The 461,373-nt window shown below is 59.7% G+C and carries 402 protein-coding genes, 3 tRNA genes, 2 other RNA genes, 10 pseudogenes and 1 riboswitch (2 of these 418 cut by a window edge); of the genes and pseudogenes, 217 read left to right on the top strand and 200 right to left on the bottom strand.

What is annotated here, in order from left to right; translation table 11 throughout:
• On the top strand, positions 1-245 hold the 3' portion of the coding sequence (gene rimI, locus J2Y86_RS13230; RefSeq protein WP_214378714.1) for a ribosomal protein S18-alanine N-acetyltransferase. 208 nt of this gene lie to the left of the window's left edge; the window shows 245 of its 453 coding nt (coding positions 209-453); the start codon falls outside the window, past its left edge; the stop codon is at positions 243-245.
• Positions 246-303: 58 nt separating this feature from the next.
• Here the strand turns inward: rimI and J2Y86_RS13225 are convergent, their stop codons facing one another.
• A complete protein-coding gene (locus J2Y86_RS13225; RefSeq protein WP_253431950.1) occupies positions 304-708 on the bottom strand; it encodes a serine kinase/phosphatase in 405 nt (134 codons plus the stop codon).
• 168 nt (positions 709-876) lie between these two features.
• Here J2Y86_RS13225 and can point away from each other — a divergent pair, with 168 nt between their 5' ends.
• Positions 877-1,521, top strand: coding sequence for a carbonate dehydratase (can, locus tag J2Y86_RS13220; protein WP_084323482.1), 645 nt, complete (start codon positions 877-879; stop codon positions 1,519-1,521).
• Positions 1,522-1,526: 5 nt separating this feature from the next.
• Here can and J2Y86_RS13215 read toward each other — a convergent pair whose 3' ends face one another.
• The 3 genes from J2Y86_RS13215 to J2Y86_RS13205 form a co-directional block, all read right to left on the bottom strand.
• Positions 1,527-2,048: a lysine methyltransferase gene (locus J2Y86_RS13215; protein WP_253440269.1), complete on the bottom strand. Its 522-nt coding sequence runs from the start codon at positions 2,046-2,048 to the stop codon at positions 1,527-1,529.
• A gap of 181 nt (positions 2,049-2,229) precedes the next feature.
• A complete protein-coding gene (locus J2Y86_RS13210) occupies positions 2,230-3,402 on the bottom strand; it encodes a hypothetical protein (protein WP_253431947.1) in 1,173 nt (390 codons plus the stop codon).
• Positions 3,403-3,510: 108 nt separating this feature from the next.
• Positions 3,511-4,929, bottom strand: a complete 1,419-nt coding sequence (locus tag J2Y86_RS13205; protein WP_008037184.1) for a short-chain fatty acid transporter — start codon at positions 4,927-4,929, stop codon at positions 3,511-3,513.
• A gap of 199 nt (positions 4,930-5,128) precedes the next feature.
• Here J2Y86_RS13205 and J2Y86_RS13200 point away from each other — a divergent pair, with 199 nt between their 5' ends.
• The 4 genes and pseudogenes from J2Y86_RS13200 (at position 5,129) to J2Y86_RS13185 (ending at position 8,545) form a co-directional block, all read left to right on the top strand.
• Positions 5,129-6,442 carry an MFS transporter gene (locus J2Y86_RS13200; RefSeq protein ID WP_253431945.1) on the top strand — a complete coding sequence of 438 codons (1,314 nt, stop codon included), beginning with the start codon at positions 5,129-5,131 and terminating at the stop codon, positions 6,440-6,442.
• A gap of 93 nt (positions 6,443-6,535) precedes the next feature.
• Positions 6,536-7,300: pseudogene (locus J2Y86_RS30455) on the top strand (PAS domain-containing protein); the annotation flags it as partial.
• The gene (locus tag J2Y86_RS30450) at positions 7,280-7,888 is read left to right on the top strand and encodes a methyl-accepting chemotaxis protein (protein ID WP_253440266.1); all 609 of its coding nucleotides are present in this window, start codon (positions 7,280-7,282) and stop codon (positions 7,886-7,888) included. The pseudogene J2Y86_RS30455 and the gene J2Y86_RS30450, both read left to right, overlap by 21 nt.
• A gap of 57 nt (positions 7,889-7,945) precedes the next feature.
• Positions 7,946-8,545, top strand: coding sequence for a flavin reductase family protein (locus tag J2Y86_RS13185; RefSeq protein WP_253431942.1), 600 nt, complete (start codon positions 7,946-7,948; stop codon positions 8,543-8,545).
• A 4-nt stretch (positions 8,546-8,549) separates the two neighbouring features.
• On the opposite strand, the gene J2Y86_RS13180 is transcribed toward J2Y86_RS13185, so the two are convergent.
• Together J2Y86_RS13180 and J2Y86_RS13175 are read right to left on the bottom strand one after the other, a co-directional pair.
• Positions 8,550-8,918: a cupin domain-containing protein gene (locus J2Y86_RS13180; RefSeq protein WP_253431939.1), complete on the bottom strand. Its 369-nt coding sequence runs from the start codon at positions 8,916-8,918 to the stop codon at positions 8,550-8,552.
• 76 nt (positions 8,919-8,994) lie between these two features.
• The gene (locus J2Y86_RS13175) at positions 8,995-9,804 is read right to left on the bottom strand and encodes an AraC family transcriptional regulator (RefSeq protein ID WP_253431937.1); all 810 of its coding nucleotides are present in this window, start codon (positions 9,802-9,804) and stop codon (positions 8,995-8,997) included.
• A 154-nt stretch (positions 9,805-9,958) separates the two neighbouring features.
• Here J2Y86_RS13175 and J2Y86_RS13170 point away from each other — a divergent pair, with 154 nt between their 5' ends.
• The 3 genes from J2Y86_RS13170 to J2Y86_RS13160 are packed head-to-tail and all read left to right on the top strand — an operon-like array spanning position 9,959 to position 12,083.
• The gene (locus tag J2Y86_RS13170; protein ID WP_253431935.1) at positions 9,959-10,600 is read left to right on the top strand and encodes a LysE family translocator; all 642 of its coding nucleotides are present in this window, start codon (positions 9,959-9,961) and stop codon (positions 10,598-10,600) included.
• Between the two features lie 10 nt (positions 10,601-10,610).
• Positions 10,611-11,705, top strand: coding sequence for a D-alanine--D-alanine ligase (gene ddlA, locus J2Y86_RS13165; RefSeq protein WP_253431932.1), 1,095 nt, complete (start codon positions 10,611-10,613; stop codon positions 11,703-11,705).
• A gap of 33 nt (positions 11,706-11,738) precedes the next feature.
• A complete protein-coding gene (locus tag J2Y86_RS13160; protein WP_253431929.1) occupies positions 11,739-12,083 on the top strand; it encodes a gamma-glutamylcyclotransferase family protein in 345 nt (114 codons plus the stop codon).
• 63 nt (positions 12,084-12,146) lie between these two features.
• On the opposite strand, the pseudogene J2Y86_RS13155 reads toward J2Y86_RS13160, so the two are convergent.
• Both J2Y86_RS13155 and ggt read right to left on the bottom strand, forming a co-directional pair.
• Positions 12,147-13,301, bottom strand: a pseudogene (locus tag J2Y86_RS13155) (Fic family protein).
• A gap of 188 nt (positions 13,302-13,489) precedes the next feature.
• Positions 13,490-15,322, bottom strand: coding sequence for a gamma-glutamyltransferase (ggt, locus tag J2Y86_RS13150; protein WP_253431923.1), 1,833 nt, complete (start codon positions 15,320-15,322; stop codon positions 13,490-13,492).
• A gap of 151 nt (positions 15,323-15,473) precedes the next feature.
• Here ggt and J2Y86_RS13145 point away from each other — a divergent pair, with 151 nt between their 5' ends.
• On the top strand, positions 15,474-16,583 hold the full coding sequence (locus J2Y86_RS13145; protein ID WP_253431919.1) for a DUF2817 domain-containing protein: 1,110 nt from the start codon (positions 15,474-15,476) through the stop codon (positions 16,581-16,583).
• 830 nt (positions 16,584-17,413) lie between these two features.
• Complete coding sequence (locus tag J2Y86_RS13140; RefSeq protein ID WP_253431916.1) at positions 17,414-17,737, top strand: hypothetical protein; 324 nt, start codon at positions 17,414-17,416, stop codon at positions 17,735-17,737.
• A gap of 250 nt (positions 17,738-17,987) precedes the next feature.
• Here the strand turns inward: J2Y86_RS13140 and J2Y86_RS13135 are convergent.
• The 6 genes from J2Y86_RS13135 to J2Y86_RS13110 all read right to left on the bottom strand — a co-directional run bounded on the left by J2Y86_RS13135 (position 17,988) and on the right by J2Y86_RS13110 (position 23,589).
• A tRNA-Met gene (locus J2Y86_RS13135) sits at positions 17,988-18,064 on the bottom strand.
• An 80-nt stretch (positions 18,065-18,144) separates the two neighbouring features.
• The gene (locus tag J2Y86_RS13130) at positions 18,145-19,605 is read right to left on the bottom strand and encodes an amidase (RefSeq protein ID WP_253431913.1); all 1,461 of its coding nucleotides are present in this window, start codon (positions 19,603-19,605) and stop codon (positions 18,145-18,147) included.
• Positions 19,606-19,666: 61 nt separating this feature from the next.
• Complete coding sequence (locus J2Y86_RS13125; protein ID WP_253431910.1) at positions 19,667-20,701, bottom strand: ABC transporter substrate-binding protein; 1,035 nt, start codon at positions 20,699-20,701, stop codon at positions 19,667-19,669.
• Positions 20,702-20,728: 27 nt separating this feature from the next.
• Positions 20,729-21,538 carry an ABC transporter permease gene (locus J2Y86_RS13120; protein WP_253431908.1) on the bottom strand — a complete coding sequence of 270 codons (810 nt, stop codon included), beginning with the start codon at positions 21,536-21,538 and terminating at the stop codon, positions 20,729-20,731.
• Positions 21,535-22,455 carry an ABC transporter permease gene (locus J2Y86_RS13115; protein ID WP_145316489.1) on the bottom strand — a complete coding sequence of 307 codons (921 nt, stop codon included), beginning with the start codon at positions 22,453-22,455 and terminating at the stop codon, positions 21,535-21,537. The genes J2Y86_RS13120 and J2Y86_RS13115 overlap by 4 nt, the downstream gene beginning before the upstream one ends.
• Before the next feature lie 15 nt (positions 22,456-22,470).
• Complete coding sequence (locus J2Y86_RS13110; RefSeq protein ID WP_253431905.1) at positions 22,471-23,589, bottom strand: ABC transporter ATP-binding protein; 1,119 nt, start codon at positions 23,587-23,589, stop codon at positions 22,471-22,473.
• Positions 23,590-23,815: 226 nt separating this feature from the next.
• Between J2Y86_RS13110 and J2Y86_RS13105 the strand changes: the two genes are divergently transcribed.
• Positions 23,816-24,721, top strand: a complete 906-nt coding sequence (locus J2Y86_RS13105) for a LysR substrate-binding domain-containing protein (protein ID WP_253431901.1) — start codon at positions 23,816-23,818, stop codon at positions 24,719-24,721.
• A 108-nt stretch (positions 24,722-24,829) separates the two neighbouring features.
• Here J2Y86_RS13105 and J2Y86_RS13100 read toward each other — a convergent pair whose 3' ends face one another.
• Positions 24,830-26,890 carry a methyl-accepting chemotaxis protein gene (locus J2Y86_RS13100; protein ID WP_253431897.1) on the bottom strand — a complete coding sequence of 687 codons (2,061 nt, stop codon included), beginning with the start codon at positions 26,888-26,890 and terminating at the stop codon, positions 24,830-24,832.
• A 324-nt stretch (positions 26,891-27,214) separates the two neighbouring features.
• Between J2Y86_RS13100 and J2Y86_RS13095 the strand changes: the two genes are divergently transcribed.
• Positions 27,215-28,432 (top strand): MFS transporter, encoded by a 1,218-nt coding sequence (locus J2Y86_RS13095; protein ID WP_253431893.1) that lies wholly within the window; start codon positions 27,215-27,217, stop codon positions 28,430-28,432.
• 152 nt (positions 28,433-28,584) lie between these two features.
• On the opposite strand, the gene ychF is transcribed toward J2Y86_RS13095, so the two are convergent.
• The 8 genes from ychF to J2Y86_RS13055 all read right to left on the bottom strand — a co-directional run bounded on the left by ychF (position 28,585) and on the right by J2Y86_RS13055 (position 35,507).
• Complete coding sequence (ychF, locus tag J2Y86_RS13090; RefSeq protein WP_008011955.1) at positions 28,585-29,685, bottom strand: redox-regulated ATPase YchF; 1,101 nt, start codon at positions 29,683-29,685, stop codon at positions 28,585-28,587.
• A gap of 22 nt (positions 29,686-29,707) precedes the next feature.
• Positions 29,708-30,292, bottom strand: a complete 585-nt coding sequence (gene pth / locus J2Y86_RS13085; RefSeq protein WP_008037207.1) for an aminoacyl-tRNA hydrolase — start codon at positions 30,290-30,292, stop codon at positions 29,708-29,710.
• 170 nt (positions 30,293-30,462) lie between these two features.
• Positions 30,463-31,065, bottom strand: coding sequence for a 50S ribosomal protein L25/general stress protein Ctc (locus J2Y86_RS13080; protein ID WP_129445115.1), 603 nt, complete (start codon positions 31,063-31,065; stop codon positions 30,463-30,465).
• 141 nt (positions 31,066-31,206) lie between these two features.
• Positions 31,207-32,148, bottom strand: a complete 942-nt coding sequence (locus J2Y86_RS13075; protein ID WP_003208392.1) for a ribose-phosphate pyrophosphokinase — start codon at positions 32,146-32,148, stop codon at positions 31,207-31,209.
• Between the two features lie 46 nt (positions 32,149-32,194).
• Positions 32,195-32,269: transfer RNA gene (locus tag J2Y86_RS13070), tRNA-Gln, on the bottom strand.
• Positions 32,270-32,306: 37 nt separating this feature from the next.
• The gene (gene ispE, locus J2Y86_RS13065) at positions 32,307-33,158 is read right to left on the bottom strand and encodes a 4-(cytidine 5'-diphospho)-2-C-methyl-D-erythritol kinase (protein ID WP_253431889.1); all 852 of its coding nucleotides are present in this window, start codon (positions 33,156-33,158) and stop codon (positions 32,307-32,309) included.
• 2 nt (positions 33,159-33,160) lie between these two features.
• The gene (gene lolB / locus J2Y86_RS13060; RefSeq protein WP_253431885.1) at positions 33,161-33,778 is read right to left on the bottom strand and encodes a lipoprotein insertase outer membrane protein LolB; all 618 of its coding nucleotides are present in this window, start codon (positions 33,776-33,778) and stop codon (positions 33,161-33,163) included.
• Positions 33,779-33,782: 4 nt separating this feature from the next.
• Complete coding sequence (locus J2Y86_RS13055; RefSeq protein WP_253431882.1) at positions 33,783-35,507, bottom strand: tetratricopeptide repeat protein; 1,725 nt, start codon at positions 35,505-35,507, stop codon at positions 33,783-33,785.
• A 336-nt stretch (positions 35,508-35,843) separates the two neighbouring features.
• Here J2Y86_RS13055 and hemA point away from each other — a divergent pair, with 336 nt between their 5' ends.
• The 6 genes from hemA (at position 35,844) to J2Y86_RS13025 (ending at position 41,200) form a co-directional block, all read left to right on the top strand.
• Positions 35,844-37,133, top strand: coding sequence for a glutamyl-tRNA reductase (hemA, locus tag J2Y86_RS13050; protein WP_253431879.1), 1,290 nt, complete (start codon positions 35,844-35,846; stop codon positions 37,131-37,133).
• A complete protein-coding gene (gene prfA, locus J2Y86_RS13045; RefSeq protein WP_017340754.1) occupies positions 37,130-38,209 on the top strand; it encodes a peptide chain release factor 1 in 1,080 nt (359 codons plus the stop codon). The genes hemA and prfA overlap by 4 nt, the downstream gene beginning before the upstream one ends.
• Entirely contained in the window at positions 38,206-39,036 is an 831-nt protein-coding gene (gene prmC, locus J2Y86_RS13040) for a peptide chain release factor N(5)-glutamine methyltransferase (RefSeq protein ID WP_253431876.1), read from the top strand. Before prfA ends, prmC begins: the two co-directional genes overlap by 4 nt.
• A complete protein-coding gene (locus tag J2Y86_RS13035; RefSeq protein WP_253431873.1) occupies positions 39,030-39,785 on the top strand; it encodes a molybdopterin-synthase adenylyltransferase MoeB in 756 nt (251 codons plus the stop codon). The genes prmC and J2Y86_RS13035 overlap by 7 nt, the downstream gene beginning before the upstream one ends.
• Positions 39,778-40,569 (top strand): glutamate racemase, encoded by a 792-nt coding sequence (gene murI, locus J2Y86_RS13030; protein ID WP_253431869.1) that lies wholly within the window; start codon positions 39,778-39,780, stop codon positions 40,567-40,569. Before J2Y86_RS13035 ends, murI begins: the two co-directional genes overlap by 8 nt.
• 112 nt (positions 40,570-40,681) lie before the next feature.
• Entirely contained in the window at positions 40,682-41,200 is a 519-nt protein-coding gene (locus J2Y86_RS13025; RefSeq protein WP_253431866.1) for an acyloxyacyl hydrolase, read from the top strand.
• A 104-nt stretch (positions 41,201-41,304) separates the two neighbouring features.
• Here the strand turns inward: J2Y86_RS13025 and J2Y86_RS13020 are convergent, their stop codons facing one another.
• From J2Y86_RS13020 to J2Y86_RS12990, 7 genes are all read right to left on the bottom strand, one after another.
• Positions 41,305-41,610 (bottom strand): YkgJ family cysteine cluster protein, encoded by a 306-nt coding sequence (locus J2Y86_RS13020; protein WP_084320418.1) that lies wholly within the window; start codon positions 41,608-41,610, stop codon positions 41,305-41,307.
• 120 nt (positions 41,611-41,730) lie between these two features.
• Positions 41,731-42,510 carry an SDR family NAD(P)-dependent oxidoreductase gene (locus tag J2Y86_RS13015; RefSeq protein ID WP_253431863.1) on the bottom strand — a complete coding sequence of 260 codons (780 nt, stop codon included), beginning with the start codon at positions 42,508-42,510 and terminating at the stop codon, positions 41,731-41,733.
• Between the two features lie 78 nt (positions 42,511-42,588).
• Complete coding sequence (gene phrB / locus J2Y86_RS13010; protein ID WP_253431861.1) at positions 42,589-44,034, bottom strand: deoxyribodipyrimidine photo-lyase; 1,446 nt, start codon at positions 44,032-44,034, stop codon at positions 42,589-42,591.
• Between the two features lie 20 nt (positions 44,035-44,054).
• Positions 44,055-44,996: a MerR family transcriptional regulator gene (locus J2Y86_RS13005; protein WP_253431858.1), complete on the bottom strand. Its 942-nt coding sequence runs from the start codon at positions 44,994-44,996 to the stop codon at positions 44,055-44,057.
• Positions 44,996-45,955 carry a YbgA family protein gene (locus tag J2Y86_RS13000; RefSeq protein WP_253431854.1) on the bottom strand — a complete coding sequence of 320 codons (960 nt, stop codon included), beginning with the start codon at positions 45,953-45,955 and terminating at the stop codon, positions 44,996-44,998. The genes J2Y86_RS13005 and J2Y86_RS13000 overlap by 1 nt, the downstream gene beginning before the upstream one ends.
• A 199-nt stretch (positions 45,956-46,154) precedes the next feature.
• A complete protein-coding gene (locus tag J2Y86_RS12995; protein WP_253431851.1) occupies positions 46,155-46,370 on the bottom strand; it encodes a TIGR02450 family Trp-rich protein in 216 nt (71 codons plus the stop codon).
• A complete protein-coding gene (locus tag J2Y86_RS12990; RefSeq protein ID WP_253431848.1) occupies positions 46,367-47,353 on the bottom strand; it encodes an NAD(P)/FAD-dependent oxidoreductase in 987 nt (328 codons plus the stop codon). The genes J2Y86_RS12995 and J2Y86_RS12990 overlap by 4 nt, the downstream gene beginning before the upstream one ends.
• A 196-nt stretch (positions 47,354-47,549) precedes the next feature.
• On the opposite strand from J2Y86_RS12990, the gene J2Y86_RS12985 reads away from it, so the two are divergent.
• Together J2Y86_RS12985 and hemH are read left to right on the top strand one after the other, a co-directional pair.
• Positions 47,550-48,452 carry a TIGR01777 family oxidoreductase gene (locus J2Y86_RS12985; protein WP_253431845.1) on the top strand — a complete coding sequence of 301 codons (903 nt, stop codon included), beginning with the start codon at positions 47,550-47,552 and terminating at the stop codon, positions 48,450-48,452.
• A 13-nt stretch (positions 48,453-48,465) separates the two neighbouring features.
• Complete coding sequence (hemH, locus tag J2Y86_RS12980) at positions 48,466-49,491, top strand: ferrochelatase (protein WP_253431842.1); 1,026 nt, start codon at positions 48,466-48,468, stop codon at positions 49,489-49,491.
• Positions 49,492-49,577: 86 nt separating this feature from the next.
• On the opposite strand, the gene J2Y86_RS12975 is transcribed toward hemH, so the two are convergent.
• Both J2Y86_RS12975 and upp read right to left on the bottom strand, forming a co-directional pair.
• A complete protein-coding gene (locus J2Y86_RS12975; RefSeq protein WP_253431821.1) occupies positions 49,578-50,852 on the bottom strand; it encodes a uracil-xanthine permease family protein in 1,275 nt (424 codons plus the stop codon).
• 2 nt (positions 50,853-50,854) lie between these two features.
• Positions 50,855-51,493, bottom strand: a complete 639-nt coding sequence (gene upp, locus J2Y86_RS12970; RefSeq protein WP_017340734.1) for a uracil phosphoribosyltransferase — start codon at positions 51,491-51,493, stop codon at positions 50,855-50,857.
• A 164-nt stretch (positions 51,494-51,657) separates the two neighbouring features.
• On the opposite strand from upp, the gene J2Y86_RS12965 reads away from it, so the two are divergent.
• The 4 genes from J2Y86_RS12965 to J2Y86_RS12950 all read left to right on the top strand — a co-directional run bounded on the left by J2Y86_RS12965 (position 51,658) and on the right by J2Y86_RS12950 (position 53,684).
• Positions 51,658-52,215, top strand: coding sequence for a hypoxanthine-guanine phosphoribosyltransferase (locus tag J2Y86_RS12965; protein WP_109634772.1), 558 nt, complete (start codon positions 51,658-51,660; stop codon positions 52,213-52,215).
• Between the two features lie 3 nt (positions 52,216-52,218).
• Entirely contained in the window at positions 52,219-52,692 is a 474-nt protein-coding gene (locus J2Y86_RS12960; RefSeq protein WP_253431818.1) for a WbuC family cupin fold metalloprotein, read from the top strand.
• A 155-nt stretch (positions 52,693-52,847) separates the two neighbouring features.
• Entirely contained in the window at positions 52,848-53,333 is a 486-nt protein-coding gene (locus tag J2Y86_RS12955) for a hypothetical protein (RefSeq protein WP_253431815.1), read from the top strand.
• Positions 53,334-53,396: 63 nt separating this feature from the next.
• The gene (locus J2Y86_RS12950) at positions 53,397-53,684 is read left to right on the top strand and encodes a PA4642 family protein (protein ID WP_253431812.1); all 288 of its coding nucleotides are present in this window, start codon (positions 53,397-53,399) and stop codon (positions 53,682-53,684) included.
• A gap of 231 nt (positions 53,685-53,915) precedes the next feature.
• Here J2Y86_RS12950 and mqo read toward each other — a convergent pair whose 3' ends face one another.
• On the bottom strand, positions 53,916-55,424 hold the full coding sequence (mqo, locus tag J2Y86_RS12945) for a malate dehydrogenase (quinone) (protein WP_253431809.1): 1,509 nt from the start codon (positions 55,422-55,424) through the stop codon (positions 53,916-53,918).
• A 737-nt stretch (positions 55,425-56,161) separates the two neighbouring features.
• Positions 56,162-56,395 (bottom strand): hypothetical protein, encoded by a 234-nt coding sequence (locus J2Y86_RS12940; RefSeq protein WP_253431806.1) that lies wholly within the window; start codon positions 56,393-56,395, stop codon positions 56,162-56,164.
• A 206-nt stretch (positions 56,396-56,601) separates the two neighbouring features.
• Here J2Y86_RS12940 and J2Y86_RS12935 point away from each other — a divergent pair, with 206 nt between their 5' ends.
• Positions 56,602-57,186 (top strand): YajG family lipoprotein, encoded by a 585-nt coding sequence (locus tag J2Y86_RS12935; protein WP_017340726.1) that lies wholly within the window; start codon positions 56,602-56,604, stop codon positions 57,184-57,186.
• A 178-nt stretch (positions 57,187-57,364) separates the two neighbouring features.
• Here J2Y86_RS12935 and J2Y86_RS12930 read toward each other — a convergent pair whose 3' ends face one another.
• A complete protein-coding gene (locus J2Y86_RS12930) occupies positions 57,365-57,571 on the bottom strand; it encodes a hypothetical protein (protein WP_084320502.1) in 207 nt (68 codons plus the stop codon).
• A gap of 195 nt (positions 57,572-57,766) precedes the next feature.
• Here J2Y86_RS12930 and J2Y86_RS12925 point away from each other — a divergent pair, with 195 nt between their 5' ends.
• Complete coding sequence (locus J2Y86_RS12925) at positions 57,767-58,045, top strand: hypothetical protein (RefSeq protein WP_253431803.1); 279 nt, start codon at positions 57,767-57,769, stop codon at positions 58,043-58,045.
• Between the two features lie 61 nt (positions 58,046-58,106).
• On the opposite strand, the gene J2Y86_RS12920 is transcribed toward J2Y86_RS12925, so the two are convergent.
• Positions 58,107-59,273 (bottom strand): 1-acyl-sn-glycerol-3-phosphate acyltransferase, encoded by a 1,167-nt coding sequence (locus J2Y86_RS12920; RefSeq protein ID WP_253431800.1) that lies wholly within the window; start codon positions 59,271-59,273, stop codon positions 58,107-58,109.
• Positions 59,274-59,412: 139 nt separating this feature from the next.
• On the opposite strand from J2Y86_RS12920, the gene J2Y86_RS12915 reads away from it, so the two are divergent.
• The 3 genes from J2Y86_RS12915 to J2Y86_RS12905 are packed head-to-tail and all read left to right on the top strand — an operon-like array spanning position 59,413 to position 60,524.
• Entirely contained in the window at positions 59,413-59,595 is a 183-nt protein-coding gene (locus J2Y86_RS12915; RefSeq protein ID WP_214378625.1) for a CPXCG motif-containing cysteine-rich protein, read from the top strand.
• Between the two features lie 9 nt (positions 59,596-59,604).
• Positions 59,605-59,865 (top strand): putative signal transducing protein, encoded by a 261-nt coding sequence (locus J2Y86_RS12910; protein WP_031319115.1) that lies wholly within the window; start codon positions 59,605-59,607, stop codon positions 59,863-59,865.
• Positions 59,866-59,900: 35 nt separating this feature from the next.
• Positions 59,901-60,524: an SOS response-associated peptidase gene (locus tag J2Y86_RS12905; RefSeq protein WP_253431797.1), complete on the top strand. Its 624-nt coding sequence runs from the start codon at positions 59,901-59,903 to the stop codon at positions 60,522-60,524.
• A 93-nt stretch (positions 60,525-60,617) separates the two neighbouring features.
• Here the strand turns inward: J2Y86_RS12905 and J2Y86_RS30445 are convergent, their stop codons facing one another.
• Both J2Y86_RS30445 and J2Y86_RS30440 read right to left on the bottom strand, forming a co-directional pair.
• Positions 60,618-61,361: a methyl-accepting chemotaxis protein gene (locus J2Y86_RS30445; RefSeq protein ID WP_425311830.1), complete on the bottom strand. Its 744-nt coding sequence runs from the start codon at positions 61,359-61,361 to the stop codon at positions 60,618-60,620.
• Between the two features lie 111 nt (positions 61,362-61,472).
• Positions 61,473-61,670 (bottom strand): annotated as a pseudogene (locus J2Y86_RS30440) (HAMP domain-containing protein); the annotation flags it as partial.
• 1,362 nt (positions 61,671-63,032) lie between these two features.
• On the opposite strand from J2Y86_RS30440, the gene J2Y86_RS12895 reads away from it, so the two are divergent.
• Complete coding sequence (locus J2Y86_RS12895; RefSeq protein WP_253431792.1) at positions 63,033-63,851, top strand: M48 family metallopeptidase; 819 nt, start codon at positions 63,033-63,035, stop codon at positions 63,849-63,851.
• A gap of 142 nt (positions 63,852-63,993) precedes the next feature.
• Here the strand turns inward: J2Y86_RS12895 and J2Y86_RS12890 are convergent, their stop codons facing one another.
• The 3 genes from J2Y86_RS12890 to J2Y86_RS12880 all read right to left on the bottom strand — a co-directional run bounded on the left by J2Y86_RS12890 (position 63,994) and on the right by J2Y86_RS12880 (position 66,830).
• Positions 63,994-64,578, bottom strand: coding sequence for a TMEM165/GDT1 family protein (locus J2Y86_RS12890; protein ID WP_253431789.1), 585 nt, complete (start codon positions 64,576-64,578; stop codon positions 63,994-63,996).
• A gap of 88 nt (positions 64,579-64,666) precedes the next feature.
• Positions 64,667-64,792, bottom strand: a riboswitch (yybP-ykoY riboswitch).
• A gap of 40 nt (positions 64,793-64,832) precedes the next feature.
• A complete protein-coding gene (locus J2Y86_RS12885; protein ID WP_253431786.1) occupies positions 64,833-65,831 on the bottom strand; it encodes a class I SAM-dependent methyltransferase in 999 nt (332 codons plus the stop codon).
• Positions 65,832-65,864: 33 nt separating this feature from the next.
• Positions 65,865-66,830: a 2-hydroxyacid dehydrogenase gene (locus J2Y86_RS12880; protein ID WP_253431783.1), complete on the bottom strand. Its 966-nt coding sequence runs from the start codon at positions 66,828-66,830 to the stop codon at positions 65,865-65,867.
• Positions 66,831-67,072: 242 nt separating this feature from the next.
• Between J2Y86_RS12880 and J2Y86_RS12875 the strand changes: the two genes are divergently transcribed.
• From J2Y86_RS12875 to J2Y86_RS12855, 5 genes are all read left to right on the top strand, one after another.
• Positions 67,073-67,702: a LysE family translocator gene (locus tag J2Y86_RS12875; protein WP_253431779.1), complete on the top strand. Its 630-nt coding sequence runs from the start codon at positions 67,073-67,075 to the stop codon at positions 67,700-67,702.
• A gap of 233 nt (positions 67,703-67,935) precedes the next feature.
• Positions 67,936-69,618 carry a fatty acid--CoA ligase gene (locus J2Y86_RS12870; RefSeq protein WP_253431777.1) on the top strand — a complete coding sequence of 561 codons (1,683 nt, stop codon included), beginning with the start codon at positions 67,936-67,938 and terminating at the stop codon, positions 69,616-69,618.
• A gap of 337 nt (positions 69,619-69,955) precedes the next feature.
• Positions 69,956-71,923: a DUF1302 domain-containing protein gene (locus tag J2Y86_RS12865; protein WP_253431763.1), complete on the top strand. Its 1,968-nt coding sequence runs from the start codon at positions 69,956-69,958 to the stop codon at positions 71,921-71,923.
• A 28-nt stretch (positions 71,924-71,951) separates the two neighbouring features.
• Positions 71,952-73,316, top strand: coding sequence for a DUF1329 domain-containing protein (locus tag J2Y86_RS12860; RefSeq protein WP_253431761.1), 1,365 nt, complete (start codon positions 71,952-71,954; stop codon positions 73,314-73,316).
• A 174-nt stretch (positions 73,317-73,490) separates the two neighbouring features.
• Positions 73,491-76,229, top strand: coding sequence for a LuxR C-terminal-related transcriptional regulator (locus J2Y86_RS12855; protein WP_253431758.1), 2,739 nt, complete (start codon positions 73,491-73,493; stop codon positions 76,227-76,229).
• A 149-nt stretch (positions 76,230-76,378) separates the two neighbouring features.
• Here J2Y86_RS12855 and J2Y86_RS30190 read toward each other — a convergent pair whose 3' ends face one another.
• Positions 76,379-81,379 (bottom strand): M10 family metallopeptidase, encoded by a 5,001-nt coding sequence (locus tag J2Y86_RS30190; protein WP_301308732.1) that lies wholly within the window; start codon positions 81,377-81,379, stop codon positions 76,379-76,381.
• A 216-nt stretch (positions 81,380-81,595) separates the two neighbouring features.
• On the opposite strand from J2Y86_RS30190, the gene J2Y86_RS12825 reads away from it, so the two are divergent.
• Together J2Y86_RS12825 and J2Y86_RS12820 are read left to right on the top strand one after the other, a co-directional pair.
• Positions 81,596-82,240 (top strand): MBL fold metallo-hydrolase, encoded by a 645-nt coding sequence (locus tag J2Y86_RS12825; RefSeq protein ID WP_253431755.1) that lies wholly within the window; start codon positions 81,596-81,598, stop codon positions 82,238-82,240.
• Positions 82,241-82,341: 101 nt separating this feature from the next.
• Positions 82,342-83,070, top strand: coding sequence for an OmpA family protein (locus tag J2Y86_RS12820; protein ID WP_253431752.1), 729 nt, complete (start codon positions 82,342-82,344; stop codon positions 83,068-83,070).
• 249 nt (positions 83,071-83,319) lie between these two features.
• On the opposite strand, the gene J2Y86_RS12815 is transcribed toward J2Y86_RS12820, so the two are convergent.
• Positions 83,320-83,754 (bottom strand): YhcB family protein, encoded by a 435-nt coding sequence (locus J2Y86_RS12815; protein ID WP_253431749.1) that lies wholly within the window; start codon positions 83,752-83,754, stop codon positions 83,320-83,322.
• A gap of 145 nt (positions 83,755-83,899) precedes the next feature.
• Here J2Y86_RS12815 and J2Y86_RS12810 point away from each other — a divergent pair, with 145 nt between their 5' ends.
• The 3 genes from J2Y86_RS12810 to zapE all read left to right on the top strand — a co-directional run bounded on the left by J2Y86_RS12810 (position 83,900) and on the right by zapE (position 87,095).
• Positions 83,900-84,529: an alpha/beta hydrolase gene (locus J2Y86_RS12810; protein WP_253440260.1), complete on the top strand. Its 630-nt coding sequence runs from the start codon at positions 83,900-83,902 to the stop codon at positions 84,527-84,529.
• Between the two features lie 24 nt (positions 84,530-84,553).
• Complete coding sequence (locus tag J2Y86_RS12805; RefSeq protein ID WP_253431746.1) at positions 84,554-85,909, top strand: tryptophan--tRNA ligase; 1,356 nt, start codon at positions 84,554-84,556, stop codon at positions 85,907-85,909.
• Between the two features lie 91 nt (positions 85,910-86,000).
• Positions 86,001-87,095, top strand: a complete 1,095-nt coding sequence (gene zapE / locus J2Y86_RS12800) for a cell division protein ZapE (protein ID WP_253431743.1) — start codon at positions 86,001-86,003, stop codon at positions 87,093-87,095.
• Positions 87,096-87,249: 154 nt separating this feature from the next.
• On the opposite strand, the gene J2Y86_RS12795 is transcribed toward zapE, so the two are convergent.
• From J2Y86_RS12795 to J2Y86_RS12775, 5 genes are all read right to left on the bottom strand, one after another.
• Complete coding sequence (locus J2Y86_RS12795; protein WP_253431739.1) at positions 87,250-88,230, bottom strand: asparaginase; 981 nt, start codon at positions 88,228-88,230, stop codon at positions 87,250-87,252.
• Between the two features lie 80 nt (positions 88,231-88,310).
• Complete coding sequence (locus J2Y86_RS12790) at positions 88,311-89,507, bottom strand: threonine/serine exporter family protein (protein WP_253431735.1); 1,197 nt, start codon at positions 89,505-89,507, stop codon at positions 88,311-88,313.
• A 15-nt stretch (positions 89,508-89,522) separates the two neighbouring features.
• Complete coding sequence (locus J2Y86_RS12785) at positions 89,523-90,410, bottom strand: nitrilase family protein (RefSeq protein WP_253431732.1); 888 nt, start codon at positions 90,408-90,410, stop codon at positions 89,523-89,525.
• A 145-nt stretch (positions 90,411-90,555) separates the two neighbouring features.
• Positions 90,556-92,502 carry a flavin monoamine oxidase family protein gene (locus J2Y86_RS12780; RefSeq protein WP_253431729.1) on the bottom strand — a complete coding sequence of 649 codons (1,947 nt, stop codon included), beginning with the start codon at positions 92,500-92,502 and terminating at the stop codon, positions 90,556-90,558.
• A gap of 268 nt (positions 92,503-92,770) precedes the next feature.
• Positions 92,771-93,667 (bottom strand): GlxA family transcriptional regulator, encoded by an 897-nt coding sequence (locus J2Y86_RS12775; RefSeq protein WP_253440256.1) that lies wholly within the window; start codon positions 93,665-93,667, stop codon positions 92,771-92,773.
• A gap of 244 nt (positions 93,668-93,911) precedes the next feature.
• On the opposite strand from J2Y86_RS12775, the gene J2Y86_RS12770 reads away from it, so the two are divergent.
• Positions 93,912-95,048, top strand: a complete 1,137-nt coding sequence (locus J2Y86_RS12770; RefSeq protein WP_253431727.1) for an acyl-CoA dehydrogenase family protein — start codon at positions 93,912-93,914, stop codon at positions 95,046-95,048.
• Positions 95,049-95,170: 122 nt separating this feature from the next.
• Here J2Y86_RS12770 and J2Y86_RS12765 read toward each other — a convergent pair whose 3' ends face one another.
• Positions 95,171-96,211 carry an NADP(H)-dependent aldo-keto reductase gene (locus J2Y86_RS12765; RefSeq protein WP_017340698.1) on the bottom strand — a complete coding sequence of 347 codons (1,041 nt, stop codon included), beginning with the start codon at positions 96,209-96,211 and terminating at the stop codon, positions 95,171-95,173.
• Between the two features lie 245 nt (positions 96,212-96,456).
• On the opposite strand from J2Y86_RS12765, the gene rplM reads away from it, so the two are divergent.
• The 7 genes from rplM to J2Y86_RS12730 all read left to right on the top strand — a co-directional run bounded on the left by rplM (position 96,457) and on the right by J2Y86_RS12730 (position 101,344).
• On the top strand, positions 96,457-96,885 hold the full coding sequence (rplM, locus tag J2Y86_RS12760) for a 50S ribosomal protein L13 (RefSeq protein ID WP_007905295.1): 429 nt from the start codon (positions 96,457-96,459) through the stop codon (positions 96,883-96,885).
• A 14-nt stretch (positions 96,886-96,899) separates the two neighbouring features.
• Positions 96,900-97,292: a 30S ribosomal protein S9 gene (gene rpsI / locus J2Y86_RS12755; protein WP_003205364.1), complete on the top strand. Its 393-nt coding sequence runs from the start codon at positions 96,900-96,902 to the stop codon at positions 97,290-97,292.
• Between the two features lie 267 nt (positions 97,293-97,559).
• A complete protein-coding gene (gene petA, locus J2Y86_RS12750; protein WP_027922675.1) occupies positions 97,560-98,153 on the top strand; it encodes a ubiquinol-cytochrome c reductase iron-sulfur subunit in 594 nt (197 codons plus the stop codon).
• A complete protein-coding gene (locus J2Y86_RS12745) occupies positions 98,153-99,364 on the top strand; it encodes a cytochrome b (protein ID WP_046819000.1) in 1,212 nt (403 codons plus the stop codon). The genes petA and J2Y86_RS12745 overlap by 1 nt, the downstream gene beginning before the upstream one ends.
• Positions 99,364-100,146, top strand: a complete 783-nt coding sequence (locus J2Y86_RS12740; protein ID WP_253431724.1) for a cytochrome c1 — start codon at positions 99,364-99,366, stop codon at positions 100,144-100,146. Before J2Y86_RS12745 ends, J2Y86_RS12740 begins: the two co-directional genes overlap by 1 nt.
• A gap of 150 nt (positions 100,147-100,296) precedes the next feature.
• On the top strand, positions 100,297-100,914 hold the full coding sequence (locus tag J2Y86_RS12735; protein WP_007905304.1) for a glutathione S-transferase N-terminal domain-containing protein: 618 nt from the start codon (positions 100,297-100,299) through the stop codon (positions 100,912-100,914).
• 16 nt (positions 100,915-100,930) lie between these two features.
• Positions 100,931-101,344: a ClpXP protease specificity-enhancing factor gene (locus J2Y86_RS12730; RefSeq protein WP_201120581.1), complete on the top strand. Its 414-nt coding sequence runs from the start codon at positions 100,931-100,933 to the stop codon at positions 101,342-101,344.
• 117 nt (positions 101,345-101,461) lie between these two features.
• On the opposite strand, the gene J2Y86_RS12725 is transcribed toward J2Y86_RS12730, so the two are convergent.
• The 4 genes from J2Y86_RS12725 to J2Y86_RS12710 form a co-directional block, all read right to left on the bottom strand.
• The gene (locus J2Y86_RS12725) at positions 101,462-102,040 is read right to left on the bottom strand and encodes a BON domain-containing protein (RefSeq protein ID WP_214378574.1); all 579 of its coding nucleotides are present in this window, start codon (positions 102,038-102,040) and stop codon (positions 101,462-101,464) included.
• On the bottom strand, positions 102,037-102,630 hold the full coding sequence (locus J2Y86_RS12720) for a phosphoheptose isomerase (protein ID WP_008025961.1): 594 nt from the start codon (positions 102,628-102,630) through the stop codon (positions 102,037-102,039). Before J2Y86_RS12720 ends, J2Y86_RS12725 begins: the two co-directional genes overlap by 4 nt.
• A 104-nt stretch (positions 102,631-102,734) precedes the next feature.
• Positions 102,735-103,097 carry a YraN family protein gene (locus J2Y86_RS12715; RefSeq protein ID WP_214378572.1) on the bottom strand — a complete coding sequence of 121 codons (363 nt, stop codon included), beginning with the start codon at positions 103,095-103,097 and terminating at the stop codon, positions 102,735-102,737.
• On the bottom strand, positions 103,097-104,908 hold the full coding sequence (locus J2Y86_RS12710) for a penicillin-binding protein activator (RefSeq protein ID WP_253431721.1): 1,812 nt from the start codon (positions 104,906-104,908) through the stop codon (positions 103,097-103,099). The genes J2Y86_RS12715 and J2Y86_RS12710 overlap by 1 nt, the downstream gene beginning before the upstream one ends.
• Before the next feature lie 176 nt (positions 104,909-105,084).
• Between J2Y86_RS12710 and rsmI the strand changes: the two genes are divergently transcribed.
• The 18 genes from rsmI (at position 105,085) to lpxC (ending at position 124,575) form a co-directional block, all read left to right on the top strand.
• Entirely contained in the window at positions 105,085-105,990 is a 906-nt protein-coding gene (gene rsmI, locus J2Y86_RS12705; protein ID WP_253431718.1) for a 16S rRNA (cytidine(1402)-2'-O)-methyltransferase, read from the top strand.
• 75 nt (positions 105,991-106,065) lie between these two features.
• Positions 106,066-106,419: RNase P RNA component class A (rnpB, locus tag J2Y86_RS12700), an RNA gene on the top strand.
• Positions 106,420-106,773: 354 nt separating this feature from the next.
• Positions 106,774-107,229, top strand: coding sequence for a division/cell wall cluster transcriptional repressor MraZ (gene mraZ / locus J2Y86_RS12695; protein WP_008025967.1), 456 nt, complete (start codon positions 106,774-106,776; stop codon positions 107,227-107,229).
• A complete protein-coding gene (rsmH, locus tag J2Y86_RS12690) occupies positions 107,226-108,173 on the top strand; it encodes a 16S rRNA (cytosine(1402)-N(4))-methyltransferase RsmH (RefSeq protein WP_084320472.1) in 948 nt (315 codons plus the stop codon). The genes mraZ and rsmH overlap by 4 nt, the downstream gene beginning before the upstream one ends.
• Positions 108,170-108,463 (top strand): cell division protein FtsL, encoded by a 294-nt coding sequence (gene ftsL, locus J2Y86_RS12685; RefSeq protein WP_032828607.1) that lies wholly within the window; start codon positions 108,170-108,172, stop codon positions 108,461-108,463. Before rsmH ends, ftsL begins: the two co-directional genes overlap by 4 nt.
• Positions 108,463-110,202, top strand: a complete 1,740-nt coding sequence (locus tag J2Y86_RS12680; RefSeq protein WP_253440251.1) for a peptidoglycan D,D-transpeptidase FtsI family protein — start codon at positions 108,463-108,465, stop codon at positions 110,200-110,202. The genes ftsL and J2Y86_RS12680 overlap by 1 nt, the downstream gene beginning before the upstream one ends.
• Positions 110,202-111,665: a UDP-N-acetylmuramoyl-L-alanyl-D-glutamate--2,6-diaminopimelate ligase gene (locus J2Y86_RS12675; protein WP_253431714.1), complete on the top strand. Its 1,464-nt coding sequence runs from the start codon at positions 110,202-110,204 to the stop codon at positions 111,663-111,665. Before J2Y86_RS12680 ends, J2Y86_RS12675 begins: the two co-directional genes overlap by 1 nt.
• A complete protein-coding gene (locus J2Y86_RS12670) occupies positions 111,658-113,025 on the top strand; it encodes a UDP-N-acetylmuramoyl-tripeptide--D-alanyl-D-alanine ligase (protein ID WP_253431712.1) in 1,368 nt (455 codons plus the stop codon). The genes J2Y86_RS12675 and J2Y86_RS12670 overlap by 8 nt, the downstream gene beginning before the upstream one ends.
• Positions 113,025-114,107, top strand: coding sequence for a phospho-N-acetylmuramoyl-pentapeptide-transferase (gene mraY, locus J2Y86_RS12665; protein WP_008037292.1), 1,083 nt, complete (start codon positions 113,025-113,027; stop codon positions 114,105-114,107). Before J2Y86_RS12670 ends, mraY begins: the two co-directional genes overlap by 1 nt.
• A gap of 5 nt (positions 114,108-114,112) precedes the next feature.
• Positions 114,113-115,459: a UDP-N-acetylmuramoyl-L-alanine--D-glutamate ligase gene (gene murD / locus J2Y86_RS12660; RefSeq protein ID WP_253431708.1), complete on the top strand. Its 1,347-nt coding sequence runs from the start codon at positions 114,113-114,115 to the stop codon at positions 115,457-115,459.
• Positions 115,456-116,673 carry a putative lipid II flippase FtsW gene (gene ftsW, locus J2Y86_RS12655; RefSeq protein ID WP_437180660.1) on the top strand — a complete coding sequence of 406 codons (1,218 nt, stop codon included), beginning with the start codon at positions 115,456-115,458 and terminating at the stop codon, positions 116,671-116,673. The genes murD and ftsW overlap by 4 nt, the downstream gene beginning before the upstream one ends.
• A complete protein-coding gene (murG, locus tag J2Y86_RS12650) occupies positions 116,663-117,733 on the top strand; it encodes an undecaprenyldiphospho-muramoylpentapeptide beta-N-acetylglucosaminyltransferase (RefSeq protein ID WP_253431704.1) in 1,071 nt (356 codons plus the stop codon). Before ftsW ends, murG begins: the two co-directional genes overlap by 11 nt.
• Positions 117,726-119,186, top strand: coding sequence for a UDP-N-acetylmuramate--L-alanine ligase (murC, locus tag J2Y86_RS12645; protein ID WP_253431702.1), 1,461 nt, complete (start codon positions 117,726-117,728; stop codon positions 119,184-119,186). The genes murG and murC overlap by 8 nt, the downstream gene beginning before the upstream one ends.
• Complete coding sequence (locus tag J2Y86_RS12640; RefSeq protein WP_017340683.1) at positions 119,183-120,139, top strand: D-alanine--D-alanine ligase; 957 nt, start codon at positions 119,183-119,185, stop codon at positions 120,137-120,139. The genes murC and J2Y86_RS12640 overlap by 4 nt, the downstream gene beginning before the upstream one ends.
• Positions 120,140-120,143: 4 nt before the next feature.
• A complete protein-coding gene (locus J2Y86_RS12635; RefSeq protein ID WP_253431699.1) occupies positions 120,144-121,013 on the top strand; it encodes a cell division protein FtsQ/DivIB in 870 nt (289 codons plus the stop codon).
• Positions 121,014-121,028: 15 nt separating this feature from the next.
• Positions 121,029-122,288, top strand: coding sequence for a cell division protein FtsA (gene ftsA, locus J2Y86_RS12630; RefSeq protein ID WP_253431696.1), 1,260 nt, complete (start codon positions 121,029-121,031; stop codon positions 122,286-122,288).
• Between the two features lie 69 nt (positions 122,289-122,357).
• Positions 122,358-123,551 (top strand): cell division protein FtsZ, encoded by a 1,194-nt coding sequence (gene ftsZ, locus J2Y86_RS12625; protein WP_017340680.1) that lies wholly within the window; start codon positions 122,358-122,360, stop codon positions 123,549-123,551.
• Between the two features lie 112 nt (positions 123,552-123,663).
• Positions 123,664-124,575 (top strand): UDP-3-O-acyl-N-acetylglucosamine deacetylase, encoded by a 912-nt coding sequence (lpxC, locus tag J2Y86_RS12620; protein WP_017340679.1) that lies wholly within the window; start codon positions 123,664-123,666, stop codon positions 124,573-124,575.
• Between the two features lie 203 nt (positions 124,576-124,778).
• Here lpxC and J2Y86_RS12615 read toward each other — a convergent pair whose 3' ends face one another.
• The 6 genes from J2Y86_RS12615 to J2Y86_RS12595 form a co-directional block, all read right to left on the bottom strand.
• Positions 124,779-126,281 carry a sensor domain-containing diguanylate cyclase gene (locus tag J2Y86_RS12615; protein ID WP_253431693.1) on the bottom strand — a complete coding sequence of 501 codons (1,503 nt, stop codon included), beginning with the start codon at positions 126,279-126,281 and terminating at the stop codon, positions 124,779-124,781.
• 281 nt (positions 126,282-126,562) lie between these two features.
• A complete protein-coding gene (locus tag J2Y86_RS30275; protein WP_367399715.1) occupies positions 126,563-126,787 on the bottom strand; it encodes a hypothetical protein in 225 nt (74 codons plus the stop codon).
• 300 nt (positions 126,788-127,087) lie between these two features.
• Positions 127,088-128,452 (bottom strand): heavy metal sensor histidine kinase, encoded by a 1,365-nt coding sequence (locus J2Y86_RS12610; protein ID WP_253431690.1) that lies wholly within the window; start codon positions 128,450-128,452, stop codon positions 127,088-127,090.
• Entirely contained in the window at positions 128,442-129,119 is a 678-nt protein-coding gene (locus J2Y86_RS12605) for a heavy metal response regulator transcription factor (protein ID WP_007916978.1), read from the bottom strand. The genes J2Y86_RS12610 and J2Y86_RS12605 overlap by 11 nt, the downstream gene beginning before the upstream one ends.
• A 9-nt stretch (positions 129,120-129,128) precedes the next feature.
• Positions 129,129-132,230, bottom strand: a complete 3,102-nt coding sequence (locus J2Y86_RS12600) for a multidrug efflux RND transporter permease subunit (RefSeq protein WP_253431686.1) — start codon at positions 132,228-132,230, stop codon at positions 129,129-129,131.
• The gene (locus J2Y86_RS12595; RefSeq protein WP_253431683.1) at positions 132,227-133,387 is read right to left on the bottom strand and encodes an efflux RND transporter periplasmic adaptor subunit; all 1,161 of its coding nucleotides are present in this window, start codon (positions 133,385-133,387) and stop codon (positions 132,227-132,229) included. The genes J2Y86_RS12600 and J2Y86_RS12595 overlap by 4 nt, the downstream gene beginning before the upstream one ends.
• Positions 133,388-133,734: 347 nt before the next feature.
• Here J2Y86_RS12595 and J2Y86_RS12590 point away from each other — a divergent pair, with 347 nt between their 5' ends.
• From J2Y86_RS12590 to J2Y86_RS12585, 3 genes and pseudogenes are all read left to right on the top strand, one after another.
• Entirely contained in the window at positions 133,735-133,992 is a 258-nt protein-coding gene (locus J2Y86_RS12590; protein WP_007905458.1) for a hypothetical protein, read from the top strand.
• Between the two features lie 152 nt (positions 133,993-134,144).
• Positions 134,145-134,426, top strand: a pseudogene (locus J2Y86_RS30435) (PAS domain-containing protein); the annotation flags it as partial.
• Positions 134,427-134,681: 255 nt separating this feature from the next.
• The gene (locus J2Y86_RS12585; RefSeq protein ID WP_437180685.1) at positions 134,682-135,728 is read left to right on the top strand and encodes a methyl-accepting chemotaxis protein; all 1,047 of its coding nucleotides are present in this window, start codon (positions 134,682-134,684) and stop codon (positions 135,726-135,728) included.
• Here the strand turns inward: J2Y86_RS12585 and J2Y86_RS12580 are convergent.
• The 5 genes from J2Y86_RS12580 to norR all read right to left on the bottom strand — a co-directional run bounded on the left by J2Y86_RS12580 (position 135,725) and on the right by norR (position 140,207).
• Positions 135,725-136,474, bottom strand: a complete 750-nt coding sequence (locus J2Y86_RS12580) for a YkgJ family cysteine cluster protein (protein WP_253431677.1) — start codon at positions 136,472-136,474, stop codon at positions 135,725-135,727. The genes J2Y86_RS12585 and J2Y86_RS12580 overlap by 4 nt on opposite strands.
• An 83-nt stretch (positions 136,475-136,557) precedes the next feature.
• Positions 136,558-136,884 (bottom strand): hypothetical protein, encoded by a 327-nt coding sequence (locus J2Y86_RS12575; protein ID WP_253431674.1) that lies wholly within the window; start codon positions 136,882-136,884, stop codon positions 136,558-136,560.
• 167 nt (positions 136,885-137,051) lie between these two features.
• Entirely contained in the window at positions 137,052-137,510 is a 459-nt protein-coding gene (locus J2Y86_RS12570; protein ID WP_253431671.1) for a GNAT family N-acetyltransferase, read from the bottom strand.
• Positions 137,511-137,536: 26 nt separating this feature from the next.
• A complete protein-coding gene (locus tag J2Y86_RS12565) occupies positions 137,537-138,439 on the bottom strand; it encodes a chemotaxis protein CheV (RefSeq protein ID WP_145316602.1) in 903 nt (300 codons plus the stop codon).
• Between the two features lie 217 nt (positions 138,440-138,656).
• Complete coding sequence (norR, locus tag J2Y86_RS12560) at positions 138,657-140,207, bottom strand: nitric oxide reductase transcriptional regulator NorR (RefSeq protein ID WP_253431668.1); 1,551 nt, start codon at positions 140,205-140,207, stop codon at positions 138,657-138,659.
• A 156-nt stretch (positions 140,208-140,363) separates the two neighbouring features.
• On the opposite strand from norR, the gene hmpA reads away from it, so the two are divergent.
• A complete protein-coding gene (gene hmpA / locus J2Y86_RS12555) occupies positions 140,364-141,545 on the top strand; it encodes an NO-inducible flavohemoprotein (RefSeq protein ID WP_253431665.1) in 1,182 nt (393 codons plus the stop codon).
• Positions 141,546-141,690: 145 nt separating this feature from the next.
• On the opposite strand, the gene J2Y86_RS12550 is transcribed toward hmpA, so the two are convergent.
• The 5 genes from J2Y86_RS12550 to J2Y86_RS12530 all read right to left on the bottom strand — a co-directional run bounded on the left by J2Y86_RS12550 (position 141,691) and on the right by J2Y86_RS12530 (position 146,994).
• Positions 141,691-142,317 carry a helix-turn-helix transcriptional regulator gene (locus J2Y86_RS12550; RefSeq protein ID WP_084320493.1) on the bottom strand — a complete coding sequence of 209 codons (627 nt, stop codon included), beginning with the start codon at positions 142,315-142,317 and terminating at the stop codon, positions 141,691-141,693.
• A 90-nt stretch (positions 142,318-142,407) separates the two neighbouring features.
• Positions 142,408-143,535: an NAD(P)/FAD-dependent oxidoreductase gene (locus J2Y86_RS12545; RefSeq protein ID WP_253431662.1), complete on the bottom strand. Its 1,128-nt coding sequence runs from the start codon at positions 143,533-143,535 to the stop codon at positions 142,408-142,410.
• 148 nt (positions 143,536-143,683) lie between these two features.
• Positions 143,684-144,631, bottom strand: coding sequence for an ornithine cyclodeaminase family protein (locus J2Y86_RS12540; protein WP_253431657.1), 948 nt, complete (start codon positions 144,629-144,631; stop codon positions 143,684-143,686).
• A gap of 127 nt (positions 144,632-144,758) precedes the next feature.
• Positions 144,759-146,246, bottom strand: coding sequence for an ATP-dependent RNA helicase RhlB (gene rhlB / locus J2Y86_RS12535; RefSeq protein ID WP_253431654.1), 1,488 nt, complete (start codon positions 146,244-146,246; stop codon positions 144,759-144,761).
• 91 nt (positions 146,247-146,337) lie between these two features.
• Entirely contained in the window at positions 146,338-146,994 is a 657-nt protein-coding gene (locus J2Y86_RS12530; RefSeq protein WP_253431650.1) for an alpha/beta hydrolase, read from the bottom strand.
• Between the two features lie 468 nt (positions 146,995-147,462).
• Between J2Y86_RS12530 and J2Y86_RS12525 the strand changes: the two genes are divergently transcribed.
• The 4 genes from J2Y86_RS12525 to J2Y86_RS12510 all read left to right on the top strand — a co-directional run bounded on the left by J2Y86_RS12525 (position 147,463) and on the right by J2Y86_RS12510 (position 151,621).
• Positions 147,463-148,491 (top strand): amino acid ABC transporter substrate-binding protein, encoded by a 1,029-nt coding sequence (locus J2Y86_RS12525; RefSeq protein WP_253431647.1) that lies wholly within the window; start codon positions 147,463-147,465, stop codon positions 148,489-148,491.
• 65 nt (positions 148,492-148,556) lie between these two features.
• Positions 148,557-149,738, top strand: a complete 1,182-nt coding sequence (locus J2Y86_RS12520) for an amino acid ABC transporter permease (RefSeq protein ID WP_253431644.1) — start codon at positions 148,557-148,559, stop codon at positions 149,736-149,738.
• A 10-nt stretch (positions 149,739-149,748) separates the two neighbouring features.
• A complete protein-coding gene (locus J2Y86_RS12515; protein ID WP_253431640.1) occupies positions 149,749-150,846 on the top strand; it encodes an amino acid ABC transporter permease in 1,098 nt (365 codons plus the stop codon).
• A gap of 10 nt (positions 150,847-150,856) precedes the next feature.
• Entirely contained in the window at positions 150,857-151,621 is a 765-nt protein-coding gene (locus tag J2Y86_RS12510; protein ID WP_253431637.1) for an amino acid ABC transporter ATP-binding protein, read from the top strand.
• A gap of 60 nt (positions 151,622-151,681) precedes the next feature.
• Here the strand turns inward: J2Y86_RS12510 and J2Y86_RS12505 are convergent, their stop codons facing one another.
• Both J2Y86_RS12505 and J2Y86_RS12500 read right to left on the bottom strand, forming a co-directional pair.
• Positions 151,682-152,164: a type II toxin-antitoxin system MqsA family antitoxin gene (locus J2Y86_RS12505; protein ID WP_253431634.1), complete on the bottom strand. Its 483-nt coding sequence runs from the start codon at positions 152,162-152,164 to the stop codon at positions 151,682-151,684.
• On the bottom strand, positions 152,161-152,472 hold the full coding sequence (locus J2Y86_RS12500) for a type II toxin-antitoxin system MqsR family toxin (RefSeq protein ID WP_253431631.1): 312 nt from the start codon (positions 152,470-152,472) through the stop codon (positions 152,161-152,163). The genes J2Y86_RS12505 and J2Y86_RS12500 overlap by 4 nt, the downstream gene beginning before the upstream one ends.
• Positions 152,473-152,639: 167 nt before the next feature.
• On the opposite strand from J2Y86_RS12500, the gene J2Y86_RS12495 reads away from it, so the two are divergent.
• The 5 genes from J2Y86_RS12495 (at position 152,640) to J2Y86_RS12475 (ending at position 156,559) form a co-directional block, all read left to right on the top strand.
• Complete coding sequence (locus J2Y86_RS12495) at positions 152,640-153,299, top strand: FadR/GntR family transcriptional regulator (protein ID WP_253431628.1); 660 nt, start codon at positions 152,640-152,642, stop codon at positions 153,297-153,299.
• Entirely contained in the window at positions 153,289-154,596 is a 1,308-nt protein-coding gene (locus J2Y86_RS12490) for a CynX/NimT family MFS transporter (protein WP_253431625.1), read from the top strand. The genes J2Y86_RS12495 and J2Y86_RS12490 overlap by 11 nt, the downstream gene beginning before the upstream one ends.
• Positions 154,597-154,707: 111 nt before the next feature.
• Positions 154,708-155,178, top strand: coding sequence for a nuclear transport factor 2 family protein (locus J2Y86_RS12485; protein ID WP_253431623.1), 471 nt, complete (start codon positions 154,708-154,710; stop codon positions 155,176-155,178).
• A gap of 39 nt (positions 155,179-155,217) precedes the next feature.
• Entirely contained in the window at positions 155,218-155,535 is a 318-nt protein-coding gene (locus tag J2Y86_RS12480) for a GIY-YIG nuclease family protein (RefSeq protein WP_253431620.1), read from the top strand.
• 88 nt (positions 155,536-155,623) lie between these two features.
• Positions 155,624-156,559, top strand: coding sequence for a glutathione S-transferase family protein (locus J2Y86_RS12475; RefSeq protein ID WP_253431617.1), 936 nt, complete (start codon positions 155,624-155,626; stop codon positions 156,557-156,559).
• Between the two features lie 127 nt (positions 156,560-156,686).
• Here the strand turns inward: J2Y86_RS12475 and J2Y86_RS12470 are convergent, their stop codons facing one another.
• Both J2Y86_RS12470 and yejK read right to left on the bottom strand, forming a co-directional pair.
• The gene (locus tag J2Y86_RS12470) at positions 156,687-157,037 is read right to left on the bottom strand and encodes a glutaredoxin family protein (protein ID WP_253431614.1); all 351 of its coding nucleotides are present in this window, start codon (positions 157,035-157,037) and stop codon (positions 156,687-156,689) included.
• The gene (gene yejK, locus J2Y86_RS12465) at positions 157,037-158,041 is read right to left on the bottom strand and encodes a nucleoid-associated protein YejK (RefSeq protein WP_253431611.1); all 1,005 of its coding nucleotides are present in this window, start codon (positions 158,039-158,041) and stop codon (positions 157,037-157,039) included. Before yejK ends, J2Y86_RS12470 begins: the two co-directional genes overlap by 1 nt.
• A gap of 406 nt (positions 158,042-158,447) precedes the next feature.
• Here yejK and J2Y86_RS12460 point away from each other — a divergent pair, with 406 nt between their 5' ends.
• The gene (locus J2Y86_RS12460) at positions 158,448-158,729 is read left to right on the top strand and encodes an HU family DNA-binding protein (RefSeq protein ID WP_007905514.1); all 282 of its coding nucleotides are present in this window, start codon (positions 158,448-158,450) and stop codon (positions 158,727-158,729) included.
• A gap of 213 nt (positions 158,730-158,942) precedes the next feature.
• Here J2Y86_RS12460 and rlmF read toward each other — a convergent pair whose 3' ends face one another.
• Entirely contained in the window at positions 158,943-159,965 is a 1,023-nt protein-coding gene (gene rlmF / locus J2Y86_RS12455; RefSeq protein ID WP_253431609.1) for a 23S rRNA (adenine(1618)-N(6))-methyltransferase RlmF, read from the bottom strand.
• Between the two features lie 230 nt (positions 159,966-160,195).
• Positions 160,196-163,042, bottom strand: a complete 2,847-nt coding sequence (locus J2Y86_RS12450) for a valine--tRNA ligase (protein WP_253431606.1) — start codon at positions 163,040-163,042, stop codon at positions 160,196-160,198.
• On the opposite strand from J2Y86_RS12450, the gene J2Y86_RS12445 reads away from it, so the two are divergent.
• A complete protein-coding gene (locus tag J2Y86_RS12445) occupies positions 163,041-163,343 on the top strand; it encodes a hypothetical protein (protein WP_253431586.1) in 303 nt (100 codons plus the stop codon). The two genes, J2Y86_RS12450 and J2Y86_RS12445, sit on opposite strands and share 2 nt — an antisense overlap.
• Positions 163,344-163,379: 36 nt before the next feature.
• Here J2Y86_RS12445 and ssrA read toward each other — a convergent pair.
• From ssrA to J2Y86_RS12425, 4 genes are all read right to left on the bottom strand, one after another.
• Positions 163,380-163,785: a transfer-messenger RNA gene (gene ssrA, locus J2Y86_RS12440) on the bottom strand.
• 465 nt (positions 163,786-164,250) lie between these two features.
• Entirely contained in the window at positions 164,251-164,640 is a 390-nt protein-coding gene (locus tag J2Y86_RS12435; RefSeq protein ID WP_253431583.1) for a DNA polymerase III subunit chi, read from the bottom strand.
• Between the two features lie 8 nt (positions 164,641-164,648).
• Positions 164,649-165,077 (bottom strand): DNA polymerase III subunit chi, encoded by a 429-nt coding sequence (locus tag J2Y86_RS12430; RefSeq protein WP_253431579.1) that lies wholly within the window; start codon positions 165,075-165,077, stop codon positions 164,649-164,651.
• A 60-nt stretch (positions 165,078-165,137) separates the two neighbouring features.
• Positions 165,138-166,628, bottom strand: coding sequence for a leucyl aminopeptidase (locus J2Y86_RS12425; protein WP_253431576.1), 1,491 nt, complete (start codon positions 166,626-166,628; stop codon positions 165,138-165,140).
• A 303-nt stretch (positions 166,629-166,931) separates the two neighbouring features.
• On the opposite strand from J2Y86_RS12425, the gene lptF reads away from it, so the two are divergent.
• From lptF to pdxJ, 8 genes are all read left to right on the top strand, one after another.
• On the top strand, positions 166,932-168,050 hold the full coding sequence (gene lptF, locus J2Y86_RS12420) for an LPS export ABC transporter permease LptF (protein ID WP_253431573.1): 1,119 nt from the start codon (positions 166,932-166,934) through the stop codon (positions 168,048-168,050).
• Positions 168,043-169,104, top strand: coding sequence for an LPS export ABC transporter permease LptG (lptG, locus tag J2Y86_RS12415; RefSeq protein ID WP_253431569.1), 1,062 nt, complete (start codon positions 168,043-168,045; stop codon positions 169,102-169,104). Before lptF ends, lptG begins: the two co-directional genes overlap by 8 nt.
• Positions 169,105-169,276: 172 nt before the next feature.
• Complete coding sequence (lepA, locus tag J2Y86_RS12410) at positions 169,277-171,076, top strand: translation elongation factor 4 (protein WP_253431566.1); 1,800 nt, start codon at positions 169,277-169,279, stop codon at positions 171,074-171,076.
• A gap of 5 nt (positions 171,077-171,081) precedes the next feature.
• Positions 171,082-171,936, top strand: a complete 855-nt coding sequence (gene lepB / locus J2Y86_RS12405) for a signal peptidase I (RefSeq protein ID WP_253431546.1) — start codon at positions 171,082-171,084, stop codon at positions 171,934-171,936.
• 184 nt (positions 171,937-172,120) lie between these two features.
• A complete protein-coding gene (gene rnc, locus J2Y86_RS12400; protein ID WP_017340629.1) occupies positions 172,121-172,810 on the top strand; it encodes a ribonuclease III in 690 nt (229 codons plus the stop codon).
• Complete coding sequence (gene era, locus J2Y86_RS12395; protein WP_017340628.1) at positions 172,803-173,705, top strand: GTPase Era; 903 nt, start codon at positions 172,803-172,805, stop codon at positions 173,703-173,705. Before rnc ends, era begins: the two co-directional genes overlap by 8 nt.
• Before the next feature lie 169 nt (positions 173,706-173,874).
• Positions 173,875-174,561, top strand: coding sequence for a DNA repair protein RecO (gene recO, locus J2Y86_RS12390; protein ID WP_253431543.1), 687 nt, complete (start codon positions 173,875-173,877; stop codon positions 174,559-174,561).
• Positions 174,562-174,768: 207 nt separating this feature from the next.
• Positions 174,769-175,515: a pyridoxine 5'-phosphate synthase gene (gene pdxJ, locus J2Y86_RS12385; RefSeq protein WP_008004962.1), complete on the top strand. Its 747-nt coding sequence runs from the start codon at positions 174,769-174,771 to the stop codon at positions 175,513-175,515.
• Positions 175,516-175,644: 129 nt separating this feature from the next.
• On the opposite strand, the gene mltF is transcribed toward pdxJ, so the two are convergent.
• Positions 175,645-177,105 (bottom strand): membrane-bound lytic murein transglycosylase MltF, encoded by a 1,461-nt coding sequence (mltF, locus tag J2Y86_RS12380; protein ID WP_253431540.1) that lies wholly within the window; start codon positions 177,103-177,105, stop codon positions 175,645-175,647.
• Between the two features lie 274 nt (positions 177,106-177,379).
• Here mltF and purL point away from each other — a divergent pair, with 274 nt between their 5' ends.
• Both purL and cutA read left to right on the top strand, forming a co-directional pair.
• Positions 177,380-181,276, top strand: coding sequence for a phosphoribosylformylglycinamidine synthase (gene purL, locus J2Y86_RS12375; RefSeq protein WP_253431536.1), 3,897 nt, complete (start codon positions 177,380-177,382; stop codon positions 181,274-181,276).
• Between the two features lie 5 nt (positions 181,277-181,281).
• On the top strand, positions 181,282-181,593 hold the full coding sequence (gene cutA / locus J2Y86_RS12370; RefSeq protein ID WP_253431533.1) for a YqfO family protein: 312 nt from the start codon (positions 181,282-181,284) through the stop codon (positions 181,591-181,593).
• 128 nt (positions 181,594-181,721) lie between these two features.
• Here the strand turns inward: cutA and J2Y86_RS12365 are convergent, their stop codons facing one another.
• Together J2Y86_RS12365 and J2Y86_RS12360 are read right to left on the bottom strand one after the other, a co-directional pair.
• Positions 181,722-184,130 carry a glucose/quinate/shikimate family membrane-bound PQQ-dependent dehydrogenase gene (locus tag J2Y86_RS12365; protein WP_253431530.1) on the bottom strand — a complete coding sequence of 803 codons (2,409 nt, stop codon included), beginning with the start codon at positions 184,128-184,130 and terminating at the stop codon, positions 181,722-181,724.
• Positions 184,131-184,345: 215 nt separating this feature from the next.
• On the bottom strand, positions 184,346-185,728 hold the full coding sequence (locus tag J2Y86_RS12360; protein ID WP_253431527.1) for a carbohydrate porin: 1,383 nt from the start codon (positions 185,726-185,728) through the stop codon (positions 184,346-184,348).
• On the opposite strand from J2Y86_RS12360, the gene J2Y86_RS12355 reads away from it, so the two are divergent.
• From J2Y86_RS12355 to J2Y86_RS12345, 3 genes are all read left to right on the top strand, one after another.
• Positions 185,615-185,866, top strand: coding sequence for a hypothetical protein (locus J2Y86_RS12355; protein ID WP_253440513.1), 252 nt, complete (start codon positions 185,615-185,617; stop codon positions 185,864-185,866). The genes J2Y86_RS12360 and J2Y86_RS12355 overlap by 114 nt on opposite strands.
• Before the next feature lie 146 nt (positions 185,867-186,012).
• Complete coding sequence (locus J2Y86_RS12350) at positions 186,013-186,243, top strand: VF530 family DNA-binding protein (RefSeq protein WP_007903672.1); 231 nt, start codon at positions 186,013-186,015, stop codon at positions 186,241-186,243.
• A gap of 2 nt (positions 186,244-186,245) precedes the next feature.
• Positions 186,246-186,899, top strand: coding sequence for a Pr6Pr family membrane protein (locus J2Y86_RS12345; RefSeq protein ID WP_253431524.1), 654 nt, complete (start codon positions 186,246-186,248; stop codon positions 186,897-186,899).
• Between the two features lie 185 nt (positions 186,900-187,084).
• Here the strand turns inward: J2Y86_RS12345 and J2Y86_RS12340 are convergent, their stop codons facing one another.
• Together J2Y86_RS12340 and J2Y86_RS12335 are read right to left on the bottom strand one after the other, a co-directional pair.
• Complete coding sequence (locus tag J2Y86_RS12340; protein ID WP_253431521.1) at positions 187,085-187,870, bottom strand: siderophore-interacting protein; 786 nt, start codon at positions 187,868-187,870, stop codon at positions 187,085-187,087.
• Complete coding sequence (locus J2Y86_RS12335) at positions 187,867-188,442, bottom strand: PadR family transcriptional regulator (protein WP_253431518.1); 576 nt, start codon at positions 188,440-188,442, stop codon at positions 187,867-187,869. The genes J2Y86_RS12340 and J2Y86_RS12335 overlap by 4 nt, the downstream gene beginning before the upstream one ends.
• Positions 188,443-188,930: 488 nt before the next feature.
• On the opposite strand from J2Y86_RS12335, the gene J2Y86_RS12330 reads away from it, so the two are divergent.
• The 6 genes from J2Y86_RS12330 to J2Y86_RS12305 all read left to right on the top strand — a co-directional run bounded on the left by J2Y86_RS12330 (position 188,931) and on the right by J2Y86_RS12305 (position 195,883).
• On the top strand, positions 188,931-189,428 hold the full coding sequence (locus J2Y86_RS12330; protein ID WP_253431514.1) for a CS1 type fimbrial major subunit: 498 nt from the start codon (positions 188,931-188,933) through the stop codon (positions 189,426-189,428).
• Positions 189,429-189,538: 110 nt separating this feature from the next.
• A complete protein-coding gene (locus J2Y86_RS12325) occupies positions 189,539-192,061 on the top strand; it encodes a TcfC E-set like domain-containing protein (RefSeq protein WP_253431510.1) in 2,523 nt (840 codons plus the stop codon).
• A gap of 4 nt (positions 192,062-192,065) precedes the next feature.
• Positions 192,066-193,328, top strand: a complete 1,263-nt coding sequence (locus J2Y86_RS12320) for a hypothetical protein (protein WP_367399714.1) — start codon at positions 192,066-192,068, stop codon at positions 193,326-193,328.
• 42 nt (positions 193,329-193,370) lie between these two features.
• Positions 193,371-194,111 (top strand): molecular chaperone, encoded by a 741-nt coding sequence (locus tag J2Y86_RS12315; RefSeq protein ID WP_253431507.1) that lies wholly within the window; start codon positions 193,371-193,373, stop codon positions 194,109-194,111.
• A 4-nt stretch (positions 194,112-194,115) separates the two neighbouring features.
• Positions 194,116-194,616 carry a CS1 type fimbrial major subunit gene (locus J2Y86_RS12310; RefSeq protein ID WP_253431505.1) on the top strand — a complete coding sequence of 167 codons (501 nt, stop codon included), beginning with the start codon at positions 194,116-194,118 and terminating at the stop codon, positions 194,614-194,616.
• A gap of 10 nt (positions 194,617-194,626) precedes the next feature.
• The gene (locus J2Y86_RS12305; protein ID WP_437180659.1) at positions 194,627-195,883 is read left to right on the top strand and encodes a hypothetical protein; all 1,257 of its coding nucleotides are present in this window, start codon (positions 194,627-194,629) and stop codon (positions 195,881-195,883) included.
• Between the two features lie 54 nt (positions 195,884-195,937).
• Here J2Y86_RS12305 and J2Y86_RS12300 read toward each other — a convergent pair whose 3' ends face one another.
• The 3 genes and pseudogenes from J2Y86_RS12300 to J2Y86_RS12290 all read right to left on the bottom strand — a co-directional run bounded on the left by J2Y86_RS12300 (position 195,938) and on the right by J2Y86_RS12290 (position 205,077).
• Positions 195,938-200,980: an NEL-type E3 ubiquitin ligase domain-containing protein gene (locus tag J2Y86_RS12300; protein WP_253431501.1), complete on the bottom strand. Its 5,043-nt coding sequence runs from the start codon at positions 200,978-200,980 to the stop codon at positions 195,938-195,940.
• A 153-nt stretch (positions 200,981-201,133) separates the two neighbouring features.
• Positions 201,134-204,250 (bottom strand): transglycosylase domain-containing protein, encoded by a 3,117-nt coding sequence (locus J2Y86_RS12295; protein ID WP_253431498.1) that lies wholly within the window; start codon positions 204,248-204,250, stop codon positions 201,134-201,136.
• Between the two features lie 369 nt (positions 204,251-204,619).
• A pseudogene (locus tag J2Y86_RS12290) lies at positions 204,620-205,077 on the bottom strand (REP-associated tyrosine transposase).
• Positions 205,078-205,747: 670 nt separating this feature from the next.
• Between J2Y86_RS12290 and J2Y86_RS12285 the strand changes: the two are divergent.
• Positions 205,748-207,169 (top strand): amino acid permease, encoded by a 1,422-nt coding sequence (locus tag J2Y86_RS12285; protein ID WP_253431495.1) that lies wholly within the window; start codon positions 205,748-205,750, stop codon positions 207,167-207,169.
• Between the two features lie 235 nt (positions 207,170-207,404).
• On the opposite strand, the gene J2Y86_RS12280 is transcribed toward J2Y86_RS12285, so the two are convergent.
• The gene (locus J2Y86_RS12280) at positions 207,405-208,535 is read right to left on the bottom strand and encodes an OpgC family protein (RefSeq protein ID WP_253431492.1); all 1,131 of its coding nucleotides are present in this window, start codon (positions 208,533-208,535) and stop codon (positions 207,405-207,407) included.
• 216 nt (positions 208,536-208,751) lie between these two features.
• Between J2Y86_RS12280 and J2Y86_RS12275 the strand changes: the two are divergent.
• Positions 208,752-208,925 (top strand): annotated as a pseudogene (locus J2Y86_RS12275) (glucosyltransferase domain-containing protein); the annotation flags it as partial.
• Positions 208,926-208,940: 15 nt separating this feature from the next.
• On the opposite strand, the gene J2Y86_RS12270 reads toward J2Y86_RS12275, so the two are convergent.
• Positions 208,941-210,560, bottom strand: a complete 1,620-nt coding sequence (locus tag J2Y86_RS12270; protein ID WP_253431489.1) for an FMN-binding glutamate synthase family protein — start codon at positions 210,558-210,560, stop codon at positions 208,941-208,943.
• A gap of 153 nt (positions 210,561-210,713) precedes the next feature.
• Entirely contained in the window at positions 210,714-211,514 is an 801-nt protein-coding gene (locus J2Y86_RS12265; RefSeq protein ID WP_253431486.1) for a helix-turn-helix transcriptional regulator, read from the bottom strand.
• Positions 211,515-211,640: 126 nt separating this feature from the next.
• On the opposite strand from J2Y86_RS12265, the gene J2Y86_RS12260 reads away from it, so the two are divergent.
• A complete protein-coding gene (locus J2Y86_RS12260; protein WP_253431484.1) occupies positions 211,641-212,462 on the top strand; it encodes a carbon-nitrogen hydrolase family protein in 822 nt (273 codons plus the stop codon).
• A 212-nt stretch (positions 212,463-212,674) separates the two neighbouring features.
• Entirely contained in the window at positions 212,675-214,000 is a 1,326-nt protein-coding gene (locus J2Y86_RS12255) for an APC family permease (protein WP_253431481.1), read from the top strand.
• Positions 214,001-214,123: 123 nt separating this feature from the next.
• Here the strand turns inward: J2Y86_RS12255 and J2Y86_RS12250 are convergent, their stop codons facing one another.
• From J2Y86_RS12250 to J2Y86_RS12230, 5 genes are read right to left on the bottom strand one after another with little or no spacing between them, the layout of a single operon-like run.
• Positions 214,124-215,530 (bottom strand): ATP-binding protein, encoded by a 1,407-nt coding sequence (locus tag J2Y86_RS12250; protein WP_253431477.1) that lies wholly within the window; start codon positions 215,528-215,530, stop codon positions 214,124-214,126.
• Positions 215,527-217,338 (bottom strand): DAHL domain-containing protein, encoded by a 1,812-nt coding sequence (locus J2Y86_RS12245; protein ID WP_253431474.1) that lies wholly within the window; start codon positions 217,336-217,338, stop codon positions 215,527-215,529. Before J2Y86_RS12245 ends, J2Y86_RS12250 begins: the two co-directional genes overlap by 4 nt.
• Positions 217,335-218,294, bottom strand: a complete 960-nt coding sequence (locus J2Y86_RS12240; RefSeq protein ID WP_253431471.1) for a cytochrome-c peroxidase — start codon at positions 218,292-218,294, stop codon at positions 217,335-217,337. The genes J2Y86_RS12245 and J2Y86_RS12240 overlap by 4 nt, the downstream gene beginning before the upstream one ends.
• Before the next feature lie 44 nt (positions 218,295-218,338).
• Complete coding sequence (locus tag J2Y86_RS12235) at positions 218,339-220,213, bottom strand: putative bifunctional diguanylate cyclase/phosphodiesterase (RefSeq protein WP_253431468.1); 1,875 nt, start codon at positions 220,211-220,213, stop codon at positions 218,339-218,341.
• Positions 220,210-222,474 carry a putative bifunctional diguanylate cyclase/phosphodiesterase gene (locus J2Y86_RS12230; RefSeq protein ID WP_253431465.1) on the bottom strand — a complete coding sequence of 755 codons (2,265 nt, stop codon included), beginning with the start codon at positions 222,472-222,474 and terminating at the stop codon, positions 220,210-220,212. Before J2Y86_RS12230 ends, J2Y86_RS12235 begins: the two co-directional genes overlap by 4 nt.
• 259 nt (positions 222,475-222,733) lie before the next feature.
• Here J2Y86_RS12230 and J2Y86_RS12225 point away from each other — a divergent pair, with 259 nt between their 5' ends.
• The 4 genes from J2Y86_RS12225 to J2Y86_RS12210 all read left to right on the top strand — a co-directional run bounded on the left by J2Y86_RS12225 (position 222,734) and on the right by J2Y86_RS12210 (position 225,976).
• A complete protein-coding gene (locus tag J2Y86_RS12225) occupies positions 222,734-224,113 on the top strand; it encodes an HD domain-containing phosphohydrolase (RefSeq protein WP_253431462.1) in 1,380 nt (459 codons plus the stop codon).
• A gap of 247 nt (positions 224,114-224,360) precedes the next feature.
• Positions 224,361-224,795: an NUDIX hydrolase gene (locus J2Y86_RS12220; RefSeq protein WP_253431459.1), complete on the top strand. Its 435-nt coding sequence runs from the start codon at positions 224,361-224,363 to the stop codon at positions 224,793-224,795.
• Between the two features lie 24 nt (positions 224,796-224,819).
• The gene (locus J2Y86_RS12215; protein ID WP_253431456.1) at positions 224,820-225,458 is read left to right on the top strand and encodes a LysE family translocator; all 639 of its coding nucleotides are present in this window, start codon (positions 224,820-224,822) and stop codon (positions 225,456-225,458) included.
• A gap of 2 nt (positions 225,459-225,460) precedes the next feature.
• Complete coding sequence (locus J2Y86_RS12210) at positions 225,461-225,976, top strand: GNAT family N-acetyltransferase (RefSeq protein ID WP_253440233.1); 516 nt, start codon at positions 225,461-225,463, stop codon at positions 225,974-225,976.
• A 60-nt stretch (positions 225,977-226,036) separates the two neighbouring features.
• On the opposite strand, the gene metR is transcribed toward J2Y86_RS12210, so the two are convergent.
• Complete coding sequence (gene metR / locus J2Y86_RS12205; RefSeq protein ID WP_017340592.1) at positions 226,037-226,954, bottom strand: transcriptional regulator MetR; 918 nt, start codon at positions 226,952-226,954, stop codon at positions 226,037-226,039.
• Between the two features lie 119 nt (positions 226,955-227,073).
• Between metR and metE the strand changes: the two genes are divergently transcribed.
• The gene (gene metE, locus J2Y86_RS12200) at positions 227,074-229,386 is read left to right on the top strand and encodes a 5-methyltetrahydropteroyltriglutamate--homocysteine S-methyltransferase (protein WP_253431453.1); all 2,313 of its coding nucleotides are present in this window, start codon (positions 227,074-227,076) and stop codon (positions 229,384-229,386) included.
• 44 nt (positions 229,387-229,430) lie between these two features.
• Here the strand turns inward: metE and J2Y86_RS12195 are convergent, their stop codons facing one another.
• Positions 229,431-234,674 carry a dermonecrotic toxin domain-containing protein gene (locus J2Y86_RS12195; RefSeq protein ID WP_253431450.1) on the bottom strand — a complete coding sequence of 1,748 codons (5,244 nt, stop codon included), beginning with the start codon at positions 234,672-234,674 and terminating at the stop codon, positions 229,431-229,433.
• A 206-nt stretch (positions 234,675-234,880) separates the two neighbouring features.
• Here J2Y86_RS12195 and J2Y86_RS12190 point away from each other — a divergent pair, with 206 nt between their 5' ends.
• The 4 genes from J2Y86_RS12190 (at position 234,881) to J2Y86_RS12175 (ending at position 239,426) form a co-directional block, all read left to right on the top strand.
• Complete coding sequence (locus J2Y86_RS12190; RefSeq protein WP_253431447.1) at positions 234,881-235,915, top strand: alpha/beta fold hydrolase; 1,035 nt, start codon at positions 234,881-234,883, stop codon at positions 235,913-235,915.
• 1,147 nt (positions 235,916-237,062) lie between these two features.
• A complete protein-coding gene (locus J2Y86_RS12185) occupies positions 237,063-237,728 on the top strand; it encodes a DsbA family oxidoreductase (RefSeq protein WP_253431444.1) in 666 nt (221 codons plus the stop codon).
• A gap of 100 nt (positions 237,729-237,828) precedes the next feature.
• Positions 237,829-238,524 carry a hypothetical protein gene (locus J2Y86_RS12180; RefSeq protein ID WP_253431439.1) on the top strand — a complete coding sequence of 232 codons (696 nt, stop codon included), beginning with the start codon at positions 237,829-237,831 and terminating at the stop codon, positions 238,522-238,524.
• The gene (locus J2Y86_RS12175; protein WP_253431436.1) at positions 238,521-239,426 is read left to right on the top strand and encodes a hypothetical protein; all 906 of its coding nucleotides are present in this window, start codon (positions 238,521-238,523) and stop codon (positions 239,424-239,426) included. The genes J2Y86_RS12180 and J2Y86_RS12175 overlap by 4 nt, the downstream gene beginning before the upstream one ends.
• 19 nt (positions 239,427-239,445) lie before the next feature.
• Here J2Y86_RS12175 and J2Y86_RS12170 read toward each other — a convergent pair whose 3' ends face one another.
• From J2Y86_RS12170 to J2Y86_RS12120, 11 genes are all read right to left on the bottom strand, one after another.
• Entirely contained in the window at positions 239,446-239,775 is a 330-nt protein-coding gene (locus J2Y86_RS12170) for a GlpM family protein (protein WP_253440230.1), read from the bottom strand.
• Between the two features lie 8 nt (positions 239,776-239,783).
• Positions 239,784-241,112, bottom strand: a complete 1,329-nt coding sequence (locus J2Y86_RS12165) for a sigma-54-dependent transcriptional regulator (protein WP_301308728.1) — start codon at positions 241,110-241,112, stop codon at positions 239,784-239,786.
• Positions 241,109-243,010, bottom strand: coding sequence for a sensor histidine kinase (locus J2Y86_RS12160; RefSeq protein WP_253431433.1), 1,902 nt, complete (start codon positions 243,008-243,010; stop codon positions 241,109-241,111). The genes J2Y86_RS12165 and J2Y86_RS12160 overlap by 4 nt, the downstream gene beginning before the upstream one ends.
• Positions 243,011-243,236: 226 nt before the next feature.
• Positions 243,237-243,971 (bottom strand): amino acid ABC transporter ATP-binding protein, encoded by a 735-nt coding sequence (locus tag J2Y86_RS12155; protein ID WP_253431430.1) that lies wholly within the window; start codon positions 243,969-243,971, stop codon positions 243,237-243,239.
• Complete coding sequence (locus tag J2Y86_RS12150) at positions 243,968-244,639, bottom strand: amino acid ABC transporter permease (RefSeq protein WP_253440224.1); 672 nt, start codon at positions 244,637-244,639, stop codon at positions 243,968-243,970. The genes J2Y86_RS12155 and J2Y86_RS12150 overlap by 4 nt, the downstream gene beginning before the upstream one ends.
• Complete coding sequence (locus J2Y86_RS12145) at positions 244,639-245,385, bottom strand: amino acid ABC transporter permease (RefSeq protein WP_253431427.1); 747 nt, start codon at positions 245,383-245,385, stop codon at positions 244,639-244,641. The genes J2Y86_RS12150 and J2Y86_RS12145 overlap by 1 nt, the downstream gene beginning before the upstream one ends.
• A gap of 191 nt (positions 245,386-245,576) precedes the next feature.
• On the bottom strand, positions 245,577-246,491 hold the full coding sequence (locus J2Y86_RS12140) for a glutamate/aspartate ABC transporter substrate-binding protein (protein WP_253431422.1): 915 nt from the start codon (positions 246,489-246,491) through the stop codon (positions 245,577-245,579).
• A 443-nt stretch (positions 246,492-246,934) separates the two neighbouring features.
• Positions 246,935-248,473 (bottom strand): glycerol-3-phosphate dehydrogenase, encoded by a 1,539-nt coding sequence (glpD, locus tag J2Y86_RS12135; protein WP_253431419.1) that lies wholly within the window; start codon positions 248,471-248,473, stop codon positions 246,935-246,937.
• Positions 248,474-248,787: 314 nt separating this feature from the next.
• The gene (locus J2Y86_RS12130; protein ID WP_007916700.1) at positions 248,788-249,543 is read right to left on the bottom strand and encodes a DeoR/GlpR family transcriptional regulator; all 756 of its coding nucleotides are present in this window, start codon (positions 249,541-249,543) and stop codon (positions 248,788-248,790) included.
• A gap of 95 nt (positions 249,544-249,638) precedes the next feature.
• A complete protein-coding gene (gene glpK, locus J2Y86_RS12125) occupies positions 249,639-251,144 on the bottom strand; it encodes a glycerol kinase GlpK (protein WP_084322700.1) in 1,506 nt (501 codons plus the stop codon).
• Between the two features lie 74 nt (positions 251,145-251,218).
• Positions 251,219-252,070: an MIP/aquaporin family protein gene (locus J2Y86_RS12120; RefSeq protein ID WP_017340577.1), complete on the bottom strand. Its 852-nt coding sequence runs from the start codon at positions 252,068-252,070 to the stop codon at positions 251,219-251,221.
• Positions 252,071-252,439: 369 nt separating this feature from the next.
• Between J2Y86_RS12120 and ybaK the strand changes: the two genes are divergently transcribed.
• The gene (gene ybaK, locus J2Y86_RS12115) at positions 252,440-252,910 is read left to right on the top strand and encodes a Cys-tRNA(Pro) deacylase (RefSeq protein ID WP_007971306.1); all 471 of its coding nucleotides are present in this window, start codon (positions 252,440-252,442) and stop codon (positions 252,908-252,910) included.
• A 15-nt stretch (positions 252,911-252,925) separates the two neighbouring features.
• Positions 252,926-253,708 carry a PhzF family phenazine biosynthesis protein gene (locus J2Y86_RS12110; protein WP_253431416.1) on the top strand — a complete coding sequence of 261 codons (783 nt, stop codon included), beginning with the start codon at positions 252,926-252,928 and terminating at the stop codon, positions 253,706-253,708.
• A 116-nt stretch (positions 253,709-253,824) separates the two neighbouring features.
• Here J2Y86_RS12110 and J2Y86_RS12105 read toward each other — a convergent pair whose 3' ends face one another.
• Both J2Y86_RS12105 and argF read right to left on the bottom strand, forming a co-directional pair.
• A complete protein-coding gene (locus J2Y86_RS12105; RefSeq protein ID WP_253431413.1) occupies positions 253,825-254,934 on the bottom strand; it encodes an ABC transporter ATP-binding protein in 1,110 nt (369 codons plus the stop codon).
• Positions 254,931-255,851 (bottom strand): ornithine carbamoyltransferase, encoded by a 921-nt coding sequence (gene argF / locus J2Y86_RS12100; protein WP_031319095.1) that lies wholly within the window; start codon positions 255,849-255,851, stop codon positions 254,931-254,933. The genes J2Y86_RS12105 and argF overlap by 4 nt, the downstream gene beginning before the upstream one ends.
• 405 nt (positions 255,852-256,256) lie before the next feature.
• On the opposite strand from argF, the gene J2Y86_RS12095 reads away from it, so the two are divergent.
• From J2Y86_RS12095 to grxD, 3 genes are all read left to right on the top strand, one after another.
• A complete protein-coding gene (locus tag J2Y86_RS12095; RefSeq protein WP_253431410.1) occupies positions 256,257-256,547 on the top strand; it encodes a hypothetical protein in 291 nt (96 codons plus the stop codon).
• Between the two features lie 134 nt (positions 256,548-256,681).
• Positions 256,682-258,787 (top strand): molybdopterin oxidoreductase family protein, encoded by a 2,106-nt coding sequence (locus J2Y86_RS12090; RefSeq protein WP_253431407.1) that lies wholly within the window; start codon positions 256,682-256,684, stop codon positions 258,785-258,787.
• 97 nt (positions 258,788-258,884) lie between these two features.
• Positions 258,885-259,226 (top strand): Grx4 family monothiol glutaredoxin, encoded by a 342-nt coding sequence (gene grxD / locus J2Y86_RS12085; protein WP_016773402.1) that lies wholly within the window; start codon positions 258,885-258,887, stop codon positions 259,224-259,226.
• Between the two features lie 161 nt (positions 259,227-259,387).
• Here the strand turns inward: grxD and bfr are convergent, their stop codons facing one another.
• Both bfr and J2Y86_RS12075 read right to left on the bottom strand, forming a co-directional pair.
• Positions 259,388-259,861 (bottom strand): bacterioferritin, encoded by a 474-nt coding sequence (gene bfr / locus J2Y86_RS12080; RefSeq protein WP_010457685.1) that lies wholly within the window; start codon positions 259,859-259,861, stop codon positions 259,388-259,390.
• Between the two features lie 199 nt (positions 259,862-260,060).
• A complete protein-coding gene (locus tag J2Y86_RS12075; protein WP_008032160.1) occupies positions 260,061-260,279 on the bottom strand; it encodes a bacterioferritin-associated ferredoxin in 219 nt (72 codons plus the stop codon).
• A gap of 313 nt (positions 260,280-260,592) precedes the next feature.
• Here J2Y86_RS12075 and J2Y86_RS12070 point away from each other — a divergent pair, with 313 nt between their 5' ends.
• On the top strand, positions 260,593-261,195 hold the full coding sequence (locus J2Y86_RS12070) for a peroxiredoxin (RefSeq protein WP_064679479.1): 603 nt from the start codon (positions 260,593-260,595) through the stop codon (positions 261,193-261,195).
• 75 nt (positions 261,196-261,270) lie between these two features.
• Here the strand turns inward: J2Y86_RS12070 and rnt are convergent, their stop codons facing one another.
• Entirely contained in the window at positions 261,271-261,948 is a 678-nt protein-coding gene (rnt, locus tag J2Y86_RS12065) for a ribonuclease T (RefSeq protein ID WP_253431404.1), read from the bottom strand.
• Positions 261,945-262,991: a dihydroorotase gene (gene pyrC / locus J2Y86_RS12060; protein ID WP_253431400.1), complete on the bottom strand. Its 1,047-nt coding sequence runs from the start codon at positions 262,989-262,991 to the stop codon at positions 261,945-261,947. The genes rnt and pyrC overlap by 4 nt, the downstream gene beginning before the upstream one ends.
• Positions 262,992-263,150: 159 nt before the next feature.
• Here pyrC and J2Y86_RS12055 point away from each other — a divergent pair, with 159 nt between their 5' ends.
• Both J2Y86_RS12055 and J2Y86_RS12050 read left to right on the top strand, forming a co-directional pair.
• A complete protein-coding gene (locus J2Y86_RS12055) occupies positions 263,151-264,059 on the top strand; it encodes a flagellar protein MotY (protein ID WP_253431397.1) in 909 nt (302 codons plus the stop codon).
• A gap of 129 nt (positions 264,060-264,188) precedes the next feature.
• Positions 264,189-265,406, top strand: a complete 1,218-nt coding sequence (locus tag J2Y86_RS12050) for an argininosuccinate synthase (RefSeq protein ID WP_007898502.1) — start codon at positions 264,189-264,191, stop codon at positions 265,404-265,406.
• Between the two features lie 152 nt (positions 265,407-265,558).
• Here the strand turns inward: J2Y86_RS12050 and J2Y86_RS12045 are convergent, their stop codons facing one another.
• Positions 265,559-266,185 (bottom strand): hypothetical protein, encoded by a 627-nt coding sequence (locus tag J2Y86_RS12045; RefSeq protein ID WP_253431394.1) that lies wholly within the window; start codon positions 266,183-266,185, stop codon positions 265,559-265,561.
• Between the two features lie 484 nt (positions 266,186-266,669).
• On the opposite strand from J2Y86_RS12045, the pseudogene J2Y86_RS12040 reads away from it, so the two are divergent.
• A pseudogene (locus J2Y86_RS12040) lies at positions 266,670-267,295 on the top strand (response regulator).
• 89 nt (positions 267,296-267,384) lie between these two features.
• Here the strand turns inward: J2Y86_RS12040 and J2Y86_RS12035 are convergent.
• The 8 genes from J2Y86_RS12035 to metG form a co-directional block, all read right to left on the bottom strand.
• Positions 267,385-267,564 carry a PA3496 family putative envelope integrity protein gene (locus J2Y86_RS12035; protein ID WP_007898493.1) on the bottom strand — a complete coding sequence of 60 codons (180 nt, stop codon included), beginning with the start codon at positions 267,562-267,564 and terminating at the stop codon, positions 267,385-267,387.
• Between the two features lie 107 nt (positions 267,565-267,671).
• Entirely contained in the window at positions 267,672-268,310 is a 639-nt protein-coding gene (gene nth / locus J2Y86_RS12030) for an endonuclease III (protein WP_253431391.1), read from the bottom strand.
• A 25-nt stretch (positions 268,311-268,335) separates the two neighbouring features.
• Positions 268,336-268,845 carry an Rnf-Nqr domain containing protein gene (locus J2Y86_RS12025; RefSeq protein ID WP_253431388.1) on the bottom strand — a complete coding sequence of 170 codons (510 nt, stop codon included), beginning with the start codon at positions 268,843-268,845 and terminating at the stop codon, positions 268,336-268,338.
• The gene (locus J2Y86_RS12020) at positions 268,838-269,449 is read right to left on the bottom strand and encodes an RnfABCDGE type electron transport complex subunit G (RefSeq protein ID WP_253431385.1); all 612 of its coding nucleotides are present in this window, start codon (positions 269,447-269,449) and stop codon (positions 268,838-268,840) included. Before J2Y86_RS12020 ends, J2Y86_RS12025 begins: the two co-directional genes overlap by 8 nt.
• The gene (locus J2Y86_RS12015; RefSeq protein ID WP_253431382.1) at positions 269,446-270,435 is read right to left on the bottom strand and encodes an RnfABCDGE type electron transport complex subunit D; all 990 of its coding nucleotides are present in this window, start codon (positions 270,433-270,435) and stop codon (positions 269,446-269,448) included. Before J2Y86_RS12015 ends, J2Y86_RS12020 begins: the two co-directional genes overlap by 4 nt.
• Complete coding sequence (gene rsxB, locus J2Y86_RS12010) at positions 270,422-271,642, bottom strand: electron transport complex subunit RsxB (protein WP_253431379.1); 1,221 nt, start codon at positions 271,640-271,642, stop codon at positions 270,422-270,424. The genes J2Y86_RS12015 and rsxB overlap by 14 nt, the downstream gene beginning before the upstream one ends.
• Complete coding sequence (locus tag J2Y86_RS12005; protein ID WP_253431376.1) at positions 271,639-272,208, bottom strand: Rnf-Nqr domain containing protein; 570 nt, start codon at positions 272,206-272,208, stop codon at positions 271,639-271,641. The genes rsxB and J2Y86_RS12005 overlap by 4 nt, the downstream gene beginning before the upstream one ends.
• Positions 272,209-272,337: 129 nt before the next feature.
• Positions 272,338-274,389: a methionine--tRNA ligase gene (gene metG / locus J2Y86_RS12000; RefSeq protein ID WP_253431373.1), complete on the bottom strand. Its 2,052-nt coding sequence runs from the start codon at positions 274,387-274,389 to the stop codon at positions 272,338-272,340.
• A gap of 371 nt (positions 274,390-274,760) precedes the next feature.
• Between metG and apbC the strand changes: the two genes are divergently transcribed.
• Complete coding sequence (gene apbC, locus J2Y86_RS11995; RefSeq protein ID WP_253431358.1) at positions 274,761-275,855, top strand: iron-sulfur cluster carrier protein ApbC; 1,095 nt, start codon at positions 274,761-274,763, stop codon at positions 275,853-275,855.
• 127 nt (positions 275,856-275,982) lie between these two features.
• Here the strand turns inward: apbC and J2Y86_RS11990 are convergent, their stop codons facing one another.
• The gene (locus J2Y86_RS11990) at positions 275,983-276,741 is read right to left on the bottom strand and encodes an SDR family oxidoreductase (protein ID WP_145318973.1); all 759 of its coding nucleotides are present in this window, start codon (positions 276,739-276,741) and stop codon (positions 275,983-275,985) included.
• A 164-nt stretch (positions 276,742-276,905) separates the two neighbouring features.
• On the opposite strand from J2Y86_RS11990, the gene J2Y86_RS11985 reads away from it, so the two are divergent.
• The 4 genes from J2Y86_RS11985 (at position 276,906) to groL (ending at position 280,414) form a co-directional block, all read left to right on the top strand.
• Positions 276,906-277,637: a HugZ family protein gene (locus tag J2Y86_RS11985; protein ID WP_253431355.1), complete on the top strand. Its 732-nt coding sequence runs from the start codon at positions 276,906-276,908 to the stop codon at positions 277,635-277,637.
• Between the two features lie 66 nt (positions 277,638-277,703).
• Positions 277,704-278,180 (top strand): FxsA family protein, encoded by a 477-nt coding sequence (locus J2Y86_RS11980; RefSeq protein ID WP_253431352.1) that lies wholly within the window; start codon positions 277,704-277,706, stop codon positions 278,178-278,180.
• Between the two features lie 247 nt (positions 278,181-278,427).
• The gene (locus J2Y86_RS11975) at positions 278,428-278,721 is read left to right on the top strand and encodes a co-chaperone GroES (RefSeq protein ID WP_008155545.1); all 294 of its coding nucleotides are present in this window, start codon (positions 278,428-278,430) and stop codon (positions 278,719-278,721) included.
• A 49-nt stretch (positions 278,722-278,770) separates the two neighbouring features.
• A complete protein-coding gene (groL, locus tag J2Y86_RS11970) occupies positions 278,771-280,414 on the top strand; it encodes a chaperonin GroEL (RefSeq protein WP_027922861.1) in 1,644 nt (547 codons plus the stop codon).
• Positions 280,415-280,611: 197 nt separating this feature from the next.
• Here groL and J2Y86_RS11965 read toward each other — a convergent pair whose 3' ends face one another.
• Positions 280,612-281,355: a phosphatase PAP2 family protein gene (locus J2Y86_RS11965; RefSeq protein ID WP_253431349.1), complete on the bottom strand. Its 744-nt coding sequence runs from the start codon at positions 281,353-281,355 to the stop codon at positions 280,612-280,614.
• A 219-nt stretch (positions 281,356-281,574) separates the two neighbouring features.
• Here J2Y86_RS11965 and colR point away from each other — a divergent pair, with 219 nt between their 5' ends.
• The 5 genes from colR (at position 281,575) to J2Y86_RS11940 (ending at position 285,307) form a co-directional block, all read left to right on the top strand.
• Positions 281,575-282,258 carry a two-component system response regulator ColR gene (colR, locus tag J2Y86_RS11960; protein ID WP_008032118.1) on the top strand — a complete coding sequence of 228 codons (684 nt, stop codon included), beginning with the start codon at positions 281,575-281,577 and terminating at the stop codon, positions 282,256-282,258.
• The gene (locus tag J2Y86_RS11955) at positions 282,248-283,531 is read left to right on the top strand and encodes a sensor histidine kinase (protein ID WP_253431346.1); all 1,284 of its coding nucleotides are present in this window, start codon (positions 282,248-282,250) and stop codon (positions 283,529-283,531) included. The genes colR and J2Y86_RS11955 overlap by 11 nt, the downstream gene beginning before the upstream one ends.
• A 163-nt stretch (positions 283,532-283,694) precedes the next feature.
• Positions 283,695-284,363, top strand: coding sequence for a class I SAM-dependent methyltransferase (locus J2Y86_RS11950; protein WP_253440222.1), 669 nt, complete (start codon positions 283,695-283,697; stop codon positions 284,361-284,363).
• A 3-nt stretch (positions 284,364-284,366) separates the two neighbouring features.
• Complete coding sequence (locus J2Y86_RS11945) at positions 284,367-285,077, top strand: lipopolysaccharide kinase InaA family protein (protein ID WP_253431343.1); 711 nt, start codon at positions 284,367-284,369, stop codon at positions 285,075-285,077.
• A gap of 2 nt (positions 285,078-285,079) precedes the next feature.
• Complete coding sequence (locus J2Y86_RS11940; protein WP_253431340.1) at positions 285,080-285,307, top strand: hypothetical protein; 228 nt, start codon at positions 285,080-285,082, stop codon at positions 285,305-285,307.
• A gap of 128 nt (positions 285,308-285,435) precedes the next feature.
• On the opposite strand, the gene J2Y86_RS11935 is transcribed toward J2Y86_RS11940, so the two are convergent.
• The 10 genes from J2Y86_RS11935 to J2Y86_RS11890 form a co-directional block, all read right to left on the bottom strand.
• Positions 285,436-288,474 (bottom strand): multidrug efflux RND transporter permease subunit, encoded by a 3,039-nt coding sequence (locus J2Y86_RS11935; RefSeq protein WP_253431337.1) that lies wholly within the window; start codon positions 288,472-288,474, stop codon positions 285,436-285,438.
• Between the two features lie 13 nt (positions 288,475-288,487).
• Positions 288,488-289,636 (bottom strand): efflux RND transporter periplasmic adaptor subunit, encoded by a 1,149-nt coding sequence (locus J2Y86_RS11930; RefSeq protein ID WP_253431334.1) that lies wholly within the window; start codon positions 289,634-289,636, stop codon positions 288,488-288,490.
• Between the two features lie 202 nt (positions 289,637-289,838).
• Complete coding sequence (locus J2Y86_RS11925; protein ID WP_253431331.1) at positions 289,839-290,936, bottom strand: DUF1513 domain-containing protein; 1,098 nt, start codon at positions 290,934-290,936, stop codon at positions 289,839-289,841.
• Positions 290,937-290,950: 14 nt separating this feature from the next.
• Positions 290,951-292,015, bottom strand: coding sequence for an imelysin family protein (locus tag J2Y86_RS11920; RefSeq protein ID WP_253431328.1), 1,065 nt, complete (start codon positions 292,013-292,015; stop codon positions 290,951-290,953).
• A 27-nt stretch (positions 292,016-292,042) separates the two neighbouring features.
• On the bottom strand, positions 292,043-293,470 hold the full coding sequence (locus J2Y86_RS11915) for a di-heme oxidoreductase family protein (RefSeq protein ID WP_253431324.1): 1,428 nt from the start codon (positions 293,468-293,470) through the stop codon (positions 292,043-292,045).
• Positions 293,471-293,763: 293 nt separating this feature from the next.
• Positions 293,764-295,116: an imelysin family protein gene (locus J2Y86_RS11910; RefSeq protein ID WP_253431321.1), complete on the bottom strand. Its 1,353-nt coding sequence runs from the start codon at positions 295,114-295,116 to the stop codon at positions 293,764-293,766.
• 274 nt (positions 295,117-295,390) lie between these two features.
• The gene (locus tag J2Y86_RS11905; RefSeq protein WP_253431318.1) at positions 295,391-297,442 is read right to left on the bottom strand and encodes a putative bifunctional diguanylate cyclase/phosphodiesterase; all 2,052 of its coding nucleotides are present in this window, start codon (positions 297,440-297,442) and stop codon (positions 295,391-295,393) included.
• A gap of 851 nt (positions 297,443-298,293) precedes the next feature.
• The gene (locus J2Y86_RS11900) at positions 298,294-298,890 is read right to left on the bottom strand and encodes a superoxide dismutase (protein WP_253431315.1); all 597 of its coding nucleotides are present in this window, start codon (positions 298,888-298,890) and stop codon (positions 298,294-298,296) included.
• Between the two features lie 176 nt (positions 298,891-299,066).
• The gene (locus J2Y86_RS11895) at positions 299,067-299,669 is read right to left on the bottom strand and encodes a LysE/ArgO family amino acid transporter (protein WP_253431312.1); all 603 of its coding nucleotides are present in this window, start codon (positions 299,667-299,669) and stop codon (positions 299,067-299,069) included.
• A 6-nt stretch (positions 299,670-299,675) separates the two neighbouring features.
• A complete protein-coding gene (locus J2Y86_RS11890; protein ID WP_253431309.1) occupies positions 299,676-300,077 on the bottom strand; it encodes an ACT domain-containing protein in 402 nt (133 codons plus the stop codon).
• A 96-nt stretch (positions 300,078-300,173) separates the two neighbouring features.
• Here J2Y86_RS11890 and J2Y86_RS11885 point away from each other — a divergent pair, with 96 nt between their 5' ends.
• The 4 genes from J2Y86_RS11885 (at position 300,174) to J2Y86_RS11870 (ending at position 304,236) form a co-directional block, all read left to right on the top strand.
• Entirely contained in the window at positions 300,174-301,067 is an 894-nt protein-coding gene (locus J2Y86_RS11885; RefSeq protein ID WP_253431307.1) for a LysR family transcriptional regulator ArgP, read from the top strand.
• 54 nt (positions 301,068-301,121) lie between these two features.
• Complete coding sequence (locus J2Y86_RS11880; protein WP_253431305.1) at positions 301,122-302,114, top strand: NAD-dependent epimerase/dehydratase family protein; 993 nt, start codon at positions 301,122-301,124, stop codon at positions 302,112-302,114.
• A gap of 116 nt (positions 302,115-302,230) precedes the next feature.
• Positions 302,231-303,106, top strand: coding sequence for an ATPase (locus J2Y86_RS11875; protein WP_253431303.1), 876 nt, complete (start codon positions 302,231-302,233; stop codon positions 303,104-303,106).
• Positions 303,107-303,387: 281 nt separating this feature from the next.
• The gene (locus tag J2Y86_RS11870; RefSeq protein WP_253431301.1) at positions 303,388-304,236 is read left to right on the top strand and encodes a cache domain-containing protein; all 849 of its coding nucleotides are present in this window, start codon (positions 303,388-303,390) and stop codon (positions 304,234-304,236) included.
• A 124-nt stretch (positions 304,237-304,360) separates the two neighbouring features.
• Here the strand turns inward: J2Y86_RS11870 and J2Y86_RS11865 are convergent, their stop codons facing one another.
• A complete protein-coding gene (locus J2Y86_RS11865; RefSeq protein WP_253431299.1) occupies positions 304,361-305,878 on the bottom strand; it encodes an MDR family MFS transporter in 1,518 nt (505 codons plus the stop codon).
• A 79-nt stretch (positions 305,879-305,957) separates the two neighbouring features.
• Entirely contained in the window at positions 305,958-307,151 is a 1,194-nt protein-coding gene (gene pobA, locus J2Y86_RS11860; RefSeq protein ID WP_253431297.1) for a 4-hydroxybenzoate 3-monooxygenase, read from the bottom strand.
• 179 nt (positions 307,152-307,330) lie between these two features.
• Here pobA and J2Y86_RS11855 point away from each other — a divergent pair, with 179 nt between their 5' ends.
• Entirely contained in the window at positions 307,331-308,227 is an 897-nt protein-coding gene (locus tag J2Y86_RS11855) for a helix-turn-helix domain-containing protein (protein WP_253431295.1), read from the top strand.
• Positions 308,228-308,236: 9 nt separating this feature from the next.
• Here the strand turns inward: J2Y86_RS11855 and J2Y86_RS11850 are convergent, their stop codons facing one another.
• A complete protein-coding gene (locus tag J2Y86_RS11850; protein WP_017340530.1) occupies positions 308,237-308,413 on the bottom strand; it encodes a hypothetical protein in 177 nt (58 codons plus the stop codon).
• A gap of 220 nt (positions 308,414-308,633) precedes the next feature.
• Positions 308,634-309,539 carry a LysR family transcriptional regulator gene (locus J2Y86_RS11840; RefSeq protein ID WP_253431292.1) on the bottom strand — a complete coding sequence of 302 codons (906 nt, stop codon included), beginning with the start codon at positions 309,537-309,539 and terminating at the stop codon, positions 308,634-308,636.
• A gap of 114 nt (positions 309,540-309,653) precedes the next feature.
• On the opposite strand from J2Y86_RS11840, the gene J2Y86_RS11835 reads away from it, so the two are divergent.
• Positions 309,654-310,538: an MBL fold metallo-hydrolase gene (locus J2Y86_RS11835; RefSeq protein ID WP_253431289.1), complete on the top strand. Its 885-nt coding sequence runs from the start codon at positions 309,654-309,656 to the stop codon at positions 310,536-310,538.
• Between the two features lie 224 nt (positions 310,539-310,762).
• Positions 310,763-311,377, top strand: a complete 615-nt coding sequence (locus tag J2Y86_RS11830) for an NAD(P)-dependent oxidoreductase (protein WP_253431286.1) — start codon at positions 310,763-310,765, stop codon at positions 311,375-311,377.
• A gap of 142 nt (positions 311,378-311,519) precedes the next feature.
• Here the strand turns inward: J2Y86_RS11830 and J2Y86_RS11825 are convergent, their stop codons facing one another.
• Positions 311,520-312,401 carry a LysR substrate-binding domain-containing protein gene (locus J2Y86_RS11825; protein WP_253431283.1) on the bottom strand — a complete coding sequence of 294 codons (882 nt, stop codon included), beginning with the start codon at positions 312,399-312,401 and terminating at the stop codon, positions 311,520-311,522.
• Positions 312,402-312,561: 160 nt separating this feature from the next.
• On the opposite strand from J2Y86_RS11825, the gene J2Y86_RS11820 reads away from it, so the two are divergent.
• The 6 genes from J2Y86_RS11820 to J2Y86_RS11795 all read left to right on the top strand — a co-directional run bounded on the left by J2Y86_RS11820 (position 312,562) and on the right by J2Y86_RS11795 (position 319,971).
• Positions 312,562-314,199 carry a 5-guanidino-2-oxopentanoate decarboxylase gene (locus J2Y86_RS11820; RefSeq protein ID WP_253431281.1) on the top strand — a complete coding sequence of 546 codons (1,638 nt, stop codon included), beginning with the start codon at positions 312,562-312,564 and terminating at the stop codon, positions 314,197-314,199.
• Positions 314,196-315,644, top strand: a complete 1,449-nt coding sequence (locus J2Y86_RS11815; RefSeq protein ID WP_253431278.1) for an aldehyde dehydrogenase family protein — start codon at positions 314,196-314,198, stop codon at positions 315,642-315,644. The genes J2Y86_RS11820 and J2Y86_RS11815 overlap by 4 nt, the downstream gene beginning before the upstream one ends.
• A 217-nt stretch (positions 315,645-315,861) precedes the next feature.
• Positions 315,862-316,965 carry an extracellular solute-binding protein gene (locus tag J2Y86_RS11810; RefSeq protein WP_253431276.1) on the top strand — a complete coding sequence of 368 codons (1,104 nt, stop codon included), beginning with the start codon at positions 315,862-315,864 and terminating at the stop codon, positions 316,963-316,965.
• Between the two features lie 179 nt (positions 316,966-317,144).
• Positions 317,145-318,053 carry an ABC transporter permease gene (locus J2Y86_RS11805; protein ID WP_253431273.1) on the top strand — a complete coding sequence of 303 codons (909 nt, stop codon included), beginning with the start codon at positions 317,145-317,147 and terminating at the stop codon, positions 318,051-318,053.
• The gene (locus tag J2Y86_RS11800; RefSeq protein ID WP_253431270.1) at positions 318,050-318,898 is read left to right on the top strand and encodes an ABC transporter permease; all 849 of its coding nucleotides are present in this window, start codon (positions 318,050-318,052) and stop codon (positions 318,896-318,898) included. Before J2Y86_RS11805 ends, J2Y86_RS11800 begins: the two co-directional genes overlap by 4 nt.
• A gap of 17 nt (positions 318,899-318,915) precedes the next feature.
• The gene (locus tag J2Y86_RS11795; RefSeq protein ID WP_017340521.1) at positions 318,916-319,971 is read left to right on the top strand and encodes an ABC transporter ATP-binding protein; all 1,056 of its coding nucleotides are present in this window, start codon (positions 318,916-318,918) and stop codon (positions 319,969-319,971) included.
• Positions 319,972-320,122: 151 nt separating this feature from the next.
• On the opposite strand, the gene J2Y86_RS11790 is transcribed toward J2Y86_RS11795, so the two are convergent.
• Positions 320,123-321,052, bottom strand: coding sequence for an AraC family transcriptional regulator (locus J2Y86_RS11790; protein WP_214378310.1), 930 nt, complete (start codon positions 321,050-321,052; stop codon positions 320,123-320,125).
• A gap of 334 nt (positions 321,053-321,386) precedes the next feature.
• Between J2Y86_RS11790 and J2Y86_RS11785 the strand changes: the two genes are divergently transcribed.
• A complete protein-coding gene (locus J2Y86_RS11785; protein WP_214378308.1) occupies positions 321,387-321,740 on the top strand; it encodes a putative quinol monooxygenase in 354 nt (117 codons plus the stop codon).
• Positions 321,741-321,780: 40 nt separating this feature from the next.
• Entirely contained in the window at positions 321,781-322,011 is a 231-nt protein-coding gene (locus J2Y86_RS11780; RefSeq protein WP_253431268.1) for a hypothetical protein, read from the top strand.
• On the opposite strand, the gene J2Y86_RS11775 is transcribed toward J2Y86_RS11780, so the two are convergent.
• From J2Y86_RS11775 to J2Y86_RS11750, 6 genes are all read right to left on the bottom strand, one after another.
• Positions 322,012-322,641, bottom strand: a complete 630-nt coding sequence (locus J2Y86_RS11775) for a flavin reductase family protein (protein WP_253431265.1) — start codon at positions 322,639-322,641, stop codon at positions 322,012-322,014.
• Between the two features lie 245 nt (positions 322,642-322,886).
• Positions 322,887-324,209 carry an MFS transporter gene (locus tag J2Y86_RS11770; protein WP_214378303.1) on the bottom strand — a complete coding sequence of 441 codons (1,323 nt, stop codon included), beginning with the start codon at positions 324,207-324,209 and terminating at the stop codon, positions 322,887-322,889.
• Positions 324,210-324,520: 311 nt separating this feature from the next.
• Positions 324,521-325,846, bottom strand: coding sequence for a sigma-54-dependent transcriptional regulator (locus tag J2Y86_RS11765; RefSeq protein ID WP_253431261.1), 1,326 nt, complete (start codon positions 325,844-325,846; stop codon positions 324,521-324,523).
• Positions 325,840-327,606, bottom strand: coding sequence for a sensor histidine kinase (locus J2Y86_RS11760; RefSeq protein ID WP_253431258.1), 1,767 nt, complete (start codon positions 327,604-327,606; stop codon positions 325,840-325,842). Before J2Y86_RS11760 ends, J2Y86_RS11765 begins: the two co-directional genes overlap by 7 nt.
• Before the next feature lie 123 nt (positions 327,607-327,729).
• Positions 327,730-330,501 carry an RHS repeat-associated core domain-containing protein gene (locus J2Y86_RS11755; protein WP_253431255.1) on the bottom strand — a complete coding sequence of 924 codons (2,772 nt, stop codon included), beginning with the start codon at positions 330,499-330,501 and terminating at the stop codon, positions 327,730-327,732.
• 301 nt (positions 330,502-330,802) lie between these two features.
• Positions 330,803-332,326 (bottom strand): fumarate hydratase, encoded by a 1,524-nt coding sequence (locus J2Y86_RS11750; protein WP_253431252.1) that lies wholly within the window; start codon positions 332,324-332,326, stop codon positions 330,803-330,805.
• Between the two features lie 525 nt (positions 332,327-332,851).
• Here J2Y86_RS11750 and J2Y86_RS11745 point away from each other — a divergent pair.
• From J2Y86_RS11745 to J2Y86_RS11735, 3 genes are read left to right on the top strand one after another with little or no spacing between them, the layout of a single operon-like run.
• Positions 332,852-333,958, top strand: a complete 1,107-nt coding sequence (locus J2Y86_RS11745; RefSeq protein ID WP_253431249.1) for a GGDEF domain-containing protein — start codon at positions 332,852-332,854, stop codon at positions 333,956-333,958.
• Entirely contained in the window at positions 333,951-334,886 is a 936-nt protein-coding gene (locus J2Y86_RS11740; RefSeq protein WP_253431246.1) for an iron-sulfur-binding ferredoxin reductase, read from the top strand. The genes J2Y86_RS11745 and J2Y86_RS11740 overlap by 8 nt, the downstream gene beginning before the upstream one ends.
• Positions 334,887-334,915: 29 nt before the next feature.
• Complete coding sequence (locus J2Y86_RS11735; RefSeq protein WP_253431243.1) at positions 334,916-335,662, top strand: enoyl-CoA hydratase-related protein; 747 nt, start codon at positions 334,916-334,918, stop codon at positions 335,660-335,662.
• Positions 335,663-335,732: 70 nt separating this feature from the next.
• Here J2Y86_RS11735 and J2Y86_RS11730 read toward each other — a convergent pair whose 3' ends face one another.
• Both J2Y86_RS11730 and pyk read right to left on the bottom strand, forming a co-directional pair.
• Complete coding sequence (locus tag J2Y86_RS11730; protein ID WP_253431240.1) at positions 335,733-337,031, bottom strand: hypothetical protein; 1,299 nt, start codon at positions 337,029-337,031, stop codon at positions 335,733-335,735.
• Between the two features lie 308 nt (positions 337,032-337,339).
• Positions 337,340-338,791: a pyruvate kinase gene (pyk, locus tag J2Y86_RS11725; RefSeq protein ID WP_017340507.1), complete on the bottom strand. Its 1,452-nt coding sequence runs from the start codon at positions 338,789-338,791 to the stop codon at positions 337,340-337,342.
• Positions 338,792-338,963: 172 nt separating this feature from the next.
• Between pyk and J2Y86_RS11720 the strand changes: the two genes are divergently transcribed.
• Together J2Y86_RS11720 and J2Y86_RS11715 are read left to right on the top strand one after the other, a co-directional pair.
• Positions 338,964-339,341, top strand: a complete 378-nt coding sequence (locus tag J2Y86_RS11720; protein ID WP_253431237.1) for a tetratricopeptide repeat protein — start codon at positions 338,964-338,966, stop codon at positions 339,339-339,341.
• A 245-nt stretch (positions 339,342-339,586) separates the two neighbouring features.
• Positions 339,587-339,946, top strand: coding sequence for a PilZ domain-containing protein (locus J2Y86_RS11715; protein WP_253431234.1), 360 nt, complete (start codon positions 339,587-339,589; stop codon positions 339,944-339,946).
• A 148-nt stretch (positions 339,947-340,094) separates the two neighbouring features.
• Here the strand turns inward: J2Y86_RS11715 and J2Y86_RS11710 are convergent, their stop codons facing one another.
• The 6 genes from J2Y86_RS11710 to J2Y86_RS11685 are packed head-to-tail and all read right to left on the bottom strand — an operon-like array spanning position 340,095 to position 346,811.
• Positions 340,095-341,426: a DUF58 domain-containing protein gene (locus J2Y86_RS11710; protein ID WP_253431231.1), complete on the bottom strand. Its 1,332-nt coding sequence runs from the start codon at positions 341,424-341,426 to the stop codon at positions 340,095-340,097.
• Positions 341,423-342,424 (bottom strand): AAA family ATPase, encoded by a 1,002-nt coding sequence (locus J2Y86_RS11705; RefSeq protein WP_253431228.1) that lies wholly within the window; start codon positions 342,422-342,424, stop codon positions 341,423-341,425. The genes J2Y86_RS11710 and J2Y86_RS11705 overlap by 4 nt, the downstream gene beginning before the upstream one ends.
• Positions 342,421-343,584 (bottom strand): DUF4350 domain-containing protein, encoded by a 1,164-nt coding sequence (locus J2Y86_RS11700; protein ID WP_253431225.1) that lies wholly within the window; start codon positions 343,582-343,584, stop codon positions 342,421-342,423. The genes J2Y86_RS11705 and J2Y86_RS11700 overlap by 4 nt, the downstream gene beginning before the upstream one ends.
• Positions 343,581-345,125, bottom strand: coding sequence for a DUF4129 domain-containing protein (locus J2Y86_RS11695; protein ID WP_253431222.1), 1,545 nt, complete (start codon positions 345,123-345,125; stop codon positions 343,581-343,583). The genes J2Y86_RS11700 and J2Y86_RS11695 overlap by 4 nt, the downstream gene beginning before the upstream one ends.
• Positions 345,112-346,089: a stage II sporulation protein M gene (locus tag J2Y86_RS11690; protein ID WP_253431219.1), complete on the bottom strand. Its 978-nt coding sequence runs from the start codon at positions 346,087-346,089 to the stop codon at positions 345,112-345,114. The genes J2Y86_RS11695 and J2Y86_RS11690 overlap by 14 nt, the downstream gene beginning before the upstream one ends.
• The gene (locus J2Y86_RS11685; protein ID WP_253431216.1) at positions 346,086-346,811 is read right to left on the bottom strand and encodes an RDD family protein; all 726 of its coding nucleotides are present in this window, start codon (positions 346,809-346,811) and stop codon (positions 346,086-346,088) included. Before J2Y86_RS11685 ends, J2Y86_RS11690 begins: the two co-directional genes overlap by 4 nt.
• Before the next feature lie 184 nt (positions 346,812-346,995).
• On the opposite strand from J2Y86_RS11685, the gene sbcB reads away from it, so the two are divergent.
• A complete protein-coding gene (gene sbcB, locus J2Y86_RS11680; RefSeq protein WP_253431213.1) occupies positions 346,996-348,426 on the top strand; it encodes an exodeoxyribonuclease I in 1,431 nt (476 codons plus the stop codon).
• Between the two features lie 87 nt (positions 348,427-348,513).
• On the opposite strand, the gene mvaT is transcribed toward sbcB, so the two are convergent.
• Positions 348,514-348,891, bottom strand: coding sequence for a histone-like nucleoid-structuring protein MvaT (gene mvaT, locus J2Y86_RS11675; protein ID WP_007933316.1), 378 nt, complete (start codon positions 348,889-348,891; stop codon positions 348,514-348,516).
• Positions 348,892-349,231: 340 nt separating this feature from the next.
• Between mvaT and purU the strand changes: the two genes are divergently transcribed.
• Entirely contained in the window at positions 349,232-350,080 is an 849-nt protein-coding gene (gene purU, locus J2Y86_RS11670; protein WP_017340494.1) for a formyltetrahydrofolate deformylase, read from the top strand.
• A gap of 85 nt (positions 350,081-350,165) precedes the next feature.
• Positions 350,166-350,363: a hypothetical protein gene (locus J2Y86_RS11665; RefSeq protein WP_253431210.1), complete on the top strand. Its 198-nt coding sequence runs from the start codon at positions 350,166-350,168 to the stop codon at positions 350,361-350,363.
• 1,237 nt (positions 350,364-351,600) lie between these two features.
• Here J2Y86_RS11665 and J2Y86_RS11660 read toward each other — a convergent pair.
• From J2Y86_RS11660 to J2Y86_RS30425, 5 genes and pseudogenes are all read right to left on the bottom strand, one after another.
• Positions 351,601-352,596 (bottom strand): lysylphosphatidylglycerol synthase transmembrane domain-containing protein, encoded by a 996-nt coding sequence (locus J2Y86_RS11660; protein WP_253431207.1) that lies wholly within the window; start codon positions 352,594-352,596, stop codon positions 351,601-351,603.
• Positions 352,593-353,369, bottom strand: coding sequence for a DUF2334 domain-containing protein (locus J2Y86_RS11655; RefSeq protein ID WP_253431205.1), 777 nt, complete (start codon positions 353,367-353,369; stop codon positions 352,593-352,595). Before J2Y86_RS11655 ends, J2Y86_RS11660 begins: the two co-directional genes overlap by 4 nt.
• A complete protein-coding gene (locus tag J2Y86_RS11650) occupies positions 353,362-354,483 on the bottom strand; it encodes a glycosyltransferase family 4 protein (protein ID WP_253431202.1) in 1,122 nt (373 codons plus the stop codon). The genes J2Y86_RS11655 and J2Y86_RS11650 overlap by 8 nt, the downstream gene beginning before the upstream one ends.
• A 214-nt stretch (positions 354,484-354,697) precedes the next feature.
• Positions 354,698-355,462, bottom strand: a complete 765-nt coding sequence (locus J2Y86_RS30430) for a methyl-accepting chemotaxis protein (protein WP_437180684.1) — start codon at positions 355,460-355,462, stop codon at positions 354,698-354,700.
• A 93-nt stretch (positions 355,463-355,555) separates the two neighbouring features.
• A pseudogene (locus J2Y86_RS30425) lies at positions 355,556-356,587 on the bottom strand (HAMP domain-containing protein); the annotation flags it as partial.
• 174 nt (positions 356,588-356,761) lie between these two features.
• Here J2Y86_RS30425 and J2Y86_RS11640 point away from each other — a divergent pair.
• Positions 356,762-358,249, top strand: coding sequence for a helicase HerA-like domain-containing protein (locus tag J2Y86_RS11640; protein WP_253431196.1), 1,488 nt, complete (start codon positions 356,762-356,764; stop codon positions 358,247-358,249).
• A gap of 120 nt (positions 358,250-358,369) precedes the next feature.
• Here J2Y86_RS11640 and J2Y86_RS11635 read toward each other — a convergent pair whose 3' ends face one another.
• On the bottom strand, positions 358,370-358,825 hold the full coding sequence (locus tag J2Y86_RS11635; protein WP_027922922.1) for a DUF721 domain-containing protein: 456 nt from the start codon (positions 358,823-358,825) through the stop codon (positions 358,370-358,372).
• A gap of 307 nt (positions 358,826-359,132) precedes the next feature.
• Between J2Y86_RS11635 and secA the strand changes: the two genes are divergently transcribed.
• The 4 genes from secA (at position 359,133) to J2Y86_RS11615 (ending at position 364,951) form a co-directional block, all read left to right on the top strand.
• Positions 359,133-361,868 (top strand): preprotein translocase subunit SecA, encoded by a 2,736-nt coding sequence (gene secA, locus J2Y86_RS11630; RefSeq protein ID WP_253431193.1) that lies wholly within the window; start codon positions 359,133-359,135, stop codon positions 361,866-361,868.
• Between the two features lie 122 nt (positions 361,869-361,990).
• Positions 361,991-363,208 (top strand): bifunctional glutamate N-acetyltransferase/amino-acid acetyltransferase ArgJ, encoded by a 1,218-nt coding sequence (argJ, locus tag J2Y86_RS11625; RefSeq protein ID WP_017340485.1) that lies wholly within the window; start codon positions 361,991-361,993, stop codon positions 363,206-363,208.
• A gap of 163 nt (positions 363,209-363,371) precedes the next feature.
• Entirely contained in the window at positions 363,372-364,004 is a 633-nt protein-coding gene (locus J2Y86_RS11620) for a glutathione S-transferase family protein (protein WP_253431189.1), read from the top strand.
• Entirely contained in the window at positions 364,001-364,951 is a 951-nt protein-coding gene (locus tag J2Y86_RS11615; RefSeq protein ID WP_253431187.1) for a Nudix family hydrolase, read from the top strand. The genes J2Y86_RS11620 and J2Y86_RS11615 overlap by 4 nt, the downstream gene beginning before the upstream one ends.
• 114 nt (positions 364,952-365,065) lie before the next feature.
• On the opposite strand, the gene J2Y86_RS11610 is transcribed toward J2Y86_RS11615, so the two are convergent.
• The 3 genes from J2Y86_RS11610 to J2Y86_RS11600 are packed head-to-tail and all read right to left on the bottom strand — an operon-like array spanning position 365,066 to position 368,649.
• Entirely contained in the window at positions 365,066-365,647 is a 582-nt protein-coding gene (locus J2Y86_RS11610) for a cob(I)yrinic acid a,c-diamide adenosyltransferase (RefSeq protein ID WP_253431185.1), read from the bottom strand.
• 2 nt (positions 365,648-365,649) lie between these two features.
• Positions 365,650-367,686, bottom strand: coding sequence for a sensor histidine kinase (locus J2Y86_RS11605; protein ID WP_253431183.1), 2,037 nt, complete (start codon positions 367,684-367,686; stop codon positions 365,650-365,652).
• 45 nt (positions 367,687-367,731) lie between these two features.
• On the bottom strand, positions 367,732-368,649 hold the full coding sequence (locus J2Y86_RS11600) for a putative 2-dehydropantoate 2-reductase (RefSeq protein ID WP_253431181.1): 918 nt from the start codon (positions 368,647-368,649) through the stop codon (positions 367,732-367,734).
• 140 nt (positions 368,650-368,789) lie between these two features.
• Here J2Y86_RS11600 and J2Y86_RS11595 point away from each other — a divergent pair, with 140 nt between their 5' ends.
• Entirely contained in the window at positions 368,790-369,275 is a 486-nt protein-coding gene (locus tag J2Y86_RS11595; protein WP_007906601.1) for a YajQ family cyclic di-GMP-binding protein, read from the top strand.
• 186 nt (positions 369,276-369,461) lie between these two features.
• Complete coding sequence (locus tag J2Y86_RS11590) at positions 369,462-370,304, top strand: mechanosensitive ion channel family protein (RefSeq protein WP_253431178.1); 843 nt, start codon at positions 369,462-369,464, stop codon at positions 370,302-370,304.
• A 78-nt stretch (positions 370,305-370,382) separates the two neighbouring features.
• Here the strand turns inward: J2Y86_RS11590 and J2Y86_RS11585 are convergent, their stop codons facing one another.
• A complete protein-coding gene (locus J2Y86_RS11585) occupies positions 370,383-371,729 on the bottom strand; it encodes an OprD family porin (protein ID WP_253431175.1) in 1,347 nt (448 codons plus the stop codon).
• A gap of 905 nt (positions 371,730-372,634) precedes the next feature.
• On the opposite strand from J2Y86_RS11585, the gene J2Y86_RS11580 reads away from it, so the two are divergent.
• Together J2Y86_RS11580 and J2Y86_RS11575 are read left to right on the top strand one after the other, a co-directional pair.
• Complete coding sequence (locus tag J2Y86_RS11580; RefSeq protein ID WP_253431172.1) at positions 372,635-373,060, top strand: HIT domain-containing protein; 426 nt, start codon at positions 372,635-372,637, stop codon at positions 373,058-373,060.
• Positions 373,061-373,063: 3 nt separating this feature from the next.
• Entirely contained in the window at positions 373,064-373,270 is a 207-nt protein-coding gene (locus J2Y86_RS11575) for a SlyX family protein (protein ID WP_008029236.1), read from the top strand.
• Positions 373,271-373,356: 86 nt separating this feature from the next.
• Here the strand turns inward: J2Y86_RS11575 and J2Y86_RS30185 are convergent, their stop codons facing one another.
• The gene (locus J2Y86_RS30185; protein WP_017340476.1) at positions 373,357-373,959 is read right to left on the bottom strand and encodes a cold-shock protein; all 603 of its coding nucleotides are present in this window, start codon (positions 373,957-373,959) and stop codon (positions 373,357-373,359) included.
• A 309-nt stretch (positions 373,960-374,268) separates the two neighbouring features.
• On the opposite strand from J2Y86_RS30185, the gene J2Y86_RS11565 reads away from it, so the two are divergent.
• From J2Y86_RS11565 to nadA, 19 genes are all read left to right on the top strand, one after another.
• On the top strand, positions 374,269-374,739 hold the full coding sequence (locus J2Y86_RS11565; protein WP_253431170.1) for a Dps family protein: 471 nt from the start codon (positions 374,269-374,271) through the stop codon (positions 374,737-374,739).
• Between the two features lie 255 nt (positions 374,740-374,994).
• A complete protein-coding gene (locus J2Y86_RS11560; RefSeq protein ID WP_253431167.1) occupies positions 374,995-375,333 on the top strand; it encodes a ribbon-helix-helix domain-containing protein in 339 nt (112 codons plus the stop codon).
• Between the two features lie 136 nt (positions 375,334-375,469).
• Positions 375,470-375,691, top strand: coding sequence for an FmdB family zinc ribbon protein (locus J2Y86_RS11555; protein ID WP_010457489.1), 222 nt, complete (start codon positions 375,470-375,472; stop codon positions 375,689-375,691).
• 100 nt (positions 375,692-375,791) lie between these two features.
• The gene (gene aspS, locus J2Y86_RS11550) at positions 375,792-377,567 is read left to right on the top strand and encodes an aspartate--tRNA ligase (RefSeq protein WP_253431164.1); all 1,776 of its coding nucleotides are present in this window, start codon (positions 375,792-375,794) and stop codon (positions 377,565-377,567) included.
• Positions 377,568-377,690: 123 nt separating this feature from the next.
• The gene (locus J2Y86_RS11545) at positions 377,691-378,434 is read left to right on the top strand and encodes a YebC/PmpR family DNA-binding transcriptional regulator (protein ID WP_253431161.1); all 744 of its coding nucleotides are present in this window, start codon (positions 377,691-377,693) and stop codon (positions 378,432-378,434) included.
• Between the two features lie 160 nt (positions 378,435-378,594).
• The gene (ruvC, locus tag J2Y86_RS11540; protein WP_017340471.1) at positions 378,595-379,119 is read left to right on the top strand and encodes a crossover junction endodeoxyribonuclease RuvC; all 525 of its coding nucleotides are present in this window, start codon (positions 378,595-378,597) and stop codon (positions 379,117-379,119) included.
• 114 nt (positions 379,120-379,233) lie between these two features.
• Positions 379,234-379,851, top strand: coding sequence for a Holliday junction branch migration protein RuvA (gene ruvA / locus J2Y86_RS11535; protein WP_017340470.1), 618 nt, complete (start codon positions 379,234-379,236; stop codon positions 379,849-379,851).
• Positions 379,852-380,913, top strand: coding sequence for a Holliday junction branch migration DNA helicase RuvB (ruvB, locus tag J2Y86_RS11530; RefSeq protein WP_214378229.1), 1,062 nt, complete (start codon positions 379,852-379,854; stop codon positions 380,911-380,913).
• 127 nt (positions 380,914-381,040) lie between these two features.
• Positions 381,041-381,508 (top strand): tol-pal system-associated acyl-CoA thioesterase, encoded by a 468-nt coding sequence (gene ybgC / locus J2Y86_RS11525; RefSeq protein ID WP_150709732.1) that lies wholly within the window; start codon positions 381,041-381,043, stop codon positions 381,506-381,508.
• Positions 381,498-382,193 (top strand): protein TolQ, encoded by a 696-nt coding sequence (tolQ, locus tag J2Y86_RS11520; RefSeq protein WP_017340467.1) that lies wholly within the window; start codon positions 381,498-381,500, stop codon positions 382,191-382,193. The genes ybgC and tolQ overlap by 11 nt, the downstream gene beginning before the upstream one ends.
• Positions 382,194-382,216: 23 nt before the next feature.
• The gene (tolR, locus tag J2Y86_RS11515) at positions 382,217-382,669 is read left to right on the top strand and encodes a protein TolR (RefSeq protein WP_162491085.1); all 453 of its coding nucleotides are present in this window, start codon (positions 382,217-382,219) and stop codon (positions 382,667-382,669) included.
• Positions 382,669-383,748, top strand: coding sequence for a cell envelope integrity protein TolA (tolA, locus tag J2Y86_RS11510; RefSeq protein ID WP_150633199.1), 1,080 nt, complete (start codon positions 382,669-382,671; stop codon positions 383,746-383,748). The genes tolR and tolA overlap by 1 nt, the downstream gene beginning before the upstream one ends.
• Positions 383,745-385,046, top strand: a complete 1,302-nt coding sequence (tolB, locus tag J2Y86_RS11505; protein WP_437180658.1) for a Tol-Pal system beta propeller repeat protein TolB — start codon at positions 383,745-383,747, stop codon at positions 385,044-385,046. The genes tolA and tolB overlap by 4 nt, the downstream gene beginning before the upstream one ends.
• 52 nt (positions 385,047-385,098) lie before the next feature.
• Positions 385,099-385,596: a peptidoglycan-associated lipoprotein Pal gene (gene pal / locus J2Y86_RS11500; protein WP_003178634.1), complete on the top strand. Its 498-nt coding sequence runs from the start codon at positions 385,099-385,101 to the stop codon at positions 385,594-385,596.
• A gap of 6 nt (positions 385,597-385,602) precedes the next feature.
• On the top strand, positions 385,603-386,442 hold the full coding sequence (ybgF, locus tag J2Y86_RS11495) for a tol-pal system protein YbgF (RefSeq protein ID WP_253431158.1): 840 nt from the start codon (positions 385,603-385,605) through the stop codon (positions 386,440-386,442).
• Positions 386,443-386,608: 166 nt separating this feature from the next.
• The gene (gene queE, locus J2Y86_RS11490) at positions 386,609-387,256 is read left to right on the top strand and encodes a 7-carboxy-7-deazaguanine synthase QueE (protein ID WP_128872282.1); all 648 of its coding nucleotides are present in this window, start codon (positions 386,609-386,611) and stop codon (positions 387,254-387,256) included.
• Position 387,257: 1 nt separating this feature from the next.
• Positions 387,258-387,950: a 7-cyano-7-deazaguanine synthase QueC gene (gene queC / locus J2Y86_RS11485; protein ID WP_017340461.1), complete on the top strand. Its 693-nt coding sequence runs from the start codon at positions 387,258-387,260 to the stop codon at positions 387,948-387,950.
• A 63-nt stretch (positions 387,951-388,013) separates the two neighbouring features.
• Positions 388,014-388,089 (top strand) — tRNA-Lys (locus tag J2Y86_RS11480).
• Between the two features lie 267 nt (positions 388,090-388,356).
• Entirely contained in the window at positions 388,357-389,415 is a 1,059-nt protein-coding gene (nadA, locus tag J2Y86_RS11475) for a quinolinate synthase NadA (RefSeq protein ID WP_253431155.1), read from the top strand.
• Between the two features lie 133 nt (positions 389,416-389,548).
• Here nadA and J2Y86_RS11470 read toward each other — a convergent pair whose 3' ends face one another.
• The 12 genes from J2Y86_RS11470 to arcD (J2Y86_RS11415) all read right to left on the bottom strand — a co-directional run bounded on the left by J2Y86_RS11470 (position 389,549) and on the right by arcD (J2Y86_RS11415) (position 404,158).
• On the bottom strand, positions 389,549-390,037 hold the full coding sequence (locus tag J2Y86_RS11470; RefSeq protein ID WP_253431151.1) for an RDD family protein: 489 nt from the start codon (positions 390,035-390,037) through the stop codon (positions 389,549-389,551).
• A gap of 97 nt (positions 390,038-390,134) precedes the next feature.
• The gene (locus J2Y86_RS11465; RefSeq protein WP_007977299.1) at positions 390,135-390,347 is read right to left on the bottom strand and encodes a cold-shock protein; all 213 of its coding nucleotides are present in this window, start codon (positions 390,345-390,347) and stop codon (positions 390,135-390,137) included.
• Between the two features lie 404 nt (positions 390,348-390,751).
• Positions 390,752-391,876, bottom strand: coding sequence for a glycine cleavage system aminomethyltransferase GcvT (gcvT, locus tag J2Y86_RS11460; protein ID WP_253431148.1), 1,125 nt, complete (start codon positions 391,874-391,876; stop codon positions 390,752-390,754).
• 41 nt (positions 391,877-391,917) lie between these two features.
• Positions 391,918-393,294, bottom strand: coding sequence for an L-serine ammonia-lyase (locus tag J2Y86_RS11455; RefSeq protein ID WP_253431145.1), 1,377 nt, complete (start codon positions 393,292-393,294; stop codon positions 391,918-391,920).
• Between the two features lie 199 nt (positions 393,295-393,493).
• Positions 393,494-396,343, bottom strand: a complete 2,850-nt coding sequence (gene gcvP / locus J2Y86_RS11450) for an aminomethyl-transferring glycine dehydrogenase (protein WP_253431142.1) — start codon at positions 396,341-396,343, stop codon at positions 393,494-393,496.
• 9 nt (positions 396,344-396,352) lie between these two features.
• The gene (gcvH, locus tag J2Y86_RS11445) at positions 396,353-396,736 is read right to left on the bottom strand and encodes a glycine cleavage system protein GcvH (protein ID WP_008027813.1); all 384 of its coding nucleotides are present in this window, start codon (positions 396,734-396,736) and stop codon (positions 396,353-396,355) included.
• Between the two features lie 438 nt (positions 396,737-397,174).
• Positions 397,175-398,683: a sigma-54-dependent transcriptional regulator gene (locus J2Y86_RS11440; RefSeq protein ID WP_253431139.1), complete on the bottom strand. Its 1,509-nt coding sequence runs from the start codon at positions 398,681-398,683 to the stop codon at positions 397,175-397,177.
• Between the two features lie 200 nt (positions 398,684-398,883).
• Entirely contained in the window at positions 398,884-399,246 is a 363-nt protein-coding gene (locus J2Y86_RS11435; RefSeq protein WP_253431136.1) for a DUF5064 family protein, read from the bottom strand.
• Positions 399,247-399,258: 12 nt separating this feature from the next.
• Positions 399,259-400,188, bottom strand: a complete 930-nt coding sequence (arcC, locus tag J2Y86_RS11430) for a carbamate kinase (protein WP_253431133.1) — start codon at positions 400,186-400,188, stop codon at positions 399,259-399,261.
• A gap of 169 nt (positions 400,189-400,357) precedes the next feature.
• The gene (locus tag J2Y86_RS11425; protein ID WP_253431130.1) at positions 400,358-401,368 is read right to left on the bottom strand and encodes an ornithine carbamoyltransferase; all 1,011 of its coding nucleotides are present in this window, start codon (positions 401,366-401,368) and stop codon (positions 400,358-400,360) included.
• Between the two features lie 70 nt (positions 401,369-401,438).
• Positions 401,439-402,695, bottom strand: coding sequence for an arginine deiminase (gene arcA / locus J2Y86_RS11420; protein WP_253431127.1), 1,257 nt, complete (start codon positions 402,693-402,695; stop codon positions 401,439-401,441).
• Positions 402,696-402,730: 35 nt separating this feature from the next.
• Positions 402,731-404,158, bottom strand: coding sequence for an arginine-ornithine antiporter (gene arcD, locus J2Y86_RS11415; RefSeq protein ID WP_253431124.1), 1,428 nt, complete (start codon positions 404,156-404,158; stop codon positions 402,731-402,733).
• 466 nt (positions 404,159-404,624) lie between these two features.
• Between arcD (J2Y86_RS11415) and arcD (J2Y86_RS11410) the strand changes: the two genes are divergently transcribed.
• On the top strand, positions 404,625-406,052 hold the full coding sequence (gene arcD, locus J2Y86_RS11410) for an arginine-ornithine antiporter (RefSeq protein ID WP_253431120.1): 1,428 nt from the start codon (positions 404,625-404,627) through the stop codon (positions 406,050-406,052).
• Positions 406,049-406,912 carry a DNA-3-methyladenine glycosylase family protein gene (locus J2Y86_RS11405; protein WP_253431117.1) on the top strand — a complete coding sequence of 288 codons (864 nt, stop codon included), beginning with the start codon at positions 406,049-406,051 and terminating at the stop codon, positions 406,910-406,912. Before arcD (J2Y86_RS11410) ends, J2Y86_RS11405 begins: the two co-directional genes overlap by 4 nt.
• A gap of 130 nt (positions 406,913-407,042) precedes the next feature.
• Here the strand turns inward: J2Y86_RS11405 and J2Y86_RS11400 are convergent, their stop codons facing one another.
• From J2Y86_RS11400 to gap, 10 genes and pseudogenes are all read right to left on the bottom strand, one after another.
• Positions 407,043-408,374: a CoA transferase gene (locus tag J2Y86_RS11400; RefSeq protein WP_253431114.1), complete on the bottom strand. Its 1,332-nt coding sequence runs from the start codon at positions 408,372-408,374 to the stop codon at positions 407,043-407,045.
• Positions 408,375-408,509: 135 nt separating this feature from the next.
• Positions 408,510-409,265: a methyl-accepting chemotaxis protein gene (locus J2Y86_RS30420; protein WP_437180683.1), complete on the bottom strand. Its 756-nt coding sequence runs from the start codon at positions 409,263-409,265 to the stop codon at positions 408,510-408,512.
• A gap of 102 nt (positions 409,266-409,367) precedes the next feature.
• Positions 409,368-410,375: pseudogene (locus J2Y86_RS30415) on the bottom strand (PDC sensor domain-containing protein); the annotation flags it as partial.
• 472 nt (positions 410,376-410,847) lie between these two features.
• Positions 410,848-411,243, bottom strand: a complete 396-nt coding sequence (locus tag J2Y86_RS11390) for a YbaN family protein (RefSeq protein ID WP_253431108.1) — start codon at positions 411,241-411,243, stop codon at positions 410,848-410,850.
• 163 nt (positions 411,244-411,406) lie between these two features.
• Positions 411,407-412,015, bottom strand: coding sequence for a biliverdin-producing heme oxygenase (locus J2Y86_RS11385; RefSeq protein ID WP_253431105.1), 609 nt, complete (start codon positions 412,013-412,015; stop codon positions 411,407-411,409).
• A 115-nt stretch (positions 412,016-412,130) separates the two neighbouring features.
• Entirely contained in the window at positions 412,131-414,722 is a 2,592-nt protein-coding gene (locus J2Y86_RS11380) for a TonB-dependent receptor (RefSeq protein WP_253431102.1), read from the bottom strand.
• A gap of 122 nt (positions 414,723-414,844) precedes the next feature.
• Positions 414,845-415,810: a FecR family protein gene (locus J2Y86_RS11375; RefSeq protein WP_253431099.1), complete on the bottom strand. Its 966-nt coding sequence runs from the start codon at positions 415,808-415,810 to the stop codon at positions 414,845-414,847.
• A gap of 81 nt (positions 415,811-415,891) precedes the next feature.
• Positions 415,892-416,410, bottom strand: coding sequence for an RNA polymerase sigma factor (locus J2Y86_RS11370; RefSeq protein ID WP_253431096.1), 519 nt, complete (start codon positions 416,408-416,410; stop codon positions 415,892-415,894).
• Between the two features lie 77 nt (positions 416,411-416,487).
• Positions 416,488-416,952, bottom strand: coding sequence for a methylglyoxal synthase (locus tag J2Y86_RS11365; RefSeq protein WP_253431093.1), 465 nt, complete (start codon positions 416,950-416,952; stop codon positions 416,488-416,490).
• A 16-nt stretch (positions 416,953-416,968) separates the two neighbouring features.
• Positions 416,969-417,970, bottom strand: a complete 1,002-nt coding sequence (gap, locus tag J2Y86_RS11360) for a type I glyceraldehyde-3-phosphate dehydrogenase (protein WP_010457403.1) — start codon at positions 417,968-417,970, stop codon at positions 416,969-416,971.
• Between the two features lie 220 nt (positions 417,971-418,190).
• Here gap and edd point away from each other — a divergent pair, with 220 nt between their 5' ends.
• The 11 genes from edd to J2Y86_RS11305 all read left to right on the top strand — a co-directional run bounded on the left by edd (position 418,191) and on the right by J2Y86_RS11305 (position 432,036).
• Complete coding sequence (edd, locus tag J2Y86_RS11355) at positions 418,191-420,017, top strand: phosphogluconate dehydratase (protein WP_253431090.1); 1,827 nt, start codon at positions 418,191-418,193, stop codon at positions 420,015-420,017.
• Positions 420,014-420,964 carry a glucokinase gene (locus J2Y86_RS11350; protein WP_253431087.1) on the top strand — a complete coding sequence of 317 codons (951 nt, stop codon included), beginning with the start codon at positions 420,014-420,016 and terminating at the stop codon, positions 420,962-420,964. Before edd ends, J2Y86_RS11350 begins: the two co-directional genes overlap by 4 nt.
• 174 nt (positions 420,965-421,138) lie before the next feature.
• Complete coding sequence (locus J2Y86_RS11345) at positions 421,139-421,870, top strand: response regulator (protein ID WP_007903365.1); 732 nt, start codon at positions 421,139-421,141, stop codon at positions 421,868-421,870.
• Positions 421,860-423,329, top strand: a complete 1,470-nt coding sequence (locus J2Y86_RS11340) for an ATP-binding protein (RefSeq protein ID WP_253431084.1) — start codon at positions 421,860-421,862, stop codon at positions 423,327-423,329. Before J2Y86_RS11345 ends, J2Y86_RS11340 begins: the two co-directional genes overlap by 11 nt.
• 263 nt (positions 423,330-423,592) lie before the next feature.
• The gene (locus J2Y86_RS11335; protein ID WP_253431081.1) at positions 423,593-424,852 is read left to right on the top strand and encodes a D-mannose isomerase; all 1,260 of its coding nucleotides are present in this window, start codon (positions 423,593-423,595) and stop codon (positions 424,850-424,852) included.
• A 117-nt stretch (positions 424,853-424,969) separates the two neighbouring features.
• Positions 424,970-426,271: an ABC transporter substrate-binding protein gene (locus J2Y86_RS11330; protein WP_253431077.1), complete on the top strand. Its 1,302-nt coding sequence runs from the start codon at positions 424,970-424,972 to the stop codon at positions 426,269-426,271.
• 152 nt (positions 426,272-426,423) lie between these two features.
• Complete coding sequence (locus tag J2Y86_RS11325; RefSeq protein ID WP_017340433.1) at positions 426,424-427,332, top strand: carbohydrate ABC transporter permease; 909 nt, start codon at positions 426,424-426,426, stop codon at positions 427,330-427,332.
• On the top strand, positions 427,325-428,170 hold the full coding sequence (locus tag J2Y86_RS11320) for a carbohydrate ABC transporter permease (protein ID WP_253431074.1): 846 nt from the start codon (positions 427,325-427,327) through the stop codon (positions 428,168-428,170). The genes J2Y86_RS11325 and J2Y86_RS11320 overlap by 8 nt, the downstream gene beginning before the upstream one ends.
• A 2-nt stretch (positions 428,171-428,172) precedes the next feature.
• The gene (locus tag J2Y86_RS11315) at positions 428,173-429,333 is read left to right on the top strand and encodes an ABC transporter ATP-binding protein (RefSeq protein WP_253431071.1); all 1,161 of its coding nucleotides are present in this window, start codon (positions 428,173-428,175) and stop codon (positions 429,331-429,333) included.
• 226 nt (positions 429,334-429,559) lie between these two features.
• Positions 429,560-430,906, top strand: coding sequence for a carbohydrate porin (locus J2Y86_RS11310; protein ID WP_253431068.1), 1,347 nt, complete (start codon positions 429,560-429,562; stop codon positions 430,904-430,906).
• A 275-nt stretch (positions 430,907-431,181) separates the two neighbouring features.
• Positions 431,182-432,036, top strand: a complete 855-nt coding sequence (locus tag J2Y86_RS11305) for a D-hexose-6-phosphate mutarotase (RefSeq protein WP_253431065.1) — start codon at positions 431,182-431,184, stop codon at positions 432,034-432,036.
• A 149-nt stretch (positions 432,037-432,185) separates the two neighbouring features.
• On the opposite strand, the gene J2Y86_RS11300 is transcribed toward J2Y86_RS11305, so the two are convergent.
• On the bottom strand, positions 432,186-433,046 hold the full coding sequence (locus J2Y86_RS11300; protein WP_175649041.1) for a MurR/RpiR family transcriptional regulator: 861 nt from the start codon (positions 433,044-433,046) through the stop codon (positions 432,186-432,188).
• Between the two features lie 242 nt (positions 433,047-433,288).
• Here J2Y86_RS11300 and zwf point away from each other — a divergent pair, with 242 nt between their 5' ends.
• The 4 genes from zwf (at position 433,289) to J2Y86_RS11280 (ending at position 437,132) form a co-directional block, all read left to right on the top strand.
• Positions 433,289-434,758 (top strand): glucose-6-phosphate dehydrogenase, encoded by a 1,470-nt coding sequence (gene zwf, locus J2Y86_RS11295; RefSeq protein WP_253431062.1) that lies wholly within the window; start codon positions 433,289-433,291, stop codon positions 434,756-434,758.
• Positions 434,745-435,458 carry a 6-phosphogluconolactonase gene (gene pgl / locus J2Y86_RS11290; RefSeq protein WP_253431059.1) on the top strand — a complete coding sequence of 238 codons (714 nt, stop codon included), beginning with the start codon at positions 434,745-434,747 and terminating at the stop codon, positions 435,456-435,458. The genes zwf and pgl overlap by 14 nt, the downstream gene beginning before the upstream one ends.
• A gap of 17 nt (positions 435,459-435,475) precedes the next feature.
• Positions 435,476-436,141: a bifunctional 4-hydroxy-2-oxoglutarate aldolase/2-dehydro-3-deoxy-phosphogluconate aldolase gene (locus tag J2Y86_RS11285; protein ID WP_253431056.1), complete on the top strand. Its 666-nt coding sequence runs from the start codon at positions 435,476-435,478 to the stop codon at positions 436,139-436,141.
• Positions 436,142-436,406: 265 nt separating this feature from the next.
• On the top strand, positions 436,407-437,132 hold the full coding sequence (locus J2Y86_RS11280; protein ID WP_253431053.1) for an intradiol ring-cleavage dioxygenase: 726 nt from the start codon (positions 436,407-436,409) through the stop codon (positions 437,130-437,132).
• Between the two features lie 2 nt (positions 437,133-437,134).
• On the opposite strand, the gene J2Y86_RS11275 is transcribed toward J2Y86_RS11280, so the two are convergent.
• Together J2Y86_RS11275 and J2Y86_RS11270 are read right to left on the bottom strand one after the other, a co-directional pair.
• A complete protein-coding gene (locus J2Y86_RS11275) occupies positions 437,135-438,316 on the bottom strand; it encodes an aminotransferase class V-fold PLP-dependent enzyme (protein ID WP_253431051.1) in 1,182 nt (393 codons plus the stop codon).
• Between the two features lie 9 nt (positions 438,317-438,325).
• Positions 438,326-438,562 carry a DUF3820 family protein gene (locus J2Y86_RS11270; RefSeq protein WP_007949456.1) on the bottom strand — a complete coding sequence of 79 codons (237 nt, stop codon included), beginning with the start codon at positions 438,560-438,562 and terminating at the stop codon, positions 438,326-438,328.
• 203 nt (positions 438,563-438,765) lie between these two features.
• Between J2Y86_RS11270 and J2Y86_RS11265 the strand changes: the two genes are divergently transcribed.
• From J2Y86_RS11265 to J2Y86_RS11250, 4 genes are all read left to right on the top strand, one after another.
• Positions 438,766-439,233 carry a ferritin-like domain-containing protein gene (locus J2Y86_RS11265; protein WP_017340421.1) on the top strand — a complete coding sequence of 156 codons (468 nt, stop codon included), beginning with the start codon at positions 438,766-438,768 and terminating at the stop codon, positions 439,231-439,233.
• A gap of 156 nt (positions 439,234-439,389) precedes the next feature.
• The gene (locus tag J2Y86_RS11260; RefSeq protein ID WP_253431048.1) at positions 439,390-441,378 is read left to right on the top strand and encodes an FUSC family protein; all 1,989 of its coding nucleotides are present in this window, start codon (positions 439,390-439,392) and stop codon (positions 441,376-441,378) included.
• A complete protein-coding gene (locus tag J2Y86_RS11255; protein WP_064679344.1) occupies positions 441,365-441,571 on the top strand; it encodes a DUF1656 domain-containing protein in 207 nt (68 codons plus the stop codon). The genes J2Y86_RS11260 and J2Y86_RS11255 overlap by 14 nt, the downstream gene beginning before the upstream one ends.
• 10 nt (positions 441,572-441,581) lie before the next feature.
• On the top strand, positions 441,582-442,445 hold the full coding sequence (locus J2Y86_RS11250; protein ID WP_253431045.1) for an efflux RND transporter periplasmic adaptor subunit: 864 nt from the start codon (positions 441,582-441,584) through the stop codon (positions 442,443-442,445).
• Between the two features lie 151 nt (positions 442,446-442,596).
• Here the strand turns inward: J2Y86_RS11250 and J2Y86_RS11245 are convergent, their stop codons facing one another.
• Together J2Y86_RS11245 and J2Y86_RS11240 are read right to left on the bottom strand one after the other, a co-directional pair.
• The gene (locus J2Y86_RS11245; RefSeq protein WP_008151121.1) at positions 442,597-443,067 is read right to left on the bottom strand and encodes a MaoC family dehydratase; all 471 of its coding nucleotides are present in this window, start codon (positions 443,065-443,067) and stop codon (positions 442,597-442,599) included.
• Positions 443,068-443,107: 40 nt separating this feature from the next.
• Positions 443,108-444,052: an alpha/beta hydrolase gene (locus tag J2Y86_RS11240; protein WP_253431042.1), complete on the bottom strand. Its 945-nt coding sequence runs from the start codon at positions 444,050-444,052 to the stop codon at positions 443,108-443,110.
• 227 nt (positions 444,053-444,279) lie between these two features.
• Here J2Y86_RS11240 and fadD2 point away from each other — a divergent pair, with 227 nt between their 5' ends.
• On the top strand, positions 444,280-445,968 hold the full coding sequence (fadD2, locus tag J2Y86_RS11235; RefSeq protein WP_253431038.1) for a long-chain-fatty-acid--CoA ligase FadD2: 1,689 nt from the start codon (positions 444,280-444,282) through the stop codon (positions 445,966-445,968).
• A gap of 378 nt (positions 445,969-446,346) precedes the next feature.
• Complete coding sequence (gene fadD1 / locus J2Y86_RS11230; protein WP_253431035.1) at positions 446,347-448,047, top strand: long-chain-fatty-acid--CoA ligase FadD1; 1,701 nt, start codon at positions 446,347-446,349, stop codon at positions 448,045-448,047.
• Between the two features lie 236 nt (positions 448,048-448,283).
• On the opposite strand, the gene J2Y86_RS11225 is transcribed toward fadD1, so the two are convergent.
• Complete coding sequence (locus tag J2Y86_RS11225) at positions 448,284-448,661, bottom strand: hypothetical protein (protein ID WP_128870211.1); 378 nt, start codon at positions 448,659-448,661, stop codon at positions 448,284-448,286.
• Between the two features lie 200 nt (positions 448,662-448,861).
• Here J2Y86_RS11225 and J2Y86_RS11220 point away from each other — a divergent pair, with 200 nt between their 5' ends.
• The 3 genes from J2Y86_RS11220 to def all read left to right on the top strand — a co-directional run bounded on the left by J2Y86_RS11220 (position 448,862) and on the right by def (position 450,717).
• Positions 448,862-449,053: a CsbD family protein gene (locus J2Y86_RS11220; protein ID WP_010457349.1), complete on the top strand. Its 192-nt coding sequence runs from the start codon at positions 448,862-448,864 to the stop codon at positions 449,051-449,053.
• A gap of 171 nt (positions 449,054-449,224) precedes the next feature.
• Positions 449,225-450,181, top strand: coding sequence for a YihY/virulence factor BrkB family protein (locus J2Y86_RS11215; RefSeq protein WP_253431032.1), 957 nt, complete (start codon positions 449,225-449,227; stop codon positions 450,179-450,181).
• Positions 450,178-450,717 (top strand): peptide deformylase, encoded by a 540-nt coding sequence (gene def / locus J2Y86_RS11210; protein ID WP_150634001.1) that lies wholly within the window; start codon positions 450,178-450,180, stop codon positions 450,715-450,717. The genes J2Y86_RS11215 and def overlap by 4 nt, the downstream gene beginning before the upstream one ends.
• Positions 450,718-450,838: 121 nt before the next feature.
• On the opposite strand, the gene J2Y86_RS11205 is transcribed toward def, so the two are convergent.
• The gene (locus tag J2Y86_RS11205; RefSeq protein ID WP_253431028.1) at positions 450,839-451,255 is read right to left on the bottom strand and encodes a GNAT family N-acetyltransferase; all 417 of its coding nucleotides are present in this window, start codon (positions 451,253-451,255) and stop codon (positions 450,839-450,841) included.
• 399 nt (positions 451,256-451,654) lie between these two features.
• Here J2Y86_RS11205 and J2Y86_RS11200 point away from each other — a divergent pair, with 399 nt between their 5' ends.
• The 4 genes from J2Y86_RS11200 (at position 451,655) to J2Y86_RS11185 (ending at position 455,309) form a co-directional block, all read left to right on the top strand.
• Positions 451,655-452,596, top strand: coding sequence for a fatty acid desaturase (locus tag J2Y86_RS11200; protein ID WP_253431021.1), 942 nt, complete (start codon positions 451,655-451,657; stop codon positions 452,594-452,596).
• A 135-nt stretch (positions 452,597-452,731) separates the two neighbouring features.
• Positions 452,732-453,523 (top strand): phosphate/phosphite/phosphonate ABC transporter substrate-binding protein, encoded by a 792-nt coding sequence (locus J2Y86_RS11195; protein WP_253431017.1) that lies wholly within the window; start codon positions 452,732-452,734, stop codon positions 453,521-453,523.
• Between the two features lie 242 nt (positions 453,524-453,765).
• Positions 453,766-454,299: a sigma-70 family RNA polymerase sigma factor gene (locus J2Y86_RS11190; protein WP_253431014.1), complete on the top strand. Its 534-nt coding sequence runs from the start codon at positions 453,766-453,768 to the stop codon at positions 454,297-454,299.
• Positions 454,296-455,309: an ABC transporter substrate-binding protein gene (locus tag J2Y86_RS11185; RefSeq protein WP_253431011.1), complete on the top strand. Its 1,014-nt coding sequence runs from the start codon at positions 454,296-454,298 to the stop codon at positions 455,307-455,309. Before J2Y86_RS11190 ends, J2Y86_RS11185 begins: the two co-directional genes overlap by 4 nt.
• A 103-nt stretch (positions 455,310-455,412) precedes the next feature.
• On the opposite strand, the gene gstA is transcribed toward J2Y86_RS11185, so the two are convergent.
• Positions 455,413-456,015, bottom strand: coding sequence for a glutathione transferase GstA (gene gstA, locus J2Y86_RS11180; RefSeq protein WP_253431008.1), 603 nt, complete (start codon positions 456,013-456,015; stop codon positions 455,413-455,415).
• 99 nt (positions 456,016-456,114) lie between these two features.
• On the opposite strand from gstA, the gene J2Y86_RS11175 reads away from it, so the two are divergent.
• The 3 genes and pseudogenes from J2Y86_RS11175 to J2Y86_RS30405 all read left to right on the top strand — a co-directional run bounded on the left by J2Y86_RS11175 (position 456,115) and on the right by J2Y86_RS30405 (position 458,720).
• Positions 456,115-456,987, top strand: coding sequence for a LysR family transcriptional regulator (locus J2Y86_RS11175; protein ID WP_253431005.1), 873 nt, complete (start codon positions 456,115-456,117; stop codon positions 456,985-456,987).
• A 413-nt stretch (positions 456,988-457,400) separates the two neighbouring features.
• Positions 457,401-458,177: pseudogene (locus tag J2Y86_RS30410) on the top strand (PAS domain-containing protein); the annotation flags it as partial.
• 3 nt (positions 458,178-458,180) lie between these two features.
• Positions 458,181-458,720: a methyl-accepting chemotaxis protein gene (locus J2Y86_RS30405; RefSeq protein ID WP_437180682.1), complete on the top strand. Its 540-nt coding sequence runs from the start codon at positions 458,181-458,183 to the stop codon at positions 458,718-458,720.
• A 272-nt stretch (positions 458,721-458,992) separates the two neighbouring features.
• Here J2Y86_RS30405 and J2Y86_RS11165 read toward each other — a convergent pair whose 3' ends face one another.
• The 3 genes from J2Y86_RS11165 to J2Y86_RS11155 form a co-directional block, all read right to left on the bottom strand.
• The gene (locus J2Y86_RS11165) at positions 458,993-459,544 is read right to left on the bottom strand and encodes a hypothetical protein (RefSeq protein WP_253440216.1); all 552 of its coding nucleotides are present in this window, start codon (positions 459,542-459,544) and stop codon (positions 458,993-458,995) included.
• 178 nt (positions 459,545-459,722) lie between these two features.
• Positions 459,723-460,355: a glutathione S-transferase family protein gene (locus tag J2Y86_RS11160; RefSeq protein ID WP_253430998.1), complete on the bottom strand. Its 633-nt coding sequence runs from the start codon at positions 460,353-460,355 to the stop codon at positions 459,723-459,725.
• 59 nt (positions 460,356-460,414) lie between these two features.
• Positions 460,415-461,373, bottom strand: partial view of a LacI family DNA-binding transcriptional regulator gene (locus J2Y86_RS11155; protein WP_253430996.1) — the 3' portion only. 73 nt of this gene lie beyond the right edge of the window; only the last 959 of its 1,032 coding nucleotides appear in the window; its start codon lies beyond the right edge, outside the window; it ends in the stop codon at positions 460,415-460,417.

Genomic DNA, 461,373 nt, shown 5'->3' with positions numbered 1-461,373 from the left:
ACATCACGGTCAAACCGGAAAACCAGGGGCGCGGGTTGGGTTTGACGCTGCTGGAGCACCTGATGTCGATCGCCTATAAGGCTGAGGCGCGGGAATGTTTTCTGGAAGTGCGCGACAGCAATCGGTCGGCGTTTCGGTTGTATGAGCGGTATGGGTTTAACGAGATTGGCCGGCGTCGGGATTATTATCCGGCGGTTGGTGGGCGTGAAGATGCCGTGGTCATGGCCTGCACGCTGGTTGACTGAACCCCTTTAGGAGCTGCCGAAGGCAGCTCCTACACGGAAATCCGCTCAGCCAGATAGATCAACGATTCCCATCCATCGGATCCCGCCGCGCCAGTTCCTCTTCATCCAGACCATTGCCCCCGCCGATGTCATCTTCATCGACAATGCTCAAATCCCAGTCGGCCTGGCCACCTTCACCTGCCTCATGGGCATCCCGCGCACCGTCTTCACGGATCAACGTCTCCGGGCTCATGTCGTCATCGGTGGATTCATGGTCAGCGGTGGAGGCGCCGGTCATGCCGGCTTCACGTACACGCTCCCGTGGCATGAGTTGTTCGCGCTCTTTATCCGGCAATTCATCGCCGATTTTGGCACTGGGTTCTTCCTCGTCGAAATCCAGCTCATGCATCGAACCCATGCGGTCTTCGTTGTCGTCGATGGGCTCGGGCTGCGCCGCATCGTACGGACGTCGTGAATCAGTCATGGCAATTCCTCATACTGTGGGCCTTACTACGGTGGACCCACTGGGCTCCTCAGAATTCCACCGGCATGGAGTGCAGGTAATATGCATCAGCGGCAATCTGCATCTCGCGCGTGACCCCGACGGACGGTTGTCTGTCAAAGCAGCGCATCATTCTCGAGGCTTCATTGCATGAACGAATTACAAGATCTGATTGATAACAACGAGCGTTGGGCTGACGCGATCACCAAAGAAGATCCTGATTTCTTCGCCAAACTGGCCCGTCAGCAAACGCCGGAATTCCTCTGGATCGGCTGCTCGGACGCCCGCGTGCCGGCGAACGAGATTGTTGGCATGCTGCCCGGCGACCTGTTCGTCCACCGCAATGTGGCGAACGTGGTACTGCACACCGACCTCAACTGCCTGTCGGTGATTCAGTACGCGGTTGACGTGCTCAAGGTCAAACACATCCTGGTCACCGGCCACTATGGCTGCGGCGGCGTGCGTGCTTCGATGCAGGACCGTCAGCTGGGCCTGATCGACGGCTGGTTGCGCTCGATTCGCGACCTCTACTACGAAAAACGCGAGGAACTGGCCCTGTTGCCGACGGAAGAAGAGCGGGTCGACCGCCTCTGCGAACTCAATGTGATCCAGCAAGTGGCCAACGTCGGGCACACCACCATTGTGCAAAACGCCTGGCATCGTGGGCAGAAGTTGTCGATTCACGGCTGCATCTACGGCATCAAGGATGGCCGGTGGAAGAGCCTGAACGCCAGCATCAGCGGTTTCGAACAGTTACCGCCACAGTACCGTCTGCGCCCGGTCGAGGCGCAATAAAACCCTCAGGCCGGGCTGCGTCGGCGGCGCTTCTGTAAAAACAGCTGGCCATTGGCATTCGGCAACTCGTCGTAGCCGGTGATCCAGCCCCGGCAGCCAGGACAACCGCAGCGGCAGGCGAACTGCCGCTGCAATTTGTCTTCCGTCGCGGCGAGATCAATCATCAGTCGATCGCCCTTTTTGATGTCTTTCAGCGCCCATAACCACAGCTCGCTCATGTCGAGAAAGACATTGGGGTCGCAGGCGTGGTTCAGCAGGCCGCAGAAGCGCGGATCGTAGACATGAATGCCCGGCGCCAGTTGTCGGGTATATCGGCAGCGATAGGGCAGCAGATGACCGGAAACCCGGCACATCCGGCTCAGGCGTGGGAATTCGCGCAAGGCTGCTACAGCGATTGCCTCCCCTCGAGCGTTGGTGATGGTTTCGAAGTCATCCGTGGAGGGGAATCCAAGGCGAAGGGGTAACTCTGCAAAGGGGTAGATCCCACCGGATGGCGGTGGGGCTCCTTGATCGGTGCAGGCTCTCATAACAATCCTTGTCGGCAGGGCGCTGCGACTTCCGCCAGCTGACATCCTGTCAGCCCTGCAGCACATGGGTCTGCCTCAAGACTCTCGCAAAAGAAACCACCGGTCTACTGTCACAACTGACAGAAGAAAAACGCGCGCTCCCACGTCAGCCAAGGCTCACGCAGGAACGCTGTTCAGCTTTTTACAGATGCGGAGCAGGCACCGCGGTCGCAGGCGCCGGGACCTTGAGCTGTTTGAGTTGAGCCTTGATCGGAGTCGTGGCGCACTTGGCCGCGGCTTGCCCGGGCGTCAGGTTGCGGATCGAGGTGTAGAACAGCTCGCAGGTTTTTTCTGCCTGGGCCACTTGCCAGGTCTGGGTGCAACTTCTCAGTTCAATGTCGGGATTGCTGTCCAGGTCGCGGCCCATGGCGGCCTGCCAGCACGCGGCACTCAAGTCCTGGCCCATGACTTTCAGGCCCGCCGCGTCGGCCTGGGCCTGGGCATCTTTGCCGGTATAGCTGTCCGGGTCGGCGGCGTACCAGATGTAGCTCGGGTGGTTGGAACCCAGCACCGGCACTTTGACCCCCTCTTTCGGACTGATGCTGACCAGGCCCAGCACGTTCACGGTCGGCCCGTATTGCTGCTTGATCCAGTTACGCACCGGCGCGCCGAAAGCGACCATCGGCAGCGCGGTGCCGCTGGCGTTCTGGCTGACTTCCTTGACCATGGTGGTCTGGTAGTCCTTGAAGTAGTCGTAGACACCTTCCAGATCCTTGCCCGCGTTGGATGGCGCGGCGATCGGCGCGATGTCGATGATAGTCTGGAACGCCGGCGTCTTGTCGGCCGGGATCCCGTTGACCGTCAGCAGCGTGGCCCAGCGATCGGTGGTCTTGGACTCCAGATAGTCCTGGGCCTGAGTCAGGGAGTGATCCGGCGGGAAGTGCAGCAACTCGACGCTTCTGCGGTTCTCCAGCGCCATGCCCAGCGGCAGGAACAGATACCAGCTATACGCCCACTTGCCGTCGGCATTCAGCTTGCTGGCGCCGGTGTAGGCCAGATCGCCCGCATCGAGCAGCGCCGCCAACGGCTTTTCATAGCCCCGGGGCACCCCGGTGATGGCGGCATAGAGCTGATCGTTATCGGTTTTGACCTGCACCTTCGCATCGCTGTAACCATCGCGCTGCACGCTTTGCGTCAGGTAATGCTCGACGGTTTGCTCCAGCGTCCAGTTGCGGAAGCAGATCACGTTGCAGTTGTTGGGGTAGGCGAACAGCCGGGTGACGCGCTCGGTGCTGCCCAGCTTCAGATCGGCATCGGCATGGGCGACGGCACTCAGGGTGAGGGCGGCGAGAGTGAGTCCTGCGAGTTTGAACATGCTCAGATCCTTTTCAGCGTGTGGGACCCCGAAACGGGCGAAGACATACTGAAACAGAAGGGACTGAACGAGAAGTGGGGCCGATAGAAATATCGGCCCCTTTTTGCGTTACGGCATCACTGGCGCCGTATACGTCAGCGTCGTCCCCAACGCCCACAGCAGAAACAGCACCAGTGGCGTGTGCACCAGCAGCTGCACGAACGAAAACCCGATCAAGTCCCGCGCCTTCAACCCCAGCACGCCCAGCAACGGCAGCATGTAGAACGGGTTGATCAGGTTCGGCAGGGCTTCGGCGGCGTTGTAGATCTGCACGGCCCAGCCCAGGTGGTAGTTCAGGTCGGTGGCCACCTGCATTACGTACGGCGCTTCGATGATCCACTTGCCGCCGCCCGACGGAATGAAGAAACCGAGTATCGCCGAGTACACGCCCATCAGCAGCGCGTAGGTGTCGTGGGAGGCGATTTGCACGAAAAAGGTCGAGATGTGGTGCGCCAGGGTCTGAGCGTCAGTGCCTTTTACCGTGGTCATCAGCGCCGCGATCGAGCCGTACAACGGAAACTGGATCAGCACGCCGGTGGTGGTCGGCACCGCGCGGGACACCGCATCGAGGAAGCTGCGCGGGCGCCAGTGCAGCAGGGCGCCGAGCATGATGAACAGGAAGTTGTAGGTGTTCAGCCCGGAAATCGCACTGATCGCCGGTTTGGTCGAGAACTCGTGGAACAGCCACCCGGCCGCCAGCAGCACCAGCAGAATCGTCAGCAGCGGGCTGTGTTCCAGCCATTCGCCGGGACGAGTGCGCGGTTGCAACGGCGGCAGGTTGAAGCTCGGGTCGATGCCGCAGGCTTTGGCATCACGGGCCGAGTTCGGGCCGGGTGCGGTGGCGTAGGCAATGATCAGCGAAATCACGATCAGCGCCAGCAACATCACCCCGGACTGCCAGAGAAAGATCGTCTGGGTGAAAGGAATCACCCCGGTGATCGACAGAATCGACGGCGGCAGGCTGGCCGGGTTGGCCTGCAATTGCGCAGCGGACGATGACAGCCCCAGGGCCCACACCGCGCCAAGGCCCAAGTACGCAGCGGCGCCGGCCGCGCGGTAATCCATTTTCAGGTCGACGCGGCGGGCGAGGGCACGCACCAGCAAGCCGCCGAATACCAGCGACAAGCCCCAGTTCAGCAGCGACGCGACCATGGAAATCAGTGCCACCCACGCCACGGCGGAACGGCCATTTTTCGGGATTCGCGCCAGGCGGTCGATCAGCTTCACGGCAGGGGGCGAGCTGGCGACCACATAACCGCCAATCACCACGAACGCCATCTGCATGGTGAACGGGATCAGGCTCCAGAACCCGTCACCGAAGGCCATGGCCGCGTCGGTGGGCTTGGCGCCCATGAATAGCGTGGCCACAGCGACGATAATCACCGCCAGCGCGGCGAATACCCAGGAATCGGGAAACCAGCGCTCGGCAAAACTTGAACAGCGCAGGGCAAAGCGGGCGGAGCGGGTATCTTCGATATCAGCAGCCACGGGAGTACCTCGATTTTTATGTTTGTTGTGGTCTTCAAGGCCGTAGAGGCCCGTCTGGACAGGTGCCAACAGTAAATCAAACGGTCACGTTTTGTGACGAAGTTTTACCAAGCTGAGACTTTGGTCTAACGGTTGTCCGCTGGCGCGTTTGCGTAGACCATGGGCGCCTTGGTTTTTTGCCTACGCCAGAGTTCTCTTGATGACTGCCCATAACGATTCGCGCCCGGCACCGTTCAGCCGCTCGGACTACAAGACCCTAGGCCTTGCGGCCCTCGGTGGTGCGCTGGAAATCTACGATTTCATCATTTTCGTTTTTTTCGCCCTGACCCTCAGCCAGCTGTTCTTTCCGCCGGAAATGCCTGAATGGCTGCGACTGCTGCAAAGTTTCGGGATTTTCGTGACCGGTTATCTGGCGCGGCCGTTGGGCGGGATCCTGATGGCGCATTTCGCCGACCGGCTGGGGCGCAAGAAAGTCTTCAGCCTGAGCATTCTGATGATGGCGCTGCCGTGCCTGCTGATCGGCATCATGCCGACCTATGCCCAGATCGGCTATTTCGCGCCGCTGCTGCTGTTGGCCCTGCGGATTCTGCAAGGCGCGGCGGTGGGCGGTGAGGTGCCGAGCGCCTGGGTGTTTGTCGCCGAACACGCACCCGTCGCGCACCGTGGTTACGCGCTCGGTTTCCTGCAAGCGGGACTGACCTTTGGTTACTTGATCGGCGCCCTGACGGCGACCTTTCTGGCGCAGGCGTTCACACCGGCGGAGATCCTCGATTACGCGTGGCGCTACCCGTTCCTGCTGGGTGGCGTATTTGGCGTGATCGGCGTCTGGCTACGCCGCTGGCTCAGCGAAACCCCGGTGTTCATGGCAATGCAGGCCAAGCGCGATGCCGTCGTCGAACTGCCATTGCGCACGGTCTTGCGTGAACATCGCCTGGCCATTCTGCCGGCGATGATTCTCACCTGCGTGCTGACATCGGCGGTGGTGGTGTTCGTAGTCATTACCCCGACCATGATGCAGAAAACCTTCGGCATGACCGCCAGCTACACCTTCGCCCTGAGTGCGTTGGGCATCGTGTTCCTGAACATAGGCTGCGTGCTCGCCGGGTTGCTGGTCGACCGCATCGGTGCCTGGCGCACGGTGATGCTGTATAGCCTGCTGCTGCCGCTGGGCATTGGCGTGCTCTATACCAGCCTGATCAGCGGTGGCAGCTGGATCGGTCTGGCCTACGCGATTGCGGGCCTCGGTTGCGGCGTGGTCGGCGCGGTGCCGTCGGTCATGGTCAGCCTGTTCCCGGCGCGGATTCGCGTCTCGGGGATTTCCTTCACCTACAACATTGCCTACGCCGCATGGGCGAGTATCACGCCGCTGTTGCTGATCGGCCTGATGCCGTGGAGCCCGTGGATCTGCGTGATTTTCTGCGCCGTGATGGGGGCGGTGGGTGTGAGCAGCGCGCTGTACTTTGGCGCGCGCATGCCGAAAACCGGCAGTTGCCCGGCGGCGGGTGCCATCTGACTGAAGGTGGCGCGGCGCATATGGCAACTATTTTTGTAGGACAAGCCTGAAGCACTCTTCAGAAAATATCCCCAAGGCCGATGGCTAGGCTGCATGCCGCTTTCTTTCCCTGCCCATCGGTGCTTTCCCATGTTCAACAAACGCTTGAAGCAAGAGTTGTCGGCTCTTCGCGAAGAACTCTCCAGCCTTCAGCAAGTGAAGGAAAGTCTGGAAAGCGAGATGCTGGTCCTGACCCTTGATCCCGATGGGCGGATTCAATCGGCCAACCAGAATTTCATCAGCGAAATGCTCTACAAGAGCCACGACCTGATCGATCGTCCGATCGAAGACATCGTGCCGCCCCATGTGAAGTCCGATGAATTCCATCACCGTTTCAAGGCCGCGCTGACCCGTGGCGAACACTTCGCCGGTGCGGTGCGCCTGTTGCGTGGCGATGGTCAGGAAGCCTGGTTGCGCTCGATCGTGCAGCCCGTGCGTTCTTCGGACGGGCGAATCAAACATTTTTCGATTTTTTCCAGCGACCTGACCCGCACCATCGAGGCCTCCCGTGAACACGAGAACCTGATCGGTGCGCTGGTACGTTCGACGGCGGTGATCGAGTTCGACCTCGCTGGCAACGTGCTCGCAGCCAATGAGCGGTTTCTCAACGGAATGGGTTACAGCCTGGCGCAAATCAAGGGCAAACATCACCGCATCTTCTGCGAAGCGCAGGAGCACAACAGCGCCGAGTATCAGGACTTCTGGCGTCGTCTGAATGCTGGTGAATTCGTGGCCGGCCGCTTCAAGCGCATTGACAGCCACGGGCGTACGGTCTGGCTGGAAGCGTCCTACAACCCGGTGGTCGACGCCAACCACAAGCTCTACAAAGTGGTGAAGTTCGCCACGGTGATCACCGATCAGGTCAATCAGGAGCAGGCCGTCGCCGAAGCGGCCAACATTGCCTATGGCACCTCGCAGCAAACCGATCAAAGCGCCCAGCGCGGCACCGCCGTGGTCACTCAGGCTGTGAACGTGATGCGCGATCTGGCCAAGCACATGCAAACCGCCGGCGACGGCATCGAAGCGCTGAACGAACAATCGCTGGTGATCGGTACCATCGTCAAAACCATCAGTGGCATTGCCGAACAGACCAACCTGCTGGCGCTCAACGCGGCCATCGAAGCGGCCCGGGCCGGTGAACAGGGCCGCGGTTTTGCCGTGGTGGCGGACGAGGTCCGGCAACTGGCTTCGCGCACCAGTCAGGCCACGGATGAAATCGTGTTGGTGGTGCGTCAGAACCAGGACATGGCGCGTAACGCCGTGTCCCTGATGACCGACGGCAAACTCCAGGCTGAACAAGGGTTGGCGCTGGCGGCAGAGGCGGGCACGGTGATTGTCGAGATTCAGGACGGTGCGCAGAAAGTGGTGAATGCGGTCGGACAGTTCGCCAATCAGCTGTCGAGTTGATACCTGCCAACCGGGCGGAAATCGTTACAATCGGCTCTTTTCCCAGGAGCAGATGCCATGAGCGCTTCCCATCGCCGCCCGGTTCCCTTGTCCAAAGCCTATCGTCTGCTCAATCACGGGCCGACCGTGCTGGTCAGCGCGGTCCATGACGGGCAGCGCAATATCATGGCTGCGGCCTGGGCCATGCCGCTGGATTTCGAACCGCCGAAAATTGCCGTGGTGCTGGACAAGTCCACCTGGACCCGGCAACTGCTGGAAGCGTCGGGCACGTTCGTGCTGAACGTGCCCTGCGCCGCCCAGGCCGATATCGTGCAAACCGTGGGCTCGACGTCCGGACTGGAGCTGACCCAAGGCCAGGGCCGGGATAAATTCCAGACCTATGATTTGCAGACCTTCAGCGGCGAATTGATTGATGCGCCGATGCTCGAAGGCTGTGTGGCCTGGCTGGAATGCCGACTGCTGCCCGAACCCGGCAATCACCAACAGTACGATCTGTTCGTGGCCGAAGTGATTGCCGCCCAGGCGGACGAGCGTGTGTTCAGCGAGGGGCGGTGGCATTTCGAGGGGCACGATGCGTTGCGAACCTTGCACCACGTGGCCGGCGGGCATTTCCTGACAATCGGCGATCCGGTGGACGGGAAAACCTTACAGCCGTAAGACTTCACAGCCAAACGTCATTCTCAGCCGTGCGTTCGCCGCCATTGCTGCCGGTGTTCAACACGCCCCGGGGTTCGATAAGCAGGAGTTTCACCTCCTGCCCGGCGAACGGTTTGTGCTCGACCCCCTTGGGCACCACATACATTTCGCCGGCGTTCACCAGCACGTGGCCATCGCGAAAATCGATGCGCAACTGGCCTTCGAGAACGATGAAGGCTTCGTCGGTATCAAGGTGGTCATGCCAGATGAAATCCCCCAGCAGCTTCACCACCTTGAACTGATAGTCGTTCATTTCGGCGATGACCCGCGGTGTCCAGTGCGAGTCGATCCGGGAGATTTTTTCGGCGAAGTTCAGGCTTTCGTAGGCTTTCATGGAGCAGCTCTCGTGGTTGATCGTCAAACCACGATAGCCAGCGCAGCAGCGTGCTTCTTGTACGATTGTGCGTGGCTCAGCGGCGGTGCATCTTCATCCAGCGCGCTGGCGACAAACCGTAGGTTTTGCTGAACTGGCGGGTCATGTGGCTCTGATCGGTGAAGCCGGCGATCAGCGCGGCGCTGACCAGCGGCTGCCCTTGAATCAGCAGCGAACGAACCAGGTCGAGGCGGCGCATGGTCAAGTAACGGTATGGGCTGGTGCCGAACAACAGGCGAAAGTCTCGCGACAGGCTCCAGCGATCCCGGCCGCTGTGGTGCGCCAGTTCTTCCAGCGTCACGGTGCGATCCAGTGCGCTGTGCATGTATTCTCGCGCGCGTTCCGCAGCCCTGTAGTCGAAGCTTGCGTGCCTGGCAGTGACTCCACCAGCGCTGTTCAAGGCTTGCGCCAGATCGAACAGCGCATCCTGCGCTTCCAGCGGTTCGAGGGGGGCGTCGAGGCTGCGCAGCAGGACTTCGGTGGCGGCGAACAGGCGTGGATCGGTCGACAAGCCGTTCTTGATGAACGGCAGCGGCTGACCGCCGAGCATTTGCTGAATCAGTGCCGGTTCGATGTACATCATCCGGTACTGGAATCCGAGCTCGGTCCCGGCTTCGCCATCGTGGATTTCGTCCGGGTGCAGCACCATCGTCCCGCCGGGCAGGCTGTGGCGCCAGCCGCCGCGGTACTGAAAGCGCTGCACGCCGGCGAGAGTGTGACCGATGGCGTAAGTGTCATGGCGGTGCAGGTCGTAGCCATGTCCGGCAAAAAACGCTTCGAACCGCTGCAGCCCCGCCACATCGGGCGCGCGGTGGAACCAGTCATTGTGCGGTGGGTGCCTGGTCATGGTGATCGTTGTCTGGAACTCGATGCGGATCACGTTAACCCAGTGACCGGTTGTCTGTCTTCTGGCCGATGAAAGGCCGCGATCGAGTAGAAAATCGAAAGCAAATGTTGCACTGTGTGGCACATCCTCTGTAGCCAAGAAGGCGACCCACGTCATGGAAATTTCCCACCTGAGCTACGCCGCACCGTTGTTGTCGCTGGCGTTGTTGTGGACGGTCGCGGTGGTGACGCCGGGGCCGAATTTCTTCAACATCGCGCAACTGGCGGCCAGTCAATCCAAGCGCCACGGGGTGGTGGCCGCACTGGGCGTGGCCACTGGCACTGTGCTCTGGGGACTGGCGGGCGGGTTGGGCATCAAGTCGCTGTTCAGCGCGGCGCCGACGCTTTACCTGAGTTTCAAGATTGCCGGTGGCTGTTACCTGATCTACCTGGGCTTGAAGCAATTCCGGCGTAAACCGCCCGTTGTCGCGGGCAATCGCGGCTCGATTGACGGAGCAGGGCGCACGTTACTGTCGGTGTATGGCCAAGGTTTCCTGGGCAACATGACCAACCCCAAATCTGCCTTGTTCGTCGCGACCATCTTCGCGACAGCGATGCCCGCGACCGTGCCGCCGATGTTGCTGGCGCTGGCCGTGCTGACCATGGCGACCCTGTCTTTCAGTTGGTATAGCGGCGTTGCGCTGCTGTTTTCAAGTCGCCGCATGGCGGGCGCTTACGAGCGATCGCGCAAATGGCTGGATCGCTTCGCCGGCAGTTGCTACGTGCTGTTCGGTGCGCATCTGGTGGCCAATCGTTGAGGAATTCTGAATGAGCAAACTGCGGGTAGGCATTATTTTTGGCGGCCGTTCGGCTGAGCACGAAGTGTCGCTGCAATCGGCGAAAAACATCGTCGACGCGCTGGACCGGTCGCGCTTCGAACCGGTACTGATCGGCATCGACAAGCAGGGCCATTGGCACCTCAACGATCCGTCGAACTTCCTGCTCAACCAGGAAAACCCGGCGCTGATCGCCCTCAACCAGTCCAACCGCGAACTCGCCGTGGTGCCGGGCAAGGCCAGTCAGCAACTGGTGGAAACCTCGAGTCAGGAACTGCTGGGCCACGTCGATGTGATCTTCCCGATCGTCCACGGCACCCTCGGTGAAGACGGTTGCCTGCAAGGGTTGCTGCGCATGGCCGATCTGCCGTTTGTCGGCTCCGATGTGCTCGGGTCGGCGGTGTGCATGGACAAGGACATCAGCAAGCGTCTGCTGCGAGATGCCGGGTTGGCGGTCACGCCATTCGTGACCCTGACCCGCGCCACAGCCAGGCGCACCGGGTTCACCGAGGTCCAGGGCAAGCTCGGCCTGCCGCTGTTCGTCAAACCGGCGAACCAGGGTTCTTCGGTGGGCGTGAGCAAGGTCAACGACGAAGCCGAGTACACGGCCGCGGTCGAACTGGCTCTGGGTTTCGATGAGAAAGTGCTGGTCGAATCCGCCGTCAGCGGCCGCGAGATCGAATGCGCTGTGCTCGGCAACGAAGACGCGATCGCCAGCGGTTGCGGCGAAATCGTCGTGCGCAGCGGGTTCTATTCCTACGACAGCAAGTACATCGATGCACAAGCCGCTGAAGTGGTGGTCCCGGCTGACATCAGCAGCGAGGCCAGCGAGCGTATTCGTGCCCTGGCCGTCGAGGCGTTTCAGGTGTTGGGCTGCTCCGGTCTGGCGCGGGTCGATGTGTTCCTGACCGACAGCGGCGAAGTGCTGATCAACGAGATCAACTCGCTGCCCGGTTTCACCCGCATCAGCATGTACCCCAAGCTGTGGCAGGCCACCGGCATGACCTACAGCGAACTGGTCAGCCGCCTGATCGAACTGGCGCTGGAGAAACACCAGGCGCGGCAGGCACTGAAGATTTCTCGCTAGGCTGCACGCGACTAATCAATCAAGGATTCAGGAATGAGCGATTCAACGGTGTATCTGTTTTCCTACGGCACCTTGCAGGACAAAGCCGTGCAACTGGCCAACTTCGGGCGCGAGCTGACCGGTAGCGCCGACGCGATGTTGGGATACGAGCAGGCGTGGGTGGAAATTACCGATCCCGAGGTATTGGCCACCAGCGGCAAGACGCACCATCCGATCCTTCGCCCGGGCAATAAGGACAGCGCGCCGATTCCGGGGATGGTGTTTCAGATCACGGCCGAAGAGTTGGCGGCTGCGGATAGTTATGAAGTGTCGGATTACAAGCGCGTCAGCGTGGTGCTGGAGTCCGGGATTGAAGCGTGGGTGTATGTGAGTGTGTAGTTGCGCGGTGAGGCGACGGTAATCAGGGACTCGCTGATTACTCTGGTATACGTGCCATTCGCTTTAAGGGTTTTCCAGCGGTTCGGGGATAAATCCTTGCTCTCTGAGCCCCTTAATAACACCTCGCATCAGGTAGTTATTTGAGAACCCGATAGTGTATTGCCTTGCTCCTTCGTTGATCGGGAGGAGCATTCCCTGGCTAACCAGTTTTTTGATCAAATAGGTACGTTGGCTACTTGATAGATCCGGTAGCACACTCGCGAGATCGGCAGACTTGACGATGCGTTCAGTGATTGCTTTATCCAGCACAGCCTCTTCTGTTTTGGTAATCCATTCACGCTGACGAGCGAATGTAATAGCAGGCGTGAGAATCGAGTGCTTGAGATAGGCGTAGTCGGTGAGTCGATCGACCTTGGCAATTTCATCCTTTACCCCCGTCAGTATGTAGATGCACCACGCCTCAAGTCCGTCTTTGGTACCGGTGTCAGCAACACCTAGCATTGCGTAATAGCGCTCACGATCGTTACAGAAAACGGCCGTGGGATTTAGCACTCTACCGCCTGTATTTACGTTGAACCCGTATTTCATCAAGAGTGCATAAGTGAGTAGTCTCACTACACGGCCATTGCCGTTTCCAAAAGGGTGGATCCAACCGAATCTATGATGAGCCAAGGCGATCTTCATCAGATCGTATTTCGGTAGGTCGTTGTTATTCACGAATGCAACCAGTTCTTGCATGTATCCCGGAACCTGAACAGCTTCAGGCGGAAGGTGATCTGACTGCGCGATACGTACTGGAGTTTGACGGTAGGCACCTGGAGTTCGGTCGCCTTCGCGCTCCAATTCCTCGACAGTCATCGCATGAATTTCGCGAATGGTCCGTTCTGTCAGCGGTTCACCAGGCCGCATGATTTCTTCGATATAGCTCATGGCTTTTTCGATGTTGGCAATTTCACGCAGTTGATCACTGTCCGTTGCCTTACCTTCGATTTTGTTGTCGAGATAGTCGGCCAGCGTTGTATGGTTGCCCTCGATCCGTGCTGACCCCAGGCTTTCCAGCGTATGGAAGATTGCCTTGAGTTGGAAAAACACCGGGGCTGGAGTATCGCCTTAGAGTCGCAGTCGTCGTAGGTGCTCCAATTCACTCAAGACATCTACCAACGGTGAGTCGAACGTCGGATTCAGGAGCTGAAGCTCGTGATGGGAAAATTCAGGCATATGAAATTTATCTCTGAGGCCGCAGGAGGTTATCTCTAATGAGGGCCTCAATAGCCCCTATTTATAGGACTATTTCGCCGATGGTGTAAAAATTATCTCTAATCGCTCTCTGCGAGAAGTTAAAAACTGCAACGGAATAAGTAAAAAGGGCCTACCTCCCGGTAAGCCCTTTCCGCGCCGCGTATGACTCAATCCCCCAACGCTTCCCCCTCGCGCCGCGGATCCGCCCCACCCGCCAGCGATGCTTTCCCCTGCGCATCCTTGACCCGGACAATCGCCTGAGTGCCGCTGGTCATGTCGATTTCGCTCACGCTGTGGCCCTTGTCCTTCAACGCCTGAATCAGCCCGGCACTGAACTGTCCCTGTTCCAGTTCGGTCGGACCGTTGCGGCTGCCGAAGTTGGGGAGGTTGATGGCGGTTTGCGGGTCGAGGTTCCAGTCGAGCAGGCCGATGGTGGATTTGGCGACGTATTCAATGATTTGCGAACCGCCGGGGGAGCCGATGGTGGCGAGGAATTCGCCGCTCTGGCGGTCGAAGATCAGGGTGGGGGCCATGGACGAGCGTGGGCGTTTGCCGGGTTCGACGCGGTTGGCGACTTTCTGCCCGTTTTCTTCCGGGATGAATGAGAAGTCGGTCATCTGGTTGTTGAGCAGAAAGCCCTGAACCATCAGGTGCGAGCCGAATGCGGATTCGACCGTAGTGGTCATCGACACCGCTCCGCCCAGGTCATCGACCGCTACCACTTGCGAGGTGGAAATGCGCAGCGGCGAACGGTCCGGCGCGTAGGCGACCTGAATGCCCGGCGGTGTGCCAGGCTTGGCCGTGCCCATGCTGCGATCACCGATGAGGGCGGCGCGGCTGGCCAGATAGGTCGGGTCTACCAGGCCTTTGACCGGGACCGGTACGAAGTCGCTGTCGGCGACGTACTGTGCACGGTCGGCGTAAGCGAGGCGCTCGGCTTCGGAGATCAGGTGCACGGCTTCCGGGGCGGGTTCGATGCCGGCGGGGAGGGTACTTTTGACTGGCTTTAGTGGCGCCAGGGCATAACGCAGGTCGCGGGTTTCCAGCGCCTGCAAGGTGCCAAGGATCTGCGCCACGGCGATTCCGCCCGACGACGGCGGCGGCATGCCGCAGACCTGCCAGCGTTTGTAGTCGGTGCACAGCGGCGCGCGTTCCTTGGCGGAGTAGCCATTGAGATCGCTCAGCGACAGGCTGCCGGGGTTGGCGTGGCCCTGAACCTTGGCGACGATCTCCTGCGCGATAGGGCCTTTGTACAACGCATCAGGACCTTCCTTGGCGATGCGTTTGAATGCGGCGGCCAGCGCCGGGTTTTTCAGCGGGGTGCCCACGGCTTTCGGGCTGCCATCGGCGTTGCGGAAGTAGGCCATCATGTCTGGCGAACGCTGCATGGACGAATCCGAAGCAATCAGCTGATACAGGCGTGGTGAGATGGGAAAACCTTGCTCCGCGAGTCTGATCGCCGGTTCGAACAACTGCGCCCAGGGCAGGCGCCCGTGTTTCCGATGGGCCAGTTCCAGCGCCCGCAACACGCCGGGGGTGCCCACGGAACGACCGCCAATCTGCGCCTGAGTGAACGGCATCGGTTTGCCGTCGGCTTGCAGGAACAGCTTCTCCGTGGCACCGGCCGGCGCGGTTTCACGACCGTCGTAGGTGCGCACGTTTTTGCCGTCCCAGAGCACGATAAACGCACCACCGCCGATACCCGAGGATTGCGGTTCGACCAACGTCAGCACCGCTTGCATCGCAATAGCGGCATCAATCGCCGAACCGCCCTGACGCAGCATCGCTCGCCCGGCTTCGGCGGCAAGCGGATTCGCCGCCGCCGCCATATGCTTCGAGGCGTGCCGGGTCTGCAGGTCGGTGCGATAACCCGAGGCGGCTTCCGGCGCGGTCGGCAACTTCGATGCGGGCGGAACGTTACACGCCGCGAGGGTTAATGCGCCGGCGATCAGCGAAAGGGCTGACAGGCGATAGCGATTCAAGCGAAGGGCTGAGAACACGCGGGGCACTCCATCCGTGGGAAAGATCAGGGGACTTTATCGGCCGACAGCCAGTGACGCAAACCAGGGGTGTTTTTGTCCTTCATCCGTTGACGGATTTTCTGTAGGGTCAAGGGCAGTAGACGAGTCAGAAAATCAACAAGAGGCAGACATGCAGACCGACTTCCCCTCACAGCCAAGCTATGGCGCCCAGCGTGAACAATTTCTGGCGGCGGCAATCGCGGCCGGCGCGACGCTGACCGAGTATCCGCACCCGCTCAAAGGCCCGTTCGGGGAGCCGTTGAGCACCGATGTGGCGGTGCTCGGTGATCCGGGCGCCAAGCGTCTGCTGATCGCGCTGAGTGGTACTCACGGGGTCGAAGGCTTCTATGGCTCGGGCTGTCAGATCAAGTGGATGCAGGAGCTGGGCAAGCGTTCATTGCCGGCCGATGTCGCCGTGGTGTTTGTTCATCTGATCAACCCCTGGGGCACGGCTTGGCTGCGTCGGGTCAACGAAGACAACATCGACCTCAACCGAAATCACCTGAACTTCGAACATCCCCTGCCGGACAATCAGGCCTACGCGGCGTTGCATGAGATCTATGCCTGCACCGAGCTGACAGGCCCCGAGCGTGATCGCGCCGATGTGCTGCTTGATCAGCAGATCCAGGAACACGGCTGGCCGGCGGTGATGTCGATTGTCGAGGGTGGCCAGCACAGTCATCCCGACGGGCTGTTTTACGGCGGGCGGGCGCCGAGCTGGTCGAACCGCACGTTGCACCGGATCCTGCAAAAACATGTCGCCCATGCCGATGCCGCGATGTGCTTCGATTTGCACACCGGTGCCGGGGAATACGGCCATCCAATGTTGTTGACCATCACCGAGTCCGCTTATCCAGCGTTGGCGGATGCGCAGGCGATCTACGGACCGTGGCTCTATACGCTGCTGACCGGCGCCGACACGCTGAGCGAAACCGGCGTGGCCGCCACGGCCACCGGCTACACCTCGCAGGCGCTGGTCGATGCGCTGCCACAGGTGCGACTGATGCCCTTCGTGATCGAGTGCGGGACTTATCCGGGGGCCGAAGTTCATCGTCATTTGCGCGACGACCATTGGCTGCATCTGCACGGCAATCCGAGTGATGCGGTAGGGCGTGAAATCAAACTGAATCTGCTGGAGCAGTTCTATCCCGCCGACAGCGACTGGCAGTCGATGGTCTGGCTGCGTACGTGGCAGATATGGGAGCGGGGGTTGTCCGCGTTGGCGTCGATGCGTTTGTGACAGGGTAGGTGGCCGGTACAGGTTTTGTGTCGGCCAAAGATTTCGCGCACAACACATCCCCTTTAGGAGCCGGCTTGCCGGCGAAGCTTCTGGCGCCCTTGCGCGCACCATCTTTCGTAAATTAGTTAATTAGCGATTTGCCCTACATCCGCTTCTTACTTTCCTGACTTCTTTCTTTTCTTATCCCCCGCACAGTCTCGCGCACCATTTTCTGTGCGAGGGATTGCCCGTGGGCGAGATGAATTGTCCACGGTTGTTTTTCGAAGACATCTTTCGCTTGGCGACTACTCAGTGGGAGGACCTCCACAAGGCCGGTCTTGAGGATCAATCAACATGGTAAGGCTTGCGATCTCTGACTCAGATAGATTTATGACCGCTTCGCGCTCAATTCGCGGGCAAGCCTCGCTCCTACAGGATTGGGTGTGTTCCCGGTTTTGGCGGCCTGACTCGGTCCTGTGGGAGCGAGGCTTGCCCGCGAAGGCGGTCTTACAGGCTGCGAAATTTCCGGGCAAGGTCGTCGGAAGTTTCCTTCAAGTTGTAGCGGTTTCCATGAACTGGTGGGAAATGCGCTCCATCGATAGTCTCTGGTGGTCACTGAAATTTCAGTGATGGGGTGTAGGAACCCTTCAAGACTAGAGAGGACGCTTTGGCGTCGACACTTGAATTGCGGCCATCAACATGCGTCCGTAAGATCAGTTGCGGCGGCTGTGCGCGGGCACGCTTCGGTGTGGTCGAGTTCTCTGGTCTCGATATTCCTACCCCGCGTATAGCTGCCACCCAAGCCTGTAGGAAGGCCGATGGTAGCTTCCCTTCTTACCAGAGGTTTAAAAATGACAAATCTTCACCCCGATCCACCCTACGAAAAACCAGCCCCTCCACCCAAAAGCCGCTTCATGGCACTGACCAGCAACTGCGACGACATGCCCACTTTGTTCGTCGATACCCTCGCACCACTCGACGTTTTATACGACGCTGCCCACTATCGAATTTGCGCCGTCACCCAAGTGATGGAAAACCTGTCGATGCGGGGCTCGATCGAATGTCAGTCTTTCATCCTCAGCGACTTTGCATTGCTCTGCGCCATTCCCTTGCGGGATGGGTGTGATGTGCTGGATGTGTTGGGGCGGCGGTTGAAAGCGCGGCGTTCGGAGTAGCGCCGGACGCTGTTGTGGCAGGGGAGCAAGCTTCCTCGCTACCAGGATCAAGAGATCGCAGCCTTCGGCAGCTCCTTCAGGGGAATCGAGCAACTTGCCGGCGGAAGCGGCCGCAAAATTGATGCAGGACTTAAGGGCCTCTTCGCCGGCAAGCCGGGCTCCTACAGGATTTTTGTCGGGAGTGGGGGCCTGTGCATTTTCTTTGGGCATAAAAAAACGGCCTACCTTTCGGTAAGCCGTTTTTAGTACTTGGTGGCTACACAGGGACTTGAACCCCGGACCCCAGCATTATGAATGCTATGCTCTAACCAACTGAGCTATGTAGCCAAGTGGCGCGCATTATTCGCGGGAAACGAATATGCGTCAAGCGCTTTTTTAAAAAATTTATCTACGCTATCAACCGTTTATCAAAATCCCTCGTTCAACAGTGGCGAAGGGCAGCGCTGGAACCAGCGACTCGCCTGTTCGTAAGCGTGGGCCAGTTGCAGGACGGCGAAGTCGGCCTGGTGCCTGCCGATGATTTGCAGGCCCATCGGTAAACCGTTCGAATTGAACCCTGCCTGCACATTCGCCACCGGACAGCCGGACAAGGTGCCGGGAATTACCACCTCCATCCAGCGGTGGTAGGTGTCCATGCTCACGCCTTCAATAGACGTCGGCCACGGCTGGGTTTTATCGAACGGGAACACCTGGGCACTGGGTAGCAGCAAATAATCGAAATCTTCAAACAGCCGGGAGATCGCCCGGTACCAGTTACTACGGTCCACGGAGGCCGTAAATACCTCGCTGGCGGACAGTTTCAAACCGTGTTCGATTTCCCAGCACGCTTCCGGTTTCAGTTGTGCGCGTTTTTGCGGGTCGGCGTAAATCGCGCCCAGCGAGCCGGCAACCATCCAGTGGCGCAAGGTTCGCCAACTGCTCCATAGCTGTTGCGGGGCGAATCCGGGCTGCACCGCTTCGATGTGACATCCCAGGCTTTCGAAGTCGGCGAAGGTTTTTTCGCAGAGGTCGAGAATGCCTTTTTCCATGGGCAGATAGCCGTTGAAATCCCCCAGCCAGCCCAGGCGCGTGCCTTTGAAGTCCCGCTCCAGTGGCGCCGCAAAGGCGCTGCCGGATTCGGCGATAGACAGCGGTGCCCGGACATCGGCACCGGCCTGTACCGACAGCAACAAAGCAGCATCGCGCACGCTGCGCCCCATGGGGCCTTCGTAGCCGAGCTGATCGATGAACAGGTCGGCGCTGTCATCGAAGGGCACGCGTCCCTGGGACGGACGGAAACCAAAGATGTTGTTGAAGGCCGCCGGGTTGCGCAGCGAACCCATCATGTCACTGCCGTCGGCCACCGGCACCAGATGCATCGCCAGCGCCGCCGCCGCGCCACCGCTGCTGCCGCCGGCAGTCTTGCTCGGATCAAAGGCGCAGCCGGTCGCGCCGAACAACGGATTGTAACTTTGCGAGCCGAGGCCGAACTCCGGGGTGTTGCTCTTGCCGATGATGATCGCGCCGGCTGCCTTCAGCCGCTCGACCATGATCCCGTCGCGATCGGGAATAAAGTCTTTGTACAGCGGCGAACCCAGCGTCGTGCGTATGCCACGGGTCAGCGACAGGTCTTTGACCGCATGGGGCAAGCCATGCATCCAGCCACGGTAATCGCCCCGTGTCAGCTCGGTGTCGCGCATCTCGGCCTGGGCCAGCAAGTCTTCCGGCGCCTGCAGGCTGATCAGCGCATTGACCCGTGGATTGAAGCGATCGATATGGGCCAGGTAAGTCTGCATCACTTCCCGGCAGGAAACCTGGCGCAGGCGAATGCGTTCGGCGAGTTCATGGGCCTGCAGCAGGACCAGTTCGCTGATGTTATTAGAAGTCATTGCAACGCTGCCTTTCGGACGGCTGGAGGAACACCCCGTCACCACGACGGGGCGGTTGGAATCAACGCATCAGGCTGGTCCAGAGACGGTCGGCCAGGCGGATCGCGCCTTCGCCGCAGGTCTTGCTGAACACCACTTGGGTGCCTTCGGGAATGTGCAACTCCGGGGCGTCCTTGAGGCTGGCGTCGAGGAACGGTTCCACGCCCTTGATCGGGCTTTGGTGCTTGAGGAAGTTCTGGGTCATGGCGGCATTTTCAGGCTGGCTGAGGAACGCGATAAACGCCCTGGCGTTCGCCGGGTTCTTGCTGCCGGTCGGGATCACCATGTTGTCGACCCACGCCAGCACGCCTTCTTTCGGGTAGAGGTACTTCAGGCCCGGTTTCATTTCCCGGGCGCGCATCGACGAACCGCCCCAGAACATCGACATGTCGATTTCGCCCGCGGCCAGGTTCTCGCGAATCGAGCCGGCCTTGGAGCTGTAAGTCTTGACGAAAGGTTTCTGCGCCTTGAGCAGGCTCAGCACTTGCTGCATCTGCTTGGGGTCTTCGCTGCACAGCGGGATGTTCAGGTACAGGCTGGCCATGTCGATCACTTCGCTGACCGAATCGAACATGTTGATCCGTCCCTGCAACTCGGCCGGCGGCTCGTAAAGCACCTTGTAGCTGTCGGCCGGGCCTTTGTAGCGTTCGGTGTTGAGCACCACGCTGGTGGTGCCCCAGATGAACGGCACGGAATAGGCGCCTTCCGGGTCCCAGGTGGGTTTTTTCAGGTTATCCACAACGCTGGCGTAGTAGGGCTCTTTGACCGGGTCGAAGCGTTCCAGCAGATTTTCCTTGATCAGGATCGGTACGAATTGGTGCGATGGAATCGCCACGTCGTAACCCGCGCCGCCCTGTTTCAGTTTGGCCAGCAATGTTTCGTTGGAATCGTAGGAATCCACGGTGACTTCGATACCGGTCTGTTTCTGAAACTTGGCGAGGATCTCCGGCGAAAAGTAACCACTCCAGCTCACCACGTTGAGTTTTTCTGCGGCCTGAACGCTGCCGGCCAGTGTCAGTAACAACGAAGTCCCGATGCTTGCAATCAACTTGCTCATGCTATTTCCCCACGGTACGTAGAAGGTTCAGGTGTTCTTTTTGCCCAGCAGGTAGGAGAGGCTGACGAACAGCACCGAGACGCCCAGGATCAGGGTCGAAACAGCGTTGACGTCGGGCGTCACACCCATGCGCAGCAGGCCGAATATGAAGATCGGCAGGGTGGTGGTGCCGGCCTGGGAGACCATCATCGAAATCACGAAGTTATCCAGCGAGACGATGAAGGCCAGCATCAGTCCGGAGAAAATCCCCGGCATCAGCAGCGGCAGGGTGACCTTGCGAAAAGTCCGCCACGGGCCGGCGTAGAGGTCGGCCGAGGCTTGTTCCAGGGACAGGTCCATGTCGTTGAGCCGCGCCCGGATCGGCAGGTAGGCAAAAGGAATGCAAAACACCGTGTGGGCGATGATCAGGTTGCCGTAGCCCAGGGACAGGCCGAGGGTGGAAAACAGTGCCAGCGTGGCGACGCCGACTACGATTTCCGGCAACACCAGTGGCAGCATGATCGCGCCCATCGACAGTTGCAGGCCTTTGAATCTGGCACCTCGCGAGGTGCCGAGGGCGGCCAGGGTGGCAATCGCCGTGGCGATCATGCTGGCGCAGACGGCGATCAACAGACTGTTGCCGGCCGCCTGGCGCAGCGCCTGATTGGCGAAGGCCGCGCGGTACCAGTCCAGGCTGAAGCCGGCCCACACCGTCGCCGACTGGTTGGCGTTGAACGAGAACACCACCAGCACCACTATCGGCGCGTAGAGGTACAGGTAGAACAGGAAACTGAAGCCACCGAAGCCCGGAAAATCCTGAACCCCCAGGCCGTTCCGCTTGAATAGACGCAGCATCATGCACCTCCCTTGGCGATGCGCTGACGTTCTGCGCGCAACGCATACACCGTCAGCACCAGCATCACGGCGGCCATCAACACTAGCGACAGCGCCGCGCCGAAAGGCCAGTTTCGTGCATCGCTGAACTGCCGGAAGATCAGGTTGCCGAGCATCATGCGCGTGCCGCCGCCCAGCAGTTCCGGGGCGATCATCGCGCCGAGACAAGGCACGAACGTGAGGATGGCGCCGGCGAGAATCCCCGGTCTGGCGATCGGCAGCACCACTTTGCGCAAGGTGCGCCAGCGTCCGGCGTAAAGGTCCTGCGCGGCTTCCAGCAGGCGGATGTCCATCTTTTCCAGCGTCGCGTAAATCGGCAGCACCACGAAGGGCGCGTAGGTGTAAACCAGACCCAGCAACACCGCGCCGTCGGTGTAGAGCAATTGCAACGGCTGGTCGATGACGCCGAGGCCCATCAGGCTGTTGTTGATCACACCGGTGTTACGCAAAAGCAAAATCCAGGCGTAGGTGCGGATCAGCAGGTTGGCCCAGAACGGCACGGTGATCAGAAAGATCAGCAGGCCGCGCCGATGCGCCGGTTGCATGGCCAGCCACACCGCCACCGGAAAGCCGATCAGCAACGTGATAATCGTCGTCAGACCGGCGATGCCGATGGAGCGCAAGGCGATCAGCAGATAGGAATCGGCGAAGGCCAGGCTGTCGTCCAGTTGCCGTTCAAACAGTAGCGAGGTGTAGGCGTCAGTGCTGAAGACTTTGTTGACCCCGCCGTAGGGGTTGGCTTCCATCAGCGAGTAGCCGATGACAATCAGGATCGGCACGATCAGAAACAGGCCGATGGCGATCAGCGCCGGGCTGACCCCGAGGAAGCTCTGGAAGGCCCGCCGGCGCTCCAGTGTGTTGGCGATCGGTAAAGCGTGCATGGCAAATCCTCGGGCTCAATCGTGCAGGACGCTGGCGCTGCCGCTGTCAAACAACAGGCCGGCCTGAGTGCCCACGGCGAAGCGCAGACTGCGGTCGACGTTGTTGGGCGTGCGCACGGTGAGGCGCGAGCCGTCACTCAGGCTGACTTGATATTGCAGGTCGGTGCCGAGGTAGATCTGCGCATCGATCCGACACGGCAGCGCGCCGTCGGTGTCGCCAGGCACGAGGTGCAGACGCTCCGGGCGCACGGACAGCGCGACGTTGGCGCCGATCTGAGCGTCGCTGCAGGGTTGTGCCGGCAACGGATGACCGGCGGGGCCTGCGAACCAGGCCTGGCCGTTCTCGACGCGTGTGACCGTGCCTTCGATGAAGTTGGTTTCGCCGATAAAGTCCGCCACGAAGCGATTGCGCGGGCGTTCGTAGATGTCTTCCGGGCGGCCGACCTGCTGCACTTCGCCTTCGGACAGCACGGCGATGCGGTCGGACATGGTCAGCGCTTCTTCCTGGTCATGGGTGACGAAGATGAAGGTGATGCCGGTCTTGGCCTGGATGGTTTTCAGCTCTTCGCGCATGGCCTGGCGCAGCTTGAGGTCGAGGGCCGAGAGCGGCTCGTCGAGCAGCAACACTTTGGGGTGCGGTGCCAGTGCCCGCGCCAGGGCAACGCGCTGTTGCTGGCCGCCGGAAAGTTGCGCCGGTTTGCGTGCGGCGAAACGTTCCATCTGTACCAGCGCAAGCATTTCACGCACACGCTCGGCGACCTGGGACTTGTTCATGACCTTGCCCATCGGGTGCGATTCGAGGCCGAAGGCCAGGTTCTCGGCGATGGTCATGTGCGGGAACAGCGCGTAATGCTGGAACACCGTGTTGACCGGGCGTTCGAACGGCGGGCGGTCGGCGATGTTTTCGCCGTAGAGCAGAATCTCGCCCTCGGTCGGAAACTCGAACCCGGCGATCATCCGTAAGAGTGTGGTTTTACCGCAGCCGGAAGGGCCGAGGAGGGTGAAGAATTCGTTGTCGCGAATGTCCAGGTCGATGCTTTTCAGCGCCACCGGGCCGGACTGTGGATCACCGTAGACTTTGCGCACCGAGCGGATGGACACCGCCAGTGTTTGCAGCGAATGCAGGGCATTCATGCGTTACCTCCGATTCCCCCATCGCCTGCGAATACGCTGATATCAGCAGCACCGTCGGGCCATGGATATTATTTTTTTGGGCAGGATCGAGATGTGTTCGGGTGTTTTGAGCCAGCTGTTTTTTGTTTTGCTGTGCCTGGATTATCAGTGAGGGGTTGCGGGGGCGACACTTCAATTTTAACATACGACCTGTTAAATAATTTAATAGCAGAAGGCGGCCAACCCCATGCCTGATCACCGTTTACCGCCACTGAATGCGGTGCGTGCCTTTGATGCGGCGGCTCGTCTGGGCAGCTACGTCGAGGCCTCGAAGGCGCTGCATGTGACTCAGCCAGCCATCGGGCGGCACGTAAAATTGCTGGAGGAATGGCTGGGCGTTCAACTGTTCGAGCGCACGTCTCGTGGTGTGACCTTGACGTTGGCGGGGGAGAAATATCACCGCAAGATTGCTGCTGCCTTGCAGCTGATGATCGAGGCTGGCAAGGAAGCCCGGCCCAGGGATGCCGAGCGCTGGCTGCGCATCATGGTGGTGCCGGGGTTTGCCAAGCGCTGGCTGATGCCACGCATTGAAGGCATGCGCCATTTGCGACCGGGTCTGAAGTTCGCCATCGAGCCCAATTCGACGTTCACCGATGTCGATGGCAAGAGCGCCGACCTCGGGATTGTCTACGGCGTGGACGGGCAGTACGCGCATTCCCGCGTCAGCCTGATCCGCCCGCGCGTATTTCCGATCTGTACGCCGGATTATCTCGCCAGCATCGACCCCGTCGGCGGTCCTGCCGATCTGGTGAAACACAACCTGATTCACGTTGATGACGGCGAGTGGTGGAACCTGTGGTTCGCCGCCCACGATCTGGATGTGCACCTCAACTCGGACATGCTGTACGTCAACAACGACCACGCGCTGTCGGTCGCCGAGAGCGGGCAGGGCATCGCACTGGCCAACGAAGTGTTGGTGCGTGAAGAACTTGAAAGCGGCGCGCTGGTGCGGGTGCTGGACGCGGAAGTAAAACTGGAAAGCTATCGTGTGTTGACGCCATCCGCCGAACTCTCGGCGGATGTGTCGTGGTTCATTCAGTGGCTGAAAACCGAACTGGAGCAGGACTTTCCAGAAGCGATAATCCCGTCCTGAACCGATATCTGTAGGAGCCGGTTTGTCTGGCGATCCAGATACCGCGGCTCGCCAGACAAACCGCGTGATCGTTCTTCGCCAGCAAGCCGGCTCCTACAAAAAACAGAGCTAGACAGTCAGGCGAAACCGTCCCGTGTTGTCGCTCAAGGCCTTGCTGCCCTGGCTCAAGGTGTCCGCGGCCTGATTCACTGCCCGTGCGCCTTCGAGCAAGCGCACGGCAGCCTGATCGACTTGCTGGATGTTGCCGCTGACTTCGTCGGCAGTGGTGGCTTGCTCGTCGACCGCGGTGGCGATCTGCGCCAGGGTGTCGGTGACACTCTGCACGGCGCTGGCGATTTCTCCCAGTCGCTCGCCGAGGCCGGTGACCGCTTGCGCATCGGATTGCGCCTGGCCGCAGGCGGCTTCCATCAGGCTCACGGCTTCATTCACCGTGCTGCGTAGACTGTCGACGGTGCCGGCAATCTGCGCGGTGGACGATTGGGTGCGTTGCGACAGGCTGCGCACTTCATCAGCCACCACCGCAAAGCCTCGACCCTGTTCACCCGCACGAGCGGCTTCGATGGCGGCGTTGAGCGCCAACAGATTGGTCTGCTCGGCAACCCCGCGAATGGTGTCGACCACCAACTGAATCTGCTGGCCTTGTTCGCTGACCCGCCCGAGAGCCGCTGCCGTTTCGTTCAAACGCTGATTGAGTTGCTGAATGCTCGCGGTGGTGCGTTGGCTGTCACGGCTGCTGTCGGCGGCAATGCGCTGGGTGTGCTGGGCGCTGCCGGAAGCCTGTTCGCAACTCTGGGCAACGCCTTGAGAGGTAGCGGCCAATTGCGTGGCCGCCGCCGCGATCTGACTGATCTGCAATTGCTGCGCTTCGACCTCACCCAACGCACCGCTGGAATGATGGTTGAGCGTGCGCACTGCATTACTCAGCTGCAGGGTTTCGTGATCGACTCCCAGCAAGCTGTTGCGCAATTGCACCACGGCGACGTTGAGTGCGGTGCTGATCGCCGCCAGTTCGTCGCGGCCTTCAACCGGCACTTGCAGGCTCAGATTGCCGTCGCGCAAGGCTTCGGCCAACAGCGTGATGCCGCTGGCGCTGCGACGGATCGAGGCCTGCAAGCAGATGAACAGGTACAACGCGGCCAGCAGCAGGCAACCAAAGATCGCTGCCACGACAATGAACTGGCGGATCGCCGAGCCGTGGTAGTAATCCAGACGCTGGTCCAGCGAGACCAACGACTGCTGGCGCAACGAAGCGAGGTCGGTGAGCAGGCCGTCCAGGCTGCGTTCGAATTCTTCAGGCTTGAGTTTGATGCTGCCACCGAACACACCGTCATCGAGGACTTTCAGCTCGGCATCGAGGTGTTTGAGGCTGTCATGGTATTGCCCGGCCCAGGCCTGCAAGGCACTGGGCAGACGTGCTTCCAGCAGCGTTGCGGTTTTCACCAGTTGCTCACGGGCGTCGCCGATGCGGCTGCGCAGGTCGCGCAGTTGCAGACGGCTTTGCAGGGTGAACTGACCCGACACCACGGATGCCTGGCCGACGCTGGCCAGGCGGCCGACCCGCTCGATCAGGTCCGGCGCGTGTTGCGTCGAGATCTGCGTCAGCAGGTAGGTTTCCAGCCACGGTGCGAGCGTCAGGCGATTGTCCATGGCGATCTGTTCGCGCAGGGCTTGCAGAGCGCTCAAGGCATTGGTGAAGCGGTCGTAGCCGTCCGGCCACCAGCCGACGCTGCTCAGGCTTTTCGAGTCGAGGCCATTGAGGGCGGTTTGCAGGGCTTGATAGCGGGCAAGCGTTTCGCCCTCGGCGCCTTCGGTTTGCAGCGCGTTGCCGAGGTCCGTGGTGGCCTGGGCGACTGCTGGCTGAACCGCATCGAACGCGCCCATCGCCGCGAGCGTGGCCGGTGTCGGCTGGCGGTTGGTCTCGGTGGCGCGCCAGCGTGCAGCGCGGTCACGCTGGGCGGCGAGGAGGTTATCCAGTGCATCCAGCGCCAGCAGTTGCCGGACCCCGGCACGCTCGCCGGAGATCAGGTTCAGTTTGGCGCGATAGTCCTGGCCGATCATCAGCAGGCTGCCCGCGAGTGGCAGGATAAACAGCAGAAACAACAGCTGAAACTTGCGGGCGAAACCAAAACGCCCGAGCAACCCGATCCCCGGAGATAAAAAAGCCTGCATGCCCCATGACTCCTCTGGACACCACGCACCAATCGCGTGCGTCGAGGTCGTTGCGACCGCGACTCGTGCCCTTTTTAAAGGCCTCGAAAGTTCACCCTCGTCAGCTCTGTAGGCCGACTCTGTAGCGAAACTTCCCATTCTCGGTGCCCTTTGTAAGGGCGCCGCGTTGAAGAGGATAAAGAAGGCAAGATTCAGACCATGGCGTTGAGCTATCAACGTCTGAATTTAGTTCGTTAGCTGGCTAAGGGGATGGCGCTGCTGCACTGAAAAATGGCACATTGACGCACCTGCCCGTGTGCACCCATCTGCTGTACGGAAATTCCCATGGCTATCAGCAACGCCCAGACCGGCACGCCGCCGGCGTCCGCGACTTCACAAAGCAGCCCTCTGGTCATGCGCATCATCGGCGCCGTGGCGCTGGCGCATTTGATCAACGACCTGATTCAGTCGGTATTGCCGTCGATCTATCCGATGCTCAAGGCCAACTATGGCCTGACCTTCACCCAGGTCGGCCTGATCACCCTGACCTTCCAACTGACCGCCTCGCTGTTGCAGCCATGGGTCGGTTACCACACCGATCGCCACCCCAAACCCTGGCTGCTGCCGGCCGGGACGGTGTGCACCTTGATCGGCATTTTGATGATGTCGGTGGTCGGCACCTTTCCATTGATTCTGCTGGCGGCGGGGTTGATCGGCATCGGCTCGTCGACCTTTCACCCGGAAGCGTCTCGCGTGGCGCGGCTGGCGTCGGGCGGGCGATTTGGTCTGGCGCAATCGACATTCCAGGTCGGCGGTAACGCGGGCTCCGCGTTCGGTCCATTGCTGGCGGCGGCGATCATCATTCCGTTCGGTCAGGGTCATGTGGCGTGGTTCGGGTTGTTCGCGGTGTTTGCGCTATTCGTGCTTTACCGGATAAGCCGCTGGTACGCCAATCATCTGAGCCTGTTCAAACTCAAGCAAGGCCAGGCAGCGACGCATGGCTTGTCGAAAGGCCGGGTCATCAGCGCGCTGGTGGTGCTCGGCTTGCTGGTGTTCTCCAAGTATTTCTACATGGCCAGTTTCACCAGCTACTTCACCTTTTACCTGATCGAGAAGTTCGACCTGTCGGTGGCCAGTTCGCAGCTGCACTTGTTCCTGTTCCTGGGGGCAGTGGCGGCGGGGACGTTCTTCGGTGGGCCGATCGGCGACAAGATCGGGCGCAAGGCGGTGATCTGGTTTTCGATCCTCGGCGTGGCGCCGTTCACGCTGATCCTGCCGCATGTTGACCTGTTCTGGACCAGTATTCTGAGCGTGGTGATTGGCTTCATCCTCGCCTCTGCGTTCTCGGCCATCGTGGTGTATGCGCAGGAATTGGTGCCGGGGAATGTCGGGATGATTGCCGGGGTGTTCTTTGGACTGATGTTCGGCTTCGGCGGGATTGGCGCGGCGTTGCTGGGGTATCTGGCGGATGCGCAGGGCATTGAGTACGTGTACTTCCTGTGTTCGTTCCTGCCGTTGTTGGGTGTGTTGGCGATCTTCTTGCCAAGAACCAAAAAAGCCTGAGCACGGTTCCCCTGTAGGAGCGAGGCTTGCCCGCGAAGGCGTCATCACGGACGCTAAAAGCTTCGCGGGCAAGCCTCGCTCCTACAGGATACGGAGGTATCAGGCACAAAAAAGCCGCGTATCAAACGCGGCTTTTTCTTGGGTGATAGCTTTTACACGTTGAAACGGAAGTGCATCACGTCGCCGTCTTTCACGATGTAGTCCTTGCCTTCCAGACGCCATTTACCGGCTTCTTTGGTGCCGGCTTCGCCCTTGTACTGGATGAAGTCGTCGTAGGCGATGACTTCGGCGCGGATGAAGCCTTTTTCGAAGTCGGTGTGGATCACGCCAGCGGCTTGTGGTGCGGTGGCACCGACGCGGACGGTCCAGGCGCGGACTTCTTCGACACCGGCGGTGAAGTAGGTCTGCAGGTGCAGCATTTCGTAGCCGGCGCGGATCACTCGGTTCAAGCCAGGCTCTTCGAGGCCCAGGGCTTCGAGGAACATGTCTTTTTCTTCGCCGTCTTCCAGTTCGGCGATTTCGGCTTCGATCTTGTTGCAGACCGGAACCACCATGGCGCCTTCTTCTTCGGCGATGGCTTTGACGATGTCCAGCAGCGGGTTGTTCTCGAAACCGTCTTCAGCGACGTTGGCGATGTACATGACCGGCTTGGTGGTCAGCAGGTGGAAGCCACGGATCACCGCCTTGTCGTCGGCACCCATGTTCTTCATCAGGGTACGCGCTGGCTTGCCGAGAGTGAAGTGAGCGATCAACTGCTCCAACAGACCCTTCTGGACAACAGCGTCCTTGTCACCACCCTTGGCGTTGCGGGCGACTTTCTGCAGTTGCTTTTCGCAGCTGTCGAGGTCGGCGAAGATCAGTTCCAGGTCGATGATTTCGATGTCGCGTTTCGGGTCGACGCTGTTGGAGACGTGAATCACGTTCTCGTCTTCGAAGCAGCGGACCACGTGGGCGATCGCATCGGTTTCACGGATGTTGGCGAGGAACTTGTTGCCCAGGCCTTCACCTTTCGAGGCGCCGGCGACGAGGCCCGCGATGTCGACGAATTCCATGGTGGTCGGCAGGATGCGCTTTGGATTGACGATGGCCGCCAGGGCTTCCAGACGTGGATCCGGCATCGGCACGATACCGGTGTTCGGCTCGATAGTGCAGAAGGGGAAGTTCTCGGCCGCGATCCCGGATTTGGTCAGGGCGTTGAACAGGGTGGACTTGCCGACGTTAGGCAGGCCGACGATGCCGCAATTGAATCCCATGGTGTTTCCCCTCGGATAAGAGTCAGGCCTTCTGGCTGTGCAGGTTTTTCATCGCGCGGTTCCATTCCCCGGCGAGGATATCCGGCAGCACGCCGAGGGCAAAGTCGATGCTGGCATCGAGTTTTTCCTGTTCGGCGCGTGGCGCACGACCCAGGACGAAATTTGAAACCATACTGGCTACGCCCGGGTGGCCAATGCCAAGCCGCAAGCGGTAGAAGGTATTCTGATTGCCCAGTTGTGCGATGATGTCGCGCAACCCGTTGTGACCACCATGGCCGCCGCCCTGTTTGAGTTTGGCAACGCCCGGAGGCAGGTCGAGTTCGTCATGCGCCACGAGTATTTCTTCAGGCTTGATGCGGAAGAAACCGGCAAGTGCCGCCACGGCCTGGCCGCTGCGGTTCATGTACGTGGTGGGAATCAGCAGACGAACATCCTGACCCTGATGCGAATAGCGCCCGGTCAGGCCGAAATATTTGCGATCCGCCACAAGGTTTACGCCTTGTGCGTTCGCGATGCGCTCAACAAAAAGGGCCCCTGCGTTATGCCGGGTCTGTTCGTATTCAGCGCCTGGATTTCCCAGGCCAACGATCAGTTTAATGGCAGTCACGATAGGGGCCCTTCCTTGGAGTGGTGGATAACATCGCCGCAATCTGGGTGTGCGGCGAAAGTGGACGACAAGTGCTCATTTACCATTATGTAAACTCCGCGTTCTCGCCCGCTTTCTCGCTACGTTCCAGTCCGCGATGTTACCGGGTCACTCCGGCATCACAGAGTGAATTACTCTGCTGCGCCTTCTTCAGTAGCTTCTGGAGCAACACGTGGAGCGTGGACGTTGGCAACAGCCTTGTCATCGCCGTGTGCCAGAGCAACAAACTCAACGCCTTTAGGGGCTTTGAGGTCGGACAGGTGAATGATCGAGCCGATTTCGGCGTTAGCCAGGTCGACTTCGATGAATTCAGGCAGGTCTTTTGGCAGGCAGCTAACTTCGATCTCGGCTACAACGTGCGAAACTTCGCCGCCTTTCTTGATCGGAGCTTCTTCACCAACAAAGTGTACAGGCACGATAGCGGTCAGTTTCTGGCCAGCTACAACGCGTACGAAGTCAGCGTGCATCACGTGGCCTTTGGCCGGGTGACGCTGCAGAGCCTTGATGATTACGTTTTGCTTGGTGCCGCCAACGTTCAGCTCGATGATGTGGCTGTAAGCCGCTTCGTTTTCGAGCAGTTTGGCAACTTCTTTAGCCAGCATGCTGATGGATTCAGGGGCTTTTTCGCCACCGTAAACTACAGCTGGTACCAGGCTTGCGAGACGACGCAGGCGGCGGCTCGCACCTTTCCCCAGGTCGGAACGCACTTCAGCATTCAGAGTAAAATCGTTCATGTTGTATCTCCAAAATAACCACATTCGCCCCAGCGGTTGCGACCAGCGCTAAAGGCGATATGGGCAAAAAAGCCCCGCCCCGACAGGAATGCCGGGGCGGGGCGCTTTTCGTCAACGAGATGTTCGAGAAGGGCAGGGCCCTTAGCGGAACATCGCGCTGATCGATTCTTCATTGCTGATGCGGCGGACCGCTTCGGCAACAACCGGCGCGATATCCAGTTGACGGATACGCGAGCAGGCTTGAGCAGCAGCGGACAACGGGATGGTGTTAGTCACCACCAGTTCGTCCAGCATGGAATTTTCAATGTTTTCGATCGCCCGACCGGACAGCACAGGGTGTGTGCAGTAGGCGAAAACCTTGGCAGCGCCATGCTCTTTCAAGGCCTTGGCCGCGTGGCACAGAGTGCCGGCGGTATCGACCATGTCATCGACCAGAATACAGGTACGCCCTTCGACATCACCGATGATATGCATCACTTCAGAGTGATTGGCTTTCTCACGGCGTTTGTCGATGATCCCGAGATCCACGCCCAGGGATTTGGCAACAGCACGTGCACGCACGACGCCACCAATGTCCGGGGACACGATCATCAGGTTTTCGAAGCGCTGATCTTCAATGTCATCCACCAATACCGGGGAGCCGTAGATGTTATCTACCGGAATATCGAAGAAACCCTGAATCTGGTCAGCATGCAGATCAACCGTGAGAACACGGTCGATGCCGACTACGGTAAGCATGTCAGCAACGACTTTCGCGCTGATAGCCACACGTGCGGAACGCGGACGGCGATCCTGACGGGCATAACCAAAGTAAGGAATAACAGCAGTAATACGAGTAGCCGAGGAGCGGCGGAAGGCATCAGCCATCACTACCAGTTCCATCAGGTTATCGTTGGTCGGAGCGCAAGTCGGCTGAATAATGAAGACGTCTTTACCGCGGACGTTTTCATTGATCTCGGCTGTAATTTCGCCGTCGGAGAACTTACCGACAGAGATGTCACCGAGAGGGATATGCAGCTGACGTACGACACGTCGAGCCAGATCGGGGTTAGCGTTCCCCGTAAAGACCATCATCTTGGACACGCGCAGTACCTAGAGGCTGAGGGTAACCTGGATGAGTATAGGAAAATGGCAGGGGCGGCTGGATTCGAACCAACGCATGGCAGGATCAAAACCTGCTGCCTTACCGCTTGGCGACGCCCCTGTATCTGTTGCAACGAGTACCCAGTACTCGATTCCTTTTAGAGCAGACTTTGCAGCTTGCGATGCAACATCGAAACGTTGCTTCCTTTTGCTACAAACCCTGTAAGGGTCTCTGTAAGAAGGGCCGAGACTTTATCAGCTTCAGCTTTGCTTGGGAAGCCCCCAAACACACAACTTCCAGTTCCGGTGAGTTTTGCTTCGGTAAATTTACCTAACAAATTCAATGCGTTACGTACATCTGGATAACGCCTTGCTACCACCGCTAAGCAGTCATTTCGACTGTTTCCCTTGGGAACGGGGCGCACTTTAATGGGAGAAGAGTTACGTGTCAACAACGGATCTGAAAAAATTTCTGCTGTACTTACAGAGACTTGCGGCACAAGCACGAGATACCACGGTTCTTCGGGGTCTACAGGGGTGAGTTTCTCTCCCACGCCCTCGGCAAAAGCCGCGTGTCCACGCACGAAAACCGGGACGTCGGCGCCCAGCGTCAGGCCCAGTGCGGCCAGCCGATCCTCATTCCAGCCCAGCTGCCAGAGATGATTCAGACCGAGCAAAGTCGTCGCGGCATTTGAACTGCCGCCACCGATACCACCGCCCATGGGTAGAATTTTTTCGATCCAGATGTCGATCCCGAGCGAACAACCGGATTGCTCCTGAAGTTTTTTTGCCGCACGAACAATCAGATTGCTGTCGTGGGGAACGCCGTCGAATTCGGTGTGCAGCTGGATCACGCCGTCGTCGCGCACAGCGAAAGTGATTTCATCGCCGTAGTCGAGAAACTGAAAAATAGTCTGCAACTCGTGGTAACCGTCTTCACGGCGACCGAGGATGTGCAGCATCAGATTGAGTTTGGCAGGGGAGGGCAGCGTCAAGCGTGGGGCGGTCATGTTCATTGCCCCAGTTTGCGAGGTTGCCATTCCTTGATCACCAGCGTGACATCAAGGTCGGTGCCATGCAGTTTGATCCGCTCGGGCAGCCAGAAGCCGTTTTGCTCGGCATAACTCAGGTATTCGACTTGCCAGCCATCCTGATCCAGATTGGCCAGGCGGCTGTCGGCATCCAGTGTCAGGCGACTTTTGCTGTCCGGCGCCGGGAGTCCGCGGACCCACCAGGCCAGATGCGATACGGGCAGCTTCCACCCGAGCTGTTCTTCAAGCAGCACTTCCGGTGTCGGCGCTTCGTAACGCCCCTGATTGGCGACTTCCAGCGAAACCTTTCCGGGGTGTCCGGTCAGGCGTGCGGCGCCGCGACCCAGAGGGCCCGAAAGGCGGATGTCGTAATAGGACTGGCGCTGCAGCCAGAACAGCGTGCCGCTGCCCGAGTCTTTTGGCGCGCGGATGCCGATCTTGCCGTTGATCTGCCAGCCATCGAGGCTGGTCAGTTGCTCTTTGTGCGCACGCCATAGACCGGCGTCGCCTTGACCCTGAACCGATTCGCGGGCACCGAAGCCCGCGCAGCCGGCGAGCAGGGCGATAAAACTGAAAACGATGAAGTGGCGCAAAAACATGATTTTAAAGAGTCTCTGATCCGGTCAGGCGCTTGATGGTGCCGCGCAGGATTGGGCTGTCGGGTTGTGCCTTGAGGAACTTGCCCCAGATTTGTTTGGCTTCCCGTTGCTTGCCATTGGCCCACAGGACTTCGCCCAGGTGCGCCGCGACTTCCTGATCGGGGAAGCGATCGAGTGCCTGGCGCAAATACCGCTCGGCTTCATCAAGATTGCCCAGGCGGAAATTCACCCAGCCGAGGCTGTCGAGTACCGCCGGATCTTCCGGGGTGATCTGGTGCGCCTGTTCGATCAGGGCCTTGGCTTCCGCGTAACGCGTCGTGCGGTCGGACAGGGTGTAGCCGAGGGCGTTCAGCGCCATCGCGTTGTCCGGGTCGCGCTTGATGATCAGGCGCAGGTCTTTTTCCATCTGCGCCAGGTCATTGCGTTTTTCCGCCTGCATGGCGCGGGTGTACAGCAGATTCAGATCGTCCGGGTATTGCTGCAAGGCCTTGTGCAACACATTCCAGGCCTTTTCCGGTTGTTTGTTGGCGGACAGCGTTTCGGCTTCGATCAGATACAACTGAATCGCGTAATCGGGCTGCTCGTCGCGCTCGCTCGCCAGACGGCTTTGCGCTTCGGCGGTCTTGCCGTTGTTCATCAGGATATCGGCCTGACGCAATTGCGCGGGCAGGTAGTCGTTGCCCGGGCCGACCTGGGCGTATTCGATCAGTGCACCCTGGGGATCGTTGCGCTCTTCAGCGATACGGCCGAGGTTCAGATGGGCCGAGTCGACATGGCTTTCCCGGGCGATCAAGTCTTCGAGGTAACCCTTGGCCTCGTCCCAGGCCTTGGCTTCCAGGCACACCAGTGCCAGGGAATATCGCAGTTCGTCGTCTTCCGGGTACTGCTGAACCAGGCTCGAGAACTCGGCTTTGGCGTCGTCCATGCGGTCCTGTTCGACCAGCATGCGCGCGTAGGTCAGGCGCAGGCGTTTGTCGTCCGGGTATTTCTTGATGCTTTTTTGCAGCAACGGCAACGCTTCGTCGCCGCGATCAAGGGTTTGCAGCAAGCGTGCGCGCAGCAGGATCGGGGCGATCTCACCTTCGTCCGGCGGATTGTCTTCCAGCAAGGCCAGTGCGCCTTTGCTGTCGCCGTCCTGTTGCATCAACAACGCCTTGCCGAACGTCAGCTGGGTGTTGTGTGGGTGGCGCTGCAGCAAACGGTCAAAACTTTTCATCAACCCGTTACGGGTTTCCTGATCGGTATCGGCGGCGGAGAGGGCAAGGAAGTCGAAATGCGTGTCGCCCTTGCCTTGCAGGACTTTCTCCATATAGACCATGGAGTCGTCATAGCGCCCGGCGCGCGCCAGTTGCACGGCGGCGGCCCGTTGCGCCTCGAGGTCGTCCGGGGCGTTTTTTGCCCAGATCAGCGCGGTGTCCAGGGCAGCCTGGTCGGCGCCCAGGTACTCGGCGATGCGAAACGCCCGCTCGGAGATGCCCGGATCCTGGGTATTGATGGCCTGGGTCACGTAGTTGTCCAGCGCAATGTCGAAACGATTGCGTTGGCCAGCCAGTTCGGCGCTCAACAGACTGAAGACGGTTTCTTCACTGAATGAGCTGTAAACCTTGGGCTTTTCAGGGGCCGGAGTGCTGTCTTCGACCGGCGGCGTACCGTCCGGTGAAACGGGTGCCATGACCTGGCAGCCGCTGAGGAAGACAAAAGCGAGGAGCAACGCGGAAGATCTATTCATATAGGAAGAGGACGACTAACCTGCGGTCGGATCATCATGACACAAGCCTTCGGCCAAACATAACCGGCCGGGCATTTTCCCTCCGCGCCGTGTCCTGTGGGAGCTGGCTTGCCCGCGATGGTCGTTAACGATGACGGGTTTTTACAGGGCGTCAGCGGTGTTTGTCAGTCCATCGCTGGCAAGCCAGCTCCCACAGGGGCCGGTGTACGCCTCGTGTAAACGAGAACCGCTCGCAATGTCGAGTGTCGTCTACCGGGCCAATAGATATCGAGTAGTTGTTCTGGCTCTGTCGAAGTAGGACAATTGCCGGCTTCACGTCACCACCAGCGACTTTGAATGGCCTTCCTTGCACTCGGTATTAACCACAAGACTGCTTCAGTAGACGTCCGCGAGCGCGTGGCCTTTACCCCTGAGCAGCTGGTTGAGGCCCTGCAGCAGCTCTGCCGACTCACCGACAGCCGCGAAGCTGCGATCCTCTCCACCTGCAATCGCAGTGAACTCTATATAGAACAGGATCACCTTTCGGCTGACGTTGTGCTGCGCTGGCTGGCCGATTATCACCATTTGAGCCTCGAAGAGCTGCGCGCGAGCGCTTATGTGCACGAAGATGATGCGGCAGTTCGTCACATGATGCGGGTTGCCTCCGGGCTCGATTCGCTGGTGTTGGGCGAACCGCAGATTCTCGGCCAGATGAAATCCTGCTACGCCGTGGCCCGCGAGGCTGGCACCATCGGTCCGCTGCTCGGGCGTCTGTTCCAGGCGACGTTCAATGCGGCCAAGCAAGTGCGCACCGACACGGCCATCGGCGAAAACCCGGTGTCCGTGGCGTTTGCCGCGGTCAGCCTGGCGAAACAGATTTTCAGTGACTTGCAACGCAGCCAGGCCTTGCTGATCGGCGCTGGCGAGACCATCACCCTGGTCGCCCGTCATTTGCATGAGCTCGGGGTAAAACGCATCGTCGTCGCCAACCGCACCCTGGAGCGCGCAAGCATTCTGGCCGAGCAGTTTGGCGCTCATGCCGTTTTACTCTCGGACATCCCGGCCGAACTGGTGCGCAGCGACATCGTCATCAGTTCCACCGCCAGCCAGTTGCCGATCCTCGGCAAGGGCGCCGTTGAAAGCGCCTTGAAGCTGCGCAAACACAAACCGATCTTCATGGTGGACATCGCCGTACCGCGCGATATCGAACCTGAAGTCGGCGAGTTGGACGACGTTTACCTCTACAGCGTCGACGATCTCCACGAAGTGGTCGCCGAAAACCTCAAGAGCCGTCAGGGCGCTGCGCAAGCGGCGGAAGAAATGGTGTCGGTGGGCGCCGAAGATTTCATGGTCCGCCTGCGCGAACTGGCGGCGGTGGATGTGCTCAAGGCTTATCGCCAACAAAGCGAGCGCATGCGTGACGAAGAATTGCAGAAGGCCCAGCGGATGCTCGCCAACGGCAGCAGCGCCGAAGACGTGCTGGTGCAATTGGCGCGTGGCCTGACCAACAAACTCTTGCACGCACCGAGCGTGCAGTTGAAAAAGCTCTCTGCCGAAGGTCGCCTCGACGCACTGGCCATGGCCCAGGAACTCTTTGCTCTCGGTGAGGGCTCATCGGATAGCTTTTCGGATAAAAAACCGCAATGAAAGCGTCACTGCTCAATAAGCTGGACATCCTCCAGGACCGTTTCGAGGAACTGACCGCCTTGCTTGGCGATGGCGAGGTCATTTCCGATCAGACCAAATTCCGCGCCTATTCCAAGGAATACGCGGAAGTCGAGCCGATCGTCGACACCTATAAACAGTTGCTCAAGGTGCAAAGCGACCTCGAAGGCGCCCAGGCCCTGCTCAAGGACAGCGACCCGGACATGCGCGAAATGGCCGTGGAAGAAGTTCGCGAAGCCAAGGAGCAACTGATCGAGATCGAAGCCAGCCTGCAACGGCTTTTGCTGCCCAAGGATCCGAATGACGGGCGCAACGTGTTCCTCGAAATCCGCGCCGGCACTGGCGGTGACGAGGCGGCGATTTTCTCCGGCGACCTGTTCCGCATGTATTCGCGTTACGCCGAGCGTCGTGGCTGGCGGGTGGAAATCCTCTCGGAGAACATCGGCGAACACGGCGGCTATAAAGAAGTCATCGCTCGTGTCGAAGGCGACAACGTTTACGGCAAGCTGAAATTCGAATCCGGCGTGCACCGCGTGCAACGGGTTCCGGCCACTGAATCCCAGGGGCGCATCCACACCTCGGCATGCACCGTGGCGGTGTTGCCCGAGCCGGACGAACAGGAAGCGATCGAGATCAACCCGGCGGATTTGCGGGTCGATACTTACCGTTCTTCCGGTGCCGGTGGTCAGCACGTCAACAAGACCGACTCGGCGATCCGCATTACGCACTTGCCGTCCGGTATCGTCGTCGAGTGCCAGGAAGAACGTTCCCAGCACAAAAACCGCGCCCGGGCGATGTCCTGGCTGTCGGCCAAGCTCAACGATCAGCAGACCAGCGCCGCCGCCAACGCCATCGCCAGCGAGCGTAAATTGCTGGTGGGGTCCGGGGATCGTTCGGAGCGGATTCGCACTTACAACTTCGCCCAGGGCCGGGTCACCGATCACCGGGTCAACCTGACGCTGTATTCCCTCGATGAAATTCTCGCGGGCGGTGTCGATGCGGTGATCGAGCCGTTGCTGGCCGAATACCAGGCTGACCAACTGGCGGCCATCGAATGACGATCATTGCCAGCCTGTTGCGCGCTGCTGATTTACCCGACTCGCCGACGGCGCGTCTGGATGCCGAATTGCTGCTGGCGGCGGCGCTGGGCAAGTCCCGCAGTTTTCTGCACACCTGGCCGGAACGCATTGTTCCGAGCGACGCCGCGCTGAAATTTGCCGAGTACCTGCAACGCCGTCGCAGCGGCGAGCCGGTGGCGTATATTCTCGGCCAGCAAGGTTTCTGGAAACTCGATCTGGAAGTCGCGCCGCACACGCTGATCCCGCGTCCGGACACCGAATTGCTGGTGGAGGCCGCGCTGGAATTGTTGCCGGCCACACCCGCCAAGGTCCTCGACCTCGGCACCGGCAGTGGCGCCATCGCCCTCGCCCTGGCCAGTGAACGTCCAGCGTGGACCGTCACGGCCGTGGATCGTGTGCTCGAAGCCGTGGCCCTGGCCGAGCGCAATCGTCAGCGCCTGCACCTTAACAACGCCACCGTGCTGAGCAGCCACTGGTTCAGCGCGCTGGAAGGTCAGCGTTTCCAGCTGATCATCAGTAATCCACCTTACATTGCTTCAACCGATCCGCATCTGGTGGAAGGCGATGTACGTTTCGAGCCGGCCAGTGCGCTGGTGGCGGGTCTCGACGGGCTCGACGACTTGCGCCTGATCGTCGCCCAGGCACCGGATTACCTGGACGCGAGCGGCTGGTTGATGCTCGAACACGGTTATGATCAAGCCGAAGCCGTGCGCGATCTGCTACAGACCCGCGGCTTTGAAGAAGTCCACAGCCGCACCGATCTGGGCGGCCATCAACGGATCAGCCTGGGGCGCCTGCCGTGCTGAATGATCAGGAATTGTTGCGTTACAGTCGGCAGATTCTGTTGCAGCACGTCGACATCGACGGTCAGCTGCGACTGAAAGAAAGCCGCGTGTTGATCGTCGGTCTCGGCGGGCTCGGCTCGCCGGTTGCACTTTATCTCGCCGCTGCTGGCGTCGGTGAGCTGCACCTGGCGGACTTCGACACCGTCGACCTGACCAACCTGCAACGCCAGATCGTTCACGACACCGACAGTGTTGGCTTGACCAAGGTCGATTCGGCGATCCGTCGTCTGAACGCAATCAATCCAGAGATCACGTTAGTCGCCCATCGTACTGCGCTGGACGAAGATTCTTTGGCGGCCGCGGTTGCCGCCGTGGAACTGGTGCTGGACTGCTCCGACAATTTTTCCACCCGCGAAGCGGTCAACGCCGCCTGCGTGGCTGCGGGCAAGCCTTTGGTCAGCGGCGCGGCGATTCGCCTCGAAGGGCAATTGTCGGTGTTCGATCCGCGTCGCCCGGAAAGTCCGTGCTACCACTGTTTATACGGGCACGGCAGCGAAGCTGAACTGACGTGCAGTGAAGCCGGCGTCGTCGGGCCATTGGTTGGGCTGGTTGGCAGCCTCCAGGCGCTGGAGGCGATGAAGCTGTTGGTGGGTTTCGGCGAACCGCTGGTGGGGCGCTTGTTGTTGATTGATGCCTTGGGTTCGCGTTTTCGCGAGCTGCGGGTCAAGCGTGATCCGGGTTGCAGCGTCTGTGGGCCGAAACATGCGTGAAGCGCCGATTGGCGTGTTTGACTCCGGTGTCGGTGGACTCTCGGTGCTGGCCGAGATCCAGCGATTGCTGCCCAACGAAACACTGCTGTACTTCGCCGACTGCGGGAATATTCCCTACGGCGAGAAATCCCCGGAATTCATCCAGCAGCGTTGCAGCGTAATGGCTGAATTTTTTCAGCAGCAGGGCGCCAAGGCCTTGGTGCTGGCCTGCAACACAGCAACGGTTGCCGGCGTTGCGGATTTGCGACGCGATTATCCCGAGTGGCCCATCGTCGGCATGGAGCCTGCGGTCAAGCCGGCTGCAGCCGCGACCCGCAGCGGGGTGGTCGGTGTGCTCGCTACCACCGGCACCTTGCAGAGTGCCAAATTCGCCGCGCTACTCGATCGCTTCGCCACCGATGTTCGGGTGATCACTCAGCCATGCCCGGGGCTGGTGGAGTTGATTGAAAACGGCGATCTGCACAGCCCCGTCCTGCGTGAGTTGCTGGCCAGGTATGTCGGGCCGCTGCTCGCCGCCGGCTGCGACACGATAATTCTGGGCTGCACGCATTATCCCTTCCTAAAGCCAATGCTTAAGCAGATGATCCCTGAGGACATCACTTTGATTGATACCGGCGCCGCAGTAGCGCGGCAACTTCAGCGTTTGTTGGCCGAGCGCGAATTGCTCGCCGAGGGGCCTGCACGTGCTGCGCAGTTCTGGACGAGTGCCGATCCGGAGCATTTCAGAAATATCTTGCCGATCCTGTGGAATACCGCTGGCGTTGTGCAAAGCTTCAAGGGATAAACAAAATCCTGGGGAGAACGAATAATTGGGTGAACTTCTGATTAAGCGTCGACTTCTATAGCGGTGAGCAACAAAAAAACCTTACGAAATCGTTCGGAAAAGGATGTTTCTAATGAAGCGACTATTCTGCTTGGCCGCGATTGCGGCCGCACTGATGGGGCAAAGCTTTACCGCACAGGCGGCAGGCGTGGAGTTCGCGGTCGGCCAGACCAGCGAGTCGACCATGACCTATCGGCTGGGCATGCAATTCGATTGGGACAAGAGCTGGCTGCAGAGTGATGTCGGTCGATTGACCGGGTACTGGAGCGGCGCCTACACCTACTGGGAGGGCGATGAGGCCTCCAGCAATCACAGCCTGTCGTTCTCGCCGGTGTTGGTTTACGAATTTGCCGGCCAGAACGTCAAGCCGTACGTGGAGTTGGGCGTGGGTGTCGCGGTGTTTGCCAATACCGAAGTTGAAAACAATCAACTTGGCAGTGCCTTCCAGTTTGAAGACCGGTTCGGGTTTGGCCTGCGCTTTGCGGGCGGACATGAAGTCGGGATTCGCGCGACGCACTATTCCAATGCCGGTATCAGCAGCCCTAACAACGGTGTAGAGAGCTACGCGCTGCACTACACGATGCCGTTGTAACGCTAAAAGCTTCGCGGGCAAGCCTCGCTCCTACAGGTACAACGGTGACTTGTAGGAGCGAGGCTTGCCCGCGAAGGCGTCAGACCAGACAACACATCTATAAACTAACGATACGCCGTGGTAATCCCCTGGCGCTCATCGATGCATTCCGGTGCGCCCATCTCGAACTCCCGGCAGATCAGCGGGCGTTTCTCGTAGATCGTGCACATCATGCTGTTGCGGTCCAGCGCGGCGCACCAGCCGTCGTCCAGACGCAGCATGACTTCCCCACCCCAATCATCGGTATCGATAAATCGTTCGGGCACACCCGTGTCGGTGATCAGCATGACTTCGAGCTGGCAGCAGCAGGCTGCGCAGGTCGAGCAGGTGACTGCCGGCTCGGCGATTTGTGTGTGGGGAATGGTTTTCATGGCGCGCAGTGTAAGTCAGTCGGTCGGCGCTGTGTGAAAGGCCTGACGGACGCCCGGCCGGGCGACCTGGCCAGTAGCAACCGAAATGATGCGTTGGTCAGCCCTGGGATCAGGTCATGTTCAGGGCACATCCATGATCGGTGGATTCCTGCGGACAATGCGTTTGCCGATGGCCAGTTGCACCCGGCTGGGCATTTTCGGCAGTGGCCAGAGCTCTGCCATGAACAGGGCCGGGAGAGCGATCTCAAGTGGGCGGTGCCCGAGCTCAGTGAAGACGTGTCGCGCGGCTTTGCCCACCGGCCAGCTGAATGACCCCGGTACATCGTTGATCGCCGTCGGCGAATTGACCACGCCAGGGCTGACCACGGTGATTTCGATGCCTTGCGGCGCCAGCTCGATGCGCGACCTTTCGAACAGATAACGCAGCCCTGGCTTCGATGCTCCCCGCGCCTCGGCCCGGGGCAGCGGCAGGTAAGTCACCGAGCTGGCGATGCCCACCAGATGCGGCGCGATACCGGCTCGCAACAGAGGCAGGGCCGCTTCGATGCAGTAACTGCTCGCCAGCAGGTTGGTGCGCACGACGTGCTCGATGATCGATGAGTCGAGCTGTTGGGCGTCTACATATTCGCAGGTCCCCGCGTTGAGAATGACCGTATCCAGCGAGCCCCAGAGGTTGGCGATTTGCTCGCCGATTTCGCGTACGGTCTGGCTGTTGGTCAGGTCACCGGCCATCACCAGTACTTGCCCGGGATAGCGTTGGGCCAGGATTTTCAGGGGGGCGACCGACCGTGAGCTGACGGCCAGTTGCGCGTCGGATTTCAGAATTTCCTCGGCCAGCGCGGCGCCAATGCCGCTGCCGGCGCCGGTCAACCAATATCGTCGTGAGGCTGTAAAACTCATCCCGTTCTCCTTTTCAACCAGGCATTCGCCCGGCCCCATACGGGTAAACATTCATCCAACAGAGCCCGCACGTTGCAGTCACTCATTGCTTTCTGCCGCGGCCTGTCGTGATGGCAGGTTTTTGAACGCCGCCAACGCGCGTGCGCGACTCGTACTTAGATTGACGATTGGCGACGGATAACCTGCCACCCCGAACAAGCCGCCAAGGTTCGCCGGGTTGTGCACGTCCTTTTTATCCAGACTGGCCAACTCTGGCAGCCAATGCTTGATGAACAAGCCTTCGCTGTCGAATTTTTCGGATTGGCTGAGCGGGTTGAAAATGCGGAACCAGGGTGCCGAATCGGTGCCGGTGGACGAACTCCATTGCCAGCCGCCGTTGTTCGCCGCGAGGTCGCCATCAATCAGGTGCCGCATGAAAAACCGTTCGCCTTCGCGCCAGTCGATCAGCAGGTTTTTCGTCAGGAACATCGCCACCACCATGCGCAGCCGGTTGTGCATCCAGCCGGTTTCGAGCAGTTGGCGCATCGCGGCGTCGATGATCGGCAGTCCGGTACGCGCTTCTTGCCAGGCCGCCAGTTCATCGGGGGCGTCGCGCCAGGCCAGCGCTTCGGTCTCCGGGCGAAAGGCGCGGTGACGCGAGACGCGCGGATACCCCACCAGAATGTGTTTGTAGAACTCGCGCCACAGCAATTCATTGATCCAGGTGACAGCGCCGACCTTGCCGCTTTCGAACTCGCCCTGATTGCTTTGCAGTGCGGCGTGCAGGCACTGGCGCGGGGAGATGACCCCGGCAGCGAGGTAGGCCGAAAGCTGGCTGGTCCCGGGCTTGGCCGGGAAGTCCCGCTCGGTTTTGTAGTAGTCGATCTGCACATCGGCGAAGGTGTCGAGGCGGCGTCGGGCTTCGGCTTCACCGGCGGGCCAGAGGGCGCGCAAGGTTTCGCCGGGCGTTTCGAAGCCTTCGATAGTAGCGGGGATTTCATCGCTGTCGATGCTCAGTCGCGACTGCGCCATGGGGGCTTTCACCAGGCTCGGCAATGAGCGATGCAGACGGTCGTAGCAGACCTTGCGGAACTGGCTGAAAACCTGGAAATAGGTACCGGTTTTGGTCAGCACGGTGCCAGGCTTGAACAGCAATTGGTCGAGATAACGGTGCAAAGCGATGCCGTTACTGTTCAGCCGTTCGGCCACCGCTGCGTCACGACGGCTTTCATGAACGCCGTATTCCTCGTTGACGTGCACCGCGTCGATGTTCAATTGCAGGCAAAGATCGAGCAGCACTTTCGGTGCTTGATCCCAGCGAGAGGCCGTGCGGATCAACAGGGGAATGTTCAGTTCGCCCAGCGTGCGGCTCAATACGCTCAGGTTGCGCAGCCAGAAATCGACTTTGCACGGCGCGTCGTCATGCGCCTGCCATTGCTCCGGGCTCAGCAGATACACCGCCACACTCGGGCCGCGGGCCGCGGCGGCCGAAAGGGCCGTGTTGTCATGTAGGCGCAAGTCGCTGCGCAGCCAGATCAATTGCATGGTTTTGTCCGCATCCATCATTAAACAAGCCCGCGCTGAACCAGATCCTGGTGAGCCGATAGCGGGTCTTCGGCCAGGAACAGATCAGCGATTTCTGCAGTTTTTGCGGACAACTCGGCGTGGTGAATGCACACCGTTGGTCCGGCGATCATTTTTGGGCAACTGACGCCATTCAAAAGTTTCGGCAGCTGCGACAAATTCATGGCTTTGCTGGAATACAGCAGTACACCGCGAGCTTGCAGGTGATCGACCGCCAGCGCGAGTTCGCCCGCCGGCAGTGGCCAATCGAATACTTCCACCGGGCAATCGGCGCTGCTGATCAGCCAGGCGGTGAGCCACAGATGCGGTTCCAGTGGCAGGTCCGATTGATTGATCAACAGCAGCGGTGCGGTGCGCAACTGACGGTTGTTATGGTAGATGCGCGCACCGAATTTGCTGCGTAACCAGGAGTGAAAAAATACGCACTCCATCCGGGCGCCAAACTGGCCTTGCCAGCGCAGTTCCAGTTCGGCCAGCAACGGCATCAGCAAGTGTTCGCACAAGGTCCGTGGCGGATACAAGGCTATCGCCTGATTGACCGTGTCATCAAGGGTGCGCTCGTTCAGGTTCGTGACCGCTTGCAGCAAGGTTTTGCGCAAAATCTGCCAGTCGTTTTCGATCGACTCGGTAAAGGCCTGGGGCGTGTCGAGCAATTGCTTGACCTGGCTGACGGCCACGCCGCGATTGAGCCAGGTGAGGATCGTCAAAATGCGCTGCACGTGTTCAGCGCTGAACAGCCGATGCCCTTTCGGCGTGCGTTGCGGCACGATCAGGCCATAGCGCCGTTCCCAGGCACGCAAGGTGACGGCGTTGACGCCGGTCTGCCGGGCCACTTCACGAATGGGCAGCCAGCCTTCGTCGAGGGCTTTTTTGAAGTCGGCGCCGAGGTCTTCGGTGGCACTGGTGTCGAGCAGGGTTTTCATTAGATCGCGTTTCGCAGGCTGAGGTTTTCCGGGTGCGGTTGCAGGTAGACCTGTTGCGCAATGTACGGATCCGGGTGTTGGCGAAAGTAGTGTTTGAGCAGCGTCAATGGCACCACCAGCGGCACGATCCCATGCCGGTACTGGCCAATCACGTGCTGCACTTCCTGTTTGTCTTCAGCACTGATGACCTGTTTGAGGTAACCACTGATGTGTTGCAGAACATTGGTGTGGGTGCGGCGGGTGGCGCATTTCTTCAAGGCAGCCATCAGTTCGCTGAAATAGCGTGGGCCGAGTTCTTTCGGGTCGATCTGGCCCATGTTGCCCAGCAGATTACCCAACGTTTTGTATTGCACCGGGTTGTGGGCCATCAGCAGGTATTTATAGCGCGAATGAAATTCCGTCAGTCCGCGGCGAGTCAGGCCCGCTTGCAGCAATTGTTGCCAGGCGCTGTAGGCGAACACGCGGGTGAGGAAGTTTTCCCGCAGCACCGGGTCATTGAGCCGACCGTCTTCTTCCACCGGCAGATCCGGATGCCGTGCACAGAACGCCTGGGCGTAGATGCCTCGGCCACCGCCGTCTACCGGTGCGCCATTGGCGTGATACACCTTGACCCGATCCAGGCCGCACGACGGCGATTTCTGCATGAAGATATAACCGCAGATATCGCCCAGTTCGACGGCCATTTTTTCGCCGTACTCGGCCAGCGGCCGGGTAACGTTGAGTTCGGGGTCAACCGTGCCGACGGCTTCGGGGTGATCAGCGTCGCCGACCAATCGGATGGGTTGCCGAGGAATGCCGAGTCCGATCGCGACCTCCGGGCATACCGGGACGAAATCGAAATATTCAGTGAGGGTGCGGCTGCACAGCCGCGACTCCTTGTGACCGCCGTTGAAACGCACTTCGGCGCCCATCAGGCAGGCGCTGATAGCGATTTTCGGTTTCACGCTGGCAGGGAGCATCGGAGTACCTCGAATCTGAACCTGTACAGATTGTTTATTCTGTACAACATGTACTTCATCATAGATTCAAAGGTGTACAAGTCAAATTGTTTGTATAAGTTTTCTGTAGGAGCAAGGCTTGCCGGCGAAGAACGATAACCTGTTCTTCCTGAAAGACCGCGTCGCCTGGTTCGCGAGCAAGCTTCGCTCCTACAGGTCACTAGTTCCAGCCTGTGAGCCACGCGTCGCTGTTTTTCAGGGTTTGCCAACTCAGGCGTTGATTGCGCTTGGTCAGCACTGCCTGCAATTCGACGTCCAGCACCGTGCCTTCCTCGTCGCGGAACAACTCGGTCACCAGAAAGTGTTTTTCGCGGTTTTGCGGGAGGGCTGCTGTCCATTTCGACAGCAGCAATTTGCTCGGGTTGATGCGGTTCATTGCAGGTGTTCGTGCAAGCGGCGGGCGGCTTCCTGGCCGCTGAGCCATGCCCCTTCGACGCGGCCGGACAGGCACCAGTCGCCACACGCATAAAGGCCCAGGTCGGCATCGGCCAGAGTGCCCCATTCATGGCTGCTGGCGGGGCGGGCGTAGAGCCAGCGATGGGCGAGACTGAACGTGGGGGCGGGCATCGCGCTGTGGAGCAGTTCGGCGAACGCGCCATGCAATTGCTCGATCACGGCCTCTTTGGGCAGGTCGATATGTTGCCGGCTCCAGGCACTCGTTGCGTGCAGCACCCAGGTGTCCATCGTGTTGTCACGCCCCGGTTTGCTGCGATTGCGGGCCAGCCAGTCGAGCGGGCTGTCCTGCACGAAGCAGCCTTCCATGGGGGTGTCCAGCGGTGTATCGAAGGCCAGTGCGACCGCCCAGGTCGGGTCCATTTTTACCCCGGCGGCGGCACCGGCGAGCTTCGGCGCGGAGGCCAGCAATGCGGTCGCCTGTGGCGCGGGCGTAGCGACGATGACATGACTGAACGGGCCATGGGTGAACCCGTCTGCGTCCTGCAGGTGCCAGTGCTCTTCACCCCGATAGACCTCGGTGATGCGGCAGGCGAACTGCACTTGCGTATCTCCGATCAGGCCGCGGGTGATGGCGCTCATGCGTGGCGTGCCGACCCAGCGCGTTTGCTCGTCCGGCGACAGATTGAGCTGGCCACCGTGGAAGGTGTAGAGCTGCGGCGTCCACTCGGCGACCCAGCCGTTGGCTTGCCAGCGCTGGACTTCCGTGACGAAGCGGCGATCGCGGGCAGTGAAATATTGCGCGCCCATGTCCAGGGCACCCGCATCGCTGCGCTTGCTCGACATGCGTCCGCCGCTGCCGCGGCTTTTATCGAAAAGTTGAACGACATGCCCGGCCTCCGTAAGGGCCTGGGCGGCTGAGAGTCCGGCGATGCCGGTGCCGATGATTGCGATAGGTACAGTCATAGGGGCCTCGTTTACCTTTCTGTACAGACTACGCCGTGGATGAAACCTGTACAATATTGTTTTTTGGTATAACTTTTAGCGTTCTCGTTCTGACAGCTTGGCCTATTGTTAACAACAGAGCCTGCCCGATATCAAAGATCCCTGCTTATAAAAATAGACTAGTGATCAGGGTAAAACGCCACGCGAGGAAGAAGTCATGCACATATTGCTGACCGGCGGTACTGGTTTGATAGGACGTCAACTCTGCCGACACTGGTTGAGCCAGGGACATCGTCTGACGGTCTGGAGTCGGACGCCTGAAAAAGTCGCAAAAATTTGCGGTGCAGACGTTCGTGGTATCGCGCGTCTGGAGGACCTCGGGCAAGAAGCGGTGGACGCGATTATCAACCTGGCGGGCGCACCGATTGCCGACCGGCCTTGGACGACCAAGCGCAAAGCCTTGCTCTGGAGCAGTCGCATCAGCCTGACCGAAACGCTGCTGGCCTGGCTTGAAACCCGCGAACAGAAACCGCAGGTGTTGATCTCGGGTTCCGCCGTGGGCTGGTACGGCGATGGTGGCGAGCGGGAATTGACTGAAGAATCTCCACCCGTGATCGACGATTTCGCCAGCCAGTTGTGCATCGCCTGGGAAGAAACCGCGCAGCGTGCCGAGGCCTTGGGCATTCGCGTGATCCTGATTCGCACGGGGTTGGTGCTGTCCGCCGAGGGCGGCTTTTTGTCGCGGCTGTTGCTGCCGTTCAAACTGGGGCTGGGCGGGCCTCTCGGCGATGGTCGGCAGTGGATGCCGTGGATCCATATCAAGGATCAAATCGCCGTGATTGATTTTCTTCTGCATCAGAAAGACGCTGCCGGTCCTTATAATGCCTGCGCGCCCAAACCGGTGCGCAATCGTGAGTTTGCCAAGACGCTGGGCAGCGTGCTGCATCGCCCGGCGTTCATGCCCATGCCGGCCCTGGCATTGAAGGTGTGCCTGGGCGAGTTGTCATTGCTGTTGCTGGGCGGCCAGAAAGCCGTACCGGCGCGTTTGCTGGAAGCGGGTTTCACATTCCAGTTCACCGATTTGCGCGCGGCCCTGGACGACCTGTCCAGCCGCCTTTGAAATAGGACGTTGCATGACCGATCACGCGTTGCTTCTGGTCAACCTGGGTTCACCTGCCTCCACCTCGGTGGCGGATGTGCGCAGCTACCTCAATCAATTTCTGATGGACCCGTATGTGATCGACCTGCCATGGCCGGTGCGACGCTTGCTGGTCTCGCTGATTCTGATCAAGCGTCCGGAGCAGTCGGCCCACGCCTACGCCTCGATCTGGTGGGAAGAGGGCTCGCCGCTGGTGGTGCTCAGCCGTCGCTTGCAACAGGCCATGACCGCACAGTGGACCCACGGGCCGGTAGAACTGGCCATGCGTTACGGCGAGCCGTCGATTGAATCGAAACTGCTGCAGCTCGCTGCCCAGGGCTGCAAGAAAATTACCCTCGCGCCGCTTTATCCACAGTTCGCCGACAGCACCGTGACCACGGTGATCGAGGAAGCCCGGCGGGTCGTGCGGGAAAAGCAGCTCGACGTGCAATTCTCGATTCTCGAGCCGTTCTACGATCAGCCGGAATACCTCGATGCATTGGTAGCCAGCGCCAGGCCTTACTTGCAGCAGGATCATGATCATCTGCTGTTGAGCTTCCACGGTCTGCCGGAGCGACACCTGACGAAGCTGGACCCGACCGGTCAGCACTGCTTCAAGAATGAAGATTGCTGCAAGAATGCTTCGCCGCAGGTGTTGGCCACCTGCTACCGCGCGCAATGTCTGCGCACGGCGTCGGAGTTCGCCAAGCGCATGGGGCTGGCGGATGGCAAATGGTCTGTGTCGTTTCAGTCGCGATTGGGCCGGGCAAAATGGATCGAACCCTACACCGAAGCGCGCCTCGATGAACTGGCGGGCATGGGCGTGAAGAAAGTGCTGGTGATGTGCCCGGCGTTCGTTGCCGATTGCATCGAGACGCTTGAGGAAATCGGTGATCGCGGGAAGGAACTGTTCCGCGAAGCGGGGGGAGAGGAGTTGGTGCTGGTGCCGTGTCTCAACGATGATCCGCAGTGGGCCAAGGCGTTGAACACTTTGTGCGAAAGAGCGCCGTTGGCGCTCTAAAAGCATCGCGGGCAAGCCCGCTCCCACAGGTTTTGCGCAAATCCTGTGGGAGCGGGCTTGCCCGCGATGGCGTACTTGAGAACGGCCTAAATCAGCGGCTCGTCCGCCTTCTTGTGCTTCCAGCTGTCATTGCCCGGCAGCAACAGGTTCAGCACAATCGCCACCACCGCACACAGCGCGATGCCTTTGAGGCCAAAGTCGTCCGGGCCGGTGCCGGTGCCGACCAGCACACCGCCAATCCCGAACACCAGCGTCACCGAGACAATCACCAGGTTGCGCGCTTCACCCAGATCGATCTTGTGGCGAATCAGCGTGTTCATCCCCACCGCCGCAATCGAACCGAACAACAGGCACAGAATCCCGCCCATCACGGGCACCGGGATGCTTTGCAGCAGCGCACCGAATTTGCCGATGAACGCCAGGCTGATGGCGAAGATCGCCGCCCAGGTCATGATTTTCGGGTTGTAGTTCTTGGTCAGCATCACCGCGCCCGTCACTTCGGCGTACGTGGTATTGGGCGGACCGCCGAACAAACCGGCTGCGGTAGTGGCAATGCCATCGCCGAGCAGCGTGCGGTGCAGGCCTGGCTTTTTCAGGTAGTCGCGACCGGTCACGCTACCCACGGCAATCACACCGCCGATGTGCTCAATGGCCGGGGCCAATGCCACCGGAACAATGAACAGAATCGCCTGCCAGTTGAATTCCGGCGCGGTGAAGTTCGGGATCGCAAACCACGGTGCAGCGGCAATCTTTGCGGTATCAACCACGCCGAAGTAGAACGCCATCGCAAAACCCACCAGCACGCCGGAGATGATCGGCACCAGGCGGAAAATGCCTTTGCCGAACACCGCGACGATCAGGGTGGTCAGCAGCGCTGGCATCGAGATCAGCATGGCTGTCTGATAATGGATCAGCTCGCTACCGTCGCCAGCCTTGCCCATCGCCATGTTGGCGGCGATCGGCGCCATGGCCAGGCCGATCGAAATGATCACCGGACCAATCACCACCGGTGGCAGCAAGCGATCGATGAAACCGGTGCCTTTGATCTTCACGGCGAGGCCGAGGAAGGTGTAGACGAAACCGGCCGCCATCACGCCGCCCATGGTCGCCGCGAGGCCGAACTGGCCCTTGGCGAGAATGATCGGGGTGATGAAGGCGAAGCTCGACGCGAGGAATACCGGCACCTGACGCCCGGTGACGATCTGGAACAGAATCGTCCCCAGACCCGCCGTGAACAGCGCCACGTTCGGGTCGAGGCCGGTAATCAGCGGCATCAACACCAGCGCGCCGAACGCCACGAACAGCATCTGTGCACCCGACAGCACCGTGCGCCAGAGCGGATCGTTGAACTCTTGCTGCATGCTCAAGCGTCCTTCTGCTTGGTGCCGAAGATCTTGTCACCGGCATCGCCCAAGCCTGGGATGATGTAACCGTGCTCGTTCAGTTTCTCGTCAATGGACGCGGTGTAGATGGTCACATCCGGGTGAGCCTTTTCCACAGCGGCAATGCCTTCCGGCGCGGCGACCAGCACCATGGCGCGGATGTCGCGGCAACCGGCTTTTTTCAGCAGGTCGATGGTGGCGACCATGGAACTGCCGGTGGCGAGCATCGGGTCGATGATCATCGCCAGGCGTTCGTTGATTTCCGGAACCAGTTTTTCCAGGTAGGTGTGGGCCTGCAGCGTTTCTTCGTTGCGGGCCACGCCCACGGCGCTGACTTTGGCGCCCGGGATCAGGCTCAGCACGCCTTCAAGCATGCCGATGCCGGCGCGCAGGATCGGTACTACAGTGATCTTCTTGCCGGCGATTTTCTCGACCGACACGGTGCCGCACCAGCCTTCGATATCGTAGGATTCCAGCGGCAGGTCTTTGGTGGCTTCATAGGTCAAAAGGGCGCCGACTTCCTGAGCGAGCTCACGGAAATTCTTGGTGCTGATGTCTGCGCGGCGCATCAGGCCGAGTTTATGACGGATCAGCGGATGGCGGATCTCGAGGATGGGCATGGGAAAGGCTCCGGCGGCGGGCAAAAAAACCGGCCTAGATTAATCTATCCGAGGGTGTTGTCCTATAGACATACAGTACGTTAGTCCACAAACGCTTGATCTGGCCGTGCGGGATGCGTACCTTTGCCCGCTTTTCCTGATTCCCCAACCCCCCGGAGAGCGCCATGTCCGCTGATCTCGAGCATATCCGTCAAATCATGCGAGAGGCTGACTGCCTGTACACCGAAGCTGAAGTCGAGGCGGCCATCGCCCGCGTCGGTGCACACATCAACGAACAACTGGCTGACACAAATCCGGTGGTGTTCTGTGTGATGAACGGCGGCCTGATTTTCGCCGGCAAGCTGCTCACCCACCTGCAATTCCCGCTGGAAGCCTCCTACCTGCACGCCACCCGCTATCGCAACGAAACCAGTGGCGGCGACCTGTTCTGGAAAGCCAAGCCTGAAGTGTCGTTCATCGACCGTGACGTGCTGATCATCGACGACATTCTCGACGAAGGTCACACCCTGGGCGCGATCATCGACTTCTGCAAACACGCTGGCGCGCGCAAGGTGCATACCGCCGTGCTGATCGACAAGGACCACGACCGCAAGGCTCGCCCGGACCTGAAAGCCGATTTCGTCGGCCTGCCGTGCATCGACCGTTACATCTTCGGCTACGGCATGGACTACAAAGGCTACTGGCGTAATGCCAACGGAATTTTTGCCGTCAAAGGGATGTAATCAATGAGCGCGCCGAGCTTTCTTGATCAATCCCTGTTCAATGAATTGGCCGGGAAGGCTGCGGCCAATCCTCGTGGGCGCCAGCATCACAACTTCCATCAAATGGAAGAGGCGTGTCATCGCATGGCGGTGGGTTTGCAGCCGTCCACGTACATTCCGCCTCATCGGCACTTGGGCGAGAACAAGGCTGAAACCTTGCTGGTCCTCAAAGGGCGGCTTGGTCTGCTGATTTTCGATGAGTCCGGCGGGGTGGTGCGCAAGCAAGTCCTGCAGGCCGGTGGCGACTGTGTGGGCGTTGACCTGCCGACCGGTGTGTTCCATGGCCTGGTGGTGCTGGAAGCCGATAGCCTGATGTTCGAATGCAAGGCCGGCCCTTATCGTCCTGTCGGGGAAGGTGAGCTTGCTCACTGGGCGCCGCGTGAAGGTGAGCCGGGTGTCGCCGAGTATCAGGCGTGGATGCGCGCTCAGTTCGATTGATGTTTACCCCTTGTTGGAGCGAGGCTTGCCCGCGAAGGCGGTGTGTCAGTTAAAACAGTTATCGACTGACACACCGCCTTCGCGGGCAAGCCTCGCTCCTACAGGGACGGTGAACAGCCATGCTAAAGTGCTCGGCCTCGACTTCGGAGCCCGTCATGAGCCTTTTGATGCGCAGCTGCGCCGCCCTGTTGCTGACCCTCAGCCTGCCCCTGGCCGCCGCGCCAGCGCCGATGCATGCGCAGTTCCTGCCACCGGACGACCTGACCCTGCGTGACGCCGAACCGGAGCAGCAACAACTGCTGCAGGTCACCGAGTATTCGGTGGTGGTCGGCAGTCAGCGCCAGTCCACTCAACAGCCGATCCCGGTGACGTCTCCGCTGCTGATCCGCCTCAAGGGCAAATCCTTGAACAAGGGGGCGACCATCAATCAGGTGCTGGTCAACTTCGATGGCGAAAGCAAAAGCCTGAAAAAGCCGATCTACGACGACAAGAGCAAAACCCTGACGCTGTTTTATCCGATGGCGCAGTACCGCGTGGTGATCGACTTGTTGCGCAATGACACGGTGTATTGCCAGTTCCTCAGCTACGCCAATGGCCATGTCTGGGCTGACCTGCACACCGGAGCCGTTCGTCCGCGTTGAGCCCGGCGCCTTGTGAGGGGTAAACTGCCAGCCCCGTGAAATGTCTGCGAGCTGGAGTCGGCAATGCGTAAAGATAAGAAACAAGTGATTGGTGACGAGATCGGCGATGAGCAGATCAAGTTGTTTCTCGATTTCGAACCGGTCGACGCCACTTCGCCGTCCCTGCACAAACTGATCAAGGCTTACCGTGGTCTGCGCATCGACGACTTCGAGCGTTTTCTGACGTTCTTTGTTGAAGCCGGCCTGGATTTGGACGGCAAGGATGAACACGGCAATGACTTTGTGACCCTGATCAAGGATCAGCGCAACGCGGCCGAGTACATCGAGCTGATCAACAAGGCTCGCGGCTAATTATTGCCCTGACTGGGTTGGTGTTTGTGTTGGCCCCTTCGCGAGCAAGCCCGCTCCCACATTGAATCTGTGCCGATCACAAATTTGTGATTCAACTAGATCAACTGTGGGAGCGGGCTTGCTCGCGAAGGCGATGTAACTAACACCAAAATATCGCTGGGCTAACTGTTTTACCGGCCAAAAAAAACGCCCCGCTCTCAATGAGAACGGGGCGTTTTTTATGCGCGACGATCAAGCGTAGCTTGGGGTCTCGCTGCTTTCTTCAACCAGTTCCAGCGCGATGTTGTTCTGCGTGTTGATCTTGCGATACAGCGCAGCATCGGTTTCCAGGACCTTTTCACGGGCCGGGAAGATTTCCGCCAGTTTGGCAGCCCATTCGCCGGATGCTTTGGCCGGAAAGCATTTCTCGATCAGCTCCAGCATGATCGAAACGGTCACCGACGCGCCTGGCGAAGCGCCGAGCAGTGCTGCAAGAGAACCGTCCTTGGCCGCGACCAGTTCGGTGCCGAACTGCAGGACGCCGCCTTTTTTCGGGTCTTTCTTGATGATCTGCACCCGTTGGCCGGCCACTTCCAGGCGCCAGTCTTCGGCTTTGGCTTCAGGGTAGAAGCGACGCAGGGAATCCAGGCGCTGCTCCATCGACTGCATCACTTCGCTGACCAGGTACTTGGTCAGGTCCATGTTGTTTTTCGCCACGGCCAGCATCGGGCCGATGTTGCCGGCGCGAACCGACATCGGCAGGTCCATGAAGGAACCGTGCTTGAGGAACTTGGTGGTGAAGCCGGCGTAAGGTCCGAACAGCAGGGATTTCTTGCCATCGACCACGCGGGTGTCCAGGTGCGGCACGGACATCGGTGGCGAACCCACGGCGGCCTGGCTATACACCTTGGCCTGGTGGTGTTTGACCACTTCCGGGTTGTCGCAACGCAGCCACTGGCCGCTGATCGGGAAGCCGCCGAAGCCTTTGCTTTCTTCGATGCCCGAGGCTTGCAGCAACGGCAATGCCGCGCCGCCCGCGCCGAGGAAGACAAACTTGGCGTCGACTTCACGGGAGTTGCCGCTGTTGACGTCCTTGATGCTGACGGTCCAGCCGCCGTTGTTGCGCTTCAGGCCGGTCACGCGCTTGCAGTACTTGACCTGGGCATCGGGTGCGCTGGTCAGGTGCTTGAGCAATTGATTGGTCAGGGCGCCGAAGTTGACGTCGGTGCCGTTCATCACGCGGGTGGCGGCGACGACTTCGTCAGCCGGACGGCCCGGCATCATCAGCGGCATCCACTCGGCCATGACGGCCTTGTCTTCGGTGTATTCCATGTCCGAGAAGGCGTGGTGATTGCTCATCGTCTTGAAGCGTTCCTTGAGAAAGGAAACGCCACTGTCATTCTGCACGAAGCTCAGGTGTGGCACCGGGCTGATGAAGGACTTGCACGAGCCGAAGGTGCCTTTTTTGGTCAGGTACGACCAGAACTGCTTCGACACCTCGAACTGGGTGTTGATGTGCACGGCTTTCTTGATGTCGACGGTGCCATCGGCGGCCTGCGGCGTGTAATTGAGCTCACACAGCCCGGCGTGACCGGTACCGGCGTTGTTCCACGGGTTCGAACTCTCCGCGGCACCGGAATCCATCAGCTCGACGACTTCCAGCTTGATCGCGGGGTCGAGCTCTTTGAGCAGTACGGCAAGGGTGGCACTCATGATGCCGGCCCCAACCAGTACTACGTCGACTGCTTCGTTATGCGCCATTTAACGCGTCTCCAAAATCTGCAGCACCAAATTGTCGGCATGGCTGCCAGGCGTTCCGGGGCGAGTCAGTGATGCCCCTGGTACTCATGGCAGTGTCGCCATGTCCGAATCTTCGCAATTTATCGCAACTTCGACGGACGCTACCGGCCGGGTCAATGAGGTCTATGAACTCATTTCAACGCGCGACTGGCAATTCGACTTATGGTCGAGACATCCGTTTGTGCAACCAAATCCGTAGCGGACAGGCTTCAGGCTCCGGTGTTCGAGGAATACTCGGTCCTGTGTCGTTGGGCTGTTCCAGACGCTAATGGTGCATGTTCAGACGCAAAACTATTCATTTGCTCGCCACACTCTTGTGAAGTTGTGAAAACCCGTTTTTTTCACGCTCTTTTGAAGACGTGAACCTCAAAAAAGGGCTGCCCCAGCCTGGCACCGTGCCCGGATGGATTGCCGCCATGGGGTACATGACAGGCAAAACGGGCAAACAGCTCAGTGACCGAGCGTAATGACAGCTCTGCAGATTCGCGAAAAGTGGGGGTTTTGCTCAAGGAACAGCAAGCGCGCCAGCTTCACTCGATCTGTGTGGGCGGCTCTCTGTGGGCGGTGCGGGGTGCCAATACCGAAGCATTGACGATGCTGCGAGGCCCGATCAGGAGACGTCCTTATAATCGGGGGGAGATTGTATCTAAGAAACGCAGGGAAATGGACGTGTTTAATGACTTTTATTAGGCGTCTGGTCAGATGGCCAACAGCTGTTGCGCCCGCGCGCGCGGCTGGCGCTGGCTGACACGGGCACTGGCGGGCAGGGGATGGTGCAGCCAGTTGATGCGGATTTCTTCGATTTCGACCCAGCCATCGCCCATCGGCTGCAGGCTGCACTGCTTGAATGCCTGGCAATGACCATTGCGGTCGAGCAGGGCGAAGCAGCGATGCAACGGGCGTGGAGTGAACAGCGAGATCAGGTGGCGCATGGCAAAGTACCTTGAGGGGGTGACTGCCGTGAAGGTTGCCGGAGCGCCGTGACATGCAAGTGTATGGGCGGTGACATCTGTGTGACAGGAACCGGCTTCCCAAGGGTTTGTCAGACATTTCAGTATTCACTGCGAGGCGCTGGTTACCCGCAGTGGCCCACCGCTATACTGCCGGCCTGTTTGTGCCTGATTCTGGAGAGAAGAGCATGTTGCAACGCCTGTTGTTCGGTTTGATCACTGTGACCAGTTTGACCCTGGTCGGCTGCGCCCACAGCCCGCAACAACTGAACCCGGAACCCAAGCTGACGACTCAGCTGGCGCCGGTCGGCCATGGTCAGCCAGTTGTGGTGCGTGTGGTGGACGGTCGTCCGTCGCCTACCCTGGGCACCCGTGGTGGTCTGTATCCGGAGACCAGTGCGATCACGGTGCAGGGCGCGCAGATCCTGCCGAAGTTGCAGGCCCAGGCTGAAGCGGCTGTGCGCTTGCTGGGCTTTACCCCGACGTCGAATGCGATGAACGCTCCGCAGTTGACCGTGACCCTGGCCGAGCTGAAGTATCAGTCGCCGAAAGAAGGCATGTACGTGACCGAGGCGACCATTGGCGCGACCTTCCGCTCCGACGTACAGAACGCCAACCGCCGCTACAGCGGTCGTTACGGTGCGTCGCTGGATCAGCGTTTCGGCATGGCGCCGAATCAGGAAACCAACACCAAGCTGGTCAGCGATGTGTTGAGCGACGCGCTGACGCGTCTGTTCAAGGACCCGACGATTGGTCAGATTCTCAGCGAATAACTTTCGCTGAAATCAAAAAGCCCGGTGCCAGCAATGGCCCCGGGCTTTTTTGTGCCTGCGCCGCCGATCTTCTGTAGGCGCGAGGCTTGCCCGCGAAGGCGGTGTGTCAGGCGACATCAATGTTGAATGAGAGGCCGCCTTCGCGGGCAAGCCTCGCTCCTACAAGGGTTCTGTGGTGTCAGGCGGCCTGTGAATAAAAATCCAGCACACTCACGCCCGTCAGCAAATCCGTCTCCGGCAAATCCGCATGTTGATGCCCGCCCAGTGCGCAATACACCAGCCAATGGCGATCCTGAACGTTGAAGGCAAGGCTGCCGACTAAGGCTTGTTGTTCGTCGCTTTGCGCGATGAGGTAGAGGCGATCCTGGTTTTCGGCGTGCAGCATGACGGTTTCCGTGTCGGTTTTGATGGGCCGAGAGACTGGCGCATTCAGATGACGAAGCCGTGACGCAGGACAGGAATCTGCCAAATGGTGAGTTATTTGTCGTAAAGCGGCGGGCAGGAGGGATGGCTTTCGGTAGAATCCGCGCCGCGGTCGTCGGTCCGGCGTTCGCCACACCTGTTTTGACTGAGGTTTGTGATGTCGCTGCATTTGATGACGCTGTTTACCGCCCATCCCGCCAAATTGATCAACCTGCTCGCCTTGCTGTTCGCCTTCCCGGGCAGCTGGTTGCTGCACGCTACGCGTCGCCGCGAACAACGCGCGCAGGCCAGTCTGGCAGCGCAGCGTCAGAGCCGTCCCAGCGAAGAGCCCATGCTGGATTGGGCGACCTTGCGCATGAACCGGTTTTTCTATCGCTTCGGTTTTGCCTGTTTGGGCTTGGCGTTGCTGGTGTCGTGGATCAGCACGCGGGTCTGAGCTGACGCAAAACCTGTGGTGAGGGAGCTTGCTCCCTCTCCACAGATTGCCGTTGTCGGGTTTAAAGCGGCAATCCCGCCTTGACCCGGTACTGATTACGCACCGGCGTCGCGTATTGCAGCACCAGGAACGGACGATGTTCTTCCGGGCAGGCCTCAAGGCGTCGTTGCCATTCTTCCTGAGCCTTCGCCAGTTCGTCGGCGGCAAACACGTCAGCCGCTTTCGGCACCTGCAACTGCGGGTCGGCGTCTTTCCACTGCGCGTAAGCCAGGTAGTGCACCGGGAACAAGCGGTAACCACCGAGGATCTGCTTGTCCATTTCGATCGCCAATTGCTTGGTGTCGTCGAACAGCTCGGTGATCGGCGCGGCAAAGTTCACGTGGACGCGGCCCTTGTAGCCGGTGATGCCCTTGGCGATGCTCACATCGTCCTCGCCCGGTACTTTGGTGTAGCTGCCGGTGGTGGCACGAATGTAGAGTTCGCGCGCCTTGGCCTGGTCGCACGGATCATATTCGTAGCTGATCGACACCGGAGTGACGTTCAACGAGCGGATGACTTCGCCGAACGGTTCGTCCTTGCGGCTCATGTGGAACATCTTGAGGATCGCTGACTCGGTGCGGTCGTCGCCGTCCTTGGCCCGGCCTTCGGCCTGCGCGATCCAGATCGAGGCGCAATCGTTGCGGATCGAATGGTTGATGTAGGCCGACAGCAGTTGATAGGCCGCCATTTTTTCCCGGCGACCGGTGATCGAACGGTGCACGATGAAGCTCTTGTTCAGGCGCATCAGGTCGCTGACGAAGGGTTTCTGCAGCAGGTTGTCGCCGATCGCGATGCGCGGTGTCGGCAGGCCGGCGTGGTACACGGCATAGTTGACGAAGGCCGGGTCCATCACGATGTCGCGGTGGTTGGCGATGAACAGGTAGGCGCTGCCGGACTTGAACTGCTCGACGCCGGTGTACGTCACTCCGTCCGTGGCGCGCTCGATGGTGTGGTCGACGTACACCTCGACTTTGTCCTGCAACGTGGCCACCGAATGGACGCCGGCGAACTCACGGCGCAGCCGATGGGCTATAAGGGGTTTGAGCATCCAGCCGAAGGCACCGGCATAACGCGGGAAGCGGAAGTGGATGAGGATATCTAGAAACGCCTTGTCGCCGAGCAGCCGGTTCAGTACCGCTGGGACTTCGCTGTCGTCGTAAGGTCGGATGGCATCGAATTCGCCCATCATGCTCTCTTGTTAGAAACGGCTAGGGTAAGTAAAGGTTTTGATCGAAAACCAACGGGGCACGGTCTGAAAAGGTAGCCAGACAAAAATAGCCCTGCAAATAGACCGGCGATTATACGCACAAGTCACCCGGGAGACCGCGATGCTGGAAACTGCGCAGTATGAATGTCCTTATTGTGGTGAAGAGGTTGAGACAACGGTGGATCTGTCCGGCGGCGATCAGACCTATATCGAGGACTGTCAGGTGTGCTGTCGGCCGATAACGTTTGTGTTGCAGGTTGACGGAGAGGAATGGCATCTCGAAGTGTTCAGTGAAAACGAGTAAGGGGCATCTATGCAGCGAATCTATGAGCCGGAAAACCTGATGGAAGGCGAGCTGCTGCAAGGCATGCTCGCCAGCGAGGGCATCGAGGCGCATCTGGTCGGGCGAGATTTGCTCGGTGGCAGCGGGGAGTTGCCCATCTTCGGTCTGTTGGGGTTGTCGGTCGATAACGACCAGGCCGAATACGCCCGTGAGTTGATCGCCGCGTACAATGCCGCGCTGCCGCTGCCCGGCGATGAACCGGAAAGCTTTCCCGGCACGCTGGTCTGTTAGGCTGACGTTCGTTTTATCAAGAGTCGTGTTGCCCCATGTGTGGACGTTATGCCCTGTTTCGCTGGAACCCCGCTTTCGCGGCCCTGCCTGGCTTTCCCGCCGATCAGCAGGCCCAGTGGAATATTTCCCCAAACGATTCGGTGTTGATGCTGCGTGCCGCCGCTGACGGCCAGCGAGAGTTGGCCCGTGCGCGCTGGGGGCTGACGCCGCCGTGGCTGACCGATCTATCCCGCACGCCGGCCCATGCCCGGGCCGAAACCGTGGCCGAGCAACCGATGTTCCGCCAGGCCCTGCGCGAGCGCCGATGCCTGCTGCCGGCCAACGGTTTTTACGAATGGCGCGGCACGACGCGCAAGCGGCCTTACTGGTTGACGCCGGCAGAGGGCTCGGCGCTGTTTTTTGCGGCGATCTGGGAGGCGTATCCCGTGCAGGAACAGGTGTGGTTGAGCACGGCAGTGATCACGCAACCGGCGGCGAGTCAGCGTCGGCCGTTGATTCTGGATGCAGCGGGGCAGGAGGCGTGGCTTGATCCCGAGACGCCTTTGCATGTGTTGCAGGGGTTGTTGGCCAGTGAACCCGCTGCGTTGCGCGAGCGGGTGTTGGCGAATCTGGTGAATGATCCGAAGTTGAATGGGCCGGAGTGTTTGACCCCCGGTTGATGCGTTGTTTGTACCGGCCCCTTCGCGAGCAAGCCCGCTCCCACACTGGAATGCGATCAACTGTGTGGGCTTGCTCGCGATGGGGCCTCTGGATCAAACCTTGAACTGATTGATCAACCGCCGCTGCTGTTCAGCCAGCTTGGTCAGATCCGCACTCGCCGCGCTCGACTCATCCGCCCCGCCGGCCACTTCATTGGCCACTTGCCCGATGTTGATCACGTTACGGTTGATGTCATCCGCCACCGCGCTCTGCTCTTCGGCCGCACTGGCAATCTGCGTGTTCATGTCGTTGATCACCGACACCGCCTGAGTGATCGCATCCAGTGCTTCGGCGGCTTTCGCGGCGTGCTGGACACTTTCATCGGTACGGTTCTGGCTGTCCTCCATCACCCGCACCACATCGCGCGTGCCTTGTTGCAGTTGCTGGATCATGGTCTGGATTTCTTCGGTGGCCTTCTGGGTTTTCTGCGCCAGGTTGCGCACTTCATCGGCCACCACCGCAAAGCCACGGCCCTGTTCGCCGGCGCGTGCCGCTTCGATGGCGGCGTTCAAGGCCAGCAGGTTGGTCTGCTCGGCGATCCCGCGAATGGCGGTGAGGATCGCGTTGATGTTCTCGCTGTCCTTGGCCAGGGTTTGCACCACGCTGACCGCCTTGCCGATCTCCACCGCCAGCACACCGATCGAATTCGACGTGTCCCGCACGATCTGTTTGCCCTGAGCCGCCGCCTGATCCGCATGACTGGCCGCTTGTGCCGCCTGGGTCGCGTTGCGCGCCACGTCCTGGGCGGTGGCGGTCATTTCGTGCACCGCCGTGGCGACCTGATCGATCTCGACCATTTGTTTCTGTACGCCGATATTGGTGCGAATCGCGATGTCGGCGGTGTGTTCCGACGAATCGCTGACGCTCTGCACCGACGTCACGACCTGAGTGATCATCGCCTGCAACTTGGCGAGGAAGGTGTTGAAGCCTTTGGCGATCGAGCCCAGTTCGTCGGCGCGATCACTGGTCAGCCGACGGGTCAGGTCGCCTTCGCCTTTGGCAATGTCGTCGAGCATGGCGACCATCTGTTTCAGCGGCCGGGCGATGCCGTGGCCCACGAGCCAGATCACCAGCAAACCGATGCCGGCAATCAGCAGGCCAACCATGGCCATGCCAAAGGTGTCGGATTTACGCTGGGTGTTCAGGTCGGCCTGGAGTTTTTGCAGGTCGGCCATGACCGCGTTCAGCGGCAGTTGCAGCATCAGGGTCCAGCGGGCGTCGGTCTGGCCGATGCCGAAGGGCAGGTACAACTCGATCCGGCCCTGGGCCTTGTCGACGGTGTAGGTCACTTCGCCGCGCTTCAGATTGGCCATGTTGGCGATCTGTTGGCTGTCGAGAATGTCGCTGACCTTCTCGCCGAATTTGCTCGGGTCCTTGGTGTAGGCCACGATCCGGCCGTTACCGCCGATCAGCGCCATGACGCCCGAGCCGTTGTACAGCTTCTGGTTCGCGCCCAGGAGCATTTCCTGGATGAAATTCACCGACAGGTCGGCGCCGACGATGCCCTGGAACGCGCCGTCGAGCATGATCGGTTCAATAAAGGAAGCGAGCATGACGATCTTGTCGCCGACCTTATAAGGCGCCGGATCGATCACGCAGGATTTTTTGGTTTCTTTCGAGCACAGGTAGTACTCGCTGGCGCGCACGCCGGTGGACAGGGTTTTCTGGTCGTCGACGTCCACCAGTTTGTCCAGGCCCAGAGTGCCGTCTTCATTGCGGAACCACCATGGCAGGAAACGGCCGTTGCTGGCGTCGATGCCGACCACTTTGGTGCCGACGTAAGCCGCGTCGTTGTGATCGAGTGCGTCTTTTTCCCAGCCGATGTAGGTGCCGAGGATTTTCGGGTTCCTGGCGACGTTTTCCTTGATCAGGCTGATCATTTGCTCACGGCTGAGGCTCAGCTGCGGCTGGCCGTCTGCGCCCGGCGTGCCGATCAACGCGTTGACCCGCACCAGACCGCCGGCAATCAGCAGGGGCGCTTCAAGTTCGCGCTGGATCTGGCTGACCTGGGTTTGCGCCAGGGACGTCAGGCGCTGTTCGATGACTTGCTCGAATTGCGCCTGGGTTCGTTCCTGAACCATGTCTTGGGTCCGGGCACCGGAAAACAGGGCGTACAGCACCAGCGCGGCGACGACGCTCAAAACGATGGCGCCAGCCAGGGCCGCCACGGAAAACTGGATTGACTTGAATTTCATGGGTGCTCCGCACGCAAGAGGACATCTGCGGTGCTGTATCGGCAGGGGATTCGAGGGGCATGAGCGGGGCGGGGCGAAATGGCTGTTTTGGAGTGGTTGATGTCGCAAATGAATCACTGCGGGCCGTTACCAGCCGTGGCGGGGGAGGTTATGTGAATTTTTTCCTACGGCGATGAGAGCTTTATCCGAAATATGCGTCTGAATGTCTGTTGTATCTGGCGTCGATACATTTCCCCGCCTAGGATACCCGGCATGTTTTCAGGGAGTTTTTTGATGAACAAGCGATTGGTTTTGTGTGCTCTGAGTGCGGGTCTGTTGCTCGCCGGTTGTCAGTCGGTCAACACCACCAGCGGCGGTGCCGTGGGTGTGGAGCGCAAGCAGTACATGTTCAGCATGTTGTCCACGGACGAAGTCAACCAGATGTACGCCCAGTCTTACCAGAAGACGGTTGGCGAGGCGACCAGCAAAGGTGTGCTGGACAAGACCAGTAACGATGCCAAGCGCATCCAGGCGATCGCCAATCGGCTGATTGCCCAGGCGCCGATTTTTCGTCCGGATTCGGCCCAGTGGAAATGGGAAGTCAACCTGATCAAGAGTGACGAACTCAACGCCAACTGCGGGCCTGGCGGCAAGATCATTTTCTACACCGGGCTGATTGACAGCCTGAAACTGACCGACGATGAAATCGCCGCGATCATGGGCCATGAAATCGCCCACGCCCTGCGCGAGCACGGTCGTGAAGCGATGTCCAAGGCCTACGGTATCGAAATGGCCAAGCAGGGCGCGGGTGCATTGTTCGGTCTGGGCCAGGACAGCCTGGCGCTGGCAGACACCGTGGCCAACTACGGCATGACCTTGCCCAACAGCCGCTCCAATGAAAACGAGGCGGACCTGATCGGCCTGGAACTGGCGGCTCGCGCCGGTTACAACCCGAATGCCGCGATCACCTTGTGGAACAAGATGAGCAAGGCCTCGGAAGGTTCGCCGCCGGAGTTCATGAGCACGCACCCGGCGTCGTCCAGTCGGATTGCTTCGTTGCAGGCGGCAATTCCGAAGGTGATGCCGTTGTACGAGAAGGCGCCGAAATCCTGATGGTCATGCGGCGTCTTTGAAGACGCCTTCGCGAGCAAGCCCGCTCCCACATTTTGACCGTGTTCTCATGTTGAATACGGTCGAATGTGGGTGCGGGCTTGGTCCGGGCGGCGTTCCGACGACGGTCTACCGACCTAACGCATCAAACCCACCCGCTGCTCTGCATCGCCTTGTACACCGCGACAATCGCCAGGACGAAGAACGCCGAAGCCGCCAGGCGACGGATCAACGTCAGGGGCAGTTTGTCCGCCGCAAAGTTACCCGCCAACACCACTGGCACGTTGGCAATCAACATACCCGCGGTGGTGCCGATAATCACCAGCCACAGTTCCGGGTATTGCGCGGCGAGCATCACGGTTGCGATCTGGGTCTTGTCGCCGATTTCCGCGAGGAAGAACGCAATCAGCGTCGTCAGGAACGGCCCGAACTTGCGTGCGGTGCTGGCTTCGTCGTCATCCATCTTGTCCGGCACCAGGGTCCACAACGCCGTCGCGGTGAAACTCGCGGCGAGAATCCAGTGCAACATCGAATCCGAGAAGAAGCTCCCGACCCAGGCGCCTACCGCACCGGCTGCCGCGTGGTTGGCCAGGGTGGCAGCAACGATGCCGGCGATTATCGGCCACGGTTTGCGGAAACGGGCAGCGAGAATCAGCGCGAGCAGTTGCGTCTTGTCGCCGATTTCGGCCAAGGCAACGATTGCGGTGGGAACGAGAAGTGAATCCAGCATCAGGGTTTTCCTAAGGGGCGGGTCGACACGGCTATGACACGTACAGCCTTCCCGCCCCGGGTAAGGTGTTCGTGTCATAGGTCTTGTCAAACCCTGGCGATCCGTCTGATGCGGACGCTTGGGTCGCATACGCCATGGTCTGAGGACCAAGTATGTTGACGTATGCCGGACGAGCATGGCGCTCGTGGGAGACTACTCCCCTAGGACGGAGCGGATTCTGCCTAGGCGAAACCCGTTAGGCAAGCACTTATTTCTCAGCCGCGTTTGGCCCGGTAGATTCGAAAACCCTGTCCCTCAGCCTTGATCGCACAGACGCCAAGGTGCTCTTCGATCAGCGGTTGATACTTCAGGAAGCTGTTCGCAACCAGGCGCAGTTCGCCACCGTTTTTCAGATGTTTGGCTGCTTTTCGCAACAAGTTCTCGGTAGCGAAGTAGTCGGTGTGCACGCCGACGTGGAACGGCGGATTGCTCAGGATCGCACTCAAACCCATCGGCGCCGCATCGATGCCATCACCGGTAATGACGTCTGCTTCAAGACCGTTGGCAGCCAGGGTCAGGCGACTGCTGGCGGCCGCAAAAGCGTCCACGTCGAGCAGCGTGACCTGGTTGTGCGGATAACGACGTTTGACCGCTGCGCCCAAAACGCCCGCGCCGCAGCCGAAGTCCAGCAAATGACCGCTCGGCAATTTGTCCAGATGTTCAAGCAACAACGCACTGCCGCGATCCAGTCGACCGTGGCTGAACACACCCGGCAGGCTGATGACTTTCAACGGACCTTCGGCCAGCGGCAACTCATAGGTCTGAGCCAGGCTTTCCAGGGATTTGGCCGCTGGCGCATCGGCTACGGTGACCTGCCAGAGCTGACAATGACGCGCGCTGTCGAGTTTGCGCGGCTTGCCGAACGGATTCAGTTGCTTGGCCGCACCTTCGATGCCACTGCGTTTTTCACCCACCAGATACAGCTCGCGACCGGCCAGCCGCGAGGCCAGGGCGTTGAGGATGTAATCGGTAAGATCCTTGGACTTGGGCAGAAACACCACCGCGGTTTCGAACTCGCGCTCGGGCGCAGTCACACCGAAATGGCTGCGCTCGGCGAAACGAGCGTCCAGCGCGGCCTGATCGCCGGCGTGCCAGCACCAGCCATGCGCATCGGACAGGCGCCCCAGCAAATCATCGGCGGGCAAACCGGCCAGCAACACCGAACCCTGGAATAACTCGGCCTGACGAAGCAGTACTTCACTGCGCGGATCCATACTCTGCTCCCTGAAAAAAAGTGCCGCAGTTTATCAACTGACGACCCGCAGCGCCTTACCGCTGAAGTATCCCTGAGCGTTTTCAGTCAATTGGCCAACGATCCGCTGCCGCGCCTCGCGACTGCCCCAAGCGTTGTGCGGTGTGACGATCAGGCGTGGAATGTCGGTGGCGAGTAACGGGTTGCCGGCGGTCGGCGGTTCGACACTCAACACGTCGGTGGCGGCGCCGCCCAGATGACCGTTGCGCAAGGCATCGGCCAGTGCCTGTTCGTCGATCAAGCCACCACGGGCGGTGTTGACCACAAAGGCGCCCGGTTTCATCGAGGCCAGTTCGCGGGCGCCGATGAAGTGACGTGTGTGTTCGTTGAGCGGGCAGTGCAGCGTCAATGCATCGATTTGCGGCAGCAGCTCATCCAGCGGCAAACGGTCCGGCCGGGCAGGGCGCCCCGGAATCTGCCCGAGCAGCACGCGCATGCCGAAGGCTTCGGCCAGTCGTGCGACCGCGCTGCCCAGCTCGCCGTGACCGAGCAAGCCCAGGGTTTTGCCTTCCAGTTCGACGATCGGGTAATCCAGCAGGCAGAACTGTTTCGCTTGTTGCCAGCGACCTTCGCTGACCGCTTTCTGATAATCGGCGAGGCGCGTCGCCAGGTTGAGCAGCAACATGATGGTGTGCTGGGCCACCGATGGCGTGCCGTAACCCTGGCAATTACACACGGTAACGCCATGGGCGCGGGCGGCGGCGAGGTCGACGTTGTTGGTGCCGGTGGCGGTGATCAGGATCAGCTTCAGTTCGGGGCTGGCGGCAATGGCGGCGGCGTCGATCAGGATTTTGTTGCTGATGGCGACGGTCGCGCCTTTGAGACGTTCGATCACCTGATCCGGCGTGGTCTGCGCGAACAGCTGCAAATCGTCGAAGCACTCACGCAATGGGCTGAGGTCGAGGTCGCCGAGGTCCAGCGAGGGATGGTCGAGGAAAACGGCGCGGCGAGGGTTCGTCATCAACTGTACCTTTTGTGCATTGAATTGAAGGCGTAATCTGCCGAGCCTACCAGATAGAAACAAATGGTTACTTACAGCCAGGCCAGACGCCGAACCTGTGGGAGCGGGCTTGCCCGCGAAGGCGGAGTATCAGGCAACCATTATGGCGACTGACCCACCGCTTTCGCGGGCAAGCCCGCTCCCACAAGAAAAGTGCCAGCTTATAAATTCAATTCGACCGTTCAGCCCCAATAGGAGCCCCCATGTACTGGACAGAGTTCTTGACCGTTGCCCTCATCCATTTGCTGGCCGTGGCCAGCCCCGGGCCCGACTTTGCCGTGGTGGTGCGTGAGAGCGTGACCCACGGTCGTCGCGCCGGCACCTGGACCGCGCTGGGCGTCGGTACGGCGATTTTCCTGCACGTCGGCTATTCGCTGCTCGGCATCGGCCTGATCGTGTCCCAGTCGATCGTGCTGTTCAACGCCTTGAAATGGGCCGCCGCCGCTTACCTGCTGTACATCGGCTTCAAGGCCTTGCGTGCGCAACCGGCCAAACCGGTGGCCGACGACCTGCACCAGGAAGCGGGTGAGCGCACGGCTCGCGGCGCCTTCACCTCGGGTTTCGTGACCAACGGTCTGAACCCGAAAGCCACGCTGTTCTTCCTGTCGTTGTTCACCGTGGTGATCAATCCGCACACACCGCTGGCGGTGCAAGCGGGTTACGGGATTTACCTCGCGGCAGCGACGGCCCTGTGGTTCTGCCTGGTGGCGATGCTGTTCAGTCAGCAACGCGTACGCGCCGGTTTTGCCCGCATGGGCCACTGGTTCGACCGGACCATGGGCGCGGTGCTGATTGCCATCGGCGTCAAACTCGCGTTCACCGAGATGCACTGATCTTGTAGGAGCCGGCTTGCTGGCGATGGCATCGCCTCGGTCTGTCTGATAAACCCTGGAGTTCCTATCGCCAGCAAGCCGGTTCCTACAGGCCTGGATTGCAGTTAAATGCTGGCGCAACGCTAGCATTTGCTGAATTCTGCAAATCATTCCTTCGGCTGATTTGGTTGTCATGGAAGGGCACTAGAGTGCTTACTTTCAGTCACGACCGTGCAGTCAGAAAAGGGATTCTTATGTTGCAGACTCGCGTTATCCCCCCAGCCGAAGGCGCTTACCAGTATCCGTTGCTGATCAAACGGCTGCTGATGTCTGGCGCGCGCTATGAGAAAACCCGCGAGATCATTTACCGCGACCAGGTGCGCTACAGCTACCCGACCCTGATCGAACGGGTCGCACGCCTGGCCAACGTACTGACGGCGGCCGGCGTCAAGGCCGGCGATACCGTGGCGGTGATGGACTGGGACAGCCATCGTTATCTGGAATGCATGTTCGCCATCCCGATGATCGGCGCGGTGATCCACACCATCAACGTGCGCCTGTCGCCGGAACAGATCCTCTACACCATGAACCACGCCGAGGACCGCTTCGTGCTGGTCAACAGCGAGTTCGTCGGGCTTTACAACGCGATTGCCGGTCATCTGACCACGGTCGAGAAAACCCTGCTGCTGACCGATCTGCCGGAAAAAACCGCCGACTTGCCGAACCTCATCGGCGAGTACGAGCAATTGCTGGCGGCCGCGAGCACGCAGTACGACTTCCAGGACTTCGACGAGAACTCGGTCGCGACCACGTTCTACACCACTGGCACCACCGGCAATCCCAAGGGCGTGTATTTCACCCACCGGCAACTGGTGCTGCACACCATGGGCGTGTCGACCATCATGGGGGCCATCGACAGCGTGCGGCTGCTGGGCACCAACGACGTGTACATGCCGATCACCCCGATGTTCCATGTGCACGCCTGGGGGTTGCCGTATGTGGCGACGATGCTCGGGCTCAAGCAGGTATATCCGGGGCGCTACGATCCGGAATACCTGGTGGAGCTATGGCGCAAGGAAAAGGTTACCTTTTCGCACTGCGTGCCGACCATCCTGCAAATGGTCCTCAACGCCAAGGCTGCGCAAGGCACGGATTTCGGTGGCTGGAAAATCGTCATCGGCGGCAGTGCATTGAATCGTGCACTGTACGAAGCCGCCAAGGCCAAGGGTATTCAACTGACGGCCGCTTACGGCATGTCGGAAACCGGACCGCTGGTCTCGTGCGCGCACCTCAACGACGAGTTGATGGCGGGCACCGAAGACGAGCGCACCACGTATCGAATCAAGGCCGGTGTGCCGGGGCCTCTTGTGGAGGCGGCGATCGTCGACACCGACGGCAACTTCCTGCCTGCCGATGGCGAGACCCAGGGCGAACTGGTGCTGCGCGCGCCGTGGCTCACCGAAGGTTATTTCAATGAGCCGCAGAAGGGCGCCGAGCTCTGGGCCGGCGGCTGGCTGCACACCGGTGACGTAGCGACGCTGGACAGCATGGGCGTGATCGATATTCGCGACCGGATCAAGGACGTGATCAAGACCGGCGGCGAATGGATTTCCTCCCTGGACCTCGAAGACCTGATCAGTCGCCATGCGGCGGTACGCGAAGTAGCAGTGGTGGGCATTGCCGATCCACAGTGGGGCGAACGCCCGTTTGCCTTGCTGGTGATCCGCGAGGGCCATGTCATCGGGGCCAAAGAACTCAAGGAGCACCTCAAGCCGTTTGTGGAGCTGGGGCACCTGAGCAAGTGGGCCATCCCGAGCCAGATCGCCCTTGTTACTGAAATTCCCAAGACCAGTGTCGGCAAGCTCGACAAGAAGCGCATTCGCGTCGACATCACTGAGTGGCAAGCCAACAACAGCACCTTCCTCTCGACGCTTTAAGCGTCTTCGGCGTGCCCCAAAAGGGCACGCCAGCCCCACCAAGCAAGCGCTTGGCTTGTGAAATCCGAATTTTCAGCCATCCTTCCCGTGCCGACAGGTGTCGGTCTGGCGAAAGGACTGTTCCAGAGTGGCTGGCAGCTGCAAATCACACTTTAGAGGGATCAAGCAGTACTACCTGCTGGCTATAGTCCGCTCAAGGATTTTTAAGAACGGGGCAAACGCACAAAACGGGGCGATGCAACTTTGGAGTGACTTCGGGAAGCCTTGGCTCCCGGTCAACCACAGCGTTTTTAAAAGTACTCACTGCCATAACAATAATGCACATGGAGTAGCGTCGATGACATCAGTAAACCAGTTCTGGCGCCGGGCTAAACTGCCCCTGGCTGTCAGTCTTGCCTCTTCGCTCGCCGGGCCCGCATTCGGCGTCAGTTTCAACGTTGGTGAAATCGAAGGTCAGTTCGACTCATCCCTGTCTATCGGTGCCAGCTGGTCTACCGAGAGTGCCAACAAGAACCTCATCGGCGTCAACAACGGCGGTCGCGGCCTGTCCCAGACCTCCGATGACGGTCACTTGAACTTCAAGAGCGGGGAAACCTTCTCGAAGATCTTCAAAGGCATCCATGACCTTGAATTGAAATATGGCGACACCGGCGTCTTCGTCCGGGGCAAATACTGGTATGACTTCGAACTCAAGGACGAAGACCGTCCGTTCAAGGACATCAGCGACAGCAACCGCAAGGAAGGCGCCAAGTCCTCCGGCGCGCAGATCCTCGACGCCTTCGTCTACCACAACTACTCGATTGCCGATCAGCCGGGTTCCGTGCGTCTGGGCAAGCAGGTAGTGAGCTGGGGTGAAAGTACCTTCATCGGCGGCGGTATCAACTCGATCAACCCGATCGACGTTTCCGCGTTCCGTCGTCCAGGTGCCGAGATCAAGGAAGGCCTGATCCCGGTCAACATGTTCTACGTGTCCCAGAGCCTGACCGAGAACCTCTCGACCGAAGCGTTCTATCAGCTGGAATGGGACCAGACCGTTACCGACAACTGCGGCACGTTCTTCTCGCAACCTGACGTGATCTCGGATGGCTGCGATCAAAACCTGGCCGTGCTGCGGACCCGTAACGGGATCAACAGCTCACTGGGGGCCTTGCCGGCCGGCGCGCGTAGCGCTGTCATCAATACGCTGGCTGCCAGGGGCGTGAACTGGGGTAATCCAGACGAAGGCGCCATTGTCAAACGTGGTCCGGATCGTGACGCGCGTGACAGCGGCCAGTTCGGCGTGTCCTTCAAGTACATGTTCGAGCCGCTGGACACTGAATTCGGTGCCTACTTCATGAACTACCACAGTCGTGCGCCGATTTTCAGTGGCAAGGGTGCACCTGCGAGCGCTTATAACGCACAGGCACTTGGTGGCGCACTGGGCGGCGCATTGATTGGCGCGGGCATTCCGCCGGGTGCCGTTGGTGGCATCGTGGGTGGCCCGAACGGGCTGGCGGCGCAAACCCTGCCATTGGTGGTAGCGGCCAACTCCAGCTACTTCGTCGAGTACCCGGAAGATATTCGTCTGTATGGCCTGAGCTTCTCCACCACGTTGCCTACCGGTACCGCGTGGAGTGGTGAATTCAGCTACCGTCCGAACGCACCGGTACAGCTCAACACCACCGACATCCTCTTTTCCGGCCTGACGCCACTGAACCCTAACGTTTCCGTGCTGCAAGGTCGTCCAGGCGAAGATCAACATGGCTATCGTCGCAAGGAAGTGAGCCAGCTGCAGACAACCTTCACGCACTTCTTCGACCAAGTGATGGGCGCCGAGCGACTGACCCTGGTGGGCGAGGTGGGCTGGACCCACGTCGGCGGCCTGGAAAGCACCTCGAAAGCACGTTACGGCCGTGACCCGAGCTACGGCCCAGGTCCATTGCCAGGCGGTCAGTGCCAGGCATTGAACGCCAGCACTCTGGGAGCAGGCGGACCACAAAACAACGTCAATCGCTACTGCGAAAACGATGGCTTCACCACCACAGACTCCTGGGGTTATCGCGCTCGTGCCATCTGGGACTACAACAGCGTATTCGCCGGTGTAAACCTCAAGCCGAACATTGCCTGGTCCCATGACGTGGACGGTTACTCGCCAGGTCCTGGCGGCAACTTCGAGGAAGGTCGCAAAGCGGTCAGCCTGGGTCTCGATGCCGAGTACCAGAATACCTACACCGCGTCCCTGGCCTACACCAACTTCTTTGACGGCAAGTACACCACCGTGGATGACCGCGACTTCGTTGCGCTCAGCTTCGGCGTGAACTTCTAAGCACTGCATTTTCAGGACGAACACACCTATGAAAACAACAAAGAGTCTGTTCCACGCTGGATTTCTGGGGCTTACGCTGCTGGCGACCAGCGTCATGGCAGCGGTCCCTGCGGCCGAGGCGGACAAGCTGGGCAAGAGTCTGACGCCGATGGGCGCCGAGATGGCCGGCAATGCCGACGGTTCGATTCCGGCCTGGAAGCCGTTGCCGAAAAACGCCGGTACCGCCGACAGCAAAGGTTTCCTGTCCGACCCGTACGCCAGTGAAAAACCGCTGTTCACCATCACCGCGCAGAACGTCGACCAGTACAAGGACAAGCTTGCTCCGGGCCAGTACGCGATGTTCAAGCGCTACCCGGAAACCTTCAAGATGCCGGTTTACCCGTCCCATCGCGGCGCTACCGTGCCGGATGACGTGTTCGCGGCCATCAAGAAAAACGCCACTGCCACCGAGCTGGTGTCCGGCGGCAACGGGTTGAAGAATTTCGAGACAGCCGTACCGTTCCCGATTCCAAAGACCGGCATTGAGGTTATCTGGAACCACATCACCCGCTATCGCGGTGGCAGCGTGACCCGTCTGGTGACCCAGGCCACGCCGCAGCCGAACGGCTCGTACAGCCTGGTGTACTTCCAGGACCAGTTCGTATTCCGCGACAAGATGAAGGATTACGATCCGGCGAACCCGGGCAACATCCTGTTCTACTTCAAGCAGGAAGTGACCGCGCCGGCACGTCTGGCCGGTGGTGTACTGCTGGTGCACGAAACCCTCGATCAGGTGGCGGAGCCACGTTCGGCGTGGGTCTACAACGCCGGTCAGCGTCGTGTGCGTCGTGCACCGCAAGTGTCCTATGACGGGCCGGGTACTGCGGCGGATGGCCTGCGTACCTCCGACAACCTGGACATGTACAACGGTGCACCGGATCGTTACGACTGGAAGCTCGAAGGCAAGAAAGAGATGTACATCGCCTCCGACAGCTACAAGCTCGACGATCCGAAGCTGAAGTACAGCGACATCATCAAGGCCGGTCACATCAACCAGGACCTGGCTCGTTACGAGCTGCGTCGGGTCTGGCATGTCGTGGCCACCTTGAAGGAAGGTCAGCGTCACATCTACGCCAAGCGTGACTTCTACATCGACGAAGACACCTGGCAAGCAGCGGTGATCGATCACTACGACGGTCGTAACCAACTGTGGCGTGTGGCAGAAGCTCACTCCCAGAACTACTATAACGTTCAAGTGCCGTGGTACACCCTGGAAACCCTGTACGACCTGCAATCCGGCCGTTACCTGGCACTGGGTATGAAGAACGAAGAGAAATCGGCGTACAACTTCGGTTTCACTGCCACCACCAGCGACTTCACACCGGCGGCATTGCGTCAGTCCGGGGTTCGTTAACCTGAACTGAACAGAGGCCGCATCCTCGAAAAAAGCCCCGACTGGTTCGGGGCTTTTTTTTGCGCGTAGACTTTTTGTAGCCATTTGTAGCAATAACCTTCAATACCTCTTCGTTTACCGCTAGTCTGCGGACATCTGCAACGCCGCCAACAGCATTTCAAACAAGAGCCGGCCATGACTGATCTGTCCCCACTCCCGGGCCCTGCAAGCGTTGCCGTCGCGACACTGGACGGCCGTTTCTTTCGGCCACCGCTGCCTGACGGGCACGTGCTGCGGCCTCGTTTATGCGAGCGCCTGAGTGCCGGCCTCGGTGGCAGGCTGTTGCTGGTCAGCGCACCGGCGGGGTTTGGCAAGAGTTCGCTGGCAGTAGAGTTCTGTCAGGGGCTGCCAGCTCACTGGCAAAGTCTGTGGTTGGGGTTGAGTCCCCGAGACAGCGACCCCGGCCGTTTTCTCGAGCGGTTGCTCGAAGGCCTCCAGGACTTTTTTCCGCAGCTGGGCAGGCAGTCCCTGGGCCTGTTGAAAATGCGTCAGCGGCATCAGCCGTTTGCCTTCGAGGAATGGCTGGACGGTTTGCTCGACGAGTTGGCCGTGCATCTGTTGCCGACGGCACCACTGCTGCTGGTACTCGATGACTACCATCTGGCCCAGGGTCCGGTGCTCGATCGTTGCCTGCAATTTTTCCTCAATCATCTTCCCGACGGCTTGCTGGTGATGGTTACCAGTCGCCAGCGTCCGGACTGGCACCTGGCACGTCTGCGCCTGTCACGGCAATTGCTCGAGTTGCATGAACAGGATCTGCGCCTGACCCACGACGAAGCCCTGACCCTGCTCGATCGACACAGCACGTCCTTGCGCGGCGAAGCGCTGGAGAGCTTGATCCAGCGCAGCGAGGGCTGGGTCGCTGGCTTGCGTTTCTGGTTGCTGGCGGCTTCCGAAGCCGGCTCCGAAGGCGCATTGCCCCAGTCCTTGCATGGCGGGGAAGGGCTGATTCGCGATTACCTGCTCGAAGAAGTCATCGATTGCCTGCCCGTCGAGGTGCAGGCATTTCTGTACGACACCGCGCCTCAGGAGCGTTTTTGCAGCGAGCTGTGCGACGCCGTTCGCGAGGCGCATGACAGTGCCGAGATCCTGGGTTTTCTGCTCGCGCATCAAGTGTTCCTGGTGCCGCTGGACGAACACGGTCACTGGTATCGTTATCACCATCTGTTTTCCGACCTGCTGCGTACCCGGCCGACCCGTCAGGCAATGGTGCCGGCGGCTAGCCTGCACCTGCGCGCCTGTCGCTGGTTCAATGCCCAGGGTCTGCTCGATGAAGCGGTGGAACAGGCGTTGCGCGCCGGGCACCTGGACGTGGCGGCCAACCTGGTACAGAACCTTTCCGAAGAACAACTGCTGGCTGAACAGAACGTCGGCATGTTGCTGCGCTGGAAAATGGACTTGCCCGACAGCCTGCTGATCAGCACGCCACGCTTGATCGTGCTCTACAGCTGGGCGCTGGGGCTGGCCTGTCAGCTGGATGCCGCCGAGGAGCTGGCCAGTCACCTGAGCCGCTTCCTGCCGGCGCCGTCGGCCACTGCGCAGAAGTCCATGCTGGCGCAATGGCTGGCCTTGAGCGGGATCATCGCGCGCGGTCGCGGCAATCGCGAATTGACGCTGCTGTATTGCACCGAAGCGCTGGAGAGCCTTCCGTCCAAGCGTTACGGCCAGCGCCTGATGTGCCTTTCAACCCTGTCCAACCTGGCCATTGCCGACGGCGATTTATGGCGGGCACGGGGCTTGAACCGTGATTCTCTGGAGCTGGCGCAACGGGTGGGCAATCCATTGTTCGAAGCGTTGGCCCATTACGATCGCGCCCGGGTGTTGCAGGCGCGAGGGGAAATCCTGCGTTCGCTGGATGAAGTCCGCCAGGGGTTGCAACGCCTGCAAGGATTGTCGCCGCAACGGCTCTATGCCGTGCGCGCCCGGCTGACCTTGTACGAGGGGTTTCTGCTGGCCCTGCGTCTGCAACCGCAGACGGCGCGGGCGCGTTTGCAGGCGGGGTTGACTGAAGCCCGCGCCTGTCGCGACATCAGCGTACTGATCGGCCATTGCGTGATCGCCAGGCTCGAAGGCAGCAGCGGCGAATTCGCCAAGGCGTTTGCCGAACTCGCCGAAGCCGAACGGCTGATGCACATCTGGGACGTACCGCCGATCTACTACCTGGCGATGATCACCCTGGTCAAATGCGAACTCTGGCTGGCCCAGGGGCGTACCGATCTGGCGGAAGCCTGGCTGGCGCGACTGGGCCAGACCTACAACGGCGAACAGCCGGCTGCACCGCCGGAATTCCACCCGCAACTGCCGCTGCATATCGAGTTGCAACAGGCCTTGCTGGAGGTCATTCAGGCGCAGCCGATGCTGGCCGAGGGGCGATTGAATGCGTTGCTCGAGCATGGTCAGCAAACCGGTCGGCAGTTGCTCAGTGTGATGGCCCTGGCGCAGAAAACCGAACTGCTCCTTGCGCACAACCGTGAGCCTGAAGCCCGGCAAACCTTCGCTCAGTCCCTCGAAGCGGCCAGCGGCGGCGTGCTGCAACCTTTTGATGTCTTGTTGAGCAAATACCCCGACTGGCTTCGCGAGCAGCTGCAGAATTGCGCGAAAGCAGAGGTTTCGCAGAGTCTTTCAGAACGTCTCCCTCTTGTCGCTGCACGCATTGCCCCGGAGTCCTCACAAGCGTGCGAACAGCTCAGCTCCCGCGAGCTGTCGGTGCTGAAACTCATTGCCCAAGGTTGCTCGAACCAAGAAATCAGCGACCAGCTGTTCATTTCCCTGCACACCGTTAAAACCCACGCCAGCCACATCAATAGCAAGCTTGGAGTTGAGCGCCGCACGCAGGCTGTGGCACGGGCGAAAGCCTTGGGTGTGTTGGGGTAGTCGAGTTTCGCGCGCACTCAGCCAATGAAAAACGCCCCGAACCAGTCGGGGCGTTTTTCATTGGCTGAGTGCGCCAGGCATGGCGAGTTACGCGTAAGTGCAACCTGTTTGGCTGTGGTTCAACCCCGCCTCTTACTCGATCGCTATGGTCACGCTACCAAATCATGGGTGCTGAAGCTGTTGAGGCCAACCAACTGGATTTTGAAGTCCGCAGCCAAATCACCATTGACGTTGCCATAGAGCACATGGTCGACAAAACGTAATTGGCCGGCCCCCGTGAAGTCGTTCGAGTTGATGAACGTGAACTTGTTGACCCCGGCACTCAAGAGGTTGGCATCGAATTTCGAAAAATCGAGTTTATCGCCGTCCAGGCTGCTGAAGTCTGTGATGACGTCAGACAAGCTGCCTTTGCTCATTTCGTTCAGTGCGTTAAATACAAACCGATCGGCGCCCGCACCACCAGTCAACGTGTCGATACCCAGTCCGCCGATCAGTGTGTCATTGCCAACACCGCCGTCCAACACATCGTTCCCGAGCCCGCCATTGAGGAGGTTGTTGCCGTCATTGCCGATCAGCACGTTATTCAGGACGTTGCCGGTGCCGTTGAGGTTATCGCTGCCGGTGAGGGTCAGGTTTTCCAGGTTGGCACCAAGGGTGTAGCTGATCGAAGCCACCACGGTGTCGATTTCACCCGCCAGGGTGCCGGTTTCGCTGACGACGTCCCTGAGGTTGTCGACGATGTAAGTGTCGTTGCCGGTGCCGCCGATCATATTGTCCGCACCGAGGCCGCCGTCGAGTACGTTGTTACCGCTGTTGCCGAGCAGGGTGTTGTTCAGGGCGTTGCCGGTGCCGATGAGGTGGTCGCTGCCGGTCAGAGTGAGGTTTTCGACGTTGGCAACGAGGGTGTAGTTGATCGAGGCCTGGACAGTGTCGATTTCTTTCAGCGAGGTGCCGGTTTCGTTCACGGTATCGCCGATGTGATCCACCACATAGGTGTCGTTGCCGGCACCGCCGATCAGGATGTCCGCACCCGCACCGCCATTCAGGATGTTGGCGGCGGCATTGCCGGTCAGGGTGTTGGCCAGTTCGTTGCCGGTGAGGTTCACGGCGGCCGCACCGAGTAACAGGGCGTCTTCGACATTGGCCGACAGGCTGTAGCTGACCGACGCCTTGACCAGATCGTGGCCTTCGTTGGCCAGTTCGATGACCTTGTCACCGACGTTGTCGACGATGTAGACATCGTCGTCCATGCCACCGCTGAGGCTGTCCGCCCCGAGACCGCCGTCCAGCCAGTCATCGCCGGCGCCGCCTTGCAGGACATTGATCGACGCGTTGCCGACCAGGGTGTTGTTCCGGTCGTTGCCGATCACGCTGAAGGCCCCGATGCCGGTGACGGTAACGTTCTCGACGTTGAGCAGGTTGCTCTGGCCCAGGTCGATCACGCTGGCCAATGCCTTGACGGCATAGGCGACATAGAGTTGATCGGTGCCGTTATCGGCGTCTTCCTGTACCAGCGCCAGTTCCACGGCCTGATCGAGGTAATAGGTGTCGTTGCCTCCGCCGCCGATCAGCGTGTCGATGCCGAGCCTGCCATTGAGGAGGTTGTTGCCGTCATTGCCGATCAGCACGTTATTCAGGATGTTGCCGGTGCCGTTGAGGTTATCGCTGCCGGTGAGGGTCAGGTTTTCCAGGTTGGCACCAAGGGTGTAGCTGATCGAAGCCACCACGGTGTCGATTTCACCCGCCAGGGTGCCGGTTTCGCTGACGACGTCCCTGAGGTTGTCGACGATGTAAGTGTCGTTGCCGGTGCCGCCGATCATATTGTCCGCACCGAGGCCGCCGTCGAGTACGTTGTTACCGCTGTTGCCGAGCAGGGTGTTGTTCAGGGCGTTGCCGGTGCCGATGAGGTGGTCGCTGCCGGTCAGAGTGAGGTTTTCGACGTTGGCAACGAGGGTGTAGTTGATCGAGGCCTGGACAGTGTCGATTTCTTTCAGCGAGGTGCCGGTTTCGCTCACGGTATCGCCGATGTGATCCACCACATAGGTGTCGTTGCCGGCACCGCCGATCAGGGTGTCCGCACCCGAACCGCCATTCAGGATGTTGGCAGCGGCATTGCCGGTCAGGGTGTTGGCCAGTTCGTTGCCGGTGAGGTTCACGGCGGCCGCACCGAGTAACAGGGCGTCTTCGACATTGGCCGACAGGCTGTAGCTGACCGACGCCTTGACCAGATCGTGGCCTTCGTTGGCCAGTTCGATGACCTTGTCACCGACGTTGTCGACGATGTAGACATCGTCGTCCATGCCACCGCTGAGGCTGTCCGCCCCGAGACCGCCGTCCAGCCAGTCATCGCCGGCGCCGCCTTGCAGGACATTGATCGACGCGTTGCCGACCAGGGTGTTGTTCCGGTCGTTGCCGATCACGCTGAAGGCCCCGATGCCGGTGACGGTAACGTTCTCGACGTTGAGCAGGTTGCTCTGGCCCAGGTCGATCACGCTGGCCAATGCCTTGACGGCATAGGCGACATAGAGTTGATCGGTGCCGTTATCGGCGTCTTCCTGTACCAGCGCCAGTTCCGCGGCCTGATCGAGGTAATAGGTGTCGTTGCCTCCGCCGCCGATCAGCGTGTCGATGCCGAGCCTGCCATTGAGGAGGTTGTTGCCGTCATTGCCGATCAGCACGTTATTCAGGACGTTGCCGGTGCCGTTGAGGTTATCGCTGCCGGTGAGGGTCAGGTTTTCCAGGTTGGCACCAAGGGTGTAGCTGATCGAAGCCACCACGGTGTCGATTTCACCCGCCAGGGTGCCGGTTTCGCTGACGACGTCCCTGAGGTTGTCGACGATGTAAGTGTCGTTGCCGGTGCCGCCGATCATATTGTCCGCACCGAGGCCGCCGTCGAGTACGTTGTTACCGCTGTTGCCGAGCAGGGTGTTGTTCAGGGCGTTGCCGGTGCCGATGAGGTGGTCGCTGCCGGTCAGAGTGAGGTTTTCGACGTTGGCAACGAGGGTGTAGTTGATCGAGGCCTGGACAGTGTCGATTTCTTTCAGCGAGGTGCCGGTTTCGTTCACGGTATCGCCGATGTGATCCACCACATAGGTGTCGTTGCCGGCACCGCCGATCAGGATGTCCGCACCCGCACCGCCATTCAGGATGTTGGCGGCGGCATTGCCGGTCAGGGTGTTGGCCAGTTCGTTGCCGGTGAGGTTCACGGCGGCCGCACCGAGTAACAGGGCGTCTTCGACATTGGCCGACAGGCTGTAGCTGACCGACGCCTTGACCAGATCGTGGCCTTCGTTGGCCAGTTCGATGACCTTGTCACCGACGTTGTCGACGATGTAGACATCGTCGTCCATGCCACCGCTGAGGCTGTCCGCCCCGAGACCGCCGTCCAGCCAGTCATCGCCGGCGCCGCCTTGCAGGACATTGATCGACGCGTTGCCGACCAGGGTGTTGTTCCGGTCGTTGCCGATCACGCTGAAGGCCCCGATGCCGGTGACGGTAACGTTCTCGACGTTGAGCAGGTTGCTCTGGCCCAGGTCGATCACGCTGGCCAATGCCTTGACGGCATAGGCGACATAGAGTTGATCGGTGCCGTTATCGGCGTCTTCCTGTACCAGCGCCAGTTCCACGGCCTGATCGAGGTAATAGGTGTCGTTGCCTCCGCCGCCGATCAGCGTGTCGATGCCGAGCCTGCCATTGAGGAGGTTGTTGCCGTCATTGCCGATCAGCACGTTATTCAGGATGTTGCCGGTGCCGTTGAGGTTATCGCTGCCGGTGAGGGTCAGGTTTTCCAGGTTGGCACCAAGGGTGTAGCTGATCGAAGCCACCACGGTGTCGATTTCACCCGCCAGGGTGCCGGTTTCGCTGACGACGTCCCTGAGGTTGTCGACGATGTAAGTGTCGTTGCCGGTGCCGCCGATCATATTGTCCGCACCGAGGCCGCCGTCGAGTACGTTGTTACCGCTGTTGCCGAGCAGGGTGTTGTTCAGGGCGTTGCCGGTGCCGATGAGGTGGTCGCTGCCGGTCAGAGTGAGGTTTTCGACGTTGGCAACGAGGGTGTAGTCGCTCGAGGCCAGGACAGTGTCGATTTCGGTCAGCGAGGTGCCGGTTTCTATCACCTTGTCGCTGACGTTATCCACCACATAGATGTCGTTGCCGGCGCCGCCGATCAGGGTGTCCGCACCGCCCATGCCGTTGAGCATGTTGTTCAGGGCATTGCCGGTCAGCACGTCGTCAAAGGCCGAGCCTGTGGCGTTTTCGATTTTCGCGCCGTAGGCAATTGCCAGGCCGTCATTTATGAGCGTCTGATTCACCCCATCGATGAATGCCTTGCCTATCTGGCTGAATGCGCCCTCGTTGAGGTTCAGGTTAACGGCGGCCAATTGGTTGCTGGCGTCGATCGTGTCGTTGCCGCCCGCATCCCAGATAGTCTGAAACACCGATTGGTCCGGTGCCCAGCGATAGACGTTGTCACCGGTTTGCCAAAGCATGTTGGCGCCGTAAATTTTCTGGATGACAAGAATATCCAGCAGCATCGGCGTAGTCGGCTGATAGGCATACGTGTTGTTGTAGCTCATGATCGTGAAATGTGAATCGTCGAGCAGGGGATTGAGCACCGTGCTGTTGGATTGGCTCGCCTCGAAGGGATGCTTCAAACCCAGAGCGTGACCGATTTCATGCACAAATGTCATGAAGTCATAGGTGCCTTTGACGGGGTCCGGGTTGTTCGTCGTCGGTCCGATCCAGACATCCCCGCCCACAGGATATCTGTCGGGGTAGTAGCCCCAGGCAGCGGTTTTGTCTTCCATCCCGGCGTAGCCGCCGAACCGCAAGTCTCCAGCGCTGACGGCATTGTCAGTGACCTGAGTGAACTTGAGATTGGCTACGGCGCTCCACGCGCCCAGTGCGATTTTCACAGCGTCTTGCTGGGCAAATGTCAGAGCGTAACTGTTCCGGTACTCTTGTTCGGCGCTGTAGTTGGTGGCGAAGAATGACCCGCCAGGCGTGATGAAGCTATAGGTCAGATTAGTCGTGGAGACATTACCTTTCCATGTGGGGCTCAGCCAATGGGAGCCGTAGATCAGGCTGTCGATCTGTTGGTTACCAGTCAAAAAAGTCGGGAATGTAAAAACGTAACCAAGAGGCGTCGACATCTGAAAATCCTGAGTGGGCTGCGACCCTCCTACAATGTGGCCGCTACATGAAAGCAATTTTGTACCAAAAGCAACGCCAATTGATATCATATAGCCATTATTTTTGTATGTTTGGCGTCAAATAAATGGTGAGCATGGCTGTATCGGCACGTCATGTTGAAGCCTGAGGAAAAGCAGGCTGATATTCTGCTAAAAATCGAACCATCAGGACTTTCCATGAACCTCCCAAGCCCCGAGCTAATCCGCGAAACCTTCCCCGTCGGCCCTTTGCAGTGCAACTGCACGATCATCGGCGATCCGGTGACGAAAAAGGCCATCGTGGTCGATCCGGGTGGCAATCATGAGCTGATCCTGGCTCGCCTCGATGCGCTGGGCCTGAAGGTGGTCAGCATCATTCACACCCACGCGCACCTGGATCATTTCCTGGCCTCCGGTCAGTTGAAGGAAAAAACCGGCGCGACCTTGCACCTGCACAAGGAAGATCAGTTCCTCTGGGACAATCTGGAGATGCAATGCCAGATGTTCGGTGTGCCCTATACTCCGGTTCCATCCCCCGATCGCTGGTTGGCGGATGATGAAGAACTGGCCTGCGGCTGCGGCGTGGCCTTGCACACGCCCGGTCATACGCCGGGTTCCATGAGTTTCTGGTTTTCCGAAGCCAAGCTGCTGATTGCCGGGGACACGTTGTTTCGTCGCGGAGTAGGGCGCACTGATTTGTGGGGTGGCGATCAGGCGACCATTGTGCGTTCGATCAAGCAGCGCCTGTACACCCTGGATGAAGACGCGACAGTGGTGACCGGCCACGGCCCGGACACGCGTCTGGGCGATGAAATGCGCGACAACCCTTTTGTGCGGGCTTAGCGGATAGCGATGGAATTTTCTTCGCCTGCAATGATCCAACGCCCGCTAAGGCCGATGCCTTGTTCCGTTGCACCCTAGAATGCAGAAAGTAGGAGCTCTTCATGTTCACCAAGCAGCGTTTGATTATTGTCGCTACGGCTGTGGCTTTGCTGTCTGGCTGCGCCTCGCCTAACCCTTACGACAACCAGGGCCAGGCCGACGGTGGCTCCACGGGCATGAGCAAAACCGCGAAATACGGTGGCCTCGGTGCTTTGGCCGGCGCACTCGCCGGTGCCGCCATTGGCCACGACAACCGTGGCAAGGGTGCGCTGATCGGTGCCGCCGTGGTGGGGGCTTCCGCTGCCGGTTACGGTTACTACGCCGACCAGCAAGAGAAAAAGTTGCGCGCCAGCATGGCCAATACCGGCGTCGAAGTGCAGCGCCAGGGCGATCAGATCAAGCTGATCATGCCGGGCAACATCACGTTCGCCACCGATTCGGCGAACATCGCTTCAAGCTTCTATCAGCCGCTGAATAACCTGGCGGGCTCGCTCAAGGAGTTCAACCAGAACCAGATCGAGATCGTCGGCTACACCGACAGCACCGGCAGCCGTCAGCACAACATGGACCTGTCCCAGCGTCGCGCCCAGAGCGTGGCAACCTATCTGACGTCGCAAGGCGTAAGCGGTGCGAACCTGTCGGCGCGCGGTGCCGGTCCGGATAACCCGGTTGCCAGCAACGGTGACGTCAATGGCCGGGCGCAGAATCGTCGGGTCGAGGTCAACCTGAAGGCGATTCCGGGTCAGCAGTATGGTGGCCAGCAGCAGGGCACTGTTCAGCAGTATCCATAAACGTCTGACTGAACCCCAGGCGTAAAAAAGCCCGCCCTATCTTCAACAGATCGGGCGGGCTTTTTTGTGTCGCCAGTTCTGGCCTCTTCGCGGGCAAGCCCGCTCCCACAGGGATTTGTTGCGTTCACAATACCTGTGGGAGCGGGCTTGCCCGCGAAGAGGCCAGAACAAGCGATGAAAACTTCAGAACTGAAAAAGCCCCCGGACAATCACTCATCCGGGGGCTTTTTCATGTCGCGCGAAACCTGATTACTTCTTCAGGCCGTAATGCTCATCGAGCATGCCCGGCGCGTTCGGGGCTTTGGGGGCGTAGTCGCGAGGCGGCTCCTGATTGCGCGGCGGCGTCAGGCGCTCCCGTGGGGCGGCTGCCGCGTCGGCGTGCAGCGAGGCCAGCAGGCGTTGGCGGGTCTGCTCGTCCAGGGCCAGGCGGTTGGCACCCTCGGCGAGATGATCCTGCACTTCCTGATAGCTCTGAGTCAGTTTCTTGACCAGGGTTGCAGTGCTGTTGAAGTGGGTGACCACCTCGTTCTGATAACTGTCGAAACGTTCCTGAACGTCATCCAGCTGACGTTGTGTGCTGCTCGGCGCGGCGTTCGGCACCAGGCGAGCGATCAGGAATCCAACGGCGACACCCACTACCAGGGCAAGAGTCGGCAACAACCAAACTAAGAGCGAGTGTTCCACGAGTCCTTCCTCTATAAACGGCTTTGCTTTACGTTAACGGCTCGAACCTGCGCTGTATACCGCGATTCACTCGCAATACATCGGCACAGACAATTTGCTAGACGAGTCGACCCGATTCGAGGTCACGGAGTTCCTTCCTTTGCTTATGCGCGAAACCCCTGTAGTGATTGATGGCCCGGTCGGTCAACTGGAAGCTCTTTACCTGAACAATGAAGCGCCTCGTGGCATTGCGCTGATCTGCCACCCGAACCCGGTGCAGGGCGGCACCATGCTCAACAAAGTGGTCTCGACCCTGCAGCGCACCGCGCGCGATGCCGGTTTGATTACTTTGCGTTTCAATTACCGTGGTGTCGGTGCCAGCGAAGGTTCGCACGACATGGGAACCGGCGAAGTCGATGATGCTCAGGCGGTGGCCGAATGGTTGCGGACGCAACATCCTGATTTGCCGCTGACGCTGTTCGGTTTCTCCTTCGGCGGATTTGTTGCCGCCAGTCTCGGCGGACGCCTGGAAGCGAAGGGCGAGCTGCTCAAGCATTTGTTCATGGTCGCGCCAGCGGTGATGCGCCTTGGCGATCAAGACGCACTGCCGCAGCAAGGCGAGTTGACCCTGATCCAGCCGGAAACCGACGAAGTCATCGACCCGCAAGCCGTCTACGACTGGTCCTCGAAACTCGAACGTCCCCATGAGCTGCTGAAAGTGGCAGAATGCGGACACTTTTTTCATGGCAAGCTGACTGATCTGAAGGATCTGATCCTGCCGCGTCTTTCGAATTGATTGCAGTCTGACAAGCGATTACCCATGACGACTCGTACCCGTATCCTCACCGGCATCACCACCACCGGCACGCCGCACCTGGGCAACTACGCCGGCGCCATCCGCCCGGCGATTCTCGCCAGTCGCGACAGCAATGCCGATTCGTTCTACTTCCTGGCCGACTACCACGCCCTGATCAAATGCGATGACCCGCTGCGCATCCAGCGCTCGCGTCTGGAAATCGCCGCGACCTGGCTGGCCGGTGGCCTGGATGTGGACCGCGTGACGTTCTATCGCCAGTCCGACATCCCGGAAATTCCCGAGCTGACCTGGCTGCTGACGTGCGTCGCCGCCAAGGGCTTGCTCAACCGCGCCCACGCCTACAAGGCCTCGGTGGACAAGAACGTTGAAACCGGCGAAGACCCGGACGCCGGCATCACCATGGGCCTGTACAGCTACCCGGTGCTGATGGCCGCGGACATTCTGATGTTCAACGCCCACAAGGTCCCGGTCGGCCGTGACCAGATCCAGCACGTGGAAATGGCCCGCGACATCGGCCAGCGTTTCAACCACCTGTTTGGCCAGGGCAAAGAATTCTTCACCATGCCTGAAGCGCTGATCGAAGAAAGCGTCGCCACGCTGCCGGGCCTCGACGGTCGCAAGATGTCGAAAAGCTACGACAACACCATCCCGTTGTTCAGCAGCGCTAAAGAGATGAAGGACGCGATTTCGCGGATCGTCACCGACTCCCGCGCGCCGGGCGAGGCGAAAGATCCGGACAATTCGCACCTGTTCACCCTGTTCCAGGCCTTCGCCACTCCGGCGCAGTCCGACGAATTCCGCAGCGAACTGTTGCAGGGCCTGGGTTGGGGCGAGGCGAAGAACCGTCTGTTCCAACTGCTCGACAGTGAGTTGGGCGAGTCCCGCGAGCGCTATCACCAGTTGATCGAACGCCCGGCTGATCTGGAAGACATCCTGCAAATCGGTGCGAAAAAGGCTCGCTCGGTGGCGACACCGTTCCTCCACGAACTGCGTGAAGCGGTCGGCTTGCGTTCTTTCGTTGCTCAGACTCAAGTCGCGGCGACCACCAAGAAGAAAGCCGCGAAAGCCGCGCGTTTTGTCAGCTTCCGTGAAGATGACGGCAGCTTCCGCTTCCGTCTGTTGGCAGCTGATGGCGAGCAATTGCTGCTGTCGCGCAACTTCGCCGACGGTAAAACCGCCGGTCAGGTGACCAAGCAATTGCAAGCGGGCCAGCCATTGGACGTGCGCAGCGAAGACCTGAGCTTCAGTGTCTGGCTGGAAGGAGAGTGCGTTGGCGACAGCCCGGCCTTCGCCGATAGCGCTGCTCGCGACGTCGCCATCGACGCCCTGCGGATTGCCCTCACGCCGGTTCAGGAATAAATCAACGGCTCGGCCCGACCAAGGGCCGATTGCCATTCCCACGGGCCGTCGCTACAGTGACGGCCCGTTTTTGTTGCCTTGCTAACGAATTATGACGCCCCTAGAACGATATCAAGCTGATCTGAAACGCCCGGAATTCTTCCATGACGCCGCGCAGGAAACTGCCGTGCGCCATTTGCAGCGCCTGTACGACGATCTGGTCGCCGCCTCGCAGAGCAAACCGGGCCTGCTCGGCAAACTGTTTGGCAAAAAAGACCAGGCGCCGGTCAAGGGCCTGTACTTCTGGGGCGGCGTAGGGCGTGGCAAGACCTACCTGGTCGACACCTTCTTCGAAGCGCTGCCGTTCAAGGAAAAGACCCGCACTCACTTCCACCGCTTCATGAAGCGCGTGCACGAAGAAATGAAAACCCTCGGCGGCGAGAAAAACCCGCTGACCATCATCGCCAAGCGCTTCTCCGATGAGTCGCGAGTGATCTGTTTCGATGAGTTCTTCGTCTCCGACATTACCGACGCGATGATTCTCGGTACGTTGATGGAAGAGCTGTTCAAGAATGGCGTGACCCTGGTCGCGACCTCGAACATCGTGCCGGACGGCTTGTACAAGGACGGCCTGCAACGCGCGCGCTTCCTGCCGGCCATTGCGCTGATCAAGCAGAACACCGAGATCGTCAACGTCGACAGCGGCGTCGATTACCGTCTGCGTCACCTCGAGCAAGCGGAGCTGTTCCATTTTCCGCTCGACGAAGCGTCCCACGAAAGCCTGCGTAAAAGCTTCCGCGCCCTGACGCCGGAATGCACGGCTGCCATCGAAAACGATGTGCTGATGATCGAGAACCGTGAGATCCGTGCCTTGCGCACCTGCGACGACGTGGCCTGGTTCGACTTCCGCGAACTCTGCGACGGCCCGCGCAGCCAGAACGATTACATCGAACTGGGCAAGATCTTCCACGCCGTGTTGCTCAGTGGCGTGGAGCAGATGAGCGTCACCACCGACGACATCGCTCGACGCTTTATCAACATGGTCGACGAGTTCTACGACCGTAACGTGAAGCTGATCATTTCTGCCGAAGTCGAGCTCAAAGACCTCTACACCGGCGGTCGCCTGAACTTCGAGTTCCAGCGCACCCTCAGCCGTCTGCTGGAAATGCAGTCGCACGAATTCCTGTCTCGGGCGCACAAGCCGTAGGACATTTCGGAAAATAAAAAAGGGCCTGCATTTGCAGGCCCTTTTTCGTTCACCGCAGATCCCCTATAGGAGCGAGCTTGCTCGCGAAGGTGGGTCAGTCGATATCAATGCTGCTGATACTCCATCGCGAGCAAGCTCGCTCCTACAGGGAGTGTCAGTCTTTTGAGAGATAACTCGCCAGTCGATGTTGCCGCTGGCAACCCACGAGCAGCCACAGCAAAATCCTGGCTTTACGCGGGCACAGAAACCCGGCCATCGACGCACCTTTACGGATCAAATCCATCTCGCCACCCATAAAACCGTAGGTAGATTGCGCGGTAGGGCCGGATCCGGTCCGGGTTGCAATGATGACCGGGATTGTTCCGGCGATAGTTTCGATCACACCAGCCCAGTTCTCGGGAACGTGTCCAGCACCAAATCCCGCAATCACAAGCCCGTCGTAGGCGAGTTCGAGGATGTTTTCCAGCATAAGGCTGTCTGCGGAAAGCGACGCTTCCAGCAGGGCGATTCTCTGCGTTGTGTGCTGCGGCAGCGGTAAAACCTTCCGCTGGGCCGGCGGGTGCAAATAGTGGATGGCGTTTTCCACGAGCATGCCGGCAGGACCGACGATGGGAGAGGAAAACGCCTGCAACGCCAATGAATCGGTTTTGCGGACGACGCTCGCGGAGTGAATCTGTCCGTTCATGACCACTTGAACGCCTCGCTGTCGGCTTTGCGCAGCCAGTGCTACGCGGCAGGCATCCAGTAGATTCGCGGGCCCGTCGGCACCCGCACTTGCCGCTGAACGCATGGCACCGGTCAGGACCAGTGGCTGGTTGTGATCCCACAAGTAGTCGAAAAAAGTTGCGGTTTCTTCGAGGGTGTCCGTGCCTTGGGTGATGACAACACCGACTGCACCTTGCCTGATCTGGAAACTGGCCCAGGAAAGAACGCTCAGCAAGAACTCGAAATCCAGTGAGGCGCTTGGCAACAACCCGAGCGTTTCAACGTTGACCCGTGCCAGTGCCGCCAGCTCCGGAACCGAGTCCAACAGGACTTCTCCGCTGATGATCGGTGTAACACCTTCACCAGCGTTCCTGACTTGCATGCTCACGGTGCCGCCAAGCGCCGCAATGGCCAGTTTGGGCAGTTCCATGTGGATACCTCGCTTGTTGGATATGAAAAAGCGGCTGTATCCGGACCGGAGCCCGCGATACAACCGGATGGCAGAGCGAGTCAGCTGGCTATCAGCAGTCCGATAAACGGAATGATCAGCAGAGTGCTGATGGCCATGGACAGGACGTTGCCGATGTAGGCATGCATATCGGCGGGCAACCTTTTGGCAATCGCGCAGGCCAATGGCGGCGCAATCAGGGCGCCTAGCAGTGCACTCATGACAATGACCTGCCAGCTGCCGCCATAGGTCAGGATCGCTGCCGGCACGACTGAGACCAGTGGAACGTAGGTGGGGTACCAGCCGTGCGACATCCATTGTCGACGCCAGATCAACACGCCTAATGCCGAGGTCAATGTCTGTGCGCCAATCAGCTGTGGCAGCAGACCGGAACCGTATACCGGACTCATCGGGTTCAGGGTGTAAGCCAGTAGTGCACCCGCTATCAGGCCGAGGCTCGCCAACTCATTGCCAAAGAACGGCGCTTCCGAAAAGTCAGCCAGGACCCTCCGCAGGCTCCAGATAACACCGTAATCCGGTGCTTTGGTGGGCAAGGAAGGTGGAGCGGAAGGCTTTGCGGGTACTTCGGACTTCATGAGGCTGGGAACGTAACGACAGAGCAGAAAAGCGAAGACGCTGGCGACTGCCATGCCCGAGACGTTACCGATCACGGCCGGTAAACCCAGTGGATTGCAGACATAGTTGACGATCAGTAGGCACATTGGCGTGACGAACACCGCACCCATGATTGCGCCGTTGACCGCCACCTTCCAGCCTCCACCAAACATCAGCACCATCGCGGCCGGCAACGAAACAAAGGCTGCAAACGTGGGTTGCCAGGTGGTAGCCGTCACCGTCCAGCCCCAGAGCAGATTGCTCAGCAGAAGTCCGAGCAGTGAACTGGTGATCAACCACGGCCATAGTCCGCTACCGTAGGAAATGGCAAAGCCTTGCCAGCGTTTTCCCGTTCGGTTCGCCCAGTAGGCCAAGTAAGCGCCCGCCAGCAGCCCGATTGAGGCGAACTCGTGTTTGTAGAATGCAACCTCGCTGATGTCTCCCAATACCCAGCGCAACCAGGCACTCGGTTCGGGAAGGCCAGACAGCATGTCGCTGTAGCTGGGCCAGTGAGCTGACCAATAAGAACGGTTAGCGAATGAAAGCCAGACAATCAGCAGAATCGCGCCGAGTATCAGCAGGAGGATTGCCGCATCGAGCGGCGATTTGCGGGGCAGTTGTTTTTCTTCAGTCGTACATTCCATCCGTTTGCTCCCCCATCAACGCGGCAGACATGGATGCTGGGTGTAACCGAGCATCTGGTCGTAGAGGTCGGTTCGACGGTCGCGATGCAGATCGTTCAGGTCGTTCCAGATTGGCGCGCTGCGGGAGCTGGTCAGGTCGATGTCGGCAAACAGGATTTCTTGTTGGTCCGCCGAGGCGACAGCGCCAATCGGCCAGCCATTGGTACCGGCAATCAGCGAGCAGCCCAGATAGCGAGCCCCTCGCTCTTCGCCAATTCGACTGGCTGCGGCGATAAACACATTGTTTACATGGGCGGCGGTCATCGTCAGGTACGAGGCCATGCACTTGCCGGCGTCATCGAACAGGGGCGGCGGCGTCCAGACCCAGTTGTTCAGGCTGCAAATGATGTCCGCGCCTTGCTGGCTCAGAACTCGCGGCACTTCGGGGAACCAGATGTCCCAGCAGATCAGCAAACCGATTCGACCGATCGGGGTATCGAAAACCGGAAAGCCCAGATCGCCTAGCGTGAACCACAGCTTTTCAAGATTCCACAAATGAGCTTTTCGATACTTGCCGATAAAACCGTCGGGCCCGACCAGAACACCGGTATTGAACAGTCGCATGCCGTCGCGCTCGGACAGACCGGCCACCAGGTAAATCTTGTGCTGACGGGCGAATTCCATCCAGGTTTGCACGCTTGTGCCACCGGGAATCATTTCCGAGTGGTCAAACGCATCCTGTCGATTGCTGAAGAAATACCCGGTGTTCGAGAGTTCAGGCAGGACGATGAGGTTCGCCCCGCCGTTTACAGCTTCCAGCGCCAATTGCAGGCTACGATGCAGATTTCCTTCTCGATTGCCCACGCCGACCTGAGGGTCGAATTGCACGACTGCTACACGAACAGGGCTTGTTGGTTCACTCATTGTTGATGACCTCTTTTTATTGTTATTCACGCTGTTGAATTGCGTGCCTATAAGAGGTGAATCAGCAGGTCGGAGTAAGTCAGCCACTTCCGTTTAGGTTGTAGTCCGGATCCCAATCAGACCCGTCCGGGGCTCGTGCAAGTGATCAGGCCCTGACGTTGTAGTGTGGATAGTCGCTCAAGGAAAACCCGCCATTGAAGGTCGCAGACGTTTTGTTGCAGATGTGAATGACCGCATCAACGGCACCCCGGAAGCAAGGCTCTGTCCAGCCGGCATCGACTGAAAATGACTCCCCGGACAAGTACAGGCCTGAAACATGCGCGAAGTCTCTGTTGTACTTCATCAGGCTTACGGCGTCGTAATAGGTGCCGGGCCGGTACAACTTTGCGCAGCCCAGCGCATTTTTATCGGTCATCCAGCGTTGAACCACGGCTTGATCAAGCCCGATGTAAGGAGAGATTCTCTCTTGGATATTGGTGGCGCTCATAAGGATTCGGTCCAGCTCTTTGGCGCACTTGCTCACCAGTTCCTTGTCGGTAAATGAGGCCAGCTTGGTGGCATCGTCTTCCCATGTGTAACTCAAAAGGATGCAGTCATAGCTGTAGGTATCGTTGTATCGGTAGGTATAAACGTCATGGATAAAACTGTCGGTGACAATGGCTTGCGGAATTTTGCCGCTTTTCGAAAGGAAGGATTTCTTCAGTGGGGCGAAGACTTTGCAGCTGGTTTCCCAATGCGCCGTTTTATAGGCATTGATTGTCTCGAAAGGCAGCATTTGCGGCGTGAAGTTTTCAAGCTTGATGCGGGTTTCGATCAACCAGGAAGGAAGGGTTATGATGACCGAATCAAAGTCCTCGAACTGTTCCTGGGAATGCTCGGTTTGGCTGTGTTTCCAGTTGTAGTAGACGCGTGTTTTCTGATCGGGCAGTTTTTTGAGTTTTGTGACGGACGAGTCCGTCAGCAAACCTCTGCCCCGTTCACTGCAATGATCGTAGAAAGACTTTCCGGTTTCCGCGGTTTTCATGAACAGCAGGCATTCGTCCAGAGCTGCAAGTCCGATATAACGTGGGGCGTCGAAAGTCAGTCCTTTTGAATCAAATACGGCATTACTCCGCAGGTGAGGTGAAGTCAACGGATCGCCCTGAGCGTCTACACGGCCATGGATTAGTTGCAACTGGCTGCTGAACCCGAAAATCGCAGTACGCAGAGGATAAAGGGAGCAGACGTCATAAAACGCTCCCCAACTGCCATCGCCGATGCCGATGGCATAGAAAATGGCCGACTCTTGTGCGGACATTCCCATACCGCCAAAGTCTCCCGGCGAGCGTTCGTCCCACTCTTCCAGGGCCGGCATACTCACCAGGTCGCGAAAGGAAATGCGTTCGTATTTTTCGACGATCGCGGCCCATATGGTTTCCCAGTCCTGGCTGGCATAGACCTCTGCAACATGCCGGGTCATCCGGTCGGCAAAGGCCTTCCACTTGGCATAAACCTTTTGCAGTTCATCGCCGGGAGGTGGTGTCTGACCATCCTCATTTTTCCAGATGAGCATTTGCGGAGTCTGTCCGTCACCCATGCTGCCTTCTCGCAGATAGATACCGGTCGAGGTCACCCATTGACTTCCGGGATTGGCGAAATCTGAAAAGGCCAGATCAAACGTCTTCGCGTAGTAAGCCATCAGTGAACGGCCGTCTGTCGGTGATTCATCTGCCCTGTTGAAGAAGGGCATGCGCATTGCGCCCATTTCAAACGGTGTGTGGCTCGTCGAGGAGCGCTGGCTTCCAGCAACGGTCAGGTGGCGACCGCCAATTCTCCTGGACTGTTCAATGAGGGTGATATCGGTAAAGCCGCAACGATAGAGTTCTCTGGCGGCAGTAAGCCCGGTGACACCTGCGCCGATGATGCAGATTTTATGGTGTGGGTTGGTTGCCTTGGCGATGCCGTTTTCCTGTTCGACCAATGCTCGATAGTCGAAGCAGAGGTCGGGGGGATTTGGAAAACGGCCCGACCATTTGGTGTCAGTCGAGCGCTTTGTTCGAGCGACAGTCTTGGCCGCATGGGCCGGGTACTCGTAACTTGATCCGATGGTCACTGTTGATCTTCCCTGATGTTGATAGCAGGGAAGGATGCTGGGCCTTTTCAGGGGCTGTGTCTGTGGGCCGGATCGGGGGCTTTGTCGCTCTGTTTTCCGTGATTTGTGTAGGAAAGTGCATTGCCAACCCACTGTGCATGCAAATCCCAATGTGGGGGCGAGACCGGCCTGGCGGCGTTAGCGGTGTGTCAGTCACATTATTGCTGGATGTGCCGACGCCATCGCGGGCAAGCCCGCTCCCACAGGAATCCATGTTGGCTTCCAGTATCTAGGCAGCCTGCTGAAACTGCTGCCGATACTGGTTCGGCGACAATTCCGTGTGCTGGCGAAACAGTCGAGCGAAGAAGCTCGCGTCGTCATAGCCGACTTCATAACTGATGGTCTTGATGCTTTTTCGGCTGCCGGACAGCAAGCCCTTCGCTGTTTCGATGCGCAGGCGTTGCAGGTAATGCAGCGGCTTGTCGCCGGTGGCGGTCTGGAAGCGGCGCATGAAGTTGCGGATGCTCATGCCGTGCTCGCGCGCCACGTCTTCGAAGCGGAACTTGTCGGCGAAGTGTTCTTCGAGCCAGTGCTGAATCTGCAGGATAATCACGTCCTGGTGCAGCTTCTGCCCGCCGAAACCGATGCGTCCCGGCGAATAGCTGCGCTGCACTTCATAGAGGATATCGCGGGCCACGGCCTGGGCCACGTTGGCGCCGCAGAAGCGCTCGATCAGGTAGATGTAGAGGTCGCACGCCGAGGTCGTGCCGCCGGCGCAATACAGGTTGTCGGCGTCGGTCAGGTGCTTGTCCTGATTGAGGTGAACCTTCGGGAAACGCTCGGCAAACGCATTGAAGAATCGCCAGTAGGTTGTCGCTTCCTTGCCATTGAGCAGCCCGGCTTCGGCGAGCCAGAACACCCCTGTGGCCTCGCCGCAGAGTACGGCGCCGCGCGCGTGTTGCTGGCGCAGCCACGGCAGGACCTGTGGATAACGTTGGCAGAGGGTTTCGAAATCGTCCCAGAACGCCGGGAGGATGATGACGTCGGCGTTTTCCAGGCCGCCGTCCACCGGCATGATCACATCACTGAAGCTGTTCACCGGTTTGCCATCGGGGCTGACCAGCCGCGTTTCGAACGCCGGTGTCAGGCCTTGGCCCAGTTGTTTGCCGTAGCGCAGGCTGGCCAGGTGGAAGAAATCCTTGGCTTGCATGAGGGTGGAAGCGAAAACCCGGTCGATAGCCAGGATGCTGACGCGCCGCAAGGGCGTGGAGACTTGGTTAGACATAATTCAACTTTATTCTTATAGGGGAAAGTGGTCACCAGACGGCTGGATCGTCTTATTTTTTGTCGGATGTGTCCAGTGTCCTGTATCGGATGCGGGGCTTAGTCTCTGAAGGTCAATTCCTTCTAACAATAACGACAGGTGTCGCATGATCCCCAGAACCTTGTTCAGTCCCGAGCACGAACTTTTTCGCGACAGTGTGCGAACGTTCCTCGAAAAAGAAGCCGTGCCGTTTCATGCTCAATGGGAGAAGCAAGGCTATATCGACCGCCAGCTCTGGAACAAGGCGGGGGAGGCGGGGATGCTCTGTTCGCACCTGCCGGAAGAATACGGTGGGCTGGGTGCAGACTTTCTCTACAGTGCAGTGGTGATCGAAGAGGTGGGACGTCTGGGTCTGACCGGGATCGGGTTTTCTCTTCATTCCGACATCGTCGCGCCGTACATCCTGCATTACGGCAGTGAAACGCTGAAACACAAATACCTGCCGAAACTGGTGTCTGGCGAGATGGTCACTGCGATTGCCATGACCGAGCCGGGCGCCGGTTCCGATCTGCAAGGGGTGAAAACCACCGCGGTGCTCGATGGCGACGAATACGTGATCAACGGTTCGAAGACCTTTATCACCAATGGCTATCTCGCGGACCTGGTGATTGTCGTGGCCAAGACCGATCCGAAGGCGGGCGCGAAGGGCACCAGTCTGTTTCTGGTCGAGGCCGACACGCCGGGCTTTGCCAAGGGCAAGCGCCTGGAAAAAGTCGGTATGAAGGCGCAAGACACGTCGGAGCTGTTTTTCCAGGATGTTCGAGTGCCCAAGGAAAACCTGCTGGGGCAGGCCGGGATGGGCTTCGCGTATCTGATGCAGGAACTGCCGCAGGAGCGTCTGACGGTCGCTGTCGGCGGATTGGCGTCGGCTGAAGCCGCGCTGCAATGGACGCTGGAATACACCCGCGAGCGCAAGGCGTTCGGCAAGGCGATTGCCGACTTCCAGAACACCCGTTTCAAGCTGGCGGAAATGGCGACCGAAATTCAGATTGGCCGGGTCTTCGTCGATCGCTGTCTGGAGTTGCACCTGCAAGGCAAGCTCGATGTGCCGACGGCGGCGATGGCCAAGTATTGGGGCACGGACCTGCAGTGCAAGGTGCTCGACGAGTGCGTGCAGTTGCATGGCGGCTACGGGTTCATGTGGGAATACCCGATCGCACGTGCGTGGGCGGATGCGCGGGTGCAGCGGATCTATGCCGGCACCAACGAGATCATGAAGGAGATTATTGCGCGGTCGCTTTGATTTTGCGGTGACTGGACTGACGCCTTCGCGAGCAAGCCCGCCCCCACATTCGACCGAGTTCTCTTGGAGGAATACGGTCGACTGTGGGAGCGGGCTTGCTCGCGAAGGCTTTTACCTATCAATCAAGGCGCAGGATTCGGGTGATCCTTGTGAATCGCCTCGATCCCCGCCAGCACTTCATCGGAAAGTTTCAGCTCGAAGCTGGCAATGTTGCTGTCCAGCTGTTCCAGCGTCGTCGCGCCGATGATGTTGCTGGTCACGAACGGCTGTTGCGTCACGAACGCCAGCGCCATCTGCGCCGGGTCCAGGCCGTGCTCACGGGCCAATGCCACATAGCGGCTGCACGCTGCTTCCGACTGCGGATTGAAATAGCGGCTGAAGCGGCTGTAGAGGCTCAGGCGACCCTTCGGCGGGCGCGCGCCACCCTCGTACTTGCCCGACAGAAAACCGAACGCCAGCGGCGAGTAGGCCAGCAGGCCGCATTGTTCGCGGATGGCGATTTCCGCCAGGCCGACTTCGAAACTGCGGTTCAGCAGGTTGTACGGGTTCTGGATCGACACCGCACGTGGCCAGCCACGGGCCTCAGCAAGCGCCAGGAAGCGCATGGTGCCCCACGGCGTTTCATTGGACAGTCCGATGTGGCGGATCTTGCCGGCCTTGACCTGTTCGTCCAGCGCTTCGAGGGTGTCCTCGAGTGGCGTCAGGTTGGCTTCGATTTTGTGTTTGTAACCCAGTTGACCGAAGAAGTTGGTGCTGCGCTCCGGCCAGTGCAGCTGATAGAGGTCGATGTAATCGGTCTGCAGGCGCTTGAGGCTGGCATCCACCGCTTCGGTGATGTGCTGGCGGTTGTGGCGCAGGTTTTTGTCGCGGATGTAGTCGATGGTGTTGCCGGGGCCGGCGATCTTGCTGGCCAGGATCCAGTCGGCGCGATCGCCGCGGCTTTTGAAGTAATTGCCGATGTAGCGTTCGGTGGTGGCGTAGGTGTCGGCCTTCGGCGGCACCGGGTACATCTCGGCAGTGTCGATGAAATTGATCCCGGCGCTCTTGGCCCGTTCAATCTGTGCGAAGGCTTCAGCCTCGCTGTTTTGCTCGCCCCAGGTCATGGTTCCGAGGCAGATGGCGCTCACGTTCAGATTGGTTCGGCCTAGCTGTCGATAGTCCATCGGGTGCTCCTTGGGCAAAACAATCATAAAAGCAGGTTGAAATATTTTTCGCAATCTGCATAATTGCGCACCTCTTTCTGCAGTGGAAGTGATGCGCCGCCGCCGAAGAATCTTGCCGTTGAACGGACGCGCCGACCCGAGCCCCCGAAAGCGTCTGTATCCGGCTGCCTTTGACTTGTCAAAGTACGCACTATTCAGTAAGATCCGCCGTCTAATTTACAGGGCGGCCCCTGAGGCTATAAAGAATGAAAACTTTTACTGCTAAACCGGAAACAGTACAGCGCGACTGGTTTGTCGTCGACGCTGCAGGTCAGACCCTGGGTCGTCTGGCCACCGAAATCGCGAGCCGTCTGCGTGGCAAGCATAAAGCTGAGTACACTCCTCACGTTGACACCGGCGATTACATCGTCGTTATCAATGCCGAGCAGATTCGTGTAACCGGTGCTAAAACCACCGACAAAATCTACTACTCCCACTCCGGTTTCCCGGGCGGCATCAAGTCGATCAACTTTGAAAAGCTGATCGCTAAAGCCCCTGAGCGCGTGATCGAGACCGCGGTCAAAGGCATGCTGCCTAAGAACCCGCTGGGTCGCGACATGTATCGTAAGCTGAAAGTCTATGCGGGCGCTGTACACCCTCATACTGCTCAGCAGCCCCAAGAACTGAAGTTTTAACGGAATAGTTCATTATGTCGGCGACTCAAAATTACGGCACTGGCCGTCGCAAGACCGCAACCGCACGCGTTTTCCTGCGTCCGGGCACTGGTAACATCTCCATCAACAACCGTTCGCTGGATAATTTCTTCGGCCGCGAAACTGCCCGCATGGTAGTTCGTCAGCCGCTGGAATTGACTGAGACTGTCGAGAAGTTCGACATCTACGTCACCGTGATCGGTGGTGGTGTAAGTGGTCAAGCTGGCGCAATCCGCCACGGTATCACTCGCGCACTGATGGACTACGACGAAACTCTGCGCGGTGCTCTGCGCAAAGCCGGCTTCGTAACCCGTGATGCACGTGAAGTTGAACGTAAGAAAGTCGGTCTGCGTAAAGCGCGTAAGCGTCCGCAGTACTCGAAGCGTTAATTCGCTTTCACGTTCAAAAAGAACGCCCAGCTTCCTCGCGAAGCCGGGCGTTTTTTTATGGGCTCGATTTATCAAAGAATTGCTCTGTGACAACTTGCCACAGCCGTAGAGCCCCTATACTGCAAGGCTTGGCAGTGGAGCCCTTCGGTAATTACCTTGTCAGAATTGGGGCTTTTCATTACCATTCGGCAAAATTTTTATAAGTACATAGTTTTACTTAGTAGATGCCTGATTTAACAGGCCACAAAGCTGATGGGAGAGGACTGAATGAGCAATGACGGCGTGAATGCAGGCCGGCGTCGCTTCTTGGTAGCAGCCACATCCGTGGTGGGTGCTGCAGGAGCGGTGGGGGCTGCGGTCCCGTTCGTGGGGTCATGGTTTCCCAGTGCCAAGGCGAAAGCCGCAGGTGCACCGGTGAAAGTGAATGTCAGCAAAATCGAGCCAGGCCAGCAGATGATTGCTGAGTGGCGCGGTCAGCCGGTGTTCATTGTCCGCCGTACAACGGAAATCCTGGGGAATCTGAAGAAGATCGAGGGCCAGCTGTCTGACCCGACCTCCAAGAACTCGACTCAACCGACTTATGTCGACCCGGAAACGCGTTCGATCAAGCCAGAGGTTCTGCTGCTGATCGGTATCTGCACACACCTCGGTTGCTCGCCGACCTTCCGTCCAGAAGTGGCACCTGCGGATCTGGGCAAGGATTGGGTAGGTGGTTATTTCTGCCCTTGCCACGGTTCCCACTACGATTTGGCTGGCCGCGTCTACAAGTCGCAACCCGCGCCTTTGAACCTGCCAGTTCCCCCGCATTCCTATGAGACCGATGACATCATTGTCATTGGCGTCGATACGGAGAAAGCGTGATGAGCAAGTTCATGGATTGGGTTGATGCGCGCTTTCCCGCGACCAAAATGTGGGAAGACCATCTCAGCAAGTACTACGCCCCGAAGAACTTCAACTTCTTCTATTTCTTTGGTTCCCTCGCGCTGCTCGTTCTGGTCAACCAGATCGTCACCGGTGTCTGGCTGACCATGAGCTACACCCCGTCGGCGGAAGAAGCATTCGCCTCCGTCGAATACATCATGCGTGACGTCGAGTACGGCTCGATCCTGCGCCTGCTGCACTCCACCGGCGCTTCGGCGTTCTTCATCGTGGTCTATCTGCACATGTTCCGTGGCTTGCTCTACGGTTCGTACCAGAAGCCACGTGAGCTGGTGTGGGTCTTCGGCATGCTGATCTACCTGGCGCTGATGGCGGAAGCCTTCATGGGTTATCTGCTGCCGTGGGGCCAGATGTCCTACTGGGGTGCCCAGGTGATCATCTCGCTGTTCGGTGCGATCCCGGTCATCGGCAACGACCTGACCCAGTGGATTCGTGGCGACTACCTGATTTCCGGTATTACCCTGAACCGCTTCTTCGCCTTGCACGTGGTTGCCCTGCCAATCGTGATTCTTGGTCTGGTGGTGCTGCACGTTCTGGCGCTGCACGAAGTCGGCTCGAACAACCCGGACGGCGTGGACATCAAGAAACACAAAGACGAAAACGGCGTACCGCTGGACGGCATTGCCTTCCACCCGTACTACACCGTGAAAGATATCGTCGGCGTGGTGGTGTTCCTCTTCATCTTCTGCTCGATCGTGTTCTTCTTCCCGGAAATGGGCGGCTATTTCCTCGAGAAGCCGAACTTTGAAGTGGCTAACGCGTTCAAGACGCCAGAGCACATCGCTCCGGTTTGGTACTTCACCCCGTTCTACGCGATTCTGCGGGCGGTTCCGGACAAGCTCCTGGGCGTTATCGCCATGGGTGCGGCCATCGCTGTGCTGTTCGTCCTGCCATGGCTGGATCGTAGCCCGGTCAAGTCGATGCGCTACAAAGGCTGGTTGAGCAAGATCTGGCTCTGGGTGTTCTGTATTTCGTTCGTGATCCTGGGCGTGCTGGGTGTTCTGGCGCCGACTCCAGGCCGTACGTTGCTGTCGCAGGTGTGTACCTTCCTGTACTTCGCCTACTTCATTCTGATGCCGTTCTACACCAGGCTCGAGAAGACCAAACCGGTTCCGGAAAGGGTGACTGGCTGATGAAAAAGCTATTTGCTGTACTGATTCTTGCTGCTTTGCCTGTCCTGTCCTTCGCGGCTGAGCACGGTGGTCCCGAGCTGGAAAAGGTCGATATCGACGTTTCCGACAAGGCTGCCATGCAAGATGGCGCGCGTACGTTCGCCAACTACTGCATGGGTTGCCACAGCGCCAAGTTCCAGCGCTATGAGCGCGTTGCCGATGATCTGGGTATTCCTCACGATCTGATGCTGTCGAAACTGGTGTTCACGGGTGCCAAGATCGGCGACCACATGAACATCGGCATGCAGCCGGCCGACGCCAAGACCTGGTTCGGTGCTGCGCCACCTGACCTGACCCTGGTGGCTCGTGTTCGTGGTACTGACTGGCTTTACGGTTACCTGAAATCGTTCTACGAAGATCCGTCGCGTCCTTGGGGCGTGAACAACAAGGTCTTCCCGAACGTGGGCATGCCGAACGTCCTGGTGGGCCTGCAAGGTCGCCAGGTCGTTGGCTGCAAACAGGTGCAGATCGTCGAAGACGGCAAGAAGCAATATGATCCGCTGACCGGTACCGCGCTGACTCATGAAGCGTGCGATCAGCTGACCATCGTGCCAAAGAGCGGTGCCCTGACCGAAGAGCAGTTCGATGAGAAGGTCAAGAATCTGGTAACCTTCCTCGCTTACTCGGCTAACCCGGTTAAGCTGCAGCATCAGCGCATTGGTACCTACGTCTTGCTGTACCTGGCGTTCTTCTTCGTATTCGCCTATTTGCTCAAGCGCGAATACTGGAAAGATGTGCACTGATAAAGTTTCAAGCAATTGCTGTTAATCGCGCGCGCCCAAGGGCGTCTCTGAAAGTGTAACGAGCCTGGTCAGCCAGGCGTTACGGGAGGCGCCCTCTGGGCGCGCGCGTTTTTCCGCTTCCGATAATTTCAACAAGCGAGGAGGACCGCCATGGGCGTGACCAATCGGTTGGCCTGTTACTCCGACCCCGCCGACCACTATTCCCACCGAGTGCGTATCGTACTTGCAGAGAAGGGTGTCAGCGCCGAGATCATTTATGTGGAAGCTGGTCGCCAGCCGCCTAAACTGATTGAAGTGAACCCTTACGGAAGCCTGCCCACCCTGGTCGATCGTGACCTGGCGTTGTGGGAGTCGACCGTGGTGATGGAATATCTGGATGAGCGTTACCCGCATCCGCCTTTGCTGCCGGTTTATCCAGTGGCGCGTGCCAACAGCCGTCTGCTGATTCATCGTATTCAGCGTGACTGGTGTGGTCTGGTGGATCTGATCCTGGATTCGCGGACCAAGGAAGCAGCCCGCGTAGTGGCTCGTAAAGAGCTGCGCGAAAGCCTGACTGGCGTGTCGCCGCTTTTCGCCGACAAGCCGTTTTTCCTCAGCGAGGAACAAAGTCTGGTGGATTGCTGCCTATTGCCAATACTCTGGCGCTTGCCGATTCTGGGTATTGAACTGCCGCGGCCTGCCAAGCCGCTGCTTGATTATATGGAGCGCTCGTTTGCGCGTGAGGCTTTCCAGGCGAGTCTGTCTGGTGTCGAACGCGATATGCGCTAAGGCTTAAGGAGCCGCTATGAACTCCAGTCGACCTTATCTGGTCCGCGCGCTCTACGAGTGGATTGTGGACAACGATTGCACCCCGCACATGCTGGTCAATTCCGAATATCCGTCGGTGCAGGTGCCACAGGGTTTCGCCAGTGACGGACAGATTGTCCTGAACGTATCGCCGGCCGCCGTGCGTCATTTGCACATGGACAACGAAGCGGTCAGCTTCGAAGGGCGCTTCGGTGGCGTGCCGCATACCCTGTACGTGCCTATCGCATCGATCCTGGGTATTTACGCCCGGGAGAACGGTCAGGGCATGGTGTTCGATCTGGAATCGCCTATGGAAGACGAGGAAGAGATCGAGCCGGAGGATGATCTTCCGCCACCGGACAGTGAGCCGCCGCGTCCCAGCGGTCGACCCAGTTTGAAAGTGGTGAAATAAAAAAAGGGTGATCCGCAAGGATCACCCTTTTTTATTTCATGTAGGAGCCAGGCTTGCCGGCGAAGGCGTCCTGGAAATCGCCTTCGCCGGCAAGCCTGGCTCCTACAGGAGGATGTGTCAGTCGATGTACTCAAACAGCTTCACGATCTTCTGCACGCCGGAAACACCCTGCACCAGATTGGTCGCCTGAGCCGCTTCCTGTTTGGTCAGCAAGCCCAGCAAGTAAACGATGCCGTTCTCAGTGACCACCTTGATGCGCGAACCTGGGATGTTCTTGTCGGTGAGCATCTGGGTCTTGATCTTGGAGGTCAGCCAGGTGTCGTTCTGACGGGCAAGGAAGCCAGAGGGCGGCAGCACCTGCAGTTCGTTGTGCACCGTCTTCACGCGCTGGACGGCGGCGGCGGCCTGTTCGGCCTTGGCCTTGAGATCCGCGCGTGGGGTCTGGCCGGCGAGCAGCACGACGCCGTTGAAGCTGGTGACGACGATGTGCGAATCGTTGTCCAGTGCCGGATCGGCCTTCGCGATGTTCACGCCGACCTTGGTGTCGATCAGAGAGTCGTCGATCTTGCTGCCTAAGGTGCGTGTGCCGCGGTCATCATCGATCGGTGCTTCACGGCTGGCGTTAACCACCGAGGTGCAGCCGCTGATGCCAAGGCACAGGGTCAAGGCCAGAAGGCCTAGGCGATTAGGGGTCATTCTTCACTCCCGAACAGTTGGCTGTCGATCAAGTCGCAAAGGCAATGGATCGCCAGCAGGTGGACTTCCTGAATACGTGCGGTGACGTTGGCCGGTACGCGAATCTCGACGTCCTCGGGCAATAGCAGCGACGCCATGCCGCCGCCATCGCGACCGGTCAATGCTACGACAATCATTTCGCGATCATGTGCGGCCTGGATCGCTTGAATTATGTTTGCCGAGTTGCCGCTGGTGGAAATCGCCAGCAATACGTCGCCCGGCTGGCCGAGCGCGCGGATTTGCTTGGAGAAGATTTCGTTGTAGCTGTAGTCGTTGGCGATCGAGGTGATCGTCGAGCTGTCGGTGGTCAGCGCAATGGCCGGCAGGCTCGGGCGCTCGCGTTCGAAGCGGTTGAGCAGCTCGGACGAGAAATGCTGCGCATCGCCGGCAGAACCGCCGTTGCCGCAGGAGAGCATTTTGCCTTCGTTGAGCAGGGCGTTGACCATCACCTGGCTGGCTTGCTCGATGTGCGGTGCAAGTACGTCCATCGCCATTTGCTTGGTGTCGATACTGGCCTGAAAAAGCTGGCGAATTCGGGATTGCATGTCCATCTGTGTGACCTTAATTAGCGCGGCTACTCGGCACATGAATGTGCAGCCCGCAAAGCAAAGAGCAAAATTGTTGGGTGAAAGTGTCCGTTTCGGGACGCGCTCGATCAGCTGTCGAAGGCATTCTGCAGCCAGTTCAACTGATCGTGGTTGCTGTCGATGGCGACCACGTCGAAACGGCAAGGGGAATTGGCCCAACGCGACTCGCGCTGAAGAAAATACTGCGCGGCAAAAATCAGTTTCTGCCGTTTGCGCTCATCGATGCTATCGAGCGCGCCACCCCATTGAGTGTTTTTTCTGTAGCGAACTTCAACGAATACTACTGTATCGCCATCAAGCATGACCAGATCAAGCTCGCCACGTTTACACAACCAGTTCTGCGCCAGCAGGCGCAGACCCTGTTGTTGAAGATGCTCGAGCGCATGGCGCTCGGCATCTTTACCGCTTTGCTGGCGTGACCTGTCAGGCATCAGTGCGGAGTATCCGGCAGGCGTTGAACCTGGCCGTTGACGAACTGGGCCCATGGCAACTGGCGCACCACGCGTTGGTTCTGAGTCATGCCCAGGCTGCCCGATTGACCTTCGATGCGGCTGTCCGGCAACGCCTTGAGTTGCCCCAGGCGTGGAGCCAGGCGATAGGCATCGACGCCCATCGCATACAGGCGACCCAGGCTGCCGCCGGCTTGTGGCCATTGTGCTGTCACTTGCTTACGCAGTGGATCGTTGGCATCCAGCAACCATGGGGTTTCGCAAAAGCGAACGCCGTTCATGTCGTTGTACTGGTTGACGTCGCCGCTGGCACTGAACACGTGGGACGTGGCGTAGACCGGCACATCACCGGCGTACTGGAAGTTCAGGGTCGGTTTGATCTGCTGGGCTTGCTGAGGCGTGGCGGCCAGGAAGATGAACTCGATGTCCTGGCGGCGCGACGGCTGAGCGGCTACCTGCGAACCAACAGTGCTTTGCAGGCTCTTGGCGCGGCCTTCGCTCTGGCGCAGCTGGAACATGTCGGCGATCTGCTGGGCCAGTTGCACCGGTTGGTCAACGCGTTCGGTGGCAACGATGCTGCCGCCGTTGGCTTGCCAATCCTGGCTGAACGCTCTCAGTACGCGGTCGCCCCATTCGCCTTTCGGCACCATGATGGCGGCGCGATGCAGGCCGTCGGCGCGAGCGCGGCGGGACACTTCGCGAGCTTCGTCTTCAGCGGCAAGACCAAACTGGAACAGCTGGGCCGGACCTTGTTCGCCTTCACTGTAATTCAGTGCCAGGGTCGTGATCGGCAGCTGTGGACGAGCGCTCAACTGTTTGACCAGCGGCTTTTCCAGCGGGCCGACCACCAGTTGCACGCCATCGGCCTGGGCCTTGCGATAGAACTCGTCGAGGGAGGTCAGGCGCGAGCTGTCATAAAACTCGATGGCCGGCGGCTTCTGACCGGCTTGTTGAGCCTGGTAATGAGCAGCCATGAATCCTTCGCGAAGCGCCTTGCCTACCGATGCCAGCGGGCCGTCTTGCGGCAGCAGCAGGGCGATCTTGCCCAGGGGCTGGCTGGCCAGCTCCTTGAGTTTGGTCAGTGGCAGGGGCAGCTGGACGGCGGCCGGGTGCTTGGGGTTTTGGGCGCGCCAGTTGTCGATCGCGGCTTGCTGCTGCTCCAGGGTGCCGGCGGTTTTCACGGCCAGCGCCAGACCCATCCATCCACCGAGGTCGTCGTTGGTGGTCGGTTGCAGCTGATCGGTTGGCAGCGAGGCGATCAGGGTCCAGATCGCTTCGTGGTTTTTGCTTGCCGCTTCACCGCTCAGCATCGGCGCGATGAAAATGCGCTCCCGTGCCGCGGCGAGGGTCTGGCCATCGGCTTCAAGGGCGCGGGCGTGCACGGTGCCGGTGCGAACCTGTTGCTCGACAGGCAATTCGCCCAGGCGTTGCAGGCTCGGGTGGCTCAAGGCAGTCAACGCAGCTTTTGGCTGATTGCGCACCATAGCCAGTTCAGCTGCCAGGGTGCTGGCGAACACCTGTTGGCCAGGCTTGAGTTGTTCGACCGGCACTTGTTGCAGGATTTGCGCGGACTGGCCGGCATTGCCCTGGCGATAAGCGAGGTCTGCCGCACTCAGACGAAGCAGTGCTGCTTGCTCCGGCGTTTTGCTTTTGGCGGCCTGATCGAGCAGTTGCTCGATACTGGCATCCGGGGTCCGTGGAAGTTCGCCAAGGCTGGAAGAGGGCGAGCTGGCGCAAGCCGCCAGCAAGGCAGCGAGGCAGAGGGCAGTGAACAGCCGCAGGCAAGCGATCATGTAGTGTTCCTGATACTCGATCAAATTAGCGTGGAATTGTACCCAAGCACTGGCCGGGGCGCGATGTTACTGGCGTGAATCGATCAATTTAGCTCGTGCAAATGTTGCAGCACTGCACAAAAGGCTGAAAAAACCGGGCTTGCTTGCGCGTATCGAAAGCATCGCTACGCGCTACAATGGCGGCTTTTACCGATCATGAGGTGTGCGCTTTGACTGCTCCAGGTGCTTTGAATTCCGCTGCTGGCTCGCTTTATGTGGTGGCGACGCCCATCGGCAACCTGGACGACATCAGTGCGCGCGCGCTGAAGATCCTGCGCGACGTGGCATTGATCGCCGCCGAAGATACACGTCACTCCCAGCGGTTGATGCAGCACTTTGGCATTCCTACGCCGCTGGCAGCCTGCCATGAACATAACGAGCGGGATGAAGGTAGCCGCTTTATTACCCGCTTGCTCGCCGGCGACGATGTGGCGCTGATCTCCGATGCCGGGACACCGCTGATTTCCGATCCGGGTTATCACCTGGTGCGTCAGGCGCGCGCGGCGGGAATCAACGTGGTGCCGGTTCCGGGTGCCTGTGCACTGATCGCGGCGTTGTCGGCGGCGGGTCTGCCGTCGGATCGTTTTATCTTCGAAGGCTTCCTGCCGGCCAAGGCTGTCGGTCGTCGTGCTCGCCTTGAGCTGGTTAAAGAAGAGCCGCGCACGCTGATTTTCTACGAAGCCCCGCACCGCATCCTTGAATGCCTGCAAGACATGGAGCTGGTTTTTGGTCCGGAGCGTCCGGCGTTGCTGGCGCGGGAACTGACCAAAACCTTCGAAACCCTGAAGGGCCTGCCATTGGCCGAGCTGCGCGAGTTCGTCGAGTCGGACAGCAATCAGCAGCGCGGTGAGTGCGTGGTGTTGGTCGCAGGTTGGTCGGCCCCGGAAACCGAGGACGCTGTCAGCAGTGAAGCCATGCGCATTCTCAATCTGTTGCTCGAAGAGATGCCGCTCAAGCGTGCCGCAGCCTTGGCGGCGCAAATCACCGGCGAGCGCAAGAATGTCCTGTATCAAGTCGCGCTGGATAAACAGAAGGGCGAGTAAAACCCGACGTGCTGGAGTGTCTGCAGGCGTTTAGCGCTTGTTCTTCGGCCGCTCTGCCGTTAACCTTCGCGGCGGAGAGTCGATCGGACAGTCGCTGCCCTCTATGAAAATTAGGGGGGGGAGGAAAGTCCGGGCTCCATAGGGCGAAGTGCCAGGTAATGCCTGGGAGGCGTGAGCCTACGGAAAGTGCCACAGAAAATAACCGCCTAAGCGCTTCGGCGCCGGTAAGGGTGAAAAGGTGCGGTAAGAGCGCACCGCACGTCTGGCAACAGTTCGTGGCTAGGTAAACCCCACTTGGAGCAAGACCAAATAGGGTCCCAAGGCGTGGCCCGCGCTGGGACCGGGTAGGTTGCTAAAGATGTCCAGTGATGGCCATCGTAGACGAATGACTGTTCAAGACAGAACCCGGCTTACAGATCGACTCTCCACCTTTTTCCCTCCCTGTTCGAATGATTGAGCAGGGCGCTCGTAATGGCAGTTTCCCTCCTTGCACAATCCATCGCATATCCTCTTTTGTAATACCGAAAAAATCTTACTCTTAACAAACTACTTTAACTTCTGAGCGCAGCCTTCCGTGCTGATTCAAGTTATTGGGCAGATTCATCCGCCAGATTCTCGTTACCCCTCCTAATACGCTCCTAAATCTCAGTTCTGTAAGGGTTTTCCTTTAATCCGCGCCTTGACGGTGCGGTGGCCGCATTCCTATAGTGTGCGCAAGTGGCGGAAAGTGGCATGAAGTGGGTTTTTTGAACGCAAAACGCTAATATTTGGAGAAACGCTGTCGTGTTTCGCGGAGCTAACGCTATCAGTCTCGACGCAAAGGGCCGTCTCGCTATGCCGAGCCGGTACCGTGACGAGCTCGTTTCGCGTAGTTCCGGGCAGTTGATCGTCACAATTGATGCCGTTGATCCGTGTTTGTGTGTTTACCCCCTCGATGAGTGGGAAATTATTGAAACCAAACTGCGCGCACTCCCTTCGCTTCGCGAAGAGAACCGTCGCCTGCAACGTTTACTGATTGGTAATGCCGTCGACCTCGAGCTCGATGGCAGTGGTCGTTTTCTGGTTCCACCGCGTCTTCGTGAATATGCCCGACTGGACAAGCGCGCGATGCTGGTAGGCCAACTGAACAAGTTCCAATTGTGGGACGAGGATGCCTGGGATGCGGTTTCTGCCGCTGACCTGGCTGCTATTCAACAACCGGGCGCCATGCCTGATGAACTGCGTGATTTGATCCTGTGACTATTGATAGCGGCTTTAACCACATCACCGTACTGCTTGACGAAGCCGTCGAGGCTCTCGCCGTACGTCCTGATGGCTGCTATCTGGACGGCACGTTCGGGCGCGGCGGGCACAGCCGGCTGATCCTCAGCCAGCTCGGTCCCGAAGGTCGGTTGCTCGGATTCGACAAGGATCCTCAAGCGATTGCCACCGGGCAGACGCTAGCGGCCGAAGACGGCCGCTTTGTCGTTGTGCAGCGCAGCTTTGCCGAGCTCGGCTCGGAAGTGGCGGAGCGCGGTCTGGCCGGCAAGGTCAGCGGCGTTTTGCTCGACCTGGGCGTTTCCTCGCCACAGCTCGACGACCCTGAGCGCGGCTTCAGTTTCCTCAACGATGGTCCGCTGGACATGCGCATGGACCCGTCCCGCGGGATCAGCGCGGCCGAATTCGTCAACACCGCGCCGGTGGAAGAAATCGCCCGGGTGTTCAAGGAATACGGCGAAGAACGTTTCTCCGGGCGTATGGCCCGTGCCGTGGCCGAGCGTCGCGATATCAAACCGTTTGAGCGCACCGGCGATTTGGCTGAAGTCCTGAAAGTCGCCAACCCGGCGTGGGAAAAGGGCAAGAACCCGGCAACCCGCGCGTTCCAGGGCCTGCGTATTCACGTCAACAACGAACTGGGCGATCTGGAAGCCGGCCTTGAAGCCGCGCTGGAATGCCTGGAAATCGGCGGCCGCCTGGTCGTGATCAGCTTCCATTCGCTGGAAGACCGCATCGTCAAACTGTTCATGCGCAAACTGGTGAAAGGCGAAGCCGACAACCTGCCGCGCAACCTGCCGGTTCGTCACGTCGCTTTCGAACCGAAAATCAAAGTCCATGGCAAAGCGCAGTCCGCCTCCGAGGCCGAACTCAAAGCCAACCCACGTTCCCGTAGCGCCGTCATGCGCGTCGCGGAGAAGCTGCGGTGAGCAAGCTTTTCGCCAAGCCACTGCCCGGCGGAAGCTTTTTCATGCTGCTGCTGTTTGTGGGCGTGCTTGTGTCGGCCATCGGCGTGTCGTACAGCGCCCACTGGAACCGTCAGCTGTTGAACTCGCTGTACAACGAGTTGAGCGTGCGCGACAAGGCGCAGGCGGAATGGGGCCGGTTGATTCTCGAGCAGAGCACCTGGACCGCCCACAGCCGTATCGAAGTCCTGGCCACCGAGCAACTGAAGATGCACATCCCCGGCGCGGCTGACGTGCAGATGGTGGCGCCATGATGAAACTCGAAGGCGCAATGTTCCCATGGCGGTTTCGCCTGGTGGTGGGTCTGCTTGGCGTCATGGTCGCAGCGATTTGCTGGCGCATCATTGACCTGCAAGTGGTCGACCGTGCCTTCCTGAAAGGTCAGGGCGATGCGCGCAGCGTTCGTCACATCCCGATTCCGGCTCACCGCGGTCTGATTACCGACCGTAACGGCGAGCCTTTGGCGGTCAGTACGCCGGTTACCACCCTGTGGGCCAACGCCAAGGAAATGCAGCTGGCCAAAGAGAAGTGGCCCGCACTGGCGGCCGCGCTGGGTCAGGATCCGAAAGCTCTGGCCGAACGTCTCGAGGCCCAGGCCAACAAAGAATTCATTTATCTGGTGCGCGGGCTGACGCCTGAGCAAGGCCAGTCCGTGCTCGATCTGAAAGTGCCGGGCGTTTATGGCATCGAAGAATTCCGGCGTTTCTACCCGGCCGGTGAAGTGACTGCTCATATGGTCGGCTTTACCGACATCGATGACCATGGCCGTGAAGGTGTCGAACTGGCGTATGACGAATGGCTGGCCGGGGTCGCCGGCAAGCGACAGGTCATCAAGGACCGGCGCGGACGACTTATCAAAGATGTTCAGGTGACCAAAAACGCCAAGGCCGGCAAGCCCTTGGCGTTGTCCATTGACCTGCGTCTGCAATACCTGGCCAACCGCGAGCTGCGCAACGCGATCATCGAGAACGGTGCCAAGGCTGGCAGCCTGGTGATCATGGACGTGAAGACCGGCGAGATCCTCGCCATGGTCAACCAGCCGACCTATAACCCGAACAACCGTCGCAACTTGCAACCGGCGATGATGCGCAACCGCGCGATGATCGACGTGTTCGAGCCGGGTTCGACCATGAAAGCGATTTCCATGAGCGCCGCTATCGAAACCGGCCGCTGGAAACCGACCGATACCGTCGAGGTCTACCCGGGCACCTTGCAGATTGGCAAGTACACCATCAAGGACGTCTCCAAGAGTGAAGGCCCGGTGCTCGACCTGACCGGCATCCTGATCAACTCCAGTAACGTCGGCATGAGCAAGGTTGCGTTCGATATCGGCGGCGAAACCATTTTCCGTCTGGCACAGAAAGTCGGCCTCGGCCAGGACACCGGCCTCGGCTTCCCGGGCGAACGCGTGGGCAACCTGCCGAACTACCGCGAATGGCGCAAGGCTGAAACCGCAACGCTGTCCTACGGCTACGGTATTTCCGTGACCGCGATCCAGTTGGTCCACGCCTTCTCGGCGCTGGCCAACAACGGTCGCCTCGCACCGCTGACCCTGATCAAGACCGACAAGGCGCCGCAAACCACGCAAGTGCTGCCCGAAGCGGTCGCGAAAACCATGCAGACCATGCTGCAGCAAGTCATCGAAGCCCCGCGCGGTGTATTCCGTGCGCAGGTGCCGGCGTATCACGTCGGCGGCAAGTCCGGTACCGCACGTAAAACGTCGGTCGGCACCAAAGGCTACGCCGAGAATTCCTACCGTTCGCTGTTCGCCGGCTTCGGCCCGATGAGCGATCCGCGTTACGCCATCGTGGTGGTGATCGACGAACCGACCAAAGCCGGTTACTTCGGTGGCCTGGTATCGGCGCCGGTGTTCAGCAAAGTGATGTCCGGGACCTTGCGCCTGATGAACATCACGCCGGACAACCTGCCGCCGGTTCAACAGGCCAACGCAACACCGGTCGTTCCGCTGAAAGCCAATGGAGGGCGCGGCTGATGTCTCTGAGCCTGAACAAGATATTCGCCCACGCCGGCCGTGATCTGTTGATCCGTGAATTGGCGCTGGACAGCCGCAATGTGCGGGCAGGTGACCTGTTTCTCGCCGTCCCTGGCGGCAAGTTCGACGGTCGTGCGCACATTACCGACGCCTTGCAGCGCGGCGCCGCAGCCGTGGCTTATGAAGTCGAAGGTTCGACCGTATTGCCGATCACCGATGTGCCGATGATTCCGGTGAAAGGCCTGGCGGCACAGCTGTCAGACATCGCCGGGCGTTTTTACGGTGATCCGAGTCGCCACCTGAATCTGGTCGGCGTGACCGGCACCAACGGCAAAACCAGTGTGACCCAACTGGTTGCGCAAGCGCTGGATTTGCTCGGCCAACATTGCGGCATCGTCGGCACTCTGGGCTCGGGTTTCTATGGCGCGCTGGAAAGCGGCCTGCACACCACGCCGAACCCGATCGCGGTGCAAGCGACCCTGGCTGACCTGAAAAAGGCCGGCGCCAAAGCCGTGGCCATGGAAGTGTCGTCCCACGGTCTGGATCAGGGACGTGTCACCGCGCTGGCCTTCGATGTGGCGGTGATGACCAACCTGTCCCGCGATCATCTGGATTACCACGGCACCATGGAGGCCTACGGCGAAGCCAAGGCCAAGCTGTTTGCCTGGAACGATCTGAAATGCCGGGTGGTTAACCTCGATGACGATTTCGGCCGGCAACTGGCCGCCGAAAAACGCGAATCGCGCTTGATCACGTACAGCCTGCTGGACAGCAGCGCTTACCTGTATTGCCGTGAAGCGCAATTCGACGACGAAGGCGTGCGCGCGACGTTGGTGACGCCGCAGGGCGAACACCATCTGCGCAGCACCTTGCTCGGTCGCTTCAACCTGAGCAACGTGCTGGCTGCGGTCGGCGCCTTGCTCGGTCTGGACTATGCGCTGGACGAAATCCTCAAGGTCCTGCCAAAACTCGAAGGCCCGGCCGGACGCATGCAGCGCCTGGGTGGTGGCACCCAGCCGTTGGTGGTGGTCGATTACGCTCACACCCCGGATGCGCTGGAAAAAGTATTGATGGCCCTGCGTCCTCACGCCAAGGGTCGCTTGTTGTGCCTGTTCGGGTGCGGCGGAGATCGCGATCGCGGCAAGCGTCCGCTGATGGCCGAAGTGGTCGAACGTCTGGCCGATGGCGTGCTGGTGACCGATGACAATCCGCGCACCGAAGATCCTGCCGTGATTTTCGATGACATCCGCGCCGGTTTCACCGATGTGGACAAAGTTACTTTCGTCGCCGGTCGTGGTCAGGCGATTGCCCAGTTGATCGCCAGCGCTTCGGCGGATGACGTGATTGTCCTGGCCGGTAAAGGTCACGAGGACTATCAGGAAATCAACGGCCAGCGCCATGACTTCTCCGATCTGGTCGAAGCGGATCACGCGTTGACCGCGTGGGAGGTGGCCCATGCTTAAGCACCTGAAACTGAGCGAACTGACCGGTGCATTGAATGGCCAGTTGAGCGCGTCCGATGCCACGTTCGACGGTGTCAGCATCGACAGCCGTGCGATCAAACCGGGCCAGCTGTTCATTGCCCTGACCGGTCCGCGCTTCGACGGCCATGACTATCTGAACGACGTGGCCAGCAAAGGCGCCGTCGGTGCCCTGGTCGAGCGCGAAGTCGCCGACAGCACGCTGCCGCAATTGCAGGTCAAGGACACCCGTCAGGCACTGGGTCAACTGGGCGCGATGAATCGTGCGGCGTTTACCCATCCGGTGGCGGCCATCACCGGTTCCAGCGGCAAGACCACGGTCAAGGAAATGCTCGCGAGCATCCTGCGCACGCGCGGTCCGGTGCTGGCGACCCGCGGCAACCTGAACAATGACCTCGGCGTACCGCTGACCTTGCTCGAACTCGCGCCGGAACACACCGCGGCCGTGATCGAACTGGGTGCTTCGCGCCTTGGCGAAATCGCCTACACCGTCGGCATGACCAAGCCCCACGTGGCCGTGCTCAACAATGCCGGGACCGCCCACGTCGGCGAGTTCGGCGGGCCGGAAAAAATCGTAGAAGCCAAAGGCGAGATCATTGAAGGGCTGGCGGCCGATGGCGTCGCTGTGCTCAATCTTGACGACAAGGCGTTCGACATCTGGAAGACCCGCGCTGCCGGTCGCAAAGTCCTGACCTTCGCCCTGAGCAACGTCAGCGCCGACTTCTACGCCAGCGATCTGGACCGCGACGCTCGCGGTTGCCCGGCCTTCAACCTGCACACTCCTGACGGTGTGGAGCGCGTTCAACTGAACCTGCTCGGCACCCATAACGTTGCCAATGCCATGGCCGCCGCTGCTGCCGCGCATGCCCTGGGCGTGTCGCTGTTCGGCATCGCCACCGGCCTCGGTGCAGTGCAGCCGGTCAAGGGGCGCACCGTTGCGCAACTGGCCACCAACGGCATGCGCGTGATCGATGACACCTACAACGCGAACCCCACCTCCATGTGCGCGGCCGTTGATATACTCGCCGGCTTTTCCGGTCGCACCGTTCTGGTGCTCGGGGATATCGGCGAGTTGGGCGATTGGGCGGAGCAGGGCCACCGCGACGTGGGCGAGTATGCCCGTGGCAAGGTTTCCGCGCTTTATGCCGTCGGGCCAAATATGGTTCACGCCGTAAACGCTTTTGGCGAGCAGGCTTATCACTTCACCACTCAGGCTGAATTGATCAAGGCCCTCGGCGCCGAGCAAGACACAAACACCACCATTTTGATCAAGGGCTCGCGCAGCGCTGCGATGGAAAACATCGTCGCCGCTTTGTGCGGGACCAGCCTGGAGAAACATTGATGCTGCTGCTGTTAGCGGAGTACCTGCAACAGTTCTACAAAGGCTTCGCGGTCTTCCAGTACCTGACCCTGCGCGGGATCCTCGGTGTGCTGACCGCGCTGGTCCTGTCGCTGTGCTATGGCCCGTGGATGATCCGCACGTTGCAGAACCGTCAGATCGGCCAGTCCGTTCGTAACGACGGTCCACAATCGCACCTGTCCAAATCCGGCACGCCGACCATGGGTGGCGCACTGATCCTATCGTCCATCGGCGTGAGTACTTTGCTTTGGGCTGACCTGAGCAACCGCTATGTGTGGACCGTGTTGCTGGTCACGTTGCTGTTCGGTGCCATCGGCTGGGTCGATGACTATCGCAAGGTGATCGAGAAGAACTCCAAAGGCCTGCCGAGCCGCTGGAAGTATTTCTGGCAGTCGGTGTTCGGCCTCGGCGCGGCGATCTTCCTTTATATGACCGCGGCGACACCGGTGGAAACCACCCTGATCCTGCCGATGCTCAAGGACTACAGCATTCCGCTGGGTGCCGGCTTCATCGTCCTGACCTATTTCGTGATCGTCGGCTCGAGCAACGCGGTCAACCTGACCGACGGCCTCGACGGCCTGGCGATCATGCCGACCGTGATGGTCGGTGGTGGCCTGGGGATTTTCTGCTACCTGTCGGGTAACGTGAAATTCGCTGAATACCTGCTGATTCCGTATGTCCCGGGCGCAGGCGAACTGATCGTGTTCTGCGGCGCGCTGATCGGTGCGGGTCTCGGTTTTCTCTGGTTCAACACCTATCCGGCACAGGTTTTCATGGGCGACGTTGGCGCGCTGGCGCTGGGCGCAGCCCTGGGCACCATCGCGGTGATCGTCCGTCAGGAAATCGTCCTGTTCATCATGGGCGGGGTGTTCGTGATGGAAACCCTGTCGGTCGTTATCCAGGTTGCATCTTTCAAGCTGACCGGTCGCCGCGTGTTCCGCATGGCGCCGATTCACCACCACTTTGAACTCAAGGGCTGGCCCGAGCCACGCGTGATCGTCCGTTTCTGGATCATCACCGTGATTCTCGTACTGGTCGGCCTTGCCACCCTGAAGCTGAGGTAGAACGAGTGTCTCTGATCGCTTCTGACCACTTCCGCATCGTTGTCGGCCTCGGCAAGAGCGGCATGTCCCTGGTTCGCTTCCTGGCGAACCGGGGCACGTCGTTTGCCGTCGCCGATACGCGGGAAAATCCACCGGAACTGGCCACGCTCAAGCGTGACTATCCGCACGTGGAAGTGCGTTGTGGCGAGCTGGACGTCGAATTCCTGTGCCGGGCCGACGAGCTCTACGTGAGCCCTGGTCTGGCGCTGGCGACCCCGGCCCTGCAGGCCGCTGCGGCCCGTGGCGTGAAATTGTCCGGCGACATCGAGCTGTTCGCGCGTAATGCGAAGGCGCCGATCGTGGCCATCAGCGGTTCCAACGCGAAAAGCACCGTGACCACCCTGGTGGGCGAGATGGCGGCTGCGGCGGGCAAGCGTGTCGCCGTCGGCGGCAACCTTGGCACCCCGGCGCTGGATTTGCTTCGCGATGACGTCGAGCTGTACGTGATGGAATTGTCGAGCTTCCAGCTCGAGACCACCGATCAACTCAACGCCGAAGTGGCGACCGTGCTCAACATCAGCGAAGACCACATGGACCGCTATAGCGGTCTGCCGGCCTATCATCTGGCCAAGCACCGGATCTTCCGCGGCGCCAAACAGTTTGTGGTCAATCGTCAGGACGCACTGACCCGTCCATTGATTGGCGAAGGCCAGCCTTGCTGGACTTTCGGTTTGGGCAAGCCCGATTTCAAGGCCTTTGGTATCCGGGAAGAGGACGGCGAGAAATACCTGGCCTTCGAATTCCAGAACCTGATGCCGGTGCGCGAGTTGAAAATTCGCGGTGCGCACAACCAGTCCAATGCCCTGGCGGCCCTGGCCCTGGGCCACGCGGTCGGCCTGCCGTTCGAGGCCATGCTGTCGAGCCTGCGCACGTTCGCCGGGCTTGAGCATCGCTGCCAGTGGGTTCGTGACCTCGATGGCGTGGGCTATTACAACGATTCCAAAGCCACCAACGTGGGCGCCGCACTGGCCGCCATCGAAGGCCTGGGCGCGGACATCGACGGCAAGGTCGTGCTGATCGCCGGTGGCGACGGCAAGGGTGCCGAGTTCAATGATCTGCGTGATCCGGTGGCGGCCAACTGCCGCGCCGTGATCCTGATGGGCCGCGACTCCGACAAGATCGGCGAGGCCATTGGCGACGCCGTGCCGCTGATCCGCGCCGGTTCACTGGTCGAAGCGGTTGAGCAATGCCGCGCCGCTGCGCAACCGGGCGACGTGGTGCTGTTGTCGCCGGCCTGCGCCAGTTTCGACATGTTCAAGAATTACGAAGACCGTGGTCACCAGTTCGTCCGCGCCGTGGAGGATCTGGCATGAGCCTGCTTAACATCATCAAGCCGTATCCTTCGCCGCTCATTACCGGGCGCGGCATCGACCTCGATTTCCCGATGCTCGCCGGTTGCCTGGCCTTGCTCGGCCTCGGTCTGGTCATGATTGCATCGGCCTCGACCGAAGTGGCGGCCGTGCAGTCAGGCAGCGCGCTGTACTACATGATTCGCCATTTGATCTACGTGGTGCTGGGCCTGGCGGCCTGCATCGTCACCATGATGATTCCGATCGCCACCTGGCAACGCCTGGGCTGGCTGATGCTGATTGGTGCGTTCGGTTTGCTGGTGATGGTGATCATTCCGGGGATCGGCCGTGAGGTGAACGGGTCGATGCGCTGGATCGGTTTCAGTTTCTTCAACGTTCAGCCTTCCGAGATCGCCAAGGTGTTCGTGGTGATCTACCTCGCCGGTTATCTGGTGCGTCGCCAGAAAGAAGTACGTGAAAGCTGGATGGGCTTCTTCAAGCCGTTCATCGTGCTGCTGCCGATGGCGGGTCTGTTGCTGATGGAACCGGACTTCGGTGCCACCGTGGTGATGATGGGCGCGGCGGCGGCGATGCTGTTCCTCGGCGGGGTCGGGCTGTTCCGTTTTTCCTTGATGGTGGTTCTGGCGGTCGCGGCGGTGGTGCTGTTGATTCAAGTGCAGCCGTATCGAATGGCGCGCTTGACCAACTTTGCCGATCCGTGGGCTGACCAGTTCGGTGCCGGTTATCAGTTGTCGCAGGCGTTGATCGCGTTTGGTCGCGGCGAATGGCTGGGCGTTGGCCTGGGCAACAGCGTGCAGAAACAGTTCTACCTGCCGGAAGCCCACACCGACTTCGTGTTTTCGGTCCTGGCCGAAGAGCTCGGTGCCGTGGGTTCCTTGTGCACGGTCGCACTGTTCGTCTTCGTCTGTATTCGTGGCATGTACATCGGTTATTGGGCCGAGAAAGCCAAGCAATTCTTTGCCGCTTATATCGCGTACGGCTTGTCATTCCTGTGGATCGGTCAGTTCCTGATCAACATCGGGGTGAACGTCGGCCTGCTGCCAACCAAAGGGTTGACCCTGCCGTTCCTCAGTTATGGCGGCAGTTCGCTGGTGATCTGCTGTGCCTGTCTCGGTTTGTTGCTGCGCATCGAGTGGGAGAGTCGAACCCACCTCGGCAGCGAAGAGATGGAGTTTCATGAGAGTGACTTCGCCGAGGAGTCGACCCATGGGCGCTAACGTTCTGATCATGGCGGGCGGCACCGGTGGCCACGTGTTCCCGGCGCTGGCCTGCGCTCGCGAATTTCAGGCGCGCGGCTACACCGTGCATTGGCTCGGGACGCCGCGTGGCATCGAGAACGATCTGGTGCCGATGGCCGGTATCGAGCTGCATCGGATCAATGCCAGCGGTCTGCGCGGCAAGGGCAAATTGTCCCTGCTCAAGGCGCCATTGATGTTGCTCAAATCGGTCTGGCAGGCGCGGGCGATCATTCGCCAGCTGCGGCCGGTGTGCGTGGTCGGCTTCGGTGGTTATGTGACCGGACCTGGCGGCGTTGCAGCCAAACTGGCCGGTGTGCCGGTGATCGTTCATGAACAGAACGCCGTGGCCGGTACCGCCAATCGGTTGCTGGTGCCGTTGGCCGCCCGAGTCTGTGAAGCGTTCCCCGACACCTTTACCCTGTCGGACAGCCGACGGACCACCGGTAATCCGGTGCGCACCGAGCTGTTCCTCGACACACCGCGACCAGCCCTGGCCGGTCGCAAGGCGCGTTTACTGATCCTGGGCGGAAGCCTGGGCGCAGAACCGTTGAACAAGTTGCTGCCTGAAGCCCTGTCGCACGTCGCTCCCGACCTGCGCCCGGAAGTGTTCCATCAAGCCGGCAAAAATCACGATGAAGTGACTGCAGAGCGCTATCGCGCGGCTGGCGTCGAGGCGCAAGTGCAGCCTTTCATCAAAGACATGGCCCACGCCTATGGCTGGGCCGACCTGGTGGTGTGCCGCGCAGGCGCATTGACCATCAGTGAACTGGCCGCCGCCGGTCTGCCCTCGATGCTGGTGCCCTTGCCCCATGCGATCGACGATCACCAGACCCGCAACGCCGATTATTTGGCCCGTGAAGGCGCTGCCTTCCTGATGCCGCAAAGAACGACTGGCGCAGCGGATCTTGCCGCACGCCTGACAGAGGTCCTGATGCAACCACAACGACTCACCGACATGGCCACTGCGGCACGCCGCCTGGCCAAACCCGATGCGACCCGTAACGTGGTCGATACCTGCCTGGAGGTGGCCCATGGTTGAGAATCAGAAAGCCATGCCGCAACCGGAAATGCGCCGCATCCGTCGCATCCACTTCGTCGGTATCGGCGGCGTGGGCATGTGCGGGATCGCCGAAGTGTTGCTGAACCTGGGCTATGACGTGTCCGGTTCCGACCTGAAAGCTTCGCCGGTCACCGAGCGCCTGGAATCCTTTGGCGCACAGATTTTCATCGGCCACCGCGCCGAAAACGCTGCCGCCGCCGACGTGCTGGTGGTGTCGAGTGCCGTGAACACGTCCAACCCGGAAGTCGCCACCGCGCTGGAACGCCGCATTCCAGTGGTGCCACGCGCCGAGATGCTGGCCGAGCTGATGCGCTATCGCCACGGCATCGCCGTCGCCGGTACGCACGGCAAAACCACCACCACCAGCCTGATCGCTTCGGTGTTCGCTGCCGGTGGTTTGGACCCGACATTCGTCATCGGTGGTCGTCTGAATGCGGCGGGCACCAATGCCCAGCTCGGCACCAGCCGTTACCTGATCGCCGAAGCCGACGAAAGCGACGCCAGTTTCCTGCACCTGCAGCCGCTGGTGGCCGTGGTCACCAACATCGACGCCGACCACATGGCGACCTACGACGGTGACTTCAACAAGCTGAAGAAAACCTTCGTCGAGTTCCTGCACAACCTGCCGTTCTACGGTCTGGCGGTGGTGTGCCTGGACGACCCGGTGGTGCGTGAAATCCTGCCGCAGGTCAAGCGTCCGACCGTCACTTACGGCTTCGGCGATGACTGCGATGTGCGCGCAATCAATGTGCGTCAGCAGGGCATGCAGACCTTCTTCACCGTCCTGCGACCTGACCGCGAGCCGCTGGACGTCTCGGTGAACATGCCGGGCAACCACAACGTGCTGAACGCGCTGGCCACCATCTGCATCGCCACTGACGAAGGCGTCAGCGACGAAGCCATCGTCCAGGGCCTGTCCGGGTTCCAGGGTGTCGGCCGACGCTTCCAGGTCTACGGCGAACTGCCGGTCGAAGACGGCAGCGTGATGCTGGTCGACGACTACGGTCACCACCCGACCGAAGTTGCCGCCGTAATCAAAGCCGTGCGCGGTGGCTGGCCGGAGCGCCGTCTGGTGATGGTCTACCAGCCGCACCGTTACAGCCGCACCCGCGACCTGTACGACGATTTCGTCAATGTACTGGCCGACGCCAACGTCCTGCTGCTGATGGAAGTCTATCCGGCCGGTGAAGAGCCGATCCCGGGCGCCGACAGCCGCAAGCTGTGCAACAGCATCCGCCAGCGTGGCCAGCTCGACCCGATCTACATCGAGCGCGGTGTCGACCTCGCGCCGGTGGTCAAGCCGCTGCTGCGTGCCGGCGACATCCTGCTGTGCCAGGGCGCCGGTGATATTGGTGGTCTTGCACCGAAATTGTTGAAGAGTCCGTTGTTCGCTGGCGCCGTTGCCGCGCCGAGCGTGGGGAAGTTGAAATGACTGCTGCTTACGCCAACCTCGTCTCCACGATCGCGCCGAAAGACTTCGGCCGCGTCGCCGTGCTGTTCGGCGGCAAGAGTGCCGAGCGTGAGGTCTCCCTGAAGTCGGGTAACGCGGTTCTCGACGCGCTGCAAAGCGCCGGTGTGGACGCGTTCGGTCTCGACGTGGGCGATGACCTGTTGCAGCGTTTGCTCAACGAAAAAATCGACCGCGCCTTCATCATCCTCCACGGTCGTGGCGGTGAAGACGGCAGCATGCAAGGCCTGCTGGAATGCCTGGGCATTCCGTACACCGGCAGCGGCATCCTGGCTTCGGCACTGGCCATGGACAAGCTGCGCACCAAACAGGTCTGGCACAGCCTCGGCATTCCGACGCCACGTCACGCGGTGCTGAGTTCCGAGGCCGATTGTATTTCGGCGGCGACGGAACTGGGCTTCCCTTTGATCGTCAAACCGGCCCATGAAGGTTCAAGTATCGGGATGGCCAAAGTGACCTCCGCGTCCGAGTTGATCGACGCGTGGAAAGCGGCCAGTACCTATGATTCGCAAGTGTTGGTCGAGCAATGGATTCAAGGTCCGGAGTTCACCATCGCCACCCTGCGTGACCAGGTGTTGCCACCGATTGCCCTGGGCACGACGCACAGTTTCTACGACTACGACGCCAAGTACGTGGCTTCCGATACTCAGTACCGGATTCCGTGTGGCCTCGACAGCACCAAGGAAAAAGAACTGATGGACCTCACGGCGAAAGCCTGTGAGGCGCTGGGTATCGCCGGTTGGGGCAGGGCAGACGTGATGCAGGACGCCGACGGGCAGTTCTGGTTCCTCGAAGTCAACACCGCACCGGGCATGACCGATCACAGTCTGGTGCCGATGGCGGCCCGTGCTGCCGGTCTGGATTTCCAGCAACTGGTTCTGGCGATTCTAGCGGCAAGCATTGAGGCGCGAGGTTAATACCATGCAAGGCGCACAGCTTCGACATCAGCCCCCACCAGCACCCGGCCGCAAGCCGGTGCCACGGGGTGCCAGCCGAATGGTGGCGAAAGAGCCGATGTCCGCGCGCCTGCCGAAAGCCAATTTTGGTTTTCTCAAAGCTTTGTTCTGGCCGGTGATGTTGGTTGCGGTGGGGTTCGGTACGTACGAAGGCGCACAGCGTTTGCTGCCGTACGCCGACCGGCCGATCACCAAGGTCGCGGTGCAGGGCGACCTGAGCTACATCAGCCAGCAAGCGGTGCAGCAGCGGATCGCCCCGTACGTGGCGTCGAGCTTCTTCACCATCGACCTGGCGAGCATGCGCACCGAGCTGGAACAGATGCCCTGGATTGCCCACGCCGAAGTGCGTCGGGTGTGGCCGGATCAAGTGGTGATCCGCCTGGAAGAACAACTGCCGGTGGCCCGTTGGGGCGATGAATCGCTGTTGAACAACCAGGGTCAGGCGTTCACCCCGCGTGAGCTGGCGAACTACGAACACTTGCCACAGCTGTTCGGCCCACAACGGGCTCAGCAGCAAGTGATGCAGCAATACCAGGTGCTGAGCCAGATGCTCAGGCCGCTGGGCTTCTCGATTGCACGCCTGGAGTTGCGTGAACGGGGCAGCTGGTTCCTGACCACCGGTGCCGGCAGCTCGGGCCCGGGGATCGAACTGCTGCTGGGCCGGGGCAACCTGGTGGAAAAGATGCGCCGCTTCATTGCCATCTACGACAAGACGCTTAAAGAACAGATTACGAACATTGCGCGCATCGATCTGCGCTACGCCAACGGCCTCGCTGTTGGCTGGCGGGAACCTGTAGCGCCCACGACAGCCCAACCCGCTGTCGCGAAGAATTAAGAAGAGGCAGGACCCATGGCAAACGTGCAAAGCGGCAAAATGATCGTCGGTCTCGATATCGGCACCTCCAAGGTGGTGGCGCTGGTAGGCGAGGTCTCGGACGACGGCACGCTGGAAATCGTCGGGATCGGCACTCATCCGTCCCGCGGCCTGAAGAAAGGCGTGGTGGTGAACATCGAGTCCACCGTGCAGTCGATCCAGCGCGCCATCGAAGAAGCGCAGCTGATGGCCGGTTGCCGGATCCACTCGGCGTTCGTCGGCGTGGCTGGCAATCACATCCGCAGCCTGAACTCCCACGGCATCGTCGCTATTCGTGATCGCGAAGTCAGCTCCGCCGACCTCGAGCGTGTACTCGACGCGGCCCAGGCCGTCGCGATCCCGGCTGACCAGCGCGTGCTGCACACCCTGCCGCAGGATTACGTGATCGATAACCAGGAAGGCGTTCGTGAGCCGCTGGGCATGTCGGGCGTACGTCTGGAAGCCAAGGTTCACGTGGTGACCTGCGCCGTCAACGCCGCACAGAACATTGAAAAATGCGTGCGTCGCTGCGGTCTGGAAATCGACGACATCATTCTCGAGCAACTGGCGTCCGCGTACTCGGTGCTGACCGACGACGAGAAAGAGCTGGGCGTGTGCCTGGTCGACATCGGCGGCGGCACCACCGACATCGCGATCTTCACCGAAGGCGCAATCCGTCACACCGCCGTGATCCCGATTGCGGGCGATCAGGTGACCAACGACATCGCCATGGCGTTGCGCACCCCGACCCAGTACGCCGAAGAGATCAAGATCCGCTACGCCTGCGCCCTGGCCAAACTGGCCGGTGCCGGTGAAACCATCAAGGTGCCAAGCGTTGGCGACCGTCCACCGCGCGAGCTGTCCCGCCAGGCCCTGGCCGAAGTGGTCGAGCCGCGTTACGACGAGCTGTTCACGCTGATCCAGGCCGAACTGCGTCGCAGCGGCTACGAAGACCTGATCCCGGCCGGCATCGTGCTGACCGGTGGTACGTCGAAGATGGAAGGCGCGGTCGAACTGGCCGAAGAGATTTTCCACATGCCGGTCCGCCTGGGCGTGCCCCATGGCGTCAAGGGTCTGGACGACGTGGTGCGCAACCCGATTTATTCCACCGGCGTTGGCTTGTTGATGTACGGCCTGCAAAAGCAGTCCGACGGGATTTCGTTCTCGGGCATCAGCAGCCGCGACAGCTACAGCAATGAAGAGCCGAAACCCGCCTTGATCGATCGCATCAAGAGCTGGGTGCAAGGCAACTTCTGAGAATTACCGCAGCACCGTTGTAGATACAGGCAGTAGGCGAAAAAACTAGAGAATCAAAGGAGAGGGAAAATGTTCGAACTCGTAGACAACATCCCCGCAAGCCCGGTCATTAAGGTTATCGGTGTTGGCGGAGGCGGCGGCAACGCTGTCAATCACATGGTCAAGAGCAACATTGAAGGCGTTGAATTCATCTGCGCCAACACTGATGCCCAGGCGCTCAAGAGCATTGGCGCACGGACCATCCTGCAACTGGGCACCGGCGTGACCAAAGGTCTCGGCGCTGGCGCCAACCCTGAAGTAGGTCGTCAGGCCGCTCTCGAAGACCGTGAGCGCATTGCCGAAGTCCTGCAGGGCACCAACATGGTGTTCATCACCACTGGCATGGGCGGCGGTACCGGTACCGGTGCTGCGCCGATCATTGCTGAAGTGGCCAAGGAAATGGGGATCCTCACCGTTGCGGTGGTGACCCGTCCGTTCCCGTTCGAAGGTCGCAAGCGCATGCAGATCGCCGACGAAGGTATTCGTCTGCTGTCCGAAAGCGTCGACTCGTTGATCACCATTCCCAACGAGAAGCTGCTGACCATCCTCGGCAAGGACGCCAGCCTGCTGTCGGCTTTCGCCAAGGCTGACGATGTACTGGCCGGTGCCGTTCGCGGTATCTCCGACATCATCAAGCGTCCGGGCATGATCAACGTCGACTTTGCCGACGTGCGTACCGTGATGAGCGAAATGGGCATGGCGATGATGGGCACTGGCTGCGCCAGCGGTCCGAACCGTGCACGCGAGGCCACCGAAGCGGCCATTCGCAACCCGTTGCTGGAAGACGTGAACCTGCAAGGTGCACGCGGCATCCTGGTGAACATCACCGCCGGTCCTGACCTGTCTCTGGGTGAGTACTCCGACGTGGGTAGCATCATCGAAGCCTTCGCTTCCGAGCACGCCATGGTCAAGGTCGGTACCGTTATCGATCCGGACATGCGCGACGAGCTGCACGTGACTGTGGTTGCCACTGGTCTGGGCGCGAAAATCGAGAAGCCTGTGAAGGTCATCGACAACACCGTTCACACCTCCATGGCGTCGCAGCCGCAACAATCGGCTCCCGCTCGTCAGGAAGCGCCAGCGGTGAACTACCGTGATCTGGACCGTCCGACCGTCATGCGCAACCAGGCTCAGGCCGGTGCTGCGACTGCCGCGAAGATGAATCCGCAAGATGATCTGGACTACCTGGACATCCCGGCTTTCCTGCGTCGTCAGGCCGATTAATGGAATGTATCAGGGCTATGAAGGTGATTGGTGTTCAGCAAAGGTCTGGTCTGCTATTATCGCCAGCCTTTGTTGATACCAGTTCGCAATTTGCGCTGAAGCGGCCCAAGCCATGATTAAACAACGCACACTGAAAAATATTATCCGTGCCACAGGTGTAGGCCTGCACTCCGGGGAGAAGGTATACCTGACCCTCAAGCCCGCACCTATCGACACCGGCATTGTGTTTTGTCGTGCCGATCTCGACCCTGTGGTGCAGATTCCTGCCCGCGCGGAAAACGTTGGTGAAACCACGATGTCGACCACGCTGGTCAGTGGTGACACCAAAGTGGATACGGTGGAGCACTTGCTCTCGGCCATGGCTGGCCTGGGCATCGATAACGCCTACGTCGAGCTCTCCGCGTCCGAAGTCCCGATCATGGATGGTAGCGCTGGACCTTTCGTATTCCTGATTCAATCGGCCGGCCTGGAAGAACAGGACGCACCGAAGAAGTTCATCCGGATCCTGCGGGAAGTGACAGTGGAAGACGGCGACAAGCGCGCCACTTTCGTCCCTTTCGAAGGCTTCAAGGTGAGTTTCGAGATCGATTTCGATCACCCGGTTTTCCGTAACCGCACACAAAGTGCAAGCGTGGATTTTTCCAGCACTTCGTTCGTAAAAGAAGTCAGCCGCGCCCGTACCTTTGGTTTCATGAGTGACATCGAGTACCTGCGCAAGCACAACCTCGCACTCGGCGGCAGCGTTGAAAACGCTATTGTGGTCGACGCGGATGGCGTACTGAACGAAGACGGTCTTCGCTATGAAGACGAATTCGTGAAGCACAAGATCCTCGATGCAATTGGTGACCTCTACCTGCTGGGCAATAGCCTGATTGGTGAGTTCAAGGGCTTCAAGTCCGGACATGCATTGAACAACCAGCTGCTGCGCAAGTTGATTGAGCAGACAGATGCTTGGGAAGTCGTGACTTTCGAAGACGCCAGCACTGCACCGATCTCTTACATGCGTCCGGTTGCGGCGGTGTAAGTAAAAACCTCTCTAGTTTTTAAAGGCTGCCTTCGGGTGGCCTTTTTTTATGTCTGCGGGAAAGAGATGTGGTGTCTTTTCTGGCCCCATCGCGGGCAAGCCCGCTCCCACAGGTATCGGGGGATACCAAAGATTTGGGTACGACGCATTACCTGTGGGAGCCGGGCTTGCCCGCGAAGAGGCCGGCCACCACAGCGAAGATCTCACTGCGCAGCCACCACCCGATTCCGCCCGCTTTCCTTCGCCTGATACAGCGCCTTGTCCGCCGCAAACAGCAACTGCTCGAGACTGGTGTCGGTGGCCGTGGTCCAGGTGCTGATGCCGATACTGACAGTAATCGGCGATTCAATGCCCGCCACAAACGGCAGTTGTTCCACTGCAACGCGGATGTGTTCGGCAATCTGCCGTGCTCCCGCGCTGTCCGTTTCCGCCAGGATCACCGAAAACTCCTCCCCTCCGTACCGGGCGACCAGATCTGCCGGTCGTCGCACATTCTCGGCAATCACTTTGGCCAGCGCACGTAACGCATCGTCCCCCGCCTGATGACCATGTTGATCGTTGAAGGCCTTGAAGTGGTCGGCATCGATCATCAGCACCGACAGCGGTTTGCCGGAACGTTGGGCGCGAAACCACTCGTGGCGCAGGGTCTGATCGAGCGTTCGGCGGTTGGCCACGCCGGTCAAGGCATCGGTGGCGGCCAGTTGTGCCAGTTCCTGCTCGGCGTTGTGGCGCAGGCGCAGTTCCCGGCACAGCAGCCAGCTCAGCCAAAGCAGGCCGATGCACAACACGCCGGTAGCACCGCTGATCACAATCGCCGTGCGCTTCCAGGCGGCAAACACGTCGTTGCCGGAGAGCGCGACGATCACCGTCAATGGCAGGTTGCCGACCCTGGAAAACGTATACAGGCGTTGCTCATGGTCGACGCTCGACACGCTGTCGAAGCTGCCGCTGTGTTCGCGCAGGATGCGCTGGACATTGGGGCGATTGGCGAAGCTTTTGCCGACCGAGTCATTGGTCAGATGAGGCTTCTGCGCCAGCAATATCCCGTCGTCGTTGATGATGGACAGCGCGCTGCCGGCCCCGATGTTCAGGCTGTTGAACAGTTGATCGAAGTAGCCCAGGCGCATCGAAGCCACGGCGACCCCAAGGAATTCACCCGTAGTCGATGAGATACGGCGACTGAAACTGATTCGCCATTCGTCGCTGTCTTCACAGTCGCAACGGGGTTTGAACGGACGACTGATGAACATGCCGGTGTCGCGGTTGAAGGCATGTGCGAGGAAATAATCGCGATCGGCAAAGTTACCGGGCTTGGGCTCGATCAACGAGGAGTCCGCGAGCACGTCGCCCTGCTTGTCCAGCAGCAGAATGTCGCCCTTGAAGCGCGCCGTGGTGGAGCGGTCGAACAGCACCAGATGGCGGATCTGCGCTGACACCTGTTTCAAGTCATCCCGCTGCGAGGCGGCAATCAGGCCTTGCAGCGTCAAATCGTAGAGTTCGACAGTGCGCAGCACGTCGGCATCGATCAGTTGCGCAATCGTGGTCGCGCTGCGCGTGGCCGCCTGTTGCGCGTTGGCGTGTTCGCGGATCAGCAGGAAGGTGACGATGCTGAGAATCGCGATAACGGTCAGGGAGCTGCCGAGGATCACCATGAGCTCGGGGCGACCGGTCTTGCCTGAAACGTGTGGGGGACGGCTCGCGGGCATGGGGAGAATGTCTGTTTGAGGAGCAAAAAAAAGACCAGCAAAACGCGCTGGCCTCTACTAACCCAAGCTTAGAAGACATTGAGCGGGTAGTCGACGATCACCCGGTATTCATCGCTGTCCTGATGTCGACTACCTGAACGTTGATTCGCATCGTTGCAATTCTTGTAATGATCAATGCAGTGACAACAAAAAAAAGCCGCTGACAGCAGCGGCTTTGAAGACAACGGTTCAACGGGAAGAGCCGATGAACGTGTCGAGGGAAACAGAGCGATACGTCGCGATCAGCTATCTTTCTCGACCCGTGGTTGGGCCTGAGTGGTAGACGCTTGAGGGGTTGGCGCAGCGTCTTGAGCCCTGGCTGTCATTTCGCTCTGATTCGCTTCGAACGCGGCAGCGCGTGCCGCATTGTGCGCGACGAAAGTCTGCGACTCTTCAGCGACGGCGAACGGGGAGAGGAACAAAGAGGACAAAACGAAAGCGCTGGCAATACCCATGGTGTTGGACATCTTTAAAACCTTCTTGCTTGGCAAGTGCTGTTTGGTGGCGCAAAGATAAGGCGCTTTGGAGAGGGGAAAAAGAGCGGTTTCATGAAAGGACTGTTGCGGTTAAGGCAACAGTAGATGAGCCGAGGTGAACGAGGTCCTGTGGCAAAGGGGGCTTTTGTGGCGAGGGGACTTGTCCCCGTTCCAGTGCGCAGCACTGGCAAGATTTCGGTAACGCTGCAGATTTTTTGGGGCCGCTTCGCAGCCCAGCGGGGACAAGTTCCCTCGCCACAGAGTCCCTCCACCACAAGGGGCGGGGTTGGGTCAGACGGGAAGGTGAATGCCGAAGGTATTCATGCCGTGATCACTGCGCACAAACACATCGCCGCCATGCATCAACGCAATCGCCTTGACGATCGCCAGCCCGAGGCCGTGGTTGTTGCCACTGTTGCTGCGCGACGCATCGACCCGGTAAAAACGCTCGAACAACCGTGGCAAATGCTCGCTGGCAATCGGTGATCCAGGGTTCGCGACGCCAATGCTGACCAGATGCTCCTCGACCTCGATCCGCACCTGAATCACCTGGCCGGGCTCGGTGTGTTGCACCGCGTTGCTGAGCAAATTGATCAGCGCCCGCCGCAGATGCGCGATTTCGATTCGGACGTGCGCGTCACCATTGACCTGCACCTGAACCTGCGCATCTTCAAGAATGAAATCCAGATACTCCAGCGTCGTCGCCACTTCATCGGCCAGTGAGGTGGACGTCAGTTTGGTCGCCTTGCTGCCCTGGTCGGCACTGGCGAGGAACAACATGTCGTTGATGATCGAGCGCAGCCGCTCCAGTTCTTCAAGATTCGATTGCAGCACTTCGAAGTAGTGCTCGGCCGAACGGCCACGGGTCAGTGCCACCTGGGTCTGGCCGATCAGGTTGGTCAGCGGCGAGCGCAATTCGTGGGCGACGTCGGCATTGAACGACTCAAGCCGTGAGTAGGCCTGTTCGACCCGCTCCAGTGTGGAGTTGAATGAGTTGACGAATTGATTGAGTTCCGGCGGCAGCGACGACAGGCGCAAGCGTCCGGAACGCAACGGTGGCGCCAGTCGCTGGGCTTCCTGAGACAGCTTGATCAACGGCTTGAGACCGATCCGCGCCACCCAGTAGCCGAGTGCCGAGGCCAGCAGCACACCGACAATCGCCAGGCTGATCAGGGCAATCAGCAGATGGTGCTGGGTCTGGAAAAACGTCTCGGTGTCGATGCCGATCATGAAGCGCAACGGCGGTCGCTGATCCTTGGCCGGAAACTGGCTGACCAGCACTTTCAGCGGATAGGGCTGGTCCGGCAACTGCAAGTCGCGCATGCCCAGCGGCCCTTCGGCGAAGGTGCGGATCTGCGCCGTCAGGTTGCCGTATTCGTAGTGTGGATCGCCGCTGATGATCCAGAAACTGATGCGTTTGTCTTCTTCACCCAGCAACTTGAGTTTGTTGTTGATCTTCACCCAATGCTCCGGCGTGCCGTAACGGCCGACGGTGGATTCGAGCACGCTGTAGCGCGCATCCAGTTCGGCTTCGGGCAGCAGGCCCAAGCCCTTGTCGACCTGTTGATACAGCGCCCAGCCGATCAGCAGAAACACCAGAAGCGCCACCAGCGTGAACATCCCGCTGAGGCGCAGTGCAATCGAATTACTGGACACCACGGCTCTCCAGCACATAACCCATGCCACGGATCGTGTGCAGCAGTTTCTCGTCGAACGGCCCGTCGAGCTTGGCCCGCAGGCGCTTGATCGCGACTTCGACGACGTTGGCGTCGCTGTCGAAATTGATGTCCCAGACCATTTCCGCAATCGCGGTTTTCGAGAGGATTTCACCTTGCCGGCGAGCCAGCACGCTGAGCAGCGAGAACTCCTTGGCGGTCAGGTCCAGTCGCGTACCGGCGCGGGTCGCCTTGCGACTGATCAAATCTATCCACAGGTCGGCGATGCTCACCTGCACCGGTTCATGACCGCCGCTGCGCCGGGTCAGCGCTTGCAGGCGTGCCACCAGTTCGAGGAAGGAAAACGGTTTGCCGAGGTAATCGTCGGCGCCGTCGCGCAGGCCTTTGATGCGGTCTTCCACACGCTCGCGGGCGGTGAGCATGATCACCGGGGTTTGCTTGCGCGCACGCAACGCGCGCAGTACGCCGAAGCCGTCGAGACCCGGCAGCATGACGTCGAGGACGATCACCGCGTAGTCGCTTTCCAGCGCCAGGTGCAGGCCTTCGACGCCGTCCCGCGCCAGGTCCACGGTGTAACCCTGTTCCGTCAGGCCGCGGTGCAGATAATCCGCGGTTTTTTCTTCGTCTTCGATAATCAGAACGCGCATGACCCCGCCTCAGTCTGTGGTCGCCAACGCCGGCATGGGCGAAGGTTTGGGCCGATGGAAAAGCCGCTCAAGCCACAAGTATATGACCGGAGTGGTAAACAGCGTCAGCGCCTGGCTCACCAGCAAGCCGCCAACCACCGCAATCCCCAAGGGCTGACGCAGTTCGGCGCCGGTGCCGTAGCCGAGCATCAGCGGCAGTGCGCCGAGCAGGGCGGCGAGGGTGGTCATGATGATCGGCCGGAACCGGGTGATACAGGCCTGGTAGATCGCTTCTTCCGGTGGCAGGCCACCCTTGCGCTGTGCTTCCAGCGCAAAGTCGATCATCAGGATGCCGTTTTTCTTCACGATGCCGATCAGCAGCACCAGCCCGATCAACGCCATGATCGAAAAGTCCTGGCCGCAGATCCACAGCATGATCACTGCGCCGAGCCCCGCCGAGGGCAGGGTCGAAATGATGGTCAGCGGATGGACGAAGCTCTCGTAGAGCACGCCAAGAATGATGTACACCGCCACCAACGCCGCCAGAATCAGCCATGGCTGGCTGGCCAGCGAACTCTGGAACGCCTGGGCCGCGCCCTGGAAGTTACCGCTCATGGCCGCCGGCATGCCGATTTCAGCCTTGGCCTGATTGAGCATGATGACGGCGTCGCCCAGTGCCACACCGGGTGCCAGGTTGAACGACAGGTTGGCGGCCGGGAACATGCCGTCGTGGGCGATCGACAATGGACCCACCGTCGGCGCATCGAATTTCGCCAGCGCCGACAGCGGCACCATTTCTCCGCTCAGGGGCGAGCGCAGGTAGAAATAGTTGAGGCTTTCGGCCTTGCCCCGTTGCTTGGTGTCCAGTTCCAGAATCACGTTGTACTGGTTGATCTGGGTCTGGAATTCGTTGATCTGCCGCTGACCGAACGCGTCGTACAACGCTTCGTCGACATCACTGGCGGTCAGGCCGAAACGCGCTGCGGCGCTGCGGTCGATGCTGATGTGCGTGATGCTGCCGCCCAGTTGCAGGTCGTTGGAAATGTCGCGGAACGCCGGGTTGGCGCGCAATTTTTCCGTCAGGCGCTGGGTCCAGGTGCTGAGGGTCGCGCCGTCGTTGCTCTTGAGCACATATTGGTACTGCGCGCGGCTCGGGCCGGAACTGAGGTTGATGTCCTGACCGGCGCGCAGATAGAGCACGATGCCCGGCACTGCCATCAGTTTCGGGCGAATCCGGTCGATGAACTGGCTGGCCGAGACGTCGCGATCACCGCGTTTTTTCAGGGAGATCCAGAAGCGGCCGTTGGCGATGGTCTGGTTGCTGCCCGAAACGCCGACGGAGTGGGAAAACGCTGCGACCGCCGGATCTGCCGCGACGATTTCCGCCATCGCCAGGTGTTTTTTCACCATGTCGCCGTAAGAAATGTCGGCAGCCGCTTCGGTAGTGCCGAGGACAAACCCAGTGTCCTGGACCGGAAAGAATCCTTTGGGGATAAAGATGTAGCCGGCAATCGCCAGGCCCAAAGACAGGCAGAACACGCCGATCATCAATTTCTGATGGGCGAGGGCGCGGCGCAGCAGTTTTTCGTAGCCTGCCAGCAAGCGTTCGCCGAACGTGGGTTTGCTATGGGCGTGATGCACCGGTGCTCGCATGAACAAAGCTGCAAGCGTCGGCGCCAGGGTCAGCGACACCACCACTGAAATCAGGATCGTAGACGTGGCCGTCAGGGCGAACTCCTTGAACAGCCGCCCGACCACGCCGCCCATGAACAGCAACGGGATGAACGCCGCCACAAGTGAGAAACTGATCGAGACCACGGTGAAACCAATTTCGCCGGCGCCCTTGATCGCCGCTTCGCGCATGCCGTCGCCGGCTTCCAGGTGACGGTGAATGTTCTCCACCACCACAATCGCATCGTCGACCACAAACCCCACGGCCACCACGATCGCCACCAGCGTCAGATTGTTCAGGCTGAAGCCCATGATGTACATCAGGGCGAAACTGGCGACCAGCGAAACACCCAGCACCGCCGACACGATCAGCGTCGCCGACCATTGGCGCAGGAACAGCGCCATGACGGCCACCACCAGCATGATCGCGATCAGCAGAGTGATTTCCACTTCATGCAATGAGGCGCGGATGGTCTGGGTACGGTCGACCAGCACCTTGACCTGCACCGAGGCCGGCAGCATCGCTTCGAGGCCGGGCAGGGCAGCCTGGATGCGGTCCACGGTTTCGACAATATTGGCGCCCGGTTGCCGGGAAATCACCAGGTTTACCCCAGGCTTGTCACCGGCCCAGGCTTGCACGTAGGCATCTTCCGAACCGTTGACGACTTTCGCTACATCTTTCAGGTGAACCGGTGCACCGTCCTTGTAGGAAACGATGAGCTGGCTGTATTCGTCCGGGTGGAACAGCTGATCGTTGGTGGACAGCGTGGAGATGCTCGATTCGCCGTACAACGCACCTTTGGCCAGGTTGAGGCTGGTCTGCTGAATCGCCAGACGAATGTCCGCCAGCGTCAGGCCGATGGCCGCGAGTTTGTCCGCCGAAGCCTGAACGCGAATGGCCGGACGCTGCTGACCGGTGATGTTGATCTGGCCTACGCCGTCGATCTGACTGATCTGACGGGACAGCAGGGTTTCCACCAGATCGCTGAGTTCGGGACCGGGCATCAAGGTTGAGTTGATGCTGAGAATCAGCACCGGGCTATCGGCCGGGTTGACCTTGCGCCACGTCGGCAGGTTCGGCATGTCCTTGGGCAGTTTGCCGGCGGCGGTGTTGATCGCGGCCTGCACTTCCTGCGCGGCCGTGTCGATGCTTTTGTCGAGGGTGAATTGCAGGGTCAGGTTGGTCGAGCCCAACGCACTGCTTGAGGTCATCTGAGTCACGCCGGGAATGGCGCTGAATTGCACTTCAAGCGGTGTGGCCACCGACGACGCCATGGTTTCCGGGCTCGCGCCGGGGAGTTGCGCGGCCACCTGGATGGTCGGGAATTCGGCTTCCGGCAGCGGCGCGATCGGCAGGCGTGGGAAGGCGATGACGCCGAGCAACACCAGGGCAAACGTCAGCAGGATCGTCGCCACCGGATGATCGATGCACCACGCCGAAACCGAGCCGTGGCCCTTCATGGCTTCGACTCCGATTGCACCACTTGCGGTGGCTCGGTCAGTACCTGCACGGTCGAGCCGGGCTTGAGCCTTGACTGGCCGTCACTGACCAGCACGTCGCCCGGTTTCACGCCTTTGATGATGTCCTGGCCGCTGCCCTGATGAACCATCTGCACCTGAACGGTTTCAACCTTGTCGCCCTTGACCCGGTACACGAAGTGTTGATCGAGCCCGCGTTGAACGACCGTGGGCGGCACCACCAACGCATCTTTATCCAAGGCTGTCTGAATCTTTACCGTCACCAGCAGGCCCGGCCAGAGTTTCTGCCCGGGGTTGTTGAATTCGGCCTTGGCGCGGATGGTCCCGGTGTTGGCGTTGATCTGGTTGTCGATCAGGGTCAGGTGACCCTCGCCCAGCAGGTTGCCGGTTTCGCCGTCGGTGTCGGCGCCAATGTAGGCCTTCACCTGCGCGTGCTCCGGATCGTTGATCAGGCCTTGCAGGGTCGGCAGCATTTGCTGTGGCAGGGAAAACTCCACGGCGATCGGGTCGATTTGGGTCACCGTGAACAAGCCCTGGGTGTCGGTCATGCGCAGGAAGTTGCCTTCGTCCACCGTGCGAATACCGACGCGCCCGCTGACCGGGGAGCGAATCTGTGTGTAGGAAAGCTGCACTTGAGCGGCATCAATCGACGCCTGATTGCCCTGGGCGGTGGCCTTGAGCTGGTTGACCAGCGCTTGTTGCTGGTCATAGGTCTGCTTGGAGACGCCGTCGTCGACGCTCAGCAGTTTGTAGCGCTTGAGATTGACCAGCGCCACTTGCAGCTGCGCCTGGCTTTCGCCCAGTTGTGCGCGGGCCTGGTCGAGACTGGCGCGGATCGAGCGGTCATCGATGGTGGCAAGCAAGTCACCTTTGCTGACCAGTTGACCTTCCTTGACCAGTATTTTGGTGAGGATGCCGTCGATCTGCGGGCGCACCACCACGCTGTGCAGCGACAGCACCGAGCCGATGCCGCTGACGTAGCGCGGGACATCTTTTTCGGCGACGTTCACCACCCGAACCGGAATCGCCGTGGGCGCGGCCAGTTTGGCCGTCACGGGTTTGGTGGCGTACCACACGCCCAGCGCTGCCAGGACAATCAGAAGGGCGGCGATCAAGGCGGGTTTTTTCTGAATTCGCATGCGAGTGGGGCGCCGGGGCTGGGTGGACGGAGTCTGGTCAGGGTTATACCTCCCTTTATAAACCTGTTCGCCGGTCAGGAAGGTGACTGCTAACTGACGGCGCTGTCAGTTTGGAGTTGGTTTTGTCTGTTCTGGCCTCATCGCCAGCAAGCCGGCTCCTACAATAGGTCGTGCTGAACGCCAATCCTGTGTAGGAGCCGGCTTGCTGGCGATGGCGGCATACTTGCCACTACAAAACCCGACAGACTCACTCACCGCGTGAAGCCTGCCGCCCCCGACACAGGTATACTGCCGCCTTTCGCGGCTCGCTGACCGGGCCCGACTCTATTGCATCACCCGGAGCTTTCATGACTTCCCCGACACAACCGCCGGTTGCCGACGCCTTGAGCGACGACCAGGCAGACCTGCCAGACAGCGTCGACTCCAGCGCAGACAGCGAAACCAAAGCCGCGATCCCGGCGTTCAAGTTCCCGTTCAAACCGGGTGAACTGGCCGCCGCAAAAAACGCCAGCCAGCCGTGGTACAAGAACGGCGCCAAGAACGGCCACACCAAGACCCCCGGCGCAGCGCCTCCCGGCACTCGTCGTTCGATGGGCAAGCGCTGAGTTTCCACCCCCCGCCATTGGCCATCCGCCGCGGTTTTCAATCGCGGTGATGGCTAAGTGCTCATATCCTGAGCCAGATCAACGTTTGTGGAATCAGTGCGCTTAGAGTCAGCTGCCCTGCCGACTCTTTCCCTACAACGAGCGCGCTTTCCATGAAGATCAACCTCCCGGTGACCGGCCGTAATGTCGACGTTGCGGCTGATGCAAACATCCTCTCGACCACTGATCTGACCAGCGCGATCACCTACGCCAACGCCGACTTCATCAAGATCAGCGGCTACAGCCGTGAGGAATTGCTGGGCTCGAAGCACAACCTGCTGCGTCACCCGGACATGCCGGCAGCGGCTTTCGCGCATATGTGGCAGACCCTCAAAAGTGGCCGTTCATGGATGGGGCTGGTGAAGAATCGCTGCAAGAATGGCGATCACTATTGGGTGAGCGCGTACGCCACACCGGTGACGCAGAACGGTCAGGCGGTGGAATATCAGTCGGTCCGGACCCGGCCCTCGGCGCGACAGATCGAAGCCGCGGAAAAAGCCTACGCAAATCTTCGCGACAGTCGGGTGCCGCTGTTGCAACGCCTGCCTGTGCTCGCACCGGGTCTCAAAGTGACGGCGCTGTTCAGTGTGACGCTGGCCTGTGTGGTGGGCATCGAGGCGTGGCTCAACCCGTCATCGGCCGTGTTCGGGATGTTGGCGTTTGTCATCGGCAGCGGTTTGGCGGCCGTCGGAACCGGGCTGATGTTGCGTCCGCTGACGGCATTGACCGAACGCGCCCGGCAGATTGCCGATAATCCGCTGAGCCAGGGCATTTACACCGGCCGCCGGGATCAGTTCGGTCAGATCGAGTTTGCTTTTCAGATGCTCGAAGCGCGGATCGGCGCGGTGGTGGGGCGCATCGGCGATGCCTCGCAGCGCCTGGCCGGGCACGCGGCGGAACTGGTCGAACACTTGCAAAGCAGCCACAGCAGCACGCTGTCCCAGCAGGCTGAAACCGATCAGGTGGCGGCGGCGATTCATCAGATGTCCGCCAGCGTCGCTCAGGTGGCCAGCCATGCGCAGCAAGCCTCGCAGGCGGCTGATCTGGCCGGCAGGGAAACCCGCGAAGGTCATCAGCTGGTGAGCGAGAGTCGCCACGCAGTCTTGCGTCTGGCCGAGGAACTGGCGCACGCCACCGAGGTGATTCATCAGCTGGAAGGGCACAGCAGCGAGATCACCGGAGTACTGGAAGTGATCCGCAGCATCGCCGAGCAAACCAATCTGCTGGCCCTCAACGCGGCCATCGAGGCCGCACGCGCCGGGGATGCCGGGCGCGGTTTTGCGGTGGTGGCCGACGAAGTGCGAGGACTGGCGCAGCGCACCCAGCAATCGACCAACGAGATTCAGCGCATGATCAGCACCCTTCAGAACGGCACGCGGGATGCGGTGGTGGTGATGCAGCAAAGCAGTGAGCAGGTGGAAAGCAGCGTCGACCAGGCCCGGCGCGCCGCCGATGCGCTGGACGCGATCAGTCGGCGGGTCAATCAAATCACGCAAATGAGCCTGCAAATCGCCTCGGCGGTGGAAGAGCAGAGCACCGTCAGCGAAGACATCAACCGCAACATCAGCAGCATTCGCGCTGCCTGCGAAGTCACGGTGAGCGAAGGCCGGCAAAGCCAGGCCAACTCCGAAGACGTGGCGGAACTGGCGGGGGATTTGCGGCAGTTGGCGCAGGAGTTTTGGCGAGAACGCCGTTAAGCCGCGCGCAACGAAATGAATGCGTAGTTGACGGGTGTCTCGGTGGTCACTTGCGCGCCGGCGGCCAGGACTTGCCCGGCGATGTCGTCGCCGGACACGTGGAACTGCCAGTCACTGCCCGACCCCGTCGACGGCTGTTGCGCCACCTGATCGATAACCGTGGCAAATGCGCTCATGTCCGGCAGGTACGCGGTGAATCCATCGCCCTTGAGCGCTGTAGTCCGAATGCCCAGTAATGCGCAAATCGCATCCTTGGTGCGGATGTCATCGCGATCCGCCTGACGGGAGCGCTGGATAAGTCCTGCAAGTTCCTGATCGACCAGTTCACCGCCGACGATCAGATCCGGTCCTTGCTCCCACGATTCGGGTGGGCATTCCTTGATCGAAGTGTTGAGGGGAATGTGCGGATTGATTTCCATCGGATAGATACGGCACACCAGCGGCCGGCGTTCGTAGATGCGGCAGAGGTTATCTTCGTCAAGATTCCGGCAGGGACCGACGTTGTAGGCCGCAAACGTGATTGCCACGTACGCTTCGGTGGCGCCGCTTTGAACCACCACCGAACGGCGTTCGGCATGTTCGCGTTGCCGCACCGGCAGACCCAGGCCATTGCCCAGGAAACCTTCCACCAGCACGATCACCTGACCGCCGTCGGCCGCCCACATCCGGGCTTCTGTCAGGGTCAGGGGCACGTGATGGTCATTGCAGCATTTGCCACAACCTACGCAGGAAAACGTCGTATTCATCGAAGGGTCAGTCGCCTATGAGGGCCCGAAACGGCGACAGAATGTCACCGCGAAGGTCTGCCTCGAAGCAAGTTATGCGCCATTCACTTGGATTTTGCAGGTAGGCGGATGGAGTCCCATTCGGTCACGTAGGCGGTTTTGCTTTTCTTGTTGTAGAGGCACAGCTCGGTGCCTTGCTGGCCTTTCATGTGTTTTTGCGGGTAGCGGCCTTGCAGGAGCACGGCGGTGTAGTCGACACGGTCATCGAACTGTGCGGCTTTGCCGACGGGGAAGGCGTCTGCCAGACCGCTGGCCTTGATGCAGCTGGCGAGCATGGCTTTGTCGAAGGCGGCCCAGGCTTCAGGGGTGGAGGCTTGGGCTTGGGAGGCGAGGGCGGTGAGGCAGAGGAAGGTGAGGGTGGTGGCTTTCATTGGTCAGGCATCCTTGGGCATGTGTGGGCCGAGTATGCCTGATGGTATTGGGTTGAATGTGTCGGCCTCTTCGCGGGCAAGCCTCGCTCCTACAGGTTTTGTGTCGTTCGCGAAAAATGATACGACACAAACCCTGTGGGAGCGGGCTTGCCCGCGATGGCGGTGTGTCAGGCCGGAACCGGCTCCCTGCGGACCACATACATCCCGGCACTTTCATACAACCGCTGCGCCCGAACGTTGTCTTCCAGCACCTTCAAATCCACAAACCCTTCGCGACGTTGCTGAAACACGTTGAATGCATTCAACAGCAATGCCCGACCCAATCCCTGACCCTGAGCGCGCGGGTGTACCACCAGACTCTTGATGTAGGCGCTGGTCCAGCACTGGCACACGCCAACGATACCGTCGGCATCCAGCGCGATGAAGCACAGGGAAGGATCGTACTCGGGATCGGTCTCGAACCGCTGTTGCCAGGTTTCCAGCGCCGGCACGCGGCCGCCACCTTCCAGGTAACCCAGCGCCATCAACCGATGAACCGCTTCTGCCAGTTCGGGGCGATATTCGCTGAGGACAATGCCCTGAGGCCAGGTGATGGCTGGCGCAACCTCAGCCAGGTTGCGTCGCATCAAAAAACAAAAGGCCTCGGCCACACTCAATGACCTTGTTCGGCGACCGCCTTGGCCGCCTCGATCAGGCACTTGGTCAGCTCCGGCGAGGAGAACTTGGTCAACACCGCGTTGGCGCCGGCAAGACGTGCCTTTTCGCTGTTCATCGCACTGTCCAGCGAGGTGTGCAGCAGCACATACAGGTGCGAGAAATCCGGAGTTTCACGCAGCGTGCGGGTGAAGGCGTAGCCGTCCATCTCCGACATTTCGATGTCCGAGACGATCAGGTTGATTTGCTGGGCTGTACCTTGCAGGTCCAGCAGGCAGTCGATAGCTTCCTTGGCGCTGCGCGCGGTGTGGCATTGCAGGCCGAGGTTGCGCAGGGTGTGCACCGACTGCTGCAAGGCGACCTGGCTGTCGTCGACCACCAGGATGCGCGCATTGCCCAGCACTTCGGCGTCTTCCATGCTCAGTTCGGTCGGCGCCATTTCGATCTGCGCCGGGGCGATGCCGTGGATGACTTTTTCGATGTCCAGCACCTGCACCAGCGTGCCATCGACCGAGGTGACACCGGTGATGTACGACCGCACGCCGCCAGAGCCGAAGGGCGGCGGACGGATGTCGGTGGTCAGGCAATGGACGATCTTGCTCACGGCCTGAACGTGCAGGCCCTGCTTGGAGCGGCTGACGTCCGTGACGATCAGGCAGCCGCCGTTCGGGTCTTCCAGCGGCCGCTCGCCAATGGCGCGGCTGAGGTCGATCACCGACAACGACGCACCGCGCAGGGTGGCGATGCCTTTGACGTGGGGGTGCGACTCCGGCAGCTTGGTCAGCGGCGGGCAGGGGATGATTTCACTGACTTTGAGCAGGTTGATCGCCATCAGCTTGCCGCTGCGCAAGGTAAACAGCAGAAGCGAAAGTGAGTCTGCGCGGGCTTTGGTGGAGGACATAAAAACCTTCTGTGGAAAAAGGTGATGGGCGAATGGAAAGTCGCCAAAAGCTATCGATGCCGGGTTATCGACTTGTTGGGGGCAGGCTTTAGAAATTCGGTTGAATGGTAGGACGCTTTCGCGAGCAAGCCCGCTCCCACACTGGATTTCTGTCGTACACACATTGGGTGTTCGCTGAAGATCCAATGTGGGAGCGGGCTTGCTCGCGAAGGGGCCGTCACTTCATACCCAATCGCTTGGCCATCCGCCCAAGATTCGCCCGATCCAGGCCCAGCTCACGCGCCGCGCTCGCCCAGTTATTGTGGTGCCGTTCCAGGCATGCGCTGATCAATTGCCGTTGGTAACTTTCAGTCGCTTCACGCAAATCCCCGGACACCAACGCCACCGGAGTCGCAGCCGGCGGCTCGGACGTTACCTCCACATTGCCGCTGGGCAACTCCAGATCCGCCGCACTCAGGCTGAGGATCTTCGGCCGTTCCTTACAGTGGCCCAAGGCTTTCAACGCGCTGCGACCAATCAAGTGCTCCAGCTCTCGCACATTACCCGGCCAGTCATACGCGAGCAACGCAGCCTGGGCATCGCTGTTCAGGCGCAGGCTGTTGAGGCCCATGCGCGAGCGGTTCTGCTCCAGGAAGAATCCGCTGAGCAGCAGCACATCCCGCCCGCGATCCCGCAGGGCCGGCACCAGCAGTGGGTAAACGCTTAAACGGTGATAGAAATCAGCACGGTAACGGCCGCTGCGCACTTCTTCGGCGAGGTCGCGATTGGTCGCGGCGATGAGTCGCACGTCGACCTGATGTTCCTTGTCCGACCCCAGCCGCTGCAACTGACCGCTTTGCAGCACGCGCAGCAACTTGGCCTGCACGGTCAGCGACAGCTCGCCGACTTCATCAAGAAACAGCGTGCCGCCATTGGCCAGTTCGAACTTGCCACGGCGATCGCTGGTCGCCCCGGTAAACGCGCCGCGCACGTGGCCGAACAGTTCGCTTTCCACCAGCGTGTCCGGCAGCGCGGCGCAGTTGAGGCTGATGATCGGTTTGTCGGCCCGGGGCGAGGCGGCGTGAATCGCCTGGGCCACCAGCTCCTTGCCGACCCCGGTTTCCCCGGTGATCAACACGGTCAGGTCGCTGCCGCCCACCAGGCTGATTTCTTCCACCAGCCGTTTATGGGCCTTGCTCTGGCCGATCATTTCGCGGTTCTGCTGACCGCTGGCCTGACGGTAGACCTCGGCGCGCTGATGTTCGTCTTCGACACGATTGGCCAGCCGTTCGATGCGCTCGGCGGCATTGACTGTGGCGGCGGCGAGGCTGGCGAAGGCTTGCAGGGCGTCCAGTTCGATCGGTTCGAAACGTTCCGGGTCGAGCGCGTCGAGGGTCAGCAACCCCCACGGACGCTCGTCGATAAACAGCGGGCACCCCATGCAGTCGTGGACTTCCAGATGCTCGTGGAGGCCGTCGACCAACCCGTCATAAGGGTCGGGCAGGTCGCTGTCGGCGGCAAAACGGGTCGGGCCGGGGCTGCTGAGCAGCGCTTCGAAGCGCGGGTGTTCGCTGATTTTGAAGCGCCGACCGAGGGTGTCGGTGCTCAAGCCGTCAACGGCCAAAGGCACCAGCCAATCTCCATCGAGGCGCAACAGGGCGGCGGCGTCGCAGGGGAGCAGGGCGCGCATGGCTTCGAGCAGGCGCCGATAGCGCTCGCCTTCGGGGAGTTCGCGGGACAGGTCCGAGACCAGGGGAAGCAAGGTGGTGAGCAGGGATTTTGCAGTCATAGTGACTCCATGTAGTCGAGATGACTATAAGTCAGGCTGTGTCGTTATGACTAGAATGTTTTTAACTTATTGATTTATAACAACTAAATAGCTGGCACGGAAACTGATAAGCATAGGGTAATCAATTAGAAACCCAAGTAGCTCAGGAGTCACCTTATGCTCAGCGTTCAAGACCGTGCAATCGTCAAATCCACCGTGCCGTTGCTGGAAAGCGGCGGCGAAGCATTGATCACGCATTTCTACCGCATGATGCTCTCCGAATACCCGGAAGTCCGCCCACTGTTCAACCAGGCGCACCAGGCCAGCGGTGATCAACCCCGCGCCCTGGCCAACGGCGTGTTGATGTATGCGCGCCACATCGATCAGCTCGATCAGTTGGGCGATCTGGTGGCCAAGATCATCAACAAGCACGTGGCCCTGCAAATTCTTCCGGAACACTACCCGATTGTCGGCACCTGCCTGCTGCGGGCGATTTCCGAAGTGCTGGGCGACGAGATTGCCACGCCGGAAGTGATGAGTGCCTGGGGCGCAGCCTATGGTCAACTGGCCGAAATCCTGATCGGCGCCGAAACCAGCATCTACGACCAGAAAGAACAGGCACCGGGCGGCTGGCGCGGTGCGCGGGCATTCATCGTCGCGGCCAAGGTCGAGGAAAGCGCGGAAATCACCTCGTTCTACTTCGAACCGGCGGACAAAGGCCCGATCCTCGCGGCTGAACCCGGCCAGTACATCGGCATGAAACTGATCCTCGATGGCGAAGAGATTCGTCGTAACTATTCGCTGTCAGCCCTGGCGAACAAAGGCCAGTACCGCATCAGCGTCAAGCGTGAAAACGGTGGGCGTGCCTCGAACCATCTGCACGATCAACTTCACGTCGGCTCCAGCATTCAGCTGTTCCCGCCATCGGGCGAATTCACCCTGACCGACAGCGACAAACCGTTGGTGCTGATCAGTGGCGGCGTCGGCATCACCCCGACCCTGGCCATGCTCGAAGCGGCGCTGGAAACCCAGCGGCCGGTGCATTTTATCCACTGCGCACGCAACGGCAGCGTCCACGCCTTCCGCGACTGGATTGATGGATTGGCCGAGCGTCACCCGCAACTCAAGCGCTTCTATTGCTACGCTGAGGACGATGGAGTCAGTCCGGCAGCGGACAAGGTCGGGTTGTTGAGTCAGGAACAACTGGGCGAATGGTTGCCGCAGCAGCGCGATCTGGATGCGTACTTCCTGGGGCCTAAAGGCTTCATGGCGGCGGTGAAGCGTCACCTGAAAGCCTTGGGTGTGCCGGAGAAGCAAAGCCGTTACGAGTTCTTCGGCCCGGCTTCGGCGCTGGAATAACCGCCGCTTTTCTGTAGGTGCACGGCTTGCCGGCGAAGGCGATCTTGAGGACGCCTTCGCCGGCAAGCCGTGCTCCTACAGGTGCGTGTTTCGCCGGCAAGCCTGCTCCCGTGTTTCGCCGGTTATCCGGTAGCGTGTTGGCGTATCAGCCCTTCAATTCCTTCAGGTGTTTGTACACCGTCGCCCGTCCCATGTTCAGCACGTTCGCCACATAGTTGGAAGCGCTTTTGCCCTTGAACGCGCCTTCGGCGTGCAGGGCCAGCACCAGTTCGCGTTTATGGTCGCGGGTCAGCAGGTTCAGGCTCAGCTGACGTTCGCGCAGCCAGCCGTGGAGGAAGGTGTTGATCCTCTCCTGCCAGTCATCACGAAACAGTGAATCCGGTTGCGGGATCAGTTTGCTCGGCGACAGGAACAGATCCAGCGCGGCCTTGGCGTTTTCGAACAGCGAAATATTCAGATTGATGCACAGAACGGCCAGCGGATGACCGTTGCTGTCGCGCAAGACGCTGCTCAGGCTGCGAATCTTCTGACCATCCCAATTGAGCTTTTCGTACGGGCCGATGTTTCGTTCGCTGATGTCATCGCTGAGCATGTCTTCCAGCGCGGAATCGTCACCGACTTCCCGTTTCGACAGGTTATTGGCGATGTAATCGACTTTCTGTGTGCGCAAATCGTGCAGCACCACCTCGGCGTGGGGAAAGAACAACGTGGCGATGGCGTCGGCGATCGCGCGGAAGTTGTCCAGGGCCGGGTCTTTTACAGGTGCGTTCATACAGTGGAGCTCCAGGCAGCGTCAGCGCCCTGCAAAAAGGGCGCTGGAAGTTTGCCGCAATCGTGTCGACACGTCACCTGAGGACGCGGATCAGCCCAGGCGAGCGGGGGAGAGCATTGCGGCATCGAGGCCGAAACGCGAGAGTTGCTCGGGCAAGGGTTCGCCGCGCACCAGTGCGGCGCTGGCCTGACCCATGGCAGGCGAGGTCTGGATGCCATAACCGCCTTGCGCCGCGACCCAGAACAAGCCCGGCACCTGCAGATCGAAACCGGACAGCAAATCGCCGTCGGCCACGAAGCTGCGCAGGCCGGCCCAGGTGCGGGTCGGACGGCGGATGGTCAGGGTCGTGGCTTCTTCGATCTGGTAGATGCCCATCGCGATGTCCAGTTCTTCAGGCTGCACGTCGTGGGGTTCGACCGGGTCGGCGTTGGCCGGTGAGCCGAGGAACATGCCGGCGTCGGGCTTCATGTAGAACGACTCGTCGAGGCTGACCAGCATCGGCCAATGGTGGATGTCCACGCCTTCCGGCCCGGCGAAGATGAACGCCGCACGGCGCTTCGGTTGCAGACCCAGCGGTCGTGCGCCGGCCAGTTCGCCGATCTTGTCGGCCCAGGCACCGGCGGCGTTGATGATGACCGGGGCGCTGAAGGTTTGACTGTTGGTTTGCACCTGCCACACACCCTCGGCATCGCGGGTCAGGCTCAGGACTTCGCTGTCGGTGTGCACTTCACCTTTATTGCGACGGATGCCGCGCAGGTAACCCTGGTGCAAAGCATCGGTGTCGATGTCGCTGGCGGTCGGGTCGTAGATCGCGCCGTGGACTTTTTCCCGGCGCAGGATCGGCAGGCGCGCGCAGGCTTCGTCGGCGCTGAGCAGTTGCATCTCCGGCACCGTGGCTTTGGCGCTGAGGTATTGATTGTTCAGCTCGGTCGGGTCGCCGGTGAAATCCACGGTCATCTCGCCGCGTGGAGTCAGCAGCGGGTGTTCGCAAAACCCGGCGGGTGGGGCGTCGAAGAAATCGCGGCTGGCCTGGGTCAGTGCCCGGACTTGCGGTGTGCCATAAGCCGCGGTGAACAGCGCGGCGGAACGTCCGGTGGAGTGATAGGCCGGATGGGATTCGCGTTCGAGCACAATCACCCGGGCATGCTGCGACAGCCAGAAACCGGTGGAAGCGCCGGCAATCCCGCCGCCGATGATGATGAAATCTGCCTGGCTCATGAACGTCTCCTGTCGAGCGTAAATGCCAAAAATGTAGAGATCCCTGTGGGAGCGAGTTTGCTCGCGATGGCGTTCTGGCATTCAGCAATGATGCTGGCTGATACGACGCCATCGCGGGCAAGCCCGCTCCCACAGGGGGTCGTGGTGTTTAGGGGTGTAGGCGGTAAATGGCATTGGCCAGTGCGATGTCTTCCAGGCCCAGGCCGATCGAGCGGAAGAACACGTGGCGGTCGTAGCCCGGGCGCTGGACTTTTTCGCTGAGCAGATCGGGCAGGTCACCGACAATCGCGTTCTTGTCCCAGCCATGTTGCTCGCCGGCAATCAGCATTTCGCCCGCCGAGCCCGGAGTGGTCAGGCGATAGTCGCAGAACACCTGCATGTCATTGAGGCTCTGCGGCGGCACTTCGTGGGCGCGCGGTGCATTGGTGCTGATGGAGGTGATCAGCGCCGGTTTGCTCAGGCTGGACGGGTCAATCACCGGGCCGGCGGACGAGGTGCACAGCATGATCACATCGGCGTCCTGGACGGCCGCTTCGCGAGTGTCGACGAGGGTCAGCCGTGGATCGAGGCTTTTGATCTCGGCCAGGGCTTCAGGGCTGAGCTCGCTCAGGTTCGGCGAGAACAGGTGGATGCTTTGCCAGTCGCGCAAACCCTTGACGTAATGCAGGTGCGCCAGGGCGACCTTGCCGCTGCCGATGATCGCCAGACGCTGCACATTCAACGGTGCGAGTGCGTCGACAGCGACAGCGGTGGTCGCGGCGGTTCGCGCAGTGGTCAGTTCACCGGCATCGCAGAGCAGCAGCGGCTCGCCGGTCTGCATCGACATTAGCAAGGTCCATGCGGTCACCAGCGGACCTTGTTCGCGCACGATGTAGGGCGACGTCTTCACCCCGTAAACCCCGTCTTCAGCCAGCACGCCCAGGTAGTTGATGAAGTCGCCGGCACCCTTGGGGAATTCCACCAATTGCTGCGCCGGTTGCACCGCTTGCCCGACGGCCAGGTCGCGGAACATCTTGCGCAGGATCTGCGGCACATCGACCTGTGCCAACAATTCACGGGCCTGGGGTTGGGTGATCACATAAGGCGTGCTGGACATGGTCGGCTCCGGGAGCTGGAAGTAAACTAATTTGTCTATTATGGACTTTTAGTTATCGCGAGCAATATCCGGGACGAAAAAAAAGCGCAGTCCGTTGCCGGCTGCGCCTCTTTCATTAAGGCCAGCGTTACGGACGCTTGCGCTCAATCGCCCGCAACAGGTGCGTCGGTGGCGTTTCACAGCTGATCTTGCGACCCAGCAGCGCCTCGATGGACGGTAGCTGGTAGGAGTCGTCTTCCCCGGCAAAACTGATGGACACACCATCGGCGCCAGCACGACCGGTCCGGCCGATGCGGTGCACGTAGTCGTCCGGGACTTCCGGCAGGGTGAAGTTGATAACGTGGCTGATGCCGTCGATGTGAATGCCGCGACCGGCCACGTCGGTGGCCACCAGCACGCGGATCTTGCCTTCGCGGAAGCCTTCAAGCGTCTTTATGCGCTTGTGCTGCGGCACGTCGCCGGACAATTGCGCGGCATTGACGCCATCGCGTACCAGGCGTTCTTCGATGCGCCGCACTTCATCCTTGCGGTTGGCAAAGACCATGACCCGCTCCCAACCGTTGTCGTTGACCAGGTTGTAGAGCAGTTTGTATTTGTCGGCACCGGCAACCGCGTAGATGTGCTGCTCGACGTTTTCGCTGGCCACGTTCTGCGACTCGATCTCGACGATCGACGGGTCGGTGGTCCATTGCTTGGCGAGGTTCATCACGTCTTCGGTGAAGGTCGCGGAGAACAGCAGCGTCTGACGTTCGTTCTTCGGCGGAGTCTGGCGAATGATCTGGCGCACTTGCGGGATGAAGCCCATGTCGAGCATCCGGTCAGCTTCGTCCAGGACCATGACTTCGACCATGTCCAGGTGCACGTCGCCGCGCTGGTTGAAGTCGAGCAGGCGGCCCGGGGTGGCGACAAGAATGTCGCAATGACGCGCCTCGAGGTGCTTGAGCTGCTTGTCGAAATCCATCCCGCCGACAAACGTCATGACGTTGAGGCCGGTGTACTTGGTCAGGTCGGCGGCGTCCTTGGCGATCTGCACCACCAGTTCACGGGTCGGCGCGATGATCAGCGCCCGCGGCTCGCCCATGTAGCGCTCTTTCGGCGGCGGGGTTTGCAGCAACTGGGTGATGATCGAAATCAGGAACGCGGCGGTTTTACCGGTGCCGGTCTGGGCGCGCCCGATGGCGTCTTTGCCCGCGAGGGTGAAACCCAGCACCTGCGCCTGGATCGGCGTGCAGTACGGGAAACCCAGGTCCTGGATGGCGTGCATCAGTTCCGGAGCGAGTTTGAAATCGTGGAAACGGGTTTTGCCTTCCTGGGGTTCAACGGCGAAATCTTCGAGTTTCCAGGGGGTGACCGGCGCTTTCGGCTTGGGCTCGCGGCGCGGTTTGGCAGGTTTCGCCGCTTCGCTGGTCGGCGCCTCAGCGACAATGGCTTCGACAGCTGGGGTGGCCGGTGCGGGCTTCGGCGCGTGTTGCGGTGCCGCTACGGGGGCGGTCCGGCCAGGCTGATTACCGTCGGTGCGGTGGCTGGGGGTGTGAGACGGAGCGCTGGAGACTGGCGCGAGCTGCTCAGTCTCGCTTTTACCGAACATTTTCTTGAGTGCTTTGAGCACGGTCATCTCATCAATAGGTTAAGTGCCGGCCAGTGTAATGCAAGAAACGGGCGCGGCGTAGTGGGAGGGATCAATGGGCTGTTTTTCGCCTGAACCGTTAACGCAGGCGTTCAGCGAGCCAGACGCCGATGTCGCGAATTTCCTCGGGTAACACTTCGTGACCCATTGGGTATTCCTGCCATGTCACGGTGACACCATGGGTCTTTAAATACTCGTAGGCGGTGCGACCCATGGCGTTTTGCACCACGTCATCGTACTGGCCGTGCAGCGACAGCACCGGAATGCGTTGCTGGCTGGCGGAAAGCTCCAGTCCATCGCTGAAGGTCGGTGCATAAGTAGAGAGGGCAAGTACGCCACCCAACGGCCCCTGCCATTTCAGAAACGCGGTGTGTAACACCACGGCGCCACCCTGGGAAAAACCGGCCAGGAAAATCCGCGAGGCGTCTATTCCGCCGGCGCGCTGCTCTTCGATCAATTCAATGACTCTGTCCGCCGACGCCTCGAGCTGTTCGCGGCTGATCGCCCGCGCCGGGCTCATGGCCAGAATGTCGTACCAGCTCGGCATCTCGTAACCACCATTAATGGTCACGGCGCGGGTCGGTGCCTGAGGCAACACGAAGCGGGTGCTCAGCAGGGTTTCCTGCAGCGCTTCGGCCACCGGCAGGAAGTCGTAACGGTCGGCGCCCAGGCCGTGCAGCCAGATAACGCAGGCGTCTGCGGGCTTGACGGGTTGAAGAATCAAGGGTTCGGTCATGGCTGCTCCAATTTTGTGCGTGCGCTCTCATTGAGTGCGTGATGCGAGTGCGCGTCAGGTTGATCAGTTACGAAGATGTCGCAAGGCTACAAGTTTTGCTATTGACCTGTCCCTTAAGTGCATTGGCGAGCGGTCTGGTACGGGCTTTGCTATAGGAAAGCCTGTACGAAAATCCCACGCCTGTCGGTAACACTATCAGGCCATTGTTCGTGGTGGGATAGCAAAAAAATCCGGTGATGGATGTTCGCCAGTGGCCGCTACGGGCTTCGCGAACGTGAAAGGGCTACAGCCCGTTCGGCCGATTGGTGAGAAGTGAGTGGTCCATGATTTGGATTTTCTCCTACTAGACTCATAGCGCAGGTCCTACGTCGGTTGACCCCAAAAAAAGCCAACACGGGTCGACTACGCCTCATAAGGGTGCGACAGGACTCAAGCTCCGACACAACAAGAGCAAAACTGGAGGTTTGAATGAAGATGTTGAAATCCACCCTGGCCATCGTGACTGCAGCCGCAGTACTCGGTGTCAGTGGGTTCGCTCAGGCGGGTGCAACCCTGGATGCAGTGCAGAAGAAAGGTTTCGTACAGTGCGGCGTCAGCGATGGCCTGCCTGGTTTTTCGGTTCCAGACTCCACTGGCAAGATCATCGGTATCGACGCTGACGTCTGCCGCGCTGTGGCCGCTGCCGTATTCGGCGACGCAACCAAGGTGAAGTTCAGCCAGTTGAACGCCAAGGAGCGCTTCACCGCGCTGCAGTCCGGCGAAATCGACGTGCTGTCGCGTAACACCACCTGGACCAGCTCCCGCGATTCGGGCATGGGCCTGGTGTTTGCCGGCGTGACTTACTACGACGGCATCGGCTTCCTAGTGAACAACAAGCTGGGCGTGAAAAGCGCTAAAGAGCTCGACGGCGCCACCATCTGCATTCAAGCCGGTACCACCACCGAGCTGAACGTTTCGGACTACTTCCGCGGTAACGGTCTGAAATACACCCCGATCACTTTCGACACCTCCGATGAAAGCGCCAAGTCGCTGGAATCCGGTCGTTGCGACGTGCTGACCTCCGACAAATCCCAGCTCTACGCACAACGCAGCAAGCTGGCGACGCCGACCGACTACGTCGTTCTGCCGGAAACCATCTCCAAGGAGCCTCTGGGCCCGGTCGTGCGTAAAGGCGACGAAGAGTGGTTCAGCATCGTGAAGTGGACCCTGTTCGCCATGGTCAACGCTGAAGAAATGGGTATCACCCAGAAAAACGTTGAAGCTGAAGCCAAATCCACCAAGAACCCGGACGTCGCTCGTCTTCTGGGCGCTGACGGTGAATACGGCAAAGACCTGAAAGTGAAGAAAGACTGGGTCGTGCAGATCGTCAAGCAAGTGGGCAACTACGGTGAAGTGTTCGAGAAAAACCTCGGCAAGAGCACTCCACTGGCCATCGACCGCGGGCTGAACGCTCTGTGGAACAACGGCGGCATTCAATACGCACCACCAGTGCGCTGATGGTTCTATCACCCGGTGGGCCAACCGCCGGGTGATGTTCTGTTCCATTACATCCGGGGCACTTCATGCAAAATTCAATCGGCGCACCAAAGCAGAGGCTCAGCCTCAGCGATCCCAAAGTGCGTGCGTGGCTATTTCAGATCATCACCATTGTGGCGGTGGTCTCGATGGGCTGGTACCTGTTCGACAACACACAGACCAACCTTCAACACCGGGGCATTACCTCCGGTTTCAGCTTTCTTGAGCGCAGTGCCGGTTTCGGTATCGCTCAACACCTGATCGACTACACCGAATCGGACAGCTATGCCCGGGTGTTTGTCATCGGCCTGCTCAACACATTGCTGGTGACCTTCATCGGCGTGATCCTGGCGACGATCCTCGGGTTCATCGTCGGCGTGTCACGGCTGTCGAAGAACTGGATCATCGCCAAGCTGGCGACTGTCTATGTGGAAGTCTTCCGTAACATTCCGCCGCTGCTGCAAATCCTGTTCTGGTACTTCGCGGTGTTCCTGACCATGCCGGGGCCACGCAACAGCCATAACTTCGGCGACACCTTCTTCGTCAGCAGTCGCGGCCTGAACATGCCGGCCGCACTGGTGGCGGACGGTTTCTGGCCGTTCGTGGTCAGCGTCGTCGTGGCCATCGTCGCCATCGTGCTGATGAGCCGCTGGGCCAACAAACGCTTCGAAGCGACCGGTGTGCCATTCCACAAGTTCTGGGTTGGCCTGGCGCTGTTCCTGGTGATCCCGGCACTCTGCGCGTTGATCTTCGGCGCGCCGGTGCACTGGGAAATGCCGAAGCTGCAAGGCTTCAACTTCGTCGGTGGCTGGGTTCTCATCCCGGAACTGCTGGCGCTGACCCTGGCCCTGACGGTGTACACCGCGGCGTTCATCGCCGAGATCGTGCGTTCGGGCATCAAGTCGGTCAGCCATGGCCAGACCGAAGCGGCCCACTCGCTGGGCCTGCGCAACGGTCCGACCCTGCGCAAGGTCATCATCCCGCAAGCCCTGCGCGTGATCATTCCACCGCTGACCAGCCAATACCTGAACCTGGCGAAGAACTCTTCGCTGGCGGCCGGTATCGGTTATCCGGAAATGGTCTCGTTGTTTGCCGGTACGGTGCTGAACCAGACCGGGCAGGCGATCGAGGTGATTGCGATCACCATGAGCGTGTACCTGGCGATCAGTATCAGCATTTCCCTGCTGATGAACTGGTACAACAAGCGCATTGCGCTGATCGAGCGGTAAGGAATAGCGCATGAGTACTCATACTTTCAAACCTGACATGCCCCCACCGAGCAAAGTGTTCGGGCCGATGGCGTGGATGCGCGCGAACATGTTCTCCAGTTGGCTGAACACCGCGCTGACCCTGTTCGCGTTCTACCTGATTTACCTGATCGTTCCGCCGATCCTGGAGTGGGCGGTCATTGATGCCAACTGGGTCGGCACCACCCGCGCCGACTGCACCAAGGAAGGCGCCTGCTGGGTGTTCATCCAGCAGCGTTTCGGCCAGTTCATGTACGGCTACTACCCGTTGGACCTGCGCTGGCGCGTGGACCTGACCGTGTGGCTGGCGGTGATCGGCGTGGCACCCTTGTTCATCTCGCGCTTCCCGCGTAAAGCGGTGTACGGGCTGAGCTTCCTGGTGTTGTACCCGATTATTGCCTGGTGCCTGCTGCACGGCGGCGTATTCGGCCTGAGTGCCGTAGCGACGAGCCAATGGGGCGGCCTGATGCTGACCCTGGTGATCGCCACCGTCGGTATTGCCGGTGCTCTGCCGCTGGGTATCGTCCTGGCCCTGGGCCGTCGTTCGAACATGCCGGCGATTCGAGTGGTCTGCGTGACCTTCATCGAATTCTGGCGCGGCGTGCCGTTGATCACGGTGCTGTTCATGTCCTCGGTGATGCTGCCGTTGTTCCTGCCCGAAGGCATGAACTTCGACAAACTGCTGCGGGCGCTGATCGGCGTGATCCTGTTCCAGTCGGCCTACGTCGCCGAAGTGGTGCGTGGCGGTCTGCAAGCGATTCCCAAAGGTCAGTACGAAGCGGCTGCAGCGATGGGCCTCGGTTACTGGCGCAGCATGGGCCTGGTGATTCTGCCGCAAGCCCTGAAGCTGGTAATCCCTGGCATCGTCAACACCTTCATCGCGCTGTTCAAGGACACGAGCCTGGTGATCATCATCGGCCTGTTCGACCTGCTCAACAGCGTCAAGCAAGCCGCCGCCGACCCGAAATGGCTGGGCATGGCCACTGAAGGCTATGTGTTCGCGGCCCTGGTGTTCTGGATTTTCTGTTTTGGTATGTCGCGCTATTCCATGCATCTGGAACGCAAGCTCGACACTGGCCACAAGCGTTAGGAGTTCTGTAATGAGCGAAGCAATCAAAAAGCCTGTGAGCCCTGAAGGCATCATTCAGATGCAGGGCGTGAACAAGTGGTACGGCCAGTTCCACGTGTTGAAAGACATCAACCTGAACGTCAAGCAGGGCGAGCGAATCGTCCTGTGCGGCCCATCGGGTTCCGGCAAATCCACGACCATCCGTTGCCTCAACCGTCTGGAAGAACACCAGCAGGGTCGCATCGTGGTCGATGGCGTGGAGCTGACCAACGACCTCAAGCAGATCGAATCGGTCCGCCGTGAAGTCGGCATGGTGTTCCAGCACTTCAACCTGTTCCCGCACCTGACCATCCTGCAGAACTGCACGCTGGCGCCGATGTGGGTGCGCAAGATGCCGAAGCGCAAGGCCGAAGAAATCGCCATGCATTACCTGGAGCGCGTACGCATTCCGGAGCAGGCACATAAATACCCGGGGCAACTGTCCGGCGGTCAGCAACAGCGTGTGGCGATTGCCCGTGCGCTGTGCATGAAACCGAAAATCATGTTGTTCGACGAACCGACGTCGGCTCTCGACCCGGAGATGGTGAAAGAGGTTCTGGACACCATGATCGGCCTGGCCGAAGACGGCATGACCATGCTCTGCGTCACCCACGAAATGGGCTTCGCCCGCACCGTGGCCAACCGTGTGATCTTCATGGACAAGGGCGAAATCGTCGAACAGGCCGCGCCGAACGACTTCTTCGACAACCCGCAGAATGAGCGCACCAAGCTGTTCCTGAGCCAGATCCTGCATTGATCGACGCCAGGCAGTGAAATAAACCCGGACTGAGTTCCGGGTTTATTTTTGCCTGGGGGGTTATCGTGTCAGGGCTGTTTCCTGTTCTGGATGACAGGTCGCGAGAAGTTGCTTCAAGTCGCGCCCTTCACTGAGTGCGTGCACTTCGGCCATCAGGTGCGGATGACGATCAAGCAAGCGCATCAGTGTAAACAGCGGCTGAGGCGGTGCGAGTTCACCGCGCTCGTAACGGGAGAAGGCGTTGTGCCCGCCGCCCGAGAGCAGCCTCACAGCGTCTTTTTGCGTGAGGTGCAGTTTGCGGCGGATGCGTTTCATCTCGGCGGCCATGAGTTGGCGGCAGTCAATGAGCAGTTTATCGCTAGCCTCGGAGTACCGTTCGGCACTTGCGTCGTCGAACTCGATTTCACCGCAGACCCGGCATTCATAACCTGAAATGTCGTCTATCTCACGACTCATCTGCTTGAAGTCAATGGTGAAGCTGCGCGAGTCAAAATGTTGCAGTCCATCATGGGTGCCGCAGCTGAAGCATTGCTTTGCTTTCATGTGTCTTTCTCCTTGAAGGAGATTATCGGAGGCCCACCACCGGGGCGGTAAGTCGCTTTGATGTGAATCTCCAGACCGTGAGTTTTCATGTGATAAACGTCCTGCCATATTCGATGGTCGGCGTAAGTGGTCATCGATTTGTGCAGCATCCTGTGCTCCAGCGACCAGACGATTCGCAACATCTGTGACAGGCTTAAATCGAGTCTCCGGCCACCTTCCCGCGCGGCAGCGGTAAATGCTTTTGTTCCTAGTCTGACAACCTCCGCTTTGACTATGGCCAAGTCGTAATGAGGTGTGTTCTTTTCCATAAGACACTTGGGACCTTGAGTTGAAAATTACCCTCAAAGGGTTATTTTGACAATCTGAAATTCAGTTCTTTTTGTTGCCTGAATAACCCTGGCCCGTTGCCCTCTCGGACGAAGCTGACTAACATGTCAGAAAATTCATCCTATGATTGGATGAAAGGGCGAAGCGCATGTCAGAAATTTCTCCATTAGTTAAACGTTCCCTGGTCGATCAGGCGTTGGACCAATTGCGTCAGCGCATCACCGAAGGTGTGTGGGCGATCGGCCAGCGTTTACCCACCGAACCCGAGTTGTCCGCCGAACTGGGCATCAGCCGCAACACCGTGCGTGAAGCCATGCGCGTGCTGGCGTTTTCCGGGTTGATCGAAATTCGTCAGGGCGACGGCAGTTATCTGCGGGCGGTGATCGATCCGCTGGACACCCTGAAGGCGTTGTCCCGCTGCTCCCATGAGCAGGCGCGTGAGACTCGGCACATTCTTGAAGTCGAAGCCATCGGCCTCGCTGCGCTGCGTCGTACTGATGAGGATCTGAAAGAACTGCGCGAGGCATTGAGCGTCAGCGGCAGCCATTACCACGGTGATCTCGACAGCTACATTGCCTGCGATCTGGTGTTCCACCGCCGTTTGGTGGACGCCGCGCATAACCCGACGCTCAGCGAGTTGTATCGCTATTTCTCCAGCATCATCGGCGCGCAATTGCGCCAGACCCTGAACATCTCTCCCCGGCGCCAGGAGGTGTTCGATCTGCATATCGAACTGCTCGATGCCGTCGAGCAACGCGACCCGGAACGGGCCAAAGCCCTGACGAGGCAGTTGATCAATGAACCTTGAAACCGAGAACGCCATGTCCAGCAGCAATAATCGCATCCCCGAAGCCAAGCGCACGGCGGAGCTCGAAGAGCTGCTGATCGATGCGGAGGCCGATGACGAACAGGTTCAGAAAAGCCAGCCCGTTCTGCTGCGGCCGTGGCTGTTGTTGCTGGGCCTGATTCTGGTCGCGCTGAACCTGCGTCCGGCGCTGTCGAGCATGGCGCCGATGCTCAGCGACGTGTCGAAAAGCCTTGGATTGTCGGCTGCGCAGGCCGGTTTGCTGACGACGTTGCCGGTGCTTTGCCTTGGTTTGTTTGCGCCGTTGGCGCCGATTCTGGCGCGACGCTTCGGCGCTGAACGGGTGGTGTTGGGCATCCTTCTGACGCTGGCCGGCGGGATCATCCTGCGCAGTTCGTTCGGCGAGATCGGCCTGTTTGCCGGCAGCGTGCTGGCCGGTGCCAGCATCGGCGTCATCGGCGTCTTGCTGCCGGGCATCGTCAAGCGCGACTTCGCCAGACACGCCGGCACCATGACCGGCGTCTACACCATGGCGCTGTGCCTGGGCGCGGCGATGGCGGCGGGCGCCACCGTGCCGTTGAGCGAGCACTTCGATAAAAGCTGGACCCTGGGCCTCGGGTTTTGGGTGATTCCGGCGCTGGTCGCAGCGATATTCTGGTTGCCGCAGGTGGGTCAAAAGCACGGCGCGCATAACGTTGCCTATCGGGTTCGCGGTTTGTTGCGTGACCCGTTGGCCTGGCAAGTGACCTTGTACATGGGCCTGCAATCGTCGCTGGCCTACATCGTGTTTGGCTGGTTGCCGTCGATCCTGATCGGTCGCGGTCTGACGCCGACCCAGGCCGGTCTGGTGCTGTCCGGCTCAGTGATTGTTCAGCTGGCCAGTTCACTGGCCGCGCCATGGCTGGCGACGCGTGGCAAGGATCAACGCCTGGCGATTGTGATCGTCATGGTGCTGACGCTCGGCGGTCTGTTCGGTTGCCTCTACGCACCTATCGAAGGCCTGTGGGGCTGGGCCATCCTGCTCGGTTTGGGGCAGGGCGGTACCTTCAGTCTGGCGTTGACCCTGATCGTGCTGCGCTCGCGGGACTCGCATGTCGCGGCCAACCTGTCGAGCATGGCCCAGGGCTTTGGCTACACACTGGCGTCCATGGGGCCCTTCGCGGTCGGCATCGTGCATGACTGGACCGGTGGCTGGAGCGCCGTGGGCTGGATCTTCGGTGTGATCGGCCTTGGTGCGATTGTCGCCGGGCTCGGTGCCGGGCGAGCCCTTTACGTTCAGGTGCAAAGCGAAAAAATCTGAATGGCCGCATTACTGGCATTCGGCCCACGAATGCCAGTGGTCTTGCGTGCATTTGCAGACTATCGTGCAGGCCATCGTTTGATGCCATTTTGCACAACAGGGAGTCTGCCCATGAGTGATACCCACAACGCCTTGATCACCCGGTTCTACCAGGCCTTCCAGCAGCTGGATGCCGAGGCGATGAGTGCCTGTTACACCGACGACGTGGTGTTCAGTGATCCGGCGTTTGGCGAACTGCGCGGCCGTGACGCCAGCGACATGTGGCGCATGCTCACTTCGCGGGCAAAGGATTTTTCCCTGACGTTCGACAATGTCCGCAGCGACGAGCGTAGCGGCGGCGCGCATTGGGTGGCGACGTACCTGTTCAGCCAGACCGGCAACACCGTGGTCAACGACATTCAAGCCCGATTTGTTTTTCGCGACGGCAAGATCTGCGAGCATCACGACAGCTTCGATCTGTGGGCCTGGTCACGCCAGGCGCTGGGTTTCAAAGGCCTGCTGCTGGGCTGGACGCCGCTGGTGAGAAACGCTGTTCGTGCTCAAGCCTTGAAGGGGCTGAAGGCATTCCAGGCCAGTCGCTGATAAGATCGCGGCTTGTTTCCTACAAGCCTTGAACGTCACGTGAACACCCCGAGCGAAGCGTCTGTCATTGCCGTCGAACCGATGCCGGTCAGCAAACCCTGGTTCGTCTACCTCGTTCGCGCGGCCAATGGCTCGCTCTACTGCGGGATCAGCGACGATCCCGTCCGCCGCTTCGCCACTCACCAGAGCGGCAAAGGTGCGCGGTTCTTTCTCTCCAGCCCGGCCGTAGCGCTGGTCTACACCGAAGCCTGCCGCGATAAAAGTGAAGCGCTGCGACAGGAGCGGCTGATCAAAAAACTCAAGAAAAGCGCCAAGGAATGTCTGGTGGCGACCTTTGCTGCGGGCTTATCAATCTGACTGATAAGTTCCCATCAGGCAGATGGGTGGGATGCTCATGGATTGCGCGTTAAGCTGCAGATTCATTACCCGTGCGGCGGAGCCGAGCATGTCAGAGTTGATTCTTCATCATTACCCGACGTCCCTTTTCGCCGAAAAGGCCCGCCTGCTGCTGGGCTTCAAGGGGCTGTCCTGGCGTTCGGTGAAAATCTCGCCGGTGATGCCAAAACCCGATCTGACGGCCCTGACTGGCGGCTATCGCAAGACGCCAGTGTTGCAGATCGGTGCAGATATCTATTGCGACACCGCGCTGATCGCCCGCCGTCTGGAACAGGAAAAAGCCTTGCCGGCGTTCTTCCCGGAAGGTCAGGAAATGATCGCCGCATCGTTCGCCGCCTGGGCCGATTCGGTGGTGTTCCAGCATGCGGTCAGCCTGGTGTTTCAGCCGGAATCGCTTGCCGTGCGCTTCGGCAATATGCCACCGGAAGCGATCAAGGCGTTCATCGCCGATCGCGCCGGACTGTTCAGCGGTGGCAGCGCTACAAAATTGTCCGCCGAGCAAGCCCGGCATCAATGGCCGACGATCATGGGGCGCCTGGAGCAGCAGCTTCAGCGCGAGCAGGGCGACTTCCTGTTCGGCGCGCCGTCGATTGCCGACTTTGCGTTAGCTCATTGTCTGTGGTTCCTCAAAGCGACACCGGTGACTTCACCGTTGGTCGATGCCTATCCGGCAGTGTCTGCCTGGCTCGGGCGGGTGTTGGGGTTTGGTCATGGCGCGTCCAGCGAGATGACGTCCGAGGAGGCGCTGGAGATCGCGCGCAATGCCACGCCGGCCGCGATGCCGGATGAGCAGTTTGATGAACCGAACGGGTTCGAGGCGGGTCAGCAAGTGGTGATCGCAGCGACCGATTATGGTGTTGATCCGGTGGCCGGGGAGTTGCTGTTTGCCGGGTGCGAAGAGTTGATTCTGCGTCGGGAAGACGAGCGAGGCGGCGTGGTGCATGTGCACTTTCCGCGGTTTGGATTCCGTATCGAAAAACGCTGATCTCACACATATCTGTGGCGAGGGGATTTATCCCCGTTGGGTTGCGAAGCGGCCCCAAAAAAAGGGACTGCTACGCAGTCCAACGGGGATAAATCCCCTCGCCACAGGGTTGAGCTAGCCTGATCGGTTATTTCAGGGCTGCCAGGATTGCATCCGGGTCATACCCGCGAATCAACGTCCCGTTCACATCGATGATCGGAATCCCGCCGCCACCCAGCGCCTCATACGCCTTGCGCGCCTCGGCATCCTTCTCGATATCGAATTCCTTGTACGGAATACCTTTCTGGTCGAGAAAGCGCCGGGTCAGTTTGCAGTAGCCACACCACTCGGTGGCGTAGAGCACGACGCTGGCCTTGGCCTGAGTCTGCTCGGACACTACCTGAGATGGGTTGAACACCCGCTCGATCTTGCCCCAGTTCTGGTAGACCACGACCACCAGCAGGATCAGCAGGAATTTCTTCAGTACGCTGCCCAGCATCAGTTGCGTCGCTTGAGCTGGTCAGTCAGTTGGGTCGGCAGGCCTTTGATGATCAGCGTGCCGGCTTCTTCGTCGTATTCGATCTTCGAGCCCAGCAAGTGTGCTTCGAAGCTGATCGACAGGCCTTCGGCGCGGCCAGTGAAGCGGCGGAACTGGTTCAGGGTGCGTTTGTCCGCCGGGATCTCTGGCGACAGGCCGTAATCCTTGTTGCGGATGTGATCGTAGAAGGCCTTGGGGCGTTCTTCGTCGATCAGCTCCGAGAGTTCTTCCAGACCCATGGGTTCGCCCATTTTTGCCTGGCTGCTGGCGTAGTCCACCAGGGTCTTGGTTTTCTCGCGAGCCGACTCTTCCGGCAGGTCTTCGCTTTCGACGAAGTCGCTGAAGGCCTTGAGCAGGGTGCGGGTTTCGCCCGGGCCGTCGACGCCTTCCTGGCAGCCGATGAAGTCGCGGAAATACTCCGAAACCTTTTTGCCGTTCTTGCCTTTGATGAACGAAATGTACTGCTTCGATTGTTTGTTGTTCTGCCACTCGGAGACGTTGATCCGCGCCGCGAGGTGCAATTGCCCCAGATCGAGGTGCCGGGACGGGGTCACGTCCAGCTGATCGGTCACTGCAACGCCTTCACTGTGGTGCAGCAGCGCGATCGCCAGGTAATCGGTCATGCCCTGCTGATAATGGGCAAACAGCACGTGGCCGCCCACAGAGAGGTTCGACTCTTCCATCAGTTTCTGCAGGTGTTCCACCGCCACACGACTGAACGCCGTGAAATCCTTGCCGCCCTCGAGGTATTCCTTCAGCCAGCCGCTGAACGGATGCGCCCCGGACTCGGCATGGAAGAAACCCCAGGCCTTGCCTTGTTTGGCGTTGTAGCTCTCGTTGAGGTCGGCAAGCATGTTCTCGATGGCGCTGGACTCGGCCAGTTCCGAGTCACGAGCGTGGAGAACTGCGGGCGTGCCGTCGGGTTTTTTGTCGATCAGGTGGACGATGCAATGACGGATCGGCATGGGCTTCTCGGCTGTTTGAAGCGGATGGTTGGAGAGAGCAGGGCAGGCTCCCGAAAAAGTGCCAAGTGTACCGCAACCACTGGTTTTGGCGCGGTGCGAAGGGCAATTCGCAGCCGTCTGGCGACCCTTATGCGTTTTTTTCCTGTTTTAGAGCAATAAAGCTGACCAAATGGGTAGCTAGAGGCGGATATTTCCCCGTCTCTGTGCTAGTTTTGCCCCGTCTTACGCGAAGTCACTGCGTTAAGCGTGCATTCAGCATTTGTCAGGTCGAACCAAACCCTGATTTCGGTATCTATAACCCCGATCCCGTGGTTATTGGCCGAGGGTGCCAGATCCAGAAGATCGGGCTCGATGGCTGACACTGCACTCTGCAATCCATATGAATTTGATAGGGAAGGAACACTACATGGCTCTTACTAAAGACCAACTGATCGCCGACATCGCTGAAGCTATCGACGCGCCAAAAACCACCGCGCGTAACGCTCTGGACCAACTGGGCCAAATCGTTGCCGATCAGCTGGAAAACGGCGGCGAAATCACTCTGCCAGGTATCGGCAAACTGAAAGTGACTGAGCGTCCTGCCCGTACCGGCCGTAACCCTTCGACTGGCGCTGCCATCGAAATCGCTGCCAAGAAAGTTATCAAGCTGGTTGTGGCCAAAGGCCTGACCGACGCTGTTAACAAGTAAGACGCAGTAAAAAAAAGCCGTGCTCCGGAGTGATCCGGGCACGGCTTTTTTGTGTCTGCGATTCCGAAAACACCGGAGATCATTGTGGGAGCGGGCTTGCCCGCGAAGACGGTATGTCAGTCGCCATCATTGTCTCCTGACACACCGCTATCGCGGGCAAGCCCGCTCCCACAGGGATTTCAGCGCTCAGTAATTTGCGCTTCCACCCGTTGATCAGCTTTTACGCGCCCAGCGCTCGCGCCAGACCTGCTGTTCGGATTTGGTCTGGAAGGTCCAGGCGACAAAGCGGCTTTGCTTCTGGCCCTGGGACATTTCCACGACCTGGCTTTCCAGCACACCGGCCTTTTTCAGTGCCGTCTGAATCGACGGCAGGTTCGAGGCTTTCGAGACCAGAGTGCTGAACCACAGCACCTTGTGTTGAAAGTGCGCGCTCTCGGCGATCAGTTGCGTCACGAAACGCGCTTCGCCGCCTTCACACCACAATTCCGCCGATTGCCCGCCAAAGTTCAACACCGGCAGTTTGCGTTTCGGGTCGGCGCGACCGAGTGCGCGCCATTTACGCTCGCTGCCCTTGGTCGCTTCGTCCATCGAAGCGTGGAACGGTGGATTGCACATGGTCAGGTCAAAGCGTTCGCCCGGCTCGAGCAGGCCCAGCAGGATGTGCTTGGGATTGCTTTGCTGGCGCAACTGAATGGCTTTGTTCAGACCGTTGGACTGGACGATGGCTTTGGCCGCGGCAACGGCCGTCGGGTCGATTTCCGAGCCGAGGAAGTGCCAGCGGTAGTCGCTGTAGCCGATCAACGGATAGACACAGTTGGCGCCCATGCCGATATCGAGCACCTTGACCGGTGCGCCGCGCGGGATTTCGCCGTCGTTGACGCTGGCCAGCAGGTCGGCCAGGAAGTGCACGTAATCAGCCCGGCCCGGTACTGGCGGGCAGAGGTAATCCGCCGGAATATCCCAATGGGCGATGCCGTAGAACGATTTCAGCAGCGCCCGGTTGAACACCCGCACCGCGTCCGGGCTGGCGAAGTCGATGCTTTCCTTGCCGTACGGATTGATGATCACGAACTTTGCCAGTTCCGGCGTGGTTTTGATCAGCGCCGGGAAGTCGTAACGACCCTGATGGCGATTGCGCGGGTGCAGGCTGGCCTTTTCACGCGGTTCCACGGCTTTGGCCGGGGTGGCGGAGTCGGGCTTCTTGCGCGCAGGGCGGGGTGTGCGGGGGGCAGTCATGGGCGTGGTCGATTCGGGTATGGCTAAAAGTGGCGGGTATTGTCCCACAGTCGATGACCCGGCGGGGATCCTGTAGGAGCGAGGCTTGCCCGCGAAGAACGATAACGCGGTATGTCTGTTTGACCGTATCGCGACCTTCGCGGGCAAGCCTCGCTCCTACAGAAAGCAAAAAGTGGCGGGCACAAAAAAGGGAGGCCGTTGCGGGCCTCCCTTTTCATTGCGATTTGCCGTTACAGACTGGCAATCCGCGCATGCTGCTCGGCCAGCTTGCCCAAAGCCTGTTCGGCTTCAGCCAGTTTGGCGCGTTCTTTGTCGATGACTTCGGCCGGGGCCTTGTCGACGAAACCGGCGTTGGACAGCTTGCCGCCCACGCGCTGGACTTCGCCCTGCAGACGCAGGATTTCCTTGTCCAGGCGCGCCAGCTCGGCGTCCTTGTCGATCAGGCCGGCCATCGGCACCAGCACTTCCATCTCGCCCACCAGCGCGGTGGCGGACAGCGGTGCTTCTTCGCCGGCAGCCAGAACGGTGATGGATTCGAGGCGAGCCAGTTTCTTCAACAGGGCTTCGTTCTCGGTGAGACGACGCTGATCTTCAGCGCTGACGTTTTTCAGGAACAGGTTCAGCGGCTTGCCCGGCCCAATGTTCATTTCACCACGGATGTTGCGCGTGCCGAGCATCAGTTCCTTGAGCCACTCGATATCGTTCTCGGCCGCCGGATCGATGCGCTCTTCATTGGCCACTGGCCAAGGCTGCAGCATGATCGTCTTGCCTTCGATACCGGCCAGCGGCGCGATGCGCTGCCAGATTTCTTCGGTGATGAACGGCATGAACGGGTGCGCCAGACGCAGCGCGACTTCAAGGACGCGAACCAGCGTGCGACGAGTACCGCGCTGACGTTCAACCGGCGCGTTTTCGTCCCAGAGCACAGGCTTGGACAGTTCCAGGTACCAGTCGCAATACTGGTTCCAGATGAACTCGTACAAGGCTTGTGCCGCGAGGTCGAAGCGGAACTGGTCGAGTTGGCGGGTCACTTCGGCTTCGGTGCGTTGCAGCTGCGAAATGATCCAGCGATCCGCCAGCGACAGTTCGTAGGCTTCGCCGTTCTGACCGCAGTCTTCGCCCTTGTCCAGCACGTAGCGTGCGGCGTTCCAGATCTTGTTGCAGAAGTTGCGATAGCCTTCGACGCGACCCATGTCGAACTTGATGTCGCGACCGGTGGATGCCAGCGAGCAGAAAGTGAAGCGCAGGGCATCGGTGCCGTAGCTGGCGATACCGTCGGCGAATTCGTCGCGGGTCTGCTTCTCGATCTTCTTCGCCAGTTTCGGCTGCATCATGCCGGAGGTGCGTTTCTGCACCAGATCTTCCAGCTCGATACCGTCGATGATGTCCAGCGGGTCCAGGACGTTGCCCTTGGACTTGGACATCTTCTGGCCCTGGCCATCTCGCACCAGACCGTGAACGTAAACCGTCTTGAACGGAACCTGCGGCGTGCCGTCTTCGTTCTTCACCAAATGCATGGTGAGCATGATCATCCGGGCAACCCAGAAGAAAATGATGTCGAAGCCGGTCACCAGCACGTCGGTTGAGTGGAATTTCTTCAGGAATTCGGTCTGCTCTGGCCAGCCGAGCGTGGAGAACGTCCATAGGCCCGAACTGAACCAGGTGTCGAGAACGTCGTTGTCCTGTTGCAGCGCAACGTCCGGGCCCAGGTTGTTCTTGGCGCGCACTTCGGCTTCATCACGACCGACATAGACTTTGCCCGACTCGTCGTACCAGGCCGGAATCCGGTGGCCCCACCACAGCTGACGGCTGATGCACCAATCCTGGATGTCGCGCATCCACGAGAAGTACATGTTTTCGTACTGCTTGGGCACGAACTGGATGCGGCCGTCTTCAACGGCGGCGATCGCAGGTTCGGCCAATGGTTTGGTCGACACGTACCACTGGTCGGTCAGCCACGGCTCGATGATCGTGCCGGAACGGTCGCCTTTCGGCACTTTCAGCGCGTGATCGTTGACGCTGACCAGCAGGCCGGCGGCATCGAACGCTGCAACGATCTGCTTGCGCGCTTCGAAGCGGTCGAGGCCGACGTATTCGGCCGGGATCTTGCCGTCGATGCTTTCGTTCAGCGTGCCGTCGAGGTTGAACACCTGGCAGGCCGGCAGAACGGCAGCGTTTTTGTCGAAGATGTTCAGCAGCGGCAGGTTGTGGCGCTTGCCGACTTCGTAGTCGTTGAAATCGTGGGCCGGGGTGATTTTCACGCAGCCGGTGCCGAATTCCGGATCGCAGTAATCGTCGGCAATGATCGGGATGCGGCGGCCGACCAGCGGCAGCTCGACAAATTTACCGATCAGGGCCTTGTAGCGTTCATCGTTCGGGTTAACCGCCACGGCGGCGTCGCCGAGCATGGTTTCCGGGCGAGTGGTCGCGACGATCAGGTAATCATTGCCTTCAGCGGTCTTCACGCCGTCGGCCAGCGGGTACTTCAGGTTCCACAGGAAACCTTTCTCGTCGTGGTTTTCCACTTCGAGGTCGGAAATCGCCGTGTGCAACTTGGTGTCCCAGTTGACCAGACGCTTGCCGCGATAGATCAAGCCGTCTTCGTGCAGGCGCACGAACGCTTCTTTAACGGCTTCCGAGAGACCGTCGTCCATGGTGAAGCGCTCACGGCCCCAATCCACGGACGAGCCGAGACGGCGGATCTGACGGCTGATGTTGCCGCCGGACTGATCCTTCCATTCCCAGACTTTTTCGAGGAATTTCTCACGGCCCAGGTCGTGACGATTCTGGCCCTGGGCTTCGAGTTGACGCTCCACCAGCATTTGCGTGGCGATACCGGCGTGGTCGGTACCCGGCTGCCACAGGGTGTTGCGACCCTGCATGCGGCGGAAACGGATCAGGGCATCCATGATCGCGTTATTGAAGCCGTGACCCATGTGCAGGCTGCCGGTGACGTTCGGCGGCGGGATCATGATGGTGTAGGACTCGCCCGCGCCTTGCGGGGCGAAGTAATTCTCTGACTCCCAGGTGTTGTACCAGGAAGTTTCAATGGCGTGCGGCTGGTAGGTCTTATCCATGCGCGGCGGGACCCTATTGGCATTAATTCAGGAAAAGCCGACGAGTATAGCGGGGCATGGGGCGCAGGGCGAGCAGGGGCGGACAGGCGCAGGGGCATTTGGGCGACGGGATTTGTCGGCGCGTCCTTTTGGCATCGACCACTGGGAGAGGCAATCAAATCTCGTTACTTGCTTCTGTTGTCTCTTGAATGCGGTAAAAAAAGAGCAAAAAAAAGCCATCCCGGAGGATGGCTTTAAATCGGTCATCACTTCTGACGACCTGGCGGCCACCTCTCCAGATGACCTTTTTCGCTGCCAATGACATTTGTCAGCAAATGGGTGAAGTAGTAACTTCATTTGGTGGAGCCGGGGGGATTTGAACCCCCGTCCGCCAGTACTCCGCTGTCGGTTCTACATGCTTAGCCCGTTCAATTAAGTTAACCCGTCGCTACCCGAGGGGCAGGGCGCTTGGGGCGAGCTGTGTAATATTTAGCCGTTACGTCCACAGCACACTACGCGGCGATTCTGTTCTAAATGACAATCAGGTCGGGTTTACAGAAATCCCCTGGTGATTGCTGGCGCCGAGGCGGCCAGAAGTGCTTAGGCGTAGAGCTTTTCCTTGAAGAAGGAATCGTTTACTGCAGGAGCACCGTAGTTGGCAAGTTTGGCAACTATTAAGTATGTAACAGTGGGTTTACGAGTGCTGTTACCCACTCGGCATGCCCCTAGAGTTTTGTTACCGACGTCGAATCCTGATCGGCCCCAAGTGCGCTAAGGCAGGGGAAATATAAGAAGACTTATATAAATAATCAACAGGTTTATTTGTGGGGTGATGAGCGTTTTTTGAAAGACTTTAGTTGGTTGGTGCAGTAATTGCTCGAGGGGAATAATCTGTTAATTCGAATTGTTTTATAAGAGGGTGTTTACAAGTTTAAACTCTGAAAAAGGCTTTAGGGTTTTAAGGAAGTGCCTGTATCAATGCGGGCTGCAAAGATCCTGCGATAGAAGATGCACTTTAAGCGGCCCATGATTTTGCGCCAGTTCTCGAGTTCGCATCTGAATCGGGATTTTCGATGAAGCGGCGATGCTCAACTTCTGTCGCCTGTTAAAAAAGACGCAGGGGCGAGCAGAATTTTGCAGCCTCTCCCAATCGTGCGCGATCAGGCGTGCAGAAATCGGGAGCCGGATTCTATATCTGGGGGGCAAATATAGAATCTCCCGCAGGTGACTCAGTCGTTGTATTGGCTCAACAACCGTTCCAGGCGCGCGCTGAGGCGGCGTTTGATTTCGGTTTCGATATGCGGGGCGAAGTCGTCGATCACGTCTTGCATGATCAATTGCGCGGCGGCGCGCAGTTCGCTGTCCAGGTGCAGCAAGTCGTCGGGGTTCTTGCCGGGGGTGGCGGCTGGCGCTGTGGCAGCGGCGGGTGGAGTCGGTTCGACGGTTGGCTGAGACGCGCTGACCGTGTCGAACAGCATCGGAATCTGTTCCTGGTCACCGTCCTCGACCGTGTCGGTCAGCAGCGGCGGTTGCAGGTTATCGTCGCCGAGCAATTGGCGAATCGACTCGAGGTCGTCCAGCAGGTGCGCGGACTTTTGCAGCGGTTTTGGAGTGTCCATCGGAATGCTCAGAGTCGCTGTAAACGGTGATCTTGCAGAGGATAGCCCTGTTCGCGGTAGAAACGGAAACTCTCCCGCGCCGCCGTGCGAATCGCCGGATCTTCCACCACCACTTCCGCCACGCGGGCGAACTTGTTGGCAAACGCCAGGACTTTCAGGTCAAGGTTGACCAGCAGGTCCTGATGTTGACCGCAGTCATCGCCAAGCCCCAGCACAATCAGGCCGTCCGGTTCGCTTTCGGCGGGGCCGTGGGGCACGAAGCTTTCGCCCTTGAAGGCCCAGAGGCGCGCATCGAGGTCGTCACGCTGGGCGGCATCGCTGCAATGCAGGTAGATGCGGTGGCCCATGCGCCAGGCTTTTTCGGTGAGCTTGCAGGCGAAATCCAGCCGCGCCGAAGGATCGGCGCTGGGCAGGATATAGAAGTCGACTTTGGTCATTGCGGTTCCTGAGCCTGGAGCGGCGTCGCCCGAGAGCAACGCCGCCCAAGGTCATCGGTTTCAGGCCTTGGCGCGGTCCAGCAGGTATTGGGTCAGCAAAGGAACCGGACGGCCAGTGGCGCCCTTGTCCTTGCCGCCGCTGGTCCACGCGGTGCCGGCGATGTCCAGGTGCGCCCAGTTCAGGTTCTTGGTGAAGCGCGACAGGAAGCAGGCAGCGGTGATGGTGCCGGCTTTAGGGCCGCCAATGTTGGCGATGTCGGCGAACGGGCTGTCCAGCTGCTCTTGGTACTCATCGAACAGCGGCAGTTGCCAGGCGCGATCGTCGGCAGCCTTGCCGGCGCTCAGCAGTTGGCCGATCAGTTCGTCGTTGTTGCCCAGCAGGCCCGACGTGTGGGAGCCCAGTGCAACGACGCAAGCGCCGGTCAGGGTCGCGATATCGATCACGGCTTGTGGCTTGAAGCGCTCGGAGTAGGTCAGGGCATCGCACAGCACCAGACGGCCTTCGGCGTCGGTGTTGAGGATTTCCACGGTCTGGCCGCTCATGGTGGTGACGATGTCGCCCGGACGCGAGGCGTTGCCGCTCGGCATGTTCTCGGCGCAGGCGAGGATGCACACCAGGTTGATCGGCAGCTTCAGTTCGAGCACGGCACGCAGGGTGCCGAAGACGCTGGCGGCGCCGCCCATGTCGTACTTCATTTCATCCATGCCGGCGCCCGGCTTCAGGCTGATGCCGCCGGTGTCGAAGGTGATGCCTTTGCCGACCAGTGCGTACGGCTTCTCGGATTTCTTGCCGCCGTTGTATTGCATGACGATCAGGCGCGGTGGCTGGGCGCTGCCCTGGCCGACGGCGTAGAACGAGCCCATGCCCAGGTCCTTGATCTTCTTCTCATCAAGGACTTCGACTTTCAGGGTCTTGAATTCTTTACCGAGGTTCTTGGCTTGTTCGCCGAGGAACGTCGGGTGGCAGATGTTCGGTGGCAGGTTGCCCAGGTCACGGGTGAATGCCATGCCGTTGGCGATCGCGGTGGCGTGGGCCACGGCACGCTCGACTTCAGCCTGGGCAGCCTTGATCGTCACCAGGGTGATTTTCTTCAGGGCGCGCGGTTCGGCTTTCTGGCTCTTGAACTGTTCGAAAGAGTATTCGCCGTCCACCAGGGTTTCCGCCAGCAGACGGGTTTTGCCGTAGCTGTCGCGTCCCTTGACCACGACTTCGTCCAGCGCCAGCACGGCATCGCTGCCACCCAGGCCTTTGAGGGTGTTCAGGACACCGGCGATGATTTTGCGGAACGGACGGTCGCCCAGTTCTTCGTCCTTGCCCACGCCCACGAGCAGCACGCGTTCGGCTTTCAGGTTCGGCAGGCTGTGCAGCAGCAGGCTCTGGCCGACTTTGCCGGCCAGATCACCGCGCTTGAGTACGGCACTGATGGCGCCGCCGCTCAGTTCGTCGAGTTGCTTGGCAACGGCCCCGAGCTTGCGGCCTTCGCCGACGGCGACTACCAGAGTGGAGGTTTTCAACGTTTCCGGGTTAACGCTTTTTACAACCAGTTCCATGTCGGGGTCCCTGAGTGATGGGTCAACCAGTGCTCGACGATCTGCGCTCGAGCCTGCTTACAGATAGAAAGACGCAAGTCACGGCCTGCGACAAAGGCCGCAGTTTGAACCTCGGGCCCCGAGCCTGACAACCCTCGGTTGTACGATCTTCTACGCTTTAGCCGCCTGCTTGAGCGTGCGCAGTGACAGGCGCACCCAATCACAGGATAATGCGCCAACTTTTTTCGGCGGCTCTGTCCTGCGGGCTGCCTGATACGTTTGCTTGTTTGGCCGCCTTAGCCTGACAACCCTGGAGTGTCTGGTTTGATTGTCTTCCGTTATCTGTCCCGCGAAGTCCTGTTGACCTTGAGCGCCGTCAGCGCCGTGCTGCTGGTCATCATCATGAGCGGGCGCTTCATCAAATACCTCGCCCAGGCGGCCGCCGGCCTTCTGGACCCGGGCTCGCTGTTCCTGATCATGGGCTTTCGTCTGCCGGGCTTCCTGCAGCTGATCCTGCCGCTGGGCCTGTTCCTCGGGATTCTGCTGGCCTACGGTCGCCTGTACCTCGAAAGCGAAATGACCGTGCTGTCGGCCACTGGCATGAGCCAGCAACGCCTGTTCACCATGACGCTGTTCCCGGCCACGCTGGTTGCGCTGGTGGTGGCCTGGCTGAGCCTGAGCCTGGCGCCACAGGGTGCCAATCAGTTCCAGTTGCTGCTGAACAAGCAGGACGCCCTGACCGAGTTCGATACCCTTGAACCGGGTCGCTTCCAGGCGTTGCGTGACGGAACCCGGGTGACCTACACCGAAACGCTGTCGGATGACCGCATCCACCTGGGCGGCGTGTTCATTTCGCAAAAGAATGTCTCGTCCGAGAAGAAGGACCGCGGGATTTCCGTGCTGGTCGCCGAAAAGGGTCGTCAGGAAATCCGCCCCGACGGTAACCGTTACCTGATTCTCGACAATGGCTATCGCTACGACGGTAACCCGGGGCAGGCCAACTACCGTGCGATCAAGTACGAAGAGTACGGCGTATTGCTGCCTAAACCGGACGTGAGCGACGAAGTCACCGACCGTGATGCAATGCCCACCAGCTCCCTGTTCGGCAGCGACGACCTGCGTTCCCGCACCGAACTGCAATGGCGCCTGTCGTTGCCGTTGCTGGTCTTCATCGTGACCTTGATGGCGGTGCCGCTGTCGCGGGTCAATCCGCGCCAGGGCCGTTTCCTCAAGCTGCTGCCGGCGATTCTTCTTTATATGGCTTACCTGAGCATCCTGATTGCCGCTCGCGGCGCCCTCGAAAAAGGCAAGATCCCGCCCGCGCTGGGCCTGTGGTGGGTTCACGGGATTTTCCTGGCCATCGGCCTGGGCCTGCTCTATTGGGAACCCTTGCAGTTGAAGCGGGCAAGTCGCCGCGCCGCGCTGGAGGTGGCCCGTGGTTAAGCTCGATCGCTACATCGGCAGCAGCGTCTTCGTCGCGATCCTGGCGGTACTGGGGATCATTCTCGGCCTGGCGACACTGTTTGCCTTCATCGACGAGATGGGTGATGTCAGCGACACCTACACCCTGGTCGATGTGTTGAGCTATGTCCTGCTGACGGCCCCGCGCCGTCTCTATGACATGTTGCCGATGGCGGCGCTGATCGGCTGCCTGATCGGCCTCGGCAGTCTGGCCAGCCACAGCGAACTGACCATCATGCGCGCCGCGGGCGTGTCGGTCGGGCGGATCGTCTGGGCGGTGATGAAACCGATGCTGATCCTGATGCTGGTCGGTCTGTTGATCGGCGAGTACATCGCACCGGCAACCGAAAGCACGGCGCAGGCCAATCGCTCGCTGGCTCAGGGCAGTGGCGATGCGCAAAGCGCCAAGCATGGCCTGTGGCACCGTCAGGGTGACGAGTTCATCCACGTCAACTCGGTGCAGCCTAACGGTCTGCTGTACGGCGTGACCCGTTATCGCTTCGACGATCAGCGCCACATGCTGTCCTCGAGCTTCGCCAAGCGTGCAGAGTTCGACAAGGATCACTGGCAGTTGAGCGATGTCACGACCACGCTGTTCCATGACAAGAGCACCGAAGTGGTGACTACACCGGTCGAGCGCTGGAACGTGGCACTGAGCCCGCAGCTGCTGAGCACCGTGGTGATGTCGCCCGATTCGCTGTCGATCACCGGTTTGTGGGGTTACATCCACTATCTGGCGGATCAGGGGCTGAACAATGGCCGGTACTGGCTGGCATTTTGGGTCAAGGTGTTGCAACCGCTGGTCACTGCCGCCCTGGTGCTGATGGCGATCTCCTTCATTTTCGGTCCGCTGCGTTCGGTGACCCTCGGTCAGCGGGTATTCACCGGCGTGCTGGTGGGCTTCACCTTCCGCATCGTCCAGGATCTGCTGGGGCCTTCGAGCCTGGTGTTCGGCTTCTCGCCGCTGTTTGCGGTGCTGGTGCCGGCGGGTGTGTGCGCCCTGGCCGGGGTCTGGTTGCTGCGCCGGGCCGGTTGATAACGGCTGTTTTCCGCCCTCGATACCCATAAAAAACGCCCCTGTCGCAAGACCGGGGCGTTTTTTGTAGGTGCCGTCTGACCTGCGAACGTGACGCTTGCGCCGTGGATCAGGTACAATTCCCGGCTATTTTTCGGCGGGCTATGCCTGCAGCCTTTTTGAGTGTTGATCCGTGAGTGATTTGAGTCATATCCGCAATTTCTCCATCATCGCCCACATTGACCATGGCAAGTCGACGCTGGCCGATCGCTTCATCCAGATGTGCGGCGGCCTTGCCGAGCGCGAAATGGAAGCCCAGGTGCTGGACTCCATGGACCTGGAACGTGAACGCGGGATCACCATCAAGGCCCACAGCGTCACCCTGTATTACACCGCTCGCGACGGCATCAAGTACCAGCTGAACTTCATTGACACCCCGGGCCACGTTGACTTCACCTACGAAGTCAGCCGGTCGCTGGCGGCCTGTGAAGGCGCACTGCTGGTGGTCGACGCCGGTCAGGGCGTTGAAGCGCAATCGGTCGCCAACTGCTACACCGCGATCGAGCAGGGCCTGGAAGTCATGCCGGTCCTGAACAAGATCGACCTGCCACAGGCCGATCCGGACCGCGTGAAGGAAGAAATCGAAAAAATCATCGGCATCGATGCCACCGACGCGGTCGAGTGCTCGGCCAAGACTGGCCTGGGCGTCGACGAAGTACTCGAACGCCTGGTTCACACCATTCCTGCGCCGACCGGCAACTACGAAGATCCGCTGCAAGCGTTGATCATCGACTCCTGGTTCGACAACTACCTGGGCGTTGTTTCCCTGGTACGCGTGCGTCACGGTCGTGTGAAGAAGGGCGACAAGATCCTGGTCAAATCCACCGGCAAGATCCACCTGGTGGACAGCGTCGGTGTGTTCAACCCGAAACACACCGCCACCGTTGACCTGAAGGCCGGTGAAGTGGGCTTCATCATCGCCGGCATCAAGGACATTCACGGTGCACCGGTCGGTGACACCCTGACCTTGAGCTCCACGCCGGACGTTGACGTGCTGCCCGGCTTCAAACGCATTCAGCCGCAGGTCTACGCTGGTCTGTTCCCGGTCAGCTCCGACGACTTCGAAGATTTCCGCGAAGCCCTGCAAAAGCTCACGCTCAACGACTCGTCCCTGCAGTACACCCCGGAAAGCTCCGATGCCCTGGGCTTCGGCTTCCGTTGCGGGTTCCTCGGCATGCTGCACATGGAAATCATCCAGGAGCGCCTGGAGCGCGAGTACGACCTGGACCTGATCACCACGGCGCCGACGGTAATTTTCGAGCTGTTGCTGAAAACCGGTGAAACGATTTACGTCGATAACCCGTCGAAGCTTCCAGACCTGTCCTCGATCGAAGACATGCGTGAACCGATCGTGCGGGCCAATATCCTTGTGCCGCAAGAGCACCTGGGCAACGTCATTACCCTGTGCATCGAGAAGCGTGGCGTGCAGCACGACATGCTGTTCCTCGGTACTCAGGTCCAGGTGACCTACGATTTGCCGATGAACGAAGTGGTCCTGGACTTCTTCGACCGACTGAAATCCACCAGCCGCGGCTATGCTTCGCTGGATTACCATTTCGATCGTTATCAATCGGCTAGTCTGGTGAAACTGGATGTGCTGATCAACGGTGACAAGGTCGACGCCCTGGCGCTGATCGTGCACCGCGACAATGCGCACTACAAAGGTCGCCAGTTGACCGAGAAGATGAAAGAACTGATTCCGCGGCAGATGTTCGACGTGGCAATCCAGGCCGCCATTGGCGGTCAGATTGTGGCGCGAACAACCGTCAAGGCACTCAGAAAGAACGTATTGGCCAAATGCTACGGCGGTGACGTTAGCCGTAAGAAGAAGCTGCTTGAAAAGCAAAAGGCCGGTAAGAAACGCATGAAGCAAGTCGGCAACGTGGAAATTCCACAAGAAGCCTTCCTTGCAGTGCTCAGGTTGGATAGTTAGGTCCTATGTCACTAAATTTCCCGCTGTTGCTGGTCATCGCCGTGTTCGTCTGCGGCCTGTTGGCGTTGCTCGATCTGGTTTTCCTGGCGCCGCGTCGGCGTGCCGCCATTGCCTCCTATCAGGGCAGCGTCAGCCAGCCTGACGGGATGGTGGTCGAAAAACTGAACAAAGAGCCGTTGCTGGTTGAGTACGGCAAGTCGTTCTTCCCGGTGTTGTTCATCGTGCTGGTGCTGCGTTCGTTCCTGGTGGAACCGTTCCAGATTCCTTCCGGCTCGATGAAACCGACCCTGGATGTCGGCGACTTCATTCTGGTGAACAAATTTTCCTACGGGATCCGCTTGCCGGTGATCGACAGGAAAGTCATCGAAGTGGGTGATCCGCAGCGCGGCGATGTGATGGTGTTCCGCTACCCGAGCGATCCGAACGTCAACTACATCAAGCGTGTAGTGGGCCTGCCGGGTGACCAGATTCGCTACACCGCCGACAAGCGTCTGTTCGTCAACGGTGAGTCGATCGCCGAACAACTGGTCGGCTCCGAGCCGGGCACGCTGGGCAGCGCAGAGCTCTACAAGGAAAAACTCGGCGTTGCCGAGCACCTGATCCGCAAGGAAATGAGCCGCTATCGCGCATCGCCGGACCATACGTGGACCGTGCCTGCCGGGCACTACTTCATGATGGGCGACAACCGCGACAACTCGAACGACAGTCGCTACTGGGATGATCCGAACATTCCCAAGGATCTGCTGGGCATGGTTCCCGACAAGAATATCGTCGGCAAGGCCTTCGCAGTCTGGATGAGCTGGCCGGAACCCAAACTCAGTCACCTGCCGAATTTCTCGCGGGTTGGCCTGATCAAGTAATCACACACGGCGCTGTTGAACACAGCGCCGAATGCATTTCTGGAACCGGCACAATCGGCGCCAGACGCATGAAAACAATGATATTCAGGACGTAATTTTTGAACACAGCGTTAATTGTCCCAAGCCTGCGCCGCACCACGGCGATGGCGGTGGAATCCAGCCACGAACTCAGCGTGGGTAAACCGTGAGCGTCTCCTTAAGCCGTCTAGAGCGTCAGCTCGGCTACACCTTCAAGGACCAGGAACTGATGGTCCTGGCCCTGACTCACCGCAGCTTTGCCGGGCGCAACAACGAACGCCTGGAATTCCTCGGTGATGCCATCCTCAACTTCGTCGCTGGCGAGGCATTGTTCGATCGCTTCCCGCTGGCCCGCGAAGGCCAGTTGTCGCGTTTGCGCGCACGGTTGGTGAAAGGTGAGACCCTGGCCGTACTGGCCCGCGGTTTCGATCTGGGCGAATACCTGCGACTGGGTTCCGGCGAATTGAAAAGCGGCGGCTTCCGTCGCGAATCGATTCTGGCCGATGCCCTGGAAGCGCTGATTGGCGCGATCTACCTGGACGCCGGCATGGACGTGGCTCGCGAGCGCGTGCTGGCCTGGCTGGCCGGAGAGTTCGAAGGCCTGACGCTGGTCGACACCAACAAAGATCCAAAAACCCGCTTGCAGGAATTCCTGCAATCGCGTGGTTGTGAGCTGCCGCGTTACGAAGTGGTGGATATCCAGGGTGAGCCACATTGCCGGACGTTCTTCGTCGAATGTGAAATCACCTTACTGAATGAAAAAAGCCGAGGTCAGGGTGTGAGTCGTCGTATTGCCGAACAGGTAGCGGCCGCCGCAGCACTGATTGCCCTGGGTGTGGAGAATGGCAATGACTGATTCAACCGCAACACGCTGTGGCTATGTTGCCATCGTCGGCCGTCCCAACGTGGGCAAGTCCACGCTGCTGAACCACATCCTCGGCCAGAAGCTGGCGATCACCTCGCGCAAGCCGCAGACCACTCGTCACAACATGCTGGGCATCAAGACCGAAGGCGCCGTGCAGGCGATCTACGTCGACACCCCGGGCATGCACAAGGGCGGCGAAAAGGCCTTGAACCGCTACATGAACAAGACTGCTTCGGCGGCGTTGAAAGACGTCGACGTGGTGATCTTCGTGGTTGACCGCACCAAGTGGACCGACGAAGACCAGATGGTGCTCGAGCGCGTCCAGTACGTGACCGGCCCGTTGATCGTGGCGCTGAACAAGACCGACCGCATCGAAGACAAATCCGAGCTGATGCCGCACCTGACCTGGTTGCAGGAACAGCTGCCGAACGCGCAGATCATGCCGATCTCGGCGCAGCACGGGCACAACCTCGAGACGCTGGAGCGGGTGATCGCCGAGCACCTGCCGGAAAACGATCATTTCTTCCCGGAAGACCAGATCACCGACCGTAGCAGCCGCTTCCTCGCCGCTGAACTGGTACGTGAGAAAATCATGCGTCAGATGGGCGCGGAGTTGCCGTACCAGATCACCGTGGAAATCGAAGAGTTCAAGCAGCAGGGTAAAACCTTGCACATTCACGCCTTGATCCTCGTCGAGCGCGATGGCCAGAAGAAAATCATCATTGGCGACAAGGGCGAGCGCATCAAGCGCATCGGTACCGAGGCGCGCAAGGACATGGAGTTGCTGTTCGACTCCAAGATCATGCTCAACCTCTGGGTGAAAGTGAAAGGCGGTTGGTCCGATGACGAGCGCGCGTTGCGTTCGCTGGGTTATGGCGACCTGTAAATCGTTTGGCAGCATATAGATCTACTGTGGGAGCGGGCTTGCTCGCGAAGAGGATGTAACATTCAGCATTGATGTTGACTGTTACACCGCTTTCGCGAGCAAGCCCGCTCCCACATTGGTTTTGGGTTGTTTTTAAAACTGCGCTCCGTCATTGAGAACCCTGACTTCCATGTCTCAACCCCCCATCGGCCAACCCGCCTACGTCCTCCACTCCCGCGCCTACCGCGAAAACAGCGCATTGGTGGATTTCCTCACGCCGCAAGGTCGGCTGCGGGCGGTGTTGCGCAGTGCGCGGGGCAAGGCCGGAACGCTGGCGCGGCCCTTCGTGCCGTTGGAAGTCGAGTTCCGTGGACGGGGCGAGCTGAAGAATGTCGGGCGCATGGAAAGCGCCGGTGTTTCTACCTGGCTCAACGGCGAGGCGCTGTTCAGCGGTCTCTATCTCAATGAACTGCTGATCCGGCTGTTGCCCTCCGAAGACCCGCATCCCGCTGTCTTCGATCACTACGCTGCGACGTTGCTTGCGCTGGCCGAAGGGCGTCCGCTGGAGCCGTTGTTGCGCTCTTTTGAATGGCGTCTGCTCGATGATCTTGGTTACGGCTTCGCCCTGACCACCGACATCCATGATGATCCTGTCGCGCCGGACGGCCTCTACCGCTTGCAGGTGGATGCAGGGCTCGAACGGGTCTACCTGCTGCAACCCGGTCTGTTCAACGGTACCGAACTGTTGGCCATGGCCGATGCCGATTGGTCGGCCCCCGGCGCATTGTCCGCTGCCAAACGTTTGATGCGCCAGGCATTGGCCGTTCACTTGGGCGGTCGTCCGCTGGTTTCCAGAGAGTTGTTTCGAAAGCCGTAGGGTCTGTTGATGCTTGGTGGCGAGCCGCGTTGTGGGTCAACGTGTGCGACGCAAGGCGCGGGATGCCGCTAATGGTGTCCCCTTAGCAAATCCCGCAACGCAGCCTCGCGCACGTTGGCCCGCAACGCGGCCGTCACCAAGCGTCAACAGACCCTATCTCCCCGTGTATGCTGTGCACCGAACTTTCTCTTCTTCTGGAGCGCTTCCGTGACCACCAGCAATCGCATTCTTCTTGGCGTGAACATCGACCACGTTGCCACCCTGCGTCAGGCCCGGGGCACTCGCTATCCCGATCCGGTCAAGGCAGCACTGGACGCGGAAGAGGCGGGCGCTGATGGCATCACTGTGCATTTGCGCGAAGACCGCCGGCACATCCAGGAGCGCGATGTGCTACTGCTCAAGGATGTGCTGCAAACCCGCATGAACTTCGAAATGGGCGTCACCGAAGAAATGATGGCGTTCGCCGAACGCATCCGTCCGGCGCACATTTGCCTGGTCCCGGAAACCCGTCAGGAACTGACCACCGAAGGCGGTCTGGACGTGGCGGGGCAGGAAGCACGGATCAAGGCCGCGGTGGATCGCCTGGCGAAGATCGGTTGCGAAGTGTCGCTGTTCATCGATGCTGACGAGCGGCAGATCGAAGCTTCCCGTCGTGTTGGCGCGCCGGCCATCGAGCTGCACACCGGTCGTTACGCGGACGCCGAGACGCCGACGGAAGTGGCTGAAGAGCTCAAGCGTGTTGCCGATGGTGTGGCGTTTGGTCTGGCCCAGGGGTTGATCGTCAATGCGGGCCACGGTTTGCACTATCACAACGTAGAGGCGGTCGCTGCGATCAAGGGTATCAATGAACTGAACATCGGCCACGCGCTGGTGGCGCATGCGTTGTTTGTCGGGTTCAAGTCGGCGGTGTCGGAAATGAAGGCGCTGATTCTGGCTGCAGCGTTGAAGGGCTAAGACCGAGGCGCATCCTTCGCGGGCAAGCCTCGCTCCTACAGGGCCGGTGTCGTACGCAATATTGCGGCACAACACGGACCTGTAGGAGCGAGGCTTGCCCGCGAAGGCGTCTTTGAAGACAGCGAAAATTTAAAGCTGCGGGGTTTCCTGACTCGGCTTGGACTTGTCGACCCCCGGCACATGCAGATTGCCTTCGGCGACCTGATTGCCTTCCAGCTGCGGCTGCGTCACCCACGTCAGGATGTCGTAGTAGCGACGGATGTTCGCCACGAAATGCACCGGCTCACCGCCCCGGGCGTAGCCGTAGCGCGTCTTGCTGTACCACTTCTTCTCGGACAGGCGCGGCAGGATCTTCTTCACGTCCAGCCACTTGTCCGGGTTCAGCCCTTCCTTGGCCGCCAGTTTGCGCGCGTCATCCAGGTGACCGCTGCCGACGTTGTAGGCCGCCAGTGCGAACCAGGTCCGGTCCGGTTCCTGAATCGATTCGTCCAGCTGGTCCTTCATATAAGCCAGGTACTTCGCGCCGCCCATGATGCTTTGCTTGGGGTCCAGTCGATTGGACACGCCCATGGCCTGCGCGGTGTTCTGGGTCAGCATCATCAAGCCGCGCACGCCGGTCTTCGAGGTAACGGCGGCTTGCCACAGCGATTCCTGATAACCGACCGCCGCCAGCAGGCGCCAGTCGACTTTCTCTTTCTTGGCGTAGGTCTTGAAGTGCTGCTCGTATTTGGGCAGCCGTTGCTGCAAGTGCTGGGCGAAGGTGGTGGCGCCCATGTAGCCGAGTACATCGACGTGGCCGTAGTAACGGTCTTTCAGGCGTTGCAGGGTGCCGTTCTTCTTTACCTTGTCGAGGTAGTCGTTGATCTCGTTGAGCAGGCTGTTGTCTTCGCCGGCCGCCACGGCCCAGCTCTGGTTGCTGGCGTCACCGAGGTCAAAGGCGACCCGGATGTTGGTGAAGTAGACCTGGTTCATCGCCACTTCATTGGAGTCGACCAGGGTCAGATCGATCTGGCCTTCATCCACCATGCGCAGCAGGTCGACGACTTCGACCGCGTCGGACTCTTCGTATTCAATGCCGGGAAATTTCTGTTTCAGCTCCGCCAGTTGTGCGGCGTGGGTGCTGCCCTTGAGCACCATGATCTTCTTGCCGACCAGATCTTTCGCATCGGTCGGCCGCGACTGGCCGTTGCGATAGATGATCTGCGGGGTGACTTCCAGGTAAGGGTGGGAAAACCGCACCTGCTTCTTGCGCGCTTCGCTGCTGACCAGGCCGGCCGCCGCGATGACCGGGCCGTTGGGCTTGCCCACCTGGTTGAACAGGTCGTCGAGGTTATCGGCGGTTTCGATCTTGAGCTCGACCCCCAGATCGTCGGCGAAGCGCTTCACCAGCTCGTATTCGAAGCCGGTTTCACCGTTGCGATCCTGAAAGTAGGTGGCGGGGCTGTTTCGGGTAACCACCCGCAGCACGCCATCCTCCTTTACGCGCTCCAGCGTGTTGGGTTTATCAACACAGCCACTGAGCACCAGGAAGAGTCCGGTTGCGATCAGCCATTTGGCGTACCGCGGACGAAAAGCCGTTGGGGAAAACATCTGCGCAGTATACGCAAAGGACCACGAGCGCCATATCTCGACAGCGAAGGCCTTGTCTGCTAGAGAGCGAAAAACCGCTCTGGAGCCCGCAGGAATGGGCTCTGACCGCATTTTGTGACACAAAAAATAACACCTGACGGACCGTTGTTGCAGGCCCGAATACCCGGCCCGACGTCCGGGTGACGCCACCCGTACCGTTTCGGGTGCTGTCGCGGGCGGTTTAGGCTAGAATGCACGGCCTCAAAGCACACCCCTTCCCGAGGCTGTCCCGAAGATGTTGATCCTGCGCGGCGCTCCTGCCCTTTCTGCCTTTCGCCACAGCAAACTCCTTGAGCAACTGAGCCAGAAGGTTCCGGCTGTCAGTGGCTTGTATGCTGAATTCGCTCACTTCGCCGAAGTTACCGGCGTCCTGACCGGCGACGAACAGCAGGTGCTCGCGCGCCTTCTGAAGTACGGTCCAAGCGTTCCGGTACAAGAGCCGACCGGTCGCCTGTTCCTGGTGTTGCCGCGTTTCGGCACCATCTCGCCGTGGTCCAGCAAAGCCAGTGACATCGCTCGCAATTGCGGCCTGAGCAAGATCCAGCGCCTGGAGCGCGGCATCGCGTTCTACGTGACCGGTCAGCTCAGCGACGCCGAGGCGCAGCTGGTCTCTGACGTACTGCACGACCGCATGACGCAGATCGTCCTCGGCAACCTTGAACAAGCCGCCGGCCTGTTCAGCCATGCCGAGCCGAAGCCGCTGACCGCGATCGACGTGCTGGGTGGCGGCCGTGCCGCGCTGGAAAAAGCCAACACCGAGCTGGGCCTGGCCCTGGCCGAAGACGAGATCGACTACCTGGTCAACGCCTTCGTTGGTTTGAAGCGCAATCCGCACGACATCGAACTGATGATGTTCGCCCAGGCGAACTCCGAGCACTGCCGTCACAAGATCTTCAACGCCAGTTGGGACATCGACGGTCAGAGCCAGGAAAAAAGCCTGTTCGGCATGATCAAGAACACTTACCAGATGCACAGCGAAGGCGTTCTGTCCGCTTACAAGGACAACGCTTCGGTGATCGTCGGTAACGTTGCCGGTCGCTTCTTCCCGGACCCTGAAACCCGCCAGTACGGCGCGGTGCAGGAACCGGTGCACATCCTGATGAAAGTCGAGACCCACAACCACCCGACCGCGATTGCCCCGTTCCCGGGCGCATCCACCGGCAGTGGCGGCGAGATTCGCGATGAAGGCGCTACCGGTCGTGGCGCCAAGCCAAAGGCCGGCCTGACCGGTTTCACCGTTTCGAACCTGCAGATCCCTGGCTTCGAACAGCCGTGGGAAGTGCCGTACGGCAAGCCTGAGCGCATCGTCACTGCGCTGGACATCATGATCGAAGGCCCACTGGGTGGCGCCGCGTTCAACAACGAATTCGGTCGTCCAGCCCTGACCGGTTACTTCCGTACCTTCGAACAGTCGATCACCACCCCGCGTGGCGACGAAGTTCGTGGCTACCACAAGCCGATCATGCTGGCCGGCGGCATGGGTAACATCCGTGCCGAACACGTACAGAAAGGCGAGATCACCGTCGGCTCCAAGCTGATCGTGCTCGGCGGCCCGGCGATGTTGATCGGCCTGGGCGGCGGCGCGGCTTCCTCCATGGCCACCGGCACCAGCTCGGCTGACCTGGACTTCGCATCCGTACAGCGCGAAAACCCTGAGATGGAACGTCGCTGCCAGGAAGTCATCGACCGTTGCTGGCAGCTGGGTGACAAGAACCCGATCAGCTTCATCCACGACGTCGGCGCGGGCGGTCTGTCCAACGCGTTCCCGGAACTGGTGAACGACGGCAACCGTGGCGGTCGCTTCGAACTGCGCAACATTCCAAACGACGAGCCGGGCATGGCCCCGCACGAAATCTGGAGTAACGAATCCCAGGAACGCTACGTTCTGGCGGTCGGCCCGGAAGACTTCGAACGCTTCCAGGCGATCTGCGAACGCGAGCGCTGCCCGTTTGCCGTCGTCGGCGAAGCCACTGCCGAGCCGCAACTGACGGTCACCGACAGTCACTTCGGCAACAGCCCGGTGGACATGCCGCTGGAAGTGCTGCTGGGCAAAGCCCCGCGCATGCACCGTTCGGCCGTTCGTGAAAACGAGCTGGGCGACGATTTCGATCCAAGCACGCTGGAAATTGCAGACTGCGTCGAACGGGTTCTGCATCACCCGGCCGTGGCCAGCAAAAGCTTCCTGATCACCATCGGCGACCGCACCATCACCGGCCTCGTGGCCCGTGACCAGATGGTCGGCCCGTGGCAGGTTCCGGTGGCCGACGTTGCCGTCACCGCCACCAGCTTCGATGTCTACACCGGTGAAGCCATGGCCATGGGCGAGCGTACTCCGCTGGCACTGCTGGACGCTCCGGCGTCGGGCCGCATGGCCATCGGCGAAACCCTGACCAACATCGCGGCTTCGCGCATCAACAAGATCTCCGACATCAAGTTGTCGGCGAACTGGATGTCCGCCGCCGGTCACCCGGGTGAAGACGCGCGTCTGTACGACACCGTGAAAGCGGTCGGCATGGAACTGTGCCCTGATCTGGGTATCACCATTCCGGTGGGCAAGGACTCCATGTCCATGGCCACACGCTGGAACGACAACGGCGAAGACAAGACTGTCACCTCGCCGATGTCCCTGATCGTGACCGGTTTCGCGCCAGTGGCTGACATCCGTCAGACCATGACCCCGCAACTGCGCATGGACAAGGGCACCACCGACCTGATCCTGATCGACCTCGGTCGCGGTCAGAACCGCATGGGCGCCTCGATCCTGGCCCAGGTTCACGGCAAGCTCGGCTCGCAGGCGCCGGACGTCGATGATGCCGAAGACCTCAAGGCCTTCTTCGCGGTGATCCAGGGCCTCAACGCCGACGGTCACCTGCTGGCGTACCACGACCGTTCCGACGGTGGCCTGCTGACCAGCGTTGTGGAAATGGCTTTCGCCGGCCACTGCGGTCTGAGCCTGAACCTCGACGGCCTGGCAGAAACCTCCGCCGACATCGCCGCGATCCTGTTCAACGAAGAACTGGGCGCGGTGATCCAGGTTCGTCAGGACGCCACCCCGGACATCCTCGCGCAATTCAGCGCTGCTGGCCTGGGCGACTGCGTGTCGGTGATCGGTCAGCCGATGAACAACGGCGAAATCGGCATCACCTTCAACGGCGAAACCGTGTTCGAAGGTCAGCGTCGTCTGCTGCAACGTCAGTGGGCTGAAACCAGCTACCAGATCCAGCGTCTGCGCGATAACGCCGACTGCGCCGAACAAGAGTTCGACGTGCTGCTGGAAGAAGACAACCCGGGCCTGAGCGTCAAGCTGAGCTACGACGTCAACCAGGACGTCGCCGCGCCTTACATCAAGAAAGGCATCCGCCCACAGGTTGCCGTGCTGCGTGAGCAGGGCGTCAACGGTCAGGTGGAAATGGCGGCCGCGTTCGACCGCGCCGGTTTCAACGCGATCGACGTGCACATGAGCGACATTCTGGCCGGCCGTGTCGACCTGAACGACTTCAAGGGCATGGTTGCTTGCGGCGGTTTCTCCTACGGCGACGTACTGGGTGCCGGCGAAGGCTGGGCCAAGTCCGCGCTGTTCAACAGCCGTGCTCGCGATGCCTTCCAGGGCTTCTTCGAACGCAACGACAGCTTCACCCTCGGCGTGTGCAACGGTTGCCAGATGATGTCCAACCTGCACGAGCTGATCCCGGGCAGCGAGTTCTGGCCGCACTTCGTGCGTAACCGTTCCGAGCAGTTCGAAGCTCGCGTGGCGATGGTTCAGGTCCAGGAATCGAACTCGATCTTCCTGCAGGGCATGGCCGGTTCGCGCATGCCGATCGCCATCGCACACGGTGAAGGTCATGCCGAGTTCGAAAGCGAAGAAGCGTTGCTGGAAGCCGATCTGTCGGGTTGCGTGGCGATGCGTTTTGTCGACAACCACGGCAAGGTCACCGAGACCTACCCGGCCAACCCGAACGGTTCGCCGCGCGGCATCACCGGTTTGACCAGCCGCGACGGTCGCGTAACGATCATGATGCCGCACCCGGAACGTGTGTTCCGCGCCGTGCAGAACTCGTGGCGTTCGGAAGACTGGAACGAAGACGCACCGTGGATGCGTATGTTCCGTAATGCTCGCGTGTGGGTTAACTAAGCGCCGTGTACAAGCTCAGCTTTTTTGTTCCCGACAGCCATGTCGAAAGGGTCAAGAGCTCCGTATTCGCTGCCGGTGGCGGGCGGATCGGGGCTTACGATCACTGCGCTTGGCAGGTGTTGGGCCGAGGCCAGTTTCGCCCATTGGACGGCAGTCAGCCGTTCATTGGCGAAGCAGGGCAGGTCGAGCAGGTTGAGGAATGGAAGGTTGAGCTGGTGGTGGCGGATGAGTTGATCCAGTCGGTGGTGGCGGCTTTGAAACAGAGCCATCCCTACGAGACACCGGCTTACGAAGTGTGGCGACTGGAGGATTTTTGATCCTCTGCCGTCGTCATGAAAAAACCGCTTCGGCGGTTTTTTTTTGCCCAGGATTTCATTCATCACCTCAGCCACAAAAAAGGCGACCCCTTCACAGGAGTCGCCTTTCTTTTTACTGCCGCTAAAACTTACTCGGACAGTTTGTACGCAATCACATAGTCACCTTGCTTGGTGCCCAGCGAACCGTGACCGCCCGCCACGACGAGCACGTATTGCTTGCCGTCCTTGCCGGTGTAGGTCATCGGTGTGGTTTGAGCGCCTGCTGGCAGGCGACCTTCCCACAGCTGCTTGCCGTTTTTCACGTCGTAGGCACGCAGGTACTGGTCGAGGGTGCCGCTGAGGAAACCCACGCCACCGGCGGTGGTGAACGTGCCGCCCAGGCTAGGCACGCCCATGCTCAGCGGGATCGGAACCGGCGAGCTGTCGCGCACGGTGCCGTTCTTGTGTTTCCAGAGGGTTTTGTGGGTGGTCAGATCGATCGCAGCCACGTAACCCCAGGCTGGCGCCTGGCACGGCAGGCCCATTGGCGACAGCAACGCTTCGAGGACCACGCCGTACGGCGCGCCTTTGTTCGGCTGCACGCCTTCGGTTTCGCTTTTGCGCGGGCCTTGGGCCGCGATTTCGGCAGCCGGGATCATCTTCGATTTGAACGCCATGTAGCTCGGGTTCACGAAAGCGATCTGGCGCACCGGATCAACCGAGATACCGCCCCAGTCGAACACACCGAAGTTGCCCGGGTAAACGATCGAACCCTGCAGCGACGGCGGGGTGAACGGGCCGTCGTAGCGCATGGATTTGAAGTCGATCCGGCAGATCAGTTGGTCGAACGGGGTGACGCCCCACATGTCGCGTTCTTGCAGCGGCGGCGGCATCAGGTTGAGGTCGGATTTCGGTTGGGTCGGTGATGTGTGATCACCTTCGACAGCGCCTTGTGGCACCGGCACTTCGTTGATCGGCACGATCGGTTGGCCGGTGCTGCGATCCAGCACGTAGATGCTGCCTTGCTTGGTGGACGCGAGCACCGCCGGCTTCACGCCGTCAGCGGTTTTCAGGTCCATCAGGGTTGGCTGGCCACCGACGTCCATGTCCCACAGGTCATGGTGGGTGAACTGCATGTGCCAGCGCACCTGGCCGGTTGCGATGTCGAGGGCGGTGAGGCCGGCGGCGTGCAATTCCGATTCAGGGGTGCGAGCACCACCGAACTGGTCCGGGGTCTGGTTGCCCATCGGCAGGTAGAGCATGCCGAGTTTTTCGTCGACGGCGAACATGGACCACATGTTCGGCGAGTTGCGGGTGTAGACCTTGCCTTCGGCAATCGGCGTGGTGTCGTCGGGGTTGCCGCTGTCCCAGTTCCACACCAGTTTGCCGGTGTGCACGTCGAACGCGCGGATCACGCCGCTTGGCTCATCCGTGGAGACGTTATCGGTTACATGGCCGCCAATCACCACCAGGTCTTTGGTCACGGCCGGTGGCGAAGTGGAGTAGTAACCGCCGGCATTGAAGCCGCCGATGTTGGCGGTCAGGTCGACCTGGCCACCGTTGCCGAAGTCTTCGCACATCTTGCCGGTGTCGGCGTTCAGGGCGATCAGACGGGTGTCGGCGGTTGGCAGGAAGATACGGCGCGGGCAGACGCTGGCGACAGGCGCATTGGCGCTGCCGGTCGGGCTTTGCTCGGACGCATAAACGGCGTCATCGTGATAGGTCACGCCACGGCAGGTCATGTGCGCCCAACCCTTGAAGTTCGCCGCGTTCTGCGTGGAGAGCTTCGGATCGAAACGCCAGATTTCCTTGCCTGTGTCCGGGTCCAGCGCGATCACCTGGCTGTGCGGCGTGCACACATACAGCATGCCGTTGACTTTCAGCGGGGTGTTTTCGGCAGTGGTTTCCCCAGGATCGTTCGGCCCCGGCAGGTCGCCGGTGCGGTAGGTCCAGGCCGGAACGAGCTTGTTCACGTTCTGCGGGGTGATCTGCGCCAGCGGCGAGTAACGATCACCGTGGGCGCTGCGGCCATAGGAATTCCAGTCGCCGTCGGGCATGGCCGGGGCGGTGTTGGTCATGCCCGGCACGCTGTCGCGGTCCAGTTGGCCTTTGATTTCACCGGGGTTGGTGAACTGGCTGGCCAGTGCGGCAACACCTGCGATCACCACGGCGACGCTCAGCGCGCCAGTGCCCATCGGCGCCGGGCCGGTGATCAGCAGCGGGCGACGGAACCATGGCAGCAACATGACGAGGCCGAGCGCGAACAACATGGCCAGACGCGGCACCAGTTGCCACCAGTCCAGGCCGACTTCCCACAGGGCCCACACGGTACTGGCGAACAGCACCAGTGCGTAGAGGCCCAGCGCAACGCGGCGGGCCAGAATCAGCAGCACACCCGTCAACGCCAGGCCGATACCGGCCAGCAGGTAATACAGCGAGCCGCCGAGCATGAGTAGCTTGATCCCGCCTGCCAGCATGGCAAGGCCCATTAGCAGAAGCAGAATGCCGAGCAGGCTCGGCAAAAGGCGGCTTCGACTCAAAGCACCATCAGTGCTCATAGTGTGGTTCTCCGTGACGTTTCAAGTAGTCCCGCGCAAGTTCACTGTAGATGACGATCCGGCGCGGGCATGGTTCAGATAAAAATGGTTCGGTTGATGCGATCCCTGTAGGAGTGAGGCTTGCCTGCGAAGGCGGCGTGTCAGCCAACATCAATGTTGGAGGTGACGGCCTCTTCGCGGGCAAGCCTCGCTCCTACAGGGTTTTGCGGTGTCGGTTAGAACGACGACTGGATCTTGATCCCGCCAATCAGCGCGTCATCGACCTTGTCCACGCCACCGGGGTGGCGGATGTATTGCAGGTTCGGGCGCACGGTCAGCCAGTTCGTGACGTGCACGCCGTAATAGAGTTCGGCGCTGTATTCGGTGTCCTGCGGCGGCAGGAAGGACGGGTCGTCATAGTTGTAGACGGCGCGGGCCTGATTGGTCGCTTCGGCATTCTTGCGCCAGGCCGGGTTGACGTGAACCCTGGCCATGGCGAAGCCGATGTCGTCCCTGGCGCGGGCATCGAACAGGCCTTTGTAGACGACGCCGGCCTGGACATAGTTGTCGATGGCGTTGGTTTTCTTGTCGTGCATCGTGCCGTTGGCGAACACGCTCAGGCCGCGAGAGTGATCGCTGGCGCGGCTGGTGAGTTGCTGCTGTACGCCCAACCACACGCCGTGCTTGCTCGACGCGCTGCGGTAAGCCTCGCCGCTCAGGGCGGCGGGTTGGCCATTGCTGTCCTTGTAGGCATCCGTGGCATTGGCGTTGCTGTAGTAATACCCGGCGCGGTATTCACCCGGCAGGCCATTGAGCTTTGGTGTCCAGACCAGTTCCACCGGCAGGATCGCGCCCTGGGTGCCGCTGCCGCTGAGCTTGAAACCGTTGTCGCGATCGAGGTTCGATGGGTTCTGTTCATACACGCCGACTTGCGCGTACAGCTGCGGTGTCAGGTGATATTTGACCCGCATCGCCCACTGGCTGACCGGCCAGTTGTACCAGATGCCGCCGACCCAGTTGCCGACCTGCGAGCCGCAGAACGCCAGGTTCTGGAAGTCGCAGGGGAAACTGTTGAAGTCCTCGCCTTCGCCGAAGCGGCCGACCTTGATATCAAGCTTCTGATCGAAGAATTTCTGCTGATACCACATCTGCGTCAGGCGCCAGGTTTGCCCGCGACCCCAGACTTCCTGCGCGGAGGTGAACCCGCCCACGCGCGGGTCGTTGATGCGGTCGTTGCTGATGTTGTTGCCGTTGCGCTCGGTGATGGTCAGCTGAAATTCAGCGTCGTCCCAACCGAGGATCTTCTGCAAGTCGAGGTGCGAGCCGAGGCCGAACTGGTCGCTGTAGCGCGCGGTGCGGTCGTGGTCGTAGCCGCCGTGCAGATTGCTGCCCATTTCACCGGTGTAATCGACTTTGAAGTCGTAGCCTTTTTCCGAAAGTTCGGTACGCGTGCCGTTCCAGTCGCCGAGCATCCACGGCGATTCGCTATCGAAGGCCGGTGCGGCGTGGACGCAGGTGGCAAGACTCAAAACGGTGAATCCGCTGCACAGCTTCAGGGCTTTTCGGCTGGCAAAAGAAGGGCAGACAGCGCTGTCTCGCGAAGATTGAAAATAAGGCATAGAGAAGAAATTCTTGGTCTTTTTCTGGGGAATGAACTGAATGCAGCAGGAATGAAGCCATTGGCGGAAGCGTTTCAGCTTGTCGGGCGCAAGGATAATGTTCTGTTACAAATAGAGAAAGCGCTTTTACCGACATGAATTCTTTCGGATTTGGTAACAGTGTCGCAGGGCGATCTGTCGCGGTTCACCTACATTTAACAGATAGCGTGCACAGCCCTTCCACCGGACCACCCCCTCGGCTAAGGTGCGCGCCTTCCATTTCATTCATCGCTCGAAGGCCCGGCATGACCGAACAGAACAACAACCCGCTGCACGGCGTGACGCTGGAGCAGATCCTTAACGCTCTGGTGGAACATTACGAATGGTCGGGGCTGGCCGAGCGCATCGACATTCGCTGCTTCAAGAGTGACCCGAGCATCAAGTCGAGCCTGACGTTCCTGCGCAAAACCCCGTGGGCACGGGAGAAGGTCGAACGCTTGTACGTGAAGTTGATGCGCACCAAGCGACCGCTCTGAACATGGTCAACCTGTCGGCGCCAGGTTCTGCCGCGAGGCGTCGTTTTGTTGCGCTGGCGGCGGTGCTGGGGTGGGCGGGGCTTGCCATTCAGCTGTACCTGATCCTCTACTCGCGCTGGACGCTTGAGGCCAGTCTGCTGGGCGGGCTGGTGAGCTTTTTCAGCTACTTCACCGTGCTCACCAATACGCTGGTGGCCACCGTGCTGACGTGTGAACTGACGTCCCGCGAATCGGCGGCACGGCGCTGGTTTTTGCAACCGTGGGTAAGTGGTGGCATTGCAGTGAGCATCGCCGTAGTCGGTTTGGTATACAGCGTGTTGCTGCGCCACTTATGGCACCCCGAAGGCTGGCAATGGCTGGCCGACGAGCTGATGCATGACGTCATGCCGCTGCTGTTTCTGGCCTGGTGGTTTTGCTGTGTGCCGAAGGGTGCATTGCGTCTGTGGCACATCGCGCTTTGGGTGACTTACCCGCTCGTATACTTCGCTTATGCGCTGTTGCGCGGGCATCTGCTGGCCACTTATCCGTATCCGTTCATTGATGTCGGCAAACTGGGTTATCCACAGGTGTTGCTCAATGCGGGTGGGTTGCTGATGGGGTTTTTGGTGATTTCAGTGTTGGTGATCGGGCTGGATCAAAAACTCTCCCGAAAGTAAATGTCCACTGTGGCGAGGGGATTTATCCCCGTTGCTGCGAAGCAGCCCCAAAACTTCATTCGAGATCCGTCCGCCAAAACCCGATTGCAGAGATTTTGGCGTCGCTTCGCAACGCAACGGGGATAAATCCCCTCGCCACAGAGAATCGTTATTCACAGACAGATGAGTCCGCCACACGTGTGCGGTTATTCCTCGTCGCTGTCATCCAGCCGCCAATAACCCACGGCTTTGACGAACTGATCGTTCAGCCCATGCTCATCCAGCAGCACCCGGCGAATCTGCCGCGACACCTTGGTCTCGGTCGCCACCCAGGCGTACAAATTGCCGCCGGGCATCTGCAACTGCTTCACCGTGGTCAGCAGGTTGTTACGGCCACCCTCGCGCAAAACCCAAATCACATCGACCTGCGCCGGGCTTTCCAGTCGCTGTTGCTCCGCGCCGTTTTCCACTTCGATGATCACCAGCGCCCGGCGATTGGCTGCCAGACCTTCCAGGCGTCGAGCGATGGCGGGGATCGCCGTCTCGTCGCCGATCAACAGATAGCTGTCGAACATGTCCGGCACGATCATCGAACCCCGTGGCCCGCCGATGTGCAGGAACTGTCCCGGCCTGGCCTGCTCGGCCCAGGTCGAGGCAGGGCCATCGCCGTGCAACACGAAGTCGATGTCCAGCTCCAGCGCATCAAGGTCGTAGCGACGCGGCGTGTAGTCACGCATCGCCGGCATCGGGCCGCTGTCTTTGCCGGCGCCGAGCACCAGGGTTTCCAGCGCTGCCTGTTCTGCTGCGTTTTGCGGAAACAGCAGTTTGACGTGGTCGTCGCTGCCGAGGCTGATAAAGCCTTTCAGTTCAGGGCCGCCCAGCGTGATCCGGCGCATACGCGGGGTCAGGTCGACCACGCGCAAGACTTCCAGGCGACGACGTTTGATTTCATGCATGACGCGGTGAATGGATTGCGCAATCACTTCAGTCATTCGGCTTTCTCCTGAACGGGTTGTGCGAGCGGGCCATCGACGATGGCCTTGGCGGTGTCGTTGAGCAGCGCGGCGACCCGGATGATTTCTTCCGCGCTCCAGCGGCCATGGTGCAGCTGCAGCGCATGACGCAAGTTGTGCACCGCTTCGTGGATCTCGGCCGGACGATCATGGCCGCGCAAGGAGCGTTTGCTGACATCGATGCGCATCCGCACGCCGTCCAGGGCAATCGCTTGATCGCTCAATGACAGGCGCCCGGTGTCCGTAACGCTATAGCGCTTTTTCCCACCTTCGGCGTCACCCTGAATCATTTCGCTTTCTTCCAGAAAGGTCAGGGTCGGGTAAATCACGCCGGGGCTCGGGCTGTACGCCCCGTCGAACATGCCTTCGATCTGGCGGATCAAGTCGTAGCCATGGCAGGGCTGTTCGGCGATGAGCGCCAGCAGCAGTAATTTCAGATCGCCGGGGGCGAACACCCGGGGGCCGCGACCGCCGCGTTCGCGACCGGGGCGTTTCTCGAAGCCGTCGCGGCCGTCACCGTGTTCGCGGTGGGGGGAATGATGGTCTCTCATTTTTTCCTTCTCTCTGTCGTGTTTAGATACAACTTAAGATATATCTTATGGTGAATGCAAGCTCGCTGGATGAATGGTCGCTCCCGGCATCAGTCGATCTGATGGGCCAGAGAAAAGACTGCGAAATTAGAGTAATTGAACTAAGTTATGTTGTTTTGATGTACATCGATAATCATTATTAGATATATGTAGTATTGGTCTTACAGCATCTATCAGTGTTCTATCTGTGTGTTTTTCTGGAGAATACTGTCTGTAGTATCAATCCGAAGGATGAACAGTTGAAATGCTGTTATTAACGAATTTTTCGCCATGGTTGCGGGCCGTTTTAACTACACGTGCTTCGGAACTCTCGTACTTACTTTTTCAATGAATTGACCGATCATCTCTCGGCGTTGAAAGTTAGATCAAAACGCCACTACTTCGGTATTGGCAAGGCTGGTTAATAACTTTCTGCCGACCAATCTTTGGAAAACTACAGGTACTAGATAATGTTCAAGAAGTTTGCAATCGCCATCCCGATGACCTTCCTGGCACTGAGCACTTCGTTGGCGTTCGCCGCGGAAGAAGCGCGCACCTCGATCAATATCACCGCCGATATTCCGAGCAAGGTGTTCCATGCCCAGCCAGTGGACAAGGATTTTGGTAAAGACGAAAAAATGCAGTATGTGCTGGGCAGCGGTACCTTGACCGAAGTGGCCGGCATGTTCGACGTCCAGCACACCAACGGCGCGGTAGGTGCTTACGTCGAAGGCGGCCCGCAAGCGTTGTTCAATGGCAATCCGGCGCAAAACATCCCACTGACCTACACCTTCAACGGCGTAACACTGACCGGCGCTTCTCAGGAAGTGGTGGGTGACACCGAGTCCAATGGCGGGATGCGTGCGGAGTTGCGTATTGCTGCGGCCAAGCCGGGTGCTGCTCAAGTCGGCCTGTACACCGCCAATCCAGTGGTGGTCTTCGACGCCATTCCTCGCATCAGCCAGTAATACGGTTATTAACCAGGGCATCGTCCTTATTTGATAACAAATACCGGTCGACGGGTAACTTCTGTCCGTCGATCGGGTTTCAATGCATTTATCTTCAGAGTATTCCGTTCATGTTCCCGATGACGCCCATCGCGACGGCGCTTGCCCTATGTTTTTGTGCAAACGCCCTGGCTGCGCCCATGAATAACGGCCAGACACCTCGAAGTTTGCTGGCGCAGGCCAAGGGCTTGCCAAGTGAGTTTGAAGAGCACTTCTTTGATGTGCCGCTGGCCGTTCGTGTGGAACTTGATCAACAGTTACTCGGTGAGGCGATGGTGGTGTTAACCCGCGACGATCGCATCACCCTCGTTGACTTCACTGATGTCAGCGACAGCGCCATCAAGGCCAGTGAGCGCGACACCTGGTCGAGCTATCTGAAGCAAGGCGTAGCGCTGGGCGGTTGTCAGGCCAGGTGCCCGGAACAACTCCTGGCCGTGCACTACAGCCTGGAAAACTCGCTGGTTTCGATCCTGACCGAAAACGCTGAGCGTGACGGCCAGGCGCAGCGTTACTACGCACTCCCCGAAGGCGGCAGTACCGGGTTGATCGTGCGCAATCAACTGAACCTCAACGGTGGCCAGAACCAGGATCTGGGTGGACGCTATGGTCTTGAGGCCAGCAGCAGCCTGGGCAACTGGACTCAAGCGGTGAACGTTCAGTTGTCTCGACTGGGTGGCGTTGATAATCAGCTCTATCACTCGGTCAATGAGCTTTTTACCCAGCGCGAACTGGAGGGCAACTTCCTGCGCCTGGGCCTTTTCACGCCTTCATCCGAAGGGCTGACCCGACAACCGCGTACCTTTGGCGCCAGCCCCGACACGGCGGTGGGCGTCATGTATGGCAGCTCCGACAGCCTGGCGATCAACAACCCGAAACCGGCGGTCTATCCGGTCTACGTCACCGCCAATCGCCAGGGCTCGGTGGAAATCTACCGCGACGGCTTGTTGATCAACACGCAAGCCGTACCGGCCGGATTGCAGACCCTCGATACCCGACCGCTACCGGGCGGCATTTATGAAGTGGAAGTGCGCCTGATCGAGGACGGCCAGATCACCTCCAGTACCCAGGAGCTGATCTACAAACCCAACAATTGGCGCAATCACGACGAGCGCTGGCGCTACAACCTGTTTGCCGGCCGTGAGTCCAAAGTGCTCAGTAACTGGGACGAGCAGGACGATGGCGACATGACCGCCGGCGCGGCCTTCAACTTTCTGCTGCACCCGCGGGTGATCCTGGGGCTGAGCGGGCGACAGGTGCGCGACACGTTGCAATACGGCACGTCGGTCGATTGGGCGATCGCCAACAATGCCAATCTCTTTGCCAACGTGTACCAGACCGAAGACTACGGCACCGGCCTCGATGTGCAGGGGCTCTGGTCCTATGGCAGCGGCAGCATCGTCGCCAGCCACAACCGCAGCTGGCTCGACACCACTCGACTCTACGACACCTTGCCCGATGGTACGCGGGTGCGGCAGCGCAACGTGTTTGTCGGCCAGACCAGCAACTCGTCGCTGTCGGTGAATCATCGGCTCGACAGTAAAAATTCGCTCAACGCCCGGGTCTCCCACAGTGAAGGCAACACCGAAGGCACCGGCGTGGACCTCGGCTGGACCCAGCGCACGCGCCTGTTCGGCAGCGATGCCAACTGGCGGTTATCACTGTTCGATCGGCCGGGCAGTTTCAGTTCGGGTGACGATAGAAATCGTGGTGTCGACTTGAGCCTTACCCTGGCCTTGGGCGGGCCGGGTGAGCAGATCTCCGGCAGTATCGGAACGCGCACCGACCGCGATGGCGGTCGGGACAACAATGCCTCGGTCACCTATCGCAAGGACTTGCAGGATCACCTGCTGCAGAGCGTTTCGGCGACGGCCATCACCGATACCTACGGCCTCGGTTTGAGCGCAATGGCGACGATGTCTTCGGACGTGGTCAACGGCGACGGTTTCATTCAGCGCTCGTCTTACAACAACGACCTCACCGGTGGCCTGAACCTGGACAGCACCGTGGCCGTTGGTGGACAAAAAATGGTCATGACCAGCCAGTACCACCGCAATGGCGCCGGCATGATCATCGACGTCGAATCCGATATCGAGGGCATCGCCCTGCGTGCCGACGACCTCAGTGGCGGCAGTGCGGTGCTGCGGCCGGGGCGTAATTTCGTGCCGATCACTGCCTACAAAAGCAGTTCGGTGAGCTTCGATTTCGAGGGCGTTCACGTGCCCGCCGCAACCATTCAGCCCGCACGTTCGAGCTATCACCTGAACAAGGGCGGCGTGGAGTATCGCCAGGTCCGCGTGATGAAAACCCTCACCGTACTCGGTCGCTTGATCGACCCTCAGGGCAACCCGCTCAAGGGCCACCACATCATCAACCACGCCAGTCGTGGCGTGAGTGAAGTGGACGGGTTTTTCTCCATGGAAATGAACGCGGGCTCACCGACCCTGGAAGTGCGCCACGGCAACCAGTTGCTGTGCCAGTTCCGCCTGGACCCGAGCCTTGGGAAAACAGAAAACAATGTGTTGATGATCGGCGATTTGCGCTGCACGCCGGACAGCCTCGCGGATGCGACATTCAGAACCGGGACGGCGGGTTAACGACGTGGGTAACGACAACGTGAGCAAGACAGACAGATTCATCCAGGTGGCCGTTGGTTCGTTGTTGACGGGCGTGATGCTGGGCTTTTCGGGGATGGCGAACGCGATCGTCAAGGACGTCAGCGCAACCTTTCGGCCCGACCCGACAAAACCCCATGAGAACAAGTTCAAGAACACCACGCCGAGTGAGGGTTACTGCTTGAGGTACCCCATCGGATGTGAACAGCAGAACATATTCAGCCTGCAACTGCCGATCAAGTTCAACTCCAATGCGCCGATTCCAGGCAACCATACCGATCCGCGCAAGGGGGCGATGTTCAAGGTGCCCTCCAGCTGGCGGTCCCTGCAGGTCGTCAATGAGCAAACCGGGGAAGCCGAAACCGTCGAAATTCGAATTGCCGGCATCGGCGTGCTGTGGTTCACCAAGCAATCCGTATCGGAGCTGGTAGGGGGCGGTGTGGACTGGACAGACGCACACGGAATGTTATGGGAAGGAAGCTATTGGTCGTATCCACCGCCAGGTTGTGGGTATAGCGGTTCGGCCGATTGGGGACTCTTTCACTACGCGGCATTTTGGCTGGTACCTGCCGACACTGTATGCGCAAAAAAGGCCAAGTACCTGATTCCAGAATTCAGATATGACTACCTTGATTTCGCCTATGAAATGCGCACCCCCAACCCATTGGCAATGTCGAGTGGAACCTATTCCGGCAGCATGAATTACACCCTCGGTCCCCACCAGGATTTCGACATGGGGGACGTCATGTTGACCGACGAATCCATCGTCACGCTTGATTTCAAGTTGCGGGTTGATCATACCCTCAAAGTTGAAGTTCCCCCCGGTGGAAATCGCGTTGAATTAGAGCCTTTGGGCGGCTGGCAGAGTTGGTTGCAACAAGGTCGAAAACCGACGCGTCTGTTCAAGGACCAGACTTTCAATATTTCCGCGAGTTCGCGTTTCAAAATGAAGTTGGAGTGTTCTCCGGCGGCGAGTGGTAACTGCCAATTGAGCGATGGGATACGCGTGCAATTGCTCACCAGCGTAAGTCTGCCCCACGGTTTGACCGACGCCAGCGGGCAAACCGTCGACCGTCGTTTGTTAAGTACGAATGAACAGCCAGTTTTTCAGCCGGGGTTCTATGTCGATCGCAAACCGGGAACATTGCACTTTGAAGTGTTACCGCATCACGTGGCTGCAATGATCCAACCGGGGCAGCCCAAACAATTCTCAGCCCAGGTCACGATTATCTGGGACTCCGAAGTTTAAGACTTTGCGCAACTGCACATCCATTCAACGAGGTACAGGACGATGAAACGTCTGTTGGCAACTGTTGGTTTTTGTCTGCTCGCCCAGGTGGCCCACGCCGCTCCAAGCATCAATATCGGCACCGTATATGACTATCTGGACGGGGACAAAAGTACCTACTTGAAACGCGTGTTCAATGGCGGCGACAGCACCGCGTTCGTCAAGGTCAACATCCTCGAGATTCTTTACAACGCCGATGGCACATCGCAGGAAGTGCCGCTCAAGACCCACGCCGACGGCAATTCCCGCGATGGCCTGATGGCCAGCCCGGCGCGGTTGATCGTGCCGGCCAATGGCATGCAGGGCACGCGTCTTTTGTTCATGGGCGAGCGTGACAAAGAGCGCTATTTCCGCGTGCGCTTCGTGCCCGTGGTGCCAGAGAAAGAGGACGAATTCGCCCTCTCCGGTGAAGAGCGCGAAGACTACAAAAAAGAGTTGTCTGCCGGGGTCACCGTGTTGGCCGGTTATGGCGCGGTGTTTTTTGTCCGGCCCAAAGACGCGCGTTTCGACAGTGCAATCGAGCATGACGCGGGCACCTATCGGATCCGCAACAACGGCAACACCGTGGTGGTGATCGATGAGTTTCGCGACTGCTCGATCAAGAACGAACAAGACTGCCAACCCACCACCAAACACCACATTCTCGCGGGCCGAACGTTCACCTTCGAGAAACAGGCGGGTCGTCAGTACCACTTCACGCTGGTGGAAGGCGAGAAAAGCAAAAAACTTGATGTGAAGGGATAACGCCATGTTCAAGAAACTTTCACGGGCGCTTGTCGCTACGGCGTTCGCGTGGGCCAGCCTGTCGGTGTTTGCTGCTCGGGAAGTCCATGTGTTCGATGTATTCGTAACGATCCCGACGCAGGCGTTTTATGTCATTCCCGCTGACCCCGGCTGGATCCACCGCGAACAACAACTGCCCTGGAACCTGACAGCATCGACCTTGGGTGGCTTGCGAAAATATTTTGATGTGAAGAATGAAGCCGGCTCTATCGAGGCGCGACTTGAAGGCAGGGCGTATTTGTCCAACGGGACGAATGCCCACGACATTGCCTTGCAGGTGTTATTCAACGGCCGGTTATTGAACGAGCTGGAAAACCTGGAAGTGGTTTCTTTGAGCGAAGCGGCGACGGGGCAACGCGTGTTGTTGGAAGTTGTTCCCATGCCACCTGCCGACGGTGTTTACAAACCCGGCAACTATTTTGGCAGCATTAATTTGATCTTCAATGCGGTATTGCCGGGGGCTTGAGTGAGAGGCGATGAACTTCAAAAAAATATCAAGAAAATCCAGCCGTTTTCTCTGGGTCATGGTGTTGCTTGCAGGGAGCATTGAACCGGCAATGTGTGCTTCCACGGACATCAAGGCGCTGTTCCGGCCGGATTCATCGAAGCCCATGGACAACAAATTCATCAATCAAACACCGAACAGTGGGTATTGCCTGTCCAACCCGGTCGAGTGTAATCGGCTGAACATGTTCAGTATTCGGCTACCCCTGAGATTCGAGTCAACAAGGCCGCTTCTGCCTGACACTGAGCCACGCAGTAATGCCATCTTTAGCGTGCCGGCACAGTGGCGCTCCCTGACGGTGAGGAACATCAATACAGGAGAGTCGGAGCAAGTGGAGGTACGCATTGCAGGGTTCGGCTCACAGTACTCTCTAAGCCATACGGCCACCAATCTGACAGGTGCGCCGGAGAGTGAAGCGCACCAGAAATTGTGGACCCAGTCGAGCTGGGTCTATGCCCCCCCGCCCTGCGAGTACAGTGGCGTTGGATTCTACTCCCCTTACTCCTACGCTTTTTTCTGGAGGACGCCTGTCGCAGGTACCTGTCTCAAGTCGACCCTGTTTCCCATTCCGGCAATGGCTTACAACTATCTGGATTTTGCCTACGAACTTCGAACGCCAAATCCACTGGGCATGTCATCAGGTTCCTATACGGGTGCCTTGAGTTATCGCGTTGGCCCCGGGGGCGACTTCGATATGGGTGATGTCATGGTTCCCAACGATACCGAGATGCTCTTGAACTTTGAGCTGGAGGTCCAGCACACGTTGAAAGTCGCAGTGCCACCGGGCGGTGATCGCGTGGAGTTGCTCCCCCAGGGTGGCTGGCAATCCTGGCTCACCCAGGGGCGCAAGCCGACGCGCCTGTTCCGCGACCAGACGTTCAATATTTCCGCCAGCTCACGGTTCAAGATGAACGTGGAATGTCAGCACTCACAAGACAGCAAGACCTGCGCTTTGTATGAGCCCCTGTCCGGTCATGCCGTACCGCTGTTGATCAGTGTGAGCCTGCCCCATGGGTTGACCGACGCTGACGGGCAAGCCGTCAATCGCCGCCGATTGTTTATTGATGGCAGCGGTACCGACCTGTTTCAGCCAGGCATCTATGTGGACCGCAAACCGGGCACGCTGCACTTCGAGATTCCCCAGGACGAAGTCGGGGAGATGATCCAGCCGCGGCGGTCCCGGCAATATTCGGGCTGGGTCAATGTTATCTGGGACTCGGAGGTGTGAATGCACGTCCCTGAAGGTGTCTCGCGAAGCACCTTCAGGGACGTCATTGATCGACTACTGTCCGGCCCGTTGCAGGGCCTCGAGCGTCAACCTTCTGCTCAGTTGTTGTTCCTCGTAACCGATGTCGTTTTGTAATCCTTCGTACACCGCATCGGTCATGTTCGCGCCCGTGAGCACGGTGTTTTCCTGCACGTTCAGTTGCCGGGCAAGGTCCAGCAAGCGCTGTCTGATCAACTGGCGTTGCGTGAACAGCAACCCTGTGGAATCAGCCCAGGCCCGCTGTGCTTCACGCAGCTCATCCAGCTGTTCGTTTTTGCGCTGATACTGGCGGCTGTTGCGCTTGAACTCGTTTGGATAGGTCTCACGCAGGTATTTCTCCCAGAAGCCCTGGTTGAGCATGGCGTTGACCAGTCCGTCGCCGTCCTCCATCGACATCACGGTCTCGAAGGCGGCATCAAGGGTTTCTGCGCTGACATCGGCCACCGTTCGATGCAGCATCGCATTCGATTGCCAGGGCAAGCCGAGGCGTTCAGCCAGGCCGGTTTCATAGGCGAGGTACACCTCTACTTCATCGGGCGTGCCGGGACGGCTGGCAAAATCGGCGCGCGCGATGTCATCGACTCGCATCAGGCGAGCGGCACCTTTCGCCAGGGCGACCAACCGGTTTTCCAGCATGGCGGTTGACGTGGACAGAGAGTAGGCCTCGGCAGTGAGTACCTTGATCCCCATGTGGTTGAAAACCTGGGCACCGGCGTCGGCGCAGGTGGTGGGGGAGGTCGCCATCTCGAACAGCTCTGTGCGCAGGTCACTGTCCAGGTCCATGGCCTCGATCATTCGCCACACCCGATCACTGAGTTGCTGGCGCAAGTCGCCGCCCGCCTGGTAATCGGCCGAGCGTGTCTGCTTCTGGATCAAGGTGAAGAAATCGACGGAATCGGGCTCGCTCATCAAGTCGTGCCAGGCTTCCTGCCTGAAGGTCCCCAGCCCGGTCGCACTGCTGCTCCACCACTGGGAGTCGTCAGACATCGGCCATTGGTTGATCGCCTGTTCGGCAGCGGGCGAGTAGGACCGAGTGGCGCTCAGCCCCACCGACCGTCGGTAGTCCTGATAGGCGAGACGGTTGGCGTCCGAGAGGTCCGTCACGAAAAGGCGCGTTCGCGCCACGATGCGCGCATCATCGGAGCCGGCAATGACCATCGGAATCTCCGTCAAAGGGTTTTCCATCAGGTCCAGATAAAAGCCCCGTGGCCGACGCTTTTTGAACAAGCCATCAGGCCAGGCGGTCGCGCCGGTGTTGCTCAAGCTCAGCGTCTTCAGTTTTGGCATGCGCTCGACGTTTGGCAGTAACCCCAGCTGCGGGTTGTCATCGAGCCTGATTGTTTCCATGTAGGTCAGGTGCTTGAGGTGCTCGACAGCACGCGGCGTCAGCCGGATCCGGTTGCCCATCAGGCGCAGGGTTCGCAGAAAACGCATGGCGCCGATACCTTCCGGCAGTTGCGTCAGTTGGCAGCCCCTGGCACTCAGTTGTCGCAGATTCGAAAAGTTTTTCAGCAAGCCGTCGGCGTTGGCGGAAAACGTCGTGCGGTCCAGGTTCAGGGTTTCTATCTGATCGAGGTAGCGCTGGATATCCGGCAGTTTTTTCCACCACAACTCGAGATCGTAGCGGCTGAGTTCCACTGAAAGATCCAGTGCGTAACCGTCTTCAACGCGCGTGCTGCGTTCGCCGAATACGGTCGACTTCCTTTGGAAACATTCCATGAGCCGGTCGGCAATATGTTGACCGCCACCGTCTAAAAATCCGTAACTGTTTGGGCCCCAGGACTCCGGTTGCTGGTAGCGCCATTTGTTGAGGATTTCACCCAGTTCGTACAGCTCGCGGTCCAGGCGTTTGAGCGTCTTGAGCGCTTCGTCCGGCTCGCCCAGGGATCGTACAAATACCGCGACTTCCCGTTCATTGAAGTGTGGATAAATGTCTCGCACCCGTTGTTCCGGTGTTGCGGCGACGGTAGAAAGGCTCGGGCCGCGCAGTAACCGTTCGGTCTGCACGTCCGGGGTCGAGCGAATCGGTGGCTCGGCCATTACGGTCCGACGTTCAGCGGGTGCCTCGGTCTTGACCATCACCCACTGCTTGAACTGCGCGCCCTCGCCGGGTCGATAGCCCAGACGAGCACGTTTGTCGGCGGGTAGCGCGTTGAGGACTGCCTCGTAAAAATCATCGGCTTCATGCAGTTGGACGTTTGAACCGTCATGAACGGCGTATTGCCCCGGCTGTTCCCTGATCAGTTTGCGCAGGGTCGATGCGTCCTCATTGCCAACACTGCAACGCAAGTCTCCGTCGTACGTGCCGTCATAGACGTCGATACGCAAATCACTGAACGAATCGGTGAAAACCCTCAGGGCGTTCAGCACCAGGCGTTCCGTGTCTGGCACCATCTGCGCATCATCCTGGAACCCTTCGTAGGCATGATTGGTTTGTGCTTCGAACGCCGCTTCACGGGCCCGGGATTTCAGGCGTAACGGGATCTGCTGATGGTCCGTCATGCGTTCAAGTTCAGCGGCACTGGCCCGGGTCAGTAGTGTCTGCGCCACATTGGCCGGCAGGTCCGGGTAGGTGGTGCAAAGCAGTTGAACAGCGGGGTTGTCGGAGGTTTCCGCTGCCCGGTAGAGCTGATTGAAAATATCCGGTTCGAGGGTGCGTGCCAGATCCGCCAGCCGATTGCGCAAGGCCTGGACCGGCGTCTGCTGAGCGGGGTGATCGCCGAGCAGGTTGTGCAGTTCGTCTTCACTGAGAAAGTCGACAAGGCTTTCGGGCAGTTGACCACTCGTGATGCGGGAGAGGCCGACGGAGAGGGTGTTCGCCGGTGTTGCCTCGGCATTGCCATAGTGACGGGAGTGGCCTGTCAGGTCGGCGTTTTCGTAGACCTTCAGGGCTTTTTCCGTCGGCCAGCCTTCCAGATAAGTCGCCAGCGGTTCGAACCAGTACGCGGTCGGTTCCAGCGTGTGGCCGGTGCGGATGTTTTCAATGGCTTGCCGGGTTTGTCGCTGGAGCTGCAAACGCTTTAGGCTGTTCGCCAGGAACGGTGGCGGCGGGCTGTTGTCGACGTACATCCGGCGCAGCTCGCCGTCCTCGGTACCGCTGCTGATACGGGTTTGTTCAAGCTCGACGTCAGTGAATCCGTCCACGCCATGACCGAGCCGCCGCATCAGCGTCGGGCTGTCCCACGTCCGCGGGGTTTCCGCTTCATGGGTCCAGGCGCCGAGGCCGTTGTGTTCCAGCTCGGGTAAATAGGCGTTCGGGCGTTGTGGGTGCTTGACGCGATAACGCCCGGTTTTCGGGTCTTGCTGCTGGACCAGGTAATGCTGCTTGTCCAGCGGCAGAATGTGCTCGCCTTCATAGGTATGAAGCCCCAATGCATCGGGGCGACTGCCGGGCGGTAACGTGAAGTCCGGCAGTGCGTAGGGGGTGAGATCGGGGTGCCACAGGCGGGGCTGACCATCGGGGAGGACAACGGGTTTCAGGCCTTCTATAAATGCCGAGATCCTCAATCGAGGGATTTTTCCTAGCTCGGCCCCCGCCGCGAAAATCGCCAACTGCACGACATCCGTCACCACGGACACGATATGTTCGGCGGCTTCGGTCCACAGACCTTCGGCCAGGTCCACTACCGACTCGATGACGTCACTGGTGATCTGATAGGCGGTGTACGCCATCATCAATTCACCCAGGCCGGGTACGAACGGGGTGACGACCATCAGCGCGACGTTGAAGATGTCCGAGGCTATTTTCTTGAAGTTGTCCCACCAGGCCCAACGGGCATTACTGTCGGTGTCGGCGGTGGACACGGCGATGTGCCTGGCGTCGTTAAGGATCTTGTTCAGTTTGTTCTGGTAAAGATGGTTCCAGAGTTCACCGTTGACCGGTGCCACGGCAAATTGCAGATGCGGGGTGGGCACGGGCTCTTCCCGCCATGTCGGGCGTTGATCCAGGGGCTCCTTCTTGTGCCATTGAATCTTGAACAGGCGTTGTTGCAGCCCGGCAAAAAACACCCCGCGCTGGGAGTGATCGACGAACTGGCTGAAGTACTGGCGATAGGTCATTCCGCTGGAGGGGATGAAGTCGTTATCGCGTAACTGGCGGGTCAGTTCATTGAGGAAATCGGTGACCGACGGGTACTCCTTCAGAGGATGTTCCGGATCTTGAGGGAGGTAAGCGATGATCGGCGCGACCTCGCGAGCTCGCTCGAGGTCTGGCGAAATGAGCACGATGCCGGTCAATGCTGTGCCCATGATCGACAATTCGCCGAACTGTACTGTTTTGCCTTTGAAGGTGAGGTTGCGTTGGCCGTCGAGCATGGCCAGTACCAGGTGAAGGGTGTCGCGCTCGATGTCGCCGGTCATCACGGCCTGTTGTGCCGCGGCCGTGAACGCGGCTTTCTGGCTGTCTACGACTTTGTTTTTCAGATACGTCTCAGCCACCGGATCGCCGGGCAGCAAAAAGCTTTCAAGGTGTTCGGTATAGCGGGCGCCGATGTCCAGTTCGCGACACAGGGTCTGGAACTGGGCAATCGACATTTTGCGTTTGATCGGTTTGATGTCGAACAACCCGCGCTCGTCGGGCTGACTGATGAAATCGGAATCCGCTTCGCTGGTTTCGCCAAGGGCGAAGTTATGGAGTGCGGCATCCAGCAGGGAGACCGTTCGAGTGGTGACGCCACCTGAAAAGTTGATGGCATACCAGGGCCGTTCTTTAGGCAAGTAAAGATGTAAGAAAGTTGTTCTGACGTCATCATCGACACCGTACTGTTTTTTTAGCGCGGCACTCAGTAACGGTTCGGCAAAGTCATAGATATTTTGTAGCTGATCAAGAAGTCGTTCAACTTTGTTGTGGGCTGTCCAGAGTTTCAGGTTGGCAGTCTGTAGCCGGTTGTGATTGTAGTTCGAGGCTGTCGTGATCCAGCGCGCGGGGCCCTTTTTCACGGCGTCCAGCGCTTGTATTCGCTGCAGGGAAGCCGTCTGGATGGCAGGAGGAATTCGACTTTTTATGAAGTCGTAATGGCGGCCATTATTATCGGTTGTACGTCCTTGTAGTTCAGACATCGTTTAATAAACCTTGAGCACGAATGGAAGCGAACAGCCTATCGTTCATCACTCAAAGTAAAAGTTTGAATTGTTGCTGTTATACCCCCGCTCATATCGGCCCAAACATTGAAATTATCAATGCCGAAAATAATTAATTACCACCTTTGCTGATCAACGCCGCGCCACCTCCACAGGCAGGCACTCGGTGTTGCTGCCTGGCTGCAGATACGGCGTCAGAATCGGTGCCATTCCCTTGAGCACCTGCACCGGCAACGCCGAAGTGAACTTGAAGGCTTCGGCTGTGCGCCCGGGTACGAACGCGGTCAATGTGCCGAAGTGAGTATCGCCGATGAAGAACACGAAGGTGGCCGTCCGGTTGATCGACTTCGAACTCAGGATCCGTCCGCCCGAACCGATCGCTTCAATGCGGTTGTCGCCGGTCCCGGTCTTGCCACCCATGGACAGGGGTTTGCCATCCGGCGTGATGAAACTGCCGGAAACCCGTTTGGCCGTACCGGCATCCACCACTTGCGACAAGGCTTCGCGCATGGCCGTGGCGACTTCGGACGGCATCACCCGTTTGCCGACATCCGGGTCGTTGATCAGCTTGGTTTCATAGGGCGTGTTCGGCGCAAAGTGCAGGCTGTCGATACGCAGCGTCGGCATGCGCACGCCGTCGTTGAGAATGGTGCCGATCAGTTCGGCCAGTGCGGCCGGGCGGTCGCCGGAGCTGCCGATGGCGGTGGCCAGCGAGGGCACCAGGTGATCGAACGGGTAGCCGACTTTCTGCCAGCGCGCATGAATGTCGAGGAAGGCTTCGATCTCCAGCATGGTGCGGATGCGGCTGTCGCGGGCGCCTTTGTGACGACTCTTGAACAGCCAGCTGTAGACTTCCTGACGCTCGAACTGACTGGCTTTGACGATCTGGCTCCACTTGGCATCCGGGTTGTTCAGCAGGTAGCCCATCAGCCACAAGTCCAGCGGGTGAACCTTGGCGATGAAGCCCTGATCCGGCAGGTCGTAGATGCCGGGGCTGTAATTTTCGTAGAGCCGTTGCAGGCGTTCATCCGTGAGTTTTTCGGTGAGCTTGACGCCTGTGAGGTGCGCGCGCACAAAGGCGTTGAAACTTTCCTGGCTGGCCCGCGGCAGCAGATAACGATGCACGGCGGCGATGCGAATCGGCGTCGGGCGCATGCTGTCGAGGAACGTTTCGAGGCGGGCCTGGGTGTCCTTGTTCTTGTATTTTTTCCAGAACTTGAGCAGGAACGAAGTGCCCTCGCGGTCGGCGAACTCGGCCAGGTATTCCTGACGCCGAGGATCACGGTCGTCCCCGAGCAGTGCCGCGCTGTTGTTCGGGCCGGAGTAGGTGGTGTAGCGCACCAGGTCACGCATCAGCCGAATGAACGGCAGGTTGATCGACTCGCGCAGGGCATCGCGCAGGGTCGGGTTGCGACCGTTGTCTTCCTTGCGAAAGTTGACGAACGTGTGCAACCCGCCGCCGGTGAAAAAGGCTTCGCCGGGGCTGGCGGAGTATTTGCGGTCCAGTGCGGCGCCCAGCATGAGCGGCAGGCTGCGGTCCTTGTTCTGGATCAGGTAATCGACCGCCCAACGGCTCAGGCGATCCTGCTCCGGGACATCGACTTTCTTCAGTTCCGGGACGGTCATCTCTGCGTACTTATCGTGCAACTCGGAGATGATCTGCAGGTAGGTGGTGAGCACACGCATTTTCGCGGTCGAGCCCAGTTCCAGTTTGCTGCCTTCGTTGATGTCGAACGGCTGGTCGGTGCTGTCGGTCTGCACCCGCACGCGCGAACCGTCCGGGGTCAGTTCGAACAGCGTGAAGCTGTAGCGCACTTGCGTGGTGCTGGTCGGCGTGAGCAGGCGTTCGCCCATCAAACCGATTTGCGTTGCAAACACCGGGTCGGACAAATGCTTGAGGTACTCGGTGGCCTGGGTCTGCAAATCGCCTTGCAGGGTACTGGTGGCCGAGAGATCGAGGCGATCGAGGTCGTACAGCGGACGATTGAGCAACCCGCCCAGGCGACTGCGCGCCACACTGATGCCTTTGTTGGTCTCGATGGGCTGAATGGTTGGCTGGGTCTGCCAGTCGCGGTAGGTCACTTTGCTGGCCAGTGCGGCCGCCGCAAACGGCGCATCGATCACGTTGTTCTGTGCCAGCAGGCGAATGTGGCTGTCGGTGAGGTCAGCCAATTCATCACGGCCCTTGGTCAGGTAGTGGGAAGGGCGGCGCTGGGCGATCATCAGCGAGAGCATTTCACGCAGGGCCAGGCCTTTGGCGGCCAGGCTTTGTGGATCCGTGGCGGTGCTGGCCAGCGTCTCGTTGGCCTTGTTGAAATCGGCGCCGTACCAGACGCGCAAACCTTCGGCCATGCCGTGCACTTCACCGTGGCCAGGGACGGCCGACAGGGGCACGCTGTTGAGGTAGTCGCGCACCACGTTTTTGCGCGCTTCCAGGGTGTCCGGCCCGCCCTGATAGGCGCGCACGGTGGCAGAAATCATCTGGCGGATTTTTTCCCCGCCCGACACGGTCAAGCCGTCTGGTGAGTGGCGGTATTTTTCGAGTTGTGTCGCCAGGGTACTGCCGCCCGCCGACTGGCCGGGCATGTGCAACAACTTGGCAACCTGCGACCACGCGGCCATGCCAAACCGCGGCCAATCCACGGCGGGGTTGGCCCGGGGTTGACGAGGGTCGAGCAGGAAGCGGTTTTCGATGAACAGCAAACTGCTGACCACCACGGGCGGGATCGCCTCAAAGCTTGAATAGAGTTGTTGCGGGTATTTGTACTGATACAACGGTGCCGCCCGGCAATCGGTGATCAGCAAACCGGCCTGGATCTTCTCCGGATAGGGTACGAAAAGACCCTTGTCGCTGTAGTCCATCAGCGCCTCGGAAAAGCGGGTCTGTGCCGAGATGACGTAATCACGCTTGAGCAACCGCGGCAGGAACTCCCCCAGCGAGCTGTAGCCCAGTCGCAGATCGAACGGCCCGGCGCCGGGGTAACGAATGGCGTCGCTGGGGCCAGGTTGCAAATCATATTTCAGGGTCGCGGCAAATTTGCTGACTTCCCGGGATTGAAGCTTCGAGGTACGCATTTCCTTGGCGGCCGCCAGGCCCACGACCACTGCGATAATCAACAGCAACAACCAGAAAGCGCCCCAGCCGTGCTTCGTGCGACTACGGCGAGGTTTTTCAGGTAAAGGCGCTTCATCCACACGTTCAGTCGGAACCACAGTTTTACTCGAATCGGTTTGCCACAAAGCACCCATAGTCGACTGATCCATTCACGCAGATTGATCGGACTTGTTTGAAGCTTAGACGGTGGTTGGCGATGGTGAAAAAATTGTGGGGTAGTAAGTGATGCGTGGAGGTGCCGATGTTTTTAGGCAAAGCGGAGGCATTGTGGTGAGGGGATTCATTGTAGATAGGAATTCATTGTGGCGAGGGGATTTATCGAAACGTCGCACCGCCCCGTTCGGCTGCGCAGCAGTCGTAAATTCGGTGAACGCGGTCCTTCAGAAATAGCTCATCGGGATGGTTTTAGGGCGGCTACGCCGCCCAACGGGGATAAATCCCCTCGCCACAATAAATCTCCTCCCCCACAGGCAGCTCGGTTGCTACAAATGTGGCGTTCGATGTTAGAGCCAGCACGCATCCCAGAGGGGGTAATCGCCGATTTTCTCTACCAGTCCTGCCCGCAGAGGATTGGCAATGATGTAGCGAGCGAATGGACGAAGATCTTCGCCATCACGGATTGCCCGGTCGTGATAGCCGGTTTGCCACAGAGGACCACGACGGGGGTCATTTTGTTCAAGGCCCGGGTGCATCGTGCCTTGGTAGCGCCGATGGCATTTCCTAAATCGCCGTCTCGCAATTGCATCAGCCAATGAAAGTGATCGGGCATGACAACCCAGGCAATTGAAACCACAACACCTGAATCGTGAGCCCATCGCATTTCTGCGACGAGAAGGCGACCCAGTCGCCAATCATGAAATACGGGTTGGCGATCATGGATAACAGCGGTGATGAGATAGGCACGACCGGTTTCGGAATGTCGCCCGAGGCGCAGGCGATGGGAGTTTGGTTGAGTAGGCAATCCATTGCTTCCTTGTTTGATCGTCGGGTAACGCTTTCAGGCTAGTGCTCGACAGGCAGGTTCGGCGCTGCAATTGATGAGCGAAAATTCTGTTTTCTACGAAGAATGTGGCGGGGCCTTTGTGGTGAAGGTGCCCGTGTGATGGAGGTGCCTTTGTGGCGAGGGGATTCATCCCCGTTGGAGTGCGAAGCGCTCCCCCTGCATCTGTTCAGTCACGCCGCATTCACAGGTTTTTACGACTGCTTCGCAGCCGAACGGGGATAAATCCCCTCGCCACAAGGGAACCGTGATCACAAAGGTAGCGATTGGGTCTGAAATGGTTGAACTAGAGAGGTCAGCGGTTAAATGCTGCCTAGGCATGGCATGACGCTGCACCAATACCGTGCAATACTCGGCGCCGTTTCAAATGGCGAAAAATCCTACAAAATCCAGACAATCCATCTCCTGAAATCGCATTTTTATCGAGATGTACGCCTGAATTTCGTGGTTTATAGAGTGAAACTCTCTGCCGTCAGCTTTTTATACTGCACGCCCCGCTGATCTTGCAGGTTTTGTCCTGCAAGACGGTTCTGCCCACGAAGCAGGCCCGGTTCCAGGCAAGCCATGGCTTATCAGTCAGCGCTTCGACACTCGGTGGTCATATCCAATAACAAGATGAGGTTTTACCCCTATGCCAGTCGGCAATCACCTGCCCCACGGCGAGACCGCTCAAGGCGGCCCGCTTAAACGCGAACTCGGCGAACGGCATATTCGCTTGATGGCGCTCGGTGCCTGTATCGGCGTCGGCCTGTTCCTCGGTTCGGCCAAGGCTATAGAAATGGCTGGCCCGGCCATCATGCTGTCCTACATCATCGGTGGTCTGGCGATCCTGGTGATCATGCGCGCCCTCGGCGAGATGGCCGTTCACAATCCGGTCGCCGGCTCTTTCAGCCGTTATGCCCAAGACTACCTCGGCCCCCTGGCGGGCTTCCTGACTGGCTGGAATTACTGGTTCCTGTGGCTGGTGACCTGCGTCGCGGAAATCACCGCGGTGGCGGTGTACATGGGCGTCTGGTTCCCGGAGGTGCCGCGCTGGATCTGGGCACTGTCGGCGTTGATCAGCATGGGCACCATCAACCTGATCGCAGTGAAGGCGTTCGGTGAATTCGAATTCTGGTTCGCTCTTATCAAGATCGTCACCATCATTGCGATGGTCATCGGCGGCATCGGCGTCATTGCGTTCGGTTTCGGCAATGACGGCGTGGCACTGGGGATTGCCAATCTCTGGGCTCACGGCGGCTTCATGCCGAACGGCGTGCAAGGTGTGTTGATGTCCCTGCAAATGGTGATGTTCGCCTACCTCGGCGTCGAGATGATCGGCCTGACCGCCGGTGAAGCGAAGAACCCGCAGAAGACCATTCCCAACGCAATCGGCTCGGTGTTCTGGCGGATTCTGCTGTTCTACGTCGGCGCGTTGTTCGTGATTCTGTCGATCTACCCGTGGAACGAAATCGGTACTCAAGGCAGCCCGTTCGTGATGACGTTCGAGCGCCTGGGCATCAAGACCGCCGCCGGCATCATCAACTTCGTGGTGATCACCGCGGCGCTGTCGTCCTGCAACGGCGGCATTTTCAGCACCGGGCGCATGCTCTACAGCCTGGCGCAGAACGGCCAGGCCCCGGCCGGTTTCGCCACGACCTCGAGCAATGGCGTGCCGCGTCGTGCGCTGCTGCTGTCGATTTTCGCCTTGCTGCTGGGCGTGCTGCTCAACTACCTGGTGCCAGAGAAAGTCTTCGTCTGGGTAACGGCGATTGCCACCTTCGGCGCGATCTGGACCTGGGTGATGATCCTGCTGGCTCAGCTCAAATTCCGCAAAGGCCTGAGCGCCAGCGAACGGGCTGGCCTGAAATACAAGATGTGGCTGTACCCGGTCAGCTCGTACCTGGCGCTGGCGTTCCTGGTGCTGGTGGTCGGCTTGATGGCGTACTTCCCGGACACCCGCGTGGCGCTCTATGTGGGGCCTGCATTCCTGGTGTTGCTGACGGTGTTGTTCTACGTGTTCAAGCTGCAACCGACCAACGTGTCGCAAGGTGCGGTGCGTTCGGCTTCGTAAATCGTAACGCTTGAAATAAAAAAGCCCCGGTCAATTGGCCGGGGCTTTTTATTGGCTGATGAAATCTCCTGTGGCGAGCGAGCTCTGTGGCGAGGGGATTTATCCCCGTTGGAGTGCGAAGCGCTCCCCTGCGTCTGTTCAGTCAAACCGCATTCACAGGTTTTACGACTGCTTCGCAGCCGAACGGGGCGGTGCGACGTTTCGCTAAATCCCCTCGCCACAGGGTTTTACGCAGTCAGTATCGGGTGGCGGCGATCTGTGCCGGTGCGGTCAATCGCTTGTTGAAATCCAGCCATGCCCCCAGCAGACCCATTAACCCGAGCCCTACCAGCGCGGTGAATATCTGCATGGCAAAGGCATCGTCGGTCATGGCGTTAACCATATCGGCCAGCGGCGCCAACAACACGCCGAGGCAGAAAATTTCCAGTGAGTAACGACCCATTCGACAGCATTGCTGCGCCAGCCAGCTTTGCGTCCAGCCGTTATCCGGCAACAGTTTCGCGGTGACGTACGCCAGCGCCAGAAAGTGCAGCAAGCGCACGGGCGACAGGTCGGTCTTGCTGATCGGGTACAGCAGGTTGCTCAGCCAGCCGGGCATCACCGGGTCGTGAATCTCCGGCCATCTCCACGAGACGGTGATCACGCCGGTGATGACCACATACATCAACGCACTGACAAACAATGGCTGACGCCGCAGCGGACGAGTCTCGGGCAGCCGTGGCCGTTGCCCGTGGGTCGCCGCCGCACCGCCGAGGACAAACAACAGTTGCCAGACCACCGGGTTGAAGTACCACACGCCGTCCTTGATGGCGGCCAGGTTCCAGCCGAACCACGGCGCCAGCAGGTACACCGTCAACGACACGGCCACCACCGCCCAGGCCTTGTGCACCAGCATCGGCAACACCAGCGGCAATCCGGCCAGCAGCACGATGTACAACGGCAGCGGGTCCATGAGGTTCGGTTTGAAACGCAGCAGCAGTTCATCCACCAGGGCTTGCTGAGGGTTGGTGATGAAATGGTGCATGCCCATTTCTTCCACCAGATCCCGGGTTTCCACGTGGCTGTTGGCGAAGAACACGATACCCATCAGCATCGCCAGCAGGAAAATATGCACCACGTAGAGCACCCAGGCGCGGCGCAGGATCTTCACGCAAGCGATCAGGTAACCATCGCGCTGAAGGATTTTGCCGTAGGCCAGGACCGCTGCGTAACCGGCCAGAAACACGAAGATTTCGGCGGCATCGCTGAAACCGAAGTTACGCGGGGTGATTTGACCGAGGGGGTTGTGGGGCACGTGATCCCAGAAGATGAAGATCAGCGCCAGGCCTCGGAAAAAGTCGATTCGGTGATCGCGTGCAAACGTCATGACAGCGGGCTCGTGAACGGGTGTTGAATGAAGAGTAGGACGAAGGCGCCAAACGTCGCGCGGCGCGCAGGGTGGCGTGATTCGTGGGCAATTGCAAAACCCCGATATTACTGAATGTCTCAAATGCCCGTCTTGAACTGAACAGGCTGTACGAATTTGCCCAACAGTCTGTCAGGCCGATAATGCACGAGAACGATGGCAGACCGAGAACCTGCCGAAGTGGGCATCAGCAATGTGGTCGCGGAGAAGGAGCGTCGCAACGCGACGCGGGTGGGATGCCTGGGGTATCCGGCGCTGCTGGAGCGCCAGTACTAGCGGATTTATCTGATCGGTGATTACGGTTTCATCGTCATGAAAGAGCCCGCACCGTTCAAGGCGCTTCGTTGGTGAAGCGCCTGTTTGATTTCACGCAGCCGCCAGTTCGTTAGGCTCGAAGCTGTCCGCCCGCGCCATCTGCCACATCCGCGAATAAAACTCGCCGTTCACTTCTCCCGTGAGCAATTCCCCCGGTTTCAGGAACACATGCAACTGCGAGAAGAGCTTGATCTCGGTCGCCGACATGCGCCGCACCAGGTGCTTGGCCGACAACTGCGACGGATGATCCAGGCCGGCGGCGGCGAGCATTTCCGCCAGCGCCTTGAGGGTGTTGCGGTGGAAGTTGAACACGCGCTGGGCCTTGTCCGGGACGACGAGGGCGCGCTGGCGCAAGGTGTCCTGAGTGGCGACGCCGGTCGGGCATTTGTTGGTGTGACACGACTGCGACTGGATGCAACCGATGGCGAACATGAAACCGCGTGCCGAGTTGGCCCAGTCGGCGCCGATGGCCAGCACGCTGGCGATGTCGAAGGCGCTGACGATCTTGCCGCTGGCGCCGAGTTTGATCTTGTCCCGCAGGTTCAGGCCCACCAGTGTGTTGTGCACGAACAGCAAGCCCTCGCGCATCGGCACGCCGATGTGGTCGGTGAATTCCACAGGCGCTGCGCCCGTGCCGCCTTCCTTGCCGTCGACGACGATGAAGTCCGGAAGGATGCCGGTTTCCAGCATGGCCTTGGCGATGCCCATGAATTCCCACGGATGGCCGAGGCAGAACTTGAAGCCCACCGGTTTGCCGCCGGACAGTTCACGCAGTTGCTGGATGAAGTGCATCAGTTCGATCGGTGTGGAAAACGCACTGTGCCGCGACGGCGAGATGCAGTCTTCGCCCATCAGGATGCCGCGGGTTTCGGCAATCTCCTTGGTGACTTTGTGCTTTGGCAAGATGCCGCCGTGGCCGGGCTTGGCGCCTTGCGACATCTTGATTTCGATCATTCGCACTTGCGGTGTCTGCGCCTGTGCGGCGAAGCGTTCCGGGTCGAAGCGCCCGTCGGCGGTGCGACAGCCGAAGTAGCCGCTGCCGAGTTCCCAGGTCAGGTCGCCACCGTTTTCCCGGTGATAGGCGCTGATGCTGCCTTCGCCGGTGTCGTGGGCAAAGTTGCCGAGCTTCGCGCCCTGGTTCAACGCGCGAATGGCGTTGGCGCTGAGGGAACCGAAACTCATGGCCGAGATGTTGAACACCGATGCCGAATACGGCTGGGTGCACTGCGGGCCACCGACGATGGTGCGAAAACTGCTCGGATCACTCAACGGTGCCGGGCGCATGGAGTGGCCGATGAATTCGAAGCCCGACTGATACACATCGATCAACGTGCCGAAGGGTTTGTCAGCGCTTTCGTTCTTGGCACGCGAGTAGACCAGTGAACGCTGGGCCCGGGAGAAGGGCAGGGCGTCGCTGTCGGACTCGAGCAGGTATTGGCGGATTTCCGGACGAATGCCTTCCACCAGATAGCGGATGTTGCCCAGGATCGGGTAGTTGCGGCGCACGGCGTGTGGGCTTTGCAGCAGATCGAACAGGCCCACGAGGCTGAGCACGCCGGTGACGGCGGTGATCGGCCAGAGCCAGTCGTGTTCCAGGAACGGCAGGCTGGCGAGGGTGAAGATCACGCACGCGGCAAAGAAGGCGTAGCGGCTCAGGAGTGACAGGCTCATACGGTTTCCTTGGGTTCGGACTCGGTTGTGTTCAATAACCGCTTTCCCTGTAGGAGCGAAGCTTGCTCGCGAAAGCGGTGTGTCAGCCAACATCAATGTTGAATGTAATGGCCTCTTCGCGAGCAAGCTTCGCTCCTGCAGGACCGTGCTATATCAGGCATTCTGGGCCTGGAGAAAAATCGAAAACAGCTCGGACTGGGATTTGATCCCCAGCTTGCTGTACATGTGTTTCTTATGGACTTTCACGGTCTCTACGGAAATTTCAAGCTTACGGGCGATTTCTTTACTGGAGCAACCGCTGAGCATCAAACGCCCGACGTCCAGCTCCCGAGCGGTCAGTTGCGCGCCTTTGAGTTGTTGCACCGAAGCTTCCAGCTGAACGCGCCAGTCACCCTGGACCGGCGTCGGTGCGAGGGCCACGACTTCGTTGATTTCGTATGGCAGGCGCTGGCGCAACAGGCCGAGCACCCACGGCTGGATCAACGACAGCAAAGCAATCTGTTGACCGCTGAAACGCTGCTTGCTCCCCAGCGACAGGCACAGCGTACGGTCACCCTCGAGCTGGCAATTGAACTGGATTTCGTCGGCCACCACATTCAGACGAAAGTATCGCTGGTAATACTCGGTCAGCTCAAAGTGCTCCGGCGCCACTTCCGACAGGCGATAAAGCCCGGTGCGCGATTGCTCGCGGCAGGCGATGTAGAACGGGTCGAGCAGGTACAAGCCGCGCAGGTAATCCTGGAACAACTGATCGGGGCTGCCGTCTTCACCGGGGCATTCGGCGAATACTTGCGGGTGCTGGTCGGCGCTGAAAAGCAGGGCCACCCAGCTGTCGAAGGTCACGTACTGATCCAGCAAACGCACGAGTTGCGTCCAGAAATTGGGCTTGTCGAGGGCGTCGATCAGTTGCCCGACCGAACGGTGCCAGGCGATGTCGTCTAACGAGAGTGTCATGGGTCTACCCCTATCGGGTTACCCCGGCCGCGTGATTCCCTGGCCGGTTGCTTGCTGCGCATACTGGCGCACAGACAACGGCCGGGCAATCTTTCTGCCGCCCGGCCACCAGAACAAGGACTACCCATGAAGGTCGAACTCGCCCAACTGGCGGGCCGTGACAACGACACGGCTTACAACCTCGAACGCGCGCTGGCGGCGATTGCTGCCTGTGCGGCCGACACGCAGTTGATCATGTTTCCGGAAAGCCACTTGATGGGCTTCCCGTCCGCCGAGACCGTCGCTGCGGTCGCCGAACCCCTGAATGGCCCGACGGTCAGCGCGATCGTCGCTGCTGCCCGCGAGCGCAACATCGCCGTGGTGATCGGTACGGCCGAGAACGACAACGGTCGATTTTTCAACACCACGCTGCTGATCACACCGGAAGGCATCGCGCTGAAATACCGCAAGACGCACCTGTGGGCGTCGGATCGCGGTGTCTACGAGCCGGGCGACCGCTACGCCACGTGCCTTTGGAACGGCGTGCGGGTCGGCCTGCTGATTTGCTACGACATCGAGTTCCCGGAAACCGCCCGCGCCCTGGCGCAACTGGGCGCCGAACTGCTGATCGTCACCAACGGCAACATGGACCCGTACGGCCCGACGCACCGCACCGCGATCATGGCCCGCGCCCAGGAAAACCAGGCGTTTGCCCTGATGGTCAACCGGGTGGAAGAGGGCGATGGCGGGTTGTTGTTCGCCGGTGGCAGTGCGCTGGTGAATCCGCTGGGCACGCTGTTGTTCGAGGCCGGGCGCGATGAGGGGCAGTTTGCGGTTGAACTGGACTTCAGTCAGCTGGAAGCGGCGCGGCAGGATTATCGGTATCTGGATGATCAGCGGCTGAAGTTGCCGGGGGAGATGGTTGAGCATGCCTCTGGAATGCGGGAGTTGATGATTCCCAAGGGCTGATCCGGATTTCGTGTCGTCAGGGCTGACGCCTTCGCGGGCAAGCCCGCTCCCACTGGGATCTTCCAAAACCTGTGGGAGCTGGCTTGCCAGCGATGAGGCCCTGACGCTCAACACCTCTATTTGATTTGAACAAAGAACAACAAACGCAACACCCGTAATTTGCGCCGAACTCGGCTCTGCCATAAATCCAATAAAATTCGGAGTAGTCGCTCATGGCTCGTTTGCAACGCACCCTCTCATTAGGGTCGGTGGTGCTGTTCGGCATCGCCTACATGACGCCGATCATTGTGCTCGGCACGTTCGGCATCCTCGCTCAATCCACCGCTGGCATGGTGCCGGCCGCGTACCTCGCGGCGCTGGTGGCGATGTTCTTCACCGCCATGAGTTACGGCCGAATGGCTTCGGCGTTTCCCGTAGCCGGCTCGGCGTACAGTTATGTGCGCAAGGCGATCAGTCCCAAACTCGGGTTCATCGCCGGGTGGGCAGTGCTGCTCGATTACCTGTTCCTGCCGATGGCGATCTGGCTGATCGGCGCGGCGTACCTCAACTCCGCGTTCCCGGCGGTGCCGCAGTGGATCTGGGTGCTGGCGTTCATCGGCATCACCAGCGCGATCAACATCGTCGGCCTGAAACTGGCCAACGGTATCAACGCCTTGCTGATGCTGGTGCAGTTCCTGGTGCTGATCGCTTTCGTTGCGCTGTGCGTGCATTACGTTGGCGGCGATGCGAGCACGCCGTTGTGGTCCGTCAAACCGTTCTTTAACGGTGACATGCAGATGCCACTGATCATGAGCGGTGCGGCCATCGCCTGTTACTCGTTCCTCGGTTTCGACGCCGTCAGCACCCTGACCGAAGAAACCCGCGACCCACGCCGCACCATCCCACGGGCGATCATGCTGATTACCCTGATCGGCGGGCTGATCTTCGTCGGCGTGTCGTACTTCGTGCAGATCGCGCACCCGTCGTTCCAGTTCGACAGTGTCGACTCGGCGGCCTATGAAATTGCCCGCAACATCGGTGGCGACCTGTTCGTGTCGATCTTCCTGATCGGCCTGATCGTCGGTCAATTCGCTTCGGGCCTGTCGGCCCAGGCCAGTGGCTCGCGGTTGCTGTATGCCATGGGCCGTGACGGTGTGCTGCCGAAATCGTTTTTCGGCACCCTGCACGAACGCTTCGGCACGCCGATCAACAGCATCCTGCTGTGCGCCGTCGTGGCGTTGCTGGCGCTGAAACTGGACGTCACCACCTCGACCTCGTTCATCAACTTCGGCGCGTTCCTGGCATTCAGCCTGGTGAACCTGTCGGTGATCTTTCACTACTGGATCGGCGGCGAGAAGAAAGGAGCGCGTGAGTTCGTGCTGTTCCTGTTGTTCCCGTTCATTGGCCTGGTGGCCGACTTGTGGCTGATGGTCAGCCTCGATCACCTGGCGATTTATCTGGGGCTGAGCTGGCTGGCGATTGGCGTGGTGTACCTGGCGGTGTTGACCGGTGGTTTCCGTCGTCAGCCACCTGAGATGGATTTCCAGGAAGCCACCTGACCTCTGAACTGATGAGCAACCTGTGGGAGCGGGCTTGCCCGCGATAGCGGTGGATCAGCCAGCATGTCTGTTGGATGTGACTCCGTCATCGCGGGCAAGCCCGCTCCCACAGTTGACAGGTGTTCAGGCCGCTGAGTTTGTTTGGTGGATCGGCAATTCGACGCGGAAAGTGCTGCCAACGCCGACTTCACTGCGCACCAGGATATTCCCCCGGTGTTTCTTCACGATGCCATAGGACAGGGACAATCCCAGCCCTGTCCCCTGGCCCACCGGTTTGGTGGTGAAGAACGGATCGAAGATTTTCTGCAGGCTGTCCGGCGGGATGCCGGTGCCGGTGTCGGCGATTTCGATCCATACGGTTTCCCCTTCAGACCCGGTGCGCAGGGTGAGGGTGCCGCGTTCCGGACCGATGGCCTGCGAGGCGTTGACGATCAGGTTCATGATCACCTGGTTGATCTGCGAAGGCAGGCATTCGATATCGGGCAGGACCTGATAGTCCTTCACCACATCGGCCTTGTACTTCAGTTCATTGGCCACGATGTTCAGCGTCGAGTCGATGCCGTGTTGCAGATTCGCCCACTGCCATTCCTGGTTGGAGTCCACCCGCGAGAAGTCCTTCAGGTCTTTGACGATCTGCCCGACGCGGTTGATGCCGTCCTTGGACTCCTTGATCAGCAGCGGAATGTCATCGCGCAGGAATTCCAGCTCGACCCGGTCACGAAGCTGTTGCAAACGCTCGACCAGTTCGCTGGAACCCATCGCCTCTTCCGCGTCCCGATAGGCGTCGAGCATTTCCTGCAGCTGTTTGAAATAACCGTCCAGGGTGCCGAGGTTGGAGGAAATGAAGCCGATGGGGTTATTGATTTCATGGGCGACACCGGCCGCCAGTTGCCCCAGTGAAGCGAGTTTTTCCGATTGCACCAGTTGCGACTCAAGCTGTTTGCGCTCGTCGATTTCTCGCTGCAACGCCTCGCTGGCCTGTTTGAACTGGGTCGTGCGTTGATCCACCAGGTGCTCCAGGTGGCTCATTTGTATGAAGGCCCGTTCGGTCATGTCCCATTTGGTCAGCAGGGTGTTGGCCATCTGCTGGACTTCAATGTTGTCGAACGGTTTTTTCAGAATCAGCAGCCGGTCATGGGCCTGCAACCGGTCCAGCAGTTCATCCCACGAATAGTCGGAATACGCGGTGCACACCACCACTTGCAGGCGCGGGTCTTCCTGCCACAAGTGCTCAATCGTCTTCGCGCCGTCCCAGCCCTCCGGCATGCGCATGTCGACGAAGGCCACCGCGTAAGGATGGCTGGCCTGCAAGGCTTGCTTGAGTTTGCCCAGGCCCTCTTGCCCGCCGTACGCCGAGTCCAGCTCGAACACGGCGCGGGTGGATTTCACTTCGCTGCCAAACAGCGTCGCTTCCATCGCGTCCAGCTCGACGGTCGGCACCGGAGTCGGCGTCAGGATCTTGCGGAAATCGTCATGAATGGACGGTGTGTCGTCGATGAGCAGAATGCGCCGGTTCGACTGTTCGCTCATGCCTCCTCCGTGACGGTTTTCAGCGGGATTTGCAGGGTGAATTGCGCGCCTTTGCCCGGCCCGTCGCTGTGGGCGGTGAGGTGGCCGTTCATTTCGATCGCGGCCAGGGCGCAGCTGTGCAGGCCGAAGCCATGACCTTCCTTGCGCGTGGTAAAACCGTGGGCAAAGATGCGCGTCATGTTTTCCGCCGCGATGCCTTCACCGTCATCCTTGACGCTGACCTGCAGCGTCGTGTCGTCGACGATTTTGACCCCGAGGGTCATTTGCCGCGGGCGGTTGCTGAGGTCGGACATCGCGTATTTGGCGTTGCTGATCAGGTTGATCAGGATCAGCAGCAAGCGGTGTTTGTCGCCCATGACCTGCGGCACCTCGGCGTACTCCTTGACCACCGTGACGTGATGCCGGGTCAGCGCGCCGGCATTCATGCGCAGGGCGTCCTCGAGCAATTCGCTGATGTGCAGCGGCTCCATCAGGCTGTTGGCGCCCGCATAGGATTGCTGGGTGGCGACAATGTCCTTGATGTGGTCGACGCTTTTGCTCAACTGTGCGAGTTCATCGGTCATGCTTTGTTGTTCGAGGGCGATCGCCTCCACCAGTTGATTGAGGTAACCGGGCAGCAATTTGCCTTTCTCGTCCTGGGTCAGGAAGGTGCCGAGGTCACCAGGGTGTTCGTTGATCAGCTGCATCGCTTTGCCCAGTCCCTGGGTCTTGCTGGCGCGCAGTTTGCGGCTGACCAGATCGGCCGAGATGTTGACGCTGTTCAGCACGTTGCCGACGTTGTGCAACACATTGGTGGCGATCTCGGCCATGCCGGCCTGGCGTGCGGTGTCGAGCAGTTCGCTCTGGGTGTCCTTGAGTTCGCGGGTGCGTTCTTCCACTCGCAGTTCCAGATCGTCATTGGCGGTTTTCAGGGCCTTGTTGACGCGATTGATGACGGTGAAACTGCGCATCAAGTGAATCGCCAGGTACACCAGCAGCAAGACCAGCAGCACCGAGAACACCAGCATGTAAAAGTGGTAGCGCTGCTCGATCACGTCGGACTGTTGCTGGTCGGTGTTCAACAGGCTGGTGATGTCGTCCAGGCGCTCGGCGACGGGAATCGCTTCGATGTTTTCCAGCAAACGGTTGACCACCGGTTGTTCGCGCAGAATCAGTGAAATGTGGTTGCTCAGATTATCGATCGGGCTGTGAAACTGCTCGGGCAGGCGCAACTTGTTCACCCCAAGTTTGTTCAGCCCGACCAGAATGTCGGCGGCCCTGCTGTCGGAAGTGACCTGGGCGAACTCCAGGCTGCTGAGCAACAGATCGTAAGTGTCGGTGGCGATGTTCTGCAGTTGCAGTTTGTCGCCATCGACCAACTGCGCCAGTTGTTCCTGAATGTCGTCCTCGGCGGTGGGCAGGAACGCCAGTGAGTTGCGCAGCACGGCGTTATGGGACTTGAACTGCTCCACCAGCCGGGTCTTTTCCCGGATGGCGGTCAGGTACGCATCATGGCTGGCGCGCCAGACCGGCGAGTCGTTGCGGCCGTGGTTCGATTCCATGGTGGCGAACCGCTCCCACAGTTGCGTGATCTCGGACAACGGCGTGACCAGCGGATCATAGTTGTGGTTGGTGGCGATCCTGGCCTTGAGGATCTCGGTTTCCCATTGCGCGTTCAGCTGTTTGATCCGACCGATCACGTCACGGGATTCAGCGTAGGTCGACGTCTCGTTAGAATTCGATTTGAGGTACAGGAACAGCAGCGTCGAGGCCAGCATCACGGCGACGACGCCCAGCAATACCAGGTTGCGACGGTTAGACACTCTCATAAGGGTTTGCCTCCCCATTCACCGGTCAGGGTCTTGAGGAATTTGATGATCAGGGTTTTGTCCTCCGTCGAAGGAATACGGCCGAGCTGGAACGTGAACATCACGTCCACGGCCTCTTCGAGGGTCTTGGCCGAACCGTCGTGAAAATACGGCGCGGTCACCGCGACATTGCGCAGGCTCGGCACCTTGAACACATTGCGGTCCTCTTCATCCTGGGTCACCAGATAGCGGCCCAGGTCAGTGTCGGTCGGGTTGCCGCGAACCTTGAAGTAATCGCCCATGACGCCGAACTTCTGGAACATGTTGCCGCCGATGTTCACGCCTTGATGGCAGGCAATGCAGCCGTACTCCTTGAAGCGTTGGTAACCGTACTTTTCCTCGCGCGTGAGGATGTCGGTGTCGCCCAGCAGGTATTGATCAAACCGCGAGTTGCTGCTGAGCAACGTACGTTCGTATGTCGCCAGGGCGTTTTGCGCATTGTTCATGGTCACGCCGTCCGGGTAGGCATTGGCGAATGCGCTGCGGTACGCCGGGTCGGCGGACAGCACCTCCACCACATGTTCCCAGTTGCTGCCCATTTCGCTGGGGCTTTGCACCACTTCATGGATCTGCGTTTCCAGGGTGTCGGCGCGACCGTTCCAGAACTGCCTGAAATTCAGGGTGGCGTTGAACACGCTGGGGGTGTTGACCGTCACTGGCACACCATTGAAACCGATGGAAAATGCCCGGGTATCGGCACCACCTTTGTCCAGCTGATGACAACTGGCGCAGGACAGCGTGTTGTTGACCGACAGGCGCGGTTCATTGAACAACTGGCGACCGAGTTCGACCCGCCGCGGGTCTTGTTGCGGTGCCGGGGGCAGGGGTTTGAGCGGTTCATCCAGCGGCGCGGCGCCCGCGCTCAGACAGCATCCGAGCAGCGGCACCAGGAGCAGGAAGTGAATGGATGACGACATCTGATGATTCCTTGGCTTATAGCCCGTGTGTCGTAGCGCATCGTTCACGTGGCGTTAAATGGAGCGGGCTTCACGGACCACAGATACTGGACGAAGGTGTCCGGTTCTACGGCTTTGCTGAAGAAGTAACCCTGGCCTTCCTCGCATTGATGGGCCCTGAGGAAATTCAGTTGTTCGAGGGTTTCCACACCTTCGGCGATGATGTTCAGCTTGAGGCTACGGCCCAGGCTGATGATGGCGCTGACCAGGGCGGCGTCGTTGCTGTCGTTGCTCAAGCCGCGAATGAACGACTGGTCGATTTTCAGCACATCGATGGGAAAGCGCCGCAAGTAACTCAGGCTGGAATAGCCAGTGCCGAAGTCATCGATGGCCAGCCGCACTCCCAATGCCTTGAGCCGATTCAGAGACGTGACGGTGACATCGATGTTTTGCATCAACACGCCTTCGGTGATCTCCAGCTCCAGCAAGGCCGGATCAAGGCCTGTCTGCTCGAGAGTCCGTTCGATGCCATCGACAAAGTCCCGCTGACGGAAATCGATGGCTGACATGTTTACCGACATGCAGATTTTTGGCAGCCCGCGGGCCTGCCAGGCGCAGGCTTGTCGGCAGGCCTCGGCCAGCACCCATTTGCTCAGCGGGACGATCAGACCGCTGTCTTCGGCCACACCGATGAACTCCGATGGATAGACCAATCCATGCCCGGGTCTTTGCCAGCGAATCAAGGCCTCGGCGCCGACCACCTGGCCACTGCCCAGATCCAGTTTGGGCTGGTAATGCAGGACAAACTCTTTGCGCTCCAGCGCCAGGCGAATACCGGTCTCGATGCTTTGCTGATCCCGGGCGCGCTTGTTCATTTCATCGATGAAAAAACTGAAATCGTTCGGGCCGCTTTCCTTGATGTTGCGCATTGCGGTTTCGGCTTTCTTGATCAGCTCGATGGCGTCGAAACCGTCATCGGGATAAATGCTGATGCCCAGGCTCGCGGTCACGCTCAGGTCATGCCCGGCGATGTGCAGGGGGGCGCGAATGGCGTTCAAGAGTTTTTCGGCGATGCCCTTTGTCTGCTGGGGATGGCGGATATCGGCGAGGATCACCACGAACTCGTCGGAGCCATAGCGAAACACTGAATCGCTCTCGCGCACGGTGGCCACCAGATTGCGGCTGACCTGTTTCAACATTTTGTCACCGGCCGGATGGCCGAGCGCGTTGTTGATGCGCTTGAAGCGATCGAGCCCAAGAAACATCACCGCCAGTTGCTTGTCATGGCGTCGGGACAACGCCAGCGACTGGTTCAGCCGGTCACCCAGCAACGTGCTGTTGGGCAACTCGGTCAACACGTCGTACTGCAACAAATGGGACACCTTGAGCAACTCGTGAACCCGCGCCTCGATGGTTTGCTCCAGGCTCAGCACCTTCATCGCCGCGTCCTGGGCCATCTGCCATTTCCAGGTCAGGGCGCTGGCCATCTGGCGGATTTCCAGGCTGTCGAAGGGTTTTTTCAGCACCAGCATCTGGTCGCCAAACTCCAGCCGTTCGGCCATGGCTTCCCAGGTGTAATCCGAATACGCCGTGCACAAGGCGATTTGCAGGTGCGGATCGGCTTTCCACAGTTGTTCGATGGTTTCCAGGCCGTCCCAGCCGGGCGGCATGCGCATGTCGGTGAACACCAAGGCGTAGGGGTGACCTTCGGCCAATGCGCGCTTGACCAGTTCGAGGGCTTCCTGACCCTGATAGGCCGAGTCGAGCTGGAAGGTCAGGCGCTCGATTTGCAGCGTACCGAACAGGGCGGCTTCCGTGCCGGCCAGGCTCTGTTCGTCTTCCGTTTCAGCGCCGAGGATCTTGCGGAAATCCTCATGAATCGAAGGGGTGTCGTCAACGATCAGGATGCGCCGGTTGGTCCGCACGAAAGGCACTTTCATCCTTTGTCCTCCGTGGACGGCATGATGCTTCCGGCTTTCAGCAACTCGGCGGCCTGCTGGCTGCTGACGGCCTTGCTGAAATAATAACCCTGGGCGTTCATCGGTGAGCCGGTGGCCATCAGCGAACTGCGCTGCTCCTGGGTTTCGACGCCTTCGGCAATGATGCCGATCCCGACGTCCCGGGCGAAGTTGATGATGGCGCGCAAGGTGTTGGCACTGGACGGATCGCGAGCGGCTGTGTCGATGAAGGCCTGGGCGAGTTTCAGGTGATTGACCTGGTAGGTCTTGAGGTAATCGAACGAGGAATACTCGGTGCCGAAGTCGTCGATGGCGATCTTCACGCCCAGATCACGCAAGCGCGGCAGTACGTCGTTGTGGGTCCATTTGGTCTGGGCCAGCGTCGCTTCGGTGACGTCGAACCGCAGGTCCGCGGCGCAGAGCTCCCAGCGCGCGGTGGTGCGCAACACGTCATAGATCAGTTCGGGGCCACTCTTGAGCTGGGCCAGGGACAGCTTGATCGCGATCACCGGTGGTGCGACACCTTCATCACGCCACTGGCGCATCTGCCGGCAGGCCCGGTCCAGCACCCAATGACCGAGGGCGATGATCGTGCCGGTCTTTTCGGCGGCGGGCAGGAACGCGGAAGCTTCCAGCAAGCCGCGCTCGGGGTGATTCCAGGTGACCTGCGCTTCCATCCCGAGGATCTTGCCGCTGCTCAGGTCGACTTCCGGCCAGTAACGCAGTTCGAGTTCTTCGTGTTCGATGGCCTCTCGCAACTCGCTGGCGATGGTCATGCGCTCGACCACTTCCTGATTGATCTCCTCTGAATGGAAGTGGTACTGGTTGCGGCCCTTTTCCTTGGAGCGATAGAGCGCCATGTCAGCCTGGGTCAACAGGCCGTCGGCGCTGGTGATGGTCGCGCTGTAACTGCTGATGCCGATGCTGACCGACACCCGCACATCGTTGCGGTCCAGGGAGTAGGGCAGCACCAGCGCATCGCGGACCTTGGTGGCGAGGGCGGCGGAATGGGTCGGGTCGCTGACGTCCAGCTGCAAGATTGCGAACTCGTCGCCGCCGAGGCGGGCGACCACATCGTTTTCCCGCACGCAGGCCTTGATACGCCGGGCGACTTCTTGCAGCAACAAGTCGCCCACCGGGTGGCCGAGGGTGTCGTTGATGCGTTTGAAGTGATCCAGGTCCAGGTAAAACATGGCGAACGGCGTCGCGCCGCGACGTGCGGCGGCGAAGGCCTGATGTAGCCGTTCGATGAGTGTTGCGCGGTTGGCCAGCCCGGTCAGCCCGTCGGTGCGGGCCAGCAGGGCGATTTTTTCCTCCGCGAGCTTGCGTTCGGTGACGTCGATGATGATGCCTTCGACTTCCAGCAGCCGGCCTTCGTCGTCGCGTACCGGGATGTAGCGGTTTTCCACCCAGCGCCATTCACCGCTGCCGGTGCGCATCCGAAACTCGATGGAGGCGCCGGCGGCATGGCGGTCCAGCACCCGTTCCATGGCGGTGTCGACCTTCGATTGATCCTCGGGATGGATCAACTCCCTGGCCCAATTGGCCGAGGCCACCAGTTTCGCCGCGACATGACCGTATTTGGTGATGTTGTGCGAGATGTACATCAACGGAAACGACGGCTCGCCCCGCAGTCGATACAGGATGGTCGGGCTGTTCTGCACAATGATGTTGGCGTCGGACAGTTCCCGGGTGCGCTCTTCGACCGCTTGTTCGAGCAGCGACATCTTCAGCGCCGCGTCTTCGGTCATTTGCCACTTGGCGGTCAGCGCGCTGGCCATCTGGCGGATTTCGATGGCATCGAACGGTTTCTTGAGAATCAGCAGACGGTCGCCCAGCTCCAGGCGTTCGTCGATGTCTTCCCAGGAATAGTCGGAATAGGCCGTGCACAGCGCCACTTGCAGCTTGGGGTCGACCTGCCACAAGCGTTCGATGGTTTCCAGGCCGTCCCAGCCCGGTGGCATGCGCATGTCGATGAACGCCATCGCGTAGGGCATGTCGTTGGCCAGGGCCGTTTCGACCTTGTCCAGCGCTTCGAGGCCCTGGAATGCTGAATCGAGTATGAAACTCTGGAGTTTGGACGTCACCGCCGTGCCGAACAGGGCTTGTTCGGCACTGGTCAGGCTGTCGTCATCGGACGATGGCGGGCTGAGGATCTTGTTGAAGTCCTCATGGATCGAAGCCGTGTCGTCGACGATGAGAATCCGCCGGTTGGTCCGTGCCAGCAGCGTATTCATCACCATGTCCCTGGGCCGACAGCGGTTTGATGCGCAGTGTTCATAAGGGTCATCCTTTTCCCTGACCACCTGGCCGAACGTACAGATTATGGATCCGAGTCAACAGAGCATAGTCGTCCGGACCGGAGTTCGCGCAACTGACTGAAACGAATCATTGCGGTGAGGGGGCGAAAATCATCTAGCCTGTAGGTCAGGATCCGGCGATAGCGGATGTTTGCCCGGTTCCCGACATGACGCTGTACCCGTTTTCGCCTGAGGTAATGCCATGGAAGAGCAACTCCCCGCGACGTCCGCCTGTAAATCCAAGGTGCTGCTGGTCGATGATGAGGAACCCATCCTCAACAGCCTGCGTCGCCTGTTACGCGGTCAGCCTTACGAGGTGCTGCTGGCGACCAGCGGCGCCCAGGCCCTGGAAATCATGGCGCAACAGCCCATTGACCTGGTGATGAGCGATGCCCGCATGCCCAACATGGACGGGGCCACGCTGCTGGCCCACATCCACGAGCGTTATCCCGATACCGTCCGGATCATGCTGACCGGTTATGCCGATCCCTCAGCCATTATCAAAGCCATCAATGACGGGCAGATTCACCGTTACATCAGCAAGCCCTGGCACGATGAGGAAATGCTGCTGATACTGCGGCAATCACTTGCGTATCAGCATTCCGAGCGTGAACGGTTGCGCCTGGTCCAGGAAACGTGGGACCAGAACCAGGAATTGAAGCTGCTCAACATCACCCTGGACAAACGCGTCGCCTCCCGCACCGCCGAGCTGCAGCAGACCGCCGACATGCTCGACCTCGCCTACGAGGAGCTCAAGCACAGCTACGTCACCGGCACGGAGATGTTCTCGCTGCTCGCCAACCTGCGCATGCCGCCGGCCAAACAGACCAACCGCCAGATCATCGAGCTGGTACGGGTGTACTGCAAGCTCCATGACCTGGATGCTGGCACCAGTCGCGACCTGACCATGGCGGCGGCGCTCTACAACATCGGCAAGCTGAGCTGGACCGACAGCATGATGACCGCGCCGGCGGACCTGCTGCACCACAACGATCGTGAGCGTTATCGCAATTACCCGAAACAGAGCGAATCGCTGTTGATGACGCTCGACCCGATGAAAGATGCCGCCCGGCTGATTCTTCACCATCAGGAGCGTTGGGACGGCAGCGGTTTTCCCGACCGTCTCAAAGGCGAGGCGATTCCCGTCGGTTCGCGGTTGCTGAAACTGGCGGTGGATTTCATCGAGTTGCAGCGCGGGTTGATCCTGGAACGGCAGATGAACAGTGATGAAGCGCTGGTGTACATCCGCAGCTACGCCGGAAAACTCTACGACCCTGAGATGGTGGAGGATTTCATTCAGGTGTGTGCCGCCTACCTGAGCGATGTTTCCCTGGCCGATCCGACGGTCAAGGTCGTGACCACCCGGGAATTGGCATCAGGGATGATCCTGGCGCGCAACCTCAATGCCGACAACGGCATGCTGCTGCTCAATGCCGGCAAGGTGTTGAACGGACCGCTGGTGGAGAAGCTGATCGCTTTCGAAGCCATGGAAGGGGCGAAATACAGCATTTTTGTGAAGCTGCCGGAAGAGGTGAACGGCGCGATTCTGGAGGGAGGCGAGACTTCCGAGGCCTTGCACTGATCCTCTGTAGGAGCGAGCTTTTGTGGCGAGGGGATTTATCCCCGCTCGGCTGCGAAGCAGTTGCAAATCCGGACAACTCAGTCTGTTTCGCCGGACGCCGGGGCCTCTTCGCGACCCAACGGGGATAAATCCCCTCGCCACAAAAGCTCGCATACAGGTGGCTACGTTTCGCAGATGCTCTTTTCGGCGTGACGACGCGCCGACGCGCATGTGATCCTTGCCTTTTATCCAAGGCCCATCTTCATCCATGACCCTTTCATCCTCCCCATCCCCGCGCATCATCCGCATCGCCGCCGCCCTGTTGATCGGCCCCGACGGTCGTACCCTGCTGGTCCGCAAGCGCGGCACCGAGGCGTTCATGCAGCCGGGCGGAAAGATCGAGGCCCATGAACAACCGGCCTGTGCGCTGGCCCGTGAACTGGATGAAGAGCTGGGACTGGTCATCGATCCGGCGCATGCCTTCTATCTCGGGCAATTCTCGGCACCCGCCGCCAATGAGCCGGGATTTATCGTACAGGCCGAACTCTTTCAGCTAACGATCGATTCAGACGTGTCACCGGCAGCGGAGATCGAAGAGGTGCGCTGGATCGACCCGGCGACCGACGGTGATGTCACGCTGGCGCCATTGACACGGGACCTGATCCTGCCGTTTTATCGAGCCTCGTTGACCGCGATGGCCTGACTGTTCACGGACCAAGGATTGCCCATGATTGCGCTTCAAGACTTGCTGATCTTCGCCGCTGCCGCGCTGCTGATGGTACTGACGCCGGGGCCGAACATGATCTACCTGATCTCCCGTTCGATCTGCCAGGGCCGCAGGGCCGGGGTGACCTCGTTGCTCGGCGTGGTCGCAGGGTTCTTCGTGCACCTGTTCGCCGCCGCGGCGGGGCTGACGGCGGTGTTCCTGGCGGTGCCGATCGCCTATGAAGTGTTGAAGTGGGCCGGTGCGCTGTACCTGTTATGGCTGGCCTGGCAGGCGGTCAAACCGGGAGCGCGGTCGCCGTTCGAGGCGCAGCAGCTGCCGCCGGACTCGTCGCGCAAGCTGATTACCATGGGTTTTCTGACCAGTGCCCTGAATCCGAAAATCGCTGTGTTTTACCTGTCTGTGTTTCCGCAATTCATCACGCCTGAGCATGGTTCGGTGTTCACCCAGAGCATCGTGCTCGGGATGACCCAGATCAGCGTCAGTTTCTGCGTCAACCTGTTGATCGCGGTGTTTGCGGCAGGCATCGCGTCCTGGTTCGTCAACAACCCGACCTGGCTGGCGGTGCAACGCTATTTCATGGGGTTTGTGCTGTCGGCGCTGGCGGTACGGCTGATGCTTGAGCAACGAAAGGCGGCGTGACCATGTGGATTGAACGGCTTGATGCCAGCCATGCTCTGGACTATCGGGCGCTGATGCTCGAAGCCTACGACTTGCATCCTCAGGCGTTCACCTCCAGCGTGCGCGAGCGCGCCACGATGCCGCTGAGCTGGTGGGAGTCGCGCCTGACCGGCAAGCTGGATGTGCTGTTCGGTGCATTTGAGCAAGGGAAACTGGCGGGCATCGTCGGCCTGGCCTTCGAACCTCGTGAAAAAGCCCGGCACAAGGCGACGCTGTTTGGCATGTACGTGTCCGGCCAGGTCCGTCAACGCGGGCTCGGTTATCAACTGGTGCAGGCGGTATTGGCCGAGGCGCAAAATCACCCGGGCCTGCGGCTGGTTCAACTGACCGTCACCGCCGGCAACGAAGCGGCGTTCAACCTGTACCAGCGATGCGGCTTCATCCAGTTCGGTCTGGAGCCGATGGCGCTGCGGGTTGGTGACGAGTACTTCGACAAGGTCCACATGTGGCGGGAGATCTCCTCAGATTCTGAGGGATGACGGCTTTTTGTGGCGATCCGACAAGTCCCCTCGCCACAGGGACCGTGTCGTCCGGTCGTGCTATCGAACCGCGCTGACACCGTCGAGTGTCGAAAACGAAGTGTCCTTCGCCGTCAGCAGAAAATCACGCATGTACGGCGCATCCAGCATGTCCGCGCGAATCCCCGCGTACAACGTCGCAAACAACCCTTTCTCACCCAACCGCTTGGCCTTCACATAACCCCGTGAGCTGTATTCATGCAGCGCCCAATGCGGCATGCCGCACACGCCGCGCCCGCTGGCCACCAGTTGCATCATCATCACCGTCAGTTCCGAGGTGCGGACCTGGGCCGGTTCGATGTCGGCCGGTTCGAGGAAGCGGGTGAAGATGTCCAGCCGATCACGCTCCACCGGGTAAGTGATCAATGTTTCCGTCAGCAGATCTTCAGGGACGATATACGCCTTGTTCGCCAAACGGTGCTGATTGGCCACGGCGAGCATCGCTTCATAAGTGAACAGGGGCACATAGGTAATACCGGCGATTTCCAGCGGATCGGAGGTCACCACCAGATCCAGGTCGCCACGGGCCAGGGCCGGCAACGGCGCGAAGGAGAAACCCGAGGCCAGGTCCAGCTCGACTTCCGGCCAGGCGTCGCGGAACTGGTCGATCGTCGGCATCAGCCATTGGAAGCAGCTGTGGCATTCGATCGCCATGTGCAAGCGCCCGGCAGTGCCGCCCGCCAGCCGCGCGATATCGCGCTCGGCACCGCGCAGCAAGGGCAGGGTGGCATCGGCCAGTTGCAGCAGGCGCAAACCGGCGCTGGTGAAACGCACCGGTTTGGTCTTGCGCACGAACAACGGCATGCCCATGCGCTCTTCCAGCTCCTTGAACTGGTGGGACAGGGCCGATTGCGTCAGGTGCAGACGGTCGGCGGCGTCGACCAGGCTGTCGGCTTCGCGCAACGCGTGCAGGGTCTTCAGGTGACGGATTTCAAGCACGGGCGGCTCCATGAGGAAAACTTGTGATCAATACGAAAAGGTTGAGTTTGTCTCATGTTGGGTTGGCTGTCGACAATAGGGCCATGTTTTACGGCATCTAATTTAGGAAGGAACGCACCATGGCTCTGGCCCACACACTTGGTTTTCCGCGCATCGGCGCTGACCGTGAATTGAAAAAAGCCCTCGAATCCTACTGGAAGGGCGATCTCGATCAGGACGCGCTGAAAAATGTCGGTCGCCAACTGCGCGCCACCCACTGGCAATTGCAGAAAGACGCCGGCATCGACCTGCTGCCGGTCGGCGACTTCGCCTGGTACGACCAGGTGCTGACCCATTCCCTGACCTTCGGTGTGATCCCGGAGCGTTTCGACAGCGCCAAAAATGCCAAGGGCCTGCCGACGCTGGACACGCTGTTCGCCATGGCTCGCGGGGCAACGTCAGCCTGCTGCGGCGGCGAACACAGCAAGGCGCAATATGCGCAGGAACTGACCAAGTGGTTCGACACCAACTACCACTACCTGGTCCCGGAATTCAGCGCAGACCAACAGTTCAAGCTGAGCTGGGAACAGCTGTTCGACGAAGTCGACGAAGCCAGGGCCCTGGGCCATGACGTCAAACCGGTGATCATCGGCCCGCTGACTTACCTGTGGCTGGGCAAGGCCAAAGGCAATGACTTCGACAAGCTCGACCTGCTGGAACGCCTGCTGCCGATCTACGGTGAAATCCTCGGTCGCCTCGCCGCACAAGGTGTCGAATGGGTGCAGATCGACGAACCGATCCTGACCCTCGACCTGCCGCAGGAATGGAAAAATGCCTTCGAACGCGCTTATCACATCCTCCAGTATTCGCCGCTGAAAAAGCTGGTGGCGACCTACTTCAGTGGCCTGCAGGACAACCTCGGTCTGGCCGTCGGTTTGCCCGTACAAGGCTTGCACATCGATGCGGTGCGCGCCCCCGACCAACTGCTCCACGTGCTCGATCGCCTGCCGACCTACAAGATTCTCTCGGTGGGCCTGGTCAACGGCCGTAACGTCTGGCGTTGCGAACTGGAGCCGGTGCTCGCACAACTGCAATTCGCCCAGGAACGCTTCGGCGACAACCTGTGGGTCAGCAGTTCCTGCTCGCTGCTGCACAGCCCGGTGGATCTGGAGCGTGAAGACAAACTCGATCCTGAACTGAAAAGCTGGCTGGCGTTTGCCGTGCAGAAATGTGGCGAAATCGCTGTGCTGCGTGATGCGCTAAACGACCCGCAATCGCCCATGGTGCAAGCCGCCCTGGCCGAGAGTCGGGCGATTCAGGCCAGTCGTGCCGAGTCTCCGCGTATTCATAAAGCTGAAGTGCAAGCCCGCATCAACGCCATCGACGCCACCGACAGCCAACGCCAATCGCCGTTTGCCAAACGCATCGAGCAACAACGTGCGCGGCTGAAACTTCCGGCGTTCCCGACCACCACCATCGGTTCGTTCCCGCAGACCGGTTCGATTCGTCTGGCGCGTCAGGCATTCAAGCAGGGCAAGCTGTCGGCCAACGATTACACCGACGCCATGCACAGTGAAATCCGCCACGCCGTGCAAGTCCAGGAACGCCTGGGCCTGGACGTGCTGGTACATGGGGAGGCCGAACGCAACGACATGGTCGAGTACTTCGCCGAGCAACTGGACGGCTACCTGTTCACCCGTTTTGGCTGGGTACAGAGCTACGGTTCCCGTTGCGTGAAACCGGCGATCATCTTCGGCGACCTGAGCCGTCCGAACGCCATGACGGTCGACTGGATCACTTATGCGCAGAGCCTGACCGACAAGGTCATGAAGGGCATGCTCACCGGTCCCGTGACCATGCTGATGTGGTCGTTCCCGCGTGAAGACGTATCGCGCAAAGTCCAGGCGCAGCAGCTGGCCCTGGCGCTGCGCGACGAAGTGGTCGACCTGGAAAGCGCCGGCATCAAGATCGTGCAGATCGACGAAGCCGCGTTCCGCGAAGGTTTGCCGTTGCGTCGGGCACAGTGGCAGGAATACCTGGACTGGGCGGTGGAAGCGTTCCGCTTGAGCTCTTCCGGTGTGCGCGATGAAACCCAGATTCACACCCACATGTGCTACAGCGAATTCAACGACGTGATCGAGGCCATCGCGGCGATGGATGCGGACGTGATCACCATCGAAACCTCGCGTTCGGACATGGAATTGCTGGAGGCCTTCGAAGCCTTCGACTACCCGAACGATATCGGCCCGGGCGTCTACGACATCCACTCGCCACGGGTGCCGGACACGGCCGAGATGGTCAAGTTGATGAGCAAAGCGGTGAAGCGGATTCCGGCCGAGCGGTTGTGGGTCAACCCGGATTGCGGTTTGAAAACCCGGGCGTGGCCGGAGACCGAGGCGGCGCTGGTGAACATGGTGGCGGCGGCGCGGCAGTTGCGAAGCCAGCTGGCATAAAGTACCCCGGAACGGGAGCGGACAAGCCGCTCCCGTTTTGCGTTTCAAAGCGGGTCGAAGTGTTTGAGTGCCACTGACTTTTTACCGATATCGGCGTAGGGCAGCGTGGTGTTGTCGGCGTGGGTCAGAAACCGATGCTCCGGCAGTTTCAAGTGCGCTTTCTCAAACTCGGCAAATACAGGCGTTGTCTTGGCGTAATGAAAGTGGGCGTACCACAGCAGCTGGGGAGGCGTTGCAGTCAGGTCCCATATTTCGTATTCCTGCAAGTAATCCGTTCGACCGTCCGGGCGTTTGCCCAGGTTTTTCATGGCACTCGTTTTTCGGATCTGCACTGCGTTCTGATTGACCAGATCATCGAGCATTCCATCCGTAGGCTTTTTTGTACTGAGCGACTGCCGGGTGCGCATTTGACGTCCGGTCGCAGTGAGTTCGGCGGCCTTGTCGCGCAATTGCGCAATGAGGGCATTCTGCGGGGCAATGTCCTCGATGTTGCGGGCGCGGTGGGTCAATTCGTCCGCTTCGCTGAGCATCATGTGCTCCAGATCCACGGGGAGCATGTCCTGAGTTGCATAGGATTGAACCCTGGCCTTGTACGTCTCCTGGGATTGCAGCCGGCTGCGAGCATCTTCGACCAGGGAACCCAAGTCTTTTTGAGGAGGACGGGTTGTCTGTTCCGACGCGTTCAGCAGACGAAACTTGCCGTTCGTTCCTTGCTCCCAAACCTCCTGGAATCCGCCCTGACCTGTCATGAAGTATTGGCGCTTTTGGGTGGTCGGCTCCCAGCGTTCCACCCCGATCAGCAAGTGGTCGTCTTCGGTGATGAAGACTTTTTTGCTGCGTTGCCCGGCCGGAACAGCCGCAGTCGGCTGATCGATAACCTTGCGTGCCCGTTCCGCCATTTTCTCGATGCCCTCCAGCAAGGGCGCGACGGCTTCCAGATGGAAGTGCTGTGGATAACTGACGGTCCAGGCATTCATGTGGCGGCGAAACTGTCCGTAAAGGTCAAGGCACTCCTGCAGAATCTGATTGCGTTGAGCCTTGGTGGTGGTGACTTCCGGCAGGCTGTATTGGGTGAACAGGGCGCGATCGACTTTGGTCCGCAGATTTTCCGCCTGGCCTTGCAGGTAGAACCAGGAGATATCCCGGGTGGTGTCAAAGCGTTTGACGATTTCCAGCAGGTGACCCGTTTTCAGGTACAGCAGATTCGCCTCGCTGAGCCGCCCGTTCAACGCCGCGACTTCGGCGGTCATTTGAGCCTTGTGGGTACTGACGGTTATGCGTTCGTACCACAGGTTGAGATCGCGCATACCCGCATCGATTTGCTCCAGCTCGCGCATGAGGTCCACGCGCAATAATCGGGTCTCTTGCAGAATACCGAAGCGTTCGCTGAGCGTAGTGTCGGGCAGTGCATCCAGGCGATCGATCAGTTCGTCGATCCTGTCTACCAATGGGTTGGTCCGATGATTGGCAAAGAACACTCGTTGCTTGTATCGATCGGCAATCAGCAGGGCGTCATGGCTTTGCATGTCCCTGAGCACGCGCCGTTTGTTGCCATGTGTCAGGGGCAGCAGATCCACCAGTGTCTGGTAGTGCGTGCTGGCCAGTTCAATGTCGCCGATACACGCCGCTTCGGTCGCCGGCATCAGTGCCGGGCGGTTCTCCGGAGCGCTGGTGTTGTACCTTTCAAGGGCTGCATTGGTCCCCGCGACCCGAGTATCGAGTTGTGGTGCGATGTCGTCGGCCGCTTCGGTCAACGCATGCTGCCGACGAAACGCCTGATCGGCCCACCAGCGAGGCAGACGTTGGCGAATGGCGGCGGGCCAGAGGGGATCAAGCGAGTCCGCGAGGTGCCCGAGCACACCGCCACCGCCCAGCCCGCCTCCCTCGAAGGTCGTACCGTAGACGCCGAAGTAAGTGTCCCAGCGGCCGGCTTCATCCAGGGCGATGGGTTGTTTGTAGGTTTTCAGGCGAGTACCGCTCAGTCGCCAATTGCGTGAGTCCGTGCTTCGTTCAACCTGGAAGATGCGCCCCTGGCGAACGATAAAGTCGCCGTCGGCATGCCGGTAAATATTGCGATAGACACCGTGGGTAGCCGGTTGCAACGCGGCAAGGGATATCGGCATTTCGTACTCGTAGCCGGCGAAGCGCTGGACAACCTGCCGGGCCTGGCGATTTGAAGGTAGCTGCATCGCGCTCGCGCTTTTGCCTGACACGCCGAGTTGACGAAGACGAGTCCGCAAGCGAGCGCCGCTGGCCGGCCGGACACCCGCCGAAGTGCCGGGAAGCAGATCCATGGCGGCGTCGATCAGCGATAACAGCACCGATTCAATTTCCGTCAGGCCATCGCCGACGTCGCCACGCAACAGGGCAACGACGGCCTGGTTTGCACTGGTCCAGGCGTCGTACAGCGCGACGGCCGTACCGATGAAGGGCACCATGCCTATCGCCATTTTCATGTAGTTGAACGCCCTCGGGCCGCTAAGCGCGTAACGTTCCAGGTACAACGCATCATTGGAGCGGGAGGTCCCGCGATGCGCTTCGATCAGGCGTCCCATATGGGCATTGAGCAGATGCGCCGCCAGCGAGGTCGTCGCAGGCCAGGGTATGCCGACTCCGATCAACGCGTCGAAATGCTTCAACATGGCCTGGTTGATGCGGCTCACATGGGCCTGCACGTTACCTTGCAAGGCCCGCCCGGCCAGGTAGTCGACCATCTCGCTGCGCAGGCACAGATTGAACAGGGCGCGGCGCGCGGTTTCCCGATTGTCGTAGCGGCGCAGGAATTGGCCGTCGGGGCTGTCAGGCAGATAAAGCAGGGTCATCTTGCTGACTTGCTCTTCAATGAAGGTCACGCCAGACAAGGTGGTCGGCCCCTCGTTTGGCGTGTCCTTGCCCCCGACGCTCAGGTACGCCGGCAGGAGCACGATGCGCTTGCCATCGACGTTCCAGGCTTCAGCGGTCGTGGCCTCAATGGCGATGTTCAATACCTGCAATTCGTTTTGATCGAGCTGTTGTTGCAGGCGCGCGCATTCCCCCTGCAATTTGAGCATCAGGCGCCAGGGCTCGATCAGGCATTCGCGGCGATGTTCCTTCACGAACACCGCCTCGCTGGCCGAGCCCATGAATGCATCGCGAATCAGGTCTTCGTAGGCTTGGGGCAGATCAAGCTCGGGCAGGACCTTGCGCAGGTAGGGCGCGGTGATACCGCTAGCCAATGCCTGGCGCTCGGTTTCGTCCGCTGCCGTGACCTCCACCTGCATGAAACTCAGTCGCAGTGAAAGAGGTTCCAGTTGCATCGACGGTGTGTTGTCGATGTTGAGCTGGGCCAGTTCTTCGAGTGACATCCTGCTGCGCGATGCGCTGGGTACCGCCACGAGTTTCTGTGGCGTGCCGGGCGATGCGCCGTCGGACAATTGCTTTTTCAACGTGACCGAATCGGGCAGGTCAAGTTGCACATCGAAGTCCCCTTTGAGTGAGAAGTCGTTACGCAACCGTGCCTGTAGATGTTGACGGGTGAACCTGTCACGAGGCACCAGGGCGATTTCCAGTTGTTCGTGACTACGGCGCATTGCCGGGATGTAGGCCTCGATCAGCGTTTTGACCGCAAGGCGGTCGGACGCCGGCAGCGTGGCCAGCCAGTCGGGCAGGCGGGCGGCGAGTGCGGCGCTGCGGTCTTGCTCCGACAGCTGCGAGAGGGCCAGGCTTCTGGCGCTGTGCACCGGCACCTGCAACATAGCCAGCGTTTTCCTGCGCAACTTTTCCAGTGCCTCTGCACGTTCTGAAGCCTGTGCAGCATCGGGATAGTGCTGGCGTACCCGGGCAGCCTGTTCTTCGAAAAAGGTGGTTTGTTTATCGAGGCTGTAGAGCAGCGGGTCGGTCGTGATTTTATTCAACTGCACGGTCAACACCGGGTCCTGGTCCTGGCACTTGAACACCTGCCGCTCCAGCTCTCTGCGGTTGGCGAATCGTTGCAAACCGCCGCCGATGCCGGGCCAGTAAAGCAGCAGGCTGTGGTGCGATGCGGGATCAAGCAGCGCCTGCGGTCGGGTGATGACGAAGGGGCCATTGAGCTCCTGGGTCGTGTCGCCATCGGCGTGTCCGATCTTCGACAGCGTCAGGCTGGCCACGGCGATGTCAGCGTCGGACTCGGCTGCGCCAGGCGTGTCCAGCATGGCCTTGAGCATCTGGTATTCATCGCGGTCGAGCTGGTTGAGCGCCCTTTGAAGTTCAGCCTCGGCGTTCAGGCCGTCCTTGTGTGCCTGGTATAGCGCGCTGAGTTCGCGGTTCACGGTCGTAAAATCGAGGACGCGTGAGCGGTAAAGCAGGGCCGTGGCGGCCGTATCGGCGGCTTGCTCGGCCGTCACCTGAGCCGTGAGAGCGTCTTTGATTTTCTGCTGACGCTCACTGTCGGGATCGTCTCCAGACAGCCTTTCCAATGCATCGCGTTGTCTGTGCAGGGAGGGGCGGCGGAGTCCCAAGGGGATGTCGGCAGACAGACTGCCGAACAATGAAAGTTCATCCTCATCGACAGGCTCGCTGGTGGATGTCGGGCTCTCAAGGTCGGGTGGAGCTGCGAAAACCGTGGTGGCCAGCACTTGAGGTTGCGGGTATGGAAGCAGGTCTGTGATGCCCGCCGTCAGTGGCCCGGTTTTGGCGGTGTAGGCAAAACGCAGGTTTTCGCTCGGTAAACCGCTTGGAGCGAGCGATTGTCGAGAAAGCCACGCCTCCATATCGCTGCGCCGCGTGAAGGCCTGCAGGGGAACAGGCCGGGAGGGCAGATACAGCAATTGTGCGACGGCTTGCGGGTCTCCCACGCTGATGACCCAGGCTGCTGGGAGTTCCACTGTGCTGTTGTCATTCAGCAACAGCGTCAATTGCTCGCAATGGATGGGTTGATTGTCCAGGCGTAGCGCTTCGGTCGCAGAATCCATGATCAATAACAGCGGTTTCAACTGCTCGGCGCTCAGGGTTCTCTGGGCGAATGCCGCTTGAGCGGTTGCCTCGATATGGCTGCGGTACAACTCACTCGCCCGATCACGTCGCGACATTGGCGTACCGGGCGCACGGGCGTCCCAATAGGCATTCCAGCGTTCGCGCTGCAATGGTTGCGGTTCGAGCGTTTGTGGTGGCGTGGCGGCGAAGAGGGCGTGCAATCCCTGGCTGTTTTCGCGCCAACGGGCAAGGGCACTCAGCAACAGGCTCTGATCGGGATTGCTGGCCAGCGCTGAAAACGCCGGTATGACTGCCAGCGAGGAGGAAGGGAGTGCGGTGAACGGTCTTTCGGTCATGGCGAATGGGCTCTGTTTGACGGAGCGGGCGTCCGCTCCTTACGGAGAGCCATTTAAAGAAAACCGGCAGCGCTCGTGGCACTACATAGTTATTGCGTCGACCATTGGGCGATATTCACGAAACTGTCACGCAACTGTGGCAGCGCGCTTGATCAAACTTCATCAGACTCGCGCTCTACTGGGGTTCTGCGTTTCGGTGTTTTTTCATGTGTGCACGATTTTTTTCGACAGCGGTTTTTCTGGCCGCGCTGTTGTTCAACCTGCCGTCCTTTGCGGCTTCTCGATGTGATGTCAATGTTGCGACCGAACGGGTCGATCTGGCGCAGGTGAGCCTGGCGTACCAGAGTATCGGCCGTGCCTCGGACCCGGCGCTGCTGCTGGTGATGGGCCTGGGCGGGCAGTTGATTCACTGGCCGGACGAGGTGGTGGTCGCGCTGTGTCAGCAGGGTTTCCGGGTGATTCGCTATGACAATCGTGATGTCGGCCTGTCCACCTGGCGGCAGGCGCCCGTCGATGCCAACCTGACCTTCGAAGTGCTGCGCTACAAACTCGGTTTGCCTGTGGCTGCGCCTTATTCGCTGACGGATATGGCCGATGATGCGCTGGGTTTGATGGATGCGTTGCACGTCGATCAATTCCATGTGCTGGGCGCGAGCATGGGCGGGATGATTGCCCAGCACATGGCGGCGATGGCGCCGCAGCGGATTGAGAGCCTGACGCTGATCATGACCAGTTCCGGCGCCGAGGGTTTGCCCGCGCCCAACGAGGCGTTGGTGCAGTTGCTCTCGCGCCGTGGTGCGCCGAATCGCGAAGTGGCGCTGGAGCAGCAGGCTGACTTGCTGGCAGCGCTGGGTAGTCCGACGGTGAGCGATGATCGGCAGGTGTTGTTGCATCAGGCGGCGCTGTCTTATGACCGGGCGTTCAACCCGGAAGGCGTGAAGCGTCAGATCATGGCGATCCTCGCGGAGCCGAGTCGGGTGGCGTTGCTCAATCAGTTGCGGGTGCCGACGCTGGTGGTGCATGGCACTGCGGATCCGTTGTTGCCGGTGATGCATGGGGTGCATTTGGCGGCGCATATCCGCGGTAGTCAGTTGAAGTTGATTCCTGGGTTGGCTCATCGATTCCAGGAGGCGTTCAAGGCGCCGTTGCTGGCGGCGGTGTTGCCCTACTTGCAGGCTCATCGGGAAGACACTTCGCATTGGGCGCAGATTGATCCTGTGGTTGAACACAATCTTCTTTAACACCGAAGGCGGCCTTTGGGCCGACCTGTCTTTTGGTTGACTGAGTACATATCCATTTCTGCGGTAACGGCCGCTTATGGTTTCGCCCTTACGGCGAGTCCCTTTTGTCAAACGCCACAAAAGGAACCAAAAAGTCTTGCCCCTGCGTCCGGCCCCTCGCTTAGGCTCGGCGTTCCTTCGCTCCGGTCCTGCTCCGTGGGCCCGCCGCCATCGGCCATCCATGGCCGGGGGCGGCTAACCCGGCATCCATGCCGGGTTGCCCACTGCGCAGAACCTCCACTCAGCCTTCCGAAGGGGCGGGTGGATCAAAATCAAAAGCGCAAGGCGAGCTAACGCTCGACCTCGTGGTTTGGTGGGGGGGTACGCCGATCTGCTTTGTTTTTCTGTAGGAGCAGAGCTTGCTCGCGAAGGCGGCCTGACAGCCGACCTGTTCTCGCGGATGCACCAAAATCCCTGTGGGAACTGGCCTGCCAGCGAAGGCGGCCTGACAGCCGACCAGTTACTCCCGGATGCCCTCGAACCCTGTGGGAGCTGGCTTGCCAGCGATGACGGACTGACAGCCGACCAGTTCTCGCGGATGTACCAAATCCCTGTGGGAGCTGGCTTGCCAGCGATGGCGGCCTGACAGCCGACCTGTTCTCGCGGATGTACCAAAATCCCTGTGGGAGCTGGCTTGCCAGCGAAGGCGGCCTGCCAACCGACCAGTTACTCCCGGATGCCCTCGAACCCTGTGGGAGCTGGCTTGCCAGCGATGACGGCCTGCCAACCGACCAGTTCTCGCGGATGTACCAAAATCCCTGTGGGAGCTGGGCTTGCCCGCGAAGGCGGCCTGCCAACCGACCTGTTCTCGCGGATGTACCAAAATCTCTGTGGGAGCTGGCTTGCCAGCGATGGCGGCCTGACAGCCGACCAGTTCTCGCGGATGTACCAAAACCCCTATGGGAGCTGGCCTGCCAGCGAAGGCGGCCTGACAGCCGACCAGTTCTCGCGGATGTACCAAAATCCCTGTGGGAGCTGGCTTGCCAGCGAAGGCGGCCTGACAGCCGACCTGTCTCTTGCAGACATACGGGGTGGACTCACGCAATCCCGCTTCCACAGGTGTATCGTTCATCCTTTTCCGGCCTGTATTCAGCCTGCGAGGTGTGTGATGAGTGCTCCCCTGAAGATCGATTTCGTCAGCGACGTGTCTTGCCCCTGGTGCGTCGTCGGTCTGTATGGTTTGACCCAGGCGCTGGATTTGCTGGGCGATGAAGTTCAGGCCGAGATCCGGTTTCAGCCGTTCGAGCTGAATCCTAAGATGAGCCCCGAAGGGCAGAACATCACCGAACACATCACAGAGAAATACGGATCGACCCCGGAGCAATCGCAAAAGAATCGCGAGATGATTCGCGCGCGCGGCGCCGAGGTCGGCTTTGCCTTTCGCACGGACGGTAACAGCCGCATCTACAACACTTTCGATGCTCACCGCTTGCTGTACTGGGCGGGGCTGGAAGGGTTGCAGTTCAATCTGAAGGAGGCGTTGTTCAGGGCGTACTTCACCGAGGGTGGCAATCCTTCCGACCACGGTCAGTTGGCGCAGATCGCACACAGCGTTGGTCTGGACCGGCAGCGGGCGGAGGCAATTCTGGCGTCGGACGAGTTCGCCCGGGAGGTGCGGGAGGAAGAGCAGTTGTGGCTGTCCCGTGGCGTCAGTTCGGTGCCGACGGTTGTCTTCAACGGCCAATACGCGGTCACGGGCGGGCAGCCGGTGGAGACGTTTGTCGGGGCGATTCGGCAGATCATGAGCGAAGCGAAGGGCGGTACGGTCAGTTGATCGGATCGTAGTTGAATGGAATTATATCATTGTGCCACTATGGTTTTAGCCGTTGCTGCCGACATAGGCAGCAACGATTTCAATCATAGGGATTTGATCCATGACTCTTCACGCCTTTCGCACGTGGGCAGCGCTAACGTTGCTCGCTTGCCTGACCCTGACCGGCTGCGCCCACATTCAACCCCCTGTTCCGCTGGACAAACAGTTCTGGGATGCCAAAGAGCCGACCATCGGCGTGGCCATCACCATGGTGCCGCCACCGGTGCTGGCGTTGACCGGTCAACAGGGGATGCTCGATTACGCGATCAATCGGGGCGTGAACAGCAAACTCAGCGACAACGTCGAAAAATGGCAAGTGCGCGACCTGAACACGTTGCCGGATGTCATCGTTGCCAAGCTCCAGGCCAAGGGCTACAAGGTCAAGCGGATCAACGAGCCGGTTGACCTGAATGTCTATAAGCAGACCAGTTTCCGTGAAGGCTACATGGGCCGGGACCTGGCGCCGATCAAGGGCGCTTACGGCGTCGATCGTCTGTTGCTGGTGAATGTCTTCGCCACCGGCGCTACCCGCAGCTACTACGGATTCGTGCCGACCAGCGTGCCGATGGCGCAGGTGAGCGGGCAGGGCCTGGTGGTCGATCTGGCCGACAACAAACTGCTGTGGTTCAAACCCTTCACTGCGGTGCAAGCGGCCCAGGGCGAGTGGGATGAGCCGACCTACACCAACCTGTCCAATGCCTTCTACCAGGCCATGGACAATAGCCGTCAGCAAATGATCACGCCGTTCGAACAATGAAACGTCCGATCAAGGTGGCCAGTGCACTGGCCCTGCTGATGTTGGCCGGTTGCGCGCAGAAGCCGGCGCCCGAGACCGGTTTCAAGTCGCAGAGTGCCGCGTCCTACGTCCAGGCTCATGGGCTGAAAGTAGACATGCAGTTGCCGCAGGCGTTTGTCGGCGCCAGCACGGTGATTGACGCCGAGGCGGCGCAGAAGGCGGCTTCGTCGAGCCACAACCTGGTGGCGGGTGCCAATGCGGCCGGGTTGGCCGGTATGCTGGTGGCGAGCCTGATCAACACCCAGATGGGCAGCGGCAGCTTGCAGCGCGATGCGGAAAAGACCGCGCTCAAGGATTCGCGTCCGATGGCCGACCTGCTCGCCGGCGTGCCGTTGCAGGAGCGTCTGCAACAGCGCTATCAACAAGCGTCTCAAGTGGCCGGGCTCAAGCAAGGGGAGGGGCAAGTTACCGCGCGTCTGGTGATCGAACCGAAGCTGATGCTCACCCCCGATCGCGGCAGCTTTGTGTTGGTCAATCAGGTGCAGGTCCAGGACATTGCCGGTTCGGCGCTGTACCGCATGCGCATTGAAGTGACCAGCCAGCCGATCCGGCGTTGCGGCAAGCAATGCATCGACGACGGCAGCCTGGATCTGGCAAAGGTCACGGCGGTGCTCGACGAGTGCATCGACGAGTCCATGCGTGTTTTGGCCACCGACCTTATGCAACCGGCACCGCCGGAGGCCGCCCAGGAAACCTTGCGCTATGTGCTCGATGGCCAACGCGTGGTCGAGCGCGGTTATCAACTGGCCAATAACGGCAGCTACTGGCGTTACCGCAACCTTTACGGTGCAGTGAAATCAGTGCCGGTGCCGTTTGAGGATGCGCTGACGCAAGCGCAGTTGCAGAAGGTTTACGGGCAGTAGGTGATCCGATGAATCGTGATCAAGCCTGAAAACGAACCCACACGCTGACCAACACCGTCGCCGCCATCAACCACGCCACCGCCGCTACCGCGAGGGAAGCTTCCAGCCGCATTCGGTCCACCATCACGTACAACGTCGCCAGGTAGATGAAGTACGGGATGATCGACCACATGCCAAACACGATGGTTGTCTTCAAGTCGTCCAGCGAACGGCCCTTGCCGACGATGTAATGCGCGATCAGCGCAAAGGTCGGAAACAGCGGCACCAGGCCGGCGATGTAATAGTTTTTGGTCCTGGCCAGCGCAGCGAGGATCACCACCACCGCCGCACCCAGGGTCGCTTTGAGAATCAGGTCCATCAGTGGCTCAGCCCGTACTTCTTCACTTTGTCGAACAGTGTGGTCTTGGCCATGCCCAGTTCCAGGCTGGCCTGGGTCAGGTTACCGCCACTGCGTTGCAAGGCGTCGCTGAGCAGGTTGCGTTCGAAGGCTTCCACCGCTTCGGCGAAGGCCAGGCCCTGATTGCTGCCGCTGGCACCGGATTTCTTGAAGGCTGGCAGCCCGAGGGCGAAACGCTCGGCGACGTTGCGCAGTTCGCGGACGTTACCCGGCCAGTCGTGGCTCATCAGGTTCGACAGGGTCTGGTTGTCCAGCTCCGGCACCGCGCGGTCGAAGCGCAAGGACGACTGCTGCAGGAAGTGTTCGAACAGTTGCAGGATGTCTTCGCGGCGTTCGCGCAGCGGCGGCAGTTCCAGGGTCACCACGTTCAGGCGGTAATACAGGTCGCTGCGGAATTCGCCGGCCTTGCTCGATTCGTCGAGGTCGGACTTGGTCGCCGCAATCACCCGGCAATCCACTGCCACACTCTGGTTCGAGCCGAGGCGTTCGAGGGTGCGTTCCTGCAACACTCGCAGCAGCTTGATCTGCAACGGCAGCGGCATGCTCTCCACTTCGTCGAGGAACAGCGTACCGCCGTCGGCGTGTTCGATCTTGCCGATCCGCCGCTTGCCGGCCCCGGTGAAGGCGTTGGCTTCGTGGCCAAAGATTTCGCTTTCGAACAGATTCTCCGGCAGGCCGCCGCAGTTCAGCGCGACGAACTGCTTGGTGTGGCGGCGGCTGAAATCGTGCAGGCAACGCGCGACCAGTTCCTTGCCGGTGCCGGTCTCGCCTTCGATCAGCACGTTGGCCGAGGTGTCGGCGACATTGGCGATCAGTTCACGCAGGTTTTGCATGGCCGGTGAGCGACCGATGATCCGGCCTTCCAGCGAATCCCGCTCCGCCAGTTGCCGGCGCAGCGAGGAGACTTCCCGCGCCAGGCTGCGTTGCTCCAGCGCACGACGTGCGACATCCACCAGCCGTTCCGGGGAGAAGGGTTTTTCCATGAAGTCATAGGCGCCTTTTTGCATCGCGCCGACGGCCATGGAAATGTCGCCGTGACCGGTAATCAGCACCACCGGCAGGCTGCGATCGCGCGCCTTGAGCCGGGTCAGGAGTTCGAGGCCATCGATGCCCGGCAGGCGGATGTCGCTGATGACGATGCCGGCAAAATTGTCGCCGACCCGCTCCAGCGCTTCTTCGGCACTGCCCACGCCGACGCAGGGAATGTCTTCCAGGGTCAGCGCCTGTTGGCAGCCGAGCAGCACATGGGGGTCGTCTTCGACGATCAGCACACTAAGGTCGTTGTTCATATTGGCTCGGCAGGAATAGGGCTTACCAACGGTAAACTGAGGACGAAGGTGGTACCACCGCTGGCCGGGTGCTCGACACCCAGGTGTCCGCCCGTGGCGGCGGCGAGGCTTGCAGACAAGGTCAGGCCGAGGCCCAGGCCCTGCTCGCCGGGTTTGGTGGTGAAGAAGGGTTCGAACAGATGCTTGCGTGCTTCGGCGTCGATGCCGTGGCCGTTGTCGCGTACCCGCAGGCGATACTTGCCATCGAACGTTTCGCCTTCGAGCCACAACTCCGGCAAGGGTTGTGCGTGCATGGCATCGAGGGCGTTGCCGATCAGGTTGACCAGAATCTGCTCCAGGCGTGTCTGGTCGATCTGCACCTGCACATCGGTGAATTCGCGATGCAATTGCAGATGAACACTTTCTACCCGACCGCCGAGCAGTTGTAACGCGGCGTCTACCGCTTTGCCGAGGCAGGCCTGGCCCTTGTCGTCTCCGCGCCGGGCGAAGGAGCGCAGGCTGGCGGTGATCCGGCCCATGCGATCGATCAGTTCGTTGATGGTCTTGAGGTTGGTGCTGGCCACGTCCAGCTGACCACGCTCCAGAAAGCGCACGGTGTTGCCGGACAAGGTGCGCAGCGCGGCCAGTGGCTGGTTCAATTCATGGGCGATGCTGGTAGACATCTGGCCGATGGCCGCGAGTTTGCCGGCTTGCACCAGTTCATCCTGGGCACGGCGCAGCGTCTCTTCCGCGTGCCGCCGTTCGCGGATCTGGCCTTTGAGCCGTTCGTTGCTGGCGCGCAGGTCGGTGGTGCGTTCGGTAATCCGACGCTCCAGTTGATTGTTGGCTTGCTGCAAGGCTTCCCGGGCGGCGAGGCGGGTGGCGATGACCTTGCGCCGCTCGTTCCAGGCGATCAGCAGGAACGCCACGAGGGCAAACGCCACGGCGACCAGAATCCCCTGATTGATCGCTTCGCGGCGCAAGTCCTGCAATGGCGTGAGCAGGGTGAAATTCCACGGCGTGTCGCTCAATGGGCGGGTTTGCGAGAGGTAGCTGATGTCCTCTTGATCGGACTCCACTTCGCTGTTGGCCGGGAAGGTCAGCTTTTCCTCGCCTTCGGCCAGTTTTTCCCGGGCCAGCGGTTGCAGTTCGTTCAACGGGAACCAGTAGTACTGAAGGCTGCGGGCGAGTTTTTCCTTGGTTTCGTCATTCAACGGAACCACTGATTTGAGCCGTCTCGCCGGATCACTGGACAGAATGATGATGCCGTTTTCGTCGCTGACGAAGGCTTCCAGGCGCGCCCGTTGCCAGCGTTCTTCCATGGCTTCGAGGCGGACTTTGACCACCGCGACGCCGATGATCTTGCCGTGTTCTTCCAGGCCATGGGCCAGGTAATAACCGGGTTCTCCGTTGGTGCTGCCGATGCCATAGAAGCGGCCCGGCTGGCCGCGAACGGCGTTCTGGAAATAGGCGCGGAAGGACAGGTCTTCACCGAGGTAACTGTCGACGTCGCGCCAGTTGCTCGTGGCCATGACGCGGCCGGTGGTGTCCATCACGTAGATGGCCCGACTGCGGCTGCGCCGGTTCAGGCCTTCGAGGTATTCATTGACCGTTTGCCGGTACTCCGGCGACGGGTCCGCCAACAGCTTCGACACACTGGATTCAAGTTCCAGCAGGCTGGGCAGGTAGGTGTATTTGCTGATCTCGCTCTCGACGGCGCGGGCGTGAAGTTCGAGCTGACGCTGGCCGTTCTCGCTGAGGCTGCGGATCCCGTAGTGCTCACTGACCCAGAAGCCAACGTAACCCAATCCGATCATCAGGGCGATGACCAGCGGCGGCAGGAACAGATGGCGGATCAGACGGGGTTTCACGGCGAGTGATGGCGGCGTAGCGCGATTGAGAGTGGGGTCGCATTTCATCACAGATGCCTTGGGTCAACCACAACACTTACTTAGAGCGCCGCCACCGGCCCCTGTGGGAGCGAACTTTTGTGGCGAGGGGATTTATCCCCGTTGGGCTGCGAAGCGGCCCCAGCATTAAAAGTCAAACCGCATGCAATGGGCTGACGACTGCTTCGCAGCCGAGCGGGGATAAATCCCCTCGCCACAAAAGCCCGCTCCCACAGTTGGGGAGCGGTGTCTTTTCTTAGTGCTGCAGAATCTTGGCGAGGAAATGCTGGGTACGTTCGGCGCGGTGGCTGATGTCGCCGAAGAAGTCCTCTTTCTGGCAGTCTTCGATGATTTTGCCCTGGTCCATGAAGATCACCCGATCCGCCACTTTACGGGCGAAGCCCATTTCGTGGGTCACGCACATCATGGTCATGCCTTCGTGGGCCAGTTGCACCATCACGTCGAGCACTTCGTTGACCATCTCAGGGTCCAGCGCCGAGGTCGGTTCGTCGAACAGCATGACGATCGGGTCCATCGCCAGCGCACGGGCAATCGCCACACGCTGTTGCTGACCACCGGAGAGCTGGCCCGGATGCTTGTGGGCGTGCGCCGAAAGACCGACGCGCTCCAGCAGTTGCAGGCCTTTCTTGGTGGCTTCTTCCTTGCTGCGGCCCAACACCTTGATCTGCGCGATGGTCAGGTTTTCGGTGATGGTCAGGTGCGGGAACAGTTCGAAATGCTGGAACACCATGCCGACGCGCGAACGCAGTTTCGGCAGATCGGTCTTCGGGTCGGCGATGGACGTGCCATCGACCACCACATCGCCTTTCTGGAACGGTTCCAGCGCGTTGACGCATTTGATCAGGGTGGATTTGCCGGAGCCGGACGGGCCGCAAACCACGATCACTTCGCCTTTCTTGACCTCGGTGCTGCAGTCAGTCAGTACCTGGAAGTCGCCATACCACTTGTTGACATTCTTGATAGAGATCATACGGCAAACCTTTTTTGCAGACGCTTGACCAGCAGCGAGGCGGCAAAGCTGATTGTGAAGTACGTGAGCCCTGCGAAGATCAGGAACTCATTGGAGCGACCGATGATGTCGCCACTGGCACGCGAGGCGTTCAGGAAGTCCACCAGGCCCACCGCATAGACCAGCGAGGTGTCCTGGAACAGGATGATGCTCTGTTGCAGCAGCAGCGGGGTCATCTTGCGGAATGCTTGCGGCAGGATGATCAAGCGCATCATCTGGCCGTAATTCATGCCCAGGGCCTGGGCAGCGCCCATCTGACCCTTGGGAATGGACTGAACGCCAGCGCGGACGATTTCGCAGAAGTACGCCGCTTCGAACATCATGAATGCCACGATGCATGAAGCGAACGCGCCGATCGGCGTGTCTTCGCCAGTGATCCAGCGCAGCACGAACGGCACCGCCAGATAGAACCAGGTGATGACCAGCAGCAGCGGGATCGAGCGGAAGTAGTTGACGTAGGCGCCGGCAATGTTCGACAGCAGTTTGCTGTGGGACAGGCGCATCAGCGCCAGGATCGTGCCGAGGATGATCCCGCCGACGACGCCCAGCACCATCAGTTGCAGGGTCATGACCATGCCGTTCCACAAGCCCGGCAGGGACGGGATAATGCCCGAGAAGTCGAATTCCATCATTTACCCCCTACGGAGATCAGGCCCGGTACGGCGACTTTCTTCTCGACCGCACGCATCAGCAACATCAGGCCCATGTTCAGGGTGAAGTAGATCAGCGTCGCCAGGGTGAAGGCTTCGAACAGGTTGGCGGAGAACTCGGCAGTCTGTTTAGTCTGCGCGAGCAGTTCCATCAGGCCGATCAGCGAGGCGACGGAGGAGTTCTTGAACACGTTCAGGAATTCCGAGGTAAGCGGCGGAATGATGATCCGGTAAGCCTGGGGCAGCAGCACGTTCCAGTAGATCTGCGGCAGCTTGAAGCCCATGGCACGGGCAGCGGATTCCTGGCCTTTCGGCAGTGCCTGGATACCGGTGCGCACCTGTTCGCAAACGCGAGCGGTGGTGAACAGACCGAGGCAGACAACCACGCTGAGGAACGCCGAGGTGGTCGGGTTCAGGTCCTGCTTGTACCAGTCCTGCAGGTTCTGAGGCAGCAGATCGGGCACCAGGAAGTACCAGATGAACAGCTGCACGAGCAGCGGTACGTTACGGAAGACTTCGACGTAGCAGGTCGCGATGCCCGACACGATGCGATTCGGTACGGTACGCATGACACCCAGAATCGAGCCCAGCGTCAGGGCAATGATCCAGGCCACGATGGCGATGGCGATGGTCCAGCCCAAACCGGAGAGGTACCAGTCGAAATAAATTTCGCTGCCCACGCCGGTGGACTTGAAGAACACGCCCCAGTCCCAGTTGTAATTCATTAGGGTCTCCCCTCAGATCGATCGATGTACAAGTACCCGCTTGGTGGAAGCTCCGTTCCCGCCTGATCTTGATGATCAGGCACACACGAGCGGCTCGACAGCCACCGGTTCGAGTGTTTCCAAAAATGCCAGCAGGGAGTGCAACTCCTGAAAGGGCGGTGGCCCTATCAGGAGATAAGGTTAGTCAGAAATCAGGATTTCTTGTCGTCAGCCGCTTTATCGGTCGGATTGGCGATCAGGGCCTTGAGCTCGTCGCTCATCGGGAAGTTCAGGTTCAGGCCTTTAGGCGGGATTGGCGCCATGAACCATTTTTCGTAGATCTTGTTGATCTCGCCCGACTTGTAGGTGGCGACGATGGCGTCATCCACAGCCTTCTTGAACGGCTCGTCGCCCTTGCGGACCATGCAGCCGTAGATTTCGTAGGACTGTGGTGTGCCGGTCACGGCCCAGTCTTCGGCCTTCTTGGCCTTTGCTGCTTCACCGGCCAGCAGGGCGTCGTCCATCATGAACGCAACGGCACGACCCGATTCCAGCATCTGGAAGGACTCACCGTGGTCTTTGGCGGAAATGACGTTCATGCCCATTTGCTTGTCGGCGTTCATCGACTTGAGGATGCGCTCGGACGTGGTGCCCGCGGTGGTCACGACGTTCTTGCCTTTCAGATCGTCAAAATCCTTGTACGCCGAGCCTTTCTTGGACAGCAGGCGGGTACCGATTTCGAAGATGCCGACGGAGAAGGCAACTTGCTGCTGACGCTCTACGTTGTTGGTGGTGGAGCCGCACTCGACGTCCACGGTGCCGTTCTGCACCAGCGGGATACGGGTTTGCGAGGTGACCAGGTTGTATTTGACCTGGAGGTTCGGCATGTCCAGGTCTTTCTTAATCGCTTCAACGATTTTCAGCTGGATATCGTGGGAGTAGCCAACCGGTTTGCCGGAAGCGTCCGCGATATAGGAAAACGGAATGGAAGCGTCACGATGTCCGAGGGTGATGACACCGGACTCTTTGATCTTCTTCAGCGTGCCGGTGAGCTCGGCAGCGAAAACCGGAGTGGTAATCAGAGCGGCAGCAATGGCTGCGCCCAGGAGATGGGGAACGATGCGCATCAAATTTTCCTCGACATTGTTTTTTTTATGGAGCCAGTTCATCGGCCCTTTTGTGCTTCGAATGGCTGTCGGCTTCTGAAGGTCCGCGCAACAAGCATTCGTCCAAGAGTGTAGAGCATGACTCGTGCCAGGCTAGGCGACGTGTATCAAATTGTTGATTTATAAGGGTATTAAATATTTGTGGCGGGTTTTTTGGCGGGGAATAATCCGGTTAACCGAATCGACTGACAGGTCGCGTTCGGAAAACCGAATGCGCTGGCTTGCCTATAACCCTGTGGGAGCCGGGCTTGCTCGCGATGGCGGTTTGTCAGTCAACATTGATAGTGGCTGTGCTGGCGTCATCGCAGGCAAGCCCGGCTCCCACAGGAGATTGAGGTGTATTCGGAATGCAAAAAGCCCCTGAATCGTCAGATTCAGGGGCTTCGTTTTATCCGGATACCCGATCAGGCCGCTTCGATCTTGCTGCGGTTCTGCTCGACCTTGCTCAGGTAATCCGCGAGTTTTTGTTGCTCGTCCGCCGTGGTAAACAGGCCCAGCTTGCTGCGGCGCCACAGAATGTCATGCGCAGTAGTCGCCCACTCTTCGCTGCACAGGTAATCGACTTCGCGGGTGTAGAGACCGCCGCCAATGTGTTCGCCCAGATCGCTGAGGTTCTGCACGCCTTCGAGCATGCGCCAGGTGCGGCTGCCGTAGGTTGTGGCCCAGCGGCGGGCGATTTCCGTCGGCACCCAGTCGAACTGGTCACGAATCCGGGAGCTCAGCGCCTGCGGGGTGGTCATGTCTTCGCCGCCCGGCAAGGTCGCCGTGGCGGTCCAGTTCGGCTGGATGTGCGTGAAGTACGGCGCCAGTTGCGCCAGCGCCGACTCGGCCAGTTTGCGGTAGGTGGTCAGCTTGCCACCGAACACCGACAGCAGCGGCGCCTCTTCGCCTGTGCCCGACAAGGCCAGGGTGTAGTCGCGGGTGACGGCCGACGGATTGTCGGATTCATCGTTGCACAGCGGACGAACACCGGAATAGCTGTGCAGGATGTCGTCGCGGCTGATCTGCTTCTTGAAGTGAGCGTTGACTACTTTAAGCAGGTAATCGGTTTCACCTTCGGTGATCGCCACCTTCGCCGGATCTCCGGTGTATTCGCGGTCGGTGGTGCCGATCAGGGTGAAGTGGTTCAGGTACGGAATGGTGAAGACGATGCGCTGATCTTCATTCTGCAGAATGTGCGCGTGTTCGCCTTCGTACAGTTTCGGCACGATCAGGTGGCTGCCCTGGATCAGGCGGATGCCGTACGGCGATTCCATCTTCAGGTCGTCACGAATGAACTTGGCTACCCACGGACCGGCCGCGTTCACCAGTGCCTTGGCGCGAATCGAAAACAGGCTGCCGTCAGCGCGTTCCAGGTGCAGGTGCCACAGGCCTTTGGTGCGGCGGGCGCTGACGCAACGGGTCTGGGTGTGAACGTGGGCGCCTTTCTCGCGGGCGGCCATGGCATTCAGTACGACCAGGCGAGCGTCGTCGACCCAGCAATCGGAATATTCGAAGCCTTTGGTGATTTCGCTTTTCAACGGGCTGTCCGGGCCGAACTTCAGGCTTTTCGAACCTTCCAGTTTTTCCCGTTTGCCCAGGTTGTCATAAAGGAACAAACCGGCGCGGATCATCCACGCCGGGCGCAGGTGCGGACGGTGTGGCAGCACGAAACGCATTTGCTTGACGATGTGCGGCGCCTTGGCCAGCAACACTTCGCGCTCTGCGAGGGCTTCGCGCACCAGGCGGAATTCGTAATGTTCGAGGTAGCGCAGGCCGCCATGGATCAGCTTGCTGCTGGCCGACGAAGTGTGGCTGGCCAGATCATCCTTTTCGCAAAGGAACACCGAGAGACCGCGGCCGGCGGCATCCGCTGCGATCCCCACGCCATTGATCCCGCCACCGATGACGGCAATGTCGTAGACCTCAGCGAGAGGGGGCGTAGGCAAGGTAGAAGTGGGCATCGGCTGGCCTCGGGCTCTTTTGATTTTCGGTATTGGATTTCGAACATAAATGTTCATTTGCGAAAATGGTAGCCCATAAAGCCGCGCACAGCCAGTCAACTTCGATTGAAAATACTGATCGAAGGGTGGCTAAAGGAAAATTTACGAACATTTAAGTGGTCGCGAAGAGCAACTGTGGCGAGGGGATTTATCCCCGTTCGGCTGCGAAGCAGTCGTAAATCATCGCCCGCGTTATACCTGATACACCGGGTTTGCAGGTTTTAGGGCCGCTGCGCAGCCCAACGGCGATAAATCCCCTCGCCACAGGGAGGGGTTTAAACCACTTCAAGTCGAATTTTGTGCTGACTCAACAACTGCGCCAACGCCGGCACTGGCTGCTGATCCGTCACCAGGCAGTCGATCAGGCTGATCGGCCCCAGGCGAATCATGGCGTTGCGCCCGAATTTGCTGGAGTCCGCCGCCAAAATCACCTGTCGTGCATTGGCAATGATCGCCTGCGACACCCGCACTTCCTGATAATCGAAATCCAACAGGCTGCCGTCTTCATCGATACCGCTGATGCCGACCAATGCAAAGTCGACCTTGAACTGGTTAATGAAGTCGACACTCGCCTGACCGACCACACCCCCGTCACGCCGCACATTGCCGCCGGTCAACAGGACGTCGAAGTCGTCCTTGGCGCTGAGCATCGATGCCACGTGCAGGTTGTTGGTGATGATCTTCAGGTGATTGTGATTAAGCAACGCCCGGGCAATCGATTCGGTGGTCGTACCGATGTTGATGAACAGCGAGGCGTGATCAGGGATCTGGGCGGCAATGGCTTCGCCGATACGCTGCTTTTCATCGCGCATCTGATCGGCGCGCATGGCATAGGCGGTGTTTTCGACACTGGAATCGTAGGCTGCGCCGCCATGGTAGCGACGCAACAAATTGGCTTCCGCGAGCTGATTGATGTCGCGGCGGATGGTTTGCGGTGTAACGACGAACAGCGTGGCCATTTCCTCGATGCTGACATAGCCGCGTTCGCGAACCAGTTCGAGGATTTGCTGCTGACGGGGAGGCAGATTCATGGGGCTTCCTTTGGGCTGCCGTGCAAAATTTGCCCATGATGCCGCAGGAATCTGCTCCCTACCAGTTACATGCAGATACGAGAACTTACGTTGGCTTATTCAGCGCCTTCATGAGGTTCCCAATCACGCGTGCGGCTGACCGCTTTTTTCCAGCCTGCGTAGAGTTTTTCCTTCGCGGTTTCGTCCAGCGTCGGTTCGAATTCGCGTTCGATTACTGCCTTGCCGCGCAGCTCTTCCAGGCTGCCCCAGAAGCCACATGCCAGACCGGCGAGGTAAGCGGCGCCCAATGCGGTGGTTTCGCGCATTTGCGGACGCTCGACTTGCGTGCCGAGAATGTCGGCCTGGAACTGCATCAGGAAATTGTTCGCCACCGCGCCGCCATCCACGCGCAGGGCTTTGAGGCGTTCGCCGGAATCCTGCTGCATGGCGTCGAGCACGTCGCGGGTCTGGTAGGCAATCGACTCCAGCGCCGCACGAATAATGTGATCCACACGTACGCCGCGGGTCAGGCCGAACAGTGCGCCACGGGCATACGGGTCCCAATACGGTGCGCCGAGGCCGGTGAAGGCCGGTACCAGGTACACGCCGTTGCTGTCCTTGACCTTGTTGGCGAAGTATTCGGTGTCGTGGGCGTCATTGATGATCTTCAATTCATCACGCAACCACTGAACGGTTGAACCACCGTTGAAGACGGCGCCTTCCAGCGCGTAGGCCACTTCGCCACGCGGACCGCACGCGATGGTGGTCAGCATGCCGTGCTTGGATTTCACGGCTTTGTCGCCGGTGTTCATCAGCAGGAAGCAGCCAGTGCCGTAGGTATTTTTCGCCTGGCCTGGCTCGACGCACATCTGGCCGAAGAGGGCGGCCTGCTGGTCGCCGGCGATACCGCCAATGGCGATGCCGCTTTTGGTGTGGCCGTAGATTTCCGACGAGGACTTCACTTCCGGCAGCATTTCGCGCGGAATATCCAGTACCTCGAGCATCTTCGCGTCCCACTGCAAGGTGTGGATGTTGAAGAGCATGGTGCGCGAGGCGTTGGTGTAGTCGGTGACGTGGACCTTGCCGCCGGTAAATTTCCAGATCAGCCAGCTGTCGACGGTACCGAACAGCAGTTCGCCTTTGCGCGCACGCTCACGGCTGCCTTCGACGTTATCGAGGATCCACTTGAGTTTGGTGCCGGAGAAGTACGGGTCGGTGACCAGGCCAGTGGTTTCGCTGATGTATTGCTCGTGGCCGTCGCGTTTCAGTTGTTGGCAGATCTCGGTGCTGCGGCGGCACTGCCAGACGATCGCGTTGTAGATCGGGCGACCGGTGGTCTTGTCCCAGACCACGGTGGTTTCACGCTGGTTGGTAATGCCGATGGCCGCGACCTGGTCGTGATGCAGGCCGGCTTGCGCCAGGGCCTCGACCATCACGGCGCTTTGGGTGGCGAAGATTTCCATCGGGTCGTGTTCGACCCAACCGGCTTGCGGGTAATGCTGGGCGAATTCGCGCTGGGCGGTGCAAACCACGTTCGCGTCGCGGTCGAAAATGATCGCGCGGGAGCTGGTCGTACCCTGATCGAGGGCAATGATGTAGTTCTTATTCTGAATGTCGGTCATGTCGATTGCCTTGGACGAAATAAGGAGTGAGGTCAGGCGCGCTATCAAATGGGCAGAATCGCGCGCCTACGGTATCAAGAAGTTCTTGGTTTGCCGTCAATGGCCGGTGTTGCGTCCTTTGTAGCAGGTATGGCACTGGGCAGATGACGGGCAATCAGCCCGCGATACGCGGCAGCACCGAGGCAGGCACCGACAATCGGTGCAAAAATCGGAATCAGGAAGTACGGGATATCGCGTCCGCCGGTAAAGGAAATTTCACCCCAGCCCGCGAAGAAAGTCATCAGCTTCGGTCCGAAGTCCCGCGCCGGGTTCATCGCAAAACCGGTCAGCGGACCCATCGAGCTGCCAATCACCGCAATCAGCAGGCCGATCAGCAATGGCGCCATTGGCCCGTTGGGCAGACCGTTGTTGTCGTCAGTCAGGGACATGATCACGCCCATCAGGACGGCGGTGATGATCACTTCAACCAGGAAGGCCTGGGCGGTGGACAAGGCCGGGTTGGGGAACGTGGAGAACACCGAGGCCAATTCGAGGCTGGCTTGAGTGCCACGAACCATATGGTGCGTTTGTTCGTAATCGAAGAAAAGATTGCTGTACAGCGTGTAAACCAACAACGCGCCGCAGAACGCGCCAGCCACTTGGGCCAGGATATAAAACGGCAGTTTGCGTTTTTCGAAGTCGGCGAAAATGCTCAGCGCGATGCTGACGGCAGGGTTGAGGTGGGCCCCGGAAACCCCGGCGGTCAGGTAGATGGCCATGCTGACCCCGACACCCCAGATGATGCTGATTTCCCACAAGCCAAAGCTGGCACCCGCGACCTTGAGCGCGGCAACACAACCGGTACCAAAAAAGATCAGCAGCGCAGTGCCCAGAAACTCGGCCATGCATTGGCTGGAGAGCGACGGTTGTTGTAAAGCAGTTGTCATTGAAAACCTCTTTGTTTTTGTTGTCTGGCGCTTTTTTCGTCATGGCCAAAGCGCGATTTTCACCGAGGCAGAATCCCCATCCTGTTCCCGGCTTACTGCTGGCTGTTGCGTTGTCACGTTGTACGGTATTCAGATTCGAAAAAATATAGACAAGAAACACTGCTGTCAAAGGTCGAAAGTGAACTGTCAGTCACATTGCAACTATTAGTCACATGAATGATCGTTTTGTTTTGCCGGCGAGGCGAACTCTGACGAACGGTAAAAACCAGAGCCAGGCTTCGGATACGCTGCCGTGATAGAGCCTTTTAGGGAGCAATGTCCTAGAATCCAGTCCAGTATTTTTTCTCTGCCGCCCAGTCTGGAGCTGTCATGACCCCCGCATTGGATTTGTTGAAAAAAGTTCGTGCCGAACATCGCGTGCACAGTTATGAACATGATCCGAAGGCGGCGTCCTATGGGCTGGAGGCCGCGGAGAAACTGGGCCTGGACCCGGCGCAGGTGTTCAAGACATTGCTGGCGGCCAGCGAGAAAGGGGAGTTGTTGGTGGCGGTGGTGCCGGTCGTCGGAAGTCTCGACCTGAAGGGCCTGGCGCATGCGGCCGGCGTGAAAAAAGTCGAAATGGCCGACCCGGCCGCTGCGCAACGTTCGACGGGTTATCTGCTGGGCGGCATCAGCCCGCTGGGACAGAAAAAGCGCCTGCGCACTTTTATCGACAATTCGGCCCAGCCGTTTGCCAGCATTTTCGTCAGTGCCGGTCGGCGCGGTCTGGAAGTAGAACTGGCGCCCGCGGTACTGGCCGAACACACCCAGGCCAAGTTCGCCGATATCGGCCGCGCCTGAATCAGGGAGAAGGTTATGCAGCTTGAGTTTCATCAGGTCGATGCGTTCAGCGATCGGCCGTTCAGCGGCAATCCGGCGATGGTCTATCGGCTCGATGCCTGGCTCGCCGACGAGTTGATGCAGAAGATCGCCGCCGAGCACAACCTCGCCGAAACCGCCTTCGTGGTGCGTGAAGGGCAGGGCTGGCACATTCGCTGGTTTACCCCGACGACCGAAGTGCCGTTGTGTGGGCATGCCACCCTGGCCAGCGCATACGTGTTGTTTGAGATTTATAAAGAGTCGGCCGAGCGACTGGATTTCATTTGCAGATCCGGCCCGTTGAGCGTGAGTCGCGAAGGTGAGCGGCTATGGCTGGATTTCCCGGCAATCGTGCCGTCGGAAGTGGGCGTGACTCTGGATGTCGAACGCGCCTTGGGTGTCGAAGTGGTCGATGTGCTGGGTTCGAATGAATTGTTCGTAGTGCTGGAGTCGGAGCAGGCCGTGCTCGATTGTCAGCCCGACATGGCCGCGTTGGCCAAACTGCCGTGGCCGGGCGCTATCGTCACCGCCAAGGGCAGCAAGCATGATTTTGTGTCGCGGTACTTCGCGCCGGCGATTGGTATCAACGAAGATCCGGTGACCGGATCGACCCATTGCAGCCTGATCCCGTACTGGTCGAGACGTTTGGGCAAGTCGAGTCTGACGGCGTATCAGTGTTCGAAACGCGGCGGGGAGTTGTTCTGTCGACTGGAAGGGGATCGGGTGAAGATCGGCGGGAATGCGACGCTGGTGGCGAGTGGAACGCTGATGTTGGGTTGATACATAACCTGTTGGAGCGAGGCTTGCCCGCGAAGGCGTAGCGTCAGTCGACATCGTCATTGACTGACGCTACGCCTTCGCGGGCAAGCCTCGCTCCTACAGGTTTTTGGGGTGTATCAGCTGGCAGTGCTGTAGCGCCGGACACCGGAGTCCATCGCCGGAATCTGCGCCGCCATGCTGCCGGATGCCTGGAACAACACCAGATGATCCGCCGACACACGAATGCCAACTTCTGCGCCCACCAGATGATCCGCGTGGCTTGGGAAGATCGACTCAAGCTGCGCGCCTGTCGGCAACTGCAACCGATACAGCGTCGACGCCCCCTGGAACGACTTGCCGACAATCCGTGCCTTCAAATCGCTGTCCGGCGCATAAACGATATCGTCCGGGCGCAACAGCACATCCACCGCACCACCAACCGGCCAGGTGTAGGCACGATTGCCGCGCAATTGACCCAGCTCGGTCTGCACCGATTCCGGGCTGCTCAACTGACCGCGAATGAAGTAACCCTGACCAATGAAACTGGCCACATACGGCGTCAGCGGTTCGTGATACAGGTTGTAGGGCGTGTCCCACTGTTCCAGACGACCCTCCTTGAACACGCCCACATGATCGCTGACCGCAAAGGCTTCTTCCTGGTCGTGAGTCACCAGAATCGCACTGGTGCCACGGGCCTTGAGGATGTCGCGCACTTCGTGGCTGAGCTTGCGTCGCAGTTCGCCGTCGAGATTGGAAAATGGTTCATCCAGCAGTAGCAATTGCGGTTCCGGCGCCAGGGCGCGGGCCAATGCGACACGCTGCTGCTGACCACCGGAAAGCTCGTGCGGGAAACGTTTGCCGAGGTTTTTCAGGTTGACCAGTTCCAGCAGCTCTTCGGTGACGCGATCCTTTTGCGGGTGCTTGCGAATCCCGAACGCGATGTTCTCGGCCACGCTCAAATGCGGAAACAGGGCGTAATCCTGGAACACCATGCCGATCCGGCGCTTCTCCGGGGCAAGAGTGAAACCGGCACTGGAGATGGTCTCGCCTGCCAGGGTGATTTCACCTTCGTGGACCGGTTCAAAACCGGCAATCGCCCGCAGGGTCGTGGTTTTGCCGCAGCCTGAAGAGCCGAGCAGGCAACCGATGTCGCCGGCGTTCAAATGCAGGTTCAGGTTTTGCACAACACGCTGGTCTTGATAACCGCAGGCGAGGTTGCGCAGGTTCAGCAGTAGTGGCTGGCTCATGCGTGGTGATACGCCGGCTCGACGAGAAACTCGAGCAGGGCCTTTTGTGCGTGGAGACGGTTTTCCGCTTGATCCCAGGCGACGGAGCGCGGGTCATCGAGCAGGTCGAGGCTGATCTCTTCGCCACGGTGGGCGGGCAGGCAATGCATGAACAGCACGTCCTCGGCGGCCAGATCCAGCAACGCGCGATTGACCTGGAACGGCGAGAACAGCTTCAAGCGCTTGGCGGTTTCTTCTTCCTGGCCCATGGAGGTCCAGACGTCGGTGCTCACCAGATGCGCGCCACGCACGGCATCCTTCGGATCGCGAACGATGGTCACCCGGTCGCCGGCCTTGGCCACGAATTCAGGGTTGGGCTCATAGCCTTCAGGGCACGCGATGCGCAGCTGGAAGTCGAACTGGATCGCCGCTTCTATATAGCTGTTGCACATGTTGTTGCCATCGCCGATCCAGGCCACGGTTTTGCCCTGGATCGAGCCGCGATGTTCGAGGAAGGTCTGCATGTCGGCCAGCAACTGGCACGGGTGCAGATCATCGGACAGGCCGTTGATCAGCGGGACGCGCGAATTGGCAGCGAATTCGGTCAGGGTGCTGTGGGAAAACGTACGGATCATCACCGCATCGAGCATGCTCGACATGACAATGGCGGCGTCGCCGATCGGCTCGCCACGGCCCAGCTGGGTGTCGCGCGGCGACAGGAAGATGGCCTGGCCGCCGAGCTGGATCATGCCGGCCTCGAACGAGATACGGGTGCGGGTCGAGGACTTCTCGAAAATCATCCCGAGCACGCGGTTTTTCAGGGGCTCGAACAGTACGCCGCGGTTACGCAGGTCTTTGAGCTCAACGCCTCGACGGATCACGCTGACCAGCTCTTCGGGCGTGCAATCCATCAGGGAGAGAAAGTGCCTTGCGCTCATCATTGACTACCTTTTTGCAACAGACCGCAGATACTCAAAGCCTTGTTTAATTGAAAAACGGGCGAGACCTGCGGCGTAAGCCGCACGGGGCGACGAAATAGGGAAGGCGCGATCTTGACATTAAATGTCGCGTTTTTCCAATAGGCTACGGTGTTTAGGGGATTTCAGAGGGGCTACGGGGTGACCGCAGTAGCGCATTTGAAGCCGGTTTCCTGACAGCAGCCCGTCATTTGTACACTGGGCTCGCGGGGCTTTGCAATCAAGCGGGGCGGGCATGGTTTACTGGTGGTCGGTTTCTGATGCGGTATTCTGGGCGTCAGATGGCAATGTGCCTCGTCTGAAACACTTGCTAATGCAATGCGCTGGGTTATAACTAAGTCACGAATGACGCAGGAAGCCTTCGGAATGGAATCGAAAGAACAGCAACTCATGGAACTGCTCGGCCTCACGGCCCGCTCACTGACGCATCTCACGGCTTCCATGACCTCGATGTCCTTCGAGCTTTTGCGAAGCAACGACGAGGTGACCAAGGCGGCTGGCCGGCGGATGATCGATCGCATGGCCACCATCAGCGCAGGTCTCGACGAGCACTGGCGACTGATCGGCGAACTCACCGGCGTGCATGTCGCCCACGAGCAGATCGAAACCGTTCAGGAGATCCAGTTGCAGGCGCCGGCGAGGCTGCCGCCGAACTGACCCCTGTCGGCCATCGGCTGGCCTGATGGTCGCCGATTCACAAGACGAACGTCGCTGGCGCAGCGGCGGAGCGCAGGCCATAGTTTTGATCCCGCGGCCGATATTGCCCGCCCAGAACAAAACAGAGACTGGCCATGACCAAGACTCTCCATCACCGTGCCTGCCACCTGTGTGAAGCCATTTGCGGCCTGACCATCGAGACCACCGAGGCCGATGGCAAGGTGCAGATCACCTCGATCAAGGGCGACGCCCAGGATACGTTCAGTCGCGGGCACATCTGCCCCAAGGCTGTCGCCCTGCAAGATATTCAAAACGACCCGGACCGCCTGCGTCAGCCGATGCTGCGGGTCGGCAGCGAATGGCAGCCAATCGAGTGGGAAGACGCCTTCAACCTGGTCGCCGAACGCCTGGCCGATATCCAGGCACGGCACGGGCAGAACGCGGTGGCGGTTTATCAAGGCAACCCCAGCGTGCACAACTACGGGCTGATGACCCACAGCAATTACTTTCTCGGCCTGTTGAAAACCCGCAACCGTTTTTCCGCGACGTCGGTCGATCAGTTACCACATCACCTGACCAGCCATTTGATGTACGGCCACGGGTTGCTGTTGCCGATCCCGGACATCGATCACACCGATTTCATGTTGATCCTCGGCGGCAACCCGCTGGCCTCCAACGGCAGCATCATGACCGTGCCGGATGTGGAAAAGCGCCTGAAGGCGATTCAGGCCCGGGGCGGCAAAGTAGTGGTGGTCGACCCGCGACGCAGCGAGACGGCGGCGATTGCCGACCAGCATCTGTTCGTGCGTCCTGGTGGCGATGCGGCGTTGTTGTTCGGGCTGCTCAATACCTTGTTCGCGGAAGGCCTGACCCGCGACAGCCATCTGCCGGTAGATGGTCTGGATGAGGTGCGTGAAGCCGTCGCGGGTTTCACTGCCGAGGCCATGAGCCCGCTGTGTGCTGTGCCGGCCGAGCAAATTCGCCAACTGGCGCGGGATTTCGCGGCTGCACCGACTGCGGTCTGCTACGGCCGAATGGGCGTCTCGACCCAGGCGTTCGGTACGTTGTGCCATTGGGTGGTGCAACTGATCAATCTGGTCACCGGCAACCTCGACCGCGTGGGCGGCGCGTTGTGCACCGAGCCGGCGGTGGACCTGGTGGCGTCCACTTCGGGTGGGCATTTCAACCTGTGGCAGAGCCGCGTGTCCGGGCGTCCGGAATATGGCGGCGAGTTGCCGGTGTCGGCGCTGGCCGAAGAGATGCTCACCGAAGGGGAAGGGCAGGTCCGCGCGATGATCACCGTGGCGGGCAATCCGGTCCTGTCGACGCCCAATGGCCGGCAACTGGAACAGGCGCTGGACGGGTTGGAATTCATGGTCAGTATCGACCTGTACATCAACGAAACCACGCGCTATGCCGATCTGATCCTGCCGTCGACATCGGCCCTGGAAAACGATCACTACGACACTACCTTCAACATGTTCGCGGTGCGTAACGTCACTCGGTTCAACCGTGCGATCCTGGCCAAACCGGAAGGCGCGCTGCACGACTGGGAAATTTTCGTCGGGCTGGCCAAGGCCTTTGCCGCGAAAACCGGCAAGGAACTGAAACCGACGATTCCCCCTGCGCAGATGATCGACCGTGGTTTGCGAATGGGGCTATATGGCGATGCCTCGGCACACAAGCTGTCGCTGGCGACGCTGTTTGATCAGCCGCATGGCGTCGATCTGGGGGCGCTGAAATCCAACCTGGCTCCGCGGCTTAAAACCGCTAACCAGCGCGTTCAGGCAGCGCCCGCTGCGATTCTCGCTGACCTGGCGCGCTTCGCTTCGTTGCAAGCACCCGGTGCCGACGAGTTGCTGATGATCGGCCGCCGCCACGTACGCAGCAATAACTCGTGGATGCACAATTACCATCGTCTGGTGAAGGGCAAACCGCGCCATCAACTGTTGATGCATCCTGACGACCTGGCCAGCCGAGGGCTTGGCGATGGTCAGCGAGTGCGGGTCAGTTCACGGGTCGGCGTGATCGAAGTTGAAGTGGTCGCGAGCCTGGATATGATGAAAGGTGTGGTCAGCCTTCCTCACGGTTGGGGCCATGCGCGGCCGGGTGTGCAGATGACGATTGCCAGCGGCCAGCCGGGGTCCAGCGCGAATGACCTGACGGACGAGTGTCAACTCGATGAGTTGTCGGGGAATGCGGCGTTGAACGGTGTGCCGGTGACTGTGGCGGCGGCTTGATTGAGTCTGTCGGGGAGACCGAGCATGGCGCTCGGGTTTCCGTTACAATGCGCCACCGTGCCGACCCTTGAGTCGGAAAGTTCAGCCGAGGTGCTTCATGGATATCATCGAAACGATTAAAGAGCAGATTGCTAACAACACCATTCTGCTTTACATGAAAGGTTCGCCGAATGCCCCGCAGTGTGGCTTCTCCGCGAAAGCCGCGCAGGCCGTGATGGCATGTGGCGAAAAGTTTGCGTACGTGGACATCCTGCAGAACCCGGAAATCCGCGCCAACCTGCCAAAATACGCCAACTGGCCGACTTTCCCGCAACTGTGGGTCGGTGGTGAGCTGGTCGGCGGTAGCGACATCATGACCGAGATGGCTGCAGACGGTTCGCTGCAAAGCACCATCAAGGCGGCTGTTGAAGCGGCTGCTGCCAACAAATCCGAAGCCTGATTCGGTTCCTCCTGCAGGAGCGAGGCTTGCCCGCGAAGGCGTAGTGCCTGACACACCGCTTTCGCGAGCAAGCTTCGCTCCTACGAGAGCAGGCATAAAAAAGCCCCGCCTCTTTAAAAGAGAGCGGGGCTTTTTATTGTCTCGAGTTTAGCGGGCGCTAATTACTCTTCACCCATCTGCGATTGCAGATAGTTCTCAAGACCGATTTTATCGATCAGGCCCAGTTGGGTTTCCAGCCAGTCGATATGTTCTTCTTCGGATTCAAGAATGTCTTCGAGCAGTTCACGGCTACCGAAGTCGCCAACGGTTTCGCAATGAGCGATGGCAACCTTGAGGTCGGCATGACCGGTTTTTTCGATACGCAGGTCGCACTCAAGCATTTCCTGGGTGTGCTCGCCGATCTGCAGCTTGCCCAGGTCCTGCACGTTCGGCAGCCCTTCCAGGAACAGGATGCGCTTGATCAGCTTGTCCGCGTGTTTCATCTCGTCGATGGACTCGTGGTATTCGTGCTTGCCAAGCTTGTTCAGACCCCAATCTTCATACATGCGCGCATGCAGGAAATACTGATTGATCGCGACCAGTTCATTGGCAAGGATCTTGTTGAGATGCTGGATGACTGTAATGTCGCCTTTCATGATGGGGTCCTGCCCTGTAATAGCTGTCTATAAACCAGAGTTTGAGCCGCACAACTAAGAGTGTCAAACCTAAGTTATTGAAACTTAAGTGAAAATTAATCGGAATAAGAATGTTTGTGTTCCGCGTCTAGCGCGTAACCAATTGATTTTCAGGCATAAAAAAACCGGACATGAAGTCCGGTTCTTTGGAATGGGGTATTTACGCGGCAGTAAATTCTACAGGGAAAGGAATTGCAGCCTGGGCTGTTTGCAATTTGGTCAGTGTTTCACGCACCACTTCCTTGGCAAGGCAGGCGCATTTGCCACATTGGCTCGCTACGCCGGTAGCCTGGCGGACTTCCTTGTAGCTGCAGCATCCTTCATAGATTGCTTCGCGGATTTGTCCGTCGGTGACGCCAGTGCAGAGGCAGACATACATAAGTGAAAACCGTCGCTGGTTGTGACTCAATTGCGATGGATCTTAATGTTAACGAGAATGATTGTCAAAGTGGTTTCTGAAAGCTTTGCGTTATAAGCGAGCATGGCTGACGAACGGTTTCTACTGGGCAATCTGCCAGTAATCGCGACGACGGCAATTTCAGGTGTCGGCGAAAAACCGTTGAGGACAGCTCAAAAACGCAGTGTATGATGGCCGGTCCTTATGAAGCGGGTGGGTGTCACAGGGCTGTCGCCTGAGGGTGGCAGGCTGGCGCCCATCCGGAACTTCACGTTTTTACACCAGGAGATATTCAATGAGCGTACTCGTAGGCAAGCAAGCCCCTGACTTCACCGTACCGGCCGTACTCGGCAATGGCGAAATCGTTGACAGCTTCACCCTGTCGTCGGCCATCAAAGGCAAATACGGCCTGGTGTTTTTCTACCCACTGGACTTCACCTTCGTTTGCCCGTCCGAGCTGATCGCTCTGGACAACCGCATGTCCGACTTCAAGGCACGCAACGTTGAAGTGATCGCCGTTTCGATCGACTCGCACTTCACTCACAACGCATGGCGCAACACCCCGGTCAACAATGGCGGTATCGGCGAAGTCCGCTACACCATGGCTGCCGACCTGAAACACGAAATCGCCAAGGCCTACGACGTTGAGTCCGAAGGCGGCGTGGCTTTCCGTGGCGCGTTCCTGATCGACGACAAAGGCGTTGTCCGCTCGCAGATCATCAACGACCTGCCGCTGGGCCGTAACATCGAAGAGCTGATCCGTCTGGTCGACGCTCTGCAATTCCACGAAGAGCACGGCGAAGTCTGCCCTGCCAACTGGAAAAAAGGCGACAAAGGCATGACCGCTTCGACCGAAGGCGTCGCGGCTTACCTGACCGAGAACGCTGCTGCCCTGTAAGGCGCGTTCGAGGCATAAAAAAACCGGCCATTGAGGCCGGTTTTTTTATGGGCGGGATAAACCCGAGGGCTTGGATCAGTCGTTGTAGTCTTCCCAGCCGCCCATTTGTTTCCAGCGATTGACGATGCCGCAGAACAGCTCAGCCGTCTTCTCGGTGTCGTAGCGAGCCGAGTGGGCCTCGCGGCCGTCGAAGTCGATGTCGGCGGCCTGACAGGCCTTCGCCAGCACGGTTTGGCCGTAGGCCAGGCCGGCGAGGGTGGCCGTGTCGAAACTGGAGAATGGATGGAACGGGTTGCGCTTCATGGCCAGACGCGCAACCGCCGCGTTCAGGAAGCCCAGATCGAAACTGCTGTTGTGCCCGACCAGGATCGCCCGCTTGCAGCCGTTGGCTTTCAGCGCCTTGCGGATGCCACGGAAGATATCGGTCAGCGCCGCTTCTTCACTCACTGCCATGCGCAGCGGGTGATCGAGTTTGATCCCGGTGAACTCCAGCGCGGCCGCTTCGATGTTGGCGCCTTCAAAAGGCTCGACGCGGAAGAAGTAGGTGTGATCCGGGTATACAAAACCCTTCTCGTCCATGGCAATGGTGGTAGCGGCTATTTCCAGCAAAGCGTCAGTGGCAGAGTTGAAACCACCGGTTTCAACGTCGACAACGACTGGCAGGTATCCACGGAATCGAGCTGCCATCGGGTGGCGTGGACCACCTCCGCCGCCTTGACCGTCCTGTTCGTCGTCGAAATGGTCTTCACTCACGCGTGTTCCTCCAGCAGGCGCCAGCGCAGTTTTTCACCGGCGCGCAGCGGGATTACGGTCAGCTCGCCAAATGGCAGGCTGGTTGGGGCGGTCCACTCGTCGCGGACCAGGGTGATGCGATCGGTGTTCACCGGCAAGCCATAGAAGCGCGGGCCATTCAGGCTGGCGAAGGCTTCGAGCTTGTCCAGCGCGTTACGCTGTTCGAACGCTTCGGCGTACATCTCGATCGCCGCATAAGCGGTGTAGCAACCGGCACAACCGCAAGCGGCTTCCTTGGCGTGCTGGGCGTGCGGCGCCGAGTCTGTGCCGAGGAAGAACTTGGCGCTGCCGCTGGTGGCGGCGTCGAGCAGGGCTTCCTGGTGGGTGTTGCGCTTGAGAATCGGCAGGCAGTAGAAATGCGGCCGAATCCCGCCGACCAGCATGTGGTTGCGGTTGTACAAGAGGTGATGGGCGGTGATGGTCGCGCCAACGTTAGCCGAAGCCTCGTTGACGAACTGCACGGCGTCCGCGGTGGTGATGTGTTCGAACACCACTTTGAGCGTCGGGAAACGCTCGACCACACGACGCATGTGCTCATCGATGAAGATTTTTTCGCGGTCGAACACGTCGACATCGCCACGGGTTACTTCACCATGAATCAACAAAGGCATCCCGACTTCGGCCATGGCCTCGAGCGCAGGGAAAATCTTGTCGATGCTGGTGACGCCAGAGTCCGAGTTGGTGGTCGCACCGGCCGGGTACAATTTGGCGGCGTACACGAAACCGCTGGCCTTGGCCTCACGAATTTCTTCGGGCTGGGTGCGGTCGGTCAGGTAAAGCACCATCAACGGTTCGAAACGACTGCCGGCCGGGCGTGCAGCGAGAATCCGCTGGCGATAGCCGTCGGCTTCAGCGGCGTTGCGCACCGGAGGTACCAGGTTGGGCATGATGATGGCGCGACCAAAGGTGCGCGCGACATCCGCAACGGTATTGGTCAACACGGCACCATCGCGAAGATGAATGTGCCAGTCGTCGGGACGCAGCAGGGTCAGGCGGTCGGACATGAGGGGATTCCAGGCGGGTCAAACTCAGGGGAATGCTACCGGAAAAGACTCTCTCAGGCACTCGCTATCAAGTTTTGCGGGAAGCTTCCGATATCCAACAGGTATGCCGTAAACATGTGTGTGTCGGTCTTTTTGTTGTAGAAGCCAGTGGAGCCTCCCGTGCGCCAGCGTTATTTAGCCTTGCTCAGTGTGTTTGCCAGCCTTCCCGCGATGGCGCTCACTTTCCAGACCCGTCTGGAGAGCATCGAGTGGACGGTCGAAGGGGACAAGTTCGAGTGTCGCCTGACTCAACCGATCACCGATTTCGGTTCGGGTGAGTTCGTGCGTCGCGCCGGCGAGCAGGCGACGTTTCGTCTGAAAGCCTACAACTCGATGGTTGGCGGCGGCTCGGCGACCTTGTTGGCGGCTGCTGCACCCTGGCAGCCGGGGCGTGGCGACATCAATCTCGGTTCCGTACAGATCGGCAGCGGCAACGTGCTGTTCAACAGTTCGCAGGTTCAGGCCGGGCGCTTGATCAGTGGCCTGATGGATGGGCGCAGCCCGGTGGTTCGACATCGTTCGGGCGATGGCCGGGTGTCGGAAGTGCGGCTGTTACCGGTCAAGTTCAGCAAGGCGTTCAACGAATATCAGGGCTGCGTGGCGAAACTGCTGCCGAAGAATTTCGAGCAGGTCAAACAAACGCAGATCGGCTTTCCCGGCGACGGCCTGGATCTCGACGCGCAGGCCAAGGCTCAGCTGCAGGTGATGCTGGAATTCATGAAGGCCGACCCGACGGTCAATCACATCGAGCTCGACGGCCACTCCGACAACAATGGCAACCGCCTGACCAATCGTGATCTGTCGCGGCGTCGGGCCTTGGCGGTCATGGAATTCTTCAAGGCCAACGGTGTTCAGGAATCGCAGATTACCGTGCGCTTCCACGGCGAACGCTATCCGTTGGCGCCCAACACCAATGCGGCCAATCGGGCGAAGAACCGTCGGGTCAACGTGCACCTCGCACGGGTTGCGCCCACCGAACAGCCGGCGCCTCAATCAACAGCCTCGGCGAGCGCTGCGAAGACCTCCTGAACCGGCTGTCATCGTCGCTCGCTCGACATAATCTGTCGCTTCGTCGTCATAAGCTGTCGCGCCACTGTAAATTATTCCGTATGAGCGGTAGACTTCCCGGCTTTCCGTAGAACCCCGTGGAGTGATGGCATGGCGGACGTAAACAAGGTCGTTCTGGCGTATTCCGGCGGCCTGGACACTTCGGTGATCCTCAAGTGGCTGCAGGATACTTATAACTGTGAAGTCGTGACCTTCACCGCTGACCTGGGTCAGGGCGAAGAGGTCGAACCTGCACGTGCCAAGGCTCAGGCCATGGGCGTGAAAGAGATCTACATCGACGATCTGCGCGAAGAATTCGTGCGTGATTTCGTTTTCCCGATGTTCCGCGCCAACACCGTTTACGAAGGCGAGTACCTGCTGGGTACTTCCATCGCTCGTCCGTTGATCGCCAAGCGCCTGATCGAAATCGCCAACGAAACCGGCGCTGACGCCATTTCCCACGGCGCCACCGGCAAAGGCAACGACCAGGTTCGTTTCGAACTGGGCGCCTACGCCCTGAAGCCAGGTGTGAAAGTGATTGCACCGTGGCGCGAATGGGACCTGCTGTCCCGTGAAAAGCTGATGGATTACGCTGAAAAGCACAACATCCCGATCGAGCGTCACGGCAAGAAAAAATCCCCGTACTCGATGGATGCCAACCTGCTGCACATCTCCTATGAAGGCGGCGTGCTGGAAGACACCTGGACCGAGCACGAAGAAGACATGTGGAAATGGACCGTCTCCCCGGAGAAGGCTCCAGATAAAGCGCAATACCTGGAACTGACCTACCGCAACGGCGACATCGTCGCACTGGACGGCGTCGAAATGACCCCGGCCACCGTGCTGGCGACCCTGAACCGTATCGGTGGCGAACACGGTATCGGCCGTCTCGACATCGTCGAGAACCGTTACGTGGGCATGAAGTCCCGTGGCTGCTACGAAACCCCAGGCGGCACCATCATGCTGCGCGCTCACCGTGCGATCGAATCGATCACCCTGGACCGCGAAGTGGCTCACCTCAAAGACGAGTTGATGCCTAAATACGCCAGCCTGATCTACACCGGTTACTGGTGGAGTCCTGAGCGTCTGATGCTGCAACAGATGATCGATGCTTCCCAGGCACACGTGAATGGCGTTGTGCGCCTGAAGCTGTACAAGGGCAACGTGATCGTCACTGGCCGCAAGTCCGACGAATCGTTGTTCGACGCCAACATTGCGACATTTGAAGAAGACGGCGGCGCCTACAACCAGGCGGATGCAGCTGGCTTCATCAAGCTGAACGCCCTGCGCATGCGCATTGCGGCGAACAAAGGCCGGAAGCTTTTCTGAAAATGCTGACGCCTTGATGGAATTTGTGGCCTTGTTTCGACAAGGCCACAAATCTGGAAATAGGGGTTTTTCTTTCAGACATTGCGATTCATCTTTCTTCTTGTTTCGTAAGCTCCATTCCTGCCTGCTTCTCTCCTGTCGATCGTAAAACGCTACTGACCTCTGTGTGTCAGCCTGGCGAGTTGATCAATGACCGTCACGTCATGTGAGCTCAGGTTGTAAGCGATGCAAAACGGTGCGCCGTTGCGTTTCTTTACGTGCCTGAAAAACTTGAGCGCGTTTTCTTTCAGTAAATGCTCTGATTCGGCAGTGATGAGAAACACCACCGCTTGCGCCGAATCGCCTTTGGGTAAACGAATCCTCTCCAGAAGCTCGCGGAATTCTATTTTTCTGTTCATCCACCTTGCATCAATGATGTGCAGGTCCTTCAGTCGCTCCGGCAATTCGATGTGATGCTGGGTCGAGAGATTTTCCCGCTGGCTGTTCTCGCCTGGCGTGCCTTGAGCAATATCCGGACGCTCGGCATTGTCCATGACTTTTATGAAGTGTTTTCCTTTCTCAAAATCGGACGGCGCATAGAGCGATCGATAATTGAAGTTGAGTGTGGCAAAAAACAGTAGAAGCAAATAAAAAGGGAAACTGATCAGAAACCAGACATAGAGTTCTCGTTCCTCATCGTCAAGGAAAGGCAGGGAGATGGCTGCCGATGTTTCAGACAGTGTTGCGAATATAGCGATGACTGTCATGGGGTTGGTGATTCTTTGTTTGAGTCTTATCATGTTTTGCACTCATATAAGTTTATCTTTTCTCATTGGGTTAATGGGTAATAGTTTGATGTTGCGATCTTTATATTAGCGGTGAATTTATAATTGGCCTATATCTGTTTTGTCCTGGTTAAGTTGTTGGGAGGTTTTTGCTGTAAGGTTTTGTGTGTGGTGTTTGCAAGGGGCGCGCAAGCGCTGAAATGCGGATTCTCATCAAGGGTAGCTCAACTACAGGGTTCGTCGGGTTGCCGATATCGATTTATTATTCCGGTTTTATTTTTGTAAATTGATACAAAAAAATTGTTGATGGCGGGGATGTCATAAAGCAAATAAAGTTTCCGGCACGCTGTTCTCGAAGAATTCTTGTAAGATTATTCCGTATTGTTTGTAGGGAATGTCTCTCGGTGTAGGTGGCCGGGAGAGGCGGCGTGCCATGGATGAAATGACTAGGCTATTGTGCGGGCTCTAAAAATTCGAACAGCGAAAATTGGACTTGCCCATGAATAAAGTGCTGATCGTGGATGATCACCCCGTCATTCGTCTTGCGGTACGTATGCTGATGGAGCGTCATGGCTACGAAGTCATTGCAGAAACAGATAATGGCGTAGATGCATTACAACTGGCTCGTGAACATATGCCGGATATTGTCATTCTGGATATCGGCATACCGAAGCTGGATGGACTGGAAGTCATTGCGCGTCTGGTCTCGGCAGCAATGCCAATGAAAGTACTGATATTGACTTCACAGGCGCCTGGACATTTTTCGATGCGTTGCATGCAGTCTGGTGCTGCCGGATATGTTTGCAAACAACAGGATCTCACTGAATTGCTCAGTGCAATAAAGGCTGTACTGTCAGGCTACAGTTACTTTCCCAATCAAGCCTTGCATACAGTGCGTTCCAGTCTGGGAATGCCAGTGAAGCCGATATGGTGGATCGTCTGTCGGGGCGGGAGATGATGGTTTTGCAACAGCTGGCCCGAGGCAAGACCAATAAGGAAATTGCCGATGGAATGTTCCTCAGCAATAAAACCGTCAGTACTTACAAGACTCGCCTGTTGTTGAAGCTCAATGCGCGATCCCTGGTGGACTTGATCGAACTGGCTCAACGCAATGGGCTGGTGTGAGTGCACCAGCGCTTCACGGGACTTGGTGAATGGGCGTTTTCGAGGTTTCGCACATAAAAAAAGCCTCCGTTTCGGGAGGCTTTCAGGTGTCATAGGTCAAAATCGTAATCGGCCAACTGTTTTTGCAGTCGGCGCTCCTCCAGCAGGTTGTCGATCGTGCGGCGTTTGCTCAGGTTGGTCTTTGCCACTTCAACCACCGGTTCAGCGTCATCGGCCTCAACGGGTGTGAAGTCGTCTTCTACGTCCAATTGCTCTTTGCCAGTGCTCATAAGGTTAACTCCAGGCTAAGACTGCCTTTGGCGCTCCTTATAGCGACAATCTCTCTGCGGGTAAAAAAGATTTTTTCAATCGATAAATCAAAAAACCTAATAGCGCCTCAATCGTCCGAAGTCTTGTGCTTGTATTCGCACAGGTCTTCGATCCGGCAGCTGCCGCAACGGGGCTTGCGGGCCAGGCAGACATAACGTCCGTGAAGAATCAGCCAGTGGTGGGAATCGAGCAGGTAATCCTTGGGTACAAACTTCATCAGTTTTTTCTCGACCTCGACCACGTTTTTACCCGGCGCAATGCCGGTCCGGTTACTGACCCGAAAAATGTGGGTATCCACGGCCATGGTCAGTTGGCGAAAGGCTGTGTTGAGCACCACGTTGGCGGTTTTTCGGCCAACGCCGGGTAGCGCTTCCAGCTCTTCGCGGGTCTGTGGTACTTCGCCTCCATGTCGTTCCACCAGCAAGCGACAGGTCTCGATCACGTTTTTCGCCTTGCTGTTGAACAGGCCGATCGTCTTGATGTATTCCGATAACCCCTCGACGCCCAACGCATAAATCGCCTGCGGCGTATTGGCCACCGGGTAGAGCCTGGCGGTGGCCTTGTTGACGCCGACATCGGTCGATTGCGCTGAGAGAATCACGGAGATCAACAATTCGAAAGGCGAGGAGTAGGCCAGTTCGGTCTTCGGTTCCGGGTTGTCTTCATGCAGCCTGCGGAAAATTTCCAGACGTTTTGCAGCATTCATGGGCAGTGCGTTTCCTCGAAAGCGATCAGTGTGAGGGATTCGGGCGGAACCAGGCCTGCCAGGCAGCGATCACCAAGCCCAACAGAATGAATCCACCGGGAGCCAGAGTGGCCAGGTGCAGGCCTCCATTGCCGATGAGTTCGCGCAGCAGGCCCAAGCCCACCATCAGCGCGCCGAACAGGCCACAGAGGCGAAGACGGTCACGCAATGTGCTCTGGAAGAAGCCCGTGTGGTCAAGAACGACACATTGCAGGGCGATCAGTCCGGCATAGATGCCCACCTGCTGATGCCATTTGAGTGACCAGATTTGAGCGGCGATTTCCGCGCAACTGGTCAGCGTGGCAGCCAGCAAAATGCCTGCGATCAATCGGGCAGACGGAACAAGTCGTGGTCGCAGGGCTGCCATGCCGACGCCATAGGCACTGATCACCACAATGAACATCAACCACAGGCCCAGCGCGGTCATCCATGAGTCGGTAGCGCCAATCAGCGGTGCGAGCATCAGCGAGTTCTGCAGCGTCGATGACTTATTCAAGGGGACTGCTCCCGATCAACTGTTGCCGATGTTCATCGAAGTAGCGCAAGGCGTCGTGGACGGCGTTGATCACGGCTCTTGAAGTTATGGTCGCCCCTGCGATCTGATCGAACTGGCCCTGATCCTTTTTCAACGCCCAGCCACTGTCGGCCGGTTCGCTTCGGGACTTGCCGGCAAAGTCGTTGAGCCAGGCATTCGGCCAGTCGGCGATTCGCGCACCCAGCCCTGGCGTCTCGGATTGCTTGAGGGTTTTGACCCCCACCAACTTGCCGTTTGCACCAATGGCGATCAACAAGTCGATACTGCCCGCATAACCCAATACCTGACTGCGCAACAAAACGACGCTGGGTAGGCCAGCCTTGGTCGCCAGGTAGCCGCCTTGCAATGTGCTGTTGGTCAATCCCGTATCGTCGAGGCGCAACGGTTGTTCGAGTGGTTGATTGTCGTAGCTGTCGGCGGGCAGCAGGTCCAGCAGGTTGCGGCTGTCGATCAGGCGCTGTTCGCTCGCAATGCGTGGCGCGCTGCTCTGCTGAACAAGGTAAGTCGCGCCAATCCCCAGGCCTGCCAGCACGACCAGAATCACCACGCTCGACGCTCGGCTCATGGCGCAGCACGCTCCTGTCTCGACGCAACAAATCGATCCAGCGCCGGCACGCAGAGGTTCATCAGCAACACCGCAAACGCCACGCCGTCCGGATAACCGCCCCAGGTACGAATCAGGTAAGTCAGCAGTCCCACGCCCGCGCCGAACATCAGCCGTCCGCCAGGGCTTTTGGCGCCCGACACCGGTTCCGTGACGATAAAGAACGCACCCAGCATGCTCGCGCCGGTGAGCAGATGGAACAGTGGCGAGCCATGGGAATCGGACCCCGACCCGTTCCAGCACAGCAGGCTGATAACGAACAGGCTGGCAAGCATGCCCACCGGCGCATGCCAGCTGAACACCCGCCGTTGCAGCAGAAACACGCCGCCCGCCAGAAAGGCCAGGTTGACCCATTCCACGCCGCGCGCGCCGAAGTGGCCGAAGGCCGGATTGCCGGCGAAGAGTTCGTCCATGGTCAGGCTTTTATTGATTCTCAAGCTGTCCAGCGCCGTGGCCTGGACCCAGGCATCCGGGGTCTGGCTGAGGCTGAAACCGAACACTTGCTGCAAACCGCCGAGCAGGTTCATGCCGTGGGACGATGGCCAATGGGTCATCTGCTGGGGAAACGCCACCAGTACCAGGGCAAAACCGAGCATCGCCGGGTTGAACGGATTTTTTCCGACTCCGCCATACAACTGTTTGCCGGACAGCGCGAACGCTGCGGCACAGACCGTCAGCCACCACGGGCAATACGGCGGCAAGGCCAGGGCCAGCAATGTCGCACTGACCAGCGCGCTGCCGTCGCTCAAGGTCGGTTTGAGCTCACGTTTGCGCAGCCGCAGCACTACCGCTTCAACGGCCAGCGCAGTAACGCCGGCCAGAATCAGGTTGATCAGTACACCCCAGCCATACAACCAGAACAGCACCAGCATGCCCGGCACGGTGGCCAGCAACACCAGCTTCATGGCCTGCTGCAGGCGCTCGTCGACCGATTCAAGGGGCGACATAGGCATCCACCTGACGCTCGGCTTCCTGTAGGCGGGCGCGCGCCTTGGTCATCTGCTCGGCGGGTGTGTCGGTGCGTCGTTCGAGTTTGCTGACGTCGGCGCGAGCGTAGGCCAATTCGGTTTTCAGTTGGCGAAGCTGGTTGTCGATGGGGCGTTTTTCAACACGCGCCAGGTCAGGTAAAGGTTGTTCGCTCGCAGCCTCGGCGGTGTGGAGGGCTTTTTCGGCGTCGCCGAGTGCGCGTTCCAAGGCTTCGATCTGCTCGGCGGGCGCCTCGCTGGCCTGGGCTTTCTTGAGTTCGGCGCGGCGCATGGCCAGCTGAATTTTCGCCCGTTTCAGCTCGGCGTCCTTCACTGGCGCAGTGGGTGCAGCGGCAGCGACTGGCGGTGTGCTGCTTTCCAGCTGCGCCAGGGCTTGTTCCGACGCTTCGAACTGCTGTTGCAGGACAATCAGTTGCGATTGCTGTTCGAAGGTCGGCGGATGGCCGAACGCCTTGAGCGATTTGTTCAATTGCGCGCGGCTCATCGCCAGATCGATCTTGGCTTTCTTCACCGCCGCATCGGCATTCGCCGCTTTCTGCGCACGGACCCTTTCCAGCGCGGCCTGAACCGGGTCGAGCGTCGTCACTTCAGTGTGTTGCGCCGCGCGATGTGCCCGGGCCTGGCGCTCGGCGAGTTTCTGTTCTTCTTCCCTACGCAAACGCGCATTGCGCTGCTCAAAGCGGCGCCGTGCGTGATTGCGTTTGGCGGTACGCGCCTGTTGTTCCTCAAGGCTGAACGCCAGGCCACCGACAATCGGCAGCACCGTGGCCAGCGGCAACGGATGCATCTCGATGCAATCCACCGGGCAGGGCGCCACGCAGAGGTCGCAGCCGGTGCATTCGTCGATGATCACCGTGTGCATCAATTTCGCCGCGCCGACGATGGCATCTACCGGGCACGCTTGAATGCATTTGGTGCAACCAATGCACTCGGCCTCGCGGATGTAGGCGATTTGCGCCGGTGCCGAACCGCGGCTGACGTCCAGTTCCAGCACCGGTACTTTCAGCAAATCGGCCAGCGCCGAGATGGTTTCGCTGCCACCGGGCGGGCATTTGTTGATCGGCTCGCCGCTGGCAATGCCCTCGGCGTACGGCTTGCATCCGGGGTGGCCACACTTGCCGCACTGGGTCTGCGGCAACAGGGCGTCGATGCGTTGAATCAGACTCATGTTTTGATCAGTCCACTGAATCCGAGAAAAGCCACTGCAATCAAACCGGCGCCGATCAGGTCGATCGGCAGGCCGCGAAAGGGCAGGGGAATATCGTTATCGAGAGTGCGCTGGCGCAAGTCGCAGAACAGACTCAGCACCAGCCAGAAACCCAACCCGGCGCCGAGGCTCAAGGCCGTAGCGTGGAAAAATCCCTTGTCGTCCTGCACGTTGATCAGCGCCAGACCCAGGACGCCGGCATTGCCGAGCAGCAATGGCCAGAGCCCTTCGAACGAAAGCGTTGAAAACAGCTTCGGCAGCAGCGTCAGCAGCGGCGCGATCAGCAAAATGCTCAGGGGTAAAAACACGAACAGGCCGAGCGAACTCAACCCCAGCGGCACCAGCAGCCAGTGGTAGAGCACATGACCGAGCATGCCGACGATCAGCATCAGGCACGTCGTCGCGATGCCCAGTGCATGCACCTGACGACGCTCTGCGCTCAGTAGCGGATCGACGCCCAGCGGCCAGTGCAACACGAAGTTGTTGATCAGGGCAGCACTGATAAGCGTAAGTACAATCTCGGTCATGATCGTGCCGGAAAAAGAAAGCCTGTCTGACAAGGTTAGGCATTATCCGGCAAGGAAGGAGGGTGGGCCAGATATGAAAATCCCACAGTCGCGCCGGGCACGACTGTGGGATCGTTTTACCGCAGAACCTTACTTGATGCGTTGACCCGGCTTGGCGCCGCTGTCGGGGCTGAGCAGGTAGATTTCTTCACCGCCAGGACCGGCCGCCATCACCATGCCTTCGGAGATGCCGAACTTCATTTTCCGTGGCTTGAGGTTGGCGATCATCATGGTCAGGCGACCATCGAGCTTGGACGGGTCCGGATAAGCGCTCTTGATCCCGGAGAACACGTTGCGTTGCTCGTCACCGATGTCCAGGGTCAGGCGCAACAGCTTGTCGGCACCTTCCACGTGTTCGGCCTTGACGATCAGGGCGACGCGCAGGTCGATCGCAGCAAACGCATCGAACTCGATCTCCGGCGACAGCGGATCCTTGGCCAGTTCGCCGTTGCCGGCAGGTGCCGCTTCGCCGGTGTCGGTCTGGCTGGCGGTCAGGTCTTCTTTCGAAGCATCGGTCATGGCTTGCACTTTCACCGGGTCGATACGGGTCATCAACGGTTTGAACTCGTTCAGCTGATGGTTGCTGAGCAAGGTCGCGTGGTCGTCCCAGGTCAGCGGCGCGACGTTCAGGAACGCCTCGGCATCGGCGGCCAGCAGCGGAAGGACGGGCTTGAGGAAAATCACCAACTGGCGGAACAGGTTGATGCCCAGGGCGCAGATGGCCTGGACTTCATCGTGCTTGCCTTCCTGTTTGTTCAGCGACCACGGTGCCTTGTCAGCGATCCACGCGTTGGCGCGGTCGGCCAGGCCCATGATCTCGCGCATGGCACGGGCGAAGTCGCGAGCCTCGTAGGCCTCGGCGATACTCGGCGCTGCGGCGAGGAAGGCTTCGGTCAGTTCCGGTGCGGCGTTACCCGCCACCAGCACACCGGCGTTGCCTTTGTGGATGAAACCGGCACAGCGGCTGGCGATGTTGACGACTTTGCCGACGAGGTCGGAGTTGACCTTCTGCACGAAGTCTTCGAGGTTCAGGTCGAGGTCGTCGACGCCACGGCCCAGTTTGGCCGCGTAGTAATAACGCAGGTATTCCGGCGACAGGTGATCGAGGTAGGTCCGGGCCTTGATGAAGGTGCCACGGGACTTGGACATTTTCTGGCCGTTGACGGTCAGGTAGCCGTGCACGTTGATGCCGGTCGGTTTACGGAAACCGGCGCCTTCGAGCATCGCTGGCCAGAACAGGGCGTGGAAGTTGACGATGTCCTTGCCGATGAAGTGATACAGCTCGGCGGTGGAATCCTTGCCCCAGAACGCATCGAAATCCAGCTCCGGCGTACGGTTGCAGAGGTTCTTGAAGCTGGCCATGTAGCCGATCGGCGCGTCCAGCCAGACGTAGAAGTATTTGCCTGGCTCGCCTGGGATTTCGAAACCGAAGTACGGCGCATCGCGGGAGATGTCCCACTGTTGCAGGCCGGCATCCAGCCATTCGGCGATCTTGTTGGCGACGGCGTCTTGCAGGGTGCCGCTGCGGGTCCAGGCTTGCAGCATTTCCTGGAAGTCCGGCAACTTGAAGAAGAAGTGCTGGGAATCCTTGAGCACCGGGGTGGCGCCGGAGATCGCCGACTTCGGATCCTTCAGGTCGGTCGGTGCATAGGTTGCACCGCATTTTTCGCAGTTGTCGCCGTACTGGTCTTCAGTGCCGCATTTCGGGCAGGTGCCCTTGATGAAGCGGTCGGCCAGGAACATTTTCTTTTCCGGGTCGAAGTACTGAGTGATCGAGCGCTGGGCGATGTGCCCGGCGTCGCGCAGCTTCAGGTAGATCTGGCTCGACAGCTCACGGTTTTCTTCGGCGTGAGTGGAGTGGAAGTTGTCGAAGTCCACCAGGAACTCGGCAAAGTCGGCGCTGTGTTCAGCCTGGACGTTGGCGATCAGTTGTTCCGGGGTGATGCCTTCCTTTTCCGCGCGCAGCATGATGGCCGAACCGTGGGCGTCGTCGGCGCAGACATAGATGCATTGATTGCCGCGGTGCTTCTGGAAGCGCACCCACATATCGGTCTGGATGTATTCCAGCATGTGGCCAAGATGGATCGAACCATTGGCATAGGGCAGGGCGCTGGTGACGAGGATCTTGCGTGGCTCGGACATGGGGCTCGGCTACTTGATGAAACGGAGGTCGGCCACTATAAAGCGCCGGCGCATATTTTTCACCCCCGAGGGGGCCGAGGGCTTGTTGGCACAACAGTGCTGTGGCGTGGTGATTTGTCTGTGGCGAGGGGATTGATCCCCGTTGGGTGGCGAAGCCGCCCCATGAATTTGCCATCACGGTACATCCAGTAAACCGAGTGCGCTGGATTTACGACTGCTGCGCAGCCGAACGGGGATAAATCCCCTCGCCACAGGCAAGCCCCCGCGCCACAGGGATGTGGTTGCCACAAATCTTCGGCGGACATGCCGTCCATGATCTAGAACGGTTAGGATACCCGCCTGATTTTCCAGTCTTGCTATCGGAGTTGCCCATGAGCGCCGTCAATCGCGCAGCGGTGGAAGCCGTCCTTCGCCAGTACACCGACCCTTACCTGAACCAGGACCCGGTCACCGCCGGGTGCGTGCGCAACATCGACATCCAGGCTGATCGCGTCAGCGTCCAGCTGGAGTTGGGTTACGCCGCCGGTCTGTTTAAAAGTGGCTGGGCACAGATGCTGCAAATGGCCATCGAAGGCCTCGACGGCGTCACCAGTGCCCGGGTAGAGATCACCAGCGTGATCGCCGCGCACAAGGCTCAGGCACAGATTCCGGGCCTGGCCAACGTCAAGAATGTTGTCGCCGTGGCCTCCGGCAAAGGCGGCGTGGGCAAATCCACCACCGCCGCCAACCTCGCGCTGGCCCTGGCCCGCGAAGGCGCCAAGGTCGGGATCCTCGACGCGGACATTTACGGTCCGAGCCAGGGCATCATGTTCGGCATTCCCGAAGGCACCCGACCAAAGGTCAAGGATCAGAAGTGGTTTGTGCCGATCGAGTCCCATGGCGTCGAAGTGATGTCGATGGCGTTCCTGACCGACGACAACACGCCGATGGTCTGGCGTGGGCCGATGGTTTCCGGCGCGCTGTTGCAACTGGTGACACAAACCGCCTGGGGCGACCTGGATTATCTGGTCATCGACATGCCGCCAGGCACCGGCGACATCCAGCTGACCCTGGCGCAGAAAGTCCCTGTCGCCGGCGCGGTCATTGTCACCACCCCGCAAGACCTGGCGCTGCTGGACGCGCGCAAAGGCGTGGAGATGTTCCGCAAGGTCAACATCCCGGTGCTGGGCGTGGTGGAAAACATGGCCGTGCACATCTGCTCGAACTGCGGGCATGCCGAGCATCTGTTCGGTGAGGGCGGGGGAGTGAAGCTGGCCAATCAATATGGCGTTGAACTGCTGGCTTCGTTGCCGCTGGCAATGGCCATTCGCGAACAGGCCGACGGCGGCAAGCCAACGGTGATCGCCGAGCCGGACAGCCCGATCGCGCTGGTCTACCAGGAACTCGCCCGCCATGTCGGCGCGCGGATTGTGTTGCAGGAAGCGGTATCGCCGGCAATGCCGAACATCACCATCAGCGACGATTGATGATCTGAAATACGGTTAAATGTGGGAGCGGGCTTGCTCGCGAATGCGGTAGATCAGCCAACTAATCTGTTGAGTGACACACCGCATTCGCGAGCAAGCCCGCTCCCACAGTTGTTTTGGGTGTTGCTTAGATCCGCAACCCGCCATCCATCTCCAGAATCCGGCCGGTGTAGTAGTCATTCTCGAAAATGTACGCCGCCGAATGGGCGATCTCTTCCGGCTTGCCCATGCGCTTGAGCGGAATCCCGGACGTCATTTTCTCCAGTGCTTCAGGCTTCATGCCCAAGGTCATCTCGGTTTCGATAAAGCCAGGCGCAATACCCGCGACGCGGATGCCATAGCGTGCCAGTTCTTTCGCCCAGGTCACGGTCGCCGCCGCGACACCGGCCTTGGCGGCGGAATAGTTGGTCTGGCCGACGTTGCCGGCGCGAGAGATCGAGGAGATATTGATGATCGCGCCGCTGTTGTTCAGCTCGACCATTTTCGCCGCGACTTCACGGGTGCACAGGAACACGCCTGTCAGGTTGACATCGATGACCGCCTGCCACTGGGCCAGGCTCATCTTGGTCATTTCGCCGTCCTTGACCTTGAGCAGCAGGCCGTCGCGCAGGATCCCGGCGTTGTTGATCAGGCCATGGATCGCGCCGAAATCTTCGGCCACCTGGGCGACCATGTGCGTCACCTGCTCTTCATTGGCGACGTTGCACAGGTAGGCGCGGGCCTCGACACCCTTGGCCTTGCACGCGGCAACGGTGTCGTCGAGCTTTTCCTGGTTCAGGTCAACCAGCGCAAGCTTCGCGCCTTTGCCGGCGAAATACTCGGCCATCGAACGGCCTAAACCCTGGCAACCGCCCGTGATAATGATTACTTTGTCAGTGAGTTGCATTCGCATGCCCCGGTAGCAGGTTGGAGTGGTCTTCCTTCAAGAGAGCCTCTCGATCTGCACCGGATGTAGCCTGGTTGCACATGAGAACTGCCCCGATGGCGGACTGGAACTTTCACCAGTCGCCTGTCCGTTTTTTCGACGGATTCTATATAAGGAGTCATAAATTGAGCGTTGAAGCGGCCAAGAATGCCCGAGAATTGCTTCTCAAGGAATACCGTGGAGTGCTCTCGACGCACTCCAAGGCGATGCCCGGCTTCCCGTTTGGCTCGGTGGTTCCGTACTGCCTGGACGGGCAGGGGCGGCCGCTGATCCTGATCAGCCGCATCGCCCAGCACACGCATAACCTGCAAAAAGATCCGAAATGCTCACTGTTCGTGGGCGAGCGTGAGGCTGAAGACGTGCAAGCCGTCGGTCGCCTGACTTACCTCGCCGAAGCGGAAAAGCTTGTAGACGAGGCCGTCATCGAAGCCGCGGCCGAGCGTTACTACCGCTATTTCCCGGATTCGCAGAGCTACCACAAGGCCCACGATTTCGATTTCTGGGTGCTCAACCCCGTGCGTCACCGCTACATCGGCGGTTTCGGCGCGATTCACTGGGTCGATCAGCTGACACTGGCCAATCCCTTCGCGGGCAAGGCGGAAGTAAGCATGGTCGAGCACATGAATGCCGATCACGCCAAAGCCATCGCCCACTACGTCGACCTCGCCGGACTGCCGAAAACCGAGCCGGCGCAACTGGCCGGGATCGACACGGAAGGCATGCACCTGCGCATCGGTCAGGGACTCTACTGGCTACCGTTTCAAGCGCCATGTAATACGCCGACACAAGTCCGCGAAGTCTTGGTTTTCCTGGCTCACGCCGAGCATTGGCCGAAAAATGAAGTGGCTGACGCTTGAATTCACGCAATGGCGACGTCATCTAGGGAAGACTGGCAAGGCATTCTTGCGTTGAGGAACCATTTGATGCGCCCTTTCTTATTGCTCTTTGTACTGTTTCCGGTGTTGGAGCTGTTCGTATTCGTCAAGGTGAGCGGGGCGATCGGGTTTTTCCCGGCCCTGCTGCTGGTCATACTCGGCTCGATGCTCGGCGTGTTCGTGCTGCGTATCGCCGGCCTGGCCACTGCGCTGCGTGCGCGTGAAAGCCTGAACCGCGGCGAACTGCCAGCCCAGACCATGCTCGAAGGCCTGATGCTGGCCCTGGCCGGTGGTCTGTTGATCTTGCCGGGCTTCGTCACCGACGTGCTGGGCCTGATCATGCTGCTGCCGATCTCTCGCCGTTTGCTGGCCAATAAAATGCGCCTGCGCGCCGAAGAAGCGGCGATCCGTCAGCGAGCCTTCGCCGATGATCTTCAGCCACGGGGCGGTCCTGCTCCCCGCGAGCCGCTGGGCCGTGAGCCGAACGTGATCGAAGGCGAGTTCGAACACCGCGATTCCAAGTAAACCGTTTCACCTGCACGGCACCTTCGGGTGCCGTGTTCGTTTTCGGGGCATCGATGTAAAAAATTTCGATCCCCACCCTTGTAATAAGCTTATGCGCCCTTATGTAACGGTCACCGCAAGGTTTCTGGCGATCACGCCAGACAGACTTCCGCGGTTCGCTTGACGAACCGCACCCGGCACCGCCGGATTTGTTAAACCCGCCGGGAATACACCGGCCGATGAAAACCACAATTAGGAGAGATCGACAATGAAGCTTCGTCCTCTGCATGACCGCGTCGTCGTCCGTCGCAGCGAAGAAGAAAAGAAAACCGCTGGCGGTATCGTCCTGCCAGGTTCGGCTGCTGAAAAGCCAAACCAGGGTGAAGTCCTGGCTGTAGGCCCGGGCAAAGCACTGGAAAACGGTGAAGTGCGCGCGCTGGCCGTGAAAGTGGGTGACAAGGTTGTATTCGGCCCTTACTCCGGCAGCAACACCGTGAAAGTTGACGGCGAAGACCTGCTGGTTATCGGCGAGAGCGAAATCCTCGCTGTCATCGAAGGCTGATTCCCCGCTCATTTTCCCGCTACTACAAAGTATTTAAGGAATATCGATCATGGCTGCTAAAGAAGTTAAATTCGGCGATTCCGCCCGCAAGAAAATGCTCGCCGGTGTCAACGTCCTGGCTGACGCAGTAAAAGCGACCCTGGGCCCTAAAGGCCGTAACGTGATCATCGAGAAGAGCTTCGGCGCTCCGACCATCACCAAGGACGGCGTGTCCGTTGCCAAAGAAATCGAGCTGAAAGACCGCTTCGAAAACATGGGCGCGCAGCTGGTCAAAGACGTTGCCTCCCGTGCCAACGATGACGCAGGCGACGGCACCACCACCGCTACCGTTCTGGCTCAGTCGATCGTCAACGAAGGCCTGAAAGCCGTCGCTGCCGGCATGAACCCGATGGACCTGAAGCGCGGTATCGACAAAGCGACCATCGCGATCGTCAAAGAGCTGAAAGCCCTGTCCAAGCCTTGCGCTGACACCAAGGCCATCGCTCAGGTCGGCACCATCTCGGCCAACTCCGACAACTCCATCGGCGACATCATTGCCGAAGCCATGGAAAAAGTCGGTAAAGAAGGCGTGATCACCGTTGAAGAAGGCTCGGGCCTGGAAAACGAACTGTCGGTTGTTGAAGGCATGCAGTTCGACCGTGGCTACCTGTCCCCGTACTTCGTCAACAAGCCAGAGACCATGACTGCCGAGCTGGACGGTCCGCTGATCCTGCTGGTCGACAAAAAGATCTCGAACATCCGCGAAATGCTGCCAGTCCTGGAAGCCGTTGCCAAAGCCGGCCGTCCACTGCTGATCGTGGCCGAAGACGTTGAAGGCGAAGCCCTGGCGACTCTGGTTGTGAACAACATGCGTGGCATCGTTAAAGTCGCAGCCGTCAAGGCTCCAGGCTTCGGCGACCGTCGCAAGGCCATGCTGCAGGACATCGCTGTCCTGACTGGCGGTACCGTTATCTCCGAAGAGATCGGTCTGAGCCTGGAAAGCACTACCCTGGAACACCTGGGTAATGCCAAGCGCGTGATCCTGTCGAAAGAAAACACCACCGTGATCGACGGTGCCGGCGTTGAGGCTGACATCCAGGCTCGCGTTCTGCAGATCCGTCAGCAAGTGGCCGACACTTCGTCCGACTACGACCGTGAAAAACTGCAAGAGCGTCTGGCCAAACTGTCCGGCGGCGTTGCAGTGATCAAGGTTGGCGCCGGTTCCGAAGTTGAAATGAAAGAGAAGAAAGCCCGCGTTGAAGACGCCCTGCACGCTACCCGTGCAGCCGTTGAAGAAGGCGTGGTACCTGGCGGCGGCGTGGCACTGGTTCGCGCTCTGCAGGCTATCTCCGAGCTGAAAGGCGACAACGATGACCAGAACGTTGGCATCCAGTTGCTGCGTCGCGCTGTTGAAGCGCCACTGCGCCAGATCGTTGCCAACTCCGGCGACGAGCCAAGCGTAGTTGTCGACAAGGTCAAGCAGGGTTCGGGTAACTACGGTTACAACGCTGCTACCGGCGAATACGGCGACATGATCGAAATGGGTATCCTGGACCCGGCCAAAGTGACTCGTTCGGCTCTGCAAGCGGCTTCGTCGATTGCCAGCCTGATGATCACCACCGAAGCCATGATCGCCGAGATCAAGGACGACGCACCAGCTGGCGGCGGCATGCCAGACATGGGCGGTATGGGCGGCATGGGCGGCATGATGTAAGCCAGCCTTACCCCTGTACTGAAAAACCCCGTCTGCGAAAGCAGGCGGGGTTTTTTATTGCCTTCATTTTAGTCTGTCAGGACACCGAGTCGCGGCCATCGCGGGCAAGCCCGCTCCCACAGGTTCTTGAGTGAAACTCTAAATTTGTGGTCACCTCCAATCCCTGTGGGAGCGGGCTTGCCCGCGATGTCGTCAGTTCAGGCGCCGACAGTTTCTGCCTTGATAACCCGATCAGCCCTGGAAGCCGGTCGATACAGGATGTAGTAATACGACCCCAGACAAATCAGCCAGCAGAAAATCGCCGTCCACACGTTGTGCGAGAAAAAGTGCGCGCCCTGCATCATCCGGCTCACGGAAAACACCGTGCCCAGCGCGAAGGCAAAGATAAAGGCATTACGTGCCAGGCGCGGACGCCGATCCCGCAGCACAAAGAACAGCGCAAACAGCGTGAAACCGGTCGCGGCATGCCCGCCAGGCCAGCAACGGCCCGGTTTGTCTGTGGGTGGGCGCGGGCTGAGGAGTTCGCTATAGGTTTCATGACCACCAAACTGTTCAAGACTCCACGGGCATTGAACCGCCGTCACCGCTTTCATCGGCGTGACAAAGGATGTCGCCAGTCCCAGGGACAGCACCAGACAGCCCAGTTCCCGTTTGAACGGTTTGAGCCTGTCGATGAAAAAGGCGCCGATAAAACCGAAAATCGCGAACACCGAGAAGGCGATGACCACTTGCTTGGCGCGGTCATGCAGGATGTTTTCGAGGAAGTAACTGTGCCGTCCGATGAAGTCTCCGGCCGCCGGGTCGTAGAACAGCCTGGCCAGATCCATGTCCAGGGACGTCAGTTCGAGCAGTACCAGAATGATCGCCGCAACGGCGGGAACACCCAGACACACCCAGAAATTGAGCGGGCGAGAGGCGGGGCGGGCAGAGGTCGAAACCATGGCAGTTCCTTGGTCGGTCAAATGTTCTTGAGAGCGCAGCCGCGCGGAGTTTGAACCCGGTTGTGTCGCCTCTGTGTGAATCGATAGTGAAAAAGTCGTTAAGGGCTCGACGGGTTGATTGGCCGGGTTTTCAACTGCACACAGTCCTAGCCCTGAGCCACGGCAGGCCTTAAGCTGCGCGGGCCAAGACGGCCGTTACTGTGTACGGAGGAGATGCCCATGCGCATTCTGTTGGTTGAAGACAACCGCGATATCCTGGCCAATCTGGCCGATTACCTGGGGCTCAAGGGCTACACCGTGGATTGCGCGCAGGACGGTTTGTCAGGCCTGCACCTGGCGGCCACCGAGCATTACGATTTGATCGTGCTCGACATCATGTTGCCGGGCATCGACGGCTACACCCTGTGCAAACGCCTGCGCGAGGACGCCCGTCGCGACACGCCGGTGATCATGCTCACTGCCCGCGATCAACTCGACGACCGTCTGCAAGGCTTCAAGTCCGGCGCCGATGATTACCTGATCAAACCCTTTGCCCTGTCTGAACTGGCCGCGCGGATCGAAGCCGTGATGCGTCGGGCGCAGGGCGGCGGCCGTCGCACTTTGCAGGTCGGCGACCTGAGCTACGACCTCGATACCCTGGAAGTCACTCGCGAAGGGCGCTTGCTGAAACTCAACCCGGTAGGCCTGAAGTTGCTGGCCGTGCTGATGCAAAAAAGCCCGCACGTCCTGCGCCGGGAAATTCTCGAAGAAGCCCTGTGGGGCGATGATTGCCCGGACAGCGACAGCCTGCGCAGCCACGTCCACCAATTGCGCCAGGTGATCGACAAACCGTTCGCCAAGCCTTTGCTGCAAACCGTGCACGGTGTGGGATATCGCTTGGCCGAGGGCCGTGATGGAGTTTAGACAAAGCCTTGCTCAACGGATCATCATCGCCTTTGCGCTGATGAGCGCACTGGTCGCCGGGGCCTTCGCCATGGGCATTGTCGCGACCGTGCACCTGGTGGAAGAAAAACTGATTTCGGCAGGCCTCGGCGGTGATTTGCAACGCCTGCTGTTGATGGACAGTGTGTCTGACTGGAGTCATCGCCCCGAGCCGGACCAGCTGTTCTATTTCAGCGGCGGGCCGGGCGATTTCGAGCTGCCCAAGGATCTGCGCCATCTCGACCCGGGTTTCCACGAAGTGTTCCGCGAGCAGCTGTCGTACCACGCGATGGTCGAAGTCGTCGATGGCCGGCGCTATGTGTTGCTGCAGGACCAGAGTGATTTCGAAGAACGTGAGCGGGTGCTGTTCGCCGTGGTGCTGGTGGGCTTCGTCCTGAGCCTGGCGCTGGCGGTCTTCCTCGGCTGGATCCTGGCGCGCAAAGTGATGGCGCCTGTCGTGCGGCTGGCCCGTCAGGTGCGCCACCGCGACCAGTTGCTGGGGCTGGCGCCACCGCTGGCACCGGACTATGCCGCCGATGAAGTGGGCGAGCTGGCAGTGGCCTTCGACGCCACCCTCGGGCGCCTGCGCCAGGCATTGACCCGGGAGCGCTTGTTCACCAGTGACGTCAGTCACGAGTTGCGCACCCCGTTGATGGTGCTGGCCAGTTCCTGTGAGCTGTTGCTGGAAAACCCCGGCATCGACCAGCGCGGTCGGGCTCAGGTGGAACGAATCGCCCGTGCCTGCGAAGAGATGCGTGAGCTGGTGCAGACCTTCCTGATGCTGGCCCGCGCCCAACGTGAAGACGCCGGCATGGCGCCGCAACAGTCGCTGGCCCAGGTCGCCGACGGCTTGCTCTGCCTGTGGCGCGAACCGATCGAGGCTAAAGGGTTATCGCTGGTATTCGAACCGGGCAATCCGGCCAGCACCTGTTACAACGCCACGCTTCTGCAAGCGGTCATGGGCAACCTGTTGCGCAATGCGCTGCATTACACCGAACGGGGTTTCATCCGCTTGACTCTGACGACAGCGGGTTTCAGGGTCGAAGACAGTGGCGTGGGCATTCCCGAAGAAAAACGCGAAGCGATGTTCGAGCCTTTCGTGCGGGGTAACGAGAAACGCGGTGAAGGCCTGGGGCTAGGCTTGTCGCTGGTACAGCGGATTTGCGAAAACCAGGGGTGGAGCGTCAGTCTGACCAACATGGAGCCGCATGGCTGCCGGTTTCAGGTGGAACTGGGTTCAGCACCATTGAGTTGATCGCAACGCCTGCAGGGGAGTGGCCCCCAGCCATCATTTTGCTCATGTAAAACCTTGAAATAACTCGGGGTTTTACATGACGATTTTTTCACAATGGCATGACCTGACGCTGACATGGCGCTACCTAAGGTAGTTGTCATCAGACGTTCAGGAGTCCTTGATGATGGCCGCCCCGATCAAACTCGATTTTTCCGACAAATACGACGATCAACACGCTCGGAAATACCTGCAGAAACACCAGGACGGCCTCGGCCGTCGGCTGTCCCATTGGCGTGACGAGCAACTGGCGCGCAAGGCTCTGACGTTGGTCGGCGAACCCGGACTGGTCCTCGATTTACCTTGTGGTGCCGGGCGTTTCTGGCCATTGCTGGCGGAAAAACCCAACCGTGTGATCATCGGAGCGGACAACTCCGAATCGATGCTCAAGATTGCTCTGCAGGCGCAACCGGCGGAAGTCGTGAAAAAGGTACAACCCTTGCACACTTCTGCATTCGACATCGCCCTGCCTGATAACGCCGTCGACAGCATTTTTTGCATGCGTTTGCTGCACCACATTGGTGAAGCCGAGCATCGACTGGCCATTCTGCGTGAATTCGAGCGCGTCACCCGCGATAGCGTGATCCTTTCGTTATGGGTTGACGGCAATTTCAAGGCTTGGAAACGCAAGCGCCTGGAGAAGGGGCGTGAGCAGGAAGGTTACCAAAACCGTTTTGTGTTACCGGCTGCTACGGTCGAAAAGGAATTCGAGCAGGCGGGGTTTCGTATTCAGGAACAACTGGACTTTATCCCGCTCTATGCCATGTGGCGGGTTTATGTATTACGCAAGAGGTAGCAGATGGCGGTGCAATATGTAGCAGATACGGACATCGATTCCCGGGACTTTGACTATTTCTGGAACCAGCGCGGCGAATGGGTTGAAGAGCCCAACGTTCGTCGCGGTGGTGAAAGTGGCGTGCAGCGCGTCAAGAGCAATGATGGACAGCTGTTCTACGCCAAGCGTCAGACCGGGCATGTCTACCGCAGCTGGCAGTACCCGTTGGGTCGGCCGACGGTGCTGCGTGAGCGGGATGCGCTCATCGGGTTGAGTCTGATCGGTGTGGGTGTTCCGGAAATCGTTTTCTGTGGTGCGCAACGCGATCCTGTCCACAAGTGGCGCGCATTGTTGGTGACCAAGGCGCTGGACGGGTTTGAGGAAATCGAACACTGGTACGCAGGCGGAGGTCGCGAGCGTCATGGTGAGGCGGTGCATGATCGTGTGCTGAAGGAGCTGGCCGATAACCTGGCGCGCATGCACAAGGCGCGGTGGCAGCACAGTTGCCTCTACATGAAGCACGTCTTCGTCCGGGTTACCGGTGAGGGCGAAGCGGCGAAAATCGATATTGCGTTGATCGATCTGGAGAAAGGCCGCCAGCGTTTGACCGCCCGTCGTGCCGCGTCCCATGACTTGAAGCAACTGCGTCGCCATTCGTCGTTCAGCACGACGGACTGGAAGAAACTCGTCTACCTTTATGAGACAGCGTTTGGCAGCGCTATCAAGGGTTTATAGCAATGAAACTCGAAATTGCACGAGGTTTGTTCTTGATAGGAGCCTTGGCAGTTGCTTCACTGGCGGTGGCGGCTTGGGAGCAGCCCCGCACGCAAGTCCTCAGTTCAGTGAACGGGGACGCGCGTTGTCCGATGCCGCGGGTTGCGAAGGCGACCGTTGCAACCCAACCCGATCATGATTTATTGCTGTTCATGTTCGGACTTTCTCAAGGACTGAGGCCGCAGAGTTGACCAGATTGAAGCCCAAATAAAAGGCCTCGTATATGCGAGGCCTTTTTTATGCCTGACTTTTAGCAACGCCATCGATCAAATGTGGGAGCGGCGGTGCGACGATTCGACTTGCCCGCTCCCACAGGGGGTTATGCGTGTTCTTTGGCATGGTCGGGTTTGGCCAGCAACGTGTAAACGCACGGCAACACGAACAACGTAAACAGCGTCCCGATCGACATCCCCGTCGCGATCACGGTGCCGATGTCGAACCGGCTGACAGCGCCCGCCCCCGTGGCGATGATCAACGGCACCATGCCGAACACCATCGCTGCGGTGGTCATCAACACCGGGCGCAGGCGGATGGCCGCTGCTTCCTCAACCGCCTCGCGCGGTGTCAGGCCCTTATCCTTGCGCAGCTGATTGGCGAATTCGACGATCAGGATCCCGTGCTTGCTGATCAGCCCGATCAGCGTCACCAGCCCCACCTGGGTGTAGATGTTCATGCTCGACCAGCCAAGGAACAGCGGGATCAACGCACCGCAGATCGACAGCGGCACCGTCACCAGAATCACCAACGGATCGCGGAAACTTTCGAACTGCGCCGCCAGCACCAGGAAAATGATCGCCAGAGCCAAGGCAAACGTCACCCACAGCGCGCTGCCTTCCTGAACGTACTGCCGCGATGCCCCGGCATAGTCGACGGCAAAACCCGCCGGCGCCTCTTCCCGGGCAATCTGCCGCACCGCGTCAAGGGCTTCACCCATGCTCACCAGCGGCACCCCGGACAGGATCGCCGAGTTGAGCTGCTGGAACTGATTCAACTGCCGCGGGCGGGCCCGGTCGGTCACGGTGATCAGGGTCGACAGGGCCAGCAGTTCACCCTTGGTGTTTTTCACGTAATAGTTGTTCAGCCAGTCGGGGTTGTCCCGGAAAGGCCGTTCGACCTGCGCGATCACTTTGTAGCTGCGGCCTTCAATGGTGAAACGGTTGATTTCCGCCTCACCCAGCAAGGTCGCCAGGGTGCCGCCCAGATCCTGCATCGACACACCCATCTGCGCGGCTTTGGCGCGATCGATATCCACCACGACTTCGGGCTTGTCGAATGCCAGGTCGACGTCGACGAAAGCGAACTTGCCGGACTCCATCGCGCGCTTTTTAACCCGGTCCATCACTTGCAGCAGCGACTCGTAATCGTTGGCGGTATTGACGACGAATTGAAACGGCAGCCCCTCGCCGGTGCCCGGCAGGGAAGGCAAGTTGAAGCCGAAAATCTGCAACCCTGGAATGCTTTCCAGTTTGCTCTGCACCTCGGGCAGAATCTCCATTTGCGTGCGGTCGCGGTCGTTCCACGGTTTCAGCAGAAAACCGCCGATCCCCGATTGCACACCGTTGAAGCCATTGATCTGGAATGAGGAGTAGTACTCGGGGAACGCCTTGAAGATGTTGATGAACTCGTCGGTATAGGTGTTCAGGTAATCAAGGTTGGTCGGCTGCGGGGCGTTGGCCAGCATGAAAATGATGCCCTGATCCTCGTCCGGTGCCAGCTCCGACTTGGTGAAGGTGAGCAGCACCGGAATCAGGCACAGCACGATCGCCGCAAACACCAGCACCACCGGGCGCGTGTTGAGCGTACCGTGCAACAGCTTCTGGTAGCGGCGCTTGAGGCCTTCGAAAATCAGGTCCAGGCGATGTGCCAGGCCGGTGGGGTTTTCGTCGTGGCGCAGCAGAAAGGCACACATCATTGGCGACAGGGTCAGGGCAACGATGCCGGAGATCACCACCGCCCCGGCCAGGGTCAGGGCGAACTCCTTGAACAGTGCCCCGGTGAGGCCGGTGAGGAAACCGATCGGCGCATACACCGCCGCCAGGGTGATGGTCATCGAGACCACCGGCATGGCGATTTCCCGGGCGCCCTCGATGGCCGCGTCCAGTGGGGTCTTGCCTTCCTCGATGTGCCGGTGGATGTTTTCCACCACCACGATGGCGTCGTCCACCACCAGGCCGATGGCCAACACCATCGCCAACAGGGTCAGCAGGTTGATCGAGTAACCCATCATCTGCATGAAGAACATCACGCCGATCATCGACAGCGGAATCGTCACTACCGGGATCACCACCGAGCGCAGTGCCCCGAGGAACAGGAACACCACGACGATCACGATCAGCACCGCTTCGAACAGGGTTTTCACCACTTCGTCGATCGAGGCCTGGATGAACAGCGTAGCGTCGTAGGCGATTTCACCCTTGAGGTTCGGGGGCAGCTGGGCTTCCAGGTCCGGCATGATCTTGCGCACTTCCTTGATCACGTCCAGCGGGTTGGCGCCGGGCGTGGCCTTGATGCCGATGTACACCGAAGGCGTGCCGCCGAAGGAGCTGATGGTGTCGTAGTTTTCCGCGCCCATTTCAACCCGCGCGACATCGCTGAGCAGCACGCGGCTGTCGCCATCGACCTTGAGCGGAATCGCAGCGAAGGCTTCCGCGGACTTGAGCTCGGTGTTGGCGTTGATACTGGTGACCACGTACTCGCCTTTCACTTCGCCGGCAGCGGAGAGGAAGTTGTACTGGCGCACCGCGTTGGTCACGTCGCTGGCGCTCAGGCCGAAGCCGGCGAGCTTTACCGGGTCCAGCCACAGGCGCATGGCGAACACCTGGTTGCCGAGAATCTCGGCTTCGGCCATGCCCGGCAGGGTGGCGAGTTTGGGCTGGATGACCCGCGACAGGTAGTCGGTGATCTGCGGGTTGCTCAGTTCCTTGCTGAAGAAACTGATGTACATCAGCGCCGAGGCGTCGGCGGCTTCCTTGCTCAGCACCGGGTCTTCGGCGTCCTGCGGCAGCTGGTTTTTCACCTCGTTGGCCTTGGCCAATAGCTCGGTGAACAAGCGGTCGCTGTTGGAACCGATGCGCGCGTAGATCGAGATCACCGAGAAATTCTGGCGACTGACCGAGGTCATGTAGTCGATACCCTCGGCGCTCGCCAGGCTCTGTTGCATCGGCTGGGTGATGTAGCCCTGAATGGTCTCGGCGTTGGCCCCGGGATACGCGGTGGTCACCGTGATCAGGGCGTTTTCCATTTGTGGATACTGGCGCAGCGGCAGCTTGCTCCAGGCCTGGAAGCCCAGCAGCACAATCAGCAGGCTGACCACGGAGGCGAGCACCGGGCGGCGGATGAACGGGTCGGTAAAAGCCATGGGGATTCCTTGATCAGTCCGCACGCGGCGGGCTGTTCTGCTCGGCTAAAGTCTTGTCGTCGCTGATGGCAATGTGTGCGCCGTTGTCCAGTTTGATCTGGCCGGCAGTGATCACTTTTTCGCCATTGCGCACACCTTTGGTAATCATCACCACACCATCGCGGCGTTCACCGGTTTCGATGAAACGACGTTCGGCGATCAGGATCGGTTCACCCTTGGCGTCTTTTTCCACCTTGCCGTCTTCGGTTTTTTTCTCTGCGACGACGTACAGCGAATTGCCGTACAGCGTGTACGTGATCGCGCTTTCCGGCACGACGATGCGCGGCTGCGGGTTGGGCAACATGACCTGGAGGCTGGCGAACATGCCAGGCAGGAGCTTTCCATCGGGATTGGCCAGGGTCGCGCGGACCTGCATGTTGCGCGTGCTGTTCTCGAGCTTTGGATTGATCGCGCTGATGGTGCCGGGGAAGGTCTGCGCCGGGTAGGCCGCGACGATGATTTCAACCGGCTGGCCGATGGCGATCTTCGGTACCGACTGCTCGGGCACGAAAAAGTCGACGTAGAGACTGCTGAGGTCTTGCAGGGTGGCAATCATGGTGCCGCTGGCAACATAGTCGCCAACGTCCACCTGACGAATGCCGATGGTCCCGCTGAAGGGCGCAAGGATGCTTTTTTTACCGAGCGCCGCCTTGAGTTGATTGACCGTGGCTTTGCTCTTTTTCAGCACCGCCGAAAGTCGGTCGAATTCGCCTTTGGAAATGGCCTGGCTGCCGACCAGTTGGCTACCGCGACCGTAATCGAGCTGGGCCAGCCCGAGGTCGGCCTGGGCGGTTTCCAGCAAGGCAGTTTCCACGGCGCTGTCGAGTCGCAGGAGGGGCTGGCCGGCCTTGACCTTCTGCCCTGACTCGAACTGCAAATCGATGACGGTGCCGTCGGTCTCCAGGCTCAGGTCCACGCCTTGCAGCGCCGTGAGCGTGCCGACGGTCGGCAGGCGGGCTTGCCAGGGCCGTTCGATGGCGGTGGCCACGGCAACGCTTATCGGCGGTTTTGGCGCGGAGAAGCCCTGGATCATCGTGTAGATGGAGAAGGCTTTGTAACCGGCCAGCACCAGCACGATCAGCAGAACAACACCCAACATGATCAGCATGCGGCGACGCAGCATATTTCCACTTCCTTGGAGAAATCATGAGACAGGCGGGCACATTACTCCGAGTGTGGCAGTGAATCCAACTGCCACTTTTTACAGGCAGGCGCAAAACCTGTAAGAGCGAAGCTTGCTCGCGAAGGCGGCGCGGCATTCAATATTGATGGGCCCTGACACACCGCCTTCGCGAGCAAGCTCTGCTCCTACAAAAGCGGGGTACTCACATCAGATGCAGGTGGTTGTCCCAGAGCCCGGCAGGCAGCTCCAACGGTTTTGCAACCAAATCTGTCTGGCGACAATCGTAGTAACGGCAGCGCCCTTGGCCCGACGTCACGACAAAGCCGTCAGCCACCGCACCGACCCCGGCGCAATCGGGAAGTGGCGCATCCAGGCGCACTTCACCGCTGTCCAGGTCCCAGATGAAAAAGCGGTTGCCCCGTGGCGCGGTCAACGCGACCAGACGCAAGTCGCTGTGAACCGCGACGCTGGCGGTGTAATGCCCCATCGCCTGCAACTGATGCTCGGGCACCGGGAACGCCACGAACGGTTGGCCGGGCCGCTTGATGGCCAACAGTTCCGACGGTTCGTGGGAGGGGCCCATGAATTGCTGACCGGCGACGATGGTGCCGTCGCTGGCGATCCCCAGGTGCCGCACGCTGTTCATCGGCTGGGCGAGGGTTTCCTTGCTCAGCAGAGTACCGTCGCGTTGCATCAGCACCAGGCTCGGTTCCATGGCGTTGAGGTTCATTTCGACGCGGCTTTCCGCCTCGGTGCGAATTCCGCCGTTGGCCACCACCAGGGTTTCGCCATCGGGCATCCACGACACCTGATGCGGGCCGATGCCGTGGGTGGAAATCTCGCCGCTGTGCACGAGACGCTCGCCTTCGAACTTATACACACCGAGCAGGCCACGACCCGGATCGGACGTGTCGTTTTCGGTGGCGTACAGCCAGTCGCCGCTGTGGTGAATCACCGCGTGACCGTAGAAATGCCGGTTCGGCTGCGAGGCCACGGTTTGCAACAGCGTGCCGTCGCGCAGGTCGATCAGGTAGCTCTCGGTGCCGGGGCGCCGGGCGACAAACAGCGCGATTGGCAGCGTCGGGTGATTGATGATGTCGTGGCAACGCTGGCCGACCCGGGTGGCGAACACCCGTGTACCGTCCAGCCGATAACCGACGGCGTAATGCTTGCCGTCAGTATCGTCCCGCGCCGAGAGCAACAGCGGGCTCTTGTCCTTTTGCTTGAACAGCGTCCAGCCGCCCAGTGTCACTGCTCCCAGCAGCAAACTACCTAACGTCAGAGCCTGTCGTCGCAGCATGGCACTCGCCCTCATCAGTCACCGTCGTTGGCGTTGAAGCCCAGTTGGATGCCCAGCGCCTTGGCCAGTTCGCCTTCGTGCAGACGATGGACGACGTTGAGGCTGTCGTAGATGTCGTTGAGTTGCTGGCGACCGGCGTCGTCGTTGAGCATCTCGGTCAGCGAGCGCTGGTTGCTGGCGAACAGTTTCAACGAGGCGGCATAAGCGGCGTCGATCTTGTCGGCCAACGGCTTCTGCTCGCTCGGCAACAAGCCGCGCAGGCCTTTGTTGTCGACACCTTCCCAGACGGTTTTGGCGGCGGCGAGGCTGGCTTCGAGGCCGGCCAGGGAAGACTGGCTGCGCCATGCATCGGCCTGGAACGGTTGCGGCACGCCCTTGCTCTGACGGCCCATCGGCGTGCCGAGTTTTTTCTTCAGGCTGTCCAGCGCGGTGACTTGCACACGCAGCAGATCGGCGATGGCTTCGTGGGAATCGGCGTAGCGCTGGTTCGGAAACTTGCTCATCTGCGCGAGCATGCCGTCGGTGTTGTTCCAGCTCTTCAGGATCTCTTCGGCCAACAGTTTCTGACGTTCGCCAATCGCTTTCAGCAGCGGGCAGTACTTGGCTTTCTGCGCGGCGTTGGCCACGTCAGGCTTGCTGTCGAACAGGATGTATTCGTAGGCCGAAAGGCCTTGAACCACAACGCTGGATTTGGCCAGGGCGGCAGCATCGATCTGCGGCTGGGCGTCGACCAGTTGCTCGACCTGACGGCCGACGAGGTTTTTCTTGTCCGGCCAGAACTGCACCTGCCAGGCGCGATTGCCTTCGGCCAGCGGTCCGATCAGCAGCGGTTGCAGTTCGGCCCAGGCTTTCTGCGCGTGCAGGAAATCGGCGCGGGCGGTGTCGAGGTTTTCCTTGCCTTCGCAGTAGGCCAGCGCGCTGACGGCCAGTTGGCGGTCGGCTTCAACCCAGCGCGTGTAGGTCGGCAGGATCACCGACTTGGCGATGGCCGCCGACGTGACCGCCTGCGGGTCCTGCGGTGAGCAGGCGCCGAGGGCGAGTGCGGCAAGGCTGGTGAATAACAACTTGGGACGGAACATGTCGGGCTCCCGATTCTTTATAAGTGTTTAAAGAGAATTCAAAAACGCCAGTAACGCAGCGCGTTGCTCGGCGTTGAAAGACAAAACCTGTTGCTGCGCGGCCTGCGCTTCGCCGCCATGCCAGAGCACGGCTTCGAGCAGATTGCGGGCGCGGCCGTCATGCAAAAACTGAGTGTGACCACTGACCGCCTGCGTCAGGCCGATGCCCCACAACGGCGGGGTGCGCCAGTCGCGGCCACTGGCCTGGAATTCGCTGCGGTTGTCGGCCAGCCCGTCGCCCATGTCGTGCAGCAGCAGATCGCTGTAGGGGCGAATCACTTGGTTGGCCAGTTCAGGTTCTGCCGCGTTGGCGGCGGTGGTGTATTTCGGCGTGTGACAGGACTGGCAGCCGGCCTGGAAAAACAGGTTCTTGCCGGCCAGCACTTCAGGCGTGCCGACATCGCGGCGGGCCGGTACGGCGAGATTGCGGCTGTAGAACAGCACCAGGCGCAGGATGTTGTCGCTGACTTCCGGCTCGCCCTCCGGCCCATTGCCGTTGGGGGCCTGCTTGCAGGCAGTTTGCGCGTCGGTGCAGTCATCTATCGGGCGCAGGGTGGTGGTCAGGCCCATATCCCCTGAAAACGCGTGCACGTTTTGTTGATTGAGGTTCGGCTGCCCGGCCTTCCAGCCAAATCGTCCGAGGACGGTTTTCTGCCGGGCGTCATCCCAGACCCGGTTCGGGCGTCCGGCTATGCCGTTGTTCTCTTTTGCCTGAGCCTCGGCATTGGCCAGGATCGCCTCATCGGGGATGGCTTCAAGCAAGCCCAAGCCAATCATGGGGGGCGCGACCCTGGCCGAGAAACGGGTGTCAGGGTGCATCGGGCCGTAGCCCAGTTGGGTGATGTTCAGGCTGGGTTTGCGCAACTCGATCTCGGTGCCGTCCTTGAAGCGGACCGGCACTGGCGTGTAGTCGACCCGCACCTTGCCTTCCGGAAGTACACCGGGGATGGCCATGTCCTGGAATTGTCCGCCGTAGACCGGCTCCGGGACGACACCGAGCTGTTCGATGACTTTCGCGTAGGCCGGCGCATCGGGGATCGACAGGCGCACCAGCATTGACACGGCGTTCTGCGCATCAGGCGTGGGCGGATGACCGCGACCGTCCTTGATGTGGCAATTCTGGCAGGCGTTGGTGTTGAACAACGGGCCGAGGCCGTCCCGGGCGGTGGTGGTCGACGGGGCAATCACCCAGGGGTTGCGGAAGAAACTGTTGCCGACGCTGAAGTCCACGCGCCGGGAGGGCGGCAGGTTGGCGGAGGGCAGGGAAAAGGCGTTCTGATCGGTCTTGCGCACGGTCGCTGCGCCACCGGACCGGGCTTCACCGGGTTCGGCTTCGGTAAAACGCGGGGCGTCATCGCAGGCACTCAGGCCCAGGGCCAGAAACAGTGCGGACAAGCGAAGAGGCAGCGAGGGCATCAGACATCCTGCAAGACGAGCAAAACAAGGGCGCAAAGTCTAACAGGGCAGTGGAGATTGAATAAGAGGAATTATCGTTTGGTTGATGTGGGGCAGGGTTTGGCGATGATTATTACATCAGAGTAATCACAATCCCTGTGGGGGCGGGCTTGCTCGCGAAAGCGGTGGGTCAGTCAACACATGTGATGGATGTTAAGCCGCCATCGCGGGCAAGCCCGCTCCCACAAGGTTCTGCGTTATGCAGACATGAAAAAGGCGACCCGAAAGTCGCCTTTTCAATCAGCCGGCGTTGATCAGAACTCGTGATCAGCGTTATCCGGGTTCAGGTCGCTGATGCCCAGTTTGCCAGCGGCCGCTTCGATCGAGCCGGTCTGCTTGACCAGGGAAGCGATGGCGTCACGGACGATCTGGTTGCCAGCGGTGTTGCCGGCGGCGATCAGCTGGTCGTAGTGCTCACCCTTGTTGGCGTGATCGACGATGACCTGCATCTTGGCTTCGGTCGCAGCCAGGTCGGCCTTCAGCGCAGTGTCGGCAGCCGGGTCGGCTTTAGCCACCAGGGACGACAGGCTGGCGCCGGTCATCTTGGTGCCGTCGACGCGGGTGTATTCGCCCAGGTACACGTTACGAACGCCTTTGGCATCGTAGAACTGCGAGTTGTGGGTGTTGTCGCTGAAGCAGTCGTGTTCGTCTTCCGGGGAGTTGGCTTCCAGGGAAACCTTCATGCGCTCGCCCGCCAGTTCGCCCAGGGACAGGCTGCCCATGCCGAACAGCATTTTGCGCAGGCCGGATTCAGCCGGTTCCGCTTCCAGGGTGGCGCGGTAGTTGTCGGCCACGTTCGGCTTCCAGTTACCGACCATTTCTTCCAGGTCGCTGACCAGCAGTTGGGTCACGGACTTCAGGTAGGCGCGACGACGATCGTTGTGGCCGCCAGTTGCGCCTTTGCCTTCCAGGTAGTCGGAGGCTGGACGGTTGCCGGCGCCAGGGCCGGTGCCGTTCAGGTCCTGGCCCCAGAGCAGGAATTCGATGGCGTGGTAGCCAGTGGCGACGTTGGCCTCGGAACCGCCCAGCTCGTTCAGGCTGGCGAGTTTTTCCGGGGTGATGTCCTTGACGTCGATCTTGTCTTCGCCGACCTGAACCTGAGTGTTGGCGATGATGTTGGCCGTGGCACCCGGGTTACCCAGTGCGTGCTCGTAGGATTTGTCGACGTAATCGATCAGGCCTTCATCCAGAGGCCAGGCGTTCACCTGACCTTCCCAGTCGTCGATGATGGTGTTGCCGAAGCGGAACACTTCGCTCTGCAGGTAAGGAACGCGAGCCGCGATCCAGGCAGCCTTGGCGGCTTTCAGGGTGTCGGCGTTCGGCTTGGCGAGGAAGGCGTCGATGGCGGTTTGCAGGGTCTTCGCGGTGGATTCGGCATCGCTGTAAACGGCGAAGACGATGTCGGCGTAGTGCGCGACAACGGCTTTGGCGGCGGCTTCGTCGACTTTGCTGGTCGCTGCGGGTGCGACAGCAGGTGCGGCCGGGGCGGTAGTGCTGGCAGCCGGAGTCGGCGCTGGAGCGGCAGCTTTGTCTTTGCCTTCGCCACAACCGGCGAGGGAAATAGCGATGGCCAACAGACTGGCGGTAGCCAGAGGCATACGAATCATGGCGAACATCCTGCTTCGAGAGGGGGTGGAATGGCGCAGCAAGCGCGCAAAACTGCGACATAATGCAAATCTTTCGCATTATGTGTAAAGGGTTGTGGTTGTAAATATTTCTTATTCACCGATCAATGCAACTTGACCTGTCGCCATGGGTGAACCCTATGTTCGGCTGCTGTAGGAGCGAGGCTTGCCCGCGAAGAACGTTAACGCGGTCTGTCAGGCGGATCGCGTTAACGTTCTTCGCGGGCAAGCCTCGCTTCTACAGGGGATGCTTCGTTCAGAGGATCGCGGCATTACTGCGCTGGGCCTGTTTCAGGTAGGCGCCCAGTTCTCGCGCCGGCAGCGGTTTGCTGTAGAAGTAGCCCTGACCTTCATGACAGCCTTCAGAGATGATGTAGGCCTCCTGCTCGAGGGTTTCCACGCCCTCTGCAATCACCTGCATGCCCAGGCTCTTGCCCAATTGGATGATGGCCCGAACGATGGTCGCATCGTCGTCGTCATCGAGCAGGTCCTGAACGAAGCTCTTGTCGATCTTGATCTTGTCCAGCGGCAGGCTTTTCAGATAACTCAGGGACGAGTAGCCGGTACCGAAGTCGTCAATGGCGATCAGTGCGCCGGAGCGACGCAGGCTCAGCAGGTGCTGGGCGGCGGTGCTGATGTCTTCCATCAGGCCGGTCTCGGTGACTTCCAGCTCCAGGCTGCGGGGTGGCAGGCGGTACATTTGCAGCAGGTTGTTGACCACTCGCGGCAGTTCGGCGTGGTGCAACTGCACGGTGGACAGGTTCACGGCCATGCGCAGGTCGGTGAAACCCTGGTCATGCCAGTCGCGCAATTGTTTGCAGGCCTGATCCAGCACCCATTCGCCGATGGCGATGATGGTGCCGTTCTGCTCGGCCAGCGGGATGAACAGGTCAGGCGGCACCAGCCCGTGTTCGGGATGCTGCCAGCGAATCAATGCTTCGACGCCCACTACCCGATGATCGCGGTAGCTGATCTGCGGTTGGTAGACCAGGTAGAACTGGTCGCGGGCCAGGGCATCGCGCAAGTCTTTTTCCAGCTCGCGCCGGCGACGCATTTCGGTGTCGACGCTGGCGATATAAAACTGATAACGGTTGCGCGAGCGAGTCTTGGCCAGGGTCATGGTCTGCTCGGCTTTTTGCAGCAGTTTCTCGGTGCTGTCACCGTCCTCGGGGAACAGGGTGATGCCGATGGTGGCGCGCAGGCGTATTTCCTGATGATCGAGGGCGAACGCCGCTTCGAGGTCATCGAGAATGCTCTGGGCCAGTTCGGCCGCTTCGTAGGGTTGTTCGATATCGGCCTGAACCAGGGCGAACTGGTCGCCGCCAAGGCGGGCGAGGGCGCCAAGTCGACCGCTGTGGGCCCGCAGGCGATCGGCCAGGGCCAGCAGCAACTGGTCGCCGGTCTGGTAGCTGAACTGTTCGTTGATACCCTTGAAGTCATCGAGGCCGACACACAGCACCGCGACCCGGCGTTGCAACTTGCCGGCGTCGACGAGGATCTTGTCCAGTTGTTGCTGCAATTGCTGGCGGTTCGGCAGACCGGTGAGGAAATCGTACTGGGCCATGCGCAGCAGGCTGTTTTCCGCTTCGTGGCGCAGATGGGTGTTGCGTTCGATGGATTCGAGCAACTGGTTGGCGGTGTTGATCCAGATGCCCAGTTCGTTCTTTTCGTGGCCGCGGAGCTGCGGAATCTTGTGTTCGCTCGGGCGGTCCGGGTTGATTTCGGTCAGGTGCTCGATGATCCGCGACAGCGGTTTGGTCAGCAGCCAGTGGTAGACCAGGTACAGCACCAACCCCATGGCCAGGGCCCGAAGTACACCGGAAATGAAGATGATCACCGAACTGACGATGAACCCTTGTCCGTAAGTGGCGGTGTCGAGGGTGATGCTGAGGTCGCCGTAATACTCGCTGTACGGGCCGCGTCCCACCAGTTGGGTGGTGAAGGTGCGTTCCTTGCCCAGGATCAGGTCGGTCAACCAGCGACTGCTGGACTGCTGCAGGTCGCGGGATTTTTGCGCGAGCATGGCTTCATTGGGATGACCGATGGAGGCCTGGCGCACGGCGTCGTCCTGGAACAGGCCTTCGATCACCTGCATGCCCATCTCCCGGTCCAGGCTGTAGACGGCCTGGGTCGAGGGGTCGCGGAACATGTCGAGGATGCGCTGGGCATCGCTGGCCACGGCCTGGCGTGTTTTATAGGCATCGAAAACGATCTGCGCGCAGCTCAAGACTACGCCGACGATCAATGCCGACAGGAGCACGACCCGGAGCAACTTTACCGACAAGCTGTTCTTGAGTTCCAGCTTCAAAGAGTCATTCCTTGTTCCGTGCAGGTAGCATCAAGTTGCCATGAGTATTGGCAATCCCGTGATGGCAGTCAAAGGGACAATCGAACACAGGGGAATTTGCCTGTGGGTTGGCCGAAATGCTGTTGCCTGGAGTATTTGCCCTATTGGTACTGTGTCGGTAGTCGAGTCCTTCAACTTGAGGGGAGGGGGGAACATATTTTCCGTTTGATTGATGTTAGACGGATGTGGCGCTGGGGCAAGGGGCGGGAGGCTGGTTTCATTGTGGGAAATCGGCCTGACTTTTGTTGACTGAGTACATATCCATTTCTGCGGTAACGGCCGCTTACGGTTTCGCCCTTACGGCGAGTCACTTTTGACAAACGCCCGGAATGCCGGCCCAGCCAAAAGTAACCAAAAAGTCTCGCCCCGGCGTCCGGCCCCTCGCTTAGGCTCGGCGTTCCTTCGCTCCGGTCCTGCTCCGTGGGCCCGCCGCGATCGGCCATCCATGGCCGTGCGCGGCTAACCCGGCATCCATGCCGGGTTGCCCACTGCGCAGAACCTCCACTCAGCCTCCCGAAGGGGCGGGTGGATCAAGATCAAGAGCTGCAGGCGAGCTAACGCTCGACCTCGTGGTTTGGTGGTGGGGGGACGCCGATCTGCTTTGTTTTTCTGTAGGAGCAGAGCTTGCTCGCGAAGGCGGCCTTAGAGCCAACCTGATTTCACGGATTTACCACAATCCCTGTGGGAGCTGGCTTGCCAGCGATGACGACCTGATAACCGGCAAAACTCTTGCGGTTGTATGCTGATTTTGCAGAGATTTTTGAGGGCAAAAAAAACCCGGCCAAAGCCGGGTTTTTTATCTGGCATCGATCTTAAGCGGTGAAGGTTTTGCCTTCGAACTGCTCAGCCACGAATTTCCAGTTGACCAGGTTCCAGAACGCTTCGACGTACTTCGGACGCAGGTTGCGGTAGTCGATGTAGTAAGCGTGTTCCCAGACGTCGCAGGTCAGCAGCGGTGTGTCGCCGCTGGTCAGCGGGTTGCCGGCGCCGATGGTGCTGGCCAGGGCCAGGGAACCGTCAGCCTTTTTCACCAGCCAGCCCCAGCCGGAACCGAAGGTGCCGATGGAGGTTTTGCTGAATTCTTCTTTGAACTTGTCGAACGAACCGAAGGCTGCGTTGATCGCTTCAGCCAGTTTGCCGGTTGGTTGACCGCCAGCGTTTGGCGCCAGGCAGTTCCAGTAGAAAGTGTGGTTCCAGACCTGAGCGGCGTTGTTGAAGATGCCACCCGAGGAAGACTTGACGATTTCTTCCAGGGTCTTGCCTTCGAACTCGGTGCCTGGCACCAGGTTGTTCAGGTTCACGACGTAGGTGTTGTGGTGCTTGTCGTGGTGGTATTCCAGGGTTTCCTTGGAAATGTGCGGCTGCAGGGCATCGTGTGCGTAAGGCAGCGGCGGCAATTCGAAAGCCATGATGATTCTCCTAATCAGGTCAGTTGCGGTGGTCGCAAGGCCGATCACGGGCGGCCAGACAAGCGCCGGGGAGTTTGTACTCTTTGCGGCGCATCGAACCGGATCATAGCACCGGGGGTGCGGCATAACCACGCAACAACTGTGTGGGATAGAGGTTCCAGAGCCTTTTGGAATAATCAGGAAGCGACGATTAATTGAAAGGCGACGGTAAACATCATGATTGCCACCAACAGATCCAGAATCCGCCAGGTACTTGGCCGAGCCAGCCACGGCGCCAGCCATGCCGCGCCCAGCGCCAGCGTGAAGAACCACAGCAAAGACGCACTGGCCGCGCCCACGACATAAGCACCAGGCTCGGTTTGTTGCGCGCCGAGGGAGCCGATCAGCAACACCGTATCCAGATAAACGTGCGGGTTGAGCAAGGTCACCGCCAGGGCGCTGAGCAACACTGCGCGCAATGACCGTACTGTCTGGTTTTCACCTTGTTGCAGGCTTTGCTTCGAACAGGCCCGACGCAGTGCCAGGCTGCCGTACCAAAGCAAAAACGCTGCACCACCCCAGCGGGCGATGGCCAGTAGTGTCGGGTTTTGCGCGAGCACGGTGGCCAGTCCAAATACGCCGGCAGCCACCAGCAACGCATCGCAGGTTACGCAGAGCGCCGCCACCGGCAGGTGATGTTCACGCCGCAGGCTCTGGGCCAGCACAAACGCATTCTGGGTGCCGATCGCCATGATCAGCCCCGCGGCCACCAACAGGCCGTTGATATAGCTTTGCCACATAGGTTTTTACTCCGCGTTCGCTGCCAGATCCCGCAGTACGTGCAGGGCGCGTTCGGCATCGGCCTGGCCGACGAATAGATGGTCGTGGTAGTAGCCGGCGATCACGTTGCAGCTGATGCCGGCCTGGCCCAATGCCGTAGCGAATGCGGCAGTCAGGCCGACGGCTTCCAGCGCGGAGTGCACGTTCAGGGTGATCCAGGCGGCAACGTAGTCGAAGCTGAAACCGGCCTTCTCGGCGTGGGAACGTTCCAGAATTACCGTCAGGCCTTCCTGCTCGCGAAAACTGCCGACGATCTCAAGACCCGCCGGCAATTGGCCGTCGCGCAACGTGCAGAACACATACTCGCCAGCGTTGAGATGCGGGCTCATGCTGCGCAAAAGGGTTGCCAATTCAGTTTCGCCAGCCATGTCGGTGATCCTTGTTCAAGAGTGCTTGTCGGGCATTCTCCGCTGCTAACCTGTATAAGAAAAACCAATCATGCTGATCGCTCATTAGGAAAACTGATGTTTGACTATAAATTGCTTTCCGCGTTGGCCGCCGTGATCGAGCAGGCCGGTTTTGAACGCGCCGCCCAGGTGCTTGGCTTGTCGCAATCGGCGATCTCCCAGCGCATCAAACTGCTGGAAGCGCGGGTCGGCCAACCGGTGCTGGTGCGGATGACGCCGCCAGCGCCGACTGAAATCGGCCGGCGTTTGCTCAACCATGTGCAGCAGGTGCGCTTGCTCGAGCGGGATCTGCAAACGCTGGTGCCGGCGCTGGATGAAGAAGGCCTGCCGGAACGTCTGCGCATTGCCCTGAACGCCGACAGCCTCGCCACGTGGTGGGCCGCAGCCGTCAGTGATTTCTGCGCCGAGCAACACCTGCTACTGGATCTGGTCGTTGAAGACCAAACGGTCGGCCTAAAACGCATGCGCGCTGGCGAAGTGGCTGCGTGCATTTGCGCCAGCGAGCGTCCGGTCGCTGGCGCACGCAGCGTGTTACTGGGCGCCATGCGTTATCGAGCGCTGGCCAGTCCGGCATTCATCACGCGGCATTTTCCTGAAGGCGTGCGTGCTGACCTGCTGGCGAAAACCCCGGCGCTGGTCTTCGGTCCGGACGATTTCCTACAGCATCGCTACCTCGCGTCCCTCGGCGTAGACGGCGGTTTCGAACACCATCTGTGCCCGTCTTCCGAAGGTTTCATTCGCCTGACCGAAGCCGGTCTGGGCTGGGGGCTGGTGCCTGAATTGCAGGTGCGCGACCAGCTGGAACGCGGCGTTTTGCGCGAGCTTTTGCCAGATAAGCCCATCGATGTGCCGCTGTACTGGCATCATTGGCGCAATGGCGGTCAGTTGCTGGGGTTGCTGACCGATCAACTGGTGCGTTCGTCGAAGCAATGGCTGGTGCCGTTGGACTGACCGGCAGCGTCAAGACCTCACGCACTACGCAAAACGAAATATTCGGAGCACTACATGAAGATTCTGGTCACCGGCGCAAGCGGCTTCATCGGCGGACGCTTTGCGCGTTTCGCCCTGGAGCAGGGCCTGGACGTGCGGGTCAACGGTCGCCGGGCCGAAAGCGTCGAACATCTGGTGCGCCGAGGCGCCGAGTTCATTCAGGGCGATTTGAGCGACCCGCAACTGGCACGCGACCTGTGTTCCGACGTCGAAGCCGTGGTGCATTGCGCCGGGGCTGTCGGCGTGTGGGGACGTTATCAGGACTTTCACCAGGGCAACGTGCAGGTCACCGAAAACATCGTCGAAGCCTGCCTGAAACAGCGTGTCCGGCGGTTGGTGCACTTGTCTTCGCCGTCGATCTATTTCGATGGTCGCGATCACCTCGGGTTGACCGAAGAACAGGTCCCCAAGCGCTTCAAGCATCCTTACGCCGCGACCAAATACCTGGCCGAGCAAAAGGTCTTCGGTGCCCAGGAATTCGGCCTCGAAACCCTGGCCCTGCGCCCGCGCTTCGTGACCGGTGCTGGCGACATGAGCATCTTCCCGCGGTTGCTCAAGATGCAACGCAAGGGGCGGCTGGCCATCGTCGGCAACGGTTTGAACAAAGTCGATTTCACCAGCGTGCAAAATCTCAACGAAGCGTTGCTCAGCAGTTTGCTGGCCAGCGGATCGGCGTTGGGCAAGGCCTACAACATCAGCAACGGAACGCCGATTCCGTTGTGGGACGTGGTCAATTACGTCATGCGCAAAATGGATGTCCCACAGGTGACCCGCTACCGTTCCTACGGCCTGGCCTACACCGTGGCGGCGCTCAACGAGGGCGTGTGCAAGCTGTGGCCCGGTCGTCCCGAGCCAACCCTGTCGCGGCTGGGCATGCAGGTGATGAACAAAAATTTCACCCTGGACATCAGCCGCGCCCGGCATTATCTGGACTACGATCCGAAAGTCAGCCTCTGGACCGCCCTCGACGAATTCTGCGGCTGGTGGAAGGCTCAGGACATTCGCTGACACACAGACAGCCCCGATACTGAACCGAGTCCGGGAATCAAGGGTCAATCGATGCGGCTGACGGGTTTATACTTCGCCGCATCAAGCCATCACCGCGTTCCACAAAGGTTGACTCAATGTCCATGCGTAACGATGCCAACGACGACTTCGACGATGTCCCCAGCCTGCGTGCCGACATCCTCGACGACGATGATTTTCCGACCACTGCGCGCACCACGGTACATTCGCGGACTCCGCCGGTGGTCAAGGTCAAGGCTGCCAGCACCGGCCCGTTGTGGGCTCTGGTCGGCGCCTTGTTTTTTGCCTTCGCCGGCCTTGCCTGGTGGAGCTTTCAGCAGATTTCGCTGATGGAACAGCAACTGGTGGCCACCCAGGAAAGTTTCGCGCGCATCAGTGAGGATGCGGCGGGGCGCTTGCAGGACATTTCCGGCAAGGTCGTCGCCAGCCAGACCAACGTCACCAGCGACAGCGAAGCGCTGAAACTGCAGATCAAGCAACTGGAAAGCAAACTCCAGGATCAGAGCAAACAGCAGCAAGGCGTTGTCGGCCAGACGTCGGACCTGGACAAGCGCCTGGCGCAAATGACCGCGCAAACCACCGATCTGGACAAGCGCCTGGCGCAAGCCACCGCCCAGAACACCGAGCACCAGACCGCGAACACCCAATTGCAGGCCCAGGTCAAAGCCTTGAGCGGCGAACTGGCCGCGCTGAAAAGCGCCCCGACGGACACTGACAAGTTCGACGCACAGCTCAAAAGCCTCGGCGCCGACATTACGGCGTTGAAGCGGCAAGGCAACCCAAGCGCCGCGATCGAGCGTCTGGAACAGGACATGATCGTGCTCAAGAGCGAGCAGGACAACCGCCCGGCCGCCGGACCTGCCTCGTCCAACACCGCCGAGTTCGACGCTTTCCGTGCTTCGGTCACCCGCAACATCAACACCCTGCAGGCGCAGATCCAGAATTTGCAGCAGCAGTTGCGCAACCGACCGTAAGCGTCCGGCAAGCGAACACCTGTGGCGAGGGGGCTTGCCCCCGTTGGGTGGCGAAGCCGCCCCAAAACCGTTCACAGCGTTCCTGCAGATAATCCGCAGTGCTCGATTTTGCGACTGCTGCGCAGTCGACCGGGGCGGTGCGGCGGTCCGACAAGCCCCCTCGCCACAAGAGCACTCCACGACACCACCCTCACCACAGTGAGCTGCGGTCCGCTGAATATTCGTACATATCCCCAAGCCGTCTACGCTCTTGAAACATCGACAAGAACGAGGGATGCGCAATGGGGTTTTTGCACCGATTGGCCTTGCTGGGCGCAATGTTGTTGCTGTGTATGGGGCCGGTTCAGGCTGCCGGAACCGAGAAGGACGACAGCCAGGCTGCCATCGCCTTGCTGGAAAAAGCCCTGGCCTACTATCACGACAACGGTGACAAGGCGTTCGCGGCTTTCAGCCGTCAGGGCGAGTTTGTCGACAAGGACCGCTATGTGTTCGTCGTCGATACCAAGGGCGTGATGCTCGCCAGTGGCGGGCCGTCTTCGGCGTTGATCGGGCGTGATGTGTCTGACGTGCTCGGGCCGGATTTGCAGAAAGCTTTCAAGGACGCGTTGAAAGTGCCGGAAGGCAATGGCATCCAGCAGGCGGAATATCGCTGGCAGAACTGGTCAGACGGTAAGGTCGAACGCAAGCACGTGTTCTACCAGCGGATCGGTCAGCGGATTCTGGCAGTGGGGTACTACCTGCCACGGGCGTCGGCGGAACAGGCGATGGCGCTGCTGAACAAGGCGGCAACCGACCTGGCCAAGGATGAGAAGGGCACGCTCACCGCCATCAACTCACTCAAGGGCGGCTATTTGCAGGATGACCTGTATGTGTTCGTCGTTGACCTGGACACCCAGCGCTACGTCGCCCATGGCACCAACCTGCGGCTGATCAATACCGATTTCGGCAAGATCAAGGACCCTGAAGGCAAGCCGGTGGGCGAGCCGATCCTGGGGTTGATGGCCAAACAGGATTATGGCGAATATGAATATCGGTGGAAAAACCCGGTGACCGGCAAGGTCGAGGACAAGCATGCGTACCTGAAGAAGGTCGGCCATTTTCTGGTGGCGGTCGGGTATTACAGCCCTTGAATCGTGGTGGCTGAAAGTACGCCTTCGCGAGCAAGCCCGCTCCCACATTTGATCGTATTCCTCTGAGCGAACTCGATCGAATGTGGGAGCGGGCTTGCTCGCGAAGGCAGGCGACTCGGTTCAACTACCGAACCTTGTCCTCCCGCCCCCGCAACACCCGGTTCGGCATGGCAATCGCCGCCGCCAACCCCAGCAGCGACACCGCCGCACTGACCATCAACAAATGCCGGAAAGTCAGCAGCAGCTCTGCGCGCAAGGCGTTCTGCGCATCCCCCGCGGCGGCGTTCAGGCCGTCCAGCAAGACATTCCCCGAGCTGCCCTCGGCAATCAGCGTCGAACCGGCCATGTGGGCGAAACTCGAGTCTTGCAGCAACGCGAGCAACAGCGCCGACATCAGCGCCACACCCACCGCCCCGCCGAGGGAGCGGAACAGGTTGGTGGTGCTGGTCGCGACGCCAATGTCCCGTTGTTCCACTGAATTCTGTGTCCCGACCAACGACGTCGGGAATTGCATGCCGGAGGCGATACCGCTGAGCACCATGAACAGGCTGCTGAGCACCACCGCCTGGGGCGGACTGAACGCCATGCCGATGATCGAGATGGGCATGAGGATCGCGCCCGTCAGGATCATCGGTTTGTAGCGCCCGGTCACCGAAGTCCGGCGCCCGGCGAAATACGCGCCTATCGGCAAACCCATGGCCAGTGGCAACAGGTGCAGCGCGGCACTGTCAGCCCCGGCGCCCGTCACGCTCTGGAAGCGCAACGGCATCAGCACGATCAGCGAGATCGCCTGGAAACTGGTAAAGAAAATCGTGCACCAACACAGGATCGCATTGCGGTTGGCAAACAGGTGCATGGGCAGCAACGGCTCCCGCGCACGGCGCTCATGCCGGACGAACAACGCCAGGACAACCACCGCGCAACCCAACAAACCCAGCACTTCAGCGCTGCGCCACGAATGGCCCTGGCCGACCTCGGTGATACCGAGTAACAAGGCCGTCAAACCGATGATCATCAACAGCGTGCCAAGGTAATCGATGATCGGCTTGCGCTGTGGCACGGGCAGTCCCACCAGCGTGCGATTGGCCACCAGCCACGCGCCCAGACCCAGTGGCAGGTTGATCAGAAACACCCAGCGCCACGACAGGTATTCGGTCATGTAACCACCGAGCACCGGGCCGGCCACGCTGGCCACCGCGTACATGCTGCTGAAATAACCTTGGTAGCGCCCCCGTTCGCGAGGCGGCACGATGTCGCCGATGATTGCCTGGCTGACCGAAATCATCCCGCCGGCGCCAATCCCCTGAACAATCCTCGCCAGCACCAGCTGCTCCATGCTTTGCGCCATGCCGCAGAAGAGCGAAGCCAGCGTGAACAGCCCCATGCCGAACAGCATCAACTTGCGCCGACCGTACAGGTCGCCCAGTTTGCCGTAGATCGGCACCGCCACGGTCATCGCCACCATGTAGCCGGAAATCACCCAGGCCAGCAGGCTGACATCCTTGAACTGCGCGGAAATGGCCGGCATCGATACGGCGACAATGGTCTGGTCCAGCGCGCCGAGAAAGATCGCCAGCATCAGGGCGATCAGCACGCTGCGAATGGCCGGTTTGGGCGTGTCAGGCTGGTTGAGATTGGTCACGGGAGAACCTGCGGGCAGTGAGGGTCCCGCAAGAGGCAAGGGCGAGCGGGGATGCTCGCCAGTGTAAGTCGATAGGAGGCTATTCGATAGCCTCGTACGGAAGTCCGACGTAATTTTCTGCAATGGTTTTTCGACCCGCCTCAGAGCTGACGAAGTAGTCCAGCTCCGACTCACTGATGCGTTGGCTGAACCCGTCGTGATCGTCAAAGCGATGCAACATCGAGGTCATCCACCACGAAAAGCGCTCGGCTTTCCAGACCCGGCGCAGGCAGACCTGAGAGTATTTCTCCAACAAGTCGACCCGGCCATCGCGGTAAACTTTCAGCAGGATGTTGAACAGCGTACTGACGTCGCTGGCCGCCAGGTTCAGGCCTTTGGCGCCGGTGGGCGGTACGATGTGCGCGGCATCGCCGACCAGAAACATCCGCCCGTACTGCATCGGTTCGACCACGAAACTGCGCAGCGGCGCGATGCTTTTTTCGATGGACGGCCCGGTCACCAGCGACTCCGCCAGCGCAGTCGGCAGGCGTGATTTGAGCTCATCCCAGAACCGCTGATCGGACCAGTCCCCGACCTGATCCGAGGCCGGGACTTGCAGGTAATAACGGGTGCGCGTCGCCGAGCGCATGCTGCACAGGGCAAAACCGCGCTCGTGGCGGGCGTAGACCAGTTCATCGTGAACCGGCGGCGTGTCGGCGAGAATCCCCAGCCAGCCGAATGGATAAACCCGCTCGAACACCTTCAGGCACTCGGCGGGAATCGATTGCCGCGCCACGCCATGGAAGCCGTCGCAACCGGCGATGTAGTCGCAGTCGAGCCGCCAGGTTTCACCGTCCTTTTCGAACGTCACGAAGGCTTCATCGGTTTTCATGCCGTGGGGTACGACGTTGTCGACGTCGTAAATCGTCTGCGCGCCGGCCTCCCGACGAGCGGCCATCAAGTCGCGGGTGACCTCGGTCTGCCCGTAGATCATCACGGTTTTGCCGCCGGTCAGGGCCTGCAGATCTATGTGCACCCGACGCTCGTCGAGGGCCAGTTCGAAGCCGCCGTGGACCAGCCCTTCGGCGTCCATGCGCTGGCCGACGCCGGCCTGGCGCAGCAGCTCTACCATGCCTTGTTCGAGGACACCGGCACGGATTCGGCCGAGTACATAATCCGGGGTCTGGCGCTCGAGGATAAGGGTGTCGATACCGGCGTTGTGCAGCAATTGGCCGAGCAGTAATCCCGAGGGACCGGCACCGATGATGGCGATTTGGGTTTTCAGCGTTTTCATTGTTTTTATGACTCGCAAGCTCCACGCGACCAGGGTCGGTGAATTATTTTTATGGATCGAGTGCTTGCATTTTTCACTTGCGGGTCTGTCAATTGAAGGTGAAAACTGAGCCGATAGCTGTACATTCTGCCAATCGGTGCGATTATCGCCCGCCACCTTCCGAGGCCTGGATTGACGTTATGAACAAGCCTGACCTGCCTTCGATACCGGTGTTCAAGCTCTACGGTGAAAGCCTGGACTGGCCGACCCCGGACTTGTTGCACTGCGAAACCATCTCCAAACGCAGCCGCGAACATCAGTGGGAAATCAAACCCCATCGCCACGCCGATTTGTGCCAGTTGCTCTTCGTGTTCAAAGGTCAGGCAGAGCTTGAAATCGAAGGCAAACGCACGCAGCTGAACGAGCCGGCCATGCTGGTTCTGCCGCCGTTATCGGTGCACGGTTATCGTTTTTCCGAGGACGTCGAAGGATTCGTCGTGACGCTGGCCGCGCCGCTGGTCGCCCATCTTCAGGCACAACTGGGCAACGCGGTGAATGCCCTGGCCCAGGCCGAAAGTTATCCGGCGGGCAATGACGGTGAGTACCTCAACAGTTTGTTTTCTGCGTTGCAAAACGAATACACCGGCCATCAACCGGCCCGGGAAATGCTCATGCATTCGCTGGTCAGCGTGATCATGGTGTGGGTCAGCCGTCAGGCGCTTCAGCGTCGCTCCGCCAGTCAGCGCCCGCAGCGGGCGCGGGAGTACCTCAACGGGTTTATCCAGCTGGTGGAAGAGACGTATCGCCAACACGTCAAGGTCGAGGACCTGGCGCATCGGCTGGGGATTTCCGTGTCGCACCTCAACGGCACTTGCCGTGAACTGGCGGGGCAACCGGCGCTGCAGATCATGCACGAGCGGCAATTGCTGGAGGCCAAGCGTTTGCTGACCTACACCAGCATGACCATTTACGAAATGTCCGACGTGTTGGGGTTTTCCGATCCGACCAACTTCACGCGCCTGTTCCGGCGCCGGGTGGGGATTTCGCCCAAGGCCTTTCGCGACCGCTTGAAGGCCGATCAGGACAACGAGGCCTGATCCCTTTCGTTAGCGAAGGGCGTTGAGGGTCGCGTTGTGGGGGATGCAACGCTCGAAGTTACAGCTCGCGTATTCACGGGGCAGTTGCCGCAACTGCTCGACGCGCCAGGCCGCCGTGCCATACAGCGCCAGCGTGGCCGCGCAGGTGATGAAAATCGCGAGGTATCTTCTTGTTTTGATGTTCATGGCGTTGACCTCTGAACGAATACCTTTCGGTACTACTTTCAGCATAGGTCAGCGGCAGTGAGTTGCCAGTCACGCGTTCTGCGCATTTAACCCGACATTCAGAACACTGATATTCCCTTGTGGGAGCGGGCTTGCTCGCGAAAGCGGTGGATCATCCAACACGTAGAGCGACTGACCCACCGCATTCGCGAGCAAGCCCGCTCCCACAGGGGGGATCGGGTTACAGGCCGATATCCCACGCCGGCTCTTCCGGAAATCTCAGCACCAGAAAATCCAGCACGCTGCGCAGCGCCGCCGGCATGTGCTTGCGGGAGGCGTACACCGCGTAGATGTTCATCTGGCGCGGTTCGGCCTGGGGCAACAGGCGGATCAGTTCACCGCTGTGGATATGCACGCCGGCCTGATAAGTCGGGAGCATCGCCACCCCGGCGCCGGCCATCGTCGCGCGCAGCAACGTACTGGCCTCGTTGGCGCTGATGTTGCCCTGCACTGGCACCGAGACCGGTTCTCCATCCTGTTCGAAATGCCACAGGCTTTTGCCGAAATAGGAATGCGTCAGGCAGTTGTGCTGGCTCAGGTCTTCGACCCGCGTCGGTGCCGGATGCTCTTGCAGGTAATCGGGAGCGGCGCAGATGACCGAGCGACAGACCGTCAGCCGCCGCGCAATCAGGTTCGGGTCCAGGTCATTGCTGGTGCGAATCGCCAGATCGATGCGCTCATCCACCAGGTTTACCGTGCGGTCGAGCATTTGCAGGTCGATGCTGACGCCGGGGTAACGCTTGACGTAGGCCGCCATGGCATCCGCCAGTTGTGCCTGGCCGAACGAGGTGCTGACGCTGATCCGCAGCAGGCCGCGCGGCGCTTCGTCCGGCTCGTTGACGGCAGCCTGCATGTCCGACGACAGATCGAGCATCTGCCGACACCGTGGCAGGATCTCGCTGCCGGCGGCCGTCAGGCTCAACTTGCGCGTGGTGCGGTGCATCAGGCGCGCGCCGACCCAGTCTTCCAGTTCCGCCAGATACCGCGAAACCACCGGCCGTGACAGCTCCAGGTGATCGGCGGCGGCCGACTGGCTGCCGAGGTCGACCACTGTGACAAACACCCGCATTGCTTGTAGACGATCCATGATTTGCCCGATTTCAGAAACAAACTATGTTCCAGCATCGCATTTTTTGTACCGAGTCATGCAACTAAGCTCTGTTCCATCGCCAAGCACGGCACTCGGACAACGGAGCAACAGATGATCGGTTTCACTTCCCTCAAACGCATTTTGCTGGCCACGGCCACCCTCGGCTTCGCGGCACATGCGGCGGCATCGACATTGACACTGGATGTCTACAACCCGGGCGACAAGGCGATCTTCCCGGTGACCTCGGTGTTGGTCAGTGGCGAGAAAGACGCGATCCTGGTGGACGCGCAATTCGGCAAATCCCAGGCCGAGCAGGTGGTGGAAAAGATCCGCGCCAGTGGCAAGCAACTGACCACCATTTACATCAGCCACGGTGACCCGGATTACTACTTCGGCCTCGACACCCTGACCGCTGCGTTCCCCCACGCCAAAGTGCTCGCCTCGCAACCGACGGTGGAGCACATCAAGAAAACCGTCGACGGCAAACTGGCGTTCTGGGGCCCGAAAATGGGCGCCGACGTGCCGGCCAGAACCATCGTGCCGGGCGTGCTTGAGGGCGACAGCCTGATGCTCGAAGGGCAGAAGTTGCAGGTGGTGGGGCTGGAGGGCAAGCAACCGGATCGCACCTTTGTGTGGATCCCGTCGATCAAGGCAGTGGTCGGTGGCGTGGTGGTCGCGGAGAACATTCACGTGTGGATGGCCGACACCCAGACTGCGCAATCCCACATTGACTGGCTGGCTACGCTGCACAGCATTGAAACCCTGAAACCGAACACCCTCGTGCCGGGCCACTACCTCGGCAAGAGCGCGCGCTCCCTGGCCGCTGTGAAATTCACAGCGGATTACATCAAGGCCTTCGACGAAGAAACCGTGAAGGCCAAAGACTCTGCGGCGCTGATTGCTGCGATGAAAAAACGCTTCCCGACCCTGGGCGAAGAAAGCTCGCTGGAACTGAGCGCCAAAGTCGCCAAGGGCGAGATGAAGTGGGGTGAATGAGTTTATGCAATGAACACGCACACCTGTGGCGAGGGGATTTATCTGTGGCGAGGGGATTTATCCCCGTTGGACTGCGCAGCAGTCCCATGCCTTTAAAGTTCGGTTACATCAATGAGGTTCTCTGACGACTGCTTCGCAGCCGAACGGGGATAAATCCCCTCGCCACAAAGGCATCGTTACCGCACAACTTTTCACAGATACACCTCAGCCAACTGGAGAACATCATGAGCAATATCGCAATCATCGGTGCCACCGGCCGTGCCGGCAGCCAGCTGTTGGAAGAAGCCCTGCGTCGTGGTCACAACGTCACGGCCATTGCCCGCGATACCACGAAGATCGCTCAGCGTGCCGGAGTCGTCAGCAAGAACGTTGATGCCCTCGATGCCGAAGCGTTGCAAGCTGCGGTCGCAGGTCATGATGTGGTGATCAGCGCCGCGCATTTCGCGACCCTTCCTGCCAGCGCCGTCATCGGGCCGGTGAAACAGGCGGGTGTGAAACGTTTGTTGGTCGTGGGCGGTGCCGGTTCGCTGTTGCTGCCGGACGGAACCCGCGTGATCGACAGCAAAGGTTTCCCGGCGGAGTACAAGGCAGAGGCCAGCGCCGGTGCTGCGTTTCTTGAAAACCTGCGTCAGGAAAACGAACTGGACTGGACCTTTGTGTCGCCGTCGGCGGAGTTTGTCGAAGGTGAGCGCACCGGTACGTTCCGGATTGGCAAGGACGATTTGCTGGTGAGCAGTGCAGGGCGCAGCTGGATTTCTTTCGCCGACTATGCGATTGCGATGATCGATGAAGTGGAAACACCTAATCATTCACGGCAGCGGTTCACTGTCGGATATTGACGGCGCGGCTGAAACCATTCGCGAGCAAGCCCGCTCCCACATTGGAATGCATTCTCCTGTGGGAGCGGGCTTGCTCGCGAAGCTTTTCAGCTTTTCAGCTTTTCAGCTTTTCAGCTTTTCAGCTTTTCAGCTTTTCAGCTTTTCAGCGGGACTGAGCCTGCTCCACCAACCACCCCATCAATTCGCGCAACTTCGGCGAAGGTGCGGGTTTCTCCGGGAATACCAGGTAGTACGCCAACCCTGTCTTGACCTTCAATTCAAACGGCATGACCAGCCGCCCGGCACTCAGGTCATCGCCAATCAACGACCAGTCGCCGATCGCCACACCGGTCCCTTGGGACGCCATCGACATCGCCAGGTCCAGGGTCTCGAAATGCTGCCCTTTGCTGACGTTGCTCAATTGAAGGTTCGCCGCTTTCAGCCAGGCATTCCAGTCGCGCTCATCCCGAGTCGGGTGCAGCAACAAGTGCTGTTGCAGATCCGCGGGTGTCTGCAACGCCATCGGCCCGTCCAGCATCGGTCGTGAACACACCGGGGTCAGTTGCTCATCGAACAGCAGAAAAGACGTCAACGCACTGTCCGGCGGCGCGCCATACATCACCGCCGCATCGAATTGCTCGCGATGGAAATCCACACCGTGCTTGACCGTGGTGGTCAGCTCTACCGGCACATCCGGGCGCTCTTTTTGCCACTGCAAAAGGCGCGGCAACAACCAGCGCATCACGCACGTCGGCGCTTTGAGTTGCAGGGTTTCGCGCTTCTCGCCGATCTGCTCCACCGCCTCGTCGATCAAGCCGAAAATCTGTTGCACCCGTGGCAGCCACTCCCGTCCTTCCGCCGTCAGGTCCAGGCCTCGGGCCTGGCGAATGAACAGCTCATAACCCAGATGTTCTTCCAGCCCGGCGATCTGCCGACTCACCGCACCCTGGGTGATAAACAGCTGTTCGGCCGCACGGGTGAAGTTGCAGCACTGCGCGGTGATCAGAAAAGTGTGCAGCGCCGGCAGGGGAGGCAATCGTTTCATTGGGATCCAAGGTATGACGTGAGGACATGGCTAGTATGACTTTTTATCCATTGTTGCGGCTACGTGTCGCCCGTTCCAATGAGGCCATCCCTGGACCTGCCCACTCATCATAAACACTGCGCAGGCCCGGCGTCTCAAACGAACAAAAAGGGCAAAAAACATGGCGACGTGCGGCGAAGTATTGGTCAAGTTACTCGAAGACTACGGGGTTGAGCAGGTGTTCGGCATTCCCGGGGTTCACACCGTGGAGCTGTATCGCGGGCTGGCCCGTTCGAGCATCAACCACGTTACTCCGCGTCACGAACAGGGCGCCGGTTTCATGGCCGACGGTTATGCACGCACCAGCGGCAAACCGGGTGTGTGCTTCATCATCACCGGCCCTGGCATGACCAACATCACCACGGCGATGGGTCAGGCGTATGCCGATTCGATTCCGATGCTGGTGATCTCCAGCGTGCAGACCCGCAACCAGTTGGGCGGCGGTCGCGGCAAGCTCCACGAACTGCCGAACCAGAGCGCCTTAGTCGGCGGCGTCGCAGCGTTCTCCCACACCCTGATGTCGGCGTCCGAATTGCCGGGTGTATTGGCCCGCGCCTTCGCCCTGTTCCAGGCCGGTCGCCCGCGTCCTGTGCACATTGAAATTCCGCTGGACGTGCTGGTCGAAGAGGCCGATGACCTGCTCGCCAGCCTGCCGGTCAACATCGACCGCGCCGGTGCTTCGCCAAGCGCGATCAGCCGCATGACCGAGTTGCTCGCTGGCGCCAAGCGCCCGCTGATTCTCGCCGGTGGCGGTGCCATCGATGCCGCCGCTGAGTTGACTGAACTGGCTGAACTGCTCGACGCACCGGTGGCCCTGACCATCAACGCCAAAGGCATGCTCGAATCCAACCATCCGCTGTTGATCGGCTCGACCCAAAGCCTGGTGGCGACCCGCGCCCTGGTGGCCGAGGCCGACGTCGTGCTGGCGATCGGCACCGAACTGGCGGAAACCGACTACGACGTCACCTTCGCCGGCGGTTTCGAAATTCCCGGCGTGCTGCTGCGGGTGGACATCGACCCTGACCAGACCGTGCGCAACTACCCGCCGAAAGTCGCCCTGGTGGCCGATTCGCGCAACGCTGCCCAAGCCTTGTTGAGCGCGCTGTCCCACAAGTCGCTGGCCGAGCGCCGCAACGATTGGGGCCAGGTCCGTTCCGCACGTCTGCGCGAAGACCTCGCCGCCACCTGGGACGCTCCGACCCTGGCCCAGACCCGCTTCCTCGAAACCGTCCTGCATGAATTGCCGGACGCGGTGTTCGTCGGCGATTCGACCCAACCGGTGTACACCGGCAACCTGACCTTCAACCCGGAACGCCCGCGTCGCTGGTTCAATTCGTCCACCGGTTACGGCACCCTCGGTTACGCCTTGCCGGCGGCGATCGGCGCCTGGCTCGGCGGCAGCGTTGAAAACGGCGCGCGTCCTCCAGTGGTGTGTCTGATCGGTGACGGCGGCCTGCAATTCACCCTGCCGGAACTGGCCAGCGCCGTTGAAGCGCGCACGCCGGTGATCGTCCTGCTGTGGAATAACCAGGGCTACGAAGAGATCAAGAAATACATGGTCAACCGCGCCATCGAACCGGTCGGCGTGGACATCTACACCCCGGACTTCATCGGTGTCGCCAAGGCGCTGGGCTGCGCGGCTGAAGCGGTCGACGGTGTCGAGCAGTTGCGCAGTGCACTGCGCTGCGCCACCGATCGCCAGGGTCCGACCCTGATTGAAATCGATCAGACTCAGTGGATGAAGGCGGTGTCGAAATGACCTTCCCTACGACCCTTGATGGTCTGTTCATTGACGGAAAATGGTCGGCCGGCAGCGAACATCTGCGGGTGATCAACCCGGCCACCGAAGCGCTGCTGACCACCGTGAATGGCGGCGATGCGCATTCGGTCGATCAAGCCGTGAACGCAGCGACCGAAGCCTTCAAGGCCTGGTCGCAAACCACCGGCGCCGAGCGTGGCGCGATCCTGCGCAAGATCGCCGCCGGCGTACAGGCCGGTCGCGAGCAGTTGATGCAGTTGCAGTCGAGCAACAACGGCAAACCGTTGTTCGAAGCGGCCATCGACGTCGATGACGTGATTGCCACGTTCGAGTACTACGCCGGTCTGGCCGAAGGCCTCGACGCCAAACAGGACAGCAACGTCGAATTGCCCACCGACGACTTCAGCGCCCGCGTGCGCCGCGAGCCGTGCGGTGTGGTCGGCCTGATCGTGCCGTGGAATTTCCCGATGGTCACCACCGCCTGGAAACTCGCCCCGGCCCTGGCCGCCGGTTGCTGCGTGGTGCTCAAACCTTCCGAAGTGACGCCACTGCCGGAGCTGGAACTGGCGGCGATCATCGCCGACGCCGGGTTGCCGAAGGGCGTGTTCAACGTAGTCTGCGGCACCGGTCTGGCAGTGGGCGCGCCGCTCTCGGCGGACCCGCGCATCGCCAAGATTTCCTTCACCGGCAGCAACGCGGTCGGCGTGCAAGTGATGCAACGCGCCGCCGAAACCGTGAAGGGCGTGAGCCTCGAACTGGGCGGTAAATCCTCGCTGCTGGTGCTGGCCGATGCCGACATCGAACTGGCCGTGGAAGTGGCCTGTGGCGGTGGTTTCTTCAACGCCGGGCAAATGTGTTCGGCCACCAGTCGTGTGCTGGTCGCCGATGAACTGGCCGACGAATTCCTCCTGCGCCTGAAGGCGCGCGCCGAAGCCATTCGCGTAGCCGACCCGTTCGCCCCGAACGTGGAAATGGGTGCGCTGGTCAATCAGGCGCAATACCAGCGTGTGCTCGGCCACATCGATCGCGGCTTGAGCGCCGGCGCCAAGCTGATTTGCGGCGGCAATCGCCCGGCAGATCTTCCACGCGGATATTTTTTGCAGCCGACGATTTTCACCGAAGTGCCCCTCGACAGTGCGTTGTGGTGTGAAGAGATTTTCGGCCCGGTGATCTGCGTGCGCAGTTTCGCCTCCGAAGCCGAGGCGATTGCCCTGGCCAACGACAGCCAGTTCGGTCTGGTCGCCAGTGTGGTGACGCGTGACGCCGAGGCGGCTGATCGGGTCGCCAACGCTCTGCAGGCGGGGCTTGTGTGGATCAACGCGCCGCAGGTGATCTTCCCGCAGACCGCCTGGGGTGGCTACAAGCAAAGCAGCATCGGCCGCGAATTGGGGCCGTGGGGCTTGCAGGCTTTTCAGGAAATCAAACACGTCATTCGCGCCGTCTGACGGCACGAAAAAGGTGAGCGCATGCCTCCCATCGAGGCATGCGCTGGTGTCATGGCTTCGATGAGTTTTTATCGATAGTCAGGTGTTTTGCACGACCTCAGGATGAACTCTCTGGTTCAGCCAAGCCCCCGAAAATACGAGGGATAACGCTGATCCGGCCGCGCGGATGCAACAGTTTCGACCTGCCTTATACCTACAAAAACAAAGGGAGTCCGTAATGGGCGAGCATGATCTGAACAGACGTCAATTCATCAAAACCGTGGGCGTGGCCTCGGTGGCAGCGGCGGCCATGAGCTTGCCCTTCGTCAAGGCCAACGCCAGCGACACTCGATTCCAGGGCAAGACCCTGCGCCTGCTGACCTGGTCCGATGACACCGGCCTGGCAGCGTTGCGCAACATCGCGGCGACCTTCGAAGACAAGTACGGCTGCAAGGTCATCGCTGACCGCACCGGCAGCACCTCGGAAATGGTCGCCAAACTGAAGGCCGGCGGTGATCGTCCGCAGTACGACATCATCACCCTGGCCGGCGTCGGCGCCGAAGGTCTGGCCGCCGCCAACCTGCTGGAAAAACCTGATCTCAACCGCATTCCCAACCTGGTCGATGTACCGGAGAAATACCGCACCGGCGCCAATGGCCACGGGATCGGTTACCTGCTCTGGTGCAACAGCCTGGTCTACAGCACCCGCACCATCAAGGAAGCGCCGGACAGTTACGCCGCCCTGTGGGACGCGGAGCTGTCGCCGAACATCTTCCTGCCGCCGCCGAACTGGACCGAGGCCATGGACCTGATCATCATCGCCGCCAAACTGGCCGGTGGTGACGAGCACAACATCGAGCCGGGCTTCAAGAAGCTCGCCGAGCTGAAGGACCGTGTGGTGACCCTGGGTGAAAACCCGAACCAGATCGCCGAGCTGTTCCGCACCGGTTCCCTGGACATGGGCGGCCTGTACGCCCCGGCCTTCTTCCCGAAACAGATCCGCGATCCGGCTTACGGGCTGGGCGCCACGTTCGGCATGAAGGAAGGTTTCTACACCGACCTGATGCTCTCGGTGATGCCGAAGAGCCGTCCTGGCGATATCGACCTCGCGTACGCGTTCATCAACCACTCTCTGGACCCGCTGGTGCAGGGCAAGATGGCTGAGGACATCTACAACGGCCCGGTCAACGCCAAGGCGATCATCTCCGCCGAAGCGCGCAAGAGCCCGTACATCCTCACGCCGGAGCAGATTGCCGAGAAGGCGATCATGCACGACAACGCCTTCCTGGCCTCCGTGCATGACCAATGGATTCGTCGCTACACGGAAATCTTTTCTTCCTGATATAGGCCTTCCAGACACTGCAAAAACCTGTGGGAGCGGGCTTGCCCGCGATGACGGCCTCCCTGTCGACAATGATGTGACTGACAGATCGCTATCGCGGGCAAGCCCGCTCCCACAGGTGTCGAAGTGGCCTGAAGTCTTGTGTTTGCCAGCTGCTTTCCATTGACGAGACCCTTGCTATGGAACACCAACCTCTGACTCATCCGGTCGTTACCGCTCCGGCGCGCGCCCATCGGGGTGTTTCGCCGACGACCCGCGCCTGGTTTTTCCTCTCGCCGTCGATGCTGTTTCTGGGCGTGCTGATCGCCGCCAGCCTGCTGGTACTGCGCATGAGCGTGGGCACCAAAGGCGCGGAATGGACCGGGTTCAGCCTGGCCAGCTACGCCCAGTTGCTGGAACCGTACTACCTCAAATCCTTGCTGCTGACCCTGCGCCTGGCCTTGATCAGCGCAGTGATTGCCGTGGTTCTGGCGATCCCGGTGGCGTACACCATGTCGCGCCTGACTTCACCGTTCGTGCGCCGAATCTTCCTCGCCGCCGTGCTGTTGCCTTTGCTGGTCAACCTGCTGCTGCAAAGCTATGGCTGGCTGGTGATTCTCGGTCCGGGCGGCATGCTCAATCAGGCACTGATGGGCCTGGGCCTGATCAAGCGACCGATCATGCTGCTGTACAACCAGAACGGCGTGTTGATGGGCCTGGTGCAAACCGCGTTCCCGTTGGCCGTGTTGCCGATTGCCAGCGCCATGCGCGGCGTCGCCCGTACGTACGAAGAGGCTGCAGCCACCCTGGGCGCCAGTCGCTTGCAGGTGTTTCGTCAGGTGGTGTTGCCGATGAGTTTGCCGGGGATCATTACCGGCGCGACGTTGGTATTCGCCTACAACGCCAGCAGTTTCGTGGTGCCTTTGCTGCTCGGTGGTCGGCGCGTGCCGATGCTGGCGGTGATGGTGCATGACCAGATCGCCCCGCTGATGAACTGGCCCGCCGCGTCCGCCGCCGGTGTGGTGCTGATCGTCACCACGCTCGCGATCATGACCTTGTCCGAATTCTTCACTGGCCGTCGTCGGCGCATGCTGGAGGCTTCCCAATGAGCACATTGACCAAAAAGCGTTATGGCCTGCTGCCCGGTGAGACCGGCAAATTCGCTGGCATCCTCTCGGGCTTCATCCTGCTGCTGGCGGTGTTGCCGATCCTGACCATGATTGTGATGTCGTTCAGCGGTGCGTCGAACCTCGATTTCCCGCCGAGCAGCTACAGCCTGCAATGGTACAAGGCCGCCTGGCACACCTTCGTGTCGCCGGATTCCAGCGATGTGCTGAGCCTGGGCAAAGCCATGACCACCAGCCTGATGGTCGCGTGCCTGACCATGGTCTTCGCCACGATCATCGCGGTGCCGGCGGCTTACGCACTGACCCGTTGCGAGTTCCGCGGCAAAGCCGTGGCGTTGCAACTGATGTCGCTGCCGCTGGTGTTTCCGATGGTGGTGTTGGGCCTGGCGTTGCTGCTGGTGTTCGACAGCCTGCCATTCCAGATGACCACCTCGCGGCTGGTGATCGCCCATGTGATCCTGGCGCTGCCCTTCGTGGTGAAAAACTGCACCGCGGCGATGCTCTCCATCGGCAGCGAAGTCGAAGAGGCCGCGCAAATGCTCGGCGCCTCACCCCTGCGGGCGATTGTCGATGTGGTGGTGCCGTTGATGAAATCGGGGATTCTGGCGGGGATGCTGCTGGCGTTCATCGTTTCGTTCAACGAATTCACCGTGACCTACTTCCTCTACACCATCGACGTGATGACCGTGCCGATCTGGATGTACAGCCGCACCGTGTCGTCGCTCGACCCCACTGTATTTTCGTTTGCCGTGCTGATCGTGCTGATCGACTTCGTCCTGATCTGGGCGCTGGAGAAGCTGGTCGGTGAAGGTGGCGTTTCGTTCTGATTCTTGAGGTGATTCATATGTCTGGTCTGATTCTGGAAAACGTCGAGAAACATTACGGCTCGGCCTGCGCGGTAAAGGATGTGAACCTGCATTTGCCCGAAGGCAAACTGGTGTGTTTCCTCGGCCCTTCGGGCTGCGGCAAAACTACCTTGCTGCGGATGATCGCCGGGCTCGAAACCCTGACCGGCGGCGAGATTCGCCTGGACGGCGAAGACATCGGCCACACGCCGGCGCATCAGCGCAATTTCGGCATGGTGTTTCAATCCCTGGCGCTGTTCCCGCACATGACCGTGGGGGAGAACATCGCTTATCCGCTGAAACTGCGCGGGGTCAGCAAGGCTGATCAGCAGGCGCGGGTGGTGGAGTTGCTGGAACTGATCCAGTTAAAGGAAATGATCGATCGCCCGGTGGCGAAACTGTCGGGCGGCCAACGCCAGCGCGTGGCGATTGCCCGGGCGATTGCCAACCACCCGAAAATCCTCCTGCTGGATGAACCGCTGTCGGCGCTGGACGCCAAGCTGCGCGAGTCGATGCAGGTGGAAATTCGCCAGCTGCAACAGCGCCTGAACATCACCACTATCATGGTGACCCACGATCAGCGTGAAGCGATGACCATGGCCGATATCGTCGTGGTGCTGGGTGAGCATCGCGTGCAGCAGGTCGGCACGCCGATCGAGATTTATCGTCATCCGGCCAACGAATTCGTCGCGGACTTCATCGGCTCGGGCAACATCTTCCCGGCCACGGCGCTGGGCAACGGCAAGGTGGGCTTGCCCGGCGGTGATGCGTTGGAAGTGCCGATCTGCAGCAGCATCGTGGTCGGCGAGAAGGTGAAAATGCTGATCCGCCCTGAAGACCTGCAACTGTCGCATCCGCAGGCAACGGCGGGGAACCGCTTGCTGGGCAAGGTGACGTTCGTGCGGGATATCGGTGCGACGATCGAGACGACCGTGGAGTGTTCGGGCGTGTCGTTTACGGCGTTGAGCACACCGTGTCAGGGGTTTGGGTTGAGCATCGGGAATCCGGTGTCGGTGACTTTGCCGGCTGAGGCTTGCCGCGTACTGGGTGCCTGATTTTAGAGGTAGGTTGCTTTCACTGGCCTCTTCGCGAGCAAGCCCGCTCTCACAGGGTTCGTCGGTGTTCACACCCTTTTGTGATTACTGATATTCCCTGTGGGAGCGGGCTTGCTCGCGAAGAGGCCGGCACAAACACTATAAATCTCAGCTAGACCGTCAACCGCAACCGCGCCAAATCCCGGAGCGGCGGCGCCCCGAACAACCGGCTGTACTCCCGGCTGAACTGCGAAGGGCTTTCATACCCGACGCGATACCCCGCCGCCGACGCTTCCAGCCCTTCGGCCAGCATCAACCGCCGCGCTTCCTGCAAGCGCAACTGCTTCTGATACTGCAACGGACTCATCGCCGTCATGGCCTTGAACCGGTGATGCAGCGTCGACACGCTTAAATTCACTTCCTTGGCCAAATCATCGATACGCAGCGGCTGCTCGTAATTGCCGTTGAGCCATTTGATCGCCTGGCTGATGCGATGGCTCTGGCTGTTGGCGATGGCAATTTCATACAGCCGATAACCCTGCTGACTGCGCAACAGCCGATAGAGAATCTCCCGACGAATCAGCGGCGCGAGCATGGCGATGTCTTTCGGTGTGTCGAGCAGTCGCGCCAGGCGCAGCACTGCGTCGAGCATCGCCGTGTCGATCCGTTCGACATACAAGCCGCGACCGGTAGGGCGGGTCGGTACGCCGAGCGGGCCGGCGTCGGCAATCAGCGCGGTGATTTCCGCCGGGTCGATGTCCAGCCGTACCGAGAGGATCGGTTCTTCAGACGTGACGTTCACGATCCGTCCGCTCAGGGGCATGGAGACCGACACCACCAGGTAATTCAGCGGATCGTAATTGAAGAATTCGTCGGCCAGCCTGACCTCTTTGCGCCCCTGCGCCATGATGCACAACGCCGGTTGCGCCAGCACCGGGGCGAAGTCATGGGACTTGCTGTGCTTGCCCAGGAACAGCGAGCCGACAGCAGTCGCATAATTGCCATCCTCCGTTGTGTTGCGACGGATGATGGCCGCCAGTTCCGCGCGCTGTTTCTCCATGTCGGCGTCCAGCGGGGCTTGAAAGTGATCGAGCGACGACATGCAGGGCATCCTCGGCGAAGCAGTGGGAATGAGCTGAGCTTAAATTTGTGCAAGGCGCAGCGGTAGACACATCCTGCGAAAAGCTTGCCTGATTCTGCACCGGGTTGCAGGGGCGGGTGGCTCTGACTGTTTAGCGCAGGGAAAACTTGCTCGAACCTCGTGTTTCAGCCCCGTGACAGGTTTTACACATTGTTACAGGTGCTGAAGACAGCCTCGCAGGATTGTGCAACAAGCCGGCAGGAATTGACTAACGGGTAAGCGTGCGGGCGCTTAACCTTGGATCCTGTCGCAGCCCGTCCCACGGCTGCCACTCGAGTACTTGGGAGGGTTGAACATGTCTACGCAGATCCCCGTCAGTCATATGGCCTTTGTCCGCGCCCGTGCCGGGCGTTCGGCAGAACTCGGTGCGCGCCTCAGCGCCTTGATCGAGCCATCGCGCACCGCGCCTGGCTGCCTGAGTTTTTCGCTGCAGCATTCGCAGTGCGATCCGGAGTTGTGGCTGGTGTCCGGTTTCTGGACCCATCAGCAAGCCATGACCGCTTACTTCAGCACCCCGGCCATGGAGGTTTTCGCCGAGCTGGTGCAGGAACTGGTGGTCAACAGCCTCGATTTTCATACTTTCAAAGAGGTATCGGCGGTCCAGGCGCTGGGCCAGACACAGTCCTGGGTACACAAAATGGCGGGTTGAGGGTTTAATGGCTCGACTTCCATCAGCCAGGATCCGCGACATGGCACGCAAAGCCTTTGAAACCTTCGAAGCCGTATCCGCCGTAGTCCCCCGCGAGGGTGGTTATCACGCCGCAATCGCTACCAAAGCCATTGGCGGCTCAGGTGCGCCGCGCTTTCATAAGCTGCTCGAAGAACAAACCTTCAAAACTGCCCGCGAGGCCGATGAAGCCGCCGCGCTACAGTTGACACACCTCAAGGGCGTCAATGAAGACGGCGAGTTGATCTGGTAATTACTTGACCGCCCCCGGGCGAAACATCTTGAACAATGCCTCAGGCCCCAGCTGGAAATAATCCGCTGGCCCGCCGCCGCGCAGAATCGGTTCTGCCGCGGCGGTGTCGTATACGCCGTCCTTCAGCAGCCATTTGGCAATGTGCACGGCCACCACTTCGCCGAGAATCAGCCAGCTCGGCACTACATTGCCGTCGTTCCGCTGCAACTGGATGATCTGCGTGACCTTGCACTCGAAGGACACCGGGCTTTCGGCAACCCGTGGCACCTGGATGACTTTCGAGGCGACGGGCGTCAACCCGGACAACTCGAACTCGTTGACGTCCGGGCCGACCATCGCGCAGCTCTGGTTCATCTGCTCGGCCAGTGGCCGGGTCGCCAGGTTCCAGGCGAACTCGCCGGTCTGCTCGATGTTGTTCAGGCTGTCTTTGCGCCCGACGCTGGAAAACCCGATGATCGGCGGAATGTAGTTGAACGCGTTGAAGAAACTGTACGGCGCCAGGTTCAGGCGGCCGTTGGCGTCCTGCGAAGAAATCCAGCCGATGGGGCGTGGGCCGACGATCGCGTTGAACGGGTCATGCGGCAGGCCGTGGCCGTTGGCGGGTTCGTAGTAGTGGATGTCGTCGGGCATGGGCGCGGGTTCCAGAAGCTTTATTCGTGGGCGCTCATAGTGCTGGGACGAACAGATAATTTCCAGCGATGCGGTCCAAATGTGGGAGCGGGCTTGCTCGCGAAAGCGGCTTCACATTTAACAAATTGGCTGACTGATACACCGCCTTCGCGAGCAAGCCCGCTCCCACAGGGGGCTGCGTTGATGCAACGAAAAAGGGGCAGACCCGCTAAGGTCTGCCCCTTTTTTTTGTGCCGCTGGCGGACTCAGTCCGTTTCGATCCGCGAATGCTTGCGGGTGTCTTTCATGGTGATGTACACCAGCAACGACACGGCAATGCACGCGGTGACATACCAGTAGTAACCGGTTTCCATGCCAATGCTCTTGAACCACAGCGCGATGTATTCAGCGGTGCCGCCGAAGATCGACACGGTCAGTGCATACGGCAAGCCCACGCCCAGTGCGCGGATTTCGGTCGGGAACAGCTCGGCTTTCACCACCGCGTTGATCGAGGTGTAGCCGCTGACGATGATCAGCGCCGCCATGATCAGGAAGAACGCGCCCCACCAGCTCTGGATGGTGTGCAGGGTGGTCAGGATCGGCACGGTGAACAGCGTGCCGAGGATGCCGAAGGCAATCAGGATCGGCCGACGGCCGACTTTATCCGACAAGCCGCCGATGATCGGTTGCAGGCACATGAACAGGAACAGCGTGGCAGCGGAAATGGTGGTGGAGTCGGAGATGCTCATGCCGACGGTGTTCACCAGGTATTTCTGCATGTACGTGGTGTAGGTGTAGAACGCCAGGGTGCCGCCCATGGTCAGGCCGACCACGGTCATCAGTTCCTTCGGATGGCGCATCAAGGTGCGCATCGCGCTTTCTTTTTTCTCTTTCTTGACCTTGGTGAACGACTCGGTCTCTTCCATGCCACGACGCAGGTACAGCGCGACCACGGCACACAGTGCGCCGATGGCGAACGGGATGCGCCAACCCCAGGCATACAGCTCTTCGGTGGTCAGGAAGTTTTGCAGCACGATCAGCACGCCCAGAGCGATGAGCTGGCCGGAGATCAGGGTCACGTACTGGAAGCTGGAGAAGAAGCCGCGACGGTCCTTGGTCGCCATCTCGCTGAGGTAGGTGGCCGAGGTGCCGTACTCGCCACCGACCGACAGGCCTTGCAGCAGACGAGCGAAGATCAGCAGGATCGGCGCGCCGATGCCAATGGTTTCATACCCCGGGCTCAGGGCGATCACCAGCGAGCCGAAACACATCAGGTACACCGAAGCCATGAGCGCTTTCTTGCGACCGGCCTTGTCGGCGTAGAGTCCCATCAGCCAGCCACCGATCGGGCGCATCAGGAAGCCCACGGCGAAGATCGCGGCGGTGTTAAGCAGTTGTGCGGTGGTGTCGCCTTTGGGGAAAAACGCTTTGGCGAAGTACAGGGAGAAGGCGGCGTAGACGTACCAGTCGTACCACTCGACCATGTTGCCGACGGAGCCGCTGAAAATCGATTTGATGCGACTGGCAGTGGTTCTTTCTTTGGCCGGCACGGCAGCCGACCCAAGGGGCAGGGCGTTGGAGTTATCCATTGAAGGATCCTTCGTTTAATTGTTTTTGTGGAGCGCGTTGAAACGCAGCCTGCTGGGGCTATAGCAGGACCTGTGCCAACGGGGGGAGGGCCGGTTTAGAGGGGGGTGGAGGATTTTTTGAGCGGAAATCCGCTTATTGGAAGTTGAGTGTGAGCGGAAAATCGCTTATCTGGCTTGTGGGTTTGTATTGTTTGTACCGGCCCCTTCGCGGGCGAGCCTCGCTCCTACAGGTTTCGAGTCGCCCGGAATTATTGGAAACGACACAAATCCTGTAGGAGCGAGGCTTGCCCGCGAAGGGGCCCGTCCAAACACTACAAAAACATCTCCCGCGTCAACCCATGCCGCTGCATCTTTTCATTGAACGTGCGACGCGGCAGCTGCAGCTCTTCCAGCACCGCTTTCACATCGCCCTTGTGCCGCGTCAACGCCGCGCGCAGGCAATGCGCTTCGAACGCTTCCGCTTGCGCCGCCAGCGACTGCCCGGGATCGATGCCCATTGGTTCCGGCTCGCCCAGCCCCAACACCTGCCGCTCGGCGACGTTCGCCAGTTCGCGCACATTGCCCGGCCAGTCATGGCTCAGCAAATGGCTCAACTGCGGGCCGCTCAAGGGTGGGAATGTGCGCCCCAGGCGCTCGGCTGCATTCTGCGCAAACGACTCGAACAACAGCGGAATGTCTTCACGCCGCTCTCGCAATGGCGGTAACCGCAACTCGGCGACGTTCAGCCGATAGGCGAGATCCTCGCGAAACCGCCCGGCCCGCGCTTCATCCAGCAAGTCCGGTTTGGTCGCAGCGATGATCCGCAAGTCCACGTGAATGCTCTGATTGGAACCCAGCCGCTCCAGCTTTTGCTCCTGCAATACCCGCAGCAATTTCACCTGCTGGGCCAGCGGCATGCTTTCGATTTCATCGAGAAACAGCGTGCCGCCATCGGCGTATTCAAGCTTGCCGATGCGCTTGCCCTGAGCGCCGGTGAACGCGCCGCTCTCGTGACCGAACAGCTCGGCCTCGAACAACTGCTCGGGAATCGCCGCGCAATTGAGCGCGACAAACGGCTTGCCGGCGCGCGGCCCGAAGTCATGCAGGCAACGGGCAACCAGCTCCTTGCCGCTGCCGGTTTCGCCGCGGATCAATACGTTGACCGGCAACGCTGCCAGGTCCAGCACTTGTCGACGCAGCGTCTGCAAACCACGGGACACGCCAAGCAAGGTCGCGTCGAGTTTGGCGCGGTTGTCGGCCTGCTCATGCAAGGCGCGGTTTTCCAGCACCAGCCGGCGCTTGTCCAGCGCGCGACGCAGACTGCCGAGCAGGGTTTCCGGGCTGAAAGGTTTTTCGAGAAAGTCGTAGGCGCCATCGCGCATCGCATCGACGGCCATCGGTACATCGCCATGGCCGGTCAGCAGGATCACCGGCAAGTCGGCATCGCGGCGCTGAACTTCGGCCAGCAGTTCCAGCCCGGTCATGCCGGGCATGCGCACGTCGCTGAGGATCACACCGGGGAAATGCTTCGGTAACTGTGCCAGGCACTCATCGGCGCGGCTGAACAACTGCACCTCGAAACCCGACAGGCTCAGCCACTGTTCGACGGCGCTGCGGATGCTGCTTTCGTCGTCGACCACCATCACTGAATTCAGCATGGGCCATGAGCCTCCGGGTCGATGGGCAGGGTGAGTGTGAACACCGCGCCGTTGTCGTGATTATCGGCGCTCAGGCGTCCGCCCGATTCGTGAACGATGGCAAAGGATACGGCCAGACCGATGCCCAGGCCATCGCCCACCGGTTTGGTGGTGAAAAACGGATCAAAGACCTTCGACAGGTTCTCCTCGGCGATGCCACTGCCGTTGTCGATGACGCTCAGGCGCCACAGTTGTTCGTCGGCTTCGAGGCGGATCTCCAGACGTTTGCAGGGTTTATCCTGCATCGCATCCAGCGCATTGCGCAGCAGATTGATCAGCACCTGCTCCAGTCGAATCGCATCGCCGCGCACCCACGCCGGGCGTGTCAGGTGCAGCACTGTGCTGACCTGTTCATCGCGCAGGCGCGTGTCGAGCAGCTCCAGCGATTGGTCCACCACCGCCGCCAGGTCCAGACGTTCGCGCAAGCCGCTGGGGCTTTTACGGGCGAAGGTTTTCAGGTGGCCGGTGAGGGCGGCCATGCGCGTCAGCATGTCATCCACCGGTTTGAGCGCCTTGTAGGCGTCGTCGACCCGGCCGTGATCGAGCAGCAGGCGCAAGGTCGCCAGTTGCATGCGTTGTGCGGTCAGCGGTTGATTGATTTCATGGGCAAGCGCCGCCGACATCTGGCCGAGGGCCGCGAGTTTGGCCGATTGCACCAGACCGTCCTGGGCGGTGCGCAGGTCGCGGGTGCGCTCTTCCACCAGTTGTTCGAGTTCTTCGCGACTGCGCTGGCGCATTTTTGCCAGACGCCAGCGCTGATTGAGGAACAGCAGCAGAAACACCAGCGTCAGCCACAGGCCGGCAGCGGCAAGCGCGGCGTTGCGACTGTCTTCGAAGGCGACCTGCGGGCGGCGCAGCAGGTGCAGGGTCCAGCCTTCGGTGGCCAGCGGCAAGGATTCCCACAGGTAATCTGTTTTGCCGTCCGGGCCATTGACCCGCGCCAGCTCGCTGTTATCGTCGAAGCGGCGCAGCGATTGATAGTCCAGCAGCGTCAGCGGTTGCTTGTCGTATTGGCGGGTGGCCTTGAGTTCGGCGTGATCGCTGTCGTTCAGCGGCTTCAACAAGCGATAGCGCCAGCCTGGCTGGTTGGCGATGAAGATGATTCCGCGTGCATCGCTGACCAGCAGCGTATCGCTGCCCTGACGCCATTCGCGTTCCAGTTCCGGAAATTCGAGCTTCACTACCATCGCGCCGAGAAACTGCCCGTCGTCGCCCGTGACGGCGCTGGACAGGAAGTAACCGGGAATCCCGCTGGTCACGCCCACCGCATAAAAGCGCCCGGTGCCCTGGGTTCGGGTCTGGCTGAAGTAAGGACGAAAACCGTAGTTGTGACCGACGTAACTGCTGGGCAAACGCCAGTTGCTCGCCGCTACGGCGAGGCCGGTGTGATCGAGCAGTTCCAGGGTCGAGGACTCGGCCGCACCGTTGATCTTCTCCAGTTTGCGGTTCAGCGCGTCCTGCTGTTCGGGCGTCACCGGCCCTTTGAGCGCCGAACGCAGCTCCGGGTCCAGCGCCAGCACGGCGGGCAGGGCGCGGTAGCGTTCGATCAGGGTGTGCAGGGACGTGGCGTACAGGCCCAGTTGCTGATTGGCGCGGGCCGCGTCTTCCACCAGGGCCTGACGCTCGGCGTGACGCATGGCCAGGGTGGCGGCGAGGGCTGCACCGGCGAGGATGAGAAAGGTGTACAGCGTCAGGCGCAGGGATCGGGAAGTCGGCAGCATGCTGTGGGAACAGGCAAAAATAAGGAGTGCACCATAGCATGAGCGGTGAGTGCGAACTGTAAATCCAATGATAAGTCGCTCACGTTATCCCTGAGTTTTCCGCTGCGCAGTTATAAACGACGGTTATTTCCAAGAGTTAGCGTTGCCAAGTTGAATGTATCGGCCAAGTGGCATTTTTGTTGTCATTTTGGCATAAAAACCCATGGGGGCTTTTTCTTCGTAAGATTTTATCTTTTTGTCAAGTTTGAACATTTCCGCTATCTGGTCATCATGACGCGCAATGACGTCTGTATATACTAGAGGCCCTACCATGTTGCCCATTATTTTTGGTCTGCCATTGGGGTTTTTCTCCAGTATTGCCTGTCCGATATATCCACCGTTTTTGGAGAACTCTCCTGAGCCGACATTTTTTGTATACCGTAGAGTCATTTCATTCATTATATCCTTTAAAATCGGGTTTCCGGCATGAGCAGCGAACGAGCTGTTGGGGATCAAGGGATCAGAAACAGCCCCTTCCCAAGACACGTGCACAGGCTCATGTGTAACAATTTCGTCAGGCTCTGCCATTAATGATGTATTGCCTAACTGCGCTCCCTCATCTGTTCGATCGTCGTGGTGATAGACATCGTCGACATCGGAGTACATTCCACCGAGCTTATACACGATGAACGGTTTTAAAACGTCTGCTACATAAGCGAGGTTTTTCGGGTCTCCCAATCTGAAATCATTGTATAAGGTCGCGACTTCGGTTTTTTGAAAGTCGCGGAAAATCTCACTGTCTCTTAAATAGACTATTTCGTGAATTTTCAATTTTTCCAGTGTTGAGGCGTATTTGTCTTTGGTGGCTGTTTCCAGATATAAGTGCACTTTGTAACCACTGGCCTGTTCGGCAGTGTTATTAATGTTTGCTACGTGTGCTGCTAATTTTTCTGGTGCTTCGCCAATCCATATCATATGGATATCCTGATTGATTGGTTTTTTATCCATTCCGTTTGGATCTCTATACACAATGGGATTGTTACCCACCATTTTATAGCGATTAAGCCCGTCTATACTTCCCGCCGGATCCGGATTAATCCATCGTCCAAGCCACCCTGCATAGTACCGGGCACCATAGTAATAAAGCCCGCTTGTATCCCGTTCCTTGCCCGAATACCGAACGGTCTTGAAATCAGCCTCAACACGCGAACGAGCCGCCCACCAGGCTGTACCGCCAAATGGGTAGTAGCCTTCATGGCTGATCACCCCCGCGTTTTTATCCACTTCCAGACTGCAAGACCCCAAATGATCGTCGACGCTGTAACGTAGTTGATCAGCCTCGATATCGTCAGGTTTGCCCTTGACCCAATGCAGGCACCGCACGCTGCCACGAGCCAGTGGAACGCAGATGACCTGAAGTTCTTCATCGTCATCGATTCTGCGCACTTCCAGTCCGGGCAAGTAATGGACGACACGCTGGTGTGTGACGGCTCGAGCTTGTCGGGTGCTGAATTTTACGACCCGTTCACCGCCCGCGTTGTAGCGAAACCACTCACCGTCATCGGCCGCTGTCGAGCGGCGTACGGTGATTACGCTTTGCAACTGATTACGCGCATCCCAGGTCATCGGCTGCGCACCGGGGATCAGGCGTTGCAGGTTGCCGTTCGCGTCGAAGTAGCGCTTGAAGTCGGGTTCGTCTTCCCCTTCATTCCACGGCAACGCGCGGTTGCTTTGCGGATCGACACGCATTGAATGAGTGAATGGGTTTCGGTCACTCTCATGACGAAGTTCGGTCCGATTGCCACCTGCGTCGTACTCGTAATACTCGGTGTAGTTGAGCAACCGGGCAGGATCGATGGGGCTGGGGATCATCAACTCCGGCAACCCTGGTGTCCGGCCCGCGCCCGCCTTTTCGCGACCCGTGGCGCAGGTGAGTTGGGAGAGGCTGTCGTAGGTGTACGTGTTTTCTGCTGCCACACGCTGGTTGGCGAAATAACTGTCGGGCTGGGTGTGGTCCACCATTCGGACAATGTTGCCGACCGGGTCATACTCGTAACTCAACTCCTGGAGCCGCTCGCGTTTTGAAGTGATGGTGGTCAAGCGTTCCAACCGGCCAGTCGACGCCTCATAGGTGCTATTACTGGTGACATCGTTGCCGGTGATCTGTGTCAGCAACTGGCCTTCGGCGTTGTAATGAGCAGCCTTCAACAGCGGTTGCGGTTCTTGAGAATTAAGCGTCAGGTCAATGCATTGCAATTGCCCGGCACGATCGAACTTGAATTGTTGTCGGTGACCACCGGCGTCTGTCAGTTCGATCACTTCCCCTGACGCACTGTAAAGAGATGTGCTGGTGTACCCCGGCCCAGGTTGCAGTAATGGATCGCGGTCAGCTTCAGCCTCGGGCCAGTTGGCGGACAGGTCCGTCGCATTTGGCAGCAAACGCCGGGTTTGGCGGATCAATCCACCGTTCAGGGCGGTTTGCTCATACCACAGCGTACCGGCCGGATCATCGTGGCGGATCAAGCTGCCGCATTGGTTGCGGTTGGCAAACTCGATCGTATTGTCGGCATACATCAGCCGTTCGACACTGCGTACATCCATGCCCGGGGTTTGTTGATGGATGGCGGTCGGCCGACGCAGTTTGTCGTACTCGTTCTGCCAGTGGCTGCCTCGGCCATCCCAATGTTCATGAACTTGCCCGGTTTCGCCTGCCAGGCTCAAGCGCCATCCCGCATCGACGTTTTCTGTCAACAATGCCGCACCCGACAGGCTGTAAAACGTTGTCTGGTTCGGCCGGGTGGCCGGTGAGAGGAGTCGAGGGTCGCGTTGAGTCACCAATCGCCCGGCGGCGTCATATTGCTGAGTGACGATGCGCGCAGCGACTTTGTCGGCTACAACCGTGCGCAGATACGCCACTTGCCGCACCGTTAGGCCACGACCGTCATTAGCACTCAGCGCTGGCGTATGGGAGTGGATATCAGGGACCAACGAATTTTCCCCTTCGACGTACCGACAACGTATCACTGGTGAGATAAAGCGGCGAACAGGTTCAACTTATCAGGTGAGGCAACAGCTGTGACCTGTCAGATATGACAGGTCACAGCCAGGTTTTAGAACGAGTAAATAGATTTTCCAATCTGTTGATTACTTTTTATCAAGCAAAAAAAACCGGCCTGTTGTTGCCAACAGACCGGTCTCTCACTCTGGCACGTCGCGCTTACTGCACTTCCACCGCCAGGCTTTCACTGATCTTTTTCTGCCAGATGGCAGGACCGGTGATGTGTACCGACTCACCCTTACTGTCAACCGCAACAGTCACTGGCATGTCTTTCACGTCGAACTCGTAGATCGCTTCCATGCCCAGTTCGGCAAACGCCACCACGCGGGATTTCTTGATCGCTTGCGCCACCAGGTAAGCCGCGCCGCCCACTGCCATCAGGTAGACGGCCTTGTGGTCCTTGATCGCGTCGATCGCGGTCGGGCCGCGTTCGGATTTGCCGATCATGCCCAGCAGGCCGGTTTGCTCAAGGATCTGACGGGTGAACTTGTCCATCCGCGTGGCAGTGGTCGGACCGGCAGGGCCAACCACTTCTTCGCGTACCGGATCAACCGGGCCGACGTAATAGATGAAGCGACCTTTCAGGTCGACCGGCAGGGTTTCACCCTTGTTCAGCATCTCGACCATGCGCTTGTGCGCGGCGTCGCGACCGGTGAGCATCTTGCCGTTGAGCAGGACGGTTTCGCCCGGCTTCCAGCTCTGCACGTCTTCCGGGGTCAGGGTGTCGAGGTTGACGCGACGGGCCGACGGACCGGCTTCCCAGACGATTTCCGGGTAGGCGTCCAGCGGTGGCGCTTCCAGCGAGGCCGGGCCGGAACCGTCGAGCACGAAGTGGGCGTGACGGGTGGCGGCGCAGTTCGGGATCATGCACACCGGCAACGAAGCGGCGTGGGTCGGGTAATCCATGATCTTCACGTCGAGCACGGTGGTCAGGCCACCGAGGCCCTGGGCACCGATGCCCAGCTGGTTGACCTTCTCGAACAGCTCCAGGCGCATCTCTTCGATACGGTTGGACGGGCCGCGCTTTTTCAGCTCGTGGATGTCGATGGATTCCATCAACACTTCCTTGGCCATGACCGCGGCTTTCTCGGCGGTGCCGCCTATGCCGATGCCGAGCATGCCCGGTGGGCACCAGCCGGCGCCCATGGTCGGAACGGTCTTCAGCACCCAGTCGACGATCGAGTCGGACGGGTTGAGCATGGCCATCTTCGACTTGTTCTCGGAACCGCCGCCCTTGGCTGCCACCTCCACTTCCACGGTGTTACCCGGAACGATGGAGTAGTGGATAACGGCCGGGGTGTTGTCCTTGGTGTTTTTACGAGCGCCCGCCGGGTCGGCGAGGATCGAGGCACGCAGGACGTTTTCCGGCAGGTTGTAAGCCCGGCGCACGCCTTCGTTGATCATGTCGTCCAGGCCCATGGTGGCGCCATCCCAACGTACGTCCATGCCCACGCGAACGAACACGGTGACGATGCCGGTGTCCTGGCAGATCGGGCGGTGGCCGGTGGCGCACATGCGCGAGTTGATCAGGATCTGCGCCATCGAATCGCGGGCTGCCGGCGATTCTTCGCGCAGGTAGGCCTCGTGCATCGCCTGGATGAAGTCAACGGGGTGGTAATAGGAAATGAACTGCAGGGCGTCGGCAACGCTCTGAATCAGGTCGTCTTGCTTGATCACGGTCATGAGTCGCGCTCCTCTAAAAGACGGGAACATTCAATAAGGTGCTTGCAGCTTGGGTGCATCGGTCGGTTGCAAGCACCTTTCAAGGCACGCCGGGCATGCTGGCGCGACGCTAAAAAGGCGCGGCAGTATAACGCGCCTCGCAGGCGGGCACACGCGCCGGCAGTCAATCTTGTGGCGAGGGGATTTATCTGTGGCGAGGGGATTTATCCCCGTTCGACTGCGTAGCAGTCGCCTGATCCGACTCACGCGGTGTACCTGCCGCACCGAGGTGCAAGTTTCGGGGCGGCTTCGCCACCCAACGGGGATAAATCCCCTCGCCACAGATAAATCCCCTGTGACAGAGAAATCTCTTCATCACAGATAAATCCCCTCATCACAGGAAATCGGTTCATCGGGGTCATCGCATTGACGCCATTTTTACGCGTTGAAAATTGAATGGTCATTTGTCAGACACGCCACTAAAGTGGCATTCGGTCTGTAGAGTAGGACACTCGGTCAGCCTCCTTTCGCACGGTGAGTCAACGATTGACCCATAACGCCATCCAGCGCCTTTTGCTCAAACGTTTTGCCCTCGCAGCCGGCACCTACGCCCTGGCCCTGTTGCTGCTGTGGCTGGCGTTTTTCACCGGCCATTACGATGAATCCCTGGCTAACGTGGCCGTCGGCAGTGCGCTGGTGGTCATCAGCCAGGCGACGTTGTTCGCGGTGTTTTACAGCGGCTGGAATCTGCGATTTTCCGACCCCAGCCTGACCGAAGCGCAAGTGTTGCTGGGGCTGGGTTGGCAAACCTGGCTGATTGCCAACCTGGATGAGGCACGCGGCGCGTTTCTGGTGTTCTACGTGCTGATTCTGCTGTTCGGCCTGTTTCATCTGTCGCGTCGTGCCTTTGTGCGGTGCGCGTTGCTGGTGTTTTTCAGTTTCAGCGCGATCACGCTGTGGGAGGGCTACCACTTCCAGCTGGCCGACCCGGCGCTGGCCGCGTTGCAGGTGTGCGTGCTGTTTATCGTGCTGGTCTGGCTGGAGCTTTACGCCCGATACGTCCAGGCCTCCCGCTTGCGGATGCGGCAGCGCCGCTTCGCCTTGCAGGCGCATCAGGACACCCTGCGCGGAATGATGCGCCAGCTCGAAGACCTGGTCGCCACCGACGAATTGACCGGGCTGTTCAACCGTCGACATTTCTTGCGCCTGGCCTCCCGCGAACTCAACGCCATGGAACTCGGTGTCGTGCATGGCCTGGCGCTGATCGACCTCGATCATTTCAAACGCATCAACGATGTGCACGGCCACGCTGCCGGCGATCAAGTGCTGCAAGCGTTCGCCGGTGTGGCCAGCGCCTGTTTGCGTGAGGGGGACGTGCTGGCCCGTTATGGCGGCGAAGAGTTCGTGGTGCTGCTGCCCGATTGCAGCCCTGAACGCCTGACCTCCTGTTGCGAGCGGTTGCGCATTGCCTTCACCGACGTCGAGTTGATCGGCGTGAAAGTGGGCAACCTCAGCCTGTCGGCGGGCATGACCCTGCTGGAATTGGGTGACGATCTCGACGATGCCTTGCAACGGGCCGATCAGGCGCTCTATCGCGCCAAACGCGACGGCCGCAATCGTTGCGCGGCGGCGTGGGAGAACGTCGATGCCTGAGTTGCGGGTCGGCAATCGTCAATGGTCGGTGGCACCGGGCAGCAACCTGCTTGATGCGTTGAATCAAAATGGTGTGTCCGTTCCTTACAGCTGTCGCGCCGGCAGTTGTCATGCCTGCCTGGTGCAATGTACGCAAGGATTGCCGAGCGACAGCCGACCCGATGCCCTGAGTGCAGAACAGCGTCAGCAAGGCTGGCGCCTGGCGTGCCAGTGCCAGGTGATCGAGGATTTGCAGGTGCATGCCTTCGACCCGCAACAGGACGGCCGTCCGGCCGAGGTCGCCGCCGTCGATTGGTTGAGCGGCAACGTCTTGCGTCTGCGCCTGACGCCACAACGCCCGTTGCGCTACAGCGCCGGGCAGCATCTCGTGTTGTGGGCGGGCAATGTCGCGCGGCCGTATTCGCTGGCCAGCCTGCCGGAAGAAGACCGTTTTCTGGAATTTCACCTCGATTGTCGCCAGCCCGGCGAATTCAGCGATACAGCGCGTCAATTGAAGATTGGCGACCCGATCCGTCTCGGCGAATTGCGTGGCGGAGCCTTGCATTACGACCCGGACTGGAACACCCGACCGCTGTGGCTGATGGCCGCCGGTACCGGATTGGGCCCGTTGTTCGGCGTCTTGCGCGAAGCCCTTCGTCAAGATCACCAAGGTGTCATCCGCATCATTCACCTTGCCCATGACGCCGACGAGCATTATCTGGCCAAACCTCTGCAAGCCATGGCCGCCAGCCGTCCGAACCTCAGCATCGAGCTGTGGACACCGACCGAGTTGCCCGCGGCTTTGGCGCAACTGCGGCTTGTTTCGCGACAAACCCAGGCCTTACTCTGCGGATCCCCCGACAGCGTCGATGCCTTTGCCCGGCGACTGTACCTGGCGGGGCTGCCGCGCAATCAACTGCTGGCCGACGTCTTCCTGCCCCGCGGTTGAGCGCTGATTTTTCAGATGCGAGACCTTCCATGCCCGATGCCATCCAGATTGAACGCGAACGCGGCCTGCTGACGCTACGATTGAACCGCCCCGACAAGAAAAACGCCCTGACCCGCGCCATGTACAGCCATCTGGCCGAAGCGCTGGAACAGGCGGACACCGACCCCGAAATCAATGCCGTGCTGATCACCGGTTCGGCCGAGTGCTTTACCGCCGGCAACGACATTGCCGACTTCCTGCAACAGCCTCCGAGCAACCTCGACAGCCCGGTGTTCCAGTTCATGCTCACTCTGCTCGAATGCCGCAAACCGGTGATCGCGGCCGTGGCCGGTGCGGCGGTGGGGATTGGCACGACGCTGCTGCTGCATTGCGATCTCGTCTATATCAGCCGTGATGCGCGGTTGCGCATGCCCTTCGTCAATCTCGGGCTCTGCCCGGAGTTCGGTTCCAGCCTGCTCTTGCCGCGTTTGCTCGGGCATGCCAAAGCGGCTGAATTGTTGCTGCTCGGTGAAGGTTTCAGCGGTGAACAGGCTGCCGAGTGGGGCATTGCGACCGAGGCGTTGGGCAGTGGCGAAGCGGCGCTGGCCAAGGCGCGGGAGATGGCGCTGCGTTTCGAGTCGCTGCCACCGGAAGCGGTGCGCATCAGCAAGCAATTGATGAAAGCCCCGGATCGCGAGCAGCTGCGCAAGGTGATTGAAGAGGAGGGCGCGTTGTTCACCCAGCGGCTGCGCTCGCCGGAAGCGATTGCGGCGTTGTCGGGGTTTATCAACCGGTAAACCCATCCATCGTCACGAAGCAAGCAGGCAAGGTGTTGCTTCCTTGCCTGCATATACTTCCCCGAGCCCTTTAACCCAAGTACCTGAGTATCAGTCCGGATTTCTCGATAGCAGCACCGGAATGCCCGGCAACGATAATTTTGCCGTCTTTTTGTAGAGCCAGTGCAGAGCCTTCGTCTGCCTTGCCAGGCTCACCATTAGCCACCCAGCCTTTGCCATTGAAGGAACGGTCCAACTGTCCGGTTTCCAGAAAACGCGCCAATACTAAGTCATAGTCCAATGTTTCGGATCTTCTATACCCCGCAACAAGTATATTCCCGTCGTCTTGAATCGCGCCGGTATTCCAGCCAAGGCCGCGACTTTCAAGCTGAGTTATTACTTGCTTGCCATCATTGAATCGCGAGTCAGGAAGCCCGTTCTCAGTAAGGCTAGTCAATACTCCAGAATCAGGTATATATGTCCTGGCAATAATGAGCATTCGGCCACCGGATTGTTCGGCTAACTTATATCCTGACAAAGAGCTACTTGATGGGTGTTCGGTGGAGATAAGACGAAAACCATCTGGTCCTATCGAGGGATCCATGTTGCCATTTGCGTCACAGCGTAGCAGTAGCGCTTTACGCTCGCCGTAGTCCCATACGCTTCCGAAGCATAGGTATTTTCCGTCTGGCTGGACGGTGACACTCATGAGAGTGGTGTAAGTGTCGAGGTATAACGGATGACTGACGATCAAGTAACCCGTTTTATTGAAACTGGTATCCAGAGAACCGTCGCTATTGAGTCGAATAAGCAAACCGACAACTCGCACGTTATCAAAACGATGTATTGATGTGGTCAGGATTTTTCCATCGGGCAGTAGGCGTGCCTTGCTGAATGCACCGCGGTCCATACCTGAATTCGATGCCTCGTCCGAGGCGGTTGGTGAGTGGGGGGGAAATAGTACGTCGAGGACTACCTTGCCCCCTGTTCCGAACTCTTTTTTTAGCTGCCCCGTCGAGTCATAACAGGCTAGGCAGCTGACTTGACCAATTGAGCCGGAGAGCAACAGTCTTCCAGATTCTAATAATGTGACGGAAGCTCCACGGGAGTCGACCCCATCTCGAAACTGACCGGTTACAAAACCGGTGTCAGCAAATTCGGTATCGAAGCTGCCGTCTGGATTTAGTCGGATGAGCGCATAATACAACAGTGCGGAAGCATCTCTTACGGTGGCGGCAACGTAAATTTTGTCGTTGGTTTCATCGAGGCAGAGACCTTTGACCTCGACTTCCAGAAAGCCTGGAATCTCAATCACCAGTTTCCCTTTCGTGCCAAAGGACGTATCAGGACAACCTGGTTTATTGTTGACGTTAGTTTTTTCAGGGCACATGTTTTTTATCCCTTATCCACAAAGATTTTCCTTGAAGAACGCGAGCCTCGAGTAAGGTTGCGATCATCAAGGGTGTGCCGGAAAGCTGACTCGGTGGGGACTGTTTTAATCCTCGAAAAGTAATTTATCTACTGTCATATCTGACAGGTACCAGGTGCTTGCTTTTTTATAAGTGATAATAGGGTTATTCATGGGCGGGAGTCTGTATTTCACTCTTCTTGGATTCTGTGCTCGCGGGATTGCGTGAAGAAACCAAAAAAGCCCCGCCATTCACATGGCGGGGCTTTTTTTTTTCAGCAACCGATCAATCAGACCTGCGGATCGCCAACGTGCAGGATTTTCATCCCGTTGGTGCCGCCGGTGGTGTGGTAGCTGTCGCCCTTGGTCAGGATGACCCAGTCGCCTTTCTCGACGACGCCGCGCTTGACCAGCTCGTCGATCGCCTTCTGGCTGACTTCGTGCGGCTCCAGCGAGGCCGGGTCGAACGGAATGGTGTACACGCCGCGGAACATCGCTGCGCGCGCCTGGGTTTCGCGGTGCGGCGAATACGCATAGATCGGCACCGAAGAACGGATGCGCGACATGATCAGCGGGGTGTAGCCGCTTTCGGTCAATGCGATGATCGCTTTCACGCCCGGGAAGTGGTTGGCGGTGTACATGGTCGCCAGCGCAATGCTCTCGTCGCAGCGGGTGAATTCCTTGCCGATGCGGTGGCTGGAGGTCTTGCCGGTCGGGTGCTTTTCAGCGCCGACGCAGATGCGCGCCATCGCTTGCACGGCTTCCAGCGGATACAGGCCGGCAGCGGATTCGGCGGACAGCATCACGGCGTCGGTGTAGTCGAGCACGGCGTTGGCCACGTCGGACACTTCGGCGCGGGTCGGCATCGGGTTCTGGATCATCGACTCCATCATCTGGGTCGCCACGATCACCGCCTTGTTGTGGCGGCGTGCGTGCAGAATGATCTTCTTCTGAATGCCCACCAGCTCGGCGTCGCCGATTTCCACACCCAGGTCGCCACGGGCAACCATCACCGCGTCGGAAGCCTGGATCAGGCCATCGAGGGTTTCGTCGTCGGCCACGGCTTCGGCGCGTTCGATCTTCGCCACCAGCCAGGCAGTGCCGCCGGCCTCGTCGCGCAGTTGACGGGCGTAGTTCATGTCGGCCGCATCACGCGGGAAGGACACGGCCAGGTAGTCGACCTGCATTTCTGCGGCGAGCTTGATGTCGGCCTTGTCTTTCTCGGTCAGGGCCGGAGCAGTCAGGCCACCGCCGCGACGGTTGATGCCTTTGTGGTCCGACAGCGGGCCGCCGATGGTCACGGTGCAATTCAGTTCGGTGGCGGTGGCGGTATCGACGCGCATCACCACGCGGCCGTCGTCGAGCAGCAGCTCGTCGCCCACGCCGCAGTCCTTGACCAGGTCCGGGTAGTCGATGCCGACCACTTGCTGGTTGCCTTCGGTCAGGGGATGGCTGGTGGAGAAGGTGAATTGATCACCGATCTTCAGCTCGATCTTCTTGTTGGCGAATTTGGCGATACGGATTTTCGGGCCTTGCAGGTCACCCAGCAGGGCAACGAAGCGGCCGTGCTTGGCAGCGAGGTCACGCACCAGCTTCGCGCGAGCCTTGTGCTCGTCGGGGGTGCCGTGGGAGAAGTTCAGGCGGGCGACGTCCAGGCCAGCCAGAATCAGCTGTTCGAGAACTTCCGGCGAGTTACTGGCCGGGCCAAGGGTAGCGACGATTTTGGTACGACGGACGGACATGCAAAGACTCCTGAGTTCAAGCGCTGAGTGAGGCTACTATGCTCTCCGGTTGTAGTCATTGTTCGTTTGCACTACTTATTCGCTTCTTTCTTTAAACGAACACTTTTGGTTACTGGCAGCCTGAAGATTTCCGCCAACGGGTCGATAAAGAGCTCAAGACAGGAGAACCCCCATGCGATTCGTGCTCATAGCCATCCTTGCCCTCAGTGTTGTGGGCTGCACCCGTTTTTCGATGAACCATCATTTGAATAATGCCTACAAGGCTTACGACCGTGGCAATTGCGAGCAAGTGACGCTTGAACTGTCCAAAGTCGAACGCGCCAGCCGTGCACGGTCTTATGTGTGGCCGGAAGTGTCGATGCTGCGCGGATTGTGCCTGGAGCGGCAAAAACTGTTTGTCGATGCGGCGCAGACCTACCAGTTCATCATGGCCTCGTACCCGCAAAGCGAGTACGCCTACCGCGCCCGCGCCCGCCTGGAAACCTTGCAGTCGCTGGGTCATTACCCACTGCGCAGCTCGGCCGCCGTGGTTCGTCCGACCCGGTTCTGATTGCGTTCAACCGCTGGCCCGCCCGCGGTGGTGAGCTATAGTCGAATAAACCGGTTTAGAGCCTGGTTTCTAAACCGACGTAACACCTGTGATCGGCAGGAGTAAGCGACAGCGGCTTCATGGACTGTCGCACCGGGATCGGGGAGAGCGCGCCCATTGCCTGGCCTTTGTTTGATAAAGGCAGGCAGGCCCGTTCCGAAGCATTAGTGCGGTCCTGCTTAAGGGCCTTGCTGGGCGTATTGCGCATGTTCACTGACCGCCGGATCGAGCGGCATCAACTGCCGTATTTTCTGAAAGTGTTCAACAGCGTCACCGACAAACCGATTGGCTTTCTGGGCAATGTCTCTGAAGACGGACTGATGCTGATTAGTCAGTTGCCAATGATGATCGGCGCCGATTTCGATTTGCGCCTGAAAATCCCCATGGCCGATGGTTGTCAGCAGGTGATCGACCTCAAGGCCTGTTGCCTGTGGTGCCATGAAGACGCAACCCCCCACCATTACGACGCCGGGTTCAGCCTGCAACGGGCACCGCCGGAGTACGGGCAATTGGTGGAGGCATTGAAGCAGTACTTCAGTTTTCAGCCGTTGCCGGCGTCTGCCTGACGACGGTGGTGTATTTACAATCGCCATCGCGGGCAAGCCCGCTCCCACAGTGTTTCGGGGTGTTCACACATTATGTGATCGCCATAAAACCTTGTGGGAGCGGGCTTGCCCGCGATGGCGTCGGTACAGGCAATAAATAGTACCGCCACTAAAACACCCCGGCCTTCTTCCATTCCAGATACCGCGTCACCAGCGCGGCGCCCAGTTCATGAGTGCTTGCATCCAGCACCGGTACGCCATGGGCATTGAGCCGTTCATGAAGTTCGGCCCGTGCATTCAAGAAGTCCACCGTCCCGCAATAGACCAGCGCTTCGGACAAGGTTTGCACGGTTGACTGACGCAGGCTGTCGAGTACGTCCTCGCGCAGGCTCGTGACCAATACCCGATGCTGCTTGCTCAGGCGTTTGACGGCAGTCAGCAGTTCCTCATCGTCTTCGTCCCGCAGGTTGGTCACCAGCACCACCAGCGCGCGACGCTTTTGCCGGGCCAGCAGTTGAGTCGCCGCGGCTTGATAGTCGGCGCTGCGCTGGGTGCTGGTCAGGTCATAGACGGTGTTGAGCAATACGTTAAGTTGCCCGGCACCTTTCACGGGGGCGAGATAGCGCGGTTGCTCGACCGCAAAGGTGCTGAGCCCCACCGCATCACCCTGGCGCAGGGCGATGTAGCTCAGTAACAGACAGGCATTGAGCGCGTGATCGAAATGCGCCAGTTCTCCGTCCTGGGTACGCATGCGCCGCCCGCAGTCGAGCATGAAGATGATTTGCTGGTCGCGTTCATCCTGGTACTCCCGCGCGATCGGCGTGCGCTGGCGGGCGGTGGCCTTCCAGTCTATCTGGCGCAGGCTGTCGCCTTCGCGAAACTCACGCAGTTGATGAAACTCCAGGCCCAGGCCGCGTCGTTGCTGCTGGCGCACGCCGAGCTGGCTGAGCCAGTTGTCCACGGCCAACAGTTGGCCGCCATAGAGGCGGGCGAAATCGGGGTACACGCGGGTTTGATCGGGCACATTTGGCAGGCGTTTGTCCGACCACAGGCCCATTGGGCTCGGCAGGTTGATTTCGCAGTGTTCGAAGGTGAAGTGACCGCGCTTGAGTGGACGCAGGCGATAGCCGATCCGGGTGTGCCGGTCCGGTTGAAGCTCGACGGACAGGGGAAGGTTATCGAAACTCAGGCCGTCGGGTACGTGGTCGAAAATCCGCACAGTCAGCGGCTGGGGGAAGTCATGCTCGACCTCCAGTTGCACTTCGCTCCAGCGGCCGAGCGCCAGGCTGCCGGGCATTTGTCTGGTTATCCGGGGTGAGGGCTGGCGTTTAAGGCGGATAGCATCGAGTATCGCCAGCGCCAGTAACGCCAGCAGCAAGCCCCAGTTGATCGACAACAGCGTTGATGGAACGGCGATGTCCAGCGCCCGCAATGTGCCGAGCACGATGCCAATGGCCAGCAGCAGTGCCAACCAGATCAGCAGCAGGCGCGAGGGTTTCACAAGCGCGGCGCCGGTACTTGATCGAGCAATTGCTGCAGCACGTGATCGACCTCCAGCCCTTCGATATCCAGCTCCGGTGCGATGCGTACGCGATGGCGCAACACCGCCAGCGCGCAGCCCTTTATGTCATCCGGAATCACGAATTCGCCGCCGCGCAACAAGGCGCGCGCCCGAGCGCAGCGCACCAGCGCAATGGAGGCACGAGGCCCGGCACCGAGGGTCAGGCCGGGCCAGCTACGGGTGGTGCGTGCCAGCCGTACGGCGTAATCGAGGACCTGATCATCCAGCGGCAGATCGCTGGCGATGCGTTGCAGTGCCAGCACGTCCTTGGCTTGCAACACGGTGCGCAGCGGTTGCACATCAAGCATGTCGGCGCGGGTCGAGCGGCTGACCTGGCGCACCATGTCCAGCTCCTGATCGGCGTCGGGGTAGTCCATGCGCACCTTGAGCATGAAGCGATCCAGCTCGGCTTCCGGCAGGGGATACGTCCCTTCCTGTTCGATAGGGTTTTGCGTGGCCAGCACCATGAACGGTTGCGCGATGGGCAGGGCCCGGCCTTCGAGGGTGACCTGCCGTTCCTGCATGGCTTCAAGCAATGCCGCCTGGGTTTTCGCCGGGGCGCGGTTGATTTCGTCGGCGAGCAGCAGGTTGGTAAACAATGGGCCTTTGCGCAGTTTGAATTGCTCGGTCTGCAGGTCGTACACCGCGTGCCCGGTGACATCGCTGGGCATCAGGTCCGGGGTGAACTGGATGCGCGCGAATTCGCCGCCAAAGCAACGGGCGAGGGCGCGCACCAACAAGGTCTTGCCCAGCCCCGGTACCCCTTCGAGCAACACGTGGCCGCCGGCAATCAGCGCGGTGAGCACGTCGTCGATCACCGTGTTCTGGCCGATCACGGCTTTTCGCAGTTCAGCCCTTACCGCTTGGGCCAGCTGACTGGCGCGCTGGCGTTGCTGTGCGGCGTGGCTCGGTGAACCGGGCTCGATCTGTTCACTCATAAGGCGTTCCTCAAGGTTTGCAGGTGAGCGACCTGACGACTGAATTCAACGCTGGAAAGCCGTTGCTTCGGTCGCGGGCTCATGGCCTGGCTGATAGCGCGTGTGGGTTGGCCGCTCAGGCGTGCGAGCACCAGCCATTGTTCGGCGACGCCGAGTTGTTCAAAACCGGGGTGACGGCGCCGCACCCGGCGCAGGATGTCGTGCTGCAAGGCTTGCAACAGGCTGTCTTGACCGGTGCGGCGCCACATGAAATCGGCGCTGGCTCGCAGGTGCTCGTGGAGTTGCCGACGAGCTCTCGGGGCGGGTTCGATCAACGGCCCATGACGCACGCCGACATGCCACAGGCAAAGGCCGATCAGGGCGACGAGGGCAACCAGCGCCTGGGGGAAGTTACGCAGCAACAAGGTCAGCAGGCTGTCGTGGTCGGTGTTGAACAGCAGGGTCACGTTCGTGTCTGCGGTCAGGTACCAGAGCAGCCAGGCGTTGTCGTACTGGTCGATGGCCGGGGTTTTCCACAGGTCGGCGTCGGTGACCACGATGATCGAACCGAGCCCGTGGTTCAGCTGCATCATGTGCGTGGCCTTGGCGCTGTTGGCCCAGGCTTGCGCGAGATTTTTCGGGTCTTCGAGATGGAACGCGGTATCGAAGGTGGCGTAGGCCGGCGCGTCTTCGTCCTCGAGGTACAGCTTGGTCAGTTTGGGGTAGGGGTCCTTGCCGATGTCGGGCGGCGGGTCCTTGAGGTCTTTGCTCAATGACTGATGCAGCTGCACCCGGTCGAGCAACAGGTCATTGCTCTGGCCCAGTTTTTCATCCCATAACGACTCGGCGATGAATAGAAGACGTCCGCCGGCGCGGGTCCAGTTCAGCACTTGATCGATCTGGCGCGGGGTCATGCCGGAGCGGTCGCCGAGCAACAACAGGGTGCGTTGCCGAGGCTCCAGCGTGGGCAGGATATCGAGGCTGTTGGCATGGCTGACGGTCAGGCCCTGTTTGCGCAGGAAATGTTCGGCGGCCAGATAAGGGTTGGCCTGGGCTTCGGGCGAAGGGCCGTGATCGATGTCTGCCGGGTAGGGCGTTGCCTTGGTGTACAGATAAATACTCAGCGCGCCCAACAGCAGCGCGATGCATACGCCGGCTACAAGCCATAGACGCCGGTTCAACGTGACGCTCCGGGGCCGAACAAGGTCCGCCAGCCGTCACACAGTTCCTGTTGCAAATGCGCCGGTGGCAGGCGATGCCCGTAGGCCATGTTCTGCCAGTGCCCGGTCAGGTTTTTGCTGAAGGCCAACAGGGCGGGTTGTTGCAGTTGCTCGACGCGTTCCAGCACCTGGCCTTCGGTGTCAGCGGGTTTCAGCGCCATGTTGTAATCGTGCAGCAAGTGGCTGAGCAAGGCGCGGTAGAGCAATCCGAGTGCTTCACGAGGGTTGGATTGCCACAGGCTTTCGGCGCTGGCGGCAATGTCCTGGGGCAGGGTTTCGCGGTTCAGGTCCAGGCCGAATGCCTGTTGCGGTAACGGCCGCGCGACTTTGCCCTTCAACGCCGGTCGACGACTGACGAAGGCCTGCAACCATTCCCGGTAACGCCAGATCAACACACCGATCGCACCGATGACGGCGCCCCACAGCAGCACTTCAATCAAGGTCGCCAGCGCACCGAAGCGCTGGTTATCCAGCAACTTGAACAGGGCCTTCAGCCATTCGGGGGCTTTGCCATCGTCAGACGTTTCGGCGGATGGCTTGTCCTCGCCAAAACGATAGCGCGTGACCGTTTCCTTGTTCTTGAACGGCGGTTGATCGAGGATCGCCTTGATGCTGTCCCGGGACGCCTGGCTGGTCAGTGGCTGGTCCAGCAGGCGTGCACTGTCGGGGGCAATGGCCGGTTCGGCGGCCCAGAGGTTTTGCCCGGTTGGCATTAACAGAAAAGCTGCCAGCAGTAGCGTGACGGCGGCACTGCTCACCCGTTGGCGCAGGCGGCGGAACACCAGTTCGATGTCCCACGCTTCAAGAATCGTGCGTCGATTCAGATAAAGACTGAAGCCGCAGGCCACGTAGATCGGTTCCCACACCACCAGCACCAACACGTAAAACGCATTCGTCAGGTGCTCCAGCCAGCGCCAGTCCTGTGTGGCGGCGGACAGCAACGTCTGCCAGCTCCAGTCGAGTTCGACTTGTGGCGGCAGGAGCAGGTAGAACAGCACCATCAGGCCGATCCACAGCGCGCTTTCCAGATGCACGCCGATGATCGTCAACCAGCGCGCCGCACCGCCGTCGCGTTGCAACAGCACCTGCAAGCGCTGTTGTCGTGCCTGACCGCTCAGGCCTTCGAGTTGCACCACCGGCAACAGGAAACTGCGACTCAAGCTCAAGCGTCGCCAGGTCAGGCTGGCCAGCAATTGTGGTTTGAGCAGTCTTGGCCATTGGCGCAGTGCCTGTTTCAGCGTGGGCGTTTCACCGAACATTGCTTTGGACAGGATGTACAGCGGCAGGCGCTCGAACGCGGGCTTCAGCCACCAGAAGATGAACGCGGCGAGGGAGGGGGAATCCCACAGCAGCAAGGTGAGCAGGGCAAAAACCGGCAGGGTCACGATGGCCCAACTGGTCATCAGCAGGCGTCGGTGCCGCTGGCTCAGCAACACCCCCAGGTCCATGGCTTCCCAGGTGGTTCGAGGGCGGATCACCACGGTCGCGTCACTCAGGCGCATGGCGGGTCCGTCCGGCAAACAGCAGATACATCGCGACCAGAAACCATAGCGCCGCGCCGACCAGGTACTTGGTCATCGGGGAAGGCGCGGTCATCGACGACCAGTAGGCTTCGATAAAGGCCGCGATCAACAGAAACAGCATGACCCCGCAAATCAGCAGCACGCTTTTGCGCGCCGCCACGCGCAAGGCTTCGGCGCGCGGCAATCGCCCCGGTGCAATCAACGCCCAGCCCAGTTGCAGGCCGGCGGCACCCGCCAGGGCAATGGCGCTGAGTTCGAAGGCACCGTGACCGATCACGAACGACCAGAAGGTTTGTCCGTAGCCGATCTGGGTCAAGTGCCCGGCCACCGCGCCGATCATCAAACCATTGAAGAACAGGAAAAACGCGCTGCCCAGGCCAAACAGCAAACCGCTGGCAAAGGTCTGAAAGGCAATGCCGATGTTGTGCATGATGTAGAAACCGAACATCACCCAGTCTTCACTGGCCGCCCGTTCCGCCGAGCGCCCTAGGTGGCCGGCGACTGGGTCGTACATGCCTTGCATTTCGTTGACCTGTTCGGCCGGGATCAGGTTGTAGACCAGGTCCGGGAACAGATACACCAGCAACGCAAACCCGATCAGACTGCCAAAAAACATCAGGCTGGCGGCGAGGACGAAACGCCACTGCTCACGTACCAGTCGCGGGAAATCCGCCAGGATGAAGCCAAGCGCGTTGGCCCCCAATCGGCTGCGATGCTGATAAAGCTGTTGGTGCCCGCGCAGGACCTGTTGCTGCAACGAGTCGATCAGAAAACTGCTGTAGCCGCGCTCCCGGGCCAGGGCCAAATGCTGGCAGAGTCTTCGATAGTCTTTCGGAAAACCGGCGATCCGAGAGGTGTCCTTGTTCCGTTCCAGCCTGTCGAGCATAAGGGCAAATTGCGCCCATTCAGCCTTGTGGCGACTTTCGAAAAGACTTTGCTTCATGCGGGGCCCAACAAACCGCGGGCGATGCCATTGAGTTCCGCCACGGCGCGTGGCGCTGAAACCTTCAGCGGTTGCGCGAGGATCGACGCGAGCTCCGTGACCCGTGCTTCGGAGAGTTCACCCTGGCGTTCGGCAAACCCGAGGATGGCGCGTTGCTCGGGAAGCGTCAGGGCAAACGACGGACGCCGCGGCTCGGCGTCAGGCAGTTGGGGTCGGGTGATCGGCTGTTCGCGGTAGATCACCAGCGTGCCGGCGGCGAGGTCGCCGAGGCGTTTGAAGCTGGGGTGTTGCAGGCAACTGATGGCGCCGAGGAAATAGCCGAACGGCAGCAGGTCGACAAAGCGCAGCAGGTTGCGCAACAACGACGCGGACCAGCCGATCGGCGTGCCATCGTCCTGCACCACCCGCAGGCCCATCCATTGCTTGCCCGGCGAGCGCCCCTGATTGAGCACCTCGAACAGCACCATGTACCACCAGCTCACCCCGAACAGCAGGATCGAGCCCAGCCCGGCGCCGAGTTTTCCCAGAAACGCGAGGACAATAAACAGCAGGCCCAGAATCAACCCGCGCAGTCCGAGGTCGATGGAGAACGCCAGCGCACGCACCATCAACCCGGCCGGGCGCAGTGGCAGGTCGATGCCTTCCGGCGTTTCAACCTGATACCGCGTATCCAGTGGCGGGGACAGCGTCGCTTTCCTTGGCAGTGCTGCGGTCTCGAGCATGGGCAACCTGATGATGTGGCCTGATCGGGATTCTCTGTCCGGCCGATGCTAGCAGTCTCTTGGGGGAAAACGACATAACTATGTATTGCACGGTGCGTGGCGAGAGGTGATTGAATGCAAGATTGCTGGCCGGGGCGGGATGCAAACGCCTAGACTTCGCCGATCTTCAGTTCAGGAATAGCCCGTGACCTCCATCTTCTGGTACGACTATGAAACCACTGGCATCAACCCCCGTTGCGACCGTCCGCTGCAAGTGGCGGGGCTTCGCACTGACTTCGATCTCAATGTCATAGACGAGCCGGTCAATCTTTACTGCCAGCCCAGTGAGGACATCCTGCCGCACCCGGCGGCCTGCGCAATCACTGGGATCACACCGGGCCAATTGGCCGGGCGCGGTTTGAGCGAAGCGGATTTCATGACCCGGGTGCATGCCCAACTGGCGGCGCCGGGCACGTGTGGCGCGGGTTACAACACCTTGCGCTTCGATGACGAGATGACTCGTTACAGCCTGTACCGCAATTTTTTCGACCCCTATGCCCGCGAATGGCAGGGCGGTAACAGTCGTTGGGATTTGATCGACGTGGTGCGCGCAGCCTATGCCTTGCGTCCGGATGGCCTCGTCTGGCCCAAGGATGACGAAGGGCGGGTCACGCTCAAGCTCGAACGCCTGACCGCCGCCAATGGCATCGATCACGGCAATGCTCACGAAGCGCTGTCGGACGTTCGCGCGACTATCGCGCTGGCACGTTTGATTCGTGAGAAGCAGCCGAAGCTGTACGACTGGCTGTTTCAGTTGCGCGGTAAACAGAAGGTGATGGATCAGATTCGGCTGTTACAGCCGATGGTGCACATTTCCGGGCGCTTTTCGGCGGCACGCAGTTACGTTGGCGTGGTGCTGCCATTGGCCTGGCACCCGCGCAACAAGAATGCGTTGATTGTCTGTGACCTGCACCTGGATCCCCAGGGATTGCTTGATCTGGACGCCGACTCCTTGCGTCAGCGCCTGTATACCCGGCGTGATGATCTGGCCGAGGGCGAGTTGCCGGTGCCGCTCAAGCTTATCCACATCAACAAATGTCCGGTGGTCGCGCCTCTGTCGGTACTTCGCCCCGTTGATCAGCAACGTCTGGGGCTGGACATGGCGTTATATCAGGAGCGCACGCTGCGGCTAAGTGACGCACAGCAAGTTTGGCGGGATAAAGTTCAGGCCATTTATTCCAGCGAAGATTTCACCCAGAGCCAGGACCCTGAGCAACAGTTATACGATGGTTTTATTGGTGATCGGGATCGGCGCCTTTGTGAGCAAGTCCGAGCGGCTGACCCGGCGCAATTAGCCAAGGAACAATGGCCTTTCGATGATGAACGTTTACCCGAATTATTGTTTCGATATCGAGCACGCAACTTTCCCGACACGTTGAATTTCGAAGAGCAAGAGCGCTGGCGAATATTCTGTCAGCAGCGTTTGTCAGATCCCGAGAAGGGGGCGCCCAATACTCTGGAAACTTTTGCAGAGGCCGCGGCCCAATTGAACATTACGGCAACGCCGTTCCAGCAAGAGGTGCTCAACGAGTGGAGCAATTATGTCCAGGCATTGCGCAAACGTTTGAATCTTTGAAACTGAAAATGCCCGGCACTGAATGCCGGGCATAAAAAAACGCCAGCGTTTGCTGGCGTTCTTTTTTGTAGCGAAAAGCGTTGCGGCTTAGCCCAGCAGGGTAGCCCAGCCTTCAACCACGTCACCGCCCCACTTGGCTTTCCACTCTTTCAGAGTCTTGTGGTTGCCACCTTTGGTTTCGATGACTTCGCCGTTGTGCGGGTTTTTGTATTGTTTAACTTTGCGAGCACGCTTGGTGCCAGTAGTTTTTACTGCGCCGCCGCGTGGTGCCTTGGTTTTGGATTCTGGATCCAGCAACGCGATGATGTCACGCAGGGACTTGGAGTATTCGCCCATCAGGGTGCGCAGTTTGCCTTCGAATTCCAGCTCGGTTTGCAGTTTGTCGTCTTGGGACAGGTTCTTCAAACGGGCTTGCAGCTCTTTGATAGCTTCTTCGGTGGCGCGATATTCGTTGATCAAGGACATTGGGACTACCTTATGTTTGGCGCTGGATGGCAGGGGACAGTGCGGCAATAATAGTCAGGGTGTTTCATCAAGTAAACATTTAAACCGGTGTTTATTTAAATTAGTTGTCGTGAATAGGGCGTACGCCGGATGTGCAGTTAAATAGTGTGACGCAGGTATCACAGATATTCACAATTGAGCACTTGAAGATTAGCCGCAAGAGCACCATTGCGCGGGTGAGTGGGCGCTTTCAACGCTTGTGCCAGCCACCCTCGCACAAGGCAAGGTGTCATCTATACTGCAGTTTTTCCGCGCAATCGCTAGAATGGCGGCCTTTGCGAAGTTCTGGAGTTTCCCCCTCATGCGCACTTTTCGGCTAGTGATTGCTTGCCCGGACCGCGTCGGCATCGTTGCTAAAGTCAGTAACTTTCTGGCGTCACATAACGGCTGGATCACTGAAGCGAGCCATCACTCGGATAATCTCAGTGGCTGGTTCTTCATGCGTCACGAGATTCGAGCCGATTCTCTGCCTTTTGGTATCGAGGCTTTCCGCGAAGCGTTCGCGCCGATTGCCGAAGAGTTCTCGATGAACTGGCGCATCACCGATACCGCGCAGAAGAAGCGCGTGGTGTTGATGGCCAGCCGCGAGTCTCATTGCCTGGCTGACTTGCTGCACCGCTGGCACAGCGATGAACTGGACTGTGAAATCTCCTGCGTGATTTCCAATCACGATGATTTGCGCAGCATGGTCGAGTGGCACGGTATTCCTTACTACCACGTGCCGGTCAATCCACAGGATAAAGAGCCGGCATTCGCCGAAGTCTCGCGTCTGGTCAAACAGCACGAAGCCGAAGTGGTGGTCCTTGCCCGTTACATGCAAATCCTGCCGCCCGAGTTGTGCAGTGAATATGCGCACAAGGTCATCAACATTCACCACAGCTTCCTGCCGTCGTTCGTCGGCGCCAAGCCCTATCACCAGGCTTCCCTGCGTGGGGTGAAGCTGATTGGTGCGACGTGCCACTATGTCACTGAAGAGCTGGACGCCGGCCCGATCATCGAGCAGGACGTGGTGCGTGTCAGCCACAGCGATAGCATCGAAGACATGGTGCGTTTCGGGCGTGATGTCGAGAAGATGGTGCTGGCCCGTGGTCTGCGTTATCACCTGGAAGACCGGGTGCTGGTGCATGGTAACAAGACCGTGGTGTTCTGATACCCGCACGACACGGTTGAAATTCGAAGGGCCTGGGCGTTCAATCGTTCAGGCCCTTCGCCGTTTCTGCACTGAGGATATGACCATGGCCGATCCACTGGACAAAGCCACTTCCAAAGCCCCCGCTACATTGGGGGAGGGGTGTTTGAGCCGCTATGATCCGGATGACTTGAGCCCTGAGGATGGGACGGAGTTTCCTGGGGCGGAGGAGTTGTGGGAGGCGTTGAATTCTGAGTCTGAGATTGTGCCTGCTGGTGATGGGGTACTGGCGAAGAAGCTTTGATGTCCGGAGATTTAGGTTATAGCTGGGCGGCGTTTGGTTGATGGTGTACATATCCGTTGCTGCGGTAACGGCTGATAGTGGTTCCGCTTTTACAGCGGGTTACTTGGAGAAGCGCCAAGTAACCAAGCGCTTTTGCCCCTTTCGTTCGGTGGCTCGCTAAGGCTCGGCATGCCCTCCTTCCGGTCCTGCTCCGTGGGCCCGCCGCCATCGGCCATCCATGGCCGGGGGCGGCTAACCCGGCATCCATGCCGGGTTGCCCACTGCGCAGAACCTCCACTCGGCCTCTCGAGGGGGCGACCACCGCCACAGCACCGCGAGGCGGCCTGCGGGCCGACCTTGTTCTTCAGGTGTATGCATTCCCCTGTGGGAGCTGGCTTGCCAGCGATGGTCGTTAACGATGACGCGTGCTGCCTGGATGAACGCGGTGTCTGGGCGTCCATCGCTGGCAAGCCAGCTCCCACAGGGATTGTTGGTGGGCGTGACATTGGTGTTCACCCCCGATGAACCTGACGAACTTCAGGCCGGCTATCAGGCCGCCTCGCTTTGGTTTTGGATCTTGATCTGCCCCGTCGGCATGCCCTCCTTCCGGTCCTGCTCCGTGGGCCCGCCGCCATCGGCCATCCATGGCCGGGGGCGGCTACCGCGGCATCCTTGCCGCGGTGCCCACTGCGCAGAACCTCCACTCGGCCTCACGAGGGGGCGAGTACCGCCACAGCACCGCGAGGCGGCCTGCGGGCCGACCTGTCGTTTGAAGCGTTTCGCATTCCCCTGTGGGAGCTGGCTTGCCAGCGATGGTCGTTAACGATGACGCGTGCTGCCTGGATGAGCGCGGTGTCTGGACGTTCATCGCTGGCAAGCCAGCTCCCACAGGGATTGTTGGTGGACATGACATTGGTGTTCACCGCCGATGATCCTGACGGACTTCAGGCCGGCTCTCAGGCCGCCTCGCTTTGGCTTTTGATCTTGATCTGCCCCGTCGGAAGGCCGAGCGCAGGTTCTGCGCAGTGGGCAACCCGGCATGGATGCCGGGTTAGCCGCCCCCGGCCATGGATGGCCGATGGCGGCGGGCCCACGGAGCAGGACCGGAGTGAGGGCATGGCGAGCCCAGGCGAGCCACCGTACGTCAGGGGCGCTGGGCGCTTGGTTACTTGGCGCTTTTCCAAGTAACCCGCTGTAAAAGCGGAACCAATATTAGCCGTTACCGCAGCAACGGATATGTACACAAAAAAAACACCCCCTAAGCCTGCCGAAACCTCATCAACTTCTTCAACAACGGCCGCCCAAGCATCAACAAAAACACCGGTCCCCCGACCACCAGATAAAAGTAATAAGTCACCGCCCGCCAAATCAGAATCGCCGCCGCCGCCGTGGATTTCCCTACCATGGGCGCCAGCAACGCCGCCGAGGTCAATTCCGCCGCCCCTGCGCCGCCCGGCAACAGGCTGAATTGCCCTGCGCTCAGCGAAAGCATCTGAATCAGAAAACTCCAGGCCCACTGCAAATCCGCGCCGAGCCCACGCAACGCCAGATACAACACGCTGTAGCGCAGGACCCAATGCACACACGTCAGGACAAACACCTTGATCAACGTCTGAACCGGCAGTTTCAGCGTGTCAGTAAACGCCGCCAGGAAATGCAGGAGTTTTCGTGCCCAGCGCATTCGCGTGGAGCCTTTGACGCTAAGACGAACGAGCAAACGCCCACTCAGACGAATCAGCAGCCGATGATAGCGCGCGATCACCACGCAACTGAGCAGCCCGCCGAACATCGAAATGGCGCTGACCGTCAGCAACCATTCCATGCGCTCACTGAGGTGCTGGAACAGCGCATAAATCAGAATCCCGCTCAACGCACAGAGAAAGAACAGCAGATCGCTCAGTTGATCCATGGCGAAAACGGCGCTACCCCGTGCCGGGCGCACGCCGTTGCGCGCCAGCAGCGCCATGATCGTCAGCGGTCCGCCGCTGCCGCCCGGAGTGGCGCAGTAGGCGAACTCGGCCGCCATTACCACCCCCAGGCTTTTGACCGGGCTGACCTTGTCGCGCTGATCACCCAGCAAAAGACGCAAGCGCATCGTGTTGACCACCCAGCACAGCAGGATCATGCCGAACATGATCAACAGCCAGTTCAATGGAAAACTCTGCAGTCGCGACCAGGTCTGGTTGCCGCCCAGTAACAGCGGAATCAGCACCGCAGCGAGCAGCGCGACGAACAACACAATGGCGCGGCTCATGCGGCGCGCCCGGCACGGTTGTCGTGCTGCGCCAGCCACTGCGCCTTGGTCATCGGCACACGGCCCTCGTCGAGCAGGCGCTTGAGGGTTTGCAGCCAATAATTGCGTGAGAAGGGGTGACGCATGTCCACCGGGTGCAAACCCAGGCGAATCACCGGAGCGTGACGCCAGCGGTGTTCACGCTGATCGCTGACCAGCTTCGACACACCCCGACGCCAGGGACTGCGTGCACTCCAGACCAAGCCCGGCGCATCGACCGGAGTGAAATCGGGCAGGCGATACAGGTGCTGTGGATCGCTGGTGTAACTCAGGGGTAGCTGGCGCAAGGCCTGGCGTGTCCCTTCGCTCATCAGCCAGGCCGGGGCGACGAAACCCTCCAGCGGCCAGTGGTAGCGATGGAACATGTCAATGCCGGCATGCAGGCGTGCGAGGGCCGCTTCCTGTGACAGGCTGTAAAACTCGCCTTCGTGGGTATAGATGCGGCGCATGAACCAGTCTCGTGGTGTGAGGGGCGTCGGGCTTTCATCGCAATGAAAATAGCCGTGCAGCGCCAGTTCGTCACCTCGGGCGACACGGTGGTTGAGCAACCGCCGAAATTCCGGATGAGCGTCCAGCGAGTTGTGCTTGTGAAAATCCGGCACCACCAGCCAGGTCATCGGCACCTCGCCCAAGGCGTCGATGGCTTCGACAAAGGGTTGGTAGTCGGCCCAGGTTTGCGGCGCGACGTCGTGCAACACCAACAGCAGGCTGGGCGCGTTCATGGGCTCAGCCATTGGCGATCCGCGGCCATTGGCTGCCGAGGACGGCGTGATAATGGCCCAGCAGGCTGTTGACCACCGTGTCCCAGGAATAATGTCGCTCGACATGACTGCGGGCCTGTTGGCCCAAAACGGCACTGCCCGAACTGAACAGCTCCCGTACGGCATTGGCCATCGCCATCGAGTTGTTCGGCGCGCAAAGCAGGCCGCATTCCGCGTTGATGATTTCCTTGAAGGCCCCGGCTGCCACGGCCACCACCGGAATGCCGCAGGCCATGGCTTCGAGAATCACCAAGCCGAAGGTTTCCTGATCGCCGGCGTGTACCAGCGCATCGGCACTGGCCATCAGCCTCGCCACTTGCGTCGCCGGGCAGAACTCATCGACCACGGTCACGTTATCCGGCACCGCCGCCGGCATCGACGAGCCCACCAGTAGCAAGTGATAGCGGCGGCCCAGGCGTTTCATGCAGTCGAGCAACACCGGCAGGTTTTTTTCCTTGGAACCGCGCCCGGCGAAAATCAGCAGATGGGTATTTTCATCGATGCCCAATTCCGCGCGCAGGCCCGGGTCTCGTGCATCGGGATGGAAGGTGTGCAGGTCGACACCCAGCGGTTGGACGAAAACGTTCTTCACGCCGAGGCTGATCAATTTGTCGGCCATGATCCGGCTCGGCGCCAGCACCCGGTCGAAGTTGCCGTAGAGCTTGCTGACATAGGCCTCGACATTGGTGGTGACCCAGTTGCCCATGCGGTTGCTGACCAGCAGCGGCAGGTCCGAGTGATAAAAGCCGATCACCGGCACATCGAGTTGGCGACGGGCATCGAGCGCCGCCCAGGCCGTGAGGTACGGATCGCCGACTTCAATCAGATCGGGCTGCAACGCCTGCAGGACATTGCGCCAGGGCGCGAGACGGAGAGGGAAACGGTAACCCTTGCCGAAGGGCAGGGCGGGGGCCGGAACCGTGAAAATGCCATCCTGTTCACTCAGGTGTGAGCCAGGGATCAACAGGCTGTGACGAATGCCGGGCTTTATGCCCAGGCGACGGTGTTTAGCATCCAGATACGTGCGCACGCCACCGCTGGCAGGGGCGTAGAACATGGTTATGTCAGCGATATGCACGATGAGCATTCCTCCGGTCCGTTGTTCTCCCTTGGTTGACCTTTATGAAGGATAGATGTTCGGTTGGGGTTTTGTGGCGGAGGCAACAAGTTGTGCGGTGTCTGGAAGGGCCTCATCGCGGGCAAGCCCGCTCCCACAATGATCTTTGGTGGACACAAATGATGTGTGCGACCGGGATCACTGTGGGAGCGGGCTTGCCCGCGAAGGGGCCCGCAAGCACGATTTAAATCCTGAAGCTGCCCACCAATTGCTTGAGACGCGCCGCCTGCTGCTCCAGGTCGGAACACGCCCGCAACGTCGATTGCAGGTTTTCCACGCCTTCCTGGTTCAGCGTGTTGATCTCGGTGATGTCGACATTGATCGACTCGACCACCGCCGTCTGTTCCTCGGTCGCAGTGGCCACCGACTGGTTCATCCCGTCAATCTCGCCAATGCGCAAGGTCACGCTGTTCAGGCGCTCGCCCGCCAGGTTGGCGATTTCCACGCTGTCCTGGCTGTGACGCTGGCTGTCGCTCATGGTGCTGACGGATTCGCGGGCGCCGACTTGCAGCTCCTCGATCATGGTCTGCACCTGTTGCGCCGATTCCTGTGTGCGGTGCGCCAGGTTGCGCACCTCATCGGCCACCACGGCAAAGCCACGCCCGGCTTCACCGGCACGGGCCGCCTCGATCGCGGCATTGAGCGCCAGCAGGTTGGTTTGCTGGGAAATGCTGGTGATCACTTCGAGAATCTGCCCGATGTTCACGGTTTTGCTGTTCAGCGATTCGATGTTGCTGCTCGAGGCGCTGAGCATGCTCGACAGTTGGTTCATCGCGACAATGCTGCGATCCACCACTTGCTGGCCATCTTCGGCCAGGCTGCGGGCGTCGCTGGCCTGACTCGACGCCTGGGCGGCGTTGCGCGCAATTTCCTGGGCCGCGGCACCGAGCTGGTTGATGGCGGCGGCGACGCTGCTGGTGCGCGAAGCCTGCTGGTCGGAGTTGTACATCGACGAGTTGGAGGCCGCGACCACGCGCAGGGCGACTTCGTTGACCTGCCCGGTCGCCGAGGACACTTCGCGGATCGAACCGTGAATGCGCTCCACGAAACGGTTGAACGCAGTGCCGAGCACGCCGAATTCATCGTTGTTCTGGATCGTCAGGCGTTTGGTCAGGTCGCCTTCGCCGTCGGCGATGTCCGCCATGGCGCGGGTCATGACGTGCAGCGGCTGGATCAGGAGGCGGATCAACATGCCCAGCAGGGCGATGATGATCGCGACCGCGATGACAGTCGCGACGACCGCCGAGGCGCGGAATTCGCTGAGCATCGAGAAGGCTTTTTCCTTGTCCACCGACAGACCGATGTACCAGTTGACCGAGGGCAGGCCTTTGATCGGGGTGAACGTGACGATGCGGGTCTTGCCGTCGACCTCCACTTCACTGAAGTCGCTGCTGATGCGCGGGGTGTTTTTCGGGTACGCCTCGCTCAGGGATTTCATCACCAGCGCTTTGTCCGGGTGCACCAGGATCTTGCCGTCTGCGCTGACCAGGAACGCATAACCCATGCCGTCGAAGTTACGGGCGCTGAGGGTGTCGATCAGGGTTTGCAGGCTCAGGTCGCCGCCCACAACGCCGACACTTTGGCCGGCCTTTTTCGAGGCGGTGGCCATGGAGATGATCAGTTGGCCGGTGGCCGCGTCGATGTACGGCTCGGTCAGGGTCGAGGTGCTGCTGCTTTCCGCACCTTTGTACCAAGGGCGGACCCGTGGGTCGAAGCCGTCAGGCATTTTTGCATCCGGGCGGATGGTGAAGCTGCCGGTGGCATCGCCCAGGTAGGATGCCATGAAGGTCGACGTGAGAGCTTTCTGCTCGAGCAGGTGAGCAACGTTGGTTTGTTCCGGGTTGAGGGCGATGTTCTGGGCAAGGCTTTCGATCAGCAGGATGCGACCCGCCAGCCAGGTCTGGATATTGTTGGCGGTGACGTCACCCATCTCATTGAGGTAGTTGTCCAGGTCCTCGCGAATGGCGTTGCGCTGCAAATAGTCGTTGTACAGGGTGAACGAGGCGAACGCGGCAATGACGATGAGGGCGGCGGCAAGCAGGATTTTATGGCTGAAGCGCAGGTTTTTGTTCATGGCTTGGGGTTCCGCTAAGGTCTTAATGCCCAAGGCGTGCTTTTATAAAGACACGCACAGTGGGCGGTCATGAAAACAAGCTGATATTTCCGTCCTCTCCTTAGGGGGATAACCGATGCTTTTCAGTCTGTTATATCGACCGTGCAGGATTAAAGATTAAACAAAGGTGACCAAATGCATGATTCATCGCAACTCGTTATCGGTGCCGATCTCGCGGGGCAACCGATCGCCCAGGCCATGCGTCTGGCGAACCGTCACGGTCTGGTCGCGGGCGCTACCGGGACCGGCAAGACCGTCACCTTGCAAAAACTCGCCGAAGCGTTCAGCGATGCTGGCGTGGCCGTGTTTGCGGCGGATATCAAAGGTGACCTGTGCGGTCTCGGCGCGGCCGGCAACCCACAAGGCAAGATTGCCGAGCGAATCGCCGGGATGCCGTGGCTGAACCACACGCCTCAGGCGTATCCGGTCACCCTGTGGGACATTCACGGTCAGTCCGGTCATCCATTGCGCACCACCTTGAGCGAAATGGGACCGTTATTGATTGGCGCCTTGCTCGAGCTGACCGACAGTCAGCAGTCGGCGTTGTACGCGGCATTCAAGGTCGCGGACCGCGAAGGCTTGCTGCTGCTGGATTTGAAAGACCTCAAGGCACTGCTCAATCACCTGCGTGACCACCCCGAATTGCTGGGGGACGACGCGGCGCTGATGACCACAGGGTCGAGTCAGGCGCTGTTGCGGCGCCTGGCGATTCTGGAACAACAGGGCGCCGAGGCGCTGTTCGGCGAGCCGGCGTTGCAACTTGAAGACATTTTGCAGCCGACTGCCGAGGGGCGCGGACGCATTCATTTGCTCGATGCCAGTCGCCTGGTGCACGAGGCGCCCAAGGTCTACGCGACGTTCCTCTTGTGGCTACTGGCCGAACTGTTCGAACAACTGCCGGAGCGCGGTGATGCCGACAAACCGCTGCTGGCGCTGTTTTTCGACGAAGCACACTTATTGTTTGCCGACACACCCAAGGCGTTGCAGGAACGTCTGGAGCAAGTGGTGCGGCTGATTCGCTCGAAAGGCGTGGGCGTGTATTTCGTCACCCAGTCGCCGGGCGACTTGCCGGATGACGTGCTGGCTCAACTCGGCCTGCGCGTCCAGCATGGCTTGCGCGCGTTCACGGCCAAGGAGCAGAAGTCCCTTCGGGCCGTGGCCGATGGCTTCCGGCCGAACCCGGCGTTCGACGCCTTGTCGGTGTTGACTGAACTGGGGATTGGCGAAGCGCTGGTCGGCACATTGCAGGACAAGGGCACGCCGGAAATGGTCCAGCGGGTCCTGGTCGCGCCGCCGCAATCACGGATCGGGCCGTTGAGCGAAACCGAGCGCACGGTGCTGATCGCCGGCTCGCCGTTCAAGGGGCGGTACGACAAACCGGTTGATCGTGAATCGGCCTATGAAATATTGATGGGGCGCAAAGGGTTGGCTCCGGAAGCAGACGCGGTGCCCGGCAAACCGGCGGCCGAAGAGCCAAGCTTTACCGACAAGGCCGGGGAGTTCCTCGGCACGGCGGCAGGGCAGGCATTGAAATCGGCGATGCGACAGGCGGCCAATCAGCTTGGTCGCCAACTGGTGCGCGGGTTGATGGGTTCATTGCTGGGAGGCAGCAAACGTCGATAGCAAGCGGGCACGGTCAAAATGTGGGAGCGGGCTTGCTCGCGAAGGCGGCTGACCAGCCAACATCTCTGTTGAATGTTGAACCGCCTTCGCGAGCAAGCCCGCTCCCACATTAGATCTACGTCAGGTTTTGGGTTTGGCGTGCGCCGCCAATCGCTCCAGCGCGGCCCGCAGATTCGGATCACTGATCCCGTCAGCTGTCGCCTGAATCGTCGCCCCCGCATCGCTGGACAAACTGATGGTATGCCCCGCCGCCCCTTGCTGAACGGTCGGCGGCTGCACCTTGAACAGAATCCGGGTCAGGCTGGCGAACTCATCAAACATCTGTAACTGCCGTTGCAGACGCTTCTGTTGATAACGCAGGCGGGTCGCCCAATGACCGTCGGTGACAATCAGCAACAGACTGCCTTCGCGCCACGATGCCACATGGCAATGCTCGCGCGCGGCGGGCTGCAATTGGCTTTCCAGCAGACGTTGTAAATGACCCAGGCGTTGAGCATGGCCAAAAATGGCTTTCAGCGGTTTGGCTTCGCGAAGCAGAACGGCGGGTGCTCTGGCCGTAAGAGGGCGAAATGCCATGATCAGACACCTGAAGTAACAGAGCCGCCATGGTAGCAGAAAGCACTGGATGCACCCGACCCATTGCTTTGCGCGCGCTTTACCCATTAAATCAACAAGTAACTTCTGCCGTAACTGGCTTGAAGTTCAGCAAAAAGCCCTTATTTTAAGTGAGCCCCGTTACAGCGCAGTGCATGCATCGTGGAACAACGCCACTTTCCTCACCATCGTTTCCGGGTAGAATGCTCGTTCGCATGCGGCCATGAGGGCTGCACGGGCGACTCACGGGGCCGCCCTCCATCCCTTTAGTGTGGAAGATCCTGCCGATATGTTTGCGCCTTTGTTAAAGAAACTTTTTGGAAGCAAGAACGAGCGTGAAGTCAAACGCATGCTCAAGACGGTGCAACTCGTCAATGCCTTCGAAGAGCAAATGGTGGCCCTTTCGGACGATCAATTGCGTGCCAAGACAGATGAGTTCAAGGCCCGCATCGCCAAAGGGGAAACCCTCGACAAGCTGCTGCCAGAAGCCTTTGCGGTCGCCCGCGAAGCCGGCAAGCGCGTCATGGGTATGCGCCACTTCGACGTTCAGCTGATCGGCGGCATGACCTTGCATGAAGGCATGATCGCGGAAATGCGTACCGGTGAAGGCAAGACCCTGGTGGCCACACTGGGCGTTTACCTCAATGCGCTGTCCGGCAAGGGCGTGCACGTTGTAACCGTGAACGACTACCTGGCCCGCCGTGACGCCAACTGGATGCGTCCGCTCTACGAATTCCTCGGCATGACGGTCGGTGTGGTCACGCCATTCCAGCCGCCGGAAGAGAAACGTCTGGCCTACGCCGCCGACATTACCTACGGCACCAACAACGAATTCGGTTTCGACTACCTGCGCGACAACATGGCGTTCAGCATGGAAGAAAAATTCCAGCGCGAACTCAACTTTGCCGTGATCGACGAAGTCGACTCCATCCTCATCGACGAAGCCCGTACCCCGCTGATCATTTCCGGTCAGGCCGAGGACAGCTCCAAGCTGTACATCGAGATCAACAAACTGATCCCGCAGCTTGAATTGCATGTCGAAGAAGTCGAGGGCGAAGTTACCAAGGCTGGCCACTACACCGTCGATGAGAAGACCCGTCAGGTCGAACTCAACGAAGCCGGTCACCAGTTCATCGAAGACATGCTCACCCGTGTCGGCCTGCTGGCCGAAGGCGAGAGCCTGTATTCGGCGCACAACCTGGGCCTGTTGACCCACGTTTATGCCGGTCTGCGCGCTCACAAGCTGTTCAATCGCAACGTTGAATACATCGTGCAGGACGGTCAGGTTGTCCTGGTCGACGAACACACCGGTCGTACCATGCCGGGTCGCCGTTTGTCCGAAGGCCTGCACCAGGCCATCGAAGCCAAGGAAAACCTGAACATCCAGGCCGAAAGCCAGACACTGGCGTCGACCACGTTCCAGAACTACTTCCGTCTGTACAACAAGCTGTCCGGCATGACCGGTACCGCGGACACCGAAGCGTTCGAATTCCACCAGATCTACGGCCTGCAGGTCATGGTCATCCCGCCGAACAAGCCTTTGGCGCGTAAAGACTACAACGACCTGGTGTTCCTGACCGCCGACGAGAAATACGCGGCGATCATCAACGACATCAAGGAATGCATGACCCAGGGCCGTCCGGTGCTGGTGGGTACTGCCACCATCGAAACCTCCGAACACATGTCTGCGTTGCTGCAGAAGGAGGGCATCGAACACAAGGTCCTGAACGCCAAGTTCCACGAAAAAGAAGCCGAGATCATTGCCCAGGCCGGTCGCCCGGGCGCACTGACCATCGCCACCAACATGGCCGGTCGTGGTACTGACATCCTGTTGGGCGGTAACTGGGAAGTGGAAGTCGCGTCCCTGGAAGATCCAACGCCGGAGCAGATCGCCCAGATCAAGGCCGACTGGCAGAAACGTCACCAGCAAGTGCTGGAGTCGGGTGGTTTGCAGGTGATCGCGTCCGAACGTCACGAATCGCGCCGTATCGACAACCAGTTGCGTGGTCGTGCCGGTCGCCAGGGTGACGCCGGTTCCAGCCGTTTCTACCTGTCGCTGGAAGACAGCCTGATGCGCATCTTCGCCTCTGACCGGGTGAAGAACTTCATGAAAGCATTGGGCATGCAGTCCGGTGAAGCGATCGAGCACCGCATGGTGACCAACGCCATCGAGAAGGCCCAGCGCAAGGTTGAAGGTCGCAACTTCGACATCCGCAAGCAACTGCTCGAGTTCGACGACGTCAACAACGAACAGCGTAAAGTGATCTATCACATGCGTAACACGTTGTTGGCCGCCGACAACATCGGTGAAACCATCGCCGACTTCCGTCAGGACGTGCTCAACGCGACCGTCAGCGCTCACATCCCACCACAATCGCTGCCTGAGCAGTGGGACGTGGCCGGTCTGGAAGCGGCGTTGCAGAGCGACTTCGGTGTGGCGCTGCCGATCCAGCAGTGGCTCGACGAAGACGATCACCTGTACGAAGAAACCCTGCGCGAAAAACTGATGCAGGAACTGATTGCAGCGTACAACGAGAAAGAAGACCAGGCCGGCGCCGATGCGCTGCGCACCTTCGAGAAGCAAATCGTTCTGCGTGTTCTGGATGACCTGTGGAAAGACCACCTGTCGACCATGGACCACCTGCGTCATGGCATTCACTTGCGTGGCTACGCCCAGAAGAACCCGAAGCAAGAGTACAAGCGCGAGTCGTTCACGCTGTTCTCCGAGCTGCTGGATTCGATCAAGCGCGACTCGATCCGTGTGCTGTCGCACGTCCAGGTTCGCCGCGAAGACCCGATCGAAGAAGAGCAACGCCTGCGTCAGGAAGCCGAAGCACTGGCGGCGCGCATGCAGTTCCTGCACGACGAAGCACCGGGTCTCGAGCAACCGGAACTGCTGGGTGAAGAGGTCGATGTAGCCCTCGCCACCGCACCGGTTCGCAATGAACAGAAGCTGGGCCGTAACGAACTGTGCTACTGCGGTTCGGGCAAGAAATTCAAGCATTGCCACGGGCAGATCCAGTAAAACCCGTTTCATACGCTGAAATACCCGCGCCGCGACCGGCATCAGCCGTCGCGGCGTTTTGCCATTTACACCACCGTTCTTCCTGAAAGCGGTGCTGACATCATTTATTAAGGAGCGCATTCATGGCTGTTGGTCTTGGTCCTTTGCCAACGTTGCACCCGGTTGCCGGTTTTGAACTCGGTATCGCCTCGGCCGGCATCAAGCGCCCTGGGCGCAAGGACGTCGTGGTCATGCGCTGCGCCGAAGGTTCGACCGTCGCAGGTGTGTTCACCCTGAACGCGTTTTGCGCAGCGCCCGTGATCCTGGCCAAGCAGCGCGTGCAAGGTCCGGTGCGTTACCTGCTGACCAACACCGGCAATGCCAACGCCGGCACCGGCGAACCTGGCCTGGCCGCCGCTGAGCGCACCTGCGCCAAACTGGCTGAATTGACCGGCGTCGACGCCAGCCTGGTGCTGCCTTATTCAACCGGCGTGATTGGCGAACCGCTGCCGGTCGAGAAGATCGAAGGCGCGTTGCAAGCCGCGCTCGACGACCTGTCGGTGAACAACTGGGAAGCGGCCGCCACCGGCATCATGACCACCGATACCCTGCCGAAGGGCGCCAGCCGCCAGTTCCAGCATGACGGCGTGACCATCACCGTCACCGGCATCAGCAAAGGCGCGGGCATGATCCGTCCGAACATGGCGACCATGCTCGGCTACATCGCCACCGACGCCAAAGTCTCCCGCGATGTACTGCAAAACCTGCTGCTGGACGGTGCCAACAAGTCGTTCAACCGTATCACCATCGACGGCGACACCTCGACCAACGACTGCTGCATGCTGATCGCCACCGGTCAGGCGGCACTGCCGGAAATCACTTCCGCGAGCGGTGAGTTGTTCGCCAAGTTGAAGCAAGCCGTATTCGAAGTGTGCATGGACGTGGCCCAGGCCATCGTCCGCGACGGCGAAGGCGCGACCAAATTCGTCACCGTTGAAGTCAATGGCGGTGGCAATCACCAGGAATGCCTGGACGTCGGTTACACCGTGGCGCACTCGCCGCTGATCAAGACCGCGTTGTTCGCCTCCGACCCGAACTGGGGCCGTATCCTCGCCGCCGTCGGCCGTGCCGGCGTACCGAACCTGGATGTGAGCAAGATCGACGTGTTCCTCGGCGACGTGTGCATCGCCAGCCGTGGCGCCCGCGCATCGACCTACACCGAAGCCCAGGGCGCGGCGGTGATGCAGCAGGAAGAGATCACCATCCGTATCGAGCTGGGTCGCGGCGATTGCAGCGAAACCATCTGGACCACCGACCTGTCCCACGAATACGTCAAGATCAACGCTGAGTACCGTACTTAATACTGCTACACCGAGGCGCTCCATTCGCGAGCAAGCCCGCTCCCACATTTAACTGAGTTCTCTCAGAAGAAATGCGATCGAATGTGGGAGCGGGCTTGCTCGCGAAGGCGGCCGACCAGACACTAAAGAGTCTGGACATAACCCTTCTCAAAAGGTCCCGAACATGAGCCTCCACCTGATCATCGGCGACAAACTGCATTCATCCTGGTCCCTTCGCGGCGCACTGGCCCTCGACCTGACCGGCGCTTCGTACACCGAAGAGCTCATCAAGCTGAACCAGCCGGACACCCGTGAACGTCTGCTCAAGCATTCGCCGACCGGTAAAGTCCCGCTGCTGAAAACAGCCCATGGCACCGTCGCCGACTCCCTGGCGATTGCCGAGTACCTGGCCGAACAGTTCCCTGACGCCGGCCTCTGGCCCAAAGACGTCGCCGCCCGCGCACAGGCACGTTCGGCGTGCGCGCAGATGCACGCCGGGTTCTTCGCCATGCGCTGCAACATGCCCTTCGACCTGAGTCGCGCCGCACCACTGTCACCGACCCCGGCTGACGTCCAGGCAGACATCGAGCGCATGCTCGCGTTGTGGGCCGAGTGCCGCGCCGCTTCGACCGAAACCGGCCCGTTCCTGTTTGGCGGCGCCACCCTGGCCGATGCCTTCTTCGCCCCGATTGCCGTACGCCTGCGTACCTATCAGGTGACATTGCCGGCAGCGGATGAGGCCTACGTCGAAACGATCTACCAATGGCCAGCGTTCAAGGCATGGCAAAGGGCAGGTCTGGAGGAGGTCGGGCAGTGAAACGAGTACACGTAGCGGCCGCCGTCATACGCGATAACAGCGGCAAGATCCTCATCGCCCGCCGTGCCGACACTCAGCATCAGGGCGGTTTGTGGGAGTTTCCCGGTGGCAAGGTCGAGGCCGACGAGTCCGTCGAAACCGCCTTGGCCCGCGAGCTTCACGAAGAGCTGGGGATTGTGGTCAACGCGGCACGACCGCTGATCAAGGTTCGTCATGACTACCCGGACAAGCAAGTGTTGCTGGATGTCTGGGAAGTCTCGGACTTTAGCGGCGAACCTCATGGCGCCGAAGGCCAGCCCTTGGAATGGGTCGCGCCCCGTGATCTTTTGAATTACGAATTCCCGGCGGCCAACCAGCCGATCGTTGCAGCCGCACGCTTGCCTGCGCAGTATCTGATCACGCCTGAAGACCTGGAAACCCCTGCGCTGCTGCGCGGTATCCAGAAAGCCATCGCCGGCGGGATCAAGCTGATTCAGCTACGGGCACCCAACGGTTACGACCCGAAATACCGCGATCTGGCGGTGGACGCGGCGGGGCTGTGTGCCGGCAAGGCGCAGTTGATGATCAAGGGGCCGTTCGAGTGGCTGGGCGATTTCCCGTCGGCCGGTTGGCACATCACCTCGGCACAACTGCGCAAATACGCAGCGGCGGGCCGTCCGTTGCCAGCGTCGCGCTGGTTGGCGGCGTCCTGCCATAACGCTGAAGAGTTGGCGTTGGCTGAGCAGATGGGCGTGGACTTTGTGACCTTGTCGCCGGTGCAGCCGACCTTGACGCACCCGGGAGCTGAACCGTTGGGTTGGGAGCAGGCTTCGGCGTTGATCGAAGGCTTCAGCAAACCGGTGTTTTTGCTGGGTGGTGCGGGGCCGACACAGGTTGATAAAGCTTGGGCGGCGGGCGCTCAAGGTGTGGCGGGGATTCGGGCGTTCTGGCCGGATTCTCTGGTGTAGCTACTGGCCTCTTCGCGGGCAAGCCCGCTCCCACATTTGATCGCATTCTGTCAGGAAGAACTCGATCCACTGTGGGAGCGGGCTTGCCCGCGAAGGCGGCCTGACAGGCGCCAATTACGCTTGAGGCTTCACCGCCGGCTGCCAAAGAATCTCCGCAATCCCCTGACGCTTGGCAATCAACCGCGCCGCCACAAACAACAAGTCCGACAACCGATTGATATACGCCAACCCAACCCCGGCCAACGGTTCAATCGCATTCAGGTGCTGACACCGCCGCTCCGCACTGCGCGCCAGACTCCGGCACACATGAGCCTGGGCAATCAGCGCCGAACCGCCCGGCAGAATGAAATTCTCCAGCGGTCCCAATTCTTCGTTCCATACATCGATCGCCGCTTCCAGGCGTTCAATTTCTGCCGCGTTCAGCGCCTGATACACCGGCATCGCCAGCTCTCCGCCGAGGTCGAACAGCCGATGCTGACAAGGCGCCAAGACCTCGATCACTTCGTTCAATCCTGGGCATTGGCCACGTTGCGCTTCCAGCCCGGCCAACAGCACACCGACCTGGCTGTTCAGCGTATCGACCTCACCAATGGCCTCGATCCGGGGATGGTCCTTGGGCACGCGACGGCCGTCGCCCAGTCCGGTTTCGCCTTTGTCGCCGGTGCGGGTGTAAATCTTCGACAAGCGAAAGCCCATGGTTACCTCGATAGCTGATTGAGTTCTTGAGAGACAAGCGGGGTGCTCGCCAACGGCAGGCGCAAGGTGAAACACGTGCCCTGGCCCGGCGTCGATTGCACTTCCATCTGACCCTTGTGGTTGTTGGTGATGATGAAGTACGAGACCGACAACCCAAGGCCGGTGCCCTGACCGATTTCCTTGGTGGTGAAGAACGGTTCGAAAGTGCGTTTGCGCACGTTCTCGCTCATGCCGATGCCGTTGTCTTCGACCTGGATTTCCGCCCACGGCGGATTGAGTTTGGTGCGCAGGATGATGCGTCCGGGCTCACGGTCATCTTCGCGCTGGTGAATGGCTTGCGCGGCGTTTTTCAGCAGATTGAGCAGCACTTGTTCGAGTTCGTTGGCGGTACCGGGCACGGGGCCCAGCGCCGGATCGAACTGGCGAATGATCGCCTGGCCCTTGAAGTCGAAACCGATCGCCAGGTCGAAATCGTTGCCGGCGATTTCCACGGCCTGATCGATCAGCGCCGGCAGGTCGCACGGGGCCATTTGCCGGGTGCTGCGGCGGCTGAAACTGAGCATGTGGGTCACGATTTTCGCCGCTCGGGCGCCGGCCTGCTGGATGCCGTCGAGCAACTGCGGCACCTCCCGTGCTTTCAGGTACTCGTTGACCGTGTCCAGTTCGATGCCGATCTGTTCAGCCTGTTCGAGGTTTTTCGGCAGGTCGGGGGACAGGCGCCGGCGGATGTTCTGCACGTTGTGCAGGATCGCACCCAACGGGTTGTTGATCTCATGCGCCATGCCGGCGGCGAGGCCACCGACCGAGAGCATTTTTTCCGACTGCACCATCATTTCTTCCAGGGACAGGCGCTGGGTGATGTCGTCGATCCGGATCACCACACCGCGCCCGGCACCGCCCATCAGCGGATAAAAGGTCAGGGCGTAGTGTTTGGGTTCGTCATCCTTGAACCAGGTCACCCGTTCGATTTTCGCCACGGTGTGTTGCTCGACGGTCTGTTTGAGCTGCGGCAAGAACGGCTTGAGCGGTTCGAAGGCGAGGAAGATCGGCTGATTCAGCGCTTCGTCCAGCCGCGTGCCGGAGAGGGCGCTGGCCTCCTGATTCCACTGCGTCACGTAGAGCTGCTCGTCGAGGGCGATCAGCGCCGACGGCATGGAGTCGATGATGCTGTTGAGGTAGTTTTGGAACCCGGTAAGTTTTTTCTCGATCTTGCTGCGCACCTGGACTTCGAGCTCCAGTTTGCGGTTGGTGTGACGGGTTTCTTCGGCCAGCCCCTGGGCCTGATCGTAAGCCGCCTGGGAATCGTCACGCGCGCGCTTGAGTTGCTGCTCCCGCGCCTCGATACGCGAAAGCATGGTATTGAAGGCCTCGGCGAGGCTGCCGATTTCGTCGTGGTTGCCGCGGGAAGCGCGCAGGGCGTAGTTCTCTTCCCGGGTCACTTGCCGGGACAGCTCTTCCAGCTGATGGATCGGCCGGGTAATCAGGCGTTTGATCTGCCGGGCGATTACCAGCCACAACAGCACACTGAAGATCAGGATGCCGAGGCTGGCGGTCAGCGTCCCGGTGTAGAAAGCCATTGGCAACTCGCTGCTGGCGACCAGTAACAAGTGGCCGGGCGCAGTGCCGGGGCGGGGCAGGGTGATCAGTTGATTGCTGCGAAACTCGGTGGCTTGCCAGGATTCGATGTGGCGGAAGCGCTCCGGCAAGTTCAAGTGATCGCCATGTTGTAACTGCGCCAGGCGTTCACCCTTGCCGTCATACAGGGCGGCGGCACGCAGCGGTGAATAACTGTTGAGTTCATCGAGCAGGCGTTGCGCGCTTTGTGGCGATGCCAGTGCTTCGGACACCAGACTCGGGTTGGACACCAGTCGGCCGATGGTCTGCAAGGCCTGGGGCGCCATGCTTTCCTGGGAAATGTAGTACGCGGCGCTGATGAAGGTCAGGTTGGCGACCAGCAGAACGGTGGTCAACAGCACCAGCAGGGCGGCCAACAGTTTCTGGCCGACCGGAAGGTTTTCAAGGCGCTGGCGCAATGGCATCAGTTTTATCGCTGAAAAGGAACAAGTGGCCAGCGTAGCCGCTGCTTAGTCGCTGGGCAATCCAAGGCTGTGCAGATGGGCGATCAGCCGCTGTTGCAGCTGGTTGAGGTGCGGAAGGTTCAGTTGATGGCGCGAGGCAACTTTGCAGACGTAGCCCAACAGGTAGCTGATTTCGGTTCGGCGCCGATTCGCAACGTCCTGATACATCGAGGAGTAATTGGCGGCTGTGGCGTGGATTACCCGCTCGACTTCCTGCTGGAGGTCCTCGGCCGCCGCCGGCTGGCCGCAGCGCTCAAGCAGCTCGGTCAGTTCGCCGCAGAGCGTGGCCACTTCACAATGATGGTCCTGCAAGCCGCCGTTGCGGCAATCGTGCAGCACCGTCAGCGGATTGATCGCACAGTTGAGCGCGAGTTTTCGCCACAACCTGGTGAGGATGTCGGTGCTCCATTCGTGGGGAATGCCGGCAGCGGCCACGTCATCCAGCCAGATCGGCGCCACCGGATGACCGGCATCCCCCAGCCAGGTGTAACCGTGGCCGGCGAACACCACGTGCCAGTCGCCATCGCGAAATGCGCCTTCGGTGCTCGACGCATAGATGCAACGTGCCTGCGGGACCTGCGCGGCGACCGCGTCCTGACTGCCGAGGCCGTTCTGGAGCAGAATCAATTCGGCATCGGGTGCCAGGCGCGGCGCCAGTCGGGCCACGGCCTGCTCGGCATCGTAGGCTTTGCAGGCTACCAGCAGGCGATTGATCGGCTCGTCACTGTCGGCCGTCTCGCCGGGTATGTCCCAGGTTGTCGCTTCGCCGTGCTCCACCAGCGTCAGGCCGCCCGCCGCCTGATAGGCCTGTAACCGCGCCGCATCTCGCACAATCAACCTGACCGGCACCCCGGCCCGCGCCAGACGTGTGGCCCATAGGGTGCCGAGGCTGCCAGCGCCCAGAACATGCCAGGTGGTGGACATCAGCTTTTTGCTCTGTTTGAGGCGCGCATCGGAGGCTCGCAGTGAATGATGGGAAAGACCCGTTATAATCAGCGCGGATTTTAACCGCAAGCCAGGCGTGCTCCATCTTGATCGAGCGCGCCCTTTATTGGAGAGATTACATGCCGTCGTTCGACGTGGTATCCGAACTGGACAAACACGAAGTCACCAACGCGGTCGAAAACGCCGTCAAGGAACTCGATCGTCGTTATGACCTGAAAGGCAAGGGCACCTTCGAGTTCAAGGAAAAGGACCTGACCGTCAACCTGACCGCTGAAGCCGATTTCCAGCTCGAAGCGATGATTGAGATCCTCAAGTTGGCGCTGGTCAAGCGCAAAATCGACGTGCAGTGCCTTGAAGTCAAGGATGCCTATGCGTCGGGCAAGCTGATGAAGCAGGAAGCCGTCCTCAAGGAAGGCATCGACAAAGAGCTGGCGAAGAAAATCGTCGCTCATGTCAAGGACGCCAAGTTGAAGGTTCAAGCCGCCATTCAGGGCGAGCAAGTGCGCATCACCGGCAAGAAGCGTGACGATTTGCAGGAAGCCATCGCGGCCCTGCGCGCCAAGACATTCGACATGCCGCTGCAGTTCAATAACTTCCGCGACTGATTATTCAGGCGGGACCTGTGGGAGCGGGCTTGCTCGCGAATACGGTGTGTCAGTCAACATTTCTGTGAATGGCGCACCGCATTCGCGAGCAAGCCCGCTCCTACCTCGATCGTGCTTAACCTGGCGGGATTTTTTCTACTACTCATTTTTTTTGGGTGCCGGGAAGCCGAAAAGAAGGAGATAAAGATGGATTTGAATGCTGAAGTGGACAACCTGGTCAAGGCGTCCCAAGCCTGGATTCCGATGATCATGGAATACGGCAGCCGTGTGCTGCTGGCGATTATCACCCTGGCCATCGGCTGGTGGCTGATCAACAAAGTGACGCAGAAACTGGGCGGTTTGCTCGCACTGCGTAACGCCGACCTGGCGCTGCAAGGGTTCATCAGCAGCCTGGCGAACATTATTCTCAAGGTTTTGCTGATCGTCAGCGTGGCCTCGATGATCGGCGTGGAAACGACTTCCTTCGTTGCGGCGATCGGTGCAGCGGGTCTGGCCATTGGTCTGGCGTTGCAGGGCAGCCTGGCGAACTTCGCCGGTGGCGTGCTGATTCTGCTGTTCCGTCCATTCCGTATTGGTGACTGGATCGAAGCGCAAGGGGTGGCCGGTACGGTCGACAGCATTCAGATCTTCCATACCGTGCTGCGTACAGGCGATAACAAAACCATCATCGTGCCTAACGGCAACCTGTCGAACGGCATCATCACCAACACTAACCGTCAGCCTACCCGTAAGGTGGTGTTTGATGTGGGCGTTGATTACGAGGCGGACCTGCAGAAGGCTCGTCAAGTGTTGCTGGATCTGGCCAAGGATGAGCGCATTCTGGCTGAACCGGAACCGCAGGCCGTCATTTCTACCCTGGGCGACAGTTCGATCACCGTTTCCCTGCGAGTGTGGGTGAAGACGGCGGATTACTGGGATGTGATGTTCATGTTCAACGAACAGTCCCGGGACCGGTTGAAAACGGCCGGCATTGATATCCCGTTTCCACAGCGGGTGATTCGAGTGGTTCAGGAATCTGCCGTGCAGTAAGCAAAAACCCAGGCAACAAAAAAGGCCCATCCGAAGATGGGCCTTTTTATTTTGTTACCGCAAACTAACTGGATGCGATTACAAGATCGACAGTGGGTAGTCGACGATCACACGGAACTCTTTCACGTCGCCTTCACCTTCGTCGGCGTTAGCAAAGTGCCAAGCTTGACGGAAGCGGACGGACAGATCTTTTGCCGGGCCAGACTGAACAACGTACTTGGCTTCGAAGTTGGTTTCGTTGTGCTTGCCATTGTCGCCGTACAGGCCTGTGTAAGCGCTGCCAGCCGGAGTGTTGGTGCCGTCGATGTCCCAACCTTTAACGTAACGGGTCATGAAGCTCAGACCAGGAACGCCGTACTCAGCCATTTTCAGGTCGTAACGGACCTGGGCAGACTTCTCGCCAGGGGCGTTGAAGTCAGAGTACTGGATGGAGTTGGCGAGGAAGATCGAGTCGCCGCCGCGGTTGTTCTTGCCGATACCGATGTAGTCGAACGGAGTATCGCCGTTAACCTTTTGGAAGGCCAGGGTGATGGTGTGCGCTTTCAGGAACGACAGAGCGGTGGCCAGCGAGAACGCGGTGTTGCTGATGTCGCCAGCTTTCGCGTCACCGGTATCGGTGGTGCGATAGATGTTGAAATCGGTGTTCAGCGAAGTGTCACCACCAAACGGAGTGGTGAGGTTCACGTTGGCGTAGTACTGGTTCCAGATATCTTCCAGCTTGGCGCCATACAGCGATGCGGAAAGGTTATCGGTAATGCCGTACTTGCCACCGAAATAGTCGATGGTGTTGGCTTCAACGCCAGCGTAGGTTGCATACAGGCCGCCTTCACGGGCGTTTTTGTCCTGGCTGGAACCCGAGTAGAAGTGACCGGCTTCGAGGTCAAGATCTTTGACTTCGCTGCTTTGCAGTTGGAAACCGCTGGCAACTTGCGGAAGGATACGGGAGCCGCCAACAGCAAATACTGGAGCAGTGCTTGGCGACATGTCGCCGACTTTCAGCTCGGTTTTGGATACGCGGAATTTAACGGCAGCGCCGGCTTTACCCTGGCTGTCGTTAACGTCGCGGCCACCGTTGGCGTTGACAGTGTCGCTACGGCTCATGTTGCCCGAACCGGAAGTGCCATCGCCGCCATCCAGTTTGATGGCCAGGTAACCGAATGCATCAACGCCTACGCCCACAGTACCCTGGGTGTAACCGGAGTTGTAGGTGCCCCAAAGACCTTGGGTCCAGTCTTTCTGGTCGCGGCCGCCGTCTTTGTTGTCACGGTTGAAGTAGTAGTTGCGAACCAGCAAGTTCAGCGTGCTGTCTTCAACAAAACCTTTGGCTTCAGCCTGGTCACTTACGAAAGGTGCGGCCATAGCCACTTGAGTACTGGCTGCTGCTGCAACTGCCAGTGCGATCATGCTCCACTTCATCACGCGCATCGTGATTTGCTCCTTTGGTTTTAGAAGAGTACTGCCGTCCCACCTGTTTTATTATCTGGGCGGCTCTTTCTTTTTGTGTCGGCGCAAACTTATATCACGCCGACCATATTGGCGATACTTGCGCATCTAACCTTTCAGCTTCTTTACGACCCTGTCGCAAACGGCTTGGTAGATGTCGCAAATTTACAGCCCCAATGCAATAGGAATGACAACTTCAGCGCTGTTTTCCGGGGCTTGAGCATCGGTAAAAAGAGTCCTTGGTGAAACGTGTGAATCTCCATCGGGCAACCCTGCCACTGTTTTTATTGCCTTGAAGGCTTCCACTTCCCGCGGACGCTTTGAAGGCGATGTGAGTGTGAATGCAACAAGCGTGCACAAATCAGCAATTCGCTGTTTTTTTTTCTGAACGCCTGCCTGTTACCGTAAAAACCTCATAAAACCGGGGGTTACAAGCACCTTTTGATGGGACTTGACGCCACGGTTTGCATCGTGTTGCACCTCCCTGGCCGACTGCGCGACAACCAAAAACGTTACCGGTTCACCCCGTCAGTGAGTACTTGGCGGATGCCCGACGCACAGAGCGTAGACGTACTGTGCGGTTTTGGTGCAAAAAATCTTAATCGCTGTACTGAATTCATACAGTGTTGGCTGTTGTGAAACGTGAGCAGGCCTTGGTGAATCGGTCATTTCAGTGTTTTTTGCGTAGCTGCCGGTTCTGTAATGGTGCGCGCTGGCGAAAAATGACTCATGTCGGAGCGCTCCTCGTGAATGATGGCTGCGTTTGAACAGTCGTTCGTCGTGAAGCCAGCGACGTTCGCAGGTATGCTGCCGTCCTGTCGCTTGGTGCGCCTTCTCTCGGGATGGGCGCTAAGCTGAAAAATGATGAGCTACCGGGAGTGTGCGCAGTGTTCGCTTTAGATCCACGACTTCAACAAGACACGTTACCGATCGGGGATTTCCCGCTCAGCCGGTTACTGCTGTCCAATGATTCGAACTACCCGTGGTTCATCCTGGTACCGCGTCGCGACGATATCAGCGAGATATTTCAGTTGGATGTCGCCGATCAGCAGCAGCTGTGGCAGGAAACGACCACGCTGGCGGAAACGCTCAAGGACTCGTTCGGCGCGGACAAGTTGAATATCGCGGCGCTCGGTAACGTTGTCAGTCAGCTGCACATGCATGTGATTGTGCGCAAACGCGAGGATGCCGCCTGGCCTGCGCCGGTGTGGGGCAAACACCCGGCCAAGCCGTACACGGCGGAGCAGGTTGCAGTCATTCGCGAGCGGCTGCATCTGGTGTTGACCGAAGATTTCACGTTTCTGGAGGGTTGAATCATGAGCCTGGAAGAACGCGTTACCGATCTGGAGAGCCAACTGGCGTTTCAGGATGACACCATCCAGGCCTTGAGCGATGTGCTGGCGACGCAGCAGCGCGCAGTGGAGCGTCTGCAGCTGCAAATGGCTGCCCTGCTCAAGCGGCAGGAGGAAATGGCCGGTCAGTTCGAAACCTTTGAAGAAGAAGCGCCACCGCCGCATTACTGACAGTTGTCTCAAGGCTTTTTGTTTAAACAAAGGGCAATAAAAAACCGCGAGCAGCCTGGCTGCCCGCGGTTTTTTTTAGCCTTGAATCAGCGTCGCGGCAGCGCGGCGATCACGTCTTCGGCTTGCAGGCCCTTGTCACGATTCATGACGGAGAACTCCACGCGCTGGCCTTCGACCAGAACGCGATGGCCTTCGCCACGGATGGCCCGGAAATGCACGAAAATATCATCGCCGGAATCACGGGAAATGAAGCCGAAGCCTTTGGAAGTGTTGAACCACTTGACGGTGCCGGTATCGCGGTTGCTCATGTCGTAGCTTGGCGAAGCGGTGGCTGGTGAGGATTTGTAGAAACTGATGGCCAAGTGCAGAAGAACGGCGATCAGGGCAGCCACCAGGCTGAACAGAACGGCAGGTTGACCGGCGATGACAGGCATCGGCGCGAGCAGCGTCAGCGTTTGCAGAACGACAGTCAGAACCAGCAGGGCGCTGACCAGGTTTTGCAGTTGATGGCGCGGACCTTTGTTCCAGTAAGGAATGACAGGTGCGAGGGTGAGGTTGAGCAGGCCGAAAAAGGCCAGGTACAGCGCATCGGGTTGTTGCAGGTAAGGAACAGCTTCGGATCGCAGGCTAGGGATGAAGGACAGCAGCAAGGCTGCTGCGCCCATTAGCAGGTGGACGATTTTCAACATTTTGATTAACTCACGTTAAGACGGATCGCAAGGAAGAGCTGATGGGGCGCGGTTCGCTTCAGAACTATAAGAGGCGTTGGGCACGCACCTGGTATCAGCCTATGCGCGGCGCCCCGAAAAAATAGGCACCAGCGACACACTGTCTATTTAACAGCAAAGCTTGCAGCTACTCAAATCAGGGAGTCCAGCGGTGCATCGGGGGCGATTTGTCGCAGGGCGCGGGGGTAATCCGGGCTGCGGTTGCGCGACAGGCTTGCTAGAGTGGTCCTGCACCTGTCGGATGAAATTCATCACCTTTAGGGGAAAAACATGGCAATCGATATCGGTATCAGTGAAGAGGACCGCAAGTCCATCGTCGACGGACTTTCACGTCTGCTGTCGGACACTTATGTACTTTATTTGAAAACCCATAACTTCCACTGGAACGTCACCGGTCCCATGTTTCGGACCCTGCACCTGATGTTCGAGGAGCAATATAACGAGTTGGCCCTGGCGGTCGACTCGATTGCCGAACGAATTCGCGCACTTGGTTTTCCTGCTCCGGGCGCCTATTCGATTTATGCGCGCCTTTCTTCCATCAAGGAAGAAGAAGGTGTGCCCAATGCGGAAAACATGATCAGGCAACTTGTCGAAGGGCAGGAAGCTGTCACGCGGACGGCACGCGGGATCTTTCCCTTGCTCGACAAAGTCAGCGACGAGCCAACGGCGGACTTGCTGACCCAGCGCATGCAGGTTCACGAAAAAACCGCGTGGATGTTGCGTTCATTGCTCGACCAGTAACGCTGTCGGTGCGCGGATGATGCTATCCGGTGTTGTTCGCGCCCGGTCTTTTGGCGTTGTTCGTTGAATGATCTTGTACCCGTTTGTGTAGGACATTGTCCCGACTAGGACGGTCTCCATGATCTGCCTTCAGTTGTTGGCTTATCCTACGTCGATGGTCATAAAGTCATCTGGATATAACTTTGCGCCTGCGCTTTTATAAGACCCGCAACATGGCTCTTAAAGAAACCAGGGATGGCAAAGGAGTGTCAACGGATGGTTTATGAAGGCAGGTTAAATGAGGGGAGGCTGGGTCCGTTCAAGGAAGTAAGGATCGATCCGTTTGTCAGTGAATTCGACATGGACCTGGCTCGGCCATTATCCCGGTCGATACGTTTGAATGGCTTTGCCACCTGCTTGCGGCTCGAGCAGGTTTATTGGGATATTTTGGGTGAAATGGCCAGGATCAATTGCTGCTCGGTCAGTGCCCTGCTGTCACACGTGGATCGCGAAGTGCATTTGCGGCACGGCGGGGTGAAGAACTTCAGCGGGCTGGTGCGGGTTGTTTGCGTTGTGCACAGCCTGAAGGAGGGGAATTGCGTCGTCATGGCGTAGCCGTGGCGGCGAAATGCGTCGAGTGTCGGTCTGTGCAGTCTTACGGCTGCACAGGCTGCATTTAATGGATATAATCCCGCTCTTTGCCGCAAAACCCAGCGTGCGCGGTAGCAATCTGATCGCCGAGACAACCCCCATGCCGATGTACGACTATCAATGTGCTTCCTGTGGTCATCAGTTGGAAGCCATTCAAAAGATCAGCGCAGCACCGCTGGTCGACTGCCCTGCCTGCCAGGCGCCAGAGCTTAAAAAGATGCTGTCCATGCCGGGCTTCCGCCTCAGCGGCACCGGCTGGTACGAAACCGATTTCAAGACCGGTTCCAAGAAGAACCTGGCCGGCGGCGACAAAGCCGACTAGGGTCTGGAACCTGAGTTGAACGACACGTGCGAGCTTTTGCATCATCCCGAATGCAAGGCCTCCAACCGAATTTCGAATTACGAGAAGTGAAACCACTACCATGATGCGCAGCCATTATTGCGGCCAACTGAACGAAAGCCTGGAAGGCCAGGAAATTACCCTTTGCGGATGGGTTCACCGTCGCCGTGACCACGGTGGGGTGATTTTCCTCGATATCCGTGATCGTGACGGTCTGGCCCAGGTGGTGTTCGACCCGGACCGCGCCGAGAGCTTCGCCGCCGCCGATCGCGTGCGCAGCGAGTACGTCGTGAAGATCACCGGCAAGGTTCGCCTGCGTCCGGCCGGTGCCACGAACGCCAACATGGCTTCGGGCATGATCGAAGTCCTGGGCTACGAGCTGGAAGTGCTGAACGAGTCGGAAACCCCGCCGTTCCCACTGAACGAATACTCCGACGTCGGTGAAGAAACCCGCCTGCGTTATCGCTTCCTTGATCTGCGTCGCCCGGAAATGGCCGAGAAGCTGCGTCTGCGTTCGCGCATGACCACCAGCATCCGCCGCTACCTGGACGAGAACGGCTTCCTCGACGTCGAGACGCCGATCCTGACCCGTGCCACGCCTGAAGGCGCACGTGACTACCTCGTGCCGAGCCGTACTCACGCCGGCTCGTTCTTCGCCCTGCCGCAATCGCCGCAGCTGTTCAAGCAATTGCTGATGGTGGCCGGCTTCGACCGTTACTACCAGATCGCCAAATGCTTCCGCGACGAAGACCTGCGTGCCGACCGTCAGCCTGAATTCACCCAGATCGACATCGAAACCAGCTTCCTCGATGAAAAAGACATCATGGGCCTCACCGAAGGCATGATCCGCAACCTGTTCAAGGAAGTGCTGGATCTGGAATTCGGCGACTTCCCGCACATGACCTTCGAAGAGGCCATGCGTCGTTACGGTTCCGACAAGCCGGACCTGCGTAACCCGCTGGAACTGGTAGACGTTGCCGACCAGCTTAAAGAAGTCGACTTCAAGGTCTTCAGCGGTCCTGCCAACGATCCGAAATGCCGTGTTGCCGCCTTGCGCGTTCCGGGCGCGGCGAGCATGCCGCGCAAGCAGATCGACGACTACACCAAGTTCGTCGGCATCTACGGTGCCAAGGGCCTGGCGTACATCAAGGTCAACGAGCGCGCCAAAGGCGTCGAAGGCCTGCAGTCGCCTATCGTCAAGAACATCCCTGAAGCCAACCTCAATGTGATCCTCGATCGCGTTGGCGCGGTTGATGGCGACATCGTGTTCTTCGGTGCCGACAAAGCCAAGATCGTCAGCGAAGCCTTGGGCGCGCTGCGGATCAAGGTCGGCAACGACCTGGACCTGCTGACCTGCAAATGGGCACCGATGTGGGTCGTCGACTTCCCGATGTTCGAAGAGAACGAAGACGGCAGCTTCAGCGCCTTGCACCACCCGTTCACCGCGCCGAAGTGCACCCCGGAAGAACTGGAAGCCAACCCGGCGACCGCGTTGTCCCGTGCCTACGACATGGTGCTGAACGGCACTGAGCTGGGCGGCGGTTCGATCCGTATCCACCGCAAGGAAATGCAACAGTCGGTGTTCCGTCTGCTGGGTATCAACGAAGCGGAACAGGAAGAGAAGTTCGGCTTCCTGCTCGACGCCCTGAAATACGGCGCGCCGCCACACGGTGGCCTGGCCTTCGGTCTGGACCGTCTGGTGATGCTGATGACCGGCGCCCAGTCGATCCGCGAAGTGATTGCCTTCCCGAAAACCCAGAGTGCTGCCGACGTGATGACGCAAGCACCGGGTGTGGTGGATGCCAAGGCATTGCGCGAACTGCACATTCGTCTGCGCGAAACGCCAAAAGCCGAGTAAGGCTGGCCGCAAGGGCGCATCTTCGGATGCGCCTTTTCCTTTTATGGGCAGGTCGAGATTTTTTTTGCTGGCTGGCGCATCGTGCGCAGCGGGCAATGTTTCAAAGAGAATTCGGAGCGAGTTATGGCGGGTCATTCCAAGTGGGCGAACATCAAGCACCGCAAAGAACGTCAGGATGCCAAGAAGGGCAAGATATTCACCAAGTGGATTCGTGAGCTGACCGTTGCGGCCCGTCAGGGCGGCGGTGATCCGGGCTCCAACCCGCGTTTGCGCCTGGCCCTGGACAAGGCGCTGGGTGCGAACATGAGCCGCGACATCATCGATCGCGCGGTGGCCCGCGGTGCCGGTGCTGCCGACACCGACGACATGGTCGAGCTGACCTACGAAGGCTATGGCCCGGGTGGCGTGGCGGTGATGGTCGAGTGCATGACCGACAACCGTAACCGTACCGCGGCCGCTGTTCGCCATGCGTTCAGCAAGTGCGGCGGCAACCTGGGTACCGACGGTTCGGTGGCCTACCTGTTCGAGCGCAAAGGGCAGATTTCCTTCGCGCCGGGCGTTGATGAGGACGCCTTGATCGAAGCGGCCATGGAAGCCGACGCCGATGACGTGGTCACCAACGAAGACGGCTCCATCGACGTGTTCACCTCGTTCGCCGGTTTCTATTCCGTGCGTAACGCGCTGGAAGCGGCCGGTTTCAAGGGTGATGATGCGGAAATCGTCATGCTGCCGACCACCAGTGCCGAACTGGACCTGGAAGGTGCCGAGAAAGTCCTCAAGCTGATCGACATGCTTGAAGACCTGGATGACGTGCAGAACGTTTATTCCAACGCCGACATCCCAGAGTCAGTCGCCGCTCAGCTTTGACGGGCACGACTAAGATCTAGTGTGGGAGCTGGCTTGCCTGCGATGGCGTCGTGTCAGGCTACATCATTGTTTGATGTGCCTGCGCCATCGCAGGCAAGCCAGCTCCCACATTTGTTATTCGCTGTATTGAAAATGGTGCTCTTACCTAACCGCAGGCGTTATGACTTTAATTCTTGGTATCGACCCCGGTTCGCGCATCACCGGTTATGGCGTAGTACGCGATACCGGGCGTGGCTGCGTGTACGTGGCGTCGGGTTGTATTCGCACCGGTTCCGGCGAGCTGCATGAGCGTTTGCAAATCGTCTATCGCGGCGTGCGGGAAGTCATCCAGACCTACGGCCCGGTCACAATGGGCATTGAAAAGGTGTTCATGGCTCGCAACGCCGACTCCGCGTTGAAGCTCGGCCAGGCCCGCGGTGCGGCGATCGTTGCCGGTGCCGAAGAAAACCTGGAAATCGCTGAATACACCGCGACCCAGGTCAAACAGGCCGTGACCGGCACCGGCGCAGCCAATAAAGAGCAAGTGCAGATGATGGTCATGCACATGCTGAAACTGATCAGCAAGCCGCAAATTGATGCCTCGGATGCCTTGGCGATTGCCATATGCCATGCTCACACCCGTTCCAGCCTGCTGCCACATGGCTTGGGCACGGCACGCAGTCGTGGCGGGCGCCTGCGTCTCTGATAGCATCAGCAGTCATTTTTACGGAATGAGGGTTTTGCGCCTGTGTCGTCGGCGCGAAACCCTTGTTCTGTCAGTCGCCAGCACCGGTCTGGCCAACGCTCAAGGATTTGAAACGTGATTGGACGCTTGCGCGGCACACTGGCTGAGAAACAGCCGCCGCACCTGATTCTGGATGTAAACGGTCTGGGGTATGAGCTTGAAGTGCCCATGACCACGCTGTATCGCTTGCCGTCGGTCGGTGAACCGCTGACGCTGCACACCCATTTGGTCGTACGCGAAGACGCGCAGTTACTCTATGGCTTCGCCAGCAAACGTGAGCGAGACTTTTTTCGTGAGTTGATCCGTCTCAATGGTGTCGGGCCGAAACTGGCGCTGGCGTTGATGTCGAGCCTGGAAGTCGATGAACTGGTACGTTGCGTGCAGTCCCAGGACACCTCGGCGCTGACCAAGGTGCCGGGCGTGGGCAAGAAGACCGCCGAGCGTTTGCTGGTTGAGCTCAAGGATCGCTTCAAGGCCTGGGAAACCGTGCCGGCGATGTTTGCCCTGGTGCCAAACCAGCCGGGTGGGCCAGATGCACCGCATCCGGTCGCGACCGCCGAAAATGATGCGGTCAGCGCGCTGATCTCCCTGGGCTACAAACCGCAGGAAGCCAGCAAGGCGATTTCTGCGATCAAGGAGAAAGGTTTGAGCAGTGAAGACATGATTCGTCGTGCCCTTAAGGGAATGATCTAAGTGATTGAAGCTGATCGTCTGATAGCCGCCACGCCTGGCCCTCGCGACCGCGAGGAAGTCCAGGACCGGGCGATTCGTCCTGTCAGCCTGGCCGAATACATTGGCCAGCCGACCGTTCGCGAGCAAATGGAGCTGTTCATCCAGGCTGCCCGTGGGCGTAATGAATCCCTGGACCACACGTTGATCTTCGGCCCGCCGGGCCTGGGTAAAACCACCCTGGCCAACATCATCGCCCAGGAAATGGGCGTGTCGATCAAAAGCACCTCCGGCCCGGTCCTTGAACGTCCCGGTGACCTGGCTGCGCTGCTGACCAACCTTGAACCTCATGACGTGCTGTTCATCGACGAAATCCATCGGTTGTCACCGATCGTCGAAGAAGTGCTGTACCCGGCCATGGAAGATTTCCAGCTCGACATCATGATTGGTGAAGGGCCCGCTGCGCGCTCGATCAAACTGGATTTGCCGCCCTTCACACTGGTAGGGGCGACGACTCGCGCCGGCATGCTGACCAATCCGTTGCGCGACCGTTTCGGCATCGTCCAGCGTCTCGAGTTCTACAGCACGGCTGATCTGGCAACGATTGTCAGCCGCTCGGCGACCATTCTCGGTTTGCCACTGGACCCGGAAGGCGCTTTCGAAATCGCTCGCCGTGCCCGGGGTACACCGCGGATTGCCAACCGTCTGTTGCGCCGGGTGCGCGATTTTGCGGAAGTTCGCGCCAAGGGTCACATCACCAAGCCGATTGCCGATCTCGCCCTGAACCTGCTGGATGTCGATGAGCGTGGTTTCGACCATCAGGATCGACGCCTGCTGTTGACCATGATCGAGAAGTTCGACGGTGGGCCGGTCGGCGTGGACAGCCTGGCCGCCGCGATCAGCGAAGAACGCCACACCATCGAAGATGTGCTGGAGCCGTACCTGATCCAGCAGGGCTACATCATGCGCACGCCGCGGGGGCGGGTCGTCACTCGTCACGCCTACCTGCACTTCGGTTTAAATATCCCGTCACGATTGGGCGAGATGCCCGTGGTAGACGAGTTCCTTGATGCCGTGGACGATTAATTAACATTTGCGGACAGATTTTTCGGGCATTGTGCTGTCCTAGGACCGTACTTTTGCGAGAAAGCCGTGAATCAATGAAAAACAGTTGCCTGGCCGGATTGGCAACCTGAGGAGTAAGCACTAGAGTATGCGCGCGCAAAACGGGCTTGAGCCGTTCGCACATCGTTGTCGCGTTTATTACGAGGACACCGATGCGGGCGGCATCGTGTATTACGTTAATTACCTCAAGTTTATGGAACGGGCTCGAACCGAGCGGCTCCGGGAGCTGGGCTTTGCCCAATCCCAGCTGGCAGGAGAGGACCTGTTGTTTGTCGTGCATTCCAGCGAAGCGCGTTATCACGCGCCGGCGCGACTGGACGACGAACTGCTGGTAAGCGCTGAAGTAATCGAATTGAACCGTGTCAGCCTGCGCTTCAAACAGCAGGTCAGGCGAGCCACGGATAATGCGCTGCTCTGCGAAGGGCAGTTTTTGGTGGCCTGTGTGCGCACTGACAGTTTGAAACCCCGGGCCATTCCCGAAGCTCTACGTGCGGCCTTTGCCGACGTGAGCGGCGCGGGTACACACTCAAAGCAGGAGATAAAGCGTGGAAGCTAACGTCGTCGACCATTCCTCCATGTGGAGCCTGGTCAGCAATGCCAGTATCGTGGTGCAACTGGTAATGCTGATCCTGGTAGCCGCATCGGTGACCTCATGGATCATGATCTTTCAGCGCAGCAACTTGCTGCGCGCCGGTCGACGTGCCCTGGAGAGCTTTGAAGAGCGCTTCTGGTCGGGCATCGACCTGTCCAAACTCTACCGTCAGGCCGGCAGCAACCCTGATCCGGATTCGGGCGTAGAGCAGATCTTCCGTGCCGGTTTCAAGGAATTCTCCCGTCTGCGCCAGCAGCCAGGCGTTGACCCGGAAGCGGTCATGGAAGGCGTTGCCCGTGCCATGCGCGTAGCCATTTCCCGCGAAGAAGAAAAGCTCGAGCAGAGCCTGCCGTTCCTCGCGACCGTCGGTTCCGTCAGCCCTTACATCGGTCTGTTTGGTACGGTCTGGGGCATCATGAACTCCTTCCGTGGTCTGGCGACTGCCCAGCAAGCGACCCTGGCCACCGTGGCTCCAGGTATCGCCGAGGCACTGATTGCCACCGCGATCGGTCTGTTCGCAGCCATCCCGGCCGTTATCGCTTACAACCGTTTTGCCGCTCGCAGCGAAACGCTGATCAGCCGCTACTACACCTTCGCCGATGAATTCCAGGCGATCCTGCACCGCAAAGTGCACACCAGCGAAGAATAAGCAGGTAATTTCCAATGGCTTTAATCGCTCGAGCTCGCAAAAAGCGCAAGCCGGTCGCCGAGATGAACGTGGTGCCTTACATCGACGTGATGCTGGTACTGCTGGTCATCTTCATGGTGACCGCGCCGATGCTCAATCAGGGCGTGAAAGTTGATCTGCCCAAGGTTTCCAGCGAAGCCTTGCCGCAGGACAACAACACCCAGGTCCTGACCATTTCGATCAAGGCTGACAAGACCTACTACTGGAACCTTGGCAGCGAAGTCGACACGCAAAAGCAGCAGGACAAGGCAATGACCTTGCCGCAAATGACTGATGCGGTGACCAAGATCATTCGCGCCGGTACTGAAGGCGGCAAGCGTACCCAAGTGTTCATCCGCGGCGACAAGACCGTTGATTACGGTTCCGTCATGGGGGCGATGGGCGGATTGCAGAAAGCCGGAGTCGGTAACGTTGGCTTGATTACCGAGGCGCCCTGATGCAGCAACAGCGAGAGCCAACAGCCTCGGAAAGCTACTTCTGGCCTAGTGTCTGGGCGATTGTCTTGCACGTGCTGGTTTTCGGCATGCTGTTCGTCAGTTTTGCCTTCACACCGGAGCTCCCGCCGGCCAAGCCGATTGTCCAGGCAACCCTGTATCAGCTGAAGTCGAAAAGTCAGGCGACCACCCAGACCAATCAGAAGATTGCGGGTGAGGCGAAGAAATCCGCCGCGCGCCAGACCGAAGTCGAGCAGATGGAGCAGAAGTTGATCGAGCAGGAAGCGATCAAAGCCGCGGAACAAAAGAAGGAAGACGCGGCTCAAAAAGCCGAAGAATCCAAGAAAGCCGACGAGACCAAGAAAGCGGAAGAGGCTAAAAAGGCTGATGAAGCCAAAAAAGCCGATGAAGCGAAGAAGACCGCTGAAGCCAAAAAGGCCGAAGAGAAACAATTGGCTGATATAGCCAAGAAGAAGTCTGAAGAAGAAGCCAAGAAGGCGGCTGAAGAAGAGGCCAAGAAAGCGGCCGCTGAAGAAGCCAAGAAAAAGATCGTCGAAGACGCGAAGAAGAAAGCCGCCGAAGACGCCAAGAAGAAATCTGAAGCTGAAGAGGCGAAAAAGAAAGTCGCCGAAGACGCGAAGAAGAAAGCTGCTGCCGATGCTGCGAAAAAGAAATCGCAGGAAGCGGCACGTAAATCCGCCGAAGAGAAAAAGGCTCAGGCCCTGGCAGATTTGCTTTCCGACACGCCGCAGCGTCAGCAGGCCTTGGCGGATGAGCAGGGTGACGAAGTCGCCGGCAGTTTCGATGATTTGATTCGTGCTCGTGCAGCGGAAGGCTGGGCTCGTCCTCCTTCGGCACGCAAAGGCATGACGGTCGTGCTGCAAATCGGCATGTTGCCGGACGGTACGGTGACTTCGGTCAGCGTGTCCAAGTCCAGTGGTGACGGTCCGTTTGATGCTTCGGCAGTTGCTGCGGTCAAGAATATTGGACGTTTGACAGAAATGCAGGGAATGAAGCCGGGCGATTTCGCCCCGTATCGTTCATTCAAGATGACATTCACACCTGAGGATTTAGCCTTGTGAGAAACCTTCTTCGAGGAATGCTTGTCGTGATCTGCTGCCTGGCAGGGTTAGCGACAGCGGATGAAAAAAACATTCTGGTCACCAGCGGCAGCGACCGGGCTACCCCGATCGCCGTTGTACCGTTCGGCAACCAGGGCGGTAGCGTGCTGCCGGACGACATGGCCGAAATCATCGGTAACGACCTGCGCAACTCGGGTTACTACTCGCCGATTCCAAAGCAGAACATGATCAGCCAGCCGAGCCAGGCCAGCGAAATCATCTACCGTGACTTCAAGGCGCTGGGCGCCCAGTACGTCATGGTCGGCAGCATTGCTCCGGCGGGTGGTCGCCTGCAGGTTCAATACGCACTGTTCAACGTCGCCACCGAGCAGCAAGTGCTGACCGGCAGCGTGTCGGGCAGCGTTGATCAACTGCGCGACATGTCGCACTACATTGCGGACCAGTCGTTCGAAAAACTCACTGGTATCAAAGGTGCGTTCTCGACTCGTCTGCTGTACGTGACTGCAGAGCGTTTCTCCGAGAAGAACACGCGCTACACCCTGCAACGTTCGGATTATGACGGTGCCCGTGCTGTCACCCTGCTGCAATCGCGCGAGCCGATCCTGTCGCCGCGTTTCGCACCGGATGGCAAGCGCATCGCTTATGTGTCGTTCGAGCAGAAGCGTCCGCGTATTTTCATGCAGAACATCGACACCGGTCGCCGTGAGCAGATCACCAACTTCGAAGGCCTGAATGGCGCGCCAGCCTGGTCACCGGATGGCAATCGCCTGGCGTTCGTACTGTCGAAAGACGGTAACCCGGACATTTATGTGATGAACCTGGGTTCGCGTCAGATCACTCGCGTCACCAACGGTCCCGGCATCAACACCGAACCGTTCTGGGGCAAGGATGGTTCGACCCTTTACTTCACGTCAGACCGTGGCGGCAAGCCACAGATCTACAAATCCAGCGTCAGCGGCGGCGGTGCGGAGCGTGTGACCTTTATCGGTAACTACAACGCCAACCCCAAGCTTTCGGCTGATGAAAAGACCCTGGTGATGATCCATCGCCAGGATGGCTTCACTAATTTCAAGGTGGCGGCCCAGGATTTGCAGCGCGGAAGCGTAAAAATCCTCACTGATAGCACTCTGGACGAGTCGCCTACTGTTGCGCCCAACGGCACCATGGTAATCTACGCCACCCGCCAGCAGGGCCGGGGAGTCTTGATGCTCGTGTCCATTAATGGACGCGTAAGGCTCCCGCTTCCTACCGCACAAGGCGAAGTCAGAGAACCTTCCTGGTCCCCTTACCTGAACTGACGCGGCGCTACACGTTTTACTTAACACACTGGGGTTCATTAGGAGTTTCACGATGGAAATGCTGAAGTTTGGTAAATTTGCTGCGCTGGCTCTGGCCATGGCTGTAGCTGTAGGTTGCTCGTCCAAAGGCGGCGACAACGCCGGTGAAGGCGCTGTTGATCCAAACGCTGGTTACGGCGCTAACACTGGTGCCGTTGATGGCTCCCTGAGCGAAGAAGCTGCTCTGCGCGCAATCACCACCTTCTACTTCGAATACGACAGCTCGGACCTGAAGCCAGAAGCCATGCGCGCTCTGGACGTTCACGCCAAAGACCTGAAAGCAAACGGCGCTCGCGTTGTTCTGGAAGGCAACACCGACGAACGTGGTACTCGTGAGTACAACATGGCACTGGGCGAGCGTCGTGCGAAAGCCGTTCAACGCTACCTGGTACTGCAAGGTGTTTCCCCAGCTCAGCTGGAACTGGTTTCCTACGGCGAAGAGCGTCCAGTTGCTACCGGCAACGACGAGCAGTCCTGGGCTCAAAACCGTCGCGTCGAACTGCGTAAGTAATTCGTCATGCGAACGTGCCGTCGTGCTGTAACTGTTTTGGCTCTCAGTCTCGCACCGCTTGCGGTGTGGGCTGCGGTTCCTGTGGTCGAGGACAACTCCGGCTATAACAATAGCGGGAGTAGTTATCCGCCTGCGGGTTACGGTACGAACGGCGCCTATGCCGGGGGAGGGGTTTCGGCCCCTGTCTCGGCACAGGGCGAGCTGTTCAACCAACTGCAATCGATGCAGGAGCAGATCTCGCGCCAACAAGGCATCATCGAAGTTCTGCAAAATGATGTAGCGCGCATGAAGCAGGAAAGCCTGGAGCGATATCAGGATCTTGATCGGCGCATAGGAACCGGCGTTGCACCAGCCGCAACTCCTGAGAATTCTTCCACCGGTGGCGATTTGAACGCCCCCGGTGCAGCAGCTGGCGCAGGTGCAGGGGCGGCCGCCGCTCAAGCACCCGCAGCGGGTAGCGAACCGGCGGATCCGGCGAAGGAAAAACTGTATTACGATGCAGCCTTCGACCTGATCAAGGCCAAGGATTTCGACAAGGCCAGCCAGGCTTTTGCCGCTTTCCTGCGCAAATACCCGAACAGCCAGTACGCGGGCAACGCCCAGTACTGGTTGGGCGAAGTGAACCTGGCCAAAGGCGATCTGCAAGGTGCAGGTCAGGCTTTTGCCAAGGTGTCGCAGCTGTACCCGAAGCACAACAAAGTGCCTGACTCGCTGTACAAGCTGGCTGATGTAGAGCGCCGCCTCGGTCATCCCGACAAGGTCAAAGGCATTCTGCAGCAGGTGGTGTCCCAGTATCCGGGCACTTCCGCCGCTCAGTTGGCCCAGCGCGATCTGCAGCGCATGTAAGCCTGCCAGACCCGTTTCGAAGAAACCCGCGCTTGTCGCGGGTTTTTTCGTTAGAATTCACGCCCTTTTTATGAAACACGCTTTTTGGGATCTGCGCATTGGCGGGGTTCCTTGAAGTGCCTGACGGAGGCGGACAGCCTGTTTAGCTGTTACGCCCGTGGCGACTATGCAAGACACATTGAGAATCACCGAAGTTTTCTACTCGTTGCAGGGTGAAACGCGGACTGCCGGGCTGCCCACTGTTTTTGTGCGCCTGACCGGTTGCCCATTGCGTTGCCAATACTGCGACAGCGCCTATGCGTTCTCTGGCGGCACTGTCCGCACGCTCGACGATATCCTCGAGCAAGTGGCCGGTTTCCGTCCGCGTTATGTGTGTGTCACCGGTGGCGAGCCGCTGGCGCAACCTAATGCCATCCCATTGCTCAAGCAGTTGTGCGACGCCGGTTACGAAGTGTCACTGGAAACCAGTGGTGCGCTCGATATCTCGGCGGTAGATTCTCGGGTCAGTCGCGTTGTCGACCTGAAAACCCCGGGTTCGAAGGAAGCGCATCGCAACCGTTACGAGAACATCGAGCTGCTCACGCCTAACGATCAGGTGAAATTTGTCATCTGTTCACGGGAAGACTACGACTGGGCAGTTTCCAAGCTGATTCAGTACGGTCTGGACCGGCGTGCCGGCGAAGTGCTGTTCTCGCCAAGCCACCATGACCTGAATGCTCGGGACCTGGCGGATTGGGTGGTGGCGGACAACCTGCCAGTGCGCCTGCAATTGCAGCTGCATAAATATCTTTGGAATGATGAGCCGGGGCGCTGATATGACGGAACAATTGAACACCACTGAAAAACGTGCGGTCATTCTGCTGTCCGGCGGCCTGGATTCGGCCACTGTCGTGGCCATGGCTCGCGCTGAAGGCTACAGCTGCTACACCATGAGTTTCGACTACGGTCAGCGGTCGCATGCCGAATTGCACGCCGCCGAGCGTGTTGCCCGGGATTTGGGTGTCGTGGAACACAAGGTGATCGGCCTGAACCTGAACGGTATGGGCGGCTCGGCACTCACCGACAGAAGCATCGACATCCCTGAGGAGTTGGGGGAAGGCATTCCAGTCACTTATGTGCCGGCGCGCAACACCGTGTTCCTGTCGCTGGCATTGGGTTGGGCCGAAGTGCTCGGCGCGCGTGACATCTTTATCGGTGTCAACGCAGTGGATTACTCCGGCTACCCGGACTGCCGCCCCGAGTTCATCGAGTCCTTCGAGCGCATGGCCAATCTGGCAACCAAGGCCGGCGTCGAAGGCAATGGCTTCCGTATCCAGGCACCACTGCAAAACCTGAGCAAGGCGCAGATCGTCCAGGCGGGCGTGAAGCTGGGCGTCAATTACGGGCTGACCGTTTCCTGCTATCAAGCTGACGATAATGGCCGTGCGTGCGGCAAATGCGACAGCTGCAGACTGCGTGCTGAAGGCTTCGCGGCGGCCGGAATCAGTGATCCAACACCTTATTTCTGATTTATTTCAAATAAGGTGTTGAATAACCGTTAAAAATCAGTATTATACGCGCCACCACACAGCGGGTCGTTAGCTCAGTTGGTAGAGCAGTTGGCTTTTAACCAATTGGTCGTAGGTTCGAATCCCACACGACCCACCATTTTTGTAGCAGTTTTAAAAGTCTGGAAGGCCCACGCAAGTGAGGATTTCCGGATTTTTTTTTGCCCGCGATTTAAGGTCGACCCCGGTCGGCGCTGCACCGCGTGTCCCAGGTCAGAATCATCTTTTGCATCCTCGGGATATTCTGTAGCCTTGCGCAGCTTCAACGTGCCTGATGAATACCCACTTTCCCGGCGGTACCCCTGAAGGGTCCGGAGCCGGGTGTATACTCGACTTTCGCGCGTAAGCGCTTGCAGGTCTTGCGAACATGACGCAGATTTCCGAACGCCTTCTGGTTCAAGCCCACCTCGATGCCAAGCAGCCCAAGCCGCTGACAGCCGAGGAAGAGGCCTATTACCGTGCAGCCATTGCCGCCGAGCTCAAGGCTCAGGACGCGGTGATGGTCGCCCACTTTTACTGTGATCCGGTCATTCAAGCCCTGGCTGAAGAAACCGGTGGCTGTGTCTCCGACTCGCTGGAGATGGCCCGCTTCGGCAATGCTCATCCGGCCAAGACCGTGGTGGTCGCTGGCGTGAAGTTCATGGGCGAAACCGCCAAAATCCTCAACCCTGAAAAACGCGTGCTGATGCCGACCCTGGAAGCGACCTGTTCGCTGGACCTGGGTTGCCCGGTAGACGAGTTTTCGGCGTTCTGCGATCAGCACCCGGAACGTACCGTCGTGGTGTATGCCAATACCTCGGCAGCGGTCAAAGCCCGGGCGGACTGGGTGGTGACTTCAAGCTGTGCGCTGGAAATCGTCGAAAGCCTGATGGATAACGGCGAAACGATAATCTGGGGGCCGGACAAGCATCTGGGTACCTACATCCAGCGCCAGACCGGCGCGGACATGCTGTTGTGGGACGGTGCCTGCATCGTTCACGAAGAGTTCAAATCCAAGCAGCTTGAAGACATGAAGGCGCTGTATCCGGATGCGGCAATTCTGGTGCATCCGGAATCGCCGACTTCGGTGATCGAGCTGGCGGACGCCGTCGGTTCCACCAGTCAGCTGATCGCGGCGGCACAAAGCCTGCCGAACAAGACGCTGATCGTCGCCACCGACCGCGGTATCTTCTACAAGATGCAGCAGCTTTGCCCGGACAAGGTCTTCATCGAGGCGCCTACGGCGGGTAACGGCGCGGCGTGCCGCAGTTGCGCACATTGCCCGTGGATGGCGATGAATACGCTTGAGCGCGTGCTGAAGAGCTTGAAAGAAGGGACGAACGAGATCTTTGTTGATCCGGCGCTGATCCCGCAGGCAATTCGGCCGTTGAAGCGGATGCTGGATTTCACGCAGGCAGCGCGGATGAAGCTGGCCGGTAACGCCTGAGAACTTTCAGCCAGTCACAAAACCTGTGGGAGCGAGCTTGCTCGCGATAGCGGTCTGTCAGTCATATCAATATTGACTGATGCACCGCCATCGCGAGCAAGCTCGCTCCCACAGTGGTTTTCGTAGGGCCGAGCTACTTGGTCTTCTTTGGGATGCGAACAAGCTGGGTGTTGGAATACATGTCATGCCAGCTGCGTTTCTGTTTATCGAACAGCGACCAGATAAACCCAAGCCCTACGCACAGCAACGACGCAATCGACACGACAAACCGCAGCAGCGCCTGCCACAGGCTGATGGATGAGCCGTCGGCGTTCTGCACGCGGATGCACCACACCTGCATACCCAGGGTTTGACCGGACCAGGTCCAGAACTTGGCGAAGAAGCCGAACAGCACGAACAACAGTACCGTCGACAGCAACGGATCACCGTCCAGCGCGCCGGCTTCGGTCAGGGTGCGCATTTTGTCTTCGCCGATGATCGCCATCTGGATCATCTTGTAAATGCCGCTGGTGACGATCAGCAGGGCAGTGCACAACAGGAAGTCATAGAACATCGCTGCCAGGCGACGACCCAGGGTCGCGGCGGGAAAGTCGCCCTGTGGTTTGAGCAGGTGTTTCGACATGGCAGGGTTCCCGGCAGAAAAAAGAAGCCATTTTACGGATTTACGCGCACAAAAAAGCCCCTGATGTCAGCATCAGGGGCTTTTTCGTAACAGAAGGTTAGGCTTCTGCTTGTACTTCGTCAGCCTGCATGCCTTTCTGGCCTTGCACGGCGATGAAGGTCACTTTCTGGCCTTCTTTCAGGCTCTTGAAGCCGTTGCCCTGAATAGCGCGGAAATGCACGAACAGATCCGGACCGCTTTCTGGAGTGATAAAACCAAAACCTTTCTCGTCGTTAAACCACTTGACGGTACCGCTCTGACGTTGGGACATTTCTTATTTCCTTTGACGCAAAAATTAATGACAGTCTCCTTCTCATGAAAGAGTACTGGGGCTGGTTGCAGGAGAGTAAGAAGACGTCGAACGGGATGTAGCTAACTTGTAGGCTACTGCCCAGGTCACGATTCCAAGCGACCCATGCAAACACAGTGAACAAACTCTACGCCAACTACGGGAGAAAAAACAAGCCCTGTGGGAGGCCCGGTTTTGCTCGGGTTGATGGCACTAGCATGTCCACTAGAGCAGCCTTATTCGCTGACGCTGTTCAATTGTTTTCGATCGTTATAAGCAAAGTTCATAAACGAAGCTTACAGTCGAAGTCATGCACTGTTTTATGGCGGTTGCGTTACACATTAGTGCACTGTTAACGCAACCGCGTTACTTATAGAAACAGTCAATCAGCCACGATAGTAGCGTTGTGGAACAAATGGCATTTTGCTTACAAGCAGTGGCACCTTTTTCCCACGAACGATCGCCCAGACTGGCGTATCGATGGCGATGTAGGCGCTGTCGAGGTAACCCATGGCCAGGGGGCCGCCCAGAGTCGGGCCGAACCCGCCGCTGCAAACGGTGCCGATGATGTCGCCCGCTTCATTGACGATTTCTGCACCCTCACGCACCGGTGTACGTTCCTGTGGCAACAGGCCTACGCGCTTGCGGCTGACACCGGCTTGCTGCTGGGCGAACACGGTTTCAGCGCCAGGGAAGCCGCCGGCCCGTGCGCCATCGGCACGACGAGGCTTGGAGATGGCCCACAACAGGCTGGCTTCGATCGGGCTGGTCTCGGTGTTCATGTCGTGGCCATAGAGGCACAGACCCGCTTCCAGGCGCAGCGAATCACGGGCGCCGAGGCCGATGGCCGCGACTTCCGGTTCGGCGAGGAGGGCGCGAGCCAGGGCTTCGGCGCTGGCGGCCGGCACGGAGATTTCGAAACCGTCTTCACCGGTGTAGCCCGAGCGGCTGACAAAGCAGTCCACGCCCAGCAGCTTCACGCGGGCGAACTGCATGAAAGTCATCTTCGCCACTTCAGGCGCCAGGCGCGCGAGCACGGTGACGGCTGCCGGACCTTGCAGGGCCAGCAAGGCGCGTTCTTCGAACAACGGTTCGATGGTGCACTGATCACCGATGTGTTTTTGCAGGTGTGCCAGGTCCTGATCCTTGCAGGCCGCATTGACCACCAGGAACAGTTCGTCGTTACCGAGGTTGGCGACCATCAGGTCATCGAGGATGCCGCCGGTTTCGTTGGTAAACATGGCGTAGCGCTGCATGCCCACCGGCAGATCAATGATGTCCACTGGCACCAGGGTTTCCAGGGCCTTGGCGGCGTTGGGGCCGGTCAGGCGGATCTGGCCCATGTGCGAGACATCGAACAGCCCGGCCTGATCACGGGTGTGCTGGTGCTCTTTCATCACGCCCAGCGGGTATTGCACCGGCATGTCGTAGCCGGCAAACGGCACCATGCGGGCGCCGAGTTCGATGTGCAGTGCGTGCAACGGGGTTTTCAACAGTTGTTCGGTGGACATATCCAGCTCCTGAAAATGTGTGCAGATGCAATGAGCGCGCATCAGCACTCGATAATGTTGACCGCCAAACCGCCACGGGCGGTTTCCTTGTATTTGCTTTTCATGTCGGCGCCGGTCTGGCGCATGGTGCGGATGACTTTGTCGAGGGAGACGAAATGTTGACCGTCGCCGCGCAGGGCCATGCGCACCGCATTGATTGCCTTCACCGAACCCATGGCGTTGCGTTCGATGCACGGCACTTGTACCAGCCCGCCAATCGGGTCGCAGGTCAGGCCGAGGTTGTGTTCCATGCCGATTTCGGCAGCGTTTTCCACTTGCTGCACGGTGCCGCCCAGTACTTCACACAAGGCGCCTGCCGCCATCGAGCAGGCCACGCCGACCTCACCCTGACAACCGACTTCGGCGCCGGAGATCGAGGCGTTCTCTTTGTAGAGAATGCCGATGGCGGCGGCCGTCAGCAGAAAACGGACGACGCCGTCTTCGTTGGCGCCGGGGATGAAGCGCATGTAGTAGTGCAAAACCGCCGGGACAATACCCGCGGCACCGTTGGTGGGCGCGGTGACTACACGCCCGCCGTTGGCGTTTTCTTCGTTGACTGCCAGGGCGTACAGGTTGACCCAGTCCAGCACTGACAGCGGATCGCGCAACGACGATTCAGGGTTCTTGCACAGTTGCCGATGCAGGGCTGCGGCTCGACGTTTAACCTTCAAACCGCCCGGCAGGATGCCTTCGTTCCTGCAACCGGCGTCGACGCAATCCTGCATCACTTGCCAGATTTTCAGCAGGCCGGCGCGGGTTTCCGCCTCCGGGCGCCAGGCACTTTCGTTGGTCAGCATTACCTGGCTGATCGACAAGCCATAGGTGGTGCAGTGACCGAGCAGGTCCTTGGCGCTTTTGAACGGGAAGGTCAGCGGCGTGGCGTCTTCGACGATGCGGTCGGCGCCGGCGGCGTCTTCATCGACCACGAAACCACCGCCGACCGAGTAGTACTCGCGGCTGCGGATTTGTATGCCCGCCGCATCGAACGCGCGAAAGATCATGCCGTTGGGGTGATAGGCCAACGGTTTGCGGATCATCGCCAGGTGTTCTTTCTCATTGAACGCAATGCTGTGTTCGCCGAGCAGGTTCAAACGACCATTGCCGCGAATCTCTTGCAGACGGGCGGCGACGGTTTCGGTGTTCACAGTGTCGGGGTGTTCGCCTTCCAGGCCGAGCAACACAGCCTTGTCGCTGCCGTGGCCTTTGCCTGTGGCGCCCAGTGAGCCGTAGAGCTCGACTTTGACGCAGGTGGTGGCGGTCAGCAGCCCTTCACGGCGCAAACCTTCGACGAAACGCGCAGCGGCGCGCATCGGGCCGACGGTGTGGGAGCTGGAGGGGCCGATGCCAATCTTGAACAGGTCGAACACGCTTAACGACATGGTTGTTCTCCGGTTTCTTGTTATAGGAATGGCGGAAATCTGAGGCTTGCAACAGATCCCTGTGGGAGCGGGCTTGCTCGCGAATGCGGTGGATCAGGCAACATTGATGGTGACTGACCCACCGCATTCGCGAGCAAGCCCGCTCCCACAAGGGGGTACGGTGTTCTTGAGAGGGGCGAGCGAACCCGCCCCCTATAGATCAAGCGTAGCTTTCGATCGACGGGCAGGCGCAAACCAGGTTGCGATCGCCGAAGACGTTGTCGACGCGACCGACCGGCGGCCAGTACTTGCCTTCGATCAGTGAGGCAACCGGATACACCGCTTGCTCACGGCTGTACGGATGCGTCCACTCGCCAACGATTTCCGCGGCGGTGTGCGGAGCGTTTTTCAGTGGGTTGTCTTCCTTGTCCAGCGTGCCGTTTTCCACTGCGCGGATTTCTTCGCGGATGCGGATCATGGCGTCGCAGAAACGGTCCAGTTCTTCCTTGGATTCGCTTTCGGTCGGCTCGATCATCAACGTGCCAGCCACCGGGAACGACATGGTCGGGGCGTGGAAACCGAAGTCGATCAGGCGCTTGGCAACGTCATCGACGCTGATGCCGCTGCTGTCTTTCAGCGGACGCAGGTCGAGGATGCATTCGTGCGCCACCAGACCGTTGCTGCCGGTGTACAGCACTGGATAGTGCTCTTCGAGGCGACGGGAAATGTAGTTGGCATTCAGGATCGCCAGTTGCGAAGCACGTTTCAGGCCGGCGCCACCCATCATCCGAATGTACATCCAGGTGATCGGCAGAATACTTGCGCTGCCGAACGGTGCCGCGCAGACCGCGCCTTCCTTGCGTTCCATCTGGGCGTGGCCCGGCAGGAACGGGGTCAGGTGCGACTTGACGCCAATCGGGCCGACGCCCGGGCCGCCACCGCCGTGAGGGATGCAGAAGGTCTTGTGCAGGTTCAGGTGGGACACGTCGCCGCCGAACTTGCCCGGTGCGCAGAGGCCGACCATCGCGTTCATGTTGGCGCCGTCGATGTACACCTGGCCGCCGTTGTCATGAATGATGCCGCAGATTTCGCGGATGCCTTCTTCGAACACGCCGTGGGTCGACGGGTAAGTGATCATCAGCGCCGCGAGGTGTTCGCGGTGCTCGATGGCCTTGGCGCGAAGGTCTTCGATGTCGACGTTGCCGCGGGCATCGCACGCCGTTACCACCACACGCATGCCAGCCATGTTGGCGGTGGCCGGGTTGGTGCCGTGGGCGGACGACGGGATCAGGCAGATGTCGCGACGGTCTTCGCCACGGCTCTGGTGATAGGCGCGGATCGCCAGCAGGCCGGCGTACTCACCTTGCGAACCGGCGTTCGGTTGCAGGGAGATCGAGTCGTAACCGGTGGCGGCACAGAGCATCGCTTCCAGTTCGTCGGTCAGCTGCTGGTAACCGGCACTTTGCTCGGCCGGGGCGAACGGGTGCAGGGCACCGAATTCGGCCCAGGTTACCGGGATCATTTCGCTGGCGGCGTTGAGTTTCATGGTGCAGGAACCCAGCGGGATCATGGTGCGATCCAGGGCCAGGTCCTTGTCGGCGAGCTTGCGCAGGTAGCGCATCAGCTCGGTTTCCGAGTGATAACGGTTGAACACCGGGTGGCTGAGGATTGGCGATTGGCGAACCAGAGCGGCCGGGATGGTGCTAGCCACAGAGGCGGCGAGGGCGGCGAAGTCCGGCAGCGCTTTACCGTCGGCGAACAAGGCCCACAGGGTTTCGACGTCGGCTTGCGCAGTGGTTTCGTCGAGGGACAGGCCCAGACGCTCGCCATCGACTACGCGCAGGTTGATCTGCTGCGCACGCGCCTTGTCATGCAGTTTGCCGGTGTCAGCGCCGGTGTTCAGGGTCAGGGTGTCGAAGAAGCTGGCTTGTTCGACGGTCAGGCCCAGTGCGCTCAAGCCTTTGGCGAGGATCGCGGTCAGGTGATGAATGCGGTTGGCAATCTGCGTCAGGCCTTTCGGGCCGTGGTAGACGGCGTACATGCTGGCGATGTTGGCCAGCAGCACTTGGGCGGTGCAGATGTTGCTGGTGGCTTTCTCGCGGCGGATATGTTGCTCGCGGGTCTGCATCGCCAGACGCAGGGCCGGCTTGCCGAAACGGTCCACGGAGACACCGACCAGACGGCCCGGCATGTCGCGCTTGAACGCATCTTTGGTGGAGAAGTAAGCAGCGTGCGGGCCACCGAAGCCCAGCGGTACGCCGAAGCGTTGCGCGCTGCCGATGGCCACATCGGCGCCGAATTCGCCCGGCGGGGTCAGCACGGTCAGGGCCAGCAGGTCGGCGGCAACAGCCACCAGAGCGTTGGCGGCGTGGAAGCGTTCGGTCAGTTCGCGGTAATCAAACACGTCGCCGTTGCTTGCCGGGTATTGCAGCAGGGCGCCGAAGAACGGCGTCACGTCAGTCAGTTCAAGCTCGTCGCCGACGACGACGTCGATGCCCAATGGTTCGGCACGGGTGCGCAGTACGTCGAGGGTTTGCGGGTGGCAATGCACGGAGGCGAAGAACGCGTGGCTGCCTTTGTTCTTGCTCAGGCGTTTGCAGAAGGTCATCGCTTCGGCGGCGGCGGTGGCTTCGTCGAGCAAGGAGGCGTTGGCGATCGGCAGGCCGGTCAGGTCGCTGATCAGGGTCTGGAAGTTCAGCAGCGCTTCGAGACGGCCCTGGGAAATTTCTGGCTGATACGGGGTGTAGGCGGTGTACCAGGCCGGATTTTCCAGCAGGTTGCGCAGGATCGGCGACGGCGTGTGCGTGCCGTAGTAGCCCTGGCCGATGTAGGTCTTGAACAGTTGGTTCTTGGCGGCGATGCCTTTGATCAACGCCAGGGCGTCGGCTTCGCTCAGGCCATCGTCCATGCCGAGGACGCTGGTGCCTTTGATGCTTTCCGGAATGACGCTGGCGCTCAGGGCTTCCAGGGAGTCGAAACCGAGGCTGTTGAGCATGGCTTGCTCGTCGCCGGAACGCGGGCCGATGTGGCGGGCGATGAATTCGTTGGCGGTGCTGAGATTAATAGTCATGGCGGCTCCTCAGGCTTCAGCGTTGGCTTTGATCAGACGGTCGTAGGCGTCCTGATCCAGCAGTTTGGCGACAGCCGAGGCGTCGGTTGGCTGGAAGCGGAAGAACCAGCCTTCGCCCAGCGGATCTTCGTTGACCAGTTCAGGGCTGCTGTCCAGCGCCGGGTTCACTTCCAGCACTTCACCGTCGAGTGGCATGTACACGCCGCTGGCGGCTTTTACCGATTCCACGGTGGCGGCTTCTGCGCCTTTGTCGTAGGACTGCAGCTCAGGCAGTTGTACGAAAACCACGTCGCCCAGTGCGTTCTGTGCGAAAGCGGTGATGCCGACAGTAACGCTGCCGTCAGCTTCGGTGCGCAGCCATTCGTGATCTTCAGTAAAACGCAACTCGCTCATGGAAACTCCTGAGGGGGCCAGACTCGTCTGGTGGACGCGATTGAATGCTTGGGCAAAAGCCCTGCTTTATGGATGGCTACTAAGCAAGATCGCGGCCAATGTTAATAAGTTCTTATAAATCAGTACTTTGAGTATTTATGAGGTGCGAACGAATTGAATGTCTGTAGCGAAATCGCTACAGCCTGAAGCGAAGAAAAAAGCTTAATGGGATCAAAGCCTTGCACAGCGGTGATCAAGAGAGGGTGTAGCGATATCATTCCACTGTAGCGCTTTCAGTACAGATGGAGGTCGTTTTCAGGCAGGGTTCAGCGTCGACCCAAAAACTGTGGGAGCGGGCTTGCTCGTGAATGCGGTGGGTCAGTCACAACAATGTTGGCTGACCCACCGCATTCGCGAACAAGCCCGCTCCCACAGTTTTGACCGAGTAGGGCTTAGGCCTCACGGTTTGTTTGGAATGCCGTACTTGCGCAACCGATGAGCGATCGCGGTGTGGGAGGTTTGCAGGCGGCTGGCCAGTTGCCGGGTCGAGGGGTAGCTGACGTAAAGCTTTTCCAGCAGGGTTTTCTCGAACTCCTCCATCGCCTGTTCAAGGCTGTCGACGTCGTTGTCGCTCTGGCGCGCCACGGAGGTGCCGGCAATGTCGAGGTCGCCAATGTCCACCAGGCTGCTTTCGCAAATCGCCGCGGCGCGGAAGATCACGTTCTGCAATTGCCGCACGTTACCCGGCCAGCGGTTGCCCAGCAGCGCCGGGTAAGTGCCCGGTGCCAGGCGACACACCGGTCGCTGGATTTGTGCACAGGCCTGCTGCATGAAATAACGGGCCAGCAGCAAAATATCCTGGCCGCGTTCGCGCAGCGGCGGGACTTCGACATTCAGGACGTTGAGGCGGTAGAACAGGTCTTCACGAAACGTGCCTTCGCTGACCATTTTTTCCAGGTCGCGGTGCGTGGCGCTGAGGATCCGCACGTTGACCTTCACCTCACGATCGCCACCCACGCGGCGGAAGCTGCCATCGTTCAAGAACCGCAGCAGTTTCGCCTGCAAGTACGGCGACATTTCACCGATTTCATCGAGAAAAACCGTGCCCTGGTTCGCCAGTTCCATCAGCCCCGGTTTACCGCCTCGTTGCGCACCGGTGAAGGCGCCGGGGGCGTAGCCGAACAGTTCACTTTCGGCGAGGTTCTCCGGCAATGCCGCGCAGTTCAGCGCCAGAAACGGTGAACTGTGCCGGGCGCTGATGGCGTGACAGGCGCGGGCGACGAGCTCTTTGCCGGTGCCGGTTTCACCCTGGATCAACAGCGGCGCATCCAGGGCCGCAACGCGTTGGGCGCGGGCCTTGAGGGTGCGAATCGCCGGGGATTCTCCGAGCAGCGCATCGAACCCTTCGGCGTGGTCGTGGTGCAGCGCGGAAAGGCGTTCGCCGATGCGATTGGGTTGATAAAGGGTCAGCAGAGCGCCGGCATCAGTGATGGGCGTGGCGTCCAGCAACAGGGTCTGGCCATTGACGGTGATCTCGCGCAGCGGCAAGCGAAAGCCGTTTTCCAGCAGCGCATCGAGTAACGCCGGATCGGCGAACAATTCGGCGATGCTTTCACCGGCCGGTTCACGGCCATACAAAGCGATCAGTGCCGGGTTGGCCAGCAACACCTTGCCGGCGCTGTCCAGGGCCAGCACCGGGTCAGTCATGGCCGCGAGCAACGCATCGAGTTGCAGGTGCCGACGCTGACCCGGAAGGATGTCGACTACCGTCATCGCTTGCACGCCGCGAACGCTGAGCAACGCATCGCGCAGCTCGTCGAGCACTTCCGGGCTCAGGGTCGGGGCGTCGATGTAGACGTTGGGCGGGACCATTTCCACCGCATCCAGATTGAGATTGCGCCCACCGAGCAAGGCCAGGACTTCCTGGGTGATGCCGACGCGGTCGATGAAGCTGACGTGGATACGCATGGGGCGGTATAGGGTTCTGGAATGCGGAGGGTGGCAAGTATGCCTTGGGGTGGGCGAATGGTGAAATCCTGCGCGGATTCCGGGGCTACATCGATCCAATGTGGGAGCGGGCTTGCTCGCGAAAGCGGTGTGACAGGCGACATTTATGTCGACGGATAATCCGCTTTCGCGAGCAAGCCCGCTCCCACAGGATCAGTGGGTTATTCGAAGTTCTCGAGGTTTATCGGGTCGCCGGATTTCATGTCCAACTGCTTCCGGATGTCTTCGAACATCAGATCGTAATGCTTGTGGACCGAGCCGATCTGGCTGTGTGTCTTCGGAATCCCGTACTTCTCGGCGATTTTCGTCACGTTGTTGGCGAAGTTGTAAGCCTCCTCCTTGGCCAGAAAGAAAGTCTCCTTCATGTCCTTTCCCTGCATGCTGCCGTGCAGGGTGAACAGCACCCCTTTGCCTTTCTTGGGATCCTGCGTGACCTCATAGTCGAGGTGCACGTTGTAGCTGACATCGTCATCAGTCAGCGCATGACGCTCGATGTGCAAGTGACCGGGCTCGAACGTTGCCATTGGCGTTTCTCCTTATAAATAAGTTATGCCAGGTTTCGCCGTGCTGATGCGTGTACCGGCCTTGCCCTGGACGATCGCTTCGATGTCCGAGAGTGAACCGATCACCGCGGTTTTTCCAGTATGGCGGGCAAACTCGCAGGCGGCCTGGACTTTGGGGCCCATGGAGCCGGCAGCGAAACCGAGTTTTTCCATTTCGTCCGGGTGCGCCTGGGCGATGGATTTCTGGGTCGGTTTGCCGAAGTCGATGAAGGCCGCGTTGACGTCGGTGGCGATCACCAGCAAGTCGCTGTCCAACTGTTCGGCCAGCAGCGCCGAGCACAAGTCCTTGTCGATCACCGCTTCCACGCCTTGCAGTTTGCCGTGGGCGCCGTACATCGTCGGGATACCACCACCGCCCGCACAAATCACGATGCTGCCTTTTTCCAGCAGCCATTTGATCGGGCGGATTTCGAAGATGCGTTTCGGTCTCGGGCTGGCCACCACGCGGCGGAATTTGTCGCCGTCCGGGGCAATCGCCCAGCCTTTCTCGGCGGCGAGTTTTTCCGCTTCGGCCTTGGCGTACACCGGGCCGATGGGTTTGGTGGGGTTCTGGAAGGCCGGGTCGTTGGCGTCGACTTCGACCTGGGTCAGGAGGGTGGCGAAGGGGACTTCGAAGTCCAGCAGGTTGCCCAGTTCCTGTTCGATGATGTAGCCGATCATGCCTTCGGTCTCGGCGCCGAGCACGTCCAGCGGGTACGGCGAAACCGAGGTGTAGGCCGCCGCTTGCAGCGACAGCAGGCCAACCTGAGGACCATTGCCGTGGGCGATGACCAGCTCGTTGCCGGCGTAAATCTTGGCGATTTGCTCGGTGGCAATCCGGATGTTGGCGCGTTGATTGTCCGCGGTCATGGGTTCACCACGGCGGAGCAGGGCGTTACCGCCCAGAGCAACGACGATACGCATAATGCAGTCCTTCTACAGAGAGCGGGCTAGCGACTCGGTCTACTGTGGGAGCGGGCTTGCTCGCGAAAGCGTCCTGTCAGTCACCATTAATGTCGTCTGACAGGACGCTTTCGCGAGCAAGCCCGCTCCCACATTGACCATGTTTCGTCAGTGGGAGCCAGGCCGGTCGTTAGATATCCGCCAGCGCCGACACCAGGATCGCCTTGATGGTGTGCATGCGGTTTTCCGCTTGCTCGAAGGCGATGTTGGCCGGGGATTCGAAGACTTCTTCAGTCACCTCGACGCCATTGGCCAGGTGCGGATACCGCGCGGCGATGTCCTTGCCGACCTTGGTTTCACTGTTATGGAACGCCGGCAGGCAGTGCATGAATTTCACCCGCGGGTTGCCCGAGGCCTTCATCATCGCGGCGTTGACCTGGTACGGCAGCAGTTGCTCGATGCGCTCGTCCCACGCCTCAACCGGCTCACCCATCGACACCCAGATGTCGGTGTGGATGAAGTCCACGCCCTTGACCGCTGCTTTCGGGTCTTCGGTGATGGTGATGCGCGCGCCGCTTTCCTCGGCGAAGGCTTTGCACTGATCGATGAAGTCCTGATGCGGCCAGAGTGCTTTCGGCGCGGCGATGCGCACGTCCATGCCCAGTTTGGCGCCGATCATCAGCAGCGAATTGCCCATGTTGTAGCGGGCGTCGCCGAGGTAGGCGTAGCTGATCTCATGCAGCGGTTTGTCGCTGTGTTCGCGCATGGTCAGGGTGTCGGCGATCATCTGCGTCGGGTGGAATTCAGCAGTCAGACCGTTGAACACCGGCACGCCGGCGAACTTGGCCAGCTCCTCGACGATTTCCTGTTCGAAGCCACGGTACTCGATGGCATCGAACATCCGCCCGAGCACGCGGGCGGTGTCTTTCATGCTTTCTTTGTGGCCGATCTGCGACGACACCGGGTCGATATAGGTGACGTGTGCACCCTGGTCATGGGCCGCGACTTCGAAGGCGCACCGGGTGCGGGTCGAGGTTTTTTCGAAGATCAGCGCGATGTTCTTGCCTTGCAGGTGCGGACGCTCGGTGCCGGTGTACTTGGCACGCTTGAGGTCGCGGGACAGGTCCAGCAAATAGTTCAGCTCGCGAGTCGTGTGGTGCATCAACGAGAGCAGGCTGCGGTTACGCATGTTGAAAGCCATGATTGGATCTCCTTGGGTTTCGGTTATCCGCCTGCTTCACGCGTTATAAGCGTGAAGCAGGGCTCAGGAATTAATAGTCGATAGGGTCGCGAATGATCGGGCAGGTCATGCAGTGGCCGCCGCCACGCCCGCGGCCCAGTTCGCCGGCGCTGATGGTGATGACTTCGACACCGGCCTTGCGCAGCAAGGTGTTGGTGTAGGTGTTGCGGTCGTAGCCGATCACCACGCCTGGCTCCACGGCCACCACGTTGTTGCCGTCGTCCCACTGTTCGCGTTCGGCGGCAAAGCTGTTGCCGCCGGTTTCCACCACGCGCAATGCTTTGAGGTTGAGGGCCTTGGCCACGGTGTCGAGGAAACTGGTTTCTTCGCGGCGGATGTCGACGCCGCCCGGTTTGCCTTCGTCAGGGCGCAGGGTGAAGGCGACGATCTGGTTCACCACTTCCGGGAAGATCGTGACGAGGTCGCGGTCGCAGAAGCTGAACACGGTGTCCAGGTGCATCGCCGCGCGGGACTTCGGCAGGCCCGCGACGATGACTTTCTCGACGGCTTTGTTCTTGAACAGGTTCACCGCCAGTTGGCCGATGGCCTGGCGGGACGAGCGTTCGCCCATGCCGATCAGCACCACACCGTTACCGATCGGCATCACGTCGCCGCCCTCGAGGGTGGAGCTGCCGTGATCCTTGTCCGGGTCGCCGTACCAGATTTCGAAGTCGGCATTGGTGAACTGCGGGTGGAATTTGTAGATGGCGGTGGCCAGCAAGGTTTCCTGGCGACGCGCCGGCCAGTACATCGGGTTCAGCGTTACGCCACCGTAGATCCAGCAGGTGGTGTCGCGGGTGAACTGGGTGTTGGGCAACGGCGGCAGAATGAAGCTGGAGTGGCCGAGGAAGTCGCGGAACATTTGAATGGTCTTGCCGCCGAAGCTGTCCGGCAGGTCATCGGCGGACACGCCGCCAATCAGGAACTCGGCGATCTTGCGCGGCTCGAGGCTGCGCAGCCACGAACCGACTTCATTGATCAGGCCGAGGCCGACCGAATTGGCGGTGACCTTGCGTTCCAGAATCCAGTCCAGCGCTTCGGGGATCGCGACGATGTCGGTCAGCAGGTTGTGCATTTCCAGCACGTCGATGTTGCGTTCGCGCATTTTGGTGACGAAATCGAAATGGTCACGCTTGGCCTGGGCAACCCACAGCACATCATCGAAAAGCAGTTCGTCGCAGTTGTTCGGGGTCAGCCGCTGGTGGGCCAGGCCGGGGGAGCAAACCATGACTTTGCGCAGTTTGCCGGCTTCGGAATGTACGCCGTACTTAACTTTTTCCGTGGTCATTACAGTGATCCTCCAGATGACAAATCAATCAGGTGTTACAGGGTCAGGAAGCCGTCATACAGCCCGTAGGCCGCCACCAGGGCGCCCACGACGACCGCAGCGAAAATCAGCTTCTCGACGTTGGTGAATACCGGTTTGTTGAGTTCAAGCTTGGCCTTGGCGAACAGGATCACGCCGGGCGCATAGAGCAGGGCGGAGAGCAGCAGGTATTTGACGCCACCGGCATAGATCAGCCAGACCGCGTAAATCAACGCGACGGCGCCGATGAACAGGTCTTTGCTGCGTTCGGCTGCAGCGTTTTCATAACTCTCGCCGCGCACCGCCAGCAGCAATGCGTAGGCCGCCGACCACAGGTAAGGCACCAGGATCATCGAGGTGGCGAGGTAGATCAGCGACAGGTAAGTGCTGGCGGAAAACAGGGTGATGATGAGGAACAGCTGCACCATCGCGTTGGTCAGCCACAAGGCGTTGACCGGCACATGGTTGGCGTTTTCCTTGCGCAGGAACTCCGGCATGGTGTGGTCCTTGGCGGCGGCGAACATGATCTCCGCACACAGCAACACCCACGACAGCAACGCACCGAGCAACGAGATGATCAGCCCGACGCTGATCAGCGCCGCACCCCACGGACCGACTACGTGCTCCAGCACCGCCGCCATCGACGGGTTCTGCAGCTTGGCCAGTTCCGGTTGGGTCATGATGCCCAGCGACAGCACGTTCACCAGCACCAGGAACAGCAGCACGGTGATGAAACCGATCACGGTGGCTTTACCCACGTCGCTGCGTTTTTCCGCGCGGGCCGAGAAAATGCTCGCGCCTTCAATGCCGATGAACACCCACACGGTGACCAGCATCATGTTGCGCACCTGGTTCATCACGCTGCCCAGGTCCGGGTTTTTCAAGCCCCAGATGTCGGCCGTGAAGATGTCCAGTTTGAAAGCGAAAATGGCGATCAGGACAAACAGCAACAGCGGCACGATCTTAGCGACAGTGGTCACCAGGTTGATGAACGCCGCTTCCTTGATCCCCCGCAGCACGAGGAAGTGCACCGCCCACAAAAGCACTGATGCGCCTATCACGGCGGCCACGGTGTTGCCTTCGCCGAAGATCGGGAAAAAGTAACCGAGGGTGCTGAACAGCAGAACGAAGTAACCGACGTTGCCCAGCCAGGCACTGATCCAGTAACCCCAGGCGGACGAGAAACCCATGTAGTCGCCGAACCCGGCCTTGGCGTAGGCGTAGACACCACCGTCCAGACCAGGCTTTCGATTGGCAAGGGTTTGAAAGACGAAGGCCAGCGTCAACATGCCGACGGCGGTGATGGCCCAACCGATCAGCACGGCGCCGACGTCGGCACTGGCGGCCATGTTCTGCGGCAAAGAGAAGATCCCGCCACCAATCATTGAGCCGACAACCAACGCAACAAGTGCACCGAGTTTCAATTTACCGGGGGATTCAGACATTGCATGACTCCAATGCAGGAGAAGAGAGACAACAGATTAATTCTGTTAGCCATTCAATCAGCTGACTTAGATCAGTGCATGGGCACATTCCATTGTTAATGAAGGATTTATGAAACTTTCCCGGGGCATAACGGCTTCGCCGGAAAAGCCCTGTCCAGAGGCCTCGGCCAGATCAAGCGGGTATAACGCGTATCGCTTCGAGTTTTTACGCTAGTTCGTTTTACGGTTTCCGCAAATTTTTTGACGGTTGTTTCAGTGTTGAATTGATTTATTAGGATTCACAGACAAGACTGCTATTTCCGGCTGTGGTGATAGAAGCATCGGCTATAAATAAAAGACGCTATACACCGTTATTCAATAAACGTTATTGCCGTTTACCTATTTAGTTAAAGTTGTCCATTGGTGGCGAGCGAGCAAGCTCCCTCGCCATAGGGTTCAGTGCAATGCAGTGGAAAGGGGATAAGGGATGTCGCAACCGACACAAAAGCTGCGCCTGAGTGCGTTGATCGCGCTGGTGGTGGGATCGATGATTGGCGGCGGGATCTTCTCTTTGCCGCAGAACATGGCCGCCCGAGCCGATGCCGGCGCGATATTGATCGGTTGGGCCATCACCGCGGTGGGCATGCTGACGCTGGCCTTTGTGTTCCAGACGCTGGCCAACCGCAAACCCGAGCTGGATTCCGGGGTATATGCCTACGCCAAGGCGGGCTTCGGCGACTACATGGGTTTCTCGTCCGCCTGGGGTTACTGGATCAGCGCCTGGCTGGGCAACGTCGGCTACTTTGTGTTGCTGTTCAGCACCCTCGGTTATTTCTTCCCGGTGTTTGGCCAGGGCAACACGCCCATCGCCATCGGCTGCGCGTCGGTGTTGCTGTGGGCCGTACACTTCCTGGTGATGCGCGGGATCAAGGAAGCGACCTTCATCAATCAGCTGACCACCGTGGCCAAGATCGTGCCGCTGATCATGTTCATCGTCATTGCCGCCGTGGCGTTCAAGGCCGACATCTTCACCCGTGACATCTGGGGCCGCAGCAATCCGGACTTCGGCGGGGTGATGGACCAGGTGCGCAACATGATGCTGGTCACCGTGTTCGTGTTCATCGGCATCGAGGGCGCCAGTGTGTATTCGGCACGGGCGGAGAAACGTTCGGATGTCGGGCGCGCCACGGTCATCGGTTTTCTCGGCGTACTGGCGCTGTTGGTGCTGGTGAATGTGTTGTCGCTGGGGATCATGAGTCAGCCGGAACTGGCCAACCTGCAGAACCCGTCACTGGCGGCGGTGCTGGAGCATATCGTCGGGCCCTGGGGCGCTTTGTTGATCAGCATCGGCCTGGCGATTTCACTGCTCGGTGCACTGTTGTCCTGGGCGCTGCTCTGCGCCGAGATCCTGTTCGCCACGGCCAAGGACAAGACCATGCCGGCGTTCCTGAAAAAGGAAAACGCCAACCATGTGCCGGTGAATGCGCTGTGGCTGACCAACGTGATGATCCAGATTTTCCTGTTGATCACACTGTTTTCCGCCGGCACTTACACCAGCCTGATCTACCTCGCGTCCTCGATGATTCTGGTGCCGTACCTGTGGTCGGCGGCGTATGCGGTGCTGTTGAGCGGGCGCGGCGAAACCTACGAACACGCTTCGGCGGAACGCACCAAGGACTTGCTGATTGGCGGCATCGCGCTGAGTTATGCGGTGTGGTTGCTGTACGCCGGCGGGGTGAAGTATTTGCTGCTGTCGGCGTTGTTGTATGCGCCGGGGGTGATTCTGTTTGCCAAGGCCAAACATGAGCAGGGTGAACCGCTGTTCACGCCGGTCGAGAAAGGGATCTTTACCGCGGTCATCAGTGGTGCCGGGCTGGCGGCGTATGGCTTGTACAGCGGCTTGCTGTCGCTGTGAGGTTGTTGCTGGAATATCAGCCGCCCTATGACTGGCCGGCGATGCTGGGGTTCTTGTCGGCGCGGGCCGTGGCCGGAATGGAAACGGTGGTGGATGGTGTGTATTCGCGCAGCATCGGCTTGAACGGCGATCACGGTACGTTTTCGATCCAACCGGTGGCGGGCGATGCGTTGCAAGTGACGCTGGATTTTCCCGATCCGACGGCGGTGCCGGAGATCGTTGCGCGGTTGCGGCGGATGTTTGATCTGGAGGCGGACCTGCCGACGATCCATCGGCAGTTGAAGACTGATCCGCTGATGGCGCGGTTGATTACCGAGCGGCCGGGATTGCGGGTGCCGGGGGCGTGGGACGGCCTGGAACTGGCGATTCGTGCGGTGTTGGGCCAGCAGATTACGGTGAGCGCGGCGATCCGCTTGGCGGGGAAACTGGTGGCGCAGTATGGGCAGCCCTTGGCGTCTGTGTTGCCCGGTGTCACGTCTGTTTTTCCTGAGGCGACCGTTTTGGCGGAGGCGGATCTGGCGACGTTGGGCATGCCGAAAAGCCGGGGCCGGACGTTGTCGGGTGTGGCTCAGGCGTTGCTCGATGATCCGTTGCTGTTTGAACCGGGGCGTGAGGGCGGTGTGGCGCGTTTGCTGGCGTTACACGGTATTGGCGACTGGACGGCGCAGTACATTGCGTTGCGGCAGTTGCGGGAGATGGATGCGTTTCCGGGTGGGGATGTGGGGTTGATCAAGGCGCTGACGGCGCTTGAAGGTGGGCCGCTGACGGCTCGGGATTTGTTGGCGCGGGCAGAGGCTTGGCGGCCTTTTCGAGGGTATGCGGCGCAGCTTTTGTGGACATCACTGAGTCGGGCGGATTGAGCTGATCCGAAAGGTGTGTTGATTGTTCTGACCCCTTCGCGAGCAAGCCCGCTCCCACATTTGACCGAGTTACTCCAGATAAACTCGGTCAAATGTGGGAGCGGGCTTGCTCGCGAAGGGGCCGGTACAGTCACCACCACTGCGCGCGATGGGAACCCAATTCGGAAGCCGGAATCGCCCACTGCAATGGCGTCCCGGTGATCTTCAGTGGCACATGAAGCCGATGCGCCGGCCCCCAGGGCGTTTGCTCAACCAACAGGCCTTGATCCTTGTCGTCCTCAGCACGCAGCGCTTCATCCGTTCCTGCACCGTTTTCAACCAACAACTTCGCCGTGCGCGCCAACGACAATCGCGCCGATCCTCCCCGTCCCAACAAGGTGATCGCCGCAGCCGCCATCAAATACCCGGTCGCATGATCCAGCGCCTGTACCGGCAACGGCGTCGGCTTGTCCGCTTTCTTCCACTGCATCCCCGCGCCGGCAATCCCGCTGCTCATCTGCACCAGGCTGTCGAAGCCGCGACGGTTCTGCCATGGACCGCTCCAGCCGTAGGCGTTGAGGCACACATCGATCAGGCCGGGCGCCAGCCTTTGACGCTCGGCGACACCGTAACCCAACCTTTCCAATGCGTCGGCGCGGTAACCGTGGAGCAGGATATCGGCGTCATTGAGCAGGCGGTCGAACACGGCTCGATCGTCAGGGTTGTGCAGGTCCAGCCTGGCGCAGCGTTTGCCCAGCGTGACTTCCGGCACCACGCCCGGTTCGTTCCAGGTCGGTGGGTCGATACGCAAGACATCGGCGCCGAGGCCCGCGAGGAAGCGACTGGCGACGGGCCCCGCGAGCACGCGCGTGAGGTCCAGCACCTTGATCCCGGCCAGCGGTTGCGCCACCGAACCTTTCCACGATTTCGCCTGTTGCGGGTGGCCGGCGTTGAACTGAATCAACGGCTCTGCGTTCACGGCCTGGCCTTGGGGATGGGTTTGCCAGTGTTCCCAGCTGCGCATTTCAGCGGCGCAGCCACCGGCGTCGACCACGGCTTGTTCGAGATCGGTTTTCGCCCAGTGCGCAACCTTGCTCGCCACGGCTGCGCGGTCGGCACAGGCGCCGAGCACTTTTTCGGCCGCTGCGCGGTGATGAGGCGCGTTGGTGTGCAAGCGGATCCAGCCATCCTTGGTCGCGTAGTCGCCGGCAACCGGGTCCCACAGCGGCGGAACGCTCCAGCCGACGGGGCGGATCGAGGTCGCGAACCAGAAAGACGCCAGGCGCCGGTCGACTTCAAGGCTGGGCAAGCGACCGGTCTGCTGCTGCAGCCATTCGCTGGCAGCCTGGCCGGCGGCGGCGATGCTGGCGCAGGCCAGGTCAGTGACGGCAAACGCCGAGGGCAGGGCGCCACTCGAAGTGAACGGAATCGGGGTGTGGGGCAAGCCGAGTGCGGCTTGAATGGACGTGAGTAAATCAGTCATCGAAGGCCCTCCGGAACGAGAGCCCGATCATAGATCAAAAAACTCGGGAGCCAGATGAAATCCCCGATGGCCGACCGAACACCTGATCCTGTGGGAGCAGGCAAGCCAGCTCCCACAGGGTTTTGTGCTGGTTCTCTACACCCGGAACTGATCCATCAATTTCATCTGGTGGTTGGTCAGGGCGTTGAGCTGGCTGCTGATCTGCGCCGATTCGGTGGCCTGGCCGGTCAGGGTTTCGGTGACGGTGCGGATCGCCGAGACGTTGCGGTTGACCTCTTCGGCCACGGCGCTTTGCTGTTCGGCGGCGCTGGCGATTTGCAGGTTCATGTCGCTGATCACGGTGACCGCGTCGCTGATTTTGCTCAAGGCTTGCACGGCTTGCTGGATCTGCCCGGCGTTGCTGTGGGCTTGGGTCTGGCTCGAATGCATGGTGGCGACCACACCGCGGGTGCCGGTCTGGATGCGTTCGATGACGAGGCGGATTTCTTCCACCGAATCCTGGGTGCGTTTGGCGAGGTTGCGCACTTCGTCGGCCACCACGGCAAAGCCGCGACCGCTTTCCCCGGCACGGGCCGCTTCGATCGCGGCGTTCAGCGCCAGCAAGTTGGTTTGTTCGGCGATGCTGCGGATGACTTCCAGCACCGAACCGATCTGCTCGCTGTTGACTGCCAAGGCTTCGACTTCGGTGACCGCCTTGCTGACTTCGTCGGCCAGTTGATTGATGTCTCGGGTGCTGCGTTCGATGATCGACATGCCATCGCGGGCCGATTGATCCGCACCTTTGGCCGCGTTTGCCGCGCTCGACGCGCTGTTAGCGACGTCATGCGCGGTGGCGCTCATTTCGTTGGACGCGGTGGCGACCTGGTCGATTTCGCGGAACTGCACCTGCATGCCTTCGCTGGTCTGACGGGCGATTTCAGAAGACTGGTCGGCGGTGCCACGGGCGTCGGTGATGCTCTGTTTGATCTGCGCGATGGTCGGTTGCAGCTTGTCGAGGAAACGGTTGAACCAGCTGACCAGTTCGCCCAGTTCATCTTTCTTGGTGTAGTGCAGACGCTGTGTCAGGTCGCCGTCGCCACTGGCAATCGCCTTGAGCATCTCGGCCACGCTGTTGATCGGCCGGGTCACGCCCGATGCCGTCAGCCAGATCAGCAACAGACCGACGAGGCCGGCAGCGACGGCCACCAGCACCGCTTTGATCGTGCCGCTTTGCTGGGCGTCATCGAGTACCGCTTGCAGCTTCACCGAATCGGCCAGCAACACTTGTTTCGGCAGGTCGATCACCACGCCCCAGGCCTTGGAGTCGCTGATCGGGCTGACCGGGTACACCGCACGGATCACATCGCCTTGTTCGAGAATCTTCGGCGAGCCGTCGCTGAGCAGTTGCAGGATGTCCTTGCCGTCTGCGCCCAGGGTGGCATCGATGCTTTTGCCGACCTTGGTCGCGTCGACGCTGTAACCGGCGAGCACGCCGCTGCCGGAAACAATCAACATGTGCCCGGCGCTGTTGAACAGATCACGCTGGGAATCGACCGCCGCTGCCTGCAGGGCGTCGAGGGCGATGTCCACGCCGACCACGCCGATGGATTTGCCGTCCACCAGCAGCGGAACGGAAATGGTGGTCATCAGCATTTCCTTGCCGCCGACGGTGTCTGCATACGGGTCCAGCAGGCAGGTGCGCTTGCTGTCGCGAGGGCAGGTGTACCAGCTGTTGTAAGGGGTGCCGCTGAGGCTCAAGGTGGTTTTGGTCATGTCGTCTTCGACCATGATCGTGTTGAGCGCGGCACCGCCGGCGCGGCTCCAGTAACTGGCGAAACGACCGGCTTCGTTGGACTGGCGGGCGGCGTCATTGGCGAACTCGCTGTCCTTGCCGTCCAGCCCGTTGGGCTCGAACGCCAGCCAGATCCCCAGCACCTTGCTGTTGCGCTCGAACGCGGTTTTCAGGCTCTGGTTCAACTCTTCACGCAGGGCACCGGCCTCAAGCGAGCGCTTGGCGGCCATGTTGCGCATGTCCTTGATCTGGTCCGCCAGGGCGGTCACCACCAGCAGGCTTTCGCCGAACGTCTTCTGCACCCGCACGGCTTGCTCGGCGGCCTTGGCCTGAAGCAGGTCCTGCACGCTGCCGGTGAGCATTTTGCTGCTGGAGGCGCTGACCAGTTCATCGTTCTGGTTGGTCTGGTAGATGTTCATGCCGACGATCAGGACGACCACGCCCAGCAGGCACAGACCGGAGAGCAGAACGATTTTCAGGCGGATGGACAGAGAGTCGAACATAGGACGAACTCGCGAATGAATGAGGTGTTGGCGGTGGGTCGAGGTCGACCCGGTTCGCCAAATCCATTCAGCGCATTCACTGCAATCGGCGTGGGGCGGGCATGCATGATGGTGGCTCCGACGAACGGTCATGGTTGAACGTTTGCGCGGAAAAATGTGCCGAAAAGCGGCGTAAAACGGGAAAAAACACGGTGTATTTTCAGGAGGGTTGCGGCACTGATTCCGGTCGCGACCAGATCCACAGATTGCCCAGGCTCATGCCGGCGATGGCGAGGTAAACCGGCCAGCCATGATCGAGCATCACCAGCATCAGGCCGGCGCACAGCAGCATGCTGAGGGTGGCGCTGACCTTGGCGCGACGCGCGACGATCTTGCCGTTGCGCCAGTTGCTGAGGATCGGACCGAACAGTCGATGGTTTTCCAGCCAGGCACTCAGGCGCGGCGAACTCTTGGTCGCGGCCCAGGCGGCCAGCAGGATGAACTCGGTGGTCGGCAGGCCCGGGACGACGATGGCGATCAGGCCGATGGCGAGGCTGATGTAGGCGAGTGCGCCGAACAGCAGCCGGGTGAGTTTTGAGGTGACTGGGTCAGGCATGAGGGCTGGAAGTATGACCGAGAGGCTTGATGGGGTTTTGCAGACAGGCTCAGTCCTTGTGGGAGCGGGCTTGCCCGCGAAAGCGATAGAGCATTCAGCATCTTTGTTGGATGTTAAGCCGCCATCGCGGGCAAGCCCGCTCCCACAGGGAATTTGTCTGGCTTCAGACTGGTTCGGCAGCTGTCGAGTAAGCCTGTTCAAGCAACACGGTGAATCGGTTGAACGCAGCGATGGCGCCTTTATCCAGCTCTGCTTCTTCCTGCTCGGTGAGCGCCAGACCGTCCAGGGTCTTGACGAAACTTTTCCAGCCTTCAGCGCGGCCACCGGCCGGTTCGCCGAGGTGACGGGCGCCGAAGGTTTCGCTCAGGCCCAGGCCGATCGCACGCTTGATCAGGAACGCTGCCCCAAGTTTCGAGCCTTCGGAAACAAACAACCACCCCAGCGCTTCGGCCTTGCTCGGGTTGTTCACAGCCCCCGCGACCGGCGACGGCACTTCGGTTTCCAGATCGGCCAGATCCGCCTTGGCCGCTTCGGCACGGCAGCGTGCCGCCAGATCGGGAACGATCGCGATCAAATCGGCATCGTTGTACAGCCCCACCAGTTCCGACTGGAACAAATACTGCGCAACCACGAAACGGGCGAAATTGGCCTGGGTTTCGAACGGTGCGTGGACTTTGACCAAGGCATCGAGTTTGGTGTGCGGCGAGTGGGTGATCTGGTTCAACCGTTGCGAGCGCAAAGCCGGGCGTTGAGCAGTGTCCTGGGTAGTCATGAGAAATCCTTGAAGAAAAGAGGCGCTTGGTAACGAGACGAACAAGAAGACGCCTGACAGTAAAAAAACCTCACTGTGCGGCTTTATGAAAAGCCGCGCAGCGAGATGGGCAGGATCAGATGTCCCAGACCAGATTGACCGCAAAGTTGCGACCCGGCTGAGTCAGGCGATCCAGATTGGCCGGGCTGATGACCGAAGCCTCGCCGACGCCGTCGTAACCGCGCACGTCATCCCACAGCCAGTACTTTTTGTCGGTCAGGTTGTAGACCCCGGCGCTGACGGTCACGTCGTCGGTCACTTTGTAGAAACCGGTCAGGTCCAGCACGCCGAAGCCCGGCGATTTGAACTGGCTGCTGACGCCGTCCGGCGACTTGAATTTGCTGTCGTCGACACGATCCTTCTTCTTCACCAGCGTCCAGCTGAGCAAACCGCCGTAGTTGTCCTGGTCGTAGCCGAAGCCGAACACACCGGTCAGCGGGTTGACGCTGTTGATCGGTTCGCCGTTGTCGTTGTTGCGACCGTAGGCGTAAGCCACCGAGCCCTGGGTGTACAGACCCTGCGGCGCGCCGAAGACGTCAAGGTTCAGACGGCCTTTGACCTCTGCGCCCTTGATGGTGGCGTGCTTGATGTTGGCGCTCTGGAAGGTCAGCTCGCTGTAACCGGGGGTGATGGCGTCCTCTTCGATGAAATCGCGGTACTTGTTATAGAACACGGCCACATCGAAGGAGCCCGATTCGAATTGACCGCGCAGGCCGGTCTCGAAGCCTTTGCTGGTTTCCGGTTCGAGGTTCGGATTCGGTTCCACGCGATATCCGGTGGTGGTGTTCTCGAAGCGCCCGAACAATGCCTTGGCCGTTGGTGTGCGGAAACCTTCAGAGTATTGGCCGTACCAGGTGTAATGGTCGGTCAGGGCGTAGGTCAGGCCGAATTTCGGCGACACGCGGTGCCAGGTCTTAGTGTCGTCATTGACGGTGCCACTCGGGGTGGCCGCTACGGTGTTCAGGAATTCCTGGGTGATGTGCGGCTTGAGCTCGGTGTAGTCGTAACGCAGGCCCGGCAGGAAGGTCCATTTGTCCCAGCTGATCTGATCCTGGGCGAACAGGCTGTAGGTGTTGACGGTCGGGTCCGGGAAGTCGCTGGATTTTTTCAGGACATCCAGTGGGCTGACGGCACCGACGACGCGGCAGGTGCCGAAGGACTGATAGCAGGTGCCGTTACCGCTGCGCGAACCGGTGACTTTCTGTTGCTTGAGCGTGGTGCCGTAGGTCAGCAGGTGTTCGGTGTCGGCAATGCTGAAAGCCTTATCCAGTTGTGCGTCAAACACCCACTGCTTTTCTTCGTAGAGGGTTTCCCGGGTGCGCAGCACTTTGCGCGAGAACGGGAAGTAGAACTCTTCTGTGCTCTGGTCCGTTTTGGCGACCTGATGGTTCAGGCTCCACTTGACGTTGTCCACCAGCAGGCTGTCGAGGGCAAAGCTGTGTTCCAGACCGAAGCGTTCACGAGTGACGGTGTCGTTGCCGGTGCGCCACTGGTACATGCCGCCGGGCAGGGCGCTGTTCGGAACGGTTGGTGCGCCTTGGAAGTAAGGACCGCCGTAAGCACTTTTCTGATCGGTATCGCGGTCATCCTTGTACTTTTCATACGTAAGGCCCAGGCGCGAATCTTCGTTGTAGTTCCAGCCGATCTTGGCCAGCACGTTGGACGTGCGCACGTCTTCTGGGTTGGCGGCGGTGCGTGCCAGGCCGGTGCCGTTGTTGCTGCCGTAGGATTCGGTTTCGTGACCGTCGCGCTGGCTGTAATGCAGCAAGCCATCAAACTGGTCGGCGCGACCGGCCACGGTGGCGGACTTCAGCCAGCTGTCGTCGGCGGAGCTGTAGCCGGTTTTCAGGCGGGCGCCGACGTCCTTGCCGGGCTTGATGATGTCGTCGGGGTCGAGGGTGAAATAGCTGACCGCACCGCCGATGGCGTTGCTGCCGTAGAGTACCGAGGCCGGACCGCGCAGGATTTCGACACGCTTGATGATTTCCGGGTCGACGTAGTTGCGCTGGGTCTTGGCGTAGGGGCCGTTGAAGAAATCGTTCGGCACTTCGACGCCATCGACCTGGGTCAGGATCCGGTCACCGTCGATGCCACGGATGTTGTAGCCGCTGATCCCGCCGCGCTGGCCGGCACCGCCCACCGAAACACCGGGTTCGTAGCGCGCCAGATTCTTGATGGTGTTGACGTTGTTGCGGTCCAGCTCTTCGCGGGTATGAACCGTGACGGTGCCCGGCACGCTTTCGACGCTTTGTTCCTGGCGGGTGGCGCTGATGGTCACCTGTTGCAGGTTAAGGGCGCCGCTGCTCAGGCGCTTCTCCAGCACGATGTTGTTGTTGCCCAGTTTGCGATAGCTCAGGTTGGTCCCCACCAACAGGCGATCCAGGGCTTTTTCCGGCGACAGGGACCCGCGCACCCCCGGCGAGGCCACGCCTTGCCCGAGTTCTGCCGGCAAGCCGACCTGCCAGCCCGTCACCGCGGTAAAGGCATTGAGTGCCGAGACCAGCGACTGTTGCGGGATAGCGAACGCGTAATCGCCCATGTTGCGCGCCGGCTGCTCGGCGGCGGTGGCGGCCATCAGCGGCGCGCTGCCGGCCATGAGGATCGCGGCGGTCAACAACGAGAGCACGCGGGACGGTGAAGAGGAGTGGCGGGTAAGGCGAGAGGACATCGATAGCGCTCCGTGTCGCACGAATCTTTATAGGTGCTGATCGGCATCTGAAGATGCGAATCAATTGCATTGGCTATAACGAGACGTACGAGCTTCAGCTATCGAGTAAAAATAATTCTCATTTAGTTCAAGATCACCAAGGCGGGAAATTCCTGGAGCCGCGCCGAGGTGATGTGCGCCAGCGAACGGACCACGTCCAGCGGCTGGTCGAGCCGGTAATTGCCGGTCACGGCAACGTCCGCCAACTGTTCGTTGGTGTTGATGATCCAGCCCGGGTAGTAGCGCCGCAGTTCCGCCAGCACCTGGCTCAGCGGGCAGTTCTCGAACACCAGTCGGCCCTGGACCCAGGCCAGGTCGGTCGCGGCGTCGAGCTTGGCGGGCCGGTCGAAACCGTTGGGGCCGATGCGGATGCTCTCGCCGGCGGACAAGCGGATTCGCGCGTCGTCGCGAGTCGCGCGCAAATCGACATCGCCGCGCTGCACCCGAACCTGCGCCACGCCATCGAGGTAACGCACGGCGAACGCCGTGTCGTGCACGCTGGCCTTCACCGGGCCGGCATCGATTTCCAGTGGCTGGCCGCGATGGGCTGGCACTTCGAAAAACGCTTCGCCCTGATACAAACGGGCAACCCGTTGTTGATCATTGATGGTGCTGGAGAACGCCGAATTGGTATTGAGCAGGACCTTCGAGCCGTCTTCCAGTTGCAGGCGCTGGCGTTCACCGACCACGGTCAAGTGATCGGCCTGGAGGCGTATCGGCAAATTGCTGAAACTGAACAAACCGAGGATCAGCACGGCAGCAGTAGCCAGTGGTTTCCAGTGCGGGCGTAGGCGCGACAGCACGGTCACTTTGGGTGGCAGGGCGGCCAGGTTCTGCGCACATTGCACGATTTGCGGGCCATCCCAGATGGCCTGGGCCTTGGCGAAGGCTTGCGCATGCAAAGGATCGGTGTTCAGCCACTCGTGAAACTGGCGAGTCTGTTCCTCGCTCGGACTGCCCATGACGATCAACCAGTCCAAAGCCTGGTCCATCGCGCTTGCGGCGTCCCGCGCCGGGGAGGGCGGAGGGGAGCGGTGGGTGTCCGTCACGGTGTTTCCTCGGCAGTGTCTGTGCACGGCTGTTTTTTAGTGAAGCTTGAAAGTGGGCAAGGGTAGCAAAGCCTGGCGTGCTCAGTCGCCGTTTAACCGCTCGGCGACACCGATGCAGATGGCCATGATCAGCTTCAACTCCTTTTGCACGGTGCTCAACGACACACCGAGCTTCTCGGAGATCTCCAGGTAACTGTGCCCGTGCAGGCGACTGAGGATGAAGATCTGTTGCTGGCGGGCACTGAGTTCACCGAGGCTCACGTTCAAACGCTCCAGCAGTCGTTCGGCATGGGCGGCGTCCTCGGCACTGCTGGCGGGGGCGGCGATACTTTCCACCACGTCCGGCGGCACGTCGTCGAGCATCGTCCGGGACTGAATGCGCCGCGCGCGCAAATGGTCCAGCGCCAGGTTGCGGGCGGTCTGGAACACGAAGGGTTCAAGGTGATCGATGGACCGCTCGCCGAGGGCTCGGGTCACGCGCAGGTAGGTCTCCTGCAAGAGGTCTTCGGCGGTGCTGTGATTGTTGACCATCCGCTCCAACGTGCGCAGCAGTGAAACCCGCTGGGCAATGAAGACGTGATTGAAGCGCGATTGACTCACGGGAGGACCTGATCCATTTCGAGCGAATGATAATGCTTATCATCCGCTCGAGTGGTCAAGTATTGATTTGTGAAGGTTTATGCACGGCTCTGCAGATAAGTCGCGTAATCGGGGATGCGCTGTGAGTGCGCCTGATCCATCAGCGGGCTGCTGAGCAGGTAGTCGGCGCTGCATTCGTTGCAGGCCACCGGAATGTTCCAGACCGCCGCGACCCGCAGCAACGCCTTGATGTCCGGGTCGTGGGGCTGCGGTTCGAACGGGTCCCAGAAGAACACCAGCAGGTCGACCCGCTGTTCGGCGATTCGCGCGCCGAGTTGCTGGTCGCCGCCCAATGGGCCGCTGATCATGCTCTCCACCGGCAGGTCCAGGCGTTGTTGCAACAACAACCCCGTGGTGCCGGTGGCGACCAGTTCATGTTGCGCGAGCTTGTCTTTGTGCCGCTCGGCCCAGTCCAGCAAAAACACCTTGCAGTGGTCATGGGCGACCAGGGCGATACGCTTGCGCGCCGCCACGGTCTTTTGCGTGAAGCTGATTCCGATCATGGGTAGCGGCCCCACCTTATTCCGCGTTGCACAGCGCCAGGCAGTTATCGAGCATGCGGTTGGAGAAGCCCCATTCGTTGTCGTACCAGGCCAGTACCTTGAGCAACTTGCCGCTGGACTTGGTGTGGTTGGCATCGAAGATCGACGACAGCGGGTTGTGGTTGAAGTCGCTGGAGACCAGCGGCAGGGTGTTGTAGCCCAGGATCTTCGAATGCTGGCTGGCTTCCTTGAGCAGCGCGTTCACTTCGTCAGCGCTCGCTTCGCGTTTCAGCTGCACGGTGAGGTCCACCAGCGAAACGTTGATCACCGGAACGCGCACGGCCATGCCGGTCAGTTTGCCCGCCAGTTCCGGCAGCACCAGGCCGACCGCTTCGGCGGCGCCGGTCTTGCTCGGGATCATGTTCTGAGTGGCCGAACGGGCGCGGTACGGGTCGGTGTGATAGACGTCGGTCAGGTTCTGATCGTTGGTGTAGGCGTGAATCGTGGTCATCAGGCCGCTTTCGATGCCCAACTCGCGATGCAGCACCTGAGCCACCGGCGCCAGGCAGTTGGTGGTGCACGACGCGTTGGAAATAATCTGGTGGGATTGGCGCAGAATGTCGTGGTTAACCCCATAAACCACTGTGGCGTCGGCGCCTTTGGCCGGGGCCGAGATGATCACTTTGCGTGCGCCGGCCGTAATATGCGCAGCGGCTTTGGCCCGGTCGGTGAACAAACCGGTGCATTCGAACACGACATCGATTTTCTCAGCGGCCCAGGGCAGCTCGGCCGGGTTGCGAATGGCACTGACAGCAATACGGTCGCCGTTGACGGTCAGGCTTTCCTGATCGTGCTGGACATCGGCATCGAACGTGCCGTGAACAGTGTCGTACTTGAGCAGATGCGCGTTCATCGCGCTGTCGCCCAGATCGTTGATGGCCACGATCTGCAGATCCTGGCGATAGCCTTGGGTATACAGTGCGCGCAGGACGTTGCGGCCAATCCGGCCAAAACCATTGATTGCGATTCGAAGAGTCATTTAACAGGGCCGCCGTCGTTTTGTTGTTGGAATTACAAGATTATTCGCATAAAAATAGAAAACAAGCCTTTTTAGTGGCAATATTTTGTTCAATCTACAACGAGTGACCTGAATCAACTGGTCCGACCGATCAAGAAAACCGTCCGTCATCCCATCGACAACGGCTCTTGATCAGCATAGACAATCAGGTCGCCACATCCGTTAGCCTGGAGTTCTACACATGCATCCCCGCGTCCTTGAGGTCACCGAACGGCTTATCGCCCGCAGCCGCGCAACCCGCGAGGCTTACCTTGCGCTCATTCGCGGTGCAGCCAGCGACGGTCCGATGCGCGGCAAGCTGCAATGCGCCAACTTCGCCCATGGCGTGGCCGGTTGCGGCACCGAAGACAAGAACAGCCTGCGGATGATGAACTCCGCGAACATTGCAATTGTTTCGTCATATAACGACATGCTCTCGGCGCACCAGCCGTACGAAGTCTTTCCTGAACAGATCAAGAAAGCCCTGCGCGAAATCGGCTCTGTCGGCCAGTTCGCCGGTGGCACCCCGGCCATGTGCGATGGCGTGACCCAGGGCGAGCCGGGCATGGAACTGAGCCTGCCAAGCCGTGAAGTGATCGCGCTGTCCACCGCGGTTGCCCTTTCCCACAACATGTTCGACGGCGCGCTGATGCTGGGCATCTGCGACAAGATCGTGCCGGGCCTGATGATGGGCGCGCTGCGTTTCGGTCATCTGCCGACGATCTTCGTGCCGGGCGGGCCGATGGTCTCGGGCATTTCCAACAAACAGAAAGCCGATGTGCGCCAGCGTTATGCCGAAGGCAAGGCCACGCGTGAAGAGCTGCTGGAATCGGAAATGAAGTCCTACCACAGCCCTGGCACCTGCACCTTTTACGGCACCGCCAACACCAACCAGTTGCTGATGGAAGTCATGGGCCTGCACCTGCCGGGCGCCTCTTTCGTCAACCCGAACACACCGTTGCGCGATGCCCTGACTCGCGAGGCGGCGCACCAGGTCACGCGCCTGACCAAGCAGAACGGCGACTTCATGCCGATCGGCGAAATCGTCGACGAGCGCTCGCTGGTCAACTCGATCGTGGCGCTGCACGCCACCGGCGGTTCGACCAACCACACGCTGCACATGCCGGCCATCGCCATGGCAGCGGGCATTCAACTGACCTGGCAGGACATGGCCGACCTCTCCGAAGTCGTGCCGACCCTGAGCCACGTCTACCCGAACGGCAAAGCCGACATCAACCACTTCCAGGCGGCGGGCGGCATGTCGTTCCTGATCCGCGAACTGCTGGAAGCCGGGTTGCTCCACGAAAACGTCAACACTGTGCTCGGCCACGGCCTGAGCCGCTACACCAAGGAACCGTTCCTCGATAACGGTGAGCTGGTCTGGCGCGAAGGCCCGATCGAAAGCCTCGACGAAAACATTCTGCGCCCGGTCGCCCGCGCGTTCTCGCCGGAGGGTGGTTTGCGCGTGATGGAAGGCAACCTCGGTCGCGGCGTGATGAAGGTTTCCGCTGTCGCGCTGGAAAACCAGATCGTCGAAGCACCGGCGATGGTGTTCCAGGATCAACAGGACCTTGCCGATGCGTTCAAGGCCGGTTTGCTCGAGAAGGATTTTGTTGCGGTGATGCGCTTCCAGGGCCCGCGCTCCAACGGCATGCCGGAACTGCACAAGATGACGCCGTTCCTTGGGGTGCTGCAGGATCGCGGCTTCAAAGTGGCGCTGGTCACCGACGGGCGCATGTCCGGTGCATCGGGGAAAATCCCGGCGGCGATTCACGTCAGTCCCGAAGCTTACGTGGGCGGTGCTTTGGCACGGGTGCAAGAGGGCGATATCATCCGCGTCGATGGCGTCAAAGGCACCCTGGAGCTTAAGGTGGACGCCGACGAATTCGCGGCGCGCGAACCTGCCAAGGGCCTGTTGGCCAACAACATCGGCAGCGGACGCGAGCTGTTTGGTTTCATGCGCATGGCCTTCAGCTCCGCAGAGCAGGGCGCCAGCGCCTTTACTTCTGCCCTGGAGACGCTTAATTGAAACTGGCTTTGGTCGGTGACATCGGTGGGACCAACGCTCGTTTCGCGTTGTGGAAAAACCAGCAACTGGAATCGGTCCAGGTGCTGCCGACGGCGGATCATGCCAGCCCGGAAGAAGCCATTGGCGTCTACCTGAGCGAGCTCGGACTGGCGCCGGGCTCGATCGGTTCGGTGTGCTTGTCGGTGGCCGGCCCGGTGAGCGGTGATGAGTTCAAGTTCACCAACAATCACTGGCGCCTCAGCCGCAAGGCGTTTTGCCAGGCCTTGCAGGTCGATCAACTGCTGCTGGTCAACGACTTCTCGGCGATGGCGCTGGGCATGACGCGCTTGCAGCCGGGCGAATTCCGCGTGGTCTGCGAAGGCACGCCGGAACCGTTGCGGCCGGCGGTGGTGATTGGTCCGGGCACGGGCCTGGGCGTCGGCACGTTGCTCGACTTGGGCGAGGGCCGTTTTGCCGCGTTACCGGGCGAGGGCGGTCACGTCGATTTGCCGTTGAGCAGCCGGCGTGAAACTCAATTGTGGCAGCACATTTTCAATGAGATCGGGCATGTCAGCGCTGAAACAGCGTTGAGCGGTGGCGGCTTGCCGCGAGTCTATCGGGCGATTTGTGCGGTGGATGGTCATGAGCCCGTGCTCGAAACGCCGGAAGCGATTACCGCGGCCGGTCTGGCGGGTGATCCGATTGCGCTGGAAGTGCTGGAGCAGTTCTGCTGCTGGCTCGGTCGCGTAGCCGGCAACAACGTACTGACCACGGGCGCTCGCGGTGGCGTGTTCATCGTCGGTGGAGTGATTCCGCGGTTTGCCGATTTCTTTGTTGAAAGCGGTTTTGCGCGGTGCTTTGCCGACAAGGGGTGCATGAGCGATTACTTCAAGGGGATTCCGGTGTGGCTGGTGACGGCGCCGTATTCCGGGTTGGTGGGCGCGGGTGTGGCATTGGACCAGGCGTAAGACCGAGTTGCTCCCTTCGCGGGCAAGCCTCGCTCCTACAGGTTGTCGGTGTTCTGTGGATCGACGCCAATCCTGTAGGAGCGAGGCTTGTCCGCGAAGAGGCCCTCACAGACATATGGATTCATAATCGATCAGGCATAATCCGCCCCATTCAAACAACAAGGACGCCGCCCCGTGAGCTCAGTCAACAAGTCGATTTTGTTGGTCGATGACGATCAAGAGATACGCGAGTTGCTGGACACCTACCTGACCCGCGCGGGTTTCCAGGTGCGTACCACGCCCGACGGCGCCGGTTTCCGCCAGGCCTTGAACGAGGCGCCGAGCGATCTGGTGATCCTCGACGTGATGCTGCCCGACGAAGACGGCTTCAGCCTCTGCCGCTGGATCCGCCAGCACCCGCGCCAGGCGCAGGTGCCGATCATCATGCTCACCGCCAGCTCCGACGAAGCCGACCGCGTCATCGGTCTGGAACTGGGTGCCGACGACTACCTCGGCAAACCCTTCAGCCCCCGTGAATTGCAGGCGCGCATCAAAGCCTTGTTGCGCCGCGCGCAGTTCGGTCAGGAGCGCTCCGGCAGCGAAGTGCTGGCGTTCGATGACTGGCGGCTGGACATGGTCAGCCATCGACTGTTCCACATCGACGGCGAAGAAGTGATTCTCTCCGGCGCCGATTTTGCCCTGCTGAAACTGTTCCTCGATCACCCCCAGGAAATCCTCGACCGCGACACCATCGGCAACGCCACCCGTGGCCGCGACCTGATGCCGCTGGACCGCATCGTCGACATGGCGGTCAGCCGTCTGCGCCAGCGTCTGCGCGATACTGAAAAGCCTCCGCGGCTGATCCGCACCGTGCGCGGCAGCGGCTATCAATTGGCAGCCAATGTGGTTGCCAGCAATGGTCACTGAGTTTTTCCGCAAGCTCGCGGCCAAGGTGCCTGTACCCCGTTCGCTGCTCGGACGGATGTTGCTGCTGACGCTGCTGGCGGTGTTGTTCGCCCAGGCGTTGTCGAGCGTGATCTGGGTCTCGCAACTGCGCGCCACGCAGCTTGAAGGCCTGGTCACCAGTGCCCGTAGCCTTGCTCATTCGATGACTGCCAGTGTCAGTTATTTCCGCTCGTTGCCGGTCGCCTTCAGGCCGCTGGTGCTTGACCAGTTACGCAGCATGGGCGGCACCCGATTCGTGGTGACCCTCAACGACAAACCCTTGGGCATGCAAGTGCTGCCGATCACCCCGCGCAAGGAAGCGGTGCTCAAAGCGGTGGATGAAGTGCTGCGTCAGTCACTGGGCCACGACACGGATATCTCGGTGACCTTCGTCAGCCCCGACGACCTGCGGATCTTCAATAGCGGGCTGAAACTCGATGAGCTGCCGCGTTCCTGGGCGCATTACGCGCTGACCCTGGAGCCGGTGAACCCGCCGGTGCTGGTCACGCAAATCCAGATGGCGCCGGGGGAATGGCTGTACATCGCTTCGCTGTTGCCCGAGCCGTACACCAGTCTTGAAGAGCAAGGTCTGCCGGCGCAGCAAGTCTGGTTCATCGTCCTCACCAGCGGCTTTTTGCTGTTGTTCATCGGCGTGCTGGTGCACTGGCAAAGTCGTCCACTCAAACGCCTGGCGCGGGCAGCGCGCGACATGTCGCTGGGTGCCGAAGTCGAGCCGGTGGCCGAGGGCGGCGGCAGTGAAGTGGTCGAAGTGGGCCGTGCGTTCAATGCCATGCGCGAACGCATCAGCCGTTACCTGACCGAGCGCAGCCAGTTGTTCAGCGCGATTTCCCACGATTTGCGCACGCCGATTACCCGTTTGCGGCTACGGGTTGAATTGCTTGAAGACGAAAAGCTGCAAGCCAAATTCGGCCGCGATCTGGATGAGCTGGAGTTGCTGGTCAAAGGCGCACTGCAATGCGTGAAAGACACCGACATCCACGAGAACATCGAACCGGTAGACCTCAACCATGTGCTCGATTGTCTGGTGGAGCCGTACCTGGCGCCCAATGGCAATGGTCGCGTGACCCAGCAGGGGCGGGCGCTGGCGGCGTATCCGGGCAAACCGCTGGCGCTCAAGCGTTGCATCGGCAACCTGATCGACAACGCCCTGAAGTACGGGCAGAACGCGCACCTGCATATCGATGACGACGAGAACGCATTTGTCCTGCATGTCGATGATGAAGGGCCGGGTGTGCCGGAGCAGCGACTCGAGCAGGTGTTCGAACCGCACTTTCGTCTGGCCGGGCAGCAGCAGGGGTATGGGTTGGGGTTGGGGATTGCGCGCAATATTGCCCATAGCCATGGCGGGGAAGTCAGCCTGCAAAACCTGCGTGAAGGTGGGTTGCGGGTGACACTTCAGTTGCCGCGTAGTGTTGATTAACCCTGTGGCGAGGGGATTTATCCCCGTTCGGCTGCGCAGCAGTCGTGAACCGTTGCACTCGCCATACCTGATACACCGCAATTGTAGATTTTGGGGCGGCTTCGCCACCCAACGGGGATAAATCCCCTCACCACATATCATCACTCGTCACAGAATCCGGGTGAATGTCACAACCCGGTGACATAACTCGCCCCCTTCGTTACAAGCCCGCCCCCGCCCGTTGTTTAGACTGCCCGCAGTCATAACAACAAAAAAGGCACCCCATGGACACCTTCCAACCCGCCTTCAGCAGTTGGCTGAACGCACCGGCCCATCAGCAATGGCTCGCCGCCGAAGGCCTGCGCCTGCTGGCGTTTGCCAAGGCCTCGAAGCTCCCTGAAGGCTTCGGCAATCTCGATGAAAAGGGTCGGCTCCCGGCCAACGCCCACGCCGAAACCATGAACACCGCGCGCATGACCCACAGCTTCGCCATGGCGCACATTCAGGGCCTGCCGGGTTTCGCCGAGCTGGTGGATCACGGCGTCCAGGCACTCAGCGGCCCGTTGAAGGATGCCGAACACGGTGGCTGGTTCGCCGCCCCTGAACACCGCGACGGCAACACCGGCAAAGCGGCGTACCTGCACGCGTTTGTCGCCTTGGCCGCCAGCTCTGCGGTGGTCGCGCAACGTCCCGGCGCGCAAGCCTTGCTCGATGACGCGATCAACATTATCGACACGCATTTCTGGAGCGAGGAGGAGGGCGCGATGCGCGAATCCTTCAACCGCGACTGGAGTGAAGAAGAACGCTATCGCGGCGCCAACAGCAACATGCACGCCACCGAAGCGTTCCTCGCCTTGGCCGATGTCACTGAAGACAACCGTTGGTTGTGCCGTGCGCAACGGATCGTCGAGCGCGTGATCCATGGTCACGCCGCCGCCAACGATTACCTGGTCGTCGAGCATTTCGACCACGACTGGCAGCCGCTGCGCGAATACAACCACGACAACCCGGCCGACGGTTTCCGTCCTTACGGCACTACGCCGGGCCACGGCTTCGAATGGGCGCGGCTATTGCTGCACCTCGAAGCGGCGCGGGTGCAGGCCGGGATGCTGACGCCGGGTTGGCTCGCCACCGACGCGCAAAAACTCTTCGAGCACAACTGCCGTCACGGCTGGGAAATCGACGGGCTGCCCGGGATTGTCTACACCCTCGACTGGGACAACCGCGCGGTGGTGCGCCATCGCCTGCACTGGACCCATTGCGAAGCCAGCGCCGCCGCCAGCGCGTTGCTCAAACGCACGGGCGGGGCGCAATACGAAACCTGGTACCGACTGTTCTGGGAATTTTGTGACAGTCATTTCATCGATCGTTGCGATGGCAGTTGGCACCATGAACTCGATCCGCAGAACCGCCCGAGCGCGGATATCTGGGCCGGCAAACCCGATCTCTACCACGCCTGGCAAGCCGTGCTGATTCCGCGCCTGCCACTGGCGCCGAGCATGGCCAGTGCCTTGGCGAGGTTGTCCCAGAGCGGTTCTATGTAACCATGCGGTGACATTCACGCGTCCCTTCGTTACCTGCGAGGGGACGATTCCTGTTTAAAATCCTATGCAGCGCAAGCACCAGACTTGCATGCATAACAACAAGAAAGGTAATTCTAGATGAATGCGATTTCTCGCCTCGCTACTGTCATTTCTCTTGCCTCATTGCTTCCAATCTCTGCATTCCCCCTCAGTGCACTTGCCGCCGATTCCAAAGGTTCGGTAGAAGTCGTTCACTGGTGGACATCCGGTGGCGAAAAAGCCGCTGTCGATGTGCTCAAGGCCCAAGTCGAAAAAGACGGTTTCACCTGGAAGGACGGCGCTGTTGCCGGTGGTGGCGGTGCGACTGCCATGACCGTGCTCAAGAGCCGCGCCGTTGCCGGTAACCCGCCGGGCGTAGCGCAGATCAAAGGCCCGGACATCCAGGAATGGGCGTCCACCGGCCTGCTCGACACCGACGTCTTGAAAGACGCCGCTAAATCCGAGAAGTGGGACAGTCTGCTCGACAAGAAAGTCTCCGATACCGTGAAGTACGAGGGTGACTACGTGGCCGTGCCGGTGAACATTCACCGCGTCAACTGGCTGTGGATCAACCCGGAAGTCTTCAAGAAAGCCGGGATCGAAAAAGCCCCGACCACCCTTGAAGAGTTCTACGCCGCTGGCGACAAACTCAAGAAAGCAGGCTTCATCGCCCTTGCCCACGGCGGCCAGCCTTGGCAGGACAGCACCGTGTTCGAAGCGGTGGTGCTTTCGGTCATGGGCGTCGACGGCTACAAGAAAGCCCTGGTCGATCTGGACAACGGCGCTCTGACCGGTCCTGAGATGGTCAAGGCCCTAACCGAACTGAAGAAAGTCGCGACCTACATGGACGTCGACGGCAAAGGCCAGGACTGGAACCTGGAAGCGGCCAAGGTCATCAACGGCAAGGCCGGCATGCAGATCATGGGTGACTGGGCCAAGAGCGAGTGGACAGCGGCCAAGAAAGTCGCTGGCAAGGACTACGAGTGCGTAGCCTTCCCGGGCACCGAAAAAGCGTTCACCTACAACATCGACTCCCTGGCTGTGTTCAAGCAGAAAGACCAGGGTACTGCAGCCGCTCAGCAGGACATTGCGAAAATCGTGCTGGGTGAAAACTTCCAGAAAGTCTTCAGCATCAACAAGGGCTCGATCCCGGTTCGAAACGACATGCTGAGCGACATGGGCAAGTACGGTTTCGACTCCTGCGCCCAGACCGCGGCCAAGGACTTCCTGGCGGACGCCAAGTCCGGCGGCCTGCAGCCGAGCATGGCGCACAACATGGCGACCACGCTGGCGGTACAGGGTGCGTTCTTTGATGTCGTGACCAACTTCATCAACGACCCGAAGGCCGATCCGGCCACGGCTGCCAAGCAACTCGGTACGGCCATCAAAGCTGCCAAGTAACCGTTAGAGCACCCCTCCCTGTGGGAACGGGCTTGCTCGCGAATGCGGACTGACATTCAACACAGATGTCGACTGACACACCGCCTTCGCGAGCAAGCCCGCTCCCACAAGGAGTGCGCTTGTAATCCTTTTTCTACGTACTGGATCTTCCCATGAGTTCTGTTGCTGTGTTCAGCAAGGCCTCGCCGTTCGATGCATTGCAGCGCTGGCTCCCGAAACTGGTGCTGGCGCCGAGCATGTTCATCGTACTGGTGGGCTTCTATGGCTACATCCTCTGGACGTTCGTGCTGTCGTTCACCAGTTCGACCTTTCTGCCGACTTACAAGTGGGCGGGTCTGGCGCAATACCAGCGGCTGTTCGACAACGACCGTTGGTGGGTGGCGAGCAAGAACCTCGCGGTGTTCGGTGGCATGTTTATCGGCATCACCCTGGTGATCGGTGTGCTGCTGGCGGTGTTTCTTGACCAGCGCATTCGTCGTGAAGGCTTCATTCGCACCATTTACCTGTACCCGATGGCGCTCTCGATGATCGTCACCGGCACGGCCTGGAAATGGCTGCTCAACCCGGGCATGGGCCTGGACAAATTGTTGCGTGACTGGGGCTGGGAAGGCTTTCGCCTGGACTGGCTGATTGATCCGGATCGCGTGGTGTATTGCCTGGTGATCGCTGCAGTCTGGCAAGCCTCGGGCTTCATCATGGCGATGTTCCTCGCCGGTCTGCGTGGCGTCGATCAATCGATCATCCGTGCCGCCCAGATCGATGGTGCGAGCATGCCGCGCATCTACCTCAAAGTGGTGCTGCCGAGCCTGCGCCCGGTGTTCTTCAGCGCCGTGATGATCCTCGCTCACATCGCGATCAAGAGTTTCGACCTGGTGGCGGCGATGACGGCCGGTGGCCCGGGTTACTCCTCCGACCTGCCTGCGATGTTCATGTATTCCTTCACGTTCAGTCGCGGCCAGATGGGCATGGGCTCGGCCAGTGCGATTCTGATGCTCGGTGCGATTCTCGCAATCATCGTGCCTTACCTGTACTCCGAGCTGAGGACCAAGCGTCATGACTAGTTTCGCTGCCAAACCTTCCATCAGCCTGAGTCGCATCGCGATCTACGGCGTGCTGATCCTGGCCGTATGCCTTTACCTGATACCGCTGGTGGTCATGCTGTTGACCAGTTTCAAGACGCCGGAAGACATCAACACCGGCAACCTGCTGAGCTGGCCGACGGTGGTCAGCGGCATTGGCTGGGTCAAGGCCTGGGCCACCGTCGACGGGTACTTCTGGAACTCGATCAAGATCACCGTCCCGGCGGTGCTGATCTCCACCGCCATCGGTGCGCTGAACGGTTATGTGCTGTCGATGTGGCGCTTTCGCGGCTCGCAGTTGTTCTTCGGCCTGCTGCTGTTCGGTTGCTTCCTGCCGTTCCAGACCGTCCTGCTGCCGGCCTCGTTCACCCTCGGCAAAATGGGCCTGGCCAGCACCACCACGGGCCTGGTGTTCGTGCACGTGGTCTACGGCCTGGCGTTCACCACGCTGTTTTTCCGCAACTACTACGTCAGCGTTCCCGATGCGCTGGTGAAGGCCGCACGGCTGGATGGCGCGGGTTTCTTCACCATCTTCCGGCTGATCATCCTGCCGATGTCCACCCCGATCATCATGGTCTGCCTGATCTGGCAGTTCACCCAGATCTGGAACGACTTCCTGTTCGGCGTGGTGTTCTCCAGCGGTGATTCGCAACCGATCACGGTGGCGCTGAACAACTTGGTCAACACCAGTACCGGGGCCAAGGAATACAACGTTGATATGGCGGCGGCGATGATCGCCGGGCTGCCGACCCTGCTGGTCTATGTGGTCGCAGGCAAGTATTTCGTGCGCGGGCTGACGGCCGGCGCAGTCAAGGGGTAATCATGGCAACGCTCGAACTTCGCAACGTAAACAAGACTTATGGCGCCGGCCTGCCGGACACCCTCAAGAATATCGAACTGTCGATCAAGGACGGTGAGTTCCTGATCCTGGTCGGTCCTTCGGGTTGCGGCAAATCGACCCTGATGAATTGCATCGCTGGCCTGGAAACCATTACCGGCGGCGCGATCATGATCGGTGATCAGGACGTCAGCGGCATGAGCCCCAAAGACCGTGACATCGCCATGGTGTTCCAGTCCTACGCGCTGTACCCGACCATGAGCGTGCGCGAGAACATCGCCTTCGGCTTGAAGATCCGCAAAATGCCGGCCGCCGATATCGAGGCGGAAGTGGCGCGGGTCGCCAAGCTGCTGCAGATCGAACACTTGCTCAATCGCAAGCCGGGCCAGCTCTCCGGTGGCCAGCAACAGCGCGTGGCGATGGGCCGTGCGTTGGCGCGGCGGCCGAAGATTTACCTGTTCGACGAACCGCTGTCCAACCTCGACGCCAAGCTGCGCGTCGAGATGCGCACCGAAATGAAACTGATGCACCAGCGCCTGAAAACCACCACGGTCTACGTGACCCACGACCAGATCGAAGCGATGACGCTGGGCGACAAGGTGGCGGTGATGAAGGACGGGATCATTCAGCAGTTCGGCACGCCGAAAGACATCTACAACAACCCGGCCAACCTGTTCGTGGCGAGCTTCATCGGTTCGCCGCCGATGAACTTCATCCCCCTGCGCTTGCAGCGCAAGGACGGTCGTCTGTTGGCGCTGCTCGACAGTGGTCAGGCGCGTTGCGAATTGCCGTTGGGCATGCAGGACGCAGGTCTGGAAGACCGCGAAGTGATCCTCGGCATGCGCCCGGAGCAGATCGTGCTGGCGGGCAGCGAGCCGAACGGTTTGCCGACCATTCGCGCCGAAGTCCAGGTCACCGAGCCGACCGGTCCCGACACACTGGTCTTCGTCAATCTCAACGACACCAAGGTCTGCTGCCGCCTGGCGCCGGACGTTGCGCCGGCCGTGGGCGAGACCCTGACCCTGCAATTCGATCCATCGAAAGTGTTGCTGTTCGATGCCAAGACCGGGGAGCGCCTGGGGGTGGCCGGCCTGCCAAAGACCGAAGTGCACAGTGCCAACGTGACCCAATTCAAAGGCCGATAGGAAATCAATGTAGGAGCGAGCCTTTGTGGCGAGGGGATTTATCCCCGTTGGACTGCGCAGCAGTCCCATTCTTTGGGGTACTTCGTACCCCAACGGGGATAAATCCCCTCGCCACAAAGAGCCGTTCCTGCAGGGGGATACCGCGGTGGATGGCCTGTCATTCGCCGCAACTGATGTAACCGCGTTAGATAAAAACAGTTAATAACAATAAAACGAGGATGTAGGGATGAAGAAGAACAACAACGCTCAGCTTATCTGCCAGTTGTCAGCGATTGCGGCAATGATGCTGGCCGGTAGTGTGCACGCGGCTGACGCGTTCAGCGCCGATTCCGAGTGGATGACCGGCGATTGGGGTGGCGAGCGGACCAAGCTGATCGAGCAGGGCATCGACATCAAGATGGACTATGTCGGTGAAGTGGGCGGCAACCTCCACGGCGGCTACAACAACGACAAGACGGCGCGTTACTCCGACCAGTTCGGCCTGGGCGTGGCGCTTGACCTGCAAAAGTTGTGGGGTTGGGATAACACCCAGGCGAAGATCCAGCTGACCAACCGTAACGGTGAAAACATCTCCAACGACCGCGTCGGCGATCCGCGTGCCGGCACCTTGAGTTCCTCCCAGGAAGTCTACGGTCGCGGCCATATGGTTCGTCTGACCCAGTTGTGGATCAAGCACCAGTTCCTCGACGGCAAACTGGACGTCAAGGCCGGTTACTTCGGCGAAGGCGAAGACTTCAATACCTTCCCGTGCGAGTTCCAGAACCTGGCGTTCTGCGGTTCCCAGGTGGGTAACTGGGCGACCAACATCTGGTACAACTGGCCCGTCAGCCAGGCCGCTATCCGCGTGAAGTACAACATCTCGCCTGAGTTCTATGCGCAGATCGGCGCGTACAACCAGAACCCGTCGCAACTGGAGCACGGTAACGGCTTCAAGCTCAGCGGCAGTGGCACCAAGGGCACCGTGTTGCCAGTCGAGCTGGTCTGGTTGCCTAACCCGAACAATCTGCCGGGTGAGTACCGTGTCGGTTACTACAAAAGCACGGCCAGCGCCGATGACGTTCGTGAAGACGACAATGGCAATGATGCGGCCACCAGCGGCAACGCTTACCGCAGCCACAGCAGCAAGTCCGGCTACTGGTTCGTGGCGCAGCAGCAGCTGACCGACCACAACGGTGACAAGAGCCGCGGCCTGACCGTTTCGGCCAACGCCACGTTCCACGACAAGGACACCAACATCGTCGACAACTATCAGTCGCTGATGTTTGTGTACAAGGGCCCGTTCGATGCACGTCCGAAAGATGACGTCGGTATCGGTTTCGCCCGTATCCATGTCAACGATGACGTGAAGAAAAACGCCGAGCTGGTCAATGCCTCCAATGGCGTCACCGAGTACGAAGATCCGCGTTTTGCACCGTTGCGTGACACTGAATACAACTACGAAATCAACTACGGCTTCCACGTTACCAACTGGCTGACCGTGCGTCCTAACCTGCAATACATCACTCACCCGGGCGGTGTGGATGACGTCGACAACGCGCTGGTGGCCGGCCTGAAAATTCAGTCGGTGTTCTGACGCTGTTGCGATAAGCTCCTCTCTATGTGCGCATTTTTGCGGACAGCCCAGGCTGTCCGCTTTTTTTTGTGTGGTATGCCAAGAACAACCGTGGCGAGGGGATTTATCCCCGTTGGCTGCGAAGCGCCCCCGAATCTGACACCGCGGTGTGCCAGGAACACCGTACGCAATGGTTTACGACTGCTTCGCAGCCGAACGGGGATAAATCCCCTCGCCACAGTGGTTCACTAGGCACAAGAGTATGAGTACACCCATGATTTTCAGGACCGTGACACATGCATGAGCATCCGCTACAACGCTTCTTCAAATCCTTGCGCGAACGTCCGGTGTTTGCGTGGGAGCGCTATCAGATGCGCGATGTGCTGGTGATCGATCATCCGCTGTGTCAGGCGGTGTTCAGTCGGCAGGGCGCGCAATTGCTGCACTTCCAGCCCAAAGGGCAGAAACCGTGGCTCTGGTGCGCGGCGAAGTGGCCGCACGTTGGCGCGATTCGTGGCGGCGTGCCGGTATGTTGGCCGTGGTACGGCCGGCATCCGAGTGAAAACGCATGGCCATCCCATGGCTGGGCGCGGTTGCTGGACTGGAAACTGCTCGACAGCAGCCATGACGAAGACGGCGTGCACCTGCATTGGCAACTGCAATTGTGTGATTGGCAAGTGGACCTGCATGCTCACCTTGGCGAACGCATGGAATTGCGCCTGAGCACCGAGCATCAGGACAGCCTGCCGTGCCAATTGAGTCAGGCGTTGCACGCTTACTGGCGTATTGGTGATGTTGGTGAGATAGCGCTGTCTGGGCTCGACGGTGCGCAAGGTTATGACCAGTTGAACCGCCAGGCTTGCCAACAGGAAGGCGAGTTACGGGTCGAGGGTGGTTGTCAGCGCGTGTTCCAGCATGACGGCGAATTGCAGCTCAAGGATCACGCCTGGCAGCGGGAGTTGTGCATTGATACCGGGGATGATGCGGACACGGTGGTCTGGCATCCCGGGTCACGGCCGCTATTGGGCGTCAGTTGGAACGAGATTTCCGAGTTTGTCTGTGTGGAAGCGGCGAGTGGCGGGACGGATAGCCTGAGCCTGGCGCCGGGGCAGAAGGCGCATTTGAGTTTGCAGGCGCGGGTTGGGGTTTAGCTCAGGATTTTGCGGTGTAGCGGCGGGCCTCATCGCGGGCAAGCCCGCTCCCACAGGTTCGGTGGCAGGCACAGGTTTTGTGTTCGACACGGACACTGTGGGAGCGGGCTTGCCCGCGATGAGGCCAGATCAGGCAATAAAGATATTAGCTAGTTGAACTCATCCCCAACCGGATACCGACTGGCATTCAAACTCTCTTTGATCTTGCGCAAATGCGGCTGGAAATCCACACCACGACGCAATGTCATGCCAGTCGCCAACACATCCAGCACCGTCAACTGAATGATCCGCGAGGTCATCGGCATATAGATGTCGGTGTCTTCCGGCAGCGGAATGTTCAGGCTCAGCGTACTGGCCTTGGCCAGCGGCGAACCTTCGGCTGTCAGCCCCAGCACCGAAGCGCCGTTTTCCCGGGCGATACGCGCCACTTCCACCAGTTCGCGGGTGCGGCCCGTGTAGGAAATGATCACGAACAACTCGCCGGTGTGGGCCACCGACGCGATCATGCGCTGCATCAGCACATCCGCATGGGCGGTGACGGCCAGGTTGAAGCGGAAGAACTTGTGTTGCGCATCCAGTGCCACCGGGGCCGAGGCGCCGAGACCGAAGAAGTGGATCTGCCGGGCCTGAATCAACAGGTCGACAGCGCGGCTGATCAGGTTCGGGTCGAGGGCCTGCAAGGCGCTGTCCAGCGACGCGATGGCGCTGCCGAAAATCTTCTTGGTATAGGCTTCCGGATTATCGTCGGCCTCGACCGCACGGCTGACATACGCCGCGCCACTGGCCAGGCTCTGGGCCAGCTGCAGTTTGAGTTCCGGGTAGCCGCTGACGCCGAACGAACGGCAGAAACGGTTCACCGTCGGCTCGCTGACCTTGGAGGCCTGGGCGAGGGCGGCGATGCTGAACCGGGTGGCCTGCTGTGGGTTGAGCAGGATCACTTCGGCGACTTTGCGTTCCGCCTTGTTCAGGTCTTCAAGGCGATTCTGGATCTGTTCCAGTAAATTTCGCACGCGGTCCATAAGATTTCCTAAGTTCGCCTACAAGAGTGCTCTGCAATGCAAATAAGGGTGTTGCTATGCAAATTGGGCCTTTGATGCGGCCCCAAGCGGTGGCCTATCCTACTGATGGCTCCGACCGACCACCACTCGGAATCTGTATTTTGCGAAAATGTTGTGGTTATTACTACATTTTCTCTTGAGCGATGCCTTGAAAAAAGGTATTTGTAGCTTAACTTGATAAAAGAACAAACATCATGCCTTCGATTACGGTTGAACCGTGCACCTTTGCCTTGTTCGGCGCCCTGGGCGATCTGGCCCTGCGCAAGCTGTTTCCTGCCCTCTATCAACTCGATGGCGCAGGCCTGTTGCACGAGGACTCGCGCATCATCGCGCTGGCCCGTGAGCCCGGCAGTGAGCAGGAGCATCTGGCGTTCATCGCTTCCGAGCTGCGCCGCTACGTCGGTGCCAAAGAGCTGGACGAAGCGGTGGTCGAACGCTTCCTGGCCCGTTTGAGCTATCTGCACGTCGACTTCCTCAAGCCCGAAGACTATGTGGCCCTGGCCGAAATGGCCGGCAGTGCCCAGCGAGTGATTGCCTATTTCGCCACGCCGGCCGCTGTTTACGGGGCGATCTGCGAGAACCTGGCGAAAGTCGGTCTGGCCGAAAACACCCGCGTGGTGCTGGAAAAACCCATCGGTTCCGACCTCGAGTCCTCGCGCAAGGTCAACGACGCCGTGGCGCAGTTCTTCCCGGAGAACCGCACCTACCGCATCGACCACTACCTGGGCAAAGAGACCGTCCAGAACCTGATCGCCCTGCGTTTTGCCAACAGTCTGTTCGAAACCCAGTGGAACCAGAACTACATCTCCCACGTGGAAATCACCGTGGCCGAGAAGGTCGGGATCGAAGGCCGCTGGGGCTACTTCGACAAGGCCGGCCAGCTGCGGGACATGATCCAGAATCACCTGCTGCAACTGCTCTGCCTGATCGCCATGGACCCGCCGGCCGACCTGTCCGCCGACAGCATCCGCGACGAGAAAGTCAAAGTGCTCAAGGCGCTGGCACCGATCAGCCCGGAAGGCCTGACCACCCAAGTGGTGCGCGGCCAGTACATCGCCGGTTACAGCGAAGGCAAGCCAGTGCCGGGCTATCTGGAAGAACCGAATTCCAACACCCAGAGCGACACCGAAACCTTCGTTGCCCTGCGTGCCGACATCCGCAACTGGCGTTGGGCCGGCGTGCCGTTTTACCTGCGTACCGGCAAGCGCATGCCGCAAAAGCTGTCGCAGATCGTCATCCACTTCAAGGAACCGTCGCACTACATCTTCGCCCCCGAGCAGCGCCTGCAAATCAGCAACAAGCTGATTATCCGCCTGCAACCGGACGAAGGTATTTCCTTGCGCGTGATGACCAAAGAGCAAGGCCTGGACAAGGGCATGCAGCTGCGCAGCGGTCCGTTGCAGCTGAATTTTTCCGACACCTGGCGCAGCGCACGGATTCCTGATGCCTACGAACGGTTGTTGCTGGAAGTGATGCGCGGCAATCAGAACCTGTTTGTCCGTAAAGATGAAATCGAAGCCGCGTGGAAGTGGTGTGACCAGTTGATCGCCGGGTGGAAAAAATCCGGTGATGCGCCCAAGCCGTATGCGGCCGGGTCCTGGGGACCGATGAGCTCCATTGCTCTGATCACGCGGGACGGGAGGTCGTGGTATGGCGATATCTGAATTGAAACTGCCTCAGGGCGTCAGCGCCCATGAGTTCAAGAGCCCGGTGTTGCTGGCCGATGGTCTGGCACTGAAGGTGGCCAAGCAACTGAGTGACGCTATCGACGCTCGCGGAGCCGCGACGCTGGTGGTGTCCGGTGGACGCAGCCCGGTGGCGTTTTTCCAGAATCTGGCCAAACAGAAACTCGACTGGTCCAAGGTCGTCGTGACCCTGGCTGATGAGCGTTGGGTGCCGGTGGAACACGCCGACAGCAACGCCGGTCTGCTCAAGCGTTACCTGTTGCAAGGCCCGGCGGCCAAGGCTCAATTCCTGAGCCTCTACAGCGCCAGCGCCAACCTGGAACAAGCGGCCGAGCAAGCCGACCGTCTGTTGGCAGAACTACCGCCGATTGACGTGCTGATCCTCGGCATGGGCGACGACGGCCACACCGCGTCGCTGTTCCCGAACAGCCCGAACCTGGCTGACGCCTTGAAAGCCGACGGCACACGCCGTTGCTACCCGATGCTGGCACCGACCGTGCCGCGTCAGCGCCTGACCATGAGTCGCGCGCTGCTGGCCTCGGCCAGACACACTGTTCTATCGATTTCCGGTCAGTCCAAGCTGACCACCCTGAGTGCCGCATTGGCCGGTGACGATGTCGCCGCCATGCCGATTCGCGCGTTTCTGCAACCTACGTTAGAGATTTACTGGTGCCCATGAGCCAAGGAACAGCCGCTATGACAACCCCATCCCCGACCGTTTCCATGGCGGACAAAGTTGCCCTGATCGACAGCCTCTGCGCCAAGGCGCGAATTCTGCCGGTGATCACCATCGCTCGCGAACAGGACGTGCTGCCGCTGGCCGACGCCCTCGCGGCCGGTGGCCTGACAGCCCTGGAAGTGACCCTGCGTTCGCAGTTCGGCCTCAAGGCCATCCAGATCCTGCGCGAGCAGCGTCCGGAACTGATGACCGGTGCCGGCACCGTGCTCGATCGCCACATGCTGGCCGCCGCTGAAGCCGCCGGTTCGCAGTTCATCGTCACGCCTGGCATCACCCGTGACCTGCTCGAAGCCAGCGTCGACAGCCCGATTCCGCTGTTGCCGGGCATCAGCAATGCCTCGGGCATCATGGAAGGCTATGGTCTGGGCTACCGCCGCTTCAAGCTGTTCCCGGCGGAAGTCAGCGGTGGCGTCGCCGCCATCAAGGCCCTGGGCGGTCCGTTCGGCGAAGTTAAATTCTGCCCGACCGGCGGCGTCAGCCCGGCCAACATCAAGAGCTACATGGCGTTGAAAAACGTCATGTGCGTGGGCGGTAGCTGGATGCTTGATCCGGAGTGGATCAAGAACGGCGACTGGGCCCGCATTCAGGAATGCACCGCCGAGGCCCTGGCACTGCTGGACTGATCTGCTTTTACCTGACACTTCGTTGTGTGTTCTACGGCTTTAACGGTGCGCTTGGTCGGTGCACCGTTTTTTTTTGCCCATCGAAAACTTCTGTAGGAGCGAAGCTTGCTCGCGAAAGCGGTGTGTCAGGCAACGTTGATATCGACTGACACGACGCCTTCGCGAGCAAGCTTCGCTCCTACGGGACATCACGCGATACATAGTTACCGCATCTCGCCGCTCCTTCGGCGTTAACCTGCGTTCATCTTATGGAAGAGAGAACGTCATGGACGACAACACCTCAGTAACCTCCGCACAACCGGCTTACCTGCTGTCACCCGAACAGATCGCCGGCCCGTACTTTCGAAACCCGAAACTGATCAGGCGAAACATCAGCGAAGGCCTGGACGGCATTCCTCTGGTGCTGAAACTGACCATTGTCGATGCGATGACCAGTCAGCCGGTCACCGGCGCCATCGTCGATATCTGGCATTGCAATGCGCGCGGTTCGTATTCGGGCTGGAGCAAGATCGATCCGGACAAGGAAGTCGACGACGGCGATATCGGCGCGATCCCGCGTACCGATGACGATACCTACCTGCGCGGCGGGCAGTTCACGGACCGGAAAGGCATCGTGCGCTTTACCACGATCTATCCGGGGTTCTATGCCGGCCGTGCGCTGCACATCCACGTGGCTGTCCGGGTCACCGCAGGCAACAACTACCTCGAAGAGCGCCATGTCGCCTGGGTCGGACAGCTGTACTTTCCCGAAGTGGCTTCGCGCTCGGTGCTCAACACCCGGCAATACAGTGGCCGAAGCGTCGCGCCACTGACCAACGATCAGGACGTTCTCTATGAAACCATGGGCGGTGAAGCCTCGACCCTGACCGTTCATACCCTCAGTCGAGACTCGAAGGAAGACGGTTTTTTCGGACACATGACCATCGGCATCGACACGTTCGCGGCGTCATCGCAAATCAAGCCAGAGGACTTCGACAAGTACACGGTGTGACGTCAGCTCAGTTCGTGCAGTGCGTTGCTCAACACGTCCATATGCGCTGCGGTGGTGGTCAGCCCCGGTGTGATTCGGATGCACGGGCCACTCGCTGCACCGCTGCGCGTCACGGTAAACAGGTTGAAGTCCTTGAGCAGCCGATCGGCCATCGCCTGCTGATCGGCGTGCCGGGTAAAGCGCATCGCCGTGATGCCGCAATACAGCCGAGGGTCATCCGGAGTCATGACTTCGATGCCTGGAAGCTCGCGTACGGCATTGACCCAGCGGTTGCGCAGGTAATTGAGCCGTGCACCCTTGGCGGCCGAACCGCCCATGGCCCGATGCTCCTCGAACACCAGCGGCAAGGTCAGCAACGCCGGGATGTTGGGGGTGCTGTACGGCGTGCGGGCGCGAATGTCGGTGACCGGAAAATGCATCTCGCCCATGTCCGGGTCGATGTCGGCCAGGCGCTCCGGAGCGATGTACATGAAGCCCAGGGTCAACGGCGCACCGATCCACTTGTGCAGGTTGAAACCGGCGAACGCGACACCGAGGTCATCGAGATTGAATTCGATCTGGCCCAGTGCATGGGCGCCATCGAGGATCACGTCGATCCCGTGTTCCCTGGCGGCAGCGACAATGGCCTTCACCGGCATCACCAGCCCGGTGCGGTGCGTGACGTGGGTCAGCGCCATCAGCTTGAGCTTTGGATAACGTGCGAAGGTCTCGCGATAAGTGGCCAGCAAACTGTCGTAACTGGCGGGGTGCGTGTGATCGATCTCGATGACTTCAGCACCGCGATGACGCGCGAGCCAGCGCATGGCGCCTTTGACCGTGTCGTACTCCAGATCGCAGATCAGCACCTGATCGCCCGGCTGCAGCAGATTGTAATTGCGGATCAGCGATTGCAGACCGTCCGACGCGTTGCGGGTGAAGGCAACGGATTCTGCCGTCACGCCCATCAGGTCGGCGAGCTGGGCCAGGATCGCAAGGTTTTCGCCCTGTTCGAAGCGCTGGCGCACGTGTACCGAGTTACTGCGGTTGATGAGTTCGATGTTGCGCTGGTATTCCTCGATCACCGTGCGCGACATGCGTCCGAAATAACCGTTCTCGAGGTTTATCGGGCCGGGTTCGACGGCATAGCGGTCGGCAAAGGTCTGCCAAAACATTTCATCACGGGCGCGGCGGGTGTTATCGGGCATGGGGACGACTCAGTGGCGAGGGGCGGGTTTGCCGTGTTTGGCGCGCAGTGGTTCAAGCAACTCCGACAAGCCGTTGTGATCGATTTCCTGCATCAGGGCCAGCAATCCGCCCAGTTCGCCATGGGGGAAACCTTCCCGGGCGAACCAGTTCAGGTATTGGCCGGGCAGGTCGGCAATGATGCGGCCCTTGTATTTGCCGAAGGGCATTTCACGGGTGATCAGCAGTTCGAGTTTTTCAGGGTTCATCGATCAGTCGTCTTGATTCAGTCAGTCTGGAAAATACAGGCATTCTGCATGCAGGCCAATTGACAGATCATGCAAATAACGCGGATACAGATTTCCGAGTAAAAGTTAACTAGTTGAAATATAAGAAATAAATGATCAATTCAAAGCTGGCATGCAGGGTGCAATAGCTATTGCATCTTTCATCAACCCGTGAGGAATTGAAAATGACCGACATGAATAAAGAAGCGATTTCTGTACTCAACGACCTGATTGAAACCAGTAAAGACGGTCAGGAAGGGTTCAAGACTTGCGCTGAAGACATCAAGCACCCAGAACTGAAAACGCTGTTCATCCAGCGCTCCGCCGACTGCGCCACTGCGGCGTCGGAACTGCAAGCGGCCGTGCGTTCGATGGGTGGCGATCCGGAAACTTCCACCAGCGTCAGCGGTGATCTGCACCGCCGCTGGGTCGACGTGAAAGCCATGTTCACCGGCAAGGATGAAGAAGCCGTGCTGAACGAAGCCGAACGCGGTGAAGACCATGCGCTGAAGGCTTACAAAGAAGCCATCGAAAAAATCAACAAGCACAACCTGGTGGGCATTCGTGATCTGGTTGAACGTCAGTACCACGGCGTGCAACGCAATCACGATCAGGTGAAAGCCCTGCGTAACCAGGCTCGCGCACGCTCGTAAGCGCGCAAAGCCTGTCAGAAACGCCAGCCAGTCTGGCGTTTTTTTGTGCCCGGCTTTTAGCGCTGGACGATAGATAGATAGCCAGCTAATAATTTGATTTCAAGTCACTTCGGTGAACCCGACTATCGTTAAATCGTCCTTTGAAGAGTGCTTTACGTGCCTATCACTTTGCAGGCTTTGTTTGCGCCCGACCGCCGTGCCCTGCAGTTCGCGATCAAGACCCTGCTCGGCGGCGGCCTCGCGCTGTGGCTGGCATTGCGCTGGGGGCTGGAGCAACCGGCCTGGGCGTTGATGACGGCGTTCATCGTCGCCCAGCCGTTGTCCGGGATGGTGGTGCAAAAGGGTCTGGCGCGGCTGTTGGGGACGCTGATCGGAACGATCATGTCGGTGGTGTTCATGGGCCTGTTCGCGCAGACGCCGTGGTTGTTTCTTCTGGCATTGGCGTTGTGGCTCGGGCTGTGTACGGCGAGTTCGACCTTGCTGCGCAGCGCCTGGTCCTATTCGTTCGTGCTGGCCGGTTACACGGTCGCAATCATCGCGTTGCCGGCCATTACCCATCCGTTGACGGTGTTCGATCAAGCCGTGGCTCGCTGTACGGAAATCTGCCTGGGCATTCTCTGCGCCACCGCCGCCAGTGCGTTGCTGTGGCCAATGCGGGTGGAACGGCAACTGGCGGATCAGGCGCGAGCCGCGTGGCAGAGTGGGATGAATGCCGCGCGCGCGACGTTGGCCGGCGACGGTCAGGCGCGCAAAGGGCTGCTGGAAATCCTCGGCCGGATCGTCGCGGTGGATGCCCAGCGCGAGCACGCCTGGTTCGAAGGCGGACTCGGTCGGCAACGTGCGCGGGCCATCAGCGGACTGAGCCAGAAACTGTTGATGCTGCTGCGCATCGCCCGTTCGGTGCGCCGTCAGTGGAAGCAGTTGGAACCCCAGGAAGCCGAACAGTTGAGGCCGTGGATGACCGAGGTTCAGGAAGCGCTCGCCAGCCCGGACAATTCGACGCTGCAAGCCTTGCGACCGCGCTTGCTCGATGCATCCCATGACCCGCAGATCAGTTCCGCGCAGAGTTACTGCCTGGTCCGTTTCACTTTGCTGATGGACACCGCGATGGCAGCGAACGCGGCATTGAATGCGGTGGAGGAGGGCAAGGAAACCGTGGACCCGCCGCGCACCCTGACGCCGCACCGCGACCTGTCATTGGCACTGGTCTTTGGCGCGCGCAGTGCGTTGGCGTTTCTGGTGGTGTCGTGTTTCTGGCTGGCGACGGCCTGGCCCGCCGCATCAGGCGCCTTGGTGCTGACCTGCGTGGTGTGCAGCCTGTTCGCCAGTCGCGAGAACGGCGCGCAGATCGGCATGAGTTTTATGCGCGGAATTTTTCTGGCGATCCCCTCGGCATTCATCGTCGGGCAGATTCTGCTGCCGCAATGGAGCAGTTTCGAATTGCTTTGCATGGGCATGGGCGTGCCGTTGTTTCTGGGCGCGCTGGGCATGGCCAAACCGCAGATCGGCGCCACGGCGACGTCGTTCTGTCTGCACTTCATCGTATTGGTGTCGCCACTGAACGCGATGAAGTTCGATGTCGCAACGTTCTTCAACAGCGCTCAAGCCATGGTGGTGGGCGTCGGCGCGGCGGTGTTGGCGTTTCACTTGCTGATCCTGCGCAACCCGGCCTGGCACGGGCGACGTCTGCTCGCGGCGACCCTCGACGATCTGGTGCGTTTGACCCGGCGCAATTTACCTGGCGCCGAAAGCTGGTTTGGCGGGCGCATGGCCGACCGTTTGTTGCAACTGGCGCGGCACTATCCGGAACTGCCGGAGCCGGCGCGCAGTCGCTGGGATGATGGCTTGCTCGGTCTGGACATCGGCGACGAACTGCTGCATTTGCGCTTGAGCCTGGCGGTGGCGCAAGTGCCGGTCAGTGCTCCGCAGTGGCGCTATCTCGAGGCACTGGAAAAAGTCCTCGAACATGGCCCGAGCGGTCGCTGTGCCGATGCCCTGGAACAACCCAGCGAAGCATTCTTGAACACCTTGTACGCGCTGCCGCCCAGCGATGCCGTGAAACTGGCCCAGGGCGCTGTGCTGCAATTGCAGAACAGCTGGCGCGCGTGGTGCCGTCAACAGGAGCAAAGCCATGGGCTTGCGTGAATGGTCGGTGGGCGGCGTGCTGCTCAGCCCGTTTCTGATTTATGTGCTGCTGGCGCTGCTCGTCACCGGGGGCTTGCGCCTGTTGTTGCGCCTGACCCCGGTCGGCCGCTGGATCTGGCACGAAGCGTTATTCGATTGCGCCTTGTACGTCTGTGTATTGACCCTGATCACCGTCGTCCTCGGACCTTTATAAGGAGTTGAACATGCGTACATCCGTACGTGTCGCGGTCACCCTGTGCCTGGTGGCGGTGGCGATTTTTGCCGGTTTCCATTTGTGGCAGTACTACATGCTCACGCCGTGGACGCGGGATGCGCGGATTCGCGCCGATGTGGTGGTGATCGCTCCGGACGTGTCGGGCTGGGTACGTGAACTCAAGGTGTCCGATAACCAGGAGGTCAAGGCGGGCGACCTGTTGCTGAGCATCGATCGCGACCGCTTCGAAGCCGCACTGGAGAAGGCGCAAGCGGTGGTGCAAACCCGTCAGCAGCAACTCAATCTGCGTGAGCGCGAAGCCAGCCGCCGCGCGGCCCTCGGCCCGCAAGCCATCAGTGCCGAGCTGCGCGAGAACGCGCAAATCAACGCTGGCATCGCCCGTGGCGAACTGCGTGAAGCCCAGGCCGAAGCCAAGGTGGCGGAACTCAACCTCGCCCGAAGCCAGGTCCACGCGCCCCGCAGTGGTCACATCACCAATTTGCGTCTGGCCCAAGGCAATTACGTGAATGCCGGGCAAGCGGTGATGGCGCTGATCGACGATTCGACGTTCTATGTGCAGGCGTATTTCGAAGAAACCAAGCTGCCGCGGATTCGCGTCGGCGACCCGGTGAAGGTCTGGTTGATGAGTGCGGGCGAGGCGCTGCAAGGGCATGTGGAAAGCGTCAGCCGCGGGATTACCGATCGCAACACCACGCCGGATGCGCAATTGCTGGCGGAAGTGGAGCCGACGTTCAACTGGGTGAGATTGGCGCAGCGGATTCCGGTGCGGATCAAACTGGACAAGGTGCCCGAGGGGATCAATCTGAGTTCGGGGATGACGGCGAGTGTGCAGGTGCAGGAGGGCGACCGGTAGCAGTCCCTGTGGCGAGGGGGCTTGCCCCCGTTCGGCTGCGCAGCAGTCGTAAACCTGCCACCGCGTTTATCAAGTCAAACGCGGTGCCTGATTTTGGGGGCGCTGCGGACCCCAACGGTGGCAAGCCCCCTCGCCACAGAAGAGCGGTGGATCAGCCGATGCTGATGGCCGGCAGGGTCGGCAACGTCACGGTCTGCTGTTTACGCGGTGCCAGAATCTCTGCCTCGCCATCCACCACCAGCTCATCGCGCTGGTTGAACACACGCGTGGCAATGCGCACACGAAACTTCGGCAGCTTCTCCAGGATCTCCAGGCGCACGGTCAGCGTGTCGCCAATTTTCACCGGCTTCTGGAAGCTCATCTGCTGACCGATATAAATGGTGCCCGGCCCAGGCAACTCGCAGGCGACGGCTGCGCTGATCAGTGCACCGCTGAACATGCCGTGGGCGATACGCTCCTTGAACATGGTGCCAGCGGCGAATTCAGCGTCCAGGTGCACCGGGTTGTGGTCACCGGACATCGCGGCGAACAGTTGAATGTCGCGCTCTTCGACCGTCTTGCTGTAGCTGGCGGTCTGCCCGACTTCAAGGGCTTCGTAAGGGGTGTTGGTAACCTGGGTCATCGATTTCAATTCCTGTGACAAATAAAAAAACCACAAAAAACTATTCGGATCTGGGTGGGCGGCGGTGGCTCAGGGCTTGCGCGATCCAGCTCAGCACATCGGCCGTCACTTCATCGCGATTGCTCTCGTTGAACAGTTCGTGCCGTGCCTGCGGGTAAATCGTCAGTTGCAGGCTCTGGCTGCCAGCGGCACGTAGCGCATCGGCCAGATCTTTCAGACGCTTGCCTTCACTCACCGGATCACATTCACCGCCAATCACCAGCAGCGGCAGGCCCGGATCGATCTGGGCGAGATTGGACGCTTTGCTGATTTGCTGCAAGCCGCCGAGCAGATCGATCCAGAACTGATTGGTGCAGCGAAAGCCGCAGAGCGGGTCGTTGGCGTACTTGTCGACTTCGGCCGGGTCGCGGCTGAGCCAGTCGAACGAGGTGCGCACCGGTTTGAATTTTTTGTTGAACGAGCCGAACGACAACCATTCGATCAGCGCGCTGCGTCCCTTCGGACCCTGGCGCAAGCGTTCGAGGCGGGCGATTTGCCGGGCTGCGCGATAAAGCGCCACCGGTTGAAAGTTCGAACCACTGAGCACCGCGCCATACAGGCTGGCACTGTGATGCAGCAGATAAGCCTGAGCGATGTAGCTGCCCATGCTGTGGCCGAGTAGCACGATCGGCACGCCGGGATGTTGCTGGCCGATGTGCTGATTGAGGCTGGCCAGGTCACCAACGACCTTGCACCAGCCATCGTCATCGGCGAAATGTCCGAGGGTCCCGCTTTCGGCAGTTTTGCCATGTCCACGCAAGTCAGGTGCGTAAACGCCGTAGCCCTGTTCACAGCATTTTTCCGCGAGACGGGCATAGCGATCGCTGTGCTCGGCCATGCCGTGGGCCACCAGGATCACCGCTTTCATCGGCGCGGCGGGCAGCCACTGGTTGACGAAGAGGCGGCTGCGGTCACTCGCGGTCAGCCAGAAGGTGTCGTGGATCATGGCGATTCCTTTGCATGGGCTCGGTGCATTGTATAGCGCATCCTTCGCCCGGCGTCTGATCAGGCCACGCCATGGCACCAAGATTCACACGATCAATGACGGACGTTGGCATATTTGCCTGTTTCGTCATAGCTGCTAGTGTCCGTGAAGCTCCGCTTTTTGCTTTTTGTTTTTCCGACAGCGCAGAGAGTGGCCCCGGATAGGTTCAGGTAAAGAGGACAAGAACAATGCAACCTGATTTCTGGAATGACAAACGCCCGGCCGGCGTGCCCCTGGACATCGATCAAGGGGCCTATAAGTCGGTGATCGAGGTGTTCGAGCGTTCCTGCAAGAAATTCGCGGACCGCCCGGCCTTCAGCAACATGGGCGTGACCCTGACCTACGCCGAACTGGAACGCCACAGCGCCGCGTTCGCCGGTTACCTGCAAGCCCACACCGACCTGGTGCCGGGGGATCGCATCGCGGTGCAGATGCCCAATGTCCTGCAATACCCGATTGCCGTGTTTGGTGCGTTGCGCGCCGGGCTGATCGTGGTCAACACCAACCCGTTGTACACCGCGCGGGAGATGCGTCATCAGTTCAAGGATTCCGGTGCCCGGGCGCTGGTCTACCTGAACATGTTCGGGCAGAAGGTCCAGGAAGTGCTGCCCGACACCGACCTCCAGTACCTGATCGAAGCGAAGATGGGCGACATGATGCCCGCCGCCAAGGGCTGGCTGGTCAACACCTTGGTGCGCAAGGTGAAGAAAATGGTCCCTGACTATTCCTTGCCGCAGGCCGTTTCCTTCAAGAGCGCGTTGCGCCAGGGCCGGGGCCTGGGCATCAAGCCGCTGAACGCCGGTCTCAGCGATATCGCCGTGCTGCAATACACCGGCGGCACCACCGGGCTGGCCAAGGGCGCGATGCTGACCCACGGCAACCTGGTCGCGAACATGCAGCAGGCGCGAGCATGCCTGGGGCAGTTCGGCAATGATGGCCAGCCGCTGCTGCGCGAAGGCCAGGAGGTGATGATCGCGCCGCTGCCGCTGTATCACATCTATGCCTTCACCGCGAATTGCATGTGCATGATGGTGACCGGCAACCACAACGTGCTGATCACCAATCCACGGGACATTGGCGGTTTCATCAAGGAACTGAAGAACTGGCGGTTCTCGTGTCTGCTGGGGCTCAACACGCTGTTCGTCGCGTTGATGGACCATCCGGATTTCAAGACCCTGGATTTCTCCAGCCTCAAACTGACCAACTCCGGCGGCACTGCGCTGGTCAAGGCCACCGCCGAGCGCTGGGAGCAACTGACCGGGTGCCGCATCACCGAAGGCTACGGCCTGACCGAAACCTCGCCGGTGGCGTGCACCAACCCGTACGGCAACAAGTCGCGGATCGGCACGGTCGGCCTGCCGGTGCCGGGCACCACGCTGAAAGTCATCAACGATGAAGGCGTCGAGCAGCCGATGGGCGAGCGCGGTGAGCTGTGCATCAAGGGCCCGCAGATCATGAAGGGCTACTGGCAGAAACCCGAGGCCACCGCCGAAGTGCTGGATGCCGAAGGCTGGTTCAAGTCCGGTGACATCGCCGTGATCGACCCGGACGGTTTTGTGCGCATCGTCGATCGCAAGAAAGACATGATCATCGTCTCGGGTTTCAACGTGTACCCGAACGAGATCGAAGACGTGGTGATGGCGCACCCGAAGGTCGCCAACTGCGCCGTCATCGGTGTGCCGGACGAACGTTCGGGCGAGGCGGTGAAGTTGTTTGTGGTGGCGCGAGAGTCAGGGGTCAGCCTTGAAGAGCTGAAGGCCTACTGCAAGGAAAACTTCACGGCGTACAAAGTGCCCAAGCACATTGTGTTGCGTGAGTCGTTGCCGATGACGCCGGTGGGCAAGATTCTGCGGCGGGAGTTGCGGGATATTGCCTGATCGTTGAATGGCCGCGCTTTGCGCGGTTCGCGGGCAAGCCTCGCTCCTACAGAGTTGGCGTCGATCACAATAACGACGCGAAACCCGTAGGAGCGAGGCTTGCCCGCGAATCTTTTAAAAGCTATAAGCCCCAGTTTTAAAGGCTCTCAGCGCTTTATAGAATCTTTGCTCTAAAATGACTGTTTGTTATTCTTGAGTCACCAATGTGACTGTAGAGGCCGCTTTTGGCTCTAGTCGGCCCTTGGCAAAGCTGCTACTCTCGGCGCGCTTTGTGACCTCTCGGCCTTCTGTAAAAGCCAGACTCACCAATAATCAAACACCAATAATAATCGCATCAAATGCGGTATTTGAATTCGCGTTGCTGAGGAGTGGGCTTCCATGATCGAAGACTTCTGGAAGGATAAGTACCCTGCCGGGATTGCTGCCGACATCAATCCGGACGAGTATCCGAATATTCAGGCAGTGCTGAAACAGTCCTGCCAGCGCTTCGCCGACAAGCCGGCATTCAGCAACCTGGGCAAGACAATTACCTACGGTGAACTGTACGAATTGTCCGGCGCCTTTGCCGCTTACCTGCAACAGCATACCGACTTGCAGCCGGGCGATCGAATCGCCGTGCAGCTGCCTAACGTCTTGCAGTACCCGGTCGCTGTGTTCGGTGCCATTCGCGCCGGGCTGATCGTGGTCAATACCAACCCGCTGTACACCGCGCGGGAAATGGAACACCAGTTCAACGACTCCGGTGCCAAAGCCCTGGTGTGCCTGGCCAACATGGCGCACCTGGCCGAGACCGTCGTGCCGAAAACCGGCGTCAAGCATGTCATCGTCACCGAAGTGGCTGACCTGTTGCCGCCGCTCAAGCGCCTGCTGATCAACAGCGTCATCAAGTACGTGAAGAAGATGGTCCCGGCGTATCACTTGCCCAAGGCCATCAAGTTCAACGACGTGTTGAGCAAGGGGCATGGCCAGCCAGTGGCGGAAGCCAACCCGGCCAGCGGTGACGTGGCGGTGCTGCAATACACCGGCGGCACCACCGGCGTGGCGAAGGGCGCAATGCTGACCCATCGCAACCTCGTCGCCAACATGCTGCAGTGCAAGGCGCTGATGGGGTCCAACCTCAATGAAGGTTGCGAAATCCTGATCACGCCGCTGCCGCTGTACCACATCTACGCGTTCACCTTTCATTGCATGGCGATGATGCTGATCGGCAACCACAACATCCTGATCAGCAACCCGCGCGACCTGCCGGCGATGGTCAAGGAACTGTCGAAGTGGAAGTTCAGCGGCTTCGTCGGGCTGAACACGTTGTTCGTTGCCCTGTGCAACAACGAAGGTTTCCGCAAACTGGATTTTTCGGCACTGAAAGTCACCCTGTCCGGCGGCATGGCCCTGCAACTGGCGGCGGCCGAGCGTTGGAAGGCGGTCACCGGTTGCGCCATCTGCGAAGGTTACGGCATGACCGAAACCAGCCCGGTGGCGACGGTGAACCCGATCCAGCACATCCAGATTGGTACCATCGGTATTCCGGTTCCGTCGACCCTGTGCAAAGTCATCGACGATGCCGGCGTGGAGCAGCCGTTGGGTGAAATCGGCGAATTGTGTGTGAAGGGGCCGCAGGTGATGAAAGGCTACTGGCAGCGCCAGGAAGCCACCGATGAAATGCTCGACAGCGAAGGCTGGTTGAAGACCGGTGACATCGCGCTGATCCAGCCGGACGGCTACATGCGCATCGTCGATCGCAAGAAAGACATGATCCTGGTGTCCGGTTTCAACGTGTACCCGAATGAGCTCGAAGACGTGCTCGCGACCCTGCCGGGCGTGCTGCAATGCGCGGCCATCGGCGTGCCGGACGAGAAGTCGGGCGAAGCGATCAAGATTTTCATCGTTGCCAAACCGGGTGTGACGCTGACCAAAGAGCAAGTGATGGAGCACATGCGTGCGAATGTCACCGGCTACAAGGTGCCGAAAGCCGTGGAATTCCGCGATGCGCTGCCGACCACCAACGTGGGCAAGATCCTGCGTCGTGAGTTGCGGGATGAAGAGCTGAAGAAGATCAACGCGAAGAAAGTAGGCGCGTAACCCACAAAAAGCCCCGCAGATGCGGGGCTTTTTGTTGGCAGTGATATGGGCGGGCTTCTGTGGCGAGGGGATTCATCCCCGTTCGGCTGCGCAGCAGTCGTAAGACCGGCGAGCGCGGTGTTTCTGCTGAAATGCGGCTGCAGGTTATTGGGGCCGCTTCGCAGCCCAACGGGGATGAATCCCCTCGCCACAGATCCCCTCAGCACAGATAAATCCCTTATCAAAGGGAGCCAGTGTTACAAGCGAAACTGCGCGAAATTGACATTGGTGCCCGCCGGGCGCATGTCCTGCAAGTACGAATCCTTGTCCGCACTCAATTCCAGGCTCAACGCCGCCTTGCGCTTGCCCTGGTTGCGCACCACCAGCCCTTCGAGCTTCTCACGCAGGAACACCGTCGGCACTTTCAGGTGCAGCAGTTCATCGGTGTCCGGCGTGTGCATCAGCAGGTGAATCCATTCGTACTGACCAACGGCCAGGCGAGCCACCGGGATATCGAACCACCAGATGTTGCGGTTGCGGTTCAATTCGGTGAAGTGGCAGTTGTTGACGCCAAGCACAGCACCGCCGAGTTCCTGGTTTCTGCGGGCAATGGCCTGCTTTTTATCGAGTTTCATAACATTCCTACGGGATTGGATCTTCAGCGCCACGGCCTGAATACGTTGCGCATTCTCGGGGGTTGGTCGGCAAACATAAAGCCCAACCTGCACGGAACGATGAAATGTCGCCGGGAAAATAAATGAAACTCCGCGCAAACGGCTCCGGTCAATCCTTGTGTAACGACTTTTCTCGTTCAATTGTTCACAGGAGAAACACCATGAGCAGCACTGGCGATAAAGTAAAAGGCATGGCCAACGAAGCCGCCGGCAACGTCAAGCAAGGCGTCGGCAAGGCCACCGGTAACGACAAAATGCGCGCCGAAGGCGTCGTGCAGGAAAGGAAAGGCGAAGCTCAGCAAGCAGTGGGCAAAGCCAAGGATGCGATCAAAAAAGGCGTCGACAAGGCTTGATTCGGCCTTGGATAAATATCAGAAGCGGCCATCCACGGATGGCCGTTTTTGTGTCAGCCTGAACTTGCGCGATGAAATTGTTTCAAAGTCGCCAAGTAGGCTACTTTGATGTAGAAAACGGCCCCTGAGTCGCCTCGACTTCAACCCATTTTGCGGCGAAAGGAGACGCTAATGTTTTTCCCACACATGAAAGGCCTGCGCCTGCACCGTGTCATGGTGCGCACGGTCACCGAGTTCGTCGACGACGAGATGTCGACCTATGCCTCGGCGCTGGCCTATCAAATGCTGTTTTCGCTGTTCCCCTTCATTCTGTTCCTGATCGCCCTGATCGGTTTCCTGCACCTGCCGGACTTCTTCTCCTGGCTGCGTCTGCAATCGGAACTGGTCCTGCCGCCCCAGGCGCTGGAGCAGGTGAACCCGGTGATTGACCAGCTCCAGCAAGCCAAGGGTGGCTTGCTGTCGGTCGGTATCGTGATCGCCCTGTGGACGGCGTCTGCCGGTGTGCGGCTGATGATGAGCGCGATGAACGCGGCTTATGACGTGGTCGAAGGCCGCCCGGCGTGGAAGCGTTTTCCGCTCTCGATCATCTACACCATCGGCATCGCCGGCATGTTGCTGATCGCTGCTGCACTGATGGTGCTCGGGCCGCAGGTGATGACCTGGATCGCCGCGCAAGTCGGCCTCGAATACTTCATCGTCACGCTGTGGACCATCGCCCGCTGGCCGGTGGTGGTGATTCTGCTGATGGTGGCCGTGGCGCTGATTTATTACGTCATGCCCGACGTCAAACAGGAGTTCCGCTTTATCACGCCGGGTTCGGTGCTGGCCGTCGTGGTGTGGATCCTCGCATCCGTGGGCTTCGGTCTGTACGTCAAGGAGTTCGCCAACTACAACGCCATGTATGGCAGTATCGGCGCGATCATCGTGCTGTTGCTGTACTTCTATATTTCCGCGGCGGTGCTGTTGCTCGGTGCGGAAATGAATGCGGTGATCGAACACATGTCGACCGAAGGCAAGGACTCTGGCGAAAAGGTCCCCGGCGAGCTCGACCATGAACACAAACACCACGTTTCGGGACTGGGTCGGGATCACTCGATCAAACCGAGCACTGACGAAGTCATCAAATGATCCGTGAAATCCTGAAAATGGGCGACGAGCGCCTGCTGCGTATTGCGCCGCCGGTCCCGGCCGAAATGTTCGACAGCCCGGAGTTGTGGCAACTGATCGACGACATGTTCCAGACCATGGAAAGCGTCGGTGGGGTGGGGCTGGCGGCGCCGCAGATCGGCGTCGACCTGCAACTGGTGATCTTCGGTTTCGAGCACAGCGAGCGCTATCCGGATGCCGAAGCGGTGCCGCAGACCATTCTGATCAACCCGCTGATCACGCCGTTGAGCCCGGTGATGGAAGAGGGCTTCGAGGGCTGCCTGTCGGTGCCCGGCCTGCGTGGCGCGGTAGACCGTTATCAGCAGATTCGTTACGAAGGTTTCGACCCGAAGGGCGAGCCGGTCGTGCGCATTGCCGAGGGCTTTCATGCCCGTGTGGTGCAGCATGAGTGCGATCACCTGATCGGCCGGTTGTATCCGTCGCGGATTACCGATTTCAGCAAGTTCGGGTTCACCGAAGTGATGTTCCCGGATCTCGATCCCAACGCTGACGACTGATTTCACCGCAAAACCCTGTGGGAGCGGGCTTGCCCGCGATGAGGCCCTGACGGTCAATTATGATGTTGAATGACAGTCCGCTATCGCGGGCAAGCCCGCTCCCACATCGATCTCCATACGCCTATCCGACCGGTTCCAGCCCCATCGCAATCATCGGCTTGCTGCGCGCATAGCGGCTCAAGCGTTCGACCATGGCGTAAGGCATGGCCGGGTCGAAGGTAAAACCGCGTCGTTCATAAAATCCGCGCAAATCCGGATGGCAGAACAGCCACACCGGTTGTTCGAGACCTTTCACCGCTTCGACGATCAACGCCGCCGCAATTCCTTGTTCGCGGCACGCCGGGTCGACGAACAAACCGGTCAGCCAATGTCCGCCCGAGACCGGGCGCAAACACAGCGCGCCGATGATCTCGTCGCGCCTGGCGACCCATAATTGAGCGTCACGCACCGCTTTCATCGACGATTGGTGGGCACGATAAAACTTGTTCATCAGCGGCCATAACGGCTCGGCGAGCAGGGTGTACTGGGTGTCGGGCATGGATGCGATCTGTCGCTGGGCAAAGCGGGTGATTATAAAAGAACGCGCGCCTGGCGATAGGTGTATACCTGATCTCACATCCCGTATGAGTGGAGTACGTATCATGGCCAAAGGCATGGATTCAAAAAAAGCGGCAAAGAAGAAACCGGCGAAAACCGCCGATGAAAAGCGCGCAGACAAGAAGGCCAAGAAGGTGGATGTGTTCGGTCATTGATCCCGCTTCAGGTTGATCGTTCCCACGCTCTGCGTGGGAACGCAGCCCGTGACGCTCCGCGTCACTGGACGCGGAGCGTCCCTTGAGGCATTCCACGCAGAGCGTGGGAACGATCACCAAATAATCTGCAAGATTTCCCTGCGCCATTGCACAGAGAGGGACTGGTCCCCGATCTGAGCAACGCCATGCCCCATTACTTCGATAGCGCCCACCGAGAAGAAATCGAAACCCTGCGCCAACGCCTGACCGCTCGCACCGAGTGGCCGACCTGGTTGCTGCTGATCGGCGTGTACACCGCGTGGTTCAGCATCGTGCTGGGCAGTGCCCGACTGGGTGTTTGGTGGAGCACATTGCTGCTGATTCCGTTGGTCGTGCTCTGGTTGTCGGTGCAGCACGAATTGCTCCACGGTCATCCCACTCGCTGGACCACGCTGAACAAAATCCTCGGCTACGCACCGTTCGCCGTCTGGTATCCCTACACCTTGTATCGCGACAGCCACTTGCTGCATCACCGCGACGAAGACCTGACCCTGCCGGGCATCGATCCGGAAAGCCGCTACCTGAGCGCCGAGCAGTGGCAGGGCCGTTCACTGTTCGAACAGAGCCTGCACTGGCTGAACAAAACCGTGCTCGGGCGCTTCATCCTCGGTGCGCCGCTGGCCTTGCTGGCGCTGGCGCGGGAAGAACTGCAACGTCTGAAAGCCGGTGAGCGGCAAGCCTGGTCGATGTGGCTGACCCACGGTGCACTGACCCTGTTGATGTTGCTGTTCATCGCCCGCTACAGCGTGCTGCCCGTGTGGCATTACCTGTTGCTGATCAGTGTGCCGGCGCTGTCGATTGCGATGATCCGCTCTTACTACGAACACCGACCCCATGCGCAACCCGAGCAACGCACCGTGCTCAACGAAGCCGGCTGGCCATGGCGCTGGCTGTTCCTGAACCTCAATTTTCATCTGGTGCATCACGACTTGCCGGGCCTGCCCTGGTACGACTTGCCCCGCGCCTATCACGCGCGCCGCGAACAATGGGTGGCGCGCAGCGGCGGGTTTCTGGTGCAGGGTTATGGCGAGTTGTGGCGTGAGAATGGGCTAAAGGCGATCGACAGCCCGAAACACCCATTTCACTGATTGCGAATGCATTCCCCTTGTGGGAGCGGGCTTGCTCGCGAATGCGGTGTATCTGCAACATTGATATTGCCTGACACACCGCTTTCGCGAGCAAGCCCGCTCCCACAGTTGAACTCCGTTGCCGGGAAGATTTTGATGACTCAAGACATTGCCGAACTACTGATGTACGTCGCCCCAGAACCGATTCGCCAGGCCAACGAGCGCTGGCTGACGCGAATCCTCGAACGTCTGGGCACAACCCGCCGCAATGCCGAAACGCTGTCGCTGATGCAACTGTGGCTGTCTCCGCACCTGCTGCTGACCCAAACCTGCGGTTATCCGCTGATGACCGCATTGCGCGGTCAGGTTCGTGTCGTCGGCCGGCCTCGCTACGAACTGCCGGACAGCACCGGCGGCAACCATTGCAGCCTGTTGCTGAGTCGCGCCGATGATTCACGCCGGACCTTGCCTGCGTTTTTCGGCAGTCGCGGCGTGATCAACGGCGAAGACTCCAACAGCGGCATCAACCTGCTGCGTCAGCGACTGGCGCCACTGCATCGCGACGGGCAGTTCTTCGCCAGTGTCGGTGTCAGCGGCAGCCACCGCGAGAGCCTGCGCTGGCTGCGCGAAAACCAGGCCGATCTGGCGGCCATCGACAGCGTGACCTTTGCTTACCTCGCGCGCCACGCCGAAGAGGAAGTGGAAGGATTGCGAGTGGTGGTGCGCAGTGCGTTCAGCCCGACCTTGCCGTATATCACGGCTGCGACGGTTGACGATGAGCAGGTTGAGGCGCTGCGGCAGGTGATGAACGAGGCGTTGCGGGAATTGCCTGATGTGGCGGAAGTCCTTGGGTTGCGCGAGGTGTTGCCGGCGAGTGAGGGCGACTATCAAATTGTTCTCGACTATCAACAGGAAGCCGAGGCGTTGGGGTTCGGGCGTCTGCGTTGACTTAAGATTTTTTCGCGGGCAAGCCACGCTCCCACAGGTTCTGTGTCGATCATCAATTTAGTGATCGACACAGAACCTGTGGGAGCGTGGCTTGCCCGCGATGGCGATTCATCAGACATTACATTAATTCCAAAAATGCATATAAAAATGCTTTTTAAATATTATTAATGAATAAGGCTCCTTGCTAGGATTCGCGTCACCGGACCACCGGACATTCAGCGACCCTAACCTTTGGAGCCTCTATGTCCGGCACCGACTTTTCCCATCGCAACGACGTGGGCGGATTGTTCCGCGCCCATTACCCCTGGTTGTGCACTCGGTTGCGACGGCATCTGGGGGCCAGTTCCAGCGTCGAAGACATCGCCGCCGAAACCTTTGCGCAACTGCTCGAATCGCCGGGGCTGACCCCGATTCGCGAACCTCGCGCCTTGCTCACCACCATCGCCCAGCGGCTGATTTACCAGCTCTGGCGGCGTCGTGATCTGGAACGTCAACACCTCGATCAACTGCAACACCTCGATCGGTCGCCAGCGAATTCGCCCGAGGAATTACTGCAACTGACCCAGGCGCTGCACGGCCTCGATCGAACGCTTCAGCGCTTGCCGGGCAAGGTCCGGGCGACGTTCCTGTTGTCGCGAATCGATGGCCTGACCTACCCGCAAATTGCCGCCGAGCTGGGCATTTCCCAGCGCTCGGTCAGCGTCTACATGACCCGCTCCCAAGCGTTGTGCGCCCAGCACAGCGCCAATGAACCCTTGCACCAGAGGTCCGCATGAAATCGATCAAAACCCTGCTCGGCAGCTCGCTGCTGGCCCTGAGCCTTGTGGCCGGCCACGTTCCCGCCGCAGAAAAAACCTTGCCGATCCACTTCGGTGACATCACTTGGGAAAGCGGCAGCCTGATCACCGAGATCCTGCGGTTGATCGTCGAAAAAGGTTACGGCTACCCGACCGACACGTTACCGGGCAGCACCGTCAGCCTCGAAGCGGCGTTGGCCAAGAACGACATTCAAGTCATCGGCGAAGAATGGGCTGGGCGCAGTCCGGCGTGGGTCAAGGCTGCAGCGGAAGGCAAAGTGTTTGGTCTGGGCGACACCGTCAAAGGCGCCACCGAAGGCTGGTGGGTGCCGGAGTACGTGATCAAGGGTGACCCGGAGCGCGGCATCAAGCCGCTGGCGCCGGAGCTGAAATCCGTCGCCGACCTGGCGCGCTACAAGGACGTGTTCCGCGACCCCGAAGACCCGAGCCGCGGGCGCTTCCTCAACAGCCCGACCGGCTGGACCTCGGAGATCGTCAACAGCCAGAAACTCAAGGCCTACGACCTGACCACCAGCTTCGTCAACTTCCGCACTGGCTCCGGCGCGGCACTGGATGCCGAGGTCGCATCGTCGATCCGCCGTGGCAAACCGGTGTTGTTCTACTACTGGTCACCAACGCCGCTGTTGGGCCGCTTCAAACTGGTGAAGCTCGAAGAACCGCCGTTCGACGCCGAAGCCTGGAAGACCCTGGCCGATGCCAACAACCCGAATCCAAAAGGCACGCGCTCAATGCCGGCGAGCCTGGCCATTGGCGTGTCCGCGCCGTTCAAGACGCAGTATCCGGAATTGGTGGCGTTCTTCGAGAAAGTCGATTTCCCGATCGATCTGCTGAACCAGACGCTGGCGCAGATGAGCGAAAAACGCCAGCAACCGCGTCAGGTCGCGGAAGCGTTTTTGCGCGATCAGCCGCAGATCTGGAAGGGATGGGTGCCGGGGGAGGTGGCTACAAAAGTGAGTGCCAGTTTGTAGTTCTGCTGTGATTGGAAGATCGCCATCGCGGGCAAGTCTCGCTCCTACAGGTACGCCGCTAAACCTGTAGGAGCGAGGCTTGCCCGCGAAGCGATCTAACGCACTACACCGTCTCCGCAGCCAACGCCGCTTTCACCGCCGGCCGCTGATCAATTCCGGCTTGAAACCGCACCAACGCCGGCCACTGATTCAAATCAATCGCAAACAGCGGCGTCCACCGCAACACCGTAAACAAATACGCATCGGCAATGCTGAACCCACCCGCCATCAGATACTCCCGCCGCTCCAGCGTCTGGCACAACACCGCAAACCGCTTGTACAACTTCTCCTTGATGAGCGCCTTTACCTCCTCCGGGAACTGCGCGTTGAACAACCAACCCAGCCCGCCATGAACCTCCGTCGAAACAAAATTCAGCCACTCCTGCAACCGCACGCGCTCGAACGTCCCATGGGCTGGCGCCAGGCTCGCCTCGGGGCGCAGGTCCGCCAGGTACTGCAGGATTGCCGGGCCTTCGGTCAGCACTTCACCGTTATCCAGTTGCAGCGCCGCGACGTAACCCTTGGGGTTGATGGCGAGGAAATCGGCACCGCTCGCGGCCTGTTTGGTGCGGTTATCGACGCGGATCAACGCGAAGGGCAGGTCCAGCTCGTGCAGCACAATGTGCGGTGCGAGCGAGCAAGCGTCGGGTGCGTAATACAACTTCATCGGCAGGCCTCTGGTTCGGGGTTTTCGCCAGTGTCATAGTGCGCGGCGCCCTCGGTAAAATTAATCATTCAGAAAACTGCCATAAGGAAAGCTACTGCCATGATGAATCTGATGCACTGGCGAATGGTGGTGGCCGTGGCGGACACAGGCAACATCACCCGCGCCGCCGAGCGGGTCGGCATGACCCAGTCAGGCGCGAGCCAGGCGTTGGCGCTGATCGAACAAACCCTCGGCGTTCAACTGTTCAGCCGGGAAAACCGCCAGACTCTGCCGACCGCCATTGGTCTGCCGGTCATCGAGCAGGCGCGCACCATGCTCGGCGCCCTGGAAACCATCCGCAGTACCGTCGATGCCGCGAAAGGCATCGAGCGCGGGACGATTCGCCTGGCGAGTTTCCCCATGGTGCTGGCGACGTTCCTGCCGCCGCTGCTGCGCCAGTTCAATCGGCTGTATCCGGGCATTCAGGTGGTCGCCCTGGAAGTCAGCGACGATGAAGTGGAAACGCTGCTCGGCGCCGGCCTGGTGGACGTGGGTGTGGTGTTGAACCCGGCACCGGAGCGCAATGCCGGCCGTTTGGGGCGCGATGCCTGGGTGGCGGTTGTACCGGGCGGCCATCCTTTGGCGCGACGCTCGGTTGAAGAGGGCGTCACCCTCGCCGAATTGGCGCAGCAACCCTTTGTGCTGGCCACGGGCGGCTGTTCGACCAATGCCCGCAGCCTGGCCATCGATGCCGGTTTGCAGTTGCATGACGTGCGCGTCGAGGTTCGCGAGTGGAGCAGTGCGTTCACCCTGGTGCGGGAAAACATCGGAGTGACCCTGGTGCCGGAAATGACCCTGCCGAGCCAGCTTCAGGGCCTGCGTGTGGTGCCGCTGAAACCGCGAATCGATCGCGAGTTCGCCCTGGTGGTTGCGGCGAACAAGCCACCCTCGGCGGCGGTGCAGGCGTTGTTGGGCATGCTCGCGCAACAGTGAATCGAGCCTGAGCTGAACCGATTTTGTCCTCAATACTGGCCGACTAGTGGCCTTGCAAGGCCATTGGGCCTGTCTATGCTGACTCGTAACTAACCATGTCAGTCGCAATATGAAGGGCTGAGGCAGGGTTCAAGAGTGCGCAATCCAAGGCACCGACGCGAGCAGCAGGGAGATTTTCGGTAAAGGGAATTACTTATGAAAACATCAGGGTTGGCCCGGTCCCGGGCTATCAAGAGACGGATGTCTTGATAAGAGCGTTGCCACACGGACTCTCCGATTCAACATCATTGATCACCTGACCATTCCTCCCTTGGAGGAATGCGTGTGCCTGTTCCATGGAACGTTGTGGTGGATACGTTGAAAGACCAAAGAACTTTCATCAATCAAACGACCGCGCTTAGGGTGATACGACCATGTTTAACCTACATCACAAGGCTGACTTGCTGGAAATCGAACGCTACAGCTGTGCGCTGACCGAGGCCAATGCCAAGTTGGCCGCTGTCAGCCGTTCGATGGCGATGATTGAGTTCACCCCTGGAGGCATCGTCCTCGATGCCAACGAAAACTTTTGCGCCGCCATGGGTTACAGCGTCGAGGAAGTGCGTGGTAAACATCACCGGATCTTTTGTGAAGAAGCGTTTTATCGCAGCGAAGACTACGCCAGATTGTGGCGAGACCTGGCCCGTGGCGAGCCGGTCAGCGGCACTTTCCTGCGCTTGAACAAACAGGGCAAAGAGATCTGGCTCGAAGCCAGTTACATGCCGGTTTTTGGCCCCGACCGCTTGGTAAAAAGCGTGATCAAAGTGGCCACGGACATCTCTGCCAGGATTAACAAGGAACACGAAAACGAAAGCATGCTCGCGGCAATCGGTCGTTCCATGGCAGTGATCGAATTTACCCCCGAAGGCCATGTGATCACCGCCAATGACAACTTTCTGAAGACTACCCATTACTCGCTCAACGAAATTGTCGGTCAGCACCACAGTCTGTTTTGCCACCGCGCGGAGGCCGAGTCCCAGGCCTATAGAGCGTTCTGGGCGTCACTGAACCGCGGCGAATATCACTCGCACCGTTTCGAGCGCAAAGATAAACACGGTCATACCATTTTCCTTGAGGCATCCTACAACCCGTTGTTCGACACCAAGGGCCGGTTGTACAAAGTGGTCAAGTTCGCCAGCGATATCACCCATCAAGTGACCACCTTGCAAACCGCTGCCGAATCGGCCCACAGCACCTCGGTCCAGAACGATGCCTGCGCGCAGAAGGGGTCCCAGGTGGTGCAGCAAACGGTGCAGATCATCCAGGACATTTCCAAAGACCTGAACGAGGCAGCGTTGAGCATCGACGCGGTCAGCAAGCAGTCCGACATCATCGGCACCATCGTCCAGACCATTCGCGGCATTGCCGACCAGACCAACCTGCTGGCACTTAACGCGGCGATTGAAGCGGCCCGGGCCGGGGAGCACGGACGTGGGTTCGCAGTCGTCGCCGATGAAGTTCGCAGCCTCGCCGCACGAACCAGTCAGGCGACGCTGGAGATCGTCGAGGTGGTGCGCAAGAACCATGATTTGTCATTGAGCGCGGTATCGAGCATGCAGTCGAGTCTCAGCCGGACCGGTCTTGGCGTGGAATTGGCGAACGAGGCGGGGGAGGTGATTCTGGAGATTCAGCAAGGGTCGCGGCATGTCGTGGATGCGATCAGCCAGTTCAACTCGACCTTGCAGATAAGTTGATGGCGGCAAACTGACAAGGGGGCCCGGTAGAGGGTAATGCTGTTCACTTAAGAAAATCTTCAGGCGAGCAAGAAACCTGTGGCGAGGGGATTTAGTGAGACGTCGCACCGCCCCGTTGGGCCGCGAAGCGGCCCCAGCGTCCGTTCAAATAAACGTAGTTGTCCGGATTTACGACTGCTTCGCAGCCGATCGGGGCGGTGCGACGTTTCGCTAAATCCCCCTCACCACAAATATGCGTGCCTGCGCTCAAGTGAACAGCATTACCTGCGGTGTTAAAGCGAGGCGAGGAACTTGTCGACCACTTGAGGGCTGCCTTTCTCGCTACCACCGTTTTCTTTCTCGGCCTGCGCCAGTTTTATCTTGTCCTGCATGCGTTCGGCCATTTCTTTAGCGACCGCCTGTTGTTGTTCCGGCGGCATTTCCGCTACTTCTTCTTTCGTCAGGCCCATCTCCTCCAGAATGGCATCTTGCATGCGCTCTTCCGGGGTTTTGCTCATGTATTCCTTGAAGGCGTCTGTGGCCGTTCCGCCACTGAGCTTGCCTTGCGCATCGGTCGGAAGCGGAGCGTAAGTCAATTGCAGTCCCACGCGTGTTTTCGCGAACGATTCATCAACGTTGTCGCTGATTTTGGTCGCTTCAGCGACTTGCTGCGTGGCGTTTTGGGTGGCGGATTTTTGCACCTGCGCGGTTTGCGCCTGAACGTTGTTTTGCAAAGTTTGCAGCATCGCGCCCTGAAGTCCGGCAGCGGCTTCGGCGGTTGGATCTTCGCCAGGCTTCTTGAGTATTGGAGTCATTACCGACTGTTTGTTAGCACTGACCAACATGATGAGTAGACCTTGTAGGTGTTTGTGGTGCAGTGCCTTCAGCAAATACTATGCCCGTATTAAAAATACCAAATATATCAATTAGTTAGGTTTTGTTTGGCAGGCAGGTGTCGCCGGTTTTGCGGTCAACCTTTGCCGCCGGACGGCAGCCGTCGACCGCCGCCAGGCAGGCGTGGCTTCAAGGCAGGCCGTTGCAGCCATGCTTCATGAATCCCGGGCGTTGCGCCAACCTTTGGAAGTACTCATCGATGGCAGGGAAATCGGGACGGTCCATCGGAGTCATCAGCCACCGGTTGATGGACAAGCCGATGACAATGTCGGCCAGCGTGAACCGGGGTCCGGCGACATAGGCTTTGGTGGTCGCGAGTTGATGCTCGAGAATGCTCATCTTCTGATTCCAGTCGCGCAGGCCGTTGGCAATGCGATGCGCGTCCTGGAACTCTGGATCCTTGCGCACCAGCGCCGTAAACGCGTAGCTCCAGGAGGTGTTGAGATCGGTGGCTTGCCAATCCATCCATTGCTCAACCCGGGCACGCGCTGCGGGTTCGTGTGGCAGCAGATCGTTATGCGGGTGTTTGCCGGCCAGATAGCGGCAGATGGTGTTGGATTCCCACAGTACGCCGGCCTCATCGATGATCACCGGCACCTGCGCGTTGGGGTTGAGCCGGGTAAATTCCGGGCTGTGGGTCGATGCGAATCCGCTGCCCCAGTCCTCACGCTCGTAGGAAATGTTCAGCTCGTCGCAGGTCCACAGGACTTTTCTGACGTTGATGGACGAGGCTTTACCGAGAATCTTCAGTGTATGTTCCATGGAATCACTCCTTACATAACAAGGTTAGTCCCTGATCGTTCCCACGGAACGATCTTTCGTTACGTACTCTCGCGCACCTTCAACTCAAACCCCATGTCCTGCACCGGTTTCGCTACCGTATTGCCGGCCATCAAGGTCAGCATCTGCTCCGCGGCACGTCGGCCGATGGCTTCTCGCGGGGTGCTGATGCTGCTCAGGCGCGGGACCATATGGGCGGAGGCGGGGAGGTCGTTGAAACCGAGGATCGCCACTTGTTCGGGGATTTTGATCCCGCAGCGCATCGCCTCCAACAAAGCGCCCTGCGCTAGGTCGTCGTTGCCGAAGAAGATGGCGTCGACATCAGGATGACTGGCGATCAGTTGCAGGAACAGCTCGCCACCCAGACCGACGGAGGAGGCGCGCGGGGTCAGCACTTCCAGGTCAGGGTCATACCGACCGGCCTTCTGCAGGGCTTTGCGGAACCCTTCGCCGCGCAGCAATGTGCGCTGATCCAGTTGTGCGCCGATGTAGGCCAGGCGTTTGCGACCGCGTGACAGCAAATGCTCAGCCGCCGTTTCGCCGGCGGCGAGTTGCGAGAAGCCGACACAATTGAGCCCGGCAGCAGTGTCCAGTTCCATCATGTACACGCACGGAATGTTGCTCGCCTCGATCATCCGTCGTGAACTTTCGGTGCGATCAAACCCGGTCAACAGCAAGCCGCGCGGCTGATACGCCATGTAATTGCGCAGCAGGTTCTCTTCTTCATCACGCGAGTAATGGAAGTTGCCGATCAGCACTTCGAAGCCCTTGGGACGCAAAACCTGATGAATGGCTTCCAGCGTGTCGATGAACAGCAAGTTGGACAGCGACGGCACCAAAACCACGACGGAATGGCTCTGGGCCGAGGCTAACGCACGGGCGGCGGGGTTGACCACGTAGTTGAGTTCAAGCGCCGCTTTCTGGACTTTTTCCACCAGTTCGGTGGCCACCGTGCTCACGCCACGCAAGGCGCGGGACGCGGTAATCGGGCTGACGCCGG

Origin of the sequence: Pseudomonas migulae, from assembly GCF_024169315.1 — a bacterium.
Classification (GTDB): Bacteria; Pseudomonadota; Gammaproteobacteria; order Pseudomonadales; family Pseudomonadaceae; genus Aquipseudomonas; species Aquipseudomonas migulae_B.
The sequence above is the reverse complement of the archived record's forward strand: the minus strand, read 5'-3'. Positions and strand labels throughout refer to the sequence as shown.

Coding starts and splice junctions, on each gene's coding strand:
- J2Y86_RS13225 (WP_253431950.1), bottom strand. CDS start 708: ATGACTGATTCACGACGTCCGTACGATGCGGCGCAGCCCGAGCCCATC.
- can (WP_084323482.1), top strand. CDS start 877: ATGAACGAATTACAAGATCTGATTGATAACAACGAGCGTTGGGCTGAC.
- J2Y86_RS13215 (WP_253440269.1), bottom strand. CDS start 2,048: ATGAGAGCCTGCACCGATCAAGGAGCCCCACCGCCATCCGGTGGGATC.
- J2Y86_RS13210 (WP_253431947.1), bottom strand. CDS start 3,402: ATGTTCAAACTCGCAGGACTCACTCTCGCCGCCCTCACCCTGAGTGCC.
- J2Y86_RS13200 (WP_253431945.1), top strand. CDS start 5,129: ATGACTGCCCATAACGATTCGCGCCCGGCACCGTTCAGCCGCTCGGAC.
- J2Y86_RS13185 (WP_253431942.1), top strand. CDS start 7,946: ATGAGCGCTTCCCATCGCCGCCCGGTTCCCTTGTCCAAAGCCTATCGT.
- J2Y86_RS13180 (WP_253431939.1), bottom strand. CDS start 8,918: ATGAAAGCCTACGAAAGCCTGAACTTCGCCGAAAAAATCTCCCGGATC.
- J2Y86_RS13175 (WP_253431937.1), bottom strand. CDS start 9,804: ATGACCAGGCACCCACCGCACAATGACTGGTTCCACCGCGCGCCCGAT.
- J2Y86_RS13170 (WP_253431935.1), top strand. CDS start 9,959: ATGGAAATTTCCCACCTGAGCTACGCCGCACCGTTGTTGTCGCTGGCG.
- ddlA (WP_253431932.1), top strand. CDS start 10,611: ATGAGCAAACTGCGGGTAGGCATTATTTTTGGCGGCCGTTCGGCTGAG.
- J2Y86_RS13160 (WP_253431929.1), top strand. CDS start 11,739: ATGAGCGATTCAACGGTGTATCTGTTTTCCTACGGCACCTTGCAGGAC.
- J2Y86_RS13145 (WP_253431919.1), top strand. CDS start 15,474: ATGCAGACCGACTTCCCCTCACAGCCAAGCTATGGCGCCCAGCGTGAA.
- J2Y86_RS13140 (WP_253431916.1), top strand. CDS start 17,414: ATGACAAATCTTCACCCCGATCCACCCTACGAAAAACCAGCCCCTCCA.
- J2Y86_RS13130 (WP_253431913.1), bottom strand. CDS start 19,605: ATGACTTCTAATAACATCAGCGAACTGGTCCTGCTGCAGGCCCATGAA.
- J2Y86_RS13125 (WP_253431910.1), bottom strand. CDS start 20,701: ATGAGCAAGTTGATTGCAAGCATCGGGACTTCGTTGTTACTGACACTG.
- J2Y86_RS13120 (WP_253431908.1), bottom strand. CDS start 21,538: ATGATGCTGCGTCTATTCAAGCGGAACGGCCTGGGGGTTCAGGATTTT.
- J2Y86_RS13115 (WP_145316489.1), bottom strand. CDS start 22,455: ATGCACGCTTTACCGATCGCCAACACACTGGAGCGCCGGCGGGCCTTC.
- J2Y86_RS13110 (WP_253431905.1), bottom strand. CDS start 23,589: ATGAATGCCCTGCATTCGCTGCAAACACTGGCGGTGTCCATCCGCTCG.
- J2Y86_RS13105 (WP_253431901.1), top strand. CDS start 23,816: ATGCCTGATCACCGTTTACCGCCACTGAATGCGGTGCGTGCCTTTGAT.
- J2Y86_RS13100 (WP_253431897.1), bottom strand. CDS start 26,890: ATGCAGGCTTTTTTATCTCCGGGGATCGGGTTGCTCGGGCGTTTTGGT.
- J2Y86_RS13095 (WP_253431893.1), top strand. CDS start 27,215: ATGGCTATCAGCAACGCCCAGACCGGCACGCCGCCGGCGTCCGCGACT.
- ychF (WP_008011955.1), bottom strand. CDS start 29,685: ATGGGATTCAATTGCGGCATCGTCGGCCTGCCTAACGTCGGCAAGTCC.
- J2Y86_RS13080 (WP_129445115.1), bottom strand. CDS start 31,065: ATGAACGATTTTACTCTGAATGCTGAAGTGCGTTCCGACCTGGGGAAA.
- ispE (WP_253431889.1), bottom strand. CDS start 33,158: ATGACCGCCCCACGCTTGACGCTGCCCTCCCCTGCCAAACTCAATCTG.
- lolB (WP_253431885.1), bottom strand. CDS start 33,778: ATGTTTTTGCGCCACTTCATCGTTTTCAGTTTTATCGCCCTGCTCGCC.
- J2Y86_RS13055 (WP_253431882.1), bottom strand. CDS start 35,507: ATGAATAGATCTTCCGCGTTGCTCCTCGCTTTTGTCTTCCTCAGCGGC.
- hemA (WP_253431879.1), top strand. CDS start 35,844: ATGGCCTTCCTTGCACTCGGTATTAACCACAAGACTGCTTCAGTAGAC.
- prfA (WP_017340754.1), top strand. CDS start 37,130: ATGAAAGCGTCACTGCTCAATAAGCTGGACATCCTCCAGGACCGTTTC.
- prmC (WP_253431876.1), top strand. CDS start 38,206: ATGACGATCATTGCCAGCCTGTTGCGCGCTGCTGATTTACCCGACTCG.
- murI (WP_253431869.1), top strand. CDS start 39,778: ATGCGTGAAGCGCCGATTGGCGTGTTTGACTCCGGTGTCGGTGGACTC.
- J2Y86_RS13025 (WP_253431866.1), top strand. CDS start 40,682: ATGAAGCGACTATTCTGCTTGGCCGCGATTGCGGCCGCACTGATGGGG.
- J2Y86_RS13020 (WP_084320418.1), bottom strand. CDS start 41,610: ATGAAAACCATTCCCCACACACAAATCGCCGAGCCGGCAGTCACCTGC.
- J2Y86_RS13015 (WP_253431863.1), bottom strand. CDS start 42,510: ATGAGTTTTACAGCCTCACGACGATATTGGTTGACCGGCGCCGGCAGC.
- phrB (WP_253431861.1), bottom strand. CDS start 44,034: ATGCAATTGATCTGGCTGCGCAGCGACTTGCGCCTACATGACAACACG.
- J2Y86_RS13005 (WP_253431858.1), bottom strand. CDS start 44,996: ATGAAAACCCTGCTCGACACCAGTGCCACCGAAGACCTCGGCGCCGAC.
- J2Y86_RS13000 (WP_253431854.1), bottom strand. CDS start 45,955: ATGCTCCCTGCCAGCGTGAAACCGAAAATCGCTATCAGCGCCTGCCTG.
- J2Y86_RS12995 (WP_253431851.1), bottom strand. CDS start 46,370: ATGAACCGCATCAACCCGAGCAAATTGCTGCTGTCGAAATGGACAGCA.
- J2Y86_RS12990 (WP_253431848.1), bottom strand. CDS start 47,353: ATGACTGTACCTATCGCAATCATCGGCACCGGCATCGCCGGACTCTCA.
- J2Y86_RS12985 (WP_253431845.1), top strand. CDS start 47,550: ATGCACATATTGCTGACCGGCGGTACTGGTTTGATAGGACGTCAACTC.
- hemH (WP_253431842.1), top strand. CDS start 48,466: ATGACCGATCACGCGTTGCTTCTGGTCAACCTGGGTTCACCTGCCTCC.
- J2Y86_RS12975 (WP_253431821.1), bottom strand. CDS start 50,852: ATGCAGCAAGAGTTCAACGATCCGCTCTGGCGCACGGTGCTGTCGGGT.
- upp (WP_017340734.1), bottom strand. CDS start 51,493: ATGCCCATCCTCGAGATCCGCCATCCGCTGATCCGTCATAAACTCGGC.
- J2Y86_RS12965 (WP_109634772.1), top strand. CDS start 51,658: ATGTCCGCTGATCTCGAGCATATCCGTCAAATCATGCGAGAGGCTGAC.
- J2Y86_RS12960 (WP_253431818.1), top strand. CDS start 52,219: ATGAGCGCGCCGAGCTTTCTTGATCAATCCCTGTTCAATGAATTGGCC.
- J2Y86_RS12955 (WP_253431815.1), top strand. CDS start 52,848: ATGAGCCTTTTGATGCGCAGCTGCGCCGCCCTGTTGCTGACCCTCAGC.
- J2Y86_RS12950 (WP_253431812.1), top strand. CDS start 53,397: ATGCGTAAAGATAAGAAACAAGTGATTGGTGACGAGATCGGCGATGAG.
- mqo (WP_253431809.1), bottom strand. CDS start 55,424: ATGGCGCATAACGAAGCAGTCGACGTAGTACTGGTTGGGGCCGGCATC.
- J2Y86_RS12940 (WP_253431806.1), bottom strand. CDS start 56,395: ATGCGCCACCTGATCTCGCTGTTCACTCCACGCCCGTTGCATCGCTGC.
- J2Y86_RS12935 (WP_017340726.1), top strand. CDS start 56,602: ATGTTGCAACGCCTGTTGTTCGGTTTGATCACTGTGACCAGTTTGACC.
- J2Y86_RS12930 (WP_084320502.1), bottom strand. CDS start 57,571: ATGCTGCACGCCGAAAACCAGGATCGCCTCTACCTCATCGCGCAAAGC.
- J2Y86_RS12925 (WP_253431803.1), top strand. CDS start 57,767: ATGTCGCTGCATTTGATGACGCTGTTTACCGCCCATCCCGCCAAATTG.
- J2Y86_RS12920 (WP_253431800.1), bottom strand. CDS start 59,273: ATGATGGGCGAATTCGATGCCATCCGACCTTACGACGACAGCGAAGTC.
- J2Y86_RS12915 (WP_214378625.1), top strand. CDS start 59,413: ATGCTGGAAACTGCGCAGTATGAATGTCCTTATTGTGGTGAAGAGGTT.
- J2Y86_RS12910 (WP_031319115.1), top strand. CDS start 59,605: ATGCAGCGAATCTATGAGCCGGAAAACCTGATGGAAGGCGAGCTGCTG.
- J2Y86_RS12905 (WP_253431797.1), top strand. CDS start 59,901: ATGTGTGGACGTTATGCCCTGTTTCGCTGGAACCCCGCTTTCGCGGCC.
- J2Y86_RS30445 (WP_425311830.1), bottom strand. CDS start 61,361: ATGGTCGAGATCGATCAGGTCGCCACGGCGGTGCACGAAATGACCGCC.
- J2Y86_RS12895 (WP_253431792.1), top strand. CDS start 63,033: ATGAACAAGCGATTGGTTTTGTGTGCTCTGAGTGCGGGTCTGTTGCTC.
- J2Y86_RS12890 (WP_253431789.1), bottom strand. CDS start 64,578: ATGCTGGATTCACTTCTCGTTCCCACCGCAATCGTTGCCTTGGCCGAA.
- J2Y86_RS12885 (WP_253431786.1), bottom strand. CDS start 65,831: ATGGATCCGCGCAGTGAAGTACTGCTTCGTCAGGCCGAGTTATTCCAG.
- J2Y86_RS12880 (WP_253431783.1), bottom strand. CDS start 66,830: ATGACGAACCCTCGCCGCGCCGTTTTCCTCGACCATCCCTCGCTGGAC.
- J2Y86_RS12875 (WP_253431779.1), top strand. CDS start 67,073: ATGTACTGGACAGAGTTCTTGACCGTTGCCCTCATCCATTTGCTGGCC.
- J2Y86_RS12870 (WP_253431777.1), top strand. CDS start 67,936: ATGTTGCAGACTCGCGTTATCCCCCCAGCCGAAGGCGCTTACCAGTAT.
- J2Y86_RS12865 (WP_253431763.1), top strand. CDS start 69,956: ATGACATCAGTAAACCAGTTCTGGCGCCGGGCTAAACTGCCCCTGGCT.
- J2Y86_RS12860 (WP_253431761.1), top strand. CDS start 71,952: ATGAAAACAACAAAGAGTCTGTTCCACGCTGGATTTCTGGGGCTTACG.
- J2Y86_RS12855 (WP_253431758.1), top strand. CDS start 73,491: ATGACTGATCTGTCCCCACTCCCGGGCCCTGCAAGCGTTGCCGTCGCG.
- J2Y86_RS30190 (WP_301308732.1), bottom strand. CDS start 81,379: ATGTCGACGCCTCTTGGTTACGTTTTTACATTCCCGACTTTTTTGACT.
- J2Y86_RS12825 (WP_253431755.1), top strand. CDS start 81,596: ATGAACCTCCCAAGCCCCGAGCTAATCCGCGAAACCTTCCCCGTCGGC.
- J2Y86_RS12820 (WP_253431752.1), top strand. CDS start 82,342: ATGTTCACCAAGCAGCGTTTGATTATTGTCGCTACGGCTGTGGCTTTG.
- J2Y86_RS12810 (WP_253440260.1), top strand. CDS start 83,900: ATGCGCGAAACCCCTGTAGTGATTGATGGCCCGGTCGGTCAACTGGAA.
- J2Y86_RS12805 (WP_253431746.1), top strand. CDS start 84,554: ATGACGACTCGTACCCGTATCCTCACCGGCATCACCACCACCGGCACG.
- zapE (WP_253431743.1), top strand. CDS start 86,001: ATGACGCCCCTAGAACGATATCAAGCTGATCTGAAACGCCCGGAATTC.
- J2Y86_RS12795 (WP_253431739.1), bottom strand. CDS start 88,230: ATGGAACTGCCCAAACTGGCCATTGCGGCGCTTGGCGGCACCGTGAGC.
- J2Y86_RS12790 (WP_253431735.1), bottom strand. CDS start 89,507: ATGGAATGTACGACTGAAGAAAAACAACTGCCCCGCAAATCGCCGCTC.
- J2Y86_RS12785 (WP_253431732.1), bottom strand. CDS start 90,410: ATGAGTGAACCAACAAGCCCTGTTCGTGTAGCAGTCGTGCAATTCGAC.
- J2Y86_RS12770 (WP_253431727.1), top strand. CDS start 93,912: ATGATCCCCAGAACCTTGTTCAGTCCCGAGCACGAACTTTTTCGCGAC.
- J2Y86_RS12765 (WP_017340698.1), bottom strand. CDS start 96,211: ATGGACTATCGACAGCTAGGCCGAACCAATCTGAACGTGAGCGCCATC.
- rplM (WP_007905295.1), top strand. CDS start 96,457: ATGAAAACTTTTACTGCTAAACCGGAAACAGTACAGCGCGACTGGTTT.
- rpsI (WP_003205364.1), top strand. CDS start 96,900: ATGTCGGCGACTCAAAATTACGGCACTGGCCGTCGCAAGACCGCAACC.
- petA (WP_027922675.1), top strand. CDS start 97,560: ATGAGCAATGACGGCGTGAATGCAGGCCGGCGTCGCTTCTTGGTAGCA.
- J2Y86_RS12745 (WP_046819000.1), top strand. CDS start 98,153: ATGAGCAAGTTCATGGATTGGGTTGATGCGCGCTTTCCCGCGACCAAA.
- J2Y86_RS12740 (WP_253431724.1), top strand. CDS start 99,364: ATGAAAAAGCTATTTGCTGTACTGATTCTTGCTGCTTTGCCTGTCCTG.
- J2Y86_RS12735 (WP_007905304.1), top strand. CDS start 100,297: ATGGGCGTGACCAATCGGTTGGCCTGTTACTCCGACCCCGCCGACCAC.
- J2Y86_RS12730 (WP_201120581.1), top strand. CDS start 100,931: ATGAACTCCAGTCGACCTTATCTGGTCCGCGCGCTCTACGAGTGGATT.
- J2Y86_RS12725 (WP_214378574.1), bottom strand. CDS start 102,040: ATGACCCCTAATCGCCTAGGCCTTCTGGCCTTGACCCTGTGCCTTGGC.
- J2Y86_RS12720 (WP_008025961.1), bottom strand. CDS start 102,630: ATGGACATGCAATCCCGAATTCGCCAGCTTTTTCAGGCCAGTATCGAC.
- J2Y86_RS12715 (WP_214378572.1), bottom strand. CDS start 103,097: ATGCCTGACAGGTCACGCCAGCAAAGCGGTAAAGATGCCGAGCGCCAT.
- J2Y86_RS12710 (WP_253431721.1), bottom strand. CDS start 104,908: ATGATCGCTTGCCTGCGGCTGTTCACTGCCCTCTGCCTCGCTGCCTTG.
- rsmI (WP_253431718.1), top strand. CDS start 105,085: ATGGCGGCTTTTACCGATCATGAGGTGTGCGCTTTGACTGCTCCAGGT.
- J2Y86_RS12680 (WP_253440251.1), top strand. CDS start 108,463: ATGAAACTCGAAGGCGCAATGTTCCCATGGCGGTTTCGCCTGGTGGTG.
- J2Y86_RS12675 (WP_253431714.1), top strand. CDS start 110,202: ATGTCTCTGAGCCTGAACAAGATATTCGCCCACGCCGGCCGTGATCTG.
- J2Y86_RS12670 (WP_253431712.1), top strand. CDS start 111,658: ATGCTTAAGCACCTGAAACTGAGCGAACTGACCGGTGCATTGAATGGC.
- mraY (WP_008037292.1), top strand. CDS start 113,025: ATGCTGCTGCTGTTAGCGGAGTACCTGCAACAGTTCTACAAAGGCTTC.
- ftsW (WP_437180660.1), top strand. CDS start 115,456: ATGAGCCTGCTTAACATCATCAAGCCGTATCCTTCGCCGCTCATTACC.
- murG (WP_253431704.1), top strand. CDS start 116,663: ATGGGCGCTAACGTTCTGATCATGGCGGGCGGCACCGGTGGCCACGTG.
- murC (WP_253431702.1), top strand. CDS start 117,726: ATGGTTGAGAATCAGAAAGCCATGCCGCAACCGGAAATGCGCCGCATC.
- J2Y86_RS12640 (WP_017340683.1), top strand. CDS start 119,183: ATGACTGCTGCTTACGCCAACCTCGTCTCCACGATCGCGCCGAAAGAC.
- J2Y86_RS12635 (WP_253431699.1), top strand. CDS start 120,144: ATGCAAGGCGCACAGCTTCGACATCAGCCCCCACCAGCACCCGGCCGC.
- ftsA (WP_253431696.1), top strand. CDS start 121,029: ATGGCAAACGTGCAAAGCGGCAAAATGATCGTCGGTCTCGATATCGGC.
- ftsZ (WP_017340680.1), top strand. CDS start 122,358: ATGTTCGAACTCGTAGACAACATCCCCGCAAGCCCGGTCATTAAGGTT.
- lpxC (WP_017340679.1), top strand. CDS start 123,664: ATGATTAAACAACGCACACTGAAAAATATTATCCGTGCCACAGGTGTA.
- J2Y86_RS12615 (WP_253431693.1), bottom strand. CDS start 126,281: ATGCCCGCGAGCCGTCCCCCACACGTTTCAGGCAAGACCGGTCGCCCC.
- J2Y86_RS30275 (WP_367399715.1), bottom strand. CDS start 126,787: ATGTCCAACACCATGGGTATTGCCAGCGCTTTCGTTTTGTCCTCTTTG.
- J2Y86_RS12605 (WP_007916978.1), bottom strand. CDS start 129,119: ATGCGCGTTCTGATTATCGAAGACGAAGAAAAAACCGCGGATTATCTG.
- J2Y86_RS12600 (WP_253431686.1), bottom strand. CDS start 132,230: ATGAAGGGCCACGGCTCGGTTTCGGCGTGGTGCATCGATCATCCGGTG.
- J2Y86_RS12595 (WP_253431683.1), bottom strand. CDS start 133,387: ATGCGAATTCAGAAAAAACCCGCCTTGATCGCCGCCCTTCTGATTGTC.
- J2Y86_RS12590 (WP_007905458.1), top strand. CDS start 133,735: ATGACTTCCCCGACACAACCGCCGGTTGCCGACGCCTTGAGCGACGAC.
- J2Y86_RS12585 (WP_437180685.1), top strand. CDS start 134,682: ATGTTGGCGTTTGTCATCGGCAGCGGTTTGGCGGCCGTCGGAACCGGG.
- J2Y86_RS12580 (WP_253431677.1), bottom strand. CDS start 136,474: ATGAATACGACGTTTTCCTGCGTAGGTTGTGGCAAATGCTGCAATGAC.
- J2Y86_RS12575 (WP_253431674.1), bottom strand. CDS start 136,884: ATGAAAGCCACCACCCTCACCTTCCTCTGCCTCACCGCCCTCGCCTCC.
- J2Y86_RS12570 (WP_253431671.1), bottom strand. CDS start 137,510: ATGCGACGCAACCTGGCTGAGGTTGCGCCAGCCATCACCTGGCCTCAG.
- J2Y86_RS12565 (WP_145316602.1), bottom strand. CDS start 138,439: ATGTCCTCCACCAAAGCCCGCGCAGACTCACTTTCGCTTCTGCTGTTT.
- norR (WP_253431668.1), bottom strand. CDS start 140,207: ATGACTGCAAAATCCCTGCTCACCACCTTGCTTCCCCTGGTCTCGGAC.
- hmpA (WP_253431665.1), top strand. CDS start 140,364: ATGCTCAGCGTTCAAGACCGTGCAATCGTCAAATCCACCGTGCCGTTG.
- J2Y86_RS12550 (WP_084320493.1), bottom strand. CDS start 142,317: ATGAACGCACCTGTAAAAGACCCGGCCCTGGACAACTTCCGCGCGATC.
- J2Y86_RS12545 (WP_253431662.1), bottom strand. CDS start 143,535: ATGAGCCAGGCAGATTTCATCATCATCGGCGGCGGGATTGCCGGCGCT.
- J2Y86_RS12540 (WP_253431657.1), bottom strand. CDS start 144,631: ATGTCCAGCACGCCTTATGTGATCACCCAACCCCAGGCCCGTGAATTG.
- rhlB (WP_253431654.1), bottom strand. CDS start 146,246: ATGACCGTGCTCAAAGCACTCAAGAAAATGTTCGGTAAAAGCGAGACT.
- J2Y86_RS12530 (WP_253431650.1), bottom strand. CDS start 146,994: ATGACCGAACCCTTGATTCTTCAACCCGTCAAGCCCGCAGACGCCTGC.
- J2Y86_RS12525 (WP_253431647.1), top strand. CDS start 147,463: ATGAAGATGTTGAAATCCACCCTGGCCATCGTGACTGCAGCCGCAGTA.
- J2Y86_RS12520 (WP_253431644.1), top strand. CDS start 148,557: ATGCAAAATTCAATCGGCGCACCAAAGCAGAGGCTCAGCCTCAGCGAT.
- J2Y86_RS12515 (WP_253431640.1), top strand. CDS start 149,749: ATGAGTACTCATACTTTCAAACCTGACATGCCCCCACCGAGCAAAGTG.
- J2Y86_RS12510 (WP_253431637.1), top strand. CDS start 150,857: ATGAGCGAAGCAATCAAAAAGCCTGTGAGCCCTGAAGGCATCATTCAG.
- J2Y86_RS12505 (WP_253431634.1), bottom strand. CDS start 152,164: ATGAAAGCAAAGCAATGCTTCAGCTGCGGCACCCATGATGGACTGCAA.
- J2Y86_RS12500 (WP_253431631.1), bottom strand. CDS start 152,472: ATGGAAAAGAACACACCTCATTACGACTTGGCCATAGTCAAAGCGGAG.
- J2Y86_RS12495 (WP_253431628.1), top strand. CDS start 152,640: ATGTCAGAAATTTCTCCATTAGTTAAACGTTCCCTGGTCGATCAGGCG.
- J2Y86_RS12490 (WP_253431625.1), top strand. CDS start 153,289: ATGAACCTTGAAACCGAGAACGCCATGTCCAGCAGCAATAATCGCATC.
- J2Y86_RS12485 (WP_253431623.1), top strand. CDS start 154,708: ATGAGTGATACCCACAACGCCTTGATCACCCGGTTCTACCAGGCCTTC.
- J2Y86_RS12475 (WP_253431617.1), top strand. CDS start 155,624: ATGTCAGAGTTGATTCTTCATCATTACCCGACGTCCCTTTTCGCCGAA.
- J2Y86_RS12470 (WP_253431614.1), bottom strand. CDS start 157,037: ATGCTGGGCAGCGTACTGAAGAAATTCCTGCTGATCCTGCTGGTGGTC.
- yejK (WP_253431611.1), bottom strand. CDS start 158,041: ATGCCGATCCGTCATTGCATCGTCCACCTGATCGACAAAAAACCCGAC.
- J2Y86_RS12460 (WP_007905514.1), top strand. CDS start 158,448: ATGGCTCTTACTAAAGACCAACTGATCGCCGACATCGCTGAAGCTATC.
- rlmF (WP_253431609.1), bottom strand. CDS start 159,965: ATGACTGCCCCCCGCACACCCCGCCCTGCGCGCAAGAAGCCCGACTCC.
- J2Y86_RS12445 (WP_253431586.1), top strand. CDS start 163,041: ATGCGCGGCGGGACCCTATTGGCATTAATTCAGGAAAAGCCGACGAGT.
- J2Y86_RS12450 (WP_253431606.1), bottom strand. CDS start 163,042: ATGGATAAGACCTACCAGCCGCACGCCATTGAAACTTCCTGGTACAAC.
- J2Y86_RS12435 (WP_253431583.1), bottom strand. CDS start 164,640: ATGGACACTCCAAAACCGCTGCAAAAGTCCGCGCACCTGCTGGACGAC.
- J2Y86_RS12430 (WP_253431579.1), bottom strand. CDS start 165,077: ATGACCAAAGTCGACTTCTATATCCTGCCCAGCGCCGATCCTTCGGCG.
- J2Y86_RS12425 (WP_253431576.1), bottom strand. CDS start 166,628: ATGGAACTGGTTGTAAAAAGCGTTAACCCGGAAACGTTGAAAACCTCC.
- lepB (WP_253431546.1), top strand. CDS start 171,082: ATGTCACTAAATTTCCCGCTGTTGCTGGTCATCGCCGTGTTCGTCTGC.
- era (WP_017340628.1), top strand. CDS start 172,803: ATGACTGATTCAACCGCAACACGCTGTGGCTATGTTGCCATCGTCGGC.
- recO (WP_253431543.1), top strand. CDS start 173,875: ATGTCTCAACCCCCCATCGGCCAACCCGCCTACGTCCTCCACTCCCGC.
- mltF (WP_253431540.1), bottom strand. CDS start 177,105: ATGTTTTCCCCAACGGCTTTTCGTCCGCGGTACGCCAAATGGCTGATC.
- purL (WP_253431536.1), top strand. CDS start 177,380: ATGTTGATCCTGCGCGGCGCTCCTGCCCTTTCTGCCTTTCGCCACAGC.
- J2Y86_RS12365 (WP_253431530.1), bottom strand. CDS start 184,130: ATGAGCACTGATGGTGCTTTGAGTCGAAGCCGCCTTTTGCCGAGCCTG.
- J2Y86_RS12360 (WP_253431527.1), bottom strand. CDS start 185,728: ATGCCTTATTTTCAATCTTCGCGAGACAGCGCTGTCTGCCCTTCTTTT.
- J2Y86_RS12350 (WP_007903672.1), top strand. CDS start 186,013: ATGACCGAACAGAACAACAACCCGCTGCACGGCGTGACGCTGGAGCAG.
- J2Y86_RS12345 (WP_253431524.1), top strand. CDS start 186,246: ATGGTCAACCTGTCGGCGCCAGGTTCTGCCGCGAGGCGTCGTTTTGTT.
- J2Y86_RS12340 (WP_253431521.1), bottom strand. CDS start 187,870: ATGACTGAAGTGATTGCGCAATCCATTCACCGCGTCATGCATGAAATC.
- J2Y86_RS12335 (WP_253431518.1), bottom strand. CDS start 188,442: ATGAGAGACCATCATTCCCCCCACCGCGAACACGGTGACGGCCGCGAC.
- J2Y86_RS12330 (WP_253431514.1), top strand. CDS start 188,931: ATGTTCAAGAAGTTTGCAATCGCCATCCCGATGACCTTCCTGGCACTG.
- J2Y86_RS12325 (WP_253431510.1), top strand. CDS start 189,539: ATGTTCCCGATGACGCCCATCGCGACGGCGCTTGCCCTATGTTTTTGT.
- J2Y86_RS12315 (WP_253431507.1), top strand. CDS start 193,371: ATGAAACGTCTGTTGGCAACTGTTGGTTTTTGTCTGCTCGCCCAGGTG.
- J2Y86_RS12310 (WP_253431505.1), top strand. CDS start 194,116: ATGTTCAAGAAACTTTCACGGGCGCTTGTCGCTACGGCGTTCGCGTGG.
- J2Y86_RS12305 (WP_437180659.1), top strand. CDS start 194,627: ATGAACTTCAAAAAAATATCAAGAAAATCCAGCCGTTTTCTCTGGGTC.
- J2Y86_RS12300 (WP_253431501.1), bottom strand. CDS start 200,980: ATGTCTGAACTACAAGGACGTACAACCGATAATAATGGCCGCCATTAC.
- J2Y86_RS12295 (WP_253431498.1), bottom strand. CDS start 204,250: ATGGGTGCTTTGTGGCAAACCGATTCGAGTAAAACTGTGGTTCCGACT.
- J2Y86_RS12285 (WP_253431495.1), top strand. CDS start 205,748: ATGCCAGTCGGCAATCACCTGCCCCACGGCGAGACCGCTCAAGGCGGC.
- J2Y86_RS12280 (WP_253431492.1), bottom strand. CDS start 208,535: ATGACGTTTGCACGCGATCACCGAATCGACTTTTTCCGAGGCCTGGCG.
- J2Y86_RS12270 (WP_253431489.1), bottom strand. CDS start 210,560: ATGAGCCTGTCACTCCTGAGCCGCTACGCCTTCTTTGCCGCGTGCGTG.
- J2Y86_RS12265 (WP_253431486.1), bottom strand. CDS start 211,514: ATGACACTCTCGTTAGACGACATCGCCTGGCACCGTTCGGTCGGGCAA.
- J2Y86_RS12260 (WP_253431484.1), top strand. CDS start 211,641: ATGAAGGTCGAACTCGCCCAACTGGCGGGCCGTGACAACGACACGGCT.
- J2Y86_RS12255 (WP_253431481.1), top strand. CDS start 212,675: ATGGCTCGTTTGCAACGCACCCTCTCATTAGGGTCGGTGGTGCTGTTC.
- J2Y86_RS12250 (WP_253431477.1), bottom strand. CDS start 215,530: ATGAGCGAACAGTCGAACCGGCGCATTCTGCTCATCGACGACACACCG.
- J2Y86_RS12245 (WP_253431474.1), bottom strand. CDS start 217,338: ATGAGAGTGTCTAACCGTCGCAACCTGGTATTGCTGGGCGTCGTCGCC.
- J2Y86_RS12240 (WP_253431471.1), bottom strand. CDS start 218,294: ATGTCGTCATCCATTCACTTCCTGCTCCTGGTGCCGCTGCTCGGATGC.
- J2Y86_RS12235 (WP_253431468.1), bottom strand. CDS start 220,213: ATGAAAGTGCCTTTCGTGCGGACCAACCGGCGCATCCTGATCGTTGAC.
- J2Y86_RS12230 (WP_253431465.1), bottom strand. CDS start 222,474: ATGGTGATGAATACGCTGCTGGCACGGACCAACCGGCGGATTCTCATC.
- J2Y86_RS12225 (WP_253431462.1), top strand. CDS start 222,734: ATGGAAGAGCAACTCCCCGCGACGTCCGCCTGTAAATCCAAGGTGCTG.
- J2Y86_RS12220 (WP_253431459.1), top strand. CDS start 224,361: ATGACCCTTTCATCCTCCCCATCCCCGCGCATCATCCGCATCGCCGCC.
- J2Y86_RS12215 (WP_253431456.1), top strand. CDS start 224,820: ATGATTGCGCTTCAAGACTTGCTGATCTTCGCCGCTGCCGCGCTGCTG.
- J2Y86_RS12210 (WP_253440233.1), top strand. CDS start 225,461: ATGTGGATTGAACGGCTTGATGCCAGCCATGCTCTGGACTATCGGGCG.
- metE (WP_253431453.1), top strand. CDS start 227,074: ATGGCTCTGGCCCACACACTTGGTTTTCCGCGCATCGGCGCTGACCGT.
- J2Y86_RS12195 (WP_253431450.1), bottom strand. CDS start 234,674: ATGACCGAAAGACCGTTCACCGCACTCCCTTCCTCCTCGCTGGCAGTC.
- J2Y86_RS12190 (WP_253431447.1), top strand. CDS start 234,881: ATGTGTGCACGATTTTTTTCGACAGCGGTTTTTCTGGCCGCGCTGTTG.
- J2Y86_RS12185 (WP_253431444.1), top strand. CDS start 237,063: ATGAGTGCTCCCCTGAAGATCGATTTCGTCAGCGACGTGTCTTGCCCC.
- J2Y86_RS12180 (WP_253431439.1), top strand. CDS start 237,829: ATGACTCTTCACGCCTTTCGCACGTGGGCAGCGCTAACGTTGCTCGCT.
- J2Y86_RS12175 (WP_253431436.1), top strand. CDS start 238,521: ATGAAACGTCCGATCAAGGTGGCCAGTGCACTGGCCCTGCTGATGTTG.
- J2Y86_RS12165 (WP_301308728.1), bottom strand. CDS start 241,112: ATGAACAACGACCTTAGTGTGCTGATCGTCGAAGACGACCCCCATGTG.
- J2Y86_RS12160 (WP_253431433.1), bottom strand. CDS start 243,010: ATGAAATGCGACCCCACTCTCAATCGCGCTACGCCGCCATCACTCGCC.
- J2Y86_RS12155 (WP_253431430.1), bottom strand. CDS start 243,971: ATGATCTCTATCAAGAATGTCAACAAGTGGTATGGCGACTTCCAGGTA.
- J2Y86_RS12150 (WP_253440224.1), bottom strand. CDS start 244,639: ATGGAATTCGACTTCTCGGGCATTATCCCGTCCCTGCCGGGCTTGTGG.
- J2Y86_RS12145 (WP_253431427.1), bottom strand. CDS start 245,385: ATGAATTACAACTGGGACTGGGGCGTGTTCTTCAAGTCCACCGGCGTG.
- J2Y86_RS12140 (WP_253431422.1), bottom strand. CDS start 246,491: ATGCGCATCGTTCCCCATCTCCTGGGCGCAGCCATTGCTGCCGCTCTG.
- glpD (WP_253431419.1), bottom strand. CDS start 248,473: ATGCCCACTTCTACCTTGCCTACGCCCCCTCTCGCTGAGGTCTACGAC.
- J2Y86_RS12130 (WP_007916700.1), bottom strand. CDS start 249,543: ATGAATCTGCCTCCCCGTCAGCAGCAAATCCTCGAACTGGTTCGCGAA.
- glpK (WP_084322700.1), bottom strand. CDS start 251,144: ATGACCGACATTCAGAATAAGAACTACATCATTGCCCTCGATCAGGGT.
- J2Y86_RS12120 (WP_017340577.1), bottom strand. CDS start 252,070: ATGACAACTGCTTTACAACAACCGTCGCTCTCCAGCCAATGCATGGCC.
- ybaK (WP_007971306.1), top strand. CDS start 252,440: ATGACCCCCGCATTGGATTTGTTGAAAAAAGTTCGTGCCGAACATCGC.
- J2Y86_RS12110 (WP_253431416.1), top strand. CDS start 252,926: ATGCAGCTTGAGTTTCATCAGGTCGATGCGTTCAGCGATCGGCCGTTC.
- J2Y86_RS12105 (WP_253431413.1), bottom strand. CDS start 254,934: ATGAGCCAGCCACTACTGCTGAACCTGCGCAACCTCGCCTGCGGTTAT.
- argF (WP_031319095.1), bottom strand. CDS start 255,851: ATGAGCGCAAGGCACTTTCTCTCCCTGATGGATTGCACGCCCGAAGAG.
- J2Y86_RS12095 (WP_253431410.1), top strand. CDS start 256,257: ATGGAATCGAAAGAACAGCAACTCATGGAACTGCTCGGCCTCACGGCC.
- J2Y86_RS12090 (WP_253431407.1), top strand. CDS start 256,682: ATGACCAAGACTCTCCATCACCGTGCCTGCCACCTGTGTGAAGCCATT.
- grxD (WP_016773402.1), top strand. CDS start 258,885: ATGGATATCATCGAAACGATTAAAGAGCAGATTGCTAACAACACCATT.
- bfr (WP_010457685.1), bottom strand. CDS start 259,861: ATGAAAGGCGACATTACAGTCATCCAGCATCTCAACAAGATCCTTGCC.
- J2Y86_RS12075 (WP_008032160.1), bottom strand. CDS start 260,279: ATGTATGTCTGCCTCTGCACTGGCGTCACCGACGGACAAATCCGCGAA.
- J2Y86_RS12070 (WP_064679479.1), top strand. CDS start 260,593: ATGAGCGTACTCGTAGGCAAGCAAGCCCCTGACTTCACCGTACCGGCC.
- pyrC (WP_253431400.1), bottom strand. CDS start 262,991: ATGTCCGACCGCCTGACCCTGCTGCGTCCCGACGACTGGCACATTCAT.
- J2Y86_RS12050 (WP_007898502.1), top strand. CDS start 264,189: ATGGCGGACGTAAACAAGGTCGTTCTGGCGTATTCCGGCGGCCTGGAC.
- J2Y86_RS12045 (WP_253431394.1), bottom strand. CDS start 266,185: ATGATAAGACTCAAACAAAGAATCACCAACCCCATGACAGTCATCGCT.
- J2Y86_RS12035 (WP_007898493.1), bottom strand. CDS start 267,564: ATGAGCACTGGCAAAGAGCAATTGGACGTAGAAGACGACTTCACACCC.
- nth (WP_253431391.1), bottom strand. CDS start 268,310: ATGAATGCTGCAAAACGTCTGGAAATTTTCCGCAGGCTGCATGAAGAC.
- J2Y86_RS12020 (WP_253431385.1), bottom strand. CDS start 269,449: ATGAGCCGAGCGTCGAGCGTGGTGATTCTGGTCGTGCTGGCAGGCCTG.
- J2Y86_RS12015 (WP_253431382.1), bottom strand. CDS start 270,435: ATGTCGCCCCTTGAATCGGTCGACGAGCGCCTGCAGCAGGCCATGAAG.
- rsxB (WP_253431379.1), bottom strand. CDS start 271,642: ATGAGTCTGATTCAACGCATCGACGCCCTGTTGCCGCAGACCCAGTGC.
- J2Y86_RS12005 (WP_253431376.1), bottom strand. CDS start 272,208: ATGACCGAGATTGTACTTACGCTTATCAGTGCTGCCCTGATCAACAAC.
- metG (WP_253431373.1), bottom strand. CDS start 274,389: ATGTCCGAGCCACGCAAGATCCTCGTCACCAGCGCCCTGCCCTATGCC.
- apbC (WP_253431358.1), top strand. CDS start 274,761: ATGAGCGCCGTCAATCGCGCAGCGGTGGAAGCCGTCCTTCGCCAGTAC.
- J2Y86_RS11990 (WP_145318973.1), bottom strand. CDS start 276,741: ATGCAACTCACTGACAAAGTAATCATTATCACGGGCGGTTGCCAGGGT.
- J2Y86_RS11980 (WP_253431352.1), top strand. CDS start 277,704: ATGCGCCCTTTCTTATTGCTCTTTGTACTGTTTCCGGTGTTGGAGCTG.
- J2Y86_RS11975 (WP_008155545.1), top strand. CDS start 278,428: ATGAAGCTTCGTCCTCTGCATGACCGCGTCGTCGTCCGTCGCAGCGAA.
- groL (WP_027922861.1), top strand. CDS start 278,771: ATGGCTGCTAAAGAAGTTAAATTCGGCGATTCCGCCCGCAAGAAAATG.
- J2Y86_RS11965 (WP_253431349.1), bottom strand. CDS start 281,355: ATGGTTTCGACCTCTGCCCGCCCCGCCTCTCGCCCGCTCAATTTCTGG.
- colR (WP_008032118.1), top strand. CDS start 281,575: ATGCGCATTCTGTTGGTTGAAGACAACCGCGATATCCTGGCCAATCTG.
- J2Y86_RS11955 (WP_253431346.1), top strand. CDS start 282,248: ATGGAGTTTAGACAAAGCCTTGCTCAACGGATCATCATCGCCTTTGCG.
- J2Y86_RS11950 (WP_253440222.1), top strand. CDS start 283,695: ATGGCCGCCCCGATCAAACTCGATTTTTCCGACAAATACGACGATCAA.
- J2Y86_RS11945 (WP_253431343.1), top strand. CDS start 284,367: ATGGCGGTGCAATATGTAGCAGATACGGACATCGATTCCCGGGACTTT.
- J2Y86_RS11940 (WP_253431340.1), top strand. CDS start 285,080: ATGAAACTCGAAATTGCACGAGGTTTGTTCTTGATAGGAGCCTTGGCA.
- J2Y86_RS11935 (WP_253431337.1), bottom strand. CDS start 288,474: ATGGCTTTTACCGACCCGTTCATCCGCCGCCCGGTGCTCGCCTCCGTG.
- J2Y86_RS11930 (WP_253431334.1), bottom strand. CDS start 289,636: ATGCTGCGTCGCCGCATGCTGATCATGTTGGGTGTTGTTCTGCTGATC.
- J2Y86_RS11925 (WP_253431331.1), bottom strand. CDS start 290,936: ATGCTGCGACGACAGGCTCTGACGTTAGGTAGTTTGCTGCTGGGAGCA.
- J2Y86_RS11920 (WP_253431328.1), bottom strand. CDS start 292,015: ATGTTCCGTCCCAAGTTGTTATTCACCAGCCTTGCCGCACTCGCCCTC.
- J2Y86_RS11915 (WP_253431324.1), bottom strand. CDS start 293,470: ATGCCCTCGCTGCCTCTTCGCTTGTCCGCACTGTTTCTGGCCCTGGGC.
- J2Y86_RS11910 (WP_253431321.1), bottom strand. CDS start 295,116: ATGATTCGTATGCCTCTGGCTACCGCCAGTCTGTTGGCCATCGCTATT.
- J2Y86_RS11900 (WP_253431315.1), bottom strand. CDS start 298,890: ATGGCTTTCGAATTGCCGCCGCTGCCTTACGCACACGATGCCCTGCAG.
- J2Y86_RS11895 (WP_253431312.1), bottom strand. CDS start 299,669: ATGTGGCAAAGCTATATCAACGGCCTGTTGGTGGCCGCGGGGCTGATC.
- J2Y86_RS11890 (WP_253431309.1), bottom strand. CDS start 300,077: ATGGCTGGCGAAACTGAATTGGCAACCCTTTTGCGCAGCATGAGCCCG.
- J2Y86_RS11885 (WP_253431307.1), top strand. CDS start 300,174: ATGTTTGACTATAAATTGCTTTCCGCGTTGGCCGCCGTGATCGAGCAG.
- J2Y86_RS11880 (WP_253431305.1), top strand. CDS start 301,122: ATGAAGATTCTGGTCACCGGCGCAAGCGGCTTCATCGGCGGACGCTTT.
- J2Y86_RS11875 (WP_253431303.1), top strand. CDS start 302,231: ATGTCCATGCGTAACGATGCCAACGACGACTTCGACGATGTCCCCAGC.
- J2Y86_RS11870 (WP_253431301.1), top strand. CDS start 303,388: ATGGGGTTTTTGCACCGATTGGCCTTGCTGGGCGCAATGTTGTTGCTG.
- pobA (WP_253431297.1), bottom strand. CDS start 307,151: ATGAAAACGCTGAAAACCCAAATCGCCATCATCGGTGCCGGTCCCTCG.
- J2Y86_RS11855 (WP_253431295.1), top strand. CDS start 307,331: ATGAACAAGCCTGACCTGCCTTCGATACCGGTGTTCAAGCTCTACGGT.
- J2Y86_RS11850 (WP_017340530.1), bottom strand. CDS start 308,413: ATGAACATCAAAACAAGAAGATACCTCGCGATTTTCATCACCTGCGCG.
- J2Y86_RS11840 (WP_253431292.1), bottom strand. CDS start 309,539: ATGGATCGTCTACAAGCAATGCGGGTGTTTGTCACAGTGGTCGACCTC.
- J2Y86_RS11835 (WP_253431289.1), top strand. CDS start 309,654: ATGATCGGTTTCACTTCCCTCAAACGCATTTTGCTGGCCACGGCCACC.
- J2Y86_RS11830 (WP_253431286.1), top strand. CDS start 310,763: ATGAGCAATATCGCAATCATCGGTGCCACCGGCCGTGCCGGCAGCCAG.
- J2Y86_RS11825 (WP_253431283.1), bottom strand. CDS start 312,401: ATGAAACGATTGCCTCCCCTGCCGGCGCTGCACACTTTTCTGATCACC.
- J2Y86_RS11820 (WP_253431281.1), top strand. CDS start 312,562: ATGGCGACGTGCGGCGAAGTATTGGTCAAGTTACTCGAAGACTACGGG.
- J2Y86_RS11815 (WP_253431278.1), top strand. CDS start 314,196: ATGACCTTCCCTACGACCCTTGATGGTCTGTTCATTGACGGAAAATGG.
- J2Y86_RS11810 (WP_253431276.1), top strand. CDS start 315,862: ATGGGCGAGCATGATCTGAACAGACGTCAATTCATCAAAACCGTGGGC.
- J2Y86_RS11805 (WP_253431273.1), top strand. CDS start 317,145: ATGGAACACCAACCTCTGACTCATCCGGTCGTTACCGCTCCGGCGCGC.
- J2Y86_RS11800 (WP_253431270.1), top strand. CDS start 318,050: ATGAGCACATTGACCAAAAAGCGTTATGGCCTGCTGCCCGGTGAGACC.
- J2Y86_RS11795 (WP_017340521.1), top strand. CDS start 318,916: ATGTCTGGTCTGATTCTGGAAAACGTCGAGAAACATTACGGCTCGGCC.
- J2Y86_RS11790 (WP_214378310.1), bottom strand. CDS start 321,052: ATGTCGTCGCTCGATCACTTTCAAGCCCCGCTGGACGCCGACATGGAG.
- J2Y86_RS11785 (WP_214378308.1), top strand. CDS start 321,387: ATGTCTACGCAGATCCCCGTCAGTCATATGGCCTTTGTCCGCGCCCGT.
- J2Y86_RS11780 (WP_253431268.1), top strand. CDS start 321,781: ATGGCACGCAAAGCCTTTGAAACCTTCGAAGCCGTATCCGCCGTAGTC.
- J2Y86_RS11775 (WP_253431265.1), bottom strand. CDS start 322,641: ATGCCCGACGACATCCACTACTACGAACCCGCCAACGGCCACGGCCTG.
- J2Y86_RS11770 (WP_214378303.1), bottom strand. CDS start 324,209: ATGGATAACTCCAACGCCCTGCCCCTTGGGTCGGCTGCCGTGCCGGCC.
- J2Y86_RS11765 (WP_253431261.1), bottom strand. CDS start 325,846: ATGCTGAATTCAGTGATGGTGGTCGACGACGAAAGCAGCATCCGCAGC.
- J2Y86_RS11760 (WP_253431258.1), bottom strand. CDS start 327,606: ATGCTGCCGACTTCCCGATCCCTGCGCCTGACGCTGTACACCTTTCTC.
- J2Y86_RS11750 (WP_253431252.1), bottom strand. CDS start 332,326: ATGACCGTGATCAAGCAAGACGACCTGATTCAGAGCGTTGCCGACGCC.
- J2Y86_RS11740 (WP_253431246.1), top strand. CDS start 333,951: ATGCCTGAGTTGCGGGTCGGCAATCGTCAATGGTCGGTGGCACCGGGC.
- J2Y86_RS11735 (WP_253431243.1), top strand. CDS start 334,916: ATGCCCGATGCCATCCAGATTGAACGCGAACGCGGCCTGCTGACGCTA.
- J2Y86_RS11730 (WP_253431240.1), bottom strand. CDS start 337,031: ATGTGCCCTGAAAAAACTAACGTCAACAATAAACCAGGTTGTCCTGAT.
- pyk (WP_017340507.1), bottom strand. CDS start 338,791: ATGTCCGTCCGTCGTACCAAAATCGTCGCTACCCTTGGCCCGGCCAGT.
- J2Y86_RS11720 (WP_253431237.1), top strand. CDS start 338,964: ATGCGATTCGTGCTCATAGCCATCCTTGCCCTCAGTGTTGTGGGCTGC.
- J2Y86_RS11715 (WP_253431234.1), top strand. CDS start 339,587: ATGTTCACTGACCGCCGGATCGAGCGGCATCAACTGCCGTATTTTCTG.
- J2Y86_RS11705 (WP_253431228.1), bottom strand. CDS start 342,424: ATGAGTGAACAGATCGAGCCCGGTTCACCGAGCCACGCCGCACAGCAA.
- J2Y86_RS11695 (WP_253431222.1), bottom strand. CDS start 345,125: ATGCGCCTGAGTGACGCGACCGTGGTGATCCGCCCTCGAACCACCTGG.
- J2Y86_RS11690 (WP_253431219.1), bottom strand. CDS start 346,089: ATGAAGCAAAGTCTTTTCGAAAGTCGCCACAAGGCTGAATGGGCGCAA.
- J2Y86_RS11685 (WP_253431216.1), bottom strand. CDS start 346,811: ATGCTCGAGACCGCAGCACTGCCAAGGAAAGCGACGCTGTCCCCGCCA.
- mvaT (WP_007933316.1), bottom strand. CDS start 348,891: ATGTCCTTGATCAACGAATATCGCGCCACCGAAGAAGCTATCAAAGAG.
- purU (WP_017340494.1), top strand. CDS start 349,232: ATGCGCACTTTTCGGCTAGTGATTGCTTGCCCGGACCGCGTCGGCATC.
- J2Y86_RS11665 (WP_253431210.1), top strand. CDS start 350,166: ATGGCCGATCCACTGGACAAAGCCACTTCCAAAGCCCCCGCTACATTG.
- J2Y86_RS11660 (WP_253431207.1), bottom strand. CDS start 352,596: ATGAGCCGCGCCATTGTGTTGTTCGTCGCGCTGCTCGCTGCGGTGCTG.
- J2Y86_RS11655 (WP_253431205.1), bottom strand. CDS start 353,369: ATGGCTGAGCCCATGAACGCGCCCAGCCTGCTGTTGGTGTTGCACGAC.
- J2Y86_RS11650 (WP_253431202.1), bottom strand. CDS start 354,483: ATGCTCATCGTGCATATCGCTGACATAACCATGTTCTACGCCCCTGCC.
- J2Y86_RS30430 (WP_437180684.1), bottom strand. CDS start 355,462: ATGTACAACTCCGACCAGCAGGCTTCGCGCACCAGCAGCGTCGCCGCC.
- J2Y86_RS11640 (WP_253431196.1), top strand. CDS start 356,762: ATGCATGATTCATCGCAACTCGTTATCGGTGCCGATCTCGCGGGGCAA.
- J2Y86_RS11635 (WP_027922922.1), bottom strand. CDS start 358,825: ATGGCATTTCGCCCTCTTACGGCCAGAGCACCCGCCGTTCTGCTTCGC.
- secA (WP_253431193.1), top strand. CDS start 359,133: ATGTTTGCGCCTTTGTTAAAGAAACTTTTTGGAAGCAAGAACGAGCGT.
- argJ (WP_017340485.1), top strand. CDS start 361,991: ATGGCTGTTGGTCTTGGTCCTTTGCCAACGTTGCACCCGGTTGCCGGT.
- J2Y86_RS11620 (WP_253431189.1), top strand. CDS start 363,372: ATGAGCCTCCACCTGATCATCGGCGACAAACTGCATTCATCCTGGTCC.
- J2Y86_RS11610 (WP_253431185.1), bottom strand. CDS start 365,647: ATGGGCTTTCGCTTGTCGAAGATTTACACCCGCACCGGCGACAAAGGC.
- J2Y86_RS11605 (WP_253431183.1), bottom strand. CDS start 367,686: ATGCCATTGCGCCAGCGCCTTGAAAACCTTCCGGTCGGCCAGAAACTG.
- J2Y86_RS11600 (WP_253431181.1), bottom strand. CDS start 368,649: ATGTCCACCACCTGGCATGTTCTGGGCGCTGGCAGCCTCGGCACCCTA.
- J2Y86_RS11595 (WP_007906601.1), top strand. CDS start 368,790: ATGCCGTCGTTCGACGTGGTATCCGAACTGGACAAACACGAAGTCACC.
- J2Y86_RS11590 (WP_253431178.1), top strand. CDS start 369,462: ATGGATTTGAATGCTGAAGTGGACAACCTGGTCAAGGCGTCCCAAGCC.
- J2Y86_RS11585 (WP_253431175.1), bottom strand. CDS start 371,729: ATGCGCGTGATGAAGTGGAGCATGATCGCACTGGCAGTTGCAGCAGCA.
- J2Y86_RS11575 (WP_008029236.1), top strand. CDS start 373,064: ATGAGCCTGGAAGAACGCGTTACCGATCTGGAGAGCCAACTGGCGTTT.
- J2Y86_RS30185 (WP_017340476.1), bottom strand. CDS start 373,959: ATGTTGAAAATCGTCCACCTGCTAATGGGCGCAGCAGCCTTGCTGCTG.
- J2Y86_RS11565 (WP_253431170.1), top strand. CDS start 374,269: ATGGCAATCGATATCGGTATCAGTGAAGAGGACCGCAAGTCCATCGTC.
- J2Y86_RS11560 (WP_253431167.1), top strand. CDS start 374,995: ATGGTTTATGAAGGCAGGTTAAATGAGGGGAGGCTGGGTCCGTTCAAG.
- J2Y86_RS11555 (WP_010457489.1), top strand. CDS start 375,470: ATGCCGATGTACGACTATCAATGTGCTTCCTGTGGTCATCAGTTGGAA.
- aspS (WP_253431164.1), top strand. CDS start 375,792: ATGATGCGCAGCCATTATTGCGGCCAACTGAACGAAAGCCTGGAAGGC.
- J2Y86_RS11545 (WP_253431161.1), top strand. CDS start 377,691: ATGGCGGGTCATTCCAAGTGGGCGAACATCAAGCACCGCAAAGAACGT.
- ruvC (WP_017340471.1), top strand. CDS start 378,595: ATGACTTTAATTCTTGGTATCGACCCCGGTTCGCGCATCACCGGTTAT.
- ybgC (WP_150709732.1), top strand. CDS start 381,041: ATGCGCGCGCAAAACGGGCTTGAGCCGTTCGCACATCGTTGTCGCGTT.
- tolA (WP_150633199.1), top strand. CDS start 382,669: ATGCAGCAACAGCGAGAGCCAACAGCCTCGGAAAGCTACTTCTGGCCT.
- pal (WP_003178634.1), top strand. CDS start 385,099: ATGGAAATGCTGAAGTTTGGTAAATTTGCTGCGCTGGCTCTGGCCATG.
- ybgF (WP_253431158.1), top strand. CDS start 385,603: ATGCGAACGTGCCGTCGTGCTGTAACTGTTTTGGCTCTCAGTCTCGCA.
- queE (WP_128872282.1), top strand. CDS start 386,609: ATGCAAGACACATTGAGAATCACCGAAGTTTTCTACTCGTTGCAGGGT.
- queC (WP_017340461.1), top strand. CDS start 387,258: ATGACGGAACAATTGAACACCACTGAAAAACGTGCGGTCATTCTGCTG.
- nadA (WP_253431155.1), top strand. CDS start 388,357: ATGACGCAGATTTCCGAACGCCTTCTGGTTCAAGCCCACCTCGATGCC.
- J2Y86_RS11470 (WP_253431151.1), bottom strand. CDS start 390,037: ATGTCGAAACACCTGCTCAAACCACAGGGCGACTTTCCCGCCGCGACC.
- J2Y86_RS11465 (WP_007977299.1), bottom strand. CDS start 390,347: ATGTCCCAACGTCAGAGCGGTACCGTCAAGTGGTTTAACGACGAGAAA.
- gcvT (WP_253431148.1), bottom strand. CDS start 391,876: ATGTCCACCGAACAACTGTTGAAAACCCCGTTGCACGCACTGCACATC.
- J2Y86_RS11455 (WP_253431145.1), bottom strand. CDS start 393,294: ATGTCGTTAAGCGTGTTCGACCTGTTCAAGATTGGCATCGGCCCCTCC.
- gcvP (WP_253431142.1), bottom strand. CDS start 396,343: ATGACTATTAATCTCAGCACCGCCAACGAATTCATCGCCCGCCACATC.
- gcvH (WP_008027813.1), bottom strand. CDS start 396,736: ATGAGCGAGTTGCGTTTTACTGAAGATCACGAATGGCTGCGCACCGAA.
- J2Y86_RS11440 (WP_253431139.1), bottom strand. CDS start 398,683: ATGCGTATCCACGTCAGCTTCATCGACCGCGTCGGCATCACCCAGGAA.
- J2Y86_RS11435 (WP_253431136.1), bottom strand. CDS start 399,246: ATGGCAACGTTCGAGCCCGGTCACTTGCACATCGAGCGTCATGCGCTG.
- arcC (WP_253431133.1), bottom strand. CDS start 400,188: ATGCGTATCGTCGTTGCTCTGGGCGGTAACGCCCTGCTCCGCCGTGGT.
- J2Y86_RS11425 (WP_253431130.1), bottom strand. CDS start 401,368: ATGGCTTTCAACATGCGTAACCGCAGCCTGCTCTCGTTGATGCACCAC.
- arcA (WP_253431127.1), bottom strand. CDS start 402,695: ATGACCACGGAAAAAGTTAAGTACGGCGTACATTCCGAAGCCGGCAAA.
- arcD (WP_253431124.1), bottom strand. CDS start 404,158: ATGTCTGAATCCCCCGGTAAATTGAAACTCGGTGCACTTGTTGCGTTG.
- arcD (WP_253431120.1), top strand. CDS start 404,625: ATGTCGCAACCGACACAAAAGCTGCGCCTGAGTGCGTTGATCGCGCTG.
- J2Y86_RS11400 (WP_253431114.1), bottom strand. CDS start 408,374: ATGACTGATTTACTCACGTCCATTCAAGCCGCACTCGGCTTGCCCCAC.
- J2Y86_RS30420 (WP_437180683.1), bottom strand. CDS start 409,265: ATGCAGGTGCAGTTCCGCGAAATCGACCAGGTCGCCACCGCGTCCAAC.
- J2Y86_RS11390 (WP_253431108.1), bottom strand. CDS start 411,243: ATGCCTGACCCAGTCACCTCAAAACTCACCCGGCTGCTGTTCGGCGCA.
- J2Y86_RS11385 (WP_253431105.1), bottom strand. CDS start 412,015: ATGACTACCCAGGACACTGCTCAACGCCCGGCTTTGCGCTCGCAACGG.
- J2Y86_RS11380 (WP_253431102.1), bottom strand. CDS start 414,722: ATGTCCTCTCGCCTTACCCGCCACTCCTCTTCACCGTCCCGCGTGCTC.
- J2Y86_RS11365 (WP_253431093.1), bottom strand. CDS start 416,952: ATGATCGGAATCAGCTTCACGCAAAAGACCGTGGCGGCGCGCAAGCGT.
- gap (WP_010457403.1), bottom strand. CDS start 417,970: ATGACTCTTCGAATCGCAATCAATGGTTTTGGCCGGATTGGCCGCAAC.
- edd (WP_253431090.1), top strand. CDS start 418,191: ATGCATCCCCGCGTCCTTGAGGTCACCGAACGGCTTATCGCCCGCAGC.
- J2Y86_RS11340 (WP_253431084.1), top strand. CDS start 421,860: ATGGTCACTGAGTTTTTCCGCAAGCTCGCGGCCAAGGTGCCTGTACCC.
- J2Y86_RS11335 (WP_253431081.1), top strand. CDS start 423,593: ATGGACACCTTCCAACCCGCCTTCAGCAGTTGGCTGAACGCACCGGCC.
- J2Y86_RS11330 (WP_253431077.1), top strand. CDS start 424,970: ATGAATGCGATTTCTCGCCTCGCTACTGTCATTTCTCTTGCCTCATTG.
- J2Y86_RS11325 (WP_017340433.1), top strand. CDS start 426,424: ATGAGTTCTGTTGCTGTGTTCAGCAAGGCCTCGCCGTTCGATGCATTG.
- J2Y86_RS11320 (WP_253431074.1), top strand. CDS start 427,325: ATGACTAGTTTCGCTGCCAAACCTTCCATCAGCCTGAGTCGCATCGCG.
- J2Y86_RS11315 (WP_253431071.1), top strand. CDS start 428,173: ATGGCAACGCTCGAACTTCGCAACGTAAACAAGACTTATGGCGCCGGC.
- J2Y86_RS11310 (WP_253431068.1), top strand. CDS start 429,560: ATGAAGAAGAACAACAACGCTCAGCTTATCTGCCAGTTGTCAGCGATT.
- J2Y86_RS11305 (WP_253431065.1), top strand. CDS start 431,182: ATGCATGAGCATCCGCTACAACGCTTCTTCAAATCCTTGCGCGAACGT.
- zwf (WP_253431062.1), top strand. CDS start 433,289: ATGCCTTCGATTACGGTTGAACCGTGCACCTTTGCCTTGTTCGGCGCC.
- pgl (WP_253431059.1), top strand. CDS start 434,745: ATGGCGATATCTGAATTGAAACTGCCTCAGGGCGTCAGCGCCCATGAG.
- J2Y86_RS11285 (WP_253431056.1), top strand. CDS start 435,476: ATGACAACCCCATCCCCGACCGTTTCCATGGCGGACAAAGTTGCCCTG.
- J2Y86_RS11280 (WP_253431053.1), top strand. CDS start 436,407: ATGGACGACAACACCTCAGTAACCTCCGCACAACCGGCTTACCTGCTG.
- J2Y86_RS11275 (WP_253431051.1), bottom strand. CDS start 438,316: ATGCCCGATAACACCCGCCGCGCCCGTGATGAAATGTTTTGGCAGACC.
- J2Y86_RS11270 (WP_007949456.1), bottom strand. CDS start 438,562: ATGAACCCTGAAAAACTCGAACTGCTGATCACCCGTGAAATGCCCTTC.
- J2Y86_RS11265 (WP_017340421.1), top strand. CDS start 438,766: ATGACCGACATGAATAAAGAAGCGATTTCTGTACTCAACGACCTGATT.
- J2Y86_RS11255 (WP_064679344.1), top strand. CDS start 441,365: ATGGGCTTGCGTGAATGGTCGGTGGGCGGCGTGCTGCTCAGCCCGTTT.
- J2Y86_RS11250 (WP_253431045.1), top strand. CDS start 441,582: ATGCGTACATCCGTACGTGTCGCGGTCACCCTGTGCCTGGTGGCGGTG.
- J2Y86_RS11245 (WP_008151121.1), bottom strand. CDS start 443,067: ATGACCCAGGTTACCAACACCCCTTACGAAGCCCTTGAAGTCGGGCAG.
- J2Y86_RS11240 (WP_253431042.1), bottom strand. CDS start 444,052: ATGATCCACGACACCTTCTGGCTGACCGCGAGTGACCGCAGCCGCCTC.
- fadD2 (WP_253431038.1), top strand. CDS start 444,280: ATGCAACCTGATTTCTGGAATGACAAACGCCCGGCCGGCGTGCCCCTG.
- fadD1 (WP_253431035.1), top strand. CDS start 446,347: ATGATCGAAGACTTCTGGAAGGATAAGTACCCTGCCGGGATTGCTGCC.
- J2Y86_RS11225 (WP_128870211.1), bottom strand. CDS start 448,661: ATGAAACTCGATAAAAAGCAGGCCATTGCCCGCAGAAACCAGGAACTC.
- J2Y86_RS11220 (WP_010457349.1), top strand. CDS start 448,862: ATGAGCAGCACTGGCGATAAAGTAAAAGGCATGGCCAACGAAGCCGCC.
- J2Y86_RS11215 (WP_253431032.1), top strand. CDS start 449,225: ATGTTTTTCCCACACATGAAAGGCCTGCGCCTGCACCGTGTCATGGTG.
- def (WP_150634001.1), top strand. CDS start 450,178: ATGATCCGTGAAATCCTGAAAATGGGCGACGAGCGCCTGCTGCGTATT.
- J2Y86_RS11205 (WP_253431028.1), bottom strand. CDS start 451,255: ATGCCCGACACCCAGTACACCCTGCTCGCCGAGCCGTTATGGCCGCTG.
- J2Y86_RS11200 (WP_253431021.1), top strand. CDS start 451,655: ATGCCCCATTACTTCGATAGCGCCCACCGAGAAGAAATCGAAACCCTG.
- J2Y86_RS11195 (WP_253431017.1), top strand. CDS start 452,732: ATGACTCAAGACATTGCCGAACTACTGATGTACGTCGCCCCAGAACCG.
- J2Y86_RS11190 (WP_253431014.1), top strand. CDS start 453,766: ATGTCCGGCACCGACTTTTCCCATCGCAACGACGTGGGCGGATTGTTC.
- J2Y86_RS11185 (WP_253431011.1), top strand. CDS start 454,296: ATGAAATCGATCAAAACCCTGCTCGGCAGCTCGCTGCTGGCCCTGAGC.
- gstA (WP_253431008.1), bottom strand. CDS start 456,015: ATGAAGTTGTATTACGCACCCGACGCTTGCTCGCTCGCACCGCACATT.
- J2Y86_RS11175 (WP_253431005.1), top strand. CDS start 456,115: ATGATGAATCTGATGCACTGGCGAATGGTGGTGGCCGTGGCGGACACA.
- J2Y86_RS11165 (WP_253440216.1), bottom strand. CDS start 459,544: ATGTTGGTCAGTGCTAACAAACAGTCGGTAATGACTCCAATACTCAAG.
- J2Y86_RS11160 (WP_253430998.1), bottom strand. CDS start 460,355: ATGGAACATACACTGAAGATTCTCGGTAAAGCCTCGTCCATCAACGTC.